The sequence below is a fragment of the Exiguobacterium sp. NPDC077395 genome (assembly GCF_050269125.1).
Lineage (GTDB): Bacteria > Bacillota > Bacilli > Exiguobacteriales > Exiguobacteriaceae > Exiguobacterium > Exiguobacterium aestuarii_A.
In genome coordinates this window covers 1,486,785-1,948,157 of sequence record NZ_JBNNHU010000001.1, presented here as the reverse complement: position 1 = coordinate 1,948,157, position 461,373 = coordinate 1,486,785, and the positions used below count along the sequence as shown (strand labels likewise).

Sequence of the window (461,373 nt, the reverse complement as noted above, 5' to 3'; positions counted from 1 at the left end):
AATCGATGGAGATATCGAAGCGCAACAAGGAATCCGTTTCAACATCTTCAACATGTATCAGACGTATACAGGTGAAGATTCGCGTCTCAACATCGGACCGAAAGGATTCACAGGCGAGAAGTACGGCGGTGCGACGTATTGGGATACGGAAGCCTATTGCCTCCACTTCTACTTGGCGACGACCAAACCAGAGGTCTCATGGAACTTGCTCAAATACCGTCACAATCAATTGCCACAAGCAAAAGAGAACGCTGTGAAGAATGTCGGTATGGAAGGTGCGCTTTACCCGATGGTCACGATGAACGGGGAAGAGTGCCACAACGAGTGGGAAATCACGCATGAAGAAATTCACCGAAACGGTGCGATCGCCCATGCGATCTTCAACTACACGAACTTCACAGGCGACAAGTCTTACCTTGGACAATACGGACTTGAAGTATTGGTCGAAATCTCGCGTTACTGGGCTAGCCGCGTCAACTTTGTGCCACACAAAGACGTGTATATGATCCTAGGCGTCACAGGTCCGAACGAATACGACAACAACGTCAACAACAACTGGTACACGAACTTGATCGCCGCGTGGACGCTCGAGTACACGCAAGAAGTGTATAACTACTTGAAAGAAGCAGAACCTGCACGTCTCGAAGAGCTCGTGTCGACACTTGGCATCACAGACGCCGAACTTGCGAAGTGGGCGGATATCCAAACGAAGATGTACTATCCAAAAGATGACCTCGTGCCAGATGTCTTCATGCAACAGGATGGCTTCATGGATAAAGAGCAGATCTTGGTGAAGGACCTCGACCCGAAACATCTTCCACTTAACCAAAACTGGTCGTGGGATCGCATCCTCCGCTCAAACTTCATCAAACAAGCGGACGTCCTTCAAGGACTCTACACGTTTGGTGATCGCTTCACGCTTGAACAGAAACGTGCGAACTTCGATTTCTATGAGCCACGCACGGTTCATGAGTCGAGCTTGTCACCATGTGTCTATTCAATCATTGCGGCAGAAGTCGGGTATGAGGACAAAGCAGTTGAACTGTATCAACGTTCAGCACGTCTTGACCTCGACAACTACAACAACGATACAGAAGATGGGTTGCACATCACATCGATGGTCGGCTCATGGATGTCCATCGTTCATGGTTTCGCAGGCATGCGCATCCAAGGGGATCACCTCTCGTTCAGCCCGATGATTCCGAAGGACTGGAACGGTTACTCGTTCAACATGCTCTGGCGTGGCCATCACTTGACGGTCACATCATCACGTGAACAAGTGACAATCCAACAAACAGGTGGTACAGATGTAACGCTTCACGTGTATGGAAATGCAGTAACGGTTCCTGCGAATGAATCGATTACAATTGAAACAGTGAAAGCGTGACCAATTGCTTCATACGAACAAGCCGACCGAGGTCGGCTTGTTTTTGTATGAAAAACTTATCGGATTTCCTGCATATTTGCTGTATGCAGCATGAATAATCTATGTTATCTTGATTCTTAGCTATTTTGAGAAAGGGGAGTTGAAGCTTGACGGAAGCCGTTAAAGAACATACACGAATCGGGGTTGTCTCGATCATCGGAGGATTGTTCGTTGCCTTATCCATGACATTATTTTTAATTCCAGCCGGCGTCTATTCGACAGGATTTACGGGCCTTGCCCAAATCTTGACAGCACTACTAGCTGGTACACCGTTTGAACTAGGGGAAGGACTCTGGTTCTTTATTCTGAACGCACCACTGCTCGTCGTCAGTTATTTTATGCTCGGGCGGAATATGATGATCCATACGCTTGTCAGTGTCGCCTCGGTTACGTTGTTCATTCGTATGCTTCCGCAATCGCAGCTCCTCTCGGACGACCCGCTATTGAACGCCGTATTCGGCGGTGTGCTCTTGGCGATCGGATCGGGGATTACGATTCGGTACGGTGCCTCGACGGGAGGCTTTGATATCGTCGCGTTGATTCTTGCGAAATTCACGAACAACTCGGTCGGTGTTTACCTCTTCTTGATGAACATGATGATCGCGCTCGCAGCAGGTGCCTTGTTCGGATGGCCGACAGCGCTCTACACGATCGTCTTCTTGTATGTGACATCAAAAGTCATCGATGAGATTTATACGAATACGCAGCGTCAGACGCTCTTCATCGTGACGAACCATCCAGATGAAGTCACGAAAGAATTGCATCAACACGTGTTCCGTGGCATCACGCTCATGCCGGCAATCGGCACGTACTCGAAAGTCGAGAAAGCAACGCTCATGATGGTCGCACAACGACACGAGGTTCGTGAAATCACACGGATTTGTAAAGATGCAGACCCATCCGTTTGGATCAATATCTTGCCGACAGAGGACGTCGAAGGTACGTTCCGTCGCTAAAAAGTAGACGAATTACAAAAAGCACCGACTTTTCTAGGTCGGTGCTTTCGTTATGACTTGATCCCAAGGCGTTCTTCTAGGAAGAGGGCGATCCCGTCGTCCATATTTGAAGCCGTCACTTCATTGGCCACGTTTTTCAGTTGGTCGATGGCATTCCCCATCGCGACACCTGTCCCGACATAGTCGAGCATCTCAAGGTCGTTTTCTTCATCACCGAAAGCGATGATCTGTTTCCGGTCGATGTTCAAATGTTTCGAGACTTCCTGGAGTCCGAGTGCCTTCGACGTGTTTTTGCTCATGACTTCAATCATGTGCTCCGGCATGCGCCATTGACGGTTCAATACGGCCTCGGCATGAATGTCGTCAAGCTGCGAGCGGACGTGCGCCACGTGGTCTTTTGTCGCGTGAATCAATAGTGACGTCGGCTCATCTTGCAAGTGCGTCAACAAGTTACCAGACGTGACGCTGAGCGCACGTTCTGCATACGGGCTGTAAAACTCTTGCGGGTCTTTTTGGAAATAAACGTGGTCGGTCACTTCGACGACGATGTTATGGGCTTTCGTATCGGCGACCTCTTCTATGATATCGTGTGCGGTTTTGAGTGGAATCGGGCGGTGTGTGACCGCATAATTCGCATCTTTCGGATGATGCACGAGGGCACCGTTGAAATTGACGAGCGGAGTCGTCAATCCCATTTGCTCATAGTACATGATGGAATGGCGCTTTGGACGCCCTGTCGCGATCATGACTTCATGACCAGCTTCACGTGCCGCTTGAAGGGCGCGGAGATTTCGTTCACTAATGGTTTTATCATCTCTTAATAACGTTCCATCTAAATCAACTGCGATTAAATAACGTGACATCAGTCATCCTCTTTTCTTCACAATGATGTTTCTACGACCGTATCACATTTTTCGATTATACGGAAAGAATATACAATCGAAGTCGCATATTCCATTCGAACAATGCTATACTAATGTCGTATGAATTTTTACGAATCATCTGTGAGATGGAGGGGACGTTCAATGCGTTATTTAGTGACATTGATCTGGGCGATTGTGCTCTCAAATACAGCGGTGTTTATCATTTCTGCTGTTGATGGTGTAGAGTTCAACGCGATGCTCGCGACAGGATTTGGCGTGGCCATCACAATCTTCGTTGCACTTCTCGATGTCTTAAACCAAGACATGGGAATCAGCGACGTTGCACAAGAGAAGTAAGCCGTCTACAATCAAACTGACTCGTGCATGAGTCAGTCTTTTTTCTTTATCTAACATAAGAGGAGGATCATGCATATGAAAAACCCTGAAAAACGCGCGAATTTTATCACGTTCGCCATCATCGGAACGATTATCGTCATCGGAATCGGTCTGTTGTTCTTTTTAAACGGAGCCAATGAAGAAGAGGGCGTCAATGCCGTCACTGCAGACGAATTGCAGCAACAGTTAGACCAGGACGGTGAGGTTGTCGCTTACTTCTGGCAAACAGGTTGTGAATATTGTGAGCAAGTGAAACCGTATGTCGAACCACTCATCGAAGAATACGATGCGGTCTCAATCAACTTGGCAGACCATAACGTATGGGAAACATACGGCATCAATGGAACACCGACAATCATCCGATTCGAAGATGGAAAAGAAGTTGGTCGCATTGAAGGTGCGGTTTCTGAACAGCAATACGAAACATTCTTTAAAAATGAGGAGGCAAAAGAGGAATGAAGCGTCGTTTCTACCAAACGTTATTTGAGTTGAACGCCTCGCCTTGGATTGCCACACGCCTGAAACGCTTTGCGGAATCAAGCGTGAGTCGCCACTTGATTCCTTCATTTGCCAAAGTGTATAACATTGCGGTGGAGGAAGCAGAACAACCGCTTGCTGCGTATCCATCACTGCATGCGTTCTTTACCCGTCACTTGAAACCGGGAGCGCGTACGATCGATGAGTCTTCCGAGACACTCGTTTCACCGTGTGACGGAAAGTTATCGGTCATCGAATCGATCTCAGAGGATAGCCGTTTTGAGGTGAAAGGTCAGTCGTATACACTTGCGGAATTACTTGGTTCTCAACAAGAGGCGAGACGTTATGCAGGTGGAACGGTCGTTGTCCTGTACCTCAGCCCGCGCGATTATCACCGCGTCCATACGCCTCTCTCGGGTCGCGTGCTCAGTCACTACGAACTTGGGGACCGCTCGGCACCCGTAAACGAGCTTGGATTGACGGAGACGGTGAGACCCCTCTCTCGTAACTACCGTCGTGTGACACGTTTTGACAGTCCAGCTGGGACGTATGAGCATATCATGGTCGGTGCCTTGAACGTGAACACGATTGAGTGGACGCTCGAGGGCGATCAAGCGGAAAAGGGGCAAGAAGTCGGATACTTCTCATTCGGTTCGACGGTCGTGCTTTGTTTTGAGAAAGATGCGATTCAAATGGACCATGAAAAAATGGGCCCGGTTCGACTCGGTGACGTCATCGGGACGATCAAATCCAACTAATTTTGTATCAATTTTCTTCCGACCGAACGATAGACTAGTCGTTTGGTCGGTTTTCGTTTACGATAGAAGGGATATCAATACTTGTATAAGTAGTTGAATCGTTTAGCTAATTGGAGGAATTTTACGTGTTTAATCGACTTTATCCGAAACAGTTCGTCGCGACTGTGTTTGACATCGACTTACAAGAATTGAAAGACCGTGGGGTACGCGTCATTTTGACCGACCTTGATAATACACTCGTGGCGTGGGACGTTCCGCATGCGCCTGAGCTTTTATTGATGTGGCTTGAAAAAGTGAAATCATACGGTTTCGATGTGATTGTCGTATCAAATAATAACGAGAACCGTGTACGAACGTTTACGGAGCCGCTTGGCCTTCATTATGTCGCTCGTGCCAAGAAGCCGTTACCATCCGGTTTCAAAGAGGCGCTCGCAAAATACGGCTATTCACCGAAGGAAGCCATCTTCTTAGGGGATCAGTTGTTTACGGACGTACTCGGTGCGAATATGGCTGGCATCCATGTCATCCACGTTCAACCGGTCGTTAAAACGGACGGACTCGTCACGAAATTCAACCGGATGCTTGAGAAGGTTGTCTTCGCACATATGAAGCGTCGCGGGAAGTATGTATTGATCACGAAAAAAGTGGAAGAGATTGCTGTCGACGCACAGCGGGCGAAAGTCGCGGTTGCTGAAAAAATCGGCGAAGCGATGCATCCACATTCCAAAGATTCACATAAAAAAGATGAATAAGACCTCGAACGCACAGGAAGAAGGAGGCTGCCCATGTACGGCGACCAAGGCGTCGGAATTAACGCTTCAGGAGTAGCAGCGAGGTGCTACGGCGAATGAAGAAGGGGAAACCTGAACGGCAGTAAGCACAACTATGGAAGAAACTAAACGATATTGCGCTGGGTGCGGCGTAGCCATCCAAACGGAAGACCCGAACGGGGTCGGCTATGCACCAAAATCGGCACTTGACCGAGAAATCGTCATTTGCCAACGTTGTTTCAAATTAAAGCATTATAACCAAGTCCAAGATGTCGAGTTGTCAGATGATGACTTCTTGCGCATCTTGAACGGCATCAGTTCTAAAGAGGCACTCGTCATCAAGATTGTCGATATTTTCGACTTCAATGGCAGTTGGCTCCCGGGCCTACAACGCTCAGTCGGGTCGAACCCGGTCCTCTTAGTCGGGAACAAGGTAGACTTGTTGCCGAAATCCGTCAACCCGAACCGAATGGCGAACTGGATGAAGGCGGAAGCGAAAGAGCTCGGTTTGAACCCGATTGACGTTCATTTGATCAGTGCGAAAAAAGGACACGGGATCGATGAACTCGCGGAGAAGATTGAATATTACCGTAAAGGCAAAGACGTTTTTGTCGTCGGTTGTACGAATGTCGGGAAATCGACACTCATCAACCAGGTGATCAAGCGTTTCGGTGAAGAGGATGAAGCCATCATCACCGTCAGTCATTTCCCGGGAACGACGCTTGACTTGATCGACATCCCACTCGATGATGATGCGAACTTGTACGATACACCAGGGATCATCAACCGTCATCAAATGGCGCATTACGTCGATGCGAAAGATTTGAAGACAATTACGCCGAAAAAAGAAATCAAGCCACATGTGTTCCAATTAAACCCGCAACAGACGCTCTACTTTGGCGGTTTGGCACGCTTGGATTACTTGGAAGGCAATAAACGATCGTTCGTCATCTATATGTCAAACGAGTTGAAAGCACACCGTACGAAACTCGAACGCGCGGATGAGCTCTATGACCAGCATATTGGGAAAATGCTCAATCCACCGAACGAGAAGACGCTCGAAATCTTACCACCACTCGTACGCCATGAATTCAGCTTACGAGACGGTGTGAAGACAGACATCGTGTTCAGTGGCCTCGGATGGGTCGCGATTCACGGTAAAGGCGGTCGCATTGCGGCTTGGGCTCCGAAAGGCGTCGCAGTCACACTCCGCGAGGCGCTCGTATGAATCTGGCTGTCATCGGCCACCCGATTGCTCATTCGCTCTCTCCCCAGCTGCACGAGCAGTGGTTGAGGGCGTCTGGGCTTTTCGGGCGTTATGAGGCCATTGACGCCATGAAGAGCGACTTATCAGCACTGTTCGAAGCGATGCGGGACGGAGAATGGGACGGATTCAACGTCACCATTCCGTATAAAGAAGCAGTCGTTCGTTACGTCGATGAACTCGATGAGGCAGCGAAACTTGCCGGTGCTGTCAACACGGTGTATAAGCGAGACGGACGCCTTGTCGGAACGAATACAGACGGTGCAGGGCTCGTTCAAGCACTGACACCGTTCACCGATTGGACAGGACAAGTCCTCGTCATCGGTGCAGGTGGGGCTGCGCGTGGAATCGTACAGGCACTACCGACGCGTCAGGTGACGATTGTCAATCGGACAGTCGAACGGGCAAAAGAACTCGCAGACGTGTTCGATGTCACGTACACGACGTTCGAAAAGGTCGACGTCTCGCAATATGGGGTCATCATTCAGACCACTTCTGTCGGCATGGACAAGAGCTCGACACCACTTTCATTAGAAGGACTACGACAAAACACGGTCGTTTGTGATATCATATATCGTCCACTTGTCACCCCGATGCTTCGTGAAGCGAAACATCGCGGGGCCATCATTGTGACAGGGGTAGCCATGTTCGTCGGGCAAGGCGCGCTCTCGTTCGAAAAATGGACGGGCGTGAAACCGGACGAAACCATCGGAAAAAAGTTAATCGAAGGATTATTGGAGGAATAATATACTATGCTATCAGGTAAACAAAAACGCTTTTTACGCGCAGAAGCGCACCATCTCTCACCAATCTATCAAGTTGGGAAGAATGGGGTCAGCGAAGCGATGTGTAAAGATATCGTGGACGCACTCGAAAAACGCGAATTGATCAAAGTTCAAGTACTTCAAAACTGCATGGACACGCCAAAAGACGTGGCCGGCGAATTATCAGAAGGTACAAAAGCTGAGGTTGTTCAAGTCATTGGTAAAGTCATCGTCTTATACAAAGAGGCGACTGAGAAAGAAAATCGCCAAATCAAACTCCCATGAGCCGCATCGGTTTGATGGGGGGCACGTTCGACCCGCCGCATCTCGGACATCTGTTGATTGCCGAACAAGCTCGCGAACAACTTGAGCTCGATGAAGTCTGGTTTTTACCGGCTGCGATTCCGCCACACAAGGTCGGCTTCAGCTCGGCAGACCATCGAATCGAGATGACCCGCCGCGCCATTCAAGGTCAGTCAGACTTCAAGCTGAACTTGATTGAATTTGAACGGAGTGAGCCGTCTTATACGGTGGAGACGATGAAGCGGTTGATCGAACAGCATCCAGACGATACGTTCTATTTCTTGATTGGAGCGGATTCGCTCGTTGCACTCGAGTCGTGGCATGACTATGAGACACTTATCCGACTCGTCGCATTCGGCGCCGTCGCCCGTCCTGGGACGCGTTACTTGATCCCGGAGAAGGCGGACGTTCGTCCGATCGATATGCCACAACTTGAGATTTCGTCCACCGATATTCGAGAGCGGGCGAAGCGAGGCAAATCCATCAAATATTTGGTCCCGGCGCTTGTCGAGACGTATGTGAAGGAGCATAAGCTGTATGACGTTTGAAGAAGCGCATGAGTTGATTAAACAGACGCTACCAGAAAAACGCTATATTCATACGCTCGGTGTCGTCGAGACGGCAGAGCGGATGGCGGTTCAGTACGGCGAGAACGTCGAAGAGGCTCGTCTAGCAGCGATGCTTCATGACTACGCCAAGTACTTTGACACGGAAGAGATGCGTCAAGTCGTCATCGAAGAGGGACTTGATTCAAGCCTTCTTGAGTACGGGGACGAGTTGTTGCATGCGCCGGTCGGTGCGATCTTGCTTGCCCGTCAGTATGAACTCGAGGAAACCGTACTATCGGCGATTCGGAATCACACGACGGGAGAGCCTGGGATGTCTCGTCTCGATCAAATCCTGTTCGTGGCCGATGCCATCGAACCGAATCGGAATTATCCAGGGGTTGATCGCCTGCGAGTAGAGGCAGCGCATTCGCTCGAAGGGGCGGTTGTCGCGACACTGCGCCAAACGATTGAATTTTTATTGAAGAAGTCGGTGCGCATTTTTCCACTGACGATTGAAACGTATAATGATTTTGTGAATACACCTTAGGAGGGTCAATATGACTGCAAGAGAAGAATTAGAATTGATTGTAAAAGCGGCTGACGATAAACGTGCCGAGGAAATCGTCGTACTCGACATGGAAGGGATCTCGCCGATCGCGGATTACTTCGTCATCTGTCACGGGAACTCGGAGAAGCAAGTCGAAGCGATCGCGCGTGAGATCAAAGATGTCGCTGGCGAAAATGACCTACCACTCCACAAGTTTGAAGGAATGGACACGGCACGTTGGGTACTCGCTGACCTCGAAAACGTCGTCGTCCACATCTTCCATCGTGACGACCGTGATTACTACAACCTAGAGAAATTGTGGGCTGACGCGCCGCACGTCGAAGTGGAAGTCGGCTAATGGCATACGAAGGATTCGCCTATGTATACGACGAGTTAATGAAAGACGCGCCGTATGATGAGTGGGTCGCTTTCGTGCGTCGTCACGTCCAAGATGGCGCGACACTCGCGGATGTCGGATGTGGGACAGGATCGGCTACGATTCGCCTCGCCGAACATTACGACGTGATGGGGATCGACTTATCGGAGTCGATGCTCGAAGTCGCACAAGAAAAGGCACTCGAAGCAGAAATCGAGTTGCCACTTTGGGAACAAGATATGCGTGAGTTGGAGTTACCGGAACCGGTCGATGCGGTGACGATCCTCTGTGACTCACTCTGCTATCTACGGGATGAGGCAGATGTGATCGATACGTTCGAATCTGTCTACAACCAACTCAAACCGGGCGGGCTTTTCATCTTTGATGTCCATGCGCCGAATAAGATGCAGACGCTCTTCAACCAAAAGACGTACGCGTCAAACGGGGAAGATTGCTCGTATATCTGGTTTGCCGACCCGGGAGAGGCACCGCTCTCGGTCGTTCACGATTTGACGTTCTTCGTCGCGCTTGAAGACGGGACGTACGAGCGGATCGAGGAGACGCATGAGCAACGGACATATGAACCAGGGCAGTACATGCAATGGTTGATTGGTGCTGGGTTCCACGTCAAATCGGTCACATCTGATTTTACCGAACATGCACCGGGAGCGGATGCGGAGCGCATCTTCTTCGTAGCCCAAAAATAAGCAAATCCCCGATTCGTTAAGGATCGGGGATTTTTTGTCGTTCTTATGCTTCGTGGCTAAACTGCCATTGGACACCGAACTGATCTTCGAGCATGCCATACGCTTTGCTCCAAAACGTCTCTTGAAGCGGCATCAAGACACGGCCGTTCACAGAGAGCGCTTCGAACTCACGGTGGATGGCATCGAGGTCGTCCGTGACGACGGCGAGTGTGACGTTGTCTCCGAACGTGACCGGTCCGTCAGGCATCGCATCAGAAAACATGAGCGATGAGCCATGAATCGATAGTCGGGTATGCAGCACGAGATTGGCCATTTCACTCGGCACCGGTTGACCGTCTGGACCAGGTTGGTCACCGAACGTCATGATGTCTGGAGCAGCATGGTTGAATACGTTCGCATAGAAGTTCACGGCGTCACGGCAATTCCCATTAAAGTTGAGATACGGATTGATCGGCATAGCAAGTTCCTCCTCGGATTCATAATATACATTATAGAACATATGTTCGTGAAAAGCAAGTAAGTCCAACTAAATTCGATTGTGTGGTTGAACACGATTAAGAGTTGGGAATAAAGCTTATAGAGAACAAACTAGACGAAAGAAGGCGAAGTAACATGAAGCTCTCGAAAGGGCGTATCCTCGAATTCGGATTCGTCTTGTTCATGGCGGTCATGCTCGTGACATCAATCATTGAAGAATCCTGGTTCGATGCGAGTGTGGCGGGAGCCGGGATCATCTCTGGTCTCATCCCGTTTTTCATTGAGAAGATGTTCAAAACAGAGCTCGATAGCAAGATGAAGGTCGCATATATCCTGTTCTTATTTGCCTCACAGTATTTAGGGTCCATCGTCGGGCTGTACGGGAACGGCTGGTGGGACACATTCCTTCATCTTTTGAGCGGTATCTTTCTCGCATTTTTAGGGTTCGACTTTTTCAGTCGACTCGATGACGATATTCGAACCGAAATTCCGAAACGATTTTTATTCGTCTATATCGTCGTCTTTTCTATGGCTGGTGCGGCGCTTTGGGAGATGTATGAATTTACATCCGACGTCGTCTTAAACACAACGATGCAAGGGAACGGGAACGACGATACGATGGTCGACATCATCGCTGGGTCACTTGGTGGAGTGCTCGCCGCGTTCTTCGTCGTCACGCTTCATCAACGTGAAAAAGCCAAACAAAAGAGACACATGAAAAAAAGTTCGTGATTCACGAGCTTTTTATTTGTAATCATTCTAATTTTTTATTAATATCAAGATTGTAATGATTATAAATAATGGGAGGCAATCATATGGATCAACACCGTCAACTAACTACTAACCAAGGCGTACCAATCGGGGATAACGCCAACTCCATCACTGCCGGTCGTCGGGGCCCGACGCTTCTCGAAGACTACCAACTAATTGAGAAATTAGCGCATTTCGATCGTGAACGTGTACCAGAACGCGTCGTTCACGCGAGAGGGGCAGGGGCGCATGGTGTCTTCACTGTAAAAAATAGTATGAAACGATATACAAAAGCGGCATTCTTGCAAGAAGAGGGACAAGAGACGCCTGTATTTGCGCGTTTCTCGACCGTCATCCACGGCTTAGGTTCACCAGAAACGCTTCGTGATCCACGTGGTTTCGCCGTCAAGTTCTACACAGAAGAAGGAAACTATGACTTCGTCGGAAACAACTTGCCGGTCTTCTTCATCCGTGACGCGATTAAATTCCCGGACGTGATTCACTCGCTCAAACCGGACCCACAAACAAATCTTCAAGACCCAGACCGCTTCTTCGACTTCATGTCGCTCACACCGGAATCAACGAACATGCTCGTGCATCTCTTCAGTGACGAGGGAATCCCAGCATCGTATCGCCACATGCGAGGGTCATCCGTCCATTCCTTCAAGTGGGTGAATGAATTCGGCAACACGGTGTACATAAAGATGCGCTGGGTACCGAAGCAAGGCATTCAAAACTTGTCAATGGAAGAAGCCGCGAAGATTCAGGCGGAAGACTTCAACCACGCGACACGTGACTTGTTCAACGCGATTGAGCAAGGAGACTATCCGGAATGGGATCTATATGTGCAAATTTTAGACCCAGCGGACATGGACAACTTCGACTTTGACCCACTCGATGCGACGAAAGATTGGTTCGAAGACGTCATCCCGTATCAATTGGTCGGAACGATGACGCTCAATAAGAACGTCGACAACTTCTTCGCCGAGACAGAATCTGTCGGCTTCAACCCGGGGGTTCTCGTCCCAGGAATCCAGCCGTCGGAAGACAAGATGCTCCAAGGACGACTCTTCTCGTATTCGGATACGCAGCGTCACCGTATCGGACCGAACTATCTCCAACTTCCGATCAACTGCCCGTTCGCTCAAGTCGCGAACAACCAGCGTGACGGGGCGATGCCGTTCAAGCAACAGACGAGTCCGGTCAACTACGAGCCAAACCGCTATGAAGACGCACCGAAGCCGAACGCGGACTATATTGAAACGCCGCAACCGATTACAGGCGTGACAGGTCGTCAGAAGATTGAGAAGACGAACGACTTCGGTCAGGCCGGAGAAGTGTATCGCCGTTATTCTCAGGAAGAGAAGGACGCGCTAATCCGTAACCTCGTCGCGCATATCAAAGAAGTTCGTCATGAGAAGACGGTTCTCCTCTTGATTTGCAACTTCTATCGTGCGGATCGTGAACTCGGGGAGCGTCTCTCGAACGAGTTGAACGTTGATCTCGCACCATTCTTGAACCAAATGTCGAACTAAGCATGTAACCGCGGTCTTGTGCCGCGGTTTTTTTTGAATGCAAAAAGACGCTCCTTTCATAGAGGAACGTCTCGTCTATTGTACTTATTCACCGACCATCCCGTCACCGTCTCGGTCGTCCATGTATTGATACAACCAATGATCACGTGTGATCGGCATCTCGAATCCGGCGTTTTTCGCTTCTTTGATCGTCACTTGTCCGTTTCCGTCAACGTCGATATCGGATAAGTCTCGCTCCTCGACCGGTTCCGTCGTCACGTCAGGTGGAGAGTCGTCCGTCAAATCGAGCGATTCGTTCACTTCTTCCGGGTCCTCGTTACCATAGGTATCCGTGACCGTGTTGCCTCGTACGGTATACGTATACTGGTAGCGGGAAGGAATCTGTGTCGTCGTGTTCGGATAGGTAATGATCGCCTCAAAGTCTTTCGCACCGCCAGCCTTTCGAATGACATCTTCCATGAACGCCTGGTCCCCGTAGCGGTTGAGTGCACTGTTTTGTGGTGTGATGTTATAGGCATTCGAGACACCACCGAGCGAATCAGCGATGATATGACCTTCATCGAGATTCGGGTCTTCGACACCCGGAACTTTCGCCTCGTCTGAATAATAGCGACCAGAAGAATTGACGTCTTCGGTCTCATCGTCTTGAAGCGTGATTTCGTCGGCGATAACACGAATCAATTGACCATGCTCGTTCGTGAACGCCCAGTACTCACGGTCGCCGAAGCCGATATCGACGACGACATTCGCTTCCCGTGTTCCGGACTGATCACCGCCATCGACCTCAATTTGTGTATAGCCTTCAAATAAATCTTCTTCCTGTTCAGGTGAAGGCGTCTCGGTTGTCTGTTCTTCTTGTGTCGGTTCCTCTTCGACGGTTTCTTCAGTCGACGTCGGGACGCTCACATCGGCATCCGTACAACCGGAGAGGAGAAACACCCCAAGCAGGAATGGAATGTAAAATGGCATTCTTTTCATATATCTCGCTCCTTATTCGAAGTTACGCTGTCGTATTTTCTATGTAGTCTATAATGATAGCATAAGAAAACGAGAAGTGAGCGTCCTCCTTCAAAATGTGCCCGACGGATTCCTCTCATTTGTGGATTCAGAAAGCTTGTGCCAAGATTGAAAAAAAGGGGGAAGAACGTATGAACGAAGTGATTGAGACATTATTGAACCACCGTTCCGTCCGTGACTTTACGGACGAGACATTAACAGATGAACAAATCCGAACCATCGTTGAGAGCGCTCAACGCGCATCGACGTCTAGCTTTATCCAAGCCTATTCCATCATCGGGGTGACCGATGAAGCGAAGAAGAAACGACTTGCCGAGATTGCGGGCAACCAGTCCTATGTCGTCGAGAACGGTCACTTTTTCGTCTTTTGTGCGGATTTGCATCGCCATGAAATGATTGGTGAGCTACAGGAAGCGGAAGTGTCTGCGACGCTTGAGACTGATGAGAAGTTGCTTGTCGCTGTGATTGACGCTGCACTCGCCTCACAAAATGCGGCCGTAGCGGCAGAGTCGATGGGGCTCGGCATCTGTTATATCGGTGGCATTCGGAACGACCTTTTTGCGGTCAAAGAAGTGCTCGAATTGCCGGAACGGGTCATCCCGCTCTTCGGTATGGCCGTCGGTGTACCGGCCTCAGTCGAAGATCAAAAACCACGCTTGCCGTTCCAGCATGTTTATCATGAGAACACGTATGAAGCGAATCCAGAACGGATGAAGCAGTCCCTTTCCGATTACGATGCGTTGATCCACGATTACTATATGGTCCGTGGCTCGAACCCGCGTAAAGACACGTGGACTGGACAGATGGGACGCATGTTGTCAAAATCAACGCGTCTTGACGTCAAAGACTTCTTGAAAGCACAAGGATATTTGAAGCAATAAGATAAACCGCCGACAAATCACTGTCGGCGGTTTTGTTATGTTCAATTTACTTGAGCATCGAGCCAATTCTTATCGATGGCACCGAATTGTTTTGCGATGATCACACCGGATTCATCGAGCACATATGTCGTCGGCATCGCCTGAATCCGGTACGCATCTCCGACTTGACCGTCACGGTCATAGACGACAGTAAACGCATCTTCGTACGGTTCGACGAACGAGATGGCATTGTCCGGGTCACGTTCGCTCGTCGTCGTGTTGACGGCGACAATCGTCACGTCGTCTCGCTCTTTCGCGAACGCCGCCATGTCCGGCATTTCTGCACGACACGGAGGACACCAGGACGCCCAAAAGTTAACGACGACTTGTTGACCGCGTAACGCTGCTAAGTCGAACGTACTCCCGTCAGTTCGTTGTAACTCAAACGATGGGGGAATTTGCCCGATGTTTAGCCCGGTCGATGCCGTCTCTGTCATGATCGTTTGTGTCGCGCGTTCCGGTAGGGCAGCATTCACGATCGCGAGCAAGACGAGAGCACCGATACTCAATTGTATGACTCTTCTTGAAGGACGAGCGACATAGAGCGAAAGCCCGAGCAGGATGAAGGAGATGCCCATCATCCACCATTGAACTTGTCCAACCGCATACGACTGAAACAGCCAGGTACTAGATGCGCCAAGGACGGTCCAAAGGAGGTGTCCTCGAGTCGGTGCATGCATCCAACGCCATGTCATCCCGAATAGTATGAGGATAAGGACAGCACTCCAAAGATGAATCGGCTGGTCGGGTAGAGAGAATATCGTCCCGTATACCGGAACCGCGAGCGTCATCCCGAGCCAGATGAGGAGCCCGCTCAGCATCCAATATCCTAAAAGGTCTCGATCGAGTCGATAGACGAGCCAAAGGACAACAACGGCCGCGATCCATTGAGACCATACCCCTCCTGTAGCATAGAGAGCAAGAGAAATATCACGAGTCGTCAACAGACCGATGAGGATGGCGCTTCCTTTCCAGGCAAGGAATCCATAAAACCATGTACCGATGACGGCTTCACGTTGCTTACTCTTCAGACCGAGGAAACGAAAGATCCCGTAAAGGATACCAAGGCTTACTAAAAAAATGAGTAAATCGACACGAATGTTAAGTGGACCGATAGCGACCACGTCTTTCCCTCCTAAACAAAAGGCGCCCCTCTCGAAGCGGGCGCCATATTCATAGTCAGTATAACATTACTTGATTTGTTGAGCGTTCAAGACAGTCTTCATTGCGCCGTAGCCACCAAGGATATTGTGGATATCTTTGTAGCCGAGCGATTGAAGGACACTTGCAGCCATGCGTGAGCGTACGCCTGATGCACAGTGGACCGCAATCGTTTGATCGGTCGGAAGACCTTCGTGATCACGTGTGAGTTTACCGAGCAAGATGCGCTCTGCCTTTTCGTAATGGCTCGCGTTCCATTCTGTCGCGTTACGAACGTCGAGGACGAAGACGTCACCTTTTTCTGCAGCTTCGATTGCTTCTTCTGCCGTCACGTCCGTATACGTTTCCGTCAAGAGTGAAGCGTCGAGCTCTTCGACCGGAACGATGAAGCGAAGACGGTCGAGACCGATTGATTGAAGGTCGGTCTGTACTTGATCGACATCTTCCGCACTTGCGATGAGTGTGATGTCTTTGTCGAAGTTGACGAGCCAGCCAGCCCACGAGACGAACTTGTTGTTGTATGGGATGTTGATTGTCCCAGGTACGTGTCCGTTCGCAAAGTCTTCCCCTTTACGCGTGTCGACGACTTGCGTCTCTTCGACGAGTGTATCAAGGCGATCTGAACCGACAACTTCAGGACGAGCGACGTCTGTCGTCACTTGAATGCCTTCTTTGTTCACTTTCTTCATCATGGCGAAGTAGTTCGGCGGTTCTGGTTGATCCGTCGTCAACTCTTTGATGAAGGCATCTTTGTCCGTCATTTGAAGCGCCCAGTTCGTCGCTTTCTCATAACCGACCGTCGACGTTGGAATCGCGCCGAGCGCTTTCCCGCAAGCACTGCCTGCACCGTGTCCTGGCCAAACTTGAACGAAGTCAGGAAGCGCCATGAATTTCTTGAGTGAATCAAACATTTGTTCCGCGCCGATTGCCGTCGTTCCTTTCACACCGGCTGCTTCTTCAAGAAGGTCGGGGCGACCGATATCTCCGACGAAGACGAAGTCGCCTGTGAAGATACCCATCGGTTGTGTCTGGTTCCGGTCATACAGAAGGAACGAAATGTGTTCTGGTGTGTGACCCGGTGTGTGCATGACTTCAAGTGTCACGTTTCCGATTTTGAACGTGTCGCCTTCTTTGACGAGTTGTGCGTCGATGTCTTTGGCGAACGCATACTTCCAAGAAGCATCGCCTTCATCTGATAAATAAGCTTTCGAACCTGTGCGCTTCGCAAGTTCGAGTGAGCCCGATACAAAGTCCGCATGAATGTGTGTCTCAGCTGTTGCGACAATGTTCATGCCTTCTTTTTTCGCTTCTTGAAGATATGGCTCGATGTTACGGGCCGGATCGATGACGATGGCTTCTCCTGTCATTTGGCATCCGACCATATATGAAGCTTGTGCTAATTTCTCATCATAAAAATAACGTAATAGCATGTGGATTTCCCCCTATAAATGAATGTAATGGTTTTATTCGACTTCGCCTTGCCAGCTCATCATCCCACCGTCGACGTTCGTGACATCGAATCCGAGTGAGTCGAGGTAAGCAGATGCGTTCATGCTGCGTCCACCGGCTGCGCAAATGACGTGAATCGGTTTAGAGCGATCGAGCTCATCGACTTTTGCCCCGAATTCAGAAAGTGGTACGTTTTTCGCTTGTTTAATGTGACCTCCAGCATATTCATCAACCTCTCGTACATCGATGAGGTTGAGTGAGTCGTCAGCTTGAAGTAACGCTTCTAATTCAGTAGTCGTAATCGTCTTCATGAGTCTTTGATCTCCTTTTCGTGTTTAAGGTTTTTGGCAACGAGAATGTTTCGTTGGCTTTAATATACCCCCTAAGGTATAATGAGCGCAAGTGAAAAGAATTGGAGGGGAAAACATGAAGAAAATTTCCTTATTTGTTGGGATTTTGGCTGTTATGGTGATTTTTATCTTTGTAATCACATCAGAAAAGGATGAAATCACGAAAATCGATGCTGAAACTCTACAAAACAAATTGGAAAACGAGGAAATAACACTCCTTGACGTACGAGAAACGTCTGAATACGATGGGGGGCATATTGAAGGGGCGGTGAACGCACCACTATCTTCATTAGATGCCAACGAGTTACCGTATCCGAAAGATGAGCCAATCTACGTCATCTGTCGAAGCGGTAATCGAAGTGCCCAGGCTGCTAGTCGATTAAAAGATGCCGGTTATACCGAAATCTATGATGTGTCAGGCGGTATGATGGCTTGGGAATCGATTGAATAAGTAGAGAATACGAGAGTAAATGGAGGAGTCAATATGGAGTTCGGGTTTATCATTACAATCTTTCTTATTGGGTTTATCGGGTCGTTCATTTCAGGGATGGTCGGGATTGGTGGGTCGATCATCAAGTATCCGATGCTGTTATACATTCCACCAATCTTAGGATTTGCGGCGTTCAGCGCGCACGAAGTATCAGGGATCAGTGCGATTCAAGTGTTCTTTGCGACAATCGGTGGGATTTATGCCTATCGTAAGGGTGGATACTTAAACAAACAGTTGATCCTCTATATGGGTGTGGCGGTCTTGATCGGAAGCTTCATTGGAGGATACGGGTCGACGATTTTATCGGAGACGATGATCAATGTCGTTTACGCCGTACTTGCGACGATTGCGACGATCATGATGTTCTTACCGAAACCGCAAGTGGACGATATGCCACTTGACCAAGTGCAGTTCAACAAGGTGATCGCGGCAAGTTCAGCTTTCATCGTAGGGATTGCAGCTGGTATCGTCGGAGCAGCAGGGGCATTCATTCTCATGCCGATTATGCTCGTCGTCTTGCGCATTCCGACAAAGATGGCAATCGCAAGTTCACTCGCCATCACATTCATCTCGTCGATCGGGTCGACGTTCGGTAAAATCATCACCGATCAAATCGTTTGGGGTCCGGCAATCATTATGATTATCGCGAGTCTGATCGCTGCACCAATCGGGGCGAATGTCGGGAAGAATATGAATACAAAAGCGCTTCAATGGATTTTGGCGTTACTCATCTTAGCGAGTACCATCAAAATTTGGAGCGACCTAATCGCATAAAAAATCACGATGCCTCTATCCGGGCATCGTGATTTTTTTGCGTTATTTCGTAATGAAATAATAGAGAAGTCCGAGTCCGATAAACGAGACAGGGAGCAAAATGATGTAGAGCCAAGAAACCATCGACCAGCTCTTCTTTTGGCTGTACGTCGAGCGGTCTTTTCCAAGTCCGACCATGATGGTAAAAATAAGTGCAATCAAACAGACGAGCAATGCTAATCCAATCGTGAGAGCCATATTGTCACATCCTTCTTACGTACTGTTAGTTTCATCATATCGCATACATGTGGGAGACTTCTGACAGAATGTTGAATTTGTGTGACAAAGGTGTCTTGAAGTCATCACACATATGAAGACGAACAACAGTCCCTTTCGATTCGTTTGAATCAAAAGGGACCTGTTCTCATTCCGCGAACGTTTTGCTACGGAACATAAATGCCGTGATGAGATAGAAGGCGATGATATGAAGGGCGACATAGAAGATGGAGAAGCCCATCGTAGCATCCATCGCTTTCATGAATTCTGGATTCACATCATAAATAGAAAGGTCTGAATGCAAGAAGACAATCCATTTTGCGAGTTCAGGTTTCCAGGCAACGAGAAGACCCCCGATGATACTTGAGGCGAAGTTCGCGAGCACCGTAAAACCGATGACGACGCCGACTGACTTGAAGACGACCGAGAACATGAGCGTCAAGAAGATGATGAAGATTGGTCCGCTCACACTGATGAGAATAGGGCGAACGACGTCCCATGTGACAGAGCCGTCTAACGTGAGTGAAAACCCGAACGCGACGACTAAAATAAAGACGAATTGAAGCAACATGACGAGAACGGCCATGACGAGTTTTGACAACAAGATGCGGTCTCGGGAATACGGACTCATCAAGAGGTGCTTCAACGTATCAAATTTCAACTCATTCCCGACCATCTCGGCCGTGAAGACGATAGTAAAGATGCTGAGGAAGGCGATGGCGCCCATCGTTGAGAATTCAAAGAACGAATCAGCTTCCGGTGTCCCATCTCCGCTCGCTAGTACGGCATAAACGATGAGGATGATCGCAGTGTATACACCCAAGGCGACGTAAGGTTTAATCGTGCGGCGCCACTTCATCCATTCATTGCTGAGTAATGAACGCATTGTTCGTACCTCCTTCTTTTTTCGTCAATTTCAAGAATTGTTCTTCGAGTGACTCGTGCTTCATGCCGATCTGATAGACGGCGATATCACGTTCAATCAACCGCTTCAGTAGGACAGGGATATCGGTCTCCTGACGTGGCACGATGAACGACTCGGCAGACTGTTGAACGATTTTTACATCATCGAAAGCGAGAGCTGCGACATCGAGTGCATCACTCATCTGTTCTTTCGCTACTTTACAGAGGATGACGCTATCGGCTTTCGTCTGACCGTCTTCTACTGATTTGATTTGTCCTTGGTCAATGATGGCGAAGCGGTCCGTGATCAGTTCCATCTCACTCAACAAGTGACTCGAGATGAGGATGGCGATGCCGCGGTGATCCGCAAGGTGGCGTAAGTAATTCCGAAGGTCGGCAATCCCGGCTGGGTCTAGACCGTTTGTTGGCTCATCAAGGATAAGTACTTTTGGATTATGCAACAAGGCGCGGGCAATCCCGAGGCGTTGTTTCATCCCGAGCGAATACTGTTTGACTTTCATATCGAGCTTTCCGTCGAGTCCGACGAGCGCACCAAGTGCGTTCAAATCGACTTTCTTTAAGTTCGGAATCAAGTTCATGGCGTGAATCAAGTTCTCACGACCGGTCATGTACGGATAAAACGCCGGATTCTCGACGATGGCTCCGATTCGGCTGAGCGCCTCTTGGCGGTTGTTCGCGACGTCATACCCATCGACCGTCACGGTCCCGTGTGTTGCAGGCATGAGACCTGTAATGATTCGAATAGTTGTCGTCTTCCCGGCACCGTTTGGCCCCAGGAAACCAAAGATTTCACCTGGTACGACATCAAAGCTGACATTCGTCAATACCGTTGCTTTTCCCATTTTCTTATGGACATTTTGTACGGATAACATGTGGTCACCTAACTTTCTTTTATGAGTGATAGTGTTCTTCCTACATCCCCTTCTACGGGCTTGTTTGAAATAAGGTTTCATCTTTTTTTGAAATGTTTGAAACAAATCTTTTGAGACACAATTTATCGATAAGCAAAACTTATCGGAATAGTATGGACGAATTGTGAATTTGTAAGGGTCTTTCTAGCATGAAAGGTGTAGTATGAAGTTGAGCGTAAGAGGCAAGATTTGGTTTTGTTCACTAGGGTAAGAGAAGAGTGAACGGCTTCGGGCTACATGTTAAAATGAAAGCGTTCACAGATTGGACGTTTAGGAATGGATAAGGGGGATTTATTCAATGGGAGAGTCGTCGAATGTTCACGAGAAATCGCAAGCATTTTATGGTCCTAACTTAGGCTACATCATTGAACTGTACGAGCAATATTTAGAAGACCCGTCTTCGGTCGATGAGGAGACACGTCGATACTTCGACGAGAACGGGGCACCAGAATCATCACCGACAGCAGTACCGGCCTCGGGTCCGTCGTTTGACTTAGAGAAGGTCGTCTCGGCGACACGTCTCGTCAACGACATCCGTGCGTTCGGTCATAAGGCGGCGGATATTTATCCATTGAAAGACCATCCGCGCGAACAAGAATTGTTCGAACTGTCTCGTTATGATTTGACAGAAGAAGATTTAAAACAAATTCCGGCCCGTCTTCTTTCAGACGATGCACCGAAACCAAATGCGAGTGCCCTTGAGTTATTCCGTCACTTGCTTGATGTCTATACAGGGACGGTTGCAATCGAACTCCGTCACCTAGACGATATGGAAGAGAAGAAGTGGATTCGCCGTCAAGTCGAACAAGGCGCATTGAAACAAACCTTCTCAAAAGAAGAAAAAATCGAATTGTTCAAACGTCTAGCCGAGACAGAACTGTTTGAATCATTCCTTCATAAGACATATGTCGGACAGAAACGCTTCTCCATCGAAGGATTGGATGCGATGGTGCCGTTACTCGACGCAATGGTCGGAGGCCTGATCTCGAGCGGGTCTGAACATATCAACATCGGAATGGCGCACCGTGGACGTCTGAACGTACTCGCTCACGTACTCGGCAAGCCGTACGAGATGATTTTTGCGGAGTTCCAACATGCACCAAATAAAGAATTGATTCCGTCTGAAGGATCAATCGGCATCAACTTCGGTTGGTCAGGCGACGTGAAATATCACCTCGGTCTTGACCGAAAAGTGCTTGAACAACAAAAAGAAGTACGTCTCAATTTGGCGAACAACCCGAGTCACCTTGAATTCGTCGGATCGGTCGTTGAAGGGTACACGCGTGCCGCGCAAGATGATCGTTCTAAAAAAGGTTCGGCTGTACAACAAGATGATTTGGCAGCTTCGATCTTGATTCATGGAGATGCGGCGTTCCCAGGACAAGGAATTGTCGCGGAGACGCTCAACATGACGAACTTGACGGGTTATCGTACGGGTGGAACGGTTCACGTCATTGCGAACAACACCATCGGTTTCACGACGGACCCGAACGATTCACGTTCGACACGTTACGCGAGTGATATCGCCAAAGGATATGAGATTCCGGTCCTCCACGTAAATGCGGACGACCCGGAAGCATGTGTCGCCGTCGCGAAGTTGATCAGTGAGTATCGTGCCAAATTCCATAAGGACATCTTGGTCGATTTGATTGGGTATCGTCGCTACGGTCACAACGAAATGGACGAACCGATGAATACGAACCCGGTTCTTTATAAAGCAATCAAAGGACATCAGTCTGTCCGTCACGTATATGCCGAGCAACTTGAGGCAGAAGGCGTCATGACAAAAGATGAGAAAGCACAAATCGAGCAAAAGATCGAAGAGGCGCTTAAAGCAGCACGCGACCTCGTTCCTTCTGAGGAAGAGGATGCTGACATCGTCTTGCCGGACGCGGTCCATAAAGGATTCCCAAAAGTCGATACGAGCGTAGAACTCGAACTCCTCACGCAATTGAACGAAGAGTTGCTTGACTGGCCAGAAGGCTTCGGAGTCTTCCATAAGCTTCAAAAAGTACTCGACCGTCGCCGTGACGCATTCGGTGAAGGTGGAAAAATCGACTGGGGTCATGCGGAGACGCTTGCCTTCGCGTCGATTCTTTCAGACGGTACGCCGGTTCGTTTGAGCGGTCAAGATTCCGAACGCGGAACGTTCGCCCAACGGAACATCATGTTGAACGATGTCGAGTCAGGGAAGAAGTTCTCGCCACTCCATCAGCTGTCGACGGCGAAAGCTTCGTTCTCTGTCTACAACAGCCCGCTTTCAGAAGGATCAGTTCTTGGATTTGAATACGGTTATAACGTATTCGCCCAAGACACACTCGTACTATGGGAAGCCCAATACGGTGACTTTGCGAACTCGGCGCAAGTCATGTTCGACCAGTTCATCTCGGCAGGTCGTGCGAAATGGGGTCAAAAATCAGGGCTTGTCATGCTCTTGCCACACGGTTACGAAGGACAAGGACCAGAGCACTCGAGTGCACGGATGGAGCGTTACTTGACGCTTGCCGGTGAGAAAAACTGGACAGTCGCAAATCTTTCATCTGCGGCACAATACTTCCATATTCTCCGTCGCCAAGCTGAGATGCTCGGCAAAGAAGAGATTCGCCCGATGATCATCATGACACCGAAGAGTCTGCTTCGTCATCCGCTCGCGACGTCACCAATCGAGGCGTTCACGGAAGAGAGCTTCAAACCGATCGTTGAACAGCCAGGTCTCGGTGAGAACGCAGAGAAAGTCGAACGTCTCGTCTTCTGCACAGGGAAGATGGCAATCGACCTCGCGGAAGCGGTCAGCAAGTCAGAAGAGTCACTCGACTTCTTGCACATCATCCGGGTCGAGGAAATCTATCCATTCCCGGTACGCGAGATTCGTGACGTCATCAGCCGTTATCCGAACGCACGCGAAATCGTCTGGGTACAAGAAGAACCGAAAAACATGGGAGCTTGGACATACATTGAGCCTCGCCTTGAAGCGGTCACGACGAACCGACTCGACGTTCGTTACATCGGGCGTCGCCGTCGTTCGAGCCCGGCTGAAGGAAATCCGACAGCCCATAAACAAGAACAAGCACGCATCATCCGTGAAGCACTTTCTCGCGACGTCGTCTCGAGCGGTGCAGGCACGAGCACATACCAAAAAGATCGTAAATAAGTTAAGGGGGAACTCATTGTGGTCGAAATTAAAGTACCTGAATTAGCAGAATCCATTACGGAAGGAACGGTCGCGACATGGCTCAAACAGCCAGGCGACCAAGTCGAAAAAGGGGAAGCCATCGTCGAGCTTGAGACGGATAAGGTCAATATCGAAGTCCCAGCTGACGAAGCGGGTGTGTTAGAAGAACAACTTGCCGGAGAAGGGGATACAGTTCAAGTTGGTGACGTCATCGCACGTCTCGGTTCAGGTTCTGGTGGCGGAACGGCTGTCGCGACGAAGACGAAGACAGAAAACGTGACAGAAACGAAGACAGAAGCGCCGGCTGAGAAGAAAACGGAGTCTGTTGAAGAAGGCAAGAAAGTAGAGAAACGCGAAGAACACGTCGCGAGCCCAGGTAAAGGACCAATCGCAACACCTGCTGCCCGTAAACTCGCTCGTGAGAAAGGCATCGACCTCTCGGCCGTTCAAACGAACGATCCGATGGGACGCATCAATGTCCATGACGTTTCAAAACATGAAGACAAACCAGCTGTGAAAGAGCAAAAACCAGCTGCTGCAGCTCCAGCACCACAACCGGCGGCAAGTGGGAAAGAAGAAGAGCGCATCAAGATGACACGTCGTCGTCAAACGATTGCCAACCGTCTCGTAGAAGTGCAACAGACGGCAGCAATGCTCACGACGTTCAACGAAATCGATATGTCGGCGGTCATGGCACTTCGTAAACGTCGCCAAGAGAAATTCGTGAAAGACAACGATGTCAAACTCGGCTTCATGTCATTCTTCACGAAAGCAGCGGTCGCCGCTCTCAAACGCATGCCTTACTTGAACGCTGAAATCCAAGGAAATGAAATCGTCTTGAAGAAATATTACGATATCGGAATTGCCGTATCGGCGCCAGACGGTCTCGTCGTCCCTGTCGTCCGTGAAGCAGATCGTAAAAACTTCGGTGAAATCGAGAAAGACATCCTTCACCTTGCGGATAAAGCGCGTAACAACAAGCTTGGTTTGAGCGACCTCACAGGTGGTACGTTCACGATCACAAACGGTGGCGTGTTCGGTTCACTTCTTTCAACACCAATCTTGAACGGACCACAGGTCGCGATCCTCGGGATGCACTCGATTCAACTCCGCCCAGTCGCAATCGACGCGGACACGATGGAAAACCGTCCGATGATGTATGTCGCACTCTCATATGACCACCGAATCGTAGATGGTCGTGAGGCTGTGACATTCCTCAAGCACATCAAAGAGATGATTGAAGATCCAGAACAATTGTTGTTCGAAGCATAAGATGTAGAGGAAGTACCCGCTCCGATATCAGGAGGCGGGTACTTTTTTGTTTAAGGTCAAGACAAAAAACCTTTTATTGGAATTTTTAGCAAGGTATATATGTTATCCTTGATGGAGAGAATCAGTAAAAGGGCGTGAATGGTAAATGAAATGGAAAAAATGGTTTCCTTGGATGGGACTTGTTTTAGTAATAGTGATCATTGCTACATATGCATTCTATCAGTATTGGATGGGACCGAATCAAAGTGAGCTCGACCGGGACAATTTGACGGAAGAAGAGTATGAGCGGGCGCTTGAATTGATTGACATCATCAAAGAAGAAGACCCGCTCGGACGGCGTCAAAACGTGACGCGTCGAATTAATCCGCAGGAGACGACAGGACTCGTCTTTGACGAACCGAAGAAATTGAACAAAGGAAATCTCGTTGAAGCGATGCATCTGATGACGCACCAAAAGATTTTGGCGACGGAAAAGGCGGGTGCCATCCCGATGACGCATGACAATCTGAAAGAGGTCCGCGACTATTTAGAGTTGCTACGGGACAAGAATAAAATCAAGTCCGAAGATTATCGTCAACTCGGTCAAATCATCGAACGATGGGAACAAGCCATCTTTGTTGAGATTGACAAAGAACAAGATCTTCTTCTAGAGGAGATGTACGCCGTCATCGGATTCTCGAACGGACTCGCGACACGCGCAGAAGAAGAGTTGTTCATCATAAATAACTTCGGTGCGGAATACGTGTATACGATGGACTTAGAGCCGATGCCCAAAGAGGAAGACAAGCAGGAAGACGTGAATACGGAAACCGAAGAGTAAACAAAAAGGAGTTCATCACGAACTCCTTTTCGTATGGATGCCAGTATTCATTCGAACGACTCATGGAACGAAAGCCGCTTTTTCCCGTTCGCTTTTGACCGATATAAGGCGTCGTCCGCTTGTTCGATGGCGACGTGTGGAGGTTCGGCTGGCGACCAATTCGATGCGCCGATGCTTGCTCCGACCTTCACCGACGTGAGACCGAGAATCACGGGTTGAGAGAGCAAATCGATGACGGATGTCCCGATTTCTTGAATATCCTGAATTGAACGTTCATGTCTTGGGAACATGAGGAAGAACTCATCCCCGCTCAAGCGGACCGGGTACACCTCATCGATTGTGAGTGCTTTTAGCCGCCGTGCAACTTCGACTAACAATTCATCGCCGACCGCGTGACCGTATGTATCGTTTACCGCCTTGAACCCATCGAGGTCGATATAAAAGAAAACGTATGGCTCTTTCGAAGTGTGCAGTTGATTCAACTGCTCACGTAAGGCGACACGGTTCGAGAGACCGGTCAGCGCGTCACAGTTTGCAAGGAGCTCGAAGTGCACCCGTTCCGATTCTGACTCTGTGAGGGATGTGACGAGCGATTCCAGTGCGAATGCGAGTGACTCAATCTCTTCGATTCCGGATTGATGTGGAAATTTATCTACTTTTCCTTGCTCCATGAGCGAAGCTGTTTCAGTAATTCGTTTCAATGGTCTCGTGACGACGGAAGCGAGTAACCAGCCGATGACGGCCGTCACAAGAGATGCGAAGAGGCCAATCCATATGATCCTCGTCTCTAGCGCCTCGACCGGCGCGAACGCGACGGCTGCCGGTTGACGGACGACGACACGCCAACCGAGTCCAGGATACTCATCATACCCTTCCCCAATCGACATCCCCGTCAGATAGTCCTGTCCATCCTCCCATTCTTTCACGGAAGCCCCTTCCGTAAACGACACGGGGAGCGGTTTTCCGACTAGACCGTCTGGACCGAGGAGCACCACATTGTCTCGTTCACTGACGACGAACAAATCCGTATCGTCGACTTGTTCATGGAGCGTCCGATTAAAATGTCCGAGTACTTCTCTTCCCCATGCCCAGCTCAAGTGAGTGGCAAGAACCCCTTGAAACGTCCCGTCTTGAAATAAGGGGACACTGATATCGACGAATTGGAGCGGTTCCCCCGTCGGATTCGGTAACAGTTCAGCTAAGAGGACCGCCTCGTGGACGTCACCGATGAAAGGTGCTTCTCTCGCTTCGAGATACACCGGACGTTCGGCGATAGATGCCTCTTCGAGTATGCTGTTCGTGGAAGCGATGACAGTCCCTTCCGCATCCGTGACACCCATCCAAGAAAATGCCGGAATGTTCGACTGAACTTGATCGAGGAGTCGTCGTGTTGCGTCCGGGTCTTCTAGGTCGAGCCCTTGTAAAAGTTGAACTTCTTGATAGCGTGACCACATGTAAAAATCGAGTTTGTCCGCCAATTGATGTGATGTCGTCGAAAGACGTTCCCCGATTTCTTGTTCGAGCGAATCAGATGCCCGATGACTGATCAGGGAGGTGAGTGCAATCGTCAGTAAAAAGACGAGTGTCGCAATACTGAGCGCCAAAATGAGACCTAGGCGCATCGTAAAAGACTTATTCATGCGAGAAAAACCTCCTAAAGCTTGAAATGAAGACAATTATGAAAAACGAGTCGAACACATGATAGGTGAAAGAGCTTCCGCTATAATGAAAGACGAGTCGAAAATAAATAGAGGTGAAGAAAATGAAAAAGAATCAATGGTTGGTCATCATGACCGTCGTCGCGGTCGCATTGATTGCATTGGTGTTCGTCTTGCTCAATCAAGATGAGCCGACAACGGCCGACCGAGGCGATCACGTGTCAATCGAGGGACAACCGACACTCGGAGACCCGGACGCGAAAGTATCGGTTGTCGAGTTCGGAGATTATAAATGTCCATCGTGTAAACAGTGGGGCGAAACGATTTATCCGCAACTGAAAGCGGATTATCTCGACAAGGAAGATGTCAGCTTCAGCTATATTAATGTCTTGTTCCACGGACAAGAATCGATTTTGGCATCCCTCGCTTCCGAGTCGGTATACGAGCAAGATCCTGAATCGTTCTGGAAGTTCCATAAAGCGCTCTATGACGCGCAACCGGCTTCACAACAACACGACAATGCATGGGTGACGGTCGAGAAGTTGAAAGAAATCGCAGGTGAGACGACATCGGTCGACTTGGCAAAACTTGAACAAGACCTTGGCGAAAACTCGACCGTTCTCGAAAAAGTCAGTACGGACGACGGGCTTGTGAAAGAGAACGGTGTTCAATTCACACCTTCGATCATGATCAACGGTGTGATGCTCGAGGACCCGTTCGACTACGAACAAATCCAACAGTTGATCGAGCAGGATCTATAAGATGAAATCATTTTTCGAAAAATATGGATTGTATCTCGCTTGGCTCGTCGCGTTGACGGCGACACTCGGGAGTCTCTATTTCAGTGAGATTCGGGAGTTTGTACCATGTGAGCTATGCTGGATTCAACGCATCTTTATGTATCCATTGACGATTATCTTAGGGATTGCCGTCTTCACAGACGATCGGGCGGTACGAAAATATGTGTTACCGCTTACTATCATAGGCGGTATTGTTTCACTTTACCATTACTTGGTACAAAAAGTGCCAGGATTTGCTGAAATTCAGCCTTGTGCACAAGGTGTTCCGTGCAGCGGTCAATACATCAACTGGCTCGGATTCATCACGATTCCGTTCCTCGCATTGACAGCTTTCACGCTCATCACCATCCTCATGTGGAATGTCAAAAAGCGATAAGGAGTTGGAACGTGTGAAGAAATGGTGGATCGGTAGTTTGATGACGATGCTCATCGTCCTAGCAGGATGCGGACAAGAAATCGAGGACCCGCTCAACTGGGAAGTCGAATCGTTCGAATACATGAACCAAGAAGAAGAGATGGTCAGTCTCGACGATTTAAAAGGGAAAGTGTGGATGGCAGACTTCGTCTTCACAAGCTGTGAGACGGTCTGTCCGCCAATGACGTACAACATGACGAAGCTCAATGAAGCGCTTGAAGAAGAGGGCGTCGAAGACGTGCAATTCGTCTCGTTCAGTGTTGACCCGACGGTGGACACTCCAGAGAAGATGAAAGAATTCATGAGTGGCTATGACCTTGCGAAAGCGGACTGGCAGTTCTTGTCGGGCTACTCGCAAGACGAGATTGAAACGTTCGCCCAAGAAAACTTCAAAGCGCTCGTCCGGAAGCCTGATGAAGGTACACAAGTCGACCACGGTACGTATTTCTATTTGGTCGACCAGGAAGGGAAAATCATCAAAGCGTATCCTGGTTTCCAAAACGTCCCGACGGAAGACATCATCAACGACATTAAAATCTTACAAAAATCTTAACCAAAGGCCTGTCCCACCAAAGCAGTGAGGCAGGTCTTTTTGATTGATGAAACCTGCTATACTGGAAGGACTAGACCGGTTTCCTTGAAAGGGAGTGGACGGGATGAAAGACGTCTTGATTCGATACATGAAACGGTTTACAGATTTGAGTGACGACGAGTGTGAGCGGTTGGTAGCGGATGTACCAATTGCCACGTTTCCGAAAGGGAAGATTCTATTGCATCAAGGAGACGTCCCGACTAAATGCTATTTCGTACTGAGTGGCTGCATTCGTCAATATAAAGTCGACGAAGACGGGAACGAGCACACTGTCGATTTCATCACGGAAGAACAAAGCATTACCATATTGACAAAACATCATGCAGATGGACGATCACCGTATTCGTTAGCGTGTATAGAGGAATGTTGTCTCGTCGTCGGAGACCTTGCGACAGAGCAGGAACAATACGAGGAGAATCCTGTCCTTGAGACGATGACGCGTGACATGATGCAAGAAGATATGGGAGCGATGCGGGATACTTTCGCCTCGTTCATGTCGTCCACACCGGAGGAACGGTATCAGGCCATGATGGAGAAGAGACCCGACTTGGTTCACCGGGTCCCACAGTATCAACTGGCGAGCTATCTCGGTATCACACCGGAGTCACTCAGTCGGATCAAGAAGCGGGCGACGCGTCACCTGCGGATTGTCGAGTGATATCATGTCTAGGAAGTATTCTTCCTTTCACGATCAACCATACGGCAAAGGCCAATTCGCCGACGAACATCGGGAGCATGAGGGTGAGCTCAAGTAAAGTTGTCATGCTTTCAAGCGTGGGGAATTGGTAAAGGGCATGAACAATCGTATAACTGAAACCGGCAACGACAAGTAAGATGCTAATTGTTCTTGGAATGAACTGGGTCCTCATCGCAACCCATCCGACTGCGATGAGGTGAAGACCGAACACGATCAAGCCAAGCGACCAAATGGTTTCAAATGACGTGACCGTTTCATACACTTGTCTAGCTGAAGTGGAAGTATCGAGGAGACGCTCGGCTTCAACGAGACGTAAAACGGCGAAGGCGAGAATGAGCGTGTAAAGGAAGCGAAGTGTCCCGACGAGTAAGGCGAGTGTAGTGTGGAACGGTTTGAAGAAACGGTATAGTCCGTAGTTGACAATTAGGTCTAGCACGACAATGATGCCCCAGCCGATGATACCGAAACGGAATAGCGTCGGATGACTGATTAAGTTCTCATACGTTGTCATCGCTTCATTTTCGATGACGAGTGATTGATAGACGTATCCTTGCGCGAAAAAGGCGACGAGTGCCATGAGGACGAGTGCGATTCCAGACCAAAGCGCGGCACGCCGTTGTGAACGGACAGTTGAATGGGTCATGAGAAAAACTCCTTTCGAATGATCTTGTCTCCATCATAAAAGGATGGGAGCAGGTGCACATTGACTTATGTCAAGAACACGCCATTTTTTTTGAAAAATAAGTGAATCTGCATACTAACCGATATCAGATGGAGACATGCACGTTATAATCAATGCAACGAACTTGTAGAAAAGAGGATCTAGATGAAAAAGACGATGTTGCTCTCATTAGTCGGAATGGCGGCTGTCACCGGGACGATTCTGACACAGTACAAACCACTCGGACGAAAACCGAAATCAATTCAATCCCCGAACCAGGTCAACGGGAAATTCCGTAATCAATACGAGACACCGATGAACTTTTCCGCAGAGGACATGGTGTCGATGGCTCGTGACTATCGTGATGTGACGTCGCTTCGTAAGCCGAGTGAACGCCTTCCGATTGTGCCAATCGATTTCGAGGAGAAGACAGGTTCGAGCTTCACGAGAATTTACTGGCTCGGTCATTCGGCGCTCATGGTACAAATGGACGGGAAGACGATGCTCGTCGACCCGATGTTCGGACGCAGCCCATCGCCGCTTCCGTTTGCCAAAAATGAGCGTTTCAGTGAAGATTTGCCGTTCGACCTCGAGGACTTGCCTGAAATTGATGTCGTCTTGTTGACGCATGACCATTACGACCATCTCGACTATGGGACGATCCTTGCGGTTAAAGACAAGGTCGCCATGTTCATCGTGCCACTCGGTGTAGGGAGTCATTTGAAACGATGGGGTGTCGGTGCTGAGCGAATCGTGGAGAGAGATTGGAACGAGTCGTATACGTTCGGGAATTGGACGTTCGTCTGTACGCCGGCACGTCACTTCTCCGGTCGTTCTCTGACGGATCGCAACAGCACGTTATGGGCGTCATGGGTCGTCCTCGGCGAGACAGATCGTCTCTTCTTCAGCGGGGACAGCGGCTACGCGCCGCACTTCAAGATGATTGGTGAACAGTACGGACCGTTCGATTTCGCCGCACTCGAATGCGGACAATATGACGTGCGCTGGCCAGACGTCCACATGCAGCCGGAAGAGACAGCGCAAGCCTTTCACGATTTACGCGCCGACCAGATGATGCCGATTCATTGGGGGGCATTCACGCTGTCGTTCCACGACTGGTTCGACCCGGCGGAACAGATGGCGTCCCTCTTACCAAAAGAAGTCGTCCTCACTCCAAAGATTGGGGAGCGCATCACGCTAGACGGCCGGAATGATACGACGACGTGGTGGCGAGAGCTTCAAGACGCAAACAAGCGATGACATCGGTCATCGCTTGTTTTTATTAAGAAGAAATCTTCTCAGCAGAGTCTTCTTCGATATGCAGTTTATGTTTACGTGTATAAACGAGGAACGCGGCTGTCATCGCAATCGAACTGACTCCAAACAAGACGACCATGAGCTGAAGTCCGATCAAATCGAGGAAGAATCCTGTCACGAGCAAGACGATTTGGAAGATAATCCGGTCGAGCATGTTACGAAACGAGAAGAAACGACCGTGATATTCTTTTGGCATCCGTGTCTGGAAAATCGTAACCGCCGTCGGGAAGAAGCAACCAACCGAGAAGCCGAATACGACGAACGCCGCAATCGACATGAACGGGATGTCTGCGAAATACAGCATCAGTTGCGCGACACCGATTAAAAACGAGAACGAGAATAAAATCGAGAACGCCGAGAATTTTTCACCGATCCGTTTGATCATGAAGGCACCTGTCATGAAGGCGAGCCCTTCCGCCGTATAAATCCATCCTTTGATTGCGGTTGAATCCTGCAACTCACTGATGTTGATGACGAGCAAGTTGAACCCTCCGATAAAGAGGAGTGGGATGAGCGTCATGACGAGTGTCATGAAGATGACCGGGATTGATTTGATGATTGGAAAGACATCTTTGAAGCCACTCGACGCCTTCGCATCGATCTTTTTCGCCGACGGTGTCTTCGATTCATCTAGCTTTAAGAAGAGCGTCGCGACCGCAAGCAACAGATAGGCGACGAGCGAAAGCGCATAGACGTTACGGAGCGAAATCAGTGTCAACAAGACACCGGCAATCGCCGTCCCGATGACACGTGACAACGTCGAAACGTTCATATGGACGCCGTTCAAGGCGAGGAGCTCCCGTTCTTTCACGATGAGCGGGATCGCTGCCTGTAGGGCAGGGAAGTAAAAAGCCGCCGACCCTTGTAAAATAATCAAAAAGACGACCATCCACACGACCGAATTCGTCTCGATGGCAACGAACATGAAGAGCACGCTGAGCGCTCGGACGATGCTTGAGATGAGCATGATGTTTTTCTTAGAGCCTTGATCGGTCAAGCGTCCCGCGAGCGGACCGATGGCGACCCCGGCGAGTAAGCCGACGGCAAGAATGACCGCCTTCACAAAGTCAGAGGGGACGCGGTCTTGCATGAATTCCAAATTACCAATGATACCGAGCCATAAACCAAGACCGGCGACGAATTCGCCCGTCAAGATGATCCAGACGTTTCGATTTTTCCACATAGATGTAGTCCTCGATTCTTATATGCTAATCATTATTATCAAGTAGTAGGGTGGAGAATACCACAAAAAAGAAGCCGAACGTCGGCTTCTTCATCAATCAAATATCACAGTTGTCGTCGGTGCACGTCGCACCGTTCGAAAGGACTTGGATTGTCGGATTGTTCTCAGACCAGACTTTTTCGAGCACTTGCGTGAACGCTTCCGTCGGTTGAGCACCAGACACTCCGTATTTGTTATCGAATACGAAGAACGGTACACCTGTGATGCCGAGGTCGCTTGCGCGCTTCTCTTCGGCACGAACGTCTTCCGTATACACGTCAGTCGTCAAGACGTCACGGACAGCGTCATGGTCGAGCCCCACGCTTGTCGCGATTTCGAGCAGGACATCGTGGTTCCCGATGTGTTTGGCATCGACAAAGTAAGCCTGAAGCAATGCTTCCGACAATTCTTTTTCTTTCCCGACCGTCTTCGCATAATGCGTCAAACGATGCGAGTCGAGCGTACCGGTGACGACCATGTTCTCAAAGTCGTAATCGAGTCCGACTTCGCGGGCTTGAGCCGCGACTTGTGCCGTCGTGCCTTTTGCCTGCTCGATCGGCATACGATATTTCGTTGCGAGTGCCTCATAAATGGTACGTAAATCGTTCGTCGGCGCGTTCGGGTCGAGCTCGAAACTCTTGAATTCGACTTCTACTTGGTCCGCCTGTGGGAACTGTTCGAGCGCCTCTTCTAAACGACGCTTCCCGATATAACAAAACGGGCAGACATAATCTGACCATACTTCAATTTTCATCATGAATCCCTCCTGTCCTTAGTGTAGGAAATCTTGAATTCAAAGTACAGGAAACGGCTCACAAAAAAAGCCCTCCACGAGGAGGACTTAAAAGACGTACCAGAAGACACAGACGAAGTGGGCAAAGCTTCCGAACAAGATGAACAAATGGAACACTTCATGGAATCCCCATCCCCGCCAATTGACGAATTTTGGCTTGAACCCGTAGATGAGTCCACCAATCGTATACATGACGCCCCCGAGGACGAGCCAGAAGATGCCGGCGTTACCAATCACGTCATGGAGCGGTCCGATAAAGAAGACGGACAGCCAGCCCATCCCGATATAGAGCGCGGTCGATAAGAAACGTGGGGCATGGAACCAGACGAGTTTGAAGACAATGCCGAACAAGGCGAGTGCGTGCACCGTGCCGAAGAGGACCCAGCGTGTCGGTCCTTCGAGTGCGAGTAGCGTAAGCGGCGCATATGTACCCGCAATCAATGCGTAGATCATCGCATGGTCGATTCTCCGGAAGAAGGCGATGACGTTCGGTGAGGCGATGATGCTATGGTAAAGACCTGACGATAAGTAAAGAAAGACGAGGCTGATCCCGAATAGAATCGCGGCCATAATCGCAAGCGGCGAGCCGAGTAGTGAAGCTTTGACGACCATCGCAATCAGCGCAATGAAAGCGAGTACCGCACCAGCGAGATGCGTTAGCGCGTTGATTGGTTCACGGAAAATCGAATGCATGTAAAACACTCCTTATCACATCATGTAGTATCGATAACTACATGATATACTGAAGAGGAACAAACAGCAAGGTGTACCTTTCGACAAATGAGAGTTTTCTTTATACTTGAAGGTGAGGTGAGACGGATGAAAGCGAAGAATATTACCGAAACGGAAGGGACGCTCCCGAGGGACGTATTGCCGACTGTCGATTTATACATGGACCAGGTCATCCAATTGTTCGAGCAGCATTATGGGAAGATGAAGCGTGACGAGGATGAGACGATTTTGACGAAGACGATGATCAATAACTATGCCAAGGGCAAGTTGTTCCATCCTGTAAAAAATAAAAAGTATACGAATGAACATCTGATGTTACTCAGTTTGATTTATGAGATGAAAGGTCTCCTGTCGATCAATGACATCAAAGAGACGCTCCGTCCGTTGAACGAGTCGGACGAGACGTTCTCACTTGAGGACTTTTATGAAGCGTATCAGTCGCAAAAAGTGAAGAATCTAGAAGCGTTTGAAGCCCAGGCTGACACGCTGTTACATGCATCGCTCGAAAAAGAGAACGGTGTGCAGCGAACGCTCGCCATTGCGTCTGCCGTGCACATGAGCCACTTGTATCAACGATTGGCCGAGCAGTTGATTGATGAGAAATGAAACAACTCCTCCGAGGGCGAATGCCCCACGGAGGAGTTGTTTTTTAGTTATTGATGTACTTCTCGTATACCGCTCCGAAGTCTTTTCGGTTCCATTCATGATAGTGACGTTGTAGCCAATCGAACGATTGCTCGTTCAATTCCTTGAACGTGTTCGGTACGTTCATGTCGCCTTCGCGGAGCCCGCTCAAAATCGATACCGAGTGCGTGAGCGACGTATTCGCATACTCCATCATGCGACGACCTTCCCGTTGAATCTCTTCGATCGCGAGGAGTGCCTTATACAAATCTTTCACATGCTCGATTTGCTTTTTGTTGATGTCAATCGAGTACGCTTTGTCGCCGATTGAGAATTTGACTTCGACATCGAGGTCGACCGTACCCGCCGTCTCAAACATGACGTGCTTGATCGGATAATGTGAATACGGATAACGATAGAGGACGCGCTTCGAACTGATGGCGCTCGTTCCATCGAGGTGGATCATCGACAAGTTGGTGAAACAATACTCATCTGATTTTGACTTGATCAAGAAATAAATCTTTTCATTGTCTTCGTGAAGGACGTAATCATCCGCATCCGCCTTATCGAAGTCGGACGGGTCGATCACCTCACCGATATCGCTGAAGCCAGTCAAATCAGAAGCCAGTTTTTTGAACATGTCATTCACTCCTCAATAATGGATTTTATGCATCTCTTTCGGGTCGGAGCCGGTCCGCTCATCACGGTTGAGCGCATCGATGGCCGCCATCTCTTCTTTCGTCAACGTGAAGTCGAATACCTGTATATTCTCTTTGATTCGACTCGGTGTCACCGATTTTGGGATGACGGCAACCCCGTTTTGTAAGTGCCAGCGCAAGATGACTTGAGCCGGTGATTTGCCGTGACGGTTCGCAATCTCGACAATCGTGTCATCTTCGAGCGCTTCGCGTCCTTTCATGAGTGGACTCCACGCCTGAATTTGAATGTCATATCGTTTGCAGAAAGCAATCAATTCCTTTTGAGACAAATACGGATGGATCTCGACTTGGTTCACGGCCGGGACGATCGAGCACGACTGAATGATTTGTTCTAAGTGCTCGACTTCAAAGTTCGAGACGCCAATTGCGCGGACACGTCCTTCTTCATATAACTGTTCGAGTGCCTTATACGTTTCGACGAACTTTCCGAAACGAGGCATCGGCCAGTGAATGAGGAATAAATCGACATACTCAAGACCGAGTCGGTCGAGACTATCCTGAAACGCTTGGAGCGCCTCATCGAACCCGTGGAACTCATTCCAAAGCTTCGTCGTTACAAACACATCCTCCCGAGGAATGCCTGCTTCACGAAGCGCTTGTCCGACACTTTCTTCGTTTTGATAAATCGCGGCCGTATCAATTAAACGATAATCCGCTTCAAGCGCAGCTTTGACCGTATCGACCGTCACTGCGCCGTCTTCGACCTTATACACACCGAGCCCGAGCATCGGCATCTTGACGTCATTATTCAACGTCGTCCATTCCATAACAAATCCCTCCCTCTCGTCTTTAACGTTACCGAAATTTTGGATGAAGGGAAAGGAAAAACTACAGGCGGATGCTTTCCCCGTGCGACTTGATCACAATTTGGTCACGGTCCAGTTTTGCGGCCGCGACGAGCCGGTGATACGGCTCCTCGACCGGCTCATAAGAGAGGACGAACGTGTCCCAATGCATCGGGAAGAAGCGCTTCGCCCCGCTCTCTTTGTACATCATCCAAGCCTGTTCGGGGGTACAGTGCGCCTCTTGGAACGAGTCCGGTTGATAAGCGCCGATTGGGAAGAACGCGAGGTCAATCGGTTCACGGTCGGCGAGCCCTTTGAAGGAGTCGGTGTATGCCGTGTCTCCCGCAAACAGCATTCGGATCCCTTTGTATTTTAATAGATAGCCGTTATAGCCCATATGTTTGTCCCATGGGAAACGGTTGCCCCAATGTTTGACAGGGATGGCCCGGACATCGAGCCCGTTCGCCAAAGTCACTTTGTCATGCGGATGCAGTTCGAGTGTCTGCAGACTCGGGTATCGACGGAGCAGGCGACTCGTCCCTGGGGCGGAGACGACGATCGTCTCGCGGGTGATGAGTCGTTTTAAACTTTTATGGTCAAAGTGGTCCATATGGGCGTGACTGAGCAAGATGACGTCGACCGGTCCGACATCCTCGATGGAGAGGGCGGGGGCCGTGTGACGTTTCATGCCGATCGTCAGCGGTCCTAAATGGACACCGATTCGTTTGGAGAAGACGGGGTCTGTCAAAATTTTGAGTCCATACCAATGGATGAGGACGGTCGAATGCCCAATCCACGTCGCTTGCACATGCGTCTCATCAATGGTTGTCAGTTCTGGACGTTCCGGCCATTTAAAACGTGGGCGGGGGAGCCGTCGTTTGAATCGTGTATAAAGAAACGTTCCGACACTCGCCAAGACGGCACTCGGAACGAGGATGCGTCGACGCATCATGCATCACCTCACTGTTCGAATATACTGTCATCATAACGCGGGGAAGCGTGCATCGCATCCGCCTAAAGGAGTAGAAAAAATGGGAGATTGTGGGGTGCGCTCTTGCGAATCCGCTTTCAATTTGATAAGGTGGCAGTAACTTAGGAAAGAGAGGTACACCGTGCCATGAAAAAAACACGTTCACTCCAACGATGAGACGAATCATCACTGTTCGCTTGAACAGTCACGGGTGAAGTGTGTCCATTTTTCAAGTGCGGGAAGTACTCTTTTTCCTCTTTGAACGGATTCCTTCACACCACCGCACTTTGAGCGGATGGTGTTTTTTGTTTCATCGCGTATCGGAAAAATGAGCGAGGTGAAACAGATGTTAGCAATGAAACAAGTCCGGTTCGATTACGACCGGAAACCATTATTTGAAGCGGTCTCGTTTGAGGTCGTAGCCGGAGAACGCGCTGTGTTATTCGGGCTGAATGGAAGTGGGAAGACGACACTCTTCCGACTCGTGATAGGGGAATTGACGCCACAAGCCGGGGCGATCGAATGTCACGGTGAAGTCGGGCTCGTCCGTCAAACAATCGAATCCGAAGATATGTCACTACTCGAGTGGGTGATGCGGAGCGATCCTGAACGGTACGCCCTTTATGAAGAGGTGTCGTCTGGTGATGAGATGCGAGTCATGCGTTCCTATGAACGAGCGCTCGCACTCGATGTGTATAACTTAGAGCAAGAGGCGACGCAAGCGTTGACCCGACTCGGGTTGGACGGTCAACTCGACCAAAACATCAACGATTTGAGCGGGGGAGAGAAGACGCGGGCACAACTCTCGACGTTGACGATGAAGCAGGTCGACGTCGTCCTACTCGACGAGCCAACGAACCATCTGGATGTCGAGTCGATTGTCTGGCTCACGAAATGGCTGAACCGATTCGATGGAACGGTGCTGATCATCTCCCACGACCGTCAACTGATGGATGATGTTGCGACGGTCATTCTCGAACTGTCGGATGGGGAAGTTACCAGATATCCGGGGAACCATACGGCGTATCGACGTCAAAAAGAGGACGAACGCATACGTGACGAGCGAGCTCATGCCCGCTACGTGAGCCGAAAAGCAGAGCTGCTCGATATGATTGCCCAATACAAAGGCTGGCACTTGAAGGCGAAAGCGACAGCCAGTGTCCGCAGTCCGGGGGCTCAAAAAGGAGCGGCCAATCTCGCCGTCAAAATGAAGGCGAGGGAACAGAAGTTAAAACAGCTTGAAAACAATCGTCCACGAAAGCCGAAAGAGGAAAAGACCATCTCCGTCCAATTTGCGGCCGATGAGCTCGAAGCGAAGACGTGGCTGACGTGTGAAGAGGTGACGTTTGGATACGACAAGCCGTTCTATGAACCGATTTCCTTCTCGATTCAAAAAGGAGAACGTCTCTCCATCATCGGACCGAACGGAAGCGGAAAGACGACGTTATTGAGTGTGCTGATTGGTGAACGAGCACCGCTTTCTGGTGTGATCAAACGGCATCCTCGTCTGAAGATTGGGTATTTCTCGCAAACGCTCGAACGTTTACCGAAGACAGGGACACTGCTCGATGCGTTACTCGCCCAGAGTGACATCGGGGAAACGGAGGCTCGGACGCTGCTGGCTCACTTTTTGTTCCGTCGGGATGAGGTGCATCGACCGATCAATGAGGCGAGTATGGGCGAGAAGTGTCGGATTGCATTCCTGATTCTCTATTTCTCCGATGCGCATCTGTTGGCACTCGACGAACCGACGAACTATTTAGATGTGGCGACACGGGAACAAATCGAGACGGCGTTGTCCGTGTACCCGGGTGGATTGCTTCTCATCTCGCATGACCGTTATTTTCATCGTTTGACCTCGCGGACGATCGAGCTCGGTAAAACGATTCGTATTCGTGAGAATATGGAGAACGATGAACCGGTCGATGTCGAGCAGATGATGCAAACGATGGACGAATTGACAAAACACGACTTGAAATTTTTTGATGAGGCAGGAAACCTCCTACCATTTGACGAAACGAGTGGAATGAATCGAATCGAGTAGGAGTGAAGAACATGAATGGAGGAAGATTGTCGCGCGCAACGACACGAAAGCGTAAACGAGTGTTCCGGGTGACGACGACGGTAGCCTTGGTCCTCGCTTTAGTCGGGATCATCGCGTTCGCGGCACTGATCGACAAAAAAGAAAAGTCTGCTTTACCGAAATCAGATGAGATTGCGACCGAGATGGTCGATTCCGAGTCGGAACAGCCGACCGATACCAAAACCGAGTCTGCAGATACAATCTATATCGGACAACCGTATACGAAAGTCTATGCAGATGACCGTGTCGCAGTCGTCTATGAGGCCGACCTCGGTGATCGTTTCGAACGTTTGGAGACGGTCAGTGGCTTCGTGAAAGTACAGTTGAATGAGCGTATGACGGGGTGGGTCACAGAAGAAAGTGTGACGACGGAAGCACCGGCCTTGTCGGACGATGACGTGATTGCCGCATGGCAACAAGTCGTCCCGAGCGCTTCGGAGACCGTCCTTGATTGGATCGGCAAAGATGTGGCGACCGTGCGCGCCGAACTCGGTAGCCCGACTGCCGTTCAGCGTGACCAAGTGAACGAATATCATTTCTATGATGGATTCTTCTTGATGGTACGGGACCAAAAAGTGCGTGCCATCGATTGGGACCGTCAGGCAGTCGCGACGCCTGACGTGACACCGACGAACGAACAAACAACTGGGATTTGGTACGAAGGGGAGACGGTTCAGTTGAAGCTGTTCCCATACAGCGGTGTGATGCGCGTGCGTCTCGAGCACAAGTGAGACAAGACGGGAGAGAGATCTCCCGTTTTTTTTTATGATGTTTCATTCAAATGAACGTTTGAATGTTTCGGGAAAATGGAATAAGATAAGAAGTAGAAGGAGGCGTCAGTTATGGGACATCATCATGATCACGACCATCACCATCATCATTCCACGAATCAGCGTGCACTGTTCCTCGCTTTTCTGTTGATTGCGACGTTCATGGTCGTCGAGGTCATCGGCGGACTATGGACGAACAGTTTGGCACTCTTATCCGATGCGGGTCATATGCTCGGAGATGCGGCGGCTTTAGGACTCAGTTTCCTAGCCGTTCGATTCGGGGCGAAGGCGGCGACACCGAACCGTACGTTTGGATATCGACGCTTTGAAATTTTAGCGGCATTCATTAACGGGCTGACCTTACTCGTCATCTCGATCTATATCTTATTTGAGGCATATCAGCGGTTGAGTGCCCCACCGGAAATTTTGAGTGGGGGAATGCTCGTGGTTGCCATCATCGGCCTACTCGTGAATATCCTCGCCGCCTGGATTTTGATGCGCGGAGAAAAAGATAATTTGAACGTGAAGAGTGCGTTGCTTCACGTGTTCGGAGACTTGCTCGGATCGGTTGGTGCCATCACGGCAGCAATCTTGATCATGTTGTTCGGATGGACGTGGGCGGACCCGGTCGCGAGTGCGTTTGTCGCTATCCTCATCTTGATTAGTGGCTATCGCGTGACGCGCGATGCGATTCACATCTTGATGGAAGGGTCGCCGGAACAAATCGATGTCCGGGCGATGCAAGCAGAGATTGCCACAGTCGAAGGGGTGAAAGAGGTGCACGACCTGCATGTCTGGTCAATCTCATCGAGTGAGCATGCGGCGACGTGTCACGTGTTGATCGGAGAAGACACGGACGATCAGGCCGTGTTACGTCAAGTGACGGAACGGATTCGTAAATATGGGACGTTCGAGCGCTCGACGGTGCAAGTCGAACGTGAACGACAATGTTGCGAGGAACGAATCATTTGGTAAGCAAAACGGACACTCACCCGAGTGTCCGTTATTTGCCGTGCACGTCAATTACCACAATCTCTGGTGGGTTGTAGATGCGAGGCACGTTAAAGCTATAATTGAATCCTCGTCCGATCACGTGGGTGAACGTTTCGTGTTCATAAAGACCGCCTGCATATTTCGGGAAAAACCCTTGGTCAGGGGCGAATAAACCGTTCAATAAATATGGGATCCTCACTTGTCCGCCGTGGGCATGACCGGACAAGACGAGGTCGAACGGTAAGTCGGCATACGTGTCGACCATTTCGGCTCGATGGGAAAGGAGCAGGTTGAACGTGTTGGTTGAATCAAAATCTTGCATTGCTGTCGTGACGTCCGTTTCCCAACTTCCATAAATATTTTCGGCATACGTTCGTAACGGATCTTCTAACCCACCGATGACGAGTTCGATTCCATTGATGGTGATCGGTTCCCACTCGTTTTCGAGAACGGTCACCCCGTGAGAGCGGAATACGTTCTTGGCATCATGACGAATGTAGTCAGCGGAGTCATCAATCTCATGATTCCCGGTTACGAAATACATCGGCGCAATGCCGGCGAGTCCTTCGACGAGTTCGAAAGCTGGTTCAGGAGAACGATAGCGATCGATCAGGTCACCAGGCATGACGATCAGGTCCGGTTTTTGCGCACGGACTTGATCAATTAAAATCGATTGTTTATAGCCGTACGAGGCGCTATGTAGATCAGAAAGGAGCACGATGCGAAGCGATTCGTCAGCAGACAGCTTTTCAGATATCACCTCATACGTTTGGACGGTCAGCCCATTATACGTCGCCGTGAACAGCAAGAAACCGAGTGCGATCAACACGAAAGTTGATTTACGTTTTTTCATCAGTGCTCCCTCCTTTCTTAATCGTGTCTCTATCTTACTCCGATAGACGGGGTTAGGCAAAAAAATCCCGCTCCTGAAGAGCGGGATGGATGATTATGCTGCTTTGGCTGTCAATTTCACATCGACATTGCCGCGCGTCGCTTTTGAATAAGGGCACACTTGGTGTGCTTCTTCAACGAGGCGTTCTGCTGTCGCTTGGTCGACACCTTTGATTTCGACTTCAAGCTCGACTGAAATGAAGAACCCTTCATCGTTTTGGTTCAATGTGACATGACCTGTGACGCTCGATCCGTCTGTCTTCACACGTTCTTTCCCGATGATGAGGTTGAGAGCACTACCGAAGCAAGCCGCATATCCCGCTGCGAAAAGTTGTTCTGGGTTTGTCGCACCGTCGACGTGTTTCGCGCCTGGCATTGAGACGTCCATGTCAATGACGCCGTCTGTCGATTTCACATGACCTTCGCGGCCACCGATTGCAGTTGCTGATGCTGTGAATAGTGATTTCATGATTCAATTCCTCCATTTCATTTTAAACAATTAAGTTGTGCACAATTTAAATTATAGAGCAGTCAAAAAGTTTCGCAAGTGATATGCTTGGCTAAAGAAGAGTACGGAGGATTACGTATGGAACAAACTTTAAAACTCGAACACCAAATATGTTTTCAATTGTATACCGCTTCAAAAGAGCTTACCCGTTTATATCGCCCAATTTTAGAACCGCTAAACCTGACATATAGTCAGTATCTGGTCATGCTCGTCTTATGGGAAGAGGATGGCATCGATTTGCGTCAGCTCGGAATGAGGCTGACACTCGACTCGGGCACGTTGTCCCCCCTCGTGAAACGATTGATTCAAATCGGATATGTCGAAAAGAGTCGTGCGACAGACGATGAGCGAAAAGTCATCGTCCGTTTGACCGATCGTGGCAGCGCGTTGCGTGAGCAGGCAGCAGATGTGCCGTTACAAGTCAGTGGTATGCTAAATATAGACGAAGCGACATATGTCGCATACATGGGGATGCTCACCGATATCAAGGAGAGACTTCACGATTTCGGGGAGCGTCAGCGCGAGCAGTAAGGAAGGAGGAGCCATGTTTCGAAAATTGATCATCCTCTTGATGGGGATTGGATTGTATATGGCTTGGCAATATGAAATGCCGAACGTCTCTGCCCCGACGAGCATTCAGGTCGAGTCTGAGGTGGCGACGGAACGTGCGACGGATGCACCGAAGTTTACGAGCCAATATGCCGGGCATGATTGGTACCTGGTCGAACGTGGCGGAGATCGTGGCCTTGAACTCATTGACGAGGACGGCGCCAAAAAAGGGTTTTATCAGTTCGAGACAGGAAGCACGTATCGCGGTCTCGTGCTTGATGAGACGACACGTGACCAAGTCGAGGAAATCGGCTTTGAGAAAGTGACATCCTACAACAAAGGATTGAATCGCTACCTGATCCCGGACGATCCATCCTTTTCGGTGTTTGCGATTGATGGGCAATATGTCACGCTCTTCTTCGACCAACATGACGATGACCGCTTGAAAGGGGTCTTGTCGGTTGACCGCCGAGTGGAAGAGGCGAGTGATGGGTACTATGGTGATATTTCTGCGGAAGGGACCGTCGCGAACGAACAGTTGATGCGAATCCTGATGAACTGGGACCGTGAAAAATATGACTTGAGTGCGCTCGCTGATTATGAGCCACTCTATCCGGTCGTTCGGGCGCACAGTCAGAACATGGCGGAGAACGACTTCTTCAGTCATACGGACCCGGAAGGCCGCGACCCGTTCGACCGAATGGATGAAGCGGGACTGTCATACTCGATGGCCGGAGAGAATTTGGCGATGGGACAGATGAGCGTGTTCCATGCGCATTGGGGGCTGATGAATTCGAAGGGGCACCGTGAGAACATCATGCAACCACGATTCAGTCATGCTGCCGTCGGACTCGCCTACAACGATGAGAACAGTCCGTTCTATACGATCAACTTCATTACCCCTAGATAAAAGGATGACTCCACCTCGGAGCCATCCTTTTTGTGTTAGATGAGTTTTTTGACCGCATCCTCAATCTCGGCCGGTGTCGTCTGTGGCGAGAAGCGTTCAACGACGTTTCCATCACGGTCGACTAAAAACTTTGTGAAGTTCCATTTGATCGCCTTCGATCCGAGCAGCCCAGGTGCCTCTTTGGAGAGATACGTGAAGAGTGGATGCGCGTCTTTTCCGTTCACATCGACTTTCGCAAACATCGGGAACGATACGCCATAGTTCAGTTGGCAAAACTCTTGGATTTCTTCGTTTGAGCCCGGATCTTGATGTCCGAACTGGTTGCAAGGGAAACCTAAAATCTGAAGACCTTGCCCCTTATACGAGTTGTATAGCGACTCGAGACCTTCGAGCTGTGGCGTGAATCCACACTTACTCGCTGTATTGACGATGAGTAAGACGTCTCCCTTATATGTAGCTAACGGTTGTAACTGACCTTTCATGTCCAATGCTTCAAAATCATAAATCATATTGAATCCCCCTTTTTTCTGTAGTATACCAAGAGAAATCCGCTATCTCGACTTTGAACGCGTTGCGTGCAATCAAATTGTTATAAAATCATGATGTCGCTGTTACATATTTCGTGAAGTACAATCCGTATAATGAAACTCGTTGTAGAAAGGAACGGTGTTATGCGACTTTTAAAAAATGAATTTATATGGATCGCGCTCATTTTGATTGGATTATTCTTCTCGAGTGCAACACCTTACTCAGATCAGTCGATCGTTTCGCCACTCGAGCGATTCGATTGGAGCTGGATTGAGCCGACGTTAGCGAACGTCGAGTTTGACTATGCAGGAAAAGAAGTGTCACTCGACACGTTAGGGACAGTCGGGCTCATCGAGTTCTTGATGCGGAAAACGGCACATTTCGTCACCTTTTTCGCTCTTGGCGCCTTGTTCGTCAAAGCGATTTCGAGAACGAGCCTTCATGCCGGGCTGAATCTATTGTTCGCTTGGACGCTCGCCAATACGGTCGCCATCTTTGATGAGTATCATCAGAGTTTGACACCGGAGCGGACGCCGTTACTGCAAGATGTCCTATTGGACAGCAGTGGGGCAATTGCTGGAGTCGTGCTCATCGGTGGCTTCTTATTACTTCGTTTAAAACGAAAACGAGGGAAACGAGCCGGGTATGTGGCATTAAGGTAGTCAAAAAATAATATAGGTTGTTATGTGAAAAGCGCTTTCTTAAAGTGCTTTTCTTATTTTAAAAACTATTTTGTGACAACAAACCAAATAAAATATTGTCTATACCCACGTTTTTTAAGGGATAAAACCTAAATTAGGTCAATGTCATACGAATGAAATATAAGTGTAAAATAACTTTTGGTTTAGATTGCTATAATGAGTCACAGAGCGAATGAAATATCGCAACTTATCTTATAGAAAATACTTGAACGATTATAGATAAAAAATACACAGGAATCAGCGGAGGGAAGCACATTGGGTAACTTGAAGAAATTTGCAGCCACAGTCACTCTAGGCGCACTCTTGATCGGCGGAACGTCACCGACTTATGCAGCCTCACTTACAGAGAAGCAGAAGAAAGTACAAGAACAACGACAAAAGAATAGCAGCGAGCAGTCGAAAGCAAACTCTTCGATTCAATCACGTGAACAAGCCATCAGCAAAGAGCAACAAGAGATCAACAAGTTAGATGCTGAACTCCAAGACGTCATCAACGATGTCGCTCAGAAAAAAGCTGAGATCCGTGCAACTGAAGAAAAAATTCAAAAGCTTCAAGAGCAAATCAAAAAATACGAAGCAAAAATGAAAGCACAAGAAGAACTCATGAAAGACCGTATGGCGACGATGCAAAAGAACGGTGGCTCGTCAGTCAACTGGGCTGAGTTCATCTTCGGTTCAAAAGACTTCGGTGACTTGATCACACGTATGATCACAGCTGGTACGATTCAAGAGAACGACCAACAGATCTTCGAAGAATATGAAGCAACGAAAGAAAAACTTGCAAAAGCGCAAGCTGAATTAAAAGCAGAACGCGATTCACTCGTAAAGCAAAAAGAAGAGCTTGAAAAACGCCAAAAAGAGCTCGATCAAAAAATGAAAGAGCGTGCAGCGAAAATCAAGAAACTCGAAGCTGAAAAAGTGAAGTTCGAATCAAAACTCATGAGTCTACAAGAGATGGAAGATACGCTCAAAGCTCAAGAACAAGCGATTCAAGCAGAAATCGAAGCACAACGTCGTGCTGAAGAAGAAGCACGTCGTGCAGCGGCAGAAGCAGCAGCTGCTAAGAAGAAACAAAGTGCAAGCTCAAGCAACAGTGGTTCTAGCGCTTCAGCGTCAACACCTGTAGCGTCTGCACCAGCGAGCGGTGGGATGTTCCAACGTCCAGCAAGCGGTCGCCTCTCACAAGGATGGGGCGCAGCGAGCGGTGCGAACGGATACTCGTTCCATAACGGTCTTGATATCGCAGGTCCAGTTGGTACACCGATCTATGCAGCACAAACTGGTACGGTCCTCCGTGCAGGTTGGGGTGGCGCATACGGAAACCACGTCATGATCGCACACGTCATCAACGGACAAGTGTGGACGACAGTATACGCACACATGAGCTCGGTCTCAGTTAAAGCGGGTCAACGCGTGTCACAAGGTCAAAACCTTGGCGGCATGGGTAGCACAGGGAACTCGACAGGTTCACACCTTCACTTCGAGATTCACCGTGGCGGCTACTCGTACTCTTCATCGAGCGCGGGAAGCACAGTCAACCCAGCATCATTCTTCTAATCAACACAAATATAGTGATCGACGAACGCGTCGATCACTTTTTTGTTGTCTGATACACGATAAACGTCAAGAGTGCGGCACCGATGACACTGAGCCATAGCGTATCGATGTTCGGGTCATCAAGGACGCTCTGTCCACCGACGATTAACATATAAAGAAGGAGTGCCACGCCAAGTGCACGTAAAACAATTCGGAATCTAGCCATGAAAAATCGCCTCCACCTAATAGTATAGGGGAGGCGATTCGTTTCATCTAGCGAGTCGGACCCAAGCAGAGTCCAAGATCTGTTCATACCCGACTTCTTGATAGATTTTGTTTGACGTCGGGTTCGTCAAATCCGTATAGAGGACACAGAACGATTTCGTCTCGAGTAATTGACGGCTAAGGTCTGCAACGAGACTGCGAGCGTAACCTCTTCCACGTGCGTCAGGTGACGTATAAACGAACGAGACGGTGATGCCGTTCTCGGTCGGACGTGAGCGTTTCGCACACGAGACGACCTGTCCATCGACTTCCCAGAACACGGCGTCATCATTCTTGAGCATCGTGTCGATTGCTTTCGTCACTTTCTCAGGAGGTGAAGAGCGAAGCCCTGATTCGGCTTCAAAGGCGCTATACCAGGCTTCGAGTTGTGATTGATCGGCTGTTGTCGCTTTTCGCATGTGACCGTTCGCCATCTCGATGTCTTCTACCTCGTCGAGTCGATAAAGCCCTTGTGACATGAACATCTCACTCGTCCCAGATGTGATTTCTTGCCACGCTTTCCCGAACCGTTCGGCTTGAACACGTTCTGAGACCACCTCGGTGAACGGGATCTCGTTTTCGAGAAGGTGCGGGATGATGAAAGCGGGGAGTTTTTCCTCTTGTTCCGAGTCCACGACGATGTAATGGAGCGGATGGGACGGTGTCACTTGAAGGATGGCGAGGAGTTTACCATTCTCTTCGACGGTAAATTGATGAAACGCCTCATAAACGCCTTGAATCACGTTATTCAATACGCCGATCATTAAGCTGTTCTTGGCTTCTTCTTTTAACAATGCGTCCATGACGCGGTCAGCGAAGTGATTCGGGTCTTTCCATTCAATCCATTCCATATGTATCTCTCCTATTCGATGTAGACAAAAACGGACAAACCTGATGGCTTGCCCGTTTATGCGTTGTACGTTATGCGATATCTTCTTGTTTCGCCGCTGTGTTGTCGAGAAGTTTCGTGTTGTGTTTGAAGTAGTGGATAATTTTTGCGATGGCACCGTCACCTGTGACGTTTGTAGCTGTCCCGAAGCTATCTTGCGCCAAGTAGAGTGCGATGACCAAGCTTTGCATCGTCGCGTCGAACCCGAGAATCGAGCCGAACAATCCGAGCGATGCCATAACGGCTCCACCTGGAACACCAGGTGCTGCAATCATCGTCACACCGAGTGCGAGGATGAATGGAAGGACGATCGCGTAAGACATCGGCATGCCGTTCAAGTACATGAGTGCGACACCGACTGACGTGAGTGTGATCGTCGAGCCTGACAAGTGGATCGTTGCCGAGAGCGGGATGACAAAGTTCGCAACACCCTCGTCCGTGTTGTTCAACTTCGCTTGGCGAAGTGTGACGGGAATCGTCGCAGCCGATGATTGCGTCCCGATGGCTGTGAAGTAAGCCGGCATCATCGTCTTGAGCAACTTGAACGGATTCTCTTTGTTGAGACCACCTGCGATTGAGTATTGAATCATAAGCATCGTCAAATGAAGGACGATGATTGTGACGAAGACGAGCGAGAACACCGAGAGGATTTCAGCGACCTGACCAGCGTACGTCATGTTCATGAAAATTCCTGCGATGTGGAATGGGAGTAATGGAATAATGACTTTACTGATTAAGAGCTCGATGATATCGCGGAAATCCATGGCGAGGTCAAGTGACCGTTTGCTTTCAATCGCGGCAATCCCGATCCCGATGACGAAAGCTAAAATGAGTGCGGTCATGACACCGAATACCGGTGGAATCTCAAATTCCATGAACCCTTTCAATAAGGCTTCTTCTGGGTTTTCGGCTCCTTCTGTCGACCGTGACAAAATTTGAGGGAACAAGTTGCTCGTTGCAAAGTATGCGAGCGTCCCTGCGACAACTGTTGAAGCGTAAGCGATGAGTGCTGTGAGTCCGACTAACTTTCCTGCTCCTTTTCCAAGTTCCCCGATTCCTGGGATGATGAAAGCAAGAATGATCAGTGGGATAGCGAAGCCTAAGAACTGCCCGAAGACCGTGTTGAACGTCACGAACGTTCGAACGATCCAGTTCTGACTTTCTGGTACGATGCTCCCGAGCAGAATCCCGAAAGCGATCGCGATGATGATGCGACCTAAGAGGCCAATGCGTAATTTCAAATCAATCACCCTTTCTGTTTGTTTGAATAGTTGATATTTTCGCACATTTTACGAAATGTTGCCACCATCTCTTGCAATTTTCCTGAAGAAAGACGTTTGACAACTTCATAGAAGGGTAATAGAAAATGTTGTACATATCAAGGGAAGGGGCTTCTCCTTTTCCTAATATAAAAACGATGTTATGATTAATGCTGACAGACGTAAAGGAGGGGTGCGCGTGCAGTTACAACGAACAACGATTCACATTGCGGGTCAAGACTATACGATCGTGAGCGAAGAACCCGCTGATCATGTGAGGGAAGTAGGCTTTTTGGTCGACAGTAAGATCCGCGAGATTCGTGAACAATCCCCTCATTTAGATGCTCGTCAGGCGGCGGTCTTGGCTGCGATTCAAATCGCGAGCGACCACGTCAAAACTAAACGAAATATGGGAGAATAAATCAATCCATGGTTACGCTACTTATACTGTTTTTCTTGTTTATTGGAATCGTCAACGGCTTCCGTCGTGGCGCGATTCTACAGCTCGGCCATTGGGTCGCGCTCATCATCAGTTTTCTCGTCGCCAACACGTACTATAAAGATTTAGCCGAAGCGTTCAAGCTCTGGATCCCGTATCCGTCTCAGCTTGATGGAACGCTCCCTGGCGGCGTCTTGGACCTCAACTCGCTTTCAGGGATTGAGATGACGTTTTATAACGTCTTTTGGTTCGTCGTCTTGTTCCTCATCACGAAACTTGTCTTGCATCTCATCTTGGCGATGCTCGACTTCTTGACAGACTTGCCGATCTTGCGCCAATTAAAAGGGTTGATAGGAGCAGTCCTCGGATTCTTCGAGGCGTATGTCATCACATTCTTCATCCTTTGGGTGATCGCGTTCGTACCGATGGCCGGTGTTCAAAATGCCGTTGACAATTCGTCGCTTGCGACATTTATCATTCAAGACACGCCATATCTATCAGATTGGTTTTCAAATAAGATGTTGTGACACGACAGGCCGGAATGCAAGCTAGTGCTTGTATCTCGGTCTTTTCTGTGTGAAGAGGGGGGAAGCATATGAATAAAGTAGAAGCGATGATGTTGCTCGAGAAGATCGCGCAATATATGGAAATCAAAGGGGAGAACCCGTTTAAAATCAATGCGTTCCGTAAGGCCGCAACGGCTCTAGAGAATACGGACCTCGAGCTCGAGGACATCGACGACTTGACGTCCATCTCTGGCATCGGCAAAGGGACGGCTGCCGTCCTTGAAGAGTATCGCGATACAGGTCGAAGTGAGGTGCTCGAAGCGCTACAAGAAGAAATCCCGTTCGGCTTGATGAAGCTTTTGAAAATTCAAGGGCTCGGCGGGAAGAAACTCGCCAAACTTCGAGAAGTCGGGGTCGTCGATTTAGAGTCCCTCATCCGTGTTCTTGAAGACGGGACGGCGGCATCGCTCCCGGGATTCGGAGCGAAAAGTGTCGAGAAGCTGCTCGCCGCAGCGAAGAACCTCGAGTCGCGTCCGGAACGATTGGCTTATGCGGTCATGCGACCGATCGTCGAAGAGATTAATGACGTGTTGGAGAAAGAAGAGCTCGTCTTACGTCATTCGGTCGGGGGAAGCTTCCGCCGGGCCGAGGAGACGTGTAAAGACCTCGACTTTATCATTGCGACCGAGGAGCCGATCGCGCTTCGAGAGAAGTTGCTCGCCTTGCCGTTCATCAATGAAGTGATCGCGGCAGGGGAGACGAAAGTATCGCTCGTCCTCGAACGTGAGGAAATGGTGTCGGTCGACTTCCGTATGGTCGAACCGGGCGCATTCGCCGCGACGCTTCACCATTTCACAGGCTCGAAAGACCACAACGTCCGCATGCGACAACTCGCGAAAGCGAAAGGGGAGTCGATTTCGGAATACGGAGTCGAAACGGCAGACGGGCTGTGGCAACCGGAAACGGAAGAAGAGCTGTTCGAACGGTACGGACTCCCGTTCATCCCACCTGAACTTCGGGAAGGGCACGCCGAGTTTGAGCACGACTTATCGAAACTGGTAACGCTTGAGGACATCAAGGCAGACGCGCATATGCACACGGTCTGGTCGGACGGGAAGTTGACCGTCGATGAGATTGTCGTGGCGATGAAAGGGCGCGGCTATGAATGGATGGCCATCACCGACCACGGGAAGTATTTGACGTTCGTCAATGGTTTGACCGAAGAACGACTCGAGGCACAAGGTGAGGAGATTCGAGAAGCCGCAAAGAAACATGAGATGAACGTGTTGCGTGGCGTCGAGATGGATATTCGTCCTGACGGGACGCTCGACTACGAGCCAGAATTTTTAGAGACGCTCGACTATGTCGTCGCCTCGATCCATTCGAAGATGGACCAATCCGTCGACGAGATCATGGCACGTCTCGAGAACGCCTGCCGTTCACCATACGTCAACGTGATCGCGCATCCGACGGGACGACTCATCGGTCGTCGCGACGGCTATCCGATCGACGAGGACAAGTTGATCGCCCTCGCAAAAGAGACGGGGACGGCGCTCGAATTAAACGCGAACCCGAACCGCCTCGATTTGACGGCATCGACGCTGAAGAAGGCGAAGGCGGCGGGCGTCAAAGTAATGATCAACACCGACACACACCACCCAGACATGATGGAAGATATGGCACTCGGCGTGTTACACGCACGGAAAGCCTATCTCGAACCATCGGATATTATCAACTGCTTCTCGTTTGAAGACGCCAAGGCGTTCTTCGCGGCGAAGCGATAGAAAGGAACATGCTAGATGGATCACGCGTTACGCGTATTAGAATATGAAAAATTGCGTCAACAGCTTGCCGGACACGCATCGAGCTCGCTCGGGAAAGATTTGGCGCTCAAGATGCAACCGGACTACTCGTACGACCGGGTGCTCTCGAATTTGAATGTGACGAAAGAGGCGACCGAGGTCGTGCGTCTCCGTGACCGTCTGCCGCTCGGTGGGCTCACAGACGTCCGCGCGGAAGTGAAGCGGGCCGCCATCGGCTCGGTCCTCTCGACGAGCGAACTGCTTGCCGTCGCCGCCGTCATGTATGGCGGGCGTCAAGTGAAGAACTTCTTCGAGAAGCTGCATGAGGACAACGAAGAGATTCGGATCCCACGTCTGGATGAGTATGCGGACAAGTTGACGAAGCTCATCGAAGTCGAACAGTCGATTCGTCATGCGATCGATGACCAAGGGACGGTCCAAGACTCGGCGAGCTCACAACTCCGTGGACTTCGCACACAGCTCCGTAGCTTTGAAGGTAGTGTCCGTTCACGAATCGACAACATCCTCCGCAACAACGCGAAGATGCTTTCAGACGCCATCGTCACGATTCGAAACGACCGCTATGTCGTTCCGGTCAAACAAGAGTACCGTCAAGCGTTCGGCGGGATTGTCCATGACCAGTCGGCTTCCGGTCAGACGCTCTTCATTGAGCCGCAAGCCATCGTCTCCATCAACAACGAGATTCAAGAAGTTCGCTTGAAGGAACGCGCTGAGATCGATCGGATTTTGAGTGCGCTCTCGAACGAAGTCGGTGGGGTCCATGATGCGATCATGACGAACCTCGACGTATTGGCCGAACTCGACTTTATCTTTGCGAAAGTCGCTTACGGACAAGAGATGAAAGCGACCGAACCGAAGTTGAACGACAACCGGGAGATCAAGTTGAAACAGGCACGTCACCCGTTCATCCCGAAAGATGAGGTCGTGCCGATCACGGTCGAGCTCGGGGAAGACTATACGTCACTCGTCATCACCGGACCGAACACCGGCGGGAAGACGGTCACGTTGAAGACGATTGGACTCCTCCAGTTGATGGTACAGTCAGGTCTCTACGTGCCGGCAGAATTCGGGACAGAGCTCTCTGTGTTTGACGCCGTCTATGCCGATATCGGTGATGAGCAATCAATCGAACAGAGTCTCTCGACGTTCAGCTCGCACATGACGAACATCGTCGGCATGCTCGACAAGATCGACTTCATGTCACTCGTCCTCTTCGATGAGCTCGGTGCCGGGACGGACCCACAAGAAGGGGCCGCCCTCGCCATCGCGATTCTCGATGAAGTAAAGCGTCGCGGGGCACGTGTCGCGGCGACGACGCACTACTCGGAACTGAAGGCATACGCCTATAACCGTGAAGGCGTCATGAACGCCTCGATGGAGTTTGATATCGAATCACTCAGCCCGACGTACCGCCTCTTGATCGGTGTACCGGGTCGCTCGAACGCTTTCGAGATCAGCCGTCGCCTCGGACTATCCGAGCAAGTCATCGACAAGGCACGAAGCCACGTCGGTAGTGACGCCGAATCGGTCGAATCAATGATCAACGAGCTCGAAGCGGCGAAACAACGCGCCGAACAGCTCGAGCAAGAACTCCTCATCAAACGCCATGACTTCGAAGAAGAGCAGGCAGCGTTTGAAGCGAAGATGACCGAATTCGAACGCGAACGCGACAACTTGTACAGCGCGGCCGAGGCAAAAGCCGAGAAGGCCGTCGAACAGGCGAAGCGTCAGGCGAACGAAGTCATCGACCGCTTGAAGAAGCTTCGGGAGCAGGGCATCGTCAAAGAGCACGAGATTATCGCGGCGAAGAAAGAGCTCGAGTCGGCCAAACCGACGCTTCAAGATAAAAAGATCCAAAAAGTGAAACAAAAAGCCCAACAGAAACGTACTTTCAGTAAAGGCGAAGAAGTGAAAGTGACGACGTTCAACCAAAAAGGCTACATCGTGAAACAAATCAACGACAATGAGTACAACGTCCAAGTCGGCATCATGAAAGTGAACGTCAAAGCGGACGACCTTCAGAAGATCGGTCCATCGAAAGAGAAGCCGCTTCAATCGAAAGGAAGCTCGCTCAAACGTCAGAGTTCGACGAAATCCGAGCTCGACCTCCGCGGCGTCCGTGTCGAAGAGGGTCTCATGCGTCTAGATAAGTATATCGATGAAGCACTCGTGTCGGGCTATGACAACGTCCGCATCATCCATGGGTTAGGTACAGGAGCGATGCGTCAGGCGACACAAGAATTTTTAAAAGGACATCGTCACGTGAAGAGTCAACGCCCGGGAGGAATGGGCGAAGGTGGACTCGGTGTCACGGTCGTCGAACTGAAGTAAGGGGAGTCGGGAATGGGTACGATTACGTTTGCCGTCATGCTGGAATCGTTCGGCCTCTATTCGATGGCGGGACTGATGATTATCGTCGGTCTTGCCATCTTCGAGGTGACGACACCATACAGCAACTGGCGCGAGATTCAAAAAGGAAATATCGCCGTCGCCTTGGCGACAGGAGGGAAGATTGTCGGTCTCGCCAACATCTTCCGTGTGGTCGAGAGCTATCACGATAGCACGATTGACATTTTCGTCGGTGGAGGATTCGGCTTTATCTTGCTCCTCGCGACATACTGGTTGTTTGAATTTTTGACACCAACGCTGAAGGTGAACGACGAGATTCAAAAAGGAAATATCGCCGTCGGACTGTTGGCATTCTTGCTGTCGATTGGGGTCTCCCTCGTCGTCGGCGCGGCATTGGTGAGGTGAAGACATGGTATACGAACGATTGGCAAAAATCTTGTTCATCGGGGCCGGGCTGTTCTTAGTGGCAGCGGCGCTATGGTATATCTTTTATTGAGGAGAAAGGCGATGTCGTGAGGCATCGCTTTTTGATTAGGGGGCGAATGAATGATTGATCTACACAATCTCATGACGGCAACGGATTACGTACTCGACACGGAATCTTTTCAAATGAAGAATGAAGCGTATTATCCTCTAGAGTGGACGTTCTTTGGAGCTTCGGACCCGACGATGCTTCTCACATGGGACGCTGAGCGTGACCGAATCCGGATTCGGTTCGAACAGTATGCGCTCTTTCTTGGAACACTTGAAGAGCACGGTCTGAAGGAAGAAGGATTATGGAACGACCACCCAATCGTGAAGCTGACGACGTCCCGTTTCATGTCATACGTACATGAAGGGATGGGAACAAATCGAGTGAACAGCGAGCGGGGGACGCTCTCGCATTATGTCATCCGCACAATCGAGCAGGAGTTTCATGTCCTGGCGTATGAAGACCCGACCGTAGAAGATTTAGGGAAAGTCGGGGACACGGGGGTACGTGTCGAAATCGTAGAAGAAGCCGAATAAAAACAACGTCGTCCCGACTCGGGGCGACGTTGTTTCGTTTACGGCACATCAATTTTGACGGTATACACTTTCGGCATGGCACCGCTTGATGCATACAAGACGAGCGTCTTCGCTTTCTCTGGAACGAGGAAGACTAAATCGATTTCCGATTTCTCGCCTGGTGTGTAAATAAAGCCACCTCGAAATGCTTTCTTGTTGTGATTGACCATGTCGACCGGACTGTACTCCGTGCCGTCTGGCGTGTACATGCGGAAACCGTTTGGACGATAATCCATCGTGCCCTCATACTGGTCCGGTTCAACGTACAACGAAATCGGTAGGCTGACGAATCGTTTTCCATCTTCCGGTTCGGTTCCGTCCGGAGATGCGTAAACGGGTTCATCCACTTGGAATTCACGTTTCTTCATTTTTGGATCCCCAATAAACGTTTGGAACGTGCCGAGGTTCATGATTTTTTGAAGGTCATCTTCTTTCGGTGTGGTCGCTTTGGCTTCTTTCGGTTTCGTGTCTTTCAAGTCGGCCTGTTTCGCACCCGTCGTCTGTGCGGTCGGGGCTGGTGTCGATTTCGCCTCTTCCGTGACCGGCTTGACTTCTGGTGACGTGAAGACGAACAAGCTGATGATCCCGACGACGAGTGCCGTCGCCGTCGTCCCGAGGACGAAGCGGAAGCGTTTCTCGACTTGCTTTTGGTTGACGACATGCCCACCGATTGCTTCAGCCGGGGTGATGCGGACCGCACGTTCAGCAGGAAGCAGTGCACCTAAGACACCTGTCACGACCGGGATGATGATGGTCGCAAACAAGAATGGTAGCTCTGACGTCGGGAACTGTTGATACATGATTGTGACGATGAAGATGGTGAACGTCACACCGAGTAATCCGGCGAAGAACCCGGTCAACGCACCTTCCGTCAAGACGAGACGACGGATGGACGTGTTCTGCCAACCGAGCGCTTTTAAGACGGCGAGTTGCGGCTTTCGTTCGGATACGTTTTGCCACATGATCTCGGTCGTCGTGAGCATCGCGATCAGTAAGGCGACCCCCATGGCGACGTAATGCATCGTCCCGACTTCAAGTGCCACGAACTCCCCGATCCACGTCGTATACAGGACGCCTTGGAGGCGGAATGTGACGAACAAGAAGAAGCCGAAGAGACTCGTCGGTAAGGCGATGGCAAGAATCGACAACAACGTCCGTGGCCAATACGTCACGAGTTGGTTCAAGCTCATGCCGACGCTTGAGCGAGAGCGGCCGAGACGTCGTCCTTTTGAGACTTCACCGGACTGCATCGTCTCATATGGCTTGATGCGACGGACGAGTCGGATCGGGATGAGTGTCCCGAGCCAGTAAATCAAGAGACCCGCCAGTCCAATTAATAAGATACGGGTGATCGATGTCGAGCCAGCTGCCGTCCAAAGGAACGTCCCGAGAATCATCCACGAGATGAGCGCGACCATCGACCCGAGGATCGTGGCTTCTAAGAATAACAGTTTCGACAACTGACTTGGACGCCAACCGAGCGACAAGAGGATGGCGAACTCTTTCTTCCGAGCGTACAACATGATGATGTTCGAGCTAAACACATACAACATCGCGACGAGGATGACGCTCGCGACGACACCGGAGAAGCCGAGTTTCGCTTCTTGGAAAATCGTGATCGACGACCCGATCTTAATCCATGGCTGCTGAATCCAACCGAGCGAACTTTCTCCTTTTAAGCCGGGAAGATAGGTGACGGCGTATTGTGGAGACGACCCGAGCGTGACGTCCGTGATGAGACCGGTCTTGTCTTCGATTTCCTTGGCGACCGCTTGGAGCTTCGCTTCACTCTCTTCGTTCAAGACGTCCACGCCTTTCACGTTGACGCGAATGGCCGAGATGGCCTTGTCACCGGCGATGGCGAACGCCGCGTCGAGTGTCGTCAACATCGAAGGTGGCTTCGTCAAGAAGCTATACGGGTTATTCGTCGGTTTGACGGTCGTCGGTGGGTTGACCGGTTCATCCTTCGAGTTCATGACCCATTCGGCGCTTGCCGGGAAATACGTCTCCATCGGAAGTTCCGTCAAGGGATCTTTTGACAGCTTCAGTTTCGATGGGTCGAATAGTCCGATATAGTTATATCTTACTTTCGGTACATCGTTGAGGTCTTCCGCGTATAAATTGGACTTGCGATACATACTTTCTTGCCCATACTTCACTTGACCCTCAGCGAGGAACGGTTTGATTTGATACGAATACGGCCAACGTTTCGGGAACGGGCTCGTCACACCTTCATAGACGAGCGGTGACGCCTTCTCGGCAATCCACGTATATTCCATGGTGAGACGAGGGTCTTGTGGCTGCGGTTTCCCTTCTAAAATGTGTTTCGTGATGTTGTCGTGCATTTGTTGGGCTGTAAAGTCGTATGAGGCGACTTTTGTACCTTTCAAGCTATCCAGGTATTCCTCTTTTCCGTTCTCTAAATACGTATTGATGAATTTTTCTGCGTCGCTCGTATCGGCATCGACTTCTTCGATGGTGTAGTTGATTGAGGCATCGACGTAGTCTTTTGAACTCATCAAAATCGGGATCGTCATGACCTCTTCATCATAAGGCTCTGGGACATCCCCTTCATTGAAGTAACGACTGAACGCTGTCGCTTGTACGGCATCGTCTAACCCGACGAGTTTCGCTTCGGCGACCGGGTCAATCCCGGCGAGCATGACGTCGCTCCCGTAATTGAGTGGAAACTCTTCGTTCAGGGCGGTCGGACCGATTCCGATGTGGGTGGTATTGCCGTTTGGCATCCAGCCTACCCAAAAGTAGGCTTTCAAGTCTTGGAAGTCATTGATTTTTTCAATGCCCGTATCGATGAGTGTGTTCATCTTGAGGCGATAGAGACCCGCTTTATCAAACGTATGCGTTTGTGTGAACGAGCTCGAATAAGTCGACCCAATCATGGCGATTGGTGCTGCGACATCGATGTCGGCAATCTGTTGAATCGTCTCGTATTGTTCTCGCGTGATCCCGCCTTCGAGTCCGCTCATATAGTTCGGCTCGAGCAAGTTCAAGTCCTCGGTCACGCTTCGGCTGCCTTCCGGACGGACGACGATGTGATAAGAAGAGTCCCAACGTTTTTGTAGCTCGTTGACGACCGTCCCGTTATTCGCCTGGGTCACGCCGAGAAGATAGCTGAGCCCAGTACTGACGATGAGCATCCCGACCATGAGCAGGATGAACCGTTCTTTATTCCGCCACCATGAGTTCCAAATGAACTTAAGCATGATGGACGTCGCTCATGGCGACGACCTGCCCGTCGCGCATCTCGATTTTTCGGTTGGCTCGGTCAGCGAGTTCCGGGTCATGGGTGACGAACAGGACGCCACATCCGTTCTCCCGATTCAAGCGGATCAACAGGTCAAAGATGACGTCACCCGTATGTGTATCGAGGTTCCCCGTCGGCTCATCGGCGAGGAGCCATTTCGGACGGTGGATGAGGGCGCGGGCGACGGCGACGCGCTGTTGCTGACCACCGGACAGTTGGGACGGTAATGAATCGACCTTGTCAGCGAGACCGACTTCTTTCAACAGTTCGAGTGCGCGTTCATGGACGTCATAGGCAACTTTTCGTCCGAAGAGCGGGGACATGACGTTCTCAAGCGCCGTCAACGTCGGGATGAGATGGAACTGTTGGAAGATGAAGCCGATGTTCTCGAAACGGAAGTCGGCGAGCTGTTTTGCAGAGAGCGTCGAGATCGGTTCGTCGTTGAAGAGCAACGTGCCCTCTGTCGGACGGTCGAGTGTACCGATCAGACTGAGTAGAGTCGACTTCCCAGACCCCGATGGTCCGATGATGGAGATGAAGTCTCCGTGCTCGAAGCGGAGGTTGATATCTTGCAAGGCGACCGTTTTGACGTCACCCGTATCAAAGCGTTTTGTTAAATGTTCGCATGTGAAGTGATAAGCCATATCGTTAAATCTCTCCTTTAACTAATATTTAGTGAAAATATGTAAGAGGACGTAATATTCTGACTATTTTTAGATTAGAGGAAAAACATTCCAATGTATAGCTGTATTTTTTTCGAATGGGGAACGGGTATAGAGAAGTGAGGAGGAGAGAAGATGAAATCATTCGAAATTGAATTCCATTTAATTAACGAAGAAGTGCTGACGTATATGGTGGAAGCCGATACACGATATGAGGCATTGGAGTCGATTTACCAATCGTTTCGGCATGCGAGCGATGGATTCGTACAATTTGAGGACGAGTTGATTGTGATGTTGGATCATGTGGCGTATGTGAAGGCGTTTGAGGTGGTGGAGTAGGAGGTAATGAATGTGAATTATAACAAATTAGTACGTGATCGTGTGCCTGAAATAATTCAGACAGAAGGGAAACAAGTTATCGTTAAACACTTGAATCAAGCTGAACATTTTGAACAAGCGAGATTAAAGCTCTACGAAGAGTTAAAAGAGTATGAAGATGCGAATATTGATGAAGAATGCTTAGAGGAGTTAGCTGATATCTTAGAACTTGCTTATGCACTTGGTAAAATGCATGGTGCATCCTTCGAGGAGCTAGAGGTAATTCGAAGAAACAAACGAGAACTTAAAGGTGGATTCGATAAAGGGTTATTTTTGGAAGAAATATTAGAATGAAAAAACCGCCTACAAATAACTGAGAGGTTTGTAGGCGGCTAACATTAATTAAATGGAAGTTCATTGATTAAATCTTCAGTATTGAACTTTTTGTTTTCGTATTCAATCATTAAATCTAAATAAGCATTTTGTGCAGACTCTGGATCGCTCAAGAAGATTTCTAGCTCTTGATAAAGAGCATCTAATCCTCCCGCAGCATATTCCTCGATAATCTCGTAATTTTCGACTGTCACCTCTGATTCATCCTCAGAATCGTTATCGACTGAGAACCGTTCAAACGTATTTTCTAAATGCATAATCAATTTCATAAGTTGTAAATCTTGTTCTGAAAAAATGCCTAACAAAATTTCAGGACCTGGCTTTACTTTTTTTCTTCGTTCATTGCTATATCCAAACAGCAAAGCGGCCATAAATGCATCTTTATAAGTTTCGAATAGTTGAGCATCTTCTTTTAACGTTGCATACATATGATCTTGCGTGCTATCCCGACGCACAGAACGTTTTGCCATTACATTACCTCCGCAATCTCAGTGTATTCTCCTGTATCTTCATTGGTGTAGTTGAGTAATTTATATGACTTTCCAATCCGATGATTAATAGCTTCGTCCACTTCTCCACGCCATTGTGAAGTAGATACAATGACAACTACCTGGTCAGATAGTTTCGGTAAATTCGTTGCCACACGAGACCGATGATCTGCATCAAGTGCTCCAAATGGGGAATCCATTACAAGTGGGAAAATATTTCCTAGTTTCAAATCTTCATCTAAAGCATGGCCTTTTTCTTTGTCTTTATACTCTCGTGTTAAATCAACAATGGCTCCGATAAAAGCAAGGCTCGTAATTTGTGATTCTCCTTGTGATAAACCGATACTACCTCCGTTTACATCTGAAACGAGGAGTTCGTAATTATCAGTAAGCGAGATCGGATAATCCTTTCGTAATAACTGAGAATAGGTGAGCTTAATCTTTTCTTCCAATTCAGTTTTCACTTGAGACTCTCTCAGTTTTAATAGACCAATCAAAGTGTTTTTTACTTTTGTAGCAGACTCCAAAGCAAGTTGTAGTTTTAACTGTCTTTCTTCTGCTTTAGTCAGTTTACTAACTTCTTTATTTAAGAGGTCTTCTTCTTTTGAGATGTCGTCAATGGAGCGGATTAAATTTTCTATATTCGCCTCTGCTTTTACGATTGCAGTCCGAACGTATGATTCTCTTTCAATTAGATTAGATGAATTTTCGATATTACGAGAGTTGGCTTTCATACGTTCTTCGATTTCTCGTAACTCCTCTTCCAATCCTCTGAGTGTTTCTCTTAATTCTTCACGCTCACCAACAAGCCTTTTGATTTCCGTGTAAAAATGAGTTCTAGCAACTTCCCATCCGCTTAATTGGAAATAAAGTTGGTCCATTTCATTTTTTGAACTAGATAGATTTATGACCTCTTGTTGAACTTCTTCTAAAGATGCGATTGTTGTCGTCTCAAGTTCGTGTCCGCATAAGCATTTCCCGTTTGATAGTAAAGTCGGGATTAAATCAGGATGAATCAATTTTTCGATCGTACCTTGATCATTTGTATGAGCAATCCGCTGAAATCTTTTGATTGGTAAGGTTGAAAAAGCTAAATGACTTGACCGAGATAGTAGGATTCTCAACTCTTTTAGTTTCTCATCAAAGGCATTTTTTGTTTCTGTGATTGACTCAATTAGATGATCTCGCGTGACCTGAAAGGTTCTTGTTTCTTCCCCATTACGTAATGCATTTTCTATACTTTTTAATTCACTCTGAGCAGCAGCAAGTTCTTGTCGTGTCTCAGTGAGTTGTTGTTTCTTTTTAATCTTTTCATCTTCAAGTTGATTTATGCGCAAGTATTTATCACTTAATTCACTTTTGACGTTTTTGGATACCTCATCACGAAGTTTAATAATGGTTTTGCTTAAGTGCTCGATTGAATTATCAAATAACTCTAATCCCATCATTCGCTTAATTGAGTCACGAATTTCAGTATATGCCTCTTTTTTTCCTAGATGATCCATTCGTTCACCATCAAAGAAGAAGAATGTATGCAATTTATATGGCAAAATGCGATTAATTTCGTATGAAATATCTTTAATTTTAGTGGATTGATTCGTATCGATATTACGTTTAATCAATTCAACCTTTTGATTGATTGTCTTGTTTTTAGGTAGATTGAGAATATTGTGTTCATGATCAAATTTTGCGTGTAAAGTACGTCGTAATTCGTATTCATAATCATTATGTTCAAATTTAATTTGTACTGCTGTTATCAAATCATCTTGACTCTTTGTGCTCTCTTGAACAGCCTTATTATTAAAAATAGATTCAGGGTTCGGTAATTTGAGTTCTCGTCCATAAAATCCCCAAATTAAAGCTGTGAGTAATGCTGTTTTACCGCTCCCATTTTCACCATGGATGACAGTAACATTTTTTCCTGATCCATGTGCAAATTCAATCGTATTCTGCCCGTAGTATTGACGGAAGTTTTCAATGATGACTTGCTTAAGAATCATGTCAGATGTACTCCTTTTTAATTAGTTTAGAAAATTCATCTGGTAATTGCGCAGCAGTAAATGAACCTTCTTTATCTAAGTAGTCTTTTTCTAAACGAATAATATTTTGTAGAATTTGCTGTTCCGTTTCTGATAACTCGCTTAGTAATGCATATACATCATTTTCGCTATTTGATTGATTTGGATTCATCATAATCACCTCTTCTTAGTTTATAGGTCGACAAGATTGAAAGCCTCTTTAATCGGATTTAAAATTTGAAGTGCTTGATAATGGTTTTCTGATATTGATGCGAACTCATTTACCCTCTTTAGCTCATTCATCAATAATCGACGTTCAATATTAAATTCTTTATCTGTTAGTAAATCAATTTCTGTCAAAGGTCGTGGAATGACGATGTAATCATGAATATAAGCATATTCTTTCCCGGGATGTTTTCGCAAAATTCGTCCGCGACGTTGAATGAACTCTTTTGGATTCGTCGTACTAGCTAAAATATATGCGGTCTCAGCAGAAGGAACGTCTACGCCTTCATCTAGGCAACGGATTGCGACAAGTGCTTGAATCGTATTATCAGAAAACTCCTTTAATAGCGTCTGTCGCAGTTCTTTTGATTCAGTTGACGTAAAGGTTTTCGCTGATATGTTCAAATCGTCATGTAAAAATTGTGCAATGTGATCTACATGGCGTTGATCATCCTTTGAATGATCGCCACAATACACAATTGTATGGTTAAGAGTTTCTTGCATTTTCAGCTGTTTTTTCAATAAAATATCTTTTTGTTGAGCTGAATTAATCAATCGAGCTCGTTTAATTAATAACATCTCTAATGCACCAGTGTTATTTCCATTGGCTTCGATTGATTGTTGATCAGATAGGTTAATTAATTTCGAAATTTTATTCGTAAGGTCATGATAAATTTCCAGTTCATCTTCTGTTAAAGAGACTAGGTGAGGGTAGTAATAATACTTTGTCAAAAACCCTTTTTTAATCGCTTCTTCCAAAGTAAACTTATATATTGACCCACCAAAATAATTTAATAACTGTTCCGTTCCGATATCATCATGATGTCTTACTGGAGTAGCGCTCAGTGCTAATCGATTTTTAAATGTTGGTGGGAGTGACTGAAGAGATTGTTTTGTACCTAAGTTATGTGCCTCGTCTGCAACAATCATTCCACCATCGGATATTCGACTGAGATGAGCTTGAAAATGAACATTTTTAAATGTGTTATTGGTAGTGATCACACATATAAAATTTTTTATTTTAAAATTATATTGAGTAATTTTCCCGGACAAGAGTGATGTCCACTGAGATTTTGAACCATAGCATAGAATTGGATCCATTCCAAAAGATTCGGCATCTTTTGCCCATTGATCTACTAAATGTTGATAAGGGCATAGAATGACGACTGCTAAACGTTGGGTTTCCTCAAAGCGCTTTGTAATGGCTGTGAGAGCTGTAAGCGTTTTTCCGGTTCCCGTTGCCATTTCCAGCAAACCGTGATATCCGTTTTCAGTCCATTTTTGTATGGCGTCAATTTGATAGTCTCGTGGTGTAAACCATTTAGGTAAAGAAGGAAATAGAATTGTTGAATCCATATAATAGCTCCTTTATCATATATAGGAGTAGGTAAAACCTACCATATACCCTTATTATAGATATAATAAAGAATATAGTTAATAAAAAAGTTATCAAGGTTATTGAAAGGAATGAATGACATGGAATACTTTTTCTCATTTCTAAAACCAATTAATCCGAAAGCGGAAGAATTGGCACAGATTGTAGAAGATAAATACTATTCTAAAGAAACAGACTTTGCTCTTCTGAATGCCAGAAAAATGATTGAAGCAATCGTGAATGAGTGGTTAGAAGTGAGCGGTTTGCAAAATACATACAATTTAAACGATAACATTCGTTTGTTGCAATCTGAAGAAATCATCGACCGCGAATTAGCTTCAGATCTTCATTATGTCCGTAGGAACGGAAATAGTGCGGCACATGAATTATTCACAAAAGAGGCACACGAAATTCTCCCGAAAATCTGGTCGAGTTTATATAACATTGTAGAATCGTACGTCCTTAGTTATGAAAATCCACCATCTATACCTAGATACGCTCCTCCTACTCATCCAGCTGAAAAAAGTAATAACAGAGGGCATGATGATATTTTAAAAATCTTAGAAGCGCAACTAGAGGAAAAACTAAAAGCGCTCAGTTCTGTTTCGCCTAAAGAGGAACCTACTGAAAAAATAAGTGTGGAGAATAAAGAATCAAATAAACTATTTGATTTCTTACCTCAAATTGAAAAAGATAGTGAGAGTTATCTATACAATCTGATGTCCAGACTAAATGAATCTTCAAAAGAGGCGGTTGAAAGTGCAGAACTTCCATTAAGTTCTTTAAAACAATACTTACACGTAGAACGTCCAATCGAAAATAGATTGATTCAGATGTTGCAACAACCTGCACAAAAACGGTTAACGCTTTTAATCGGTAGTGTAGGCGATGGGAAATCGCATATTCTTTCACATCTTCAATCGGCTGAACCTGAATTAATGAATCGATATAAAAATAAAATCTGGAATGATGCGACAGAAAGCCTTTCTCCGCGAAAAACTGCAATGGAAACTTTACATGAGAAGTTAATTCCGTTTTCTGATCAACATTTACAAGAGGGGTCGGAAGAGTTTGTACTGGCAATCAACTTAGGCGTACTACATAAGTTTTTATATGACTTCGCGAGTTCACTCGACAACCATTACACGTTCAATTCATTGATTTCATATATTGAGCAATCAGGTATTTTTGAGAATGAGATTTCTCAAGCAATACAACATGACCATTTTTCCATGGTCAGTTTCTCAGATTATCCAATGTATGAACTTACTAAAGGTGGCGTAGAATCGAATTTCTTAATGGGCATTCTATCAAAGATGTTCGATCCAAATGAAGAAAACCCATTTTATTTGGCCTATCAAGAAGATGTAAAGAGAGGAATCGATTCGATTATCCACCGCAATTTTTTACTTATGGGTAATCAACAAATTAGACGCAATTTCGTAAACATCATCGCAAGTTCTCTTTTAAAAGAAAAAGCAGTTTTATCTATGCGCCAATTTTTTAACTTAATATACGAAATTATGATTCCAGGAAATTGGACAAATATTAGTAAACAAAAAATTGTACTTGAGACGTTACTTATTCACGGTCTTCATCAAAAAATATTTACAGCTCAAAATGACTCACCTATATCAATCATGCTAAGAAATGAAGATCCGGTTGCTTCTCGTTCCGAAGAGATAGATGAAATCATTCTTCAAATCAATTTAGAGTCAGATGTGAGTGGGTTTATCTCTAGATTTGACGAATTGACTCGTCAAACATATGAACTTGATCTATTAGATCGTGAATTGGTTACCGAGTATACACAATCATTACTAAGACTACTGTATTTGTCTAACCCGAGAGAAATGAATATTACACAGACAACGGTTGAATCATTCTCAAAATATCTATTTGCTTATTACACTGGTCAAAAATATGAACTTAAAACTCTCTACGAGAAATTTGAGAATGCACTTATGTTATGGTTTGGATTTAAAAAAGATCAAAAAAAATATTTGTTTGATACGAATGCAAAAATTTCAAAGCGTTATCGTATAGCAAAACCAGTTAGTTTTACATTGGATCCAATCAGTATGGCGATAAAAAATGAAGAGCAAGTGGTTCAATTTAGAAACTCTTTATTTATTCAATTTGCAGTGGGTGAGCGCAAACAAAGAATTAAGCTAGAAATCGATTATAAGATGTTCAGTTTGATTTCGAAAATAGATAAAGGATATCAACCTTCTAAGATTGATTTCGACGATGCCATCCGATTCAGTGAATTCGCAAATGCGATTCGCACACATAATACAAACAACGAAGAAGTGTTGATTTATGTTGTCCAAACTGGAGAAACCTTCGTTTTAAAACAAGAAGCCGACCCATTTAGTAATGAAGAAAAAATCGTATTTAGTAAATTGTAAGTTGTGAAAGCAGGTGTAAATAATGAGATTATTACCAGAGAAAATTTTCGATGAAAAACAAGTCATTGTCTTAGACAAAAGTCGGAAAAAAATCACGAAGCGACAAACTTCGAATTTTTATCAAATACTCCCTTTCACAACGGGAAAGAGTGATTCAATTAAAAACGCTCTTTCCGATTGGGAAAAGGAAATCGGTGCTTATTCTAGAAGACTTCTGAATGTAGAACTGTCAGCTAAGTCCTTCAATACGGACTATCTTTTAGAAGGTGTATTAGAGCGAGTCGAGAATCAACCGGAGCATGAAGATGAAATTCATACTTTCTTCAGTGAATTACTTTTACAACGGGATGGAGGATTGAACGTTACCCATCCAAGTATGTTCATGTACATCCAAGGTAATCCTGCGACGAAGAAAAAGTTAGGTACTTTTCTAGCGGATTTGACGCAACATGCGTTAGATGAAGTGCAAATCGAAAAGATTAAACAGGTTTTTAAAGCAGGCCAAAATGAAACTTTGTTAGACAAAATGATTGTAAATTTATTACCGAATCTAACGAACAAAGAATATAAAGCAGAGCATGCCCTTTATTCTTCATTACCAATAAAACTATTAGGTGAGGATTTTGTCTATTTGGCAGAGCATCCGCAATATTTTTTGAAAGAAATTAATAATTTATTGAAGTATTACCTACACTTTATTGTTTCTCAAACGACAATAAAGATTAATAACTTTGAGACGTCTAACTGGAATCATCCATCAAAAATGTACTACACAATTCATAACGAAACGACTGTTACATCAAGAAGAAAAACAATGAACTCGGGTATGGGACTGCTAACGAGTGCGAGTGAAAATTTATTTGTACATGAGTTGACGATGGCTCAGTTGAGTTGTAACTCTATTAACCAATCATTAGAGAATGAAAAATCTAAAATCATGACGTATGATGAAATTTTTCAACACTTCAACATGCTTAGTGATGTTGATCAAGTTCAATTTTTGAAAGATATTGATTTGCAGACTGAGCGAATTCTTACCTATGCAGGTTTAGAGAATAATGTGAATGAAACTCAAACCTTCAATGAAGCAGCTAAACAACTATTCAATGCGATGAAGCTGACGACTCCGAAAGAAGCACAGTCTCGTTATGGAGATCATGCAAAAAATATTGCTAAATCGCACTTTACGAAGCGTCGTGGGCGTCTTGGATATGTATTGTCTCTGAATCAGGAGATGTTAATTCTGATGTGCGCTGTGAGTTGTAAAAATGACCGAATCACATTTGTAGAACTATTAGAAAGATTAAGTAAAAGAGGCATCAACTTTGATAACGAATCATCAACTGCCCTTTTACAACTATTAGAAAAAATTAATGTTATCGATAAGAAGAGCGATAGTGGGGAGGCGCAGTATGTCAAACCAATTTTATGAGTATGTCACGAAAAAAATAAATGGCCATTTTTTAGTAAACACGCCTAAGCCTGGAGATAAGTATTTTTTGCAACTCGAAGAAGAGAGTCATGTTCAATATTTAAAAGACTATCTCGAGAAGGAAGCGAAAGATCAGGTTAAAGCTTTTGAATATAAGTTAAACGGAGTTACTGAATATGAAACGATTACGATTGACTACGGGACAAGTGAGTTAATCATTGCCACTCAAAGCGAAGGAATTCAACCTGATTTCTTCGTCAAACTTCGAAACTTGGTTAGTGAACAAGAAGAAGAAGGAATAAATCGCTCATTACTCGTCATTTATCACGGGCAACTTGATAGTATCGATGGTGGTGGTGCAAATCTTCAAAAAGAAGGAATGCCATTAAATCCTCAAAAGATTTTAGAAGAACTTAAGCATGAACTTAAGCAAATGTCTGAAAATAAGGGCGCACTAGTTGAAGTGATCAATTTTCACTTGAAGGAAATTGAAGAAGAGTTTAACTCATTTAAAGGAGTTTCTTTCTTTGATTTTGAAGAAATTCTCTCCCTCATGCAAAAAACAGAACTTTCAAAAAAAGATTTTCTGAAGTTAAGGTTCTTCCACGACCAGGAGCTTGATTCGTTTATCCAAACGTCCTCCAAAAAAGAGATTCGTGAACGACTTCGTGAGAACAGAGATTTGTATGAATTTGTACAAGAGAGTCATTTCAATGAAACGACTGAAGCACAATTACCGAAAAAATTTAACGAACAAGGTGTCAATAAACTTAAACATGATCACTGGAATGAATTAACATTACAAGAAGTAATCAAACTCAAAGCAGAAAAAAATAAAAAAGTATTTGAACTTGAGGAAGTTACAAATGTTAACGATCACTCTTCAGTAGCGGTGTGGGATCGACCACATAAAACGACTAAAACAGGAAAACGTATACGTTACATTGCAATTTTTAATCCGTCTCATGAAAAAGAAATCAGCTTAAAGTTTAAATATCTTATAGAAGGTAAAGGTGTTCGAAAGAGCTTAGAACAGTCGCAAGTCAAAATTGAATATTGTAACCCGTTACTTGAAGTAACTTCGAATGTGAAAACGAACAATCTTAATTTGACAATAACCTCTAATCAAGTTCAAAATACTGCGCAATGTACTGTGAAGTACAAAGTGAAAAATGAAAATACGTTGTACTCAGAGCTAAATATTATGATTTTCCCGTTTTCTAGTGAAGTTCTTAAAGATTATGCTGGAACATACGAAGTGAAGCGTTTAAAAGAGAATGATACCGAATATCTGACTCTCGGTAATAAAGAAGGCGAATTACGTCTAAGGGACGGCTCACACGAACCTATTTTCCAAGAACAATCCCTGGTTAAAGTATCAGAGGAACCTAATGTGACGTATCACTTTGATCAGGATTTGTTTGAAGAAGATCAGTTTATGCAACTAGTTGTTGGAGAATCGCAACCAATTAATATTAAATTGAGTGTTGATGCTTCAAAGCCACACCCGATTCCAAATATCCGATTATATAAAGAAAAGCGTGAAAAGCGAGCATCTATTGTACTTAGTACGGATGGGAAATTGATTTTGAAGAATCAAATTTACTATCCACAAAACGAGTATAAAGACTTTTTGGACTACGAAATGGAATGGGTCAATCAAAGTATGCAGACTGCTATTCTTTCGGCAGGCGTCCTCAGTCCTATTGATTTGGAATTCGGACCATATTATGAATTAAGAGAAGCATATAATCTGTTCTTGAACCACTTTAAAATTAAAAAAACTGTGCCTATGTTGGCTTACTGGGACGATGAATACAAACGAGTTGCTTTAAATTACGTTCAAGCCTATGTAAAGGCGATTGAATCGATTCAAGAAGCAGATCGATTGTTTGAAGTGGGGCATTCAATTTTAAGATTAGGTGTACTGTTTAACCAAAAAGAACAGATTGTTTACTTTACTCCATTCCATCCAGTGAATGTTGCATTTCAGTTAGAATTAAATAATCAACTTGGTGAAGAGGAAATCTCGGAAAGTGTACTGAAACGTTTACGTGCCGATGCACTAGCCCCATATCTATGGTTTGATGGTAAAGCTTACAAGGCAGAATCCCAATCGGACTTGCCAGAATGGATGGTCTATCGAGCAAAAGAAGAAGTTGTTGTCGCTGAAGCCGATCGCTTTCTATCCGAAGTGGTTAAAGAAAAGCTAAATCAATTTGTCGATCACTTTACGTCACTCTTTAATCAGAAAAATCAAGTTGCTAGAGCACCATTATATTTAAATGTGATTGAAATTCGTAATGATGAGATGGTGCTAAAAGGTATTGTTGAATGGATTTTCCGACAACTAAAAGACAGCTATGAAAAAAACAGAGATGAAGTCATTCCTGTAGAAGTGAGACTTTACTGCGATTCAGGTCGATACCGAAGTGCTTTCGATCAATTTGCAGCAAAAGATTTTATGGACGATGATTGGGAACAGTTTGAATATCTATACGCACTTATTCCTAAAAACTTCATTCTCTCTCCTCAAGAAGTAGCGGAGAAAATTCAGTCGCTGATTAATCACTACCATATTCAAAATGAGCACTTTAATGATTTTGACTATGCTCATATCAGTTTCTATAAAATGAGTGGTGAAGAACAAGTCATCACAGACAAAATGGAGTATATCAAAAGTGGTAACGCCATGAACGGCTTGTATTCGACACTTGCACCGACAGTCAAAGATGGTCAATTTAGCATGGGGTTCGGTCTTCGAGGTTATGCAATTGAAGAAGAAGACTTGTTACTACGATGTGCCAAATCATTTAATGAATTAAACGTACACATGAAAGATAACGGAAGTAGCTCATTTGCACATGGCGTTACAGCACTGGCTAGTATTACAGATGCACGCGACGGCTATAAGTTGCAAAATATTTATGAGAGCTCACACTGGGTCACATTAATTGAACCTACTGTTGATTTAGGCTATTTTTCTTCTAAACAAGGAAATCCAGACAATGAATTGATTATCATTCATTATAATGATCAGTCGTCTTCTTACCGATATGATGCTATTACCGTCACGAAGAAAACGGCACAATATCAGGCAGTGATTAAAGATTACTTGAATCATGAGAAGCCGGATTTGAATACGGATGAGAGTATTAAAGAAATCATTCAAACGTTCAACGTCATCAACGGAGAATGGTTACTTTCAATGATTCAACAAGGTCTTAGTAATGAAACGGCACGTAACGTGCATAAGAGTCGTGAGAAATTCAGTTTGTTGGCAGCCGTCAAGTATTCATTGGCGATGTTCACAACTGATGATATTACTTGGGTTCCGATTTCCCTTGAGGAAATATTGCGTGTGGCGAAAGCAATCGGATTAAACCACACGAATTCACCTTTCACTGTGAAAGCGTTAGGTAAATCAGGTAGTTATTCAGATGATTTACTTTTGATTGGGATGCAGGAAACGGACGGTAAGTTAAAAATGCACTTCTATCCAATTGAAGTGAAAATCGGTAGAAACTTGAGTAATGTCATAGATAAAGCGAGAAACCAAGTTGTTCGGACAAAATCTCTCTTCGATTTTGAATTGGGTGTGGGTGAGACAGAAACTACATTCTCTCAGCAGTACTATCGCATGTTCTTTGCACATCTCTTCTTAGCAAATGCTAAAAAACTATTTGAAGGAAAGTTGTGGAGTGAGAGAGAGAGAAATTATGACTTCGAGCAGAATCGACTCTCGGTCATCGAAAGATTGATGAAAGGGGAGTATGAGATTTCAAATGAATTAACCGAATACTTTAATAAAGGAGTTGTCGTTTCTTTTAGAACAGAAGAAACAACTTCATCTATTGAACGAGTCGATGACGATATCCTGTTGCTTAATTTACCAGAACAGTATGGTATAAGTGGTGGATCGTATTCGATTGAAGAAATCCGACAATCTATTATAGATGGGAAAAAGGATATTCCAAGAGAAGAAATGCTTGAAACCTTCAAAATTAATAATATTTGAACGTAAAACGACCGGCTTAAATTTAAGCCGGTCGTTTACTTATAGTTCTTTGAAAATCTCTAAGTCTTTTGACTCAATGTTTGACGATAGTGAAAATCGAATGGATGATCGTACTTCATCTAATGTCAATCCAATCGCTTGAAGTACATGGCTTGGTTTACTGGAGCTACATGCAGATCCAGTTGAGACCGCCATGACAGGAGCTAGTTGTTTCACGAGTACTTCATTATTAATCCCGATAAATTGAACATTCACAATTCCCGGTATTTTATCAGTGTGATCACTATTGAAGCGTATGTTCGATCCGAATTTTTGAGATAAAAGTTGAACCAATTGGTGTTCAAGTTTTTGCAATTTCTGAATGTTCTTAGACAGAGATGCCTGATGCATTTCTGCTGCCTTTCCCATTCCAACAATTAAGGGAACAGCAAGTGTTCCACCTCGAATGCCTTGTTCTTGGCCACCACCATGAATCAGTGGTGTCAATTTCCTTGGGATGCCATCCTCATCTTTTTGTACATAAGCGATGCCGATACCTTTTGGACCGTTGAACTTATGCGCAGAAGCGGATAAGAAATGAACGTTCGTCAGTTCTGACAGGTTGATTCTCATCTTTCCGACGACATGTGTGGCATCAGTATGAAAGAGTGCACCATATTGAGCAACTAGTTCAGAAGCTCTCTGAATGTCATTTAAAGATCCTAACTCATTATTTCCCCAGATGATTGAAACGAGTGAAGTAGGGCGTTTTTTTAGTAGAGACTCTAATTCAGAAAAATTGATTCTACCGAATTGATCGACTGACAAGTATTCAACATGAATGTTAAGCTGCTCATTCAAATACTTTGCGATTTCCAAATTAGATGAATGTTCAGTTACTGTAGTAATCACTTGATGATCCGGTAAGGTTGAACTTACACTCTTTAAAATCCAGTTGTTACTTTCGGTCGCTCCTGAAGTGAAATACAGCTCGGTAGAAGAACAGTTAAGAAATTTACCTAACTGTTCTCGAGCATGTTCAACAGCATTTTTAGAGTTTTCTGCCAGTGAATAATACTTGCTCGAAGGATTTCCGAACTCTTCAAGAAAGTAGGGGAGCATCGCTTCAAGTACTTCTGGATACACAGGTGTCGTTGAGCTGTTGTCTAGATAAAGCATGTTATCCCTCCTGGAGAGCCAATAACTCTCTTAAGAATTGATTGGTACTTCTAGAAAATTGGAACATTTGATAAAGCTCTTCGGCACCTCGAGTAATATGTGCATTAAAATAATCTGGAAAATATCGTTCTTCTTCAATATGGCGTTTAGCATGTTGAAGAATCATCATTTTAAACATCTCGTCGTGTTCTCCCGTTAAGGTAGCACGATTGATTTCAAAATTAGAAATGGGCTGACCTTTAACGCTTGATGGAGTTTTTTCGTTTTTTAATGATATTCCAACGGCGAAACGAGCTAGGATGTTTGGTGTGATATGAGTTGAGTTTGCAATCTCTTTAAAATAGAGATGCGTTTGTTCAGTTAATTTAAGACGGTAGTTCATGAGTTTTTCACCTGCGCGTTTTCAAATTCAAAATACGATGGAATGACTCGTGTTTCTAAATGTTCATTATCAAACTGAAGACTATACTCTTTAGAAATCGATGGTTTGAGTACATCATAGTAATCTTTGCTAATCTCTGAGTCTGTAGATAGCACTAACACTTGTTCACCAAAGTTAGGAAGTAAGTTACGTAAAATGTTATAACGGTGATCTCGATCTAATCGGCCTAACAAAGTATCGAAGATAAATGGCATTTGATTTTCGGAAACTTTGAAAATTGCCCAGATTAATGAAAGAAGTAGAATCTGTTTCTCACCAGAAGATAGCGTTGCTACAGAAATTTGAGACTGCTCCTTAGATGACAAAGTTAACGAGAAATCTTCGGGTAGAATCGATAGCTTATCTACGTAATCTTCTTTACGCATCAATGTTTTTAACATGCGTAACGCATTTTCTTCAACACTCCGAATGACTTTATATCGCTGTTGAAGTTTGAAATCTTCTAGTAAAGCTAATGTTGAAGTCGCATTTTGCGATAATAAGCTCGATTTTGAAGTGATTTTCTCGATTTCTTGTTGAAGTGAGGCGTTTTCTTCCACTAACATCGAGTACTGATTTTGGAGCTCTTCTTCAAGTTTAACAATACGTTCTAACTGCTCGCTCAAATGAAGATGACTAACTTTGAGTTGATTCAATTCCTCAAATTGTTTTTCAAAATCTGCATGATTTTCTTCTCGAATCACTAGTTTTCTTCGTAATGTCTTCAGTTCCTCTATGATTTCGTCATCGCGATTAATGTTTGCCAAGAGAGATGAGGAAGATTGAGCGTTTACTGAAGAAATCATATTTTCAACTTTTGCTTTCGAACCGAACGAAGCATCATGAATAATTTCAGTTTTCGGAACAGCCGTTTTTAAAGCCGCATTGAATTCATTCTTCAGTGAATCATGTTCTACAGATCCTCCTAGATTACGTGAAACATTCTTATAGAACTCATCGGTGAAGACTTTTTCTAAATCTTCTACACTTCTCACCAATAGTTCTGATTCTACTTGTTCTGCAGCTTTTTCAAGCAAGTGATGATTGATAGAAAAAGCGTAGTACTCACTGAAAAAGTCAGACGTAGACTGCTTTAATTTCTGTCGTTCTTGCTCTAGGTTTCTTATTTCCTCTTTCAATTTTGTTTCTTCTTCTTTACTAATCACGTCGTGTGCGCGTAACGATTCAGAGAAGGCAGTGATTTCTGCTTCACTAACTTCGATATTCTGAAGAAGCTGAGACTTATCGACTTGAACGTTTTGCAATTTTTGTTCGGATTCACTTAGCTGTTTTTTAAGCTCATCTAAACGTTTTGATTTATCTTTAGATAGCTTAGTCTTGGCTTCGTCTCGTACAAGTGATTCGATTGTTTCCGTTAATAAATCTGGAATCTCTAATTTAAATGCACTTTTCATCAAATCATCTAGGTACTCAGATAGTTTCCCTTCATTAATAATTTGATTAATTGTCTCTCCATCAAATAATGAGACATTAAACAAATAGAGGGGAGTGCGTTCTAAGAATAATGAATAGACTTGACTCTTATCCTTCTCTGCTAGTGCAAAGGTATTTCCATCGCGATAGATATTAAAGTATTCTTTAATATTCTTAGCATCGATTCCCCATGATCGTTCAAATAAATAGCGTGATGTTGTTTGATTCGTTGTTGTTGTAAACGTAATTTGGATTTTTGAAACTTGTTTAGTGGTACTATATCTTTCTCGTTGATCTCTTACTTCGCTATTGATTAATTTCTCAATTTCTTTGAAGTAAGATGGAGTGGGTGCTTTAATCCCAAACGCCTGACTACCATATAATCCAGTGCGAAGTGCGTTTAAAAAGGTTGTTTTACCCGCTCCATTTTTCCCGCCGATTAAAATAACATTTTTATTAGAGTTTTCATTCTTGAAATCAAATGTTTGATTTTTATATGCTCCAATATTCTTTAAGACAATCGATTCAATCTTCATCTCTCTCTAAAACTCCTTGCTCTTTGTAAAGGGTTAAATAGTCTTGGCTCAATAGCGCAGCGACATCTTTATTAAATCCTCGTTTAACCTTTACACCTAGAAAATCATTTGCTGTTGTAAATAGTTTTTGAACCATATTGAAATCAAGACCATGCTTTTGAGAAAGAAGTTCTAAATCATTCGCTTGGTCACTTGTTAGAATCTGACGATCATCATGTTCCCAATCCAGGTCGACGCCAAATACTTCGCGATAAAGTTTTGGTAACGTATCGTTCCAATCACCTTCACGGAGCCATAAGCGACGAATTGCTCGTAACTCATCATCCTGAATTAATTTGTATTCGACTGAATTTGGAACTTTTAAATCACGTTGTAAAATCAATAAGTCACGCATTAGTTCAGTTCTAGTAGCTAGTGTGAAAGGACCAAGGCCAAGGTGTGAGTATACAGATTGCCCATCCTCGTTTGTTTCGGTAACGACAAACTGAATATTAAACTCTTCAGGTTTACTCAAGTCAATATTGTGTTTTGCGATAAATTGACTTAATTGTGCTTTAGGAACAGCAAGAACAGACTCATCAGTCAAATCTTCAATTCGGTCAACTACTTTATGAGAAGTGGCAGCACGACCGCCTTTTTTCTTTTGAACAATATAGATTCCATCTTCTTTGATTTCATGTTGAACTTCTAATAAATAGAAGGCACCATTCATTCGTTTATGCATTCGTTTAGAACGGTCGTCACGAATGAGCACCATTTTATTACGGAATTTCAATAATGGTTTTAACCAGTCATGTTCACCAGTTTGAATAAAACCAGTAAGCGATTTATCTTGATTGACAACCGTACATGTCCAGCAACCAAAACGGCTATTCCCACAAGAACCAGCACTTTCTTTAATGTTTTGGTCAACGACTAATGGACATTCGCTACTTGAATCCATGTACATTTTTTGCAGCTTGTGATGGTCTTCTCCCCACGGAGCTGGGTTTTGAAGAAGGTAGCTCCATACATCATCTAGAACAAATTCTTTAATTGGAGCAAATACATAAGCATTCGCAAGTGATGTGTGTCGCATCAATTCGCTACCTGAAATCTCATGATCTTTTATGGATTGGCCTCGGCTCGTGCTCTCAGATGAACGGACACCAAGTACCATAATGATTTCGCCGTATTTTGACACTTTATCTTTAATGAAGCGGTTAGCAGGGTCGATTTTAAGACGATCTGTACACCATCTAAACGTTTGGTTCGGAGTAGGATAGCCACGTCCGATAATATTGGTCCAAAAAGTTTTTTCTGTAAGTGGTTTAACTTTTTGTGTTTCGATCGGGAGATTATATTTTAAAGCGGCTTCTTGCATGCGGTGTAAAGAGCCGTTAATCATGGAAACGACGAGTGGGTTTTCTACCAAAGTGTCAGAAGAAATGATAAATACCTTCTTATGCAACTGTTCTGGTGAAAGCTCTAGCAACGCTTCGAAAATGAGTTGAGTCGTCAATGTAGAATCTTTTCCGCCACTAAATCCGACCACCCATGGACGTGTGTCATTTAAATACACACGTTTGATCAAATCGATGGAGCGTCTAGAAACAGTATCTCCTTCATGCTGAGTAAATAAGTTACTAATAATACCTTGTGTCATAAATTGTCATCCTCTCGTGCCAAAACAGTCATAATACGTTCATGCTTGATTTTTGTTGATCGAAATCTTTCTCTTCTTTCGTGAGCTTGATGCCGATTAGCGATTTTATTCGTATGGCAGTCAATCGAATAGTGTAGTTGTTCTTTAAAATTCTGCCGTTTTCGTTAAAGGCACGACCTTTCCAATCTTTTTCGTTTGAACGGCTCCAATCAATATCTTTAAATTTTGTAAGGTAGGCTGTCCATATATCAGGTTTTTGTTCAATTAAAGAGCGCGCAACTTCAGCCGCTGCTTCGATAAATAAACCTTGACCCGCAATTGAAATCATACGTAAATCACGAGGGGAGATTTCTTTATTAAATACTTGTTCCCATTCATGAATACTATTGCATAGAGTTAGCCAAAACGTTTTGATGTTCAATGCGTCTTCTTCAGTTAAAAGAGCACCTTTTTTCTTATTAATCAATCGCTTATTCGCGTTATAAATATGATTTAACGCTAAAAGTTTTGGTGAATTCTTGGAGAGAGACGTTTTCTCCATTTCTGTATACCGTTTTAACAACGGAATCTCTTCAACGATTTCTTTAGTTAGGAGCGATAACTGATCGCGATGGTCATATAAAATACCGATAGATGACGTCGTGTTAACGGCATGTCGATTCAAATCTGAAAAGATTTGTTGAGATCGTTCTAGACCTTCATCATGAAAGAATACAACAGAAATTGTTTCATTACCAAGCTCAGGCATGATTTTTAAAGCTTCTTCAATCGCTGCTCTTCGGTGTTGACCATCATTAATTAAAAAACGGGAATCCAGTGCTATCGAGAGTTTGCCTAAGTCTTTAAAGTTTGGTTCATCTGTAAATGGAGTGAACTGAATTTCACCATCAATGGAAGCTGTAAGGGATGAAAATACATAGTCCTTGGACTGATCTACGATGTAATTTGTAATGTCTGGAACTCTAGATTTATTCAAAATCCGCTGTGAGCGATATTGTGGCGGGACTTCCTCTTCATCGAATAAGAAGATTTTTGGAATCAGTTTTAATGGACACATAACGACGAAATATTCTTTTTCTGCCTGTTTTCCTCGTAATGCGGGGAAGTTATAGCTGAAATTAGGATCCATGAGTTATCCTCCTTTATTTAAAATTACGTACGTAATTTTAAATAAATACAATGTTTTTATACAAAAAGTCTAACATAAGTGTTCGTATGAAAAAAGCGAACAGCTCAACAAAAATTAGAAATTTTCGTAAGAAAAATCTCAGCGAAATCGCTGAGATTATACGGAAAGAAGTTTAATTAAAAATTCTTCTTCAAAAATTGCATCATCTGATTCGAGCAACGAAGCGATGTCTTTCACACCTAATTCAATGAAACGTTTCATATGGTCTCGAATAACTTTCTCATCATCGACTTCTTTTTGCAGTTCGTTGATAATGAGGTGTTTAGCGAGTAAGTAATCATTCCCATTGATGATTGAGCCCATTTCCCATGCACTTGAACTCAATTCGGTAGGGAGTACAGATGAAACGGAGTGATTTTCAATTCCGTGCATCAGACTTAGTTTAACAACAAAAGGTCTCGTGTCTTTCGGAACGTAATGTTCGATGTGTCCAATAATGGTATCGATTCGATTTTTACTTACTTGTGACAATTTAATTCCTTTAGAATCCATAATCTTATCCTTTCACTAATTCGAAATAACCTTCGCGAATAAGCGTATATTTCTCTTTTTGGTTGTAGTCCAACATGATTTGTTTAGAAGTATATTCCTTCATCAACTCTACATATTCCGGAGTGATTTCCGTATCAGTAGAGAGAATCACAACTTGTTTACTGAGATGTTTATAGAAATGTTCGACTAGGTTTTTGCGATGATAGCTGTCTAAACGACCAAGTGGCGTATCGATAATCATAGGTAAATCTAAATCAGCTGCTTTGATCATTCCCCAAATAAATGCAGATGAGATAATTTGCATTTCACCAGCTGAACGTTCTTCGACTGAAATTTCAGCGCCGCGTTCATTTTCAATGCGTATCATCATTTTACGGCGATCAACGAAAGCACGACCGAATTCATCTTGTTTTCTCATAAGTTTGTTCAACATCTGATCGAATTGTTCACTAATCAAATCAATTTTCCATTCTAGTACTTTTGTTGAATACTCATCAATTGCTTCTTTGATTTTTCCATAAAGCTGTACATCATCAGCTAAGTCGATTGCATTTGTTGCAGTAGATTTTGTTCCTTTTAGCTTTGATTCTAGAGAACGAATTTCTTGAATGCACTCTTGTTCTTTCTTTTTAATGTTGAGATAAATGCTCTTAGTTTTACCGAGCACCTCAGTAATTTCTTGAATCTTTTTATCTTCTTCATCAACACTGATTGCAGAAGGGGCTAAATCAACTTTTTGCTGAAGCTGATCAATTGAATGCTTAAGATTCTTTTCTTTCTTGATCAGTTCAACAATCATTTCCTTAGTGCGAGATGCGTCTACATTCATAATCAGTCTACGATCATTTGGTGAAAGGTCGTGCCAAATTTGCTGATTTTCTGAAGCGGTAGGAGCTTTATAATTCTCCTTCGATAACCAAACATTCTTACCAATTTCCTCAACCTGATGCAGTTGTTCTTCAGTCAATGGTGGATTGATTGGCTCTGAGAGAAGTTTAGACATAAATTGGTGATAAGGTGCTAAAATCTGTTCCACGCGTTGCTGATCAGATGTAAATTGTTGTTCTAGAGTCAGTCGTTTTTTTAACGCATCAATTTTTTTAGATGCAAATGAAGGAATCCCCTTCTCAAAAAATAACTTAGAAATTTGCTCCAAAACTTGAGTATGCTGTGCTCTTAAAGAACTCATGGTTGAAACAAATTGTTCTCTCGACTCGTTGTTCTGCATGAGCTTCTCGTTTCGAAGTTTCTTAAAGTGATCGAGTTGCTTATTGTATGTTGATACTCGACTCTCGGCTTTATTTCGTTTTTCTGTAAGCTCATGTAATTGTTCTTTGAGTGTAGTTATTTTCTTGTTGAATTTTAACAACTCGGTACTTTTCTGAGCGATAGCTAATTCGTTGACTTTCTTTGAATAGATTTTGTCTAAGTCACCTTTTAACTCGTTAAAATAAGACATTCCGTTCATCCGTCTGATTGTCGCTTTAAAATCGGCAGAATTTCTAGAAGAAATAATGCGTCGGATTTCTTCCCCATCAAAAATTAAGAATTGAGAAGCTTCAAATGGGATTAATTTATCGATAGTACGGTTGAAATCATCTACGTTGTGTGAACCAATCTGTTCATTACGTTTGGGACGAGCTGCACCAATCGTTCGCTTACTGAACGTCTTGCTTTCAGACACAACTTGTTTTTTACTATTGTATTGCCAAACGACTTTAATTTCGTAATGATGCCCATCTCCAGGTTCGAAAACGAGAGAAGCACTAGCTTCGCGACCACCTTGTTCGAAGAATGAATTGTTAATCGTATTTGTAAACTGTTGTTGAAACTCCGTATCGGTCATGCCACGCTTGCCATATAATAAGTAACGAACTGCTTTTAAAATGGTTGTTTTTCCAGCGCCATTCAAACCACCAATCAGAACGATGTTTTTATCATCTGTATGTGTATCAAAGTTAATTGTTTGAGAATTTAAGTATGTTTTGTAATTATTTAATTGAATACGAACAAGTTTCAACCCAGATTTTTTATTGGATGATGTGGAATGTGTTAATGAGTTCCCCTTTTTAATTAGATATTTCAATTCTTCATCTAATTCTTTTTGGCGTTTAGTCGGAGACGTAGCTTCACCATAATAATTAGCTTTTGAAGTGGTGAGAATATTTTGAAGGAGACTAGGTGATAGCTGATGATGAGAAGATACTTCTTCTAAAATTTCTAATTCACTTGAGTAACGCTTTTGAGTCATATCGATTTCCTTTCTTCCAAACATGAGATATTCAGGTCTATATTCCTATTATAAAGGAAATACACCTAAAAACCTGTAACTTTTTTAGAAAGGGTATGGATAAATTAGGTATACATAATTGCTTTTCATATAAGGAGATGAGAGATGTGAAACGCCTATTACTACGCAAAATCCAATTCGCCCTCCAACACCATGGTGGGACTGCATCTTTACAAGACATTTATGCGTATGTCGAAAAATCGTATTATCAACTCGAACTCGATCGCTATAAAGATTGGAAAGGGCACGTTAATAAACAGATTCGTGCGCATTCCAGTGATTCAGCGAGCTTTACCGGGAAAGAGGACCTCTTTTATTCCACAGGAAATAAAGGCATTTGGGGTCTCAGACAATCCAATAACTAACGAAAGCGGGACCAATTTCACTTGGTTCCGCTTTCAATGTTTACAAAACATCACACCCTATTGTCACACAATGTTCATTCCTGTACACTTCGATATTGTGTGCTAAAAATTATGTTAGGGGTTAGTCAATGGAACTTGTACAGCAATTATCTCAAATGCAACTCATCAACCAATTCTGGTTGCTTATGGCCTTCATCATCCCGATGGTCATCTTATCTCGTATGGTCGTGGCTGGGACACGCTTCTCGCCGATCCTCGTCATCGTCATCTTCGGTCTTGGACTCGGCTTCGGTATGGTCGATCTCGGCATCGCGACACCGGGACTTCCTGAATTCCCGCTCGTCGACTTCTTGTCACGGACGACAATCATCGCGTTAGTCGTTTCGTTCTTCGTCGGTGGACAGGAACTTCGTAAGATCTTAAGTAAACAAGAGCTCGACATGGAAGATATCGTCGTCCCTGCAAAAGAGGAGATGTTCCTCGGAACAGGGCGTACGCAGTTCATCTTCATCCTCCGTTCGTTCTTCTTGCTCGTCGGTTTGGAAGGATTCTTCCGTATGGCAATCGAGCCAGGTACGGCAGAAGGGATTGCGCTTTACTACCCAATCCTCGCACTCCTCGGTCTCGCGGTGTCGTTCTTACTCATCGACCATAAAGCACAGATTCAAGACAAGAAAGTATACATGCAAAAAGGTGTCATCGAGACAGTCCTCTTGCTTGTTATCTTGTTCGTCTCGTTCTTGATTGCGACAGCAGTTCAGCCGATCATCGCACTTCCGCAAATCTTCTTCGCGATGTTGATTTCGTCAGCACTCGGTGCCATCTTCCATAACTGGACGTATGGACCGACTGTCCGCGCGCTTCTCTTCGCAGGGATCCCGGTCGTCTTGGCTGCCAACTTCATGGTTGGTGGTTCACGAATCGGTGACGCGTTCGCAATCGAAGGCATGAACTCGATTCTCGTGTACGGTTTCTTCGGTCAGTTGTTCTGGATGTTCGGTGGAATCGCACTCATCATGTGGTTCGCTCGTACGGGTCACATCCGTAACCTCGCGCCAGGTATGGCAGGATCGCTTTCGCACAGTGGTCTCACAGGTGCGTGTACGGCTGGGGACTTCGGTCAAGTGGCGGCAAAACGTGCGCCAATCATGATCAACATCCCGTTCTTCGGACACATCTTCGTTTTCTCAATCCTCGCAGTCAGTGCCGACAACGGCGCGCTCTGGATTTGGCCGACGATGATTATTGTCTTGATCGGTCTCGCGCTCACGGCGCTCGCGTTAAAAAACTTGCGTGCAGCGAACGGGGAAGATTTCAAAGAGGTCAAAGCGCTCATGCAGTTCTCGTTTGGATGGCAGATGATGGCTGTATTCGGTGGTCTCGTCATCTTGACGTTCAGCACGATTGCATTTGATTACACGACGATGGCGCAATCGTCAGCAATCTCGCACTTCGGCTTGTTCGCAGCGGTCCAAGGCGGAATGTTCGGGACGGAAGCATCGCTTCTCATCCCGCTCATCTTCTCGATGCCGTTCCTCGTGCACCCGATCGTCTTCTACATGTTCGGGAAAGCACTCGACAACAATGGCGAAATGCCACGTGTGCCGGTATATGCGATGGCGCTCGTCGGTGTCGTCGGTGTATCTGCAGCGATTTTCGTTTTATAATACGATTCCGCTCTGACTTCGGTCAGGGCGGTTTTTTTATTTGATGATTTGGATATGGTAGACTTTGGATAGTGAAAGCGGGGGAGAGTATATGAAAAAATGGTTGTTCTTCGGTTTTATTGTGTTGATTGTAACCTGGGCCTGGTTGACACCGATATATACGACTAGTCCAGATATGGATGACTTTGTGAGCTGGTTCGAGGAAACGTATTCGGTACAATGTGAAGATGAGAGCTGTGACTCATTTACGCTTGGGAATCAGACAAATACATATGTGAATGAAGAAGGGTATATGAAACAGTCCAGTGGCTTTTTCACTTTCGACATGGAGGTCAGGCGATTATACCGAAGTGTCGAAGAACCAGAACGAGTCGGGAAGATTGAAGTGAGATGGAATCAAGATTCATTCGAGATTACGGAAGAGACGGGTATCTTTGTTTCTTCGCCTTAGGAGACTTGAAGCATGCTGATGATCACTCAGGATATAAAGGGGAACCGCTATGAGGCGCTCATCGATACTTTGCTTGGGCACTGTACTCACTTTACGTTCGTGGAAGACAGGCGCCGAATGGAGATCGAAGAAGAGCGCCTGGCGTATATGGATGAACTGACGGAAGAGATTCGCTGGGATTTGATGGAACGAACCATCGTAAGTGAATGGGAGACGACAAGACTATCTGGGGATACGGCGTATCTATATTCGTTCCATATGAATTATCGGACAGCACAGTTCCTAAAAGAGCATGGTGGCTCATTGTTCAGTTGGCTCAATCCAGAACTTCCAGAAGACTTGATGTTTTATAAGGGGGAGACGTGCGTGCTTGCGGTATGTTCCCATGAATCGTTCTTTGTCGTCGATGAAGCGTTGTGGAGGCAGATTCAATGAGCTGAATGATTAAGGTCATCTCTTATACGGGTGACCTACCATTATGTCAGCTTGTTGGGGAACGGTCTCCAGTCCGGATCTTTTCTGTCGCGTTCATTTGGTTTTCTGACAGAGTCAGAAAAAAGTCGTTCACTCGCACCGAATTGAATAAAATTTTGTTGAGCCTGTCGAAGCGACACCGTATTCGCACCGCCTTTATAATCGGGATCGTCGAATTGAACCCCGTCGTCCTCCCAAAAACAGATTCGACAAATATCGTATGTGCCCGGTGGTTCCTCTTTTAACGTCTGGTAGCCACAACATGGGCATGTGTATCTCAAGATCATCACCTCATTATTTAGTATAGTGGATACAAGCAAAAAAGCGTCCGACCTTTTCTCAGGTCGAACGCTTTTTCTGTCATCACATCACCATCGAGATCAACGTCAAGATAGCAAGCCCACCTTGTGTCAGGATAATCTTCTTGTCACTTGTGATACTGCCATATAGGGCAACGAGAATGATATAAATCAGCATCATAGTGACAATCTCGAGCGGATTGGGGGAGACGTATAGCCCGTATAAGAGCCCGACCCCGATCAATCCGTTATACACTCCTTGATTTTTGAATAAAACCGATACTGAGTCTCTCGTCAGCTCGTCTTTCGACATGCGGAAGACACGTGACGTCGAGGAAGACGCTGTCGCAATCGTTTCTAAATAGAAGATATAGAAGAATTCGATGGTGACGAGTGTCCCGAGCACAAGGGTGAGCGTCGACATATTAGTTGACCGCTGCTACTTGCACGACTGGTTTCGCAGACACGTAGTTCGCGACGTTTTGTGCGAAGTTGATGAGGACCGGGTTTTGGTTGTGCTGCTCGAGAGCAGCTTGGTCTTCCCAATTCTCGATCATGACGAAACGGTTCTCGACAGACGTTGACTCGTATAGGTCATATCCAACGCAGCCCGCTTCTTGTTTTGATGAGTCGATTAAAACTTGGATGTCACGCAAGAAGTTCTCGCGTTGTGATGCTTGGATATCGAATGTGGCGTTGACTAAGATCATGTTTGATTCCTCCGATTGTGTGGTGAATTATTTGAACGATGTGACCGTTTGAGCGTCAAGACGTACAGATTGGTAGCCTTCTTCTGCCGCTTTCCCGACAGACAAGATCATGACCGGTACGTAACGATCTTTGTCGAGACCGAACGCTTCAGCGAGTTGGTCTTTCTCAAAACCACCGATTGGGTTCGTGTCATAGCCGTGAGCACGTGCTGTGAGCATGAATTGCATCGCAGCGAGACTCGCATCGATCTTCACGATGTCGTTCATCTCTTGTTTCGAGAGGTTTTTGTAGTAAGGGATGATTGCGCCGAGCTGTTGGTCACGAACTTCTTGTGGCATTTTGCCTTCTGCGACCGCTTGATCGTAGATTTGTTCGCCGTACTCGTAGCACTCCATGTCTCCGAAGATGAGGAGCATTGCAGAAGACGTGTCGTTTTGACGCGTGTTGAATTTGATGAGCGGCTTGAGCGTCTCTTTCGCTTCTGGGCTTTCAACGACGACGAAGCGCCATGGTTGCATGTTGACCGATGATGGGGCAGTCGTTGCTTCCTGAATCATCTCGAGCATCTCTTCTTGTGAGATTTTCACGTTCTCGTCATAGACACGGATTGATTTACGACCGAACATGACGTCTTTGAATGTATTGTTTTCGAATGTAGTTGCCATTGGTGAATTCCTTCTTTCTCTGTTTAGGTGTGACTGTTCAATTTTTGAAGCAGTCCGGATAAGTGTTGAATCTCTTCAGCGGACAAGGCTTTTAAGACGAGGTGGTTGGCCTGTTCGTCTCGCTCGCAATGACCGAGGTCTTGCTCTGCTTTCTCTGTCACACGGACGAACATCTCGCGATGGTTCTCCGCGTTCCGCTCTCTGACGACATATCCTTTTTCCTCAAGGATTTTTAAATGTCGGGTGATCGCGGCATTGTCGATTTTCATTTCTTCTTTTATCTCGCGTTGCGAACAAACGCCTCGTTCTTTGACGACTTGTAGCATCTCGTAGCGGGTCAGGCTAAAGCCCGTTTCCCGTTCGAACGACGATGCGACGTTTTGTTCCGCCAACTTGATTTGGTAAAGTAATCGGCTGATTTCACGTAGGTCCATTGCGTCCCACCTTTCTCAATTGACTTATCAATCATTGACTTGTCAAACGATACAATGTTTCGGATTGCCTGTAAAGTCAAACGCTCAAGAAAAGACGACACGGAAATTACCGTGTCGTCTCGTCTTCAATCGGAGTGCCATCAAAATGATATTCTGTCATGAACGTCGTCTCGTCGAATCCGTACAGACGGTCGTAGGCGTTCAAATCCTCAATCGTCCGCACGTCGAGGAATGACGGGTCGAGATCAGACGCTTCACGCGTGAACATCATATACCGTTCCGTATAGTCGTCATTGCCACCTGGTTTCCCGTCGAACGAGAAATGGATCCAGTAGACGTCAGACTCGATTTCGCGGATGACGTTGAGAATGCGCTGTTTCTGTTCGTCCGTGTTGTTCCAGTCTTCATGAAACATGATCGAGACGTCGAGATACGTCTTCGGATTCGTCTCATAGATGGACGTCGGGGTCGGACTGACGTTCGCTTGCGCATCATCGGACACCCCAATCGGCACCTCCGCACGGACGGTCTCTTCCTCTTTTAAGAATCCTTCCGATACGAGCCGCTCGTAAATCGTTCGTTCCGCCTCACGTTCCCAATACGTCTCGAGCACATTGTCGTGGATGGAGCCGTCACCGTACGTCTCAAGAAAATAAGTGCCGGCGAACGGTTCGTTCGTCAATGTGACTTCCCCGACATAACCGCCCATCTTCCAATCACGTGACAGTTCGATATCGGGTTGTTCCTGGTACGTCTCTTTTACATAAGTGTTGTAGGCGTCCCGTGCCTCGGATTTCTCAAGTGTCGTATACACGAATAAGCCGCTAGCTAAAATCCCGCCGACAATGATTGCCACGATTCGTTTTTTCATCATTTCGTCACCTCTTTCCCAATGTACCTGATAAATCGAGGAGAAACCTCGGTCCAAAGTCTTATTCAAATCATTTCCATTTCCCTGTAAACTGAAAGTGCCCTCGAAATACTATTGCAATTACGTGTACTAATACATATAATACACTTAAAGAGTGACATTGACTACGAGAGGGTGTGACCCATGTTATACAAAATTGATATGAAGAGTTCAGAACCGCTTTACGAACAAATCGTCAATCAAACGAAAGAGCTCGTCATCCGCGGCATCTTACGTCCGGGAGACAAGGTGATGTCTGTACGCGAACTCGCCACCGACCTCGTCATCAATCCAAATACGGTCAGTAAGGCGTATCAGGAGTTGGAACGACTCGGCCTCCTCGAGATGCGGCGCGGGCGCGGGACATTCGTCTCCGAAGACTGGGTAGACGACGATGCATCAAGAGAACCGGTCATCGCATCGATCAAGAAGATTGCGATTGATTGCCATTATGCGAATGTGCCATTAGAAGAAGCCATCGACGTATTGCGGACCGAATATGAGAAAGTAGGGGAAGCCAATGCTGAAAGTTGAGCAGCTAAGTAAACAAATCGACCGTCAGACGATTTTGGACGGAATTGACTTTACCGTCGAATCAGGAGAAATCGTTGCGCTCGTCGGGCGTAACGGTGCCGGCAAGACGACACTTCTCCGGACGATGGTCGGAATCATCCGCCCAGATCAGGGAGACGTGTTATATGGAACGAAAAGTATCTTTAAAGACGCAGGATTGAAGCGGGACGTCATCTTCGTACCGGATTCGGCAGATGCGCTCAAACATTATACGGTAAACGAAGCGACGGACTTGTACGAGTCAATCTATCCATCGTTCAATCGTTCCGCCTTCCGTGAGACGTTGACGCGTTACAACATCGAGAACAAAAAGATTCGCCAGCTTTCAAAAGGGCAGAAAGCGCTCGTCACGTTATCGCTCGCCTTCGCCGTCCAAGCGAAATACTACCTGCTCGATGAACCGACGGACGGTCTAGACGTCGTCGCCAAGTCAGATGTGTTGAAACTGATGATCGCCCAAGTCGAGAAGCGGAACTGTTCGATCATCGTCTCGAGTCACCAGCTGCATGAGCTCGAACGAATCGCCGACCGCATCATCATGATCGAGAAAGGGCGCGTCAAAGCAATTATGTCGCTCGAAGAGGCGCGTGCCCTCAGCATCAAGTGGCAAGTCGTCTTCAACGATCATGTCCCGGTCGAGTTGCTCGAACGAAAAGATATCGAAATCATTAGTGTGACAGGACGTGTCGTGCTATTCATGGCGAAAGAACGGACGGACGAGCTCGAGGCGTTCATCGATTCATACAATCCGATGCTCATCGAAGAGATCCCGATGTCTCTCGAAGACGTGTTCCGTATCCAGTTAGGAGGAGAAGCTCATGCCGTCTAAAGTGTTGTTGAAGAAAGATTGGAAACAAGTGTCGTTACTTTGGATCTTGCTCGTCTTCTTAGGGATCGTCGCTTTCACGGTGCCGGTGTGGACAGATATGTATGCGTACGAACAACAGATTCTTGAAATTAAACAGAACCCGAGCGACTTCCCAGATATTGTGACAGGTGATGTGAACGAGATGGTGCCGGAAGACTTCTTCGGGGATGGATCTGGATACGGATACCTCGGAGGTCTAAATGGACTCATTCCGTCAGGCGGTGTCATTTTCTTGTTTGTCATCTTCGGTGCCCTCATGGCGTCCGTGTTGATCGGAAGTGAACGCAACAGCCAAATGTCAGATTTCACGATGTCGTTACCGTACACGCGTACCCAGCTATACATATCGAAATGGGTGCTCGGTGCGACAGGAATTGTAACATCGACCTTGATTGGCGGGACGTTGATGTTCCTCATCATCCGCTTCTCCGATTACTCCTTCTTGATGGAAGGAAAAGAGTTCAAAGTGATCGCGATGATTCTATTCTTGATGCTATCCGGAATTTCGTTCTTCTCGCTCTCGTTATGGATGGGATCGTTTGGCGGAGAGTCCATCTCACAAGTCATCTGGACGTTTGTCGCGCTCATCTTTCCGATGGGGATTTTACTCCTCGTCCAAGGTTCACTCTATGCGTTTTTCCCAGATCGACTCTTCTTGTTCGTTGAAGAAGCGTTCGAGAGTATCCCGATGCGAATTTTGTCACCGCTAAACAATATTTTCAATGTCGATATGTATTCAGTGTATACGGATCAGTCGGTGTGGAATGACTTTATCACGTACGCCCCGATCCTTGCGATTGCGAACATCGTGCTCACATTCGGTCTCGGGTTGTGGATGTTCAAGGAAGCACCGCAAGAGAACAATGGACGATTCTTCATGTTCTCGAGCTGGTTGTGGCTCATCCATATCGTCATCGTCATTTGCTTCGCGATGTTAGGTGGCGTATTGTTATCGGTCATCTCGTACCCGCAAAACATGATCTTGTATGTGCTTGGCTTTGTAATCGGTGCCTTTTTGGCGCACTTACTCGCCAAACGCTTGCTCTACCGCTTCAACTTGAAACTCAAATCGTAAGGAGGGACACCTATGAAACGCTTCTGTCTGTTGCTCGTTCTCGCCATCTCACTAGTGGGTTGCACGAATCCGGAACCAAACGCCTTTGAATACAAAGGTTCGAAAGTCGGGGACAATGCCGCCGTCGTTGGGATTGCCGGGAGCTTGCCGCTACACGAATGCTATCAATCGGTCGAGTTGCAGACGAAGAAGCGTCCTTATGGGTTGACCGTCCGTTATGAAGATCCAGAGATGGAGCGAGCGGAGCAAGAGCGCCTCGCGATTCGGAATGCGGCTACTTACTTCACGCTCATTCCGAATGCGGAGATCGTCCGCTTCGCTTTCCCGAATCGGACGTATGCCTTCTCCCGGCCAGAGATGGAAGCGTGGTTCGGAACGGATTTCTCGAACATTCGTCACGAGAATGAGTTACATCAACTGATGAATCAGAAGTTGGAACAGCTGGATTCAAACAATTCCTATTTTAGGCGGGTATGACAGTGATTGGATGACAAATCCAATCGCTTTTTTTGATATTTTCTGAAAATTATCGGGTAAAGGGTAGATGAAAGCGTTTTCTTAGCATTATAATAGAGTTAACTGAATGAGTATTCATTTCCAAGGAGGAACAGCGATGAACAAACCGTGGTTACAAGATTATCCAGAAGGTATGCCCCAGTCGATTGATTACGAGGTAAAGCCGCTCTATGAGGCATTGTCTCGCGCAGCAAAGGATTATCCGAATCGTACGGCCGTCTCCTTTATCGGGAAAGAGTGGACATTCGCGGAAATCGATGATGCCGCACGTCGACTCGCCACGATGCTCCAAGCGAAAGGACTTGAAAAAGGGGACCGCGTCAGCCTCATGCTCCCGAACTGTCCTCAATACGTCATCTCGTTCTATGCCGTGCTCTATGCAGGAGGGACCGTCGTCCAGACGAACCCGCTTTATACGGAACGAGAGCTTGATAACCTCATCACGGATGCGGGCGTCAAAATCGTCATTACCCTCGACTTGCTCTATCCGAAAACGCTTCGCGTCAGTGAAAAGACGGAGATCCAAACCGTGATCACGACAAGTATCGCCGATTACTTACCGTTCCCGAAAAACAAGCTGTATCCAATCAAAGTGAAACGAGAAAATAATATTGTCATCGACACGACCGGCTCGACGCCGTTTAAAGACTACAAAGACTTTAATCCGGTCACGCCGCTCGACATCGATCCAAAAGAAGACGTCGCGGTTCTTCAATATACAGGAGGGACGACGGGACTTCCGAAAGGCGTCATGTTGACGCACTTCAACTTGACGGCGAATGCGGATCAAATCACGAACTTATTCTATAAGTATAATCGCGGGGACGAGAAGCGCGTCTTGTGTGTCGTTCCGTTCTTCCACGTCTATGGGATGTCGTGCTGTCTGAACTTCGGGATCACGAACGGATATGAGCTTGTGCTCGTGCCGCGCTTCGAAGTGACGGATGTCCTGAAGACGATTCAAAAGAAAAAGCCGCACTTCTTCCCAGGAGCTCCGACGATGTACGTCGGAATCTTGAACGACCCGAAACTGAAAAAATACGACTTGTCATCGATTGAAGCGTGTATCTCTGGTTCGGCACCGCTTCCGATTGAGGTGCAAGAGGAGTTCGAGAAAATCACAGGCGGTCGCATCGTCGAAGGATATGGTTTGTCTGAGACGTCGCCGGTTACGCACGCAAACTTCTTATGGGATAAGCGGATCGTCGGCTCAATTGGTGCGCCGCTGTCGGATACTTCTGCTAAAATAGTAAAAGCAGACGGAGAGACGGAAGCGGATATCGGCGAGATCGGTGAAATCATGCTGAGCGGTCCACAAGTTATGAAAGGCTATTGGCAAAAACCGGAGGAAACGGCAGCCGTTTTGAAAGATGGATGGCTCGCGACAGGTGACCTCGGTTATATGGGTGAGGACGGATTCTTCTATATTGTCGACCGGAAGAAAGATATGATCATCGCTGGTGGATTCAACGTCTATCCGCGTGAAATCGAGGAAGTGCTCTACGAACATCCGGCCGTTAAGGAAGCGGTCTGTATCGGTGTCCCTGACCCGTATCGTGGTGAGACGGTCAAAGCGTTCATCGTCCTTCGTGACGGGTCGAGTGTGACCGAAGAAGAGCTCGACAAGCATTGTCGTGAGAAGCTCGCGGCTTATAAAGTGCCGAAGCTGTACGAGTTCCGTGACGAGTTGCCGAAGACGTTCGTCGGTAAGATTTTACGCCGTGTCCTCGTCGACGAAGAGAAGGCGAAACAAGTGAAACAAAGCAGTTGACACCAAGCGTATGCATGATAGAATAATAAATGAATGAACCATCATTCATTTTTCTGCAGCGGTAAGGAGCTTGGGGTTAATGACAAATCATATTTCGAAAAGTGACCGAATCATTGATGCGGCGGTCAAAGTAATTGCCAATCATGGCTATCACGGTGCAAAGGTGACAGCCATCGCCAAAGAGGCGGGTGTCGCGGACGGCACGATCTATTTGTACTTCAAAAACAAGGAGCATCTCTTGATTGAGTTGTTCCAAGCGAAGATGGGGCTGTTCATCGACTACTCGAAACAACAAATCGGGAACGAGACGACAGCCGGAGATCAGTTGTATCAGTTGATCGAATCACATTTAAAACAACTGTCGGCCGATTACGACCTTGCCGTCGTGACACAAATCGAACTACGACAGTCGAACTTGGTGCTTCGCCAAAAAATCGGAGAAGTGCTCAAACCATATTTGAATTTGATCGATTCGGTCGTCAAACACGGAATCGAGACAGGAGAGTTCGACAAGGATCTAGATTATCGACTCGCCCGTCAGATGATTTTCGGCACAATCGATGAGGTTGTGACGAGCTGGATGGCGAGCGGCTTCAAGTATGACTTGATGTCGACGCTTCCGAATGTGCACCATATGTTAAAGAAGGGGCTTACTTAACAGTGAGCCCTATCACTAGCTCAAAAAATGAATGCTGATTCATGAATGATGGGAAAGAATTGACTAAAGGGGGATCAACCATGAATATTTTTGTTTTGCTGAAACGTACGTTTGATACTGAGGAAGCGATTCAGCTCGAGAATGGGGAAATTCAAGAAGACGGCGCTGAGTTCATCATCAACCCGTATGACGAATATGCGGTCGAAGAAGCGATTCAAAAACGTGACGCACTCGGGGGAGAGGTCACGGTCGTCACGGTAGGACCAGAAGACGCGGACAAAGAGCTTCGTACGGCACTCGCCATGGGAGCGGACAAAGCTGTTCGGATCTCGATTGAGGACGATGTCGAAGATGCGGACCACGTCACGATTTCAAAAGTGCTCGCCACATACTTGAAAGAACAAGACGCAGACCTCATCTTTGCAGGGAACGTTGCAATCGATGGCGGTAGCGGACAAGTCGCACCACGTGTCGCAGAACTTCTCGACATGAACTACGTGACAACAATCACGGCTCTTGAAATCGACGGCACGATGGCTACGGTCACACGTGACGTCGAAGGGGATACAGAAGTCATCGAAGTCGCACTCCCACTTCTCGTGACGGCGCAACAAGGGTTGAACGAACCACGTTACCCGAGCTTGCCTGGGATCATGAAAGCGAAGAAGAAACCACTCGAAGAACTCGAACTCATGGACATCGACCTCGATGAAGATGAAATCGAAGCGAAAATCGAGACGATTGAACGATTCTTACCAGAAGAGAAGAAAGCCGGTCGTATCCTTGAAGGCGACATGTCGACACAAGTGAGCGAGCTCGTACAACTTCTTCGCACGGAAGCGAAAGTCATTTAAGGGGGAGATCATAGATGAAAGCTTTAGTACTCGCAGAAGCGCGTGAAGGCGCGTTACGTAACGTATCATTCGAAGCCATCGCTGCGGCGAAGCAATTGACAGACGATGTGACGGCAGTCGTGATTGGGGATCACGTGCAATCACTCGCGCAAGAACTTGGGGAGTATGGCGCAAGCCGTGTCCTCGTCGTTGAAGACGATCGCCTCAAACACTATACGCCAGACGGCTACGGGCAAGTGCTCCGTCAGTTGATTGAACAAGAAAATCCGGACATGATCGTCCTCGGTCACACGGCTCTCGGGAAAGACATCGCACCGAAACTCGCGGCACGTCTCGATGCTGGACTTATCAGTGACGTCGTCTCTATCGAAGGAACAGGTCGTGACGCTGAATTCGTTCGCCCAATCTACTCAGGCAAGGCGTTCGAGAAAGTGAAGTTCAAAGACTCGGTCATGTTCTTCACAATTCGTCCGAACAACATCGACGCACTCGCGCGTCAAGCAGGTGCAAGCGTCTCAGTTGAAACGCCAGCAGTTGAATTGAAAGACCTCGCGATGATCGTCAAAGAAGTCGTTCGTAAGGCGACAGGGAAAGTCGACTTGGCGGAAGCGAAAGTTATCGTCGCAGGCGGACGTGGCGTGAAGAGCGAAGACGGCTTCAAACCACTTGAAGAGTTGGCTGAACTTCTCGGAGGAGCAGTCGGTGCTTCACGTGGAGCATGTGACGCCGACTACTGCGACTACGCGCTTCAAATCGGACAAACGGGTAAAGTCGTCACACCAGACCTTTACATCGCATGCGGAATCTCTGGAGCAATCCAACACTTGGCAGGGATGAGTAACGCGAAGGTCATCGTCGCAATCAACAAGGATCCGGAAGCGAATATCTTCAGTGTGGCGGACTATGGCATCGTCGGTGACTTGTTCGATGTCGTCCCAATGTTGACAGAAGAGTTCCGCAAGCACCTCGTCAATAGCTAATAAGCAAAACGTTTTGGGGTTGTTACCCTCCGTGGTATACTCTGAACATGAATTGCATGAGAGTTCTATATCAGAGCTCTCTCATCTTATTGGGGAGGTTTTTACAAATGGCTATTAAACACGCAACGACTCAATCGTTTGAACAAGATGTAAAAGAGGGCGTAGTCCTCGTTGATTTCTGGGCAACTTGGTGTGGACCATGTCGCATGATCGCGCCAGTTCTCGAAGAACTCGATCAAGAAATGGGTGACCAAGTCCAAATCGTGAAACTCGACGTCGACGAAAACCCTGAAGTCGCAGGTGCTTTCCAAATCCAAAGTATCCCGACACTCATGATGTTCAAAGATGGCGAGCCTGTTTCGAAAACAATGGGCTTCCAACCAAAAGAAGCATTGAAAGAGTTTATCGCAACAGCACAATAATTGCGTAGCAGCCGACCTGTATCGGCTGCTTTTTTGTTTTATCGAACGGAAAAGAAGGAAAAGGACAGGCAAGTAGGGAATAGGTTGAGTTATTCCACTCACCCTCATTTACGGAAAAATCCGATACATATCGTCTGATTTCAAAATTTTTTTTGAAGAAATTCCGTCGGCTTCCTTCATATTTAAAAGATTCGGAATTTTAGTGAGGGAGTGCGCGGACTGGAAGCTTTTATCATGGAAACAGACTGAAAATTTACGCTATACTCATGAGGAAGACATGATGGAGTCAAGTGAACTTACTTTACGGCTCGATCTATTGTACGACTCTGTTCGAAGGAGGAATTTTCTTGTCGCTGTTACATTTAGCTATTTTGTTGCCGCTTCTCGCGGCACCGTTCATCCCGTTCTTGTTTCGGGGGATGAAGCAAATTCATACAGGCTGGTTCGTCTTGATCGTACCGGTCGTGCTCGTCACCTATTTCGCCGGATTCATTCCGATCACGAGTGCAGGGGACGTCGTGACAGAGACGATTGCGTGGATGCCGTCCCTCGGGATCAACTTCACGGCATACGTTGACGGACTCAGTCTACTGTTCGCCCTCCTCATTACGGGGATCGGCGCACTCGTTGTCTTATATTCCATTTACTATTTGAATAAGGACAAAGAGTCACTTGGGCATTTCTATGTGTATCTCTTGATGTTCATGAGTGCGATGCTCGGGGTCGTTCTCTCGGACAACATGATTGTCATGTATATGTTCTGGGAGCTCACATCGATTTCATCATTCCTGTTGATTGGTTACTGGTATGAGAAAGAGCGTTCACGTTACGGCGCACAGAAGTCGATGCTTCTCACCGTATTCGGTGGATTGTCGATGCTCGGTGGAATCGTCTTACTCGAGTCGATGATTGGTTCGTACAGCATTCGTGATATGGTCGCGAACTCTGGCGTCATCGCCGAGAGCCCGTTCTTCCTTGTCGCGATGATTCTCATCTTGCTCGGGGCGTTCACGAAATCGGCGCAGTTCCCGTTCCACATCTGGTTGCCTGACGCGATGGAAGCACCGACTCCGGTCAGTGCGTACCTCCACTCGGCAACGATGGTCAAGGCGGGTCTCTACCTCGTGGCCCGTATGAGCCCGGTGTTCCAAGAGTCATCGGTCTGGCTATGGACGATTGCCGGAGTCGGGATGTTCACGATGTTCTGGGGTTCGTTCAACGCCGTGAAGCAGACCGACTTGAAGGGAATCTTGGCATTCTCGACAGTCAGTCAGCTCGGGTTGATCATGTCACTCCTCGGTCTAGGTGCGGCTGCGCTCCACTATGACGGTATGGATGACAACATCTTTATGGTCGCGACGATTGCAGCAATCTTCCATTTGATCAACCACGCGACGTTCAAAGGCTCGCTCTTTATGATGGCCGGAATCGTCGACCACGAGACGGGCACACGTGACATTCGTAAGCTTGGCGGTCTGATGACTGTCATGCCGATCACGTTCACGATTGCCGTCATCGGTTCGTTATCGATGGCAGGTCTTCCGCCGTTTAATGGTTTCTTAAGTAAAGAGATGTTCTTGAAGGCGACGACGAAAGTCTTCTCGGCCGACTTCTTCGCACTCGATACGATTGGACTTTTACTTCCGGTCATCGCGTTCGTCGGAAGTGTGTTCACGTTCATCTACAGCATCATGCTGTTTACCCGGACGTTCATGGGCAAAGCGAAGTTCGATCAATTGCCGAAGAAACCGCATGAGGCGCCGATTGGCATGTTGATCTCGCCAGCCATCCTCGCGCTTCTCGTTGTCGGTCTCGGATTCTTCCCGAACGTCTTGTCGAACTCGCTCATCAAACCAGCCGTCGAGTCGATTTATCCGACACTCGTTGCGCAAGGACAAGAAGTCGATGTTCACATCTATTTCTGGCACGGTTTGACGCCAGAGTTGTTCATGACGATCGGGGTCGTTCTTCTCGGTTCGTTGCTATTCTGGCAAATGGGCAAATGGATGGGGATCTACAACCGCATCCCACACCGTTTGACGCTCAACGGGATGTACGATGGTACGCTCGTCTGGTCGAACAAAGCGGCGTATCGCTTTAAAGACAATTACATGACTGGCTTCATCCGGTCGTATTTGATCTATATTTTCGTCTTCCTCTCAGGCATGATGCTCTTTAGCATCTGGTGGTTCGACATGTACCAATTCTCGTTCGAGAACTTGGCAGAGATTGCACCGTATGAATACGTGCTCGGAGCTGTCGTCATGCTTGCGGCGCTCGCGATTCTATTTATGCGTTCGCGTCTACCGTCCATCATCCTACTTGGGGTTGTCGGGTACGGCGTGGCACTGTTCTTCGTCTTCTTCGGTGCACCTGATTTGGCACTCACGCAGCTCGTCATCGAGACGGTCTCGGTCGCCTTGTTCTTGCTCGTGTTCTATCACATGCCGGACATCAGCAAGAAGGAAGTACGGATGCGTTTCAAAGTCGGGAATGCCATCGTGGCCATTCTCGTCGGGACGACCGTGACGCTACTAAGCTTCATGGCACTCACGAACAAATCGCTCACTTCGATCTCCGAGTATTACAAAGAGAACGTGTATGAGCTTGCAGCAGGTAAAAACATGGTTAACGTCGTCCTCGTCGACTTCCGTGGATTTGATACTTTGTTTGAAATCGTCGTTCTCGGAATTGCGGCTTTCGGGATTTACACGATGATTAAATTTAGAACAACACGACGTACGAAAGGAGAAGGTGCACATGAAGCAAAACAGCAAACGCGTCAATGACGTCATTTTGCAGACGGCCGCGATTATCATTTTCTTCATCATCGTCATCTTCTCGATCGATTTGTTCTTTGCCGGTCACTATTCTCCAGGTGGAGGGTTCATCGGTGGATTGATGACATCCGCGGCGCTCGTCTTGTTGCTACTCGCATTTGATTCGAAGACGCTCGCGAACGTACTTCCAATTGACTACCGTCTCATGACGGCAAGTGGATTGTTGATTGCACTCGCGACAGGTCTTCACTCGGTATTCTTGGGTCGTCCGTTCTTGACGCATGCTTACGGGAAGTTCGACTTACCACTTCTCGGTGAACAGACGCTCCATACGGCGATTGCGTTCGACTTAGGGGTCTATCTCGTAGTCATCGGAATCACCTTGACGATTATACAAACGATTGGAGAGAGTGAATAATGGAAATCTTCGTTAGCATCATTATCGGTGTCTTGACGATGTGTGCCGTCTATCTTGTTCTCTCAAGAAGTTTGTTACGCATCATCATCGGCACAGCCTTGTTCAGTCACGCGGCACACCTTCTCGTCTTGACGACGGCAGGGTTGAAGACAGGGGCAGCCCCTGTCCTCGTCGACGGTGTGACTGAATTCACAGACCCGTTACCGCAAGCGCTCGTCTTGACGGCAATCGTCATCAGTTTCGGGGTGACGGCGTTCTTCCTCGTACTTGCCTACCGCACGTATCAGGAGCTCAGCACGGACAATATGGAAGAAATGAAAGGAACAGAATCGTATGATTAACTTACCGGTCTTTCCAATCGTCATTCCTGCGCTTGCGGCCATCATCATGATGTTCATGCCAAAACGGGTCCAGCTGCAGCGTGTGATGGCTCTTGGAGCTTTAGTTATTACGGCGATCGTGTCACTCTTCCTTGTGCACACGGTCTCCACGGAGGGGATTCAAACCCTCAACCTCGGGAACTGGCAAGCGCCGTTCGGGATTACGCTCGTATCGGATATGTTGTCAGCCCTACTCGTGACGACGTCGACTCTCCTCACGCTCTTCATCGTGTGGTTCGCCGTCCATTACTTCTCAGACTCATATGAAGGCAACTACTTGTACATCTCGATGCTCTTCTTGCTCGTCGGGGTGAACGGTGCCTTCACGACAGGTGATATCTTCAACTTGTTCGTCTTCTTCGAGGTCTTCTTGATGTCTTCATACGTGTTGATTGTGCTCGGTGGACGTGGCGTCCAGTTACGTGAGTCCATCAAGTACTTGCTCGTGAACATCATCGCCTCGGCACTCTTCGTCATGTCGGTCGCCTTGCTCTATGGCGTCACAGGTACGCTCAACTTGGCAGACTTGGCGATGAAAATCCCGCTCGTCGATAACCCGGACGTCATCACCGTCATCGGTGTGATGTTCGTCATCGTCTTCGGGATGAAAGGGGCACTCGTCCCACTTCACTACTGGCTCCCTGGAGCGTACGTGGTCGCACCGACACCGATTCTTGCGATGTTCGGGGCCCTCTTGACGAAAGTCGGGGTCTACTCGATCTTGCGGACGTACACGCTACTCTTTGACGGGAACGGTGAGTTTTTACAGACGTTCCTCATGGTGCTCGCTGTCCTCACGATCTTCATCGGGATGACAGGTGCCATCGCTTATAACGATGTGAAGCTGATCATCATCTACAACATCATGATTGCGGTCGGGGTCATTTTGTACGGGATCTCGGTCAACACGCAGACGTCCCTTGAAGGGTCGCTCTACTACTTGATTCACGATATGATCATCAAGGCAGTTCTCTTCATGCTCGTCGGGATGATGATTGGGATCACCAAATCCGGTCAATTGCGCGATATGGGTGGACTCATCACACGCTTCCCACTGTTCGGATGGACGTTCTTCGTCGCAGCGCTCTCGCTTGCAGGGATTCCGCCACTTAGTGGATTCTTCGGGAAGTTATTGATCGTATCAGGTGGGATGGACGAAGGAGAACTGTTCGGACCACTTCTCGTCCTCTTATCAAGTCTCTTTGTCCTCTACTCGGTCATGAAGATCTTCTTGAACGGATTCTGGGGAGAGGCGAAGCGTGAGTATGACGGACCACTCGTCCCATATACGAAACGTTTGATTGTACCGGTCTTCTTGTTGCTCATCATTGCGGTCGCATACGGATTTGGGGCAGAAGCCATCCATCCGTATATCACGCAAGCGATTGAGCCGCTCGTCAATCCAGAAATCTATATCGATGCCGTGATAAAGGAGTGAAACACAGATGGCTTATCAACTTTTGATTAACTTTTTCTTGGCGTTCATCTGGATGTTCCTCACGGGATCGTTCACAACGAGCGGATTCTTCGTCGGATATCTACTAGGATTGCTCATCTTGTTCATGATGCGCCGATTCTTCAAGTCAGGGGGAGGCAGCTTTTACTTCACACGCGTTTGGCGTCTGTTTAAATTGCTCCTCATCTTCATCCGGGAACTGTTCCTCGCGAACTTCGAGGTGTTACGTCTCGTCCTTAGTCCGAAGCTCAAGATTCAACCAGGAATCTTCCGATATGAGACGTCTCTCGACAAAGGATGGAAAGTCAGCTTGCTTTCGATGCTGATCACACTCACACCAGGGACGCTCGTCGTTCAGGTGTCAAAAGACAATTCCGTGCTCTATATCCACGCGCTCAACATGCCGGATAAGGAAGCCTTGCAAAAAGACATTTATGATAATTTTGAATCAAGCATTAAGGAGGCGACAGAGTGATGGATTTACTAGACATTCTCATCTACATCTCGCTCGCCATTCTCTTGCTTGCGATGTTGATGATGTTGTATCGCGTCGTCAAAGGACCGACAACGGCAGACCGAGTCATCGCGCTCGACTCCATCGGGATCGCGCTCATCTCGGTCGTCGCGTTACTGTCGATCCTGCTCGATACGACCCTATATTTTGAAGTCATCTTGCTACTCAGTATTTTGGCCTTCATCGGAACGGTGGCGTTCTCGAAATTCTTAGAGAGGGGAGAGATTATCCAACATGACCGCGACAATGATCTTTGATCTCATTACCGGCATCTTCACGATCATCGGCGTCTTCTTCACGGTCGTCGCCGCAATCGGTCTCATCCGCCTTCCAGACATTTATTCGAGAACACACGCTGCCTCGAAGAGTGCGACACTCGGTGTCATGTTCGTCCTCTTTGCGGCCGTGCTTCACGTATATGTCGATGAACGGGTATTTGACGCAAGACTCTTGCTCGGTCTCTTCTTCGTCCTCTTGACGGCTCCTGTCGGGGGTCACCTCATCTCACGTGCGGCGCACGCGAAGGGAGTCCCGCTTTGGGAGAAGTCGTTACAAGACGCATTGAAAGAAGACAAGGATAAAGGAATCGAATAAGAGAAAGACGGGATTCGCCGTGTGGCGAGTCCCGTCTTTTGTTTAGATGAGATAGGTCAGGTCGGAGGCAGCCGTCGGATAGGCGACTTCTAAGTGCTTCACGTGTTGATGCGACAGTTTGTTCTGTATAATGAAAGAGAGCAGATTGATGAGTTCCGGGGCATGGTGTCCAATCAGATGTGCCCCGATGATGTGACCTTCCGCACTCAACAATACTTTCGAATAGGCGGTCGTGTCATTGATGCGTGAATAGGTGAGGAAATGGGACATGTCCGTTTCTTTCACGTCGAAGTCGATGCCCTCGGCTTCAGCTTCCTCCACGGTGAGACCCACTTTGGCAATCGGTGGGGTCGCATAGACGATGGTCGGTGCCGGGCGCTCGGGAAGTGCCCGCGTATTCCCGTGAAGCATGTTCAATGCAGCGAGACGACCTTCCTGACCGGCGAACGGAGTGAGGGCGGGATTTGGACTGTTAGCGACGTCTCCGGCGGCGTATATATTCGGATTGCTCGTCTGGAGATGCTCGTTCACCTGAACACCTTGATGATCGGCATTGACGCCTGCTGCTTCGAGATGAAGTCGCTCGATGCTTGGAATTCGCCCGGTGGCGTTAAGGACAACTCCTTCAAGGGTAGAGTCATCTGATAACGTTAAGACGTTCCCATCGATTCGTGTCGGTTCGATGTCATGTCGGACGGTGATCCCGATTCGCTTCGACTCCTCGACGAGCCGATGGACGACGTTCGGGTCGAATGCTTTCAACGCACGTGAACGAATGAGAAGGGTCACGTCGCTTCCGAAGCGGCGGAAGATATGGGCGAATTCAAAAGCGATATAGCCGGCACCGACAATATGAATCGATTTCGGTAACGCGTCGAGGTCGAACACATCATCGCTCGTGATGGCCAGTTCGCCACCTGGGATGTCGAGAGGGCGTGGTGTTTGACCCGTCGCGATTAAAAATTGAGGGGCGGAGAGTTCATGACCATCGATGACGATGGAGTCTTCATCGATAAAGTGAGGCTCCCCTTGATATAAATCAATGTTCATCTCGTTCCAATGTTGCGTTTTTGACGTAGGAATCGAGAAGCGATATTCATCAATCCGCTTTTTAAAGGATGACCAATCAAGGGAAAGGCTTCCTTCGACGCCGAGCTCGCGCATACGTTCCGTGCGGGCGAGTAGTTCGGCACCTTCGGCGAGCATTTTTTTCGGGTCACATCCACGCTGGGGACACGTTCCTCCGAACGTCCAGTTTTCAATGATAGCAATCTCTTTACCGGCGTCACGTAAAATCGTGGCGGCTTGGCTCGCGGTTGATCCGCTACCGACAATAATGACATCGTATCGTTTCATAATATAAAATCCTCCTCTGACGAGATATCACACTCTTTTTCCCGTCCAGGAGGAAGCTAAACTGAGGTGAATGGAATTGAGTCATACCGACCACATTAAACATAAATTGGCGCTACTCCCGGACGAACCGGGTTGCTATTTGCATAAAAATGAATATGGTGAGGTCATCTATGTAGGGAAGGCGAAAAATCTCAAGAATCGGGTCCGCTCTTACTTCACGGGCGCACACGACATCAAGACGATGCGTCTCGTCGCAGAGATCCGTGACTTTGAGTACATCGTGACGGCGAGCGAACTCGAGGCGTTGCTCCTTGAAATGACGCTCATCAAAAAACACGACCCGAAGTACAACATTCGCCTGAAAGACGACAAGACGTATCCGTACATCAAAATTACGAACGAACCGTATCCGCGTCTATTGACGACACGTAAGCTGAAGAAAGACGGTGGGCATTACTTCGGACCGTACCCGAACGCTTACGCGGCGAACGAGACGAAACGTCTGCTCGATAAACTATACCCGCTCCGTAAATGTCAGCCGATGCCGAAGAAACTTTGTCTCTATTATCACATCGGGCAGTGCTTAGGACCTTGTGAGCTCGCGGTCGACACGGATTCGCAAAAAGAGATCGTCAACGAGATTCGTCGTTTCCTGAGCGGTGAGACGAGTGAGACGCTTGCGAAGCTGAATGTCGAGATGGGACGTGCCGCTGAAGACATGCAGTTCGAGCGGGCGGCTGAACTACGCGATCAGATTAGAGCGGTCGAATCGATTATGAACAAACAGAACATGATTACGGCCGACCCGACGGCGCGAGACGTCTTCGGTTATACGCTTGACCGAGGCTGGATGTGTGTCCAAGTGTTCTACATGCGAGGCGGTAAGATGATCGAGCGAGATGTCTCGCTCTTCCCGATGCATGGAGAGCCTTCCGAAGAACTCGAAAGTTTCGTCGTCCAGTTCTATGAACAAAACGTCGTGCCAAAAGAGATCCTCGTACCGGAAACGGTCCGTCTCGATTTATTAAATGACGCCATCGGCACGAAAGTGATGCAGCCGAAACGCGGGGCAAAAAAGCAACTGCTCGATTTAGCGACGAAGAACGCAACAATCGCCTTGAATGAGAAGTTCGAATTGCTCGCACGAGACGAAGAGCGGACGTTACTCGCGATGCGTGAACTCGGGGAAGCGATCGGCATCCCGAACTTGTCGCGTGTCGACATCATCGATAACGCGAACATTCAAGGGGCGGACGCCGTATCGGCGCTCGTCGTCTTTGAAGACGGGAAGCCACTCAAGAAAGAGTATCGGAAATATAAGATTCGGACCGTCCAAGGACCCGATGATTATGAGACGATGCGTGAAGTCGTGCGGCGACGGTTCCGCCGTCTGTTGACGGAAGACAAGCGTCTACCGGATCTCCTATTGATTGATGGAGGAATCGGGCAATTGAATGCCGCGCTCGACGTCATCCAAAACGAGTTTGGGCTCGACTTGCCGGTCGGCTCACTCAAAAAGGATGACCGACATCGGACGAGCCAACTGTTGTTCGGTGAACATGGTGCGGTCGTAGAACTCCATCCACGATCGAGTGCTTTTTATCTGTTGCAGCGGATGCAAGATGAGGTCCACCGTTTCGCCATCACTTTCCACCGCAGCTTGCGCACGAAGAAGATGACAAAATCGATTTTAGATGAGATTCCGGGAGTCGGTCCGAAGCGTCGTCAACAGCTCATCCGTCATTTCGGGTCGATGAAACAGATTCGTCTGGCCTCGCTTGAACAATTGAAAGAAGCGGGACTACCGGAAAAACTGGCGGAGACCGTCCTTCAATATGTGCACGAGGATACGGATGAATGAGACAGCTTCCGACAGACGTGGAGAATACAATCGCTTCATTCGTGAGAGCGATTGATGAATTTCTACCAACCGTTCAGCATATATACATTCATGGTTCATTAGCAATGGGTGGCTTTCATCCGAAACGAAGTGATGTAGATTTGTTGCTCGTCGTATCGAACGCATTGACTCGGGAGGAACGACAAAAACTCATCGACTGTTGCCTCTCATACTCCAACGAACCATATCCGCTCGAACTGAGCATCATGACGACGGCGCAGCTAAAAGACTGGTGTCACCCGAGTCCCTTCGAGTTTCACTATAGTGAAGGGTGGCGCTCACGTTTTGAAAAGGCAGGTAGGGAAGAGCGGACCGAATTGCAACAAGGATTCACCGATCCGGATTTGGCAGCTCATATGTTGATGATTTTAGAACGAGGCATCACTTGGCGCGGACAGCCACTTCATCAATTGCTCTGCGGATTCGATTCCGCTCATTTTTCTGATGCGATTCGGGCAGATGCGTTCGACTGTCTCGATACGATGGATGAAAATCCGATTTATTGCGTGTTGAACTTGTTACGCGGACTGGCCTATGAACAAGAACGTGTCCTTCTCTCGAAACAAGAAGCGCTCGGTTGGGTGATAAAGAACGGACATTTTCCGGGAAATGTTGTAGCGGTCGTTCGTAAGGCGACTCAGGGCTATGAAGGGGAAGACGTGACGTTTAATCTACACGAACTCAGTGAAGTACGTCGGTATATGAACGAGCAACTTCAGCAGAATCAAAAATAAGAGTCGATGCGAAACGCATCGACTCTTATTCGTAATCGTCTTTCCGGTCTAGTTGGACGGTGATTTGGACAGTTTTTCGGGCGGGATCGGCATATCCTTCCGCGACGCACTGGAAACGACCTGCAATCTGTTCGGCTAAAAATCCAGCCTCGAGCTGATAGTAACCGGTCGCTTTGGCTTGGGTCGTGGGCGGTGGGATCAGTTCGTATGTAAATTTACTCCCACGTTCTTTTTTGAGCGTCAACGCTCCCCAACCTGCCTCGTCGAAGAATGCAGTCAGTTCATCGTCAGACATCGTCGGGAATTTGCGGGCGACCCGTTTTCCTGACCAATAGATGACTTGGGCGTAATCTTCACCAAGCAAGTCCGTCAACACATAGTCGCGAAGAAGTTCAATCGCGAAAATTGGTTGGCTCATCGTTTCCATTCTATCCCATCACTCCAATCTCTCTATATCATTATAACGACCAATCGGAATTTGGTCATCCTGTATTTTTGAAAAGAATGTGGCACAAATCGGCTAGGTTATCTTGTCATACAATTTTCACAAGAGTAGAATAGGAGTCAGAAAGCTATATCTGCATTTGAAAACGCTTTTATTGACAAAACGAGCCAATGCTCGTGAAAAGGGGGAACTAGAATGGCAGCGCATCGTGACTACTTCAGTCGTAAAGTCCATTCGCTACTTGGGGTCATTCCAATCGGTTTGTTTTTGATCGTTCACTTATCGGTCAACTACTACATCGTCGATGGGGTGGAGTCATTCAACAAAGCAGCAAAATTCATGGAGAACTTACCGTATCTGTACTTCCTTGAAGTGACGATTATCGCATTGCCGATGATCTTCCACGGCGTGTACGGCGTGTACTATGCGTTTCTTGGGTCGATCAACTCGAACCGTTATTCATACGCACGCAACTGGTTGTATCTCTTCCAACGCTTCACAGGGGTCTTCCTCGTGATCTTTATCGCATGGCACGTTTGGGAAACGCGCTTAGCGAAATTACGCGGGGTAGAAGTCAATGCGGAGATGATGCAAAACATCGTCGACAACCCGCTCATGTTGATCTTCTACATAGTCGGAATCCTTTCGGCTACGTTCCACTTCGCGAACGGTCTTTGGTCGTTCTCGATCACGTGGGGAATCACACAGTCACCTCGTTCACAACGTCTCATGAGCTACGTATCAGGTGTCGTGTTCTTGGCACTATCTTTTGTCGGCATCCGTTCGATTTTGACGTTTGCAGGCATCTTGTAATTAGGGGGAATTTTACATGGCAAATCAAAGTTTGATCGTCATCGGTGGCGGTCTAGCTGGACTCATGGCGACTATCAAGTCGGCAGAGATGGGTGTTCCGGTAAAACTATTCTCGCTTGTACCGGTCAAGCGTTCACATTCAGTTTGTGCCCAAGGGGGCATCAACGGGGCCGTCAACACGAAAGGGGAAGGCGATTCTCCTTGGCAACACTTTGACGACACGGTCTACGGAGGCGACTTCCTCGCCAACCAACCACCTGTTCAAAAAATGGCAGAGAATGCACCAAAAATCATCCACATGTTCGACCGGATGGGTGTCATGTTCAACCGTACGCCAGAAGGTCTCTTAGACTTCCGTCGTTTCGGTGGGACGCTTCACCACCGTACGGCATACGCTGGAGCGACAACAGGTCAACAACTTCTCTATGCACTTGATGAGCAGGTTCGTCGTTATGAAGCACAAGGTCTTGTCGAGAAATATGAAGGATGGGAATTCCTTCGTGCCGTCATCGATGAAGAAGGCATCTGCCGCGGTGCGGTCTGTCAGGATTTGCGCTCGATGGAAATTAAAGCGTTCCCATCGGACGCGGTGATCTTGGCGACAGGTGGCCCAGGGGTCATCTTCGGTAAGTCGACAAACTCGGTCATCAACACAGGACAAGCAGCGGCAGCGGTTTACCGCCAAGGTGCAGTCTACGCGAACGGGGAGTTCATCCAAATTCACCCGACTGCGATTCCTGGGGACGACAAACTTCGTCTCATGAGTGAATCGGCTCGTGGGGAAGGTGGACGTGTCTGGACATACAAAGACGGGAAGCCATGGTACTTCCTCGAAGAGAAATATCCAGCATACGGGAACCTCGTACCGCGTGACATCGCGACACGTGAGATCTTCGATGTATGTGTTAACCAAAAACTCGGCGTCAACGGCGAGAACATGGTCTACCTCGACTTGTCTCACAAAGATTCGAAAGAACTCGACATCAAACTTGGTGGGATCCTCGAAATCTACGAGAAATTCGTAGGGGATGACCCGCGTAAAGTACCGATGAAGATCTTCCCGGCAGTCCACTACTCGATGGGCGGACTGTGGGTCGACTACGATCAAATGACAAACATCCCTGGACTCTTCGCAGCCGGTGAATGTGACTACTCGATGCACGGTGCGAACCGTCTCGGTGCGAACTCACTCCTCTCAGCCGTTCACGGCGGAATGGAAGCAGGTCCTGCAGCGGTCAACTACATGCGTGGTCTCGACCAAGCGACAGAAAGCGTCTCAGACGCGCTCTTCAACTTCAACGAGCGTGAAGAGATTGAACGCTTCAACGACATCCTTGCGATGGACGGGACAGAGAACGCGTATCAAATCCACCGTGAACTCGGTGAACTCATGACGGATAACGTCACAGTCGTTCGTTATAACGACAAGCTCGAAGCGACGGACAAAAAAATCCAAGAATTGCGTGAACGTTTCCATAACATCTCGGCTACGGATACGGCACGCTGGAGCAACCAAGGGGCATCGTTCATTCGACAGCTCGACCATATGCTCGACCTCGCACGCGTCATCACACTCGGCGCACTCAAGCGGGACGAGAGCCGTGGTGCCCATTACAAACCGGAATTCCCGGAACGTAATGACGAGCAGTTCATGAAGACGACGATGGCACGTTACAAAGATGGGGAAGTCGATATCTCGTATGAAGACATCGATGTTTCGTTAATCCCGCCACGTAAACGGGATTACTCGAAGAAAGGGGCGAAGACGAAATGACGACGCCAATGCAATCTGAACAAAAAGACATCCGCTTCATCATCGAACGCCAAGATGGACCGGATCAAGCGACATATACTGAAGAATTCACGGTGCCGTACCGTCCGAACATGAACGTGATCTCGGCATTGATGGAAATCCGCCGTAACCCGGTCAACGCGAACGGCGACAAGACGACACCAATCAACTGGGACATGAACTGTCTCGAGGAAGTATGTGGTGCCTGCTCGATGATCATTAACGGGAAGCCACGCCAGTCGTGTACCGCGCTCGTCGATAAACTTGAGCAACCGATCCGCCTCGCGCCGATGAAGACGTTCCCGGTTATCCGTGACCTTCAAGTCGACCGTCAACGCATGTTCGACGCGTTGAAAAAAGTGAAGGCATGGGTTCCAATCGATGGAACGTATGACCTCGGTCCAGGACCGCGTATGCCAGAAAACAAACGTCAATGGGCATACGAACTTTCGAAATGTATGACATGTGGGGTTTGTCTTGAAGCGTGTCCGAACGTCAATGACAAATCTGACTTCATCGGTCCAGCAGCGATTTCGCAAGTCCGTCTCTTCAACTCGCATCCAACAGGTGCCTTCCACGCGGAAGACCGCCTCGAAGCCCTTATGGAAGACGGCGGCATCATGCAGTGCGGAAACGCACAAAACTGTGTCGAAGTTTGCCCGAAAGGCATCCCGCTCACGACGTCAATCGCTTCGATGAACCGTCAAACGACGCTTCACTCGTTCAAACAGTTCTTCGGTAGTGACAAAGGTCGCACCGGTTCTGCGGTCGAGGCGTAAGCGAGCCGATGACCAAGTACTTTCGAGAGCCAGGTTGGGAAACACGTGTCAAAGCAGGGGTCGCGCTCGATGTGAAAGTCCGCTTTTCGGAGTGCGACCCGTACGGTCACATGAACAACACGATCCCGTTCATCTATTTCGAAGATGCGCGAATCGAGTTACTAGAAGCGACAGGATTCTCCTTAAAGGACGGATTTGTCGTCGTCGCCGATGCGCAATGTGACTATGTTCGACAAGTCATGCCACGTCAACAGCTGACCGTGCATGCCAATATCTTGACGGTCGGAAACACTTCATGTGATATTCATTACGGGGCATATGACGGAGAACAACTCCTCTTCGCGGGACGAACGAGCCTCGTTCATTTGACGAAGGAAGGTCGTCCAACGGAATGGACTCCGGAATATAAAAACCGCTTGCAGAATTTTTGCGAATCCGCTATCATTTGATAATGAGTTCACAAACAAAAAATATTCTGCCGGTTCGCCTGTAGAATTGAATTTTGAAGGGAGACCATCATCTCATGGAAAAAACGTTCACAGTCGTTGCTGATTCAGGAATTCACGCTCGTCCAGCTACTCAGTTGGTTAACACAGCTTCTAAGTTCCAGTCAGACATCAACCTCGAGTACAATGGTAAAACAGTTAACTTGAAGTCGATCATGGGTGTACTTTCACTCGGTATCGCAAAAGATTCTACAATCAAGATCACTGCTGAAGGTGAAGATGCAGAAGAAGCGATCAACACGCTTTCTGACATGCTCACTAGCGAAGGTCTTGCTCAGTAATTCGGGTAAGGGACGAGGCGCCACTGGCGACCTCGTCTTTTTTTGTCATGGGAACGTTTCTTTTTCCGTCTGATGTTTTTTGGTAAGATAGGTGAGAATGGAAGTGATGCAAAATGAAACGAGCGATTGGAGTCCTCGATTCAGGAGTCGGTGGGTTGACGGTAGTCAAAGAATTGATGCGCCAGCTCCCTAAAGAAGAAATTATCTATATCGGGGATACGGAACGCTGTCCATACGGGCCGCGTCCGCACGATGAGATTGAAGCTTATACATGGGAACTCATTGAGTTTCTATTGAAGAAAGACGTCAAAATGATTGTCATCGCGTGTAACACGGCGACGGCGGTCGTTTTGAAAGAGGCGCGGAAACGCCTCGATATCCCGGTCATCGGTGTCATCGACCCAGGTGCCCGTGCGGCCGTCAAAGGGACGCGAAACAAACATATCGGTGTCATCGGTACGAAGATGACGATTGAGAGCGCTTCTTATGAGAAAGCGCTTCGTCACGTAGCTGGTGAGGTCGACGTGTACTCACTCGCTTGCCCACCTTTTGTCCCGCTCGTCGAAGCGGGAGACGTGTCAGGAGAGCGCGTCCGTCAAATCGTGGAAGAGACGCTGCGTCCGCTACAACCTTCCGAGATGGATACACTCATTCTCGGTTGTACGCATTATCCGATCCTTGCGCCTGTCATCCAGGACGTGGTCGGACCGAACGTGCACCTCATCTCGTCTGGTGACGAGACGGCGCTTGAAGTCGCAGCGATGCTTGATTATCAAGAGCTCGAGAACGGATTAGATACCGTCCCATCCCATGCCTTTTATGCGACGGGGGATATTGAACTATTTGACCGATTGGCGAGCGAATGGCTCGGTCGTCCGGTCCATGCGGAGAAAGTCGAGGTGACCGGCATTGCGTGATACAAGACGATTTGATGAATTACGGACAGTCGAGATCGTACCGCATGTGAATAAGCATGCGGAAGGATCTGTCCTCATTTCAATCGGTGATACGAAAGTGATTTGTACGGCGACTGTCGAAGAACGTGTTCCGAACTTCCTTCGCGGGAAGAAGCAAGGCTGGATCAATGCCGAGTACGCGATGTTGCCGCGTGCGACAGGTGACCGGACTGTCCGAGAAGCGGTACGTGGGAAACAATCGGGTCGAACGATGGAGATTCAGCGTCTCATCGCCCGATCACTCCGCTCGGTCGTTGACTTGGAGCGGCTCGGCGAACGCACGATTTGGATCGACTGTGATGTCATCCAAGCGGATGGCGGTACGCGTACGGCATCCATCACGGGTGGTTTTTGTGCCCTTGTCCTCGCCGTCGATCGGTTGATCCGTCAAGGGAAACTCGATGATACACCAATCAAAGAAGGCGTCGCGGCTATCTCGGTCGGACGTACCGATGAACTCGTTCTCGACTTGGACTATATGGAAGACGCGGCGGCTGAAGTCGACATGAACGTCGTCATGACGGCGAGCGGTCGGTTCGTCGAAGTTCAGGGGACAGGTGAAGAGGCGACGTTCACGCTTCAAGAGATGAACGAGATGCTCGCGCTTGCACAACACGGAATCGAATCATTATTCAAGACGGCTGAAGAGGCACTCGGTGCTTCTTGGTGGTACGTCGGAGAACGTTCGGAGGAGACATTATGAAGTTGATCATTGCGACACACAATCCTGGAAAAGTGAAAGAACTAGAAGGGATGTTAACACCGCTCGGATTTGAGGTCGAATCACTACTCGATCATCCGGATGCGCCGGAAACAGATGAGACAGGGACGACATTTGAAGAAAATGCGGCGTTAAAAGCGACGGAAGCAGCTGCCTATTTCGGGCATGCCGTTCTCGCGGATGACTCCGGTCTTGAAGTCGACGCGCTCGACGGGGCACCTGGTGTATATTCAGCTCGCTTCGCCGGTCCTGAAAAGTCGGATGAGGCGAACAATGCGCTTCTTCTTGAAAAATTGAACGGCGAAACGAATCGCGTGGCACGCTTCGTCTGTGCCCTCTGTCTGGCGAAACCGACAGGAGAGACGTTGACCGTTCGCGGAACAATTGAAGGGACAATCGGCTATTCCCCTCGTGGCGAGAACGGTTTTGGATACGACCCACTCTTTATCGTCCCATCGCTCCACAAGACGGCGGCCGAACTCGAACGTGAAGAAAAAGCGGTCGTCAGTCACCGTGGACAGGCATTACGAAAACTGGAGGCAGAAATCATTCCATTCATGAAAGGATGAAGCTTATGCGTTTTCTAATAGTGAGTGATAGTCATGGTCTGACGGAAGAATTGACAACGATTTTTGAACGACACGAGGCAGAGATTGATGACGCGTTCCATTGCGGCGATTCACAACTCGCACTTGTCGATGAACATCTATTGCCGTATCGAACGGTCCGTGGGAATTGTGATTTTGGTGGAGACCTTCCGCTCGAACGAATCGAGACGACGGATGCCGGTACGATCCTCATCGTCCACGGGCATCATCACGACGTCAAATTCGACTTGAATCGGCTACGTTACCGGGCTGAAGAAGTGGGCGCGAACGTCGTCTTGTTCGGTCACTCGCATGTGGCGGGTGCTTTGATCGAGGACGGGGTCGTCTACATCAACCCGGGTTCGATTCGGATGCCGCGGGGACGAGCGGACAAAACGTATGCGCTTCTTGACCTAGAAAACGGGGAAGCAGCAGTACGTTTTTATCGCTCAGAAGACGGTTCTCACGTCGAAGATTTGGACATCGCAGGAAAACTATGAGTTTCGAATGGGAAATCGATTGACAGGAAACCATTTTTCTATTATAGTTTTCATGTCAATGTCCCAATAGCTCAGCAGGATAGAGCAACGGCCTTCAAGACAAATAGGAGCCTTTATAGGGAAACAGAAACCTATAAAGTGGACGACACTATATCGGTGAAGCCTTAACAGATGATGCTGATGGTAATACCGAGGAAACTCATTCCCGCTTGATCGGGTCGAGTTGATTCGAATGTCTATGAAAATAGAGGTAGAATCAATGGAGGAGCATGGTGCTCGTGAGGTTCCGTAGAGACTACACGTGTCGCACCTGAAACGGTGAAGATATAGTCCAGACTACAAACAACACGATGTTGGTGACGAAAGTCATGGTGGTAAGCTAAGCCGTCGGTCGGGGGTTCGAATCCCTCTTGGGACGCTTCCATTAAAATAGAGACGCTCTCTACGGAGAACGTCTCTTTTTTCATTTTCCGGGAAATCGATTGACAAGGAATCGCGTCCTAACGGAAGATGAAAGGGAATGGAAGAGAGGGTGAGGGAAGATGGAGAAGGAAAAGGACCAGGACTATCCGTTCCCCGGGAATTGGTCGCGTCTGCATAAGATGATTCAAGAAGCAGATGCCTCTGGGGAACGACAGCGGATCGAACCGATTTTATGGGATTGGTATCAGGCGATTCCGGGTGACCCGTTTATTTTCATGGAAATCTTCCAATGTGCGATGGAAAAACCGGACGACCCGGAAACGCTCGAGAAGTTGCAGGAACTCGTCGCCATCCAAATGGCGGAAGCGGAAGAACCGGCTTCGGGCGGATTACAGATTGCGCAGTATTACATCATGCGGGACCAGCCGTTTGAAGCGGCGCACTGGATCAACCAGTATCTCGAATGGCAAGACAAAAAAGATACGATCAACACACAGGCACATCAGGTGCTTCAAGTGTTGAAAATGACCGAGTTTCCGGCGGCCATCGCCAAATTGAAACGGACGTTGACGCGCGGCAGTACAGGGGAACAAATCGAGGCGTTGCAACATGTTCATTTCAATATCGATTCGGTGCTCGACAACGTGTTGCATGAGTTACTCGTATCCAATCGACCGAAGCTCGTCAAATTGATCGTGTTAGAGAAGGCATTTGCCGAACTCGCGGTCATCAAGTGGTCGGATGGGGATTCGATGAACGAGATGTCGCAAATGGAGGCAACATCGCACATCGAGACGTGGGAGAAGACCGTCCTCTCGCTTCAGAAATCAGTTGAGGGCGATGAGATCGGGACTCAGTTGTTGATGAACTATATGTACACGCATTATCCGTATGTGCCGGCCGAAAAAGCGGATGTGGAACAGGCGCTCGTACAGGCGAAACAAGCGATTTTGCATGACGAGGCAGTCGACGGTTTGGCAGCTGCGATTTTAGAGGCGGATCTGCGCTTCACACAGGCGTTATTAGACTAAATCCTTGTGTGCATACCGAGGATTTATGCTATAATACGGATTGTTGTACATTTTTGTACGGTATAAACGAATTGTTGGAGGGACTTAGCATGACAGCAAAATGGGAAAAAACATCAGGTAGCCAAGGCGTACTCACGTACGAAGCTCCTGCAGAAGCTTTTGATAAAGCAGTTGACGCCGCATTTAAAACAGTCGTCAAAGACTTGAACGTGCCTGGCTTCCGTAAAGGTAAATTGCCACGCCCAATGTTCAACAAAATGTATGGAGAAGAAGCACTCTATCAAGATGCGCTCGACATTCTCTACCGCGACACAATCCAAGGTGCGGTTGAAGAAGCTGGTTTCGAACCAATCGCGCTCGAAAACATCGATGTAGACGGCACGCTCGAGAAAGGCAAACCAGTCGCTTTCAAAGTGACATTCGTGGTTGAGCCAGAAGCTGAGCTTGGCGAGTACAAAGGCCTCGAGTACGAAGCTGTTTCAACTGAAGTAACAGAAGACGAAGTAACAGCAGAACTTGAAGCACTTCAACAGCAAGGCGCAGAACTCGCTGTTAAAGAAGGTGCAATCGAAAACGGCGATACAGCTGTATTTGATTTCGCAGGTTTCGCTGACGGTGAGCAGTTCGAAGGCGGCACAGCTGAGAACTACACACTCGAAATCGGTTCTGGTCAATTCATCCCAGGATTCGAAGAGCAAATGGTTGGCATGACTGCTGGTGAAGAAAAAGACGTTGAAGTAACATTCCCTGAAGAGTACCACGCTGAAAACTTAGCGGGTAAACCAGCGACATTCAAAGTCAAACTTCACGAAGTTAAAACAAAACAAGTTCCTGAACTCGACGACGAGTTCGCAAAAGACATCGACGAGTCTGTTTCGACACTCGACGAGTTGAAAGCGAGCATCCGTGAGCGTTTAGAAGCTGGTAAGAAACAAGAAGCTGAAGGTACAATGCGCGACCAACTCGTTGAGCAGGCAACTGCTAACGCGACAATCGACGTACCACAAGTTCTCGTTGACCAAGAAGTAGACCGCATGGTACAAGAGTTCGGTTCACGTGTATCTTCACAAGGAATCGACCTTAACATGTACTTCGAACTCACTGGTACTTCTGAAGAAGCAATGCGCGAAGAGATGAAAGAGCAAGCTGAAGAGCGCGTTAAAGCTCGTCTCGTCTTGAAAGCAATCGCTGAAAAAGAAGCAATCGAAGTGTCTGATGAAGATGCTGAGAAAGAGCTTGAAGAAATGTCTAAACTTTACAACATCGCACCGGACCAACTCCGTACGATGCTCGCTCCACAAGGCGGTCTTGAGACACTTAAAGGTGACCTCAAATTCCGTAAAGCGATCGACATCCTCGTTGAAAACGGTAAAGCGAAGTAAGTTGATTTTTAGTGGGACGACTGCTTAGCGGTCGTCCTTTTTTCTGTCACAACACTTTAAATGTGTAATTCTTTGAAGTCGCAATATGTTCATGCTACAATTATTTCAACGCAGAGATGTAAAATGTCTTTTCGCGGTGCATCGCACCAGAAAATTCAATTCGCGATTTATCGCACTTACATCCATTTTCACCACAGAAGGGGTGTATCGAATGTTCAAATTTAACGAGGAAAAGGGACAACTTAAGTGCTCGTTTTGCGGAAAATCGCAAGAACAAGTTCGTAAGTTAGTCGCCGGACCAGGCGTATACATTTGCGATGAGTGTATCGAACTTTGCAATGAAATCGTTGAGGAAGAGCTCGGTGTAGAGGAAGAAGTCGAATTCAAAGACATTCCGAAACCACAAGAGATTCGTAACATCCTAGATGATTATGTCATTGGACAAGATCGCGCCAAACGTGCGCTTTCAGTCGCTGTCTATAACCACTATAAACGCATCAACGCCGGCGGTCGTTCGGATGATGTCGAACTTGCGAAGTCGAACATCGTCATGATCGGACCAACTGGTAGCGGGAAGACGCTTCTCGCCCAGACGATGGCTCGCGTCTTGAACGTCCCATTCGCAATCGCGGATGCGACAAGCTTGACGGAAGCGGGTTACGTCGGTGAAGACGTCGAAAATATCTTGCTCAAATTGATCCAATCAGCTGACTACGATGTCGAGAAGGCTGAAAAAGGAATCATCTATATTGATGAGATCGATAAGATTGCTCGTAAGTCTGAAAACCCATCGATTACGCGCGACGTATCCGGTGAAGGCGTTCAGCAGGCACTCCTTAAAATTCTTGAAGGCACGACAGCAAGCGTACCGCCACAAGGTGGACGTAAGCATCCGCATCAAGAATTCATCCAAATCGATACGACAAACATTCTCTTCATCGTCGGCGGAGCATTCGCCGGGATTGAATCGGTCGTCAAACGCCGAATCGGGAAGAAGGTCATCGGTTTCGGAAACGATCAAGAGAATCGCGAGTTGACGCAAGAAGACTTGCTCGCCCGCGCACTTCCTGAAGACCTTCAAAAATTCGGTTTGATTCCTGAGTTCATCGGTCGTTTGCCAGTCATGGCGACGCTCACGACACTCGATGAGGAAGCACTCGTTGAAATCTTGACGAAGCCGAAAAATGCCCTCGTTCGTCAGTACGAGAAAATGCTCGAGCTTGACGATGTCGAATTGACGTTCACAGACGAGGCATTGATCGAAATCGCCAAACTTGCGATCAAACGTAAGACTGGTGCGCGCGGTCTCCGCTCGATTATCGAAGAAATGATGCTCGATGTGATGTTCACCGTCCCATCGCGTGACGATATCGAGAAAGTCATCATCACAGATGAAACGATTACGGGTCTTGCCGGTCCGAAATACGTCCTTCGTGATGGTACTGTCGAACAGACAGGGGACAACAAAGAGACAGCATAATTTGTTAACGAAGAAGGCTCAAACACTCGGCACACTCCGAGTTTTGGGCCTTTTTGCACAGGAGGCGTTGTAGATGGAAAAATTACCAATCCTTCCGTTGCGAGGAGTCGTCGTATATCCGCTCATCGGTGTGACAATCGATGTCGGACGCCCGTTATCACTTCGGGCGCTCCTTGCTGCAAAGGAGCATGAGACGGATTTAATTGTCGTCACTCAAAAAGAGACCGGAAACGAATCACCAGAACCGGAAGACTTGTACACGATTGGAACGCGTGTCCATATCGCCAAGATGAGCGAATTGTCGAACGAGACGATTCGGGTTCGGATCGTCGGGAAAGAGCGTGTCCGCGTCGACTCGGTCGAATCGACGGATGAAGGCTGGTTCGCCAACGTCGAATCACTCGAGCTTGCTGAAGGGGAAGAGGTCGAGCGTACGGCGCTCGTCCGTCTGTTGAAAGAGCAGTTCGGTAAACTTGTCGCCAACATTAAAGGCATGTCCCCGGACGAACGTCGTCGTTTCGAGATGTATGAGCGACTCGAATCGCTCACAGACTATATCACGTCGAAACTTGATGTCGATGTCGAACTTCGCCAAGCGATGCTCGAAGAAGCAGATGCGGTCAAACGAGGGCTTGAACTGCTTGAAATCATCGCACACGAGGTGGAAGTGATTGAACTCGAGCAAGAGATGCGCGAGCGGACGAAGAAGTCGATTGAGCAGTCGCAGCGCGAGTACTACTTACGGGAACAGATGAAGACGATTCAACAAGAGCTCGGCGACCAGACGCAAGAGTCTGAGCCGAACCGCCTTCGCGAGAAGTTAGAGGCGCTCGACTTGCCAGAGACGACTCGGAAGAACGTCATGCGTGAAGCAGAGCGATTGAACGTCGTCCCACAAACGTCGCCGGAGTATGCGGTCATCCGCAATTACCTCGACTGGGTCGCATCCCTTCCATGGGGCATCGAGACGGAAGACAAGCTCGATGTGAAACACGCGGCAGACGTCCTTGACGATGACCATTACGGTTTGGAGTCGGTGAAAGACCGAATCCTTGAATATTTGGCCGTCCGTCAGTTGACGAACTCGCTTCGTGGACCGATCCTTTGTCTCGCCGGACCTCCAGGGGTCGGGAAGACGTCGCTCGCCCGTTCCATCGCATCGGCGCTTGAACGTCACTTCGTTCGCGTCTCACTCGGTGGGGTACGCGATGAGGCAGAAATCCGTGGTCACCGCCGCACGTATATCGGTGCGATGCCAGGACGTGTCATCCGTGGGTTGAAGCAAGCGGAAAGCAAGAACCCTGTCTTCTTACTCGATGAGATCGACAAGATGGCTTCTGACTTCAGAGGAGACCCGGCGTCGGCGATGCTCGAAGTGCTCGACCCAGAGCAAAACGTATCGTTCTCGGACCACTACATCGAAGAACCGTTCGATTTGTCGAACGTCCTCTTCATCGCGACAGCGAACGATGTCTCGCAAATTCCGGCACCACTCCTCGACCGGATGGAACTCATTCAAATCGGTGGGTATACGGAGCTCGAGAAAGTCGAAATCGCGAAGCGTCACTTAGTTCCGAAACAGTTGAAAGAGCACGGGTTGAAGAAGAGCCAATTGACGATCAAAGAAGATGCGCTCTATGAAGTCGTACGCCGCTATACACGTGAAGCGGGTGTCCGGAACTTAGAACGCGTCATCGGTTCGCTCTGCCGTAAAGCGGCGAAACAAATCGCGATCGGTGAGAAGAAACGGGTCACGATTTCGAAGAAAGCCATCATCACGTATCTCGGAAAACCGAAGTATCGTTACGGAAAAGGGGAGACCGAGGACTCAATCGGTGCAGTGACAGGTCTTGCCTACACGGCGTTCGGTGGAGACACGCTCACAATCGAAGTGGCGCTCGCACCAGGGAAAGGCAAGCTTCAGTTGACGGGTAAACTCGGTGACGTGATGCAGGAGTCTGCACAGACGGCATATAGCTATGTCCGCGCGAATGCGGAGCGATTCGGGATTGACCCGACGTTCTATGAGCGACAAGACATCCATATTCACGTTCCAGAAGGTGCCGTACCGAAAGATGGACCGTCGGCCGGGATTACGATTGCGACAGCACTCATTTCGGCGTTGACCGGGAAGAAAGTCCATCGCGATGTCGGGATGACAGGCGAGATCACACTTCGTGGACGCGTCTTACCGATTGGTGGATTGAAAGAAAAAGCACTCGCCGCTCATCGGGCCGGGTTGACGACCATCGTCATTCCGAAAGATAATGAGCGAGACATCGATGACATTCAAGAAACGGTGCGTGAGAAACTGACGTTCGTTCCCGTGACGACACTCGATGAAGTACTAGATGTAGCATTTGGAGGAAATTAAATGAAGATCAACAAAGCAGAATTCGTGACGAGTGCCGTCGCGCCAGACCATTATCCGGTCCATGAGTTGCCAGAAGTGGCACTTGCCGGACGGTCGAACGTCGGGAAGTCGTCGTTCATCAATAAGATTTGCCAACGGAAGGCGCTCGCACGGACGTCTTCGAAACCAGGAAAGACTCAGACCCTCAACTTCTTTAACATCAATGATGAAATCATGTTCGTTGACGTTCCAGGATACGGTTATGCGAAAGTATCGAAGACGGAACGCGAGAAGTGGGGCGTCATGATGGAGCAATATTTGACGAGCCAAGAGGCGCTTCGCGGCGTCGTCTTACTCGTCGATATCCGTCATGAGCCGACAGGTGACGATGTGACAATGTACAACTTCTTGAAGCACTATGATATTCCGGTCATCGTCGTGGCGACGAAGCTCGATAAGATCAAGAAGAGCCAGCGTCAAAAGCACGAGGCAGCGGTGAAACGTAAGCTTCAGTTCGATCCATCTGACCGTTTTGTCGCTTTCTCAGCCGAGACGGCAGAAGGAAAAGACGATGCGTGGAAAGCAATTTACGCACTCATCACGGAAGGTGAATGACGTATGGGCGAAGGGATTCCTTCGCCTTTTTGTTTTTCTCATCCCGCAATCGGGTAATTATCGTATAATCATAGTTAGTACATAGTCATAATCGTAAACGAGGTGGAGAAATGCAGCGCATGTTTGAAAACAAATGGTACCGCGCCCTCTTTTGGACGCTGACCATCTTTTTAGTCATTTGGGTCGGAACACAGATCTCATTCGTGTTTGAACCGGTTCAAGTCATTTTGGCACTCGTCACGGTCCCACTCATTGTGGCCGGGCTCTTCTTTTATTTCTTGGTTGGTATCGTCGACTTTTTAGAAAAACGGTTGAAAGGGAAACGTGCACTTGCGGTCGCGATGACACTGATCGGTCTCGTACTCATCTTTACCATCGTCTTCAGTATTCTCGGACCGGTCCTTGCTGAACAGGTCACGTCGCTCATCAATGCGATGCCGAGTATCGCGAAAGAGCTTCAACAACAGGCGTTCGCCGTCCGAGACACGTTACTCCAAAACGAGTTCTTGTCGCGCTTCATGGCAGAGAATGATGAGATGTTCCGCAACTTGACGACGAACATCACGTCGTATTTAGGAGATTTGTTCGGAAACATCGCGTCGTCATTCGGCCAAGTCGTCGGATTTGTGACGTCAGCGGTCATCACGATCGTCGTCATCCCGTTCATGCTTCTTTACATGTTACTTGACGGGAAGCGTCTGCCGGACGCTATCGTCAAACTCTTGCCATCGAGCTATGAGAAAGAGACACGTCACATCTTGCATGACATGCACGAGACGGTGCGAAGCTACGTCAACGCACAGTTACTCGTTGCGTTCTTCGTCGGGATCACGTCGCTCATCGGTCTTTGGATCGTCGGTGTGGATTATGCCATCTTGCTCGCGCTCTTCATGATGGTAACGAACATCATCCCGTACGTCGGACCGTTCTTAGGTGCCGTACCGGCTGTCATCGTGGCGTTCATTCAAGATCCGATCAAAGTCATCTGGGTCATCGTCGTCATCATTATCGTGCAGCAGATTGAATCGAACGTCATCTCACCGCTCATTCAAGGGAAGTCCTTAAAAGTCCACCCGCTCACAATCATCATCGTCTTGCTCGTGGCTGGGAATTTGGCCGGGATCATCGGGATGCTCATCGCCGTACCGTTCTATGCGGTCGCCAAAACAGTTGTCCAAAATATCGTTCGCATCTATAAACTACGTGAGCGCGAACAATATTTAGACAAAGAAGAGACGGAAAGTTCCATTATTACGGATCCAAACTCACCAAATTCATAAGAAGAAGGGTAGAAATGGGGTTTCGCCATTTCTACTTCTTTTTGTCACAAAAAGTTCTTATTTTATTTCAGGAAAATCAAACAGAAGATTATAGTTACCAGATAAGAACTGTTATAATGTACGGTAGAGATTGAAAAAGAAGAGACAACCGTCGGTGGATTTTAGATGAGGGGAAGAGATACATGCATATTGTCGTCGTTGGACTAAATAACAAGACAGCCCCTGTCGCGATTCGGGAGCAGTTCTCGTTTGGGGAGCAAGAAATCGTGGATGCGATGATTGCGCTTCGCGAAGAGAAGAGCATTTTCGAATCGGTTATTTTGTCTACGTGTAACCGGACGGAGCTGTACGTCGTGACAGATCAACTCCATACTGGACGTTATTACACGAAACGTTTCTTGGCGAACTGGTTCAACCTAGAGATGGAGCAGTTCACACCATACTTGTCGATTCGAGAAGGGGAAGAGGCGATTCGCCACTTGTTCCGTGTCACATCGGGCCTCGACTCGATGATCATCGGGGAAACACAAATTTTAGGTCAGGTGAAGACAAGTTTCTTCCGTGCCCAAGAGCATGGAACGACAGGAACGGTCTTCAACAAATTATTCAAAGAAGCGGTCACACTCGCCAAGCGCGCCCATACGGACACGCAAATTGGGGAAATGTCTGTATCGGTCAGCTCGGCTGCCGTGACGCTCGCACAAGAGATGTACCAACAGCTTGACGATAAGCAAGTCGTCGTCGTCGGAGCCGGGGAGACCGGTGAATTGACGACACTCAACTTGTTCGAGGCTGGTGCCAAACAGATTGCCGTCTTCAACCGGACGGAGAGCAAAGCGAAAGCTGTAGCGGATAAGTTCAAAGGTCGTGCCCATTCGATTCGTGAAATCGCATGTGGCCTACTCGATGCGGATATTTTGATCAGTTCGACCGGAGCGAAAGACGCCGTCATCGGATATGACGATGTTGCAGCGGCACAATTGTTGCGCCGTGAACGCCCACTTCTTCTCATTGACATTGCTGTGCCGCGAGATATCGATCCAGCGGTCGCGACACTTCCGGGTGTTCATTTGTTCGATGTCGATGATTTGAATGGAATCGTCAACAAGAATCTCGAAGCTCGTCTCCTCGAGGCCGAGAAGATCGAGATGAAAATCGATGAAGCGATTCAAGAGTTCCAAGCATGGCTCGTCACGCTCGGTGTCGTACCGATCATGAACGAGTTGCGTGCCCGTGCCCTTGATATTCAAGAAGACACGATGACGAGTCTAGAGCGCAAGCTCGACCACTTGTCGGCGCGCGACAAGAAAGTCATCGGGAAGCATATGAAGTCGATCATCAACCAGATGCTTCGTGACCCGATCGACTATATTAAAGACGCAGCGGCACAGCCGGACGCGAACGTTCGGATCGCCCAATTCGTCGAGACGTTCGGACTCGATGTCGAGTTACCAGAACAACCAGTAGACGAAGTGGAAGAAACAGATGCCACTTCTGCGAAAGCACCACTTCGCGCATTGATGCGCTAACAAGATATAAAAGGCGACGTGTGTCGCCTTTTTCTATGAAGGAGAGACTCAACATGCGAAAAATCATCGTCGGCTCACGCCGTTCCCAACTCGCCATGACTCAAACGAAATGGGTTATCGAGCAATTGAAACAAGCCGGAGCACAAAACGAGTTCGAGATTAAAGAAATCGTAACGAAAGGGGACCAAATCGTCGATGTACAATTGTCAAAAGTCGGCGGGAAAGGTCTATTCGTCAAAGAGATTCAACAACAGATGCTCGACGGGGACATCGATTTCGCTGTCCACAGCATGAAAGACGTACCAGCCGAACTTCCGGAAGAGCTCTATATCAGCTGCATGCCGAAACGTGTCGACGCGCGTGACGTTCTTATCTGCGAGAACGGCTACACGTTCGAGACGCTTCCGAAAGGTTCAATTGTCGGAACGAGCTCGCTCCGTCGTGGTGCTCAGATCTTGGCAGCCCGTCCTGACCTTGAGATTCAATGGATCCGTGGAAACATCGATACGCGTCTGAAAAAGTTAGACTCGGAGAACTACAACGCCATCTTGCTCGCGAAAGCCGGGCTCGAACGGATGGGTTGGACGGATCGTGTGGACTTCGAAGCACTTGACCCGGACGTCATGGTACCTGCTGTCGGACAAGGCGTACTCGCGATCGAGAGCCGTAAAGACGATGCAGAAGTAACGGCAGTGCTTCAATTGTTACATGATGATGTGACGGCAAAAGCCGCGACAGCGGAACGGACTTTCTTAAAAGCCATCGAAGGCAGCTGTCACGTCCCAGTCGGCGGTTACGCGACGGTCGAAGGTGACGAAGTGACACTCACGGGCCTCATCGCGTCAGTGGACGGGAAAGAAGTGCTTCGTGTAACGAAAACGTCAACGGACGGGATCGCACTCGGAATGGACGTCGCAGAAGAATTGCTCGGACGTGGCGGGCGTGAAATCCTCGCCTCGGTCAATGAGTGACGTCTGGTACACGGGAACGAAACGAATGACCGCTTCGCAACGGGCGCTGCTCGAGGCGAGCGGTCTTTCCGTTCATCATGTCCCGCTCATTCAGACGAGAGAGACGCACGTCCCACCACCCGTGGAACGATTCGACTGGCTCGTCGTCACGAGTCAAAACGCGGTGCCCGCGCTTCGAAATCTGACGCGTGACGTCAAAGTCGCTGCTGTCGGTGAGAAGACGAAACGGGCGCTTGAAGCGGAAGGATTTACCGTCTCGCTCATGCCGGAGACGTATACGGGTGAGGCACTCTTTGAACAGTTACGCGATGTCGTTTCCGCCGATGAGGTCGTCTTGTTCGCGCGTGGGAATTTGGCGAACACGAAGCACATGACGATGCTCTCTCACGTGCAGGACTGGGTCGTCTACGAGACGATCCCAGTGCCGTTGACACCGGCGCAACAGCAACAACTCGAAACCGTGAAGGCACTGCTCGTCTTGAGCCCGTCGGCCGTCGAGGCGCTCACACCGCACTTATCCCGCTTCACCGGGACGTGGTACGCCATCGGCGAAGTGACCGAACGTGCCGTCCGACAAGTGTCGACATTACCGGTACGAGTGCCAGAATGTTATACTATGGATGCATTAATACAGTGTGTAGGGGAGGATTTTTCATGAACCAGTTTGACCGTCACCGTCGTCTTCGCTCATCGAAGTCGATGCGTGCCCTCGTACGTGAAAATCATGTTCGGAAAGAAGATTTGATTTACCCACTCTTCATCATTGAAGGGACTAACATTAAACGTGAAGTCAGCTCGATGCCTGGCGTCTTTAATTATTCACTTGACCGACTCGAAGAAGAGATCAAAGAAATCGTCGACCTCGGTCTCCAATCCGTGCTCTTGTTCGGCGTGCCGGAACATAAAGACCCGGAAGGCAGTGAAGCGTATCATGACCACGGCATCGTCCAAGAAGCAATCCGTAAAGTGAAAGAGTGGGCGCCACAGCTCACGGTCATCGCCGATACGTGCCTATGTGAATATACGTCTACAGGTCACTGTGGCCTCGTGAAGGACGGTGACGTCGATAACGACGCATCGCTTCCACTTCACGTCCAGACAGCGATCACGCAAGCACAAGCGGGTGCCGATATCATCGCGCCGAGCTCGATGATGGACGGATTCGTCGCAGCCATCCGTGAAGGTCTCGACCAAAACGGATTCAGCCACATCCCAATCATGAGCTATGGCGTAAAATATGCGTCGGCGTATTACGGACCGTTCCGTGACGCTGCCCAATCGGCTCCTGGTGAAGGCGACCGTAAAGGTTATCAGATGGACCCGGCGAACCGTCGTGAGGCGTTCCGCGAGTCACAATCGGACGTCGAACAAGGTGCCGACTTCATGATTGTCAAACCGGCTCTCGCGTTCATGGACATCATCCGTGACATGCGCGACTCACTCGATATGCCAATCGTGGCGTATAACGTGAGCGGAGAGTACGCGATGATCAAAGCCGCGTCACTCAACGATTGGGTCGACGAAGAACGCATCGTCATGGAGACGATGGTCGGATTCAAGCGTGCCGGTGCCGATCTCATCGTCACGTATTTCGCAAAAGACGTCTGTCGCTATTTGGAAGGAGACTACGCATGACATACAACCAAACACGCTCACAAGAAGCGTTCGAACAAGCCCGCCCACTCATGCCAGGCGGTGTCAACAGTCCGGTCCGTGCCTACAAATCGGTCGGTATGACGCCGATTTTCGCCGAACGTGGTGAAGGTTCACGCGTCTATGACATCGACGGCAACGAGTATATCGATTACGTCCTCTCATGGGGACCCCTCATCCTCGGACACCGTGACCCTGTCGTCACGAAAGCGATTCAAGAACAAGCTGAAAAAGGCTGGACGTTCGGAACGCCGACCGAGCTTGAGACGAAGATGGCAGAACTCGTCATCGACCGCGTCCCATCAATCGAGATGGTTCGTATGGTCAACTCGGGTACGGAAGCGACGATGGCGGCACTTCGCCTCGCGCGCGGCTATACAGGGAAGACGAAGATCTTGAAGTTCGAAGGATGCTACCATGGACACGGCGACTCACTTCTCATTAAAGCCGGTTCTGGTGTCGCAACACTCGGTCTCCCGGACTCACCAGGTGTACCGAAAGAGCTCGCGAGCCATACGCTCACCGTTCCTTACAACGACTTGGACGCTGTCCGCGTCGCGTTTGAGAAATACGGTGACGACCTCGCTGGTGTCATCGTCGAACCAGCAGCTGGAAACATGGGCTTCGTGCCACCACAACCAGGATTCCTCGAAGGACTTCGTGAAATCACGGAACAAAATGGCGCGCTTCTCATCTTTGATGAGGTCATGACGGGCTTCCGTGTCGGGTACAACTGTGCACAAGGATACTTCGGTGTCACACCGGACCTCACGTGTCTCGGTAAGGTCATCGGCGGTGGACTTCCGGTCGGCGCTTACGGTGGAAAACGTGAAATCATGGAACAGATCGCACCGCAAGGTCCGATTTATCAAGCGGGTACGCTCTCGGGTAACCCACTCGCGATGATTGCTGGTTACACGACACTCTCGCAACTCAAACCGGAGCACTATGCGGAGTTCGAGCGTAAGGCAGACCGTCTCGCGGAAGGTTTCACGAAAGCTGGTGAGAAATACAACATCCCGCACGACACGAACCGTGCCGGCTCGATGTTTGGTTTCTTCTTCACGAACGAGAAAGTGACGAACTTCGAGAAAGCGAAATCGGCGAACCTCGAGATGTTCCGTTCGTACTATCAGAAGATGGCAGCGCGCGGCGTATTCTTGCCACCGTCACAGTTCGAAGGATTGTTCCTTTCGACGGCGCATACGGATGAGGATATCGAGAAGACGATTGCAGCGGTCGAGGCGACATTCAAGGAGCTTCAAGAAGAGTTTTCACTCTAATCTTGACTGCTGACGTTTCTGTCGCTACAATTATTTAACAGATATGATGAAAAGCATTGATGAGGAGTAGTACGCATCATCCATTCCTTTTTAGAGACGCGACCGCTTGGTGAAAGGTTGCGAGGGATGGACGCGGAAGTCGCCTCGGAGCTGACTTTCTGAATGGAGTAAGAAAGTTCGGTCCATCGACCGTTATTCGATTTTGAGTGCGCCACTTGTTGGCGAACTAAGGTGGTACCGCGGAAGATCACGGCTTCTTTCGTCCTTAGCGTATAGGACGAGAGAAGCCGTTTTTGTGTTCATTAAGATATAGAGGAGGCGCCACACATGGCCCATGAGACAAACGAAATCACCATGCCGACGAAGTACGACCCAAGTGCGACGGAGTCAAAATGGTACGACTACTGGTTAGAAAATGATGTATTTAAAGCAGACGAGGACGATTCGAAACAACCGTACACGATCGTCATCCCACCACCGAACGTTACGGGGAAACTTCACCTCGGTCACGCTTGGGACACGACGCTCCAAGATTTGTTGACGCGCCTCAAGCGCATGCAAGGTTATGACGTGCTCTGGCTCCCAGGGATGGACCACGCCGGCATCGCGACTCAGGCAAAAGTTGAACAAAAACTCCGTGAAGAAGGCGTCATGCGTTACGACCTCGGACGTGAGAAGTTCCTCGAGAAGACGTGGGAATGGAAAGACGAGTACGCGAAGACGATTCGCGACCAATGGTCTAAACTTGGTCTTGGCCTCGACTATTCACGTGAACGCTTCACACTCGACGAAGGGCTCTCAAAAGCCGTTCAAGAAGTATTCGTTCGCTTGTATGAAAAAGGTTTGATCTACCGTGGCGAATATATCGTCAACTGGGACCCGGCTCAAAAGACGGCCGTTTCGGATATCGAAGTTATTTACCAAGAAGTCGAGGGTGCGTTCTATCACATGAAGTATCCACTCGCTGACGGTTCAGGTCACATCGAAATCGCGACAACACGTCCAGAGACGATGCTCGGGGATACGGCGGTTGCCGTCAACCCGAAAGATGAGCGTTACACACACCTCATCGGCAAGACGATCATGCTTCCGGTCATGAACCGTGAGATTCCGATTGTTGCGGACGACTACGTCGACATGGAGTTCGGTACAGGTTGCGTGAAAATCACGCCAGCCCACGACCCGAATGACTTTGAAATTGGAAACCGTCACGAGCTTCCACGTATCCTCGTCATGGACGAAGGCGGGAAGATGAATGAGAACGCTGGCAAGTACGAAGGGCTCGACCGCTTCGAATGCCGCAAGCAACTCGTCAAAGACTTAGAGGCGGACGGCACACTCGTGAAGATTGAGCCGCACACGCACTCGGTCGGTCACTCAGAGCGTTCAGGTGCAGTCATCGAGCCATACCTTTCGAAACAATGGTTCGTTGACATGGAGCCACTCTCAAAAGCGGCACTCGAAGCACAAGGAAACGACGACACGAAAGTCAACTTCGTCCCAGAGCGCTTCGAAGGCACATACCTCCGTTGGATGGAGAACATCCGCGACTGGTGTATCAGCCGTCAACTTTGGTGGGGGCACCGCATCCCGGCTTGGTATCATAACGAGACAGGCGAAGTGTATGTAGGAAAAGAAGCACCGGCGGACAGTGAGAACTGGACACAAGACGAAGACGTCCTCGACACATGGTTCTCGTCAGCGCTTTGGCCGTTCTCAACGATGGGCTGGCCGGACACGGACGCACCGGACTTCAACCGTTACTTCCCGACGAGCGCGCTCGTTACGGGATACGACATCATCTTCTTCTGGGTATCACGCATGATCTTCCAATCACTCGAGTTCACAGGGAAACAACCGTTCAACGATGTCCTCATCCACGGTCTCATCCGTGACTCGGAAGGGCGCAAGATGTCGAAATCACTCGGTAACGGCGTTGACCCGATGGAAGTCATCGACCAGTACGGAGCGGATTCACTCCGTTGGTTCCTCCTCACAGGTTCGACACCAGGGAACGACCTTCGTTTCTATTGGGAGAAGATCGAGTCGACATGGAACTTCTCGAACAAGATTTGGAACGCGAGCCGTTTCGCTCTCATGAACATGGATGGACTCAAAGTGGAAGAGATCGACCTCACGGGCGAGAAGACGCTTGCTGACAAGTGGATCTTGACGCGCTTGAACGACACAATCGACCAAGTGACACGCCTCGTCGACAAGTACGAGTTCGGTGAAGCCGGTCGTTACCTGTACAACTTCATCTGGGAAGAGTTCTGTAACTGGTACATCGAGATGGCGAAACTCACGCTCTATGGTGAGGACGAAGCAGCGAAGCACACGACACGTTCGGTTCTCGCGCATACGCTCGATTCAATCATGCGTCTCATGCACCCGTTCATGCCGTTCTTGACAGAAGAAATTTGGCAGCACTTGCCGCACGAGGGCGATTCAATCGTTCGTGCAAGCTACCCGACGCGTCGTGACGACCTTCATTTCGCAGATTCAGTTCCAGCGTTTGAAGCTGTGATGAACGTCATCCGCTCGGTTCGTAACATCCGTGCCGAAGTGAACGCACCGATGTCAAAACCAATCCAGCTCTTCATCTCGACGAGCGACGATGCGACACAAGGTTACTTGAGCGCGAACGAAATGACGATCGGCAAGTTCACGAACGCGACAGAGCTTGAAATCGGACGTGGCCTCACGGCTCCGGACAAGTCGATGTCCGCGATCATGACAGGTGCAGAGCTCTTCATCCCGCTCGCAGACCTCATCAACTTCGAAGAAGAAATCGCCCGTCTTGAAAAAGAAGTCGCGAAGTATGAGAAAGAAGTCGAGCGCGTACAGAAGAAACTCGGAAACCAAGGCTTCATCGCTAAGGCACCGGCTCACGTCATCGACGAAGAGAAAGCAAAAGAAAAAGACTACCTCGACAAGCGTGACGCAGTCCGCGCCCGTTTGGAAGAGTTGCGTAAGTAAGACATGGACCTTCTTTGGAGATTAATTCTCTGAAGAAGGTTTTTTTGTGTTTTGGTAGAATTTGGAGAGGTAGATGTAGAAAAGGGGATACGAGATGAAGCGAATCGGGTTAATGTGTGTTCTTGTGTTAGGGCTGACTGGATGTACGACATCAGAAGAGAAAAAGGTCGGTACAGATATAGAGAAAATTGAAACGAGTGAGGTGTCCCAAGCACCCACGAGTGAATGGGTGGGCACGCTCATTGAAGACGTACCAAAAGGGACCGAATCGTTGGCAGATGCGGTAGTTCATCAAATCACGCTTCAATATCAAGATGGATCGGAAGGTCACCTTTCCACAAAGGACGTCATCTATGAGGCGACAGTTGGAGACATCGGATTGGTAGCGATGGCTCATCCAAACCAAACGCCTTCTTTCGGTGTCTATCACTATTCACGGGACGGGGAATGGGTCATGCATGGGATGAAGCATTTTGGAATCACTGACGCTTCTGAAAAAAGAAGCCACGGTTTGGTGCTTCCTCAAGATTTGATGTATACGATTGATAGTGAAATCGATGACGTGGAACGACCGGTAAAATTGTGGACGTTCTATGATGAGTCGCAACTGGTCACCATTTTGATGACCGATGCATTCAGTGTAGGCGACGGTGAGCGAATCAATCGTCAGACGGATGGAGTGGAGTATGATCGATTGAATCAGCCGAGCGGCAATGGAATCTACTTCATCAGTCAAGACAAACTAATTCTCGTGACGGGAAACATCTCGGAAGAAGAACTGTTGACACTAGCTGATTCTTTACCGGAACCTTCGTCCGTATCGTTCCCTTTCCGTGATTCAGAATAGAGATTCTTTATGTACAATAAGATTTTGTGTTGGTACTTCGGAGAAAGTAAACATTAGGAATCTTTGTAGAGGGGATATCAGATGAGACGAATTGGGGTAATGTGTGTTCTTGTATTGGGACTAGCGGGGTGTACGACACCTGAAGAGACGAAGTCTGTGGAGACGGGTGAGGTGGAAAAAATAGAGCAAGTGGAAGGAATCGATGAATCACAATTTCCCGACGCAGAAGTGACAGGGACGATGATTGCCGAAGTACCACCAGGGACAGAAAAGGTCTCGGACGCGGTCGTGGCACAAATCACCCTTCAATATGAAGATGGCTCGACAAAACAGTTGTCGAAGGATCACATTTTAACGGAGACGATGGTCGGAGGAATCGGTTTAGTTGCGATGACCGTCCCTGACCGTGAAAACCCGTTTGGCGTATTCATTCATGATGGAAAAAAGGGATGGGCGCAACGCGGGATGCAACGTTTCGGGGTACCCGAGACGTCCAATGCGTCTACGCGTGGATTAGATCTTCCAGTCAAAGAGATGGAAGTCATCAGCTCTGACTATTCGGTGAACGATTGGCCGGTGAAGCTTTGGACGTTATACGATGAGACAAGCCTCATCAGTATCATTGAGACGGACGATTTCACTGAAATCGAAGGGGAGATGTCGGATCGGCCAAAACCATACCTACTGGAGCAATCATACGGGAACGGCTTATATTACTTATCTCAAGGTAAATTGATCATCGTAACAGGAAATATCTCGGAAGAGGAGTTGTTGAAGCTAGCTGATTCTCTACCGGAACCTTCATCAGGATCGTTTCCTTTTCGGGATTCAGAATAATATCAAGGCCCGAGCGTCAAGAGCGACGTTCGGGTCTTGTTTGTACGAGCCACCAGACGATGATTCCAATCCCCAATAGCATCGGGAGTTGAGTATACAGTGGGGTCGTGAAACCGATTCGAAATAGGTGGATGATATACGTGGAATATAGAGCCACACCAATAACCAAGAGAGCGATATAGATGCGTTTCATGCCTCTTCCTCTTCACTCCAAAACGGCACACGGCCAGTTGTGATGTAGTATGAGGACGCGAGAAGTACAGCGATGGCTAAGGCGGTGAATGGTGGTTGAGTCGGTTGACCAATCAATGATAGATAAAGGTCATACACGACATATGATGCTGAAGTGGTGATGAGGATCATCAATGGAATCAGTTTTTGCATTTTGTGTCACTCCATTCTGACTCATTCAGATGTTTCATGTACTGGACGACCGACACGCTCAAGAAAAAGACGGGCATCGCCCAAACGATATTGCTTAAGTATGGGGCTTGCCAAAGTTCGAGTGCGAGTAAACAGGCAAATCCTAATGAGACGAGTGAGGTGAGTAAGCGCATTTATAGGTACCTCCATTTTGTAATACCTTATCTTACGTTTGAAGATTGAAAAATGATTCAAAAAAAACCATCTCGCAAATGCGAAATGGTTCATGTGCCACAAAACGTCTGGTACGGATACGTCCGCGGTGGACCTGCTGATATGTACTCGGACGGTTGGTCGTATTTATAAGGATCACGTAAAATCGTGAGTAGCGCCTCGGCCGGACCAAAGTCGCCTCGTTCTGCTGCTTGAATCGCTTTTTCGACATGATGATTTCGAGGAATGACGGCCGGGTTGTATTGGCGCATGATTCGACTTACGTCCTCGTCTGGTAGACCTTGTTCGCTTAGGCGTTTTTGCCAAGCATCGATCCATGCCTTCCCATCTTCCTGAGTTGCGAATGAAAGCGAATCGATTTCACCTAGCGTCAACGAGCGGAACGTATTTGTATAATCTGCCTCTGTCTCCATCATCAAGCGGAGCAATTCATCCGTGAGTGCATCGTCACCGTCTTTTCGGACGTATATGCCGATCTTATGCGCGAGTCCGGTAAAGTAGGCTTCTTTATACAACTCCGTATAGCGGGTGAGCTGTTTGTTTGCCACATCGACTGCTTCTTCTTTCGTCTCACCAAGAAGCGGCAGCAATGTCTCTGCGAGTCGGGCAAGGTTCCAAGACCCGATGTACGGTTGATTTCCGTAGGCGTATCGTCCTTCCCGGTCAATCGAACTGAAGACCGTCTCCGGATGATACGTATCCATGAATGCGCACGGTCCGTAATCGAGACCTTCTCCACTGATGAACATATTGTCCGTATTCATCACCCCGTGAATGAACCCGATGAGTTGCCAGTTAGCGATGAGTCTCGCCTGTCTTTCGACGACGCGTCCGAGAAACTGTTCGTAGCGATCGGGTGCATCAATCAAGTCTGGGTCGTGACGTTTGATCGCAAATTCCACGAGCGCGATGACGTCATCGATGGAGCCGGCACCTGCCGCGAATTGGAACGTTCCGACACGCAAATGACTAGAGGCGACCCGGGTCAGGATAGCTCCGTGCTTTGGACCCTGACGCATGATGGCTTCTCCAGTCTGAATGACAGCGAGTGCACGGTTCGTCGGGATGCCGAGAGCATGCATCGCCTCACTGATGATAAATTCCCGTACCATCGGCCCGAGTGCGGCTCGTCCGTCGCCACCTCTAGAGTACTCCGTCGGTCCGGAACCTTTGAGCTGTACATCGACACGTTTCCCGTTCGGGGTCACGTGTTCCCCTAGCATGAGGGCCCTTCCGTCCCCGAGCATCGTCAAGTTGCCGAATTGATGTCCGGCGTAGGCTTGCGAGAACGACGTCTCGGTTTGACGATTGCCGGCAAGTAAATCGATGTTTTGTTTGACGCTTTGTGCATCAAGCCCGAGTGAAGCGGCTAATGTATCGTTAAACAAGACGAGTGTCGGATTGTCGACCGGATGGATGGGTCCACGGTCGTAAAAGATGTCACGTAATTCGAGGTACGTCGCCTCGAAGTTCCAGTCAGTTGTCATGGCGCATGCCTCCTTCTTCGCTTCGAGTATAGCACAGACTGTTTTCCATAACGGCTGTCGTGAATTTTGATAAGATGAAACAGAAGTGTAAACAGTAGGAGTGTGGAAGATGAAGACGAGACAAGATGTATTCGATTGGTTGAGTGGACAGCTTCGCTTCGGGATCAAACCGGGTCTTGAGCGGATGAACTGGATGATTGAGCAGTTAGGATTAGAAGAACGTCCATCCATTCATGTGGCAGGGACGAACGGAAAAGGGTCGACCGTTGCATTTTTACGGACGATGGCGATGGAGAATGGATTATCCGTCGGAACGTTCACGTCGCCTTATATCATTCAGTTCGAGGAACGAATCATGTTGAACGGGGAACCGATTCAAGAAGACGCGCTCGTCGACGTGGCGAATCGTGTCAAAGCGTGTGCGGACACGGCACCGGAGACACTGACGGAATTTGAGCTCTTGACGATGATGGCCTGGTGCTATTTTGATGACACACGTCCTGATGTGATCATTTGGGAAGTCGGTCTCGGGGGACGACTGGACTCGACGAACGTGTTGACACATCCACTCGCGACCATCGTGACGTCGATCGGACATGATCATCAAGGAATACTCGGCGATACGCTTGAAGAGATTGCGATGGAGAAGTACGGCATCATGAAGAGTGGCGTGCCGATGTTCCATAGTGTCGGTGAAGAGAAGTTGATTGAACTGTTGCTTCAAACAGGAGAAGACGTAGGCGCTTCGATTCATGATGTACGAACACTTGTGAAAGAGATCGAGGACGGGGCTGGGACTGTCGTTACATATGAGGGTATGCCACCTGTCGTGCTCGGGTTGACGGGTCATCATCAAGCTTATAACGGGGCATGTGCCGTCGCCGTAGCGCGTCATCTCGGGTGGGAAGAAGAGGCGATTCGGTCGGGTCTTGAGCGGGCACAACATCCGGGGCGATATGAACTCGTCTCCAAACGACCACGGGTGATCTTGGATGGGGCGCATAATCAGGAAGGCATCGAGGCGTTGGTCCTTCAAGCCAAACAAGAGACAGATGTGACCGTGCTGACAGCGATTTTAGCAGATAAAGACCGCAATACGATGATTCACGCACTAAAAGCAATTGGCGACGTGTACGAGACGACGTTTGATTTCCCACGTGCGAGAACGAGAGAGCAGCTTGTAAAAGATGGAGCACGCTTCGTCGAGTGGCAGGAGTGGCTTGATGATTGGATGGAAGCACCGGCGAGCGAGACGTTGATTGTGACCGGGTCTCTGTATTTCATTAGTGACGTGAGACGTTTCTTAAGCTAAAACATTTACCTGATATCGAAGAAACAGATGTATATTTTTTCAAGTGGGTGGGATAATTAGTAGTGAAGACTAAAAATAGGGAGGACTATACATTGCGTAAATTTATGCATGTTGCCATTATCTTCATCTTACTAATTTCGTTCGTCCCTCAAGAACATTCTGTAGAGGCAAAAGATTCACCTAAATATAAAGTACTCTTCCTAAGAGACGCTTATTCAGCAAGCAATATCGTAACTCAAAACGCATTCAATACAGCAGTCGAAAATTACAAAAAAACGTTAGCGGCCGGACAAAATACGCTAGCGAACTTAGAGATTGAATTTATGACAATCAAACAATTTAATGCGGCGCGTTTTCCGATGGATGGAGCTTATGATGCCATTGTATTGGCCAGTAGTCCTCTCGGAGATCAACAAAAATACCAAGATAATTTGAAGGAAGTAAATAGTCTAAAAGGCAAAGATAAGAATAGTCGTTCAACGGCTCACAATACCACATTGGTTTTTAACGACTTAACTGATTTGAAGCTTAGCGAAATAACTGACTTTTATGTAAAGACCGGGTTACCTGTCTTTCTTCATAATGATGTATCGTTCGGTGGAGAACATGTGAAGCAATTGACCACATTTAAAGAGTACGCGAACGTAAAACAATTCGAAACGGATCAAGCGCTGGTTCAGGAATTATCAAACCAACCGAGTATCCGTCCGTTGTTATCCAATGTCGAAGTGGCCTACAATCAAAAACCGCTTGTGAATCAAACGATTGAGATTAAGAATGATGTGCGTCAACCGCTTCAATTCAACTATCAATTAGTCGCTCCCCCAACATCGAGTACAATCGTTGAGTTGTATATTGATTTTAATCACAATGATCGTTTTGAAGCTGAAGATAAGGTGAGAGAAGTGGTCGCAAGCTCAACAGGGCAGCTTGAATTTTCATTATCTCGACCGACGTATACCGGACCGAAAAATTGGATGATTGTCGCCAAAGACACGGTGACGGGACGTAAAGATTATAAAAAAGGAACGTTCCTTTATGTCGACAAAAAGGTCGAAGCTAATATTTTGCAGTTGACCGCAGGAACAGCGACTAAAGGTAAGATTTCTGACTATTTGTCTAGTATGCTGAAGGATAGCAATGGACAGTATCAATTTACATTGAACAATGGAACGACGAGTGATTTTCAAAAAGGCGTATTCAATCAGCAATTGAATGCGAACGAGTATGACATGTTGATTTTTGGCTTCGAGGACTCGTACAACAACAATGGAAGTATGAACGTCGCGGCAACGTCTAAAGTCAAAACGTTTTCTGAAACGGGTCAAGGCGTCATGTTGACGCATGATACCATTTATCGTTCTGGTGGTGGGAATTCGGCCACTTCGGAATGGGAGCGTCAATTTGTGAATTCAGATCCGGCTAAAAATATTTCTGGCCAAAAGATTTACACGAACATAGGCTATCAAGCCCCACAATTAACAAGAGTGATTGAAAAGGTACAGGATGGTATTTTTACATCTTACCCATATGCATTGAACGATGCGCCTAAGAGCATCTCTCAGACGCATAACCAATATTTCACGCTCGATTTAAACGATCCTGAAGTTACGCCTTGGTATAACTTGTCTTCGGATAATTCGAGTAAGGATCGATCATACGGAGATGCCAACAACCATTACTATACGTACACAAAAAACAACTTCACCTATTCGGGAGCGGGCCACACCAATCAGTTTTCGGTTGAAGATGAGAAAAAAATCTTTATTAACACGATGTATCGTGCTTTTATCGGTGCCAACCATAAACCGTATAACGTCATCGAGTCTGTCAGCGATTCGATCAACTCCTATACCTCTTCCGACATAAAAGCGGGAGCAATGGAAGTGACGGCGGGACAAGATATTAAATTGATGTGGCGCCCGAGTGACTACGATTTCCAAGATTTATTCTTAAAATCGACCATCACGTATAATGGGAAGTCGTTCGCATTTGAAGACTTACGGAACTACGAAGTAAAAGAATTTACGATTCCTGCGGCAGATGTTGTCGCGGACCGACCGATTGAAGTGAAAATTGAGACATCTGATCAACGGAATGCGAAAGTGATTGATACGTTTACGATTGACGTGAAGCGTGCAGAGAACGTGTCGGACTTGATTCAAGTATCCCGTTCGATTGATCCGTCGACAATCAATTTGTATGAAACGGGAACGATTAAATACCAGGTTCAATACCCAGAACAATTTGATCGATCAAAGGATCAAAAAGGCGACAAATTCTTAAGGATTGATTCGACGACTTTCAAGGAAAAATTTCCGAAGCAACTTGAAGTCGTAGCGATTCGAGATACGAATGGAAAGGAATATCCAATCTCGAGCTCAAATGAAATCAATCTAGAGTTACATCCGAATTTGTATTACGAACGTAAAGGGAATACCAACATCCTTCTACCAGAGGAGAGTGGTGATCGAACGATTCAGTTTGAAGTAGTCGTTCGAGCCATTGAGTCATCGTCTTCGCTCATTCAACTGAAAAAAGAAGATAATCAGTTGTCGACTCTGATTGAATATGCGAAGAAGCAAGATCATATTTTAGACAAGCACAACGAATGGGATAAGGAACAAACAATCCAATCCTCGTTTTCGGACTTACTAATCAACATCGGAGCTCCTTACGCATACGGGGCGACGATACCGGACGTCACACTCCAAATTGGTGCACAACAAGTGATAAGCCCAACAATCACTGATTCAAAAGGAGGGACTTATTCGAGCCCGAAATGGAGAAGTTTGAAATGGGAGATCGTTGATGCGAATGGAATTGCCAAATTATCTTCTCAAGGAAATAATGCGACTGTGACCGGTCTGAAGACAGGGAATGCGACGATACGATTGACGATTGACCCAGGAGATGGAAAACCGCTCATAGTTGCGAAGTCGAACCTGAAGGTCATCAGTCCTCCAGAACAACTCACGATTCAATCAAAAGAGCTGTATGTCGGTCAAACGACTACCGTCACACCAAACGTTATGCCGGTGACGGCACAATACAAATCGATTCGTTATGTCGTCGAGTCAGGTGAAAGTGTACGTTTTGAACAAGAAGGAAATAGTCTAAAAATCATCGGACTAAAACCAGGTATGACCAAGTTCAAAGCCACTGTCGAAGTCGGTGATTTCTTCGGCGGGGTGACGATTTCTCCACCGAGTACCATTTTTACTGTCAACGTCATTGCGCCGTCCTTGAGTCAGACGCCGAGCCAAATCGACTTATGGGTGTGGGATAGTCTGGACGAAGAAAAACAAGTGAATGAAGTCGCGACGATTCAAGTAACCTCGTCACCGATCGTATCCATTCCATTTAAACAAGTCAGTACGGTCCCGCCTGCATTGACAGTGACGCAAAGCGCGACAGGGTATCAATTACGAGCCAATCATGGATATGAGAACAATGGTGTAGTGACGGATATCCCGTTACAAACGATGTTTGATGACGATGTGTTACGTAACATTCGTTCCAATCTTTCAATCGTTCGTGTGAATGAATACCCGAACCAACTCATGTCAAAAGACATGACCATCAATATCGGTGAAGGGAAGTCACCACGCTCACCGCTCCTTGAGTACTGGCCTACGACCTCAACGTGGCGTGACTATCGAATGGAGATTGTATCTGGTGAAGAGTACGTTCAAGTTAGTGCTTCAGGAAAAGAGTTGATTCCAGTAAAACCAGGAGTGGCCAAAGTAGAGGTGTACACGACTCTCCCGGCAGGAAAGTCGTTCGAAGCAGTCAAAGACACCTTTTATGTTCGCATCATCCAAACGGACGCAGCAGGACAGGATGATGACCGTTATTAAGTGAATGACAGAAAGTTGGCGAATGCATGAATCGCAAGCGTATCTTAATTGGAATCATCGGAGTGGTTCTCGTTTGTGGGTTGGGCGGACTCCTTTATTGGAGTCAATCCCAGCCGGAGATCTCACAATTGTCTGGTGATTCCTTATTAAAAGAACTAAATCAACGCTCTTCCGTTATGGAAGAGGAGTTGACTGATTTACAAACGCGGGAAGAATGGGATGCAGTCCGACTCGTCCTACAAGATCAGAAAGTATCGCCTACATCCGAACAGTTTGCAACAGCAGTAACCATTGCTCCGTTAGATGTGGTTGAAGCTTATTTTCAACAAGAACTTGATCCGTTTGAAGAAGTGAATGGAATGCCGATCATGACTCCGTTGTTTAGCGAAAACGGAAGTCGTGAGCAATGGGAGTTGGCTATGCGTTATGTCGAGGATGAACGAATGCTTGGAATCGCCGTCGACTCGTTAAATCTCGAGGCTGTCACGCAACTTCTTGAAGAAGGATATACAATCGTCGATACCGATACCATTCTAATGCAGCCGGTGCGCCATAACCAAGTCGAGTTGACGCAGCTGCTTCTCGACAACGGTGCGCAATGGACGAAAGAGTTGGAACAGACGGCTAAAGACTACAATTCGGACCTCATTCTAAAAATGGGGAACTAAAAAATCGGCTTCTTCTCGAGATGAGAGGAAGCCGATTTTTTGAGCTCATTTCAATTGAACTGGATGACTGACGAAGAATTGAAGCTGATTCGTGACCGGTAATGTGTCGAGTTGGTTGAACACGGAATCGTTATAGGTCAGTTTTAAGCGGGACTTTTCGGCCTCGTGAGCTGGGACTTGACGGTCGAAGTTCTCAGTTGGGCTTACGCCATTCCCACCGTTAAACGTTCCACGGAAGACGTTCACTTCTAGTGGTCCTTTACTATAAAGTCCTCCATTGACTTCAAGAATCGAGCCAACCGCATAGACGTATGTCGGGGCGTTAGAATCGCTATACATAAATGCCTGGAGCGTTGTCGGCGTATCATCAAATTCGTTGATTCGGTTCAATAGTATCTGTCCTTTTGACAGGAGAATAAGGGAGTTCCCTTTCTCCGCATCAATCGGGAGGATATTTGCTCGATCGATAAATGTATTTCCGAGCGTATAAACGGTTGAGCTGAACGAAACGTTCCCTTTGATGGTCAAGTCACCACGTACAATCAGCGGTCTCGCAATTGTCAGTTTGTCGAGCGATTCGATTACGACATCTCCATTGAAGAGGAGCGGGGCATTCGATTCGGTGATGGACTCGGTGACATACATGGCGCGATCAGAAATGGGAGCAGGTAATGTCACGATAGTCGGGTTGACCAATGCGTTATAGGCACTTGCTTGTAAATATGGTGTTGGACGTTCAACGATAGACGAACCATCTTCAGATAAAACCCGTTCGAGCTCGAACACTTCATCAGTCGAAACAATCCATCCTTCCTCAAAAATCTTAGATTCGACGTTACTCGTATAGGTGAGCGGTGTGTCGAGACGACGGTTTAAATATTCAATGATGGAATAGTTGTACTGAAATGGCGAGAAGCTACTCGGTGAGATACCTGCATCGGCCATTTCTCCAGCTTGTTCATCTCCAGCAGTGAAATAGTTTTCTTGTTCACAGCTAGCACACGTTGCCACTTCTGATAAATCGATTCGCCCATCTAGATGTAGGCGAGTCGAGTTCAGGTTATTGATTGTCCTTTTTTCGCCATCTAATTGAAAGTTCGCTTTACGCACAAACGAAAGTTGCCCATTCGAGTAAATGTTTCCTTTTATAGTTGGCATACCGTTCAGATCTAACTGTGTGTCAGACCCGAGGACGTAGTACAGGAAGGATGGGAGTGCCGTCAAATACAGGTCTTGTGTATATTCGACCGAAAGCTCAGGCTGTTCCGGATTCACTTGTCGAGACGCCGTGACGTTCACTTGCAGGATGGTAGTGAATGGTGCTGTCTGCACGGCGGTATCGGTTGCATCTCGCTTCAGTTCAATCGAGTAGCGAACCTCACTATCTGTCGTCAAATTGGTGAATGGTTCATCGTCGACAATGAGAGATTGTATTTTGCTTTGGAAAGCTGTTTCGGACTCCATATGAGCCGGTACCTCCATGTCACCATGAAGCGGGAACTGGGTCCGAACTCCATCGGCAATCAATCGAAGCGCACTTTTCGCATCTTCATTCAGTTGTGTGTCTTCCGTCCGGATGACTGTTAGTTTGTTCGTCGCCAGGTTGACTTGCATAGCAGCAAGTGACAAAACAGCTAGAGCTGCCATCGTTACGAGCACAAGCACGAGGACGTAACCGTCTTCACGTTTTCGCATCAAGATACCTCCTTTCCTTAAAATGGGATTGAACTTTCGAACGTGGTCACCGAATCCGGGTCATTCGTCTGACTCAAGTCCATCTCGATTTCAATCAACCCTCCAGTCATATAGGTCGGGCGTCTTGAGTCAAAGATAGGGTCCTTCAATTCAATGGTCATCCGTTCCACAATGATCTGTGGATTAGATGGAGTGAACGAATCGGACGACAGGACCAACTCCGTCGGAACGTATCCCGCCTCCCGATAAATCATTCCGGCATCTGAGATATCAGGTGTGGACAACCGATAAAATTGGAATGTCCCGTTGACTTCCGTCACCGCGTCAAATTCAGTTCGGTTCACGTCAGAGAGAACGGATGCAATCAAATAGTCCGCCTCACTTCGAAGTTCACTCGTTTCGTTCGTCATCTGAAAACCGAGCGTTCCCGTGATGAATGCCGTGATGATGACCCCGCTTAAAATTGAGGCGACGACGACCGTGACGAGCAACTCGACGAGCGTGAAGCCATCTTCACGCTTAGTTTGATCAGTTAGTCGTTGGTACAGCTGTCTCAGGGAACGGTTCTCGTAACGTCGCATTCGAAATGACTCCTTTCAAGGTGACGGGTGTTTGTAACCGGTCCGTCGAGACCGAGATTTCGACCTCGATGGTGTGTCCCGGTACTGTAGATAAGGATTGAATCGTCGCAACATACGTATCTCCATGGATTCGTGTGTCTTCACAAAAATCGCACGTTCCGTCCCTATTCAACAATTGACGCAACTCGAGCGGTTGCTCGATTGTCGCGGCGCGGCGGTTCAATGTATGTAACGTATTTTGTGCCACTTGGTTGGCAATCGTCTGATTGAGACTATCGTGGGTCGTCTTCAGACTTTGAGTGAAAATGGTAAGTAACGAAAATGAGACAATCGAGAGAACGACGATGGAGACGAGTACTTCGACGAGCGTGAAACCTTTTTCGGAATCTGACAAGACATTGACCTCCTATTCAAAAAAGTGAAACAATCGGAAAATAACGTATGAAATACTGAATAAAATGTTATTTTTTGTACAATACATATTATACTAAAGTTATACACTGAACGGATACATAGAATAGAAGACATATGAAACATAGGGGGATTTTTACATGAAGCGGTATGGGATGCATCTTTTCATTCTGATCGGACTCGTCATGCTTGTGACGCTACCGACCATCGGACTCGTCAATTACTTAGATGCGTCCGCTGAGTCAAGTACTACATATACAGAAACAACAGTCGCGGGCGTCGATGTTTCCGGGATGACGAAGGAAGAGGCTGACGTTCGTCTTGATAATGCCATCAAAGATTTCAACACGATGTCATTTTCGGTCAATCTGATGGACGGGACCGTCATTGAAATCGGAAAAGAAGTCGTGACGTTCGACGTACCGAACACGCTCGATGCCATCACGGATGAGGGCGAATACCCAATGTTGACCGCAATCGACGAGTCAAAAGTCGAACCCTATCTCGATGGTCAACCCGTGACGATGACGATGATTGCCCCGGCATTGATGGAAGCGGCATCGATGCTTGAGTCAACGGTCGCATTGGAACAAGTCGCGGCAGAGAGTGAAGTCGTTGCTTCATTTACCGTGAGCCCGACTCCGGCGATGCAGTCCACGCTCGATCGAATGAACGGATTCGAGATGGCAGCAGGTGATATCTTTAGTCTCAAATCGTTCGGGGAAGACTTTGAGGCGCTCACGACGCTCGGCTCTTCGTTTTATCGAATGTTTGCTGCCACACCGTTCGCCATTCTTGAACGTGTGCCGCATGAGACGCTTCCGTCTGGTGTCGAACTCGGATATGACACGAAAGTGGACGCCCGCTCGAATTTTGCGGTGCAAAACCGTGAGAAGTCATCATACGCCATTCTCGTTTTAAATGAAGGGAATGCGGTGACCGTCCAATTACTTGGTCAACCGTTTGAATCGGCTTACGAGGCGCGAGTGGAAGAAGTGACTTCGGTTCCTTATCAAAAAGTCGTCCGTTTCTCTTCATCACTTCCATCAGGCAGCTCATCGGTCACACAATCTGGACAATCTGGCCAGTCAGGTAAGTTGTACCGTATCAAAGTGACGGAAGAAGGAGAAACGATGGAGTTGCTCGGTTTTGATTTTTATGCCCCGACACCGGAAATCGTGACGAAGAGCTCGGTACCACTTCCGCCACCTGAACCGGTCGAACCGGTCATTCCAACATTCCCGGATGAAGAGGTGGAAGAAGACCCGACTTTTGACGATGAAGTAGATGACAACTTTGAAGAACCGCCCGTATTTGAAGAAGACCCTGCAGATCAGGAGGCAGTCGGATGATTGGTTATATGATTTTACTTGGTTTTTGGGTATTGGCCACATTGACGTTGTTCGCCTTGTCTGTCCCATCGATGAAAAAACGTGAGACGAAACTACTCATCAGTGTATGGACAGCACTTCTTTCAGCAGGAATTTACTACATGGTGACGGAGTCGTTGACGCAGACCTGGTGGGCGTGGTTCATACTCGTTGTCGTATTGATTGGTGGAGTGACGGCTAGTACTTTCGTCGAAGAGAGGGAAGTCGAGCAAGAGGAGGCTCCTCAAAGGATGGTGAAGTAACGTGAGACGAACGAAACGAAGACTCGGCGAGATGCTCATCGAGGCGGGACTCATTACGACGAGTCAGCTCGATGAGGCGCTCGAACAAAAACGCCCCGGTGAAAAACTGGGAGATACACTCATTCGGTTGAACCACATTACCGAAACGCAATTGATTCAAATGATCCATGAACAACTACGTGTGCCGATTATCGAGCTGTATGCACAGGATATCAACGTGACCGTCACAAAGCTCGTGCCGAAAGCATTGGCACAAAAACATGACGTCATGCCATATCAGTTAATCGGAAACACGCTTCATATCGCGACGGCCGACCCGCTCGATTTGATTGCGATCGATGACGTCCGTCTGCAGACTGGGATGAATATCGAGATTGGCATTTCGACACGTGAACAAATTCGGAAGACGATCAGTCGTTATTATGAGATGGATCATTCGCTCGTCGAGATTTTAAAAGAAGATGCCCCGGAGATGGATCGACAAGAAACGATGAATCGCGACGATGCCCCAATCATTCGCCTCGTGAACCAAATCTTCTTGAGTGCAATCGATCAACGAGCATCGGATATCCATTTCGACCCGCACGAGAAACAACTTCATGTCCGCTTTCGGATTGACGGAGATTTACGTACGGAAACGATTTATCCGAAGAAAATTCAAAGTGTCATGCTGACACGCCTCAAAGTCATGAGTAACCTCGACATCACGGAAAGTCGTCTTCCGCAAGATGGACGGATCAAGTATACGTTACGCAATCGCGCCTATGACTTCCGTGTGTCGACGCTCCCGACAATGTATGGGGAGAAGATTGTCATTCGAGTGCTCGACTCGTCGCAAGGGCTGACGGATTTGACGAAACTAGGGTTCGGGGAACGAAACGAGGAAGCATATCGCGAGATGCTCAAACGTCCGAACGGCATTATTCTCATCACCGGTCCGACCGGTTCAGGGAAGTCGTCGACTCTCTATGCCTCATTAGTAGAGTTGAATGACGAGACGAAAAACATCATCACGGTAGAAGACCCGGTCGAGTATCAGCTCGATGGCATCAACCAAGTCCAGGTCAACTCGAAAGTCGGCTTGACGTTCGCTTCCGGTCTCCGTTCAATTTTGCGTCAAGACCCGAACATCGTCATGGTCGGGGAAATTCGTGATACCGAAACAGCTGAGATTGCCATTCGAGCTTCACTTACAGGACACCTCGTCCTATCGACACTACATACAAACTCGGCCATCAGTTCCATCACCCGTCTCATCGATATGGGGGTTGAGCCGTTCCTCGTCGCCGCTTCGACGACCGGACTCGTCGCGCAACGTCTCGTACGTCGCGTCTGTCGCGACTGTGGTCAGGCAGAACCGGTCTCGAAAAGTGAGCAGCGCTTATTTGAAGCAGAAGGCATTCACATCGACCGAATTGTTCGTGGGAAAGGATGTTCTTCATGCAACTCGACAGGATACCGAGGGCGTCTTGCCATCCATGAAGTGATTCCAATCAACGAAGGGTTACGACGGATGATCATGAACCAGGCGACCGAGTCCGAGATGGTGGAATTTGCGAAGTCACAAGGCGCGACGTTCTTATTGGCTGATGGGCTAGAAAAAGTCGCCGCCGGATTGACGACGACTGAAGAAATATTACGAACGGTCATTACGGAGAGTGCTTATGATTAATCAATCGATTGAAGTCATCTTGACGAATGCGGTCGAGCGACGCGCCTCAGACATTCATTTGACGGCAGGTTCGCCACCGATCATCCGGGTGGATGGAAGTCTGATCACGATGGGTGAGGAGAAAGTGCTGCCTCATCATCTTGAAGGGTTTTTAAAAGAAATTATGACGGATGATATGCGTGAACGTCTCGAACATGAGCGTGATCTCGACTTCTCGTTCGGGGTGCCGCGTGTCTCACGCTTCCGTGTCAACGCCTACTATCAACGGGGAACGATTGCGATCGCATTCCGTTCGATTTCCGGGGAAATCCCGACATTAAATGAACTCAACTTGCCGACGGTGTTGAAGCGATTGATTGAGAAGCCACATGGTCTCATCCTCGTGACAGGGCCGACCGGTTCTGGGAAATCGACGACACTTGCGGCGATGATTCATGAGATCAATCGGACGCAACGAAAGCGGATCATCACGTTAGAAGATCCGATCGAGTATTTGCATTCACATGATCAAAGCATCGTCGACCAACGCGAAATTGGTTCGGACGTCATGAAGTTCGTGAGCGGTCTAAGAGCCGCTTTACGACAAGATCCGGACGTCATTTTGCTCGGAGAGATGCGTGACTTAGAAACGATTTCGACGGCGATGACAGCAGCCGAGACGGGGCACCTCGTCATGGCGACGCTCCACACGTCGAGTGCGATGTCGACCGTGAGCCGGATCATCGATGCGTTTCCGGCGGAGCAGCAAGACCAAATCCGGACGCAGCTCGCGAACGTCTTGCTCGGCGTCGTCAGTCAACGATTGTTCCCACGGATTGATGTGCCGAAAGGTCGTGTCGCCGCCATGGAGATCATGTTAGGAAACCCGGCTGTCGCCAACTTGATTCGAAATGAAAAAGAGTTCCAGCTTCCGACCGTCATCCAGACGAGTCGCCAGCATGGCATGCAGTCGATGGATGCTGCGATTGAACAGCTCGTACGGCAAGGGATCATCAATCCGAACGCCGTCCCGACAGAAGAGATGAGGTGATGACTGATGGCGATATTTCAGTATGAAGGAAAGCTCCTGAATGGAAAGCGTAAGAAGGGTCGCATCACGGCCGTCTCGCTTCGGGAGGCAAAAGATAAGTTACGCCAAGAATCGATTCTCGTGACAGACTTGTCCGAACTCGAGTCGACCGGCTTAAACAAAGAGGTCAATATCCTACCGGAACGCGTCAAAATCGAACATCTGATCATGTATGTCAGGCAGTTCGCGACGCTCATCCGGGCGGGGGTGCCGATCGTCCGCGCGACGTCCATCTTGCGGGTACAGACCGAGTCGAAAGTATTGAAGAAGACGCTCAGTCAAGTCGAGGACGAATTAAAGGAAGGGATTGCCTATTCTGAGGCGATTAAGAAGCATCCACGCGTCTTTTCGAACTTCTTCAGTTCGATGGCACTTGCCGGAGAGACGAGCGGGAACTTGGAAGAGGCGCTCGACCAGATCGGGCTCCAACTTCAGAAACAGTATGATGTGAAGCGGAAAGTCATCTCTGCCCTTACGTATCCGTTGGTCGTTTCGATTGTTGCCATCGGCGTAGTCGCATTCTTGATGGTGAACGTCGTTCCGACGTTCGCAAGCATATTTGGTCAACTCGGTGGTGAGCTTCCGCTCATCACGAGAATCGTCGTCGCCGTCTCAGACTTTATCGCGGCGTTCTGGTGGCTCTTACTCGCCATCGCCATTCTCGGGGTGCTTGTGTTCACCTGGATGTTGAAGCGGGACCGGGAACGATTCATCATTGACCGCTTGCTTCTGAAGATGCCGATTTTTGGGTCGATCGTGACGAAATCGCAAATCGCGCTACTGACACGAAGTTTAGCCGTTCTCTTACAGGCTGCTGTTCCGATTTTAACGGCAATCGAGATCACAGAACGTATCGTGTCGAACCGCGTCATCCGAAAAGGATTGACGGAAGCGCGAGAAATGATGGCGCAAGGGATTCCGCTCCATGAGCCACTCATGCGCAACTCGAACTTCCCGCCGCTCATGACGCAAATGATTGCAGTCGGGGAAGAGAGTGGAGATTTAGATTCGATGTTGAACGAAGTCGCCGAGTTTTATGAGACGGAAGTCGAGACGACGACGGATCGACTCAAGTCGATCATCGAGCCACTTCTCATCGTTGTCCTAGCGAGTGTCGTTGGGGTGATCGTCATCTCGATCGTCGTTCCGATGTTCCAAATCTATGGAGATATTCAAAATCAATAATCGAAATATGCAGAGTTTTGAAAATATACCTTTTCAATACTTTATTTAGAAGGTATAGTAAAATTGTTCTACTTCTAGTTTAGGTATTTTGTAATAAATCTAGCTTACATGCAGCACAACACACAAAAAGGGGAGAATGAATCATGGTAGAGAAATTGAAAATGATTTGGCAAGATGCCAAACAGTTAAAAGATGAGCGTGGACTCACACTCGTCGAGTTGCTCGTCGTCGTTGTTATTTTAGGAATTATCGCAGCCATCGCGGTTGTTGCAATTGGTGGGATTATCGAGAACTCGAAGAAAGATGCAATGGTTGCCGATGCGAAGCAAATGGTCAGTGCGGCGAAGTTATATACTGCGTCGAACCCTGTTAGTGCAAATACTACGATGAAATTTACAGGAACTGTTGCTACAGGAGAGGCTGATGGTTCGACTTATGTCGATAACTTAAAAGATCCGTTCGGCGCAAATTATTCAACTGCAAATGTAATTATTAAACCAAGTGGAAATAAATATACTTATGAAGTTCAGTTAGTAGGTTCTAAAGCTATTGGTCAAGCTACGCCTGTTACTGAAGGTTCATTGAGCAAAGAATCAATTAAGGAAAAAACTACAAACTAGTATCTCCTCCGGCTGGCGCTGGGCACTCGCTCAGCCTAGCCGGTTTTCTGTTTTTGGCATATACTGACAAAAGGAGGATCCTCCCTTGATTGAATTGATTGGATTCTTATATAGCATCGTCCTCGGGGCGGTCATCACATCGTTCACCAACGTCGTCGGGCTCCGCGTGCCACGCAAACAATCGATCGTGACACCGCGCTCACATTGTCCGTCTTGCGGTCACGAATTGTCACCGTGGGAACTCATCCCGATCTTCGGTTATCTCGCCCTCAGAGGAAGATGTCGTGGATGTGGCGAGCGGATCGCGCCGACGTATCCGATCTTTGAATTGCTCGGAGCCATCGGATATGGCTATAGCTATACGCTTTACGGATTTAGCATGACGACGCTCCTCGCGTTTGCCTTCTTATCGACGTTGTTGGCGCTCGCCGTATCTGATCTATCAACGATGCTCGTACCGAACGTCATCTTGCGTATCACGGCACCGATCTTACTCGTCCTTACCTATGTGGCAGGGGCCACGTGGTGGTCACCGCTTGCTGGGGCGCTCCTCGGATTTTCTCTTTTAGCGACTGTCTTTTTCGTCTCAAAAGGGGGACTTGGGGCAGGGGACGTCAAATTGTTTACTATGATCGGTCTCGTGCTCGGTCCTCGTGATGTACTCGTCGCTTTGTTCTTGTCGAGCTTGATTGGAGCCGTGGTTGGGATGGGATTGATCGCTTCGAAAAAAATTGGACGAAAACAACCGATTCCGTTCGTTCCATCGATCGCGCTCGGGACGATGTTGACGTTTTGGTTTAGTGAAAGCTTTTTTGATTGGTATTTTGAGTTGATGTAGGGGGAAAACGATCATGAGTCGTGGGATAGAGAAAGGGACGGTCACCTATTTTTCGTTTGATGCACTCAGCATCCACGGTGCCGTCATCAAACAAGGTGTGTTCAAGCGAAGCGCCTCGGTTCAGTTAGCGAAAGATGCGTATGGGGAAGGGAAAATTCTCGATGAGACGGCTTTTAGTCTCGCCTTCGACGAACTCTGTCGCAAATTAAAAGTCCGTCGCGGTATGACGTGTGCGGTCGCATTGGATGAAACGGAAGTGTTGTCACGGAAAGTCGAGATTCCTTCTACGATTCCGAAGGATGAGATTCGTGGCTATTTGTTCATGGAAATAGGTAGTTCCATCATCTTACCGTTCGACGATGTGTCGTTCGATTATGAAGTGCTAGGCGAAGATGGGGTCAAGACGGACGTCATGCTTCATGCCGTCTCGATTGAGTTGACGAAGTCGCTCCGCTCGTACATGAAAAAACGTGGTCTCGCGTTGAAAAAAATCACGCCACGCTCGGTCGCAGTCGCAAACGGCGTCATGCGCTTATCAGACATCGATTCGCTCCAGTCGACGCTCATCTGGCACGTGACACCATTCTCGCATCAATTGTTGGTGTTAGAAGAAGGGCAGATTCGTTTCATTCGTTCCATCGAGTCAGACCTCCCGTACCAAGTCGGGACGAAAGACGGTGTCGTGACGTATACATACAACGGGACGGATGAGATGAAAGCGAACCAGATGGACGACTGGTTGAACGAACTCGCCCGTTTCCTCGATTTCTATCGTTACTCGCTACGTACAGATGGTCGAGCCATCGATCACTTATACGTCTCGGGAACAGTTCCTGAAGTAGACAATCTTGTTCACATGATTCAATCCGAGTCCCTCGTCTCCGTCACACGGGTCGAACAACCGCTCGCAATCGCCCATGGGACACCGCTATCGCATCAGATGCTCCCTTTACTCGGAATGGCGACCCTTCAACGTGACCAGGATACGAACTTTATCAACTCGACCGATGTGACGCTCCGTTGGCCAATCGTGACGGGACTCGTCGCACTCCTCCTCGGAGGAGGCGCGGCCGGTTACCTGTACTATGAGGTGGGGCAATTGGAAGCGGAACAAGCACGTATTGAAGAGGAACTCCAACTTGTTGAAATCTATCAAACGGAACAAGTGAACTCGAAAGCACAACAAGTGCTCTCGCTCGACCAGACCGTGACAGCGTTGACAGACATGGAGAAAGATGCAGTGCCGGCACTACGGGCGTTGACTGAACAATTGCCTCCGACGGGTTACGTGTTGACGTATAACTACGCGGACGGCTCGATTATGAGCGTGCGGACACAATTTGAGACGCTTGAAGATTTGAACGCCTTCCAACGTTCGCTCATGACAGATGAACGCTTCCTTGACGTGAAGCTTCTCGGCGTAACGACCGAATTGAAGTCGGCAGAAGAGGAAGAGGAAAATTCATTCGAAGAAGACCCGCTTCCACGCTACATCGGAGAGTTCACGTTCATGTTCCAAGACGTGGAGGAAGAATTGACTGAAGAAGAGGAAGCAGATGCGGAGGTGGTGAGTCAATGAAACGTTCGACAATTTATGCGTTATTTGCGATTTGCCTCCTCGCAGCCATCGTAGCACCGACTTACTTCGGCTATACGTATTTCATCAAACAAGGAGAAGTCGAAGCGCTCGAGCGAGACCTCTCGCTCGAACGGACGAAGCTTGAACTGTTGCGTCAGGAAGGGAAAGCCGTTGACGTGGCAGACTCACAAACGCTCCAGACGCGTGTTCCGACGGCACCTGCACTCGATACGGTCGTCGAGGCGTTGTCACAGGCAAGCTTGCTCGCTGGCGTCGATGTGACAAGCATCGCCTTCGCGGACGGCTTGGTGGCCGAGTCAGAGGTGCCAGAGACAGTCGAGCCGTTCAATCCGGCCGACGTCAGTGAGACGAATGAACCGGCTGAACCGACAGACGTCGCACCGGTCAACGCCTCGACAATTCGTTCGACCGTGACCCTTCAGGCTGAGACGTATGATGCCCTCGTCTCGTTCTTGGAATCAATCGAGTCGATGAACCGCATCCATGTATTGCGGACGATTCAATTCACGGGACCAGCCGAGACGGGACCGAATACGGTCGAAGAAGTACAGGCGCTTGATTTTACGGTCGAGCTAGATGCCTTCTATCGCCCGGACCTCGATCAGCTCGTTCCAGATCGTTACATCCCGGAACCAGCTTTCGAACAGAAGGATATCCCGGTTTACGACTATACGACACCATGAATCGACACGTCCCTTCAGAAATTGAAGGGGCGTTTTTTTCGACCCGAGTGATTGTGTTTACGACCCGTGTTGCCTACAATCAACAGAGAAGTGTGAAACGGCAAGGAAGCCCGTTTTAGAAGAAGAGAAGGAGTCGATACAATGAATTCAACACAGAAGCGTGTCATTCTCGCCTCGATGTCACCACGACGTACGGAGTTACTGCGTAAAGCGGGAATTGAGCATGAGGTCATCCCATCGAACGTGATGGAAGGAACGGACGGCAAGGAGTCCCCGAGTGATTACGTTGCCCGTCTCGCCCGTGAGAAAGCAATGGATGTGGCACGGGATCATCGAGATGCTATCGTGATCGGCGCGGATACGGTCGTCGTCTTAGACGGCGTCATCTTGGAGAAGCCAGCGGACCGAGAGGATGCGAAACGGATGCTCGAACGCTTGTCCGGATCGACCCATGAAGTACTGACGGGCGTGAGCATCATCGGTGCGACGCAGGACTTGTTTGTCACGACGACGCATGTGACATTTGATGTGATTCCGGAGAGTTGGATGGAAGATTACCTTGATTCCTCAGAACCGTACGACAAGGCGGGAGCATATGGCATCCAAGGGTCGGGTGGTCTTTTCGTTGAGAAAATCGAAGGTGATTTTTATAACGTCGTCGGCTTACCGATCCATCCGCTCGTCAAGACGCTCGACCGGCATGGGGTGACGCCTCGCTTCCTGTGAATGCCTTGAAAGTAGGTGAAGGAATGACCATGGTGATTGACCGTAGTGTAGAGACCGCCATCGCGAGATTGCTTCAAATCGGAGGACGGGGACAGGACCCGATGGAGACGGCACGCCGTATCTCGGATGTTTATCCGACGTTACGGGCGCTGTCACAGGCGTCCGTCCATGACCTGTGCAAAATCGAAGGGATGACGAAGAAGAAGGCAGAGCAACTCCTGGCCGCATTCACGATTGGGATTCGATACGTCGAGGAACCGAAAGCGAATATGCCGACGATTCGGTCGCCGCAAGATGCGTATGAGTTGTTGCGGGATGAATTGAGACTGTTGAATCAAGAGCATTTCGTTTGTCTGTACCTCAACACGAAGAATCAACTGATTGCCCGGAAGACGCTTTTTGTCGGTGGGCTCAATTCATCGATCGTGCATCCGCGCGACGTGTTCCGTGAAGCGCTCAAACTGTCTGCTGCGTGCTTTATCGCCGTGCACAATCATCCAAGCGGGGACGCGACGCCGAGTCGGGAAGATATCGAAGTGTCCGAACGGTTGGTCGAAGCAGGGAACATCGTCGGCATCGCCTGTCTCGATCACGTCATTATCGGGGAAGACCATTATGTCAGCATGAAGCAGCGAGGATATATGAATGGGTGAAAAATGGAGAGCAGGCATCGTGATGTCTGCTTTTTTTATTTCTTTTAATCATAATCAATCGCTATCGGAAATGATGCCGTATATAAAATTTAAAACAGTTCAGGAAAGAGGTATAATTAACCTCTTAAAAAGAAATGTCAGGTAGAAAACATGGTTAAGACAATGATTGAATAATAGTTATGAATCCTTTGATTGATAAGGAGGAGCTGGATTGTCAAAAAGACATATGATTAATCTTATAGGATGGATATTTTTTATATTCCTGACTCTAAGTAAGGAGTTTTATCCTGAACAGTCGTCAATCATCACAACGGGGCTTGGGGGTCTAATTTGTTTGATTATTGGTCTATCAATGGTTCTTTATGGAGTTAATGATAAACATCAAGATCGTCTGAACGAATAAAAAGGATGACTGTACGTCCGATTAAGCGAAGACGATCTTCACATCTCCTTGCAACAAACTATCTTGCATATATTAAAGAAACTATGACTAAGATAAAGGAATATACAATTTCCTCCAATTGAATCGCGGACTTTGGTAAGATATCAGGTGAGGTGTTCAATATGGAAAAAATCATCTGGTTGTTAATATTCGGCGTCTCGCTCCTCGTGAGCTACGTCCATCTAGACACGACGATCTTCTCGCTCGTCCTATTCGTCTTATTTTTATTCGTGAGTACAGCGCTATTCCTTCGGTTCGACAAGGACCACTGGCTCGACCGTGTCTCACCGCTCGTCGGCGTCGGAGTGGGCGTCCTATCGCTCATCGCCTACCTTGGTCTGATCGTGCTCGCTTTCAATGAACTCGACCAACTCGGCATCTGGACGGTGCTCGTCCGCTTGCTTCTCATGTACGTCGGCATTTACATATTCGTCATGACGACGACGAGCTTTTTAGCCGGAGCGACGCGCTTGAAGCCGTCCCGATTCTTTCGACCGGTCCTGATCTTCTCAGTCTTCTTTTACGGCGCGATGTTACTACTTCCGCTCCAACCTGGTTTGTAACCGTTCTCTCTTAGGCAGACGCCCACTCGCGTCTGCTTTTTTGATTTGCCTTTTTCCTCAAAAGAAGGCAAACTAGTAGACGGTGAGACAGGACTGAGATGCGGTTATTGTAAATAACCTGTAATCGAATGAACGTTTTCAAACATGATTTTTCCGTTATAATAAAAAATAGTGTAACGAAGAGAGGAGCAACACCTATGTTTCGTAGTTTTAACCGAGAAATCGGAATCGACCTTGGAACGGCTAACACGCTCGTTTACGTAAAGGGTCAAGGAATTGTTGTTCGTGAACCGTCCGTTGTGGCGTTCCGCACAGATACAGGTAGAATTGAGGCCGTTGGTAACCAGGCCAAAGATATGATTGGACGCACACCAGGGAACGTCTCTGCTCGTCGTCCGATGAAAGACGGCGTTATTGCTGACTTTGAAACGACAGCAACGATGATCAAATACTTCATGGAGCAAGCTCAAAAATCAAAAGGCGGTTTGTTCTCATCGAAGACGAACGTCATGATTTGTGTGCCAAGTGGCATCACGTCTGTTGAAAAACGCGCTGTTGAAGACGCGGCAAAACAAGCAGGCGCTCGTGAAGCTTATACAATCGAAGAACCGTTCGCGGCAGCAATCGGCGCAGGTCTCCCGGTTTGGGAACCGACTGGCTCGATGGTCGTAGATATCGGTGGCGGTACGACCGAAGTCGCAGTGATCTCACTCGGCGGCATCGTGACAAGTCAATCGATTCGTGTCGGTGGTGACGAAATGGATGACGCCATTATTCGTTACATCAAAAACAAGTACAACCTCATGATTGGGGAACGTACGGCCGAGACACTCAAGATGGAAGTCGGTTCGGCGCGCATCGACGCATCGAACGAGGCAGAAAAGATGGAAATCCGTGGTCGCGATCTCGTGACAGGACTTCCGAAACAAATCGAAGTATCGTCTACAGAAGTGTGCGAAGCACTCTCAGATACAGTCGAAGCGATCTTGGCAGGTGTCAAGCAGACGCTCGAACAAACACCACCAGAACTCGCTGCTGACGTGATGGACCGTGGAATCGTCTTGACTGGCGGCGGCGCGCTCCTCAAAAACTTGGACGACGTCATCTCAGACGAGACGCACATCCCGACACTCGTTGCGGATGAGCCACTCGACTGTGTAGCAGTCGGTACAGGAAAATCTCTTGAAATGATGGACGTCCTCCGTTCGAAATCAGGCATCTCGTCACGTCGATGAGAGGTGAGACACGATGAGCCGATTCGTACGTAATAAAAAGCTCATCATCACGCTAATTGTACTGATCTTGTTTTTCGTCATTTTAGGGGTTTCGATTCGAGGACGATCGGAATCAGCCTGGTACCAAGACGTCACGCGTGATGTGGTCGGCACGTTCCAGCGAGTGTTCGCGGTACCAATCGGATGGATGGACTCGACCGTCTCATCCATCTCGAACGTCCGCGACATCTACGAAGAGAACCGTCAACTGAAAGAACATTTGGCGAAGTATGCTGAGGTATCGGTTGAGGCAGATGATTTGCGCCGTGAGAATGAGGAGCTTCGGAAAATGGTCGAAGCGAAAGACGAGTCGTTACGCGACTTTGACCTCATTCCTGCGGAGGTCATCGGGCGGACACCGAACGATTGGCAACGCTACGTCACCATCAACGTCGGTTCTGAAAGCGGCGTTGAGAAAGGCATGGCCGTGACCGCGGCGAGCGGGATGGTCGGTCGTGTCATTCAAACGAGTGCCTATACGTCACAAGTGCAACTGCTCAGCGACAACAACCGGACGAACAACGTCTCGGCTGTCGTCAAAGATGCGGACGGCAAAGCGACGTATGGGACGATTGACGGCTTCGATACGGAGACGAACGAGTTGTTCTTCACGAAAGTATCGAATAGCGTCAAGCTGAAAGAAGGAGAAATCGTATCGACCTCTGGACTCGGGGGACGTTACCCGGCCGGACTCGTCATCGGTACGATCGAGTCGATCGAGACGGACGAATATGGCGTCTCTCAAGTCGCCCGGATCAAACCGGAGGCCGACTTCAATGAGTTCTCACAAATGTACGTGATTGATCGGACACTAGACGAACCGTTTCTAACGGGTCCCGAGGAAGGAGGAGTAGCGGGTGAGTAACATGAAAGTGTTCATCGCCCTGTTCCTCCTTTTTCTTATTGAAGGAACATGGGCATCGATTTTCTCGTGGCACTATGCCACGCCGTATCTTTTATTGACGCTAATCGGGCTGATGTTCGTCAGTCTGTACGGTCGATGGGAGACGGCGCTCGGGTTCGGTCTTGTATTCGGATTGCTGTATGATATCGTCTACACCGACTTGCTCGGAATTTATGTATTTACTTTTTCACTCATTCCTCTCTTAGCCAGCTTCGTGTTAAAATATATAGGTGAGAACTTCTTCTCCGTCACCATCACCTTCACGTTCATGATTGTCGTATTCACAGTTGCGATATACGGGATCATGGCAGCAATCGGTGGGACGTTGATGACGATTCAAACACTATTGATTGAACAGATTCCAGGGACCGTGCTCGTCAATGCCATCGCCATCGTGATTCTTTATTATCCGATGATGCGGTATGTGACGATCCGACCTGTTGTGAAAAGAGGGTAGCCATGATGGAGCGTAAACGACACATTACGATTAAAGGACATCGCAACGGAATTGCCATCCACTTCAATCCGAAGAGTGGCATCGACGAGGTGCTTACGGACTTTGAAGCGACATTACAAGAAATGGAGCCGCCGTCCGGTAAGATTGCCCTGAAGTTGCACGCGGGTACTCGTTATCTTGACGAGGAGCTGACACGTCAAATTCGTGAGGTCGTCGCTCGTCATGGCGTTTTTTATATTGAAGACTTGTCGAGCGATGTCATGTTGACGGAAGAAGCGAAAGCGACGTACGGCAGAAAGACGTTCCACTATCATAGCGGGACGATTCGCAGTGGGCAGGTCCTCGCGTTTGATGGTTCGGTGCTTGTGATTGGGGATATCAACCCTGGTTCTGAGGTCCGGGCGACAGGAAGTATTTATTGTTTGGGCACGATACGAGGAAATGTGCGTGCGGGTGTCGAAGGATGGGAAGAAGCGGTCATTACCGCGAGCCTCCTCCATCCGAAGTTTTTGGCAATCGGCGAACATGTTCTCACGTCCGACGATGAGGAAGAACTTCCTGAGATTGAGATGGGTTGTGCGTATCAGACGAATGACGGGATTGAGATGACACGTCTCCGCCACGTCATGACCGGTCTGAAAGACGCATATGCAATGGAATTACAGAGAGGGTGAGTGGAATGGAGCAAGTAGTGGAGCCTGTACATACAGAAAAAGAAGTGAAAAACGGCAGAGCCATCGTCGTGACATCAGGAAAAGGGGGCGTCGGGAAAACGACGACGACCGCCAACATCGGGACGGGGCTCGCCTTGTCTGGACACTCGGTCTGTCTCGTCGATACGGATATCGGGTTGCGTAACCTCGATATCATTCTCGGACTCGACAACCGGAGCATTTATAACCTCGTCGACGTCATCACGGGACAATGTAAGTTGAATCAGGCGCTCGTTCGCGACAAACGGTTTGAAGAGATGTACTTACTTCCGGCCGCACAGTCGAAAGACAAGACGTCGGTCAATCCAGAGCAAGTGAAAGAGATTGTCGACCAATTGAAGACGGAATATGACTTCGTCTTGATCGACTGTCCTGCAGGGATCGAGCAAGGGTTCATGAACGCGATCGCTGGAGCGGACGAGGCGATTGTCGTCACGACGCCTGAGAAGGCGGCCGTTCAAGATGCGGACCGCATCATCGGGATGCTCGAGCAAGCGAGTCATATCGAAGCACCGAAGCTCGTCGTCAACCGGGTGAAGAATCACCTCGTCGAATCGGGCGATATGCTCGATATCGATGACATCATGCGCATCTTGTCAATCGACCTCCTTGGCGTCGTCATCGATGATGAGGAAGTCATTGCCGCTGCGAACCGCGGGGTGCCGGTCACGATGAACCCGGACAACAATGCCGGACAAGCGTACCGTAACATCACACGTCGCATCCTCGGCGAATCGGTCCCGCTCATGTCGATTCAGACAGAGACGGCACCGGTCGGCTTCTGGGCACGACTCATGATGAAATTTGGAATGAAAAAAGCGTAAAGGCAACGAAAGTTGCCTTTTTCTGTCGAAAGGAGAGGTGCACATGAAGTTAATCTACGAACGAACACCTTCCATTGAACGGGCGATGCTCGTGGACGGGGAACGGTTACTCGAGGTCGAAGAACGCTTCGTCGACCAATTGTCGGTCGGTACAATCGTCGAGGCTGCGATTGAACGGATCCATCCGTCACTCGGCGCGGCTTTTTTGACGGACGGGGAGACGACGTTCTTTTTACCGATTGCGGAGACGCTTCGCGCACTGGCCTCGTATCCGGACGTGCCGGCCATCGGACAAGCGGCGGTCGTCGGGGAAAAACGACTCGTGCAAGTGACGAAAGAAGGCATCAACGGCAAGCATCATAAAGTGACCGAAAACATTCGGTTCGGCGGACGTTACCTCGTCTACTTCCCGTATGGTCGTCGGAAACTGTTCAGTCGGAAGCTCGACCTCGTCACGCAGGACCGTCTCTCGAAGTCGGTTGCCCTTACAGAAGAGGAAGGGGTCCTGTTTCGGACGGAGGCCGGACAAGTGGCACCAGACGCCTTACAAGAAGAACTCGACCTGCTCCGAGATCGTGCGAAAGCTGTAAACGAACAGCGATACGGGCAAGACGAACTACTGTGTGAACACTTCGTGCGGCGTCATGCGGTCGAATCGGTCCTCTTGAACGACAAAGAAGGACAGGCGCGTATCGAACGCTTGGACGTTCCCGTGAAACGCCACATCGGCAAAGGTCGAATCCCGGAAGCGAAACGTCTTGACGAGGCGATTGAAAAGCTCGAGAGTCGTGCCGTTTGGTTAGATGGCGGGGCGTTCGTCTTGATCGAACAAGTCGAGACGATGACTGTCATCGACGTCAACAGTGGGAAGAACGTCGCCGTCAAAGATAAAGGACGCGCAGCCGATACAATCAATGAAGCGGCGCTCTACACGATCATGGAGCAATTGCGCTTACGTAACATTGGCGGCATGATTGTCATCGACTTCCTACGCGGTTCGAAAGATGGTCAGACCCGTCTCCTGAAAAAGATGAAAGAGCTCGGAGCACGTGACCCACGACGGGTCGAAGTGTACGGATTCACACGGATGGGCTTATTCGAATTGTCACGGGAACGGACCGGACGCTCGATCCAAGACCGGATGACGTATGGAGGGAAGCCGTCGAAACTGGCTGTCTTCTCGCAGTTTGAACGCGCGCTCCTCGACCTTAGCGGGCAATACGAGGCGGTCGTGCTCGCACTACCGAAAAAGTGGCATGACGCTTCCTGGCATGAATTCGACATCGACGTGCACCTCATCGAAGGGGAGCCGGAGTTCGCCTTTTACGGGACGTCTGCAGAATGTCAGAATTTCTTATCTCGCCGTTGACAATGAATAATTGAGAGTGGTATTATCTATAACGTTAGTTCGTTTGGAAGCACCCAAATGGCTACAACCGCACAGAACGGGTTTTAAAGGTATTTGCCCTGCCCAGGATGGCGAGTCTGAGTTTAACAAGGAGGTGCACGTATATGTACGCAATCATCAAAACTGGTGGTAAGCAAATCAAAGTTGAAGCAGGTCAAGAGATCTACATCGAAAAACTCGATGCTGATGTCGAAGGTACTGTAGAATTCGGTGAGGTTCTTTTCGTTGGTGGTGACGATGTTAAAGTCGGCGCTCCACTCGTAGAAGGCGCTAAAGTTGTCGGTACTGTGGTAAAACACGGCCGCGCTAAGAAGATCACTGTCTTCAAAATGAAAGCTAAGAAAAACTACCGTCGTAAGCAAGGTCACCGTCAGCCTTACACGAAAGTTCGCATCGAGAAAATCGAAGCGTAAGCTATGATTCGGGTCAAGGTAAGACGAGACGAGGCGAACTTGATTCGCTCCGTCGAAGTGACTGGTCATGCCAACTTTGCAGAACCTGGTTCTGACTTGGTGTGCGCCGGTGTTTCAGCCATCATATTTGGTGCCTATAACGCCGTCGAAACGCTTGCGGGTCAATCGCTTCTTGTAGAAATGGCAGATCAAACAGAGGGTGGTTACTTTTATGTCGAGACGTATCCTGACTTATCACCGCAGGATATGGAACGCACCCAACTGTTATTAGAAGGGATGCTCGTGCAGTTAGACACGGTCGCCCAAAGCTACGGTGAATATATCCAAATTGAACAATAGGAGGTGGACCTCATGTTACAATTGAACCTTCAGTTCTTCGCTTCGAAAAAGGGAGTTGGTTCGACTAAAAACGGTCGTGACTCAATTTCGAAACGTCTCGGTGCAAAACGCGCTGACGGACAAACAGTTTCAGCTGGATCAATCCTTTACCGCCAACGCGGTACAAAGATTCACCCAGGTGAAAACGTTGGCCGTGGTGGCGACGACACTTTGTTTGCGAAAGTTGACGGCGTAGTACGCTATGAGCGTCTTGGTCGCGACAAGAAACAAGTGAGCGTTTACCCAGTCGCGTAAGTTGAACGACGCAGAAGACTCTAGCCACTTTTTTGGTTAGAGTCTTTTTTTCTAGGAGAGGATCAAATGGATTCAGAACAGACACTCGAGCTTTTATCGACCGTCCGTCACGAATGGATGAATCGGCTTCAATTGATCTCGCTCTATGCGGCACTCGATCCGACTAAGCTCGAGGAACTTTACGAACGCTATCGGAAACAGGCCGACGAGGAGAGTGCGCTCGTTCGTTTGAACGTGCCACAGACAAGCCTTGTCGTGATTCAAGCGAATTGGGAAGGACGGATGACGTATACGATTTCGACCGACCAACTCGCCATCGATGATGCGCGAGTGGCAGAGATGCTTGTCCGCTTGTTGAAAGACACGGACGGGCCGATTCATGTGACGTTCACGGACGGACTGATGGTTCGCGTCACGGGAAATGTCCCGGAAGACGTGTTCACGTCAGCCGATGTGTACGAACAGAATGTAGAGATGACTACGTTTCACATAAAGGAGGGGAAATAAATGTTTGTCGATCAGGTTAATATTTTTGTAAAAGCTGGAGACGGCGGAAAAGGGATGGTTGCCTTCCGTCGCGAAAAGTATGTCCCAGATGGTGGACCTGCAGGTGGTGACGGTGGTCACGGTGGAGACGTCGTCTTCGAAGTAGAAGAAGGATTGCGCACACTCGTTGATTTCCGTTATTCGAAGAAGTTTATCGCCCATGATGGCGAAAAAGGAATGTCAAAAGGGATGCACGGACGTAAAGCGAAGCCGCTCATCGTCAAAGTCCCACCTGGCACAATCGTATTCGACGCAGAGACGGATACAGTCATCGCCGACTTGACGGAGCACGGACAACAAGCGACGATCGCTAAAGGTGGACGTGGTGGACGTGGGAACTGTCGTTTCGCGACACCAGCCAACCCGGCTCCAGAAATCGCGGAGAACGGTGAACCAGGTCAAGAGCGCGAATTGCGTCTTGAATTGAAACTCCTCGCAGACGTCGGACTCGTCGGTTTCCCGTCTGTCGGGAAATCAACATTGCTGTCGGTCGTTTCTTCGGCACGTCCGAAAATCGGGGCGTACCACTTCACGACGATCACACCGAACCTCGGTGTCGTCAAGACAGCGGACGACCGTAGCTTCGTCATGGCCGACCTTCCAGGTTTGATTGAAGGGGCTAGCCAAGGCGTCGGTCTCGGTCACCAATTCCTTCGTCATATCGAACGGACGAAAGTCATCGTTCACATGATTGATATGAGTGGAATGGAAGGACGCGACCCGTTCGAAGACTACACGACGATCAACCGTGAACTTGAGTCGTACAACCTACGACTTCTCGAACGTCCACAAGTCGTCGTGGCGAACAAAATGGATATGCCGGACGCAGAGGAACATCTTGAAGAGTTCAAGAAGAAAGTAGGAGACGATGTCAAAGTCTTCCCAATCTCTGCCCTCGCACAAGATGGTCTTCGTAACTTGTTGATCGAAGTGGCGAACTTTGTCGATACGACACCTGAATTCCCACTCGATGAGCTTGAAGAGAAGACAGCGACGCCTCGTGTCGTGTATCGTTATGAGAAGGAAGAGAAGGGCTATCAGATCCACATCGATGAATACGAGCGCTTCGTCATCACGGGCCCTCGTATCGAGAAGCTCTTCAAGATGACGAACTTCGACCATGATGAGTCAATCAAACGATTCGCTCGTCAAATGCGTCAGATGGGCGTCGATGATGATCTTCGTAAGCTCGGTGCCGAAGACGGCAGCGTCGTTGCGATTCTCGACTTTGAATTCGAGTTCGTGGAGTAAGAAAAAATTATTTGTTAAGAAGAAACGGAGTGTGAAGCTAACGTGGACCCTGTGCCCTCGTCAAGTTTAATTCTATATGTAGTTCTCATCATGTTGTCAGCGTTTTTCTCATCAGCAGAAACGGCGCTTTCAAGTGTAAACCGTGTTCGGATGATTCGGATGTCAGAAGACGGCGATAAAGCCGCCAAACGCGTCCTTAGTCTCGTCGACCGCTTTGACGATACGCTCTCGACGATCCTCGTCGGGAACAACATCGTCAACATCGGTTCGGCGACGGTATCGACCGCCATCGCCACATCGATTTTCAGTGGCGGTACGGGTCTTCTCGTGTCGACGTTCGCGACGACGGTCATCATTTTGATCTTTGGTGAGATTTTACCGAAGTCGCTCGCTAAAGAGTTTGCGGAGAAGTATTCGCTTCTCATAAGCGGGATTCTCGTCTTCCTCGTCAAGATCCTCAAACCGGTGACGATGATCTTCACTGGTTTGAAGAAGTTGACGCTTCGGATGATCGGCATGAAAGCCAAGGAACCGTCAGTCACGGAAGAAGAGTTGAAAGTGCTCGTCGATATGGGGGAAGAGGAAGGTGTGCTTGGTGAGACAGAAGCTGAGCTCGTCCATAGCGCCTTCGCTTTCAACGATATTACCGTCGATGACGTCTTGACGCCGCGAATCGATATTTTGGCAGTCGACATCGATGATTCGCTCGATGAAATCAAAGACACGATTTTCAGTGGTGGACATTCGCGTTTGCCGGTCTACAAAGACTCGATTGACAACGTCATCGGTGTCTTGTCAGAACGTGACTTCTTACGTTCGATGATGAAGGATGAAGTGACGGATGTCCGTTCGCTCATCCGACCGCTCACGTACGTGTCACCACAGACGAAATTGATTGAACTACTTCCGATTCTCCAACAGAAACAATCTCACATGGCTGTCGTCCTCGATGAATTCGGGGGCACGGCGGGTCTCATCACGTTAGAAGACATGCTTGAAGAACTCGTCGGCGACATCTGGGATGAGCACGACGAATCCGTCGTCTATCTCCGACGTCTCCGTGAAGGGGTCTACGAATGTATGGCTGACATGAACGTCGATGAATTCGCCGAAGAGATGGGGATTGCGGAACCAGACGTCGATTCCAACACGATGGGCGGTTGGTTCGTTGAATTACTCGGCGACATTCCGGAGAAAGGTGCACAAGTCACGTATCAAGACATGACGTTCACCGTTCTCCACGTGGAAAAACGCCGTGTCCGGAAACTGTTAGTGGAGACTGGACAATCACAGCAAGAAGATCTACAAGAAGAAGCATAAAGAAAAGGGATGATTCGCGCGTAGCGGATCATCCCTTTTTGCGTTACACCGATTGGCGCTCGATGCGCTCAATCAATTCGTATGGACGTACTTTGTAGATGGCGTATGGCATATATACAGGGTCGATCGCATCGAGGAAGCGCATCTGGAAGTGCTCCCGTTTGATATAGTCACCGACGTTACGCGAGTCGACATTGTAGAATCCGACTTCCTGTGTTTCCCCAGCTTGTGGTCTGAGGTCCCCGGATACATATTTTGCACGGAACGTGACGCAGAGGACGCGGGACGACACGTTTTGATAAATTCCCGTGATGCCTTCGACCTCGATTTTCACGCCTGTCTCTTCGTCCACTTCACGGTGGATGGCGTCGACGAGCGACTCGTGCTCTTCCACCTGTCCGCCCGGCATCTCGAAGGAATCGTTTCGGTGCATGTTTTTGACGAGGAGGACCTCACCTGCTTCATTCGTGATATACGCTGTCACACATACGATCGCACGCGGCGGTGTATAGTGACCGGTCGGCATCATGAACTCTTCGCTCGACTTGATATACAGGTCTTTTCCGAGGCGGGCTCGCTGCTTCATGGCGTCCCGTCGTAACGTGCTACCGCGGTAATCCCGCTCGACTTGTTCATAGTGTTCACGGTCCCGGTATTCCCATAGTGCCATGACCTCCGACTTGTCTTCGGTCACCCAGCGTCCGACGAGTCGGGCGCCATGGGACGCTTGAATCGGATAGATGTATGTATGGAAGAAGTCGGTGAATTCTTGCAGGCGTTCAGGTCGAATCGTATACGTTTTACGGCGATGGAACATGGTGATTCCTCCTTTTTCGTTGTGCGGTGTCCTGTTTGTGTAACCGCGATTCGCTTACATGGTTCTTATTCGACAGATGATAGCGTTTCCCTTTCCGACAAAAAAAGAATCAGCGTTCGTTACGCTGATTCTTTCACATGTTTTGGTTGCTGACGAAGATGACGGACGACGAGAAAAATTCCGATGGCTAGCGCCAGGAAGGGCAGGATGTCGTCCATGAAGTGGCCGATCATCCGCCAGTTGTTGCCGAGCATCATCCCGACATGAATGAAGATGAATGACCAGACGGCAAAAATGACGGTCGTCACCGACAAGAACTTTCGGAACGACAGGCGCATCACGCCGGCACTGACCGCGAACAGCTGGCGCCAGAACAGGCTGAGACAGACGATCCATGCCCCGTACTTCTCAAACCAGCGTTCGGCCCGCAGTTGCTTGTCTTGCCGAATCCGGAAGTAACGATACAGCTTCAAGGCGACGGGACGCCCACCATATCGACCGATCCAGTACAGACCGATCTGACTGAGCGTGAAGGAAACCCACGCCAGTAGGAACATCAGGAAGAAAGACGCGTCATGCGAATCGACGAGAAAGCCACCATATGCGAGAACGAGTTCGTTCGGGATGAATTGGATGAAGATGCCGAGAGGAATGCTGAAGACACCACATACGGCGAGCATGTGCTCGAGGACGTTCATGACGAGTCCTCCTTTCAAGGTGATTGTAGGAAACTTGTTCCATCCATCAGTATAACGGACATGTCTGAAAAGAAAAAGAAGAGATGTCACATATTCGTGACATCTCTTCAATCTAATTCGGATACGAGAATACCGAGCCGGTCAAGCTCTTTCACCGCGGCATCAATCGCTTCCTGATGATCGGCTTCAAGTGTATGGACATGTAATCCTCCGGTCAATTGCGAGAGCGGTGAGGCCCCGTGCGCCTTGACACGTTCGAGGAAGGCGCGGACGTCACGTCGACTCTTCACCATGAGCTGTCCCGTGATGGATCCGTAAACAGGGTGGTCGATGATGACGTCTTTGATGGTGACCCCTTCATCGACGATGGCGTTCATCTCTGCCTCCATCTCCTCTGCCGTATGGCGACAAGCTACTTTTTTTGAATAGGTAGACGGAGTGAAGTCGCCGTGCAAATAAACGTAACCGCGCGCGGTGGCGACGATTTGGTGACCTTTCGCTTTTAAGAGCGACAAGTCTTGGACGATGACCTGACGACTGACGGATACGTGCCTTGCCAGTTCAGATCCAGTGATCGGTTCATTGCTCGATTCGATCAGTTGAAGTAAAGTGCGACGGCGTTCTTCACCGGCTAAACGTTTGTTCATGATGTTCGACTCTCCTTGCTAAAGTGACGATGGCATCGGCGAGGGCCGATGTGTCTTCGACGGTCGTTTGCGCGCCGAAGGAAATGCGGACGAGTCCGTGGCAGGCGCTCGTCTCATATCCGAGTGCTTCGAGCATGCGGTTCGGTCCGTTCTGACCGGCGCGACATGCTGACCCGGCGGATACTTGGAACCCGAGATCGTCGAGCTCGGTCATCCACCATTGTCCGTCGCGTTGATGGGATACGAAGGAAAAGATAGCGGGACTTTGTTCGTCAAACTCGAGCCAATGGACATACGCTGACGTCTTCTCTTTCAAGATAGCACGAAACGCCATGAAATTTCTCTGAAAACGTGTCAGTTGATCCTGACGTTCCCCGAGCGCTTTGACGAAGGCGCTGATTCCTGGAACGTCGATCGTACCCGGACGAATCCCGTATTGGTGATGACCCGGATAGTAAGGTGGGGGAATCAAGCGTTCCATATAGAGGGCACCGATCCCTTTTGGTCCACCGACCTTATGGGCGCTGAACGAGTAGGCGTCGATTCCTTCCACAGAAATCGGGATTTTCCCCAGTGCCTGTACGCCGTCCACGTGAAAGAGAATCTTTTTATATTTTAGGAGACATTGGATGTGATGGAGCGGCAACACCCATCCTGTGTCGGAATTGACGTGTTGGAGCGTGACGAGTCCGATATCACGGTCGAGTAAGTGTGTGAACGTCTCTAAATCAAACTTTCCGTCTTTCAGTTTCAAGCGATGAACGATGATCCCTTCGCGTTCCCATTCTTCAAGCAAAAGGGCGACCGAATCATGTTCATGCCAGGACGTGATGACCTCTTTCCCTTTCATGCGCTTCCGTAAGCTCGTCAGTGCGATGTAGTTACTTTCAGAACCACTTCCAGTAAACAATAACTTCCCACGTAAGACGTCGTGTCCGAGTGCTTGTTTAAGTAGTCGCCGTGCCTCTGTTAAGTAATCTTCAGCCATATATCCGTGCGCATGGAGTGATGATGGGTTCCCATAAACGTTTTTGGCCATAGCCACGTAATGGTCTAATGCTGCGTGTGTCATAGGATGTGTAGCGGCGTAGTCGAAGTAGCGGTTCATCATGGACTCCCCTTTTCTCATGTTGTCTTCTACACAAAATTATGCGAAACTAGTTTACAAGTCAACATTACATATGAAAAACAGGTGATATACAGGTGTCTTTACAGATAGAGAAAACCGACATTTTGATTATTGGAACAGGACTTGCCGCCGTCGCGACGGCGTTACATGTGCCATCCTCATTGTCTGTCCTCCTCGTTTCCAAAGGGGAGGCGACGTCGACGAACTCCGATTTGGCACAAGGAGGGATTGCGAGCTCGTATCTCGAGGAGACGAGTGAGGCACATAAAGAAGACACGATGCTTGCTTCGAATCAGACATCGTGCTCAGAACGCGTCGACATTCTCGTGGAAGAAGGGCGTCGAGCGATTGAAGAGATGGAACGGTTCGGTGTCCGCTTCGATCGTGACGAGGACGGGTATGCCCTCGGGCGGGAAGGAGCTCATCGGTTGCATCGCATCTTTCATGCCGGAGGCGACGAGACCGGTCGACATGTCATGCGGCACTTGCGTCAGTCTTTACCGGACAACGTGAACATACTCGAACACGTCCTCGTACATGACCTTGTGATGAAGGAAGGGCGAGTCGTCGGTGCGATGGCGTTTCAGAAAGAAAAATGGCTACACATCGAGGCAGGTGCCGTTGTTCTCGCGACCGGCGGAATCGGTGGACTTGTCGATTGGACCTCGAACGCGCAGACGGTGACCGGTGACGGTCTCGTGTTGGCAAATCGATGCGGGGCCAAGTTAACGAACTTACAGCGAATCCAATTTCACCCGACCTTGTTGGCCACAGAGGAACCTCATCTCGTCACCGAGGCGCTCCGTGGTGCCGGTGCGAAGCTCGTCGATCCATACGGAAACGATGTGATGGCGCATCACCCGCTTGGGAGTCTCGCCCCTCGAGACGTGGTGGCCCGTGTCCTGACAGACCGAGTTGGACCCATCTTTCTTGATACGATTGGTGTGACACGACTACGTGAACGGTTCCCGAAACTCGCATCGACGTGTGACAAGTTAGGCATCGACCTTCGCCAAATCCCCGTTCGCCCAGGTCTCCATTTTCATATGGGCGGAATCGAAGTGGATGACGCGGGTAGAACGGACGTCGACGGATTGTATGCCGTCGGAGAAGTGGCGGAAGCAGGTGTACACGGGACGAATCGACTGGCCTCAAATTCACTCTTGGAATGCTGGGTGTTCGGAAAACGTGTCGCCGAGGCGATTCAAGTGAAGGGCAGAGGCTTTGCGACGAGCGATGTTATGGCGTATGACATCTCACCTGACACGTTCCGTGCGCTCCGTCATCAAATCGGCAAGTGGTTGACGATTTCACCGAATCACGACGAAATAAAATGTTTCTTACAAAATACCCAAACGTTGACCATGACGAAACACGTGACAAGACAATTAAGTGAACAAACTTTACAACTCGATGCGGCGCGTCTCATCGCGCAAAGCATCCTCGAAATGGAGAGGTACGATGAACACGATTTATCTACGCGAACAGCTACGACAGTTTCTGATTGAGGATATCGGATATGGCGATCTATCCAGTGAACTGATTGATGAACAGGACGAGTCAGTCGCGACCATCATTGCAAAAGAGGAAGGCGTCTTCTGCGGGAAGCCAATCGTCCAAGAACTTGCTAGAATGCAACAACTCGAATTGGTGGATTGCCAAGATGACGGGAGTCGGATTGCCCCTGGCGATGAACTGATCGTCTTGAAAGGAAAGACTCGTGTCCTGTTAGAGACGGAACGCGTGCTGTTAAATGTGATTCAACGAGTGAGCGGGATTGCGACAATGACACGTCAATGTGTCGATGTGCTCGACGATGACTCGATTCACGTCACAGATACGCGGAAAACGACACCGGGACTCCGCATGCTTGAGAAGTATGCCGTTCGTGTCGGTGGCGGTTACAACCATCGACTCCGCCTCGACGGTGCCGTCATGATCAAAGACAACCATATCGTCGCACTCGGCGGTGTGACAGAAGCCATTCACGCCGCCCGTTCGAGAGTCGGTCATACGACCCCGATTGAGGTCGAGGTCGAATCGTTCGCCCAGCTCTTAGAAGCCGTTCAAGCGAATTCGGATATTGTGATGCTCGATAATCGGACACCGGATGAACTGCGAGAATGGGTCCAGCATATTCCTGACCATATCACAATCGAAGTGTCTGGCGGCATCACGCTCGACACGATTGGGGACTACCGGGGGATTCGCATCGATGTCATCTCACTCGGTCAGTTGACCCATTCCGTACGGGCGCTCGACTGCAGTATGAACTTACAAGGAGGAATGAAACATGCAACTACTCGGAACACTCCCACCGACGTACGCTAATCTGTCAGTGGAGGAAATGAAGACACGGATTCAGGCGGTCAAGGACCGGCTCGGGACACGTCTCTTCTTACCGGCGCATCACTATCAAAAAGACGAGGTCGTCCAATTCGCGGACGCGACAGGGGATTCGCTCCAGCTCGCGCGCCTCGCGGAACAGATGAGCGAAGCGGAATTCATCGTCTTCTGTGGCGTGCATTTCATGGCGGAGACAGCAGACATGTTGACACGCGACGACCAGATTGTCGTCTTGCCTGATATGCGTGCCGGCTGCTCCATGGCAGACATGGCCGATATCGACCAGACGGAGATCGCGTGGGAAGAATTGACGGAGCAGTTCGGGGAAAGCATCATCCCGATTACATACGTCAATTCGACGGCGGCCATCAAAGCGTTCGTCGGACGTCATGGTGGGGCGACCGTCACATCGTCAAACGCACATGAAATCGTTCGCTGGGCACTAGAGGCAGGAGAGCGGATCTTGTTCCTCCCCGACCAACACCTCGGACGGAACACGGCATATGACCTTGGCATCCCGCTCGAGGCGATGGCCATCTGGGACCCGCTCCGTGAAGAACTAGTGGCAGAAGGAGACCTCGAACAGATTCGGGTCATTCTTTGGAAAGGGCATTGTTCTGTTCATGAGAAGTTCACCGTCTCGCAAATTCAAGCGTTCCGTGAGCGCGAACCGGATCGTCGCATCATCGTTCATCCGGAATGTACATTTGAAGTCGTGCAGGCAGCCGATGAGGCCGGATCGACGTCGTATATCATCGACAAGATTGATGCGAGCGAACCCGGGACAAAATGGGCGGTCGGGACGGAGATGAACCTCGTGAACCGATTGGCGGCGACGTATCCGCATCTCGATATCGTCTCGTTGAACCCGTTCATGTGTCCGTGTCTGACGATGAACCGAATCGACTTGCAACATCTCCTCTGGGCGCTCGAGTCGCTCGAGACGGACCCTGTGAACATCATTCGCGTCGATGCTGAGACGACAGAGTGGTCGAAACGTGCACTTGAACGTATGCTCGCACGGTAATCGCTTAGGACAGGCAAACGCCTGTCCTTTTTTCATATCGCTCGTTATGGTACAATAAATGCAGTTTTTCCGACCGAAAAGGAGATTACACCGTGATTGAATTCGTAAAAGGACCCGTCGCCTATGTGTGTGCGGAATATATAACGTTAGATGTCTCGGGCGTCGGCTACAAAGTACATGTGCCTAACCCGTTTTTTTATCGTGAACAAGACGAACATGTAATCGTGTTTACGCATCATTACGTCCGTGAAGATCAACAGACGCTGTACGGTTTCCGGTCACGCCGGGAACGGGAGCTCTTCAATAAACTCCTTAGCGTGAGCGGCATCGGACCGAAAGGGGCACTCGCCATCGTCGCCTCTGGAGATATCGACGCGTTGATCGATGCGATTGAAACCGAGAATGAGAAGTATTTGACGAAGTTCCCGGGAGTCGGGAAGAAGACGGCCAAACAGATGGCACTCGACTTGAAAGGGAAGTTATCCGAACTTGCACCGGATTATGTGCCGAACGAAGGATTGTTCGCACAAGGTGCATCAGAACTTGACGAGGCGTGTGAGGCGCTGGTCGCCCTCGGATATTCTGAACGAGAGATCGCGAAAGTCCGCAAAGCATTGAGCGGGGAGATCTTGACGACCGACGCGTACATAAAACGCGCGCTACAGCTGTTATTGAAATAAGGAGGAAGCTATGGACGAACGATTGTTGTCACAATCTCATCAGCAATATGAAGACTCTGAAGAGTGGAGCTTACGTCCGCAGCGCTTCGAGCAATATATCGGGCAGGAAAAGGCGAAAGGCAATTTGTCGGTCTTCATCCAGGCCGCCAAACTTCGCAGTGAGACGCTCGACCACGTCCTATTGTATGGACCGCCGGGACTCGGGAAGACGACGCTCGCGCAAATCATCGCCAACGAGATGGGCGTCGGCATCAAGACGACCGCCGGACCGGCGATTGAACGACCGGGTGACCTGGCAGCAATCCTCTCGACACTTGAGCCGGGTGACGTCTTATTTATCGATGAGATTCACCGGTTGAGTCGGACGATTGAAGAGATTCTCTATCCAGCGATGGAAGACTACTGTCTCGATATCGTCTACGGACAAGGCGAGATGGCGCGAAGCGTACGGATTGATTTGCCGCCGTTCACGCTCGTCGGGGCGACGACGCGGGCCGGGATGTTATCGGCGCCGCTTCGGGACCGTTTCGGGGTCACATTGAAACTTGAATACTATGAGCCACACGAACTCGCGGCCATCGTCAGTCGGACGGCCCAGCTGTTCCGCCTTTCGATCTCACCTGAGGCGAGTGGCGCGATTGCAAAGCGCTCGCGAGGGACACCGCGAATCGCCAATCGTCTCTTGCGTCGAGTCCGTGACTTCGCTCAGGTAGCCGGCACGAAAGAAATCGATCCAGTGCTCGCATCCGATGCGCTCGACCGTCTACACGTCGATGCGCTCGGACTCGATGAAGTCGACCACCGATTGCTTCGGGCCATGGTGGAGCGATTTGGAGGTGGACCGGTCGGACTCGAGACGCTCGCCGCAACGATCGGTGAGGATGCTCAGACGATCGAGGACGTCTATGAGCCATATTTATTACAACAAGGGTTCTTGCAGCGGACGCCGCGTGGACGGATGATCACACAGTTTGCCAAGTCGCATTTTGGTTATGAAGAGGAAGAGGAGTAAGGTATGCAAGACATTCAATTGAACGTAAACGATTATGATTTTGAATTGCCAGAAGAGTTGATTGCCCAGGTCCCGTTGCTTGATCGGACGAGCTCGCGTCTGCTCGTATTGGACCGCGAGACAGGAGACATCGAGCATCGTCATTTCCGTGACGTGCTCGACTACTTGAACGAGGGAGATGCGCTCGTCGTCAACGATTCGCGCGTCTTACCGGCTCGTCTCTTCGGAGCGAAACAAGAGACAGGCGGGAAAGTGGAGTTGCTCTTATTGAAACAGACGGAAGACGACGTATGGGAAGCGCTCGTCAAACCGGCGAAAAAAGTCCGCGTTGGTTCCATCGTCGAATTTGGTGACGGACTTCTTCGCGCGGAATGCGTCGAGGAACTCCCGGAAGGCGGACGTCGCTTCAAGTTCGACTACGACGGTATCTTCTACGAGATTTTAGACGAACTCGGAACGATGCCACTCCCACCGTACATCCGTGAACAACTCGATGACCAAGATCGTTATCAGACGGTCTATGCGCGCGAACGTGGCAGTGCAGCCGCTCCGACAGCAGGTCTCCATTTCACAGAAGAACTGCTCGAGGCAGCGAAGGCGAAAGGGGTTCGGTTGATCCCACTCACGCTTCACGTCGGTCTCGGTACGTTCCGTCCGGTGACGGCTGATTCGATTGAAGAACATACGATGCATAGCGAATATTTCGAGTTGTCAGCTCAATCGGCTGAAGCGCTCCGAGATGTCCGGTCGAGTGGCGGCCGCATCTTTGCGGTCGGTACGACATCGACACGCACGCTCGAAACGATCATGCGAGACCATGGGGACTTCGTCGAGTCATCGGGCTGGACGGATATCTTTATCTACCCTGGTGTCGAATTGAAAGCAATCGATGGATTGATCACGAACTTCCACTTGCCTAAATCGACACTCGTCATGCTCGTCTCGGCGTTCGCGACGCGCGACATCATCTTACACGCTTATCGGACTGCGGTCGCAGAACGATACCGCTTCTTCAGTTTTGGAGATGCGATGCTCATCACGAGGAAGGAAGTAACAAAATGACAAAACACGCAGTCACATACGAACACATTCACACATGTAAACAGACCGGAGCGCGGCACGGAATCGTCCATACGCCGCACGGGTCGTTCGAGACACCGGTCTTTATGCCGGTCGGGACGCAAGCGAGCGTCAAGACGATGGCACCAGAACAGGTCAAGGCGATGGGTGCGAACATCATCTTGTCGAACACGTACCATCTATGGGTTCGCCCGGGACATGAGGTTATCAAACAAGCTGGCGGGCTTCATAAGTTCATGAACTGGGACGGCGCGATTCTCACGGACTCGGGCGGCTTCCAAGTGTTCTCGCTTGCCGATCTTCGAAACATTCAAGAAGAAGGCGTCCATTTCCGTAACCACTTGAACGGAGACAAGTTGTTCTTGTCACCGGAAAAGGCGATGGAGATTCAAAACGCACTCGGGTCGGATATCATGATGGCATTCGATGAGTGCCCACCTTATCCGGCGACACATGAATACATGAAGAAGTCGGTCGAACGCACGAGCCGCTGGGCAGAACGTTGCCTTGAGGCACACGAGCGTCCAGAAGACCAAGCGCTCTTCGGAATCATTCAAGGTGGGGAATATGAGGACCTTCGTCGTCAAAGTGCACAAGACCTCGTCTCACTCGACTTCCCAGGCTATGCGGTCGGCGGTCTCTCGGTCGGTGAACCGAAAGACGTCATGTATCGTGCCCTCGAGTTCACGACGCCGCTCATGCCGGAAAACAAACCACGTTATTTGATGGGTGTCGGTTCGCCGGACGCATTGATTGAAGGGTCGATTCGTGGAATCGATATGTTCGACTGTGTCCTCCCGACACGGATTGCACGGAACGGGACGCTTATGACATCGAAAGGTCGCGTCACAATCAAGCAAGCGAAGTATAAGACAGACTTCGGCCCGATCGATGAGAAGTGTGATTGCAACACGTGTAAGAACTACTCACGTGCCTATGTCCATCACTTGATTCGTGCGGACGAGATGTTCGGCCTTCACTTATGTACGACACACAACCTTCACTTCCTCGTGAAGTTGATGGAGCAGGTTCGTCAAGCGATTCGCGAAGACCGTTTGCTCGATTTCAAAGAAGAGTTCTTCGAAGAATACGGCTACAACAAGCCGAACGCGAAGAATTTCTAAGCAAACGTGTCGGACATTGTGTGACAATGCTTCAGTTTCACGGTATAATGAACCTGATATTGAAGGAAAGGGTGAATGTTACTCATGGAAACAATCGTTGCGTTATTACCAATGATCTTGATTTTCGTCGTATTTTACTTCTTGTTGATTCGTCCACAGACGAAACGCCAAAAAGAAGTACAAGCGATGCAAAACGCCCTCGAGCGTGGCGACAGCGTTGTCACAATCGGCGGTTTACACGGCGTCGTTCATCAAATCGAAGACACACATGTCGTTTTGAAATGCGATCAATCGCTTCTCCGTTTCAACCGAAGCGCAGTTGCGGAAGTCGTGAAAAAAGCGAATGCCTCATTTGAGGAATAAGCAAGTAAGCGTCTGACCATTACGGTCGGACGCTTTTTTGTGTGGATAGAAGTTGGGGGATAATTCTTCGGGCAGCCTCTTGTCCACCGTAGACAGCTCTCGCGAATGGACCGATAATCAAATCTGCATAGGCACCCGTCAAGTATAGACCAGGCGTCCATTCGAGACGTTCATTCAAGGCAGGTGTGCCACATGGCGTGAGAGGAAGATGGAGTTGGTCGATTAATGGCTGCAAGAAAGTCTCTTTCACAGGGTGCGGTCTAATTCCTGTACAACAGACGACTTCTTGCCCGGCAAGTTTTTCACCGTTCACGAATAACGAATCACTGTCCCGCTCGACTTCTCCGATGAGATGTGTCACGGCATTCGTTTGAATGAGGCGTTTCACTTTCAAGACGAGATCGTTCGGAGCGGAACCCGGCTTTCGTTCACGGGCGATAAATGATCGTTTTGTCGTCCAGTCTTGTTTCAGACGATGGAAGTCAACTAATCCTTTCGGTCCCATGAACTGCCGATCGGCGTCGAATTGACTCACTTCTAGTGGTCGTCTCGTCACGAGTGTCACGTGATGACCTTGATTGACACGCTTCACGACATAATGAAGTGCTGTGATGCCACCGCCGACGACAATCACTTCATCTGATTCGTCCGAAGGATCTTTCATGAAAACGTGTCGGCAACGTTCGTCCGCCCATTCGGGTAACACGACATTTGCGGATTGACCGATTGCGACAATGACTGAGTCCGCGACGATGAGGCGGCGGTCTGTTCGGACGTGATAGTGCGCCCCATCTTTTCGGAGCGTCATCACCCGTTCATTGCCGAGGAATCGCTCCTCGAGGCGATACGCGTCCCATAATGATTCGGCATGGTCGTTGAACAGTTCGAGTGAAGGACGACCGAACGTATCTTTGAAGTGATTGGAGCGATAGGCATAACGAGATGCGAATTGCTTCAAGGCGTGCGGATTCGAAGAAACGTGGTGCACGCGAGTCGAACGAAGGTGTGACATGGAGATGGATGAAGTCTGCTGTTTCCAATTCGCGAGCGGGTCGGTGTGTCGGTCGACAATCAGAACATCTTCCAGTTGCCCGCCTTGTTCCATATATGAGATGGCGAGTGTCATCCCATGGACACCCGCGCCGATAATTAATAAGGATGTGTTCTCAACATTCATGTGAATACCTCTCAAAACGTAATAATTACGATTTAAAGTATACAAACATGACTACTTTTTGTCAAAACGAAATCGAATCATCATTCATCCACCTCATTTCGAAAAATCGATTTGATTCATGAAAACGTTTGCATTAATGTCAAATTGAGAAGAAATTCGAGATGAAGGAGAACGGATGACATGGACGTGAAACGATTGGTACGACCGATGAAGAATTGGAAAGGGTGGACCTGGAAGCGGAGCGATACAAAACAGAGAGGGCGTTCTTCTCTCAGAAGACGAATGTCGATTGCGCTAGTTCCCACAATTATCGCGCTTGTCCTTGTCGGAGCGCTTGGTTCATATCAACTGAGACAATCGACTGCTGCTTACGACCGAGTCCTGAACGAGGGGACACAGGAGATGCTGTTGGCTGAAAATCTGTCGCTTGCGGTGACCGATGCGGAACGCTATTTGAATTACTATATGCTCGTCGCCAATCCGAAAACACTCATCAGTCTGCAAAGTGTCCAGGAGCAGCGTGACGAGTTGATGGCTTCACTGAAAGCATCCTCTTCAGATGAGAAGATTTTATCTTGGTTGGGGGATTTGGAGAAATTTAATGAGTTGTTGGACCGTGAGATGAGTCGCGCCATCGAACTTCGCCAGCAACAAGATGAGATTGGGTATAAAACGGTCCTCAACACGAGTGTGACGCCGACGACGGACCGTGTTCGGATGACGGTGACAGACCTTGTCGAATACAAGGGCGAACTCCTCGCATCCGAGACGAAAGCTGTACAGGCCGAAGCGGAGAGCTCAATCCTCTGGATGCTTGTCATTAGCGTCGTCGGTGTCGTGATCGGTATCCTGTCCTTACTTGCCTTGCAACGCCTCTTCTTAAAACCGATCAACCGACTCGGTCGTCAAGCACGAATCATGGCGGGTGGCGATTTGACGGGTGAAGATATTGAGGTCGCCTCAAACGATGAGCTCGGCGACCTTGTCACGGCTTTCAACGAGATGAAACATAACCTCGTCGGATTGATTCGTCGAGTTGGCGAAGCTTCCGAGAAAGTCACTGCCTACTCTGAAGAACTGTATGCGAGTACGGAACACGTGGCGACAACGACTCAAGGTGTCTCTCGTCTGTTTGAAGACATGAATGTGGCGGCCCAAGGGTCCTCCAAACGAGCGGAAGAAGGGACGATCGGCGTCAATCAAGCGGTTGACGGATTGAACCAGATTGCCGCAGCGTCACAAGGAGTGAACGAACAGACGATTCATACACTTGAAGCGGCAAACGGTGGGCTTGAGACCGTTCAATTAGCAGAGCAGCGAATGCAAGAGATTCGTCGCGCCAATGAGCTCACGCAACAGATGGTGACTCGTCTTTCGAACCAGTCGCTTGAGATTGAGAAGATTACCCGTTCCATCACGGCCATTACGGAACAAACGAACTTGCTAGCGCTCAATGCGGCCATCGAGGCGGCACGTGCGGGTGAACATGGGAAAGGGTTCGCGGTCGTCGCGGCAGAAGTGAGAAAGCTTGCCGAGGAGTCGAAGCAATCTGCCATTCAAATTCAGACCGTCGTCCGTGATATCCAGCGAGACACGGAGCAAGTCGAGACCGCGTTCGAAGAATCGAGCGTACATGTCGAGAGTGGGGTATCACAGATGGGTGAAGTCGCCTCGGCGTTCCGCGAGATTGTATCGGTCATTGAAGAGACGTCGCGTCAGATGAGTGAGATTGCCGCTGCGACAGAAGAAGTCAGTGCCAATACGACAGAAGTTGCCGTTTCGGTCGAGGATATGTCTACGAACGCCGTCTCGACACAACGGAGCGTCGAAGAGGCGGGGGCCAATGTCGAGGAACAACTCGCGGCCATCCAAGAAATCAACAGCATCGCCGAGACGATGAGTCATATGTCGTCTGAATTAAAAGATGTCGTCCATGTATTTAAGACGACATGACAAATGCCCTGACGCTCGCGTCAGGGCATTGCTCGTTACATTAATAAGATAAGACTCGTCGCCATGACAATCATCCCGGCGACCATTCCATACATCGAATGATGGGCATGCCCATATTCACGGGCCGCAGGGAGTAACTCATCGAGCGAGATGAAGACCATGATCCCACCGACTGCCGCGAACAAGAGACCAAATACCGTGTCGCTCAAGAACGGCATGAGGAGTAAAAATCCGATGGCTGCTCCGGCAGGCTCTGCAAGACCGGATAACATCGAAAGTTTGAACGCCTTTTTCCGTGAACCGGTCGCATAATAAATCGGCACAGAGACGGCGATCCCTTCTGGAATGTTATGCAGCGCGATGGCAATGGCAATGGCCACGCCGACGGCTGGGTCATCGAGCGCCGACACAAATGTGGCGAGTCCTTCCGGGAAGTTGTGAATCCCGATGGCGAGTGCCATGAAGACTCCCATTTTCTTTAGGCGACTTTGTGTCTCAGGATGATTGATTGGAGCCACTTCATTTGTTGCTGTCGTTGCCAGCTCTTGTGTTGACGGGTCGTTCTGCATCGATTCAACGAACTTGACCTCGTGCGGGTTCTCCATTTTCGGAATGAACTTATCGATCATGCCAATCAAGAACATTCCACCGAAGAACGCGAGGACGGTATAAATCGTTCCCGTATACTCCCCGTGTGCACCGACGAGCTCGTCAAGCGCCTTTGGGAAAATCTCGATGAACGATACGTAAATCATGACACCGCCTGAAAATCCGAGAGAGATGGATAAGAAAGCCGTGTTCGTCCGTTTCGCAAAGAATGCGATCATACTCCCGATCCCTGTCGCAAGCCCTGCGAACAAGGTGAGGAGAAACGCAAAAATAATTGTGCTGTCCATGTGGAAAGACTCCTTTGATGTTGTGATGTTAGCTACATCATACATGAAGTTTTGCCCTTGCGCAACATTTAGTCTTATACGCAAATTAACGCTACATTTACGTGAATAGACGTTACAATTTTAGGAAAATGATTGATAAATGTTTAGAAAATTTGTAATGTTAACGAGAGAAGTTATATAAAGAACAGTGGTTTAGAAAGGAAATAGTCGTATGTACAAAAAAGGCAACATTGCGATTTTCGCGATCATCATGATTGCGACAATCCTGCTCGCTGTGTTCTCGACACCTTGGGTCGTCAAGAACACGAACCTCGGACTCGACTTAAAAGGTGGATTCGAAGTTTTGTATGAAGTACAACCTCTCGAAGACGGCGACGTCATCGACGAGTCGGCGATGAATGCAACCGTTCGCGCCATCAACAACCGAATCAACGTCCTCGGGGTTTCCGAACCGGACGTTCGAATCGAAGAGAACAATCGAATCCGTGTCCAGCTCGCTGGCGTATCGAACCAAAACGAAGCGCGCGAAGTCATCTCGTCAACAGCACAATTGACGTTCCGTGACGTGGATGACAACGTCTTGCTCGACGGGAAAGATTTGGCTCCTCGTGGCGCGGCACTCAGCTACGATCAGCAAGGACAACCAGTCGTTGAGTTGACGCTTCAATCGGCCGATCAGTTTGGCGAAGTGACGTCTGAAATCTCACAACGTCCGGCTCCTGAGAACCGTCTCGTCATCTGGCTCGATTACGAAGAAGGCGACACATACGAAGAAGAGATTCAAAAAGAAAACTCGAAAATCGTGTCGGACGCTTCTGTAAATGGTCCGATCTTGTCAGATAAAGCGATTATCTCGGGTGGCGGGATTGATGCGGAGAGCGGACAACGCCTTGCCGACATCTTGAACGCAGGGGCACTCCCGGTCAAACTCGATGAAATTTACTCGACGTCGGTATCGGCTCAGTTCGGTCAAGACGCATTAGAAGAAACGGTATTTGCCGCTACAATCGGGATTGTTGCCGTATTCATCTTCATGTTGTTCTTCTATCGTCTACCAGGACTCGTGTCGATCATCACGCTTGTACTGTATATTAACTTAATCATGTTGTTCTTCAATGGAATCAATGCGGTCTTGACGCTCCCAGGGATTGCGGCACTCGTCCTCGGGGTCGGGATGGCGGTCGATGCGAACATCATCACGGCGGAACGAATCAAAGATGAGCTCCGCTCCGGGAAGTCGGTCTTGTCGGCATTCCGTGCCGGTAACCGTCGTTCCCTCAGTACGATCATTGATGCCAACTTGACGACGCTCATCTCGGCTGCGGTCTTGTTCTACTTTGGACAAAGCTCGGTCAAAGGATTTGCGGTCATGCTCATGATCTCAATCGGGATGACGTTCATCTCGAACGTATTCATCTCACGTTATTTGATGCACCTCCTTGTCTCAAGTCGTCTGTTCGACAAACGAAAAGGATGGTTTGGTGTGAAGGAGAGTGAAATCCGTGAACTTTAAGCTTACTGAATGGAATTACGTCAAACATATGCGCACGATGTTCTTGGTTTCGACGGCAATCGTCGTTCTCGGAATCGGTCTCTTGTTCTTCCGAGGATTGAACCTTGGGATTGACTTCGCCTCAGGAACACGTGTCGAGGTTTTAACGGAAGAACGTGTCTCGCAAGAAGAGTTCACGCAAGCGTTCAATGACGCAGGGATTGACCAAGAGATTTCGAGCGTCCAGTATGCAGATGAAGGACGCTTGGCATATGTGACGTTCGTCGGACAATTGGGTCAAGAAGAAGTCGCGAGCGTCAAGACGGCGTTCACGGAGCAGTTCGGAAACGACCCGAACATCAGCACCGTGTCGGCTCAGGTCGGTCGTGACTTGGCGAAAAATGCCTTGTATGCGGTAGCCGTCGCTTCGATCGGGATCATCCTGTATATCACGGTCCGTTTCCAGTTCTCCTATGCGGTTGCGACCGTGGTGGCGATGTTACACGATGCTTTCTTCATGATCGTCGCATTCTCACTCTTTGGGATTGAGGTCAACTTGTACTTCATCGCAGCGATCCTGACGATTATCGGTTATTCCGTCAACGATACGATCGTTACGTTCGACCGCGTGCGGGAGAATATCACGTCGTATGAAAAAGAACGGAAGATTCGTTCGATGGACGTCTATGAGTCGATCATCAACAAATCGATTCAAGAGACGATTGTCCGTTCGGTCAATACCGTCATCACGGTGCTCGTGACGGCGATCGCCTTGTACGTGTTCGGTGCCGAGTCGATTCGCAGCTTCTCGCTCGCATTGATTATCGGACTCTTCATGGGGATGTACTCATCCATCTTCATCGCATCGTACTTGTGGCTCCTCATCAAACGCACGACGATCAACAAGAAAAAAGATACGCCGGTCACAGAGGCGTAACGAGTGGGTCTCCCTTCAAACGGGAGACCTTTTTAAATGTCAAGACGGCACATCTTTCACGTGGTCTGCTATAATCTACAATTGATTGGAGTGAAGGACATGTACCATTCGAAGAAACAGTGGCTCTACCCGGAAACGAACCCGGACGATGTCACACGTTTACAAAACGAATTAAATATATCAGCACAACTCGCGACGTTGCTTGTTCAGCGTGGACATCAGGATGTAGAAGCGGCCAAGGCATTTTTGTATGCCGAGGAAGAACTCGTCTTTCATGACCCGTATTTGTTTGGACAGATGGAAAAAGTCGTATCCCGGATCAAGCAGGCTGCAGATGAGGGGGAGATGGTACTCATCTATGGCGACTATGATGTCGATGGTGTCAGTGCCTCTTCGGTCATGTGGCACGCCTTGACCGAAATCGGTGTCATGGCCGAGTGCTATATCCCAAACCGTTTCACGGAAGGGTATGGACCGAACAAGGAAGCGTTCCAATGGGCAGCGAACGAAGGGTTCACCTTGGTGATCACAGTGGACTGTGGAATCTCAGGGATTGAAGAAGCGACACTGTTAAAAGACCTTGGTGTCGATTTGATCATCACCGACCACCACGAGCCGAAGGAGACACTCCCAGACGCGTATGCCATCATCCACCCACACATCGACCCGAGATATCCATACGATAAACTCGCCGGTGCAGGTGTCGCCCTCAAAGTGGCGCATGCCGTTTTAGGAAGAATGCCAGAGGAACTCCTTGATTTGGCCGTCCTCGGAACGATTGCTGACCTCGTCCCACTCGACGGTGAGAACCGATTGCTCGCGAAAAAAGGAATCGCGGCACTCGAAGCCTCGAAACGACCTGGCATTTTAGCATTACGTGAAGTGTGTGGTCTCGGTGATAGTGTGTTAAACGAAGAATCGGTCGGTTTCGCGTTCGGTCCACGGATCAATGCGGCGGGACGTCTCGATTCAGCGATGCCGGCGCTGCAAATGCTCCTTGCCGAACACGTCGAAGAAGCGCTCGAACTTGCGAAACAGCTCGATAAGCAGAATAAACAACGTCAAGACATCGTCAAAACGATTACGGCTGAAGCGAAAGAACTCGTCGAGGCATCGATGACCGAGGACCGTGTGCTCGTCGTCGCGAGTGAGAAGTGGAACCCGGGTGTCGTCGGGATCGTCGCCTCTCGTCTCGTCGAGGCGTACTATCGTCCGGTCATTCTCCTTTGCCACGACCCGGAGACGGGCAAGGCGAAAGGATCGGGTCGCTCGATTGATGGGTTTGACCTATTTAAAGAACTCTCGAAAAATGAAGACATCTTGCCGCACTTCGGGGGGCATCCGGCCGCTGCTGGGATGACGCTTCAGTCCGAGAACGTCGCCGAACTGCGCGAACGACTGAATCGCCAAGCAGATGGGATTCCAGATGACGTATTCGTGCCGCGGGTCAACGTCGATTTGAAGCTGACGGTCAATGACGTCTCGCTCGATTTGATTTCAGAGATTGCGAAACTGGCGCCGTTCGGCATGGGCAACCCGTCTCCACGCGTCGTCGTCGCAGATGCGAAACTTCGTGACATTCGTCAAATCGGACGCGATGCGACACACTTGAAAGTGCAGCTCGCCGGAGACAAGCGTGAGCTCGACGGCATCGGCTTCGGTTTCGGACATGTCGTCTCGGAAATCTCACAGATGGCTCACATTTCGGTGATGGGCAGTCTTCAAGTGAATGAATGGAACGGGATGCGAAAGCCTCAACTCATGATTCAAGACTTACGCGTCGATGACTTCCAAGTGTTTGACTATCGCGGGAAGAAAAAATCGGTACAAGAGCTGAAGGACTTACCGAAAGAACATACGTCGTTCTTATCGTTCCAGGGAACAACGGAAGACTACCCGCTCCATGAAGGAGATGAGCCGCTCAATCGTTTCGTCGTCCTGCTCGATTTGCCTGACGATGAAGACGTTCTTGCGGAAAAACTCCATGAAGGCGTCGAGCGTATTTATTGCGCGTTCGGTCAAGGAGACTCGTTCTTTGAACGACTTCCTTCGCGTGAGGATTTCCGAACGTATTACGTACACATGGCGACATGCGAACGGAAAAATCTACGTGAAAACCTGATTCGTCTGTCAAAAGAGCGAAAATGGTCAAAAAATACGATTCAATTTATGCATCAAGTATTCTCTGAACTCGAATTTCTTGTTACAATGGAAGACGGACTGCCTGGAGTCAATCCAGAAGCACCGAAACGCGATTTGACCGAGGCGCCGTGCTATCAACGCCGGATTGGGCGCCAACAACTCGAAGAGCGTTTCGTATACGCGTCATTGGCGGAGCTCAAAGAGCGGTTACAATCGTTGCGATCGAACAAGATGCAGGAGGCATACACATAAAATGGATTTCAAACATCATATTAAAGAAGTAGCGGATTACCCGAAGGAAGGAATCAGCTTCAAAGACATCACGTCACTCATGCAAAATGGCGAAGTCTACAAGAAATCGGTAGATGAGCTCGTCGCTTATGCACGTGAACGTGGAGCAGAGTTGATTGCTGGACCGGAAGCGCGCGGATTTGTCGTCGGTTGCCCGGCAGCATATGCACTTGAACTCGGGTTCGTACCTGTACGTAAAGAAGGAAAGTTACCACGTGAGACAGTACGTGTATCATACGGTCTCGAGTACGGAACAGACATCTTAACGATGCACAAAGATTCAATCCAACCTGGACAACAAGTCGTCATCCTCGACGACTTGCTCGCAACAGGTGGTACGATTGAAGCGACAATCAAAATGATTGAACAACTCGGTGGAGTTGTGGCAGGAATCGGGTTCTTGATTGAACTCGACGGACTCGGTGGACGTGAGCGTCTTGAAGGATATGACGTCTTCTCACTCATCCGATACGAAGACTAATGTTTAAACGGGAAGCATATGCTTCCCGTTTTTGAATAGTTTTTGAGGAAAATAACCTACAACCTTTGACAGGTCGTCAGATTTTTTCGATAATGGTTATAAAAATTAGAGAATCTTGTATATAAACTACTACCATGCTGCGACGAATCTGAGTCGATTGGAGCGGTAAGAAAAAGGGTGTCGAATGTTATGACCAAAAAACAAATCGTAAGTATTGAGGATCTTCTCGACGCGCTCGGGGAGTATATGGGTGACGACGATATAGCCGAAGTGAAACGCGCTTACGAATACGCAAAACTTCATCATACCGGTCAGTTCCGACGTTCGGGCGAGCCCTATATCCTCCATCCGGTCCAAGTGGCCGGTATTCTCGTTGATATCGGCTTAGATGCCACGACGATTATCGGAGCGCTTTTACATGATGTTGTCGAAGATACGGACATTTCGTTACAGCAATTGACGGACGACTTTGGTCCGGACGTGGCCATGCTCGTCGATGGCGTCACGAAACTTGGTAAGATTAAATACAAGTCGAAAAAAGAAGAACTCGCCGAGAACCATCGGAAGATGATTATCGCGATGGCAGAAGACGTGCGCGTCATCTTGATCAAACTCGCGGACCGTCTTCACAACATGCGGACACTTCAGCATATGCCGAAAGAAAAGCAAGTGCAAAAGGCCGAAGAAACGCTTGAAATCTTTGCCCCGCTCGCACACCGGATGGGGATCTCGACGATCAAGTGGGAGCTCGAGGATATTTCGTTACGTTATATCAACCCGCAGCAATACTACAAGATCGTCTCGATGATGAAACAGAAGCGGACGGAACGAGAAGCGCTCGTCACTTCTGTCATCACGGAAGTGAACGGAGTTCTTGAAGAAGTGCATATTGATGCCGACGTGAACGGCCGACCGAAACATATCTATTCCATCTACAATAAGATGGTGAAGCATAAAAAAGAATTCAATGAAATTTATGATTTGATGGCGGTCCGCATTATCGTCGACTCGATTCGCGATTGTTATGCGGTACTTGGGATCATCCATACGCAATACAAGCCGATGCCAGGGCGCTTCAAAGATTATATCGCCATGCCGAAGCCGAACATGTACCAGTCGCTCCATACGACCGTGATCGGTCCGAAAGGTGAACCGCTTGAAGTCCAGATTCGGACGAAAGACATGCATTTCATCGCCGAGTTCGGGATTGCGGCACACTGGGCGTATAAAGAAGGCAAAAACGTCTCGACGAACGGGTTTGACGAGAAGATTGCGCACCTTCGTGAGATTCTTGAGCTTCAAAAAGATACGACCGATGCCGAGGAATTCATGGAGTCGCTTAAAGTCGACTTCTTTAGTGATATGCTCTATGTCTTCACACCAAAAGGGGACGTATTCGAATTGCCGAAAGGCTCTGTCCCGATCGACTACGCCTACCGGATCCATACGGAGATCGGCCATCGGATGACAGGTGCGAAAGTGAACGGTCGGATGGTCCCGCTCGACTACAAACTCGAGACGGGTGACATCATTGAAATCATCACGTCGAAGCACAGTTATGGACCGAGTAAGGACTGGTTGAAACTCGCTGTTTCGAGTCAGGCGAAGAACAAGATTCGTCAATGGTTCAAACGTCAACAGCGTGAAGAGAACGTCGAGAAAGGGAAAGATCTCGTCGAGGCAGAAATCAAGAAGCTTGGTTTTGAACCGAAAGAGATTATCGATGAGCCGGCACTCAGTATCGTCGTCGAGAAGTTCAACTTCGGGAACGAGGAAGAGATGTATGCCGCTGTCGGTTACCAAGGCATCACGGCCGCTCAAGTCGCACATAAATTGACGGAAAAACAGCGGAAAGAGCCGAAACTCGAACTTTCTGAAGCGATCAGCGAACTAAAAGTCAGTCAGGCACCGAAGAAGAAAACGACGGAAGCGGGCGTAACGGTCAAAGGAATCGACAATATGCTCGTCCGTATGAGCCGTTGCTGTAACCCGGTCCCGGGAGATGAAATCGTCGGATATATCACCCGTGGACGCGGGGTCTCGATTCACCGGAAAGACTGCTTGAACATCGTCAACGAGCAACATCCGGAGCGTCTCCTTGACGTCGAATGGGAAGTCGGACAGGCGAAAGAGAAGAACTATAACGTCGATATTGAGATCACGGGATATGATCGTTCAGGTCTCTTGAACGACGTCCTTCAAGCAGTATCGGCGACGAATACGAATATCGTGGCCGTCAGCGGTCGGGGCGACCAAAACAAACAAGCCCGCATCTCGATGACGATCTCGATTCCGAACGTGAATCACTTGCAGAAAGTCGTCGAGCGCATCAAACAAATCTCAGACGTGTATTCGGTCAGCCGAGTCATGATGACGTGACGAAAGGAAGAGGAACGTGCGTGTATTATTGCAACGAGTGAAAGAAGCATCGGTCACAGTCGAGGAAGAAGTCGTCGGGGCAATCAACGCCGGATACTTGCTTCTCGTCGGTGTGACACATGAAGATACTGAAGAAGAAGTGAACTGGCTCGCCGATAAGGTGACCGGACTTCGCGTCTTCGAGGACGATCAAGAAAAGATGAACTTATCGATTCAAGATGTGTCCGGTCAAATCTTGTCGGTCTCGCAATTCACATTGTATGGAGATACGATGAAAGGACGGCGACCTGCTTTTACAAAGGCCGCAAAACCGGACATGGCCGAGACGCTCTATGAAAAATTCAATGAGCGACTCCGGTCAAACGGGCTCGTCGTCGAGACGGGACGCTTCGGTGCGATGATGGACGTCGCACTCGTCAATGACGGACCGGTCACACTCATGCTCGAAAAAAACGCTTGACAGATGCCGGCTTGATTCGGCATCATGAAGCATATAGTCAAACACCTATGATAAAGAAGAGTACGGTCAACCCACCAGCAAAGAGAGCGATGCCTTGGCTGAAAGCATCGACTGGATGATGACCCGAACGACACTTTGGAGGTGCTCCCTTGAAAATAAGTAGGGGGAGCCGTCTCATCGGGCGTTAACCGATTTCGAGTGGCAGAGTTTCAAGTAATGGCTCTGCAACGAGGGTGGTACCACGGGAAACTTACACAGGCTCTCGTCCCTTTGCGGACGAGGGCCTTTTTGTATTTTTTAAGGAGGGAAATGTGATGATGAAAGCACCACGCGGTACACAAGACCTGCTTCCGGGCACGGTCGAGACGTGGCAATATGTCGAGGAAAAACTTCGCGACATGAGCGCCCGTTACAACTATAAAGAGATCCGCACACCAATCTTTGAAACAACGAACCTGTTCACACGCAGTGTCGGGGAAACGACGGACATCGTACAAAAAGAGATGTTCACACTCGTGAAGAAAGGGAAAGACGAGTACACACTTCGCCCAGAAGGAACGGCATCTGTCGTCCGTGCGTTCGTGACGAACAAACTGTTCGGAAATCCGGACCAACCGACGAAGCTCTACTACATGGGACCGATGTTCCGCTATGAGCGTCCGCAAAAAGGCCGCTTCCGTCAGCTTCACCAATACGGTGTCGAAGCAATCGGCAGTAGCGACCCTGCCGTTGACGCTGAGGTCATCAGCCTCGCCTACTCGATCTACAAGTCGTTTGGGCTTCAGAAAATCAAAGTCGTCGTCAACTCGCTTGGGGACGCGGAAAGCCGCAACGCCCACCGCGATGCACTCATCCGTCACTTCGAGCCGGTGGCAGACGAACTTTGCCAAGACTGCCAGTCACGTCTTTACAAGAACCCGCTTCGCATCTTGGATTGTAAGGTCGACCGCGATCACCCGTCGATGAAGACAGCACCGTCAATCCTTGAATATTTGAACGAAGAATCGAAAGCCTATTTCGACCAAGTGCTCGCACAGCTCGACGCACTCGGTGTCGCTTATGAAGTCGACCCGACGCTCGTTCGTGGGCTCGATTATTACACACACACGGCGTTTGAAATCATGTCTGAGGCAGAAGGGTTCGGAGCCATCACGACACTTTGTGGCGGTGGACGCTACAACGGTCTCGTACAAGATATCGGCGGACCGGACATGCCGGGAATCGGTTTCGGGATCGGGTTGGAACGCCTCATCCTCGCATTGGAGAATGAAGGAGTTTTACCTGAACTCGAGACAGGTCTTGATGTCTTCATCGTTGCGCAAGGTGAGAAGGAAGTTGAACTAACGGCGACACGCCTCTTGCAACTCCTCCGCATGGAAGGGTTCAAGGCTGACCGTGATTACCAAGGACGCAAGTTCAAAGGACAATTCAAACAGGCGGACCGCCTGAAAGCCAAGTTCACAGTCATCTTAGGGGATGACGAAGTCGAGCGCGGGGCAGCCGCCTTGAAAGATATGACGACTGGTGAACAAGTCGACGTGCCACTCTCGGCCGTCGCAGACAAAATTCGTGAACTATCGGAAGGAGCAGGACAATGATCGGACGCACACATATGAACGGCCGCGTGACAGAGTCACTCATCGGCCAAGAAGTACAATTAAAAGGATGGGTACAAAAACGACGTGACCTCGGGGGACTCATCTTCATCGACCTTCGTGACCGCACAGGGATCGTCCAAGTCGTCGTACGCCCGGAAAACGAAGCAGTCCACCAACTCGCGGAAACGATTCGTAGCGAATATGTCCTCGACGTGAAAGGAACGGTTCTCGAACGTGAGAACAAGAACCCGAACATGCCGACAGGAAACATCGAAGTCATCGCGTCTGAGATCAACATCTTGAACGCGGCGAAGATGACACCAATCCCGATCGGTGATGAAGCGGAAAACGTCTCAGAAGACCTTCGCCTCAAATACCGTTACCTCGACCTTCGTCGTCCAGCGCTTCAAGAGACGTTCCGTCTCCGCTCGAAGACGTCGAACACGATTCGTAACTTCTTGACGGAGCAAGAGTTCCTCGAAGTCGAAACACCGATTTTGACGAAGTCGACACCAGAAGGCGCACGTGACTATCTCGTACCGAGCCGTGTCCACGGTGGTGAGTTCTACGCACTCCCACAATCACCACAGCTCTTCAAACAGTTGCTCATGGTCGCAGGATTTGACCGTTACTTCCAAATCGCACGCTGCTTCCGTGACGAAGACCTTCGTGCAGACCGTCAACCTGAGTTCACGCAAGTCGACATCGAGACGAGCTTCATGGACATCGAAGACTTGATGGCGATGATGGAATCAATGATGGGACAAGTCATGGAATCGACGCTCGGTCGCACGGACACACCAGCGAAATTTGAACGCATGACTCATGAAGAAGCGATGCGCCGTTTCGGTTCAGATAAACCGGACACACGTTTCGGCCTCGAACTCATCGACGTAGCTGACGCCGTTAAAGGTGCGGGCTTCAAAGTATTCGACGCCGCACTCGAATCAAACGGGCAAGTCAAAGCAATCAATGTCAAAGGTGAGGCGGACAACTTCTCACGTAAAGACATCGACAAGCTTCAAGAGTTCACAGCGGTCTACGGTGCGAAAGGTCTCGCATGGCTCAAAGTGACAGCGGAAGGCTTGAACGGTCCGATCGCGAAGTTCTTCGACGAAACGTACGCACAGAAGTTGATCGAAGCAACGAATGCAGAAGCGGGTGACCTTCTTCTCTTCGTCGCATCGAAACCAATTGTCGTCGCAGACAGCCTTGGCGCACTCCGCGTCAAACTCGGACACGACCTCGGTCTCATCGACGAGTCGAAATTCAACTTCCTATGGGTGACAGACTTCCCACTCGTGACGTTTGAAGAAGAAGACGGTCGTTTCTATGCGAACCACCACCCGTTCACGATGCCAAACCGTGAAGACCTTCACCTTCTCGAGACAGACCCGGCAAGCGTACGCGCCATCGCGTATGACCTCGTCTTGAACGGTTACGAGCTCGGCGGTGGTTCACAGCGTATTTACGAGCGTGACATCCAGGAGCGCATGTTCAAATTGCTCGGCTTCACGCAAGAAGAAGCAGTTGAACAGTTCGGATTCTTACTCGAAGCGTTCGAATACGGTACACCACCACACGCGGGAATCGCACTCGGTCTCGACCGTCTCGTCATGATTCTTGCTGGTCGTTCGAACCTTCGCGACACGATTGCCTTCCCGAAAACGGCTTCGGCAAGCGACTTGCTCACGCAAGCACCGAGCCCGGTCGCGGACGCGCAACTTGAAGAGTTGTCGATTCGTACGGCAGTAAAAGAGAAAAAATAATACGCTTAAACAGGATTCGTCGTTCTCGGCGAATCCTTTTTTATATTTTTCTGACAAATTTGTATAAGGTTATGATACGATTATGGAATAAAATGTATTTTGAAAGTAGGGGAAATGTTGAAGCGAATTAATACGTTGGCATTAGGGGTATGTCTAGGGGTTGCAACGATGTTATCCGGGTGTACGGATGACAGAAAAGCTGCACCAGAAGTGGAAGAGGTTGTTCAAAAGACGGAGTCGACGACAGAATCGACACCGGATGCACCAGCAACATCCGAACCGGAGGAAACATCGGAACCAGCCATCCGTTTACAAAGTGCGGGAGAGAGCGAACCGATTGGGGAAGTGGAATCGTATGACTTATCTTTATTCTTTGCAGATCAAGTACCGATGATCGCACCAGAGCACATCACTGGCAACCGAATCGTCTATACGGAGTTGATTGAAGAAAGCAGCAGTCAAATAAATGTGTACGATACGGAGCGTAATACAAACGATCTTATTCATACGTCCTCAAAAACGATTGGGAATCTTGTCGGGATTCAAGATGAAGTGTTTTGGGTTGAATATGCACAGGCTGAAGGGTATGCATATGAATGGTCGATTTTTACGATGTCGTTGGACGAACAAAAACCTGAACAAATAGCGGAAGGGACTAGTCGATTTGAGACGCCCGTTCCTTATGTAACAGCTTCCGATGATACCGTCACATGGGTCGATTATGAGGCGTCGGCGTCGGATACGAAGACGACGGTCATGCAGTTCTCGCCGATGTCTGATTCGATTCAAACGATTGAGGTATTCACGCTCCAAGAAGAGGGAAAGCGTGACGGAGAATATATCTTTGATTATCGCTCGGGTGAGGAAGGATTAATCCTACATAAAAGTGTCTTCAACGAAGGTGACCTGACAAGCCGATTAGTCACGACCGATGGTTCATTTGATGAAGAAGGTGGGGCATTGATTGATTTCGAACGAGGAAGCAAGTTTGTCTCTCTGGGTAAAGAAGGAAGAGTCGAATTTTTATCCGCAACTCCGTCCCCCGTGAAATACGTATATAACGGTTCGCAGAAAAACATTACGTTCGATGCGTTTCGTTATTTGCGTGACGATTATATTTTGTTCCGTGAAGGGATGAATCGATTGCTCATCGCGGATTTAAAAGAAGAGACCGTTTCGTATTTACCGAATGACGGTGGAACGGTATCCAAGCCGGTCTTTAAAGATGGCAAATTAGCGTATGCTGAATTAGATGGTGAGGGATTGGTTCGTTTCTATGTCATTGATGTGAAGTAAAACGATAAATGTCATCGGTAGTACGGTTTTATGAAGAGAGGAGGTTCGCAAATGCGAACCCTTTTCTTTTATATGTAAAAAAGGAAGATTCGTCCCTAAAAGACGGTATCTCCCTTAATTCTTTTCCTCATCGCGCTGCATATACTTTGCTGTTCGTTGCAACGCAAAACCGAATGCAAACAGCGAGGCGATGACTGCGGACATCGTATAGACTGAATCGATGAACGCTAAATAAATCCCAAGCAGCCCGATCCCGAAACTCACGAAAAAGAGAATAAGGAGTTTCGGATGTTGTTTCAGCGTCTGTTTCATCGGCTCGGGACGTTCAACTGACAACCTGTGCCGTCCGTGACGAGAAGGTTCGAATTGAATACTTGTCCGTCACTTTTCAAGACGAGCGTACGACGGTCTTCAAGGAAATCGATTTTCATCTGTTCGTCTAAAAATACTTTCGTCCAGTTTTTGATTAAGATCGGACCAAGGTTCGATTCGATTTCGACGTCTTCTGGGGTTTTCTCCGTGACGTATCGAATTTCGAAAATCCCGCTATTTCCACAGCCGCAACCTTCCGTCTCATAGAAAAGGTGCATTTGTCCCTCACGTTCGCCTTTCAATGACTCGATTCGTTCGAGCGCACGTTCTGTAATGTGTACATGCATGTGTATCACTCCTTACTTTCATTATACGCCGATTGAAAAAAGAATGAAAAAGGGATGCATCCTGTTTTCCACCTTTCGGAAAAAAGCGTACACTTAGAGTGTTGAGAAGGGGGAAAGAGAATGATTTCACGTTTTTTTAGTTATTATCGACCACATAAAAAGCTATTTATCCTCGATTTTTCATTCGCGATTCTCGTCGGATTGCTTGAACTCGGGTTTCCGCTCGCCGTTCAATGGTTCATCGACGACTTGTTGCCGGGTGGGGAATGGAACTGGATCATTATCGTCAGCATTGGTCTGTTGATTCTATACATATTGGCCATGATGATGCAGTATGTCGTCAACTACTGGGGACACAAGCTCGGGATCAACATCGAGACGGACATGCGGGAAGAGTTGTTCACGCATATCCATAAACAGTCGTTCCGCTTCTTTGATAATCATAAGACCGGACATTTGATGAGCCGGGTCACGAACGACTTGTTCGACATCGGGGAAGTGGCGCACCACGGACCGGAAGACTTCTTTATCGCCATCATGACGTTACTCGGTGCGTTCGGGATCATGTTCTCGATTGACCCGGAACTCGCACTCGTCACCGTTGTCGCGGTACCGTTCCTGATCATCATGATCACGTATGCGAATAAGAATATGAACAAGGCGTGGCAAAAGATGTACACGAACATCGGGGAAGTGAACGCCCGTGTCGAGGACAGTGTGTCTGGGGCACGTGTCGTCCAGTCGTTTACGAACGAGGCGTTTGAAATCGGACGTTTCCAAAAAGACAACAACTTTTATCGTGGCTCGAAGATTGAAGCATATCGCGTCATGAGTACATCGCTCGCGGGCATTTATATCACGACGCGTTTGATGACGTTGCTCGTCCTCGTCTACGGGGCGTACTTAACGTACGAGGGTCAGTTATCATACGGACAGCTCGTCGGGTTCATCTTGTACATGAACTTACTTATCAAGCCAATTGAAAAGATCACGGCACTTCTCGAAATGTATCCGAAAGGGATGGCCGGGTTCAAGCGATTCACGCAGTTGCTCGATGAGGAGCCAGACATCGAGAATCGTGCGAATGCGATTGAAGTCGAGACGTTGAAAGGCGATATCGTCTTTGACGACGTCTCGTTTGGCTACTCGGACTACCGTCAAGTGTTGACGGATATTGACTTGTCGATCAAGGCAGGGACGACCGTCGCATTAGTTGGGACGAGCGGAGCGGGTAAAACGACCATCTGTTCACTCATCCCACGCTTTTATGATGTGACGAATGGTGCCATCTCAATCGACGGCATGGATATCCGCGACATGACGAAAGAGAGCTTACGTCGTCAAATCGGAATCGTGCAACAGGACGTCTTCTTGTTTGCGGGTACACTACGTGAGAATATCGCTTACGGGAAGCTCGATGCGACCGATGCGGATATCATGCATGCGGTCGAGAAGGCACATCTTGGGACGCTCGTCGAGGAACTCGAGCACGGTCTCGACACACAAATCGGGGAACGTGGACTGAAGCTCTCGGGTGGTCAGAAACAACGCATCGCCATTGCGCGCATGTTCTTGAAAAATCCGCCGATTTTAATTTTGGATGAGGCGACCTCGGCGCTCGACACGGAAACGGAGGCCATCATTCAAGATTCACTCAATGAACTGGCTGCGAATCGGACGACGCTTATCATCGCCCACCGTTTAGCGACAGTAAAAAACGCCGATCGCATTCTTGTCGTGACGGCGGAAGGAATCGTAGAAGATGGAACGCATGAAGAGCTTAGCCAAAAAGGCGGCGTCTTCACGAACCTATTACAACGTCAACAACTGTAAACGGAAGGTCACCTCTCTAAAAGGTGACCTTTCTGGCGTGATATAGGTGGTTCGTGGGTAAATACATATGGATGAACGAAAGAGAAGGAGGAAGATTCACCATGAAAGCTGTACAAGTCGTAGGATACGGTGATGTCGATCAACTCCAAGTGGTCGATATCCCAAAACCGACACCAAAAACTGGAGAAGTGCTGATCAAGGTACGCGCCTGTGCCATTAACAATACAGAAATATGGATGCGAGAAGGGGCGTACGGAACTGGTGAGAAGTCAGGTTGGCGTCCGGAAGGCGTTCAGTTCCCGCGTATCCCAGGATCGGATATCACAGGAGAAATCGTCGAGCTCGGGGATGGGGTCGACCAAGGGATGATGGGACGACACGTCGTCTTATTCCCGTTCACCTCGAGCGGTCCTGAACGAAAAGAACATTTGTCGGACGATATGTCCTTCATCGGGTCGGAATATGACGGAGGTTACGCAGAATACGTCGCCTGGCCGGCTGACCTTTGTTTTGATATGCCACTCGATGATTTTGTCGAAAGTGCGGTCTTTTCTGTGAGCGGACTCACGGCATGGCATATGAACGAGCAGTTACACATCCGTTCCGGTGAAACGATTGTCGTCACAGGCGCGAGCGGTGGCGTCGGTTCGCTCAACGTTCAAATTGCCGCGAACGTTTTTGGTGCGAAAGTGTTCGCCATCGTCGGTGATTTGAAAAATGAGAAAGAGTTAAAGGCGTTCGGGGCGACGGAAGTCTTTTCTTATCGTTCTGAGACGCTCGCCGAGGACATCATCGCTGCGAACGGAGGACCGGTCGATGCCGTGCTTGACGTTGTCGGGGATGCGTTGTTTGATGTGTCTCTTCAAGTATTGAAGAAGGGTGGGAAGTTCTGTATTTCCGGTTCTGCCGGTGGACAGACGACCCATCTCGATTTCCGGACACTCTACTTGAAGCATATCGCCATGTACGGGTCTGTACTCGGGACACGTCATGAGTTCGCAGAAATGTTGCGGTCGATTGCAGAAGGGAAGCTAAAACCGGTCATTGATCGGACGTTCCCACTCGAAGAGGCGCGTGAGGCACAAACCTATTTCAAACAATCGGGTAAATTCGGAAAAATCGTCTTGATTCCGAACACATAAAAAGAGAGGGGTGATCCCTCTCTTTTTCATGCAAATTTGACTTTCAGGCGATCGATGTAGGCGATGAACAGACGGAAGCGTTCCAACCAGAACTGGAAGAACGGTCCGATGAGGAAGATGGATAGGACGGTACCGAAGAAGAGCGGTCCACCAAGCGCCCAACCGATGAGACAGGCGACCAGCTCCATCCAGGTCCGCATGGAACGGACAGACGTATTAAAACGGTCTGCTAAGGCGAGTGTTAGTCCATCGCGTGGACCGGCTCCATATCCGACAGCGACGTACAAGCCGGCTCCCATCCCCATGACGAATATCCCGAACGTGAGCCAAACGACGTTTACAAATAAGCCATCGAATGTCGGGAGCCATTGCTCGTTTAAGATCAGGTTCATAAATACCCCGACAAAGACCGCGTTGACGAGCGTACCGAATTGAGGGCGGATCCGGTCGAGTATGTATTTGAACAGGACGAGTAGAAGTCCCACGCATAAGATGACAGTTCCGATTGAAATCGGAAGGTGATGGGCAATCCCGATATGGAGGACGTCCCAGGTGGAGACACCGAGATCTGCCGTGATCATGATGGATGACCCGAGTGCGAGTAAGAACAGCCCGGTCATGAAAAGACCCCATTTGAGGAGAATACGTAAAAAGTGGATGGATCGGACTTGCACGAACATCGCCTCGTTTCCATGAAATGATTAATTTATCTTAGCACATTCGATTTGAAAACATGAAAAAAACGCCTCAGCTTGTTGGCTGAGACGTTGGATTCATTTCTTCGGTGATTTCTTTGCTTTGTTCTTTTTATAGTAATCGTAGACGAACGGAGCGACCGCCGTCGCGATTTTAATCAGTGTTCCCATTTTGCCTTTCTTAGCCATTATGCTGCACCCCTTTCTCTTCTAGAACAATATATTCCACACAAATTGATTTTAAAAACATATCTCTAGCACATTCTATTCTTATGGACCGTATATAAACCCATCATACTAAGGAATGGAGGAGGTCTATTTATGAAAACAATCATTTGGTATCAAAACGATTTGCGTGTCGATGATCATTTACCCCTCGAGGAAGCATTGCGTCATGATGATCCGATTGAAGGTCATTACTTTATCAGTCCAAAACAGCTCGTTGAAAATCGTTATGGCGTCATTCCGCTCGGGAGCGAACGACTCCATTTCCTGAAGGAGTCGTTAGAGGATGTGGCCGGTTCATTGGATGCGCTTGGAATCCCATTTTTTGTTCATGTCGGTCATCCGCTCGAAACGCTCGATCCGAATGACCGTCTCTTGTTTCAACGGGCCATCGGGTACAATGAGCGCCGGCGTGAAGATGAGGTGATGAAAAAGTGGAAAGGGGAGTACGAGGCGTTCGCTGGATTCACGTTATTTGAAGAGAATGACATCCCGTTTGAGAAATTGCCGTTTCTCTTTACGGAGTTTCGAAAAGCGGTCGAATATGATGTCCGTCCTCGTGAATTGATCTCCCGAAAAGCGACTGCTGCCACACGCGAGGTAACTTTCCCGTTTCCGATGCAAGAAATCGAGCAGGACCCGAGGTCAGCATTTCCGTTTAAAGGTGGCGAACTGGCAGCAAAGCGTCGATTGAATGACTATTTGTCCGTACCGATTCGAACATATAAAGAGACGAGGAATGGATTTGGGGTCGATGACTCGACGAAGTTGTCTGCGTATTTAGCGAACGGATCGTTATCGCCACGACGGGTATTCTTTGAACTTGAAGCGCATGAACGAACGCATGGAGTGAACGAATCGACCTATTGGCTCTACTTTGAACTCTTGTGGCGTGAATTTTTCCAATGGGTTGCGCTCGAACAAGGGAAGAAATTGTTTCGGGCACAAGGCATTCGGTCGAAACGAAAAGACTGGCGCGTCGAGGCGGATGTCATTGAAAAGTGGCGGCGGGGAGAGACCGGCGTCGATTTCGTTGATGCGTTCATGCGCGAATTGAATGCGACGGGCTGGATGTCCAATCGGGGACGGCAAATCGTGGCCAATTATTTTGCCAAAGAGTTAAAGCAGGACTGGCGCTACGGGGCTGCCTACTTTGAATCGAAACTGATCGATTACGATGTCGCGAGCAATTGGGGGAATTGGGCGTACCAGGCGGGTGTCGGAAACGACTCACGCGACCGACGTTTCAACATCGATCGTCAACAGTTCACGTATGACCCAGATCGTGCGTTTCGTAACAAATGGTTGTGACCAAACTGTCACGAGAAGTCGGTGTTTCTCATTGACTTCTTTTTACAGAAGCGCTATAGTTAAATCAACAGATGGGATACCTGAGGTGTACGAGAGCCGCCTTCGTTATTTTGAGCCAACACTTTGAATACGGGAGACCGAACTGCTAACCAGATCAACTGCCTCATCACGTGCAGGAGGACTTGTGAAGGAAACGCTAGGTCACCCACCTGCATACGCAGGTTCAAAAGCAGGGCATCGTCACGGCACTCCGGGCCCCATCGATTTTTTTGTAAATACGTCGCGAGACGTCTTTTTTTTGATTATAATTCCGAGTAAAATAGTATGAGAAAATAGAATTAGTTGGAGGAAGAAATATGTTACACCAGTTTTCACGAAATGAATTGGCCATCGGCTCTGAAGGCCTTGATGCATTAAAGAATAAAACGGTCGCGATTTTAGGAATTGGTGGCGTCGGCTCGTTTGCGGCAGAGGCACTTGCGCGTAGTGGCGTCGGGCGCATCGTCCTCGTCGACAAAGATGATATCGACATCACGAACGTCAACCGTCAAATCCATGCATTATTGTCGACAGTCGGTCAACCGAAAGTCGAAGCGATGGGGAAACGTCTTCTCGACATTAACCCGGACTTAGACCTTGTCCAATTGAAAATGTTCTATACTGAAGAGACATACGAAGAGTTCTTCGCTCAAAATATCGATTACGTCATCGACGCCTCAGATACGATCATTTATAAGATCCATTTAATCGTGGAATGTAAGCGTCGCGGCATCCCGGTCATCTCGAGTATGGGGATGGCAAACAAGATGGACCCGACACGTATCAAAGTCGTCGACATTAAAGACACGTCATACGACCCGATCGCGAAGATGGTCCGTACCCGTCTACGTAAAGAAAAAATCTACAAAGGTGTTCCGGTCGTCTTCTCAGATGAATCTCCGATCGTGACACGCGAAGACGTGAATGAAGTCGTCGGGAAGAAAGACGCTCCGATCCGCAAAGCGAAGATGCCACCGAGTTCGAACGCCTTCGTCCCATCGGTTGCAGGACTTGTGGCTGCCGGTTACGTCATTAACGATTTGCTCGAAAAAGCGGGCGTCGAAATTAACCGCATCCAAAAATAAAACGACGCTGGCTCATTTCGAGTCGCGTCGTTTTTCCCAATAATCGAGCCGTTTTTGAATCTGTTGCTCGAATCCACGTGGTTTCGGTTTATAGTAGGTTGGTCGTTTTCGGGCTAAGTTTTCTGGCCAGTAGTTTTGAGGAACGAACCCATCTTTTTCATCGTGTGGGTATTTGTATCCGACCCCGTTTCCGAGTTCGCGAGCCCCTGGACTATGAGCATCACGGAGATGTACGGGTACAGGTCCACCCTCAACTGTGCGGACGTGATGGAGTGCCTTGTCGATGGCGGTGATGACCGCATTTGATTTTGGTGCGGTCGCCAAATAGATGACAGCTTCGGCAATTGGGATGCGGGCTTCCGGGAAACCGATGTATTCGCTCGCTCGAGCCGCCGCATCTACGATGAGTAATGCGTTCGGATCGCTCATTCCAATATCTTCGGCGGCATGGACGTAAAGGCGACGCATGATGAAGCGCGGCGATTCGCCAGCCTCGATCATGACGGCTAACCAGTATAGCGCCGCATCAGGATCCGATCCACGAATCGATTTGATAAATGCCGAGATGACGTCGTAATGTCGGTCACCCGTCTTATCGTATTTGATTGACTTCTGTTGAATCGACTCTTCCGCGACCTCGAGCGTGATGTGAATTTGTCCATCTACTTCTGGTGTTGTCAAGACGGCGAGTTCGAGTGCGTTCAATAGGACACGGTAGTCACCATCTGCCATTTTGATATAATGGTCAGCGGCAGCTTCATCCATCTTCACCGGGTAATTTCCGAGCCCACGTGAGTCGTGTAGTGCACGCTCGAGGACGATTCGTAACTCCTCGGCACCTGGTGGCTCAAGCCGAAACACGGTTGCCCGTGACAAGAGGGCTGCGTTCACTTCAAAGCTTGGGTTTTCGGTCGTCGCTCCGATGAGGACGAGCTTTCCGGACTCCAGAGCAGGGAGGAGCGCATCCTGCTGAAGCTTATTAAATCGATGGATCTCATCTAAAAAGAGAATCGTGCGCTCGTCCTCATAGTCAAACCGGGACTCCGCTTCACGAATGACGTTCCGCAATTCATCGAGTTTGGCTGTGACGGCGTTCAATTGGACAAATGTCGCTTTCGTGTAATTCGAAATGACACGGGCGAGTGTCGTCTTCCCAGTGCCAGGCGGACCGTATAGGATAATCGTGCCGAGTCGGTCGGCTTCGATGGCACGGCGAAGTAGCTTGCCCTCACCGATGATATGGCGCTGTCCGATGACGTCATCTAACGTTTCGGGGCGCATGCGGTTGGCGAGCGGTCCGCCATTCGATTGATGAAACAAATCAGGCATACGTAACCATTCCTTTCGACAAACGTTTGTTCGATTAGTATAACAGAAGGAGACTTGAAGATGAAAATATCTACAAAAGGCCGTTATGGCTTAACCATCATGATTGCGTTGGCGCGAGAAACTGACAACAAACCGCTCAGCTTAAAGAAGATTGCGGCACGCCATGAGTTGCCGGAGCATTATTTAGAGCAATTGATCGGTCCACTCCGTAATGGTGGACTCGTTAAGAGTGTACGCGGCGCGTACGGTGGCTATCAGCTCGTCAAACCGGCAGAAGAAGTGACGGCGGGTGAAATCATTCGCTTACTCGAAGGGCCGTTAGCCGTGGTCGAGGAATCTGAAGCAGATGATGCGGTGAAACGGAAGCTTTGGGATAAAATCAAAGAAGCCATCGATACCGTCCTTGACGAAACGACACTCGCCGACCTTGCCGAGGAAGAGTCAGACGGCTATATGTTTTATATTTAAGAACGAGGTGACCCTTACATGAACTATTTTGATCACGCTGCGACGACACCGATGCGACAAGAAGTCCTCGAGGCGATGACCCCTTACTTTTTAGAGACGTACGGCAACGCGTCGAGCATTCACGGAATTGGGCGTAACGCGCGGGCGGCGCTCGATTCGTCACGTCGCGTCCTCGCGAAATGGATCGGTGCTTCACCAAACGAGATTGTCTTTACATCGGGTGGGACGGAGTCGGATAACTATGCCTTGTTCGGTGCGGCATATGCCCATCAGGAAAAAGGCAAACATATCATCACGACAAAAGTCGAGCACCATGCCGTTCTTCATGCGATGGAACAGCTCGAGCGTGAGGGCTTCGAGGTCACGTATCTCGATGTCGATGCGTCGGGATCCGTCACTGTCGACGCTGTGCGTTCAGCCTTACGGGATGACACGATTCTCGTATCGGTCATGTACGGCAATAACGAAGTCGGGACACGCCAACCGATTCAAGAAATCGGTGAGTTGTTACGAGACCATCACGCCATTTTCCATACCGATGCGGTACAAGCGCTCGGTACAGAAATGATTGATGTAAAGGCGATTCATGTCGATTTATTGTCGGCGTCCGCACATAAAGTGAATGGACCAAAAGGTATCGGTTTTCTTTTCATGAAAACAGGTGTAAAATTAGCGTCACGTTCTTTTGGTGGACAACAAGAACGTAAACGTCGAGCCGGCACGGAAAATGTTCCGGGTGCCGTCGGATTCCAAAAAGCAGCTGAACTCGTCATGGCAGAGCGTGAGGACCGAGTGGCTCTCTATGAGTCGCTCGATTTGGCACTACGTCAGCGCCTTGACGAATTAGGCGTATCTTATGAGGTGAACGGATCAGATCGTTTACCTCACATCGTGAACCTATACCTTCCTGGAATTGACCTTGAACCCTTCCTCATCATGATGGATATGCGGGGCATGGCGATTTCAAGCGGAAGTGCCTGCACGGCAGGGTCGGTCGAACCGTCCCATGTATTGTCGGCGATGTACGGGGATTCAGAGCGGACACGTCAGTCTGTTCGAATCAGTTTTGGCCACGGCAACTCGGTCGAGGACGCGAAACGGCTCGCGGAGCGACTACAAGAAGTCGTCTCGACATTTATGAACGGAGTGAGATAGATGAATTTACGCACGAAAGCCCCTGAAGAGACGACGGTCGTCGTCGGGATGTCAGGTGGCGTCGATTCATCGGTGACGGCCCATGTATTGAAAGAACAAGGGTATAACGTCATCGGAATCTTTATGAAAAACTGGGATGACACGGACGAAAATGGTATATGTACGGCGACAGAGGACTATGAAGACGTCATCGCCGTCGCGAACCAAATCGGGATCCCATACTATGCGGTCAACTTTGAAAAAGAATATTGGGACCGTGTCTTTGAGTATTTCTTGGCAGAATATCGTCTCGGTCGTACACCGAACCCGGACGTCATGTGTAACAAAGAAATTAAATTCAAGGCATTCCTTGACCATGCGCTTCGACTCGGTGCGGACTTTGTCGCAACCGGCCATTATGCACAAGTGGAATACGTCGACGGCGAACACCGCTTGTTGCGCGGAAAAGACGACAACAAAGACCAAACGTATTTCTTGAACCAACTGTCTCAAGACCAGCTCGCGCGAACGATGTTCCCGATTGGTCATATGGACAAGAAAGATGTGCGTGTCATTGCTGAAGAAGCAGGGCTCGCGACAGCGAAGAAGAAAGATTCGACCGGAATCTGCTTTATCGGAGAGCGGAACTTCAAGGAGTTCTTGTCGGAATACCTTCCGTCACAGCCAGGTGAAATGCGGACGCTCGACGGTGTCGTCAAAGGACGTCATGACGGGTTGATGTATTATACGCTCGGACAGCGGCACGGTCTCGGAATCGGTGGCGATGGGGACCCTTGGTTCGTCGTCGGGAAAGATGTCGAGAACAACGTCTTGTTCGTCGGACAAGGCTTCCATCACGACGCGCTCTATTCAGATGCGCTCCTCGCTTCGAAACTGTCTTGGACAGGGGCTGCTCCTTCAGGAGAGTTCCGGGCTACGGCGAAGTTCCGCTATCGTCAACAAGACGTGCCGGTCACGGTCGCTCCACTTGAGGGCGGCGAAGTACTCGTCAAGTTCGACGAGCCACAACGTGCCATCACTCCTGGACAAGCGGTCGTCTTCTATGACGGCGACATCTGTCTCGGTGGGGCAACGATTGACGAAGCGTACCGAAACGGAAAACGACTCGACTATATCGGATGAGGTGATTGATATGAACGCAAACGAACAAGGCATCCAAGCGATGCAACAAGGTGAATTCGAACAGGCAGCCAAACATTTCAATGAGGCGATTGAAGCGAACCCGACGGACCCGACTGGTTTCGTCAACATGGGGACGTTGCTTCAGGCGATCAACGATTACGATCGTGCCGTCATCTTTTATGACAAAGCGATTGAACTCGATGGCTCGTTCGGTGCCGCGCATTATGCGAAAGGTGCCCTTGCCTATGAACTCGAGCAATTGGAGACGGCAGAAGCGTCGCTTCGCCAAGCGCTCCTCTCGGGGATGGATGATGCCGATCTTCATTTCATGCTCGGCTTGACGTACAAAGCGATGGGTGACTTCGTTCGTGCGATGCCGCGCCTGCGTGAAGCGAAGAAACAATCGCCGGAAGACGTGGAAATCACGTTCCAATACGGACTTGCACTCGCACAAAGCGAACAGCTTGAAGAAGCGGTCGTCGCGTTAGAAGAGACGCTCGACCTCGATGCGAGCCATACGGATGCCCGTTACAACTTGGCAATCGCGTATGCGTTCTTGGGTGACCAGGAACGGACGTATGCCGAACTTCAACGCGTCTTGGAGATGCAACCGGATCACGAACTCGCACGTGATGCCATCGCGAAGATGGACGCACTGCTCGGGAACTGATCTCTTGGATAGGAAAGTGCCATCGCAATGGAGCGATGGCACTTTTTTTGGTGGCAATTAAAGTTGTTTTGTCGTGATTTTGACGGGTTCCCCGGCGAAGTCGCCGTAGGCCTCGTCCATATTTTTCGTATACAGTTCGATGATGTTGTGGCTCGGGTCTTTAAAGTACGCCGAGCGTTCTTTCCCATTCTTTGTCTCGTCCTCGTCCCATGTCCGTAGTTTTACAGGCACATCGGTCTCATCTAGGATCTCGAGTGCCTTTTCAAACGACTCCATCGGAACGAAGAACGCACAGTGGACGTGGACCCCACCTTCATCATAGAGCGTGTCCCACTCGGTCACGTCCTGTTTTCGGTTCGCATCCTCTTCTTCCGTAAAGTTACGTTTCAACCAAAGCCCTAGCCGCGTATTCCCTCCGATGTAGAGCCACGTTGCCCATGGCTCATTCGCTTGTTCTTGCGATTCACTTGGCTCGGCATCGTCTCCGACCCATTGTTCGACGACCGGGAGACCTAATTTCTCAGACCAAAACGAAACGGCTTCTTCCATATCTGTCACTTCTAATACAAGTTCACATAATCCGCTGACTGGAATTCGTTTACCCATGTATGACTCCTCCTTCAATGTCTCATTCGAACAGTTCCCGCTTTCTTCAAATCAAAAACGCGACTAGCTGTCTTGAAGTGAGGGAATGACACTTTATAGAAGGAGGTCGAATGACTTGCGAAAATATAGCATGGTCAGTGTCATTTTATTTTTCATTATTGAGTATGTGTGGTTCACGCAATTATTTGAAACAGTGAATCAGCGACTTGCGGATGGGAAGTGGACGAACACGATTTTATATCAAGTGGTCGTCGAACCGCAGGGACTTTTAACGCTATTGTTCATTCTATTCGTGGCGCTCCTCATTGTCGGATGGGTTGTTCATTATGTGTACGCGGAACAGAAGTCCTGGCAACTCACGTCTGAACATGTCGGGGTCGGATGGTTCGTTCCGTTGATTCTTGCGATGTTAGGCTTGGTGATTCCGAACGTATATGTTCAGGTCGGGATGTTGCTCCTACAATTGACGTTCATCCCGCTCATCCCATTCATCGGACAGACCGTCCCATTCTGGAAAGTCGTGACGAATTGGTTGATTCAATTGGGGGTCATCAGTCTTGTCTTATTTGGTGCTCGGGGGATGTTGGAGGATTCGATTCGAATCGAGAAGACAGAACTCTTCACGAGACTCGAGGCGTACGAGGCGTCGGGTGATTTAGACCGAATCCAGCGGTTGATTGAAGAAGTGGACCTCGAACAAGTCGAGCGTATCTTGGACAGGGTCGACCTTGAACAACTCATTCGCATTTTGGAAGTCGTCGACCTCGACCGAATCGAGCAAATCTTGAGTCTGTTCGACTAGGTCATTTGTTCAATCGATTCATCTCGGGCTATAATGAATGATGGAAAAATAGCTGGAGGTGTCGGATATGATGGCAGCACCTTACGAGTTGACTGGAAAAGTCATTCGAGTCCTGTTTCAATCAGAAGAAGAAGCGCACACCATTGCGCTCGTACGAATAAAAGAAAAGAATTTTGAGACGGACGAGACCGAGATGGTCATCGCTGGCGTCGGGGTCGGCATCGAAAAAGGGGAGACGTATAAGGCGCACGGTCGTCTCGTCGAACATCCTCGATTCGGAAAACAGATGAAGGCCGATTGGATTCGTCGCGTCGTTCCGATGACGAAACGGGCCGCCGTCCGCTTTTTGACGAACGGTTCCTTTCCCGGAATCGGACAAAAGACCGCTCAGAAGATCGCAGATACGCTCGGGGATGATTGCATCGACCAAATCGTGAAACATCCGAGTATCCTGTCAGAAGTCGATGGGTTAAAAGAAAAGCAGGCGCGTGTGATCACGGAACGTCTGAACGTCTTATACGGGGTCGACCAACTGCTCTTGTTTCTCGCTCCGTTTGACGTGACACCTCGTCTCGCCTCAAAAATCCATAAAGAATATGAAGGACGGGCGATGGAGACGATTGAGAAGAATCCGTATGCGCTCATGTACGATGTACAAGGAATCGGATTCAAGACGGCGGATGCCATCGCCGCGCATTTCGGGATTCAAGGCATTCATCCTGAACGCATCGCGGCAGCGGTACTTTACGTGTTAGAGCTCGAACAAGGGAACGGTCATCTCTACGTGACGGCGGAGCAACTCGAAGTGGAGATGCCTCGAATCATCGGGGCAGACCCAGGTGACGCACTCGTCACGGCATTAGAGTCGCTTGCGAAAGACGAGCGGGTCGTCATCGATGACGGGGTCGTCTATCATCCTCGGGTGTTCCGCGCTGAACGAAAGGCGGCAGAGGAATTGGCGCGTATCATGGCGACATCGACGACGGAAGACGTGGACATGACGACCATCTTTGACGCGGTCGGACGTGTCGAGGAGATGTTTTCGATTGAATATGCGACCCAACAGCGAGAAGCGATCGAGCTTGCGCTCAAATCGCCACTCATGGTGCTCACCGGGGGGCCGGGTACGGGGAAGACGACGGTTGTCCGTGGGATTATTCACGCACTCAGTGACGTCTTCGACTGGAAGTTAGAGCCCGTACCGAACCAACCGTTCCCGTTCGTCTTGGCCGCACCGACGGGTCGGGCCGCGAAGCGACTCAGCGAATCGACGGGCCTTCCGGCATCGACGATTCACCGTCTCTTGAAATTTGACGGAAGTTCGTTCCAAGTCGATGAGACGAACCCACTTGCGGGGAAAGTGCTCATCGTCGACGAAGCGTCGATGATTGATATTTTCTTATTCAGAAGCTTACTTAAAGCGGTACCGAACGGGATGAAAATCTTGTTCGTCGGGGACCGCGATCAGCTCCCGTCAGTCGGACCGGGACAAGTGCTCGCCGATCTAATGGCGACGGATGGGATTCCGGTCGTCCGCCTCGACGTCGTCCACCGTCAGGCGTCGGAGTCGAGTATTTTACGGCTCGCCCATTCCTTGAACGCCAAAAAGATGCCAGAAGATTTATTGGCGGCGCTCCCGGACCGTCGCTTCTACACGGCGAACCAAGAGACGGCGCTTCAAGCGATTTGTCAGATGGCGGGAGCGGCCCTCCGGAAAGGATATTCACCATTTGATATCCAAGTGCTCGCTCCGACATATCGAGGTGTATGCGGAATCGATGGGCTGAACGAAGCGCTTCAACACGTGTTCAATCCAAAATCGAGTGCACGGGAAGTGAAACATGGGACGCGTATTTATCGAAATGGCGATAAAGTGCTACAACTCGTCAACAACGCCGAGGAGAACGTCTATAACGGGGACATCGGTGAGATCACGAACATCTTCTACGCGAAAGAGAACGTTGATAAAGTCGATAAAATTTATATCCGATTCGATCAGACGGAAGTCGAATATAACCGTAGTGAATGGGATCAGTTCACCCACGCCTACGCCATCACGATTCATAAGTCACAAGGGTCCGAGTTCCCAATCGTACTCATGCCGGTCTTCTTTAACGGCGGCTTCCGCTCATCGCGAAACTTGATTTATACGGCCGTGACACGGGCGAAGAAAAGCTTGCTGTTGTTCGGGGACGTACGGGCACTCGAGGCGGCAACGCGAGAAGAAGAACCCGTACGGCGGACAAAATTGGTCGAACGCTTAGGCGGGAAGTCTTGACGTCTTCATAAGCGCATGTGATAATGACGAATAGACAACTGAAACGATACAGACGATGAAGGAAATGAGTACGTCGTCACCGCCTCTACAGAGACATCTTCCTAGGCTGCGAGAAGATGGAGGTCGGCCGACCGAAGCTATTCTGGAGTCCCCACTCAACATGGGCGCCTCATCCACGTTAACGGATGTTCGAGGCACGGTGTTTACCGTGCGAACGAGGGTGGTACCACGAAGCGATGCTTTCGTCCCTTTCCACAGGGGCAGGCATCGCTTTTTTTCGTTTCGTTCAGAAATAAGGAGGAATTGTTCATGAAACCGCTCAAATCATTGACTGGCGCACAGATTCGCCAAATGTACTTAGATTTCTTCAAATCAAAAGGTCACAGCGTTGAGCCGAGTGCGTCGCTCGTACCGGTCGAAGACCCGACTTTGTTATGGATCAACTCTGGTGTCGCGACATTGAAGAAATACTTTGATGGACGTGTCATCCCAGCGAACCCACGAATCGTCAACGCACAAAAATCGATTCGTACGAACGATATCGAGAACGTCGGGAAGACAGCACGTCACCATACGTTCTTCGAAATGCTCGGAAACTTCTCAGTCGGAGAATACTTCCGTGAAGAAGCGATCACATGGGGCTGGGAACTCTTGACGAGTGACGAGTGGTACGGTCTCGACCCAGATCGCCTCTCTGTCACGATTCACCCGGACGATGAAGAATCAAAACAAATCTGGTTGAACCTCGGCATGCCGGCTGACCGCATCATCCCACTTGAAGATAACTTCTGGGAAATCGGCGAAGGTCCATCTGGTCCGAACACCGAAATCTTCTTCGACCGTGGACCAGCGTTCGGAGACGACCCGACAGACCCTGAACTTTATCCGGGTGGGGAGAACGAGCGTTACCTTGAAATCTGGAACATCGTGTTCAGCCAATATAACCATGACGGGCACGGGAACTATACAGAGCTTCCACGTAAAAACATTGATACAGGGATGGGACTCGAACGGATGGCGAGCGTCCTTCAAGACGTACCGACAAACTTCGATACCGACCTCTTCATGCCAATCATTCGTGAGACAGAAAAAATCAGTGGCGACGTATATCGTCAAGATAGCAGCAAAGACGTTGCTTTCAAAGTCATCGCTGACCACATCCGTACCGTATCGTTCGCAATCGGAGACGGTGCACTCCCGTCGAACGAAGGACGTGGATATGTCCTCCGTCGTCTTCTCCGCCGTGCGGTCCGCTATGCGAAGATGCTCGGCATCGAGCGTCCGTTCATGTATGAGCTCGTCGACGTCGTCGGTGACATCATGGTCGACTTCTATCCACAAGTGAACGAGAAGAAAGACTTCATCAAGAAAGTCATCAAGAACGAGGAAGAGCGTTTCCATGAAACGTTGAACGACGGACTCGCAATCTTGAACGAAGTCGCGAAAGCGCAAAAAGCTGCAGGTTCAAACGTGATCAGTGGTCAAGACGCGTTCCGTCTTTACGACACGTACGGTTTCCCGCTCGAATTGACAATCGAATACGCTGAAGACCATCACATGACGGTCGATGAGGACGGCTTTAAGGAAGCGATGAATGAGCAACGCGAACGTGCACGTCAAGCGCGCGCTGACGTTGAATCGATGCAAATCCAGTCTGGCGTACTGGCAGACATCACGATGCCATCGACATTCCTCGGATACAACAACCTTGAGACGAACGCGAAAATCGTCAGCTTGATTCACGACGGGGAGCTCGTTGACGTCGTCGCTGCAGGGGAAGAGGCACAAGTGATCCTCGATCAAACGCCATTCTACGCAGAGAGCGGCGGTCAAATCGGTGACAAAGGTCAAATCGTTGGCGAAGACTTCCTTCTTCGCGTAAAAGATGTGTCGAAAGCACCGAATGGGCAAAACTTGCACACGGTCACAGTCGAGTCAGGCGTCGCGAAATCGGAAGTGGCAGTGACAGCAACGGTTGACCAAGAATCACGTCAAGCAATCGTGAAGAACCATACGGCGACGCACCTCCTTCACCGTGCCTTGAAAGACACGCTCGGCGAGCACGTCAATCAGGCTGGGTCACTCGTGACACCAGATCGTCTTCGTTTCGACTTCTCTCACTTCGGTCAAGTGACAGCGGAAGAGCTTCAATCGATTGAGCGTCAAGTGAACGAGAAGATTTGGGCATCGATCGGTGTCGACATCGAAGAAATGAATATCGCGGATGCGAAAGCGAAAGGTGCAATGGCACTCTTCGGTGAGAAGTATGGTGATGTCGTTCGTGTCGTATCGGCTGGGGACTACTCGGTTGAGCTTTGCGGTGGATGCCACGTATCTAACACGGCTGAAATCGGACTCTTTAAGATCTTGTCTGAGTCAGGAATCGGCGCAGGAACACGTCGAATCGAAGCGGTCACTGGGGCTGGCGCATACGAAGTGATGAACCAGCAAATCGAGACGCTCGAAGCGGCAGCGAAACTGTTGAAGACGAAACCTCTCGAGGTTCCAGCTCGTGTTCAAGCACTCCAATCTGAAATCAAAGAAGTGGAGCGTGCTTCAGAGTCGCTCAAAGCGAAACTTGCAAACATCGAAGCTTCTTCATTGACGGATGCAATCGAAACGATTGGTGACGTCCAATTGATTGCGAAGCGTGTCGATGGACAAGATATGGATGCCCTCCGTAGCATGGTCGACGACTTGAAAGGGAAGCTCGGTTCTGCCGTAATTATCCTCGGGTCGGCGAACGGTGAGAAGGTCAACCTCGTCGCAGGTGTGACGAAAGACTTGAACGACCGTGGCTTCCATGCTGGAAAACTCATTAAAGAAGTCGCAACACGCTGTGGCGGCGGTGGTGGCGGTCGTCCAGACATGGCACAAGCAGGTGGCCGTGATGCAACAAAACTGGACGAAGCATTGAAGTTTGCTTCACATTACGTCCAATCACTGGCATAATAGAGTGTGAAGTGCAAACGGAAAGAGGTGGATTCTTGTGAGCCAAATGGATCGCACGATGCAATTCAATTTTCCAGAAGATGATCAACGTGCTAACACACGTGAGACGCTGATTACGGTATATCAAGCACTCGAGGAAAAAGGTTATCAACCGATCAATCAAATCGTGGGATACTTATTGTCAGGTGACCCCGCCTACATCCCACGTCATAATGATGCGCGAAACTTGATTCGCAAAATTGAGCGGGATGAACTTCTCGAAGAGTTGGTCAAATCGTATTTGAACGATCGTAGAGAGGATTAATATGAAGCGAGTCATGGGACTCGATGTCGGATCGAAGACAATTGGTGTCGCGGTGAGTGACCTGATGGGATGGACGGCACAAGGTGTGGAGACGGTCTATTGGACCGAACCCGACTTTGACGAAGCCGTCCGTCTCCTTCGTCCGTTTATCGAGCAGTACGATGTGAAAGAAGTCGTCGTCGGTCACCCGAAAAACATGAATGGGACAGTCGGTCCGCGCGGTGAGGCGTCAGAGGCGTTTGCCGAGGCGTTCACCGAACAGACAGGCTTACCTTGCGTGTTGGTGGATGAACGATTAACGACGATGCAAGCGGAACGGATGCTCATTTCAGCAGATGTCAGCCGCAAAAAGAGAAAAGCGGTCATCGACAAAATGGCGGCCGTGATGATTTTACAAAACTACCTGGACCGTTCCGGGAAATAAGGAGGAATCTCTCATGGCAGAAATCCGTCGTGAAGAAGAAATGTACCGTATTCCAGATGAAAATGGAGACGAGCATTTATTTGCAGAAATTTTCCGTATGACAAGCGACCGTTCGAAGAAAACATTCGTTGTACTCGAACCAGTCGGCGCTCCGGAAACAGAAGATGAAGACACAATCGAAGTATACGCATTTGAAATTGAAGAACTTGAAGATGGCGAATTCATCTTGAAGCTCGTCGAAGACGATGAAGACTTCGAAGAGGTCATGGAAGCATTCGATATCGTCAATGACGAAGTCGGTCTAGACTAAATAGGGGAAGGGCGGCTAGGGATTTCCCTCGTCGCCTCTCTTTATAAAATGAACAGGGGAGAAATGCATGAATCATCCATCTATGTCAGATGAGAAACGTGCCCGCAACCGGATCGTTCGTCGCATCACGGTTGTCATCCTTGCCATCTTCCTTCTCGTCATCGCCACAGGCTCGGCACTCGCTTACGTCTTCGTGAAGCGCTCCGTCGAACCGATTGATCCGACATCGACGGAAACCGTTGAGGTCGAAGTCCCACTCGGTGCCGGTTCGGGATACATTGGTGAATTACTAGAAGAGAATGGGCTTGTAAGGAGTAGCACGATTTTCCGTTTCTATACACGCTTTAAAAACGAGTCATCGTTCCAAGCGGGGACGTATACGTTGTCACCATCTCAATCAATCGATGAGTTGATTGAAACGTTGCAAACAGGTAAAGTCATTGTGGTTCCTGATATCAAGCTCGTCATTCCGGAAGGGTTCACAATCGACCAGGTCATCGCGCGACTTGCGAAAGAGGCCGACATTCCGAAAGAAGAGATTTCCGAACAATTGAGTGACCGTGAATATATCAGTTCGCTCGTGAACGAGCATGAGATGTTGACGGAGGAAGTATTGCAGGAAGGCATTTATCATCCGCTTGAAGGATACCTGTTCCCGGCAACATATGAATTCAACAAAGGGGTAACACTCACTGAAATCATCGATGAGATGCTACTCCCGACTGAAAGCATGTATCAAGAGTACAAAGGTCGTTTGGCTGATTCAGGACGCACCTTCCATGAGACGCTCTCGCTCGCATCGGTAGTCGAGAAAGAAGCTGTTTCAACGGAAGACCGGAAAGAGATTGCCGGTGTCTTTGAAAATCGTCTAAACGACGGCATGAAATTACAGTCTGACCCGACCGTCTGGTACGGCACGGGGGAGACATCGATTTTCACTTCATTCGCAGATTTGGAGAACGATTCCTTATATAACACATATCGTTATGAAGGGATTCCGATCGGTCCAATCGCGGCTGTCAGTCGCGACGCGTTTGAGGCGGTACTCAACCCGAACGACACAGAGAACATTTACTTCTATGCACGCCCTCCACGTGAAGGGTTCCCGAATGGGGAAGTCTTGTTCGAAGTCAATTATGAGGACCATCAACAAAACGTCAATACGTACCGTTCCGAATGGGAAGCGTTTGAAGAAGCGAACAGTAATTGATGGGACGACCGGAAGCGGATGCTTCCGGTCGTTTGAATGAAGAGAGTTAAGAGGTGGAACGAGTGGACCATGCATCCTATGAGGGATATGTAGAACAATTGATCAACGACCGCTCTCCGCTGTTGACGGAGATGGAGGCATTTGCGCGAGAACATCACGTCCCAATCATGGACTTGACGGGCTCTGAAGTGCTTCTCTCTTTGTTGGCGATGCAGCGACCGACCCGCATCCTTGAGGTGGGGACGGCAATTGGCTACAGTGCAATCCGTATGGCAGAGTTGTTACCAGATGCCGAAATCGTAACGATTGAACGAAATGCTCGTCGATTCGAAGAGGCGACTGGTTTTATCGGACGTTCTGATGTTCGCAATCGCATCACATTGATTCACGGTGACGCCGTTGAATTGATTGGTTCGATTGAAGGTGAGTTCGATGCCGTGTTTATTGATGCGGCAAAAGGACAATATCAAAAATTTTTTGATGGGTATGGCGCTTTAGTACCAATTGGTGGTACGATTTACAGCGATAATTTGTTTTTACGAGGGGACGTCTTGCTCGAGGACGTGTCAGTATTGGACCGACGTCGACGCCGACTTGTCCGTCTCGTGAAGCAGTTTACTGAGCAATTGATGGCACGGACCGATTATCATACTGCAATTTTGCCCCTTGGTGATGGCCTAGCAATCAGTCGTAAATTACGATGAGGAGGACTTAACTTTGATGCAACATAAACCCGTCATTATTGGCGTGGCCGGGGGTACCGGATCTGGAAAAACGACCGTGGCCCGTGCGCTCGTCGATGCGTTTAAAGGTCAATCGGTCGTCATGATTGAACAAGACGCGTATTATAAAGATCAATCTGAAATGACGATGGAGGAGCGGTACAAGACGAACTACGACCACCCCTTCGCCTTTGATAACGATTTGCTAATTGAACATATCCAACAATTGCAACAACATCAGGCTGTCGAGAAACCGGTATATGACTACGCGGCCCATACGCGCTCTGATGAGACGATTTTGATCGAACCGGTCGATGTCGTCATCGTTGAGGGGATTTTAGCACTTGAAGATGCCCGTTTGCGTGAATTGATGGATATTAAGGTGTTCGTGGATACAGATGCTGACGTTCGCATCCTGCGCCGCATGCAGCGGGATATCAATGAACGTGGACGTTCGATTGATTCGGTCGTGGCACAGTACACGAATGTCGTTCGTCCGATGCATTTACAGTTCTGCGAGCCGACGAAGCGGTATGCGGACATCATCGTTCCTGAAGGCGGAGAAAACTTTGTCGCAATCGATTTACTCGTGACAAAGATCCGTTGGGTGCTCACTGAGCGTAATCGCGCGTGAGGAAATAAATCGTTTTCAATTTACCCTAGCTGTAATATACTAGGAGACAATGAAGGAGTGACAGAAATGGCTGAAAAACAACACTATATGACGTTAGACGGAAAAGCGAAGATCGAGAATGAATTAAACGAACTGAAAACGGTCCGCCGTAAAGAAGTCGTTGAAAATATTAAGATTGCTCGTGATTTCGGTGACTTATCAGAAAACGCGGAATACGACGCGGCGAAAGAAGAACAAGCGATGGTCGAAGGACGAATCGCACAATTAGAAGAAATGCTCCGCAACGCAGTCATCATTCAAGATGATGCAGGCGATAACTCGGTTGTCTCAATCGGGAAAACTGTAACGTTCTTCATCCAAGAAGACAACGAAGACGAGACATACACAATCGTCGGTGGTGCCGAGGCAGACCCGTTCACAGGGAAAATCTCGAACGAATCACCAATCGCGAAAGCGCTTCTTGGCCGTACGATCGGAGATGTGGTCACGGTTCAAACACCAGGTGGCGACATGATCGTCGAAATCAAAGAAATCAAATAAGTTGTTGAGCGACCTCCATCTTGGAAGTCGCTCTCTTTCTGAGGAGGAATCGGAATGAAAGTTGGAATCATCGGTGCGATGGAAGAAGAAGTGAATTTACTTCGGAACGAACTAACTGAACGTAAAGATACAGAAATCGCAAGCTATCATTTTTATGAAGGATATCTTGGAAACATGCAAGTCGTCATCTTGAAGTCAGGCATCGGGAAAGTCAATGCCGCCATCGGGACGACACTCTTAATTGATAAGTTCAAACCGGACGTCGTGATCAATACGGGTTCTGCCGGCGGATTTAAAAAAGGGATGAAAGTCGGTGACGTCGTCGTCTCAACAGAAGTACGTCACCACGATGTCGACGTGACAGCATTCGGCTATGAGTACGGACAAGTACCAGGGATGCCACCAGCGTATGAAGCTGATCCAAAGCTCGTCAGCGTCTGTAAAGATGTGATTGAAAACTTACCGGACGTGAACGTGCATCAAGGATTAATCGTAACAGGGGATTCGTTCATCAACGACTCAAAACGTGTAGCGGACATCCTTGGTCATTTCGATGGCGTCGCTGCCGTCGAGATGGAAGCTGCTCCAATCGCGCAAACGTGTTACCAGTTCGGTGTTCCGTTCGTTGTCACACGCTCGATTTCAGACAGCGCGGACGAAGAGGCGAACTTATCGTTTGATGAATTTTTAGAGACGGCATCGATCAACTCTGCGAAGATGGTCATGGCTGTCACGAAACGTCTCGAACAAGCTTAAACGATAGATCGTGAGGAGGATGCATTGACATCCTCTTTTTATTCCCTTATATTAGTACCAGATACTAAGAATAGGGGTCGACGATATGAATATTGGAATCATCGGCATCGGATCGTTCTTACCGGACAATCGGGTGACAAATATCGATTTAGAAAAACGAATGGATACGAGCGATGAGTGGATTCGTACGCGTACAGGCATCGAGGCACGACATTTAGCAGAAAGTGACGTATCAGTCTCGGATATGGCGACACGTGCCGCAGAACGGGCTTTACAGAGCGCTGGGGTCAGCATCGATGAGATTGAAGCGATTGTCTGTGCGACGGCGACTGCGCCAGCCTTCCCGGCAACCGCCTGCGTGGTTCAGGCGAATCTTGGCGCGAAAGCTGCTGTGGCATTCGACGTCAGTGCAGCATGTAGTGGATTTATCTTCGCCATGGATACAGCGAAAAGCCTTATGGACTCGAAAGGCTTCAAGAAAACGCTCGTCATCGGAGCAGAGAAAATGGGAAGTTTGATTGACTGGGATGACCGGTCGACAGCTGTCCTATTCGGAGACGGAGCTGGAGCAGTCGTACTCGGGGAAGACGAGATCGCTTCAATCGACTCCATCGTACTTGGAAGTGACGGGACAGGTGGCAAGCACTTGTATGAAAACGATGAAGGAAAGATTGTCATGAACGGTCGCGAAGTGTTCAAGTTCGCCGTGCGGAAAATGCCGGAGATTGTGCTCGAATCGTTAAACAAGGCCGACAAGTCGTTAAACGACCTCGACGTCCTTGTGCCGCACCAAGCGAATCGTCGAATCATCGATGCGGCGATGGAACGTTTAGATTTAGAAGAAGAGAAAGTCGTCATGACCATTCAAGACCATGCGAACACATCGGCGGCATCGATCCCGCTCGCCTTAGCGGAAGCCGTCAAATCTGGTAAAATCCAAGACGGACAAACAATCGTCATCGCAGGTTTCGGAGCTGGACTCACGTGGGGTGCAAGCTGTCTGACATGGAATCATGCAACAATTACGGAGGGGAATCATCTATGAAACGAGTAGTAGTGACAGGATTAGGAGTCGTATCACCGTTAGGAAACGACGTGTCGACAATGTGGGACCGTCTTTTAAAAGGGGACAACGCAATCGATACGTTGACGAAAATCGACATCAGCCAATATCCGGCGAAAGTCGGAGCGGAAGTAAAAGAGTGGAACATCGAACACTTAGTCGAACCAAAAGAAGCGCGTAAAATGGATTCGTTCATCCAATACTCACTGTTGGCGGCAGACGCTGCCCATAAAGACAGCGGACTCGATGTCAAAGCCATTGCCGATGAAGTCGGAACGTGGATTGGAAGCGGGATTGGCGGTGTCGAAACAATCGACAAGCAGTCAGCCATCCTTCATGACCGCGGACCGCGTCGTGTGAGCCCGTTCTTCATTCCTATGATGATTCCGAACATGGCGAGCGGACAAGTGTCGATCTACCTCGGGGCTAAAGGACCAAGTAACTGTTCCGTGACTGCATGTGCATCAGGGACGAACTCCATCGGAGAAGCGTTCCGCGTCATTCAACGGGGAGATGCGATTGCCATGTTCGCCGGTGGAGCGGAAGCGCCGATTACACCACTTTCGTTCGCAGGCTTTTGTTCGAACAAAGCACTTTCGACGAATCCGGATCCGAATACAGCGTGCCGTCCATTTGACGAGAACCGCGATGGGTTTGTCATGGGTGAAGGCGCTGGCGTACTCGTATTAGAAGAGTACGAACATGCGAAGGCACGTGGAGCGAAAATGTATGCAGAAGTCGTCGGATACGGGATGAGTTCAGACGCCTATCACATCACTGCACCGTCACCAGAAGCAGAAGGCGGATCAAAAGCGATGAGTGAGGCGATTCGTGACGCCGGGATCAAACCGGAAGACGTTCAATACATCAACGCACACGGGACGAGCACGCCGCTCAACGATATGCTTGAGACGAAAGCGATTCGTCGTGTGTTCGGGGAACACGCCGACAAACTCGCGGTCAACTCGTCGAAATCGATGATTGGTCATCTTCTCGGAGGAGCAGGTGGCGTCGAGGCAGTCATCACAGCCCTTTCGATTCATGAAGGGAAGATTCATCCGACGATCAACTGTGAATCACCTGCAGCAGATTGCGACCTTGATTATGTACGTGAAGGAAATCGGGAACTTGACATTCAGTATGCACTCAGTAACTCACTTGGCTTCGGGGGCCACAATGCGACACTCGCATTTGCGAAAGTGACGAACTGACGGTAGAAAAATCATTCAAAAAAGGTTAGGGTATAAGGGTTGGTCTAACAGAAAGGAGTGCAACGAATGAACAAGAAATCATTCATCGTGGCCGCCTTGTTAGGTTCAGTCCTTATCCTTTTTTTATTTATTTGGAACGAACAACGAGAGCAGTCACGTGAACTACTACCACCAGAAGAACAAACCATTACGATTCATGGGGAATCCCTTCCGACTCAACCCGACGTCATGCTCGCGATTGACCCGGCATCCCAAACCGTATTGTCACATCTATATGAAGGACTCTATCGGTTCGGCGCAGATGGGGCGATTGAACCAGGACTCGTCGAGAAGTTAGAACGATCTGAAGATGGAACGGTCTATACGTTCACATTGAAAGAGAGTATGACGACAGAAGGGAATGCAGTTACCGCGCAGACGTTTGTCGGCCATTTCCGTAAACTCGTCGATGACGAGACGAACTCACCATTTAGTTTTTTACTTGCGGATGTCCAATCTGCGAAAGAAATCGGACTCGGGCAACAAGAGCCGGATACGTTAGGTGTTCGAGCAATTGATGAGCGAACGCTCGAAATCAAACTCATCCGACCGATGGAAGGATTCGAAAGAATTTTTGCAATGCCAGCGTTTTTGCCACAACCATCCGTGACAACATGGGATGAGTTAGAAACGAACGGTCCGTTTGAATTGAATCAGATAGACGATACAAGCATCTCGTTACATAAAAACGAAACGTATCGTGAAGCCGACAACGTTACGCTTGAAACAATCACCATCCAAAGTGAATCAAATTTGACTGAGACGTCAGGGATGCATCCGATTCCTTATGACTTCGACACGTCTACCATTGATGAGAAAGTCATGAATATTAAAGACGTTCCGCGAAGTGGCGTGTTTTATTTAAAACCGAATGTTGAAAAAGCACCATTCGATGATGTTGCATTTCGACAAGCCCTCGCCCTGACGCTTGAGCGGACGACACTCGAAGAATCGCTTGCACAAGCGGAACAAACGACAGAACGACTTCTCGTCATGGATGAGGAGGCTTCGGTTGCAGAGTTGAAAGGCGATGCCAACCAATTATTTGAAACCGTGAAAAAACGCTTAAAAACAGAAACAATTGAGATTGAATTGCTTAGCTTTGTCGATGAAGAAGCACGTGAAATTTCGACAAAATTAAAAGAGAATTTGGAACAATTGGACGGGTTGACCGTCAAGATCGTAGAGCTTCCACTTGGAGATAAAGTTAGGAAAGAAGTCTCAGGAAATTATTCCTTTTCGTTATCTGGATGGCAACCTGACTATCCGATGCTATCTGCCTATTTGACGCAATTCGAGTCTAATGATGTGCTCAATTCAAGTCGATACGCAAATGAGTCATACGATCAATTGATGGATCAGGCTCGCTCCACTGAGAGTTTGGACGAACGTAATATCATTTTACGGAACGCGGAAGCGAAGCTGTTAGAAGAGGCGGTTGTTATGCCAATCTATCAAGCAGGGCGTTCTTATTTGGTTGAAAAAGGATACGATCAAATCGGTTATCCGGTCATCGGTCCTTCATATGTCCTAACCTTTTCGAAAAAATACGAAAATTGAGCTAAAGGCCCGCCGCTCTAGGCGGGCTTTTTGACTATAGAGAAAATTTTTTAGAAAAATCAAAATAAACACTTTGCAAAATTATCAGAATATTGTATTATTGCATCAACGGGATTTTGGTAACAAATACTGTCAGAAGAAATGACTGAATTTTCTACCATCATTCACTTCGTTAAAACGAAAAAATCAGGGGGTCATCGCAATGAATAAGAAAAAAGGTTTTGCTTTAGCATCTTCGGTTACACTTCTTTCAAGTGCTTTCCTAGCTGCATGTTCGACAGGGGATGAAGACACAGGGTCTTCAAATGGATCAGGTTCGGAAGGTTCTGCAGACGAAGCGCAAGTCCTCAACTTGCTCGACGGTTCAGACATTCCTTCACTTAACCCAACACTCGCAACGGACGCTGTATCGTTCAACGTTTTAAACAACGTTAACGAAGGTCTCTACCGCATGGACGAGAACGATGAGCCAACTCCAGGTATGGCTGAATCTCACGAAGTTTCAGAAGACGGAAAAACGTACACGTTCAAAATCCGTGAAGGCGCTACTTGGTCAAACGGGGAGCCTGTCACAGCGAACGACTTCGAATACGCTTGGAAAGAAGTACTCAACCCAGATAACGCTTCACAATATGCATACGTTATGTCACCAATTGAAGGTGCTGACGAGTATAACACTGGCGAAGGCGAACGCGATGCAGTAGGCGTTAAAGCACTCGACGATCAAACACTTGAAGTTAAATTGAAAGCTCCAGCTGACTACTTCCTCGGATTGACAAGCTTCGGCGTGTTCATGCCAAAACTTGAGTCATTCGATACAGAGCAAGGCGAGAACTTCGGTACATCTGCAGAGACAACTCTCTACAACGGACCGTTCAAACTCGACAGCTGGGAGCGCGAGCAAGGCTGGAAAATGGTCAAGAACGAAGACTATTGGGATGCTGACACAGTTAAACTTGAAGAAATCAACGTTAAAGTCGTTAAAGAAGTTTCAACAGGTGTTAACTTGTATGAAAACGGTGACGTTGACCGCACAGGCTTGACTTCTGAGCTCGTTGCTCAATATCAAGATAACGAAGACTTCTCAACTGTCGTTGAGCCAACACTCTTCTACCTTCAGTTCAACACTGCTGTGGAAGCGCTTGACAACCAAAAAATCCGTAACGCGATTGATCGCGCATACGATAAAGCTGCAATCTCAGAAACACTTCTTGCGAACGGTTCAATCCCTGCAAACTACTTTGTACCAAAAGATTTCGTAACAGGTCCAGACGGGAAAGACTTCCGTGAAGGAAATGGCGACATCGGTGGATACAACGTGGAAGAAGCTCAAAAGCTTTGGGAAGAAGGTCTTTCTGAGCTCGGAACGGATACAGTTGAGCTTGAACTCCTCAACTATGACTCAGAGTCTGCGAAGCAAATCGGTGAGTTCATCAAAGGTGAACTTGAGAAGAACCTTCCAGGTATGAGCGTTTCAATCAAGCAACAACCGTTCAACAACAAACTTGACCTTGAGAACAAAGGAGAGTTTGAGTTCACATTCGCTGGTTGGGGTCCTGACTACCAAGATCCAATGACATTCATTGACCTCTTCGTCACAGACGGACCATACAACCGTGGTAAGTGGTCGAACGAAGAGTTCGATAAACTCATCGCTGATGCGAAAGCAAGCACAGATCCAGCTGAGCGTTGGAAGCAAATGCAAGATGCTGAGAAGATCGTTCTTGAAGAGAGCGTCATCTCACCAGTTTACCAACGTGGATCAGCTCGTCTCACGAAGCCATATGTTAAAGGTATCGTTGAGCACGCATTCGGTGCGGACTACTCTTACAAGTGGGCTTCAATCGAAGGTAAAGAATAATTTTAATTCACGCTTACAAGAGAGACAGGGACGCCTGTCTCTCTTTTTTATGCAATTATTTATACAAAAAAAGAACTCTCGCATGGAGAGTTCTGTTGATATAAGCTTATTTTTTAATTTTGGCACGTTTACGACTGAGACCCATCGCTTTTTCGATCTTCGCGAGATTTTTATTCGCGACGGCTTCAGCCTTGGCTCGACCTGCATCGAGAATCTCATCGAGTTCTGGAGAATCAATCAATTCATGATAACGGGCTTGAATCGGTTCGAGCAAGGCGACGACCGCTTCTGCCACATCTTGTTTAAATGTACCGTAATTTGAATTTTCGTATTGCTTGACGAGGTCATCGATTGATGTACCTGTCGATAGCGAGTAAATTTCTAACAAGTTCGAAATCCCTGGTTTGTTCTCACGGTCAAACGAGATGACGCCACTCGAATCGGTTACGGCACTCTTGATCTTCTTGCGGATGACATTCGGCTCGTCGAGCATTGAAATGTATCCTTTGGTGTTTGTGTCGGATTTTGACATTTTTTTCACGGGATTCGTGAGAGACATGATGCGTGCGCCTTCTTTTTGAATGAGTGGTTCAGGCATCGTGAACGTCTCGTAGTAACGTTTATTGAACCGTTCCGCCAAATCACGAGTCAATTCGATATGTTGTTTTTGGTCATCTCCGACAGGAACGAGTTCCGTATTGTATAACAAAATGTCAGATGCCATTAGTGTTGGATAAACGAACAATCCGGCTCCAACATTTTCATTTCCCTGCGATTTATCTTTATATTGTGTCATGCGACCGAGCTCACCCATTCCCGCGATGCATGTTAACATCCATCCGAGTTGAGCGTGCGCTTTCACTTCAGATTGAACGAAGATTGTCGCTTTCTCAGGGTCGAGACCAGAAGCGAGATAAAGTGCCGCTAGTTTTCGCGTGTTGTTCATTAACTCGACACGGTCGAGTTGTACGGTGATGGAATGCAAATCGACGATGCAATAATACGCATTGTTATCATCTTGAAGATCGACGAATTGTTTCATCGCGCCTAAATAGTTCCCGAGCGTTACGACGCCGGTCGGTTTGATTCCCGAAAAAATCGTTGCCATGTGTATACACCTCCGAAGAATATAAAAAAACCGCAGTCGTCCGTCCGAATAAATCGGGACGAATAACCGCGGTGCCACCCAAATTTGCATAAAATATGCCACTTGAACGCTGTAACGGGCGTGAACCGTCTCGCCATACTCCTCATGTTCAAGCGAGCCACTCCGAAGTCCATTCATTCAAGTCTTTTCATCTACTCGCAGCACCGTAGACTCTCTGAGGAAAAGATGATTTGAATTACTTGTCTTCATCCAAGTGTTCTTATTCTGAATCTAGTTTAGCATAGGTCGTCGCTTCCGAAAAGATTAAATCAAAGCGACGAGAAAGGAAAGAGCGATACTTCCGACACCAACGAACACCCAGTTCCAAGCCGATTGCTTACGGAGTTGTCGATCTTCAGGATCCTCTTCTTCATCCTCTTCATAATCCGCATCGATTTCTTTGAGCTTTGCACGCCGACTTCGCTTGAAACCATACATGATCCCATCGAACAATCCAGTCGCACTCATATGTGAGAACATCCCGATCGCAAAAGTGAGAATTCCGGAAACGAATAGACCGCCGCTCAAATGAAACAGGAAAGATTCGCTTCGGAAATATGAAAAAATCGACCAAACGGTGTACAGGATTGTGACAATCCCCCAAACAATCAATATATTTCGAAACTTTTTCAACGATGTAATCTCCTTTCACGCCATAAAGGGAACGAGCAACCGTTCCGCGTTTCTTCTATGATACTAGGAAGATGGGGGAGAATGCGAGTATGAAATTCGAGTGGTATGGTAGCGTTTTATTATGTAGTTGACAGTTTGATTAAAAATTTCTTACAATAGCCCTAACGTTCTTTCGTCGAATACTTTATGAAATATTCAGAAAATTAAAGAAAAAGTAAGATGTTCATTCGACGAATGGCTAGCTTTTAAAACGAAAGGGGAAATCGCAATGAAGAAAAAATCGATTCTGCTCATGATGACGATCATCTTGGCACTCGGTTCAGTACTCGCGGCTTGTTCGACAGGCGGAGACTCTGATGGCGGCGGTTCTTCTTCAAACGGAGAAAAAGTTCTTCGTTTGACGGATACGTCAGACATCACAACAGCCGATCCGGCTCTTGCTACAGACGCGGTCGCATTCAACTTGATCGCCAACACAATGGAAGGTCTTTACCGTCTTGATAAAGATGGAAATGCCGTACCAGCTCTCGCTGAAGGCGAACCAGAAGTAAATGAAGATGAGACTGTTTACACATTCACACTTCGTGATGCTGAATGGTCAAACGGAGAGCCAGTTACAGCCAACGATTTCGTTTATGCATGGCAACGCGCTGTCGACCCTGCAACAGGTTCACAGTATGCATACATCATGAACACAATTAAAAACGCTGAAGCGATCAACACAGGTGACACACCGAAAGAAGAGCTTGGCGTTAAAGCAATCGATGAGAAAACACTCGAAGTCACACTCGAGCGTCCAGACCCATCATTCCTTTCACTTACTTCATTCGGTACATTCACACCAATCAATGAAGCATTCGCGACAGAGAAAGGCGAAGATTTCTCAACGAACCCTGAAAACCTTCTCTACAACGGACCATTTACATGGTCAGAGTGGGATCGTGAACAAGGTTATGTCTTAACAAAGAACGACACGTACTGGGATAAAGACAACGTCGCGCTTGAAGCCGTTGATGTTCGCGTCGTAAAAGAAACATCTACAGTCGTAAACTTGTATGAAGCTGGCGATGTTGACTATGCAGGTCTCGCATCAGAACAAGTTGCTGCTTTCCAAGAAGATGAAGATTACAACACAGGTCTTCGTTCTGCTGTCGGATATTTCAAATTCAACCACGAAGATGAAATCTTCTCTGATGTGAATGCACGTAAAGCAATCGCACGTGCGGTCGATCCAACTGGAATCATCGACCAACTCTTGAACAATGGTTCAATTGCAACAACATCATTCATTCCAAAAGACTTCATCAAATATGAAGACGGTACGGATTACACAGAGGGTGTTGAGTACTTCCAAACAAACGCTGACGAAGCTGCTTCACTTTGGGAAGAAGCAACAGGCGGAGAAGCGACAACAATCGAACTCCTCTCGTTCGATAGCGAAGTTTCAAAACAAATCTCTGAGTATATGAAAGGTCAAATTGAGTCGAACTTGCCGAACGTAACGGTTGAAATCGCTCAACAACCTTTCAACAACAAACTTGAGCGTGAAGCAAACGGTGACTACCAAATGTCATTCGCACTTTGGGGACCTGACTACCAAGATCCACTTACGAACCTTGGTATCTTCACATCAGACAACGGACAAAATGACATTAACTATGCGTCATCTGAATATGACCAGTTGATTGATGAAGCGTCTGCTGAAACAAACATCGATGCACGTTATGACTTGTTCAAAGAAGCTGAAGCTCTCTTAATCGAACAAGACCAAGCGATCATGCCGATTTATCAAGCCGGTGTGGCGTACTTGATTCGTCCAAACATCGAAAACTTTAACCGTCAATTGTTCGGTGCTGACTACCAGTACAAATACGTTGATATCAAGTAATGGGATGAGGGGGCATGCGAACCGCATGTCCCCGATTTTCTAAAAAATTCTACCGAAGTAAGAGAAAATACTGTTCAAATGTTTTGTTGGTAAAGTATAATGTAGTAACAGTGAAAATTCAGAATAATCTCTGAAAAGAATATTCTTTGTTTTCAGCCGCTGTGCTAAGAGCCTTGAGATGACGTATACGCTATTCTTTCAGAATATTCCTTTCATTTTGTGAATTTGAAAAATAGGTCATATGTCATAGTGAAGCTGTTGGTGCAAGTAGTAGAAAGAATTAGAAAAAACAGGGGGTTTTTATTCATGGGACGTTATATCCTACAACGGCTGACTTACGGCCTCATCACGTTCTTCTTGATTGCCACGTTCACGTTCTTCCTGATGGACCTGCTCCCAGGTTCACCGTATCAGAACCAGGAAAAACTGACAGAATCACAAATTCAATTATTGAATGACCGCTACGGACTCAACGATCCGCTTCCGGTCCGTTATGCGACGTACATCGGAAACATGCTCCAAGGTGACCTTGGCGTTTCATTCCGTACGGCGAACCGTCCAGTAACTGAATTGATTATGGAACGAATTGGTCCTTCGGCACAATTAGGGCTCCAGGCATTAGTTCTCGGAACTCTTGTAGGCGTATTGTTAGGTGTTGTTGCGGCGATTCGTCACAATACGGTCATTGACTATGGTTCAATGTTCGTATCGGTAATCGGGATTTCTGTCCCATCGTTCGTTTTTGCAGCCCTCCTTCAGTACTATGTCGGAGTTAAATTGCAGTTGCTTCCAGTTGCATTCTGGGAAACACCAGCACATACAGTCTTACCAACAATCTCATTGTCACTCGGTGTCACGGCAGCGATTGCCCGTTTCGTCCGAACCGAGATGTTAGAGGTTACCGGACAAGACTACGTCACGCTTGCGAAAGCGAAAGGGTTGACGGGTAACGCCATCGTGTGGAAACACATGGTTCGTAACGCGATGATTCCTGCCATCACCATCCTTGGACCGATGACAGCTGGACTCTTAACGGGTACATTCGTTATCGAGAAAATCTTCGCTGTACCAGGACTCGGTGAATTGTTCGTCACGTCAATCACGTTGAACGACTACTCTGTCATCATGGGAACGACATTGTTCTTCTCAGGATTGTTCATTATTATCATTTTGCTTGTCGACTTGCTCTATGGGGTTGTTGACCCACGTATTCGTCTTGGGGGGAATAACTGATGATTGAAAACAAAAAGAATTACGAACAGTTCGACCAAGACATGTTCACACCTGTTGAGATGAATGAACAGCTTGGTGAACGAATCGCTGGGAAAAGTTTAAACTTCTGGCAAGATGCATGGATGCGCCTAAAGAAAAACAAAGCGGCCATCATCTCGCTATCAATTATTTTAATTCTCGTTGCACTTGCATTGTTCGGACCTATGTTATCGGCTCGTGATGCGTATGAACAAAACATTTCACAAGCGAAACTTCCGCCAAAAGTCACAGGTCTTGAATGGGCTGGTTTTGATGGGATGGCGACACTCGGTGGTCGCGATATCGACTTCTATGAACAAAAGAACGTAGAAGAGAACTTCTGGTTCGGTACGGACTACCTCGGTCGTGATCTTTGGTCACGTATTTGGGAAGGGACACGTATTTCCCTCTTCATCGGTTTCGTTGCGGCCATCATCGATACATTGATTGGTGTCGCATACGGTGGTGTCTCAGCTTACTTCGGTGGACGTACGGATAACATCATGCAACGTATTGTTGAGATTTTGACAGGTGTACCTAACTTGATCTTAATCATCTTGTTCATCTTAATCTTTGACCCTGGTGTCTTCACCATCATCCTCGCCATGGCCATCACTGGTTGGATCGGGATGAGTCGACTCGTTCGTGGTCAGATTTTGAAACTCAAAAACCAAGAGTTTGTCTTGGCAGCTCGCACACTTGGTGCATCTAGTACGCGATTGATTTTCAAACACTTGATTCCAAACACATTGGGTGCGATTATCATCACGCTCATGTTCACGATTCCATCTGCCATCTTCTTCGAGGCATTCCTCAGCTTTATCGGGATCGGGCTTCAACCGCCACAGGCATCACTTGGTACGTTGATCAACGATGGATACAAAGAACTACGGACATTCCCGTTCCTTCTTATTATCCCGTCGGTCATCATCGTCTTGCTCATGGTCAGCTTCAACTTGCTTGCCGATGGCTTGCGTGATGCGTTCGATCCGAAAATGCGTAAATAAAAAAGAAAGAGGGGGACTCGTGCATGGAAACGATTTTATCAGTCCGAGACTTAGAGGTCTCGTTCCACACATATGCAGGAACGGTTCAAGCCGTTCGTGGCGTATCGTTTGATTTGAAAAAAGGCGAGACGCTCGCCATCGTAGGAGAATCGGGTTCAGGTAAATCCGTTACTTCGAAGGCGATTATGCGTCTCATTCCGAACCCTCCAGGTGAAATCACGAACGGAGAAATCATGTTCGAAGGGAAAGACTTGGCGAAACTTTCGGAAAAAGAAATGCTTAAAATTCGTGGTCGCGATATCGCAATGATTTTCCAAGACCCGATGACATCACTTAACCCGACAATGACGATTTACAAACAAATCGCAGAAGGGTTGAAACAGCACCAAGGATTGACAGGTGAGGATGCGAAGAAGCGTACTCTCGAATTGTTGACACTTGTAGGGATTCCAAACCCAGAAGCGCGTTTGAAACAGTACCCACACCAACTCTCTGGTGGGATGCGTCAGCGTATCGTTATCGCGATCGCACTCGCATGTAACCCGAAAGTGTTGATTGCCGATGAACCGACAACAGCACTTGATGTTACGATTCAAGCGCAAATTCTTGAACTATTAAAAGACATTCAGCAAAAAACAGGTACAGCGATTATCTTCATCACGCACGACCTTGGCGTTGTTGCGAACATGGCTGACCGTGTTGCTGTTATGTATGCAGGTCGTCTAGTTGAAAAAGGAACGGTTGATGAAATCTTCTACGAGCCACGTCACCCGTACACATGGGGACTTCTTGGTTCGATGCCGCGTCCGACAGATGACCGTAACGAAGCGTTACCGGCAATCCCGGGTACGCCTCCAAACTTGCTCGATCCTCCAAAAGGGGATGCATTCGCACCGCGTAACCCATACGCGATGAAGATTGATTTTGAGAAAGAGCCACCGATGTTCCAGGTGAGTGATACACACTTTGCTTCTAGTTGGTTATTACACCCACAAGCACCAGTGGTTAGTCCGCCACGTGCGATTCGTGAACTCGCTCTCAAGTATCGTCCGGACAGTGCGTTCGCAAAATCGTTTACGAAAGGTGGTGCTGAATAATGGAACGCGAGAAATTACTCGAAGTAAAAAACCTGAAGCAGCACTTTAAAATTGGCCGTGGCCGCGTTGTCAAAGCGGTCGACGGAATCTCGTTTGATATTTTCAAAGGTGAAGTGCTCGGACTCGTAGGAGAGTCTGGCTGTGGGAAGTCTACGACAGGACGTACAATCATCGGTCTTTATGACGCGACTGACGGCGACGTTGTGTTCAAAGGCGAAAACGTCCACGGTAAAAAATCAAAAGCTGACAAGTTGAAATTCAACCGTGCTATGCAAATGATTTTCCAAGATCCATACGCATCGCTTAACCCGCGTATGACGGTTGCGGATATCATCGCAGAAGGGATTGATATTCACGGTCTTGCGAAGACGAAAGAAGATCGTATGAACCGTGTGTATGACCTTCTTGAAACGGTTGGTTTGACGAAAGAGCACGCGAGCCGTTACCCACACGAATTCTCGGGTGGACAACGTCAGCGTATCGGGATTGCCCGTGCCCTTGCGGTTGAACCAGACTTCATCATCGCCGATGAGCCGATTTCTGCACTTGACGTTTCGATTCAAGCGCAGGTCGTCAACTTGATGAAAGAATTGCAACGCGATCGCGATTTGACGTATTTGTTCATCGCCCACGACTTGTCGATGGTTAAATACATCTCTGACCGTATCGGTGTTATGTATCAAGGTCACCTCGTAGAGCTTGCGACAGCAGATCGCCTTTATGAGAACCCAATTCATGCGTACACGAAATCGCTTCTTTCAGCGATTCCGCTTCCGGATCCGGAGCATGAACGTACACGTAAACGGATCGTATACGAGTCAACTTCGAAAGGTCCAGTCGGACGTTCAGATGAAGATTCGAGTATCCCACCACTTCGCGAAGTCGAGCCAGGACACTATGTCTCGCTCACGGACGAAGAGTACGAAGCATACAAAGCACAACTCGTTTAATGCGATGGCCCTGACTTCTAAATGAAGTCAGGGTTTTTTTTAGCGCAAAAAAATAGTCACCTATTGGAATAGGTGACAGGTTATCCGTTTGAAATACGCGGCAAATTCGAGAGGCGTTCAACGATGGCATCGATTTGACGGACGCGTGCTAGCGCATCTTCAATCTCCATTGTCTCATAATGATGCAGACCACCTGGTTGCTCTACGAACGTATCGGCGTCATGAACGAGCTGTTGAAGCGGGGTCCGTTGAATTCGGCTTGGTGGTAAATAGGAATCGGTATGCAAAAGAATCATAACAGAAATCTCTTTAGCACGGGCAGGGTCTTCCCCGAGACGAATGAGTAATTTATGCGCCCGCTCCGCACCTTTGATTGCATGAATATCGTTCTGACGATATAAGTCATAATTCCATTTGCCTTCTGTATACCATTCATAGTGACCGATATCATGAAGTAGCGCAGCTTTCGTCGCTAGATCTGTATCGAGACCACGTTTCGTTGCCATTTCGAGAGCGCGCTCACAAACGTCTACAGCATGTTTTAAGCCTGATCGAGTTAAATATTTTTGGGTTACCGGATGTCCCATGATGGTTTCTAATGTGATTCTCATCATCGCTCTCCTCCTTGAATAGAAAAAGGTTATTTCTATAAACTATACAGGTTTTTTGTATGTAATGCAAATAATATCCGTGTAAAGAAATGATGAACTCGTAAGAATGATTCACATTTCACAAACAAATGTGCTATAATTTACTTGTAGATTAGTGCAAGTTCAAGATTTTCAGAATCGGTAATGCTCGGTCGGTTGCTTACGCTGTACGGGGGTGAGAGGCCATGAAAGAACGTGACAAAGTTCTACGAGAGAAAAAACGACTTTTGAAAGAAGTGTTGAAGAAAAAGTTGAAAGACTTGCAAGTCAAGCCAGGGAAAGAGACGGTGTCTCAACCAGTGTCTCGGTTCCCGGCATCTTGAGATGGGTCATTCAAGGTCGCATTCACCGAATGCGCCCTCTTTTCATATCTGAATGATAAAGAATATCATTGAAGTTTTAATAATTAAGAATTATTATAATTAAGTGGATGCGAATTTGGGTATACAGATAGAGTCACTTAAAAAGATGGACGCATACTCGATCAGGGAGGAAGAAAAATGGTCACACTTTATACGTCTCCAAGCTGCACATCTTGCCGAAAGGCACGAGCTTGGCTCGAAGAACACGATATCCCGTTTACAGAACGAAACATATTTTCAGAACCGCTCTCACTAAATGAGATTAAGCAGATCTTACGCATGACAGAAGATGGAACGGATGAGATTATTTCAACTCGTTCTAAAGTCTTTTCAAAAATCGATGTATCCGTTGATGCGTTATCGCTTCAACAATTGTATGATTTGATTCAAGAATATCCGGGCTTACTACGTCGTCCGATTTTGATTGATGAAAAACGACTACAGGTCGGATACAACGAGGATGAGATTCGTCGATTCTTGCCACGGAAGGTTCGAACGTTCCAATTGCAAGAAGCACAGCGACTTGTGAATGAATGAGAGCATACTGTCTAAGCAGTGTGCTTTTTATTATCGATTATTTCCTATAAAATAAAGTTATAACCCGTCATCTAGATTGAACGATGTCAAAAAGGGTACAAAGATAACAAGACAATTTCCCCTCTCCTCCTTATGTGAAATGGGAGCGAGGTGAGAAGGGAGTGGACAATCGTGAAAATTGAGCGCATCAATGACAATACCGTCAAATTTTTCATCACATATGTGGACATTGAAAAACGTGGCTTCGCACGTGATGAAATTTGGTACAACCGAGAACGTGGCGAGCAGCTGTTCTGGCAGATGATGGACGAGGCTCACGAACGTGAAGACATCTCGTTTGATGGTCCACTGTGGATTCAAGTCCAAGCTTTTGAAAAAGGTCTAGAAGTGACCGTGACAATTGCGAAAAATGTGATGGATACGGAAGACGATTCTGAACTCGGTTCGCTTCTTCGTTCAGCAATTGATGAAGCACGAGATCAACAATCGGTACTCGATCAATTGAGTGAGTTGGATGAACTCGAAGCGGAAGCAGATGCTTGGGCGCCACTCGCAATGGAAACAGATGATTTCGAAGCGATCATTTCACTGAGTAAGCGTGCAGGTGAAACGTTCAGTGATCTTGATTTGAAACTATATCATTATCAAGACCGTTACTACTTGTGGATTGATTTCCCGGATGAAATGGAGCCTGAAGACGAAGAGAACGCACTCAGTCTTCTAGCAGAATATTTAACATTTAGTACACAGACGCAACCGATGCTTGAAGAGTATGGTAAACTCATTCTCGATGGCGACGTCTTCGCGAAAGTGCGTCATTACTTCTAAATGATCAATCGCCTGTTCAGACGGACAGGCGATTTTTTCAAATCAATGGTAAAGAGGTGTTGGTATGGTGAGGCGAATTCGACTACTACTTGATGATAGTGCATGGTTCGTTCCATTCTTATATGGGATGGGTGGCATCGTGTTAACAGCGTTGACACAACTGTTCGGTGAATTTTTCCGAGATTTACTACCGGACTTTATTTATTTAGACTTGGACTCGGCGGCGTCCGTACTGTCTTCGACGTTCACAAGTCTCATGACGATGATGACGTTTAGTTTTTCGACAATCCTTGTCGTGTTGACGACGTATTCTTCTCAGTTTTCTCCACGGACAATCAATAACTTTTTGACGAACACGTCGGCTAAGCATACGCTTGGTCTCTTCATTATGACGACCGTGTACGGGATTTCGAACTTATTCCTCGTCCGAACGGCAGATGATGGCGTCGTATTGTCTTCAGGAATCAGTGTGCTCTTAGTCATTGGCTCGATTTGGGCGTTCGTCAAGTTCATTCAGACGATCAGTGTCTCGATCCAGGCAGAACGTTTGTTATCCGCGTTACATAAAGAAGCACTATCGGTAATCAGTGAGCAAAAAGACGCCATCGAGTCAGATGACGTGAATCTCGTATTACCACGTTCTGTTCATTCGTTTGAAGGTCAAGCGGTACGGGCGCCGCAGACGGGGTATATCCGCTTATTTTTAAGAGAGAAGCAGGGAGATCATGAAACAGACTTTGAATCGGTCGTAGCCGTAGGTGAATTTGTCGCAAAAGGGGATTTACTCGGATTTTGGAAAGGTGAGGATGCCCCGGACATCGAGCTATTTGAGATCGGTGAAGTGCGGTCCTCGATGCAAGACCCTTCATTTGCGATTGAAAAGTTGAGTGAGATTGCGTTACGTGGAATCTCTCCAGGGATCAATGACCCGAATACGGCGATTCATGCGATTCATTACATCGGGGATATTTTACGGGAGCTCTGCGAACTGCCGGATGGAGATTTTCTATACTCGAACGGGAAATCCGATTGGCATGTGAAGCGAAAAACGCTCGAGACGATTCTTTTTGAATCGCTATCGCCGATGCAGACTTACGCGAGTAAAGACATCTTTGTGATGGGGTCCGTGTTCGAGGCGATTCGAATGGCGCGTCTCCAGGCGCATGAGACGCTGGATTCGACATTTGATGAGATGATTGATTATTTTGAAGATGTGATTGATTGGGAACGTCTTCATTTGAAAGAACAGAACTATTTACGCAATAAAATAGGGCGAGCTAAAAAGATGACGACATGACAGGAGACCACCTTTTCAAAAGAAGAGGTGGTCTCTGTTCAAGAGAGCGTATATCCGCCATCGACCGTAATGGCTTGCCCATTTATATAGGTTGAGGCATCGGTTAACAAAAACTCGACGACAGGCGCCACTTCTTCCGGTAGGGCGGCATGTCCCCGGAAATGATGGGACATTGCCTCTTTGAATTTTGCTTCTCCACCGTATAGTTTATGACTGAGCGGTGTATCGACCGGACCGAAACAGACGGCATTGAATCGAACCTTTCCTTTCATCCGATGTGCGAACGTTTTCGTCAAGGCAACCACGGCGGCTTTCGAGGCGGCATAATGAGCAAGCATAGGTGGGAATTTGACGTGTCCGACGATGGCGGCGTTGTTGACGACACTCGCGCCTTGAGCAAACAAAGGGATGGCACGTTGTGTGACGGTGTTCAGTGCATAGAGGTTGACGTCAAACACTTCAATGTATGAGTCTTGAGTCAAACGCTCCGGTGTACCGGGTCTACCAAATGTTGCGGCGTTGTTGAAAAGACCATGTAACGTCACCCCTTGTTCCTTTAAGTGTCCAAAGAGATGATCGATGTCTTCCGCTGAATGGAGATCGCACCGGATGAACGTGGCCAATCCGTTCGAATCTGATTCGAGAGAAGCCCCCCGTGTCTCATCACGACCGATTCCGATGACACGATGCCCATTCTCGGTTAACTGTAAGGCGACGGCGCGCCCAATCCCGCTTGTCGCACCTGTGATTAGAAAAGTCCCCATAATTCATTCGCTCCCCTCAAAAAAATGGCGTTACGATGTATAATTAATGATAATACATGACAGAAACGAGGTCAGGTTATAATATGTTGCGACGCATACAAGTACTCTTTTCCCTTATTTTGCTCGCAGGACTCATTGCGATATTATCGTATTACTGGAGCTCACAAGTGATCGGGCTCTTCTCGATTCTCGTCTTTTTGACAACGTTCAGTATTTTGCTTGTGATTTTGCTTGAAAATCGCAACCCGCAACGCACGTTGATCTGGGCGATTGTCATGATTGGCTTTCCTGTCATCGGGCTATTTGCGTACTTTGTGTTCGGTCAGAACTATCGTCGTAAGCGGATGTTCAAAGAAAAGGCGATGCTCGACGAAGAGACGTACTTGGCTTACCGGCAAAAAGCGATGACGCTATCTCCGTCACTGATGTTTGCGCATGACGATTATGAGAAGTTGATGCATCTCACCTCTTCGTTGAACCAATTGCCTGTCTCTTCGAATACGTATACGCAGATTTTGACGAACGGACGTGAAAAATTCTCGAAGTTATTGCCCGCTCTGAAAGGTGCGACACGGCACATCCACCTAGAGTATTACATTTTTCGGGAAGACCGTATTTCTCGGGAAATTCAGCGCATATTAATCGAGAAGGCCAAAAAAGGGGTCGAGGTTCGATTCTTATACGATGCCGTCGGTTCCATTCATACGAGCAGTACGTTTTTCGAGGAGATGAAGCAAGCTGGCGTCCAAGTGCAGGCGTTCTTTCCAGTCGTCCTTCCGCTCGTGTCGAGTAAGACGAACTATCGAAACCATCGGAAAATTGTCGTCATCGACGGGACAGAGGCGTTCACTGGAGGATTGAACGTAGGGGATGAGTATTTAGGCGAACACTCTAAATTTGGTTTTTGGCGCGACACCCACCTGTATGTCAGAGGAGAAGGGGTATCCGAGTTACAGTTGATCTTTTTACAAGACTGGTACTATATGACGGGAGAACGGCTGTTCACGCCATTCTATTTAGAACCGCTCGAAACGGTAAGAAGTGCGAGCGGAGGTGTCCAAATCGTTGCCAGCGGACCTGATGAACCGTACGAGACGATGAAATCGATTTATTTCTCGTTGATCAATGCTGCGAAAAAGTCCGTCTATATTTCCTCCCCGTATCTGATTCCTGATGAGGACATTATGAGTGCTTTGAAGACAGCATCTCTATCGGGCATCGATGTTCGGATCGTCTTACCGAGCTATCCTGACCATAAAATCGTCTTTTATGCGAGTCGTTCCTATTATGAGGAGTTACTGTTGGCAGGGGTAAAGATTTATTTGTACGAAGAAGGGTTCATGCATTCAAAAGTCATCGTCGTCGATGACGGACTTGCCACGATTGGGACAGCGAACATGGATTTTCGTAGCTTCCATTTGAACTTCGAAGTGAATGCTCTCCTGTACAACACGAATTCGGTCCATCAGTTGAAACAAGACTTATATCATGATTTCGAAGGGTCTCACGAACTTGTATTAGAAGAGTTTGCGAAGCGCTCATTCTTTATAAAACTCGTAGAATCATTGGCCAGAATGTTTTCACCACTACTATAAGGGGGGAGCAAGATGCGGTTTGCGATCGGTCGAGAAGGGGATATCGTTGATTCCTTTACTCTAAATCGGATGCAGGCGGAGCAGCTTGCTCCTTTTCGATGTCCGACGTGCCAGGAAATGTTGATTCTAAAGCAAGGAGCGAAACGTCGGCTACATTTCGCCCACATCCATACGTGTGGGAGAGCAGAATCCGTTACGCACCATCAGGATAAATGGGCAGTGTGCCAATGGCTTCAAGAAAGAGGATACCCTGTCGACCAAGAAGTGACGATTAAGAATCGGCGGGCCGACATTCTTACGAACATGGATGAGAATCCAACCGTGTTTGAGATTCAGGCATCTCCATTGCGACCGGAGGAATATATCGCACGAACGAACGATTACAAACGAGCAGGTCTGGATGTGATTTGGATCGCGAGTGGTCTCGATTTAAAGATGAACCAATCGTTTCAACCGTGGATGCGCCTCGAACTATCTCGGCGACACCGGTTGATGACAGTGAAAAATGGACAGGTGGTTCGTTTCAATGGGTTTCCCATCTCACTCAAGTATGGAATTGGAAATTGGGAAGTCTCGTCTTCAGTGATTACCTCCCCCTATGAAGCATATTATCGGTTCAATGCATTGGAATGGACGGAGATGATTCGACGAAAACGAATGTCGCCAATCTATCCATCTCCAAAGAATCGACGTCTCATGTTAAATCGGCTGTACCCTTTGGGGGTGATTCCCGCTTTGTTACCGACCGCCTGCTATCTTCCGCTCGCGTCACTTTGGGGAATACACATCCATCCGATTGAGTTTCAAATCGTCCTCTATTTAAATCGCTATGAGTCACCGAATGATTCGGTGGAGTGGAGCATTCAAAAGACGTGCCGCCAGTTCGGAGTGACACCGACAAGCGACTTTTCCCAGTCATTTCATGTACAATGGAAACAACTCTTGAATGCATGTCGTCTATCGTGTGATGTCACGACTTGGGTGCTTCCAATCACCTATGAAGAGGCGAGACGTCACGATACACGATTGTTTCAAGGACTTCAGCGATTGATGTTACAATCGACGAACCAATCAGAAAAGGGAGTGAACGTATGTCAGAAGTATTGACACGACAACAGGTTCCAGTCGAAGAGACGTGGAACTTAGAGACGATCTACAGTAACGACCAAGCATGGGAAGCAGATTTTCAAGCATTGAAGGAGCAGGTACCGGCTTTGATCGGATTTAAAGGAAAACTCGGTGAATCGGCAGAAACGTTATACGAAGCGTTACAACTCCGTGATGAGCTTTCTCGTAAGTTACATAAGCTGTATACGTACGCGCACATGCGTTACGACGAAGATACGGCGAACAGTCATTATCAGGCATTGAATGACCGTGCAGGCTCACTCGCCTCGCACATTTCCGCCCAACTCGCATTCATGACACCAGAGCTTCTTTCAATCGATGAAGCTCAAATTGAAGCCTTTATGGAACAACACGAGTCACTTCGCGTGTATCGTCATGCGTTCGATGAATTGGCGCAAGAACGTCCACACGTACTGACGGAAGCGGAGGAAGCGATCCTTGCGCAAGCTGGAGACGTGCTCGGGCAATCGAGTTCGACGTTCGGTATGCTTAATAACGCGGATTTGAAATTCCCGAAAGTGAAGAACGAAAAAGGGGAAGAGGTCGAATTGACGCACGGTCGTTACATCACGTTCCTCGAATCAAGTGAACGAAGTGTCCGTGAGAACGCCTTTAAAGCGATGTACGGGACATATGGACAATATTTGAACACGTTTGCCTCTACGCTTTCAGGCAGTGTGAAAAAAGATAACTTTTATGCGACTGTCCGCAAGTTCGAGAGTGCCCGACAGGCAGCCCTTCACCACAATGCGATTCCAGAGTCTGTGTATGACGGTCTGGTCGAAGCGGTCAACGAGCGTCTTGATTTACTACATCGATATGTCGCATTGCGGAAACGCGCGCTCGGATTGGATGAGTTGCACATGTATGATTTATATACACCACTCGTCAAAGATGTAGAGATGAAGGTATCGTACGAGGAAGCGAAACAGTTGATGGTTGATGGTTTGGCACCACTCGGAGAAGAGTACGTTCAAATCGTCAAAGACGGTCTCGATTCACGTTGGGTCGACGTACGAGAGACACGCGGTAAACGGAGCGGGGCATATTCATCAGGAGCATATGATACTCAACCGTTCATCCTTATGAACTGGCAGGACAACGTCAACAACTTGTTCACGCTCGCGCATGAGTTCGGTCACTCGGTGCATAGCCATTACACGCGTACGTCACAGCCGTATCCGTATGGCGACTATTCAATCTTTGTAGCAGAAGTCGCGTCGACGACAAACGAAGCGTTATTGAACGACCATTTATTGAAAACACGGACGGCAAAAGAAGAACGTCTCTACTTGTTGAACAATCAACTCGAAACATTCCGTGGGACGTTGTTCCGTCAAACGATGTTTGCTGAGTTTGAGCATATGATTCACAAGGCTGCTCAAGAAGGCGTCTCGCTCACACCTGAATATTTGAATGAGACGTACTTAGAGTTGAACAAACGCTACTTCGGAGAAGAGATCGTCATCGATGAAGAGATTTCATATGAATGGGCGCGTATCCCGCACTTCTATTACAACTACTATGTCTATCAATATGCGACGGGAATCTCAGCATCGGCAGCGTTGTCGCAACAGATCATGGAAGAGGGAGAGCCGGCCGTACGTCGTTACATCGATAACTTCCTCAAAGCTGGGTCTAGCGACTACTCAATCGAGGTCTTGAAAGCGGCAGGTGTCGATATGACGACGAAAGAACCAGTCCTTAAAGCGCTTGATCAGTTCGAAGCGGTGCTCGATGAAATGGAATCATTATTGTTCTCGTGAACAATATGTGACAATGTACACAAACTAGTTGTCAGATGAAGAGGGACTCGGTATATTATAAGTGTGAAATCAATCACAAACCCCTTTATTGACCGTAAACTTTCTCCCATCTTGTAGGCCTTCCCCGGGCCTCAAGGTACGACGGCTCTTGTCCCCGCTTGAGACGTCAAAAACCCCACGGCTCCCCGGCCGTGGGGTTCTTTTTTATTTCGTTTGCGCCCATGCCTCACCGCTACATCCCGGTACAGGGCGGCAGCGTTGCTGCAAGGAGAGCTTCTTCAGTTCGCGTTCAATCACAGTTTTATCTAAGTCTAGAATATACGATAGTTCAGTAATCGTCGACGCGTCATAACGAGCCAACACTTTGGCTACATCCCAGTCAGTCGTACGACTCGGGGCATAACCGAGCAACTCGGTCATGACCGATTGATACACGTCGTACGGATAGACCCCTTCAATCTTCAATGCTTCATCGCGCGTCACGAACGTAAGAGCGGGCAATGACTCAATCTCCCAATCTTTCAGCACTTGATGATCGACTGCTAAAGCATTCAAGAGCTGGTTCGATTGAAGATCGGCTTCAAGTTCATCCAAATCAAGACCGTACTCTTCGAAAGACCGTGCGATTTCCCATAAATCAATTGAGCCTAACTGTTTACCAGAGAATAAATCATTCACATGCAAATGACGTAAAAAACGCATCGCATGACGTTTCCCTTGTAATTCTAGCGCTTTGATCATTGTGAGAAGGCGAACTTCTTCCTGACATCCGCCAACACAGCTAGGAACGGTAGAGACCATTCGGAAACGAATCACATGTCCGTATTCAATCTCTAACTTTTTGATCAGTGTCATCACGTGAAAATTTTCAGGACTCGAGATGTCCATGAAATAGAATAACTCCAATGGCTTATACGTTACTTGAATAGGAGTTTCTTCCAGTGAACAGGATGACCCATTACATTGTTCAAGTTCCATTTGTGTCGCCTCCTCTCGGCAAAAAACTCATTTAATGTTGTAAACTCATTGTAGCAACGAAAAAAAAAGGTTGGCAATGTATCTGCTCAACCTTCAGACCGACTCATTTTTAATTCCATGAATCGAACGATTTTATTTTTGGCGGGACGGTATGGAAGACCGTGTTCTGCTAACAGTCGTTCGAATGCACGTTTGCCCGCTTCTACATTCGTGACTTCAAATTCTATTTCATAGTCAGTTGTCTCCAAATAATGGCTTTCGTCCAAAACGAGAAGACCATCTTCCGTTTGATGTTCGGCTCGATTTGTCTCGAGGCGTCCGAGGTGTTCGAGTGCGGCATTCAGTTGAAACGGGGCGAGGGCTTGCTTCATTTGATCATCATGAATGATTCCGTACTTGAATAAGTCTTCCGCTTCTTCTTCAGTGATTGCGGCATGCGTCTCAAGCAATCCGACTTCGTTCGGTTGTTTTAATGTCAATACCTGGCCATGTTTCTTCTCACGAATACGAAGGGCTGCGCCTTGTTTTTTTAGCTGGAAGGTTGGTGTGTCGAAATAATCGTTTGCTTGCCAGCGGACGCGATCTTCTAGTTTGTAGGCTTGAATCAGTTTTTCATACTCATCTTTTGTTAACATGGATTTAAATTCAATTTCCACTTCTTGGGTCATAAATCATCGCTCCATTCTATGAACAATTGTTCGTTTATGATACCATACAAACGGATACATACGGAAAGGACGCGTTTTTTCCGGAAAAGAACGAAAGTGGTGACAGCGTATGCAATCAGTGAACTGGGATCAGTTTTTAGTACCGTATCAAATCGCGGTAGACGAGTTGAAAGTAAAGTTAAAAGCCGTTCGTAAGCAATTCAAGTCGCAAAATGACCATTCTCCGATTGAATTTGTCACAGGTCGGGTCAAGCCGGTCGGGAGCATTCTTGAAAAAGCAAAGCGAAAAAATATTGCGGATCATAAGCTGGCGACCGACATGCAAGATATTGCTGGATTACGAATCATGTGTCAGTTTGTCGATGATATCGTTCACGTATTGGATTTGCTTCATCGTCGAACAGATTTTAAAATAGTGGAAGAACGCAATTATATTACACATCAAAAAGATTCTGGCTATCGGTCCTATCATGTCATTATCGAATATCCGGTCCAGACGATTCATGGGGAGATTCCGACACTTGTCGAAGTACAAATTCGTACTCTTGCGATGAACTTTTGGGCTACGATCGAGCATTCTTTAAATTATAAATATGATGGCGATATGCCTCTTGAAGTACAAGAACGATTGAGACGTGCGGCTGAGGCGGCATTTCTTCTCGATGCAGAGATGAGCCAACTCCGTGTCGAGATTCAAGACGCGCAGCAAGTGTTTCGGGATAAAGAGATGAATGTGAAAACAGACGAGGACTAGGGGGAAATCGATATGCAGTTTGCGATTGTATCGAGGGGAGATGCGCGATCAGCGGAAATCGCCCAGGAACTGACTGAAAAACTTGAAGCCGCTGGGCATACGTTATCGGAAGAGCCACGCATCGTCGTATCAGTCGGTGGAGATGGGACGATGTTACAGGCATTCCATAAGTATATTGACCGTCTCGATGAAACGCTTCTCGTCGGCATCCATACCGGACACCTCGGTTTTTATGCGGATTGGCAACCGGATGAATTAGATGAATTGACGGAAATGATCACGAGTGAGTCGTTCGAACCGGTTTCGTATCCGCTCGTCGAAGTACTGATCGATTACGAGAACGGAAAGACCGATCGTCAATTGGCGATGAACGATTGTACGATTAAAAACTATAAGCGGACGCTCGTCTGTGATTTGTCGATCCGCGATGATTATTTTGAAACGTTCCGTGGTGATGGACTGTGTATCTCGACTCCTTCTGGTTCGACTGCCTACAACAAAGCGCTCGGTGGTGCAATTGTCCATCCATCGATTGAAGCAATCCAAGTGACGGAAATGGCTTCTATCAATAATCTGGTCTATCGGACAATCGGCGCGCCGCTCCTCTTGCCGAAACATCATCAAGTGAAAATCAAACCGCATACGAAAACGGAATTCGAATTGGCGTTTGACCATCAAGAAGCGTTATCTTGGTCAGACGTCGTGTCGATTCGTTGCGCGGTCGCAAAAGAAAAAGTGACGTTCGCTCGTTTCCGCCCGTTCCCATTTTGGCGGCGTGTACGCGAATCGTTCATTGAGGAAGGAAAGTAACGAATGCAAGGATTTATCATTCGTCGCGTTGTGGAGAAGGCTATTCCACTGCGCGACTTTTTAATGCAGGACCTCGGAATCTCTCGAAAGATGCTCACGCTCGTAAAACATGAAGGGGAAATCGAGGTGAACGGGAACCATCGTACGGTTCGGCACGTTCTCGAGCCAGGAGATGAAGTAGTCGTACGATTCCCACCCGAGTCTCCTTCGACAGATATGGCCATCTCGGATAGACCGATTCACATTTTGTATGAGGATGAGACGGTGCTGGCAGTTGATAAACCGGCTGGGATTGCGACAATCCCATCACGACTGCATCCGGCCGACACACTCGCAAACGCCGTACTCGGTTACTATCGACAAATCGGTTTGACCTCTGCGATTCATGTGATCAATCGACTCGATCGCGATACGAGCGGTGTCGTCTTATTTGCGAAGTACGGATTCATTCACCATCGGTTTAGTGAACTCCAGAAAGCCAATGCGCTCACACGTTCTTATGTGGCACTTGTGGAAGGGGAAGTCCCCATCCAAACGATCGATGCACCGATTGGGCGTGCCGAGAATTCCATCATGGAACGAATCGTTACTGAAGACGGGCAGCGAGCCGTCACACACATAGTCGATTGTCGGCAGTTTGGTGGCGACTCATTGTTGACGATTCGACTCGAGACGGGACGCACCCATCAAATTCGCGTTCATTTGCGTCATATCGGTCATCCGCTGATTGGGGACTCGATGTATGGGGGAGCGGCTCGAATGTCACGTCACGCCCTTCACAGCGCCTCTGCGCGCTTTATTCATCCGATAACAGGAAAAGAAGTGATGATTGAAGCACCAATCCCGGAAGATTTTCAATATCTATAACAAAATCCCTTCAAGGTCATAAAAGCCTTGAAGGGATTTTTCAATCGTCATCAAACATATAGGTTTTTGATTTAGAGGCTACGTTCATGACGAGACCGATGGCAATCATGTTCATGATGATCCCCGTTCCTCCGTAACTGACGAACGGAAGGGTGAGTCCGGTAATCGGCAACACACCAATCGTCATCCCGATGTTTTGGAAGACTTGGAACGTGAACATGGCGATAACGCCAGTAACGATGTAACTTCCGAACGCGCTGCTTGATTCAAGTGCGATATGAATCATCCGATAGAGGAATAAGAAGAAGACGATGATCACGAGCGCCGCGCCGATGAACCCGTAATGCTCGGCGATGACGGCAAAGATGAAGTCCGTCTGTGATTCCGGTAGATAGACGAGTCCTTGTCCATATCCTGCCCCGAACATTTGACCAGACCCGATCGCCTGCAATGATTTGATCAGCTGGAACGCCAAGTCGTCCGAATACTCATAAGGATAAATCCACGCCTGAAATCGGTTCAGGGCGTGACCTGGTACGAACGCCTGTAGCACTTCGAAATGAGAGAAGAACAAATACATGAACGTTCCGATGGTCAGAGCAGCTGCGCTGAACAGACCGAGTAACCATTTCCAGCCGATACCGGAGACGATGATGATCGCGCCGAGCATCGTCATCAAGACGAGTCCAGTCCCTAAGTCCGGTTGCGTTACAATCAGACCGAGCGGTGGAATAGCGACTAACACCAATTTGACTAACAGCCACGTGTCGAGTTGAGACGAGCCGTATCGCTTGTTGTGGTCATATACAATCGTCGACATTGAAATGAGAAGGAATAACTTCATGAACTCTGCCGGTTGGAAACTGAATCCCGGTACGTTATACCATCCATACGCTCCGTTGATGTTCGGGACGAGTGTCGTGTCGCGGAGCGGGATGAGTCCGACGAGTAAAAGGAGACCGAATGCATATAAGTACCAATGGATTTTTCGGAGCTGCTCGTACTCGATTGTCATGATGGCAAACATCGCGAAAAAGCCGATGACGTATCGAATTCCCTGTTCAAGAGCGAAGTTGATATGTTGAAGTCGGGTCGGCAACATCGGTTGTGCCGTATAAATTGCACCGAGGCTGATGATCATCAATAGGAAGACGATGGTCAATAGCGTCGTGTCTATACTTTTAAAATATGATTGAATACGGTTCATAATGGAGTCGAGTCACCCTTTCTATACGTATTTTATCTTACCGCAACTTAAAAAAATCGCAATACGAAACGAGCCGGTTGACAAAACAGAAACCTTTCTGTAATCTGATAACAGATATTATCACCAGGTACTAAAAAGGGGAGTTTATGATGTCAATTTTTCCAACGTTAACGAATAAAACTTATGTCGTCATGGGGATTGCCAACAAGCGTTCCATCGCATGGGCGATTGCCAAAACACTTGATGAAGCGGGAGCGAAGCTCGTATTAACGTATGCGGCAGAACGTTTCAAGTCAAGTCTTGAATCACTTGCGAGCGAGTTGAAACAAGAAGCGATTTTGCTCGAATGTGACGTAACAAATGACGAAGCGATTGAAACGACATTCCGTTCAATCCATGAACAAGCAGGGGAGATTCAAGGGATTGCCCACTCGATCGCGTTTGCGGATAAAGAAGCGCTTCGCGGCGAATTCTCGGAAATGACACGTGGACAATTCGCGCAGGCGTTAGACATCTCGGCGTACAGTTTGACGGCTGTCGTGAAAGCGGCGAAACCATATTTCGCATCAGATGCCTCGGTGATCACGTTGACATACCTCGGTGGGGAGCGCGTCGTTCCAAACTATAACTTGATGGGTGTCGCAAAAGCGGCGCTTGACTCAAGTGTCAAATACTTGGCAAACGAGTACGGTCCGCACGGCGTTCGCGTCAATGCAATCTCAGCTGGTCCGATTCGTACCTTGTCGGCTAAAGGGGTAGGCGACTTTAACAGTATCCTCTCGGAACTTGAACAAAAAGCGCCGTTACGTCGAAACGTCTCTGCCGAAGAAGTTGCATCGACAGGACTCTTCCTTCTCTCGGGAATGGGAAGTGGCGTCACGGGTGAAGTGATTCACGTCGATAGCGGATACCATATTTTATAAGTTTGGGAAATGGCGCAGTGATGCGCCATTTTTGTATTATCTAGCGGTTGAATGGGGTAAGGACCTATGAAGGAGGTCAGATCATGGGTCCTTATCAGATTGATTTTACTGTCGTTCAGTACGTCAACCGCCAAGTCCAGCCTTCAGGTCGAGCCAGTATCGAACCAGTGACGCGCATCAAACGCGTCCAACGCATCCGACCTCGACGGGAAGAATGGTTAGAAGAAGAGCAAGAAAAAAACCCCGGTCGTTTTGTCGACCGGAGCATATAAGATTAGCCTCGGAAACGGAACGTCTCATAGACGTTCCATGTTTCATTTTCGAGTTCGTACATGACAGCCATCCGAGTGATTGTCTCTTCGAAATGAACTTGCTCCATCCGCATCCGTTCAAGAACGTCGAACAGTTCGGCATCGGTCAAATCTTGACCGATTGTGATATGTGGCAAGAATTCATATTTTGGTGCCTGACCGAGCACGTCTTCGTGAAGTCGCTGCTGCAGAGCAGAAAGTTCACGTGTCGGTAACACTTTCAAATACAGCACGTTGTTCGTCGGCGCAAAAGAGCGGACACCATCGACTTTTAACTGAATCGGTTTAGTCGAATCCGCGACTTGTTGCAAGTACTCCAGTACTTTTGGCAAGTCTTCTTCGGACACCTCCGTCCGTTCCTTGATGGTCACATGAGGTGAAATCAACGCATATTTTGTGTCATACCGTTTTCGATAAGAGTTCGCAAAATCTTGCACTTGTTTAGACGGAAATAAGACTACCCCAATCTTCATTCCTCTTCCCCCTTTAATCGTTTAACCTACATGTTTATGATGACCGATTTAATGAGGGAAGTCAAAGCAGGGTTCGTCTTTTTTCGATTTTTCAGTATAATGGTTATATTAACTAGAGAGATGATGACTCTCTGAACGAAGGGATGTGAAGCGGGATTTTAATCCTGCGCCTATTATGAAACACGTACCACACTCACGAGATGTCCGTGAAGCAGCTCGTGCTCGCCTGCTCGAGCGCGGCGTCACGATTGAATCGATTGCCGAAATCGTTTATCAGATGCAGGCGCCTTACTCGCCGCATCTTTCGTTGAAAGATTGCATGGATTCCGTCGAGGCGGTTCTCGATAAACGAGAATTGCAACATGCCATTCTCGTCGGATCGGAGCTCGATATGTTGGCTGAGAAGGGACAACTGTCTGAACCACTCTTATCCATCATCGCATCTGACGAAGGCTTATTTGGAGTGGATGAAACGATTGCAATCGGTGCCGTGAACACATATGGTTCGATTGCCGTAACGACGTTCGGATACTTAGACAAGGCCAAGATCGGCATCATCAAACAGCTTGATACGAAAATGGATGACGGGCAAGTGCATACGTTCATGGACGACCTCGTCGGCGCGATTGCGGCGAACGCGTCTGGACGATTGGCACACCGTCTTCGTGATATGGTCGACTTCGGAGAAGAAGAGATGCGTGAACGAAAAGGGTTGTATTGATGAAATTGACACCGATGCAGGTGGTCATCACCGGGACGATTGCATATGTGATCGTGTCGGTGTTTGTCGTTTTGGGAGCAGTCGGCCCTATGAATACGTTCGTGTATGAATTGTTACAGCCGTTACCCGATCGTGTATTTGCATACGTCACAGAATTAGGGAGCGCTCAAGTCATAGTCGGGCTCTCGATTTTAGGTTTATTGTTTTGGTTGTGGCGCGGTGACCGCGTCGAGGCATGGCGACTCGCGCTGGTTGGGATTGGGACACTTCTTTTCACACAAGTGCTAAAGCTCGTTTACGGAATCGATCGCCCGCTTATTGATGCGTCCCTAGATGCGACGACATATAGCTTTCCGAGTGGACATGCATCAGGATCGCTGGCGTTATACGGATTAATGGCTTATGTCTTATATCGCAAGAGACAGTCAACATTCGCCGTCATCGTACTTGTGTGCCTCGTCCTTGCGGTGTCGCTCAGTCGAGTCGTCTTAAACGTCCATTACTTTAGTGATGTGATTGGAGGCTGGCTCGTCGCGCTGACTATGATCGCCTTATCTGAATGGGTTATAAGGAGGAAAACGGTTTGATCGTCGTTGTAGATGTAGAGAAGTGGTTATTTGTTCAAAAGAAAGAAGCGGATGAAGCGTCGGTCCCTACGATTTTAGTAGAGAAGAAGATAGAAGGGGCCACGTGGTTCACTTCCATGAAGATTTTATTCCAATTAAAAAAATGGACGGGTCAACGTCAATTCGTTCCGTTGTTAGCTTATGATGAGGAAACGTATCGCTCATATGAAGTTTTCCATGTTGATGCCGTCCCACCAATGGCGTTACTTGACGGGGGACGAACGTTACTCGTGAATAATCAACGAGACGAGTCATACAATCTTGCCTTACAAGAGAGTGGGCACGTCTCGGAGACATCAATCTTATCGTTTGCGCTCGACTATCTTGAAAAGATGACGAATGAACGTGTCTTCTTTGCAGGAGATGAGACCATCGATGCTGCTCACGTCGTCCCGCATGAGTTATGGGATGCGACAGACCGATTGAATTCGGGTTATCGTTTGTTCGAATGGATGCGAGAAGAAGATGTACGTAAGGAGAATGGACATGACTGATTGGGAAATGAAGTTCCAACAATTGCTTGATCAAGAAGTGGACGAAGTCCAGGTGTCCCGAGAAGATTTTTTGAACGCTCGTACGATTTTGATTCAGAAAGGCTGGCTCTTCCAAGTTGTGGGCGAAGCCAAGCATGGCGGAATCACAATTTATCGCCGCAATCCGGTTGCACCGACTTCTTAACCGAAATAGAGATGAACGAATGGAAACGATTCGTTCATCTCTTTTCTTTGTGTTCATGTACAGACAGAAGTTTGTGGAAGTGTCTCCGAAAAGTCTGTCGTAACCGCTTACATTTTTAGGGTCGATTCGTTTTATACTACAGGTGTAGGAGGCCTCTACCATGCAATTGAATGAAAAAAGTAAACGAATATTAAATGTCATCCTGCATGAAAAGCAGATGACCATCGAAACGTTAACGATGATGCTCCCGTATTCTCGTCGGACAATCGAATATGAACTAGAGCGTATTCAAGAATGGCTTGATGGTTCTGGTCTATCCAATCTGAAGGTGGATGGGGCAAAAATTGAATTGACAGTGACAGAAGCATTGATTGAGCAAGTGGAACGTGCGGAATTAGTTTGGTCAGAAGAAGAACGTGAGCTTGTCATCACGCTCTATGCCATGACGCAAGATGAGTTTCTCTCAAGTTTTCACTTTCAACATTTGTTAGATGTGTCCAAATATACCGTTCAAGAAAGTTTAAATACGATCAAGAAAAAGGCTGCACAATTCGGTCTTGATTTCTCTTATACGAGAAAAGAAGGCTATCGGTTTAACGGTCATTTCCAAACGATCACATTGTATGTGTATCGGACGATTGAACAATTACTCGATAAATCGACGTTCTCACAATTGCTCGACCTATGCTTTGACGATTGGCAAGAGGAGTTCAAAGAGCGAGTCCGTCAGATTGAGCAGTTTGAAACCCTCAAACAGTTTCAATTTGTGGAAAGTCATCGCGAAAAAATGGCCTATTTCCTTCTGATTGGTTCGAGATTATTGCCGGATACATTCGTTCGTGATGAGGCCTCTTGGTTGCCGGAAAAAGTTGAACAGTCTGTAAGGACGCACTTTCAAGATGTGCCACAACTATGGGATATGTTGATGATGCTCATCCAAAGTGGTCCGAAAGTGTCGGAAGAGATGGATGAAACGGTTCAACAAAATCTTGCTGCTACGATGATTCAGGTGATTGAGCGATTCGAGGGATTGAGTTGTACACGTGTCATTGAACGGGAAGCATTATGTGAGAAATTAGTGCTTCACGCCAAAGCGACACTTAAACGTGTTCATACGGAAGTCATGCCGCCAGAAGAGTTAGAAAGATATGTATTGAAAGAACACCGGGTATTGAATGTGATTGTCGACCGTTCACTCGACCCAATCCGAAAACAAATTCAGGCAGATCTTCCGAAAACGGAAATCATGTATTTCACGTTGCATTTTGCAGCGCATCTTCATCAACAAGGGCAACACCTGGATGAGAAAATGAAGGCGATTGTCGTATGCCCGAGCGGGATTAGCGTGTCGCATATGCTCGACCACATTTTGAAGAATCAATTTCCGGACTTTGTATTTTTACCACCGATCTCGCAACGTGACGTCTCAGAATTTGCTCCACTTGTCGATTTGATTTTCACAACGGTCCCCTTGCCGTTGGCCGTTCAACAACAGGCACATGTGACACTCGTTCCGACACTTCCGACAAGGCTCGAACAACTCGCTTTGAAGCGACAAATTCATCAGCGCTTTCTTTCGAATGGGGGACTGGCTCGATTAGATGTGTCTGACATTCTCGAAGTGGTGAAAAAATATGCGACGATCCATCAAGAATCGCAATTGAGAAAAGAATTAAATCATCTCATCCAATATGAAACGACGACAGATGAATGGAAAGGGGGACAACCCGTGCTAAATCAACTCGTAACAAAAGATGAAATTCAAATTCGTGATCATGTGTCGAATTGGCAGGAGTCCATTCGTCTCGCGGCCGAACCACTTGTCCAAAACGGATCAATCGACACACGTTACGTTGAAACGATGATTGAGAACGTAGTAGAACATGGTCCATACATCGTTCTCATGCCTCAGATTGCCATCCCGCATGCGCGACCAGAAGATGGTGTGAATCAACTGGGGATGAGTGTCCTAAAACTAACAGAACCGGTCCTCTTCCCAGGGGATAAACCAGTCCGTGCATTCTTTGTGCTCGCGGCCATTGATCAAACCACTCATTTAAAAGCACTTGCACAGTTGACAGAGTTATTAGGAAATGAACAAGACGTGTCTCTCGTATTAGAAGCAGACACGGTAGAGAAAATTGTTGAGATACTCGATCGATATTCAGAGGAGGAAGAAAAATGAAAAAGATTTTAGTAGTATGTGGGAACGGATTAGGGTCAAGCTTCATTATGGAGTTGAACGTGAAAAAAGCGCTTGAACAAATGGGGAAAGAGGCGGATGTTTCACATACAGACATTGCGACAGCGCGAACTGAACCTGCGGACATTTACCTTGGGGCACAAGATATCATTGGCACACTCGATGATGGGGCGAAAGAAATCGTTGCACTTGAGAATGTCATGAACATTGAGGAAATTAAATCAAAACTTGAAGGAAAAGTATAACTAAAGAATTTATCGTAAAGGGGGAGCGCTTATGCTTGATTTGATTATGCGAGATATATTGGGGACACCAGCCATACTGGTCGGTTTGTTCGCACTCATCGGGCTCGTTTTACAGAAGAAAGACATTGCTTCCATCGTCTCTGGTACGCTGAAGACAATTATGGGGTTCGTGATTATCGGAGCGGGGGCCGGCGTCATCATTGCGGCTCTCGATATTTTCGGACAGATGTTCGACGAGGCGTTCAGTATTCGGGGAGTCATCCCGAACAACGAAGCGATTGTCGCAGTTGCACAAGACGCATTTGGCGTTGAAACAGCTATGATCATGGTCTTCGGGATGGTCATGAATATCGTGCTGGCTCGCATCACGCCATTTAAATACATTTTCTTGACGGGTCATCATACGTTATTCATGGCGAGCTTACTTGCAGCCATTCTTTCCGTATCTGGTCTTGATGGTACACTCTTGATCATCATTGGATCGGTATTGCTTGGACTTTGTATGGTCTTATTCCCAGCTCTTCTTCAACCGTTCGTTCGACAGATTACGGGATCGGATGATTTTGCGGTCGGACACTTTGGCTCACTTGGTTACTTTATCTCTGGAACGATCGGAAAATATGCCGGAAACAAAGAGCACTCGACGGAACAAATTCAAGTACCAAAGCAACTTGGCTTTCTACGAGACACATCCGTCGCTGTCTCGTTGACGATGACCTTATTATTTGTGGTCGTCGCCATCTTTGCGGGACCTGCATTTGTGGAAACGGAATTATCAGATGGGTCGAACTACATCGTCTTCTCCATCATCCAAGCGATTACATTCGCTGCAGGGGTATATATCGTTCTTGCCGGTGTACGGATGTTGATTGCAGAAATCGTTCCGGCCTTCAAAGGGATTGCCGATAAAATGGTACCGAACGCAAAACCTGCGCTAGATTGCCCGACCGTCTTCCCATTTGCACCGAACGCGGTCATCATCGGATTTTTAGCGAGCTTTGCAGCTGGACTGTTCTCGATGTTCCTTTTACCTTTATTCGGTTTGGCTGTCATTGTACCGGGACTGGTTCCACACTTCTTCACAGGAGCGACAGCAGGAGTATTCGGGAACGCTACCGGTGGACGTCGCGGAGCGATTCTTGGATCGATCGCCAACGGGGTATTAATCAGTTTCTTACCGGCTCTCCTCTTACCGCTTTTAGGGAATCTCGGGTTTGAAAGTACGACATTTGGAGATTCAGACTTTGCCCTTGTCGGTATTTTGGTTAGTTGGCTCGTTTCATTGTTCTCATAATATGAAAAATGAGGTCTTTCTCCCATATGGAGACAAGACCTCATTTTTTTACGCGTTCGAAGCGAGTTTGATTTTTTGTCGTTTCATCTTGTGGAGTAACCATGCATAGAGGACTTCACAAGAGTTGTGAGGAAGGGTCAGTTCCACGAGTGGGTGGGCATGACCAAATATAGTGAAGCGCGAATGGTCCTCGTCGAGCAGAGAGACTTGAATGTCAGTCGCATCCTGAAGTGAAATGCGTTGTTCCCCTGCGTGAGCATCTTTAAGTTTCAGCATTTTTCCATTCGTCGCAAACTTGGTGAACGAAGAGACTCCTTGTACTTTCAGTTGTTCCATTTCGTGTATCTATCCATCCGCGTGATGAATAGATTTTCACCTCGCTTTCTCTATATTGCCTTCCATTCCTCCAGAAGGTTATTCCTAGTATAACGCCTCGTCCGAAAAAGAAAAGTGTTAATTTAACAAAAAATTAAGACAATTTGTTATCAATTTTTAAGAATAGCGTTCACACCCGTTCACGAAGGGAATTGACTTGAAACAATCGGTCTGAAAATAACAAAAAAGAACCTCGTTTTCAGAGGTTCAATTCCATTTCTTACATCCATGACCTTATAACCGTTCAATATGCCACGTGCGACGACGATATAACAACTGACCTTTCAACGCGATTGATTCTTTTTTGGCATCAAAGTCTTCTTCGAGGACGGACATGTCTTCGTAGCGACCGGCCACATAGAAGGAAATCACGATTTGACGATTGAACAGGCTTCGTTTCGTGTGATCAAAATCGATGATGAGCCCTTGAGGTGCCAACTCGAGCAATTCATCGATGACAGGGAGTGGAATCGGCACGAAGCTAATGTTTCGGATGTCTCGGTCCAGTTTGCTTTGCAACATGTTTTGAACGAAACGATTGATTGTCGACCAATCACGAATGTAGAGACTGCTGTGACGATCGTTTGCTTCATTGAAGAACGCAATCTCATTATCAAGTGAATCCAGAAACGGTTTCTTGATCCCGCGCTCCATATGACTTAAAAACAGGATCTCTGCGATTTCGTGATCCGACAGCGTCTCAAGCGTATTGTAGTCCGGGAAATCGATTGCAGTAAATGTCGTTTGGTTATTTAAATACTTAGACGAGAATGAAGAGAGCTCATGCGCTTCGATATATCGGAAACGCGACCTAGAAGATTGCCTCATTCCTTTAATATCGGTTCGACAAATGATCATTGGTCTCGTGACGGAAAGGGCCTCTGTAATGTCGGCCAATGTCACGCCATGTAGCGTAAAGCGCTGGACATCTCGGTCTTGTTTTAAATAAAAGAGTTGTTTTGACATATGGTATCCCCTCAGTTTGACATACTACATTCATAGTAGCAAAAACACATGATTTCCGCTATCTTGAGACGGTTCAAGAGGGTTGAGTTCGATACATTTGGGAAAATAGAAGTATACTTGAGGAAACGAAAAGGAAAGGCGGGTTCCACATGTGGGGATTGAAACGTAGTTTTCCTGAGCTCGCTACGCCCCGGTTTATCCTGCGAGAGCTAGAACCGCGTGATGCTAGAGCACTTTATACCATCTTATCCACTGAAGAAGTGATGCGTTATTATGGGTCGGACCCGTTGCTTGCTGTTTATGAGGCGAAAAATGTCATCGCCTATTTTAAAGACCAGTTTCAACAAGGCAAAGCGATTCGTTGGGCAATCTGTGATCGATTGACAAACGAGTTAATCGGCACAATCGGTTTTCATAATTGGACGCCTCAATATTATCGGGCTGAAATCGGATTCGAAGTCTCTCCCCATTATTGGAGACAAGGGGTGGCTTTTGAAGCGGCGACTGCCGTCATCCAACATGGATTTGAAGAGTTCAAGTTTCACCGAATCTCCGCCTTGGTGGCACCAGGGAATGAGGGATCGAATCGCCTCGTACAAAAGCTCGGATTTATAGAAGAAGGCCTCTTACATGATTATGCATACAGCCACGGTCGGTTCATGGATTTGACGATGTATCGGCTACTTAAAACAGAATGGGAAGAAAAGGAGCACTCAATGATATGAAAGCACTCGTATTGTTACATGGATTGTGCGGTTCGCCAACATATTTTGAACAGTTAGAACCGTTATTGAACGCTGAAGTTCATGCACTCACACTTCCGGGTCATGCAGGAACGGAAGTCGGACCAGAAACGATGGACCAGTTCGCAGATTGGGTCATGGAAGAAATTCGACTTCGAAATCTTGAACAACCACTTGTTATCGGACATTCGTTCGGAGGATATGTAACGACCAACCTTGTTCGTCGCTATGCTACAGAGTTATCCGGCTTTGGATTGATGCATTCGACCGCTGCCTCTGATTCAGAAGAAGCGAAAGAAAAACGGAACGGGGCAATCAACAAGGTCATTGAAGAAGGGATAAAGCCGTTTATCGACGGGATGATCCCGAATGTCTTTTCGAAGGATTCAAATCCTGTTCTCATCCAACAAGCAATCGAGATTGGGTACGAGATGTCGGTTGAAGGGGTTGTGAACGCGCAACGTGCGATTCGGGATCGTGAAGACGAAGTCGATACCGTTCAGGCGACTGAACTCCCTGGTTTATTCATTTATGGGGAAAAAGATCCGAATATGAATGAGGAGCGTGCGTTTCTAGGTGCAGAACGTCATGTGACAGCGATTGTCCCATATAGTCACATGGGGATGATGGAAGGTCCTGAAGAAGAAGCGGAAATCGTGAATAAGTGGATTCAGGAGGTAGAGCATGGAAAAATATAAATTAATCGCCATGTCGGGTAGTCTGCGTAAGAAATCTTTTAATACCGCTCTTTTACATTCAATTATTGAATTGGCTCAAGATGATTTTGATATTGAAGTCGTTTCCATTGAGCTCCCACTGTTCAACGACGATTTGATTGATCCGGATGAACCAGAAGCTGTGGCCGCTTTGAAGCAAGCCGTTCGAGAAGCCGACGGACTATTAATCGTCACACCTGAATATAACCATAGCATCCCTGGTGTCTTAAAGAATGCAATCGACTGGTTATCGCTCGAGCCGGGGACGCCACTTCGAGATAAACCGGTCATGATTGCTGGTGCCTCACCAGGCATCCTTGGAACGGCCAGATGTCAAATTCATCTCCGACAAGTATTTGCCACAAATCGTGCAAATGTTTTACCGGGAAATGAAATTTTCATCACGCATTGTAAGGAGAAGATTGACGATACGGGATTACACGATGAAAAATCGATTCATCAAATCAATAAAACATTATCGGAGTATCGTAAATGGATTGAATTTTGGAAGCGTAACGCAAAAAATTAACTTGAAGTCGCTCTTTTAGTTTGATAGAAAGGAATTGTGAAAACAAACACAAGAGGAGCGACACCAAAATGGAAACTTACATCGAACTGTACAATGGCGGCGAATTAGGTGATCGGGCGGTAATGAACGATGGAATGACGTTTGGACGGATGACGATTGTTGAATTGTTCTATCAATCCAATCATATTTTTGGTTACGTAAAAGAGAATGGTGAAAAACGTTTCTTCCTTGAACCGATTTCAGAGGACGACACGTTTACTGTGGATGGTACGACGTATTCACTCCAACAGTTTATCGCGTTGTTCTAAATAGAATAGATGGGTGACTCGAACGCAAGCGACTCGCTTGCGTTTTTTTGTCATTTTCGTCACGATTGAGAGTGAGGTGATGAGGATGAAACTAGTAGCAATTGAACCGACACCAAGTCCGAATAACTTGAAGATCATTGTGGACCCTCCGTTTGAAGGGAGAGGCACCACGTATGACAAAACGAGTACGGATGCCCCAGCCATTATTCAAGAAATCGTTGGGCTTCGAGGCGTCAAATCCGTATATGCGGTATCTGATTTTCTCGCTGTCGAGCGTCATCCGAAACATGACTGGCATGACGTGATGAATGAAATCCGACGGGCGTTCGGAGAACAAGTCGAGGAAGTCGAATCTGCACAGATGGATACAGACTATGAACCGGTCCATGTATCCGTCCAGTTCGTGCTCGATGTCCCGATGCAGTTGAAACTCGTCAAAGGGGACGAGGAAAAACGGATCGGGTTATCGAAACGTTTCGTCGACGCGGCCATGGAAGTTCAAGCACAAGTGAAGAATGTCATTCAAGACCGTCGTTGGGTGGAGCAAGCCCCACGCTATGGTGAACTGGATGAGGTTAGTGTCGTCGCTCAAGAAGAGTTAGAAGCTGCGTATCCACAAGAACGAGTGGAGCGTATCGTGGCTCGAGCGTTTGGGCGCGAGGCTGACTTTGAAGCAAATGCGAACCACTTGCAATCTGACAATTGGAAAGACCGGATGGCTTTCTTAGACGAATTGGACATTCAAGACGAGAATATGGTGTATTTCCGCCGTGCACTCGAAGATTCCGTGATGGCGATTCGTCGACAAGCTGTCGTTATGATCGGGATGTTTGAAGAACGTCGTGAGGAATATGTCACATATATCGAACAAGCTCTTGTGGACGCTTCTCCGATCGTGCGACGTACGGCTGGGGATACGGTCTCAGATTGGGCGTTACCTCAATCTCAACCTTCGATGATTGAGGCGCTGAAAGATAAGAATAAACTCGTTCGTTGGCGTGCGGCTCGTTTCTTGTTCGATTGTGGAGACGAACGCGCTGTTCCGGCTTTGACAGTTGCCGAACAAGACCGCGAATTTGAAGTTTCATTGCAGGCACGACTCGCAAAAGAACGGATCACAAGCGGAGAAACGGCTCTCGGAACTGTATGGCAACAAATTTCAAACCGCACGAAGTGATGTTTCGTTCGACATGTGATGAATCAATTTCATTTACATTTTCAGGAAAGGAGAGGGGTCTTCAAGGCGGATTCCCTCTCTTTTTCGATATCTTATATGCACATTTCACCATTTGACTAACATTTGATGTAAGCGTTTCGACAATAGGTAAAATGTCACTGTTCCCCTGTCGAACGATAGGACCTACATCTTGGTTTCAGATTGGTACACTAGGTTTATCACAGATGAACAAAGGAGCCATACTTATGATGTTGTTTGCAGAAACCCCTGAACTTGTAGCTTATAAAGAAGTGGTAGGAGAGACAATGGTCGTCACGTTTGAATCGATGCATAGTGAGACGTTCTCCATTTCGGCTCAAGTCCGGTCTGATCTCGATATCGCTGATTCGTTGTTCATGACCGGTTGGCAACAATACATGGAACAAGCTAAAGTTTCGTAAAAAAGGTAAATAATATAAGGAAAATCATTACAAACGTCTGCACATTGTATACACTAGTGCTATAGACGTTTTTTTTATTTTGTTGAGGAGAGTGGGATCCATGAAAAAAACTTGGTTACTCGCCGTCGTGACGGCAATCATACTAGTCGTAGCAGCATGTGGAAAAGAAGAGGCGAAACCGAGTCAAGTGAATAGCGATTCGTCTGAACCACCAGCTCCATTAACACTTGATACGGAAATGGCATATGATGCTTCAGCCAATACATTATCGGCAACTGTCAAGATGACAAACCCGAATAAAGAGGCGGCGAAGGTGACATTTAATTCATCACAACGCTTCCAATTGATTATCAAACAAGGGGACGAAACCGTGTTTGACTATGGTAGCGAATATATGTTCACGGAATCGATTATCGAAGAGACGTGGGAAGCGGATGAACAAAAGATCTTCGATGAGGTATTCCCATTAGAATTGGCAGCTGGTGAATACTCGGTCGAAGTGATCGGACTCGGTCAAGTCGATGGGGCACCAGAGATCGCCGTGACGGATGAGACGTCTTTCACTGTTGAACGAGTAGCAGAAGAGCCAGAAGAGGACACAACAGAAACGCCAGAAGAAACACCTGCATCTGAACCGCAAACAGACGGTGCGTTCCGCGATGTAACAATCGATGTGAATGATACGATGATTCAAGTCAGTGGCTTCACGGAAGAAGTAGAGTTTGAATGGTCTGTGTCAGACGGGCATAACCTATATGCTCAAGGTGCGGCAGAAGTGACGGGTGGAAGCTTCACATTTGGTGTGTTGCTCGATGAAGCGCCAGCGGAAGGTCAAAAATTATTCCTTGAATTGACACCGATTGGTGGAGAAGTTACGTCATTCCAAATTCAATAATCATGAGACGGAAACGAACGTTTCCGTCTTTCTTTTGTATATCGCTAGTTGACGGGGTTTGTGAATTATCAGACAATAAAACGAAATGAGAGAATTATGGGAGGGTCATTCATGCAACAACATATTATCGAATCAACACATGTCAAACCGACCATCGATCCGCAGGCAGAGATTCGTCAACGAATCGATTTCTTGAAAGCGTATGTGAAACGTGCCGGTGCAAAAGGACTTGTCCTCGGAATTTCAGGGGGACAAGACTCGAGTTTGGCAGGGAAACTGTGTCAGATCGCCATGGAAGAACTACGAGCGGAAGATGCGGGGGACTACACGTTTTACGCGGTAAGATTACCTTATGGCGAACAACATGATGAAGATGATGCACAACTCGCTCTCGAGTTCATCCGTCCGGATAAGTCGCTCACCGTCAATATCAAACCTGCCGTCGACGCATCGGTAGAAGCGTTCCGACAAGCGACAGGTCTTGAGTTGAGTGACTTCCATAAAGGGAACACGAAAGCGCGTGAACGGATGAAGGCGCAATATGATATCGCGGCAACGTTTGGTGCCCTTGTCGTCGGCACGGACCATGCAGCGGAATATGTGACGGGATTCTACACGAAACACGGAGACGGGGCGTGTGACCTCACACCGTTGACTGGTCTGAACAAACGTCAAGGGAAAGCTCTCCTTCATGAACTAGAGGCACATGAACGTGTTATTTATAAAGTGCCAACAGCCGATCTAGAAGACGGTCGTCCAGGACTTCCTGACGAAGTGGCGCTCGGCATGACATATGACCAATTAGATGATTATTTAGAAGGAAAATCCGTCGACCCGGTGATTGCAGAGCGGATTGAGACGATTTTCAAACGTTCACGTCATAAGCATCACATGCCTGCTTCTCTGTACGACGAGTGGTGGCAATAAGAAAAGGAGAAGCTGTCATGATGACGGCTTCTCCTTTGTACGTCTTACGCTTTTTTGAACGGGACGAATTGGATGATGAGAATACATGTAAAGCCGATAAAACTGAGAAGTGGGATGGTAACAAAACCAAAGTAATTCACCCAGCGAATGAGACAGTCGTTCGTGCAGAAGGCTTCTCCGTTCGGAATACGTTCTAGGATGACGTGATAAAGACTGATACACCAGCCGGCGCCGGCCATAATTCCGACAAACAATCGATTCACATCGCGGGCGGTCAACATGATCGTCAAGTAGTAAATGGCGAGTGGATACATAAAGATGCGTTGGAACCAACACAATTTGCACGGTAAAAAGAGCATGACTTCAGAGAAGTAAAGGCTGCCAAGCGTCGCGACGGTCGCAACGATAAAGGCGAAATGATGGCGTTGCATCAGATTTCCTCCTAACAATCAAATTGATGAATAAACATGATATGATACATTGAAACAAATACTTATTCAGTATACAATCTTTCAAATGATAGAGAAACAGGTGACGTCATGCAAGTATCGGAAGTAGAAGTGTTGATTATCCTTGCAGAAGAATTGAATATGCGCAAAGCGGCGGAACGGTTATTCGTCTCTCAACCAGCGCTCAGTCAACGGCTCGTGACAATCGAACATCAATGGGGAAAAAAGATCTTCGTTCGTTCGACACGTGGTCTTGCCTTGACGCCAGACGGGGAGAAAATCATCGAGTTCGCCAAGAAAATGTACAGTGAAGAACAAGAGCTACGCAGCGAGCTGACGGCAAATCCGGGAGAAGTATATGGGACGTTAAAGATTGCCGTCGCTTCCATCATGGGACAGTATTGGCTCCCGAAGGTCTTAAAGACGTTCGTGGAGCGATATCCGTCTGTCCGTGTCAAGTTAGTCACCGGATGGTCGAGTGAAATGATGCGTTACATGCTTGAAGAGAATTTTCATATCGGCATCATTCGGGGAAATCCGGATTGGCGCGGGGAACGCATGAAGCTGTTCTCTGATTCCTTACACTTGGTCGATTTAAAAATGACAGATCTCGCCCAGCTAAAAAATAACGAACGCTCATTTATTCAATTTAAGAGCGACTCGACATATTACCAGGAAATATTAGAATGGTGGCAGGAACGATTTTCGAGCCCGCCGCTCACCACACTCGTCGTGGATCAGATTGAAACGTGTAAACAGATGGCGTTACATGGAATCGGCTTCGCCATTTTACCGGAGTCGACCATTAAAGATGTCAATGAAATGAACAAGATTCCGTTGACGTCCTCGAGCGGTGTCCCGCTCGTTCGGGACACGTGGATGCTGTCGACAGAATCGATGTTGGAATTGGCACAAGTACAAGCATTTTGGAACATTGTTGAAGAAGTTACGAAGGAGACTGAATCATGAATTGGGCAATCGAAGCAAGAAGACAACTGCATTTAATCCCGGAAGCCGGATATGAAGAATTTAAAACACAGGCAACTCTCGAACAACTGATCCGTTCGCTCGATTCGCCGCGTGTTCATATCACGCACTGGCGGACGGGCCTTTTCGTTCGCGTGGATGGTCTCGTCGGGGAGAAGACGATTGGGTACCGAGCCGACATGGATGGGCTACCGATTACCGAGGAGACCGGATTGGAGTTTGCATCGATTCATGAAGGTATGATGCATGCGTGCGGCCATGATGTCCATATGTCTATCGCACTCGGATTGATCAAACGAGCGGTCGAAGTCCCGTTCAACCACCATCTTGTCGTCTTCTTCCAACCGGCTGAAGAAGGGCCGGGCGGGGCAGAACCGATGGCGAAATCCGAATTGTTCTATCACTTCCGTCCGGACGCGCTATTCGGATTACATGTCGCTCCGGAATATCCGGTCGGGATGGTAGCGTCTAGACCGGGTGTATTATTCGCAAGTGCACGTGAACTCCATATTACGATTCATGGGAAGGGAGGGCACGGTGCATTCCCCCACGCAGGAATTGATGCCGTCATCGTCCAAGCCGCCCTCATCATGCAACTGCAAACCATCGTGTCACGGAACATCGATCCGATGGGGAGTGCGGTCGTCAGCATCGGGAAAGTCGCAGCGGGAACAAAAGAGAACATCATCGCCGATACGGCCAAGTTAGATGGAACGGTACGTGCGTTATCTGACAAGGAGATGGTTGTACTCGAGAGCCGGATTCGTCAGATTATCGCCGGTGTCGAAATGACGTATAACGTTCAAATCGACCTTGAATTCGGCAATCGCTATCACGAGGTCGTCAACGATGAGCGCTATCTTTATCAGTTCGAAGAAGCGGTTGAAGAGGTAGGATATTCGTATAAGACGTGTGTTCCTGCCATGACAGGGGAAGACTTCGGATATATGCTGAAACAAGTTCCTGGATTCATGGTTTGGCTCGGTGTGAACGATATGGGGTCGGGTCTCCATCAATCGACACTCAACCCGGACGAACGAGCGATTGAAGTAGCCATCGAATTATTTGACCACTATTTCCGTACAGTCATGATTCAATAACACGAAGCGGTCTCCGTTGAGACCGCTTTTAGTGTGCCCAAAAAAGAGTGAAGTGTGAGCAAAAAGGGAATCAAATATGAATGTAAAGCGACAATTCTGTGGCGATTGCTCAAATGTGAACATTTTGCAAACTCGAGCATTGAGACATTACAGCACAATATAAAATCATTATGATGGAAGTATCGAAGGGTATTCATCTGTGATTGTCGTTTCATACATGGGTTCGAAGCGATAGAGAGAGATAGGAGGTAATCAATAGATGTTTCAAGATCCTGTCCTGATGAGCCGAGCATTGACGGCACTCACATTAGGTTTTCATGTGATTTTTGCCACACTCGGCGTCGGGGTTCCACTTTTAATCTTATTGGCTGAATTTTTAGGAATTCGTAAAAAAGACCCGAAATATACCCTCATGGCTCGCCGGTGGTCACGTGGTTATGTCGTGACCGTAGCGGTCGGGGTTGTAACGGGTACAGCAATCGGTCTACAGCTTTCGTTATTATGGCCGAACTTGATGCGTGTTGCGGGTCAAACCATTGCACTTCCACTATTCATGGAGACGTTCGCTTTCTTCTTCGAAGCGATTTTCCTCGGAATTTACTTGTATACGTGGGATCGGTTTAAAAACCCGTGGCATCACATGCTTCTCGGGATTCCGGTCGCAGTCGGTGCATTGTTCTCAGGGTTCTTTATTACAACGGTAAACAGCTTTATGAACCAACCGGTAGGATTTGATATCGTTGACGGTCGTTTGGCGAACGTCAGTCCGCTTGAAGCGATGTTCAGTCCAGCTATGCCAACGAAGATGGCACACGTATTGACGTCTGCAATTTTAACGTCTGCGTTCATCTTAGCAGCGATTGCAGCTGTACAGTTGTTACGTCAACGTCGTAATCAACTGGACAAGATGTCAATCGAATATCACAAAAAAGGTCTTCGCTTGACGATGACAGTCGCCTTGATCTTTGCGATTGCGACAGCACTTGTCGGAGACTTCTCAGGTAAGTATTTGGCACAATATCAACCGGATAAATTAGCAGCAGCTGAATGGCACTTTGAAACCTCCTCCGAGGCGGAATTGATTCTCGGTGGATGGTTAGAAGATGACGGTGAGGGCGGATATGAAGTCCGCGGCGCCTTAAAAATTCCTTACGCGCTTTCAATTCTTGCTGGTGGTGTTCCGAACTATGAGGTGACAGGTCTCGATGAATTTGCGAAAGAAGACCAGCCACCGCTCTTTGTTCACTACTTGTTTGATGCGATGGTTGGAATCGGGATGCTTCTAGCGCTGATTTCCTTCCTGTTCGTATTAGGGCGTTATATTAAACGTTTGAATCAGTTCAGTAAACCGATGCTCTTTGCGATTGCAGCCGGTGGACCGCTTGCGATGGCAGCGATTGAATTCGGTTGGTTCTTCGCTGAATTTGGTCGTCAACCGTGGGCGCTTTATGAGTTGATGCGTACGAGTGAAGCAGCTACGACATCAGCGAATGTCGGTTGGATGCTTGTCGCTTTCGCGATCCTCTATGCGGTGCTCGGAACAGTCACAGTGGTCGTTCTATCACGTCTGTTCAAAGAGAACCCAGTAGGGAAAGAACTAAAACAATCCGAACATCGTGGTGAAGCGATGTTTGCGGATGAAGTGTGATCGGAGGGTATGACATGCAAATTCAAGAGTTAGGGATTGCCGTCTTATGGACGTTCCTATACGGCTATCTCATCGTCGCATCGATTGACTTCGGTGCTGGCTTCTTCGCATTCTATAGCCGTTATACAAAACGGGATCACTTGGTGAACCGTCTCGTTAAACGGTATTTGTCACCGACGTGGGAAGTAACGAACGTGTTTTTCGTCTTCTTCTTCGTCGGGATTGTCGGATTCTTTCCGGATACAGCTTATTACTATGGAACGGCGTTACTCGTTCCGGCATCCGTCGTGTTGATTTTACTCGCGATTCGCGGTAGCTTTTACGCATTCGCGAACTATGGGTCGAAAGAAAGCACACTGTATATGTTCCTATACGGAGCCACAGGATTACTCATCCCAGCTTCGATGTCGACCGTATTGACGGTCAGTCAAGGTGGATTCATCACCGAGACGGAAAACGGCGTCTTCTTTGACGGCGCGAAGTTGTTCACCAATTTTTATTCATGGACAGTCGTCATCTTGGCGATTGTTTCAGTCCTCTATATTAGCGCGATGTTCCTCTTGTTCTATGCGGACAAGGCACGCGATCAAAATGCCGTCGAACTCGTCAGAAAATGGGCGCTCTTCTGGAGCGTTCCGACGATTATCGCTTCTGGGCTCGTCTTCTTCGGTTTGAAGTCGCAAGCTGCTTGGCACTACGAGAGCATCTTAGGAGGAAACTGGTGGTGGTTCGCAATGAGCTTCCTCTTCTTCGTGATTGCCGTCTCATTCGTCTATATGAAGCGAAACTACGGGATTGCTTTCTTGATGGTCATGGGACAATTCTTCATGGCATGGTTCGGCTACGGATATTCACACTTACCGTATATCTTGTATCCGTATATCGATATCAATGGAAGTGTCGTCAACGAGTCGATGGCGGTGGCACTCGTCATCGTATTCATCTTAGGGTTGCTCCTTCTCGTTCCGGCGCTCTACTTGTTGCTCCGTTTGTTCCTGTTTGACAACGATTATGTACGTGGGAAACGTTCGAGCGGAAAAGCGTGATTGAAAAGATGGGATTTCCTTCATACGGAGGAGATCCCATCTTGTTTTTTTATATAGAGTTTTCAAGTGGAATCAGTTACACTGAACGAAGAATCAAGAAGAGAACATGTGTAGGAAAGGGATGTAATATCATGACAGGTGAATTTGCAGTCATTGGATTAGGGCGGTTTGGTGGGTCAATCGTCCGTGAGTTGTCTTCAAACGGATATGACGTCCTCGCCATCGATTCAGATGAAGAACGCGTCAATGAGTTCATGGGTTTGGCCACTCATGCCGTGATCGCGGATACGACAGATGAAAACGTGTTGAAGAGTTTGGGGATTCGTAACTTTGAACACGTCATCGTTGCCATCGGTGAAAACATTCAAGCTTCGATTTTAACGACGTTGATCTTAAAAGAACTTGGCGTCCAAATCATCACTGTCAAAGCGACAAACGATTACCATGAAAAAGTTCTCCGTCGCATCGGTGCAGATAATATCGTCCACCCAGAACGAGATATGGGCGTTCGGATTGCAAACGGGTTGATGAGCCAGAGCATTTTAGATTATCTTGAATTATCAAATGAACATTCGATTGTTGAAATTAAAGCGTCAGATAAGTTATCGAACAAATCGCTCATCGATTTGGATTTACGGGCAAAATATGGGGTCAACATTGTCGCCATTCGTCGTGATGACGATGTCCTCATTTCGCCGCAGGCGGATGAGATGATCTTATCAGAAGATATTTTGATTATCATCGGAAAAGATACCGATCTCGATAGACTTGAACGGACGTTACGTTCGAAATAAAAAAAGGCCTCTTGAGCGATACCGTGATCGTTGAATCGATTGATCCAACTCGGCGGTTTGACGCAAGAGGTCTCTTTTTTAACTAAATCAGGCGAGAATTTTCCCTCCTCTAAGCGTCTCGGGGCGTAGCCCAGCGTAGGTGGGGGATGAATCGTCCGGTCCAAAACTCTTTTTCCCTGTGACAGATATGACGAACAGAAGTTCGTGATTCTGTCAGATTCTCCCTCCCCCTCCGCGGGTATCGGATGAGGAAGATGATTCACAATCTTCTGGAGGGAGGAGGGACGGACATGCTGAAAGCCTACAAATATCGGCTCCATCCAACGCCGGCACAGGCCGATTTCCTGGTCCGGACGATCGGCTGCGCCCGGTTCATCTACAACAAGCTGCTCGAGGACCGCATCGCCATCCGCGAGGAGGCGAAGGCGGGGAGCGGAACGAGACGGAAACCGGCGACACCCGCCTCCTACAAGCCCCTGTTCCCGTTCCTCGCCGAGGCGGACAGCCTCGCGCTCGCGAACGCGAAGCTGAACCTGGACACCGCGTTCGCGAAGTTCTTCGCCGGGACGGGCGGCTTCCCGGTGTTCAAATCGAGACGACGATCGCGTGCCTCCTACACGACGAACAACCAGCATGGCACGATCCGCATCGAGGACGACAAGGTGAGACTTCCTAAAATCGGCTTCGTAAAGTTCACCCAACATCGTCCGTTCGAGGGCGTCATCCGGTCGGCGACGGTCTCGATGACCAAGACGGGCAAGTTCTTCATCTCCATCCTCGTCGAACAGGACGATGAACCATGGATCCCAGCCGAGAACAAGGTCGGGATCGATCTCGGCCTGGAACATTTCGCCGTCATGACGAACGACGCGATGGTCTCGGAGAAAATCGAAAACCCACGTTTCCTTCGACAATCCGAAGCGAAGGTCAAGAAGGCGCAACGGGCGCTGTCGCGAAAGAAGATCGGGAGCAAGAACCGTGAGAAGGCCAGGCTGATCCTCGCCAAGAAACACGAAAAGATCGCCAACCAACGCAAGGACTTCCTTCACAAGCTGTCGAGACGGATCGTTGACGAGAACCAAGTCATCGTCGTGGAGACATTGAAATCGAGCAACATAATGAAGAACCGACGCTTAGCCAAATCGGTTGGCGATGTCAGTTGGTACGAGTTCGTCCGTCAACTCGAATACAAATCAAACTTCTACGGACGGACGCTCATCAAGGCAGACCCCTGGTACGCATCCACTCAAATCTGCTCCACTTGCGGAGTAAAGGGCGAGAAAAAGGCGATGGATGTCCGTGAATGGACATGTGTCTGTGGCGCGCATCATGACCGTGACATCAACGCGAGCATCAACCTATTGATGTTGGCCGACTGAACATCCTTCAGGGTGGGAACCACCCGACGAGCTTGGTAAACAACCGTGGCTGGTAAGAGTACGGTCTTCCCAAGAAGCTCCCCATTCAATTTGTGAGGCAAATAAGTGGTGAGTAGTTCACATTAATTTCATCGCTTTCAATCCATATTCGATTCCATCTTCAAGAATCGATTTCGTCACAAAGTCCGCAACGTCTTTCGCTTCAGAACGAGCATTTCCCATGGCAATCCCTGTCCCTACATATTGGAGCATGGCCAAGTCGTTCAAAGCGTCTCCAAACGCGTACGTATTCTCAAGTCGATAACCGTTCGCTTCGATAAAGTGACGAATGCCGTCGGCTTTACTAGCACCTTTATTGATGACGTCCATCGCATGTGGATGCCAGCGGATGAAGTCGAACTCATGATAGGCATCTAGATAGTGATGCTCATCTTCAGGTGTACAGTAAAGGAGCGTCTGATAGACGTCTTCTTCTGCGTGGAAGTTTGGTTCGTAGCGAGGAATCGGCATGTCGAGTTCTCCGAGTGATTGCTTGACGATGGCGTCATCCGGTTTTGAAGCGCCGCCGCGATCTTGTCCCAGGTAGACGAGAGTATGGTCGTTCGAAGCGGCATGAGTCGTCAAACGACCGAGCGCATCTTTAGATAGGGTGTTGCGATACACGATTTCACCTTTATGCACGACGATTTGACCGTTGTAACAAACGAGGCTATCGATTCCGACACGTTCCGGGATATCTGATAACATCGCTGGTCCTCGTCCCGTCGCGATAAATGTCTCGACGCCGTTTTCACGAAGCGCTTGAATCGCTGAAATCGTTGAAGGTGGAATATAGCTACCTTCATGCAAGAGTGTGCCGTCAATGTCGAAAAAAACAACTTTTTGATCTTCCATTTGATTCACCATTCTTTCTCTTTGTCTAAAAAATATGTTTTTCAATCCCACTAAAAGGATAACACGAAATAGGGAAACTACCACGAATATCACATCGTTAGTGAAATATTGCCATGATATGAGCTATAATGAAAAAAGAATCTTACGGACATATTCGAGAATCACTTATGTTTCACATAGATGTATTAATAATTGAAGTAAGGAGAGATTAAATGAAGTTTGTTAAGAACCACCAAACAGCCGTGTTCGCATTAGGCGGACTAGGAGAAATCGGGAAGAACACATACGTTGTTCAATTCCAAGATGAAATCATCGTCATCGATGCGGGAATCATGTTCCCAGAGGATGACTTGCTTGGGATTGACTATGTGATTCCCGATTACTCGTATTTGATTAAAAACAAGGACAAGGTAAAAGGGGTATTCATCACGCACGGTCACGAAGACCATATCGGGGGAATTCCATTCTTACTCAAGCAAGTCCAATTACCGATTTATGCGACGAAACTCGCGCTCGGTTTGATTAAAGTAAAACTCGAGGAGCATGGATTGTTGCGTGAGGCGGAACTTCACGAAATCGATGAGGATTCACTCATCAAGTTCCGTAAAACGAGCATTTCGTTCTTCCGGACGACGCACTCGATTCCGAACTCGCTCGGTGTTGTCGTCAAAACACCACAGGGGAACATCGTCCATACAGGTGACTTCAAGTTCGACTTCACTCCAGTCGGTGAACCTGCTGACCTCGCGAAGATGGCGGAAATCGGAAAAGAAGGCGTGCTCTGCCTCTTGTCTGATTCGACAAATGCGGAAGTCGAAGGCTTCACGATGAGTGAGAGCGTCGTCGGGGGGACGATTAGCGAGACGTTCCGTAAAGCGGACGGTCGAATCATCTTCGCCACATTCGCATCGAACATTTATCGTTTACAACAAGTCGTCGATGCTTGTGCTGAGACTGGGCGTCATCTCATGATTTTCGGTCGTTCCATGGAGAAGGTCATGACGATCGGGCAAGAGCTCGGATTCATCAACGTTCCGAAAGGGATGATCATTGAAGCGAATCAAATGCGTCACTATGACCCGAACGAGATTGCCATTCTTTGTACCGGTTCACAAGGTGAACCGATGGCCGCGCTTAGTCGAATCGCGAACGGAACACACCGTCAAGTATCGATTATCCCAGGAGACACAGTCATCTTCTCATCTTCTCCGATTCCGGGGAACGCCATCTCGGTCGGGAAGACGATTGACCAGTTGTATAAAGCAGGGGCTGACGTCGTGTACGGGAAATTGACGAACATTCATACGTCTGGACACGGTTCACAACAAGAACAGTTGTTAATGATTCGTCTTCTCAATCCAAAATTCTTTATGCCGATTCACGGAGAGTATCGCATGCTGAAGAAACATGCGGAGCTTGCTGAATCAGTCGGGATTCCGAAAGAAAATAGCTTCGTCATGGATAACGGAGAAGTGCTCGCTGTCGATTCTGAGTCGGCTGCGGTCACTGGTAAAATTTCTGCGAACGCCGTTTACATTGATGGGAATGGAATCGGCGATATCGGGAATATTGTATTAAGGGATCGTCGTATCCTTTCTGAAGATGGACTTGTCGTCGTTGTCATCAGTATCGATGGCAAAACACGTAAACTCGTTTCAGGACCAGATATCATCTCGCGTGGATTCGTCTATATGCGTGAATCAGGTAGCTTGATTCGTGACGGCGAACGTCTGTTGAAGAAAACGGTCGAGCAAGGGTTGTCAAATAAACAGATGAAGTGGTCGGAGATGAAGCAACTCGTATCTGATACGCTCACACCGTATTTGGCACAAAAGACGCGGAGACACCCGATGGTCCTGCCGATTATTATGGAAGTATGATCGAACGGGCTGTAGGTGACTACAGCCCGTTTTTTGAACCGCGAAGGAGGAGGGGAACTCATGGCTAAGGAAAAAGGGAAAAAAGGATGGCTCAAGTGGGGATTGGTCATCATCGCGGTCATTTTTCTCATCACACTTGTGTATCATCAAGTGAAACCGTTACCGGATGGGGTGTCACGACAATCTGAACCATATCTCATTTCAGACAATCAAATCGATTTTCTTCATGATTTGACATATCAAGGAGAGGATACGGAGATTGTCGAGCAAGAAATTTTTAAGGAAGTCGAGCGAGCGATTCGAGAAGCTGAGGAATATATCGTCATGGACTTTTTCTTATTCAATCCATATTCCAATGAAGATCGACAATATCCGGATATCACATCGCGATTGTCATCAGCTCTTCTAGAGCAAATAGAGCGATACCCGGATTTGAAAGTCGTCTTTATTACAGACGATATCAATACGACGTATAACGGACACGTTTCCGACCACTTCGATGTGCTTGAAGAGGCGGGAGTCGAAGTCGTATACACGAATCTCGACGCACTTCGTGACCCGAACATTTTGTACTCCACGTTTTATCGGATGGCGATTCAATGGTTTGGGGATAGTCAAGACGGCTGGTTGCCGAATCCGATGGCCTCGTCGGCACCGGATATTACCGTCCGGGCGTATTTACGATTACTGAACATTAAAGCGAACCATCGAAAAGTGATGGTGACAGAAAATGAAGGGTTTGTGCTATCGGCGAACCCGCATGATGCAAGTGGATATCACTCTAACGTCGGTGTCCATTTAAAAGGCCCTATTTTAAAAGAAATTGTGGAAGGGGAGCAAGCGGTCGCGACGTTCTCCAAAGGCGATGCGCGACGTTTCCCGGATGATGAGGCGTTGTCAACGATTGAGAGCGAACCGACCGAGGCGCCGATGGAGATTCGTTACGTCACGGAAGGGAAGATTCAGGAGTCGGTGCTCGATGCGATGAACGGGGCGACGGAAGGGGATACGATATGGATCGGTATGTTCTACTTGGCTGACCGAAATATCATTCAAGCGATTGAAGATGCCGCCGGTCGAGGCGTGACCGTGAACATGATTCTCGACCCGAATACGAACGCATTTGGTCGTTCAAAATCGGGATTGCCGAACTTACCTGTGACGGCAGAACTGAATACCGTCAATCCTGAACAAATCGAAATTCGTTGGTATGATGTCGGTAAAGAACAATATCATCCAAAAATCCTCTATGTGGACGGGGAAGAGAAGACAGTCGTCCTAGGCTCAGGGAATTATACGACACGAAATATGAACGATTACAATCTTGAGGCAGACGTCGAGGTAAAAGGAGAAGACGATACAGCTTTCTTTGATGAAGTAGACGATTATTTCAATCGCTTATGGAATAACGAGAACGGAACGTACACTGTAGCATATGACGAGATTCAAACCGATCTCCCACTCGGAAAGTACGTGATGTATTGGCTTCAAAAAGTGACATGGACGATGACATACTAAAAAACAGCTATCCTCAGATTGGGGATAGCTGTTTTGACGTTAGTTCGTCTCGATTGGATTAAACTCATTTGTATATTCGTATAAGAATTTTCCAGTCTCTTTCAAGACGTCACTTTTACGGTGAAGTGAGAAATGGTCGTACGGTACGGTCTCTGTTTGAATGTTATTCGTGTACTCTTCGAGTAACAGAGAACTTTCCGGCTCGATCAAATTGAACTCGCCGCCTCGTCCAGAGAAGGAGAGGACTTGGACAGATCGTGGCCACGTCTCAAGTTTTGACTGGAAGGCCTGTAACCCATCCGAATTCGGTGATAAGTCACGGATGGCAGGGCTACCTGTGTTGATTCCAAAGTTACTAGCCGATAGGCCGAAGTTTGCAAGTCGGGTGCCCCCGAATGGACTATCGAACGTGACGAACTTATCGATGATGTATGTGTCCTGATTCAAAATGTAGTTGGCAGCCGCAACGCCACCCATACTATGACCGAGGATATACATGCGTTCGAATGAGCGATTTCTCGTTTTCTTATACGTTTCAATAGCAGCATTTAACCATTTCGTTTGATTGTTCAAAGAAGCTTCTGCATCCTCGAACTCGATTCGAACGATTGGACGATTCGAACTATAGTCATAAATTTCGCAGTCGGTTTTTCCTTTGACGGTAACTGTACAAAGGGCGCCGTCGGTCGCCTGACCGCTCTGTTCCATCGCTTGCGAGAAGCGGAGGAACGTTCGGTCGGTCCCAAGTAGACCATGCACCGCGAACGTAGGGATAAATTCGTTCGTCTGCGACGCTTGGCGAATCGCCTCGGATTGTCGCTCATTCGCCAATTCTTGTCGGAATGTCCCGACAATCAATACGAGCGAGAGGGAGACAATCAATAACCCCAACAGACGTGAGCGAATCGACGTTTCTTTAGGGTTGCCGACGTTTCGTCGATACTTGCGCCAAATGAAATAACTTAAGATGAGGGCTCCCACAAATACGATGATGGTGATCACCCATGCTTTAACGTTTGGCACATGGGCGACGAGTTTTAAGTTATTTTGGCGTCCTCCGTACACTTGCCATTCGACATGCTTCATCGATCGAAGGTCAAGTCCGGTCCCGTCCTCCACGAACACACCGGTCGGAACAGTCAAGTTAAAACGAATGTCGGCTTGACGGATATAGCGCTCGGCTAATTTTTTTGGAGAGCCCGATAGTTCGACACCCGGTAAGTCAACCTGGTCAAGTCGGAGGTCGAGGTTCGTCTGCATCGTGTAAGAATCAAACCAAATGCCTTCTCGTTGCTCGATATCGAATTGAATGTCAGGAGGGACGAGAATTCCAGCTGGCCCCGTTTTCCACTCTTCTTTAATCTGTTGCAACTCATCCACGTTGCGGAACGTTTTCTTTAAGACCATTCCTTCATAGTCATCGGCACTTGAATAATCTTCTGTCTCGTACCCGTTTTCCTCCGCCTGCTCCTTCCACGTATCCCAGTCGAGCCTGAGATTGAGCAACTTCATCACCGGGTGGTCGCGGAAAGCATATGTGGTTTCGAGTGAAACGGATTGATCGTAATGCACGGTCGCATCGTAATTAATGCGCACACATCCGCCGATTAAAAGAAATAAAAATGGGAATAGTAACAACAGTGCCCTTTTTCTCGAGCTAAACATGTTAAATCGGTTCGCCGTATGTGTCTAGCGGATTCGACGTATTGATTCGGTCATAGAACAAGATGCCGTCCAAATGGTCGAGTTCGTGCTGACACACGATCGCGCGCATTCCCCGAAGACGAAGCTTGATTGGCTGTCCGTCTCGGTCAAACCCTTCTAATGTGATACGACGAAAACGAGGTACATTTCCTTTGATTACGCGGTCGACCGACAAACAGCCTTCCCCACCGTTTAAAAATGTCTGTTCGACGGAGTGGCTCGTGATTTTAGGATTGAAGATGGAGAGTTTGAACGTCTCTTCCTCTTCTTGTAGCAAGACTGTGAAGAAACGACGGTTTACCCCGAGTTGTGGCGCGGCGATTCCGACACCACCTCGTAACTCGTATTTTTCACTCATCTCTGGGTCTTGACTGTTGACGAGGAACGTCTCCATCTCGTCGAGTAACGCCAAGTCCTCTTCGGTTGGCGGAATCGGTACTTCAATTGAACGTGTGCGGAGTCGTTCGTCTCCTTCGCGAATGACGTCTTTCATCGTTAACATGTGCAACTTCCTTTCTGTAAAACATATATGATTGATTATATCATATTTAAAGAGAGAAGAATGTGGATGGTACAGAAGGTGAAACGAAAATGATACAGAGACAAAATGAATGTCATATCCCTTGAATGTAAGCGTTTTATTTCAGTAAGCATATTTTTTGCGTTATTATAACAACCCGTTTTATACTAACTAGGAAACGGCAGGAGAGCATAACTTTCCTGAATTACGTTAATACAGATTGCTTTTTTGGACAGATACACGTAAGATTTGAGATAGTGTTTGATCACAAAAAAGACAATTGTCTCATAGTTGAAAGGATGAGGTGAAACGAATGAACAACGTTCAGGTACTTCAAAACGTGGAAGAAAACTTCCAAACGTTCCGTATTCTCGACGAGAAGGGTGAGGTCGTCAACCAAGACGCAATGCCTGACCTAACGGACGAGCAACTTCAGGAACTCATGCGCCGCATGGTCTACACTCGAATCTGGGACCAACGCGCCATCTCACTTAACCGTCAAGGACGCCTAGGATTCTACGCGCCAGTGGCAGGTCAAGAAGCGACGATGATCGGGACGCAATACGCGCTCGACAAAGAGGACTGGATCCTTCCGGGATACCGTGACATTCCACAACTCGTATTCCACGGACTTCCGCTTTATCAAGCGTTCTTGTTCTCACGTGGACACGTGGCAGGAAACCGCATCCCTGAAGGTGTCAACGTATTGATGCCGCAAATCATCATCGGTGCACAAATCATTCAAACTGCGGGTGTGGCAATGGGCCTCAAACGCAACGGCAACAAAAATGTCGCTATTACTTACACAGGTGACGGTGGCTCATCACAAGGTGACTTCTACGAAGGATTGAACTTTGCAGGTGCATTCAAATCACCAGCAATCTTCGTCGTTCAAAACAACCGCTTCGCTATTTCGACACCAGTTGAGAAGCAAACAGCAGCTAAAACGATCGCGCAAAAAGCTGTTGCAGCTGGAATCAACGGAATCCAAGTAGACGGAATGGACGTTCTTGCAGTGCTTGCAGCGACACAACAAGCTCGCGTAGACGCACTCGAAGGAACACCGACACTCATCGAGTCACTCACTTACCGTTACGGACCACACACGCTCGCTGGGGATGACCCAACACGTTACCGTACAAAAGAACTCGACACAGAGTATCAAGAAAAAGATCCACTCGTACGTTTCCGTCTCTTCCTCGAGAACAAAAAACTCTGGAACGAAGACATGGAGAACGAAGTGATCGAGCAAGCGAAAGCTGATGTGAAAGAAGCAATCAGCCAAGCTGACAAAGAACCAAAACAAAAAGTTTCGGACTTCATCAACAACATGTTCGAAGAACTTCCTTCAAACTTGAAAGAACAGCTTGAAGAATATACTGCAAAGGAGTCGAAGTAAGTTATGGCTCAAATGACAATGATCCAAGCGATTACTGATGCGATGCGCGTTGAAATGAAACGCGACGAGAAAGTACTTCTCTTCGGAGAAGACGTTGGTAAAAACGGTGGGGTATTCCGTGCGACGGAAGGTCTCCAAGACGAGCTCGGCGAAGACCGTGTCTTCGACACGCCACTCGCTGAATCAGGGATTGGTGGTCTTGCAATCGGTCTAGGTCTTACTGGATTCCGTCCAATCATGGAAGTCCAGTTCTTCGGATTCGTATTCGAAGTATTCGACTCAATCGCAGCTCAAATGGCACGTATGCGTTACCGTTCAGGCGGCGCTTACAGCCAACCAATCACAATCCGTTCACCATTCGGTGGTGGAGTTAAGACACCTGAGCTTCACGCGGATAGCCTTGAAGGTTTGATGGCTCAGACACCTGGTCTTAAAGTCGTTATTCCATCGACTCCTTATGATGCAAAAGGTTTGTTGATCGCGTCAATCCGTGACAACGATCCAGTTGTGTTCCTCGAGCACATGAAATTGTATCGTTCATTCCGTGGCGAAGTACCTGAAGGTGATTACACAATCGAACTCGGTAAAGCAGATGTGAAACGTGAAGGTACAGACGTTTCAATCATCACTTACGGTGCGATGGTGCATACTTCACTTAAAGCAGCGGAAGAACTCGAAAAAGAAAACATCAACGTTGAAGTCATCGACCTCATGACAGTGAGCCCGCTTGATATCGACACAATCGTAGAATCTGTTAAGAAAACAGGTCGTGCGATCGTCGTTCAAGAGGCACAACGTCAAGCAGGTATCGCTGCGAACGTTGTAACTGAAATTCAAGAACGCGCAATTCTTCACCTCGAAGCACCAGTTCTTCGAGTAACTGCACCAGACACAGTCTTCGCATTTGCACAAGGTGAAGACATGTGGTTACCAGACCATAAAGATGTCGTTGCAAAAGTTAAGGAAGTTGTGAACTTCTAAGATCGTGTCGAATAAATGATAAGGGAGAATTATCTCCCTTGTCGTGTTTACATGATGAATTGATGGGAGGAAAAACCAGTGGCAGTATTTGAATTTAAATTACCAGATATCGGTGAAGGTATTCACGAAGGTGAAATCGTCAAGTGGTTCGTAAAAGCAGGGGATACGGTCAAAGAGGACGATGTTCTTTTAGAAGTACAAAACGACAAAGCAGTCGTTGAAATCCCAGCTCCAGTCGACGGTACAGTCAAAGAAGTTAAGGTTTCTGAAGGTACAGTTGCCGTAGTCGGCGACGTCCTCATTTCGTTTGACATCGAAGGCGACGCACCAGCAGGTGAAGAAGAAGAGACACCTGAACAACCGAAAGCAGAAGAGAAGACAGAAGACGTAAAAGAAGATGTGAAAGAAGACGCGCCACGCGACGTTCAACTTCACAAATCTGAGCGTGTCATCGCAATGCCATCTGTCCGTAAATATGCACGTGAAAAAGGTGTCGACATCCGTGAAGTAAACGGTTCTGGCGACAACGGTCGTGTCTTGAAAGAAGACATCGATGCATTCGCGAACGGTGAAGCACCGTCTGCAGAAGCTACAACAGAGAAAACAGAATCTGTAGCACCAGCAGCAGCTGCGAAAACGGAAATCAAGCCTTACGAGTCAGCGACTCCAGAACTTGAAACACGTGAGAAAATCCGTGGAATCCGTAAAGCCATCTCGAAAGCAATGGTTAACTCGAAACACACTGCACCACACGTTACACTCATGGACGAAGTCGACGTTACAAAACTCGTCGCACTCCGCAAAGACTTCAAACAAGTCGCGGCTGACCAAGGCGTGAAACTCACGTACTTGCCATTCGTCGTGAAAGCATTGACTGCTGCAGCGAAAGCATTCCCAACAATCAACGCTTCAATCGATGATGTGAACGAAGAAATCGTTTACAAAAACTATTACAACATCGGTATCGCAGCTGACACGGACAACGGACTCGTTGTACCAGTCGTAAAAGATGCAGACCGTAAATCAATCTATGCACTTGCTACAAACATTAACGAACTTGCAGGTAAAGCTCGTGAAGGTAAGCTCGCTGGGGAAGACATGAAAGGCGGATCGATCACAATCACAAATATCGGTTCTGCTGGTGGACAATGGTTCACACCTGTCATCAACCACCCAGAAGTTGCAATTCTCGGTATCGGCCGTATCGCTGAGAAAGCTGTCGTGAAGAACGGTGAAATCGTTGCTGCGCCAGTACTTGCACTTTCATTCAGCTTTGACCACCGCCTCATCGACGGTGCGACTGCACAGAACGCTCTTAACATGGTGAAACGCTTGCTCGAAGACCCAGCACTTCTAATGATGGAGGGATAAGAACATGGTAGTAGGAGAATTCGCACAAGAAACTGATTTGCTTGTCATCGGTGCCGGTCCTGGTGGATACGTTGCCGCAATCCGTGGCGCACAGCTCGGAATGAAAGTAACAATCGTTGAGAAAGGCAACTTCGGTGGTGTCTGCTTAAACGTCGGATGTATCCCATCGAAAGCGTTGATCACAGCTGGACACAACTTCCAACACGCTAAAGGACATGATTCAATGGGAATCTCGTCTGACAACGTGTCAGTGGACTTCACAAAAGTTCAAGACTGGAAACAGTCAGTTGTTAACAAATTGACTGGCGGTGTCAAAGGTCTCCTTAAAGGAAACAAGATTGAAATCGTTCAAGGTGAAGCTTTCTTCGCTTCTGAAGACACAGTTCGTGTCATCACAGAAGACAGCTCAACTCCTTACAAATTCAAAAAAGCGATTGTTGCGACTGGTTCTACACCAATCGAGATCCCATCGTTCAAATGGTCAAAACGTGTCCTTTCTTCAACTGGCGCATTGGCACTTCCTGAAGTACCGAAGAAACTCGTCGTCATCGGCGGTGGATACATCGGTATGGAGCTCGGTACTGCATACGCTAACTTCGATACAGAAGTAGTTGTTGTAGAAGGCGCTAGCGACATCTTGTCTGGTTTCGAACCACAAATGACGCAAATCGTTAAGAAAAAACTTAAACAAAAAGGGAACGTCACAATCCACACAAACGCACTTGCTAAAGGTGTCGAAGAAACGGAAGACGGCGTAACTGTTAAGTTTGAAGTAAACGGTGAAGAGCAATCTGTTGAAGCGGACTATGTCCTCGTCACAGTTGGTCGTCGTCCAAACACAGGCGACATCGGTCTTGAGAACGCGGACGTTAAAATCAGCGACCGTGGAATCATCGAAATCGATGACCAGTGTAAGACTTCGAACGAAAACATCTATGCAATCGGTGATATCGTTCCTGGACCACCACTTGCACACAAAGCATCTTATGAAGCGAAAATCGCAGCAGAAGCAGCAGCAGGTAAGCCAGCTTACCTTGACTACTCTGCAATCCCTGCAGTCGTCTTCACAGATCCTGAACTCGCAACGGTTGGTTACACTGAACCACTCGCAAAAGAAGAAGGACTCGAAATCACAGTTTCGAAATTCCCATTCGCAGCGAACGGTCGTGCACTTGCACTTGACGAGCCAGACGGCTTCATGAAGCTTATCACTCGCAAAGAGGACGGTCTCTTGATCGGTGCTCAAATCGCGGGTACTGGCGCATCAGATATGATTGCTGAGCTTGGTCTCGCAATCGAAGCTGGTATGACTGCTGAAGATATCGCACTTACAATCCACGCTCACCCATCACTCGGTGAGATGGCAATGGAAGCTGCTGAAATCGCAATGGGTATGCCAATCCACGTCGTTAAATAAGCACGCTAGTAAAAACTCTCTCACGTTTCGTGAGAGAGTTTTTTGATATAGGTGACGACGCGTTCGACTTCTTTGAATCCGATTTTCTCATGGAACTGTTGGCTGCTCTCGTTTTCAAGTTCAGTATCCGATGCCAGTTCGATACAACCATGACGTGCCGCGAACATTGACGCAGCATCAATCAGACGGGCAGCGACACCTCTCTGACGCTCTGATTCAACGACATAGATTCCCTCCACATAGGCTGTCGGAGACGTGCTAGAACCTGGCACGTAGTCATGTCGAAAGCTGAGCTGACAAAATCCGATTGCTTTTGTATCAGAAGATGCGATGAAATAATGCATGTTCTTTGAAGCAAGACCGAGTTTGACTTCCATCCGTAATTCCTCAATCGGTGCGTCGGGCCATAGCTCATGCATCAACTGCGCGAGTGCTTCTTGGTCTGACGGTGTGGCATACGCAATTTTCATGTTGACTCTCTCCTTAGGTTTCATACTTGTAGTATAAAGGAAAATACTTGTGAAGAGAGAAGGGAGGGAATCCTGATGGCATTCGATGAGGAATTATTATATACCGTATCCGAGACGAGTCGTGTACGTTTCACGGGGATTGAGACAGAAGCTGCCCGCTATGACTTTGGTTTTGTCTATACACACCAATTCATGGGCAAGGTATTAGTCGTCTGTATGCAAACGGGTCAATCGGCCCTTCTCGATTTGCATGCTTTAGAAGAGCCCCGTCAATTGTATCCGATGCTCGGTATTAACTTGAATGACACAGAACATGTCGCTGAATTTTTACGACTCTGCCTAGTTGAAAAAATAGAAGCATCTGAAGAAATTGACACTTGAAAAAATGTAAGCGTTTTCTTATAATAGGCAATAGGGGAAGCAATTCGATCATCTACAGCCACCTTTTCTGAGATGACATAAAAAATGAGCCGGTCACGATGACCGGCTCATTTTTTGTTTAGCGAATCGCTTTTGTTTGTTGGATGACTTTGATCATCTGAAGAGACTCATCTTCAAGACCTTGAACCGGGAGACCGGCTTCGATGTTGGCCATGATGTAATCGAGTGTCGACGTTGTGATCAATTCACCTGGAATGATGATAGGAATCCCTGGTGGGTACACCATAATGAATTCCGCTGAAATGCGTCCGACGGCGTTCTCAAGAGGAATTGTCTCCGTCTCTTCATAAAACGCATCACGCGGGCTTAGCGCCAATGGTGGAATCTCTGGAAGCATGATCGATAATGAGTCATTCCCAGACTTCTGATAAACAGACACGACGTCACGCATCGCTTCAATCAATGCTTGAATCGTCGACTCATCGTCTGCTGACGTGACAATGAAGAGCACGTTCAATAGATCTGACATCTCGACTTCGATGCGGTGTTTCTCGCGAAGATATTTCTCGACTTCAAATCCTGTCACACCGAGCTCACGAACCGATACGAGAACTTTTGTCTCATCGAGTGCGTAGGTCGATTCCGAATGAAGCTCCGCATGTCCGTAAACCGACAAGTTCGGCATTTGACCGATTGCTGTTCGTGCTGCTCGAGCAAGGTCAAGCGCACGTTCGTTCATCATATGACCTTTCGTCGCAAGTTGTCGACGCGCCGCATCAAGAGAAGCGAGGAGCAAGTATGATGTTGAAGTTGTCGTGATCATCGAAAGCATCGCGTGAATCCGCTCTGGTGACACGAGACCACGGCGTACGTTCAAAATGGAACTTCCTGTCATCGAGCCACCAAGTTTATGCACGCTCGTTGCCGCCACGTCCGCTCCTGCTTGCATTGCCGAGAGTGGGAGTTCATCGTGAAACGGAAGATGGACACCGTGTGCCTCATCGACAAGTACAGGTACATCTTGTGCATGAGCGACCTCAACGATGCGCTCCAAATCACCCGCGACACCGAAATAAGTCGGGTTGATGACGAGTACGGCTTTTGTATCCGGGTGAAGCTCGAGTGCACGTTCTACGGCACTTGCTGTAATTCCGTGCGCGATGCCGTACGTCTCATCGAATTCTGGGTGGATGAAGACCGGGTGCGCACCCGTTAAGACGAGCGCGGACATTACCGATTTGTGCACGTTACGTGGAACGATGATTTTCTCATTCGGTCCGACGACGCCCATGATCATCGCCATGATGGCACTCGACGTTCCTTGAACGGAGAAAAAGGTCTCATCAGCACGGAACGCCTCTGCCGCCAAGCGTTCCGCTTCAGCGATTGCCGCTTTTGGATGATGAAGGTCATCGAGTGGGGCAATGTTAATCAAATCAATTTTTAGGGCGTTTTCGCCAATAAAGTCACGAAACTCCGGATCCATCCCTTTCCCGCTCTTATGACCAGGAATATGGAACGCAATCGGATTTGAGTCGACATGTTCAAGTAACGTGTCAAATAGTGGCGTTTCGAGCTGAGTAGCACCTTTTAATTTCAATCGTAAATCCCCCTTGGAATCAGTTTATTTATTAGATGAATAATATCGTTACGTTATATGTTGATTTAAAAAAAGAAGCAACAAAAAAACTATAGAGATTTCTGACGTAACTTGCAATAGTTTTTTTTGTTGATACAATGAGTGTCGAGGTGAACATTATGCAAATCAACTATCCGATTAATCCGGATTGGACGACCGATGAATTGATCGAAGTCGTCGAGTTCTACAATGTCGTCGCACAAGCGAATGAAGGTGGAGTCGAGCGTGAGGTTTTTCTAGACGCGTATCGTGCCTTCAAGCAAATCGTAACATCTAAGTCAGAGGAGAAACAACTGAACGCGGTTCACGACGAACAGACTGGATATTCTACGTATCGTACCGTTCAAGCGGCGATGAAGTCGTCGAGCAAAATGATTAAATTGTAAGTCCGAGCATGCCCGAGCAAATTCAGGCATGCTTTTTTGTTATTTCTTCTTTAAATCGGGTACAGTTATCTAACACTTATTCAGGTTTAAGGGCATTGAAATTGGGAATATATCCATTAAGATAAAAAATTCAAAATAGTCAGACAATTCTCTTTCTTTTTCGAATTTTATCTGATATACTCAATTCAACTCACTAAACCGTAACTTGTAGCCCAACAAAAGGAGTGTGGCATCTTATGAAACAAGTGATTGAGGCATTCAAAAGAAAAGACGCAGAAAAACGGATTCCGGTGCTGCGCTTGGAGATTGATTATGAATTGGCAACCCTTTTCGATGCGATGGCGTCACAGGATGATGCTACAGTTCAGGCTAGCAAGCATCGGTTAGAGAAGTATCGCCAAGAATTATTGCGTCTCGAAGCCTGACCATTACACACACATTCAACCAGTATTCCGAGCGGATACTGGTTTTTGTTTGGTACAATACAGTTGAGGTGATCACAGATGATAGAATGGTTTGCAGTCGATTTAATCAAACAGGCGGGAGAGCTGATTCGTCGCGAGATTGATCAACATTATGAAGTGGAACGAAAGACCGGAAAAGGAGACTTGGTTACTGAAATCGATCGAGCGGTGGAACAGCTGATTGTCCGCCGGATCCAAAACCGATTCCCGGACCATCAAATCATGGGGGAAGAAGGAACGACGGATACGCCAGACACGTTATCAGGAACGGTCTGGTTCGTCGATCCAATTGATGGGACGTTAAACTTTATTCATCAGAAGCGTATGTTTGCCATCTCGGTGGCCGTGATGGTCGATGGGGTCGTAGAGTACGGATTCGTCTATGACGTGATGGCGGATGAGATGTTCATGGCAAGAAGAGGGTATGGTGCGACATTGAACGGACGGACATTGACGAATCTACATGAACATCATGTACGAGATGCATTTTTGAGTATGAATGCGACGTGGGTCACGCCGAACCATCAAATTGCCCCGGAAATCCTTGCCCCGATTGTTCGAGATTCGATTGGAACACGGGCGCACGGCGCTGCCTCGCTTGAGCTTGCTTGGCTCGCCGCAGGACGAGTGGACGGATACATTACGATGCGCAATATGCCGTGGGATTATGCTGCAGGGAAATTGCTCGTAGAAGAAGTGGGTGGACGGGTCGTTTCCTTATATGGGGAACCGATTCGATACGATGGGAGAACATCTGTATTGGCAGGAAGCGAGACATTCGTCAATGACGTTATCAAACACTATGTCATTGCAAAAGGGGTGACCCCAGAAGCGAAGCCGGATCTTCAAATCGTGGAACATGAATCGTACGAAGAAATTCGTGATTTACTCGTTTTAGCGAATCCGAATGAAGCGATGGTGAGAGAACAGTTTCAAACAGGACGAACGTTCAAAGCGTTACTCGGGGGAGAAATCGTCGGTGCCTATATGCTCGTATCACACGGGTCAGGACGGGTCGAGCTTGTGAATATCGCAGTAAAACCGGAGAGACAAAATCAAACCATTGGTCAGCGGATGCTACAAGACGCGGTAAAACGGGCGACAACACTCGGCGGCCAAGAACTCCTCGTTTGTACTGGGAATTCTAGCATCATGCAATTGCGCTTTTATCAACAAGCCGGATTCCGATTTGATTCTGTGGAACGTGATTATTTTAAACAACATGGATACGATCCGATTGAGGAAGATGGTTTAGTCCTACGTGACCGCATCTGTTTGACGCGTCCGATTTGAATCATCAAATAAAAGCAAAGAGGGTTCGCTCGACTTTTGTCAGAGCAACCCTCTTTCTTTATGAAGATTGACGATCAGAAAGAATGCGACGACGTAATTGAATACCAAAGAACGTCGCGACACCACTAAGTACGAGGCTTCCTAAAATGATAGCGGCGCTGCCTTCAGCCACCCCGATGCCGATGCCAACAAATCCAGCGACGACGGCCATGGCAATCAATAGAAACATAAGCTGCATGGAGACTCCTCCTTCTTTTCTCTTCTCTACCCCATTGTATGATAAAAAACGTCCAATGAAAACGTTCACAGTCGATTCCACTCGACAAAGGTACTGTGACGTGTGCTATACTCTTAAAGTTGAAGAAAAGCTGAAACTTTTTAAATAAGAGAGGAATAACTACATGAACGTAAGAACAAACCTTCGTAACGTAGCCATCATCGCTCACGTTGACCACGGTAAAACAACGTTAGTCGATGAATTATTGAAACAGTCTGGTACTTTCCGGACGAACGAGGCAGTCGCAGAACGCGCGATGGACTCGAACGATATCGAACGTGAGCGCGGAATCACAATTCTCGCGAAAAACACGGCAATCGATTATAAAGACACACGCATTAACATCGTAGATACGCCAGGTCACGCAGACTTTGGTGGGGAAGTTGAGCGAATCATGCGTATGGTTGATGGCGTTATCCTCGTCGTCGATGCGCGTGAAGGCTGTATGCCACAGACTCGCTTCGTATTGAAAAAAGCACTCGACCAAGGACTTCGTCCGATCGTCGTTGTTAACAAAATCGATAAGCCGATGGTTCGTCCACTCGACGTTGTCGATGAAGTCGTCGATCTCTTGATCGATCTTGGCGCAGATGAAGATCAACTTGAATTCCCTGTCGTCTATACATCGGCTGTCAGCGGTTCAAGTTCGTTCGATCCTGATCCAGCAAACCAAGAAGACACGATCACACACGTGCTCGATACAATTCTTGAAAACACACCAGCTCCAGTGGATAACTCAGATGAGCCACTTCAATTCCAAGTGACGATGCTCGACTACGATAACTACCTCGGTCGTATCGGTGTAGGTCGCGTCTTCCGTGGGAAAATCAAAGTCGGTGAGCAAGTATCACTCTGTAAGACAGATGGTACGGTGAAGCAACTCCGTGTCACGAAATTGTTCGGTTACTTCGGCCTCAAGCGCGTCGAAATCGAAGAAGCAAAAGCAGGTGACTTGATTGCCATCGCTGGTATGGAAGACATCAACGTCGGTGAGACAGTCACGCCAGTCGGTAAAGAAGAGCCACTTCCGCTCCTTCGTATCGATGAGCCAACACTTCAAATGCGCTTCATGACGAACAACTCGCCGTTCGCAGGACGTGAAGGGGACTTCGTCACTGCACGTAAGATCGAAGAGCGTTTGATGAAACAACTTGAGACAGACGTGTCACTTCGTGTAGAAAACACGGATTCTCCTGACCAGTGGGTCGTATCAGGACGCGGTGAGCTTCACCTCGGTATCTTGATCGAGAACATGCGTCGTGAAGGCTACGAGCTTCAAGTGTCGAAGCCACAAGTTATCATCCGTGAAGACGAAAACGGTACGAAAGTTGAGCCGTTTGAGCGCGTGATCATCGACGTACCAGAAGAGTACACAGGTTCAGTCATGGAGTCGATTGGTCTCCGTAAAGGTGAACTTGCTAACATGAACACGAACGATAATGGTCAGACACGTATGGAATTCATCGTTCCATCACGCGGTCTCATCGGTTACCGTAACGAATTCTTGTCGGCGACACGTGGATACGGAATCTTGAACCACACGTTCGAAGAGTACCGTCCGTATATCGCAGCTGATATCGGTGGTCGACGCAGTGGTGTTATGGTTTGTATCGAAAACGGGAAGTCAACGGCTTACTCAATCGGTGCACTCGAAGACCGTGGAACGATCTTCATCGAGCCAGGTACGGATGTATACGAAGGAATGATCATCGGTGAATGTAACCGTGACGTCGACCTTGCGATTAATGCCGTTAAAGGGAAGCAATTGACAAACATGCGTGCTTCAGCAAAAGACTCGACACAAGTCTTGAAACGTCCGCGCGTCTTCTCACTTGAAGAGTCGCTCACGTTCTTGAACGATGACGAGTACTGTGAAATCACGCCAGAGTCAATCCGTCTTCGTAAGAAAATCTTGAACAAGAACGAACGCGAGAAAGCTGACAAGCGTCGTAAACTTGGTAAAGAATAAGTAGGTGAAAAAGGGAACGCTTCGGCGTTCCCTTTTGCATGGAATAGTGTAGAATGGATGTGTATGAAATAAAGGGGGACTCTTTGTCTTGAAAGCTTCTCAAACAATCGATATCACACAAATTGATGTTCCGTGGATTGCCTCGATGCTAGGTGTCGGGAGCGACCCGAACGATTTTTCGGTCGGATTCAACGCACTCGTTGTCACGGTCATCTTACTGACGATTCTCGTCTTTAAGCTTGGTTTTGCAAAACAATTGGCATGGTGGAAATCACTGATCGTCTATATTCTACTTGCACTTGGCGCAGGTACGATGGCGCTCGTCTTTTTCACGTGGCCAATTCCAGAAGTACTTGCTGTCATGGCCATCGTGTTGGCCATCTATCGCGGTCGTCTTTGGTGGAACCGTCGTCAGGATGCAGTCGAGTCATAAAAAATACGGGCGTCTCTTCGGAGGCGCCCGTTTTCGTTACCAATTTCGTTTTTGTCGAAATGTAGGATATAACTTGAATTGTCCAGATGCGGCGCGTTCAGCCGTACGTTCGCTGATTCGCTCCTGACAGTCTTGACACATATACGTTTTAGCCGGCTTGTTGCGCAATCGTTTTGCTTCAAACGACCATGAGTCGATTGTTTCGACTTTATCGCAAAGAGAACATTTTACACGCATCTTCTCACCTTCCTCTATAGGATGAGTATAGCATGATTTCATTCGTTGAAAGCAGGGAATTGAATCGGTAAGGGAGAATGGTACAACCATACCCGGTTAAAAGGAGGGGAGTTGAATGGCGAGTAAGGCAACGTTTGAATTGACATCCGCTCAACAGCGATTGTTGAATGACATGCCATTAACATTTCTCGTCGGTTTTGATGAGGCAAAGCGTTGGCCAATCAGCCACGCCATCAGTTGGGTGCAAGCACTCAACAAGGACACGATGCGGTTCGCCTTAACCAAGAATTCGCATATCGTGACGATTTTATCAACCGAAAAGACAGCAGGTCTCATCTTTATCGAAGATGGTCAGTCCTATCATGTTTTACTTTCATCCATCCGAGAATTTGAACCAGCGGTAAAACCGAGCCTTCATCTTCGTTTTTTTGAAGGACATGTCGAAGAAGTGAGGAATATCTCATTTTATGGTGCAGCATATGCTCAGCCTGAAATTACGAAAACGTATGATATTCGTGCGGCGGAAAAGTTAGACCGTGAAGTGAAAGAAAGTCTTCATTCTTGATTACCATCCTATAGTCGAGGGGCGGCAAAGTCTATGAAAAAAACGTATGTACTCGATACGAACGTACTCCTACATGATCCGCTATCCTTATTTCAATTTGAAGAACATGACGTGGTCATCCCGGCCATTGTCTTAGAGGAACTTGATGGTAAAAAACGAAACATGGATGAGGTCGGGCGAAACGCCCGTGAAACGTCGCGTGTTCTAGACCAGCTCCGAACATCGGGGAAACTTCATGACGGCGTCCCACTTGAAAACGGTGGACGTCTCTTTGTCGAGATTGGACACGAACACGAAGTCGATATTCCATTCGACGTGATGACGAACGATAACCGCATTCTTCTCGTTGCCTTAAAATTAATGAAACAATACGAGCATGACACGAACCATAAAGTCGTCGTCGTCTCAAAAGATATATTGGTCCGTGTGAAGGCGGACGCAATCGGAATTGATGCCGAAGACTATCTGACCGACCATATCGTCGATACGACGAATTTATATGCCGGCTATCGTGAAATCGAGGTCGATCAGGCACTTATCGATGAATTTTATAAAGTACGCCAACTTCCGACATCCGCATTGACGAAACAAACGTTATATCCGAATTCGTTCGTCGTGTTAAAAAGTAACGTATCGAAAGCGAGTGCGCTCGCAGTGGTCGACACGCTCCAACCGATTGTTCGTCCGTTAGCACTCGACGCTGACCACATCTGGGGGATTCATCCACGAAACGTCCAGCAGCGGATGGCGCTCGACTTATTGTTGCGAGATGACATTCCGTTCGTCACGTTACTCGGGAAAGCTGGAACCGGCAAGACGCTCCTTGCCCTAGCGGCAGGACTCTCACTCGTTGAGGACGAGCAACGATACAATAAGCTCGTCGTTGCCCGACCGGTCGTCCCCATGGGGAACGATATCGGCTACTTGCCAGGAGAGATGGAAGAAAAGTTACGTCCGTGGATGCAACCGATCTATGATAATCTAGAATTTCTCTTCAGTGCCAATTCAAAAGATGAGCTAGGAAATATTCTGGCCGGCATGAAATCGATTCAACTAGAAGCGCTCACTTATATTCGAGGAAGAAGCATGCCCGACCAGTTCATCATCATCGACGAAGCTCAAAACTTAACGAAACATGAAATTAAGACGATTCTAACCCGTGTCGGGGAGAACTCGAAAATTGTTCTCGTCGGAGACCCGTACCAAATCGACCATCCGTATTTAGATGAATATTCGAACGGATTGACATACGCCGTTGAACGATTCAAAGGACAGAATGTCTTCGGTCACGTTCAATTGGTAAAAGGGGAGCGTTCGTCTCTCGCAAGATTGGCGGCCGATTTGTTATAAGCGAGATACACAAATAACGCCGAGCTAAGCGCTCGGCGTTATTTTGTATCGAGTTGTAGCGATTGGACGTTCGTCCGTTCTAAAAAGGCGTTTGAAATCATAATCAATCCTGTGACGATGAACAGTGCGGAAAATCCAAAGTGTGCTACGATTTGGGATCCAAATAGCGGTCCGAGTAGATTTCCCATGAACTGAGCGGACTGATTATAGGAAAAGATTCTTCCGGTTGCAGCGGTTGGAGTATGCTGCCGCAGCAACGACTGAACGGATGGCATCAACGCAGCGGTCGCAAATCCAATCCCGAAGCGTAACAGAATGAGTTGGGTCGTCGAGGTGACGAATGCTTGCGGGATTAAGAATAAACTGTAGAGGAGTAGTGCCCAAAATAAGATCCGTTCTGCCCCGTATCGGTCCGATAATCGTCCGAGCCGTTGCGCCGAAAAGAGCGCGGCGAGTCCGGGGGCAGATGCGACAATTCCTGCCATGAAGGCAAGTGCGGTCGTATGCGGATTTAATTCACGTACATATAACGTCAAGAGCGGTCCGATGGATTGTGTTGAGAACTGGATAAGGAACGTTGTCACAAACAACCCGACAATCAATTGTGGATGCCGCAGTGAGGCGAAAATGGACTTCACTGAAGCGAGTTCTTCACGTTTCACTGGGACAAAGTCTTCTTTTACGAACCAAAGCGTGATGAGGAATGTTAGGAAGAGTGCACTTCCGGTAAAGAGAAAAACGGATCGAAGCCCAATCCAGTCTGCGAGTAGTCCGCCGATGAGCGGACCGAGTAGACCACCGGTGATTCCACCGGTCGACAGAGTACCGAGCGCCCAGCCACTTTTCTCTTTTGGGGTTTGGGAAGCGACCAAGGTGATGCCGGCTGAGATAAATCCAGAAACGGCACCCATGAGTAAACGCAACCCGACCAGTTGATACACGTCTTGCACAAAACTAATGAGAAACATCACGATGGCCATTCCGAGGCTTGCTCGGATAAGCATCAACTTTCTCCCTTTTTGGTCAGCCAGACGTCCCCACATCGGGGAGACGATGGCGGCCACGAGGAACGTCGCCCCGAACGCAATCGCCGACCACGTGACGACGTGGTCAGGGTCCTTTACCCCGAGTTGTTCAATAAACAATGGCAGGAAGGGGAGGACGAGACTCATTGAAGCGGCGGTCAAGAAGCTACCGATCCAAACAACTATTAAATTTCGTTTCCATAAAGGCATCGTAAGCGTCACGACCTTTCTTATTCATTTGTAGTCAATACACTACATATTACACTTTATGAACTAAAAAGTCCAAAAAATGAGAAGGGAAGTCCCTTCTCATTGATTGCTCAGTACAGTGATGTGGTTCACTTGGCGGATGATCTGATCTTCATATAATACATAGACCGGTCCGTCAGCGAGTACTTTCCCGTCTTTTGAAAATTGTAAGTACACGCGCGATGCTTCGCTAAGCGACAGCGTCAACACCGTTTCTCCGTAAAAACGGACATGCGTGGCCAAATCAACAGGTTCGGCATTGTTCAAAAATGGCGAGAGCGGCATCGCGAACGAATCGCGTAAAGCTGCGTCCTTGTCTTGACGAGACATCGGTTTATTGTGGTCGATTCTTGTTCCTTGTGATAGACCATCGTCCCATGCTTTCCCCATTTTCGCATAGTAGGCCTCACGGTCATTCTCCGTCACAGAGTCCAATTCTTCAATCTTTCGTTTGCGGTCGTCAAAAATCCATACGGTCGGATCGATCGTCAAACTGTGACGAACCGCTCCGTCTAGTGGAAAAATCATGCTTACATCCCCCTTTATACACATTACACGTTTCATTATAGCGCTCTTTCTCTTAAAATGGAAAAGAGTAAGAATGTCGCAATCATCCATACTGTACATTGAATTATGATGAAAGATAATGTACAGTTGAGTTATGACAAACAGTCTGTCATCGTACGGAGGAGGGGTCGTAGTGGCGACAAATTTGGCTGCAATCCAACGGGAGCAAGCGCTTCAGTTACTCGAGGCGGATGCTGAAAAAATCCGTTGTCTGATTGAAGTGCAGTTAGAAAACCTAAAAATGCCGAAGTGCCCGCTTTATGAAGAGGTGCTTGATACACATATGTTTGGACTATCGCGCCAAATTGATTTTGCGGTTCGTCTTGGACTCATTTCAGACATTGAAGGTAAAGGACTGCTCGATTCATTGGAACAAAAGTTGTCTGCTTTGGCAGAAGCTTCAGAATTATGAACCTTATACTCAAACTGTGCAAGTGGCGCTGTTTGAGTATTTTTTTATAAGGGTTGTCGGATTGTTTTACATAAGGAAGTGAATACATGAAAACACGGTTTCGGTATTTTGATTTTGCGTTGTTTTTGTCAGTGCTCTTACTCGTCGGGATCAGCTCGATCATGATTTACAGTGCGAGCGTTTGGAATCGTGGGGACTATGCGAATAGTAGCTTATTCTATCGCCAGCTCGTCTACGTAGGAATCGGGATCTTTGTCTACTTGATTGCGACGTTGTTCCGCTATGAGATGTTTCGGAAGAAAGGCATTCGGCTCAGTCTCTATGCGGTCTCGGTCATCCTGCTATTTGTTACATGGGCGATGCCACCATTAAACGGTGCACGCGCATGGCTCATTATCGGCGGATTCACCATTCAGCCGGTCGAGATTGCCAAATTTGTTCTCATCATACTGCTTGCGAACTATTACCACGAGCTATGGAATAATGAGTTGAAAGGACTACCGGGGCGTCTCGCTCGGGCTGCCATCGTGAAAAAAGGGTGGCGCGCTCAAATTGGTGCCTTCTTCTTAGTACCGGTTCTTTTTTACTTCTCGTTCTACGCCATCGCCATCAATGGACAGCCAGACATGGGGGGATTATTCGTCCTCGGATCCATCATGCTTCTCATGTGGTTCGGTGTCGGGGCACCATTACGGATTTTGATTCCTGGGATTTTAGCCGGGGTTGGTGCTGTGTTCTTATTGTTCACGACAATCTTCTCCGAGAATCAACGAAGCCGGATTGAGGTCGTGTTCAACCCGTTCATGGACCCGGAAGGATACGGTCATCAGTTGCTCATGTCGATCATCTCGATCGTACATGGTGGATTGACCGGTGTCGGGCTAGGGAACAGTTTTCAAAAGTATGGGTATTTACCAGAACCTGAAACCGACTATATTATGTCGATCATTGCTGAAGAGTTAGGGTTCTTCGGTGTGCTGACGGTTTTGGTACTACTCTTCTTCATCGCGTTTCGCGCAATTCATATTGCCAATCATGCGGATAGTCATTTTGCGATGTTCGTCTCGTTTGGTATTGCATCACAAATCATCATTCAAACAGCCATCAATATCGGTGCGATGTCTGGTTGGTTCCCAGGGACAGGAGTGACATTGCCGCTGGTCAGTTATGGGGGAACATCGCTGATCATGATGATGGGTGTTCTCGGGGTACTTAGTAGTATCTCGATGCGTAACCGTCATCGAGAAGCGACACGACGAGAAGAAATTCGGGTGAAGTCCGAAGAGAATGTTCAACGTTCATCGCTTCATGTGGTCAGGTAAGAAACATTTAAAATTTATTAACGGGGGGATTTCATTTGAAACCAATTAAAAAGTTACTTGTTGCAAACCGTGGGGAGATTGCCATTCGCGTATTTCGAGCAGCAACTGAGTTAGGCATTCGTACTGTAGCCGTCTATTCACAAGAAGATAGCGGTTCATTACATCGCTTTAAAGCCGATGAAGCTTACTTGGTAGGACTCGATAAGAAGCCGATTGATGCGTATCTCGATATCGAAGGTGTCATTCGCATCGCCAAGGAGTCAGGCAGTGACGCGATTCACCCGGGATATGGTTTCCTTTCAGAAAACATTGACCTCGCACGACGTTGCCGTGAAGAGGGCATCATCTTTGTTGGTCCACACGAGTCACACTTGCATGCGTTCGGGGACAAAGTTCGGGCACGTCAGAGTGCGATTGCTGCGGGTCTTCCTGTTATCCCAGGCTCGAACGGTCCACTCACATCGTATGAAGATGCAGAAGCGTTTGCGAACGAACACGGCTTCCCGCTCATGGTCAAAGCATCGATGGGAGGCGGAGGACGCGGGATGCGTGTCATCCGTACAGAAGCGGAAATGAAAGATTTGATTGAACGTGCAAAATCGGAAGCGAAGCAAGCATTTGGTTCTGATGAAGTGTACATAGAGAAATTAGTTGAACGTCCGAAGCACATCGAGGTTCAAATTCTCGGAGATGAGCACGGTCACATCATTCACTTGTTCGAGCGTGACTGTTCGGTGCAGCGCCGACATCAAAAGGTCGTCGAAGTGGCACCATGTGTGACGTTATCCGAAGAATCACGTCAAGCGATTTGTGATGCGGCGGTTCAACTCATGCGTCACGTCGGATACGTCAACGCTGGTACGGTCGAATTCTTAGTGACAGAAGACGAATCATTCTACTTCATCGAAGTAAACCCGCGTGTTCAAGTCGAACATACGATTACAGAGATGGTGACAGGATTTGATATCGTTCAAACACAATTGATGATCGCACAAGGGGAGTCACTCCACGGCGACATGATTCAAATGCCGAAACAAGAGGACATTAAACTCCTCGGTTATGCGATTCAATCACGTGTAACGTCAGAAGACCCGGCGAACAATTTCATGCCGGATACAGGGAAAATCATGGCATACCGTTCTCCAGGCGGCTTTGGCGTCCGACTTGACGGAGGAAACGCATACGTCGGTGCAGAAATTTCCCCGTACTATGACTCGCTTCTCGTCAAACTGTCGACGCATGGCATGACATTCGAACAAGCCGCTTCGAAAATGGTACGAAACTTGAATGAGTTTCGAATTCGTGGAATCAAGACGAACATCCCGTTCTTGATTAACGTCATGAAGCATCCGAACTTCATCAATGGGGACTACAACACGTCATTCATCGATGAGACGCCAGAACTGTTCGTCTTCCCGAAACGAAAAGACCGTGGGACGAAGTTGTTGAACTATATCGGCGATGTGACAGTGAACGGATTCCCAGGAGTCGGTCTGAAAGACAAACCGATCAGCCGCTCGGTACGTATCCCACAAGACCTACCGACAGAAGCGAAACCGGGAACGAAACAAATCTTGACGGAACTCGGTCCAGACGGCCTGGCTGACTGGATCAAGCGACAACCGGAACTGTTATTGACGGATACGACGATGCGAGATGCGCACCAGTCATTGCTCGCGACGCGCATGCGGACGCAGGACATTCTCAATATCGCAGAGCCGACAAGCAAGTTGATGCCAGAATTGTTCTCTGTCGAGGCGTGGGGTGGGGCGACGTTTGATGTTGCATACCGCTTCTTGTCTGAAGACCCATGGGTACGTCTCATGAAGCTTCGTGAGAAGATGCCGAACGTTTTGATTCAAATGTTGCTTCGCGGTGCGAACGCGGTCGGCTACAAAAACTATGCCGACAACGTCATTGAGAAGTTTGTGCATGAAGCGGCGTATGCCGGAGTCGACGTATTCCGAATCTTCGACAGTCTTAACAACCTAGAGTCGATTCAATTGGCAATCGATGCAACGCTACCGACAGGAAAAGTAGCGGAGGCGGCGATTTGTTATACAGGTGACTTGTATGACGGCAACCGGCCGAAATACCATCTTCCGTACTACATTGACCTTGCGAAAAAACTTGAGGCGAGTGGTGCCCATATTCTAGCCATTAAAGATATGGCCGGGTTATTGAAACCGGAATCTGCCTATGCGCTCGTGTCAGCATTGAAAGATGCGGTCGATTTACCGATTCACTTGCATACACACGATGCTTCAGGTAACGGAATCTTCACTTACGCACGTGCGACGGATGCTGGTGTCGATATCGTCGACGTTGCCGCAAGTTCGATGTCAGGGATGACGTCGCAACCTTCAGGTGGAAGTTTAGTCTACGCGCTCAACCACCACGAACGTCAACCGAAGATTGATCCGAAACAATACGAAGTGATCAGTGATTACTGGCAAGACGTGCGCCATAACTACGAACCGTTCGAAAGTGACATGCGCGCACCACATCCGTCTGTATACGAACACGAGATGCCAGGTGGTCAATATTCGAACCTTCAGCAACAAGCGAAAGCAGTCGGGCTTGGAGACCGTTGGGGAGAAGTGAAGGCGATGTATGCCCGTGTCAACATGTTGTTCGGTGATATCGTCAAGGTCACCCCTTCTTCGAAAGTCGTCGGTGATATGGCGCTCTTCATGGTGCAGCACAACTTGACAGAAGAGGATGTGATGACGCGTGGCCATCAACTCGACTTCCCAGACTCGGTCGTCGAGATGATGCGCGGCGAGTTAGGTACACCTCCTGGCGGTTTCCCTAAAGATGTCCAACAAGTCATCTTAAAAGGGGAGGAGCCACTGAACGTTCGTCCTGGTAAACTGATCAAGCCATATGACTTTGAATCAGCACGCCAAGAGTTGTTCGAGAAGTTTGAGCGACCGGTCACAGACTTTGAGCTTCTTGCCCACGCGCTCTATCCAAAAGTATACGAAGACTATGTCAAACATACGACGACGTACGGTGACGTATCCGTCCTCGACACGTTGACGTTCTTCTACGGATTAAACGTCGGTGAGACGATTCAAGTGGAGATCGAGACAGGGAAGACGTTGATCATTAAGCTCGTACAAGTGAGTGCGGCAAACGAAGATGGCATTCGTCTCGTCTCTTATGAGATGAACGGCGTACCGCGTGAGATCGAGATTAAAGACGTGAACGTCAAATCCGCGACAACAAGCCGTCCGAAAGTGGACCGTTCGAACCCGAAACAAGTCGGTGCCTCGATGCCAGGCTCTGTTTTGAAAGTGTTGGTCGAACCAGGAAGTCGTGTTCATCGTGGAGAGCAGCTACTCGTCACGGAAGCGATGAAGATGGAAACGACGATTCAGGCAGCACAAGATGGCGAGATCAAAGCCATCCATATTAAAGAAGGCGACACAATACAAAGTGACGACTTGTTGATTGAATTTGTATAATCAAAAGAAGCATAGTTCGCTATGCTTCTTTTTTGTAGATGGGAGTGGGAATGATGAAACGAGTATGTTGGTTTCGATCGGATTTTAGATTGACCGATAATCATATGCTTCACCGGGCGCTGAACGATATGGAAGAGGGGGATGACCTCGCTTTCGTCTTTTGGCTAAACCCGAAATATTGTGACCCGTTCGAAGTCCGTCACGATTATTTCTTCTCGACGATGCGAACGTTCATGGATGACTTGGAGACAAAAGGGTTGGGGCTTCGAGTACTAGTCGCGGAAACGGAGAAGGATTTCGTGGGACAGCTCGGGGAGATGGATGTGCTTTATTTCAATGCGGAGTATGTGGAACCGTTCAAACAGCGAGACGACCGTGTCATCGAGGCACTTGGTGAAGACGTGAAAGTCGTACGACTCCTTGACCGGCATCTGTTTCATCCCGATGCGTTCAGTACGAAGAGTGGAGATCCGTATAAAGTGTTCACCCCGTTCAAAAAAGCGGCTTATGCCGAGCAACCGCCGAAACCGTACGATGTCGATATCGATCGTTTAACGGATTTCATCAGCTCGAAAAACGAGCAGCCGAGTGAACTGAAAGACTTGTTCAAACGCTGTGAGCGAGAGTGGAAAGGCTTAGGGGAGACCGAGGCGAAGAAGCGGTTGACGCGCTTCGTCAATGATCGGATGGTCGATTATGAAGAAAAACGTGACATCCCGAGTATTGCCGGGACGAGCCGGTTATCCCCATACTTACGGACCGGTGTATTATCGATTCGTACGATTACCGAGCAGGTGCTGGCCGCCAGAAAATCTAAAGGACGCGACACGTATTACGACGAACTGTTGTGGCGCGAATTTTATTATATGGTGATGGCGAAGTTCAAAGGATTGAAAGATCAACCGTTCAATGACAAATACAAATCGCTCGAATGGGAAGACAATGAGGAGCAGTTCGAAAAGTGGTGTAACGGGGAGACGGGTTATCCGATTGTCGATGCAGCGATGCGTCAATTGAATGAGACCGGATGGATGCACAACCGTCTACGCATGATTGTCGCATCTTTCTTGACGAAACACCTTCTTATCGATTGGCGGAAAGGGGAACGGTATTTCGAGAGGAAGTTGATTGATTACGAGGCCTCTTCGAATATCGGGGGTTGGCAATGGGCCGCCTCGGTCGGGACGGACGCTGTTCCGTATTTCCGTATCTTCAATCCGACGACGCAATCTGAACGGTTTGACTCAGATGGGACGTTCATCCGGAAGTATGTGCCTGAGCTGAAACATGTGACAGACAAATCGATTCATTTTCCGGACCCGTCAGATCGAGACAATTATGCGATGCCGCTCGTCGACCATAAAGAAGCGAGAGAGCGTGCCCTCGAACGATTTAAGGAATTGTAAACAAAAAAGCGCCGCGGCGCTTTTTTTACTTACTTATCCGTTCATGTCTTTCAATTGTGAATCACTTTGTCGGTCCGTCGAACGGTACGCGTGATAAGCGAGATAGGACAGGATGCCGAAGTAACAAGTGATCAAGAAGGCATGGAGGAGCGGCACATATGTGGCATGCCCGCCGAGTACGATCCATGCGCCAGTCCCGACTTGAAGAAGAATGAAGAAAAGGGACGCCATCATGCCGCGTTCGATTAATCGATTCATCTCTTTTCGAGCAAGATAGAGGACATACAACGTGTACAAGACGAGTAGTCCAGCCATCACACGGTGACCCATTTGAACATAAGACTCAAACGTCCACACTTCTTGTTCACAAATCGGCCAACCGACACAAGCGTATGTAGCACCGAGGTGACGGACATAGGCTCCTGTGTAAACGACAATCATCGTGTAAATCGAAAGACCGTAAAGGTGGGCTCTCAACCGTCTCGATACGACTTTATGCTCTCGGTCACCTTCGAATAACAGAATCGTCAAAATGAGTAGCGATGCGAACGAGACGAGAGAAATCCCGAAGTGAAGGGCCAAGATGGCATCTGATTGTTGCCAAATAACCGCCCCTGCTCCGATGATCGATTGGATGAGCATAAAGATAAATGCAAGAAACGCAAAGATTTTTACATCGACACGATGTTTGACCGCGATGAACGTCCAAATGGCGAGTGCGATGATCAAGAGACCTTCGATTCCCGAGACGACGCGGTGACTGTACTCGATCATCGTCTCAACACTTGGATTGGTCGGAATCAACTTACCGTGACAGAGTGGCCAGTCTGTTCCACAACCATCCCCTGAGTCTGTCTTCGTCACGGTTCCACCCATGATGAGGACAAGCATCATTCCGAGGGTGACAAACCCTGAGAAAAACGCGAGTTTTTTATGCATGCAATACCACCTGCTTCTAATCAAAATCCGTTAAAAATGTACCTTGTTTATTTATATTTTTTTCGCCATACTTATTATACGGCTTTCCGTTCAAAAAACGAAATGGAAAAGCTTGCAATCGTTATCAAAAACGTTATTCTAATATTAGTAAGGCACATAAGGTGTGACAAATATCACACTATTGACACAAAAAACTCGCTATTTTACAAGCATAAAGGGCGTATTTTATAAAAAAATATGGTATCTTTGTAGAGAGTTAAGTGTATTTTGTTCATATTGTGTTTTTTCTGTGAAGAGAATGCGAGGATTTCGTGATTATGTGGGGGGGTCAGTATGACAAAAGTCAACCCAGGAATGACTGTAGATGTAGAATATACAGAGTCAACGTCATTCCGAGATTACGTCGCCTTAGCGAAAATGGGAATCGTTCGCGCCAACTTGATGTTGGTGTTTGCAGGTTTCTTCGTGGCAGCGACGTATCAGAGCGATACGCCAGTCCTTTATTTGTTTGAAGTTTGGCCACAGCTCTTATTAACGATGTTAGGAAGCGCACTCGTGATTTCGGGGAGTTGTTACCTAAACAACTTTGTGGACCGAGATATCGATTACTTAATGGATCGTACGGACAATCGACCGAGTGTAAACGGCAAGATTTCAGGGGAGAAGATTTTACTCCTCGGATTGACACAACTTGCGTTAGGAACTCTGTTATTGCTCCTTGTATCGTACGTCGCCGCTGTATTCGGTTTAATCGGGGCATTTTTTTATGTCGTGATTTATACGATGTGGCTGAAGCGTACGAGTACGCTCAATACGGTCGTCGGTAGTATTTCAGGAGCCGTTCCACCGCTCATCGGTTGGGCAGCGCTCGACCCAGCACTTCATATCGATGCGTGGCTCATGTTTCTTGTCATGTTCTTATGGCAACCACCTCACTTCCTAGCGCTCGCTATGCGACGCACAGAAGAGTATCGAGCGGCAGGCATTCCGATGCTTCCGGTCGTGAACGGATTTGCCATCACAAAACGGCAGATCATCTGGTGGATTGCGACGCTGATTCCGGCATCGCTCTTATTTATGCACTATGGTCTTGTTTACTTGACAGTCGCAGCCGGTTTAGGGGGCTACTGGTTGTATCTCGGATTGAAAGGATTCAATGCCGAGGATGAAATTAAGTGGGCAAACAAAATGTTCTTCTATTCATTAATTTATTTAGTCGTGTGGATTATCGCGCTGATTTTGACAGCACTCTGGTGATCGCACTCACTATATAGAAAACCATTACACATCATTTTGGGAGAAAGTGGGGATTGTTGTGAAATCATTTAAGAAGCTTCTGTTTGGCATCGTCCCGATGATGATGTTCGCAGTCCTGTTGTCAGGTTGCGGTCAAGAGGGATTGTCTGCATTGAAGCCGATGGGAGAAGGCGCTGAGCTTCAGCTCCGCATCATTCTCATCAGTTTGGCGATCATGCTCTTCGTACTCATCATCGTATCGGTCATTTACGTGTACGTGCTCATGAAGTTCCGTCGGAAAGATGAATCGATTCCGAAGCAAGTTGAAGGTAGCAGTACACTTGAGATGATTTGGACAGTCGTTCCGATTATCCTTCTCATCATTCTCGCTGTTCCGACAATCACGACGACTGTCGAACTCGCGAAAGCGAAAGAAGCGAAAAAAGAAGAAGAAATCAACGTTACAGCAAACTTGTACTGGTGGGAATTTGAGTATCCAGAAGCAGGTGTCGTGACAGGTCAAGAACTCGTCATCCCAGTTGGGAAACGAGTCGGCATCAACTTGACATCAAAAGATGTCATTCACTCATTCTGGGTACCGGCTTTATCTGGTAAAACAGATACAAACCCAGGACTTGATAACGAAATGTGGTTACATGCAAATGAACCAGGTACTTACTACGGGAAATGTGCAGAGCTTTGCGGTCCGTCACATGCCCTTATGGACTTTAAAGTCATCGCGCTCGAGCAAGAAGAATATGATCAATGGCTCGCTGATATGAAAGCTAAGCAAGACGAGAACGGTGAGAAACTCGTCGCAGACAACACGAACTTGACGACAGGTGAAGAAGTGTATGTTCAAAGCTGCTTGAGCTGTCACGGCGGCGGTAAAGTTGCACCAAGTTTAACGAACTTCGGCGATCGCGAATGGCTCGCAGGTTACCTCGAAAACAACGAGGACAACTTGAAAGAGTGGATTCGTAACCCGCAAGATAAGAAACAAGGGGCTCTCATGCCAGGTTTCAATGAAGGTCAAATCAGCAACGAAGAATTAGACGCACTCGTTGACTTCTTGTATGAGCAGAAGATTGACTAACGGGAAAAGGGGGATTTCACGTGGCACAGACCACTGCAATGCAGCAATCGCGTAAATACAATGGCATCATGGATTGGATTACGACGGTTGACCACAAAAAAATCGGTATTTTGTATTTGTTCTCAGGAATCTTCTTCCTCCTTCTCGGTGGAATTGAAGCATTACTGATTCGTTGGCAACTCGTTACACCAATGAACGATTTCGTCAGCGGTGAAACGTTTAACCAATTGATTACGATGCACGGGACGACGATGATCTTCCTAGCGGCGATGCCGATGCTATTCGGTTTCATGAACGCCGTCGTACCACTTCAAATCGGGGCACGCGACGTCGCGTTCCCATTCATTAACTCATTAGGTTTTTGGTTGTTCTTCTTCGGTGGGGTCATGCTTAACTTGAGCTGGTTCTTCGGAGCAGCACCGAACGCAGGGTGGACAGCTTACGCTCCACTTTCGACACAACCGGAAGCAACAGGGGTCGACTTCTACGCCCTCGGTCTTCAGATTTCAGGTTTCGGTTCATTGATGGCCGGGATTAACTTCCTCGTCACCATCTTGAACATGCGTGCGCCAGGTATGAAGCTCATGCGCATGCCGCTCTTCACATGGACGACTTTCGTTGCATCGGCATTGATCGTCTTCGCATTCCCGCCACTTACGGTCGGATTGTTCATGTTGATGTTCGAACGACTCTTCGGAGCCGCATACTTCGACCCAGCACTCGGTGGGAACGTTGTCATCTGGGAACACCTTTTCTGGATCTTCGGTCACCCGGAAGTATACATTTTGATCTTACCGGCATTCGGTATTTTCTCGGAAATCATTCCAACATTTGCGCGTAAACGCCTCTTCGGTTACACGACGATGGTCTTCGCGACAATGCTTATCGGTTTCCTTGGATTCATGGTTTGGGTTCACCACATGTTCACAGTCGGTCTCGGTCCAGTTGCGAACTCAATCTTCGCTGTTGCGACGATGGCGATCGCCGTACCGACCGGTGTTAAAATCTTTAACTGGCTCTTCACTCTGTGGGGCGGTCAAATTAAATTCAACGTGGCGATGCTTTACTCAGTCGCGTTTATTCCTTCATTCCTCGTTGGTGGGATGACAGGGGTTATGCTTTCAGTTGCACCAGCTGACTACCAGTACCACGACAGCTACTTTGTTGTCGCTCACTTCCACTACGTTATCGTAGGTGGGGTTGTATATGGTCTCTTCGCAGGTCTTTACTACTGGTTCCCACTCATGTTCGGTAAAGCCCTTTCTGAAAAGCTTGGATACTGGCAGTTCTGGTTGTTCTTTATCGGGTTCCACTTGACGTTCTTCCCGCAACATTTCCTCGGATTGTTCGGTATGCCACGTCGAGTCTTCACATACCTCGGTGGTCAAGGTTGGGATACACTTAACATGCTTTCGACAGCCGGAGCATTCTTCATGGGTGTATCAACGATTATCTTGCTCATCGCTGTCGTGAAAGCATTCTTGTCAAAAGAACGCGTCAAACCAGATCACTGGGGAGACGGACGTACGCTTGAGTGGACACTTCCTGTTCCGACTCCAGAGTACAACTTTGCACAAACGCCACTCGTTAAAGGACTTGATACGTTCTGGCTCGAGAAAATGGCAGGAAACAAACGCGTGTCAGTCGCTGAAGAAGTTTCGGACATCCACATGCCGAACAACTCGCTCATTCCGTTCTTCATGTCACTCGGCCTCTTTATCGCAGGACTTGGAGCAATCTTCCACTTGGATAACGCAGTCGTCGGTTGGTCATTAATCGGATTTGGATTAGCGATGACGTTCGTCTCGATGTTCCTACGTTCTTGGATTGACGATCACGGCTACTACATTCCGAAGTCACAAGTCGAAGCAGACTTGAAAGCGATTCGTGAGAAAGGAGAACAATAAATGGCACATGCAGTTGAAAAACACCCAGTGACCGGTATCCCGGCCAATCCAGAGAAAGCAACGCTGGAAGGGAAAAATAAATATGTGGCCTTCTGGTTCTTCCTTGGTGGAGAGACAGTCCTCTTCGCCTCGCTCTTTGGAACGTACGTTGGTCTCTTGAACTCTGGTGCGCCAGAGGAGTTACGCTCGTATAACATTTTTGAAATGGAGCTCGTCTTCATCATGACGATGCTCCTCCTCACAAGTTCACTGACAAGTGTCCTTGCGATGATGAGTATGAAAGCAAACAATCCAGGGCGTATGAAGCTTTGGTTGATTGTGACGCTCCTTCTTGGTGCAGGATTCCTTGGTGCTGAGATTTACGAGTTCATTCACTACTACCACATCGGTCACACGTTCACGTCGAGCGCATTCGGTTCAGCCTTCTACACGTTGGTCGGCTTCCACGGCGCGCACGTTACGTTCGGTCTCCTTTGGATCACGACACTCTTGATTCGTAACTGGAACCGTCCGATCGATGTGTACAACGCACCGAAGTTTTATGTATCAAGCCTTTACTGGCACTTCATCGATGTTGTTTGGGTCTTCATCTTCTCAATCGTCTACCTCTTAGGGATGGTGAACTAATATGGAAAAACGAGCAATGAACGAATCGCACAAACAATTAGAGCTTGAAGTAAAAGCAGAATCGAAGCGCGAGTATCAACTTCAGTTGATCAGCTTCGCCATGATGATTTTACTCACGTTCGTGGCATTCGGTGCCGTCTATGCGGAACTGATGCCAGTCTGGGCAGCAGGTGGTTTCTTAATCATCTTGGCGGTCATTCAAGTCTTCCTACAGTTGTATATTTTCATGCATATGAATAACCGTGGGAACACATGGATCGTCGGTATGATGTGGTTAGGCATCTTCGTCGCCATCATCACGGTCGCGGCACTACGCTTACTCATTTGGTAATTGTGACAAAGGATTGAACATCTGTGGAAACACGGATGATTCGGTCCTTTTTCCTTTACTTCAAAAATGAATGAATAGTAATCTTGAAGTGAACGGTTTCAAAGGTTAGGGAGAGAAAGAAAAGGGGTGAACGGATGCTCTGGAATACGTCGGAGCTGCTCAATCAATTTGATTGGCTCACGTTATGGAGTCCGCTGTTCGGATTGCTCATGGTCGGGATTTATGTGTTATACGCCGTCGTGACAGAGAGAATGGCGAAGCGAGGATATGCCTCGACCACGTTATTACAAAAGTTTAGTATGTTGTTTGCGATTGTCTTGTATTATATCGGTTTCGGAAGTCCAATCGATGTGTTGGCACATATCATTTTATCGGTGCATATGTTCCAAATGGTGCTCGTCTATATTTTGGCACCCGCACTCGTCGTTTATGGTCTACCGTACTGGGTGTTTGAAAAAGTACTTAGCTTTAAATTCATTGGGCCAACGTTTAAGTTTTTAACAAAGCCACTCATCGCGCTCATTTTATTCAACGCATTGTTCTCGATTTATCACATGCCGGTCGTATTTGACTATGTCTTGACGAACTATGGCGTACACCGCATCTTCCACGGTGCATTAGTCGTCTTTAGTTTGACGATGTGGTACCCGGTCATCGTTCCGCTAGTGACGGACGAAGAGGAAGGTATGTCCGACTTAAAACGAATGGTGTATATCATCGCCAACGGAGTGTTGTTAACACCAGCCTGTGCGCTCATCATCTTCAGTCAAACGACGCTATATAACGCGTATACGGACCCGGAGACGTTCGCTAGGGTACTTGGATACTGTCTACCGAATGGGGACGTGTCGGGGATTAACTTAGAGGCGCTCATGGGAGCGACGAACAGTGCACTCGAAGATCAACGGTTCGGTGGCGTCTTGATGAAACTTGGTCAAGAGATCGTCTACGGCTTCTTCTTCGGCTGGACGTTCTTCGGTTGGGTACGCCGTACGAAATCGCTTGCGCTCGATGAAGGCATGTCTTTCACTCCGCAAGAAACAAATGAGAAAAATTAAACAGAACAAAAGGGGAAACATTGATGAACTATCTTGCCTTAATTAGTGTGTCATTCATCGTCATCAGTGCGATTCTTGTCGCCATCGGATGGGTGATCATCGCAAAAGACCGTAGCAACATCGAAAAACATAAGAAAGTGATGACGGCGGCCGCGATTGCAGCGACGACGTTCTTTATCCTTTACGTCTCACGCACGATTTTTGTCGGGAATACGGCATTCGGCGGACCGGATTCTGTCAAACCGTTCTATCTCGGCTTTATGATCTTCCATATCCTACTCGCGACTACAGGTGGTGTCCTTGGATTGATCACCTTGTATCTCGGTTATAAAAACAAGATTGAGAAACACCGTAAAATCGGACCGAAAGCATCAGTGATTTGGTTCTTCACAGCGATCACAGGTGTGACGGTTTATATCCTTCTCTATGTGGCTTATGACCCGGGTGAAACGACGAACGTATTCCGCGCAATAATCGGAGGATGATCCATAGAGAGGGAGAGTTGTATGAAACGGAATAGCTATATGACGGTCGGTTTGACCGTCCTAACGCTCGTTGTCATCGGAGTAGCCGTGTATTTTATATTCTTTAACGAAGATGACTTGCCGGTCATCCAAGAGCCAACCCCGTTCACATTGACGAACGCATTAAATGATGAGACATACAATTCCGATAATGGAAAAGTAAAAATTGTCACATTCTTTTATACGAACTGCCCTGATATTTGTCCGCTCACGCTACGTGATTTTATGAAGCTTGAGAAAGAGTTGAAGGCAGAGAATCTATACGGTTCAGACGTAGAGCTCGTCGCTATCACGGTCGACCCGAAAGTGGACACGGTCCCTGTACTCAAAAACTACGGGGAAGCGTTCCAGGCGGAGCCAAACGGATGGAAGATGTTGACGGGTGACCAGGTCGACATTGACCGAATCACACGACAGCTGCAATTTTATTATTCGAAGGCGAACAGCGGGCTTGTGACGCATGCGACGACGATGTACGTCATCGACCGTCATCATGATGTTCGTGCCGTCGCTCAGATGGCGACAGCAGGGGATGAACCCGTTGATATCGAATCTATCATGGAGGACGTTAAAGTACTCGCGAATGAAAAGGAGTGATCACCATGAACGATACGATGGCTGTGATTGGGAATGACTATTCATACGGAGACGTGACGATCGCGGAACGGGCGATTGAGGATTTGATCGCATGTAGCGCCATTGAGTTCGGCTTAAAAGAAGTGAAAGTCGTATCTCGATCGAAAGACCATTATGATTATCAAATCATTGCATCTTTACCACTCGTCGAGGCGGAGCGCTTGTATCGCTACGTTCGAGACCAATTTGATTTATTGCTCGGTCAGGTCGATGTGACGCTGACCATCATTGCGACCAATTAATATAAGCCCACAGAAGCGAATTTGCTTCTGTGGGCTTTGTTTTATAATCGTATTTTTTAGTGAGCTTGATAAAGGATTAATATCCTATTTTTTTGTGGATCATGAAAAAGTTCTGCGAAGAAGCAATATCCATTTTCAAAGTCATCTAAATCTGCTTCATTGGAAAGTACGATGTGTGTCCTGAATGACTCGTTCCATTGGGATCGGATATTGCTGATTGCTTGAGGCTCTAATAAATCTCTATCTTTCATTTGATAAGTTGAGATATAAAGAGTCTGGATTGATTCAGAAAAAATCATTTGTTCCAATTCATGAATTGAATCAGGAAGATGAATCATTTTTAACTGGATGCGTGATGCTCCGATGCATAACCGGTTACTCTCTTTTTCAAGATAGATTGAATTCTTCAAGGCTGTGAACCTCCGATATAGCCCAAAAAGAAACCCCTTTGCTTATGCAAGGGGTTTGACTTCTAGTGTTTCTGCGAGTGCCTTCAGGCGACGTTCGCAGTCGCGGACGATTTCTTCTGGGAAGACTTCATCGTATTCAACACCGTGTGGATAATAATGCTTCCCTAAAATTGGTGTGAGCATTTTAACTACAGCGTGACGATCTTCGATTTGACCTTCAATAGCGTATACAGGTAAGCGAAGATAGAATGTTTCGCCAGTCGATTGTTTCTCATATTTCATATCATACGTGGCACGCTCATAATCCCAAGCACCTTCACGGATGAAATGATGATGATCCATGATCGTCTCGAGCAAACCAAAACGGATTTCTTTTCCCTCGATGTGGAACTGCTCAAATTTCATCATAATCCCCCTTTTCGAATAAACCTCATATGTCATCATACCATATTCAAAAACGTTCTTGGAATAACGTGTGTTCAAATTGTGAAAAAAAGATGAACGATTGATCAGCTAAATGTAGATAAATATTCTTCGATTTTTTGAGGGAGTTTTACCCCGAGTGGGAGCAGTCCTTCCGAACCGAAAAAGACGTTGAACTCCAAGATATAGAATCCTTCTTCCGTCACGATAACGTCAAACGCCGCGTGATTGATGTGCAACGTATTCGCAATCGTTTGAACTTCTTTGACGACGTCTTCCGGAATGTCTTCGTACGAGAAGTTAGCTCCTTGGGCGACGTTATTCAAAAACGCCTCACTGACGCGCCAATACGCACCGACGACTTCTTCACCAATGATGATGACTCGTAAGTCGCGATCATTTGGGATGAACTCTTGGACGTAGAACGTATCGTGATTTTCGACATATTCTAACCAGTCTTGATCGTTCTTAATCAACCATACCCCTTGTCCCATAGAGGATTTGGCTTTTTTGGCGACGAACGGGTATTGGAACTCTTCCAACACGCGTTCAATCGTGTATGGATTTTTTCCGTAGATGAGCGTCTTCGGAATACGGTGAGGGTACGTCGCTTTAAAGGCACGTGTCATCTCGATTTTGTCGTGCCCGAGATGATATGTCGCAGGAGACGGAAAAATGGCTTTGTTCATCCCGTAAATGATGGAATTGACCATCCAGTACTCGGGGAACAAAACGAGTTCAGCTTCGCGTACTTTATCGAGTTGATCATAATAATATTCAGGCTTCGCATAATCCGTCTTGATTCCGGCTGATCGAATCATATTAAAAGAAACTTTTTTCATATACAGACGCACTGGGTACGTCTATTCACTTCCTTTCTACATTGAACGCCTTGCGGTCAACTTCAATTATAGTGTGGATTGCTTACATAGGGAAACAATTGTGGTAAAATCATGGCAGAAAGGGTGAGGGGTATGATAATCACTGAACAGACGATTGCCCTGCTCGATCAAACTGAAGAATTGACCGATTTGATTGAAGCAAGCGAATCGTTTCAAACATATATTCAAACGAAAGCGGCACGTCTCGCATCACAAGAAGCGAAGGAAATCGAGCGCGAGTTCCTAAAGATGAAAGAGGACTATGAATACGTCCAGCGGTTCGGGAAGCACCATCCGGACCACGACCGCATCAAAAAAGAGATGCATCTTATCAAACGTCGTCTTGACGTCCAACCGGAAATCGCTGCGTTCAAAAAGGCGGAACGAAGCTTGGATAAGTTGTTAGGGGAAGTGAGTGAACTGTTGGCTCATTCGGTCTCTCCTAAAATCAAGGTCCCGACTGGTAATCCATTCTTTGACGAAGGTGGATGTTCCGGCGGTGGCAGTTGCGGAGGAGGCGGAAGTTGTGGATGCGCCGTCTAAGTTGAATGAACGGATTGGCTTCGTCGTATACGTGAATTCCTTGAAACAAGTGAAAGCGTTAAGACGTTATGCGAATCTGTACTTTGTCTCAAAACGAGAGAAGTATGCGTTTCTTTATACAGACCTTGAAGGTCATGAAGCCGTACTCGAACAAGTAAAGGCATTGCCGTTCGTGGAAGCGGTCGTTCGTAGCGAGCGTCCATTCATTTCCGAAACGTACGAGACAAAATCGAAATAAACAAAAAGATGAAGGTGGCATCACCTTCATCTTTTCTGCTGGAGGGAAAGACATGCGTGTCATATCTGGAGAACGAAAAGGGACCCGTTTAAAGGCGGTCCCAGGAACGGCTACGCGGCCGACAACAGATAAAGTAAAGGAATCGTTATTCAATATCATCGGACCCTACTTTTCTGGTGGGAAAGCGTTAGACCTCTATGCGGGCAGCGGTGGACTTGGGATCGAGGCGTTGTCGAGAGGGTGTGACGAAGCAGTGTTTGTCGACCGTCAACCGAAAGCCGTGCAAACGATTCAAGAAAACTTGCGGGCGACCCATTATGAAAAGAAGGCGAACGTGTATCGTCAAGACGCCAAGGCGGTGCTCGAACAGCTTCGCGCACAGAAGGAACAGTTTAAGCTGATCTTTATGGATCCCCCGTATCATGCGGAAGAGCACGAGGCTTTCTTACGTTTGATTGATGAAGCTGACATGTTGATCGACGTTGGTGTCATCGTCTGTGAACACGGGAGTGACGTGACATTGCCGGAGCGTATCGGACGACTTGAACGAATTAAAGAACAGCGATACTCAGAGGTGATCACCATCAGCTTTTATGAGTATGCATCGATTGAGGAGTGAAACAAATGAAGCGGATTGCGATTTGTCCGGGGAGCTTTGACCCGATCACAAATGGACATTTAGACATTATCGAACGAGCGGCGGCCATCTTTGACGAAGTCATTGTCGCCGTCCTTGAAAATTCCAGCAAGGCCCCACTGTTTGATGTGGAAGAACGATTAGGACTCATACGTGAGGTGACGACACATCTTCCGAACGTGTCGGCTGACGCGTTCGGTGGACTTCTCGTCGAATATGCTGCAGAGCGAGAAGCGGCAACGATTGTACGTGGATTACGGGCCGTATCTGATTTTGAATACGAACTTCAAATCGCATCAATCAACAAGAAGTTGAATGAGAACGTAGAGACGCTATTCATGATGACGAACAGTCAATACTCGTTCCTCAGCTCATCCATCGTGAAAGAAGTAGCGAAATATGGTGCATCAGTCAGTGAGCTCGTCCCAGAGCAAGTCGAAGTCGCGTTACGTAAAAAGTACCAAGTGAGTTCGGGACAATGAAATCATTAAAAATCGGGCTTGGTCTGCTCGTCACCGTTCTTCTATTTCTCTTCGTTCCGCTCCCTTATTACATCTCATCACCTGGTGCGGCGACGTCGATTGAAGAGTTCCTGACCGTCGAAGGTGGCGAAAAGGATGAAGGGGAACTGATGATGGTGACCATTTCACAACGGAGAGCGACACCGTTTTGGCTAGTAGAGAGTTGGGTCACACCGTTCACAGAAGCCAATTTATCTAGTCGTTATTTATATGATGGAGAAAGTGAGGCAGACTACGACAGACGTCAACAACTCTTGATGGACTCCTCTCAACAAGCGGCAATCCAATATGCATATGAGCTCGCTGGCGAAGAAGTGACGGTCGATTTTGAAGGGATTTACGTCTCTGCGCCGATTTCGGGTTCTCTCGCCGCCAACATCTTAAAGCCGGGCGATGTCATTACGGCAATCGACGGCATGTCTTTTGCGACACGTATGGACTTTTTAAATCGGGTGATGGAATCGGATGCCGGTGATGAAGTCGAGTTGACGATCGAGCGAGACGGGGAGGAGCGTATCGTGCAGACGCTCATTCAACCGATTGACCAAAGTGGTGACCGCGTCGGGATCGGTATATATGAGCCACTCCCTGTCCAGGAAATCACAGCAGACCCTAAAGTCGATGTCGCTTTGACGAATGTCGGGGGACCGTCCGCAGGATTGATGTTCACGTTAGAAATTTATGACCAGCTGACGCCGGGCGATTTGGCGAACGGAAAGCGAATCGCTGGCACGGGAACCGTCGATGAAGAAGGAAATGTCGGACCAATCGGAGGCGCGTGGCAAAAGATTGTCGCAGCGGAAGAGGAAGGGGCCGAAGTCTTTTTCGTCCCGGCCGGTTCCAATTATGAGGAAGCGCTTGAATCGCGCGACCGTCTCGACAGTGACATAGAAGTCGTCCCCGTCAAGACGGTCGAAGATGCAATCCGTTATTTAGAAGAGATGAACTGAGGTCGCTGGCGGTGTTCAATCAATGTGTCGTTATGAAGCGGCAGTCGATACGCCTCAGTGACACGAGCTTCAAAATCGAGCCGTTCATCGTACTTACCGATGAGCGGCAATTCTTGTTTCACATCCCGTAATGCCAAACGGCCGATGTCATTAAACGCGAGCGGTCTCACGTAGGGGACATCATCAAAACGAGTCGGTGCTTCTTCTTTTAACCAGTGCAGAAGAATGGACACGAACGCTCGTTGAATCGATGTGCGTGTATAGCGACGTGTCGAAACGGATGTGAGGGCATGTTCAAACGATGTTTCGAATCCGGCTCGTTTAAGGCGAGGTGCGAGGGAAGCGTCAATACCGACGAGCTCGCTCAACGTATGGAGCGGTAACGTCCTGAGTTTGTATTGTAAGACGGTCCAATACAGTTCCCAATGCGTCATCGATTGCGATTGGAACATCACTTCTGTCGATGCCGGGACGGCACGAACTTCACCCGTTTCTAGGTAATGGGCCCGGATGCCAGTGGCCGACATGACGTCTGTGAGTGAGGTGTCGTGATAATCTGCCCCGAGACGCTTGACCGTATGTAACTGAATCGTCTTCGCTGCTTTAGCGTAATGATACGCCAAAATATTATTAGGACGTGTCAAATCAAACGACGGGTAGACGGTACGGAAAGCCCGACTCGAAGCTTGCGCCGACGAGTGACCCTCTTGTAGCGCTTGATGGAGTGCCTCTTTATATAGAGGTGTCTCTTCAACATTGGACTGTGCTGCATGAAGGATGGCGTCGACATCACCACTTTCGCTTCCGAACGATAGCGTTTGGCATCGGAGTTGTTCGGCGATTGAGACGGCGGACATGGCGAAGCGATCCGCCCGTTGTACTCCATACTTGGTCGGTAGTTCGACGACGAGATCGATTGCCCCGCTCTCGACGGCCGCTCTTGCCCGTTTCCACTTATCGAATGATGCTGGTTCTCCTCGTTGAGTGAACTGGGCACTCATGATGGCAATCATGGCATCAGCCCCGGTTTCTTGACGTGCGGTTTGCGCTTGATAATAGTGCCCGTTGTGAAACGGATTGTACTCTGCGATAATGGCCGTCTTTTGCATGATTTACTCCTTTGCATTGTCGTATGGATTGGTGTAAGATGAGTAAGTACGCTTTGGCAAAGCGCCGTCGTCAACTGATTTTAGTGTAAAGAAAAAACATTGACAAAACAAGTTGGCCTATCTATAATTCATATTGTTGCAATTGAGGTGATTCGGATGAAATGGTCTATTGCACAGCTACTTAAGCTCCGAAACCAGGGTGACGGTTTTACGATCGATGAGATGGTAGAACTACCAGAGCTAACTCAGCTCCATCCGGATATCCGTTCGATTCGCCCGGTGCATGTGCACGGGGATGCATCGTTCACATCTAATCAAGTTACATTCAATCTGAAGATTCAAGGTGATTTGACGTTGCCAGATGCGCGAACGTTAGAAGATGTCACTTATGAATTTGATATTGAATCGCTCGAGCCTTTCTTTTTGGAGAATGGGCGTTATACGGAGCAATTCGATGACGTGAATTTGCCAGAAGGAAATACAATCAGTCTTGTACCGATTGTAAAAGAGCTCATCATGTTAGACGTCCCGATGCAAGTTTACGGGAACGAAACAGACAAAACTCAGGTTGAAGGAGAAGGCTGGACGCTCACTGACGAACAGCCGGACGCTCAACCAAAAATTGACCCGCGATTCGCGGGACTGGCCGACCTGTTCTCGAAAAAAGAGAACGAGGAAGGTTAACTTTTCAAGGAGGTGGACAACGATGGCAGTACCATTCCGTAGAACGTCGAAAACTCGCAAACGTCTTCGTCGTACTCACTTCAAACTCAACGTACCTGGTATGAACGAGTGCCCGAACTGTGGCGAAATGAAACTTTCACACCGTGTTTGCAAATCTTGCGGACATTACAACGGTAAAGAAGTAACAAGCAAATAATGCGAGAAGAAGTGATCTGATATCAGGTCACTTCTTTTTTTGTTTGTCATTTTTGGGTCATGGCGAGAAGATGTGGTAAACTTTTTGTGCGAAAATAGTTCTATTCAGGAGGAAAGCATGTATGAACTCCATTAAACGCATTGGCATCATCGGGAACGGGGCGGTCGGACTATTGATGGCGTCCTTGCTCGCTGATGATTATGAGGTGACGATATACGGACGAAGCGAATCACCTGAAAAGATTTTAATCTCTCGGACAGGTGTGACGAGTGGGTCAGCATATGTATCGCTACAATCTAGTGCAACATTAGAAGAGACTGACCAAGATCTCTTTTTTGTCACGACGAAAGCTCACCACGTCGAACAGGCGACGGCACGACTCTCTGGAGCGGTTCCAGTCTTCATTTGCTCGAACGGGATTGCCCATCTAGATTATGCGAAACAACGTGGTTTTCATTTAGGTGTCGTCGAACACGGGGTGACGAAACAGGGAAACACCATCGAACATCGTGGACTCGGACGTATTCGAATCGGGAGTATGACAGGCCTCCTTCCGATCACACTTCAAGATAGCCCCCTTCAGGTCATCTGGGAAGAAGACATCGAACAAGTCGTGATCGAAAAGCTATTTGCGAATGCCATCATCAATCCCATTACAGCACTATGCCGTGTTCCGAATGGGTCGCTCGTAAACGCGCCATATCGTGAAATTGCGCATTCTATCTACGAGGAACTAACGCCACTATTCTCAAAGCGTGTTTCGTATACGTATATCGAGTCGATCATCGAACGCACTGCCGAGAATCGTTCTTCCATGTTGCGTGATCTTGAGGAAGGTCGAACGACAGAAGTGGATGCGATTTTAAAACCAGTGATCGAGAAAGCCGAACAAATGAAGATTTCACTTACAGTTATCCCACTGCTACATAAACTGATTATAGGAGCGAACGCATCGTGTTAGTGTATATCGTTTCATTTCCACTCATCTTATGGTTTATGGTGTATATGATACTTAGAAAAATTATGCCGAAATCAATCAACTCATTCAAACTCGCCTGTGATGCCGGGGTCGTTCTCTGGTTCTATGCATGTGGCGTTTTACTGGAGGCCATCTTCGGGACGGAAGTGTTTCTTCTGTTGCTTGCGGCGTGTTGCGCCATCTTTCCGATCAATGCGATCTGGCAGCGGATTCGTTATGAGGAAGTGTTGTTCACGAAGATGTTCGTTCACGGCTGGCGCTTGCTCTTTTTAATCCTAGTCCCGACGCATGCGATTTTATTTGCGATCGGCGTGGCCCAAGAAATGATTCGTTGATTGATTGAAAGGAAGTTGTTATACGTGAAGGTAGAAGCATTTGATGCCCTATACGCACCCACATCCCCGATGATACAAATTGAAGAAGGGTACGGGCGCTGGCTCGATTATCAAGGTATGGATGAAGTCGAGAAGCGCGCAACGGAGATTGCAGGACGTTCTTACGACCATCTCCATGAACTCGTCCACATTTTAAAACAGCAGCAACGGCAGTTCGGGGAACTATCGGAACGTCTATCAGCGAATCTCGATTTGCTCGAACAGCGTGAAGCATACGTCATGGTGACCGGGCAACAAGTCGGCGTATACGGAGGTCCTCTATTCGCTGTATACAAATTGCTAGCGGTCATCAAACGAGCGAAAGAGGCGGAAGCGAAGCTCGGCAAACCGGTCCTTCCGATTTTTTGGATGGCGACGGAAGATCATGACTTCGCGGAAATCAATCATGTCTTCACGACCCAGACGTTTTCGAGAATCTTAAAAAAAGATGCATTATCCACGCTTCCGCTAGCAGGAAAAGCATCTGTAGGGGAGCTTGAGTTCGACCGAGTGAAACTTGAGCTGGTACAAATGGCGCAGCGGATGTTGTTGAACGAGACGGAGACGCCACATACATTACGTCTGTATCAGGAGCTGATTGAACTCATTCAAGAAAGTCATTCGTTCGCGCAGTTTTTCGGAGGGATGATGCGCCGTTTCGTAGGGAACGACTTTTTATTGTTTGACCCGCACGCGAGTGACGTCCGCGCACTTGAACGTCCGATGTTCCGTCGACTGATTGAACAACATGACGCATTCCAACAAGCGCTTGAACATGCCTTTGAAGACGGCATGCCATCCGTCGAGTTGAATAAAGAGGCAGCACATCTCTTTTACCATGACGGGACGCGTGAACTGCTCACAAAAACCGACTCGGTGTACACGACGAAACGTGGGCATCGATTCACGGAGACCGAATTGCTCAATGAGATCGAGGCACACCCGGAACGCTTTTCAAACAACGTCGTCTCTCGACCGCTCATGCAAGACTATTTGTTTCCGACGCTCGGCTATGTCGCTGGTCCTGGGGAAATCGCCTATTGGCTACAACTCCGTCCGTTATTCCACGAGCTTGGATGGAAAATGCCGCTACTGTTACCTCGTCTCGGTGGTTTAATCGTCTCGAGTAACGATGAAAAGAAATTACGACAAGAAGGCGTCACACTTGAGGAATATATGAAGCGCCCACTACCAGATCATCCATTTGATGATGAGGCGTTTGAAGCGAAGCTGTATGCGTATCGGACACTCACGGAGGCGGTCAGCCAGGAAGCCCGCAGTCACGGCAGACGATTTGAGACGAAGTCGAGACACGTTCTCGAACGGTTGGCAGATGAGATGCGTGCCGAGGCAAAACGTGACCAATATCGATTGAACGCGCGACGTATTCAGCTTTCGACTCGACTCTTCCCGATGAATGCACCTCAGGAGCGTATTTTATCGATGGTTCCAATGTTGAATCGTCATGGTCTCGACGTTTTTGAGCGGATGAAGCACGTTTATGAGCAATCGGAAGCGGAGCGATGTTTGTTCAAGGTATAACCTTTTTTTGAACAGCTCTTGACATTTGTCAGGAGCTTTTTTTTGTTGTTACCTTTTTGTTTCCTCTTTTCGCTAAAAACCTGTACGGACCTTGACATTTTTATGATAAAGTAAGTGTAATAAAACAGTTGAAATATGTAGGTTGAGAGGGTTTTTTGAATGTTTGAGCATGAAACGGTTTTAAAAATGGAGTCCATTGAAGGATTGAACATCAAACCAGATGGTATATATGTGGACTGTACGTTAGGTGGAGCGGGTCATAGTGAAGAAATCGCCAAGCGTCTAACGACGGGACAACTATATGCGTTCGACCAAGATGACGTCGCGCTCGCGCATGCGAAAGAGCGATTGGCTCCTTATGAAGGCCGTGTGACGTTTATAAAGAGCAACTTCGTTCACTTGAAAGAAGAACTCGCCCAACATGGCGTGACAAAAGTGGACGGCGTACTATTCGACCTAGGCGTTTCTTCGCCACAGCTTGATGAGGCAGAACGTGGATTCAGTTACAATTACGACGCGCCGCTCGATATGAGAATGGATCGCTCGCGAGAGTTTTCAGCTTATCATGTTGTGAATGAATGGTCGTTTGGAGAACTTGCTCGTATTTTCTTTACATACGGGGAGGAAAAGTTTTCAAAACAAATCGCACGAAAGATTGAGCAAGCCCGTGCCGATAAACCGATTGAGACGACGTTTGAGCTTGTCGACTTGATTAAAGAAGCGATTCCTGCACCAGCAAGACGCAAAGGCGGTCATCCAGCGAAACGAACGTTCCAAGCGATTCGAATCGCCGTCAATGACGAGTTGAACGTATTCGACCGTGCCGTACAAGATGCGATTGATTTACTCGCAGTGAACGGACGCATCTGTGTCATTACATTCCATTCGTTAGAAGACCGAATTTGTAAACAAGTGTTTAAAGAACGGAGCCAACACCCGCCGTTACCACCAGGATTGCCGGTCATCCCGAAAGAGTTCGAACCAGAACTCAAGTTGATCACACGCAAACCAATCGTGGCGAGTGAAGGAGAACTCGAAGATAACCGTCGTTCACGCTCGGCAAAACTGAGAGTGGCCGAAAAACAAAAATAATCACTTTGTAGGAGGGATACCTGATGCCAGAAGCTGCCCGTAAGGCGTTGCAGCCTCAAGTTACACCGAATCGAAATCCGATTCCGCAAGAACGACCAATACCTGCTCCAAAACGACGCACGTTGACCTTGTTTGAATCGATCCTGTATCCAGTGATGATTGGTTCAGTGGTCATGTTCGGTGGCATCACGGTGTCAAAACACAACGAAGCGTATAACATTATGCGTGATACGGCAGCCGTCAACCAGCAGGTAAATGGGGTTGCAAAAGAAAACGAAGAACTAAAGTATGAAATCGCCCAACTAAGCTCGCCAGAACGAATTTACGCGATTGCCGAGAAGCTCGGAATGAAATTCAATGAGAAGAACGTCAAGGTGATTGATTGATGAATTCTTTACAACAGAGTAAAAAAAGAGTGGCGTGGGTAGCGATTGTCTGCTTCACCCCGCTCTTTTTATTTTTTGTCGGATGGTTTCTTTACTTGTCTGTCACGCATACATATAAAGGTGAGAATATGTTGGCGTTCGCTGAAGAGCAGCGATGGAAGGCAGTCAGTACGTTAGAAGCCGAACGAGGCGAAGTGTACGACCGTTTTGGTCAACCGATTGCCATCAACATTCCATCGTATCGACTTGTCGCCGTGTTAAAACTTGGCGGCGAACGGGTCGAAGGAAAAACGCTCATGCCAAACGAATTTGAAGAAGCCGCGAAACAACTCGCGACCGTGCTTCCGATGGCAGAAGCCGATATTTTAAAGCGACTTGAGCAAAATGTCGACCGCGGCCAAATCGAGTTCGGTGTTCCGGGGCGTGATTTGACCGTTGAACAAAAAGAAGAGATCGAAGCGTTCGAACTTCCGGGTATCACATTCGTCGAAGAACCGAAACGTTACTACCCGAATAAAGTATTCGCATCTTCGGTCATCGGTTATGCGCAAAAGATTGACCAAAATGGTCGAATCGAGCTCGTCGGTGAACTCGGGATCGAAAAATCGCTCAACGATATTTTAAGTGAGTCGTATGGCTTGTATCGATTCGAAAAAGATTTGGCAGGACGTGAGCTCGTCTCGAGCGACGAACAATTAAAAATCGAGCCAGAAGACGGCGCGGACGTCCAACTGACGATTGATCATCGGATTCAACAGCTGCTCGAGACGAAGATGAATGAGTTATATGAGGAGTATGAACCGAAAAATGCGACGGCCATCATCATGGATCCGAAAACAGGGGAAATCATCGCCTTATCGGACCGTCCATCTTTTGACCCGAATACGCGTGAGATTTCCTCATACAGCAACTTCTCGGTCTCGTCTCGCTTTGAGCCAGGGTCGACGATGAAAATTTTCACGTTGGCGGCTGCAATCAACGAGGGCGTATATAACCCGAACGAGTTGTACAAGTCAGGATCATACAAATACGGTAAGACGGTATTCAATGATTACAACATAACCGGATGGGGTACGATTCCTATGGTAGAAGGCGTCTGGCACTCGTCGAACGTCGCGTTCTCAATCTTAGCGAACGAACGACTCGGTCTCAGTCGCTATGAAGATTACTTCAAAGCGTTCAAGTTCGATCAACGGACCGGAATTGATTTACCTGGCGAGGTGAATAGTCAATTCGACTTTGAGAGTCCGATGAACGTCTTAATTACAGCTTGGGGACAATCGACCGCGGTGACACCGATGCAAATCTTGCAGGCGACATCTGCGATTGCAACGGACGGCACCATGAAACAACCGCACGTCATTAAGAAGATTGTCAATAGTGAGACGGGCGAAACGATTCGGACGACGAATCCGAAAGTGGTCGGTCAACCGATTACCGCAGAGACTGCGAAAAAGACGCGTGAAGCACTTGACGGTGTCGTCAATAGCGATGTGGGGACAGGCCAATTGTATGCGTTAGATAACTATCAAGTGGTCGGGAAGACGGGTACCGCCCAAATCGCTGAGAACGGAAAGTATTTGAGCGGACAGTACATTCACTCATTCGTCGGGATGGCACCGGAAGACGATCCGGAACTCGTCATGTATATCGCAGTCGATCGTCCGAACAGTGACTCATCGACAACGGGACCACGCATCATGGCGCCACTCTTCAAAGATGTGATGGATGTCGCGTTACGATACCGGAGTGTCGAACCTGAAAAACAAGAAAAAACAGTCGATGCCTCGACGAAGACGACGACATCGTACATCGGTAAAAACCGTGAAGATGTCGTAAAAGAGGCGACTGACAGCTCTTTCAATCCGATTGTCTTAGGTGACGGGGATGAAGTGACGGCTCAAAGTCCTGTAAAAGGACAATCTTATGTCGTCGGTGAGCGACTGTTGCTAAAAACGAGTAATTCGTTTACGATGCCAACATTAAAAGGGTGGTCGTTACGAGATGTAAAACGTTTAGCGACGCTCTATCAATTAAATTTAGAAATCGATGGTACCGGATTTGTCACATCGCAATCGATTGGCAAAGGGAAACCTGTCAAGACGGGAGCCTCCTTGAAAGTGAAATTGGAGACACCATCGAATTAACGCACGAGATGAAGAGGGCTGCGGCTCTCTTTTCCTATGTATGAGGAGGAAGTTTGTATGGAACAATTGACAGTTCAAAAATTAGCGTCTTGGTTTGGGATCGACGTGGAAGACAATCGTCTCGTCGAACGCGTCGCCACAGATTCGAGAGATGAGAATGGCGCAGGACTATTTGTCCCGATCGTCGGTGCACGTGTTGACGGTCATGACTACATCGAAGCAGCGATTGAGAAAGGGGCCATCGTCACGTTTTGGGAAGAAGGTCGCCCTCAACCGGACAATGTGTTCGTCATCCCGGTCAAATCGACGGTTGACGCCTTGCAAACGGCAGCTGCACGCTATTTAGAGGAAATCAATCCACTCGTGGTCGCCATTACCGGTTCAAACGGAAAAACGTCTACGAAAGATATGATTGCCGTCGTACTTGAAGAAAAATTCAAGACGCACAAGACAGCTGGAAACTTCAACTCGGACGTTGGTTTACCGCTTACCGTCCTTCGCATGCCGCGCGACACGGAAGTGGCCGTGTTAGAGATGGGCATGAACGGATTCGGTCAAATCGAGCAATTGTCGAAACTTGCCAAACCGGATGTGGCATTTGTCACGAACATCGGTGAGTCACATGGTGAACAAGTCGGCGGGCGCTCAGGTATCGCGAAAGCGAAGCTTGAAATCAAGGCTGGTCTGAAACCGGACGGACGATTGATCGTCGATGCGGACGAGCCGCTTCTTGCCGGTCAAGGCTATCGAGTCGGATACGATGAGACGGCGGACGGGAAAATCGAAGTGGTCGAGACGACGTTTGACGCATCCATCTTTAAATACAATGGTGACTTGTACGAACTGAAGGTGCTCGGTGCCCATCAAATCCGAAACGCGGCTTATGCGATTGCGTGCGGTCTCGAGTTCGGACTCGATCATGCGATGATTCAACGTGGTCTTGCCCGTATCAAACTGACGACGATGCGAATGGAGAAGCAGATGTTCGGTGAAGCGCATCTCATCAACGATGCATATAATGCAAGCCCGACATCGATGATTGCGGCAATCGAAACAGTCAAGTCACTCGAAGGCTTCTCGAAGCGCGTGCTCGTCCTTGGAGATATGTATGAGCTCGGAGCGGATGAACAAGCCCAGCACACACAAGTGGGCGGCGTCGTGACATCTCCTGTGACGGATTGTATTCTCGTCGGTGAAAAGGCGAAATGGATTGCGGATGGGATTGAAGACACGCGTGTGAACGTCACATCTGTCCCGACCGTGGAGGAAGCGAAAGCGCTCCTTCATCGTTATCAACGACCGGATACTGTGGTATTGTTAAAGGCATCTCGAGGACTGGCGCTTGAGCGTCTCGTTCAATAAATAGAGTAGTGAGGTAGCAACATGTTAATTAGTTTAATCGTCTTAATCAGTGCATTATTAAGTGTATTAATCGTCATGCCGCGAGCTATTCCGGCATTGCGTCAGTTAAAATTTGGACAAGAGATTCGTGATGAAGGTCCAGGCTGGCACCAGAAGAAATCGGGAACACCGACGATGGGCGGAATTGTGATCTTGCTCGCCATCTTAGTCGGTTTCATCGTATCTGTCATCTTCGGGGAAGCGGTCGCCGGATTCGGGACACTTCTATTCGTAACGATGGCGTTCGGGGTAATCGGCTTTTTAGATGACTATATTAAAGTCGTCAATAAACGAAACCTCGGGTTGACGTCACTTCAGAAGTTGATTGGTCAAATTGTCGTATCCGTTCTGTTCGCCTGGTTCCTATCACTTGGTGGAGAGCTCGATACATCGATCTCGATTCCATTCACATCGATTTCATTTGAGACGGGTTGGTTCTATATCGCCATCGTCATCTTCTGGCTCGTCGGCTTCTCAAATGCCGTCAACTTGACGGACGGTCTTGACGGTCTCGTCTCGTTCTCAGCGATTCCAACGTTCACGTTCTTTGGGATCTATGCGCTCGCACAAGATGAACTTGGAATTGCCTGGTTCGCATTCGCCGTCGTCGGCGCATTAATCGGGTTCCTCGTTTTCAATAAATATCCGGCGAAAATTTTCATGGGCGATACGGGTTCACTCGCATTAGGTGGAGCCGTTGCAGGACTAGCGCTCATGTTGAAACTTGAGTTGCTCCTCGTCTTCGTCGGGATCATCTTTGTCATCGAGACATTGAGCGTCATCTTGCAAGTTCTTTCATTCAAAACGACAGGGAAGCGCATCTTCAAAATGAGCCCGATTCATCACCACTTCGAAATGGTCGGTTGGTCGGAATGGCGAATCGTTCTTACTTTCGGTGGAATCAGTTTAATTACAGCAGGTTTATCATTACTACTCATGTAAAAGGGTGAGACAGATGGAAAAGCAATGGCACGGTAAAAAAGTTCTCGTCCTCGGCGCCGCAAAGAGCGGAATCGCAGCGGCGACGTATCTGCATCATGCGGGAGCGGATGTGACGATCAATACGGGTAATATCCCTCCCGAAAACGAACAGGAAAAAATTCAGGCACTTGGGATTCAATCGGTATTTAATGAACATCCTCTCGCTTTGTTGAATGAGACAGAGTTGATTGTGAAAAATCCAGGGATCCCGTATCACATTCCGTTGCTTCAAGAAGCGATGTCCCGTGAGATTCCAATCTACACGGAAGTCGAGCTCGCCTACATGGCAACCGATGCAGAATTCGTCGCAATCACAGGCTCGAACGGAAAGACGACGACAACGACACTCGTCTATGAGTTACTCAAAGGCGGAGAGCGCCCGGTTCATCTCGCGGGAAACATCGGATTCCCGGCCATCGAGGTCGCGACAAACGCGAAAGCGGGCGAATTGATTGTCATTGAACTGTCGAGCTTTCAGTTGATGGGGGTTGAGTCCTTCCATCCGCGTTCGGCAGCGTTGCTGAATCTATCAGAAGCCCATCTCGATTATCACGGCGACTTCGACTCCTATGCAGATGCAAAAGGAAACTTGTTCCGTCAGATGACACGTGACGACCAAATCGTCGTCAAAGTGACAGACGCTGAAGTGATGAAACGTGTCCCGGCTCATCTTGAACCGAATACGTTCAGCTTTGAGCGAGGAGATGCTTCCGTCGTGGACGGTTGGGTCACGGTACGCGGAGAGCGAGTCATTCGTGTGAATGAATTGGCATTAGGTGGTGCCCATAACGTCGAGAACGTACTAGCGGCTCTTCTGTTGGTCGAACCGTTTGCACTTCCAAAAGCACACGTCGAGCGTGTATTACGAAACTTTGGCGGTGTCGCGCATCGGACTGAAAGTTTAGGTGACGTTCTCGGACGTGCCGTCTACAATGATTCGAAGGCGACGAACAACGTTGCGGCGGAAGCGGCGCTACGAGGATTCGATGCTCCGATTGTATGGCTTTGTGGAGGACTCGAACGTGGAGCGGACTTATCTTCGCTCGCGCCAGCTCTCTCAAACGTGAAAGCTGTCGTCGCGTATGGTGAGACGAAAGAGCGTTTTAAAGCGCTTGGGGAGTCCCAACAGATTCCATCTTTCACGGTCGAGACGTTAGCAGACGCCGTTCCCCTCGCGTTTGAACAATCTGAGACGGGAGATGTCATTCTTCTATCTCCAGCGTGTGCGAGTTGGGACCAATTCAAGACGTTTGAAGAACGAGGCGAACAGTTCGTCCATCTCGTTCGCGCATATGAGGAGGCGAACCGATGAAAGTCATGATTTCTGGTGGAGGTACCGGTGGTCATATTTATCCGGCCCTCGCATTGATTGAGACGTTACAAAAACGTCACCCGAATTTACAGGTACAATACGTCGGAACGGAGAATGGGTTAGAAGCCGATCTCGTTCCTCGAGCAGGTGTCCCGTTCAAATCGATTCAAATCGCTGGATTGAAACGGTCCCTCTCCCTCGAGAACTTAAAAACGGCGTACTGGTTCTTGAAAGCTGTCCGCTCTCTTAAAAAAGATATGGCAGCATTCAAACCGGATGTCGTCATCGGAACGGGCGGATTCGTCTCAGGTCCGGTCGTCTATACGGCGCAACAACTCGGCATCCCGACCATTCTACATGAACAAAACAGCATCCCAGGGTTAACGAATAAGTTTTTATCGAAAAAGGCGAATCGGGTCGCCCTTTCCTTTAAAGGGTCAGATGTTCATTTCCCTGGGGCAAACGTACGATTGATTGGAAATCCGCGTGGAAGTGAAGTGCTACAGACGAAAGTCGACGATGCGGCTGTACGAGAACAGTACAATCTCGATGAACGACCAATCGTATTGATTTACGGAGGGAGCCGTGGCGCCGAAGCAATCAACCGTGCCGTCACTGAGGCCATCCCGGCGCTTTCAGACTTACCAATCAACGTGCTCTACGTCACAGGGAAAGTGCATTACGAATCTGTATCGAAAGAAGCCCCATCGTCTGAAAACGTACACGTTCATCCGTACGTCTATGATATGCCGGCCTTACTCGCTTGTACGTCAATCGTCGTCTCGCGTGCGGGAGCTTCGACGATTTCCGAATTGACCGCCCTCGGTTTACCGAGCGTATTGATCCCGAGCCCTTACGTGACAGCAGACCATCAGACGAAGAACGCTTCTGCCCTTGTTGAAAACGGTGCAGCGTTACTCGTGAAAGAGGAGTCGTTGTCAGGAGAGACGCTCGTCGAAGCGATTCGCCAAGTGCTTGGCAAACAAAATGAGATGGCGAACGCATCCCGTGCCCTCGGATTTCCGGACGCGTCGGATGCATTAGCCGACTTAGTAGAAGAAGTCATTCGATAAAGGAGTAGAATCCGATGGAACCAAGCCAACAAACGGTACGCAGTCTAGAAGACCGTATTCCGTACATGAAAAAGCAGCGACGGAAAAAAGCGAACCGTCGGATGTTCTCCGTGCTTTCCTTGTTTGGAATTCTCATCCTACTCGTGGTCTATATGCAAACTTCGATGTCGAACGTGAAAGAAGTGAACGTATCTGGGCTATACTGGCTTGATGAATCCTACGTGTTTCAAGACATGGAGCTCGACACATCGACAAAATTTGTCAGTCTATCACCGAGCAAGATGAGTGACCAAATGGAAAAGTTGCCGGGTATCAAACGGGTAGACATGGACCGATCTTGGTATAACGTGGTTCACGTAAACGTGACAGAAGAGAAGATGATTGCCTATGCTCGTGCGGAGACGGGAGATGTCGTCGTTTTAGCAGACGGCTCACTTCATTCAACAGGCACTATCACCGACCCTCAGAAGTTAAAAGATGGTCCACTGCTAAGAGAGTTCAATTCGGAAAAAGAACTCGAAAAGATTGCCAGTGAGTTGGAACAAGTCGATGATGCGACGCGAGCGCGTATGTCGGAAGTCGTCCTGTCTAAACAAAAGGGAGAGCCGACACGTTACGAGATTTTTATGAATGACGGAAATACGCTTCTCACCCCGACACTGAAGTTAAGCGAGACCGTTTCGAAATATGGAGAAATCTATGAAAACATTCCGAAAGGTCAGCAAGGAACAGTCGTCATGGATGGTGGTTTTTACTTTGTTCCATACAAGAAAACGAATGAATAATCAGTTATATTACAGTCCTTAGACACATAAGGGCTGTTTTTTTGTCGTTTGTAAACGAATTGATAACGCGAAACCGCTTAAATTGTAGGATTCTACCTTTTCTCACTATCTTATTTGTTGTAAACTTAGACGTGAGATATCTTGTCGAAACCAACAATTTTTTTGGATATCTGTCATATTTGTCATGTAATTTGTAAAGGAAAATTATAGAGCGGAGGTGTTTCCCTTTTGGAAGCGAATGGTTATGTGGCCGCATTAGATATTGGAACGTCAGAGATTAAGCTCGTCGTCGGTGAATTGCTCGGCGGAACGCTTAATATTTTGGCAGAAGGGTGTGCACCGTCTGCAGGGGTGAAACGTGGTGCTGTCGTAGACATCGATAAAACAGTCCAAGCGATCAAACAGGCCGTTGAACACGCGGAGACATCGTTAGGTGATCAAATTCGATCTGTATACGTTGCCATCGAAGGGGAACATATCCAAATTGCCCCATGTCATGGAATCGCATCCGTGAAGCGGGAAGATCAGGAAATTACAGATGCAGACGTGATGGAAGTCATCAATTCAGCACAAGTGATGCGATTACCGGATGAGATGAGTGTCATCGATGTAATCCCATCATCATTCACAGTGGATCAACAAACGGGTGTCGTCGATCCTCGTGGAATGCTTGGTTATCGACTAGAAATGCATGGGAAAATGGTTACTGGATCGAAGACAATTTTACATAGTATTCGTCGTTCGATTGAACGTGCCGGATTGCACCTCGAAGGATTTATTTTAGGAAACCTCGCGCTCGGTATGAGTGCAGCTTCTGTAGATGAAATCGACCTCGGCATTGGTCTTGTCGATGTCGGGCACGAAAAGACGACGGTCTCGGTATTTTATCGTGGAGATCTCGTTTACTCGTATATCCTTCCAGTCGGTGGAGACCATATGACAAGAGACTTGGTCTATAAGCTAAACTGCAAATATCAAGACGCCAAAGTGGCGAAAGAAGAATACGGTCTCGCACTCGAAGAAATGGCCGATGGAACAGAAGGTTTCTCCTACACGAACATCAATGGGGAAGTGGCGTTCGAACCACAGTCAGAAATTAGCTATGTTTTAGAGGCGAGAATAGAGGAAATGTTTACTCTTATGTTGAATAAGGTTCAAAAAGTAGGTGTTCCGATGCTGAATGGCGGATATCTACTTTGTGGTGGAGCTGCTGCTCTACCAGGTATTCAAGAGTTAGCGACTCGTGTCATGGGTCAAAAGACGAGATTGTATCAACCGTCGTCGATTGGCGTCAGACATCCAAAATACGCGACAGCAGTCGGTGTTTTGAAATATGTCTTAATGAGTGATCATCACGTTTCAAAATCTCAACTCGAAAAACCGGAAGTTCGCTACGAAACGCTTCACAATAAGCAGGAACCGACCGATACTCATGTTGGAGAGAACGAATACGAGACCGATCAAGATTCGAAAAAAGGTTTTAGTCGTTTGATGGAAAAATTATTTGGCGTTTAAGCTGACGTTGTAATACAACTTGGAAAATAAGTAGGGGGATACCTGAATGATGTACTTTGATGAGGCGATTGACGCCGTAGCAAAAATTAAAGTAATTGGAGTCGGAGGCGGCGGTTCAAACGCCGTTAACCGTATGATTGAACACGGGGTACAAGGAGTTGAGTTCATCGCTGTCAACACGGATGCTCAAGCCTTGAATATGTCGAAAGCCGATGTGAAGCTTCAACTTGGTGCCAAATTGACACGTGGTCTCGGTGCTGGTGCGAATCCTGATATCGGTAAAAAAGCGGCAGAAGAAAGCCGCGAACAATTGATTGAAGCGCTTGATGGAGCGGATATGGTTTTCGTCACGGCTGGTATGGGTGGCGGAACAGGAACTGGAGCTGCACCGGTCATCGCTGAGATTTCAAAAGAAATCGGCGCGCTCACAGTCGGTGTCGTCACAAAGCCATTCATGTTCGAAGGCCGGAAGCGCATGCAACACGCGCAACATGGGATTCAAGCGTTTAAAGAAAAAGTAGATACACTCATCGTCATTCCAAACGATAAGCTTCTTGAAATCGTGGAACGCAACACACCAATGATTGAAGCGTTCCGTGAAGCGGACAACGTCCTTCGTCAAGGTGTTCAAGGGATCACTGACTTGATCGCCATCCCTGGTCTCATCAACCTTGACTTCGCTGACGTGAAGACGATCATGACGGAAAAAGGATCTGCACTTATGGGTGTAGGTGTTGCTACAGGTGAAAACCGTGCCGTTGAAGCAGCGAAGAAAGCAATCTCTTCACCACTTCTCGAATCTTCAATCGAAGGAGCGAAAGGTGTCTTGATGAACATTACAGGTGGGCTCAGCCTTAGCTTGTATGAAGTGACAGAAGCAGCTCAAATCGTTCAAAGTGCCGCAGATGAAGAAGTGAACTTGATCTTCGGTTCGGTCATCAACGAAAACTTGAACGATGAAATCATCGTCACCGTGATTGCAACTGAATTTGCTGAGGAAACGCAAGGGGCGAACCCATTCCTTCAGCAGCCGAAAAAACAGCCAGAGGTTGAGAACAAGGAACCCCAACCAAAAGCAAATGAAGCGGCTCAACAAGACGAAGGGAACTTCCATCGCCCAGTGTATGGAGGAGACGTCCCAGACGAGACGATCAACATCCCTGCGTTCGTGAGACAACGCCGTAACTAAACAACAAGGGGGTGCCGTGACTCGGCATCCCTTTTTCTAAAAAAGGAGAAACCGATGCAACTGTTACATACATGGGAAACCGAAACGAATCGCTATCATGCTTACGTGACGACACGGACGAACGGACACAATGCCGGAAACGTCGGTCTTCATGTCGGCGATGATATTGAGGGAGTCATTCAAAATCGTCAATGGTTTTTTCAACAGGCGAATCTTTCGCTAGAAGACTCCGTTTGGGCCGACCAAGTGCACGGGATAACGGTCCAAAGCGTGGATTCAGCGGACAAGGGCAAAGGTGCATTTCGATATGACGAGGCGATTTCGCAAACAGACGGACTGATCACAAAAGAAGAAGCATTGCCGCTCGCTCTCGTCTTTGCAGATTGCGTACCTCTCTTTTTCTGTGCGAAAAACCATGGAGTCATCGGTGTCGCTCATGCGGGTTGGAAAGGGACCGTCGGCAATATCGTCACGTCCATGATCCAAGCGTTTGAAGATCAAGGCATCGATGTGACAGAAGTGGACATGCTCGTCGGTCCAGCGATTGCTGGGAATGAATATGAGGTCGATCGTCGAGTGCTAGATGCGGTTCAATCCGTTTCGCCGACTGCCTATCAAAAAGCCGTTCGACAGGAGTCGGACGACCACGCCTTGTTGTCACTCCCAGCCGTCAATGAAGTGTTGGCAAACGAACATGACACGTCCGTCATGCAATCGAATTTATCGACTGGCGCAAATACTCCGTTTTTCTCATATCGAGACGGAGAAACGAAACGTCGATTTGCGGCAGTCATCGTCAAGGAGCGTAAATTGTGAGTATTTCAGATAACGTAAAACAAGTTCAATCCATCATGGCAGCTCACGTTCAAGATGTGGAGCCTACTTTGATTGCCGTCACGAAGTCGGTAGGCGTAGATGTGGCCAATGCTCTCTACGCGGAAGGAATTCGTGACTTCGGTGAAAATCGTCCAGATTCCTTACTTGAGAAAGTGAACGGCATGCCAGAAGACGCAAAGTTTCACTTCATCGGCACGTTGCAGACACGTAAAGTGAGACAAATCATCGATCACGTGGCAGCTATTCACTCATTGGACCGTTTATCACTCGCTGCAGAGATCGATAAACGAGCGAGCGAGACGATTGATTGCTTTGTTCAAGTGAATACGTCAGGAGAAGATTCAAAACATGGTCTTGAAATAGAGGAAGTTATGCCTTTCATCAAGAACTGTAAACAGTATCCTCATATTCGAATCATCGGGTTGATGACGATGGCACCGTTCACGGAAGAAGAGTCAGTCCTTCGTGAGACGTTCGGTCGTTTACGTCGATTACGTGATGAAGTGACCGCAAAAGGGTTTGAACACGCCCCTTGCACGGAGCTATCGATGGGGATGTCAAACGATTATCCAATCGCGATTGAAGAAGGCGCATCGTTTGTTCGTATTGGTACCGTACTTGTGCAATAATATATCTTAAGGAGGAATCCGTTATGTCAATCAAAAACAAAATGAAAGATTTCTTTGGACTCGAGGAAGATCCGAACAGCACATACGAAGAAGAAGAGTTTGCCGTCGCAAACACATCAACAACTTCTTCAACTGAAACAGCGGTCGTGAGACAAGAAGATCGCCCAAAATCAGCAAATAATCTCGTGGCATTGAATACGAAGAAGAAAGAACGCTCGAAAGTCGTATTGGCTGAACCACGTGTATTCGCTGAAGCGCAAGATATTAGCGATCAATTGAAAGAAAACCGTGCTGTCATCGTCAATCTTCAGCGCATGTCAAAAGAGCAATCACGTCAAGTCGTCAACTTCCTTTCTGGTGTCGTATATGCGCTAGAAGGATCGATGACTTCGATTGGACATAACACGATTCTGTGTACTCCGAACAATGTCGAATTGACTGGTTCAATCTCAAACTTGATTTCGGAGGATGAACTTCACAGTAAAGGGTGGTAACTGAATGGAAAACGTAATCCCTGCCTTAGGCAATACGTTAAGTACTTTGCTTGGTATTTATAGTTGGGTCCTGATCGGCTATATCTTATTATCATGGTTCCCGAACGCACGTGAATCCATGTTCGGACAAATTTTATCGTTTTTATGTGAACCATTTTTAGCACCGTTCCGACGGATTATCCCACCAATCGGTGGCATGCTCGATATCTCTCCAATCGTCGCATTGTTCGTGCTTCGGATGGCACAAGCCGGTATCGCTGCCATTTTCGGGTGATGTATGAGCGTTTATGATCACTACCGACCAAGTGAACGGGCGTTCGTTGAACAAGTGTTGGATTGGGTACAACAAGTCGAGAACAGCTATGTATTGAAGTTGACGGACTTTTTAGACCCTCGCGAACAGCAAATCGTCAAACAGCTTGTCGGTAAACAGCTCGTCATTCACGACGATGGCGGGTTTGAAGGAGCTGAACGACGTCGGCTGATTTTGGCGCCAGAGTATTATGAGCTGAATACCGATGATTTTGAAATTGAGATTCGTCGTATTGAATATCCGACAAAATTTGTTGACCTGACACATCGACAAGTGACTGGAACTTTACTGAATGCTGGATTAAAGCGTCAAAAGTTTGGGGACGTCGTCCTGGAAGAGGAAATCGTCCAGTTTGCTACGACCCGCGAAGCCGTCGGGTTCATCGAAATGAACTTGGAGCGTGTCGGAAAAGCGAAAGTTCGCATCTCCTCTGTTGCGAAGGATGACATACTCGTCGTTCCGAAAACAGAGTGGATCGAAGGTTTCGGCATCGTGTCCTCTTTACGATTTGATACGGTTGTGAGCGAGGTACTCAACATATCTCGTCAGAAAGCTCAGGCGCTTGTGAAACATGGTGACTGCAAAGTGAATCATAAAGTCATTGAAGATCCGAGCTTTATGCTTGAACCAGATGATCTTTTATCCGTCCGTGGATACGGTCGTATTAAGATGATGGAGATCCTTGGTTCGACTAAACGTGAAAAGATTAAAATCCAGTATGGGACCATACGTTAAATTTTAGGAGGAAAGTCGAATGGCGTTGACACCGATTGATATTCATAATAAAGAATTCTCTTCCCGTTTTCGTGGGTACGACATCGATGAGGTCAATGAATTTTTAGATCAAATCATTAAAGAGTTTGAACTATTGATTCGTGAGAATCGACGGTATGAAGAACTTGTCAACGATATGCAAGCTCGCATTGACTACTTCTCCTCGATGGAAGATACATTGAACAAGTCAATCATCGTCGCGCAGGAAGCAGCGGAAGAAGTGAAGAACAACGCGCAAAAAGAAGCGAGTCTCATCTTGAAACAAGCGGAACGTGAAGCGTACGCTCGTGAAGAAGAAGCGGCACGTAAAGAGCAACTTGCAGAACGTGAAGTCGTTCAAATGCTCAAAAAAGTCGAGTTGTATCGCACACGTTTCCGTGTCCTCGTCGACGCCCAAATGGAGCTCTTAAACAGCACCGAGTGGGAGACGATTGTCGGGGAGCCGCCTGTGCAGACGGTTCTTGACGATAGATCAGAACTTGCGTATAATGACCACGAAGTCACACAGAATGAAGAACAACATGGATAAATGATCAACACGTTGAGTAGGACGCGTCGATCGAGTCATACCTACGAAGCGACTTAGGGACGGTGAGAGCCTAAGAGAAAGACTCGAATCGGTATCCCCTATGAGTCGTCACGCTGAACCAGAGTAAGCGTGACCGCCTGACCTCGTTATCGGTTACCGAGAGCGGTCTCACGAACGTGAGACTAGTAGGGTGGTACCGCGAGTCAACCAACTCGTCCCTATCAGGGATGGGTTGGTTTTTTTTGTTTTCTAAAAAATGTTGATGGAGGAGTTTCGATGAACTACAAAGACACGCTATTAATGCCAAACACAGAATTCGCAATGCGTGGGAATTTACCAAAACGCGAACCAGCGATGCAAACAGAATGGGAAGACATGGACCTTTACAACAAGGTGCAAGAAAAAAATGCAGGGAAACCACAATACATCTTACATGATGGTCCTCCATATGCGAACGGCGACATCCACATGGGACATGCGATGAACAAAGTCTTAAAAGACATCATCGTCCGTTTCAAAGGGATGAACGGATACCAGTCTCCAATGATTCCAGGTTGGGATACGCACGGTCTTCCAATCGAGAACGCCCTTCAAAAAGCTGGCGTCAACCGTAAAGAAATGACGGTCGCTGAATTCCGTGAAAAGTGTGCAGAATATGCGATGGAACAAGTGAACTCACAACGTGAACAGTTCAAACGTCTCGGTCTTCTTGCAGACTTTGAAAATCCATACATCACGCTCCTTCCGGAATATGAGGCGGCACAAATCCGCTTGTTCGGGACGATGGCTGAAAAAGGATACATCTACAAAGGGAAGAAACCAGTCTACTGGTCGCCGTCTTCGGAGTCTGCACTCGCAGAAGCGGAAATCGAATATTACGATAAAAAATCACCAGCCATCTACGTGGCATTCCGCGTCGTAGACGGAAAAGACACATTGACGTCTGACGATCATTTCGTCATCTGGACGACGACGCCTTGGACAATCCCGGCGAACCTCGGAATCGCAGTGAGTGATGAATTGACGTACACGCGCATCGAACACGAAGGAAAAGGCTATATCGTCGCAGAGACGCTCGTTGAAGAAGTGACGACTGCGCTCGGCTGGACTGATTACACTGTGAGCGGTTCATGGAACGGTCGCGACTTTGAATATATGACGGCTCAACATCCGTTGTATGACCGCACATCACTCGTCATGCTCGGCGACCACGTCACAGCGGATGCGACTGGACTCGTCCATACAGCACCAGGGCACGGGGAAGATGACTATCGTGTCGGACAGGCTTACGGCTTGGATGTCCTTTGCCCGGTCGATGACCGTGGTTACATGACGGCAGAAGCGCCTGGTTTCGAAGGGTTGTTCTATGAAGATGCGAACAAACAAATCGGGATGAAACTTGAAGAGAACGGCTACTTGCTCAACTTGAAGTTCATCAAACACTCGTACCCGCATGACTGGCGTACGAAAAAACCGGTCATCTTCCGTGCGACACCGCAATGGTTCGCTTCCATCAAAGATTTCCGTGAAGATATGCTCCGTGAAATCGAAGAAGTGAACTGGGTTCCGGAATGGGGAATGACACGTCTTTACAACATGGTCCGTGACCGTGGAGATTGGGTCATCAGTCGTCAACGTGCATGGGGCGTGCCGATCCCAATCTTCTATGCAGAGGATGGAACGGAAATCATCACGAACGAGACGATCGACCACGTCGCAAACTTATTCCGTGAGCACGGCTCGAACGTCTGGTATGAGCGTGAAGCAAAAGACCTTCTTCCTGAAGGATTCACGCATCCGAACAGCCCGAACGGCGAATTCCGTAAAGAACTCGACATCATGGACGTCTGGTTCGATTCAGGTTCTTCACACGCTGGTGTATTAGAGGAACGTGAAAACCTACGTCGCCCGGCTGACCTTTATCTTGAAGGATCTGACCAATACCGCGGTTGGTTCAACTCGTCACTCTCAACAGCTGTTGCGACGACGGGCAAAGCGCCATACCGAAACGTCTTGAGCCACGGTTTCGTTCTTGACGGTGATGGACGTAAGATGTCGAAATCACTCGGTAACACGATTGCGCCAAACGACCTCGTGAAGCAATATGGTGCTGAAATCGTTCGTCTTTGGGTCGCGTCGGTCGACTATCAGTCTGACGTTCGCGCTTCACACGACAACTTTAAACAAGTGTCAGAAGTATACCGTAAGATGCGTAACACGATTCGTTTCCTTCTTGGAAACTTGAACGGATTTAATCCGTCGATGCGTGTCGCATTCAACGACATGCCAGAGGCAGATCGCTTCATGGCAACGAAACTGAAACAACTCCAAGCAAAAGTGGTCAAAGCGTATGACACGTTTGACTTCATGGCGGTGTATCATCTCGTTCATAACTTCTGCGTTAACGAGTTGTCATCGTTCTATCTCGACTTTACAAAAGATATCCTTTATATCGAGCGTGAAGACGATCTCCGCCGTCGTGCCGTTCAAACGGTCATGTACGATGCGGTCGTCCTTTTGACGAAGCTCTTGGCTCCAGTCCTTCCACACACTGCCGATGAGGCGTGGAAAGAGGTTCCTGGAAAGTCGGAAGCAAGCATCTTCTTGACGGATCTAGAAGAAGTGGATGCATTGACTGCTGACGAGCAAGCGTTGCTTGAGAAATGGTCGAAATTCCTCGTCTTCCGTGACGATGTCCTCAAAGCGATCGAAATCGCACGTGGCGAGAAATTGATCGGGAAACCGCTCGAGGCGAAATTGATTCTCGCACCGAAAGCAGAGACTGCGGCGTTATTGGAAACAATCGATAACGTCAGTCAGTTGCTTCAAGTATCACAAGTAGAATGGGCTGAGACGGCAGACGTCGATTATGCGACGACGAAAATCACAGTCAAGAAAGCAGATGGTGCCGCTTGTGCACGTTGTTGGACATACTCGACAGAGCTTGGACAAAACGAAGAGCATCCTGAGCTTTGCCCACGCTGTGCATCAGTAATCGGTTAAGACGAACCGGAGTGGCGTCCCCACTCCGGTTTCTTAACGGCTTGAAAGGAGACGCATATGAAACGATATTACGGATTGGCCGTCATCTTGATTCTGCTCGATCAACTCACCAAATGGGTGGTCGTTCAGACGATGACAATCGGTCAATCGATTGAAGTCATCCCGAACTTGTTATACTGGACCTCTTATCGCAATAAAGGAGCGGCTTGGGGGATGTTAGAAGGACAGATGGTGTTCTTCTTCATCATCACGATTCTCGTCGTTGCGGGCCTTGTTTACTTCCTGCATAAAGAAGTGAACGGGTATCAGCTTCTCGGATACAGTGTTGGACTGCTCCTGGCCGGTGCGATCGGTAACTTTATCGATCGACTGTTCCGCGGTGAAGTCGTCGATTTTGTTGATACGTATCCGTTTGGCTACAACTTCCCGATTTTTAACGTGGCCGATATGGCACTCACGTTTGGTGTCATCTTGATGGTCATCGGGATTTTATTTGAAGAAAAATTACACAAAGAAAGGGGACAATCGTAATGGAATCCTATACTTTTGTCGCCGATGAAAAGGCAAGGATCGACAAGTGGGTGAGCGACCGTGGCGAATGGTCACGCTCACAAGTACAAGAATGGATTAAGACAGGGGCACTTCTCGTCAATGGCAGTGCCGTCAAACCAAACTATAAGCTCCAAGTGGGCGATGAAATCGAAGTGAACGTCCCGGAAGCGGTGGAACTCGAAGTGTTACCTGAACACATTCCGCTTGAAATCGTATATGAAGATGAAGATATGATTGTCGTCAATAAAGCACGTGGGATGGTCGTTCATCCTGCTGCCGGTCACACGTCTGGAACGCTCGTCAATGCACTTCTCGGACATTGTGATGACCTTTCAGGCATCAATGGCGTCAAGCGCCCTGGAATCGTGCATCGAATCGACAAAGATACGACGGGACTTCTCATGGTCGCTAAAAATGACTTGGCTCATGAATCACTTGCGAGTCAATTGAAAGACAAGACGATCAAGCGTGAATATATCGCGCTCGTTCACGGCGAACTCGTGCACGAACTCGGGACGATTGAGGCACCGATTGGTCGCGATACGAATGATCGTCAGCGTATGACCGTGACGGACAAGAATGCGAAAGAAGCGGTGACGCATTTCCGCTTGCTCGAGCGCTACAAAGACTTCACGCTCGTCGAGTGTAAACTCGAGACAGGTCGTACACACCAAATCCGTGTGCACATGCGCTATATCGGGCATCCGCTCGCAGGCGACCCGAAATATGGACCGCGTCGGACAATTGATTTAGGCGGTCAAGCCCTCCATGCGGCGACGCTCGGTTTCCACCATCCACGTACGAAAGAATGGATGGAATTTGAGGCACCACTTCCTGAAGACTTTAAGGCAGAACTTGCAAAGTTAGATAAAATCGAGAAAACTCGTTGACTTCTGTCACGTTCCGATTTATAGTCTAGGAAGCATAACACCTTTAAACCCAGTCCAGAGAGGCTGTGAAAGGATTGTGACCGCGGTCACACTAACGTCAATTCAACCCGGCATCAGACTGCCGTTTTTGATGAAGACTCCCTTTCCAGCCGGACGAGGGAGTCTTCTTTTTTTGAATGAAGCATGAAAGGAGGAGTGACGTGAAACAGTCCGTCATTTTAGATGAATCAGCCATCCGTCGAGCGTTGACACGAATCGCTCATGAAATCATCGAGCGGAACAAAGGAATCGACGATGTCGTCCTCGTCGGGATCAAGACGAGAGGCGAGACGCTCGCTGATCGACTCGCACGCCGCATCGAAGAGATTGAAGGCAAGCCGGTCGCACTCGGGAATCTCGACATCACGCTTTACCGGGATGACTTATCGAAGAAGTCGTTAGACCCAGAAGTGAAGGCAACAGAGTTGCCGCATGACATTAATGGGAAGACCGTCGTCCTCGTCGACGACGTCCTATATACCGGTCGAACAGTCCGTGCCGCAATGGACGCACTTGTCGACCATGGTCGCCCAGACTACATCCAACTCGCGGTCTTGATTGACCGAGGACATCGGGAGCTTCCGATTCGACCTGATTTCATCGGGAAGAACGTTCCGACATCGAAGTCCGAGCAAGTCGTCGTCCGACTCAGTGAAGTCGACACGGCAGATGAAGTGACAATCAATCAGCAATAATCTTAAAACCTTTAAGGTGGTCCAGAGAGGCCAGGAAGGAGAAATTCAATATGAAACAACCCGTTCTACACATCCACGAGCGTCCAGCTCACTTTCCACAATGGCTGTTATTCAGTCTTCAACACGTCTTCGCCATGTTCGGAGCGACGATTTTAGTCCCGATTTTAACAGGATTAAATACATCGGTCGCCCTCGTCGCTTCCGGAGTGGCCACGCTCTCATTCTTAGCGATTACGCGCTTCAAAGTCCCAACATACCTCGGTTCAAGTTTTGCCTACATCGCCCCAATCATTGCGGTCAGTCAGCAATGGGGTGTCGAAGCGGCACTGTTCGGCGGAATCATTGCCGGATCGGTATACGGTGTCGTCTCCTTGATCATTTATAAGACAGGCGTCAACTGGTTGCTCCGGTTGCTCCCGCCAGTCGTCGTCGGGCCGGTCATCATGGTCATCGGTTTGTCGCTCGCGCCGGTCGCCATCGACATGTCGATGAATCAAGACGGAGCTTATAACGGAACGTTCATGACAATCGCACTCCTGACACTTGGAATCACGATGCTCGCCATGACAAAACTGAAAGGGGTTTGGGGAGCGGTTCCAATCCTTTTCGGAATCGTCGGAGGCTACGGGATTGCTGCAGCATTCGGAATCATCGATTACTCACCAATCCAACAAGCAAGCTTGTTCCAACTCCCTGACTTCACGATGGTGTTCGTCGACTACATGCCGATGTGGCAAGTCGGTGCACTCCTCGCGATCGTACCGGTCGCACTCGTCACAATGACGGAGCATATCGGCGATCAAATGGTCACATCTAAAATCATCGGACGAGAGACGATGAAAGATCCTGGCCTCCATCGCACGTTACTCGGTGACGGGGTAGGGAAAGCAGTCGCTTCCGCACTCGGTGGTCCACCATGTACGACATACGGTGAAAACAACGGCGTCATGGCCATCACACGCGTCTACAGTGTCTATGTCATCGCTGGAGCGGCGCTCATGGCCATCAGCTTCGGATTCCTCGGTCATATCGAGGCATTCATCTCAACGATTCCGAATCCAGTCAAAGGTGGCATCTCGATTCTCTTATTCGGGGTCATCGCGTCGAACGGACTACGGACGATGGTAGAGAGCAACGTCGATTTGGCAGAAAAACGCAACTTGATCATCTCATCAGTCATCCTCGTCATCGGGCTAGGTGGTGCGATGATTCAACTCGGCAGTTTCCCTGTACAAGGGATGGCGCTCGCGACGGTAGTCGGGATTCTCTTAAACGCCATCTTACCGAAAGAAGAAGTTGAGACGGTCGTGGAAGTCAACACAACTGAAGAAACGAAACAAGCAAGTAACTTTTAATTCGATCCCGTGAGGTCGGCAAAGTGAAGGCTCGTTTATTTGGGTGTACCTTGCCCAAATAAAGGCGTCCCTTCACATCGGTGAAGAGGCGCCTTTTCTCTTTGCCTCTAACAAAAGGAGGAGACGAACATGAATACGATGCAAACGAATGTCAAACCAGTCAAACACTTCGTCAGCTTAGACACACTCTCACTCGATGAGATCATGGGCATGATTGAAGAGTCATTGCGCTATAAGCAAGGGGACCTACCCCCACTATTTGATGGGAAGACGGTCGCAAACCTGTTCTTTGAAAACTCGACGCGTACGAAAAACTCGTTTCAAATGGCCGAGCGACACTTGAACATGCAAGAGATTCCGTTCGATGTGACGACGTCATCGGTCACGAAGGGAGAGACCCTATACGACACATGCAAGACGCTCGAAGCAATTGGAGTTGACGCACTCGTCATCCGACATCCGGAAGCGGGATACTACCATGAGCTCGTTGAGAAGTTGAATATTCCGGTACTCAATGGGGGCGACGGGAGTGGCGAACACCCTTCCCAATCCCTACTCGACCTCGTCACGATCTTTGAAGAGTTCAGAACGTTCCAAGGATTGAACGTTGCCATCTGTGGAGACCTCGTTCACAGCCGCGTCGCTCGATCGAATGCGAGTGTGTTGAAGCGTCTCGGGGCAAACGTCGTCGGATGCAGCCCAGCCTCATGGTGGGATGATTCGATGGGGCTTGAGCGTAAAGAACTTGATGATGTGCTAGCAGAAAGTGACGTCATCATGCTGTTACGGGTTCAGCACGAGCGTCATATCATGGGAGACATTTTCTCGAAAGAGGAATATCACACACGATATGGACTGACGGTCGATCGAGTCGAGCGGATGAAAGAAGGGGCCATCATTATGCATCCGGCACCGGTCAATCGGGATGTCGAGATTGCGGGCAGTCTGATCGAACATGAACGGTCACGCATCTTCCCGCAAATGAAGAACGGCGTCTATGCACGCATGAGCATCTTAAATCGAGCATTAGGAGGACAACAATGATACTTCAACACGCGACATGGTATGACAACGGGACAAAACGCACGACAAACATCCTCTTGAAAGACGGGAAAATCGAATCGCTCGATTATAACGGGTCGACAGCCGGGGAAGAAGTCATCGATGCGACGAGTTACTTGCTCGCACCAGGACTTGTCGATGTCCACGTCCACTTGCGTGAGCCGGGAGGCGAAGCGAAAGAAACGATCAAAACGGGAACGATGGCGGCAGCGGCGGGCGGATTCACGACAATCTGTTCGATGCCCAACACGCGACCGGTACCAGACGATCGCGTCACGATGGACGCGCTCCTCCAAAAGATTGAGCAAGATGCAATCGTCCGTGTCCTTCCATACGCTGCCATCACGAAGCGGCAGCTCGGTGAAGAACAGGTTGATATGGAATCTCTATCAGATGCATTCGCCTTCACCGATGACGGGGTCGGTGTTCAATCAGCGGCGATGATGCGACAAGCGATGCGTGAAGCGAAACGCTTGAACAAGGCCGTCGTCGCACACTGTGAAGACAATACGCTAAAAGCAGGATCGGTCCACGAAGGGAAGTTCAGTGAGGCGCACGGGATTCAAGGGATTCCAAGTCTTGCAGAGAGTATCCATATCGCCCGAGATGTGCTGATTGCTGAAGAAACGGGCTGTCATTATCACGTGTGTCACGTCTCATCGCTGCAATCGGTCCGTGTCATCCGAGATGCGAAGCGGGCAGGTATTCAAGTGACCGCCGAAGTGACTCCTCACCACCTCGTCTTGAGCGAAGACGATATCCCAGGGCTCGATGCCAACTTCAAGATGAATCCTCCGCTCCGAAGCGAGGACGATCGACAGGCGCTTCTTGAAGGATTATTCGATGGAACGATTGACATGATTGCGACAGACCATGCCCCACATACGGCAGAGGAGAAAGCGCAAGGTATCGAGCGTGCACCATTCGGGATTACCGGATTTGAGACAGCGTTCCCGCTTCTTTACACTACGTTCGTGAAGACGGGCATCATGAAAGAACATCAGTTAATCGACTGGATGACGAAGCGTCCGAGCGACGTATTTGGATTATCAAGAGGTGAACTGAAAGTTGGGGCGGATGCCGATTTGGTACTAATCGATACAGAAACGACGCGAGTGGTGGATCCGTCGACGTTCTATTCAAAAGGAAAGAACACACCGTTTACGCGGAAACAACTTGTCGGATGGCCGGTCATGACGATGGTCGGTGGCGAAATTGTATATAAGGGGCGATTTGATGAAACGAACATTATGGCTTGAGGATGGAATGAAATTTGTCGGTAAAGGATTCGGGGCACCAGCGGATACGATGGGGGAAGTCGTCTTCCAAACAGGTATGACCGGTTATCAAGAAATTTTGTCGGATCCGTCGTATTGCGACCAGATGATCGTGCTGACGAACCCGTTGATCGGAAACTACGGGGTCAATCGTGAAGACTTCGAAACGACAGTACCGATGGCAAAAGCATTGATTGTAAAAGAGGCTTGCGACACACCGTCGAACTTCCGTTCCACGGCGACGCTAGATGCAACGCTTACTCGCTTTGGTATCCCGGGGTTATCCGATATCGACACGCGTATGTTGACACGTCACTTACGGGCGCAAGGTGTCATGCGAGGTGTCCTCGTCGATGGTGAGTTGACATGGAACGAGGTAAAATCTCGCTTTCACGAACTGTCTCCGAACGATCAAGTCGCACGCGTCTCGACGAAACGGACGTATGTAAGTACGGGTACGGGTCCACGGATCGCGTTGATCGACTTCGGGGCCAAACTTGGCATCATGCGCGAGTTGATGAAGCGGGACTGTGAAGTCATCGTCTTCCCACATGACACTACTGCAGAAGACGTGTTGCGGTACGAGCCAGATGGCATCATGTTGTCGAACGGACCTGGGGATCCGAAAGACGTCCCGACAGCGATTCCACTCATTCAACAACTCATGCTGACGACACCGATGTTCGGGATATGTCTCGGTCATCAACTGATCGCACTCGCGAACGGGGCGAACACATTCAAACTTCCGTTCGGACACCGTGGGGCGAACCATCCTGTCCTTGAATTAGAGACAGGCGCCGTGACGATCACATCTCAAAACCATGGATACGCAGTAGAGGAGGCATCACTACTCGATACAGCGCTCATCGTGACGCATCGCGCGGTCAACGACGGCACGATCGAAGGAGTGAAACATCTGCATCATCCGACATTCTCGGTACAGTATCACCCGGAAGCAGCACCAGGACCATTTGACGCCAACGATTTATTTGACCGTTTCATGCAACTCGTTCAAGAAAACAAACAGAAAGTGGGAATTTGACATGCCAAAACGACCAGATATTCAGAAAATCCTTGTGATCGGATCAGGACCGATTGTGATCGGACAAGCAGCAGAATTTGATTATGCTGGTACACAGGCATGTCTTGCCTTGAAAGAAGAAGGCTACGAGGTCATTCTCGTCAACTCGAACCCGGCGACGATCATGACGGACCCGACGACAGCGGACCGCGTCTATATCGAACCGCTCGAACCCGAATTCGTCGAGCGGATCATCCGCCAAGAACGCCCGGATGCGCTACTCGCGACACTCGGTGGTCAGACAGGGTTGAACTTGGCGTTTGAACTCGATAAGCGGGGAGTATTACGCGATTGTGGGGTGGAATTACTCGGAACGAACCTAGCGGCCATCGTGCAAGCTGAAGACCGTGAGCAGTTCCGGAACCTCATGTTCGAACTTGGGCATGGCGTTCCTGAGAGTGAAATCGTCCATACGCTCGATTCTGCTTGGGGATTTGCGGAGCGTATCGGATATCCGATCATCATTCGACCTGCTTACACGCTCGGCGGAACCGGTGGAGGGATTGCCCATGACCGTGAATCGTTCGAGCAAATTGTCGAATCTGGTTTAAAGGCGAGTCCAGTGACGCAAGTGTTGTTAGAGAAGTCGATTGCCGGGATGAAAGAAGTTGAATTTGAGGTGATGCGTGACTCGAGCGACCAGGCCATCATCGTCTGTGCGATGGAAAACTTTGACCCGGTCGGTGTCCATACAGGAGACTCTATCGTATTCGCACCGACTCAGACGTTATCGGACCGCGATTATCAGATGCTTCGTAGCGTCTCGCTCGACATCATCCGGGCACTCGGGATTGAAGGAGGATGTAACATCCAATTCGCACTCGACCCAGATAGCTTCACATACTACGTCATCGAAGTGAACCCGCGCGTCTCAAGAAGCTCGGCGCTCGCGTCAAAAGCGACAGGCTATCCGATCGCCAAACTCGCTGCAAAAGTCGCTGTCGGTTATAAGTTGTCAGAACTAAAAAACCCGGTCACCGAGACGAGCTACGCCTCGTTCGAGCCGGCACTTGATTATGTCGTCGCCAAAATCCCTCGTTTCGCTTTCGATAAGTTTGAGTCCGCGGATCGCCGCTTAGGCACACAAATGAAAGCGACGGGTGAAGTCATGGCCATCGGTCGAAACTTAGAAGAGGCGCTGTTAAAAGCCGTGCGCTCGCTCGAACTGGGGATGGAGGAATTATATCTCCCGCAACTTCAAGACTTGAGCACGGAACAGCTCGAGCACGGTCTCGTTCACCCGACAGACGAGCGCTTGTTCATGGTATATGAGGCTCTTCGCCGCGGATACACGGTAGAAGTGCTTCATCAATTGACGAAGATCGATCGTTTCTACTTACACAAACTGAACCATATTTGGCAGACCGAGCAACAGCTCGCATCGGAGCCATTGACGTCAGAGCGTTTGCTCGACGTGAAGCGACTCGGCTTCAGTGACGTCGCCATCGCCCGAATCCTTGAGACAGATGTTGAGACGATTCGTGCGCAGCGTCACGGATGGAACATCCGCCCTGTGTATAAGATGGTCGATACGTGTGCGGCGGAATTCGCATCGGAGACGCCATATTTCTACGGGACGTATGAAGTGGAGAACGAAGCGGTGAAGACAGATCGTCCATCGATCCTCGTCCTCGGATCAGGCCCGATTCGAATCGGTCAAGGTGTCGAGTTTGACTATGCGACCGTTCATTCGATTCAGACGATTCGTGACGCCGGATATGAAGCCATCATCATCAACAACAACCCAGAGACGGTCTCGACAGACTTCTCCATCTCCGACCGCCTGTACTTCGAGCCGTTGACGACGGAAGATGTGTTAGAAGTCATCGATAACGAGAATCCGCTCGGCGTCATCGTTCAATTCGGTGGACAGACTGCCATCAACTTAGCGGCATCGCTCGAAGCGAACGGCGTGAAAATTCTTGGGACATCATTAGAAGACATCGATCGCGCCGAAGACCGGAAAGCGTTCGAAGCTACCTTGTCGGCTGAACGATTGGCCCAACCACCAGGAAAGACGGCGACGAACGTCGAAGAGGCGGTTGCATGTGCGAATGAACTCGGTTATCCGGTACTCGTCCGACCATCTTACGTCCTCGGGGGACGGGCGATGGAGATTGTATATGAACAGTCAGAGCTCGAGCGTTACATGCGAAACGCCGTCATCGCCTCGAAAGATCGCCCAGTTCTTATCGACCGCTATTTAACGGGGATTGAGATTGAAGTCGACGCGATTTGTGACGGGACGGACGTCTATATCCCAGGCATCATGGAGCATATCGAACGTGCCGGTGTACACTCTGGTGACTCGATCGCAGTATATCCACCACAACGCCTCAGTGACGCGCTGAAGCAAAAAGTTGTCGACTACACGATCAAATTGGCGAAAGCGTTCCGCATCAAAGGGCTTCTGAACATCCAGTTCGTCTATGCGGATGATTTGTATGTCATCGAAGTAAACCCGCGTGCGAGCCGAACGGTTCCGTTCATCTCAAAAGTGACAGGTTTACCGGTCGCACGAATTGCGACGCAAACAATTCTCGGAACGAGCTTGAAAGAACTCGGTCTTGGAACAGGCATCCATCCCGAGTCAGACAGCATCTCTGTCAAAGTGCCGGTCTTCTCTTTCGCGAAATTGAAAGAAGTCGATCCGTCGCTTGGACCTGAGATGAAATCGACAGGGGAAGTCATGGCAACAGACCGGACTCTTGAAAAGGCACTCTATAAAGGTCTTGTCGCAGCTGGAATGAACATCGCCTTAAAAGGAAACGTCCTCATGACAATCGCGGATCACGACAAGGAGGAGGCGATTGCCTTAGCCAAACGATTTGACCGTCTCGGCTTCCGTCTCATGGCTACGAGCGGTACGGCAGATGGACTAGAAGCGGAGCAGATGCGCGTCCGTCGGGTCGGGAAGATTCAAGAATCAGGTGAGACGATGCTCAGCGTGATCGAGCGCGGGGAAGTCGACTTGATCATCAATACGACGAGTCGCGACGCACTCGTGACGAAAGACGGCTTCTTGATTCGTCGTACGGCCGCCGAGCAAGGCACAGTGTGCCTCACGTCGCTCGACACGGTCGAAGCGCTACTACAAGTCATTGAAAGCCTGTCGTTCCAAACGGTCAGCATTCCGGAATTCACGAAGTTCGGGGTGATGGTATGAGACGTGACGTAACCATCATCAGCAATCGCCAAATCGCAAAAGCGACGATGGAGATGAAAGTACGTTGTCCTGGGGTGGAAATCGCCCCTGGGACGTTCTTTCACATCAAGACGTCCGGCTTGTTACGTCGACCGTTGTCGGTGGCGAACGTTGAAGGAGAAGAAGTCACATTTTTATATAAGGTGATCGGAGAAGGGACTTCCGAGTTGGCAAGAAAGCGTGTTGGGGACACGCTTGACGTCCTCGGACCACTCGGGAACGGGTTTCCGCTTGCACAACATGGGAAACGGATTGTCCTTGTCGGTGGTGGAATCGGGGTACCTCCCCTTTACTACGTCAGACGTCGTCTACATGAGATGGGGATTGAGACGATTGCGATTCTTGGGTTTGATTCAAAAGAGAGCGTCTTTTATGAAGAAGCATTTCAAGAGCTCGGGGAAACAATCATCACGACCGTTGATGGAAGCTACGGGGAACGCGGATTTGTAACGGGACCACTCGCACGCATCGATGCGGACGTGTTATTCAGCTGTGGTCCGGAACCGATGTTGAAGGCGGTCGCCGCTTCACCGATTCCTGAGCGTTACATCTCGATTGAAAATCGAATGGGTTGTGGCATTGGCGCTTGCTTTGCTTGCGTCTGCAAAGCGCCGGAAGGCTATGTGAAAGTATGTAGCGATGGACCGGTATTCAATGCGGAAGAGGTGCTGTTATGAGATTACATGTCGAGTTACCAGGACTCCAGTTGAAAAATCCGATTATCCCGGCTTCCGGATGTTTCGGATTCGGGGAAGAGTTTGCCAAACTGTATGACCTCTCCATCTTAGGCGGCATCATGATCAAGGCGGCAACAGAAGAGTCACGATTCGGAAATGCGACGCCACGTGTCGCAGAGACGGCGCAAGGGATGCTCAATGCGATCGGCCTTCAAAATCCAGGGGTCGATGCAATCATCGAAGAGAAATTGCCGTTCCTCTCCACTTTCGATACAGAGATCATCGCCAACGTCGCCGGGTCGACGCCTGATGAATATGTGGAAGTCGCACGTCGTATCAGTGCGGACCCGACCATCAAAGCCATCGAGCTGAACATCTCATGTCCGAACGTGAAGTGTGGGGGCATGCAGTTTGGGACGGATCCTGTGATGGCTGCGGAATTGACGAGACTCGTCAAAGCGGCTTCAAGTAAACCGGTCTATGTGAAGCTGTCCCCGAACGTCACGTCAATCACAGACATGGCGCGTGCAGTCGAAGCGGCTGGGGCGGACGGTTTGACGATGATCAATACGCTCGTCGGGATGCGAATCGATATCGAGACCGGGCAACCGATCTTGGCGAACCGAATCGGTGGATTATCAGGTCCAGCCATTAAACCGGTGGCGGTCCGGATGGTATATGAAGTCGCGCAAGCGGTCGACATCCCAATCATCGCCATGGGCGGCGTTCGGACGGTCGACGATGTTCTCGAATTCATCTATGCGGGAGCGTCCGCTGTTGCGGTCGGTACCGCAAATTTTGAAAATCCATATGTTTGTCAAGAAATCATCGAGGCATTACCGGCACGACTCGATTCACTTGGAATCGATCATATATTGGACGTGAGGGGGAAAGCATATGCACAACTTGTATCTCGCCCTTGACGTGGAGACACGCGATGAGGCGCTTCATTTATTAAAACCGTTCCCGGGCCGACCTGCTGTCAAAGTAGGGATGGAACTGTTTTATCGGGAAGGTGGACGCTTTGTCGAAGAGTTGGTCGACCTCGGGTATCCGGTTTTTCTCGATGTGAAAGTACATGACATTCCGGAGACGGCACGTCGCACGATGCGTCAAATCGGAAAGCTTGGAGTCGCGATGACGAACGTGCATACGCTAGGCGGTGAAAAGATGATGCGCTATGCGTTGGATGGGCTTCGCCAAGAAAATGACACGACCCGTTTGATTGGTGTCACCCAATTGACATCTACAGATGAACAGATGATGCAGACGGAGCTCGGGATAACGGGTCGACTTGATCAAGCTGTCATCCGTCAGGCATCGCTCGCTAAGCAGGCGGGACTTGATGGTGTCGTTGCATCTGTTCAGGAAGCGAAGATGATTCATCAGGAACTCGGTGACGCGTTTATGACGGTCACACCTGGGATCCGACTCGGTCAAACCGATGACGACCAAGTACGTGTCGCGACGCCGCATGAAGCGAGACTCGCCGGTGTCCACGCAATCGTCGTCGGTCGCCCGATTACACGCGCAAATGATCCGTTAGCTATGTATGAACAATTTATGATGGAATGGGGACAATCATATGAAACAAATCGCTGAAGCCTTATTACAAATTAAAGCCGTCACATTATCACCGATGGAGCCATATACATGGTCGAGCGGGTTGAGAAGCCCAATCTATTGTGACAACCGGTTAACGCTCAGTTATCCCGACATCCGTAACATGATCATCGATGGATTGGTGGACGCAGTCGGGACAACAGAAGTCGATATCATCGCGGGAACGGCCACAGCCGGTATCCCACACGGCGCTTTACTTGCCGACCGTCTCGGTCTCCCATTCATTTACGTCCGCTCGAGTGCGAAAGGTCATGGGAAGGGGAATCAAATCGAAGGGAAACTCGATCGCGGAGCACGCGTGCTCGTCATCGAAGATTTGTTGTCGACAGGTATGTCGAGTATCGATGCAGCCCATGCGATTCGTGAAGCGGGTGGTGAGGTTGTTGGCATTCAAGCCATCTTCTCTTACGGATTGCCGATTTTAGAGAAGAATTTAGCGGATGCAAATCTCAGTGCCACATCATTGACGACATTCCCTGAATTGGTCGAGGTTGCGGAATCGACAGGGAACTTAAACAAATCAGAGATTCACTCTCTTCGCGAGTGGCAACAAGACCCTCGCGCCTGGAGTGACCTCGTCACGTCTTAAGAATCCACCTTCGGGCGGATTCTTTTTCGATTCGGCATATGTCATACTTCATGGTAAACTGATGAAAGTGAACTAAAAAGGAGAGGCATATGGCGTATTCAAGAAGCAAAGAAAAAACATGGAGCGCACGATTTCGGGCAATCCCGAAACATCGTAAAATCGCCTTCGGTCTCGTCTTGACGGTCATTCCAACGCTCTTTCTCGTGAATTTATTCGTATTCAGCCATTTGTTGGCGTTAGGGGACCAGTATGAAGATCGATACCAAATGAAGAAGTTACGACTTGAGACGTATCATGGGAATGTCGAGTTCGTGCGTAGTACAAATGAAAAAGTACAAATCGAAGTGGTGCAGACCAATTCGAAAGAACGACGTATCAAAGTCAAATCGGTCGGCGATACCATCTATGTCGTCGAGCGGTATGGGTGGTTCAGCTATTTCGGGAGTCGGGTCAGTGATGAACCATCCCGCTATAAGCTTCGCGTTGCCTTACCGAGCTCGATGACCTCGGTCTATCTCGGGGCTGAACAAGTAACCGGGCAAGGGTTAAACGTGAAAACGATTGTGATGAATGCGAACGCCGTCAATTTGAAGCAAATTGATAGTGATCGTCTGCGAATTGAGACGAAGAGTGATACGACAATCGAATCCGCACGTCTCGTAACGGGAGATATCCGCTCCTATCGTCATGCGACCATCGCAGACGTCGTCGTGAACCAGGCGATGACGGTTCAAACGGAGGCGGGAATGCTTAGTTATGCCCCAAAACATGCGACAGGGCAAGTGAACGTGACGACGGCTGGAAAAACTTCTAGTAGTGACCGTTACGATGAAGTCGAACCAGGTGTCTATCAGTTGTCGACATCGAATCGACCTGTCGTTGAGTTGATTTCTGAGACAGGGAAGGTCGAACTGAAATGAATGGAAAACGCTACATCCCGAAAATCGGGCTTCGTACGTTAAAGACCGGGATTGCCGTATCGATCACCGTCGCAATCTCGTGGTATGTATTCGGAATTTATTCTGGAATGGGTGCGATTGCAGCCGTCGTGGCGATGCAACCGACCGTCAAGCGCTCGTCTAAAATTGTGTTCAGTCGAATATTCGGAACGGTCGTCGGTCTCATGTGTGGGCTGTTCATCGTCTATTTGTTCGGCGTCAATCCCATTTCCATTGGTCTAGCGGTCATCGTGTCGCTCACGCTCAATACGACATTCGATAAGACACACATGTCGACGTACGCGGCGTTCGCCATCGTCATGATGTTAGAAAACCCGACTTCGGATTTCTTCCATTATGCATGGACACGCTCATTGTTGACGGCAGTCGGTGTATTCGTCTCACTCGGTGTGAACTATGCGTTCTTGCCACCGCGGTATGAAGATCGTTTGTTGAGCGAGGTCAGAAAGACTTCATCTTATTTGTTCCACCATTGGCGTGAACTCGTCGGTTCACCGGCGGAACTGTTAGAGACGCGCGCCCGCATCCTCGGTCATCAGGAGCTGCATATGATGCTTCAAGAGGATATGAAAGTGACGAACGTGAAATTGAAGTATATGACAATCAAGCAGTATCGCTTGCTCATTCATCTCGAAGACAAGCTCGTCTTGTTGCTAGAAAGTCTAGCCGAGCATCGGGAAGCTTTCTTACTCATGAGCGAGGAAGAACGTCAGGCGTTCGAATCGGAGTTCTTATACTTACTCGCGCATCATCACGATATTCTCTATACGTGCGATAAACCGTATTCGCTCTTTAGGTTGCCGCATGAAGATTTATCCGTTTCAGAAATTTTACACGGGCATTTGCTCGATTATCATGAACAGCTCGAAGCGTTTAAGCATGACCCGAAAGCGTGAATCAAATTGTTTCCTTACTAAAAACCCGCCATCAGAACATGGCGGGTTTCGTTTATGACTGTTTCAGCGACTTCATCAATTGTTCATCTGGCGTCACATAGACGGTCTGTTGATCCGTATAGATGACAAATCCAGGTTTGGCACCGCTTGGTTTTTTCACGTAGCGGGCGCGGGTATAGTCGACAGGCACGCCGCTCGATGCGCGTGCTTTCGAGAAGTAGGCAGCGACCGATGCGGCTTCAAGAAGCGTCGTCTCATCGGGTTCCGTGGAACGAATGATGACGTGAGAACCCGGAATGTCTTTGACGTGTAGCCAAATTTCGTCACGGCGTGCGAACTTGAACGTCAGATGGTCGTTTTGGGTATTGTTCTTCCCGACAAAGAATTCCGTCCCGGTCGAAGACGTGTACGCTTCAAGCGAAATCTTTGGATTCGCTTTTTTCTTTTGACGTTTTTGACGGATGTATCCTTCTTCGGCGAGCTCTTCCCGAATCTCAAGTAGGTCGGATGGAGAGGCGACATCGAGCTGGGCGGTGAGCGTCTCCAAATAGTCGATTTCCGCGTCGTTTAATTCGAGTTGTTTTTTCACTTCGACTTTGGCGACTTTTAATTTGTTGTACTTCTTATAATATTGTTGCGCATTCTCGTTCGGCGTTTTGAGCGGGTCGAGCGGAATCGAGATAGTCGCACCCTCTTCATCGTAGTAATCGACGACTTCAGCGACACGCATCCCTTTTTCAAGCTGGAACAAGTACGTCGTCAACAACTCGCCAAACTTTTGTAACTCGTCCGCTCGTTCTGTCGCCTTTAAGTCCTCTAAGAGACGGCGGCGCTTCAACAAGTTCTTCTCGAGTTCGGATTTCAAAAGACGCTCCACATCGTGAGCTTGTTGTCTGACGCGGTCACGGTTCGCTTTCTCATAGAAGAAACGGTCGAGCACTTCTTTACTCGATGCATATGTTTCCTCTGATACAATTTCTCCTGCCGTCAATACGATCGGGGCGAAACGTTCCTTTCCAGAAGCGAGTTGTTGGAACACATAAGGTCCTTCAAGCTGACGCAATACGTTCTCGAACGCTTGCTGAATCGATTCACGATTCGGCATCTTCGCGAGGTGCACGACTTCTTGAGCGATTTGAGGGCTGACCCCAGCGAACGTGGCGACAATCTGTTTGTCCAGTTTGCCGGCATTCCAGTCGATTCGCTTCAACCCTTCCGTCAAATCAGACAACGGATCGAACTTATGTTGTTCTGGCGGGAGGAGGTATTCACTACCCGGCATGATTGTCCGATACGTGTTTTGAGAAGGCGGGAGATGTTTGATGGCATCTAAAATTTTCCCGTCCTCTGTCGTTAAGACGACGTTCGAGTGACGTCCCATCAACTCGATGTATACTTTCTTCGATTCTTCATCGCCAAGCTCGTTACGGGAACGGACCGAGATGACGATGACACGGTCACGGCCGATTTGTTCGACCGCCGTGATAAATCCGCCTTCTACATGTTTTCGTAGCATCATGCAGAACATCGGCGGTTCTTGCGGATTTTTAATCGGTGTATCCGTCAACTGGAGACGGGCATACATCGCGTTTGCTGATATGAGTAGTTGCGCGTTCTGTCGGTTCGAACGAATTTGGAGCATCAAATCGAGAGAATACGGTTGATGTACTTTGTTGATTCGTCCTCCGACGAGCGATTGTAATTCTTGTACGACACGATATGTCATTAATCCATCATAAGCCAATGATCTCATCACCTTTGTTCATTTTCTGTCTCTACGTTATCAGAAAAACAGAAAATATGGTACGATGGAGTAGGAAATCCGAACTTCTTCTTGCCGGGACAATTGATTGACTGCTATTATAATTAAATGTGATGTTAGAAGATGGAGGGCTTGCAGTGAATTTTAAAGAACGAGGATTATTAATCGTTTTGTCTGGACCGAGCGGTGTCGGAAAAGGGACCGTTTGTCGTGCTCTTCGCGAGGAAGAGGACAATAACCTTCAATATTCGGTGTCGGCGACGACTCGAAAGCCACGTGAAGGGGAAGTCGAAGGAGTCCATTACTTCTTCAAATCGAGAGAAGAGTTCGAACGCATGATCGAACAAAAAGAATTGCTCGAACACGCCGAGTTCGTCGGCAACTATTACGGGACGCCTGTAGAGTGGGTGCGTGAAACGCTCGAAAGCGGCCAAGATGTCATTCTTGAAATTGAGGTGCAAGGGGCGTTCCAAGTGAAGGAACTTCTCCCGGAAGCCGTCTTTTTATTCTTGGCACCACCAAGTCTTCAAGAACTTCGCAATCGTCTAATCGGACGAGGCACGGAGTCTGAAGAAGTCATCAAGCAACGCCTGCTCGTCGCGCGTGAAGAAATAGAGTTGATGGACGCCTATGATTACGTCGTCACGAACGACGAGGTCGACAAAGCCATCGATCGGATTAAAGCGATCGTGACAGCTGAGCATTGTAAACGTGAACGTGTTGCGTCACTCTATAAAAAAGCCATGATGGAGGTCATTTAATGTTATACCCTTCGATTGATGCCTTACAACGTACTATCCCGTCAAAATATACGATCGTTACGGTCGCTGCGAAACGGGCGCGTCAGATTCAAGATGGAAAAGCACCGAAAGTCGCCGAGCCAAAATCATATAAGCCGGTCGGTCAAGCGTTAGAAGAACTATTTTCGGGTGATACGACAATCATCGTGAACGAAAAAAACAACGGATGAAGTGTGACCCAAGTCGTTTGCGACTTGGGTCTCATTGTCTATAAGGGGGAGTTTGGGAATGGTGAAGGATCGTACTATTTTGTTATGTGTGAGTGGTGGCATCGCCGCATACAAGGCGTGTGCGCTCACATCGAAATTGGTTCAAGCCGGAGCGAATGTTCGCGTCGCGATGACGAAGTCGGCAGAACAATTCGTGGGTCAAGCGACCTTCCAGGCGCTCAGTCGAAATCCGGTCTATACCGATGTGTTTGAAGAGCATGATCCGACAAAGATTGCACATATCGATGTCGTTGACTCAAGTGACTTGATCGTCGTCGCTCCTGCGACGGCCAATACGATCGCGAAATTAGCGAACGGGATTGCAGATGACTTCATCACGACGTCGATCCTTGCAGCGAAGTGCCCGGTGATCGTCTCACCGGCGATGAATGTGAATATGCTCGAACATCCTGCCACACAGCGGAATATCGAGACGTTAAAATCATACGGCTATCAGTTGATCGAACCAGGTGTCGGTAACTTGGCATGTGGCTGGATTGGCGGTGGACGTCTACCGGAACCAGAAGATTTGGTGCGCATCATCGAAAGCCAGTTCGTCCCGAAACTATACCTCGGAAAAGAAGTATTGATTACGGCTGGTCCGACGGTAGAACGCATCGACCCCGTCCGTTACTTATCCAACGACTCGTCAGGAAAAATGGGCGTTGCGCTCGCGGAAGTGGCACGTGATATGGGTGCCCGTGTCACCCTCGTCCACGGTCCGCTTCAAGTCCCTGTACCAGACGGTGTGACGGCGATTCCCGTCAAATCGAGCGAAGAGATGTTGCAGGAAGTGACAAGTCGTTTCGATTCACTCGACCTCGTCGTGAAGTCAGCGGCAGTCGCGGATTATCGTCCTAAAACGGTCCATGCAGAGAAACATAAAAAAGTGCATGGTCCACTCACAATCGAACTCGAAGAAACGACGGACATTCTCAAGACACTCGGTGAACGAAAGACCCATCAAGTGTTAGTCGGCTTTGCTGCGGAGACGGAACGACTCGAAGAACATGCGGCAGCGAAACTGAAGAAAAAGAACGTCGATTTCCTCGTCGCAAACGATGTATCCGGTAGTGACGTCGGATTCGGTGCAGATGATAATGAGGCTGTCCTGTTCCACGCTGACGGGACGACGCTTCAACTTCCGAAACAGTCGAAGAAACAGTTGGCGTTCGAGTTGCTCACACACTTTAAGGAAGCGGTCCAATGATTGCCCACGTCCATGTTGATGCACCGGTGATCACGATTGATCGTCCGTTTGATTATGAAGTACCCGAACAGTTCGAATCCTTGATTGAGCCGGGAATGCGTGTCTCCGTTCCATTCGGTTCACGCCGTCTGTTAGGAATCGTCGTCGGCACATCGGACGGGACGAGAGATGGATTAAAGCCGCTCGAAGCCTTATTAGATGAAGAATCCTCACTCACGGATGAGCTGCTCGACTTGTCCATCCATGTGAAGGAGACGACGCTATGCTTCCGTTCGTCTGCACTCCTCGCGATGCTACCAGCAGCGCTAAAAGTTAGTTACGACAAAGAAATTAAAGAGGGGCATGTGCCTGAAGGTGTTCGTCTCGGGACACATTTATCGGAATATCCGAAAGACATTCAATCGGTCATTCTCGGACTTGCTAAAAAAGGGGAGCTTACCCTCGCTCCCGTTCTGAAAGAAAAGAAAACAGTCAAAACAGATATCGTCGTCGAACTGCTCGATCCGACAGTCGTCTCGAAACGTGCGAAAAAGCAACTAGAAGCGATTCAAGCGTTAGAAGAGACGCCACGTATGTACTGGTCGGCACTTCGTCAAATCGGATTGACTCGTCCACAACTTCAAAAGCTTGAAGATCTCGGTGCGGTGCGGTTGACCGAAGTGGAATTGAATCGTGACCCGTACGCGACGATTGAACAAGTACAGGAATCGGTGCAGTTAAACGATAGTCAGGCGAACGCGGTCCAGGCGATTCATGAGGCGGATGCAGGCGAGACGTTACTTGTACACGGTGTGACGGGGAGCGGAAAGACCGAAGTGTATTTAGAATCGATTGGGCAAGTCATCGATGAAGGCAAGCAGGCTATCTTGCTCGTACCGGAAATCAGTTTGACACCGATGATGGTAAAACGTTTTAAACGTCGCTTTGGTGAACGCGTCGCAGTTTTACACAGTGCCCTTTCCAAAGGAGAGAAGTATGATGAGTGGCGTAAAATTAAGCGGAAGGAAGTCGACGTCGTCGTCGGTGCTCGTTCGGCCATCTTTGCGCCGCTCGACCGTCTCGGTCTCATCATCTTAGATGAAGAGCATGAGACGACGTATAAACAAGAAGAGAACCCGCGCTATCATGCGCGCGATGTCGCTATCTGGCGGGCCCGCTATCATGGGTGTCCCGTCGTGTTGGGGAGTGCGACACCTTCGCTCGAATCATACGCCCGGGCGCAAAAGGGTGTATATCGCTACTTACACTTGAAAGAGCGGTACGGTGGAGAGATGCCACCGGTCCACATTATCGATATGCGCCGTGAACTGGCAAAAGGCAATACGACAATGTTCTCAGAGGAATTGTTTAATGGGATCCTCGACCGGATCGAGAAAAAAGAGCAATGTGTCATTCTGTTAAATCGCCGTGGATTTACGACATTTGTCATGTGCCGGGACTGCGGGGAAGGAATGACCTGTCCGCATTGTGCCGTCAATTTAACGTATCATCAATATGGTGATCGATTGAAGTGTCATTATTGTGGCTACGAAGTCGGGATGCCGTCGACGTGTCCATCGTGTAACAGTAAGAAAATCAAGCAGTTCGGATCAGGCACTCAGAAGATCGAGACAGAGTTGTTGAACCGGATTCCGGAGGCGCGGATCATCCGAATGGACCAAGATACGACGTCGCGGAAAGGATCACACGAACAACTGTTACGACGTTTCGAAGAAGGAGAGGCCGACATTTTACTCGGCACTCAAATGATTGCCAAAGGACTCGACTTCCCAAACGTCACGCTCGTCGGAGTACTTGCGGCAGACGCGACGCTCGGGATGCCTGATTTCCGTGCGACCGAGCGGACGTTCCAACTTGTCACCCAAGTGGCGGGGAGAGCCGGTCGTGGAAAACTTCCGGGCGAGGCGTTCGTGCAAACGTATAATCCGGACCATTATGTCATCGAGACAGCGAGTGAACACGACTATGAGACGTTCTTCGCAAAAGAGATGGGTCTTCGTCAAGTCGGGAACCATCCGCCGTATTGGTTTTTGACACTCGTCACGTTCTCGGCAGAAAATCCGCTCGTCGCCAAGGCGGAGGCGGAATTGTTCGCATCAGACTTTTTACAGGCACAAGTGGAGAACAGCCGCTTGAACGGTCCGATGCCTGCTCCGTTGTCAAAATTAAAGAATGCGTATCGTTATCAGGTGTTCATTAAAACGAAACAACCTGAAACGCTCTACGCGGAGTTAGCTCGCCTGCAACAAGCAAGAGCGAAAGCGATTAGTAAGAAAGAATATCAAATGAGTATCGATGTGAACCCATACGTATTCATGTGAGGTGGAGAGACATGTATAAAGTAGTAGAAGTACCGAACGATATATTACGCGTAACATGCGAACCGGTAACGAAGTTCGATAAAAAATTGCGTCAAACGGTCGACCGATTGTTTGATACGATGTATGAGTATGACGGAGTCGGTGTTGCGGCACCGCAGGTCAACTTGAATCAACGACTCGCAGTCGTCCATACCGACGATGAGACGGGTCCTCTCGTCTTGATCAATCCTGAAATCATCGAGACATCAGGACGTGAGGTCGGACTCGAAGGATGTTTGAGCATCCCAGGCGAATTTGGATTCGTGGAACGTCATGAGTCGATCGTCGTCAAAAATCAGGACTTGAAAGGGCGCACGCATACAATTCAAGCGAGCGGCTTCTTCGCCCGTGCGATTCAGCATGAGATGGATCATTTGGATGGCGTCTTGTTCACAGACAAGCTCGCGGTTCCAAACTCTGGAAAAGACAAACGAATCGTCTTCATGGGAACTCCGACATTTGCGGTATCTGTACTTGAGCGACTGCTCGAAGAAGGATACAATGTCGTAGGTGTCGTCTCGCAACCGGACAAACCGGTCGGACGAAAACGTGAACTGAAACCAACGCCTGTGAAAGAGTGTGCACTCCGTCACGGCATTCCTGTCTTGCAACCTGAGAAAGTTCGCACGGATTATGAAGAAATTTTAGCGTTACGTCCGGACCTCATCGTCACGGCAGCTTATGGTCAAATCGTACCGACCGCATTACTCGAGGCACCGCCTCACGGAGCAATCAATGTCCATGCCTCGCTACTTCCGAAATATCGTGGAGGTGCCCCGATCCATCAAGCCATTATCGATGGTGAATCGGAAACAGGTGTGACGATCATGTATATGGTCGACAAATTGGACGCAGGTGACATGATTGCCAATACGATTGTTCCGATTGAAGAAATGGATACGGTCGGAACGTTATTTGATAAACTGGCTGTAGCAGGAAGCGATCTTCTCATCCGTACACTTCCAGCTTTCTTAGAAGGATGGATTGAAGCGGTCCCTCAAGATGAGCGGGATGTGACGTTTGCACCGAACATCAGCCGTGAGCGCGAACAAATCGACTGGAGTATGGGTGGGGAAGCCATCTATAATTACATTCGCGGGATGAATCCATTCCCGACTGCCTATTCGACGCTTGACGGCGAACGTGTGAAACTGTTTATGGGAGAAAAGACGACCGGTACAGGTCAACCTGGAGAAGTCGTTCGACTTGAAGAAGATGGATTCGTCGTGGCGACTGGGAACAGCGTTGCCATCAAAGTGACGGACTTACAACCAGCAGGAAAAAAACGGATGGATGGTGCGACCTTCATGCGTGGAGCTGGACAAAAGTTGCGTGTTGGTGACCGATTAGGAGGAACTCATGAACGTACGTGAAGCAGCGCTTGATACGCTGATAAAAATTGAACAAGGCGGCGCATATTCAACGATTGCCGTCAACGACGCATTAAAACAAAAGAAAGTCGCCCCAAAAGATGTCGGTCTGTATACCGAACTCGTCTACGGGACACTCAGTCGGAAAGGGACGTTGGATTACATCTTAAACGATCGAATCCGTTCGCCGAAGAAGCTCGATAAGTTCGTCCTTCCGCTTCTTCGGATGAGTGTATATCAACTCTTTTACCTCGATAAGGTGCCAGATCGTGCCGTCTTACACGAAGCGGTCGAAATCGCGAAAAAACGAGGACACCATCTCGGAACGAGTAAATTCGTGAACGGGGTGTTACGTAACGTTCTCCGGGAAGGGTTCCCTGACTTTAGCGAGTTGACAGATGCGGAGAGAATCTCAATCGAGCATAGTCATCCGAAATGGCTCGTTTCCGATTGGATTGACCTTTATGGGGTGGAAACGGCAGAAGCCATCTGTCAATTGAACAATGAGCCGGCTCCTGTCACGGTTCGCGTCAACCGTAAACGAGCGTCTGTCGACGACATGATGAATCGGTTGGCCGACTTAGGAGTCTTGACGTCACGCTCTGAACTATCAAGCGACGGACTCGTCGTCGAATCGGGCAACGTCCATTCGACCCCGTTCATCGAGGAAGGTCTCTTATCGATTCAAGATGAGAGCTCGATGCTTGTTGCAGATGCCCTAGGTGTGTCGAAAGATGATCAGATTTTAGACGCATGTGCCGCCCCTGGTGGGAAAGCGATGCACACGGCAGAACGGATGGAGAACGGATCGCTCACAGCGCTCGATCTTCATCCACACAAAGCGAAATTGATCGACCAGCAAGCCAAACGTCTACACATCAATGGAGTGACCGCACTTGCCCTTGATGCTCGTCTGGCAGGTGAACGGTTTGAAAAAGAGAGCTTTGACCGTATTCTTCTAGATGTTCCTTGTTCGGGTCTTGGTGTCATTCGTCGAAAGCCAGATATCAAATGGACGAAAGACAAAGCCCAGTTAGAAAACTTACCGAAGATTCAACGACAAATCATTGATGCCGTATTGCCACTGCTCAAACCAGGTGGTACGCTTGTTTACTCGACATGTACGATTGATCCGTCCGAGAACGAGACGCAGGCTGACTATGTATTGTCAAAAGGATTGGTGTGGGACGAGACGTTAAAAGAACGTCTCCCGCAATCTGTTCGTCCGATCATGACATCGGACCGTGCTGAATTAAAACTATTACCGACGACATTCGGGACCGACGGCTTCTATATCGCCGCATTTAAGAAAGAGGTATAAAACAATGAATCCAAAAGCAGTAGAAAAGAATCCACTTTTAGGCGCAAAACCGTCACTTTATTCGTTGACGTTCCCTGAACTTGAGGCGTGGGTCGTGGAAGCAGGAGAAAAATCATTCCGTGCGAAACAATTATATGATTGGATGTACGTCAAACGTGTCACGTCATTCGACGATATGACGAACGTTCCAAAGGCACTTCGTGACCAATTAGAAGAATCATTCCAACTGACAACATTGAAAGAATTGGTCAAACAAGAATCGCAAGACGGTACGATCAAATTCTTGTTCGAACTTCAAGATGGCTATTCAATCGAAACGGTTCTCATGCGTCACGAGTACGGGAACTCCATTTGTGTCACGACACAAGTCGGTTGCCGAATCGGCTGTACGTTCTGTGCTTCAACACTAGGTGGGTTGAAACGTAACTTAGAAGCTGGTGAAATCACGGCACAAGTTCTTGATGTACAGCGCGCCCTAGATGCGACAGGCGAACGTGTTGACTCGATCGTCGTCATGGGAATCGGTGAACCGTTTGATAACTATGATGAGTTGATGCGCTTCTTACGTACGGTCAACCATGATAACGGCCTTAACATCGGTGCCCGTCACATCACGGTATCAACGAGCGGAATCGTTCCTAAAATTTATAAGTTTGCCGATGAAGGTATGCGCATCAACTTCGCCATCTCTCTTCATGCGGCTTCGACAGAACTACGTACACGTCTCATGCCAATCAACCGTGCGTTTGACTTGAACAAGTTGATGGATGCCGTCCGTTACTATACGGAGAAGAGCGGTCGTCGCATCACGTTCGAATACGGATTGTTTGGTGGCGTCAACGATACGGAAGACCATGCCCACGAATTGGCTGACTTGTTGAAAGGCATCAAATGTCACGTCAACTTGATCCCAGTCAACCACGTATTGGAACGCGACTACGTACGCACACTGAGAGCTCAGATCTTTGCCTTCGAAAAAGTGCTCAAAGACCGCAATGTGAACGTGACGATTCGTCGCGAACAAGGTTCGGATATCGATGCTGCTTGTGGGCAACTTCGAGCGAAGGAGCGCGAACAAGAAACGAGGTAATCAGAAAGATGGAATTAGCATTTCGAACAGATCGTGGACAAGTACGCACACAAAATGAAGATGCAGTTTTAATCTTAGGCGATGCCTTCTCAGGAATTGCGCTCGTTGCCGACGGGATGGGTGGACATGCAGCGGGAGAGGTCGCGAGTCAAATCGTGATTGAAGAGTTTCGGCGGGCTTTCCCGTCTCTCCCGTCGACACCTGTCGACATTGAACAATGGTTCCGCCATCACATTCACTTGGCGAATGAACAAGTGCTGCAGTTTGCGAAACAGTCGAATCTCGTCATGATGGGAACGACTGTGGCGGCCGTTTGTTGGAACGGAGAGACGGTTGTCATCGTTCATATCGGCGATAGTCGTGTCTATGCTCTGCAAGCGAACGAATTAAGACGTCTTACAGAAGACCATTCTTACGTCAACGTGCTCAAACAGCTCGGTGAATTGACGGAAGAAGAGATGCGCGTTCATCCGAAACGAAATGTCATCACCCGAGCGATCGGTTCAAGCGAACAAGTCGAGCCTGACGTACAAGTGCTCGCTGACCCTGAGTTTGATGTGATTTTAATTTGTACGGATGGATTGACGACACATTTGACCGATGGGGCGATTCAACACGTTTTACAACAAGCTGTATCGGCTGAACAAAAAGCAGATCAACTGATTGCGGAAGCCAACCAATTGGGAGGGAGCGACAACATCACGGTCGCCCTCGTTCAATTCACAGATAGAAAGAGAGGATGAATCCGATGCGAAGCGGAGAACGAATCAACGATCGTTATCGGATCGAACAACAAATCGGCAGCGGAGGCATGGCAAATGTCTACCGGGCTCATGACGAGATTTTAAACCGAACCGTCGCCATCAAGGTGTTGCGATCTGAATTCTCACATAACGAACAATTTATACGTCGGTTCGAGCGAGAAGCCCATGCGGCTACGAGTCTGAACCATCCGAATATCGTCGCCATCTACGACGTCGGCGATGAAGATGATCTATACTATATCGTCATGGAGCACGTCGATGGCGTGACGTTAAAACAATATTTGCAGGAAGAATACATATCTGTCGATGAGGCGTTGCGCATCATGGGGCAGATTTGTGATGCGATTGATCACGCCCATGCGAACCGAATCATTCACCGGGATATCAAGCCACAGAATATGATGATCGATCAGCATGGAAACGTGAAGGTGACCGATTTTGGGATTGCTGTCGCGATGTCGAATGCGACGTTGACGCATACGATGTCTGTCCTCGGTTCTGTCCATTACTTTTCACCTGAGCAAGCTCGTGGAAAATTTGCGGATGAAAAATCGGACATTTACTCGCTCGGTGCGGTTCTTTATGAATTGTTGACGGGTCGTGTACCGTTCATCGGCGAGACGCCGGTCGCGGTCGCTCTTCAACATTTGCAAGATGACCCTATTCGGCCGATGGACTTAAATCCAAATATTCCACAAGCGCTTGAGAACTGTGTCATGCAAGCCTTGTCAAAATCACCGGGTGCCCGACATGCATCGGTCGCAGCCTTTAAAAAAGATTGCATGACCGCATTGAGCCGTGAACGTGCCAATGAACCGAGACGACTCTCCGCAAATCAAGACGAGTTCGACCAGACGCTCGTCATGGCACCGGTCGTGTCGGAAGAAAAACAAGATGTGCCCGTGACACCAACATCGGTCACGCCACCAAAAGAACAGGAACCGGAAGAGGTACCTGTGAAAAAGAAGAAACGAAAATGGTGGATTTGGATTCTACTCATCGTTCTATTGATTGGTGGAAGCATTGCCGCTTACGTGGTCGCTGATGAGATGTCGCGTTCCGTCGTGCCGGATGTCGTCGGTATGAGTATCGGGGATGCGACGACAGAGCTTGAAGCTTCGGGGTTTGTCGTCGAAGTGACAGAACGGGCGAGCGATGATATTGCGGAGGGTGAGGTCATTTCGCAAAATCCGCAAGAAGGACGTAAGCCGAAACGCGGAACGACCGTGACGATTGTCGTATCGGCTGGAAAAGAAACAGTCGAAATGCCGAATGTAGAAGGTCTCTCGCAAACTGCTGCGGAACGTATGTTGAAAGACTTAGCATTCAGCGACCTTGAAATTAAAACAGAAGCTTCCGAAACGGTGAATAGCGGAGACGTGATTTCCCAATCGGTCGATCCAGGTGAAGAGGTCGTTCCTTCAGAGGTGACGGTCACACTCGTCGTGTCGACAGGGAGCAACAAAGTGGAACTATCGAACCTGGCAGGATATACGTTCGACGAAGCATCTATTTATGCTGAACAGAACAAACTGAAAATCGTGAAGCGGGATGAATTTTCGACAAGTGTTCCAAAAGGTCAAATCATCCGTCAACTTCCGACAGCCGGGACAGCAGTCGACCCGGGAACGGAGCTCACGGTCATCGTATCGGAAGGTGTTGAACCGACTGATATTTCGATTGAACGTGAAGTGACCGTAGAAGTCGAACAACCGGACAAAGACAAGAAGCCGAAGACGGTCGAAGTCGTGATTCGTACGGTTGACGCACGTGGTGAGATTGAGGTGCTTCGTGATCAAATCACAGAGACGACAACGTATTCGTATACGCTCGTCATTGCCCCTGACGAAGTCGGGACGGCGACGATTGAAGTCGATGGTGAGATTGTCCGAACAGATTCAGTCACATATGCACAAGCTGAAGAGGCACAATAAAGAGGTGACGGTGTCGTCACCTCTTTTTTAAAGGAGGTAGTCATAATGAAAGGAACAATCATTCGCCTTCAAGGCGGGTTTTACGATGTGATGACCGAGACGAATCAAGAGATTCGTTGTCGGGCCAGAGGAAACTTTCGAAAGCGCAACATCTCACCGGTCGTCGGCGATGATGTGGTGATTCAAGATCAAGAAGATGGGACCGGCTATATTTTAGAGGTGGAAGAGCGTCAAAACCACCTCGTTCGCCCGCCGATTGCCAATATCGATCAGGCGTTCCTCCTCTTTTCAGTAAAAGAACCGGCGTTTTCGTATCATTTGCTCGACCGTTTCCTCGTCCTCATCGAGTCAAAGCAAATTCATCCAATCATCGTCTTGACGAAGATGGACTTGCTCGATGAACATGAAGTCGAGCCGATACAAGAAGCGATTGCACGTTATCGCGCCATCGGGTATGACGTGATTGAGACATCGACGGAGCATGCTCACGGAGTCGATGAAGTGCGCGGTCTTTTCAAAGAGAAGACGAGTGTCTTCGCCGGCCAGACCGGTGTCGGAAAAAGTTCGTTACTTAACGCCGTCGCGCCAGAGCTCGAGTTGGCGACAGGGGAAATCTCTAAATCACTCGGTCGAGGAAAGCATACGACGCGTCACGTGACGTTAATTCAATTAGCGGACGGTCTTGTTGCCGACACACCTGGATTTTCAAGCTTGGAGTTTCCTCAAGAACTTGAGGCAGACGAACTCAGATGGTGCTTCCCTGATTTCGTGGAACGCCATGACGATTGTAAGTTCCGCGGATGTGCTCACCTGAATGAACCGGGATGTGCCATCAAACAAGCCGTTGAAAATGGTGAAATCGCTTCAACACGATACGAGAATTATGTTACCTTTATGGAGGAGTTAAACGATCGAAAACGGAGGTATTGACAGATGATTAAAATTGCACCATCTATTTTAGCGGCCGACTTTGCCAATTTGGAGGCGGAAGTGAAAGCTGTCCAAGAAGCGGGAGCGGACTATATCCATTTTGACGTCATGGACGGACAGTTCGTGCCGAACATCTCGATTGGTCTACCGGTCCTCGCAAGCTTGCGTAAAAAATCAGACATGGTCCTCGATGTGCATTTGATGATTGACCAACCGGAACGCTATGTCGAAGACTTCGTGAAAGCGGGAGCAGACATCGTGACCGTTCACGTGGAAGCGACGAACCATTTGCATCGCGTCTTGCAACAAATCAAAGCGGCTGGCGCAAAATGCGGAGTTGTCTTGAACCCGCATACACCGCTCTCGACGATTGAGCACGTGCTTGCGGACGTCGACATGGTATTGCTCATGACCGTCAACCCAGGGTTCGGGGGACAAGCCTTCATCGAATCGGTCGTACCGAAAATTTCAGCACTCAGCCAACTTCGCCAAGACCGTCAGCTTGATTTTGAGATTGAAATCGATGGTGGTGTCAACGCGGAAACGGCAAAACGTTGCATCGATGCAGGGGCTGATGTCCTTGTTGCGGGATCAGCCATCTACAATCAACCTGATTATAAAGCAGCCATCGATAGCATTCGTGGCGCATCTCGTGTATAATCAACGATAGAACAACAAGATAGAGTCGCAAGGGGTGTCACATCATGTGGCTGAGAGGCATACGCTAACCCTTTGAACCTGTTCCGTTCACACGGACGTAGGGATGTGGCGAAAATGCACGTTGCGAATCCAAGCAGCATGGCGTTTACGTCATGCTGCTTTTTGTCGTTCAACAAAATAAAGGAGGAAGAAAGATGAAATCACGTTTCAAATTACAAGCGCTCATTGAAATTTCATTGTTTGCGGCGCTAGGGCTCATTTTTGATTTGCTCATTCCATATCGCTTGCCACAAGGAGGGTCAATCAGTTTAGCGATGCTCCCAATCTTTGTGATGGCATTCCGTCACGGACTAAAAGGTGGTCTCGCGACAGGTGCCCTCGTTGGGACACTCCAACTCTTGTTCGGTGCCTATATTTTCACGCCCGTACAATTCTTGCTCGATTATACGGTCGCCTATGGCCTTGTCGGTATGGCCGGAGTGTTCGCGGGGCGTGTGAAACATGCTGCGAGTCAAGGCGCGACGAAGACGCTTGCCACTTATTTAGTACTCGGGGCGCTCCTTGGGTCGATGTTACGATACGCGGCACACGTCATCTCGGGAATTGTCTTTTTTGCTGAATATGCAGAAGGTCCGGTCGTCGCCTATTCACTCGGCTATAATGCTACGTACATGGCACCATCCTTCGTCATCTCAGCCATCGTGTTAGTGCTCCTCTTCACGACAGCACCACGTTTCACACGTGTGGCGACACGGGATCTCCGTCAATGAATATATTGATCGTCGCGGCGAGTCCGGAACCCATTCCAGACTTACCGCGTGATGCCGATTTTGTCATCGGAGTTGATGGCGGATATCAAAGGTTATTAGATGAAGGGATCATGCCAGACGTCGTGGTCGGTGACTTTGATTCGTTCAAAGGATTGCCGCCTGATGAGGCGCTACGCTATCCTTCGGAGAAAGACGTGACGGACTTAGAGATTGCACTAGCGTTCGCGAGAGAACGCGGGGCGACACGGATGGATGTATATGGTGGCTTAGGCGGACGCATCGATATGACGTTTGCGAACGTCGGCTTACTTGAAGCGTATCCGGAGATGGTTCTTCACGGAGAAGGTCAAACGGTTTATCTCGTGAGAACAGGTAACGAGGTGATCATGAAACGAGACGGGTACTATCTTTCCTTCATGCCTTGGAAGACGGCCACGATCTCGATTGAAGGTGTCAAATATCCACTCGACCATCATGAGGTCAAGAGTGGGGAGGCATTGACGATTTCGAATGAATGGACCGAAGCGTCTGCCCGATTGACGGTCCATCAAGGAATGGTTCTTGTCATGATCATCAAAAAATAAGCAAAAAAAAAATCCCATCGGCGAATGCCGCTGGGATTTATTCGTTCGTGTATAAGTATTATACGCGTTCAACGAGACCTGATTTAAGTGCGCGAGCTGAAACCCAAACGCGTTTCGGTTTACCGTCAACGAGAATACGAACTTTTTGTACGTTTACACCCCAAGTACGTTTTGTCTTGTTGAGTGCGTGCGAACGGTTGTTACCTGATTTAGGTGATTTACCTGTTACGTAGCATTTACGTGCCATGCGTTTCCCCTCCTTTTTTATGTGGGTTCGTCCTAATAGACACTCGTTTATATTAGCACGGCTTTTTTCCCGATGCAACTAGAAAATCGTACCATGACAAGAAAAAAACTTGACATTACTCTCAAGGATTTGAATAATGAATGAGGTTATCGCGTTAATTGACCGAGTTTCTGGAGCAGGTTCTTTTAATAACTAGGTACTTATTGTAGAATGTACATTAGGAATCATTCCGAATAAAGGAGGCTACTCCATATGGCAATTGAAATGAAGACAACATATGGCAATATTGACATCACAAGTGACGTCATCGCGACACTCGCAGGTGGTGCGGCGATGGAATGCTTCGGTGTGGTCGGCATGGCTTCACAAGCACAATTAAAAGACGGCATTGCTGAATTGTTAAAACGTGAAAATTACGCGCGTGGTGTCGTCGTACGTCAAGAAGACGAAGACGTACATATCGACATGCACATCATTGTAAGCTACGGAACGAAAGTATCTGAAGTTGCATACAACGTGCAGAGCCGAGTGAAGTATACGCTCGGAGAAACTTTAGGATTAAACGTTTCGTCGGTAAATATATTCGTTCAAGGCGTTCGTCTGACGAATGACTGACGAAAACGGAGGAGGATTTGGTGTGGGTTTAAAACGTTTAGATGGATTGGCGCTCTCAAACATGATCGCGAACGGAGCGGCCAACTTGAGCCAAAACGCGGATTATGTAGATTCGCTTAACGTCTTCCCGGTTCCAGACGGAGATACGGGAACGAACATGAACTTGACGATGACATCGGGTGCGAAAGAAGTAGCAGCGATGAACTCATCAGATATCGCAGAGGTGTCATCAAAGTTTGCTCGTGGACTACTGATGGGAGCACGTGGAAACTCAGGCGTTATTTTAAGTCAGTTGTTCCGTGGATTCGGTAAAGCAGTTGAAGGCAAAGCGGAATTGACAACGGTTGATTTTGCAGAGGCGCTCAAGCGCGGTGTCGACACGGCATACAAGGCGGTTATGAAACCGGTTGAAGGAACGATTTTGACGGTTGCTCGTGAAGCGGCCGACGAAGCGCTCCTTGCGTCAGAGTCGACAAGTGATTTCACTGAATTTATGAAACGTGTCATCGTAGAAGCGAAAGCATCGTTAGACCGTACACCGGACTTGTTGCCGGTATTAAAAGAAGTCGGCGTCGTCGACTCAGGCGGTCAAGGTCTTCTCGTCATCTACGAAGGATTCCTTGCAAGCCTTGAAGGGAAAGAACTCGAGAAACCACATGCGCCTGTCATGGATGCGTTGATCGAGGCAGAGCATCATGCTCATGCGGCACAAGGATTCATGTCAACAGAAGACATCGAATTCGGCTACTGTACGGAGATCATGGTTCGTTTCCAAGACGATAAGTTAAAGGATACGCCGTTCAATGAAGACGCATTCCGTAACGAATTGTCAGAACTAGGAGATTCTCTCCTTGTCGTCGCGGACGAAGAACTCTTAAAAGTTCACGTTCACGTCGAGACTCCAGGTGAGGTCATCACGAAAGGTCAGCGTTTCGGTGAACTCGTTGCAGTCAAAATCGAGAACATGCGTCAACAGCACTCGACAATTCTCGAAGAAGAACACGGCGCAAATCAGCACGGTGTTCAACAAGCCGAGAAGCCAAAAGCACCATTTGCAATCGTAACGGTGGCAATGGGTGAAGGCGTCAGTGAATTGTTCCGTTCGCTTGGAGCGGCACATGTCATCGAAGGTGGTCAGACGATGAACCCATCGACAGAAGATATCGTTAAGGCGATTGAATCTGCACATGCGGAACATGTCTTTATCTTCCCGAACAACTCGAACATCATCATGGCTGCTGAGCAAGCGGCATCTGTCGCACCATGCGGCGTCTCTGTCATCCCGACGAAGACGGTCCCACAAGGTCTTGCGGCGGCAATCGCCTTCAACCCAGAGGCGGATGTCGAGATGAACGAGCAAGCGATGAAAGCGGCTGCCGCGACTGTGAAGTCTGGTCAGGTCACTTACGCTGTTCGTGATACGAGCATCGATGGTGTGGAAATCAAGAAAGACGAGCATATGGCGATTGCGGAGAAGAAAATTGTTTCTTCATCGACGTCAAGCCTCGAAGCGGCTAAGAAGTTGGTCGATGCACTCGTCGAAGCAGACGATGAAATCATCACGATCTTAACAGGTGAAGGTTCATCTGAATCAGACGTGGAAGCGTTGACGTCATATATCGAATCTGTAAATGATGAGATTGAGATTGAAGTTCACGACGGCAAACAACCGCTTTACTCTTATATTTTTAGTGTAGAATAAGCTGTTTCAAATCCCTACCTTCTGTATAATGAAGGTAGGGATTTTTGAAAGGGGGAAAATGAAGTGAAATATCGTAGTGTGTTTGACATTATTGGTCCTGTCATGGTCGGGCCGTCGAGTTCGCATACGGCCGGTGCCGCACGCATCGGGCTGATGGCAGGGAAGTTATTCGGGAGAACACCACGCACCGCACGCATCACGTTTTACGGATCGTTTGCGGACACGTATCGGGGTCACGGTACGGATGTCGCGATTGTCGGTGGAATCATGGGATTTGATACGTTTGACTTGCGGATTCCACAGGCTTTAGACATCGCCCGCGAAAAAGGAATCGAGGTCATCTTTGAGACGAGTGACTTGTTGACGGATCATCCGAATACAGCGCGTGTCTTGCTCGAAGATGAGTTCGGGACATTTGAAATCGTCGGGATTTCAATCGGTGGGGGAACGATTGAGATTACGGAACTGAATGGGTTCCCGTTGAAATTGACAGGTGGGGGACCTGCGCTTGTCGTCTTGCATCATGACCGATTCGGTGCCATCGCTGCAGTGACTGGCGTTTTGGCAAACCATCAATTGAACATCGGGCATATGGAAGTGAGTCGTCACGAAAAAGGAATGCAAGCGTTGATGGCGATTGAGATTGATGAAACGATTCCTGCTGAAGTGATCGCAGAACTGGAACGGTTACCGCAAATCGAACGGATAGCTATTTTTGGGGAATAAGGAGAATGTGAGATGTTTAAATCAGTAGAAGAGTTAGTGACGATTGCCACAGAACGAGGCATCCCGATTTCTGAAGTCATGATCGAACAAGAGATGCACGTCAGACGCTCGAGCCGGGAGGACATCGTCGGGATGATGGACCGTAATCTCGAGGTCATGGAAGAAGCGGTTGAACGCGCCCTTCAAGGTGTCACATCGGTGACGGGATTGACGGGGAACGATGCCGTACTCATGCAAGAGTATATCCAATCAGGCAAATCACTGGCTGGAGACCTCATTTTAGATGCCGTGTCAAAAGCCATCGGGACGAACGAAGTAAATGCGGCGATGGGACGGATTTGTGCGACACCGACTGCGGGGAGTGCAGGCGTCGTACCTGGAACGTTATTCGCTGTGAAAGATCGTCTCGAGATGGACCGCGATGCGATGATTCGCTACTTGTTCACGTCAGGCGCTTTCGGTTTCGTGGTGGCGAACAACGCCTCGATCTCGGGAGCGGCAGGTGGTTGTCAGGCAGAGGTCGGTTCAGCGACCGGAATGGCTGCAGCCGCCATCGTCGAAGCAGCCGGCGGGACACCGGATCAGTCGGCGACAGCGTTCGCAATCGCCCTTAAGAACATGCTCGGTCTCGTCTGTGACCCGGTGGCAGGGCTCGTTGAAGTCCCATGTGTGAAACGAAACGCCATGGGTGGTGCCAATGCCATTGTCGCGGCGGACATGGCCCTCGCGGGAATCACATCACGCATTCCTTGTGACGAAGTCATTTCAGCGATGCATGAAGTCGGTCAAATGATGCCGACCGCATTGAAAGAGACGGCGAAAGGCGGACTGGCGAATACGCCGACGGCTCGTCGCCTCGAACGAAATATATTTGGAGCGAAAGAAGATGCAAAACAATGAACGACTGACGACTCTGAAAGGTGTCGGGCCAGAGATGGCCAAAAAACTAGAAGTGATGGGACTTGTTCGAATCGAGGACGTGCTAGAGCACGTCCCGTTTCGTTATGAGAATTATAATAGTGGGACCGTAACGACAGCCGTTCACGGTGACCTCGTCAAGTGGAGTGGGACGGTCCAGGCAGAACCGCTCGTTCGCTACTATAGTAAAGGAAAGAATCGACTTCAGTTCAGATTATTGTTAGAAGAACGTTATGCGGTCCAAGTGACGATGTTTAACCGCGCATTTTATAAAGAAAAGTTAGCAATCGGCGAGACCGTCACGGTCAAAGGGAAATGGGACATGAATCGGATGACAATCAGCGCGACCGACCTCGAGTTCGGTGCTCCGTCAGGCGGACTTCAACCAATCTATTCATTACGAGCGGGTCTAACGCAAAAGAACTTTAGTCGGATCGTCAAGTTAGCATTCGAACAAGTGGGCGAGCTTCCGGAGCGGGTGCCACCGTCCATACGGGCCAGGTATCGACTTGAGGACCGGATGGATATGCTACGCGGCATGCACTTTCCAGATACCGTGGAGACATATAAGCAGGCGAGACGAAGTTATGTTTATGAAGAATGCCTCATGTATCAATTGAAATTACAGGCGTTCCGGAAAATGGAGCGGTCAGGAAACGGTCGGGCCCTTCAACTCGATAAGCATCAATTGAACGAGTTCGTCAAACGACTCGCATTTCCGTTGACGGGAGCCCAGACACGGGTCATCCGTGAAATCGTATCCGATTTGGAGAAGCCGGAACGGATGAATCGATTGCTACAGGGGGATGTCGGGAGCGGGAAGACCGTCGTTGCCGCGATTGCCTTGTATGCGACCGTCATGGCTGGGTATCAAGGGGCGTTGATGGTGCCGACCGAGATTTTAGCAGAACAACATGCAACGTCTTTACAGGAATTGTTTGAACCGTTTGGCATCACAATCGCCCTCTTGACGAGCTCGGTGAAAGGAAAGGCGCGAGAAGCGCTTCTAACGGCAATTCAAGCAGGAGACGTCGACATCATCGTGGGGACACATGCGCTCATTCAAGGACCCGTCGAGTTTTCGAACTTACATTTGGCAATCACGGATGAACAACATCGATTCGGTGTCGAACAACGAAAGAAACTTCGCGATAAAGCGGAATTTGCGGACGTCTTATATATGACCGCGACCCCGATTCCGAGGACACTTGCCATCAGCGCTTTCGGAGAGATGGACGTCTCAACAATCGATGAGATGCCAAAAGGGCGAAAACCGATTGAAACGTACTGGGCGAAACAAGACCAAATCGACCGTGTCCATTCGATGGTCGACCGTGAGCTGTCGCTCGGTCGTCAAGCATATGTGATCGCACCACTCATCGAGGAGTCGGATACGCTCGAGGTCGAAAGTGCGACAGCATTATATGAACTGTTGAAAGAGCGGTTTCCGAACTATTCGGTAGGGCTGATGCACGGAAAGCTGTCGAGCGCAGAAAAGGACGACGTGATGAAATCATTTGCTGACAACGCGACGCAAATTCTCGTCTCGACAACGGTCGTCGAAGTCGGGGTGAACGTTCCGAACGCTTCACTCATTATCATCCATGACGCCGAGCGTTTCGGTCTCGCGCAATTGCATCAGCTACGTGGCCGCGTCGGCCGTGGTGCCCATCAATCGTTCTGTATCCTCGTCGGGGACCCGAAGTCAGATGTCGGGAAAGTTCGGCTGAAAACGATGACGGAAACGAACGATGGGTTCGTATTGGCGGAGAAAGATTTAGAGTTACGTGGTGCCGGTGATTTCTTTGGTACCGCGCAAAGCGGTCTTCCGAGCTTCCGGGTCGCAGATCCCGTTCTCGATTTGAAAGTGATGGAAGTGGCCATGCAAGATGCCGTGAAACTTCTCGGGAGCGACGCCTTTTGGCATGACGCCCAATATGAAGGATTACGTGGCTATTTGAAACAACTCGACCTTCTCGTTGGGGAAAGGTTAGAATAATACTTGAAAATGACGACTAAAGAATATATACTGCTATTAGTACCAGGTATTAAGTTCTTTAGCGATTAGTTTAGGAGGGAACTGAATGCGGGTACCTAAGAAAGAGCGGCAACGCTTGTTACAAGAAACGATTGAGCGCAACCCGTTCATCAAAGACGAAGAACTATCAAAACAGTTTTCCGTCAGCATCCAGACGATTCGACTCGACCGGATGGAATTAAAAATTCCAGAAGTGAGGGAACGAATCAAACATGTGGCTTCCGAGCACCTCGATGAAGTCAAATCGCTTTCAATGAGCGAGGTCATCGGTGATATGATTGACTTGAAACTCGATGACTCTGCGATTTCTGTCCTCGATATAGAAAAAGAACACGTCTTTAGCCGCAATGAGATTGCACGTGGGCACGTCCTGTTCGCGCAAGCCAACTCGTTAGCGGTGGCGCTCATCAATGATGAATTGGCGTTGACCACTAAAGCGGAAATCCGATTTAGTCGCCAGGTTCATCTTGGAGAGCGAGTCGTTGCCAAGGCTCGTGTGATGAAGCTAAGAGGGGACGGGAGAACAGACGTCACGGTCGAAAGTTATGTCGGTGAGGAGCGCGTTTTTGAAGGCGACTTCACGATTTACCGACGTGGTGAGGAGGAACAAGCATGAAATTAGCAATTGATGCAATGGGTGGCGATCACGCACCGAAAGCAGTCGTAGAAGGTGTGAAACGGTTCGTTGAACAATATCCGAATGAACCGATGGAACTCTTTCTAGTCGGTGACGAGGTGAAAATTGCCTCTTACGGACTTGACGATCCTCGTGTGACGGTCGTTCCAGCAAGTGAAATCATTACAGGTGAGGATGAGCCTGTTCGTGCGGTCCGCCGCAAAAAAGACAGCTCGCTCGTCGTAGCGGCAAACCTTGTCAAAGAAGGAAAAGCGGATGCTCTCGTGTCTGCCGGGAACACCGGCGCCTTGATGGCAGCGTCTCTCTTCGTCATCGGACGAATCCCAGGAATCGAGCGTCCGGCACTATCTCCGACGTTCCCTACATATACAGGTAGTGGTGTCGTCGTGCTGGATGTCGGAGCGAATCCGGATGCGAAAGCCGAACATCTTGTGGATTATGCGATCATGGGTTCACTATATGCAGAACATGTCCGTGGCATCAATTCACCGCGTGTCGCCCTTCTCAATATCGGGACGGAAGCCGGAAAAGGAAATGCGCTCACGAAAGAAGCGTTCCCCCTCCTTGAACAGGCCCCTGTCCACTTTGTTGGGAATGTCGAAGCGCGGGAAGCGATGTCAGGGGACGTGGACGTCATCGTGACGGAAGGATTTGCCGGAAACATCTTGTTAAAAGGTGTAGAAGGGTCCTCAGCGATGCTCATGAAGATGATGAAAGAACAATTCACGAGCAACCTTGTATCAAAACTTGCCGCTCTCATCTTAAAGCCGAAATTAAGACGATTGAAAGAAACGCTTGATTATCGTGAACATGGGGGAGCCGGATTATTCGGGATCAATGCGCCTGTCATCAAGGCACACGGATCGAGCGACGCACTTGCGATTGCGAGTGCGTTGAAACAGGCGAAGATCATGGTAGACCACGACGTCGTCGATAAAATCAAGCGTGCCAAAGCGATAGACTAAGCGAAAGCAGGTGAGGACATGGGGAAAGTAGCATGGGTGTTCCCGGGACAAGGCTCTCAAGCCGTTGGAATGGGACAAACCTTTTTAGACCAACCTGAAGCCCTTCAGGCGATCGGGCGTCGACTCGGATTTGACCTTCTTGAAGTCATGTCTGCCGGGTCGAAAGAAGACCTACAAGAAACAGAAGTCGCACAACCAGCAATCGTGGCACATGCCTCGTTGCTTGCACAAGCCTATGCGGCAAACGGTGCGACACCGGATGTCGTCATCGGACATAGCGTAGGAGAGTATGCGGCGCTCGTCTCAGCGGGGGTCATCGATTTAGAAGAGGCGACCGTGCTCGTTCGAGAACGTGGTAATTTGATGTCTTCTGTAAAAGACGGGACGATGGCGGCAGTCGTCGGAATGACCGATTTACAAGAAGCGCTTCATATCACTGAAAAAATTAGTGCGAGTGGGGACTTGGTTCAAATCGCTAACTTGAATTGCCCTGGTCAGTTTGTCATTTCCGGGCAAATCGATGCGGTCGAACAGGCGAGTGTAGAACTGAAGGCAGCCGGCGCGAAACGGGTATTGCCGTTAAACGTCTCCGGTGCGTTCCACAGTTCATATATGATGCCGGTGGCGACACGTTTCCAAGATGTCCTCGCCTCATCACCGTTCCAAGAAGCGTCTGTCGATTTCATCTCGAACGTGGATGCGGCTGTGCATCGTGATCCGGAACATCTGAAAGCGTTGTTGACGAAACAACTGTATTCGTCGGTTCGTTTTGAAGAATGTGTTCGAAAAGCGATTGCAGACGGGGTGGACACGTTCATCGAATTCGGTCCATCGTCACCACTTTCAGGGTTGATTAAACGAATCGATTCGAATGTATCGATTCAAAAGGCGACCACGTTGGAAGAAGTCGCCTCGTTAGGAGGAGAAGTTCGTGCATGATCAAGTAGCGATCGTGACTGGCGCGTCCCGTGGAATCGGTGCGGCCATCGCGAAACGTTTAGGGGAAGACGGCTTCCGAGTCGTCGTGAATTACTCGGGTAGTGAAGAAAAAGCAAACGCTGTCGTGGCGGCCATCATTGAAGCAGGTGGCGATGCTACGGCCGTGAAGGCAGACGTCTCAAACGCTGACGACGTTAAAGCGCTCGTCAAGACGACGGTCGATACGTACGGACGCGTCGATTGTCTTGTGAACAATGCAGGCATCACACGTGATGGGTTACTCATGCGGATGAAAGAAGCGGACTTCAATGACGTCTTATCGACGAACTTGAAAGGTGCGTTCCTCACATCGCAAGCGGTCACACGTTCGTTGCTCAAATCAAAATCGGGGCGAATCATCAATATCGCCTCAGTCGTCGGGATCACTGGGAATGCCGGACAAGCAAACTATGCGGCTGCGAAAGCAGGGTTAATCGGGTTGACGAAATCAGTGGCACGCGAACTCGCAAGTCGTCATGTGACGGTCAATGCCGTTTGCCCAGGTTTCATTCAAACCGATATGACTGATGCCTTGACAGATGAACAGCGGAACGCTACACTCGAGCAAATTCCGTTCAATCGCTTCGGTCAGGTCGAAGATGTGGCGAACCTCGTCTCATTCTTAGCATCTGAACAGGCCGCTTACGTGACAGGTCAGACGATTGCCGTCGATGGCGGCATGACGATGGCGTAAAAGAGAACTTTACCAATAGACAGACATTTAATATACTTACCTTTGGAGGGATTTTATCATGACAAAAGAACAAATTTTAGTAGACGTACAAGAAGCAGTAGCAGAGAAGCTCGGGAAAGACATTTCTGAGATCACTGCAGAGAAATCGTTCAAGGACGACCTTGGCGCTGACTCGCTTGAAGTAATGGAAATGGTGATGGACCTCGAAGACAAATTCGACATCACGATTGAAGACGAAGACGCTGAGAAGCTCGCGACTGTTGGCGACGTAGTAGCGTATATCGAAACAAAAGTGTAATCAAGCCATCCCACCGCTCGGTTCCGAGCGGTGGGCTTGTGCTTATTCATGGAGGGAACTATGACAAAAGACAAACGACGGTTTGACCGTCAAGGGTCGGCGCAACGGCGCCGGCGTCAGGAAATGGAACGGGCACGCATCTTAGAATTATTCAAGTCATTAGAAGAGCGTTTAGACGTTCAGTTTTCGAATCACGACTTGCTCATGCAGGCGTTCACACACTCTTCTTATGTGAATGAACAACGTGGATTACGAAAAGACAATGAACGCTTAGAGTTTTTAGGGGATGCCGTGTTAGAGTTGACCGTATCCCGCTTTCTATATGAGACTTATCCGGAGCGCTCCGAGGGGGAATTAACGAAATTACGGGCGGCGATCGTTTGCGAGCCGTCACTCGTGAATTTTGCGGAGGCCTATGCTTTCTCTGACTTCATCTTACTTGGAAAAGGTGAAGAGTTGACCGGTGGACGAAAACGTCCGGCACTACTTGCCGATGTCTTCGAATCCTATATCGGTGCTCTTTATTTAGACCAAGGGATTGAGGCAGTCGAACGATTCCTCGCCGAAGCGGTTTTTCCGAAAGTCTTAGCGGGTGTATTTGAAGAACAGACCGATTTCAAGAGCCAGTTGCAGGAAAGTGTGCAACGGGAAGGCTTAGGTCCGGTCACGTATGAAATCATCGAGGAGCGAGGACCGGCGCACAGCCGTGAATTCGTTGCCCATGCACGGCTCAGCGACGACATCGTCGGGGAGGGAGTTGGGCGCTCTAAAAAAGAAGCCGAGCAGTTGGCTGCTAAAGAAGCGCTCATCGCGTTCAATCGACGTTACGCAGATCTATAAACAAAAAAGGAGTGGACCATTCACAATGGTTCCACTCCTTTTTCATGTCAATTGACCGAGTTCTTCGACAATCCCGTCGACTTCCGATAAAGAGAGGGAAGAACGTGTCATTACGTACTCGTAAATCTCTTTCACCGCTGATGGGTCAGCCGCATTATATTCTTCCGCCTTGATCGCACCGCGGTTAATAATGTTCATTTTGTCTAAAATCGCTTCAATCATCTGTTCATTCGTCATCTGTATTCCCCTTTCTACAGTTCTTTTAAGAATAGCATGATTCTGTCATTTTGACGAACTGTTAACTGTGGTAAAATATACAGATGAATGCTTACTGCGGATAGGATGGTCACGATGCACTTAAAACGAATCGAACTCGCTGGCTTTAAATCATTTGCCAAGCGAATTGAATTAGATTTCCGTCCCGGCGTCACGGCTGTAGTAGGGCCGAACGGAAGCGGGAAATCCAATATATCGGACGCTGTTCGCTGGGTACTTGGAGAACAGTCGGCCAAATCACTTCGCGGTGCCAAGATGGAAGACGTCATCTTTGCCGGAAGTGAAGGTGAGAATCACCGAAACGTCGCGGAGGTCACGCTCGTCCTCGATAATCGCGACGAACAGTTACGTCTCCCTTATGAAGAAGTGAGTGTGACCCGTCGCGTGACCCGAAGTGGGGACAGCGACTATTTTATGAATAAAAAACCTTGTCGTCTAAAAGACGTCATTGACCTCTTTTTAGACACAGGTCTTTCCCGTGATGCGTTCGCAATCATCGGGCAAGGTCGAGTCGAACAAGTCATTTCCGGGAAGCCGGAAGACCGCCGTGCCGTCATCGAAGAGGCGGCGGGTGTCCTCAAGTATCGCCAGCGTAAAAAACAGGCTGAGCGTAAATTGCAAGACACCGAATTGAACTTGTCACGTGTCGACGACATTTTATTTGAATTGGCTGACCGGGTGGAACCACTTCGTGAGCAGGCGGCGCTCGCTCGGGAATATACAGTGGCAAAAGCCCGTCATGATGAGCTCGAAACGGGAATCATGGGTGCCGAAATTCAGTTGCTCCAACAAGAAATTGAACAAGTGACGGTACGTCATACAGAATCGATCAAGCAATTATCGGATTGCGATCGTTCGGTACAACACCTCACGGAGGAGCGTACTCAACTCGAGGCTACGCTATCGACCCTTCGTGAAGAGTTATCCGAGATGAACCAGAAAGAGCGCGAACAGTCGACGTATGTCGAGCGCTTGACGGGTGACATCAAGCTCGCGAAAGCACAAGAAGAGCATGGAGCCGAGATGAAAGAGCGTCTCGTCCGTCAACGTGAAGAAGTGAGCGCCGAGATGGCAGAGCTAGAGACTCGACTGACGGTCGTTCGTGACGAGTTGTCTAAAAAAGTAGATACGTTGCGACAAACGACCGAGGCGAGAGACGCGCTTCAACAACAATTGACTGCTGCCTCTCGTGATTTCAATGCCGAGATCGAAGCGTTACAAAGTGAGGCGTTCGAACTCGCAACAACGCGAGCGACAATCAGTAACCAACAAAAGCGGGAGCAACGGGATATCGATGTCGCCATCGAGTCGAAAGAACGTCTCCTTCGTGAGAACAAACATCGTCTTGATGATCGGTCTTCACAAGAAGCAACACTCGAAGCGACACGGGAACGATATGAAGAAGTGCAAGGTCGTTTCGAACTACTGAATAAAAAAGAAACGGAACTTCGCGACCAAGAGACGGCGATCCGTGAGAAGTTGACGCGGGCAGAAACGTCTTACTATGACCTCGAACGTCGTCGTCAAAAGACGGAAGATCGGATTGAGATGCTCGAACGGATGAAACAATCGTATGAAGGATATTTCCATGCGGTCAAGTTTGTATTGAAAGACCGGTCTTCAGGTGTGCTTGGTGCTGTCGCTGAACTGATTCGCGTTCGTCCTTCCTATGAAGCCGCAATCGAGACGGCTCTCGGTCAGACGCAACAACATGTCGTCGTCAAAGACGAGACAGTCGGACGTCATGAAATCGATCGATTGCGCAAAGCGAACGCAGGTCGCGCGACGTTCTTACCGATGACGACGATCAAACCAAGGTTCGTACCGACTGAGGTGTTACATCGCCTCGAATCGACGACTGGATTTGTCGGGGTGGCATCTGATTTAGTCGAGACCGACGAGTCGTTCGAAACGTTGAAAAAATCACTTCTCGGTTCGGTGCTCGTCGCCGAGACGTTAGAAGTCGCGAACCGGATTGCGCAAATGACCGGATATCGTTTCCGCGTCGTCACGCTCGAAGGAGACATCGTCAACGTCGGTGGTTCGATGACCGGTGGTAGTCGTAAGCAAGGGGTGGCCCTGTTCACACAATCGCGTGAGTTAGACGACTTGAAACAAGGATTGACGCAAGGGCTTGCGATGCTTCATGAGCAAAAACAACGTCTTCAAGAATACACGGAAGCGTTGAAGACAATCACTGAAGCATTATCAACGCTACGAGACGAAAAACGTACCGTCGAAGGATCGCTTCGAGAGGTCGAAGCTGCTTACCGTACCGCCGAACGCGCCTCGCTTGATGCCAAGTCACAACTTGAACTGTTCGATCATGAGATGCTGCGTTACGAGAAAACGATTGAGACGTCGACAGCCGAGCTCGAACGTCTGACGAAAACGTTGGCAGATACGGATAAAGAGCAAGCGGACATTCGCGTTCGTCTAGAGTCGCTTCGTGCCGAACAGGCGAAAAGTGCCGAAAGTACGGGGCAACTCGAAGCGATGCTTCGTCAAAACGAGCTCGACCTACAACGCCATACGCTCGAAGAAGAACGGGTTCGCTATGAAGTGGAGCGCTTGACGACTGAACGGAAACGTCTACAGGACCGGACCGATCAGATGAATCGTGAACTTACGCGACTTGACAGTGGGGAAGTCGTCTCATCTGCCGAATTAGAAGAGACGCTCGCTACGGCCAAGCTTGAATTCACCAACATTCAAGAGCGACTTCAAGACATGACGGCAACGCTCAAGTCAAATGAAGAGGCGTACCGCATCATGCGTCAACGTGTCGATCAAGCGACGGAAGCGCGGCGTCAAGCTGAAGCAGTCGTTCGAAAACTAGAGACGGCGAAACAAGAGTTCGAATTAAAACGACAGTGGAAGCTCGATGCGTTAGAGGAACACGGGCTCGTTGCAGAACTCTTACCGGCGCTTGAGATTCCTCTTGAGGAGGCGAAAGAAGAGTTCAAATTGCTCGTTCGTCAAATTGAAGAGATTGGACCGGTTAACTTGAATGCGATTGAGGAATTCGATAGCGTTCATGAGCGCTTTACGTTCTTGTCTGAACAGCGGGATGACTTGGTCAGTGCGAAAGAAGATTTGTATGAGATCATCGCCGAGATGGACCGTGAAGTGACACGTCTTTTCAAAGAGACGTATACGAACGTGCGGGCACACTTCAAACAGACGTTCACCGAGTTGTTCGGTGGAGGCGAAGCCGATTTGAAATTGGTTGATGAGTCCGACTTGTTGAATACAGGGATTGAAATCGTCGCCAAACCGCCTGGTAAAAAGCTACAGACGCTCAGTCTGTTGTCTGGAGGAGAGCGTGCACTCACGGCAATCGCCTTACTGTTTGCGATTTTGAAAACGCGTCCGGTACCATTCTGTGTCCTCGATGAAGTCGAAGCGGCGCTTGATGAGGCGAACGTACATCGGTTCGGGGAATATATTCGCACGCTCTCAATCGACACGCAATTTGTCATCATCACGCACCGAAAAGGTACAATGGAAGCGGCAGATACGCTTTATGGCGTCACGATGCAACAGAACGGAGTGTCCGAAGTGTTATCGGTCGAACTGTCTGAAGCAAAACGTGTCGTAGAAATGGATGAAGAGATGGAGGAATCACGTTGAGTTTTTTCAAGAAATTAAAAGAAAAATTAACGACATCTACCCAAGAGGTGTCACAAAAGTTTACAGACGGATTGACGAAGACGCGTGACGGATTTGCGAGTGCCGTCAACGACCTCGTTTACCGTTTTCGCGAGGTGGATGAGGACTTCTTCGATGAACTCGAAGATCTGCTCATTCAAGCGGATGTCGGCGTCACGACGACGATGGACCTTGTCGAAGACTTGAAAGAAGAAGTCAAACGACGCAACTTGAAGGACCCGGTCGCTGTTCGGGATGCTCTCGTTGAAGTGGTGGCGAAACGCCTTCAGGAAGACGAATCTGACCGTGAACTGAACATGCAAGACGGACTCACGGTCATCTTGTTTGTCGGTGTGAACGGTGTCGGAAAGACGACGACAATCGGAAAACTGGCGCATCAATTGAAGTCGGAAGGTCGTAACGTCATGCTCGCGGCAGGAGATACGTTCCGTGCAGGAGCGATCGAGCAACTTCAAGTATGGGGCGAACGCGTCGGAGTACCGGTCATTCGTCAAACGGAAGGGTCGGACCCGGCCGCAGTCGTATACGATGCAGTTCAATCTGCGAAGTCACGTAACATGGACGTGCTCATCTGCGACACGGCGGGACGTCTTCAAAATAAAGTGAACTTAATGAAAGAACTTGAAAAAGTGAAACGGGTCATCGAACGAGAAGTCCCGAACGGACCACATGAGGTGTTACTCGCATTAGATGCAACGACCGGACAAAACGCTATGATTCAAGCGAAAGCGTTCAAAGAAGCGACGAACGTGAGCGGGATCGTCTTGACGAAACTCGACGGTACAGCAAAAGGTGGGATTGTTCTCGCGATTCGAAATGAACTCGATATTCCGGTCAAATATGTCGGTCTCGGGGAGAAGATGGACGATTTGCAAGAGTTTGACCCAGAGCAGTTTGTCCTTGGATTGTTCGGAGACGTTTTCGAGGACAAATCAGAAGAGGATTCAACTGAAAATGAGGACACAAACAAAGACCTCGCCTAAGTTTTACTGTTAAGAAAAAAACTTGACAAGTACTAGGCACGGCTGTACTATTGGTAGTTGTAAAGGGATTTCACTTAACATGTGGAGGTGAAAGGTTTGACGCTCGAAAAAACGAATCGCATGAACTATCTCATCGATTTCTATCAAGCGCTCCTCACACCGAAACAGCGCAACTATATGTCTCTTTATTACCTAGATGACTACTCGCTCGGAGAGATAGCGGAAGAGTTTGAAGTCAGCCGTCAAGCGGTCTACGATAACATAAAGCGTACAGAAACGATGCTTGAACAGTACGAGGAAAAGCTCGCTCTATTCGAAAAATTCGAACAGCGTCAGCAACTTCTTCAGACCCTCAAACGTCAAGTCGAGCTCACGGATGACGTGCAGGCTACGATTTCTGCGCTTGAGAATTTAGAGTAGGGGGCTGGAGCATGGCATTTGAAGGATTATCAGAACGGTTGCAATCGACGCTTTCAAAGATGCGCGGTAAAGGGAAAATCTCTGAGGCTGATGTCAAAGAGATGATGCGTGAGGTTCGCCTCGCCTTACTAGAAGCCGACGTCAACTTTAAAGTGGTCAAGCAATTCGTCAATGACGTGAAAGAACGTGCGGTTGGTCAGGATGTCATGAAATCATTGACGCCAGGTCAACAAGTCGTCAAAATCGTTCACGAAGAGTTGACGAATTTGATGGGAAGCGATGTCGTCCCGATCTCATTCAGTCAGAAACCACCGACAGTCGTCATGATGGTCGGTCTGCAAGGGGCAGGTAAGACGACAACGACCGGGAAGCTAGCGAACTTGATTCGCAAAAAGCATAACCGCAGTCCACTTCTCGTCGCGGCGGATATTTATCGTCCGGCGGCAATCAAGCAGCTCGAGACACTCGGGAAACAACTCGATTTACCGGTCTTCTCACTTGGCGATCAAGTGAAGCCGGAAGAGATTGTGACGAAAGCACTCGAGTACGCAAAAACAAATCATCACGATTTCGTGTTGATCGATACGGCGGGTCGCCTTCATATCGACGAGACGCTCATGGGCGAGCTCGAAAATGTGAAGACGATTGCCAAACCAAATGAAATCTTCCTTGTCGTCGACTCGATGACAGGTCAAGATGCGGTCAATGTGGCCGACAGTTTCAATGAGAAACTCGGAATCACCGGGGTCGTGCTCACAAAGCTCGACGGAGATACACGAGGCGGGGCAGCCCTTTCGATCAAGGCAGTCACGGGAGCGCCGATTAAATTCGTCGGTCTCGGAGAAAAGTTGGATGCCCTCGAACCATTCCATCCAGAACGCATGGCGTCACGGATCCTTGGAATGGGGGACGTGCTCTCGCTCATTGAAAAAGCCGAGACACAGATGGACCAAGACGCAGCAAGAGAGCTAGAAAGCAAAATTCGTGACGCGTCATTCACGTTCGATGATTTCATTGAACAGTTGGGTCAAGTGAAAAACATGGGCCCGATTGATGAATTACTTTCGATGTTACCTGGTGCAGGTAAGATGAAAGGGTTGAAAAACGTCCAAATCGACGAAAAACAACTCGATCACGTCGAAGCGATCATTCGCTCGATGACAAAACATGAGCGCGCCAACCCGGAAGTGCTCAATGCGAGTCGTCGGAAGCGGATCGCAAAAGGGAGCGGTCGCTCGATTCAAGAAGTGAACCGTCTCATCAAACAGTTCGATGACATGAAGAAGCTGATGAAGCAAATGTCAGGACAAATGAAAGGGAAGAAAAAGGGCTTAGGTCTTCCGTTCTTCTAACAAAAACTTTTGTCAGTCGGACAAAAAAGCTGTATACTATAAAAGTTGTCAATTCTTAAACACATGATGGAGGTATATTACCATGGCAGTTAAAATTCGTCTTAAGCGCATGGGCGCAAAAAAATCACCTTTCTACCGTATCGTTGTAGCAGACTCACGTTCACCACGTGACGGTCGCTTCATCGAGCAAGTTGGTCACTACAACCCGGTTGCAAAACCAGAAGCTGAAGTTCGCATCAACGAAGAACTCGCTCTCAAATGGTTGGCAGACGGCGCGAAGCCATCTGACACAGTACGTAACTTGTTCTCTAAAGCAGGGATCATGGAGAAATTCCACAACGCGAAAAACGCGAAGTAATGATGTGGCCGACCTTTTCTGAGGTCGGCCTATTTTGTTGAGGAGGGAACGCGAATGGATTGGTTATACGTTGGGAAAATCGCCAATACACACGGCCTTAAAGGGGAAGTGAAAATTTTGGCGGCGACAGATTTTCCGGAAGAACGCTTTAAAAAAGGAAACACGTTGTTCCTTGACGTGGACGGAACGAAACAAGAGATGACGATCACGACGTATCGTCCGCATAAGCAGTTCCATCTCGTCACGTTCAAAGGGTTTGAGAATATCAACCTCATCGAGAAATATAAAGGGTTGAAGTTGTATGTCCATGCCGAACACGTGCATGATCTCTCGGAGAACGAATATTACTATCATGAGATTATCGGTTGTGAGGCAATCGTCGATGGTGAGTCGATCGGTGTGATCGATGATATCTTTGAGACGGGTGCGAACGACGTATGGGTCATCAAACGCCCAGGTAAATCGGATGCCCTCATCCCTTATATCGAATCGGTCGTCAAAGAAATCGACGTCGAAGCAAAACGTGTCGTCATCACACCGATTCCTGGAATGATTGACGATGAAGATTGATGTGTTGACGTTATTCCCGGACATGTTCAAGACGCTCGACCATTCCATCGTCGGCCGCGCGAAAACGCTCGGACAAGTGGAGATGTCGTTCATCAATTTTCGGGATTTTTCAACGAACAAGCATCATAAAGTCGATGACTATCCGTACGGGGGAGGGGCGGGCATGTTGCTCACCCCACAACCAATCTTCGATGCGTTTGACTCGATCGAGGCGAAGTCACCACGTGTCATCCTGACGACGCCGACCGGAAAGCCGTTCAATCAGCAGATGGCGGAAGAATGGGCCCGGGAAGAACATCTGATCTTTTTGTGCGGACATTATGAAGGATTCGACCAGCGCATCCACGATGAACTGGCGACGGACGAAGTGTCGATCGGCGACTTTGTCTTGACGGGTGGCGAGCTCGCGACGATGGTGATGATCGATGCGACGGTGAGACTGCTCCCGGACGTCCTCGGCGATCAGGCGAGCCATGAGGACGATTCGTTCTCAACCGGTCTACTGGAATATCCGCACTATACACGACCTGCCGATTTTCGTGGGTTGAAAGTACCGGATGTCCTCCTCTCTGGCAATCACGCCCGGATCGAGACGTGGCGACGCGAACAATCACTCGAGCGAACGTATCGACGTCGACCGGATTTACTCGAACAACTCGAGCTGACAGAAGACGATAAAAAGTTTCTCCAATCGTTGCGCGATTGAGAAATATATGCTATGTTTGAGCATGTGGGTTAAACCCATCGATTACCGATGTTCCGCTATTGGATGCTTGGGCATATGAAGATATGAACATTGAAGAAAAAGGAGATATGATTCATGAACACACAAAAACTGTTCCGTGAAATCACAGAAGAACAATTCAAATCGGACGTACCTGCTTTCCGTCCTGGTGACACAGTACGTGTCCACGTTAAAGTTGTAGAGGGAACGCGTGAGCGTATCCAGATCTTCGAAGGTGTTGTAATCAAGCGTAAAGGTGGCGGCATCAGCGAAACATTCACAGTCCGTAAGATTTCTTACGGCGTAGGTGTTGAGCGTGCATTCCCGCTTCACTCACCACGCGTTGCACAAATCGAAGTCGTACGCTACGGTAAAGTTCGCCGTGCGAAACTTTACTACCTCCGTAACCTTCGCGGTAAAGCAGCACGTATTAAAGAAATCCGTCGTTAAGATGGGAATTAAGCTTGTCGCTTGCGACAAGCTTCTTTTTTTCTAGTACAATAAGTTCAAATGGATAGAGGAGTGAGTGAAGTTGAAAGAAGTGTTTAGTTGGCTCAAGGCCATCGTTGTCGCTCTTGTCATCGCGTTCGTCATCCGGACGTTCATCTTCGTTCCTGTCATCGTTGAAGGGGAGTCGATGATGCCGACACTCCACAATGCGGATCGAATGATCGTCAGTAAAATTTCGAACTATGTTGGTGAGCTAGACCGAGGTGATATCGTCGTATTCCATGCGACAGAATCAAAAGATTATATTAAACGTGTCATCGCCATTCCAGGCGACACGCTCGAATATCGAGATGACGTGCTCTATATTAACGGTGAAGCGGTAGAAGAACCGTATTTAGACGAGTTCCGCGCACAGATGAACGGGTTCCCGCTGACGGAGAATTTCACGCTTGAACAAGTGACAGGCGAGTCAGTCGTCCCTGAAGACTCATACTTCGTCATGGGAGACAACCGTCAAAACTCGAAGGACAGTCGTGAAATCGGATTTGTGTCGAAAGAGGAGATTGTCGGTAAGACGAACTTCATCTTCTGGCCGCTCGACGATGTTGGCACGGTAGAAGATTAAGGTGGTGCTTTTTTGGCAATTCAATGGTTTCCTGGCCACATGGCCAAAGCAAGAAGACAAGTAACTGAAAAATTAAAATTGATCGATGTCGTCATCGAGCTCGTGGATGCACGCGTGCCACAATCGAGCCGTAACCCGATGGTCGATGAGATCACGGCAGGCAAGCCGCGACTCATCGTCCTCAACAAAGCGGACATGGCCGACCCTGTCGTGACGGACGCGTGGTTACGTGCTCTGAAGCGAGAAGAGGTCGAAGTCGTCGCAGTTGATGCGAAGCATAGTAAAGGCTTGAAACAGCTCATCACAGGCGCTCAAAAGTTGATGCAAGAAAAACATGATCGCATGCGTGAAAAGGGACGTAACCCTGGCCCGATTCGTGCGCTCATCATCGGAATCCCGAACGTCGGGAAGTCGACGCTCATCAACCGTCTCGCAGGTCGTAACATCGCCATCACGGGCGATCGACCGGGTGTGACGAAGCGTCAACAGTGGATCAAGATGAAAGGTGGGGAGATGGAGCTCTTAGACACGCCAGGTATTCTCTGGCCGAAGTTTGAGGACCAACTCGTCGGCTATCGTCTCGCCGCGACCGGCGCCATCAAAGACGAGATTCTCAATTTAGATGATATCGCCTTGTATACGGTTCGTGAGTTGCATGCTCGTTATCCGGAACAATTAAAGGAACGCTTCAAACTCGAAACGTTACCGGAGGACGGCGTGGAACTCCTTGAGATGATTGGGAAAAAACGTGGTCTCATCAGTGGCGGTTACGTCGATTTTGAGAAGGCGAGCGAACTACTTTTGAATGAACTACGGCATGAAAAAATCGGACGGATCTCGCTTGAGACACCGGCTGACCATGAAATGGCGTAAAGTCCTGTGTAAACAGGGCTTTTTTGAATAGGAGGAAGAACGTGACGATTCAACAGATTAAACAACAACTAGCGGACATCCGATATGAAGAATGGGTACAAATCTTCCCGGCCTTGTCACAAGACCCCCGAGCAGGCGTGCAAACGTTGCTTCGGCAAAAAGAGCGCCAATTCGAGCGAGAACAAGCATTACAAGAGGATTTCAAGCGTCGAATGTCATATGAACGTGAATGGAAGTCACAAGGATTCACTCGAATTGTAGGAGTCGATGAGGTCGGACGTGGACCGCTCGCAGGACCGGTCGTGGCGGCTGCTGTCTTACTACCGGAAGGGTTTTATATCGCGGGGTTGGACGATTCGAAGAAAATGTCGAAAACGGCGAGAGACACGTCATACGATTACATCATGGAAGTCGCGGAAGTTGGTGTCGGAATCGTCGATCCTGCGGTAATCGATGAGGTCAACATCTATGAGGCGACGAAGCTTGCGATGATGGAGGCGATTCGTCAAGTCGGGGAGGTCGACGCTTTATTGATTGACGCCATGAAACTGGACCTCGACATACCTCAGCAGTCCTTGATTAAAGGGGACACGCTCAGCGTCTCAATCGCTGCGGCGAGTGTTGTCGCTAAGGTCGTCCGGGACCGGATGATGGAAGAATACGACCGGACGTATCCCGGTTACGGGTTTGCCAATAACGCCGGGTATGGGACAGAGGCTCATTTAGAAGGATTGAGACGTTACGGGGTGACACCGATCCATCGTCGTACATTCGCCCCGATCAAGCATATGTGAAAGGAGTGATGGCGTTGCGCATCGATCATCAAGGAGTTTTACCATTCAAAGTGACCGAACAGACGTCGCGACCGCTTTTGCTCGGGAATACAATTGTCGGGAAGGTGCTACAACTTCTGCCCGGCAATGAGGCAGTCATGCAGTTGCCGCAAGGAATCTTTCGGGTCGGTGTCAATGCGAACGTGAAAGAGAACGTGACGTATAAGATGGTCGTCACGGACGTCGAGCCGAAGCTCGTCTTGAAAGTCGTCCCACAAGCGACAGAAGCGCTCGTGGCTTCCAAATCACCTCTCCAGACATTAGGAGAACAACTTGCCCGTTTCATTCGCGAACCGATTCCGACACCAGAATCGGTCAAGACAGCCGGGAAAACGATGCTAGAGAGCGGAGCGGGGTCTGATGTAAAGGCGCTCGTCGGCGAGCTGTTCAAGGCGAAAGGCGAGCCGAAGTTCGAGCAGTTCGTGCGAACCCAGGAAGCGTTCAATGCGACCCAGAGCCCCCCGTTCGTCGCTCAAGCATTTCACATACCGCATTTAGGTCCGTTTGAACACGTTCAACTTCGTTTAGAAGCACCAAAACGAGAGGCGATTGATTCTGATCATGCTCGAATCGTCTTGTTTCTTGAAACGCCGCGATTCGGCGAAACAGGAATCGATGTGTTGATTCAAAAACGGTATGTATCCGTTCGGGTATTTAATGAGACTCACGATTTAAGTCCATACGTTCGTACATACGAACCGCTTCTAAAAGAAGGGTTGAAACGTGTCGATTTCGATTTGTCTTCTTTTTCATACGAAGCAAAGCGTGAGCGTGTGCCAGAGACATTTGCGCCTCTCGGAAAGGTGGATCTCCAAATATGAACGATCCAAAGAAAGCAATCGCTCTGTCATATGAGCAATCAATGGATGCCCCGCACGTCGTGGCAAAAGGGACGGGGATTGTCGCTGAGCGGATGCTTGAGATTGCTCAAGCGAACGGAATTCCTGTTCATGAGGACCCGGCACTCCTCTCCTTACTCTCAGCATTAAACATCGAAGAGCAGATTCCGGAGGACGTTTATCAAGTCATTGCCGAACTTTTTGTCTTTCTTTATCAGATGGAACAAGATAAAATTTGATTTGTCTAGGGTTATATGTGAAAAAAAGATGAAAACTTAAAGCAAGAACGATAGACAGCGCTTTCAGTTTTTCGTTACAATAGACGTGCCGATATTAAAGGGGACTAAGGGGGAAAACATATGAATATCCATGAGTATCAGGCGAAAGAATTGCTAAGAGAGTTTGGGGTAGCCGTTCCGACGGGTTATCCAGCCTTTACTGTTGAAGAAGCTGTAGCAGCAGCTGCTAAGCTTGACGGTGAGTTGAAAGTTGTAAAAGCTCAAATCCACGCAGGTGGACGCGGTAAAGCAGGTGGCGTCAAACTTGCGAAGACAGATGAAGAAGTGAAGCAATACGCGACAGAGATTCTCGGAAAAACGCTCGTGACACACCAAACAGGTCCGGAAGGAAAAGTTGTCCAGCGTCTCTATATCGAAGAAGGTTCTGCGATTGACCAAGAATTTTACTTAGGACTCGTGCTTGACCGTTCGATCGGCCGAATTGTCATCATGGGTTCATCAGAAGGTGGTATGGACATCGAGGAAGTCGCTGAACATACACCTGAGAAGATTCATAAAGAGATTGTCGATCCGGTTGTGGGCTTGCGTCCATTCCAAGCACGTCGTCTCGCATTCAAAATGGAAGTCCCGACGAAACTTGTGAACAAGTTCAGTGACATGGTCATGAAGTTGTACAAAGTATATGTCGAGACAGATTGCACAATCGCGGAAATCAACCCGCTCGTCACGACGAAAGACGGAAACGTCATCGCGCTCGATGCGAAGTTGAACTTCGATAGCAACGCACTTTATCGTCACTCAGATATCCTTTCGCTTCGTGATACGACGGAAGAAGATCCACGTGAAGTCGAGGCATCAAAACATGACCTCAGCTATATCGCACTTGATGGAAACATCGGTTGCCTTGTCAACGGTGCAGGCCTTGCGATGGCAACGATGGATATCATCAAACATTACGGCGCTGAACCCGCTAACTTCCTCGATGTAGGTGGCGGTGCGACGAAAGAAAAAGTTACAGAAGCGTTCAAATTGATTTTGTCTGATGACCAAGTCAAAGGAATCTTCGTTAACATTTTCGGTGGAATCATGAAGTGTGACATCATCGCAGAGGGGATTGTCGCAGCTACGAAAGAAATCGGACTCGACTTGCCACTCGTCGTTCGCTTAGAAGGAACGAACGTTGATGCCGGGAAGCGCATTCTCGATGAATCTGGACTTGCGATCACGACAGCTAGTTCGATGGCTGACGGTGCGGAAAAAATCGCAGCACTTGTTCGATAAGGGGGAAACGACATGAGTATTTGGGCGAATAAAGATACGAAAGTCATCATTCAAGGGATTACAGGGAAACAAGGTTTGTTCCACGGTGAACAGATGCTTGCTTATAACACGAAATTAGTCGGTGGGGTCACGCCAGGTAAAGGTGGTACGACCGTTCTCGACAACGTTCCAGTCTTCAACACAGTCTCTGAGGCGGTCGAAGCGACTGGTGCAAACGCATCAATCATCTACGTACCACCAGCTTTCGCAGCTGACTCGATCATGGAAGCAGCGGACAGTGGCATCGAACTCATCATCTGTATCACTGAAGGCATTCCTGTAGTGGACATGATCCAAGTGAAACGTTATCTCGAAGACAAGCCGGCTCGCTTGATCGGACCGAACTGTCCTGGAATCATCACGCCAGGAGAAGCAAAACTTGGAATCATGCCTGGCTATATTCATACGAAAGGGCATGTCGGAATCGTGTCACGTTCTGGAACGCTCACGTATGAGGCGGTTCATCAGTTGACGACGGCAGGGATCGGTCAATCGACAGCTGTCGGAATCGGGGGAGACCCAGTCAACGGAACAAACTTCATCGATACGCTCAAAGCGTTCAACGAAGACGAGGACACGAAAGCTGTCATCATGATCGGGGAAATCGGTGGAACAGCTGAAGAAGAGGCGGCTGAATGGGTGAAAGCGAACATGACGAAACCAGTCATCGGCTTCATCGGCGGACAGACGGCTCCTGAAGGCAAACGTATGGGACATGCCGGCGCAATCATCTCAGGTGGTAAAGGGACGGCTGCTGAAAAGATTAAGACGTTGAACGCGAATGGAATCGAAGTAGCTGAAACACCAGCTGTCATCGGTGAAACGTTGATTCGTGTCTTGAAAAATGAAGGTCTATACGAAGCGTGTGTCACGGGTCAACCGACGACATAAGAATCATGAGGGATGCTTGCATCCCTCATTTTTTTAAAGGAGAGATTGTGATGAATCAAACAATAGCTCGGTTTGCCGCTGCACGAATTCCGGTTGAGTTTGTGCATCATTATTTGAACGGGACGCTAGAAGCACATCGCACTCATTTTTCTTCACATGTCTGGAAGCGAGCTCATTCTGCGCTCCGCTCGTCCGAATCGTATTCCCGCTTCGTCACTTGGGAAGATGAAACGTTCCCGAAACGATTGCTCGAGATTCCTAACCCGCCGTACTGTTTGTTTTACGATGGAGATTTAGAGGTACTACAAGAAAGAACGACCGCGATGGTCGGAAGTCGTGAATTGAATCGAATTAGTCAATCGTTAGTGCAACACTATCACTCTTTAATAGAAGAAACTGTTTCCGTTTCAGGTGGAGCGCTTGGCATTGATGGTCTTGTCCACGCACACGCGTTAAATAAACATCGTCCGACCGTGGCGGTGCTCGGAGCTGGACTGAACAACCTCTATCCAGCAGCGAATCGACAGTTGCTCTTACGGATTCCGAAGCAAGGGATTCTCTTAAGTGAGTATGCCCCAAATACACCTGTTCAAAAATTTCAATTTTTGGAAAGAAATCGATTGGTGAGCGGTCTCGGTGACACGCTCGTTGTCTTACAGGCGAGACGAAAGAGCGGAACGATGAATACGGTCGGACACGCGCTAGAGCAGGGAAAGACGGTGTTCGCCGTACCCGGTTCACCGCTTGATCCATTAGCGGAAGGACCGAATCGATTGATTGAAGAAGGCGCGATTCCATTGACGAATTCCGATCAAATTATTCGAGATCTCAGGATTGTACGTTGACAAACCGGTGAGAACATGAATATTATGGTAGGGATTTAAATGACCTCTAAAAGGGGAGCAGATGTATGGCAAAATATTTGGTGATCGTTGAGTCACCTGCGAAAGCAAAAACAATTAAACGTTATTTAGGTCCGAATTATATGGTCAAAGCTTCGATGGGACACGTCATCGATTTACCGAAGAGTCAACTCGGTGTAGACGTCGAACACGACTTTGAACCGAAGTATATTACCATCCGTGGTAAAGGACCCGTATTGAAAGAATTGAAGACAGCGGCGAAAAAAGCCACAAAAATCTTTCTCGCAGCCGACCCCGACAGAGAAGGGGAAGCGATTGCCTGGCATTTGGCTCGCGCACTCGGCGTAGATGAAACGACTGAATGTCGTGTCGTTTTTAACGAGATCACAAAAGATGCAATTAAAGAATCATTTAAACATCCACGTAAAATCAATCATGACCTCGTCGATGCGCAACAAGCACGACGGATTTTAGACCGTCTCGTCGGATACGGGATGAGTCCGTTATTATGGAAGAAAGTCAAAAAAGGACTATCTGCTGGACGAGTTCAGTCGGTTGCCGTGAAGATGATCATCGACCGTGAACGCGAGATCAATGCGTTCGACCCAGAAGAATATTGGACGATCAAGCTCGACTTGAATCATGATGGGGAAACGTTCGAGACTTCATTTTACGGAAAAGATGGGAAAAAGATGGAATTGAAGTCGGAAGAAGACGCTCAAGCCGTCCTTGATGCCATCAACGACGAATTCAAAGTCATCGACGTGACGAAGAAAGAACGTAAACGCAACGCTTCGTTGCCGTTCACGACAAGTTCGTTGCAACAAGATGCGGCACGTAAATTGAATTTCCGTGCGAAAAAGACGATGATGCTCGCCCAACAATTATATGAAGGAATCGACCTCGGTAAGAAAGAGGGAACGGTCGGTTTGATTACGTATATGCGTACAGACTCGACACGAATCTCGGACTTGGCGAAGGGAGAGGCGAAAGAATACATCGAATCGACATTCGGTGAAGAATACGTCGCCTCACAGAAGCAAAAGGAAAAGAAAGCGGCCAACGCACAAGATGCGCACGAAGCGATTCGACCGACTTCGGCACTCCGCGACCCCGCTTCTTTAAAACCTTATTTGTCTCGTGACCAGTTACGCCTTTATAAATTAATTTGGGAACGTTTGATTGCGAGTCAAATGGCACCTGCTGTACTCGATACCGTCAAGATCGATGTAGAGTCGAACGGGATGATTTTCCGTGCGAATGGTTCGACCGTCAAATTCCCAGGTTTCATGAAAGTGTATATCGAATCGAAAGATGATGATATCGAGGACACGAATCAAGAGAAAGAAGGCTTACTACCACCTCTTGAAGTCGAGGATACGGTCAGCTTTGAAGCGATTGAGCCGAAGCAACACTTCACGCAACCACCGCCGCGTTACACGGAAGCACGACTCGTCCGCGCGATGGAAGAGCTCGGTATCGGTCGCCCGTCAACGTATGCGCCGACACTCGACACGATTCAGCGTCGTGGTTATGTCGTCTTAGAAGAGAAGAAGTTCCTTCCGACAGAGCTCGGTGAACTCGTCATTGAAATGATTGATGAATATTTCAATGACTTCATCACCGTACAGTTCACGGCCGACATGGAAACGCTCCTTGACTCGATTGAGCATAAAGAAGTGGAGTGGACAGAAGTCGTCGCTCCAATCTATCGTTCATTCGAGAAACGCTTGAAGCGTGCCGAAGAAGAAATCGAAAAGATTGAAGTGAAAGATGAGCCTGCGGGAATCGATTGTGAAGTTTGTGGTTCACCGATGGTCATCAAGATGGGTCGATACGGTAAGTTTATGGCTTGCTCGAACTTCCCGAACTGTACGAACACGAAACCAGTTCAAGTTGAGATTGGTGTCCCTTGCCCAGACTGTAAGGACGGACAAATCGTGGAACGTCGTAGTAAAAAAGGACGCCTCTTCTATGGCTGCTCGAACTATCCAGAATGTGAGTTCGTCTCATGGGATAAACCGGTTGCGAAACCGTGCCCAGTATGCGACAGTTTGATGGTCGAGAAGAAAATTAAAGACGGCGTGAAATACCAATGTACGAAATGTACCCATACCGAGGTACATCAGCAAGAGGAGGATTAATGTTGCAACAACGTGTAACTGTAATCGGAGCCGGTTTGGCCGGTTCCGAAGCGGCTTGGCAACTCGCCAAGCGCGGCATTCAAGTAGATTTGTATGAAATGAGACCGGTCCGTCAAACACCGGCGCACCACACGGATCAATTCGCGGAGCTCGTCTGTTCGAACTCGCTACGGGCGAACGGTCTTCAAAATGCGGTCGGCGTCTTGAAAGAAGAGATGCGTACACTCGACTCGCTCATCTTGAAAGCGGCAGACACGGCAAGCGTCCCAGCTGGTGGCGCCCTTGCTGTTGACCGTCATGAGTTTGCTGGATTCATCACGGAGAAGTTGAAGAACCATGAAAACGTCACGGTGCATACCGAGGAATTAAAAGAAATTCCTGAAGGGATTGTCATCGTCGCGACAGGGCCATTGACGTCTCCGGATTTATCGGCATCGCTCAAAGCGTTCACAGGGGAAGATTATCTTTACTTCTACGATGCGGCCGCTCCAATTCTAGATGGCGATACAATCGATCGCGATAAAGTATACTTGAAGTCGCGCTATGATAAAGGTGAAGCCGCTTACTTGAACTGCCCGATGACAGAAGAAGAGTTTGATGTCTTTTACGAAGAATTGATCAAGGCGGAAGTCGTTCCGTTAAAAGAGTTCGAAAAAGAGATTTACTTCGAAGGTTGTATGCCGTTTGAAGTCATGGCTGAGCGTGGGAAGAAGACACTTCTCTTCGGACCGATGAAGCCGGTCGGTCTAGAAGATCCGAAGACGGGCAAACGTCCGTATGCGGTCGTTCAACTTCGTCAGGACAACTCAGCAGGAACGCTTTATAACTTGGTCGGCTTCCAGACGCATTTGAAGTGGGGCGAACAGAAGCGTATCATCCGTCTCATCCCTGGACTCGAAAATGCAGATATCGTTCGTTACGGTGTCATGCACCGCAACACGTTCATCAATTCACCGAGCTTGTTGAAACCGACGTATCAGGCGCGCACGCGTGACACATTATTCTTTGCTGGTCAGATGACGGGAGTAGAAGGATACGTGGAGTCAGCAGCGTCAGGATTGTTGGCGGGAATCAATGCAGCGAAGATGATCGCAGGAGAAGAGCTCGTCGTCTTACCACGTGAAACGATGCTCGGTTCGATGGCGCACTACATCACGACGGCAGACGGGAAGCACTTCCAGCCGATGAATGCGAACTTTGGATTGGTCCCATCTTTAGAGGACGCTCCGAAGAAAATGAAAAAACAAGAACGGTACGAGCGTTACGCCAACCGTGCTTTAGAAACGATTCAACAATTTAAGGACCTTTGAACAGGAGAGCCAGTTTTTGGCTCTTTTGTTTTGAAATAAAGTTTCAATTGTGTATTTTGTTTCATACTTTGAAAATTTTCAGATTATTGAACGACTATCTATTGTCACCATACATTCTGTATGCTATGCTAATTTCGATTTGACGAGAACATGCGTTTTTACGTGTCATCGAGGAGGCGATAAAATGGGATTCTTAGAGGATCGACAATCATTTTTACGCTACTGCCAAATTGAACGTCGACTGTCTCCTCATACGAAACGCTCCTACGAGCAAACGCTCGACCAGTACGCCGCATATTGCCAATCGACGCATCAAGATCCCTATGATGCAAAGACGGCGCGGCGTTATTTATATGTCCTTTATGAGAAACAATTGGCCGCGTCTACGGTGTCCCAGAAAGTATCTTGCCTCAAACAGTTCGGGAAATATATGGCGAGAGAGCATGGGGGAGAGCCCTTGTTCCACGACCTGACTTCACCGAAAAAGCGACAGTCCTTGCCGACGTTCGCCGTCCCATCCGAAGTCGAACGGTTGTTAGAGGCGGCTTCTATGCAAGACGACCCTTATTTACAGGCGAGAGACGTCGCCATCGTTGAGGTGTTGTACGGAACGGGCATTCGCGTCGCAGAGCTTTGTGGGATGAACCTGTCTTCCTTTGACGATGTCTTATCTTTCGTCCATGTGATGGGGAAAGGAAAGAAAGAACGGTACGTTCCAATCGGTCAATATGCCGTACAAGCATTGAAGCGCTATGTAGAAATACGGAAAGACGTCGGACTCCCGACGGAAAGCGCATTATTTTTGAGTCAAAAAGGGAATCGGATGACAACAGACCAAATTCGGTATGTCATGAAGCGTTTGAGAAAAGACAGTGGGGTACATAAGCCGTTGACCCCGCACTCGTTGCGACATAGCTTTGCAACGGACCTATTGGAGCGGGGAGCGGATTTGCGCGCTGTCCAAGAGTTGCTCGGTCACGAGTCCTTGTCGACGACCGGACGCTATACCCACGTATCGACTGAACGATTACGTTCGATTTATCAAGCGACACATCCAAGAAAGTAGGAGGTTACGATATGTTTCATGCAACAACGATTTTTGCAGTTCGACACAATGGCCAATGCGCGATGAGTGGAGATGGCCAAGTCACATTCGGGAATGCCGTCATCATGAAAAACAAAGCGAAGAAAGTCAGACGCTTATACGGCGGGAAAGTCGTTGCCGGTTTTGCAGGCAGTGTAGCCGATGCTTTCACATTGTTTGAAAAGTTTGAATCGAAACTTGAAATGTATAACGGTAACTTACCGCGTGCCGCGGTCGAGCTTGCCAAAGAGTGGCGCGGGGATAAAATCTTGCGGCAACTCGAGGCGCTATTGATTGTGATGGATGCTGACCATTTACTGCTCGTTTCTGGGAATGGAGAAGTGATTGAGCCGGATGACGGGATCCTTGCAATCGGTTCGGGTGGTAATTACGCACTCGCAGCAGGTCGTGCACTCGTCCGCCATTCCGCTGAGAAGTCAGCGAAAGAAATCGCACGAGCCGCTCTCGAGATTGCCGGTGAGCTTTGCGTGTATACGAATGATCAAGTCATTGTAGAAACGATCGGAGGCGATGCTGAATGAATCGAGAGTTGACACCAAGACAAATCGTATCGGAACTAGACAAGTTCGTAATCGGTCAGAAGGACGCCAAACGAGCTGTATCGATTGCATTGCGTAATCGTTATCGTCGTCAGAAATTAAGTGCAGACCTTCGTGATGAAGTCACACCGAAAAACATTTTGATGATCGGACCGACTGGGGTCGGGAAGACCGAAATCGCACGTCGTTTAGCGAAGTTGGTCGGGGCACCGTTCGTCAAAGTGGAAGCGACGAAATTTACGGAAGTCGGTTACGTCGGTCGTGACGTCGAGTCGATGGTACGAGATCTCGTCGAAGCATCCGTTCGTCTCGTGAAAGAAGAGAAGAAAGAAGATGTGAAGGAGCCGGCAGAGCGAGCAGCGACAGAACGATTGCTAGATGCCTTACAAGGGAAAGCGAAAGCTACACCAAGTGCATCAAACCCGTTCGAGGCGTTGTTCGGTGGGCAGACACAACAGCCTGAATCGACAACGGATACGTCAAAGAATGACCGGGCACAGCTTCGCCGTCTTCTCGAGCTCGGTGAACTAGAAGACCGAGTCATCGAAGTTGAGCTTGAAGAAAAGCAAACGATGGATTTGTTCCAAGGGCAAGGAATGGAAGGGTTATCAAACCTTCAAGATATGCTCGGACAAATCGTTCCGAAGAAACGGAAGCAACGGAAGTTGACCGTCCGTGAAGCGAGACCGCTTCTCATAGCGGAAGAAGCTGAAAATCTTCTGGATTTGAACGAAGTACATGATGAAGCGGTGCAGCGTAGTGAACAGATGGGCATCATCTTCGTCGATGAAATCGATAAGATTGCAACGAAGTCGCAAGACCATGCTGGTGTCTCTCGTGAAGGCGTGCAGCGCGATATCCTTCCGATTGTCGAAGGGTCAACGGTCGTCACGAAGTACGGACCGGTCAAAACCGATCATGTTCTCTTTATTGCAGCTGGAGCGTTCCATATGGCCAAACCGTCTGATTTGATTCCGGAGTTGCAAGGTCGCTTCCCAATTCGTGTCGAATTGAACAGCTTGACGGAAGAGGACTTCGTCAAAATCTTGACAGAACCATCTCAGGCGTTAATCAAACAATATACTGCATTATTGGAATCGGAAGAAATCACGGTCCGATTCACGCATGAAGCGATTGAAGAAATCGCAAAAATTGCGACACATGTCAATCGTGAGACCGATGACATCGGCGCGCGTCGCCTTTATACTATTATGGAGCGCGTGTTAGAAGATCTTTCATTTGAGGCGGCAGATATGCCGCAAACAAGCGTGGAAATCACTCCCGCTTATGTACAAGCTAAAGTTGGGTCGATCGCGGATGACCGAGACCTCAGCCAATATATTTTATAAGATTCTGTATGCACATACAGGGAGGAAATAGACATTATGAATTTACTAGACAAAACTCGCCAATTAAACACGATGCTTCAACAAGAAGCGAGTGCGCACGTTGATTTTAAAGAAATGGCGGATAAAATGCGTGAAGTGCTTGAATCCAATACGTTTATCGTGAGCCGTCGTGGTCGCCTACTTGGCTTTGCGATCAAACAACAGATTGAGAATGACCGCATGAAGGCATTTCTCGTTGATCGACAGTTCCCGGAACCATATGCTTCAAACTTGTTCAATGTGAAAGAAACGACAGCGAACATCGATATTGACAGCGAGTATACAGCGTTCCCTGTAGAGAACCACGATTTGTTCCTCAACTCGAAGACGACGATTGTCCCAATCATCGGTGGTGGTGAGCGTCTAGGGACGCTCGTGTTAGGTCGATTGGCTAACGAGTTCACAGAAGATGACCTCGTCCTCGCCGAATATAGTGCGACAGTCGTTGGCATGGAAATCCTTCGTGAGAAAGCGGCAGAAGCAGAAACGTCAGCCCGTAAAAAAGCTGTTGTTCAAATGGCAATCAATTCATTGTCGTATTCAGAGCTTGAAGCGATTGAACACATTTTCGAAGAGCTCGGCGGAAACGAAGGGTTGTTAGTTGCTTCCAAAATTGCCGACCGTGTGGGAATCACACGTTCTGTCATCGTGAACGCACTTCGGAAACTTGAAAGTGCAGGTGTCATTGAATCACGTTCATTAGGAATGAAAGGAACGTATATCAAGATATTAAATGATAACTTCTTGTTTGAATTGCAAAAACTGAAATCAAACTGAAACACAACTTTTAATGTGCATTTTCCATTGAAAATACTATAAAAAGGGACTTTGTTCCTAAAAAACCGCTTTCTCCATTGAGGAAGCGGTTTTTTTTAGTGCAAAAGTAATCATTTTCAGAATTTGTCGTTAATTCGACAAAAAGATGCGAAGCCATTTACCTATGTTTTAAAAAATATCTTTCAGAACTGTTACAGATTTGTTTCAATGAAATAGTAGAATTTCCAAATCAGGTATATATCAGTAATGAGCATATGAAAGCGAGTGAACGCCGTGAATTGGATTGGTAGTGACTATCAATTACTCAAGCAAGCCGTCAATCATGCAGTCCTCAATCAAAAAGTGATTAGTCATAATCTTTCGAATATCGATACGCCAAACTTCAAAGCAAAGCAAGCCGTGTTTGAACAGACGCTCCAAAGCGAGATGCGACTGAAACTCCAAGGTGGGCGCCCGAGTGATTCGACGCAGTCTACTGTCGTCAATCGTGCAGGTGGGGCGATGCGAAGTGATGGTAACAACGTCGACTTAGATTATGAGATGAGTGAACTGGCACGTAATCAACTCCAGTATGAGGCGATGATGGAACAATTAAATCGCAGGCTAGGTGGGTTGAAATCTGTTATCCGAGGAGGTCGTTAATCGATGGGAATGTTTGATAGTTTTCATATTTCAGCTACTGCTTTAACGTCTCAACGTTTGCGGATGGATACCGTATCGGCGAACATTGCCAACGCTCAGACGACTCGAGGAAAACTTGTCGATGGGGAGTGGCAACCGTACACGAGAAAGATGACGGTATTACAGGAAGCACCTTTCCGTAAACAGTTAAATGCCGTCAATGGTGGGGTTCAGGTAGCTCAAATCATTGAGGACGATGCACCGTATAAGCTTGCTTACAATCCAAGTCATCCTGATGCAGACGAGCGGGGATATGTCCAAATGCCGAACGTTGATTTACTTAAAGAAATGGTCGACCTTATGGGTGCGACCCGCTCTTACGAAGCAAACATCGCCGCGATGAACGCATCAAAAGCGATGCTCGTCAAAGCGATGGAGATTGGAAAAGGATAAGGAGTGACGAAGGATGCAAATTAATCCGATTCAAATGATGAGCCCAGAAATCACGCCATCAATGAACAAAGCGAACCCATCTCAATTCGGGTCATATTTGAATGAAGCGATGAATGCGTTGAACGAGACGCAACAAGCGACGAGTCAAGCCCGTCAAGATTTAGCTGTCGGGAAAGCGGACCTTCATCAAGTCATGATTCAAAGTGAAGAGTCGTCGATTGCGATGCAACTTGCCATCGAGGTGAGGAACAAGGCTGTTGAAGCCTATCAAGAAATGATGCGAATGCAAGTTTAATTGTAGAGGATGACAAGTTGCGATGAATGAACAATTAAAAGAACGATTCAAATCGATGACCGATGCGCTGAAATCGATGCCGGCAAAGCGGAAGCTCATATGGGGGATTTCCATTGCGGTCATTTTAATCGCGGCCCTCTTACTCACTTTCTTCCTTGCAAGACCGAACATGGCTCCTTTGTACACGAACTTATCCGCGCAAGAAGCGGGAGAAGTGACAGAGAAACTAACGGCGGATGGGGTGAAGTCAGAAATAAAAGCGACTTCGAACGGGGTCAGTGTATACGTGCCAAATGAAATGGTCGACCAATTGAAAGTGAGCCTTGCTGCGGCTGGGATCCCCAAATCCGGGTCAATCGACTATAGTTTCTTCAGTGAGAATGCTGGTTTCGGAACGACAGACCGAGAAATGGCGGTCATTGAACGAAGTGCGATGCAGACCGAACTAGAGCGGCTCATTACCCAAATCGAAGGGATCAATCAAGCGAAAGTCATCATCTCGCTTCCTGAGAAGTCTGTCTTTTTAGCGGAAGACCAAGGTGAGCCCACAGCCTCGATCGTGTTAAATATCGGAGCAGGAACGAATCTAGAACCGAACACGGTCAAAGGTCTCTATCATTTAATCAGTAAAAGTGTCCCGAACTTAAAACCTGAAAACATCTCGATCATGGACCAATACTTTACGTATTATGACCTTGATCAAACCGTTGTGGCTGGGGGCTCTTCCTCTGATCCGTTGGCACTGAAACGTCAAGTTGAAAAAGACGTCCGTCAACAAATTCAGCAGATGTTGTCTGTTCTTCTTGGTGAACGGAGCGTTCTTGTCTCTGTCACAGCAGATATTGATACGACTCAGACTGCCGAAGAACAAAACCTTGTCACGCCAGTCAATGAAGAGAGCATGGAAGGTATCGTGACTTCGGCCGAACGAATTGCAGAAGCGTATACAGGTGGTACGGGGACGGCGACAGAAGCGACTGGGACCGGTGAGAATGACACGATCAACTTCCCTGCTGCTACAGGTGACAGCACAGAAGAAAGTGAAAAAAATCATGAAATCATTAATTATGAAGTGAATCGCATTACGAAACAGATTCAAAATGCACCATACACCATCCGCGACCTTGGGGTGCAATTGATTGTAGAACCACCAGACGGCGCAACGAGTATTGACCCACAACTTGAAGGTGATCTTGAGACGATGATGTATTCCATCATTCGAACATCACTAGCGAAAACGGACGAAGCTATCACAGATGCGGAGCTTGAACAAAAAGTAGTCGTTGTTTCGAGACCGTTCGCTGAAGCAGAAGAGGTGGCAACGGCAGAGCAGCCTACACCATGGTGGATGTACGCTTCAGCAGCCGGAGCAGTCGTCTTGCTTGCCTTAATCTTCTTCGCAATGCGTAGACGTAAACAAGAAGTAGTGGAAGAGACGAACGAGTGGGAAGTTCCATATGAAGATGAAGTACCTGACCTAGACCTCGAGGAACGAGGCGAAGGGGCTGTGAAGAAGAAACAGTTAGAAAAATTAGCTGAAAGTAATCCAGAAGAGTTTGCTAAACTGCTTCGTACTTGGATGTCTGAGGAGTGAGTAACGTGAACTATGCCAAACAATCGAATCGAGAAAAAGCAGCAATGCTCATGATCTCATTAGGTCCAGAAGTGGCAGCGAATGTTTATAAACATCTTTCGGAAGAAGAGATGGAGCAGTTGACGCTTCAAATCTCGGCACTCAAAAAGGTGTCTCCAGAAGAAAAAGAGAGCATTCTCGGTGAGTTCCACGAACTTGCGATGGCTCAGAGCTACATTACCCAAGGTGGGATTGGCTTTGCCAAAACAGTTCTTGAAAAAGCGGTCGGTGAAGATAAGGCGATGGCATTGATTCATCGTTTGACATCGACTTTACAAGTTCGACCGTTCGAGTTTGCTCGGAAAGCCGACCCGAAACAGTTACTGAACTTTATTCAAAACGAACATCCACAGACGATTGCTCTAATCTTAGCTCACTTAGAGCCGGTCAAGTCAGGGCAAATCTTATCGGAACTCCCTCCTGAGATTCAATCGGAAGTTGCGAAACGGATTGCGACGATGGACCGACTTAATCCGGATGTTATTCATGAAGTCGAACAAATCCTTGAAAAGAACCTCTCTCAGACGGATATGCAAGATTATGCCCAGTCGGGTGGAATCGAGGCGGTCGTCGAAGTATTGAATGGGGTCGATCGTACGACCGAGCGTACCATTCTTGACGCACTCGAGATTGAAGATCCTGAACTCGCAGAAGAAATCAAGAAGCGTATGTTTGTCTTCGAGGACATCGTTACGCTCGATTCACGCGCGATTCAACGAATCATTCGCGAAGTGGCGAACGACGACTTGTTGCTAGCACTCAAAGTGTCGTCAGAAGAAGTGAAACAAATTATCTTCAAAAACATGTCTCAACGGATGGTCGAAACGTTCAAAGAAGATATGGAATTTATGGGACCTGTTCGATTGCGTGACGTCGAAGAAGCACAAAGTCGAATCGTCGGAATCATTCGTCGTCTAGAAGACGTCGGTGAGATCGTGATCAGTCGAGGTGGGGGAGATGACATCGTTGTCTAATGTGATCAAACGTCAACGCGCGACATCGCATATTCCTCATCGAATTGAATCAAAACGATTGGAATCATCCATTCCGGACCCGGTTGAAGGCATCGATCATCATCAAGTCATCGAGTCGCGTTATGAGAAATTAAGACAGGATGAAGAAGCGTTTCAACTGTTTCAGCAGACAGAAATCGAACAACTCGAACGATTCAAACAAGAAGCATATGAACAGGCTCGATTAGAAGGTTATGAAGCGGGCCTACTCCAAGGAAGACAAGATGGGTATGCCGAGTTTGAAGACGTTACGACGCGTCTGAACTCGGTCTCCACTGAACTCGAACAACTGTTCCAAGAAAAATGGAAGCAGGCAGAAGTCCAACTCATTGACCTTGCGATTGCAGTAAGTGCGCAAGTGACGACAGATCTTGTCCGAAAAGATGAGGCGTTGTTTGCGGAGATGATTCAAGAACAGATGGCGCACCTCATTGATGCAGAAGCGTTGACGATCTTCGTTCATCCCACTCGTCTTGCTTCGATTCAGCGATTTGAATCGTTGTGGCGTGATGAAGAGACACCTCCTTTGAAATATCGGGGAGACGGCTCTTTAGATGAAACGTCCGTGCGCATTGAATCACCACATCGAGGGAATGAAATCGACCTTTCGTACAGCTTCGAAAGAATCCAAGCCAAAATCGAGGAGGTTTTAGCGGATGGCGCTTATTGAGCAGGTCATCGATACGATCAAACAGTCTACGGATGGCGAGTTTACTCGCAAAATCGGTCGAGTTTGTCGGGTCGTAGGGTTGATGATCGAGTCAAATGGACCGAGTGCATTTGTCGGGGAGCGATGTTTCATCATGCTCCCTTCAAATGAGTCGGTCGAAGCGGAAGTGGTGGGCTTTAATGAAGAGCGCGTCCTTCTCATGCCATACGGTGAAACGACACAGATTGCACCCGGTTGTTTAGTAAAAGGGACCGGGAAGATGCTTCAAGTCCCTGTCGGTGAAGAACTGATTGGACAAGTGCTCGACGGTTTAGGACGTCCTTTGTCGGGTGAACGACTTGTGACAGGTAAGCGGTATGATGTCCAACGTAAACCGCCAAACCCGTTGAATCGTCCAAGGATTTTAGATGCCTTGTCGACTGGTGTTCGTATGATCGATGGTCTACTGACTGTAGGAAAAGGGCAACGTGTTGGGTTGTTTGCCGGTTCTGGGGTCGGGAAGTCCACGTTACTCGGAATGATTGCCAAACGCTCCTCGGCAGATATTAACGTCATCGCCTTAATTGGGGAACGTGGTCGGGAAGTAAAGGAATTCATTGAAAAAGAGCTTGGTCCAGAAGGGATGGCCCGATCTGTCGTCATTGTGGCGACAAGCGACCAACCCCCGCTCGTCCGATTGAAAGGGGCATATACCGCAACCGCAATCGCCGAATACTTTCGTGATCAAGGCAAAGAAGTGGTGCTCATGATGGACTCGGTGACACGTTTTGCAATGGCCCAACGAGAAATCGGGCTCGCGACGGGAGAACCACCGACATCGAAAGGATATACACCGTCTGTTTTTGCGATGCTCCCGCAATTGTTAGAACGAAGCGGGACGGCGGCGACTGGATCGATTACAGCATTTTATACGGTCCTCGTCGATGGTGACGATATGAACGAACCGATTGCCGATGCGGTGCGTGGGATATTAGATGGACACTTTGTCATGGATCGCGCGCTTGCAAACCGTGGACAGTTTCCTGCGATTCATGTATTGAAGTCAATCAGTCGGGTCATGAACCAAATCGCCTCGCCATCACATCGTGAAGCCGCACAAACGTTTCGGAGTTGGCTGGCGACATATATCGATGCCGAGGACTTGATTAACATCGGCGCATATAAAAAAGGGTCGAATCCAGCGATTGACACCGCAATCGAGAAGTATCCATACTTATTGACATTTTTGAAACAATCAATCGATGAAGACGCAGCATTCCAACAAACGATGACTCATTTGTCAGACATTGCGCGAGGTGAATCATGAACAGACTTATTTTAGAACGAATCATGCCAATTGCTGAACATGAGAAAGAAGATGCTGCTTCAGAAGTTAGAGGCTTCAAGGCTAAACTCGAAACGGAAATGGAAGCGTTGTATGACCTTCTCCTCATGTATGAGTCATTGATTAAACATCAAGATGAGCAGCAAGGGTATATTGATTTACTCATGTCTCAGTACCGAGAAAAAACGCGTGAGCAGGTAAAGCGTCAAATCGAAACGCAACAGCTCGTCGTCCAACAAGCACGCAATCGTTATCATGCGTCGCAAGAAAGACTGCTTGGGAAAGTAGTGGAAGAAAAGAAATATGTGACGCTACATGAAAAGGTCAGTTTACAAGAGATGTCAGCGGCAAAACTCACAGAGCAACTAATGATGGACGAACTCGCTGTGATTCATCATGGGAAAGGGAAGTAGCATGACAAAAGAGAACAATAAACGAGGCAAACAAATGATTGTGGCGTTGGTCCTCATCCCGGCAATCTTCATTTTAGTCGGCGGAATGGTCGTCATGAACTATGCGATGGATCGTCCACTTTTATCTGTACCATTCCTACCAGTTAGCGAGGAAGAAAAGTCATCAGAAACGCCTGAGACGTCTGAAGCGAAAGTGAATGTCACGGGCATCGACAGTGACGCCACGAACCGGTTGAAAGCAGCAAACAGTGAGATTGAAAAACTTCGAAATGAAAATGTGGAACTGACGAATGAAGTGAAAGCGAGACAAGAAGAGATCACCGATTTAATACGAGAACGTGACCGACTTGTCTCCGAACTTGCGGCGGCCACAACGGAAGAGGAAAATTCATCTGACATTTCCAGTGTGTATGAAGAGATGTCTGCCAAACAAGCTGCGGCCATTATGGGGGAACTAGAGAGTCCCCAAGTGGCTGAACTGTTAAAAGAATTATCACCGAAGCAACAGGCTGATATTTTAGGGAGGATGAATGCGCAACAAGCTGCAGTTGTGACACAGCTTCTCCAATGAATATGGGAAGGGAGGACCTACATTGAATATTGCTTTACTATCACAAGCCATTCAAGGTTCAACGACTCGTACCGGAGTGGCAGAAGGCGGATCTCAGGGAACAGGCGGTTTCTTAAGCCTCTTATCTGCCATGCTTGCGCCAATGCAAGCCTCTGGCGAGCAGGGGGAAATTCCTAAACTTGAAGAGGGCGTGTTATCTGAAGAACTCGTCGACCTCGAAAAAATGGCTCAGGAACTTGAAACATGGTTTCAAAAACCTGAAACACTAAAATGGCTCAAATCACTTCCTCAAGATGCATATCGGACGTTTATGGATGCATATGTAGGCGTACTCGGGCACCTGTCCATGCCGTCTAGCAATGTTGAGGAGGGGACCCTCGTCCTTGCTCAAACAATCGGTTCAATTAGTGGCATCATTCAACAAGCAGATCCGTCTGCGAAAACACTTGTGACACATCCTGTTCCGAATCAAGAACTTGGAAAGCATGTTCAAACGATTCAGCGGGTGATCGCACAATTTAATGGACCAACTGGCAATACGAAAGAAATTCCCGTCATGCCTCAAGTTGAAACCATGAAATCGACGAAAGCACTTCCTCAATCAAGTAGCGTGGATTGGTTACCGAAAGGCTTGAACTGGTCGCGACCACAGATTGATGTAGAGACTGTCATGTATGCCTCGAAAGGCTCCTTACCTGAAAACTTACAGGCAAGAATTGAGGCAGCACTTCAAAAAGCACCATTTCAAAGTGGAGCGGATGGCTCGAAAGTGTTTACGGTACGACTTTATCCAGAGCAGCTAGGAGAACTCGTCGTCAAGCTAGAGCGGCAGAATGGGGAACTTGTCGTGAAGTTGTTTGCAAGCAACCAAGAAGCGAAGCAACTGATTCAGTCACAAGTTCAGCAGTTGCAACAAACGCTGACACCTCATTCCCAAAACGTTCGTGTCGAGGTCAACTTGACACAACAAGCACTAGATGCGAAGTCGACGATGCCAGATGGTTCCGATCAACCGGAACAAGAGCAACCGCAGGAACAGCCTAAAGGAGGGTCTGAAGATGACGAGCATCCAACCGAAGACGAATGACTATACATTGCCAGACCAGTCACTTCCGAAAGTGACGAATCAATATGACAAAGACATGTTTATGAAGTTGCTGCTCGCTCAAATCGCGAACCAGGACCCGATGTCACCGATGGAAGACCGTGAGTTCATCGCTCAGATGGCGCAATTTTCTTCACTAGAACAAATGCAAACGATTTCGAAGCAACTTGATTCTGTTTTGGTTGACCGTCATATGGCCTCGATTTCTGAATTCAGTAGCATGATCGGTAAAACGATTGACTATAATTCGGAATCGAGTGAAGAAACGACAAAAGGCTCAGGTCGTGTCGTCTCGATTTCACGATCTGATTTAACTGGATACATGGCCGACCTTGAAGACGGCACATCGGTCAGCGTGTACGATATCACTTCCATCAAATAAGCATAGGGGGAAATTATTATGTTAAGAGCAATGTACTCAGGAATCAGTGGACTGAAGAACTTTCAATCTAAGCTAGACGTCGTCGGGAACAACATTGCGAACGTCAACACGTTCGGTTACAAAAAGGGACGTGTCACGTTCAAAGACTTGGTTAGTCAACAAGTCGGTAGTGCGTCAGGCGGGAATGGGACAACGGCAGGAGGGATCAACCCGAAAGAGGTCGGTCTTGGGGGCACGATGGCTACTGTCGATAACGTCTACAACCAAGGGGCGATGCAAAATACGGGACGTGCATTAGACGTCGGTATCTCGGGTGAAGGCTTCTTCGTCACAATCGTCAACGGACAAGCGCAGTACACGCGTGCCGGTAACTTTTACACGGACAATAACGGTGACTTGGTGACTGGTGAAGGAACATACTTATTAGGAACGGGTGCAAAACCTGCGGCTAACCTTCCAGCTCCAAACTTGACTGGGAATATTCCTGACACCGTGGCAGGATCGACAGCTTACGGTAAAATCTCGATTCCGACAGATGCACGTTCATTGTCGATTGGAAAAGATGGTCAAGTCAGTTATGTCGATGCAGCCGGTGCACTTCAGACAGCAGGCTATATTGTGACGGCAAACTTTAGCAACAACGCTGGTCTATCAAAAGTCGGTGCCAACAACTTCTTACAATCTCAAAACTCAGGCGACCCACTCATCGGGGCAGCTGGTGATTTAGGAAGAGGTAACCTCGTTTCAGGTGCTCTTGAGATGTCGAACGTCGACCTTTCTGAAGAGTTTACGGAAATGATTGTGGCACAACGTGGTTTCCAGGCGAACACACGAATCATTACAACGTCAGACGAGATTCTTCAAGAACTCGTCAACTTGAAACGCTGATGATTCGCGTCACAGCATTTCGGGGTGAGGAATTCGTGCTCAACGCTTTGCTCATCGAAACGGTGAAAGCAGAGCCCGACACGATTATCCAATTATTTAATGGCAAAACGTATCTCGTGAAAGAAACGAAAGATCAAATCATTGAACGAACTGAAGCCTTTTACCGCTCAATCGGTTTAGTCGGAACGATGTTCACAAGAGGTGAAGAAGATGAGTGAAGAAGAGAAGAAAAAAGGTGGCGGCCTGAAGGTTGTCATCATCTTACTAGTCGTCCTACTTGTCATGGGCGGAGCCGGCTTCATGACATATAAATACGTGTTCGGAGATAACGTCACTGCTAAAACGAAACCGGTCACTGCCGAAGAATTGGCGGAACGAAGCTTCACGACCGATGACATGACGACAAACATTCAAGATGAGCGTTTCATCAACGTTCAATTCACGATTGTCACAGATTCTTTGGAAACAAGGGAGAATCTAGAGTTACGTAAATTCCAAGTACACAACGTCATTCTCGGGGACTTGGCTGGAATGACAAAAACACAGTTAGCGACAAAAGAAGATATGCAAAAGTTTGAACAGACACTACGAGAACAACTTAATGGACTGCTTGAAGAAGGTGAAGTCCAACGCGTCTATATGACGAAGAAAATTATTCAGTGAGGTGGCATCATGGGAGAAGTACTGTCTCAACAAGAAATTGATGCCTTACTATCTGCACTAAGCAGTGGGGATGTCGAAGCGGATTCCTTTCTTGCGCAAGAGGAAGAAAAGAAAGTTCGGCAATATGACTTCAAACGAGCCGTCCGATTTTCAAAAGATCAGATTCGCAGTTTGACTCGAATTCACGAGCACTTCACTCGCATGTTAACGACGTTCTTCTCGGCCCAACTTCGCACATATGTTCAGTTTTCCGTCAACTCGGTCGAACAATTACCGTACGATGAATTCATTCATTCTATTCCGAGTATGACGATGATCAACTTGATTGAAGCGCCACCGTTAAACGGACGATTCATCATCGAGGTCAATCCGAACATTTCCTATGCGATGCTCGACCGTCTACTCGGCGGACCTGGTGTCGAGATGGACAAAATTGAATCGTTCACAGAAATCGAGATGCGTATTTTGACGCAATTGTATAAGCGTGCCTTCTCAACGTATGGAGACGCGTGGGAATCGATTGCGGAAATTAAGGCGGAAATGTCTGCAGTGGAAGTAAATCCGCAGTTTCTCCAACTCGTTTCACCAAACGAGACGGTCGTCCTCATTTCGATTGGGGTGACAATCGGTGAAGTGAGCGGAACAATCAACGTTTGTCTTCCGTTCGTGACAATCGAACCTGTCTTGTCGAAGTTGTCGAGTCATTACTGGATGCAGGAAGCGAATCGTCGCAATGCGAGTGAGTCGAGCAAAGAACCACTCAAAGCACAGTTGATGAATTCGACGGTCGAGGTTGTCTCATTACTTGGCGAGACGACAATCACGTTTGGTGATCTGTTGCACCTAGAAGTTGGGGACTGCTTGGCACTCGATCAAGTGGCAAAAGAACCTCTATCCATCATGGTAGGGGAGAATAAAGTATTTAAAGGGCAAGTCGGTGTGAGCGGGAAGCGGATGGCGGTTCAGGTGCTTCACCGTGTGAAGGAGGAAGAGCAATGAGTGAAATGCTGTCACAAGATGAAATTGACGCGTTACTACGTGGGACAAGCGACAGTACGCCGACGCCAAAGGCGGAAAAAGAAGAGCACCTAGATTCGATGGAAAGCGATGCTCTTGGAGAAATCGGAAACATTTCGTTTGGGAATTCTGCAACGGCATTGTCGACGTTGCTACAACAAAAAGTAGAAATTACGACACCGGTTGTCAGTGAAGTGAGAATCGAAGAGTTGCGTGAACGTTATCCGACGCCTCATGTGGCGTTACGTGTCGGTTACACGGAAGGGATAAAGGGTGAAAACGTCCTCGTCTTGACTCGCGAAGATGCGGCCATCATCTCTGATCTCATGTTAGGTGGAACGGGAGAGAACGTCGATCCTGAAAGCCTTGATGAGATTCGCTTATCGGCTGTTCAAGAAGCGATGAACCAGATGATGGGTGCAGCCGCGACATCTTTATCGACGGTGTTCTCGAAGAAGATTGACATCTCTCCACCACTTGTCGAGGTGTTTGATGCGACGAAAAATCAAACCATTATCGACCGCCTCGAACTTTGGGAGACGATGGTGCTGATTGAGTTCAATCTCAAAGTCGGTACATTGATTGACTCGACAATTGTTCAAATTGCACCAATTCAATTCGGAAAACAGTTGGTCGACGAATTGATGAAAGCAACCGGGGAGGCACAAGCTGCAGAACCTGTAAAAGAGCAGCCGAAAGCCGAGGTTCCTAAACCTCAGCAAGCGCAACCACAGGCGCAACCACAAGCACAACCGGAAAAACAAAAATCGATGCCAGAGGTCGCGGTAAGCCAAGCCGAATTCATGCCGCTCCAATCACCGGCTCCGCAAGAGTCCGTGCCGGCGAACTTAGGATTACTGTATGACGTTCCGTTGAACGTGACCGTCGAACTAGGCAGAACAAAAAAATCTGTCCGGGAAGTACTCGAGCTATCACAAGGTTCAATCATCGAACTCGACAAGCTAGCAGGCGAACCTGTTGATATTTACGTCAACCAACAGCGGATTGCTAGAGGAGAAGTAGTCGTCATTGAAGAAAACTTTGGGGTACGTGTAACAGAAATTATTCAACCGCATGAGCGGATCGGAATCGTTTAAGGAGGAAATTAGAATGAGTGCAAAAGTATTAGTAGTAGACGACGCAGCGTTCATGCGTATGATGATCAAGGATATTTTGACAAAGAACGGATATGACGTAGTAGGTGAGGCAGAAAACGGAGCTGACGCGGTCGTGAAATATCGTGAGCTCACACCGGACCTCGTCACACTTGATATCACGATGCCAGAGATGGACGGACTTGCAGCATTGAAAGAGATTCGTAGTTTCGACTCGAACGCAAAAGTCATCATGTGTTCAGCGATGGGGCAACAAGCGATGGTCATCGATGCGATTCAAGCAGGTGCGAAAGACTTCATCGTCAAACCGTTCAACGCAGAGCGCGTCATCGAAGCGGTTTCTAAAACGGTCGCACAATGAAGAAATGGTGGTTGATTATTCTTCTCGTGGTCGGTTTTTATATTCCGACCACGGTTGAGGCCGCCACCGTAGACCAACAATTCGAGCAAAAACAGACAGAAGAATTGGAAAGTAACGTTCCAACGACAGCGTCAACGATTGGGAATGGCGTGAAAGTCGTGTTGAGTCTCGTAGTCGTGGTCGGCGGTTTCATCGTCTTGATGCGTTGGCTCGGTTCCAAAACACAAGGTGTGAAAGCGACTCAACATATGAAACATCTCGGAGGCGTCCCACTCGGAAAAGACCGTTCCGTCCAACTCGTGAAGCTTGGAGATCAAGTCTATGTCCTCGGCGTCGGGGAATCGATTCAATTGATTGATCGACTCGATGCGGAAGCGATGGATGAGGAGCAGTCGGAACCTTTATCACTCCGAACGGCGAATTCGAATGCATTTTTGGATACCTTTAAGAAACAACTTGCTCAACTAGAAGAAGTGAGGAAGAAGTCATGACAACGTTTGAGCAATTAATCAATTTAGAGACACCAGACAGTACATCTACATCGATCAAACTCTTGATTTTACTGACGTTATTGACACTTGCACCATCTTTTTTAATTTTGATGACGTGCTTCACACGTGTCGTCGTCGTCTTATCTTTCATTCGACCGGCGCTCGGTACACAGCAAACACCGCCAAACCAGTTGATTGTCGGATTAGCCTTGTTCATTACATTGTTCGTCATGTCTCCCGTTCTCTCTGATTTGAATGAGAACGCATTAAAACCTTATCTCGATGATAAAATCTCTCAAGATGAAGCGTTTGATGAAGCGAGCGGGACGATGAAAGAATTCATGTCGAAATATACGAGACAAGAAGATTTGCAACTCTTTTTGAAGTATGGGAACTACGAGCAGCCTGAATCACTTGATGACGTACCGCTTCTCGCGCTTGTCCCGGCTTATGCGATTAGTGAATTGAAGACAGCCTTCCAAATCGGTTTCATGATTTTCTTGCCATTTTTAATTATCGATATGGTCGTCGCGAGTGTCCTCATGTCGATGGGGATGATGATGTTACCACCGGTCATGATCGCATTGCCGTTTAAATTATTGTTATTTGTATTGGTCGATGGCTGGCACTTGATTGTGGAATCATTGCTTAGAAGTATGTAGGGGGAACGGACATGACACAAGAAATGGTCATTTACTTGGCAACAGAGAGTGTGTGGACATTATTAAAAATTTCAATGCCATTGCTACTCATTTCACTGATTGTCGGTCTCGTGATCTCGATTTTACAGGCCACGACTCAAATTCAAGAACAAACGCTTTCGTTCGTTCCAAAAATTATCTCGGTCTTCATCGGTCTTGTCATCTTCGGACCGTGGATGCTTCAACAAATTGAAGGGTTCACTCGATTGATTTTTGAGCTGATGGTCGAGGTCGCTTCGAAATGAATGTGGTCGACTTCATCAGTATGTACGGTCTGACGTTTGCGCGACTTTCTGGCTTTTTTGTCAGTGTCCCGTTATTCTCGACGAGGCAGTTGCCGGTCATGCATCGCGTCGGGTTCAGTGCATTCTTAGCGTATTACGCGATGTTCACATTGACTGAGCCAATCGTGATGACGAATGCTTTCGTCCTTCAAGTAGTCTATGAAGTCATGATTGGACTGTTACTCGGTCTATTGATTAACATCCTCTTTTTCGCTCCACAAATTGCCGGAGGGGTCATCGATCTTCAACTCGGATTAGCGATGGCTTCCGCATATGATCCGATGTTTGGCGGACAGTCTCCACTCATTGGACGATTTTATTATATATTTACCTTGTTTATTTTATTGACGAGTAATTTACATTTACTCCTAATTGACGGCATCTATTACAGTTTTCAAATCTATCCACCCGGTCAACCGATGATTAATTTCACGGAAGCCTCACTCATGATGGCGGTGAAAGTCGTCACGATGACGATGATGGTCGCCTTGCAGCTGGCCTTACCGATGATGGCATCATTACTGCTTGTTGATTTGGCACTTGGATTTTTAGCAAAATCAGCACCACAGTTCAATATCTTTGCAATCGGCTTTTCCTTCAAACTTATTGCTGGATTTGCCGTCATGGTGTTGTTAATGGGATTGACATTGACAGGAATTAGTCAGTTCATTCCATTGTTACAAGAAGTGATGCGCGACTTTATGCTCATGCTAGGAGATGCCTCATGAAGAAGCCTCTATATCCTTTATCGGTCAATCTGCAGTTTTTTGCAGGTGAAAAAACAGAAAAAGCGACACCACGTAAACGAGAAGACTCACGAAAGAAAGGGCAAGTCGCCAAATCTGCTGATTTGACGGGGGCATTCGCACTCTTTGCCATGTTTCTCATGCTGTCATTCTTCGGACCATTCATCGGGCAACAGCTACTTTCACTAATCGGAGATTTACTTAGCCCGCAATATTTACTATTCAATGTATCTGAGGGCATGTCGGGGATGGTCATCGACTTAATGCTTCGAGTCGGACTGATTTTGGCACCGTTCTTTATCGTTGCTGTCGTCTTTGGGATTCTCATCAATTATCTACAAGTTGGAACGCTATTTTCGTTAGAAGCGATTCAGCCAAAGCTCGAACGTATCGACCCGATTAAAGGGGTGAAACGGATCGTCAGCATGAAAGCGGTCGTCGAATTTTTAAAGTCCTTATTCAAATTTTTAATCATCCTGACAACCGCTGTCGCTGTCCTTTGGCAAAACCAAAAAGAATTGTCCCGTATGGCCGTCGAGCAGATTCGAGAATCCATCGTCGCGCTCGCGGGTATCACGATTGAGCTTGGGCTCTGGGTGAGTGTCGCCTTGCTCGCACTCGCATTACTCGACTTTTTCTATCAACGATTTGATTTCGAAAAATCGATTCGAATGTCAAAGCAAGACATTAAAGACGAGTATAAAAACTCAGAAGGTGACCCGCTCATCAAATCCAAGATTAAGCAACAACAACGGGAAATGGCGATGCGACGGATGATGCAAGAAATCCCGAATGCCGATGTCGTCATCACGAACCCGACCCATTACGCGGTCGTCATCCGCTACGATGACACGAAAGATTTTGCGCCGCTCGTTGTCGCAAAAGGGGTCGACCGAGTCGCCTTTCATATTCGAGATGTCGCAAAAGAGCACGATGTGGCGATTGTCGAGAACAAACCGCTCGCACGGGCGCTTTACGCCCAAATCGATATTGGAGAAGTGGTAGACGAATCATTCTATCAAGCAATCGCGGAAGTGCTCGCGTTCGTCTATCAAATGAAGCAACCGTCTTGAGGAGGAGTATGTGTTGGCAGTAAAAGCGAAAGACTTTGCAGTTTTGATTGGTGTCTTGATGATTGTCATCATGCTGATCATCCCGTTACCGGGCTTTTTATTAGACTTTTTAATCATCGTAAATATTTTAATCGCCCTCATGATCTTACTTGTGGCGATGAATGCCAGAGAGGCGCTCGACTTCTCCGTATTCCCTTCTCTCTTATTGATTGTGACGTTGTTTCGTCTCGGATTGAACGTATCGACGACCCGCTCGATCCTCTCGAACGGGTATGGAGGGGAAGTCATTGCAACGTTTGGTGACTTCGTAATCGGAGGAAATGTCCTTGTCGGATTCGTCGTCTTCCTGATCCTCGTCATCATTCAGTTCGTTGTCATCACGAAAGGTGCCGAGCGTGTATCTGAGGTATCTGCCCGCTTCACGCTCGATGCGATGCCAGGGAAACAGATGGCCATCGATGCTGACTTGAACTCCGGATTGATTGATGACAAGGAAGCTCAGATGCGTCGCCGTAAAATTCAAAGTGAAGCGGACTTCTACGGTTCGATGGATGGGGCATCCAAGTTCGTCAAAGGGGATGCCATCGCCGGAATCATCATCGTGACGATTAACTTGATCTTCGGGATCATCATCGGTGTCGTTCAAATGGGACTACCGGTCGGGGAGGCGTTCCAAACGTTCTCGCTCATGACGATTGGGGACGGACTCGTCAGCCAAATCCCGGCACTCTTGATTTCGACGGCGACCGGGATCATCGTGACCCGTGCCGTCTCAGACGGTAATTTAGGGGAGGATGTCATCGACCAGCTCGGTCAAAACCCATCGCTTCTCTATATCGCAGGCGGCATTGTCTTCATGCTTGGTTTCGTGTCACCCCCACTTATTCCGGTGACGATGATCATTGCAGGTACGGCGTTCTTCGGAGCTTATACGATGCGACGAAACATTAGGCAGGCGACGGAGGAACCAATCATGGAAGAAGAACCTTCGACGGCTCCGACAGAATCTGTCGTCTCACTCTTACAAATCGATTCGATTGAATTCGAGTTCGGATACGGCTTGATTCCCCTTGCGGATGAGTCACAAGGCGGTGACTTGTTAGATCGTGTCGTCATGATTCGTCGTCAGCTAGCACTCGAACTCGGCTTCATCTTGCCGACTGTTCGCATTCGCGACCACCTACAACTCTCGCCGAACGCGTATCGCATCAAGGTGAAAGGAAACGTCGTTGCAGAAGGGGAGTTGTTACTCGACCACTACTTGGCGATGAGTCCGGGGATTGAAGACCCAGAAGTATACGGGATTGAAACGACAGAACCGGCATTCGGCCTTCCTGCCCTTTGGATTGATGAGGAGACACGGACGCGAGCTGAAATGAGTGGGTACACTGTCGTAGACCCACCGTCCGTTGTCGCGACACATTTGACCGAAACGCTGAAAAAACATGCCGCTGATTTACTCGGTCGTGAAGAAACGAAACAACTCGTCGAGCACTTGAAGGAAACCCATCCGGTTCTTGTAGAAGATGTAACGCCTTCAGTCCTCTCGATCGGTGAAATTCAAAAAGTGCTGCGTCACTTATTACAAGAGAACGTATCGATTCGAAACTTGCCTCTCTTGTTCGAGACGATGGCAGACTACGGAAAGGTGACGAAAGATGCAGAAATCCTTGGGGAATATTGTCGCCAAGGATTGTCACGTCAGCTGACCGACCAAGTCAAGCCACCAGAAGGTCCATTGTATGTGGTCACGTTAGGTGGTCAGACGGAACAGACCGTTCAAGATGCCGTACAGAAGACCGAGTTTGGGAACTATTTGGCGCTCGATCCGGAGCAAGCACGTGAGATCATCGAACGTACGGGAGAACAATTGTCGATGTTCGAACGCTACGGTGCGTCAGCGGTGATTTTATGCTCACCAACGATTCGATTGTTCGTCCGACAGTTGCTCGAACGATACTATCCAGATGTGCCTGTTTTGGCCTATAACGAGTTACTCAGTTCCGTCGAAGTGAAAAGTATTGGGGTGATTTAAATGCAAATTAAAAAATATACAGCGAAAACGATGGCTGAGGCGATGACGAAAGTGAAGCAAGAGCTAGGTGATGAAGCGGTCATCCTCAACTCGCGGCAAGTGAAGACCGGATGGTTTGGTTTATTCGCTTCGAAACAAGTGGAAGTCATCGCCGCACTCGAAAAAGAGAAGGCGGTCACGAAGCCAAGGCGACCCGACTCGGTTCAACCAGATCCGACGTCATCGCCTGCACCTGCACCAACGCCATCACCTCAAGTACCGTCAACACCTCGTATGGTAGGAGGGACAGCACCACGGCTCCACTCGTCACTGCAACACATTGACGCGTTACTTTCGACGGAGTCGTTCGCAGAAGAGGCATGGGAAGAGACGTTGAACGAGTTGTATTATACGACGAAATCAGTAGAGGTAGCCGAACGATTCGTGTATGAGCAAGTCAAGTCATCCTTTATCGACCCGCCTGAAGCGAAACGTTATGTCATGCTCGTTGGACCGACGGGTGTCGGGAAGACGACTACCCTTGCCAAACTAGCTGCGCATTTCAAATTAACAGAAGGCAAAACGGTTGGGCTGATTACGACAGATACATATCGAATCGCGGCCATCGAACAGTTGAAGACGTATGCAGAAATCATGAACATCCCCGTTGAAGTAGCGTATGACTTTCATGACTTTAAGCGAGCGAAGCAATTATTTGCCCGAAAAGATATTGTATTGATCGATACGGCAGGTCGAAACTTCCGAGACCCAGCATATGTGGAACAGTTTCACGAGCATCATGACTTCACGGAAACGAGTCTATCGCTTGTATTGAGTTTGACATCCAAAATGAAAGATATGGACATGATCTATTCCCAATTCGAATCTCTCCCCCTCAGTTCGCTCATCTTCACAAAAGCGGATGAGACGAGTGACATCCACGCGATGTATCGAATGGTGAAAAAGAGTGGACTGCCTGTCGCATGGATGACAGACGGTCAAGAAGTGCCAGATGATTTGATTCGAGGAGATGCGGAGGCGTTGACGAAACGGCTGTTTGAGAAAGAAGGGTGGGCCAGATGGACCAAGCAAGGCGTTTAAGAGCAATCAATGATGTCCATCCGACGACCATCGCTTTTGCGAGCGGGAAAGGCGGCGTTGGAAAGACGAACGTTTGCGTCAATACGGCAATCGCCCTTTCGGAGCTCGGAAAACGGGTGTTGATCGTTGACTTTGATATCGGCATGGCCAACGTTCACATCTTGATGAACGCAATGAAGTCGAGAACGATGATCGAGTCCGTAAAAGCTCGTATTCCATTGGCTGCAGCTGTTCAGAAAAATGTGCATGGTGTCGATATATTACATGGAGGGAGTGGACAAGACCAACTCGTCCATCTCTCAGATGATGACATGCAATTTCTCATGCGAGAACTCGAAGTACTGACCGCATATGATTACGTCCTCTTCGATATGGGCGCCGGGGCGACGGACACCTCCCTGCAATTTATTGCGGGGTGTGACGAAATGTTTTTGATTTTAACACCGGAACCGACTTCGCTCATGGACGGGTACGCATATACAAAACTAGTGCATCATCAATATCCCGACTTACCACTCGGCGTCATCGTAAACCGAGCTCAGTCTGGAGAGGAAGCACTGCAATGTTTCGAACGGATGGAAGTCGCATGCAAGCAGTTCTTAAATAAGACGATTCGATTCCTCGGATTTTTACCGGATGACCCTTCAGTCCGAAAGGCTGTCATCGCCCAAGTCCCGTTTTATCAATACAATCGAAAAAGTGATATTAGCTGGCGGCTCGAACGAATTTTGACAACGCTTACGGGAACGCCTCCAAAACCACGTCACTTGATGGACCGTTTGATGGGGAACTTACGGAAACAATGGAACCGAGTATAACGACAGGGAGGCAAAGAAGATGGACGTGAACGAATACTTAGGGTTGTTTTTAGATGAATCCCAAGAACATATCCAATCAATCAACACACAGTTACTTAAGTTAGAACAGTCGGGTGGGGCGGATGTCGTTCAAGAGATTTTCCGGTCTGCGCATACGTTAAAAGGGATGTCTTCGACGATGGGGTACGAACGCGTTGCCAATTTAACGCATGAGATGGAAAGTGCACTCGACCTCGTTCGTGGCGGTAAGAAAGAAAGCAACCAACTTTTGTTGGATACGATGTTCATCGCGATGGAACAAATGGAAGACATGATTGCCGACATCGAGAACGGGGGACAAGGGGCAAACGTTGATGTTTCTGAAACAGTTGCCGCATTCCAATCATTCATCGGTGGAAAAGAGGTCGTGGTCACTGAAGCGAAAGAGTCGAGTACTTTCGACGTCGACCTTTACACAAACTCGGTCATCGACCAGGCGAAGCAGACTGGGTTTGAAGCGTATCAAATCACTGTGAAACTATCAGACGCTGTCGTCTTAAAGGCGGCTCGGGCGTACATGGTGTTTGATCGCCTTCAAGAATTAGGTGAAGTGGTACGGACACATCCGGAAACAGAAGAAATTGAACAAGAGCAATTCGACTTGTCGTTTGACGTTTTGTTCCTCTCACAAGAGACAGCAGAAGTCATCGAACACGCCATCGCCCAGGTGTCGGAAGTGGAACGTGTTGAAGTCAATGTGTTCACAGGAGCGTCAGAAAGCGAACCAGAAGTCGCAGTGACAGCCGAAGCGGTAGTCCCAGAACCAGTAGTGCAGACAGCTCCAGACCAGGAAGAAAAAGATACGAAAGATACGAAAGAACAAGTTGCGGCCCAGGCTCAAGCGAAGACGATTCGTGTCAACTTGGAACGAATCGATCGTCTCATGAACTTGTTCGAAGAATTCATCATCGATCGTGGACGTTTGGAACGACTTGCTGACGAGGTGGGGCAACCAGAATTAAATGAAACCGTTGAAAAAATCAAACGAGGTACGAACGAACTACAATCTCTCGTCTTGACACTTCGCATGATGCCGATCGAACAAGTGTTCAATCGCTTCCCGCGTATGGTGCGCTCGGTTGCAAAAGAAATCCATAAGAAAGTTCAATTGGATATTTCGGGTGCGGAGACAGAACTAGATCGGACGGTCATCGATGAGATTGGCGACCCGCTCGTTCACTTGATTCGTAATGCAATCGACCATGGAATCGAACGTCCAGAAGTACGCGTACAAGCTGGGAAGCCGGAGCAAGGCATGCTCGCCCTTCGTGCTTATCACGGTGGGAACCGTGTCTTCATCGAAATTGAAGATGACGGCGCAGGGATCAATGTCGACAAAGTTCGTTCAAAAGCGCTAGAACGTGGCGTCATTTCAGATGAAGAGGCGACCATGATGTCTGAGAATGAGTTGGCGATGTTGATCTTCGCCCCAGGTTTCTCGACAGCAGACGTGGTGACAGACCTTTCAGGTCGTGGTGTCGGGCTCGATGTCGTCAAAAATAAAATCGAGTCGCTCGGTGGTGTCGTTTCGTTAGAGACGGTAGCGGGACAAGGGACAAAATTCCAAGTCAGCTTGCCACTCACCCTCTCGATTATCTCGGCCATGCTCGTACAAGTCGGCGAGGAATCGTATGCGATTCCGTTGTCATCGATTCTTGAGACGACTTTACTTGATGAGGCAGACATTTTGACGGCGCATCGTGAGCGCGTCTTTGATTTCCGTGGGCAATTGGTTCCACTCGTCTATTTGAAAGAAATGTTCGGAATCGAATCAGAGACGAAATCCCAATTCCCGGTCGTCGTCGTTCGAAAAGGCAACAAACTCGTTGGCGTTGTCGTTAACGATTTGATTGGCCAACAAGAAATTGTCATGAAACCGCTCGGTACGTATCTTGAAGGGATTCCAGCTATCTCAGGTGCGACCATACTTGGTGACGGTCGCGTCGCCCTTATCGTAGATAGTAACGATCTCTTTTAAGGAGGAATTTGGATGGAACAGAAATGGGTAGTCTTTTCACTTGAAGAAAATACGTACGGGATCGATGTGCAATCGGTCCGTTCAATCGAGCGGCTTCAGCCAATCACACGCGTCCCGAACGCCCCGTCACACGTGAAAGGGGTCATCAACCTTCGGGGTGTCGTCACACCGGTCATCGACCTTCGTTTACGTCTCGGTTATGAAGAAGTCGAACCGACGGATGAGACGCGTATTTTAATCGCATCATTGAATCAAGGAGATGCAGGCTTCATCGTCGACCGTGCAAACGAAGTTGTCGAAAGTGATGAAGTACGAATCGAACCAATTCCGGAATCGAGTCGCGACATGATTTCAGCACACTTGACCGCAATCGCCAAAGGGGAAGATAAACTCTTCTCGCTTCTCGATGCGAATGCGTTGTTTGAGGAACAGTATGCTGAGTGAGTTTGAGCAAGATTTGTTAAAGGAACTGGGAAATATAGGGTCTGGGCATGCGGCAACTGCTTTATCCGCTATGTTAGCGAAACCGGTCAACATCACGGTTTCTTCTGCAGAGATGGAACCGATTTCCTATTTGCCAGACCGGGTTGGTGGTCCGGAGCGACATGTCGCTTCGGTGCTGCTCGAGTTAGACGGTGAGATTCGTGGCATGATTCTTATTTTATTCGCTGTCGAGGACGCCGAGCAGATGGTCTCGACTTTGATCGGCATGCCGTTCTCGTTCCAATCTGGTGATGAACTCGGACAATCGGCCTGGGAAGAGGTCGGGAATATTATGAGTGGTGCGTACGCACGTGCATTAGGCGATTGGTTGCAGACTCCAATCATGATTCAAGTACCGGCTACCGCCATCGATATGGCAGGATCGATCGTCGAGTTTGTCGTCACATCGGTTCAACCCGAGGAAGACGCCGCACTGTATATCGATACGACCTTTATGATTGATCAAAAAGTAAGTGCAGGACATGTGTTGTTCCTACCAACACATGGTTCACTCAAACGCATTCAAGAACGGTTGATTGGTCATGGCTGACGTTTTAAAAATTGGCATCGCCGAGTGGAAGCAAACGACGGCACCGAATCGGTTACGGACAGCCGGACTTGGTTCGTGCGTAGGTGTCATCTTATATGACACTCGTCTCCAATTGGCGGCAATGGCGCATGTCATGTTACCTGACTCGACCATTGCGCGGAAGAATCAAGCGATTGAAGTAGGAAAATATGCGGACACAGCCATCGATACGCTCGTCCGTTCTCTCAAACGAGAGGGAGCGACGCGGCTACAAGCGAAAATGGCTGGTGGGGCACAAATGTTTCAATTCAAATATGAGAATGAAGCGATGCGAATCGGCGAACGAAACGCCGAGGCGATTCGTCAAGCATTAAAGGTTCATCGGATTCCGCTCGTGGCCGAAGATTGCGGCGGTCATAACGGACGGACGATTGAGTTCGATGTTGCGACATCGGTCTTATCGATTCGGACGGTGAGCGTAGGTACGAAAGAACTATAAGGGGGGATCGACATGACGACTCATCTTACACAGTTGTGGGATCGCTGGAATACGGACCGTGATATGGATACAGCAAACGAATTACTAACACATTACGAGTTTCTCATCCACTACCACGTACAACGGATGATCGTGACGCTTCCAAAGAGCGTCGAACGCGACGAATTGAAAAGTTTGGGTTACATGGGATTGTACGATGCCCTTATGAAATATGATCCAGAGCATAATAATAAATTTGATACGTACGCTGCGTTTCGAATTCGAGGAGCCATTATCGATGGATTGCGCAAAGTAGACTGGTTACCTCGTTCGGTTCGTGAGAAAGTGAAAAAAATCGATCAGGTAGCAGAACAACTTGAACAATCACTTCATCGCGCTCCGACGAAGAATGAGTTGGCGGCTGCTTGTGATCTTCCTATTTCAGAAATCGAACGAACGATGGCAGAAGGGTATTTCGCCAACATGTTGTCGATCGACGAGGCCGTGACGTTACAAGAGGAAGGCAAAGTGATGTCAGTCACGTACTTCGACCCGGACTCCGAAAAACCAGAAGACACACTCCTTCAACGAGAATTGATTGACGTGCTCGCGACAGAAGTGGACCATCTATCGGAAAAAGAACGGCTCGTCGTATCGTTATTTTATTTTGATGAATTGACATTGACTGAGATTGGGGAAGTGCTCGAACTATCGACTTCCCGCATTTCTCAAATTCATTCAAAGGCCTTGAAGACATTGAAACAAGCGCTTGGACGGTCCTATTTAGAAGAAAAGACATCGTGAGGAGATGAACAAGTGTATATTGTGTATGTAGTAACGGCTTGTTTGGTTGCTTACGGTTTTTTATTCGGATACCGTCAAGTCCAGACGTTACAAGAACGGATCGAACGACTCGAACGGGAGAAGCATGAAACGGAGACGTTGCTTCTCTCGTTCATGGAGTCGATGAACGACCTTGTCACGAAGGAACCGGTAGAGCGTAAAGCGGACGTTCATCAGGAAGACTCGATACTTGTTGAAGCAAAGATTGAGTCCGTGTCCGATGAGTTGAATGAAGAGAACTCAACAACGTCGGTTGACGTAGACGATGTGTTACTGCGCCACTCGGTTCGAGACGCGGCCCGCATCCTCGGAAAAGGGGAAGGTGAACTCGCGCTATATGCGAAACTTCGCAAAAAGTGAGAGTTGCCGGATTTCGTGACATATGCTATAGTAGTTCTCGGTGTTAAACACATCACACACGTCTCGGGATGATATTCCTCGGTGCCGAAAGGTCGGAATACAACAATGAACGAGGCGGAGGACTTTTTTAAACCACAAGGAGGAAATTTATCATGGCAGTAATTTCAATGAAGCAATTGCTTGAAGCTGGTGTACACTTCGGTCACCAAACACGCCGTTGGAACCCAAAAATGGCGAAATACATCTTCACAGAGCGTAACGGGATCTACATCATCGACCTTCAAAAAACGGTCAAAAAAGTAGACGAAGCTTACAACTTTGTTCGTGAACTCGCGGCAGAAGGCGGAAACGTCCTCTTCGTAGGTACGAAAAAACAAGCTCAAGATACAATCAAAGAAGAAGCAATCCGTTCTGGTATGTTCTTCATTAACGAGCGTTGGTTGGGTGGAACACTCACTAACTTCTCAACAATCAAAAAGCGTATTAACCGCTTGAAGCAACTCGAAAAAATGGAAGAAGACGGCACGTTCGAAGTACTTCCTAAGAAAGAAGTCATCATCTTGAAAAAAGAAATGACTCGTCTTGAGAAGTTCCTCGGCGGAATCAAGGATATGCCTGGTGTGCCTGACGCCCTCTTCATCGTTGACCCACGTAAAGAGCGTATCGCAATCGCGGAAGCTCACAAATTGAACATCCCAATCGTTGCGATTGTCGACACAAACTGTGACCCAGATGAAATCGACTACGTAATCCCAGCGAACGACGATGCAATTCGTGCAGTTAAATTGCTCACTTCGAAAATGGCAGACGCAATTATCGAAGCGAAGCAAGGTGAAGAAGAAGTTGCTGAAGAAGCTGTAGCGACAGAAGCTGAAGCTACAGAAGCTGAGTAATCAGTGAGACAATAGGTGATAAAGGGAAAGCCTTTTATCACCTTTTTTTAGGACAAGTATTCAAAAAGCCTCGTGCTTTTTCTTAAAATTCGTAAGTTTTACAAGGAGGAATTTCCGATGGCAGTTACAGCAGCAATGGTAAAAGAACTTCGTGAAAAAACAGGAGCAGGAATGCTCGATTGCAAAAAAGCACTCGTTGAAACAGACGGTGACATGCAAGCAGCAATCGACTTCCTTCGCGAAAAAGGAATCGCTAAAGCAGCATCAAAAGGTGATCGTATCGCCGCTGAAGGTTTGACAGCAGTAGCAGTTGAAGGCAACAAAGCTGTGCTTGTCGAAATCAACTCAGAAACAGATTTCGTTGCGAAGAACGAGAAGTTCCAAACACTCGTCAACAACGTAGCGAAAGCAGTACTCGCTTCAGGTTCAACAACTGCAGAAGCAGCACTCGCAGCTGATTACGAAGCAGGCAAAACGCTTGAAACGTACATCCAAGAAGAAGCTTCTACAATCGGAGAGAAAATCTCACTCCGCCGTGTAGCTGTTCTTGAAAAAGCTGACGACGCTGTATTCGGTACGTACCTCCACATGGGTGGTCGCATCGGTTCTGTCGTCGTAATCGACGGCACGTCTGACGAAACGGTTGCAAAAGACGTTGCAATGCACGTTGCAGCAGCACGTCCACTTTACGCGACACGCGATGAAGTATCAGCTGAAGAAATCGACCGTGAGAAGAAAGTCTTGACTGAGCAAGCTCTTAACGAAGGCAAACCTGCTAACATCGTTGAGAAGATGATTGCTGGTCGCATGAACAAGTACTTCGAGGAAATCTGCCTCGTAGACCAAACGTTCGTAAAAGACGGCGACTTCAAAGTTGGTAAGTATGTAGAATCTAAAGGCGGGAAAGTCAACTCATTCGTACGCTTCGAAGTAGGAGAAGGTATGGAGAAACGTGAAGAGAACTTTGCTGAAGAAGTTATGAACCAACTTAAAAAATAATCTGCGTCATCGTATATGATGCATTCAAAATTGGGAACACGTCTTTATAACCTTGAGTTAGTTCGTTAAGGGAGCGTGTTCCCTTTTTTCAAGCAAGAGGAGGCAAAGTTATGGAACCGAAATATAAACGAATTGTGTTAAAATTGAGTGGAGAAGCGCTCGCTGGAGATCAAGGTTATGGGATTGACCCTAACATTGTAAACTCAATCTCAAATCAAATTAAAGAATTGATCGAGATGGGTGTAGAAGTGGCCGTGGTTGTTGGTGCCGGAAACATTTGGCGTGGAAAGACGGGTAGTGAACTTGGAATGGACCGGGCAAACGCAGACTACATGGGAATGCTCGCCACTGTCTTAAACTCACTTGCCCTTCAAGACAGCCTTGAAACGTATGGTGTCCAAACGCGTGTCCAAACATCAATTGAAATGCGACAAGTTGCTGAGCCATACATTCGTCGCCGGGCAATGCGTCACCTTGAAAAAGGTCGCGTCGTCATCTTTGCAGCGGGTACAGGAAACCCATATTTCTCAACGGATACGACAGCTGCGCTTCGCGCTGCTGAAATCGAAGCCGATGTCATTTTAATGGGTAAAAACAATGTGGACGGCGTCTACTCTGCTGATCCGAAATTGGATGCCACTGCAGTGAAATATGAGTCGTTGTCATACCTTGATGTCTTAAAAGACGGGCTTCAAGTCATGGACTCAACGGCAACATCACTCTGTATGGACAATCACATTCCATTGATTGTATTCTCATTGCTTGAAGAAGGTAACATTAAACGTGTCGTACTCGGGGAACATATCGGGACGGTAGTAGGAGGAGTCAATTCATGAGTGTCAAAGAAGTATTGCAAACAGCTGAAGAAAAAATGGAAAAAGCGCACACGTCACTGAAACGTGATTTTGGTACGCTTCGCACTGGCCGTGCCAGCGCATCGATTTTGGATCCTGTTCAAGTTGATTACTACGGTGTTCCGACACCACTCAATCAAGTAGCAAACATCAATACACCAGAAGCGCGCTTGCTCTTGATTCAACCATGGGATAAATCAATGGTTTCAGAAGTAGAAAAAGCGATTCAAAAGGCAGACCTCGGCTTGTCTCCATCTTCTGACGGAACAGTCATCCGTTTGGCGATTCCTGCCTTGACGGAAGAACGTCGTAAAGAATTGGTTAAAATCACGAAGAAATATGCGGAAGAGGCGAAAGTCGCTGTCCGTAACGTTCGCCGTGATGCCAATGAAAACTTGAAAAAACTCGAAAAAGATGGCGAGTTAACAGAAGACGATCTCCGCGGATATGCAGATGACGTTCAAACGTTGACGGATTCGTATATCAAGAAGATTGATGAATCTGCAGCAACGAAAGAAAAAGAAATCATGGAAGTGTAATCACGGAAGTGGTATACCAAAAAGCTGTGTGGGGACCCTTTTTCTGAGAGGGTCCTTCTTTCATACAATCAGGAGGATAACAGAATGTTTAAATGGGTGAATCCTAAAACAAAAATCGAGGCAGAATTAAGTGTTCCTGAGCACGTAGCCATCATCATGGATGGAAATGGACGTTGGGCCAAAAAACGTGGTCTCCCTCGCATCATGGGTCACCGAGAAGGGATGAAGTCAATCCGTGAAGCGGTTCGGACAGCGCAAGAACTCGGGATTCAATCACTGACGCTTTACGCGTTCTCTACGGAGAACTGGACTCGTCCGGAAGAGGAAGTCTCATTCTTGATGAAGTTGCCGAAACAGTTTTTAGAGACCGATTTGAAGGAACTTCATGAACAGAACGTCCAGGTGCTTGTCGCTGGGGACACGACGAAGCTTCCACGCGAGACGCGGGAGGCTGTCGATCAGGCGAGAGAACGGACTGCCACAAATACAGGCTTGAAACTCGTCTTCGCACTCAATTACGGTGGTCGGGATGAGCTCGTCCAAGCGATGCGTAGCATTGCCGAGGATGTACAGTCTGGTATGCTAATGTCAGACGCCGTGGATGATCAGTTAATCGGTGAACGTCTCATGACTCACGTTCAAGATGTGGACCTCATCATACGTACAAGCGGTGAACAACGACTCTCAAACTTTTTACTTTGGCAAAGCGCATATGCTGAACTCCACTTTACAGAAGTATTGTGGCCGGAATTTAAGCGTGAGCATTTTGTAGAAGCGATTGAATCTTACAACGCGCGCACGCGACGTTTTGGTGGGGTGTAACATGAAGACACGAATTATTACAGGACTTTGGGCGGGCGCAATCTTTATTACCGTCATCGCACTTGGTGGTAACGCCTTTGTTTCTTTAATGGGGATTCTCGCTCTCATTGGATTGAGCGAGTTTACGTTGATGCGAAAACATAAACTGTTGGCATTCCCATTTTTAGTGACATCGCTCCTCGTTGCTTTCCCGTTTGTCTTGTTGTTACTGGAAACGCGAATCGTCACGGACGAGATGCCGTTTACTATTGAACAGTGGCTCGTATTAGGGCTTGTGTTATTACTGTTTTGGACGGTCGTCACAAAAAATCGATTCACGTATGAAGATGCAGGATTCTATTTCGTATCCGCTGTCTACTTGGTCGTCGGTTTCTCGAGTTTCGCGCTCGTACGCCTGTCTGACGATGGGTTGTCAAAAGTGTTGCTCATCTTGTTCATGATTTGGGCGACGGATTCTGGAGCCTATTTCACTGGAAAGGCGTTCGGGAAGGCAAAATTATGGCCCTCAATCAGCCCGAATAAGACGATCGAAGGGGCAATCGGTGGAATTGTATCAGCCATTGTACTCGGCATCATCTTCGTCTGGATCGATCCGATTTTACCCGTATTAGAAGTGATTATTTTAGCCATTGTCGTTGCTGTCGTCGGACAGCTCGGTGATTTGGTACAATCCGCTTATAAACGTCAGTTCGGAGTAAAAGATTCGGGTCATCTCTTACCTGGGCATGGAGGAATCCTTGACCGGTTCGACAGTATGATTGCGGTCTTTACCGTCATTTGGGTGTTTAATCTGCTATAAGAAGGAGTGTCGAGATGAAGCGAATTAGCTTAATTGGGGCGACAGGTTCGATTGGCGTGCAGACATGTGACGTCATCGAACAGCACCCCGACCTGTTTGAATTAGAGGCGTATGCGTTCGGCACGAACGTCGATGTCGCCACGGAATGGATCAATCGACTTAGACCAAAATATGTGTCGGCGACAAGTATCGAGGTACTCGAACAATTGAAGCCGCGCCTTACATATGAACCTCTATATTTCATCGGTCCTGAAGGTCTCAAAGAGTGTGCGACGGCAGAACGCGCGGATATCGTCGTGACAGCAGTCGTGGGAGCGGTCGGTCTCGAGCCGACGCTTGCTGCGATTCAAGCAGGAAAAGATATTGCACTCGCCAACAAAGAAACACTCGTTACGGCAGGGCACCTCGTCAAGGCGGCCGTAAAAGAACATGGAGTTAAACTTTTACCGGTCGATAGCGAGCATTCTGCCATCTACCAATGTTTGAATGGGGAACGAAGAGAAGATGTTTCAAAAATTATTTTAACAGCGTCTGGTGGAAGCTTCCGTGACCGTTCGCGGGAAGAATTAGCCGACGTGACGGTTGAAGATGCATTGAATCATCCGAACTGGTCGATGGGGGCGAAAATCACAATCGATTCTGCGACAATGTTTAATAAAGGGCTCGAGGTGATCGAGGCACACTGGCTGTTCGATATCGATTATAATGATATTGAAGTCATCTTGCATCGTGAATCGATTATTCACTCGATGGTCGAATTTAAAGATGCAGCCGTGATGGCACAGCTCGGAAACCCGGATATGCGGGGACCGATTCTCTATGCGCTTTCGGAACCGAAGCGGCTTGAAATTGAGGGGAATAAGCGGTTAAACTTGAAAGAAATCGGTAAGCTACATTTTCAAGAGGCTGATTTCAACCGTTATCCGGCACTTCGGTTAGCGTTTGAAGCAGGAAGAATCGGCGGCTCGATGCCGACAGTCCTGAATGCGGCCAATGAAATGGCAGTGGATCTGTTCCTAAACGGTCAGATCACGTTCTTAGAAATTGAACGACTCGTTGAAGATGCGATGGCTCAACATGAAGTGATTGCCGAACCGACGCTCGCACAAATTCTAGAAGTAGACCGGGCAGTACGTCAACAGATTCAGCAAGGAATTGAAGGTGGGGAATAAATCATGACGACTTTTATCGCCATCGTCCTGATGTTCGGGGTTCTCATTTCTGTACACGAGTGGGGACACCTCGTCATGGCGAAACGGGCAGGCATTCTCTGTCACGAGTTTGCAATCGGATTCGGTCCGAAAATTGTTTCATTCCGTAAAAATGAAACGCTCTATACCATCCGTCTCTTACCAATCGGTGGCTATGTCAAAATGGCTGGGGAAGATTTCGAACCGATTGAAGTACGTGCAGGGCAACACGTTGGACTTCGTTTAACCGAACAAGGCACAGTGGATCGGGTTTATTTTCAGCCGGACACCGCTACGGATGTTCAAGTCGTCGGTACCGTCGATAAATTTGACGCGACGCATGAATTAAAAGTACAGCTCCTCATCGATGAGGAAGTGCGTGTCTATTCGTTAGAACGGGATACACTTCTTGTCGACCAAGGGATGGAAATTCAAATCGCACCGTATGATCGCACGTTCGGTGCCCAATCGGTATGGAAACGGGTCTTGGCGATTGCAGCCGGTCCAGCGATGAATTTCGTGTTAGCGTTCATCTTGCTCATTATCGTGGGTCTCGTTCAAGGAACGCCGACGAACGATGGTCAAATCGGTACCGTTCAACCTGATTCAGCCGCTGATGAGGCAGGGTTGATGAGTGGAGATGAAATTGTTTCGATTGAAGGCGAACCAGTCACGGATTGGCTCGACTTGCGCACGGCTCTAGCTGAACGTGCCGATACGCCAACAGACGTCACATACGTCCGCGATGGTGAAGAGGCGACTGTCACCGTCACACCACAAGCGGTTGAACAAAATGGCGAAACGGTCGGGATTCTTGGTGTCACAAACGCATTAGAGCGTTCACCGGTCAAAGCCGTGACGACAGGTGCTGAGACGACGTGGACGATGTCCACCCTCATCTTCTCAGCCGTCGGTGATTTGGTGACAGGACAAGTTGGTGTCGATCAATTGGCAGGACCTGTAGGAATCGTACGGATGACAGACGAAGTGGCAGCGAGCGGTTTGATTATGCTGTTGAACTGGACAGCGCTCCTTTCTGTCAACCTCGCCATCTTCAACTTGCTCCCACTCCCGGCTTTGGATGGAGGACGTTTGATTTTCCTCTTATTCGAAGCGGTGCGAGGGCGTCCAATTGATCCGAAAAAGGAAGGATTCGTCCACTTTATCGGGTTCGCTTTATTGATGATCTTAATGTTGATTGTCACTTGGAACGACATTCAATCATTCTTTAAATAAGCTGTTTGTAGAGAAGGGAAACGTTGAACTGTATGAAACAATCTAGATTGCTCATGCCTACATTGAGAGAAGTACCGGCTGACGCGGAAGCGGTCAGCCATCAACTTCTCGTCCGTGGAGGATTCATCCGTCAAAATGCGGCAGGAATCTATTCTTATCTTCCACTCGGACATAAAGTGTTACACAACATCCAATCAATCATCCGTGAAGAGATGAATCGTGCGGGTGCACAAGAGTTATTGATGCCGGCCATCCAACCGGCAGAACTATGGGAAGAGACGGGACGTTGGGGTATTTATGGTCCTGAATTGATGCGATTGACTGACCGCCATGACCGTCGCTTCGCACTCGGTGCGACACACGAAGAATTGATCACATCAATCGTCCGAGACGAGCTCAACTCGTATAAAAAACTTCCGATGAACTTGTATCAGATTCAAACGAAGTATCGCGATGAACGTCGTCCGCGCTTTGGATTGCTTCGCGGACGTGAGTTCTTGATGAAGGATGCATACTCATTCCACGCGACACAAGAAGACTTAGACGAAGAATATACAAACATGTATAACGCGTACTCACGCATCTTCGACCGCACAGGTCTTAAGTATCGTCCGGTCGTCGCAGACTCTGGAGCAATCGGCGGGAAAGATACGCACGAATTCCAAGCGCTCGCTGATATCGGTGAAGACACGATCGTTTATACCGATTCATCGAACTATGCGGCGAACATTGAAATGGCAGAAACACTCGACCGTTATGAGATGCAACAAGCTGACGTACGTCCACTCGAAAAAGTGGACACGGAAGAAAATCGCACGATTGAAGACGTAGCGAAATTCTTGAACGTCGATCCAAAGACGACCATCAAATCTGTCCTATTTAATGTGGATGGAGAGACGGTGATGGCAATCGTTCGTGGCGACCACGAAGCGAACGAGGTCAAAGTGAAGAACGCACTCGGTGGACTCGATATTCAACTCGAAGATGAGGCAAAAATCGTCGAGTTGTTCAAGTGTGCACCAGGTACGCTCGGACCAATCCATGCGCCAGTTAAAGTCGTTGCCGACTATGCGGTCAAGTATCTCGTGGACGCTGTTTGTGGAGCGAACGAAGCAAACACGCACTACACAGGCGTGAATGCCGAGCGTGACCTAGCAGAATTGACTTATCATGATTTACGTTTCGTCGTCGAAGGCGATTTAGCACCTGACGAGTCGGGTCCTGTTCGTTTCGCTCGCGGAATCGAAGTCGGACAAGTCTTCAAACTTGGGACACGTTATTCAGAGGCGATGGGAGCGACATTCTTAAACGAAGAAGGTCGTGCTGAACCACTCATCATGGGTTGCTATGGAATCGGTGTGTCACGGACACTTTCTGCCATCGTCGAACAACATCATGACGATCGTGGAATCATCTGGCCACGAAACGTGGCGCCGTTCGATCTTCATTTGATTGCAATCAACACGAAAGATGAGGTGCAAGTTGAACTTGCAAATCGTCTTTATGAAGAGCTCGGCCAAACGTACGATGTCTTGTTCGATGATCGAAAAGAACGAGCGGGCGTCAAATTTGCCGATGCAGACTTGATCGGTCTTCCGATTCGCGTCAACGTCGGGAAAAAAGCCGGTGAAGGAATCGTTGAAGTAAAAGTACGTGCCACAGGCGAAGTGATTGAAACTTCAATCGACGAATTGAAACAAGTCATCACTTCAAAATTTAGCGAAGTTCATTAATTAATGGATGAAGGTGACAGCGTAAGCGGTCACCTTCATTTGTCGAATTGGCATAAAGGGGGAAAGACGGACCCGTGGAAGCAAATCAAAAGATGCAACTATTATTAAGTGATCTTGGGATCACGACTGAGACAGACCTGTTCGACGAAGCGGAACTCTCACGACTCGTCGTCAATAAAAAACGACGCACGTGGACGTTTTATTTTACATTTCCGACAGTCTTACCGTACGACGTCCATCAATTGTTCATGAGTCGGTTAGAAAATCGGTACGCGACGTTCGCTGACGAAGTGTACGCGCGGTTCTCGACAGCAAAAGGTGGGAGTGAGCAGGACTATATCGACTACTGGCCACGAATCGTCAGTGAATTGAGTCAAGTGTCCGGAGCGATGCGAAGCTACTTCGGATCGGTCTCACCGCGATTTGAACAGAATAAACTGTTGATCCCGGTACGCTCTGGACCTGAGGCAAGCTATGTGGACAAAGAGCTCTGTCAAGAAGTCCAAGCGCTCTATAGCGCTTATGGGTTCACGAAAAAACCGTGTCAGGCACACTTTTCTGAAGACGCCGAAGCCAGTCAGGCTTTACGTGAACAAGTGGTACAAGAAGATATCGAGCAAGCGAAAATGGCACTTGCGGCACAGTTTGCCAAAGCGACGGAAACGAACGATGAACCCATCACAGAGATTCGGATGGGTGCGCTCATCAAAGATGAGATTGTCCCAATCAAGACGATTATCGAAGAAGAGCGCCGTGTCGCCATTCGTGGTCTCGTCTTCTCCGCGGAGCGAAAAGAGCTGAAGAGTGGGAAAAAGCTATTCACTTTCAAAATGACGGACTACACCGATTCGCTCATCGTGAAAGTGTTTGCGCGCGATGACGATGACGATCGGATGCTCAGTGCCGTCAAGAAGGGCATGTGGATTCAAACGGCAGGACGAGTCGAGGATGATTCGTTCATGCGTGAACTATGCATGATGGCGTCGCAACTCCAAGAAGTGAAAGTCGAGCCACTCCGAGATGAGTGGGAAGGTGAGAAGCGGGTCGAACTCCACGCACATACACAGATGAGTCAAATGGACGCAGTCACGAACGTGTCCGCTCTCGTCGCGCGTGCCGCGAAGTGGGGACATCGTGCGATTGCGATCACCGACCATGCTGGTGTCCAAGCGTTCCCGGAAGCGTACTATGCCGGGAAGAAAAACGACATCAAAGTGTTGTACGGAGTCGAGGCGAACGTCGTCAATGATGGTGTTCCGGTTGCGTATCATCCAAGTGATGTGTCGTTAGACGATGCGACATACGTCGTCTTTGACGTCGAGACGACGGGACTTTCTGCCGTCTATAATAAAATCATCGAGCTCGCAGGTGTCAAAATCAAGGACGGGGAGATTATCGACCGCTTTGAGGCGTTCGCTGACCCGAAACATGCGTTGTCGGCGACGACGATCGAGTTGACGGGAATCACGGATGACATGGTGCAAGGACAACCTGACCCAGAAGTCATCACGAAACAGTTCGTCGAATGGTGTGGTGACAGTATCCTCGTCGCCCATAACGCATCGTTCGACATGGGTTTCCTCGAGGCGACACTTCGGAGCGGAGGTCATGAACCGGATGATTACCCGGTCATCGATACACTCGAGCTGGCTCGTACGTTGATGCCGACCTTGAAGAATCACCGACTGAACACGCTTGCGAAGCGATTCGATATCGAATTGACTCAGCATCACCGTGCGATTTATGATGCGGAGGCGACAGCGTATTTGTTGATGAAACTTCTCGACCTCGCCAAACAGATGTTTGAGATGACGACGCATCGCTCGTTGAACGCCAAAGTCGGGAGTGACGTGTCGAAGATTCGTCCGTTCCACGCGACGATTTATGCGAAAAATAAAAAGCCGGGACTTCGCCATCTATATGAACTCATTTCACTCTCTCATATCGATTATTTATATCGGATGGCACGGATGCCGCGTTCAGAGCTCGTGAAGCGCCGTGAAGGACTGTTGATTGGTTCGGCTTGTGACAATGGTGAGATTTTTGACGCTGCTTTGAATAAGTCAGATGATGAGCTCGAGAAGATGATGTCGTTTTACGACTTTATCGAGATTCACCCGCCGGCGCTCTATCACCATTTGATCGATAAAGAGATTGTCGCGAATGAGATGGAGCTCCGTGAAATCATCAAACGAATCATTCGTGTCGCGAAGAAAGCCGAGTTACCGGTATGTGCGACAGGGAATGTGCACTATTTGGACCGGGCCGACCGTTCGTATCGTGAGATTTTGATTCGTACCCAAGGTGGGGCGAACTTTATCAATACACGTAAAGAATTGCCACATGCCCATTTCCGGACGACGAAGGAAATGATGGAAGAGTTCAAGTTTCTTGGTGACGACTTGGCACGTGAAATCGTCATCACGAACCCGAATGCGATCGCCGATCAAATCGAATCGATCCAAATCATCCCGGATGACTTATATACGCCGAAAATTGAAGGCGCGGATGACGAGGTTCGGAATATGAGCTACGATATGGCCCGTTCGATTTATGGGGATGAGCTTCCTGAGATCGTTGAGGCACGTCTAGAAAAAGAATTGAAGTCAATCATCGGCCATGGATTCGCGGTCATCTACTTGATCTCACATAAACTCGTTAAGAAATCTCTAGACGATGGGTACTTGGTCGGGTCGCGTGGGTCGGTCGGGTCGAGTCTCGTCGCTACGATGACAGAGATCACCGAGGTCAACCCGCTACCGCCGCACTACGTCTGTCCAAACTGTCAACATTCGCACTTCTTCAACGACGGGTCTGTCGGTTCGGGATATGACTTACCGGACAAAGAGTGTCCGGAATGTGGCACATGGTATACAAAAGATGGACACGATATTCCGTTCGAAACGTTTCTTGGATTCAAAGGGGACAAAGTACCGGATATCGATTTGAACTTCTCGGGTGAATATCAACCGCATGCCCACGCCTATACAAAAGTGTTGTTCGGAGAAGAATATGTATATCGTGCCGGTACGATCGGAACGATTGCGGATAAGACGGCATATGGGTATGTGAAAGGATATGCGACCGAGAACGACAAGATTTATCGAAACGCTGAGGTCGATCGTCTCGTCTCCGGGGTCACCGGCGTGAAACGGACGACGGGGCAGCACCCGGGTGGAATCATCGTTGTCCCTGACTATATGGACATCGCGGACATCTCACCGATTCAATATCCTGCGGATGACAACTCGTCTGAATGGAAGACGACACACTTCGACTTCCATTCCATCCATGACAACTTATTGAAGCTTGATATTCTCGGGCACGATGACCCGACCGTCATTCGGATGCTCCAAGACTTATCCGGGATCGATCCGAAAACGATTCCGACAGACGATCCGACCGTCATGAAAATTTTCTCCTCACCAGAAGTGCTCGGAGTGACACCGGAACAGATCGAGTCGAAGACCGGCACACTTGGGATTCCTGAGTTTGGGACGAAGTTCGTCCGTCAGATGCTTGAAGAGACGAAACCGTCCACGTTCTCGGAGCTCGTTCAGATTTCAGGTCTGTCTCACGGGACGGATGTCTGGCTTGGGAACGCGAATGAACTGATTTACAACGGGACGTGTGAACTGAAAGACGTTATCGGTTGTCGTGACGACATCATGGTCTATTTGATTTACGCAGGGCTCGAGCCATCGTTCGCCTTCAAAATCATGGAGTCCGTTCGTAAAGGGAAAGGTCTCACAGACGAGATGGAGTCAGAGATGCGGGAGAACGACGTGCCGGAATGGTATATCTCTTCTTGTAAGAAGATCAAATACATGTTCCCGAAAGCGCACGCGACAGCATACGTCTTGATGGCCGTCCGGATCGCATATTTCAAAGTGCATCATCCTATCTTGTACTATGCGACATACTTCACCGTGCGCGCCGGGGACTTTGACTTATCTGCAATGATCAAAGGCCCTCAAGCCGTCCGTAAAGCGATGTCGGATATTCGGGAAAAAGGCTTCGATGCGACAGCGAAAGATAAAGGATTGCATACGGTCCTCGAACTTGCCCTTGAGATGCTTGAGCGGGGCATGAAGTTCCAAAACATCGACTTGTATCGTTCAAGCGCGACAGAGTTCTTGATTGAGGACAATACGTTGATTCCTCCATTCAATGCGGTCGATGGGCTCGGGACGAATGCGGCAAAAGCGATCGTCGAAGCGAGGGAGGAAGGACAGTTCCTCTCGAAAGAAGATTTACGCAAACGAGCGAAGTTGTCGAAAACGGTCATCGAGACACTTGATACGATGAAATGTCTTGAAGGCTTGCCTGATGAGAACCAACTCTCATTCTTTGATTTTGGGGTGTAAGTTGCGATTTGTCGGGAAAATATGATATATTGGTATCGAACAAAGTTGGATACTACGACGGAAAGGAGTAGGGAACCCTACTCCTTTCTTGTATGTAAAAGCCAGAAGGAGGGATGAGAGTGTCCAAAATAACAGAAGTCGTTGAATCGATTGCGTTGCCAATCGTCGAACGAGAAAACATGGAATTGGTCGATGTGGAATTCGTAAAAGAAGGTCCAGACTGGTTCTTGCGCGTTTATATCGATAAACCAGGGGGCGTCGATTTAGACGATTGCGTCAATATCAATGAACAACTCTCGGAAAAACTGAACGAAACCGATCCGATTGAACAGGCTTATTATCTTGATGTCTCGAGTCCTGGTGCGGAGCGTCCGCTGAAAAAGCCGAGTGATTTCGAACGTGCTGTAGGCAAAAACGTCTACATGAAAACGTTCGCTCCGATCGATGGTGCCAAAGAGTTTGAAGGAATTTTGACGGCATATGATGGGGAAACGGTCGTGATCGAGACACGCATCAAGACGAGAAAAAAAGCGGTATCGCTACCGGTAGACAAAATTGCACAAGCCCGCTTAGCGGTCACGTTTAGTTAAGGAGAGGGAAGAAGATGGGTCCACAATTACTCACTACAATCGATCAGATTGCCAAAGAAAAAGGAATTGACAAAAATATTATTATCGACGCTCTCGAACAAGCGCTCATTTCTGCATATCGCCGAAACGTCGCGAACCCGAACGAGCACGTGAAAGTCGAATTCGACCAGGTGACGGGAGACATTCGTGTCTACGCACTTTTAGAAGTCGTCGAACGTCTCACACAACCAGACCAACAGCTTTCGCTTGAGGAAGCACATGAAATCGACCCGAACTATGAGCTCGGTGATTTCCATAAAGAAGAAGTCACACCAAGTGATTTCGGACGTGTCGCAGCGATGACGGCGAAACAAGTCGTGACGCAGAAGATGCGTGAAGCGGAGCGTGAACGCATCTACAACCACTTCGCAGATAAAGAAGACGAGATCATGACAGGGATTGTGGAGCGTTTTGACCCGCGCAACTTGTATATCGGTCTTGAGAACAACATCGAAGCAGTCCTTACTCCGAACGAACAAATGCCGAACGAGTCGTATCAGATTCACGACCGAATCAAGGTATACGTGACGAAAGTTGATTCGACGACAAAAGGTTCAGGTGCTGCGATTCAAGTGTCGCGTACGCATCCGGGACTTTTGCGCCGTTTGTTCGAGCTTGAAGTACCTGAGATTTCAAACGGAACAGTCGATGTCATGTCTGTATCGCGTGAAGCAGGTGACCGTTCGAAAATTGCTGTGCACTCGGATATCGTTGACCCGGTCGGCGCATGTGTCGGACCGAAAGGACAACGTGTCCAAACAATCGTCGACGAGTTGAACGGTGAGAAAATCGATATCGTTCGTTGGTCTGAAGACCCGAAAGAGTTCGTTCGAAACGCACTCAGCCCGGCGCAAGTCGTTGCCGTCTATGTCAATGAGCCTGCGAAGTCGACGACAGTCGTCGTACCGGACTACCAATTGTCACTCGCGATTGGAAAACGTGGTCAAAACGCTCGTCTTGCTGCGAAATTGACTGGTTGGAAAATCGACATCAAGAGCGAGACAGATGCGGAAGCACTCGATTTGTTCGATACGTTCGCTGAAAAAGTTGAATCAGAACCAGAAATTGTTCAAAATGAAGTTGAACAAGACTTATCAGATGCTTCAGTTGAAACAGCTGTGGTGAAAGAAGAGGAATGACCATGAAGCAAAAGAAACTTCCTTTGCGTAAGTGTGTGGTCACACAAGAAATGCTCCCGAAGAAAGAATTGATTCGTGTCGTTCGAACGCCTGAAGGTGACGTGGTCATCGATCAGACGGGTAAAGTGAACGGTCGCGGTGCCTACTTATCAAAAGATATCGATGTTGTTCGTCAAGCAGAGAAAAAACGAACGCTCGATCATCATTTGAAAGTGAAAACGAGCGATGACTTGTATGAGCAGTTGAAAGCTGTCGCAGGTGACGAATCATGAGTCAGTGGGAATCATTGTTAGGCCTTGCCGCTCGAGCAAGGAAAGTAACGATGGGAGAAGAGTTTGTATTAAAGGATGTGCGAGCGGGTCGTGCCAAGCTCGTCATTCTAGCCGGAGATGCAGGTGCCTCGACGAAAAAACGAGTCACCGACAAGTGTGCATCTTATCAAGTGCCGCTGATTGAAGTGAGCGATCGCTATACGATCGGTGCCGCACTTGGGAAAGATATGCGTGTCGTCGTATCGGTGACAGAATCCGGATTTGCGAACAAGCTTAAGCAACTTCTCTCTTAACTATTAACGGAGGTGGATGCTTTGGGAAAACGCGTCTATGAATTTGCAAAAGAACAGAATGTAACGAGTAAGCAAGTCATTACTCAATTAGAAAAATTGAACAAACCGGTGAAAAACCACATGGCCGTCCTCGATGATGAGACAGTCAAACAGTTGGACCGTGTGTTCAATCCAGAAAAATATCGCGCTGAGAAGCAAGCTGAAGCGAAAGCGACTTCAACTTCAAACGAGCCGAAACAAGAGAAAAAAGAACAGTCACGTCCGCAAGCGGCGCAACAAAACCGTGGCGGTCAAAATAATCGCGGTGGTCAAAATCGTAACGACAACCGAAACAACGATCCGCGCAATAAAAAACGCGGAAAAGGGAAAGGTAAAGGCAAGCCGGTAAAAGCGGCTGTGCCACAAGAAGCCGATCCAAATTCGAAGACAAGTCAGCGTAAAGCGGCTCGTCTCGCTCAAGAAGCAGAGATGGGGAACGTCATCAAGTATGAGGATGTACTCAGCGTCTCTGACCTCGCAGAGAAAATGAACAAAAAGCCAAACGAAATCATCATGAAGTTGATGGGTATTGGTGTGATGGCGACAATCAACCAGACACTCGATGACGAAACAATCGAGTTGCTCGCTTCAGAGTTTGGTTTTGAAGTAGAAAAAGAAGTCGTCGTCGATGAGACAGACTTCGAAACAGTTGAGATTGACTTCTCACAATATGACCTTGAAGAGCGCCCAGCGGTCGTTACAATCATGGGTCACGTCGACCACGGTAAAACGACACTCCTTGACTCAATTCGTAACACGAAAGTCGTTGCAGGAGAAGCGGGTGGGATCACGCAGCATATCGGTGCGTACCAAGTGTCTGTAAACGACAAGAAAATCACATTCCTCGATACGCCAGGTCACGCGGCGTTCACAACGATGCGTGCACGTGGTGCGGAAGTGACAGATATCGCCATTATCGTCGTTGCGGCTGACGATGGCGTCATGCCACAAACAGAGGAAGCAATCTCGCACGCGAAAGCAGCGAACGTTCCAATCATCGTTGCGGTCAACAAAATGGACAAAGAAGGGGCAAACCCTGACCGTGTCAAACAAGAATTGACAGAGTTCGGTCTCATTCCGGAAGAGTGGGGCGGCGAAACGATTTTCGTTCCGATCTCTGCGATTAAAGGTGAAGGAATCGATGAGTTGCTCGAGATGATTCTTCTCGTATCTGAAGTCGAAGAATACAAGTCGACGCCAGACATGCCAGCTCGTGGATCAGTCATCGAAGCAAAACTCGACAAAGGTCGTGGACCTGTTGCAACGCTTCTCGTTCAACACGGTACGCTTCGTATCGGTGACCCAATCGTTGTCGGTAGCACGTTCGGTCGCGTCCGTGCAATGGTCAACGACATCGGTCGTCGTGTGAAACAAGTCGGTCCATCTACACCGATTGAAATCACAGGTCTGAACGATGTACCACAAGCCGGTGACCAGTTCATCGTGTTTGAAGATGAGAAGAAAGCACGTGCAATCGGGGAAAAACGTTACCAACGTTACCTCGAGTCACAACGTCGTGAATCAGCGAAAGTCAGCCTTGACGACTTGTTCAGCCGTATTCAAGAAGGTGAAGTGAAAGACTTGAACGTCATCATTAAAGCAGACGTACAAGGTTCAGCTGAAGCATTGGCTGGTTCACTCCGCAAGATTGATGTCGAAGGCGTCAAAGTTAACATCGTTCACCAAGGTGTCGGTGCCATCACAGAAGGTGACGTCATTCTCGCATCAGCTGCGAACGCCGTCATCATCGGTTTCAACGTACGTCCTGACGGTAACGCTCGTTCGATGGCGGAACAGGAAAATGTTGAAATGCGTCTCCACCGCATCATCTACAACGCAATCGAAGAAATCGAGAGTGCGATGAAAGGGATGCTTGACCCTGAGTTCGTCGAAGAAATCACTGGTCAAGTCGAAGTCCGTGACGTCTTCAAAGTATCGAAAGTCGGTACGATTGCAGGTTGTTATGTGACTGAAGGTAAAATCACACGTGACGCTGGTGTCCGTGTCATTCGTAACGGAATCGTCGTATATGAAGGCAAGCTCGATACGCTTCGCCGCTTCAAAGATGACGTAAAAGAAGTTGCGACTGGTTATGAGTGTGGGATTAAAGTAGAGAAATTTGATGACATCAAAGTAGAAGATGTCATTGAAGCGTTCGTCATGAAAGAAGTCGAACGTAAATAATGTGAGGAGGGATCACGTATGAAAATTCGTGCCCAACGTGTTGCCGAGCAAATGCGTAAAGAGATTACAGATGTCTTGTTACGGGAAGTGAGTGACCCACGTACAAAGAACGCTACAATTACGAGCGTTGATGTGACAGGGGACTTACAACAAGCAACGGTCTACTATACGGTGCTCGGTGATGAGGAAGATGTGAAAGCAGAAACGCAAGCAGGTCTCGACAAAGCGAAAGGATTTATCCGTCGCGAAATCGGGAACCGCATCCGTCTTCGTAAAACACCAGAAATCTCGTTTGAATACGATTCTTCGGTCGCATATGGTAGCCATATCGATTCATTGATTCGTGATTTGAACAAAGACCAATAATTTGAAAGGGGAGACATCGTTCTCCCTTTTTTGTATGGAGGGATGAAGTTGGAACCGAACGGAGTGCTTGTACTCGATAAGGACCGAGGCATGACGAGTCATGACTGCGTGTTCAAGTTACGAAAGTTGTTTCAAACGAAAAAAGTGGGTCATACGGGCACGCTTGACCCGGAAGTGACAGGCGTATTACCAATCTGTTTAGGACGTGCCACGAAGTTATCTCGTTTTATCACGGATGAGGGCAAGTGTTACGTGGCCGAGGTGACAATCGGGACGGCCACTATGACCGAGGACGCTCATGGCGAGGTCGTAGAACAGAAGACAGTCACACCGAATGAGTTGGTCGAGTCACAGATTGATGAAGCGATGCGACAATTGGTCGGAACGATTGAACAGATTCCACCTTATTATTCAGCGGTCAAGGTCAATGGGAAGAAACTGTATGAGTACGCCCGCAAAGGCCAAACCGTAGAACGCCCCCGTCGGATGGTCGAGATTCACCGTCTGGAGCGGACGAGCGAGTTAACGTTTGAAGAAGGAGTATGTCGTTTCCAAATGGAAATCGATTGCGGAAAAGGGACGTACATTCGTACGCTCGCCGTACAAATCGGTGAGAAGCTCGGTTACCCTGCCCATATGAGCGAACTGAGACGCACGAGCTCCGGCTCTTTCGAAGAAGCGAACGCTATATCCCTCGAACAGTTACAGGCATTAGAGACGGTCGAAGAACGAATGGCGCATGTCATCCCACTCGAAGAGGTCATCAAACGTTGGCCAGCCATCACGATTCCAAAGAATCGGGAGCGGTATATTCGGAATGGTGGCAAGCTGAACGGCGTTTCGCTCGAATTTGAGTTATTTACTGTCTATAATGAAGAAGGAATCCCTCTTGCTTTATATCGAAGACAAGATGGAACGACAGACGCTACAGTCGAGGTCATGCTGGCCATCGACTAAGGGGGAAATTGACAGTATGGAAACAAGACATCTCACCTATCCAGAAACGCCTGACCTGTATCCATCGGTCATGGTACTCGGTTTTTTTGACGGTGTTCATAAAGGGCATCAAGCCGTGATCAATCATGCGAAGCGTGTTGCAGCGGAGCATAACCTTCCGGTGACGGTCGTCACGTTCGACCCACACCCGAAACAAGTACTCTCAAACAAATCCGACGCGGTCCGTTATATCACACCGCTATCCCGAAAATTGAAACGAATCGAAGCGCTCGGGGTCGAGCGATGTCTCGTCTTGACCTTTACGAAAGAGTTGGCTGGATTATCTCCTCAACAGTTTGTCGACGATTATTTGATTGCTGCTGGAGCCGTACACGTGACGGCAGGATTTGATTACTCGTACGGCAAGTTCGGTGAAGGGACGATGGAGACACTCCCATACCATTCTCGCGATCAGTTCACGACGTCCATTGTTACAGAACAGACGATGAATGGAGAGAAGGTTTCATCGACGCGAATTCGTAAATTATTGGCTGAAGGCCACGTTGACGCGGCTCAAGAGTTACTCGGTGCCCCTTATGTCATCTGCGGTGAAGTCATTCACGGAGATGCGAGAGGGCGTACAATCGGGTTCCCGACAGCAAACGTGTTGATGGACGCCTCATATGTCATGCCACGACTCGGCGTGTATGCGACACGTGTTACGCTCCCTGATGGTCGGACGTTCGAGGCGATGACCAACGTCGGGCGTCGTCCGACGTTTTATGAGACGGGAGCGGTCTCTGTCGAAAGCCATCTCTTTGACTTTTCGGAGGATTTGTACGGGCAAGTGATCGAGATCGAGTGGGTTCAGTATATTCGTAACGAGCGAGCGTTCGATGGGTTAGATGCATTGGTCGCTCAACTGAAACAGGATGAGGTATCAGCACGCTCAATCCTATCTTGACTTTCGGTTGCGGTTACGCTATCCTTGTCAAGTACGCAAAGTACACCGTTTCGCTTGGCTGGTCGATTCACCAACGCCGGCTCGGCAACGCGGCAATTTTTAATTAAATGGAGGTGGAGAGGCAATGGCACTCTCAAAAGAACGTAAAAACGAAATTATCGCAGAATACGCGACTAAACAAGGTGACACTGGTTCACCGGAAGTACAAGTGGCAGTGTTGACTGAACAAATCAACACATTGAACGCTCACCTTCGTACACACAAGAAAGACCACCACTCACGTCGCGGTCTCTTGAAAATGGTTGGACGTCGTCGTAACTTGCTTACGTACCTTCGTAACAAGGACGTTACGCGCTACCGTGAATTGATTCAACGCCTCGGTCTCCGTCGTTAATCGATCGAGACTGTTTAACGGGCTGGGACAACGTCCTAGTCCGTTTCTTGTTTGTTAAGAGGAAAATGATTAGACATTCGTAAGATAGAGTTACATAATAAACTAGATAAGGTTTGAGAGGAGAATGTACATGTTAGGTACGAAACAAGTATTCTCTACAGAGTGGGGCGGACGCCCATTGTCTGTAGAGGTCGGTCAACTTGCGAAGCAAGCAAATGGCTCGGCGCTCGTTCGCTATGGTGACACGGTCGTCCTTGCGACAGTAACGGCTTCAAAAGCACCAAAAGATTTAGACTTTTTCCCATTGACGGTCAACTATGAGGAGAAACTTTACTCGGTAGGTAAAATTCCAGGAGGATTCCTTCGCCGTGAAGGACGTCCGGGGGAAAATGCGATTTTGACATCACGTCTCATCGACCGTCCGATTCGTCCACTCTTCCCAGATGGATTCCGTCATGACATTCAAGTCATGATTTATGTCATGTCGAACGATCCAGATTGCTCGGCGGAAATGGCGGGAATGCTCGGAACGTCAATCGCACTCTCGATCTCAGATGTACCGTTCGATGGTCCAATCGCAGGTGTGACGGTCGGACGTGTTGATGGCGAATTCGTCGTCAACCCAACGACAGCTCAAATGGAGAAAACGGATCTTGAGCTTCAAGTTGCAGGTACATCGACTGCCATCAACATGGTTGAAGCTGGCGCGAATGAAGTACCAGAAGATGTCATGCTTGAGTCGATCTTATTTGGACATGAAGAGATCAAGCGTTTGATTGCGTTCCAACAAGAGATTGTTGATGCAGTCGGCAAACCGAAGTTTGAATATACGGTCTCGAAATACGATGAGGCACTCACAGCAGAGCTTGAAGCAGCTCGTCCTGAAATCGTTGAAGCGGTTCAAGTGGAAGAGAAACATGCCCGCGATGAAGCGATCAACGAAGTGATTGCGAAATACGTGGCGATGTATGAAGAGCGCCTTGCTGATGAGCCGTCGAAACTTGGTGAAGTTTCGGGCATCTTGAACAAATTCGTCAAAGATGAAGTCCGTCGCTTGATCACGGTCGACAAAGTCCGTCCAGACGGTCGTCGCCCAGATGTCATCCGTCCGCTCGCATCAGAAGTCGGATTGCTTCCACGCGCACACGGTGTCGGTCTCTTCACACGTGGTCAAACACAAGTCATGTCGGTCGCAACACTCGGTGTCATCGGCGATGCACAAATCATCGACGGAATCGGCTTAGAAGAGAACAAGCGCTTCATGCACCACTACAACTTCCCACCGTTCTCGGTCGGAGAAGCACGTCCAGTCCGTGCACCAGGTCGTCGTGAGATTGGTCACGGGGCACTCGGTGAGCGCGCACTCTTGCCAATCATTCCAAAAGAAGCAGACTTCCCGTATACGATTCGTCTCGTCTCGGAAGTACTTGAATCAAACGGTTCAAGTTCACAAGCTTCAATCTGTGGCTCGACGCTTGCCTTGATGGATGCAGGTGTACCAATCAAAGCGCCGGTCGCTGGGATTGCCATGGGCCTCATAATGGAAGGGGAGCACTACACGGTCTTGACAGATATTCAAGGTCTCGAAGACCACCTCGGCGACATGGACTTCAAAGTTGCCGGAACGAAAGATGGGATTACAGCCCTTCAAATGGATATCAAGATTGCTGGAATCACGCGTGAAATCTTAGAAGAAGCGCTTGAGCAGGCACGTGTCGGTCGTCTACACATCCTTGACCATATGCTTGAAACATTAGACACACCACGTACACAATTGTCGAAATATGCACCGAAAATCGTGACGATGACAATCAATCCGGATAAGATCCGTGATGTGATTGGACCAGGTGGTAAGATGATCAACAGCATCATCGACCAAACAGGCGTCAAGATTGACATCGAACAAGATGGTACGGTGTTCATCGCCTCGACAGACCAAGAAGGCATTGATCTTGCCATGAAGATGATTGGGGACATCGTTCGCGAAGTCGTCGTCGGTGAAGTATTTGATGCAACGGTACGCCGCATCGAGAAGTTCGGCGCGTTCGTCGAACTCTTCAAAGGAAAAGATGCACTCGTACACGTTTCAGAATTCAGTCTCGAGCGTGTCGCAAACGTTGAAGACGTTGTGAAGCTCGGTGATACGATTCAAGTCAAAGTCACGGAAATCGATGATAAAGGTCGTGTCAACGCGTCGCATAAAGCGCTCATCTTAGAAGGCTTATCTCCTGAAGAGCGTGAAGCGTATGAAGCGAAACGGAAGGCTGCACGTGAAAGCCGTCCACCTCGTGAAGGCCGTCCGCCACGTCGTGACGGGGACCGTCGTCCACCGCGCTCGACAAATTAATTATTCTGGCCATCGTCTTGGTGCGATGGCCTTTTTCATAGGAGTGAGAATATGGAATGGATGACACTACAAAATGGTATCCGCGTCATCATCGAACCGATTGAAGGTTCTCGCAGTACGTCAACAGGTGTCTTTATTAAAGCTGGGACACGAACAGAGTCATTTGAAAACATCGGAATCAGTCATTTGATTGAACATATGTTATTTAAAGGAACATCGACGAAAAACGCGAAAGAAATCGCTTCCTTTTTCGATGAACTTGGTGGAAGCGTCAATGCCTTCACCTCAAAAGACCATACTTGTTTTTACGTGAAGACGCTCGACGAGCATGCGGTCATGGCGCTCGACGTCTTGACGGACATGTTGTTTGATTCGGTACTCGATGAGACAGAACTCGAAAAAGAGAAACGTGTCGTCGTGGAAGAAATCAAAATGTATGAGGATACACCTGAAGATCTCGTACATGAGCTATTGGCAGTTGCGGCATATCGTGACGATATCCTCGCACAACCAATCCTTGGAACGGAGGAGAGCGTCAATCGATTGACACGCGACCAACTCGTCGATTATTTACAAGAACGGTATGTGGCAGAAGAAATCGTCGTCTCCATCGCAGGACATGTCTCTGAAGAGTTGATGGAGGCAGTGAAACGTAGGTTTGCCAACATCCCTTCTAGGGAATCGTCGAAAGAACTCAATCAACCAGAACTGTTCCATGATACGTTGACGAAACTTAAGGAGACAGAGCAAGCACATCTCTGTTGGAACTATGAAGCCATCTCGGCAACGGATGATCGTTTACCGCACTTGGCACTGATGAACAACGCCATCGGTGCAACGATGTCCTCACGGTTATTTCAATCGATTCGTGAAGAAGAAGGATTGGCCTACTCGATTTACTCATACTATACGACGTTCGCCGATCATGGGACGTTTACAATCTATGTCGGAACATCTTCAGACACGTTGAATCAAGTCGAAGTCATTCTAGAAAGAGAATTGAAGCGTTTGTTCGAAGAAGGATTGACGGATGAGGAAGTCGATAAAGGGAAGCGCCAATTGAAAGGGTCACTCGCCCTCGGGAATGAGAGCTCGAGTGCACGGATGAATCGGAATGGTCGGAACTTGTTACTACTTGATGAAGTGGAGCCGATTGAACAAGTGATTCAAAAAGTGGAGAAAATCAAGCGTGATGAGGTCAATGCGTTGATTCGTGAAGTGTTGACACATCAGCCAGCGAAGTCATACGTCCTCCCAAACGAAGCGTGACTTGAAACCGAATTGTAAGTTCTCTACACTGATTAAGAGGTATTCTTTAGTTTGGATAGGATACAGGTGAAAGAAGGGAAAGACTTGAACTTAACGGACTTAGTGAAGACGATACAACTCATTAACCAACCAAATCTTGAAGGCATCGTGGTGACTCACGTGACAACCGATTCTCGGGAAGTTGTCCCGGGGACGTTGTTTGTCGCCATCAAAGGCTATACGGTCGATGGACATGAATATGCGACTCAAGCAGTGGAACGAGGGGCAGTAGCGGTTGTCAGTGAACGACCGCTCGAACTATCGGTTCCGAACTTGATTGTGCGTGATAGTTCTCGCTCGGTCGGTCTTTTGGCTTCGGCGTTTTATGCGTATCCTTCTGAACAGATGCGACTGTTCGGAATCACTGGAACGAATGGTAAAACGACGACGACCACGATTTTACGGGATGTCCTAGACGTCCTCGGACACTCGACTGGCCTGATCGGCACCGTCGAGGTACGAATCAATGACAAGGTCGTACCGAGCAAGAATACGACACCTCAAAGCTCAGAACTGCAACAACTACTGGCACAAATGCGTGATGAGGGTGTGACGGACGTCATGATGGAAGTCTCTTCGCACGGTCTCGAACTCGGTCGTGTCATCGGTACGGATTTTGATATCGTCGGATTTACGAATTTGACGCATGATCATCTCGATTTTCATGGGACGTTTGAAAATTATGCCCGCGCAAAGGGATTGTTGTTCGCTCAACTCGGTCAAATGGCATCACGTGGGAAGGTAGCCGTCTTGAATGCGGATGATGCACAGAGCGCTCTCTATGAGACGATGACAGGCGCTAAAGTGTTGACATATGGAATCGACACGACGGCCGATTTGATGGCGTCAGAGATTGAACAGACATTGTCTCAAACGAGCTTTGTGTTGAACTATCAAGGCACACGCCTACCGGTGACCGTACAGTTTATCGGTCGTTTTAACGTGTATAATTTGTTGCTTGCGACAGGTTGCCTCCTCGCAGCAGGATACTCATTGGAGCAAATCGCTAGAGCGCTTGAAATGATTCATCCGGCCAAAGGACGCATGCAGCGCCTAGACGTGCCTGGGTACAACGTATACGCAGATTATGCACATACACCGGATGGCATCGAACAATGTTTGAAATCGCTCGTCGGTGTACCGAAAGAGAAGATTGTCTTTTTAATCGGTACGGGCGGGAACCGTGACGTGACAAAACGTCCGGCAATGGGTGAGATGGCATCGACTTACGCTGGGACGGTCATCATTACAACGGACGACCCACGTTTCGAAGCGTATGAATCCATCACGAAAGGGATTGCGGCCGGAATGACGCATGATAACTATGTGGAAATCGGCGATCGGGAAGAAGCGGTCCGTTACGCGGCAAGTTTAGCCAAATCGGATAATATCATCGTGTTAGCAGGAAAAGGGCACGAAAAATATCAAATTATCGGAAACGAAAAATTGCCACTCGACGAAGAGGCGATTGTCCGATCGACCATTTTGAATACGGAGGAAGCATGATTTATGGCAGTACAACCAGTTACGTTGACAGAAAAAGAACATGACGACTTCGTCAAAGCACATGATCGTGGTGATTTATTACAACTATCAAGTTGGGGAGACGTAAAACGACAGAATGGATGGACGTCGGAGCGCGTTGCGGTTGCCCGTGACGGTTTAACGACCGGTGCGGCGTTACTGTTATTTAAGCGCGTCCCGAAATTACCGTATACGCTATGTTACGCGCCACGCGGATTAGTGGTGGATTATGATGACGTGGCGTCTCTCCAGGCACTTGTAAAAGAAGCAAAACGAATCGCTGCGAATCACAAGGCGATTGTCGTTAAAATCGATCCAAACATCGACCGCGATGAGATGCCGGGCCTCTTGACGGAAATGGAAGCTGTCGGATTCCGTCATAAAGGGTACGGGGGTGGCTTTGACTATGCACAACCTCGTTTCACAATGGAGACAGATTTACGTCCGAGTGAAAAAGAAATCTTTGCGAAATTCCATCATAAATTCCGTTATAACGTCCGGTTAGCGGAGAAAAAAGGAATCGTCTGTAAAGAAGTCGGGCGAGACGGATTAAAAACGTTTGCCGACCTCATGAAAGTGACGGGAGAACGTGATGGGTTTGCCATTCGAGGTCTCGATTATTTTGAGAATCTATATGATTGTCTCCAACCGAACGATGCGCGACTCTTTTTGACAAAGCTCGAACCGAAAATTGCGCTCGAGCAGCAACAAGCGACGCTTGAAAAAGCAAAAAAAGAGTTGGAAAAGATTGAACGTGGATTAGAGAAGGAAACGGTCGAAAAGAAACGGACAAGCCTTCTTAATCGTAAAGAACAGACGGTGGCACAAATTCAAAAAGCTGAGCAGGCGTTACCTGAGCTCATCGAACTGAACAAGACTTATCCGGATGGGATTGTGTTGTCAGGTGGGCTATTGACACTTGCGGGACGACGTTCATATTACTTATATGGTGCCTCATCGAATGAGTTCCGTGAATTCATGCCGAACCATTTGATGCAGTGGACGATGATGCAAGCGGCGAAAGAGAGTGGAGCCGAACGATATGACTTCGGCGGTGTCTCAGGCAGCACAGACCCAGATGATGAATACGCGGGTCTCTATGCCTTCAAGTCCGGATGGGGGAGTGACATGATTGAGAAAGTCGGAGAGTTCGACCTCGTCTTGAATCGTCCACTCTATATGGCACTTGAAAAAGGATTACCAATCCTTAAAGGACTGCGTAAACGGTTAAGAAGATGAGGTGGACCGGCGTGTTATCACTTGCGATGGTCGCCTTCTTGATTGGGATAGTGCTGGCTTACTTTTATATGCAACCACAACCTGTACCGTGGGTGGATGAGCCGACGTTTGAAGCGGACATGTGTGTGCGAAACGTAGAGGCAGAAAGTACTATTTTGGCAAGAACCAATATTGACTTCGACCGCCTTCATCCGCAAGTTGCGGAACGGGGAGCGACCTTCGTGCGCTTGGCACATTCTTGTCTCGGTCTCGAAGTTCGACTGACGTCAGGATATCGTTCAGCGAAAGAGCAAAATGCATTATATGCGCAAGGCAGGTCTGAACCCGGGCAAGTCGTGACGAATGCAAAAGCGGGTCAGAGCTATCATAATTATGGACTTGCAGTCGATTTTGTCATCATCCATGAAAACAAAACGGACTACGATTTAAGTACGGACCGTAATCGCAATGATGTACCAGATTGGCAAGAGCTCGGAGAATTAGGGAAGGCGCTCGGTTTCGAATGGGGTGGGGACTGGAACTCATTCCCTGACTATCCGCACCTCCAGATGGACTTTGGCTTGTCCATCCGACAACTCGACGCAGGGAAACGCCCGGATAAAGAAGCGGTCGCACCGCTTGCGGATACACTAAAACCTCTACTAGATTGAACGGAAATGTTGGCAATGAAGCCGTTTTCCGATACAATATTCAGTAGCGATAAGGGACGAAACAGAATATGAAACATTTAGGAGGTTTTTGTTAGTGTCAAAAAAGAAGACAGAGAATATTAGCGTCTTTGCGCTTGGAGGCGTAGGCGAAATCGGAAAGAACATGTACGTCGTGGAGCTAGACGACGACATCTTCGTCATCGATGCCGGTCTCATGTTTCCAGGCGATGAGATGCTCGGGATTGATATCGTCATCCCAGACATCACATATTTAAAAGAAAACAAGGATCGCGTTCGAGCGATTTTCATCACACACGGTCACGAAGACCATATTGGTGGACTCAGCTACGTCCTACGCGATTTGAAACACGTTCCGGTATACGGGACAAAATTGACTCTCGGGTTAATTGAACTGAAATTAAAAGAGGCCGGTTTATTGAAAGAAGTCGACCTTCGCATGATTGATGCCAAAACGAAATTGACTATCGCTGATCATCTCGTCACGTTCTTCCGCGTCAATCACTCGATTCCCGACTGTGTCGGTGTTTGTATTCAAACATCTCAAGGTGCGATCGTCCATACCGGAGATTTCAAGTTTGATTATACGCCAGTCGATGGGAAACAATCCGATTTCAATAAATTAGCAGCGATTGGACAGCGCGGTGTACTCGCGTTACTTTCTGATTCGACAAACGCAGAGCGTCCGGGTCAGACTGGTTCAGAATCGATTGTTGGTGCTGAATTGAACGATGTGATTTATCAAGCCGAAGGTCGTGTCATCGTAGCGTCATTCGCGTCGAACGTCCATCGCTTACAGCAAGTCTTTGCAGCCGCAGAAGCGAATGACCGTAAAGTCGCGGTCGTTGGCCGTAGTATGGTCAATATCGTCGAAGTCGCACAAAAATTAAACTACTTACGTTTCAAAGCGAAGACACTCGTCGAGTTGTCGCAAGTAAATCGTCTTCCTGATAACAAAGTCGTCATCTTAACGACTGGGTCTCAAGGAGAGCCGATGGCTGCATTGACGCGTATGGCACGTAACGCGCATAAACAAGTGAACATTCGTTTGAACGACACAGTCGTCATTGCGGCGACACCGATTCCAGGGAATGAAAAGTCGGTTTCGAAAACGATTGACTTATTGTTCCGTTCTGGGGCAAACGTCATTTACAACCAACGTAAAGTTCACGTATCCGGACACGGTTCGGCAGAAGAATTGAAGTTGATGCTCAACCTCGTCAAACCGAAATACTTCTTACCGATTCACGGGGAATACCGGATGCAAATGGCACACTCGAAGCTCGCTGAACAAGTCGGTGTCAAATCGAACAACATCTTCATCGTCGAAAAAGGAGATGTCGTCGAGTTCACGGGTCGAAAAGCCCGGATGAGCCGAAAAGTTCCTGCGGGTAACGTATTGATTGATGGGATTGGCGTCGGTGACGTCGGGAACATCGTCTTACGAGACCGTCGTTTGTTGTCACAAGATGGGGTCGTGCTTTGCGTGGTCACATTGAATCGGAAACAGAAGAAATTGATTTCAGGACCTGAACTCATCTCACGTGGATTTGTGTATATGCGCGAGTCGGAAGAAATGATTTCAGAGGCAAACCGTATTGTCACGAAACAGATTGAAAAGAGTCTGCAAGCTGGCAGTGATTGGACCGAATTGAAATCAAATATCCGCGAGCGACTTAGCGTCTTCTTATTCGAGCAGACGAAACGTCGTCCGATGATCTTGCCGATCATCATGGAGATTTAATGGAATGAGAGTGAGGCAAAAGTCATCTGACTTTTGCCTTCTTTTTTTAGGAGGAACTAAAAGTGGCTCAAAAAACGAGAAAAACACCCGTGAAGCGGAAGCGACCAGCAGCGCGCAACACGAGAAAACGGAAAAAACAGCCGATTGCGCCACGTACATATGGATGGGGAATTTTCGTTCTTTCCATCGTCGCATTCGTATTTGCCTTATTCGATTTTGGATGGATTGGTCGGCAACTATCTGATTTGTCCGAATACCTGTTTGGTGGCTGGGGTGCGCTCACCTATTTGATGATTGCCATCTTGTTATGGATTGTATTAAAACCGATGAAGCCGATGGAGCGAGCAGGACTGCTCAGTATGACCGCCTCATTTCTACTGTTTGGAGATTTACTTTGGGGAGATGAGCGCGGTGGGGTCAACGGTGCACTTTATGGCTTAAACCAATACTTATTTTCTGATTTTGGTCTCATCTTTTTAGGCATCGTCTGTTTTATCCTCGGTGTTTCCCTCTATGTCCCAACGATTTGGGGAACCATCTATCATCGCCTAGAGGAATCCGTAATGGCCGTGAAAAAAGAATGGCAATCGAGACCGAAAACAGAGAAAAAACAAAACAACAAGCAAAATCAAGAACCGAAGCGGTCGCGAAAACCATCGCCTGAGCCGATGTTCGCAGAAGCCGATTTAGAGGTGGAGTCAGAATCAGATGTGGTCACGATGAATGACATCCCAATCGTCGGATTCAGTGAGAAAGTTGTCGCGGAGAAAAAAGAGGAGCCTAAAAAGGAGTCGTCTACGGAACCGGATGAATCGATCTCGACCGAGGAGATGATGATGACCGCGGCGCAAGACGTCTCAGATACGTATGAGCTCCCGCCGTTCACCAATCTGAAGGAACCGGTGATCACCGATTTATCTGGGGAAAATGCGCGTCTGAAAGAGAATGCAGCTAAGTTAGTGAAGACGTTAAAATCGTTTGGTGTAGGGGTGAAAGTATTGAAAATTCACCTTGGTCCGACGGTCACGAAGTATGAGTTACAGCCGGACATCGGTGTGAAGGTCAGTCGAATCACGTCGCTTAGCGATGATCTCGCACTTGCGCTTGCCGCGAAAGATATTCGAATCGAAGCACCGATACCAGGCAAGGCGGCGATTGGTATCGAGGTACCGAACCAGGAAGTCGCTCCAGTCTGTCTTCGTGAAGTGCTTGAGGCAGACCCAGTGAAACAAGACGATTCAAAACTGCTCGTTGCGCTCGGACGAAGCATTAGTGGCGAGACTGTCGGCATTTCACTAAACAAAATGCCACACTTACTCGTGGCAGGATCGACAGGTTCCGGTAAATCTGTTTGTATCAACGGGATGATTGTATCCATCTTGATGCGTTCTCGACCGGATGAGGTCCGTCTCATGATGATTGACCCAAAAATGGTCGAACTCAATGTTTATAATGGTGTGCCGCATTTGTTGACACCGGTTGTCACAGATCCGAAAAAGGCGGCTCAGGCATTGAAACAAGTCGTCGCCGAGATGGAAAGACGATATGAGCTGTTCAGTCGATATGGTGTCCGTAACATTGAAGGATACAATGAACTCGTCGACAAGTCCGATGATGAGGATGCAAAACGTCTACCGTTCATCGTCGTCATAGTCGATGAGTTGGCAGATTTGATGATGGTCGCTTCAAATGACGTTGAGGACGCCATCATGCGACTCGCTCAAATGGCACGGGCAGCCGGGATTCATATGGTACTGGCGACACAGCGTCCGTCGGTTGACGTCATTACAGGGGTCATCAAAGCAAACATCCCGTCTCGCATCGCATTTGCGGTCTCATCACAAACCGATTCCCGGACGATATTAGATGGAGGAGGAGCAGAAAAACTGCTTGGGCGTGGCGACATGCTCATGCTTGCTAATGGGATGAACAAGCCGGTACGTGTCCAAGGAGCGTTCGTCTCCGATCAAGAGGTCGAAACGGTCGTTAATCACGTCATCGCACAGCAACGTGCGCAGTACGTAGAAGCGATGATGCCGAAAGAAGAAGAAGTGACGACGATTGACTCGGACGATTCATTGTTCGGAGAAGTCATTCAATTCATCGTTACCCAGGAAACGGCTTCGACCTCGATGATTCAACGAAGATTTCGAATTGGGTATAATCGGGCAGCGCGTTTGATTGACTCGCTTGAAGAGGCGGGATACGTAGGTCCGTCAGAAGGTTCGAAACCACGGAAAGTATTAATTCATGAACAAGACGAATAAATTTAAAAAACGAACGATTGTATACATAGATATACAATCGTTCGTTTTTTATTCCTTTTTCTACGATATGGAAATATTCGCGCAAATCAGAGAGGTTCGCTATAATATAATTGTAATATAGCACATATGTCCTATAACGTTTATTAGTACATACTTTTAAAAACGACTGAAACGCTTACATTTTTTAATAACGTTTACATTTTACAAAAGTTTTTCAAACTGAATCGAAATGGGTAAAATGGACTCAGAGGTACGGTTGGAGATGGTTTTTTAAAATATTTCCTTGATTCCGAACAAAAACTATTGCGTTCTAATTCTCGAATCCCTATACTTAATATTGGCAAGGACATTCATACGTCAGATGTCTGAGCACTGGTAAGTAAATTAAAGGTGGTGAGGCCAATGTCGATTAAGCTCGATCATCGATTGCTCTATCTTCGAGTGATTGAGAAAATTAAGCAAGATATCGACGCTGGTGTCTATCGTGAAGGTGAGAAGTTACCTTCAGAGTTCGAGCTTTCAAAGCAACTCGGAGTAAGTCGAGCGACACTTCGTGAAGCGTTAAGAATTCTCGAAGATGAGAAATTTGTCGTGCGAAAACATGGAGTAGGGACATTTATTAGTTCTAAACCGCCATTCACGTCAGGGATTGAAGAGTTGTTCAGTGTCACTGATATGATCACACGCGCAAAAATGACACCAGGAACGAAAGTATTGGTGGCCGAGAAAGTGTTGGCAACAGAGAGAGAAGCCGAGCGTCTCAAGATTGAGCCGAACTCACCGATTTATCGGATTGTTCGAATTCGATATGCGGATGACACACCGGTCGTTTATTGTGTCGACAAAGTGCCGGCCCATCTCGTCTCAAATCCTGAGGCATTGACTGAAGGAAAGTCTTTGTTTGACTCTCTCGAAAAAGAGGTAGGACGTCGAGTCGCATACGCGATCACGCACATCGAACCGAGTGTCAGCTCTGAAATTTCGTCACAACTTCAGACGGACCAACCGTTACTCGCTTTAAAACAATTGCATTACGATGAGAGTGATTTACCATTGCTCGATTCGGCCAACTTTTTCCGAGCTGATCGATTCGACTTCCACGTCGTACGTAAACGAGTGTAACCGAACAGTTTTTTAACGGAAGAGTTATTTTTGGGGAACAGCGTGAAAGCGCTTTCTTATACCGGTGTAAAGACTACTGATAACATGACAACAAAATTTGTTATGAACCGAAAGGGGAAACACGACGATGATGAACAAAAAGAAAACGATTCTCTCAGCTTTAGCAGCAGGACTCACACTCTCTACAGTACTCGCAGCATGCGGTGGAGATGACAACGAAGGCGGCTCATCTTCAAACGGCGAAGGCGGCGAGGGCGGCGACTTTAAAGTAGCAATGGTTACAGATACTGGCGGTGTTGATGACAAATCATTCAACCAATCTGCTTGGGAAGGTCTCACGAAATTTGGTGAAGACAACAACTTGACTGAAAACGAAGGATACAAATACCTTCAATCAGCTAAACAAGCGGACTACCAGCCAAACTTGCAACAATTGGCTCGTGACAACTTCAACTTGATCTACGGTATCGGCTTCTTGATGGCTGAAGACGTACAAAAAGTTGCTGAGCAGTTCCCGGACAACAACTTCGCAATCGTTGATATGGTTGTTGACGCTCCGAACGTTGCTTCAATCACGTTCAAAGAGCAAGAAGGTTCATTCCTTGTTGGTGTCATTGCCGGTCTCACAACGACAACTGACAAAGTTGGTTTCATCGGTGGAGTAGAGTCAGACTTGATCAAGAAGTTTGAAAATGGATTTAAAGCGGGTGTCATGGCTGTTAACCCAGAAGCAACAATCGACGTGAAGTATGCAGAAGACTTCAACTCGGCTGAAAAAGGAACAGCAATCGCTTCAGGTATGTACGGTTCTGGATCGGACATCATCTATCACGCAGCTGGTGGTACAGGTGTAGGGGTATTCACAGAAGCGAAAAACCGTAAGAAGAACGGCGAAGAAGTTTGGGTAATCGGGGTTGACCGTGACCAGTACGAAGAAGGTCTTCCAGAAGACGTTACGTTGACTTCAATGGTCAAACGTGTAGATACAGCTACTTATGACGTATCGAAACAGACGATGGACGGAGAATTCCCAGGCGGCGAAATCATCGAGTTCGGTTTGAAAGATGACGGTGTCGGCATCGCAGAAACTTCTGACAAGCACGTTTCACAAGAAATTCTCGATAAAGTTGAAGAATATCGTACACAATTGGTTGACGGAGAACTCACTGCACCAGCAACTGACGCTGAGTTCGAAGAGTTCATGAAAAACGTAAAATAATTCATTTGAGTGAAGGGGGGACCCATGTGGTCTCCCTTTACTTAAAGTTAGGGGTGAACTTCCTTGGAATATGTAATTGAAATGCTAAATATTCGCAAAGAGTTCGGTACGTTCGTTGCGAACGACAATATCACACTCCAATTGCGCAAAGGAGAAATCCATGCGCTTCTCGGAGAGAACGGGGCGGGGAAGTCGACGCTCATGAACGTGTTATTCGGTCTCTATCAGCCTGAAGGCGGGGAGATTCGTGTGCATGGGAAAAAAGTGGATATTGAAAACCCGAACATCGCCAACGAACTTGGGATCGGGATGGTCCACCAGCACTTTATGCTTGTTGAAAAATTCACAGTCACTGAGAACATCATCCTTGGACTTGAGCCAAAGAGCGGTGTGACGATTGACCGTGCGACAGCCCGTAAAAAGGTCATGGATATTTCAGAACAGTATGGGCTTAAGATTGATCCAGACGCCAAGATTGAAGATATTTCAGTCGGCATGCAACAGCGTGTAGAAATCTTGAAGACGCTCTATCGCGGGGCAGATATTTTGATCTTCGATGAACCGACGGCAGTGTTGACACCACAAGAGATTCAAGAACTTATCCAAATTATGAAACGTCTGATTGCTGAAGGTAAGTCGATCATCTTGATCACTCACAAGCTGAAGGAAATTATGCAAGTCGCAGACCGTTGCACAGTCATTCGCCGTGGACGTTATATCGGTACCGTTGAAGTGGATGAGACGGTTAACGAAGATAGTCTTGCTGAAATGATGGTCGGGCGAGAAGTCAATTTCGATGCAGAGTATTCGAAAGCCGACCCGCAACAAGTCGTTCTCGACGTTCAAGGACTTGTCGTCAAAGACAGCCGTGGTTTGAAGGTTGTCGAAGGATTGGACCTTCAGATTCGTGCTGGAGAAGTACTCGGGATTGCCGGAATCGACGGCAACGGTCAGACAGAACTGATTGAAGCGATCTCGGGACTTAAAAAACCGGAGTCGGGTAAAGTTTTGCTCAACGGAAAAGACGTGACGGGTCATACACCGCGTAAAATGACGGAAGCTGGAATCGGACACATTCCACAGGACCGTCATAAACATGGTCTCGTCCTTGACTACTCGATTCGTGACAATATGGTTCTTCAAACGTACTACAAAGAACCGTTCTCGAAACGAGGACTCATGAATTATAAAGCAGTGGCAGAAAAAGCGAAGGCGTTGATTGAGAAGTTTGACGTCCGAACTCCATCCATCGACGTTCCGGCTCGTGCCCTTTCTGGTGGTAACCAACAGAAAGCAATCATTGCCCGTGAGGTCGATCGTTCACCTGATTTACTCATCGCAGCACAGCCGACGCGTGGTCTTGATGTCGGTGCGATTGAATTCATTCACGAACAACTCGTCAAAGAACGTGAAAAAGGCCGTGCCGTCTTGCTTATTTCGTTCGAACTTGATGAGATTTTGCACGTATCCGACCGGATCGCCGTTCTTTATGAAGGAAAAATCGTAGGAATTCGTGATCCGAAAGAGACGACGGAACAAGAGCTTGGCTTCTTGATGGCCGGCGGTCAGAGAGGGGACGACAAAGAATGAAAAAATTAAGTTTAAATCAACTTCTCATTCCATTCCTATCCATCATTTTAGGACTTCTCGTCGGAGCCATCGTCATGTTGATTGGTGGATACGACCCGATTCAAGGCTTTATCTCCTTGTTTGAAGGGATGTTTGGAAGCCCATATGCCGTTGGGGAGACGCTACGAGCAGCAGCACCTCTCATCTTCTCAGGTCTCGCGGTTGCCTTCGCATTCCGGACGGGGCTATTCAACATCGGGGTAGAAGGTCAAGTATTGATCGGATGGGTAGCAGCTGTATATGTAGGGATCAACTTCGATTTGCCGATGTTCATCCATTTACCGCTTGCACTTCTCGCGGCGATGGTCGCAGCAGCACTCTGGGCGTTCGTTCCTGGATTCTTGAAAGCGAAGTTTTACGTCCACGAAGTCATCACATCCATCATGATGAACTATATCGCGCTTTACACGACGAACGCGATTTTGCGTAGCGTCATCGGCGTAACGAACGAACGTACTGACTCAATCAATGAATCGGCATCGCTTGCGTCACCTTGGTTGCAAGAGTTGACGACGTACTCACGTCTTCACTGGGGTGTCCTCGTTGCAGTACTCGCGGCGATTGTATACTACTACATTCTTCAGCGTACGACACTCGGTTATGAGTTGCGTGCAGTCGGATTCAACAAACATGCCTCTCAATATGCGGGGATGAGCGTTGACCGTAACATCGTCCTTTCGTTTGTCATCTCAGGGATGTTCGCAGGTCTCGCCGGTGCGATGGAAGGTCTCGGGACGTTCGGTAGTATGACGCTCTCTGCATCGTTCACAGGTGTCGGTTTTGACGGGATCGCAGTAGCCCTTCTAGGTGCCAACACAGCGATCGGTGTCATTCTCGCAGCGATTCTATTTGCTGGATTGAACATCGGTGGATTGGCGATGCAGCTCGGTGCGAACGTACCGTCTGAACTTGTTAAAGTCATCATCGCAGCAATCGTCATCTTTGTGGCATCTGGTTATGCCATCAACTATGTCGTTGAGAAACTTAAAGGAAATCGTAAGAAAGGAGTGGAGAAAAAATGAGCTTCTTAGAAGTCCTCTATATCGTCGTACCGGTTGCACTTGCCTATGCGACTCCACTCATTATCGCAGCACTCGGTGGGATTTTCAGTGAGCGCTCTGGTGTCGTTAACATTGCCCTTGAAGGGATTATGATTATCGGTGCCGCAACAGGGATCATCACGACGCTCACGTTAACAGACTTAGGAGCTGGTGTATTTAGCCCATGGATCTCCTTGCTCGTTGCGATGGTAGTCGGTGCGCTCTTCTCGCTCTTCTTGGCTGTCCCTGCCATCCTATGGCGTGCAGACCAAACGGTTCTTGGAGTAGCGATCAACATGCTTGCAATCGGTCTCGCCATCTTCGTTGTGCGTGTGCTTTACAACAAAGGTCAAACTGACTTTATTGAGTACCGTATTGCGAAGGAGAACGTACCATTTCTATCAGATATTCCTGTATTAAAAATGTTCTTCATTAACGTGCAATACACGTCATTCGTTGCCATCGCTTTAGCGTTTGTCGTCTGGTTCGTTATCTTCAAGACGCCGTTCGGACTACGTCTTCGCTCAGTCGGAGAACACCCGATGGCAGCTGACACGATGGGGATCAACGTCACGAAAATGCGCTTTATGGGCGTCATGCTTTCTGGTGCGTTTGGTGGTCTTGCCGGAGCGGTATACGCCGTCACGGTTACGACGAACTTCAGTGGAACGACAATCGTTGGTCAAGGGTTCTTGGCGATTGCTGCAATGATCTTCGGGAAGTGGAATCCACTCGGAGCGCTCGGCGCTGGATTGTTCTTTGGATTCGCCCAAGCGTTATCGATTATCGGAAGCAACTTGCCTGTCATCAATAACGTGCCGCAGCTTCTACTTTTGATTGCACCTTATGCCCTCACGATTCTTGCGCTCGCTGGACTCGTCGGTCGTGCAGATGCACCGAAGTCGGTCGGTATTCCATATATTAAAGGAAAACGTTAATCCGGAATAGGACATATGTCCATTTTAGGAGGGTTGTTTGGTACTTAAGCCAAACAACCTTTTTTGTTATACTTGGCTAGAGCTGTCATGATTAGAGTAGGATGGAGAAGTGAACAAAAAAAGACATATTGGTCATTTGACCAATATGTCTTTGCAAGTTTATTCGTACTTCAATGCATCGCCATCGAACGATTCGTCTGCCACTTTGATTGAATCGGTCGGGCACCCTTCGAATGCATCCATCATGTCTTCGTACAACTCGTCAGGGATTTCCACAGTACCTGTGTTGTCATCCATCAAGTTGAATGCGAGACCTTCATCATCGTAATCATAAATATCTGGTGCTGCTGCGCCACAAGCTCCGCATGCGATACATGTATCTTTATCGACGATAGTAAATTTTGCCATGATAATAACCCTCCAAACGGTTCGTTTCTCTTAGAAATCAATCTACTGTCTACGAGTAATTGTAGTCTACATACCCAATTATTTCAATGAGGAAACGAGTGTCTTTTTGGTAGGATAATGATTTTTTTAAGGATGTGACGACTTGGTTCATTTAGCAGATGGAGTTTTACTGCTGGCCATTAAGCGATTAAACGGGGAACGGAGTGAACGTAGCCTGTTCCATGTCTTGAACGGAAAGCGCTCGGCCACGACGTTACAAGACGCGTTCTTTTATGAGCTAGAGCCTGTATTTGGTCAATTTCCTCAAACGACGTACTCATATGAGTCTTTATTAAAAGGATTTGAAAAACGGGGATGGTTGGACCGCAAACAATTTAAACTGACAGAAGCGGGAAACCTATTGTCTTCACCTGAAACGGTTAAAGATTTATTCAATCGTTTAGGGGGAGAGCGCCGTGATTATAATGCGACGACGTGGAAACGTTTGAGTCTCTTTGTCCAGACATTCATGTCTAGGGAACATGAGAGGACGTTTTATCCCGTTCAAGCCGATCGACCCGCGGAACAGTGGGTCAAACAGTTGTTACAGATCGATCGAGATTGGAAAATCCTTATGCAAACATTCCATCATGAGATCGAGGCCGCGCTTGACATCATTGGAGATCCATATGCCACAGCGGTCGTCTATCGATTTACGGGAGCCTTTGAGACCGGTCTGACCTATGAACAAATCGCCAGTCTTCTTGATGTCGACGCGGAGACGGCTCGCCTTTATTTTTTAGCAGGATGGAATGAACTGTTAACTGTGTTACCAAAAGAGGCGAAGCTTCGGGGCTTCATGTATGGGTTGTCGACTGAGCGAATGACCTTTTCGGCACGTGAATCGTATGATCTCTTTCTCAAAGGCTATTCGTTTCAACAAGTTCAGTCTCGCCGACGACTACGAACGAGTACGATTGAGGATCATGTGGTGGAGATGGCAATGTATTTAGACACCTTTCCCCTCGATCAATTTGTGCCGAGCGACGATATCGTCACCATCGAGAAGCTGCGAGACCCAGAGAGCTGGGCTTTGAAACCTATCTTCGAAAAGATGGGCAACGTGAGTTACTTTCAAATACGCCTTGTGTTCGCAAGGTTGAAACGAGGTGAGACATTTGTATGAATCGACATTAAAACGCGTGTTCGGATATGATTCGTTTCGTCCTGGGCAGCATGAAATCATCCATTCCGTTGTAGAAGGGCAAGATGTATTAGCCGTCATGCCGACAGGGGCAGGGAAATCGTTGACGTTTCAACTCCCTTCGTATATCAAAAATGGGGGATTGACGGTCATCGTCTCACCTCTCCTCTCTTTGATAGAAGACCAAATGCTCCATATCCGAGAGCGGGGAGAACGTGGTGTCGCACGTTTGACGTCGATGGAGTCTTCTGATGAAAAACAAGAAATCATCAATCACTTGAAACGTTATCGATTTTTATATCTCTCCCCCGAACAGTTGGCCGTTCCGTACGTTACACGCGCACTCTCAAACGTGAAGATTCAAATGCTCGTCATTGACGAGGCGCATTGTATCTCACAATGGGGTCATGAGTTTAGACCAGAATATGCGCGCTTAGGCGAACTACGCAAACAAATCGGGAGTCCTCAATGCATGGCCGTCACAGCGACGGCTCCTGAGAGCGTGAAGCAAGATATCATTGAGAAGTTGGCACTCTTTTCACCGGAGCAGTTCGTGCATTCTGCGAATCGACCAGAAATTCGATTGATGGTCGAACGACTTGAAAAAGAGAAGAAACTTGAACGACTCAAAGAATTGGTCCGAGACATACCAAAACCTGCAGTCGTCTATACGGCGACACGTCGAGAAGCGGAAGCGTTGGCGTTTGAACTAGAGGACGCGTTGTTTTATCACGGCGGCATGTCAACGGAAGACCGACGACTCGTCCAATCTCAATTTTTACGGAATGAAGTGTCGGTCATGGTGTGTACAAGTGCATTTGGGATGGGTGTGAACAAAGACAACGTCCGTTCTGTCATCCACTATCAAATCCCTGCAACGGTGGAAGCGTATATGCAGGAGATTGGACGAGCAGGTCGTGATGGAGAGCCGGCGTTTGCTGTCCTCCTCTATGCGGATGGAGATGAACGCATTCAACAATTTTTGATTGATGGTCAATATCCAAAAGACGAAGAGATTCGCTTAGCATACTTTGAGTGTGAAAATGGCACGACACTTTCGCAATTACCCCGCTTATTGAGGATGAACGAAGAAGACCCGAAATTCCTTCTTTTAAAGCAGATGCTGTCTGAACGCTCGCTTCAAGAGGCGCTCGATTGGGTAAAAGAAAGAAAACGTGATCGCTATCGTCAACTCGGACAGATGATGGATTATGCTCTTATCCGAACGTGCCGACGCGATTATTTACTCCGTTATTTTTCGGAGCCGACAATCGACCAAGAGGAATGTTGTGATGTGTGTGGGACGATTGAGTTTCCTGAGACACCGCAAATCGTTCGAAAAAATGTGACAGAATGGAAAATACGGTTGACGCAAATCTTTTCCTTTGAATAATATCATAGTAAAATGATAAAAAAGGTAAAGGAGGGCATACGTTGCGACATCGGAATCAGGCAGATTCTTTACGCGAGCAGTTGGCGGACACGTTGCCGTCTCGATCGGAGAGGCAAGAGCATGAACGGAAGAGGAAGTTGAATGATAACTTGATGAAGCGCCCGTTGGCGATGACTCTAACCTTCGCCATGTTAGCGATTATTCTCATTTTCATATATATCGGGCGAGATGCCATTTTTTAAGAAGGGTGCGGACATGGTCCGTGCCTTTTTTTATTTTTGGAAAATACTCGATTGCACAATAAAAGGGGTAAACCTCTTTAATTGAGGATATACTTATATCATAGAACGAATAGGAGAGGAGGGCGGAGATGCCGAAATACTCCATTAAAACTGTGGCGACGTTGACCGGTGTCAATCCAACGACCATTCGAGCTTGGGAACGGCGATATCAATTTATCGTACCGAGCCGGACCGAATCAGGTCACCGCCTGTATTCAGATCAAGATGTCGAGAAAATTAAATGGGTGGTAGACAAGCAAAAAGAAGGGTTGACGGTCTCACAAGCAATCCAACAACTCCACCAAGCTCCTGAACCAGAACCGACGTCTGCGAAGCTTTACGATGAAGAGTTAAAGGATGCTCTGCTTCAGGCATTGCTTTCTTTTGATGAGCGGACCGCGCATGATTTAATCAATCGTGCGTTCAATACGTTCAGTTTTGAAAAGGTCACAAAAGATATCATTGGACCGTTACTGATGGATATCGGTTCAAAGTGGGAGCAAGGAACGATTACGATTGCCCATGAGCACTTCGCCACGGCGTTTTTACGGGCACGTCTCTCTACGTTGTCACTTCAAATGCCGATGAACCCGTTTCTTCCACGAGTCACTTGTGTCTGTGCACCGGGTGAGATGCATGAAATCGGATTGTTGTTTGTCACACTTTATTTGCGCCAACATGGGTACGACGTCATCTTTTTAGGAGCGGGCTTCCCGAAAGAAGATTTAAGCAAGGCGCTGCACGACATCGACACATCTTGCCTTATTTTCGCATGCACGTTAACGGACCATATCCCGAACTTGTTAGAGGCGATGCACTATATTCAAGAAGAGCACCCCACATTAAAGATTGGGGCGGGTGGAT

Annotated in this window: 465 protein-coding genes, 1 other RNA gene, 1 pseudogene, 1 riboswitch and 5 other annotated features (2 of these 473 running past the window's edge); of the genes and pseudogenes, 376 read left to right on the top strand and 91 right to left on the bottom strand. The window is 48.2% G+C overall.

The window, feature by feature from the left end; translation table 11 throughout:
* Both ACQKD4_RS10000 and ACQKD4_RS09995 read left to right on the top strand, forming a co-directional pair.
* Window positions 1-1,387, top strand: partial view of a glycoside hydrolase family 65 protein gene (locus tag ACQKD4_RS10000; protein ID WP_214785370.1) — the 3' portion only. 911 nt of this gene lie to the left of the window's left edge; the window shows 1,387 of its 2,298 coding nt (coding positions 912-2,298); its start codon lies beyond the left edge, outside the window; the stop codon is at window positions 1,385-1,387.
* 146 nt (window positions 1,388-1,533) lie between these two features.
* On the top strand, window positions 1,534-2,382 hold the full coding sequence (locus tag ACQKD4_RS09995; protein ID WP_074032674.1) for a YitT family protein: 849 nt from the start codon (window positions 1,534-1,536) through the stop codon (window positions 2,380-2,382).
* Between the two features lie 50 nt (window positions 2,383-2,432).
* On the opposite strand, the gene ACQKD4_RS09990 is transcribed toward ACQKD4_RS09995, so the two are convergent.
* The gene (locus ACQKD4_RS09990; RefSeq protein WP_271305198.1) at window positions 2,433-3,245 is read right to left on the bottom strand and encodes a Cof-type HAD-IIB family hydrolase; all 813 of its coding nucleotides are present in this window, start codon (window positions 3,243-3,245) and stop codon (window positions 2,433-2,435) included.
* Between the two features lie 162 nt (window positions 3,246-3,407).
* Between ACQKD4_RS09990 and ACQKD4_RS09985 the strand changes: the two genes are divergently transcribed.
* From ACQKD4_RS09985 to ACQKD4_RS09935, 11 genes are all read left to right on the top strand, one after another.
* A complete protein-coding gene (locus tag ACQKD4_RS09985) occupies window positions 3,408-3,602 on the top strand; it encodes a YjzD family protein (protein ID WP_074032676.1) in 195 nt (64 codons plus the stop codon).
* A 75-nt stretch (window positions 3,603-3,677) separates the two neighbouring features.
* Window positions 3,678-4,100 (top strand): thioredoxin family protein, encoded by a 423-nt coding sequence (locus ACQKD4_RS09980; protein WP_427373201.1) that lies wholly within the window; start codon window positions 3,678-3,680, stop codon window positions 4,098-4,100.
* Window positions 4,097-4,876, top strand: a complete 780-nt coding sequence (locus tag ACQKD4_RS09975) for a phosphatidylserine decarboxylase (RefSeq protein WP_427373199.1) — start codon at window positions 4,097-4,099, stop codon at window positions 4,874-4,876. Before ACQKD4_RS09980 ends, ACQKD4_RS09975 begins: the two co-directional genes overlap by 4 nt.
* 125 nt (window positions 4,877-5,001) lie before the next feature.
* Window positions 5,002-5,628 (top strand): YqeG family HAD IIIA-type phosphatase, encoded by a 627-nt coding sequence (locus tag ACQKD4_RS09970; RefSeq protein ID WP_427373198.1) that lies wholly within the window; start codon window positions 5,002-5,004, stop codon window positions 5,626-5,628.
* 133 nt (window positions 5,629-5,761) lie between these two features.
* Entirely contained in the window at window positions 5,762-6,874 is a 1,113-nt protein-coding gene (gene yqeH / locus ACQKD4_RS09965; protein WP_015880995.1) for a ribosome biogenesis GTPase YqeH, read from the top strand.
* Window positions 6,871-7,656, top strand: a complete 786-nt coding sequence (gene aroE / locus ACQKD4_RS09960; protein WP_427373197.1) for a shikimate dehydrogenase — start codon at window positions 6,871-6,873, stop codon at window positions 7,654-7,656. The genes yqeH and aroE overlap by 4 nt, the downstream gene beginning before the upstream one ends.
* A gap of 6 nt (window positions 7,657-7,662) precedes the next feature.
* Window positions 7,663-7,959 carry a ribosome assembly RNA-binding protein YhbY gene (gene yhbY / locus ACQKD4_RS09955; protein ID WP_074032681.1) on the top strand — a complete coding sequence of 99 codons (297 nt, stop codon included), beginning with the start codon at window positions 7,663-7,665 and terminating at the stop codon, window positions 7,957-7,959.
* Window positions 7,956-8,525 (top strand): nicotinate-nucleotide adenylyltransferase, encoded by a 570-nt coding sequence (locus ACQKD4_RS09950; protein ID WP_214696089.1) that lies wholly within the window; start codon window positions 7,956-7,958, stop codon window positions 8,523-8,525. The genes yhbY and ACQKD4_RS09950 overlap by 4 nt, the downstream gene beginning before the upstream one ends.
* On the top strand, window positions 8,515-9,072 hold the full coding sequence (yqeK, locus tag ACQKD4_RS09945) for a bis(5'-nucleosyl)-tetraphosphatase (symmetrical) YqeK (RefSeq protein ID WP_214696077.1): 558 nt from the start codon (window positions 8,515-8,517) through the stop codon (window positions 9,070-9,072). Before ACQKD4_RS09950 ends, yqeK begins: the two co-directional genes overlap by 11 nt.
* 10 nt (window positions 9,073-9,082) lie before the next feature.
* Complete coding sequence (gene rsfS / locus ACQKD4_RS09940) at window positions 9,083-9,430, top strand: ribosome silencing factor (protein WP_074032684.1); 348 nt, start codon at window positions 9,083-9,085, stop codon at window positions 9,428-9,430.
* Window positions 9,430-10,155, top strand: coding sequence for a class I SAM-dependent DNA methyltransferase (locus ACQKD4_RS09935; RefSeq protein WP_047795583.1), 726 nt, complete (start codon window positions 9,430-9,432; stop codon window positions 10,153-10,155). The genes rsfS and ACQKD4_RS09935 overlap by 1 nt, the downstream gene beginning before the upstream one ends.
* A 43-nt stretch (window positions 10,156-10,198) precedes the next feature.
* On the opposite strand, the gene ACQKD4_RS09930 is transcribed toward ACQKD4_RS09935, so the two are convergent.
* On the bottom strand, window positions 10,199-10,612 hold the full coding sequence (locus ACQKD4_RS09930) for a VOC family protein (RefSeq protein WP_427373196.1): 414 nt from the start codon (window positions 10,610-10,612) through the stop codon (window positions 10,199-10,201).
* Window positions 10,613-10,767: 155 nt separating this feature from the next.
* On the opposite strand from ACQKD4_RS09930, the gene ACQKD4_RS09925 reads away from it, so the two are divergent.
* Both ACQKD4_RS09925 and ACQKD4_RS09920 read left to right on the top strand, forming a co-directional pair.
* A complete protein-coding gene (locus tag ACQKD4_RS09925; protein ID WP_427373195.1) occupies window positions 10,768-11,364 on the top strand; it encodes a hypothetical protein in 597 nt (198 codons plus the stop codon).
* An 83-nt stretch (window positions 11,365-11,447) separates the two neighbouring features.
* Window positions 11,448-12,917, top strand: coding sequence for a catalase (locus tag ACQKD4_RS09920; protein WP_214785361.1), 1,470 nt, complete (start codon window positions 11,448-11,450; stop codon window positions 12,915-12,917).
* 84 nt (window positions 12,918-13,001) lie between these two features.
* On the opposite strand, the gene ACQKD4_RS09915 is transcribed toward ACQKD4_RS09920, so the two are convergent.
* On the bottom strand, window positions 13,002-13,895 hold the full coding sequence (locus tag ACQKD4_RS09915) for a DNA/RNA non-specific endonuclease (protein ID WP_427373194.1): 894 nt from the start codon (window positions 13,893-13,895) through the stop codon (window positions 13,002-13,004).
* A 170-nt stretch (window positions 13,896-14,065) separates the two neighbouring features.
* Here ACQKD4_RS09915 and nfsA point away from each other — a divergent pair, with 170 nt between their 5' ends.
* A complete protein-coding gene (nfsA, locus tag ACQKD4_RS09910) occupies window positions 14,066-14,815 on the top strand; it encodes an oxygen-insensitive NADPH nitroreductase (RefSeq protein WP_214785359.1) in 750 nt (249 codons plus the stop codon).
* 41 nt (window positions 14,816-14,856) lie between these two features.
* Here the strand turns inward: nfsA and ACQKD4_RS09905 are convergent, their stop codons facing one another.
* The 3 genes from ACQKD4_RS09905 to ACQKD4_RS09895 form a co-directional block, all read right to left on the bottom strand.
* Window positions 14,857-15,978: a TlpA family protein disulfide reductase gene (locus tag ACQKD4_RS09905; RefSeq protein ID WP_427373193.1), complete on the bottom strand. Its 1,122-nt coding sequence runs from the start codon at window positions 15,976-15,978 to the stop codon at window positions 14,857-14,859.
* Between the two features lie 66 nt (window positions 15,979-16,044).
* The gene (locus ACQKD4_RS09900) at window positions 16,045-17,445 is read right to left on the bottom strand and encodes an MBL fold metallo-hydrolase (RefSeq protein ID WP_427373192.1); all 1,401 of its coding nucleotides are present in this window, start codon (window positions 17,443-17,445) and stop codon (window positions 16,045-16,047) included.
* Window positions 17,446-17,478: 33 nt separating this feature from the next.
* Window positions 17,479-17,775 carry a rhodanese-like domain-containing protein gene (locus ACQKD4_RS09895; RefSeq protein WP_015881009.1) on the bottom strand — a complete coding sequence of 99 codons (297 nt, stop codon included), beginning with the start codon at window positions 17,773-17,775 and terminating at the stop codon, window positions 17,479-17,481.
* 115 nt (window positions 17,776-17,890) lie between these two features.
* Here ACQKD4_RS09895 and ACQKD4_RS09890 point away from each other — a divergent pair, with 115 nt between their 5' ends.
* The gene (locus ACQKD4_RS09890) at window positions 17,891-18,265 is read left to right on the top strand and encodes a rhodanese-like domain-containing protein (RefSeq protein ID WP_224860276.1); all 375 of its coding nucleotides are present in this window, start codon (window positions 17,891-17,893) and stop codon (window positions 18,263-18,265) included.
* A 33-nt stretch (window positions 18,266-18,298) separates the two neighbouring features.
* On the top strand, window positions 18,299-19,078 hold the full coding sequence (locus ACQKD4_RS09885) for a sulfite exporter TauE/SafE family protein (RefSeq protein WP_427373190.1): 780 nt from the start codon (window positions 18,299-18,301) through the stop codon (window positions 19,076-19,078).
* Window positions 19,079-19,120: 42 nt separating this feature from the next.
* Here ACQKD4_RS09885 and ACQKD4_RS09880 read toward each other — a convergent pair whose 3' ends face one another.
* From ACQKD4_RS09880 to ACQKD4_RS09870, 3 genes are all read right to left on the bottom strand, one after another.
* Window positions 19,121-19,315 carry a hypothetical protein gene (locus ACQKD4_RS09880; RefSeq protein WP_214696058.1) on the bottom strand — a complete coding sequence of 65 codons (195 nt, stop codon included), beginning with the start codon at window positions 19,313-19,315 and terminating at the stop codon, window positions 19,121-19,123.
* Window positions 19,316-19,481: 166 nt separating this feature from the next.
* Window positions 19,482-20,219 (bottom strand): ABC transporter permease, encoded by a 738-nt coding sequence (locus tag ACQKD4_RS09875; RefSeq protein ID WP_427373189.1) that lies wholly within the window; start codon window positions 20,217-20,219, stop codon window positions 19,482-19,484.
* Complete coding sequence (locus ACQKD4_RS09870) at window positions 20,197-21,129, bottom strand: ABC transporter ATP-binding protein (RefSeq protein WP_074032697.1); 933 nt, start codon at window positions 21,127-21,129, stop codon at window positions 20,197-20,199. Before ACQKD4_RS09870 ends, ACQKD4_RS09875 begins: the two co-directional genes overlap by 23 nt.
* Before the next feature lie 337 nt (window positions 21,130-21,466).
* On the opposite strand from ACQKD4_RS09870, the gene ACQKD4_RS09865 reads away from it, so the two are divergent.
* The 3 genes from ACQKD4_RS09865 to ACQKD4_RS09855 all read left to right on the top strand — a co-directional run bounded on the left by ACQKD4_RS09865 (window position 21,467) and on the right by ACQKD4_RS09855 (window position 26,432).
* Window positions 21,467-24,319 carry a 2-oxoglutarate dehydrogenase E1 component gene (locus ACQKD4_RS09865; protein WP_427373186.1) on the top strand — a complete coding sequence of 951 codons (2,853 nt, stop codon included), beginning with the start codon at window positions 21,467-21,469 and terminating at the stop codon, window positions 24,317-24,319.
* A gap of 18 nt (window positions 24,320-24,337) precedes the next feature.
* Window positions 24,338-25,612 carry a 2-oxoglutarate dehydrogenase complex dihydrolipoyllysine-residue succinyltransferase gene (gene odhB / locus ACQKD4_RS09860; RefSeq protein WP_427373184.1) on the top strand — a complete coding sequence of 425 codons (1,275 nt, stop codon included), beginning with the start codon at window positions 24,338-24,340 and terminating at the stop codon, window positions 25,610-25,612.
* 145 nt (window positions 25,613-25,757) lie between these two features.
* On the top strand, window positions 25,758-26,432 hold the full coding sequence (locus ACQKD4_RS09855) for a DUF6241 domain-containing protein (protein WP_427373183.1): 675 nt from the start codon (window positions 25,758-25,760) through the stop codon (window positions 26,430-26,432).
* Window positions 26,433-26,479: 47 nt separating this feature from the next.
* Here ACQKD4_RS09855 and ACQKD4_RS09850 read toward each other — a convergent pair whose 3' ends face one another.
* Window positions 26,480-28,072 (bottom strand): diguanylate cyclase domain-containing protein, encoded by a 1,593-nt coding sequence (locus tag ACQKD4_RS09850; protein WP_427373182.1) that lies wholly within the window; start codon window positions 28,070-28,072, stop codon window positions 26,480-26,482.
* A gap of 122 nt (window positions 28,073-28,194) precedes the next feature.
* Here ACQKD4_RS09850 and ACQKD4_RS09845 point away from each other — a divergent pair, with 122 nt between their 5' ends.
* The 4 genes from ACQKD4_RS09845 (at window position 28,195) to ACQKD4_RS09830 (ending at window position 30,555) form a co-directional block, all read left to right on the top strand.
* Window positions 28,195-28,851, top strand: coding sequence for a DsbA family protein (locus ACQKD4_RS09845; RefSeq protein WP_427373181.1), 657 nt, complete (start codon window positions 28,195-28,197; stop codon window positions 28,849-28,851).
* A gap of 1 nt (window position 28,852) precedes the next feature.
* Window positions 28,853-29,266 carry a disulfide oxidoreductase gene (locus ACQKD4_RS09840; RefSeq protein WP_271305175.1) on the top strand — a complete coding sequence of 138 codons (414 nt, stop codon included), beginning with the start codon at window positions 28,853-28,855 and terminating at the stop codon, window positions 29,264-29,266.
* 4 nt (window positions 29,267-29,270) lie between these two features.
* The gene (locus tag ACQKD4_RS09835; RefSeq protein ID WP_427373180.1) at window positions 29,271-29,858 is read left to right on the top strand and encodes an SCO family protein; all 588 of its coding nucleotides are present in this window, start codon (window positions 29,271-29,273) and stop codon (window positions 29,856-29,858) included.
* Between the two features lie 103 nt (window positions 29,859-29,961).
* A complete protein-coding gene (locus ACQKD4_RS09830; protein WP_427373179.1) occupies window positions 29,962-30,555 on the top strand; it encodes a Crp/Fnr family transcriptional regulator in 594 nt (197 codons plus the stop codon).
* Here ACQKD4_RS09830 and ACQKD4_RS09825 read toward each other — a convergent pair.
* Window positions 30,515-31,237 (bottom strand): DUF4386 domain-containing protein, encoded by a 723-nt coding sequence (locus ACQKD4_RS09825; RefSeq protein WP_427373178.1) that lies wholly within the window; start codon window positions 31,235-31,237, stop codon window positions 30,515-30,517. The two genes, ACQKD4_RS09830 and ACQKD4_RS09825, sit on opposite strands and share 41 nt — an antisense overlap.
* A gap of 183 nt (window positions 31,238-31,420) precedes the next feature.
* Between ACQKD4_RS09825 and ACQKD4_RS09820 the strand changes: the two genes are divergently transcribed.
* Entirely contained in the window at window positions 31,421-32,515 is a 1,095-nt protein-coding gene (locus ACQKD4_RS09820; RefSeq protein ID WP_427373177.1) for an MBL fold metallo-hydrolase, read from the top strand.
* Between the two features lie 22 nt (window positions 32,516-32,537).
* Here the strand turns inward: ACQKD4_RS09820 and ACQKD4_RS09815 are convergent, their stop codons facing one another.
* The 3 genes from ACQKD4_RS09815 to trhA all read right to left on the bottom strand — a co-directional run bounded on the left by ACQKD4_RS09815 (window position 32,538) and on the right by trhA (window position 35,280).
* The gene (locus ACQKD4_RS09815) at window positions 32,538-33,755 is read right to left on the bottom strand and encodes an MFS transporter (protein WP_427373175.1); all 1,218 of its coding nucleotides are present in this window, start codon (window positions 33,753-33,755) and stop codon (window positions 32,538-32,540) included.
* Window positions 33,756-33,852: 97 nt separating this feature from the next.
* The gene (locus tag ACQKD4_RS09810; RefSeq protein ID WP_427373174.1) at window positions 33,853-34,548 is read right to left on the bottom strand and encodes a DsbA family oxidoreductase; all 696 of its coding nucleotides are present in this window, start codon (window positions 34,546-34,548) and stop codon (window positions 33,853-33,855) included.
* 87 nt (window positions 34,549-34,635) lie between these two features.
* Window positions 34,636-35,280 (bottom strand): PAQR family membrane homeostasis protein TrhA, encoded by a 645-nt coding sequence (gene trhA, locus ACQKD4_RS09805; protein WP_214739503.1) that lies wholly within the window; start codon window positions 35,278-35,280, stop codon window positions 34,636-34,638.
* Between the two features lie 126 nt (window positions 35,281-35,406).
* Between trhA and ACQKD4_RS09800 the strand changes: the two genes are divergently transcribed.
* Entirely contained in the window at window positions 35,407-35,925 is a 519-nt protein-coding gene (locus tag ACQKD4_RS09800; RefSeq protein WP_427373172.1) for a DUF1836 domain-containing protein, read from the top strand.
* Window positions 35,926-35,968: 43 nt separating this feature from the next.
* On the opposite strand, the gene ACQKD4_RS09795 is transcribed toward ACQKD4_RS09800, so the two are convergent.
* From ACQKD4_RS09795 to ACQKD4_RS09785, 3 genes are all read right to left on the bottom strand, one after another.
* On the bottom strand, window positions 35,969-36,583 hold the full coding sequence (locus tag ACQKD4_RS09795; protein ID WP_214747806.1) for a PH domain-containing protein: 615 nt from the start codon (window positions 36,581-36,583) through the stop codon (window positions 35,969-35,971).
* A gap of 12 nt (window positions 36,584-36,595) precedes the next feature.
* The gene (locus ACQKD4_RS09790; RefSeq protein WP_214697325.1) at window positions 36,596-37,429 is read right to left on the bottom strand and encodes an aldo/keto reductase; all 834 of its coding nucleotides are present in this window, start codon (window positions 37,427-37,429) and stop codon (window positions 36,596-36,598) included.
* A 61-nt stretch (window positions 37,430-37,490) separates the two neighbouring features.
* Entirely contained in the window at window positions 37,491-38,396 is a 906-nt protein-coding gene (locus tag ACQKD4_RS09785; protein ID WP_271305168.1) for an MBL fold metallo-hydrolase, read from the bottom strand.
* A gap of 367 nt (window positions 38,397-38,763) precedes the next feature.
* Here ACQKD4_RS09785 and abc-f point away from each other — a divergent pair, with 367 nt between their 5' ends.
* From abc-f to ACQKD4_RS09770, 3 genes are all read left to right on the top strand, one after another.
* Entirely contained in the window at window positions 38,764-40,461 is a 1,698-nt protein-coding gene (abc-f, locus tag ACQKD4_RS09780) for a ribosomal protection-like ABC-F family protein (protein ID WP_427373171.1), read from the top strand.
* 11 nt (window positions 40,462-40,472) lie between these two features.
* Window positions 40,473-41,231, top strand: coding sequence for a hypothetical protein (locus tag ACQKD4_RS09775; RefSeq protein ID WP_427373169.1), 759 nt, complete (start codon window positions 40,473-40,475; stop codon window positions 41,229-41,231).
* 111 nt (window positions 41,232-41,342) lie between these two features.
* Window positions 41,343-42,245 carry a cation diffusion facilitator family transporter gene (locus ACQKD4_RS09770; RefSeq protein WP_427373168.1) on the top strand — a complete coding sequence of 301 codons (903 nt, stop codon included), beginning with the start codon at window positions 41,343-41,345 and terminating at the stop codon, window positions 42,243-42,245.
* A gap of 28 nt (window positions 42,246-42,273) precedes the next feature.
* Here ACQKD4_RS09770 and ACQKD4_RS09765 read toward each other — a convergent pair whose 3' ends face one another.
* Both ACQKD4_RS09765 and ACQKD4_RS09760 read right to left on the bottom strand, forming a co-directional pair.
* Window positions 42,274-43,116, bottom strand: coding sequence for a metallophosphoesterase (locus ACQKD4_RS09765; protein ID WP_427373166.1), 843 nt, complete (start codon window positions 43,114-43,116; stop codon window positions 42,274-42,276).
* A 93-nt stretch (window positions 43,117-43,209) separates the two neighbouring features.
* Window positions 43,210-43,623, bottom strand: coding sequence for an organic hydroperoxide resistance protein (locus tag ACQKD4_RS09760; protein ID WP_074032719.1), 414 nt, complete (start codon window positions 43,621-43,623; stop codon window positions 43,210-43,212).
* 117 nt (window positions 43,624-43,740) lie between these two features.
* On the opposite strand from ACQKD4_RS09760, the gene ACQKD4_RS09755 reads away from it, so the two are divergent.
* Both ACQKD4_RS09755 and ACQKD4_RS09750 read left to right on the top strand, forming a co-directional pair.
* Complete coding sequence (locus ACQKD4_RS09755; protein WP_214695145.1) at window positions 43,741-44,193, top strand: MarR family winged helix-turn-helix transcriptional regulator; 453 nt, start codon at window positions 43,741-43,743, stop codon at window positions 44,191-44,193.
* 13 nt (window positions 44,194-44,206) lie between these two features.
* The gene (locus ACQKD4_RS09750) at window positions 44,207-45,121 is read left to right on the top strand and encodes a CAP domain-containing protein (RefSeq protein WP_214695147.1); all 915 of its coding nucleotides are present in this window, start codon (window positions 44,207-44,209) and stop codon (window positions 45,119-45,121) included.
* A gap of 35 nt (window positions 45,122-45,156) precedes the next feature.
* Here the strand turns inward: ACQKD4_RS09750 and ACQKD4_RS09745 are convergent, their stop codons facing one another.
* On the bottom strand, window positions 45,157-45,630 hold the full coding sequence (locus ACQKD4_RS09745; RefSeq protein ID WP_214695149.1) for a glutathione peroxidase: 474 nt from the start codon (window positions 45,628-45,630) through the stop codon (window positions 45,157-45,159).
* Between the two features lie 162 nt (window positions 45,631-45,792).
* On the opposite strand from ACQKD4_RS09745, the gene ACQKD4_RS09740 reads away from it, so the two are divergent.
* Both ACQKD4_RS09740 and ACQKD4_RS09735 read left to right on the top strand, forming a co-directional pair.
* Window positions 45,793-46,311: a VanZ family protein gene (locus ACQKD4_RS09740; protein WP_214760999.1), complete on the top strand. Its 519-nt coding sequence runs from the start codon at window positions 45,793-45,795 to the stop codon at window positions 46,309-46,311.
* Between the two features lie 294 nt (window positions 46,312-46,605).
* Entirely contained in the window at window positions 46,606-47,907 is a 1,302-nt protein-coding gene (locus ACQKD4_RS09735; RefSeq protein WP_214785332.1) for a murein hydrolase activator EnvC family protein, read from the top strand.
* Between the two features lie 34 nt (window positions 47,908-47,941).
* Here ACQKD4_RS09735 and ACQKD4_RS09730 read toward each other — a convergent pair whose 3' ends face one another.
* The 3 genes from ACQKD4_RS09730 to ACQKD4_RS09720 form a co-directional block, all read right to left on the bottom strand.
* Complete coding sequence (locus ACQKD4_RS09730; RefSeq protein ID WP_198929991.1) at window positions 47,942-48,112, bottom strand: hypothetical protein; 171 nt, start codon at window positions 48,110-48,112, stop codon at window positions 47,942-47,944.
* 43 nt (window positions 48,113-48,155) lie between these two features.
* Complete coding sequence (locus ACQKD4_RS09725; protein WP_427373165.1) at window positions 48,156-49,001, bottom strand: GNAT family N-acetyltransferase; 846 nt, start codon at window positions 48,999-49,001, stop codon at window positions 48,156-48,158.
* Window positions 49,002-49,071: 70 nt separating this feature from the next.
* A complete protein-coding gene (locus ACQKD4_RS09720; RefSeq protein WP_427373163.1) occupies window positions 49,072-50,280 on the bottom strand; it encodes a dicarboxylate/amino acid:cation symporter in 1,209 nt (402 codons plus the stop codon).
* A 217-nt stretch (window positions 50,281-50,497) separates the two neighbouring features.
* Between ACQKD4_RS09720 and zapA the strand changes: the two genes are divergently transcribed.
* The 6 genes from zapA (at window position 50,498) to ACQKD4_RS09690 (ending at window position 56,423) form a co-directional block, all read left to right on the top strand.
* Complete coding sequence (gene zapA, locus ACQKD4_RS09715; RefSeq protein ID WP_015881047.1) at window positions 50,498-50,719, top strand: cell division protein ZapA; 222 nt, start codon at window positions 50,498-50,500, stop codon at window positions 50,717-50,719.
* An 8-nt stretch (window positions 50,720-50,727) separates the two neighbouring features.
* Window positions 50,728-51,264: a CvpA family protein gene (locus tag ACQKD4_RS09710; protein ID WP_074032727.1), complete on the top strand. Its 537-nt coding sequence runs from the start codon at window positions 50,728-50,730 to the stop codon at window positions 51,262-51,264.
* A gap of 68 nt (window positions 51,265-51,332) precedes the next feature.
* Entirely contained in the window at window positions 51,333-53,027 is a 1,695-nt protein-coding gene (gene polX, locus ACQKD4_RS09705) for a DNA polymerase/3'-5' exonuclease PolX (RefSeq protein WP_427373162.1), read from the top strand.
* A gap of 15 nt (window positions 53,028-53,042) precedes the next feature.
* Complete coding sequence (locus ACQKD4_RS09700; RefSeq protein WP_427373161.1) at window positions 53,043-55,397, top strand: endonuclease MutS2; 2,355 nt, start codon at window positions 53,043-53,045, stop codon at window positions 55,395-55,397.
* A gap of 12 nt (window positions 55,398-55,409) precedes the next feature.
* Entirely contained in the window at window positions 55,410-55,820 is a 411-nt protein-coding gene (locus ACQKD4_RS09695; RefSeq protein ID WP_214760452.1) for a DUF350 domain-containing protein, read from the top strand.
* Between the two features lie 141 nt (window positions 55,821-55,961).
* Window positions 55,962-56,423, top strand: a complete 462-nt coding sequence (locus ACQKD4_RS09690) for a hypothetical protein (protein WP_074032731.1) — start codon at window positions 55,962-55,964, stop codon at window positions 56,421-56,423.
* A 38-nt stretch (window positions 56,424-56,461) separates the two neighbouring features.
* Here ACQKD4_RS09690 and ACQKD4_RS09685 read toward each other — a convergent pair whose 3' ends face one another.
* Entirely contained in the window at window positions 56,462-59,686 is a 3,225-nt protein-coding gene (locus ACQKD4_RS09685) for an FtsX-like permease family protein (RefSeq protein WP_427373160.1), read from the bottom strand.
* Window positions 59,679-60,371 (bottom strand): ABC transporter ATP-binding protein, encoded by a 693-nt coding sequence (locus tag ACQKD4_RS09680; protein ID WP_427373159.1) that lies wholly within the window; start codon window positions 60,369-60,371, stop codon window positions 59,679-59,681. The genes ACQKD4_RS09685 and ACQKD4_RS09680 overlap by 8 nt, the downstream gene beginning before the upstream one ends.
* Before the next feature lie 153 nt (window positions 60,372-60,524).
* Here ACQKD4_RS09680 and ACQKD4_RS09675 point away from each other — a divergent pair, with 153 nt between their 5' ends.
* The gene (locus ACQKD4_RS09675) at window positions 60,525-60,728 is read left to right on the top strand and encodes a hypothetical protein (RefSeq protein WP_214695169.1); all 204 of its coding nucleotides are present in this window, start codon (window positions 60,525-60,527) and stop codon (window positions 60,726-60,728) included.
* A 6-nt stretch (window positions 60,729-60,734) separates the two neighbouring features.
* Window positions 60,735-61,061 (top strand): nucleoside triphosphate pyrophosphohydrolase, encoded by a 327-nt coding sequence (locus ACQKD4_RS09670; protein WP_427373158.1) that lies wholly within the window; start codon window positions 60,735-60,737, stop codon window positions 61,059-61,061.
* A gap of 44 nt (window positions 61,062-61,105) precedes the next feature.
* Here the strand turns inward: ACQKD4_RS09670 and ACQKD4_RS09665 are convergent, their stop codons facing one another.
* The 4 genes from ACQKD4_RS09665 to ACQKD4_RS09650 are packed head-to-tail and all read right to left on the bottom strand — an operon-like array spanning window position 61,106 to window position 65,187.
* On the bottom strand, window positions 61,106-61,570 hold the full coding sequence (locus ACQKD4_RS09665) for a hypothetical protein (RefSeq protein WP_427373157.1): 465 nt from the start codon (window positions 61,568-61,570) through the stop codon (window positions 61,106-61,108).
* Window positions 61,570-63,588 carry an AAA family ATPase gene (locus ACQKD4_RS09660; RefSeq protein ID WP_427373156.1) on the bottom strand — a complete coding sequence of 673 codons (2,019 nt, stop codon included), beginning with the start codon at window positions 63,586-63,588 and terminating at the stop codon, window positions 61,570-61,572. The genes ACQKD4_RS09665 and ACQKD4_RS09660 overlap by 1 nt, the downstream gene beginning before the upstream one ends.
* A 1-nt stretch (window position 63,589) precedes the next feature.
* Window positions 63,590-63,778: a hypothetical protein gene (locus ACQKD4_RS09655; protein ID WP_214789504.1), complete on the bottom strand. Its 189-nt coding sequence runs from the start codon at window positions 63,776-63,778 to the stop codon at window positions 63,590-63,592.
* A 20-nt stretch (window positions 63,779-63,798) separates the two neighbouring features.
* Window positions 63,799-65,187, bottom strand: coding sequence for a DNA phosphorothioation system restriction enzyme (locus ACQKD4_RS09650; protein WP_427373155.1), 1,389 nt, complete (start codon window positions 65,185-65,187; stop codon window positions 63,799-63,801).
* Window positions 65,188-65,307: 120 nt separating this feature from the next.
* Between ACQKD4_RS09650 and dptF the strand changes: the two genes are divergently transcribed.
* The 3 genes from dptF to dptH are packed head-to-tail and all read left to right on the top strand — an operon-like array spanning window position 65,308 to window position 73,067.
* Complete coding sequence (dptF, locus tag ACQKD4_RS09645) at window positions 65,308-67,617, top strand: DNA phosphorothioation-dependent restriction protein DptF (RefSeq protein WP_427373154.1); 2,310 nt, start codon at window positions 65,308-65,310, stop codon at window positions 67,615-67,617.
* Between the two features lie 22 nt (window positions 67,618-67,639).
* The gene (dptG, locus tag ACQKD4_RS09640) at window positions 67,640-69,049 is read left to right on the top strand and encodes a DNA phosphorothioation-dependent restriction protein DptG (protein WP_427373153.1); all 1,410 of its coding nucleotides are present in this window, start codon (window positions 67,640-67,642) and stop codon (window positions 69,047-69,049) included.
* A complete protein-coding gene (gene dptH / locus ACQKD4_RS09635) occupies window positions 69,030-73,067 on the top strand; it encodes a DNA phosphorothioation-dependent restriction protein DptH (RefSeq protein WP_427373152.1) in 4,038 nt (1,345 codons plus the stop codon). The genes dptG and dptH overlap by 20 nt, the downstream gene beginning before the upstream one ends.
* Before the next feature lie 39 nt (window positions 73,068-73,106).
* Here dptH and ACQKD4_RS09630 read toward each other — a convergent pair whose 3' ends face one another.
* The 7 genes from ACQKD4_RS09630 to dndD (ACQKD4_RS09600) all read right to left on the bottom strand — a co-directional run bounded on the left by ACQKD4_RS09630 (window position 73,107) and on the right by dndD (ACQKD4_RS09600) (window position 82,193).
* Entirely contained in the window at window positions 73,107-74,225 is a 1,119-nt protein-coding gene (locus tag ACQKD4_RS09630) for a cysteine desulfurase family protein (RefSeq protein WP_427373151.1), read from the bottom strand.
* 1 nt (window position 74,226) lies between these two features.
* On the bottom strand, window positions 74,227-74,607 hold the full coding sequence (locus tag ACQKD4_RS09625; protein ID WP_015881065.1) for a DndE family protein: 381 nt from the start codon (window positions 74,605-74,607) through the stop codon (window positions 74,227-74,229).
* The gene (gene dndD, locus ACQKD4_RS09620; protein WP_427373150.1) at window positions 74,604-76,616 is read right to left on the bottom strand and encodes a DNA sulfur modification protein DndD; all 2,013 of its coding nucleotides are present in this window, start codon (window positions 76,614-76,616) and stop codon (window positions 74,604-74,606) included. Before dndD (ACQKD4_RS09620) ends, ACQKD4_RS09625 begins: the two co-directional genes overlap by 4 nt.
* Window positions 76,606-78,261 (bottom strand): DNA phosphorothioation system sulfurtransferase DndC, encoded by a 1,656-nt coding sequence (gene dndC, locus ACQKD4_RS09615; RefSeq protein ID WP_427373148.1) that lies wholly within the window; start codon window positions 78,259-78,261, stop codon window positions 76,606-76,608. Before dndC ends, dndD (ACQKD4_RS09620) begins: the two co-directional genes overlap by 11 nt.
* A gap of 28 nt (window positions 78,262-78,289) precedes the next feature.
* Window positions 78,290-79,390, bottom strand: coding sequence for a DNA sulfur modification protein DndB (gene dndB, locus ACQKD4_RS09610; protein ID WP_427373147.1), 1,101 nt, complete (start codon window positions 79,388-79,390; stop codon window positions 78,290-78,292).
* 156 nt (window positions 79,391-79,546) lie between these two features.
* On the bottom strand, window positions 79,547-79,942 hold the full coding sequence (locus ACQKD4_RS09605) for a hypothetical protein (protein WP_427373146.1): 396 nt from the start codon (window positions 79,940-79,942) through the stop codon (window positions 79,547-79,549).
* 4 nt (window positions 79,943-79,946) lie between these two features.
* The gene (dndD, locus tag ACQKD4_RS09600) at window positions 79,947-82,193 is read right to left on the bottom strand and encodes a DNA sulfur modification protein DndD (RefSeq protein ID WP_427373145.1); all 2,247 of its coding nucleotides are present in this window, start codon (window positions 82,191-82,193) and stop codon (window positions 79,947-79,949) included.
* Between the two features lie 146 nt (window positions 82,194-82,339).
* Between dndD (ACQKD4_RS09600) and ACQKD4_RS09595 the strand changes: the two genes are divergently transcribed.
* From ACQKD4_RS09595 to ACQKD4_RS09580, 4 genes are all read left to right on the top strand, one after another.
* Complete coding sequence (locus ACQKD4_RS09595) at window positions 82,340-82,597, top strand: hypothetical protein (protein WP_427373144.1); 258 nt, start codon at window positions 82,340-82,342, stop codon at window positions 82,595-82,597.
* A 128-nt stretch (window positions 82,598-82,725) separates the two neighbouring features.
* Window positions 82,726-84,264, top strand: a complete 1,539-nt coding sequence (locus ACQKD4_RS09590; protein WP_427373143.1) for a hypothetical protein — start codon at window positions 82,726-82,728, stop codon at window positions 84,262-84,264.
* Between the two features lie 91 nt (window positions 84,265-84,355).
* Complete coding sequence (locus tag ACQKD4_RS09585; protein ID WP_427373142.1) at window positions 84,356-84,715, top strand: hypothetical protein; 360 nt, start codon at window positions 84,356-84,358, stop codon at window positions 84,713-84,715.
* A 12-nt stretch (window positions 84,716-84,727) separates the two neighbouring features.
* The gene (locus ACQKD4_RS09580) at window positions 84,728-85,150 is read left to right on the top strand and encodes a stage III sporulation protein AH (protein ID WP_427373141.1); all 423 of its coding nucleotides are present in this window, start codon (window positions 84,728-84,730) and stop codon (window positions 85,148-85,150) included.
* A 41-nt stretch (window positions 85,151-85,191) separates the two neighbouring features.
* Here ACQKD4_RS09580 and ACQKD4_RS09575 read toward each other — a convergent pair whose 3' ends face one another.
* The 6 genes from ACQKD4_RS09575 to ACQKD4_RS09550 all read right to left on the bottom strand — a co-directional run bounded on the left by ACQKD4_RS09575 (window position 85,192) and on the right by ACQKD4_RS09550 (window position 88,169).
* Entirely contained in the window at window positions 85,192-85,470 is a 279-nt protein-coding gene (locus tag ACQKD4_RS09575) for a CPCC family cysteine-rich protein (RefSeq protein ID WP_427373140.1), read from the bottom strand.
* An 82-nt stretch (window positions 85,471-85,552) separates the two neighbouring features.
* A complete protein-coding gene (locus ACQKD4_RS09570) occupies window positions 85,553-85,912 on the bottom strand; it encodes a DUF1304 domain-containing protein (protein ID WP_427373139.1) in 360 nt (119 codons plus the stop codon).
* Window position 85,913: 1 nt separating this feature from the next.
* Window positions 85,914-86,198, bottom strand: coding sequence for a putative quinol monooxygenase (locus tag ACQKD4_RS09565; RefSeq protein ID WP_026826548.1), 285 nt, complete (start codon window positions 86,196-86,198; stop codon window positions 85,914-85,916).
* 27 nt (window positions 86,199-86,225) lie between these two features.
* Window positions 86,226-86,864 carry a nitroreductase family protein gene (locus ACQKD4_RS09560; RefSeq protein WP_214785313.1) on the bottom strand — a complete coding sequence of 213 codons (639 nt, stop codon included), beginning with the start codon at window positions 86,862-86,864 and terminating at the stop codon, window positions 86,226-86,228.
* A 23-nt stretch (window positions 86,865-86,887) separates the two neighbouring features.
* Window positions 86,888-87,298: a MarR family winged helix-turn-helix transcriptional regulator gene (locus ACQKD4_RS09555; protein ID WP_427373138.1), complete on the bottom strand. Its 411-nt coding sequence runs from the start codon at window positions 87,296-87,298 to the stop codon at window positions 86,888-86,890.
* 106 nt (window positions 87,299-87,404) lie between these two features.
* Window positions 87,405-88,169 carry a hypothetical protein gene (locus ACQKD4_RS09550; protein WP_427373137.1) on the bottom strand — a complete coding sequence of 255 codons (765 nt, stop codon included), beginning with the start codon at window positions 88,167-88,169 and terminating at the stop codon, window positions 87,405-87,407.
* 183 nt (window positions 88,170-88,352) lie between these two features.
* Here ACQKD4_RS09550 and ACQKD4_RS09545 point away from each other — a divergent pair, with 183 nt between their 5' ends.
* The 16 genes from ACQKD4_RS09545 to mnhG all read left to right on the top strand — a co-directional run bounded on the left by ACQKD4_RS09545 (window position 88,353) and on the right by mnhG (window position 102,067).
* Window positions 88,353-88,742, top strand: a complete 390-nt coding sequence (locus ACQKD4_RS09545; protein ID WP_074032742.1) for a GntR family transcriptional regulator — start codon at window positions 88,353-88,355, stop codon at window positions 88,740-88,742.
* Window positions 88,729-89,610: an ABC transporter ATP-binding protein gene (locus ACQKD4_RS09540; RefSeq protein WP_214695225.1), complete on the top strand. Its 882-nt coding sequence runs from the start codon at window positions 88,729-88,731 to the stop codon at window positions 89,608-89,610. Before ACQKD4_RS09545 ends, ACQKD4_RS09540 begins: the two co-directional genes overlap by 14 nt.
* A complete protein-coding gene (locus tag ACQKD4_RS09535; RefSeq protein ID WP_427373136.1) occupies window positions 89,600-90,724 on the top strand; it encodes an ABC transporter permease subunit in 1,125 nt (374 codons plus the stop codon). The genes ACQKD4_RS09540 and ACQKD4_RS09535 overlap by 11 nt, the downstream gene beginning before the upstream one ends.
* 12 nt (window positions 90,725-90,736) lie before the next feature.
* Entirely contained in the window at window positions 90,737-91,201 is a 465-nt protein-coding gene (locus tag ACQKD4_RS09530) for a DUF4825 domain-containing protein (RefSeq protein ID WP_427373135.1), read from the top strand.
* Between the two features lie 136 nt (window positions 91,202-91,337).
* The gene (locus ACQKD4_RS09525; RefSeq protein ID WP_214785308.1) at window positions 91,338-93,011 is read left to right on the top strand and encodes an AMP-binding protein; all 1,674 of its coding nucleotides are present in this window, start codon (window positions 91,338-91,340) and stop codon (window positions 93,009-93,011) included.
* Between the two features lie 79 nt (window positions 93,012-93,090).
* Entirely contained in the window at window positions 93,091-93,669 is a 579-nt protein-coding gene (locus tag ACQKD4_RS09520) for a TetR/AcrR family transcriptional regulator (protein WP_214695232.1), read from the top strand.
* Window positions 93,670-93,749: 80 nt separating this feature from the next.
* The gene (locus ACQKD4_RS09515) at window positions 93,750-94,523 is read left to right on the top strand and encodes an electron transfer flavoprotein subunit beta/FixA family protein (RefSeq protein WP_214695234.1); all 774 of its coding nucleotides are present in this window, start codon (window positions 93,750-93,752) and stop codon (window positions 94,521-94,523) included.
* Window positions 94,524-94,537: 14 nt separating this feature from the next.
* Window positions 94,538-95,503 carry an electron transfer flavoprotein subunit alpha/FixB family protein gene (locus ACQKD4_RS09510; protein ID WP_427373134.1) on the top strand — a complete coding sequence of 322 codons (966 nt, stop codon included), beginning with the start codon at window positions 94,538-94,540 and terminating at the stop codon, window positions 95,501-95,503.
* Window positions 95,504-95,610: 107 nt separating this feature from the next.
* Window positions 95,611-95,925 carry a thioredoxin gene (gene trxA / locus ACQKD4_RS09505; protein ID WP_015881090.1) on the top strand — a complete coding sequence of 105 codons (315 nt, stop codon included), beginning with the start codon at window positions 95,611-95,613 and terminating at the stop codon, window positions 95,923-95,925.
* Between the two features lie 347 nt (window positions 95,926-96,272).
* On the top strand, window positions 96,273-98,714 hold the full coding sequence (locus ACQKD4_RS09500; RefSeq protein WP_427373133.1) for a Na+/H+ antiporter subunit A: 2,442 nt from the start codon (window positions 96,273-96,275) through the stop codon (window positions 98,712-98,714).
* The gene (locus ACQKD4_RS09495; protein WP_214785305.1) at window positions 98,686-99,123 is read left to right on the top strand and encodes a Na(+)/H(+) antiporter subunit B; all 438 of its coding nucleotides are present in this window, start codon (window positions 98,686-98,688) and stop codon (window positions 99,121-99,123) included. The genes ACQKD4_RS09500 and ACQKD4_RS09495 overlap by 29 nt, the downstream gene beginning before the upstream one ends.
* Window positions 99,123-99,464 carry a Na(+)/H(+) antiporter subunit C gene (locus ACQKD4_RS09490; protein WP_015881093.1) on the top strand — a complete coding sequence of 114 codons (342 nt, stop codon included), beginning with the start codon at window positions 99,123-99,125 and terminating at the stop codon, window positions 99,462-99,464. The genes ACQKD4_RS09495 and ACQKD4_RS09490 overlap by 1 nt, the downstream gene beginning before the upstream one ends.
* Complete coding sequence (locus ACQKD4_RS09485) at window positions 99,457-100,941, top strand: Na+/H+ antiporter subunit D (protein ID WP_427373131.1); 1,485 nt, start codon at window positions 99,457-99,459, stop codon at window positions 100,939-100,941. The genes ACQKD4_RS09490 and ACQKD4_RS09485 overlap by 8 nt, the downstream gene beginning before the upstream one ends.
* Window positions 100,942-100,948: 7 nt before the next feature.
* A complete protein-coding gene (locus tag ACQKD4_RS09480) occupies window positions 100,949-101,434 on the top strand; it encodes a Na+/H+ antiporter subunit E (RefSeq protein WP_214785303.1) in 486 nt (161 codons plus the stop codon).
* The gene (locus ACQKD4_RS09475; RefSeq protein ID WP_026826530.1) at window positions 101,434-101,730 is read left to right on the top strand and encodes a Na(+)/H(+) antiporter subunit F1; all 297 of its coding nucleotides are present in this window, start codon (window positions 101,434-101,436) and stop codon (window positions 101,728-101,730) included. Before ACQKD4_RS09480 ends, ACQKD4_RS09475 begins: the two co-directional genes overlap by 1 nt.
* On the top strand, window positions 101,708-102,067 hold the full coding sequence (gene mnhG, locus ACQKD4_RS09470; protein ID WP_015881097.1) for a monovalent cation/H(+) antiporter subunit G: 360 nt from the start codon (window positions 101,708-101,710) through the stop codon (window positions 102,065-102,067). Before ACQKD4_RS09475 ends, mnhG begins: the two co-directional genes overlap by 23 nt.
* Window positions 102,068-102,109: 42 nt before the next feature.
* On the opposite strand, the gene ACQKD4_RS09465 is transcribed toward mnhG, so the two are convergent.
* Entirely contained in the window at window positions 102,110-103,423 is a 1,314-nt protein-coding gene (locus tag ACQKD4_RS09465; RefSeq protein WP_427373130.1) for a dihydrolipoyl dehydrogenase family protein, read from the bottom strand.
* A gap of 70 nt (window positions 103,424-103,493) precedes the next feature.
* On the opposite strand from ACQKD4_RS09465, the gene uvrC reads away from it, so the two are divergent.
* Together uvrC and ACQKD4_RS09455 are read left to right on the top strand one after the other, a co-directional pair.
* Entirely contained in the window at window positions 103,494-105,284 is a 1,791-nt protein-coding gene (gene uvrC / locus ACQKD4_RS09460) for an excinuclease ABC subunit UvrC (RefSeq protein ID WP_427373129.1), read from the top strand.
* Window positions 105,281-106,057 (top strand): aminoglycoside adenylyltransferase domain-containing protein, encoded by a 777-nt coding sequence (locus ACQKD4_RS09455; protein ID WP_427373128.1) that lies wholly within the window; start codon window positions 105,281-105,283, stop codon window positions 106,055-106,057. Before uvrC ends, ACQKD4_RS09455 begins: the two co-directional genes overlap by 4 nt.
* Window positions 106,058-106,082: 25 nt before the next feature.
* Here ACQKD4_RS09455 and ACQKD4_RS09450 read toward each other — a convergent pair whose 3' ends face one another.
* Window positions 106,083-106,475: a YslB family protein gene (locus ACQKD4_RS09450; protein WP_243834707.1), complete on the bottom strand. Its 393-nt coding sequence runs from the start codon at window positions 106,473-106,475 to the stop codon at window positions 106,083-106,085.
* Window positions 106,476-106,697: 222 nt separating this feature from the next.
* On the opposite strand from ACQKD4_RS09450, the gene ACQKD4_RS09445 reads away from it, so the two are divergent.
* The 23 genes from ACQKD4_RS09445 (at window position 106,698) to ACQKD4_RS09335 (ending at window position 132,100) form a co-directional block, all read left to right on the top strand.
* Window positions 106,698-107,315, top strand: a complete 618-nt coding sequence (locus ACQKD4_RS09445) for a succinate dehydrogenase cytochrome b558 subunit (protein ID WP_015881102.1) — start codon at window positions 106,698-106,700, stop codon at window positions 107,313-107,315.
* 16 nt (window positions 107,316-107,331) lie between these two features.
* Window positions 107,332-109,089: a succinate dehydrogenase flavoprotein subunit gene (sdhA, locus tag ACQKD4_RS09440; protein ID WP_074032768.1), complete on the top strand. Its 1,758-nt coding sequence runs from the start codon at window positions 107,332-107,334 to the stop codon at window positions 109,087-109,089.
* Between the two features lie 8 nt (window positions 109,090-109,097).
* A complete protein-coding gene (gene sdhB, locus ACQKD4_RS09435; RefSeq protein ID WP_193343274.1) occupies window positions 109,098-109,886 on the top strand; it encodes a succinate dehydrogenase iron-sulfur subunit in 789 nt (262 codons plus the stop codon).
* A gap of 8 nt (window positions 109,887-109,894) precedes the next feature.
* A complete protein-coding gene (locus tag ACQKD4_RS09430) occupies window positions 109,895-110,335 on the top strand; it encodes an acyl-CoA thioesterase (protein WP_074032771.1) in 441 nt (146 codons plus the stop codon).
* Window positions 110,336-110,409: 74 nt separating this feature from the next.
* The gene (locus ACQKD4_RS09425; protein WP_015881106.1) at window positions 110,410-110,673 is read left to right on the top strand and encodes a phosphocarrier protein HPr; all 264 of its coding nucleotides are present in this window, start codon (window positions 110,410-110,412) and stop codon (window positions 110,671-110,673) included.
* Window positions 110,674-110,786: 113 nt separating this feature from the next.
* Window positions 110,787-111,590, top strand: a complete 804-nt coding sequence (gene racE / locus ACQKD4_RS09420; RefSeq protein ID WP_214785299.1) for a glutamate racemase — start codon at window positions 110,787-110,789, stop codon at window positions 111,588-111,590.
* Window positions 111,583-112,332 (top strand): ribonuclease PH, encoded by a 750-nt coding sequence (gene rph, locus ACQKD4_RS09415; protein WP_074032777.1) that lies wholly within the window; start codon window positions 111,583-111,585, stop codon window positions 112,330-112,332. Before racE ends, rph begins: the two co-directional genes overlap by 8 nt.
* The gene (locus ACQKD4_RS09410; RefSeq protein ID WP_214760502.1) at window positions 112,329-112,919 is read left to right on the top strand and encodes an XTP/dITP diphosphatase; all 591 of its coding nucleotides are present in this window, start codon (window positions 112,329-112,331) and stop codon (window positions 112,917-112,919) included. The genes rph and ACQKD4_RS09410 overlap by 4 nt, the downstream gene beginning before the upstream one ends.
* Before the next feature lie 5 nt (window positions 112,920-112,924).
* Window positions 112,925-113,437: a metallophosphoesterase family protein gene (locus ACQKD4_RS09405; RefSeq protein WP_427373126.1), complete on the top strand. Its 513-nt coding sequence runs from the start codon at window positions 112,925-112,927 to the stop codon at window positions 113,435-113,437.
* Window positions 113,438-113,979: 542 nt separating this feature from the next.
* Complete coding sequence (locus tag ACQKD4_RS09400) at window positions 113,980-114,891, top strand: hypothetical protein (RefSeq protein WP_427373124.1); 912 nt, start codon at window positions 113,980-113,982, stop codon at window positions 114,889-114,891.
* Between the two features lie 89 nt (window positions 114,892-114,980).
* The gene (gene tig / locus ACQKD4_RS09395) at window positions 114,981-116,273 is read left to right on the top strand and encodes a trigger factor (RefSeq protein ID WP_427373123.1); all 1,293 of its coding nucleotides are present in this window, start codon (window positions 114,981-114,983) and stop codon (window positions 116,271-116,273) included.
* A 211-nt stretch (window positions 116,274-116,484) separates the two neighbouring features.
* Window positions 116,485-117,753 carry an ATP-dependent protease ATP-binding subunit ClpX gene (clpX, locus tag ACQKD4_RS09390; protein ID WP_015881113.1) on the top strand — a complete coding sequence of 423 codons (1,269 nt, stop codon included), beginning with the start codon at window positions 116,485-116,487 and terminating at the stop codon, window positions 117,751-117,753.
* A gap of 73 nt (window positions 117,754-117,826) precedes the next feature.
* Window positions 117,827-120,127, top strand: coding sequence for an endopeptidase La (gene lon, locus ACQKD4_RS09385; RefSeq protein WP_427373122.1), 2,301 nt, complete (start codon window positions 117,827-117,829; stop codon window positions 120,125-120,127).
* Window positions 120,128-120,721 carry a ribosome biogenesis GTP-binding protein YihA/YsxC gene (gene yihA, locus ACQKD4_RS09380; protein WP_074032795.1) on the top strand — a complete coding sequence of 198 codons (594 nt, stop codon included), beginning with the start codon at window positions 120,128-120,130 and terminating at the stop codon, window positions 120,719-120,721.
* Window positions 120,722-120,831: 110 nt separating this feature from the next.
* Complete coding sequence (locus ACQKD4_RS09375; RefSeq protein WP_427373121.1) at window positions 120,832-122,001, top strand: AI-2E family transporter; 1,170 nt, start codon at window positions 120,832-120,834, stop codon at window positions 121,999-122,001.
* A gap of 182 nt (window positions 122,002-122,183) precedes the next feature.
* Window positions 122,184-123,530 carry a glutamyl-tRNA reductase gene (hemA, locus tag ACQKD4_RS09370; RefSeq protein ID WP_427373120.1) on the top strand — a complete coding sequence of 449 codons (1,347 nt, stop codon included), beginning with the start codon at window positions 122,184-122,186 and terminating at the stop codon, window positions 123,528-123,530.
* Window positions 123,531-123,583: 53 nt separating this feature from the next.
* A complete protein-coding gene (hemC, locus tag ACQKD4_RS09365; protein WP_427373119.1) occupies window positions 123,584-124,501 on the top strand; it encodes a hydroxymethylbilane synthase in 918 nt (305 codons plus the stop codon).
* Window positions 124,502-124,526: 25 nt separating this feature from the next.
* A complete protein-coding gene (locus ACQKD4_RS09360; protein WP_214819380.1) occupies window positions 124,527-125,159 on the top strand; it encodes a uroporphyrinogen-III synthase in 633 nt (210 codons plus the stop codon).
* Window positions 125,156-126,136, top strand: a complete 981-nt coding sequence (gene hemB, locus ACQKD4_RS09355) for a porphobilinogen synthase (protein WP_015881120.1) — start codon at window positions 125,156-125,158, stop codon at window positions 126,134-126,136. Before ACQKD4_RS09360 ends, hemB begins: the two co-directional genes overlap by 4 nt.
* Window positions 126,133-127,437: a glutamate-1-semialdehyde 2,1-aminomutase gene (gene hemL, locus ACQKD4_RS09350; RefSeq protein ID WP_214813698.1), complete on the top strand. Its 1,305-nt coding sequence runs from the start codon at window positions 126,133-126,135 to the stop codon at window positions 127,435-127,437. The genes hemB and hemL overlap by 4 nt, the downstream gene beginning before the upstream one ends.
* Window positions 127,438-127,484: 47 nt before the next feature.
* Window positions 127,485-127,707, top strand: a binding site (T-box leader).
* A gap of 57 nt (window positions 127,708-127,764) precedes the next feature.
* Complete coding sequence (locus tag ACQKD4_RS09345) at window positions 127,765-130,416, top strand: valine--tRNA ligase (protein ID WP_214760515.1); 2,652 nt, start codon at window positions 127,765-127,767, stop codon at window positions 130,414-130,416.
* Window positions 130,417-130,510: 94 nt separating this feature from the next.
* Window positions 130,511-131,263, top strand: a complete 753-nt coding sequence (locus ACQKD4_RS09340) for a hypothetical protein (protein ID WP_427373118.1) — start codon at window positions 130,511-130,513, stop codon at window positions 131,261-131,263.
* Between the two features lie 81 nt (window positions 131,264-131,344).
* Entirely contained in the window at window positions 131,345-132,100 is a 756-nt protein-coding gene (locus tag ACQKD4_RS09335) for a hypothetical protein (RefSeq protein ID WP_427373116.1), read from the top strand.
* Window positions 132,101-132,116: 16 nt separating this feature from the next.
* Here the strand turns inward: ACQKD4_RS09335 and ACQKD4_RS09330 are convergent, their stop codons facing one another.
* The 4 genes from ACQKD4_RS09330 to ACQKD4_RS09315 form a co-directional block, all read right to left on the bottom strand.
* Window positions 132,117-132,293: a hypothetical protein gene (locus ACQKD4_RS09330; protein WP_427373115.1), complete on the bottom strand. Its 177-nt coding sequence runs from the start codon at window positions 132,291-132,293 to the stop codon at window positions 132,117-132,119.
* Window positions 132,290-132,484, bottom strand: coding sequence for a hypothetical protein (locus ACQKD4_RS09325; protein WP_427373114.1), 195 nt, complete (start codon window positions 132,482-132,484; stop codon window positions 132,290-132,292). Before ACQKD4_RS09325 ends, ACQKD4_RS09330 begins: the two co-directional genes overlap by 4 nt.
* A complete protein-coding gene (locus ACQKD4_RS09320) occupies window positions 132,472-132,657 on the bottom strand; it encodes a hypothetical protein (protein ID WP_427373113.1) in 186 nt (61 codons plus the stop codon). The genes ACQKD4_RS09325 and ACQKD4_RS09320 overlap by 13 nt, the downstream gene beginning before the upstream one ends.
* A 90-nt stretch (window positions 132,658-132,747) precedes the next feature.
* Window positions 132,748-134,184, bottom strand: coding sequence for a protein adenylyltransferase SelO (locus tag ACQKD4_RS09315; RefSeq protein WP_427373112.1), 1,437 nt, complete (start codon window positions 134,182-134,184; stop codon window positions 132,748-132,750).
* A gap of 109 nt (window positions 134,185-134,293) precedes the next feature.
* On the opposite strand from ACQKD4_RS09315, the gene ACQKD4_RS09310 reads away from it, so the two are divergent.
* The 3 genes from ACQKD4_RS09310 (at window position 134,294) to ACQKD4_RS09300 (ending at window position 140,024) form a co-directional block, all read left to right on the top strand.
* On the top strand, window positions 134,294-135,496 hold the full coding sequence (locus ACQKD4_RS09310; protein ID WP_427373111.1) for a bifunctional folylpolyglutamate synthase/dihydrofolate synthase: 1,203 nt from the start codon (window positions 134,294-134,296) through the stop codon (window positions 135,494-135,496).
* A 92-nt stretch (window positions 135,497-135,588) separates the two neighbouring features.
* Entirely contained in the window at window positions 135,589-139,356 is a 3,768-nt protein-coding gene (locus tag ACQKD4_RS09305) for a DUF5057 domain-containing protein (RefSeq protein WP_427373110.1), read from the top strand.
* Window positions 139,357-139,382: 26 nt separating this feature from the next.
* Complete coding sequence (locus ACQKD4_RS09300; RefSeq protein WP_427373109.1) at window positions 139,383-140,024, top strand: hypothetical protein; 642 nt, start codon at window positions 139,383-139,385, stop codon at window positions 140,022-140,024.
* A gap of 45 nt (window positions 140,025-140,069) precedes the next feature.
* On the opposite strand, the gene ACQKD4_RS09295 is transcribed toward ACQKD4_RS09300, so the two are convergent.
* Genes ACQKD4_RS09295 through ACQKD4_RS09285 form a run of 3 tightly spaced genes read right to left on the bottom strand, consistent with a single transcriptional unit; the run spans window position 140,070 to window position 142,694 of the window.
* Complete coding sequence (locus tag ACQKD4_RS09295) at window positions 140,070-141,719, bottom strand: hypothetical protein (RefSeq protein WP_427373108.1); 1,650 nt, start codon at window positions 141,717-141,719, stop codon at window positions 140,070-140,072.
* Window positions 141,720-141,736: 17 nt separating this feature from the next.
* A complete protein-coding gene (locus tag ACQKD4_RS09290) occupies window positions 141,737-142,300 on the bottom strand; it encodes a prepilin-type N-terminal cleavage/methylation domain-containing protein (RefSeq protein WP_427373107.1) in 564 nt (187 codons plus the stop codon).
* Entirely contained in the window at window positions 142,248-142,694 is a 447-nt protein-coding gene (locus ACQKD4_RS09285; RefSeq protein WP_427373106.1) for a type IV pilus modification PilV family protein, read from the bottom strand. Before ACQKD4_RS09285 ends, ACQKD4_RS09290 begins: the two co-directional genes overlap by 53 nt.
* Before the next feature lie 157 nt (window positions 142,695-142,851).
* On the opposite strand from ACQKD4_RS09285, the gene ACQKD4_RS09280 reads away from it, so the two are divergent.
* The 24 genes from ACQKD4_RS09280 (at window position 142,852) to ACQKD4_RS09165 (ending at window position 164,138) form a co-directional block, all read left to right on the top strand.
* The gene (locus ACQKD4_RS09280; protein ID WP_427373104.1) at window positions 142,852-144,063 is read left to right on the top strand and encodes a G5 domain-containing protein; all 1,212 of its coding nucleotides are present in this window, start codon (window positions 142,852-142,854) and stop codon (window positions 144,061-144,063) included.
* On the top strand, window positions 144,060-144,344 hold the full coding sequence (locus tag ACQKD4_RS09275; protein ID WP_427373102.1) for a hypothetical protein: 285 nt from the start codon (window positions 144,060-144,062) through the stop codon (window positions 144,342-144,344). Before ACQKD4_RS09280 ends, ACQKD4_RS09275 begins: the two co-directional genes overlap by 4 nt.
* 1 nt (window position 144,345) lies before the next feature.
* A complete protein-coding gene (locus ACQKD4_RS09270) occupies window positions 144,346-146,016 on the top strand; it encodes a GspE/PulE family protein (RefSeq protein WP_427373101.1) in 1,671 nt (556 codons plus the stop codon).
* Window positions 146,009-147,046, top strand: a complete 1,038-nt coding sequence (locus ACQKD4_RS09265; RefSeq protein WP_427373100.1) for a type IV pilus twitching motility protein PilT — start codon at window positions 146,009-146,011, stop codon at window positions 147,044-147,046. The genes ACQKD4_RS09270 and ACQKD4_RS09265 overlap by 8 nt, the downstream gene beginning before the upstream one ends.
* A 6-nt stretch (window positions 147,047-147,052) precedes the next feature.
* Window positions 147,053-148,270: a type II secretion system F family protein gene (locus ACQKD4_RS09260; protein ID WP_427373099.1), complete on the top strand. Its 1,218-nt coding sequence runs from the start codon at window positions 147,053-147,055 to the stop codon at window positions 148,268-148,270.
* A gap of 143 nt (window positions 148,271-148,413) precedes the next feature.
* Window positions 148,414-148,890, top strand: a complete 477-nt coding sequence (locus ACQKD4_RS09255) for a prepilin-type N-terminal cleavage/methylation domain-containing protein (protein WP_214760547.1) — start codon at window positions 148,414-148,416, stop codon at window positions 148,888-148,890.
* Between the two features lie 85 nt (window positions 148,891-148,975).
* Complete coding sequence (locus ACQKD4_RS09250; protein WP_427373098.1) at window positions 148,976-149,728, top strand: prepilin peptidase; 753 nt, start codon at window positions 148,976-148,978, stop codon at window positions 149,726-149,728.
* A 13-nt stretch (window positions 149,729-149,741) separates the two neighbouring features.
* The gene (gene pilM, locus ACQKD4_RS09245; protein WP_427373097.1) at window positions 149,742-151,307 is read left to right on the top strand and encodes a pilus assembly protein PilM; all 1,566 of its coding nucleotides are present in this window, start codon (window positions 149,742-149,744) and stop codon (window positions 151,305-151,307) included.
* The gene (locus ACQKD4_RS09240; protein ID WP_214819417.1) at window positions 151,304-152,011 is read left to right on the top strand and encodes a hypothetical protein; all 708 of its coding nucleotides are present in this window, start codon (window positions 151,304-151,306) and stop codon (window positions 152,009-152,011) included. Before pilM ends, ACQKD4_RS09240 begins: the two co-directional genes overlap by 4 nt.
* Window positions 152,012-152,152: 141 nt before the next feature.
* On the top strand, window positions 152,153-152,737 hold the full coding sequence (locus ACQKD4_RS09235; RefSeq protein WP_214695320.1) for a Maf family protein: 585 nt from the start codon (window positions 152,153-152,155) through the stop codon (window positions 152,735-152,737).
* A 23-nt stretch (window positions 152,738-152,760) separates the two neighbouring features.
* Window positions 152,761-153,390, top strand: a complete 630-nt coding sequence (gene radC / locus ACQKD4_RS09230; protein WP_427373096.1) for a RadC family protein — start codon at window positions 152,761-152,763, stop codon at window positions 153,388-153,390.
* A gap of 564 nt (window positions 153,391-153,954) precedes the next feature.
* Window positions 153,955-154,395 (top strand): hypothetical protein, encoded by a 441-nt coding sequence (locus tag ACQKD4_RS09225; protein ID WP_427373095.1) that lies wholly within the window; start codon window positions 153,955-153,957, stop codon window positions 154,393-154,395.
* 197 nt (window positions 154,396-154,592) lie between these two features.
* Window positions 154,593-155,630: a rod shape-determining protein gene (locus tag ACQKD4_RS09220; RefSeq protein ID WP_214695333.1), complete on the top strand. Its 1,038-nt coding sequence runs from the start codon at window positions 154,593-154,595 to the stop codon at window positions 155,628-155,630.
* A gap of 13 nt (window positions 155,631-155,643) precedes the next feature.
* The gene (gene mreC, locus ACQKD4_RS09215; RefSeq protein ID WP_427373094.1) at window positions 155,644-156,534 is read left to right on the top strand and encodes a rod shape-determining protein MreC; all 891 of its coding nucleotides are present in this window, start codon (window positions 155,644-155,646) and stop codon (window positions 156,532-156,534) included.
* A gap of 1 nt (window position 156,535) precedes the next feature.
* Window positions 156,536-157,030: a rod shape-determining protein MreD gene (mreD, locus tag ACQKD4_RS09210; protein ID WP_083600174.1), complete on the top strand. Its 495-nt coding sequence runs from the start codon at window positions 156,536-156,538 to the stop codon at window positions 157,028-157,030.
* A gap of 5 nt (window positions 157,031-157,035) precedes the next feature.
* Window positions 157,036-157,704 (top strand): septum site-determining protein MinC, encoded by a 669-nt coding sequence (locus ACQKD4_RS09205; protein WP_243834777.1) that lies wholly within the window; start codon window positions 157,036-157,038, stop codon window positions 157,702-157,704.
* A gap of 5 nt (window positions 157,705-157,709) precedes the next feature.
* Complete coding sequence (gene minD, locus ACQKD4_RS09200) at window positions 157,710-158,567, top strand: septum site-determining protein MinD (protein ID WP_214695335.1); 858 nt, start codon at window positions 157,710-157,712, stop codon at window positions 158,565-158,567.
* A 43-nt stretch (window positions 158,568-158,610) separates the two neighbouring features.
* Window positions 158,611-159,936 (top strand): ribonuclease E/G, encoded by a 1,326-nt coding sequence (locus tag ACQKD4_RS09195; RefSeq protein WP_427373093.1) that lies wholly within the window; start codon window positions 158,611-158,613, stop codon window positions 159,934-159,936.
* A gap of 55 nt (window positions 159,937-159,991) precedes the next feature.
* Window positions 159,992-160,064: a sequence feature (ribosomal protein L21 leader region), on the top strand.
* Window positions 160,065-160,079: 15 nt separating this feature from the next.
* Complete coding sequence (rplU, locus tag ACQKD4_RS09190) at window positions 160,080-160,388, top strand: 50S ribosomal protein L21 (RefSeq protein WP_015881153.1); 309 nt, start codon at window positions 160,080-160,082, stop codon at window positions 160,386-160,388.
* A gap of 3 nt (window positions 160,389-160,391) precedes the next feature.
* Complete coding sequence (locus ACQKD4_RS09185; RefSeq protein WP_427373092.1) at window positions 160,392-160,727, top strand: ribosomal-processing cysteine protease Prp; 336 nt, start codon at window positions 160,392-160,394, stop codon at window positions 160,725-160,727.
* 12 nt (window positions 160,728-160,739) lie between these two features.
* A complete protein-coding gene (rpmA, locus tag ACQKD4_RS09180; RefSeq protein ID WP_015881155.1) occupies window positions 160,740-161,021 on the top strand; it encodes a 50S ribosomal protein L27 in 282 nt (93 codons plus the stop codon).
* 66 nt (window positions 161,022-161,087) lie between these two features.
* Entirely contained in the window at window positions 161,088-161,528 is a 441-nt protein-coding gene (locus tag ACQKD4_RS09175; protein ID WP_214819433.1) for a Spo0B domain-containing protein, read from the top strand.
* Entirely contained in the window at window positions 161,529-162,818 is a 1,290-nt protein-coding gene (gene obgE / locus ACQKD4_RS09170) for a GTPase ObgE (protein ID WP_214875308.1), read from the top strand. It begins immediately after the preceding gene.
* A gap of 42 nt (window positions 162,819-162,860) precedes the next feature.
* A complete protein-coding gene (locus ACQKD4_RS09165; protein ID WP_427373091.1) occupies window positions 162,861-164,138 on the top strand; it encodes a hemolysin family protein in 1,278 nt (425 codons plus the stop codon).
* Window positions 164,139-164,181: 43 nt separating this feature from the next.
* Here ACQKD4_RS09165 and ACQKD4_RS09160 read toward each other — a convergent pair whose 3' ends face one another.
* The 4 genes from ACQKD4_RS09160 to ACQKD4_RS09145 form a co-directional block, all read right to left on the bottom strand.
* On the bottom strand, window positions 164,182-164,955 hold the full coding sequence (locus ACQKD4_RS09160) for an NUDIX domain-containing protein (RefSeq protein WP_427373090.1): 774 nt from the start codon (window positions 164,953-164,955) through the stop codon (window positions 164,182-164,184).
* Between the two features lie 119 nt (window positions 164,956-165,074).
* Window positions 165,075-165,653, bottom strand: coding sequence for a DedA family protein (locus ACQKD4_RS09155; protein WP_214785267.1), 579 nt, complete (start codon window positions 165,651-165,653; stop codon window positions 165,075-165,077).
* Between the two features lie 107 nt (window positions 165,654-165,760).
* Window positions 165,761-166,300 (bottom strand): transcription repressor NadR, encoded by a 540-nt coding sequence (locus tag ACQKD4_RS09150; protein WP_214695354.1) that lies wholly within the window; start codon window positions 166,298-166,300, stop codon window positions 165,761-165,763.
* Window positions 166,278-167,408 (bottom strand): cysteine desulfurase family protein, encoded by a 1,131-nt coding sequence (locus tag ACQKD4_RS09145; protein ID WP_427373089.1) that lies wholly within the window; start codon window positions 167,406-167,408, stop codon window positions 166,278-166,280. The genes ACQKD4_RS09150 and ACQKD4_RS09145 overlap by 23 nt, the downstream gene beginning before the upstream one ends.
* Before the next feature lie 95 nt (window positions 167,409-167,503).
* Between ACQKD4_RS09145 and ACQKD4_RS09140 the strand changes: the two genes are divergently transcribed.
* The 8 genes from ACQKD4_RS09140 (at window position 167,504) to yajC (ending at window position 175,061) form a co-directional block, all read left to right on the top strand.
* On the top strand, window positions 167,504-168,937 hold the full coding sequence (locus ACQKD4_RS09140; RefSeq protein WP_427373088.1) for an L-aspartate oxidase: 1,434 nt from the start codon (window positions 167,504-167,506) through the stop codon (window positions 168,935-168,937).
* On the top strand, window positions 168,891-169,760 hold the full coding sequence (nadC, locus tag ACQKD4_RS09135; RefSeq protein ID WP_427373087.1) for a carboxylating nicotinate-nucleotide diphosphorylase: 870 nt from the start codon (window positions 168,891-168,893) through the stop codon (window positions 169,758-169,760). The genes ACQKD4_RS09140 and nadC overlap by 47 nt, the downstream gene beginning before the upstream one ends.
* Window positions 169,723-170,802 carry a quinolinate synthase NadA gene (gene nadA / locus ACQKD4_RS09130; protein ID WP_427373086.1) on the top strand — a complete coding sequence of 360 codons (1,080 nt, stop codon included), beginning with the start codon at window positions 169,723-169,725 and terminating at the stop codon, window positions 170,800-170,802. The genes nadC and nadA overlap by 38 nt, the downstream gene beginning before the upstream one ends.
* Window positions 170,803-170,894: 92 nt before the next feature.
* On the top strand, window positions 170,895-171,482 hold the full coding sequence (gene ruvA / locus ACQKD4_RS09125; protein WP_015881166.1) for a Holliday junction branch migration protein RuvA: 588 nt from the start codon (window positions 170,895-170,897) through the stop codon (window positions 171,480-171,482).
* A gap of 10 nt (window positions 171,483-171,492) precedes the next feature.
* Entirely contained in the window at window positions 171,493-172,494 is a 1,002-nt protein-coding gene (gene ruvB / locus ACQKD4_RS09120; protein WP_214695364.1) for a Holliday junction branch migration DNA helicase RuvB, read from the top strand.
* Between the two features lie 18 nt (window positions 172,495-172,512).
* Window positions 172,513-173,556: a tRNA preQ1(34) S-adenosylmethionine ribosyltransferase-isomerase QueA gene (gene queA / locus ACQKD4_RS09115; protein ID WP_143406650.1), complete on the top strand. Its 1,044-nt coding sequence runs from the start codon at window positions 172,513-172,515 to the stop codon at window positions 173,554-173,556.
* A complete protein-coding gene (tgt, locus tag ACQKD4_RS09110) occupies window positions 173,553-174,698 on the top strand; it encodes a tRNA guanosine(34) transglycosylase Tgt (protein ID WP_015881169.1) in 1,146 nt (381 codons plus the stop codon). Before queA ends, tgt begins: the two co-directional genes overlap by 4 nt.
* Before the next feature lie 84 nt (window positions 174,699-174,782).
* Complete coding sequence (yajC, locus tag ACQKD4_RS09105; RefSeq protein ID WP_031421435.1) at window positions 174,783-175,061, top strand: preprotein translocase subunit YajC; 279 nt, start codon at window positions 174,783-174,785, stop codon at window positions 175,059-175,061.
* Window positions 175,062-175,080: 19 nt separating this feature from the next.
* Here the strand turns inward: yajC and ACQKD4_RS09100 are convergent, their stop codons facing one another.
* Entirely contained in the window at window positions 175,081-176,238 is a 1,158-nt protein-coding gene (locus ACQKD4_RS09100; protein ID WP_427373085.1) for an NAD(P)-binding domain-containing protein, read from the bottom strand.
* 180 nt (window positions 176,239-176,418) lie between these two features.
* On the opposite strand from ACQKD4_RS09100, the gene ACQKD4_RS09095 reads away from it, so the two are divergent.
* Complete coding sequence (locus ACQKD4_RS09095) at window positions 176,419-178,191, top strand: methyl-accepting chemotaxis protein (protein ID WP_427373084.1); 1,773 nt, start codon at window positions 176,419-176,421, stop codon at window positions 178,189-178,191.
* Window positions 178,192-178,226: 35 nt separating this feature from the next.
* Here ACQKD4_RS09095 and zupT read toward each other — a convergent pair whose 3' ends face one another.
* Window positions 178,227-179,087, bottom strand: a complete 861-nt coding sequence (zupT, locus tag ACQKD4_RS09090) for a zinc transporter ZupT (protein ID WP_427373083.1) — start codon at window positions 179,085-179,087, stop codon at window positions 178,227-178,229.
* A 211-nt stretch (window positions 179,088-179,298) separates the two neighbouring features.
* Here zupT and secD point away from each other — a divergent pair.
* The 8 genes and pseudogenes from secD to ACQKD4_RS09050 all read left to right on the top strand — a co-directional run bounded on the left by secD (window position 179,299) and on the right by ACQKD4_RS09050 (window position 191,932).
* Window positions 179,299-181,516, top strand: a pseudogene (gene secD, locus ACQKD4_RS09085) (protein translocase subunit SecD).
* A 99-nt stretch (window positions 181,517-181,615) separates the two neighbouring features.
* Complete coding sequence (recJ, locus tag ACQKD4_RS09080; protein ID WP_427373082.1) at window positions 181,616-183,910, top strand: single-stranded-DNA-specific exonuclease RecJ; 2,295 nt, start codon at window positions 181,616-181,618, stop codon at window positions 183,908-183,910.
* A 1-nt stretch (window position 183,911) separates the two neighbouring features.
* A complete protein-coding gene (locus ACQKD4_RS09075) occupies window positions 183,912-184,430 on the top strand; it encodes an adenine phosphoribosyltransferase (protein WP_074035183.1) in 519 nt (172 codons plus the stop codon).
* 189 nt (window positions 184,431-184,619) lie between these two features.
* Window positions 184,620-186,809: a RelA/SpoT family protein gene (locus ACQKD4_RS09070; RefSeq protein WP_211781458.1), complete on the top strand. Its 2,190-nt coding sequence runs from the start codon at window positions 184,620-184,622 to the stop codon at window positions 186,807-186,809.
* A gap of 16 nt (window positions 186,810-186,825) precedes the next feature.
* Window positions 186,826-187,269 carry a D-aminoacyl-tRNA deacylase gene (gene dtd, locus ACQKD4_RS09065; protein ID WP_031421442.1) on the top strand — a complete coding sequence of 148 codons (444 nt, stop codon included), beginning with the start codon at window positions 186,826-186,828 and terminating at the stop codon, window positions 187,267-187,269.
* 38 nt (window positions 187,270-187,307) lie between these two features.
* Window positions 187,308-187,542, top strand: a binding site (T-box leader).
* A 44-nt stretch (window positions 187,543-187,586) separates the two neighbouring features.
* Window positions 187,587-188,867, top strand: coding sequence for a histidine--tRNA ligase (hisS, locus tag ACQKD4_RS09060; protein ID WP_251126098.1), 1,281 nt, complete (start codon window positions 187,587-187,589; stop codon window positions 188,865-188,867).
* Window positions 188,864-190,636 (top strand): aspartate--tRNA ligase, encoded by a 1,773-nt coding sequence (gene aspS, locus ACQKD4_RS09055; RefSeq protein ID WP_427373081.1) that lies wholly within the window; start codon window positions 188,864-188,866, stop codon window positions 190,634-190,636. The genes hisS and aspS overlap by 4 nt, the downstream gene beginning before the upstream one ends.
* Before the next feature lie 117 nt (window positions 190,637-190,753).
* Window positions 190,754-191,932 carry a hypothetical protein gene (locus ACQKD4_RS09050; RefSeq protein ID WP_427373080.1) on the top strand — a complete coding sequence of 393 codons (1,179 nt, stop codon included), beginning with the start codon at window positions 190,754-190,756 and terminating at the stop codon, window positions 191,930-191,932.
* A 114-nt stretch (window positions 191,933-192,046) separates the two neighbouring features.
* On the opposite strand, the gene ACQKD4_RS09045 is transcribed toward ACQKD4_RS09050, so the two are convergent.
* Window positions 192,047-192,268 (bottom strand): hypothetical protein, encoded by a 222-nt coding sequence (locus ACQKD4_RS09045; RefSeq protein ID WP_427373079.1) that lies wholly within the window; start codon window positions 192,266-192,268, stop codon window positions 192,047-192,049.
* Entirely contained in the window at window positions 192,241-192,591 is a 351-nt protein-coding gene (locus ACQKD4_RS09040) for an iron-sulfur cluster biosynthesis family protein (RefSeq protein WP_214748512.1), read from the bottom strand. The genes ACQKD4_RS09045 and ACQKD4_RS09040 overlap by 28 nt, the downstream gene beginning before the upstream one ends.
* A gap of 120 nt (window positions 192,592-192,711) precedes the next feature.
* Here ACQKD4_RS09040 and ACQKD4_RS09035 point away from each other — a divergent pair, with 120 nt between their 5' ends.
* Both ACQKD4_RS09035 and ACQKD4_RS09030 read left to right on the top strand, forming a co-directional pair.
* On the top strand, window positions 192,712-194,424 hold the full coding sequence (locus tag ACQKD4_RS09035; protein WP_214875321.1) for an ABC transporter ATP-binding protein: 1,713 nt from the start codon (window positions 192,712-192,714) through the stop codon (window positions 194,422-194,424).
* A gap of 101 nt (window positions 194,425-194,525) precedes the next feature.
* Complete coding sequence (locus ACQKD4_RS09030) at window positions 194,526-195,566, top strand: alcohol dehydrogenase family protein (protein WP_427373078.1); 1,041 nt, start codon at window positions 194,526-194,528, stop codon at window positions 195,564-195,566.
* Window positions 195,567-195,592: 26 nt separating this feature from the next.
* Here the strand turns inward: ACQKD4_RS09030 and ACQKD4_RS09025 are convergent, their stop codons facing one another.
* Complete coding sequence (locus tag ACQKD4_RS09025; protein WP_427373077.1) at window positions 195,593-196,186, bottom strand: YczE/YyaS/YitT family protein; 594 nt, start codon at window positions 196,184-196,186, stop codon at window positions 195,593-195,595.
* A 396-nt stretch (window positions 196,187-196,582) separates the two neighbouring features.
* On the opposite strand from ACQKD4_RS09025, the gene ACQKD4_RS09020 reads away from it, so the two are divergent.
* The 3 genes from ACQKD4_RS09020 to ACQKD4_RS09010 all read left to right on the top strand — a co-directional run bounded on the left by ACQKD4_RS09020 (window position 196,583) and on the right by ACQKD4_RS09010 (window position 198,921).
* A complete protein-coding gene (locus tag ACQKD4_RS09020; protein WP_427373076.1) occupies window positions 196,583-197,797 on the top strand; it encodes a DASH family cryptochrome in 1,215 nt (404 codons plus the stop codon).
* 74 nt (window positions 197,798-197,871) lie between these two features.
* A non-coding RNA gene (gene ssrS, locus ACQKD4_RS09015) (6S RNA) lies at window positions 197,872-198,058 on the top strand.
* A gap of 95 nt (window positions 198,059-198,153) precedes the next feature.
* Window positions 198,154-198,921: a tRNA threonylcarbamoyladenosine dehydratase gene (locus ACQKD4_RS09010; protein ID WP_214819470.1), complete on the top strand. Its 768-nt coding sequence runs from the start codon at window positions 198,154-198,156 to the stop codon at window positions 198,919-198,921.
* Window positions 198,922-198,933: 12 nt separating this feature from the next.
* Here ACQKD4_RS09010 and ACQKD4_RS09005 read toward each other — a convergent pair whose 3' ends face one another.
* Entirely contained in the window at window positions 198,934-200,250 is a 1,317-nt protein-coding gene (locus ACQKD4_RS09005; protein WP_427373075.1) for a replication-associated recombination protein A, read from the bottom strand.
* Between the two features lie 60 nt (window positions 200,251-200,310).
* Between ACQKD4_RS09005 and cymR the strand changes: the two genes are divergently transcribed.
* From cymR to ACQKD4_RS08985, 4 genes are read left to right on the top strand one after another with little or no spacing between them, the layout of a single operon-like run.
* The gene (cymR, locus tag ACQKD4_RS09000) at window positions 200,311-200,718 is read left to right on the top strand and encodes a cysteine metabolism transcriptional regulator CymR (RefSeq protein WP_214695418.1); all 408 of its coding nucleotides are present in this window, start codon (window positions 200,311-200,313) and stop codon (window positions 200,716-200,718) included.
* Window positions 200,719-200,736: 18 nt separating this feature from the next.
* A complete protein-coding gene (locus ACQKD4_RS08995; RefSeq protein WP_427373074.1) occupies window positions 200,737-201,873 on the top strand; it encodes a cysteine desulfurase family protein in 1,137 nt (378 codons plus the stop codon).
* Entirely contained in the window at window positions 201,874-202,995 is a 1,122-nt protein-coding gene (mnmA, locus tag ACQKD4_RS08990; RefSeq protein ID WP_427373073.1) for a tRNA 2-thiouridine(34) synthase MnmA, read from the top strand.
* The gene (locus ACQKD4_RS08985) at window positions 202,916-203,665 is read left to right on the top strand and encodes a tetratricopeptide repeat protein (RefSeq protein WP_271305074.1); all 750 of its coding nucleotides are present in this window, start codon (window positions 202,916-202,918) and stop codon (window positions 203,663-203,665) included. The genes mnmA and ACQKD4_RS08985 overlap by 80 nt, the downstream gene beginning before the upstream one ends.
* A gap of 57 nt (window positions 203,666-203,722) precedes the next feature.
* Here ACQKD4_RS08985 and ACQKD4_RS08980 read toward each other — a convergent pair whose 3' ends face one another.
* Window positions 203,723-204,271, bottom strand: a complete 549-nt coding sequence (locus ACQKD4_RS08980) for a VOC family protein (protein WP_224860500.1) — start codon at window positions 204,269-204,271, stop codon at window positions 203,723-203,725.
* A gap of 115 nt (window positions 204,272-204,386) precedes the next feature.
* Here ACQKD4_RS08980 and ACQKD4_RS08975 point away from each other — a divergent pair, with 115 nt between their 5' ends.
* The 15 genes from ACQKD4_RS08975 to ACQKD4_RS08905 all read left to right on the top strand — a co-directional run bounded on the left by ACQKD4_RS08975 (window position 204,387) and on the right by ACQKD4_RS08905 (window position 220,937).
* Entirely contained in the window at window positions 204,387-205,073 is a 687-nt protein-coding gene (locus ACQKD4_RS08975) for a hypothetical protein (RefSeq protein WP_427373072.1), read from the top strand.
* Window positions 205,074-205,143: 70 nt separating this feature from the next.
* Window positions 205,144-207,351: an SF1B family DNA helicase RecD2 gene (gene recD2, locus ACQKD4_RS08970; protein WP_427373071.1), complete on the top strand. Its 2,208-nt coding sequence runs from the start codon at window positions 205,144-205,146 to the stop codon at window positions 207,349-207,351.
* A 309-nt stretch (window positions 207,352-207,660) separates the two neighbouring features.
* Window positions 207,661-210,303, top strand: coding sequence for an alanine--tRNA ligase (alaS, locus tag ACQKD4_RS08965; RefSeq protein WP_427373070.1), 2,643 nt, complete (start codon window positions 207,661-207,663; stop codon window positions 210,301-210,303).
* Window positions 210,304-210,340: 37 nt separating this feature from the next.
* Window positions 210,341-210,607: an IreB family regulatory phosphoprotein gene (locus tag ACQKD4_RS08960; protein WP_015881196.1), complete on the top strand. Its 267-nt coding sequence runs from the start codon at window positions 210,341-210,343 to the stop codon at window positions 210,605-210,607.
* 1 nt (window position 210,608) lies between these two features.
* Window positions 210,609-211,031, top strand: coding sequence for a Holliday junction resolvase RuvX (gene ruvX, locus ACQKD4_RS08955; protein ID WP_015881197.1), 423 nt, complete (start codon window positions 210,609-210,611; stop codon window positions 211,029-211,031).
* A 13-nt stretch (window positions 211,032-211,044) separates the two neighbouring features.
* Window positions 211,045-211,341 carry a DUF1292 domain-containing protein gene (locus tag ACQKD4_RS08950; protein WP_078146594.1) on the top strand — a complete coding sequence of 99 codons (297 nt, stop codon included), beginning with the start codon at window positions 211,045-211,047 and terminating at the stop codon, window positions 211,339-211,341.
* 67 nt (window positions 211,342-211,408) lie between these two features.
* Window positions 211,409-212,551, top strand: a complete 1,143-nt coding sequence (gene mltG, locus ACQKD4_RS08945) for an endolytic transglycosylase MltG (RefSeq protein WP_427373069.1) — start codon at window positions 211,409-211,411, stop codon at window positions 212,549-212,551.
* 62 nt (window positions 212,552-212,613) lie between these two features.
* Window positions 212,614-213,255: an O-methyltransferase gene (locus ACQKD4_RS08940; RefSeq protein WP_427373288.1), complete on the top strand. Its 642-nt coding sequence runs from the start codon at window positions 212,614-212,616 to the stop codon at window positions 213,253-213,255.
* Window positions 213,256-213,271: 16 nt separating this feature from the next.
* A complete protein-coding gene (gene udk, locus ACQKD4_RS08935) occupies window positions 213,272-213,907 on the top strand; it encodes a uridine kinase (RefSeq protein WP_074035132.1) in 636 nt (211 codons plus the stop codon).
* Between the two features lie 66 nt (window positions 213,908-213,973).
* A complete protein-coding gene (gene greA, locus ACQKD4_RS08930; RefSeq protein ID WP_074035127.1) occupies window positions 213,974-214,447 on the top strand; it encodes a transcription elongation factor GreA in 474 nt (157 codons plus the stop codon).
* Between the two features lie 54 nt (window positions 214,448-214,501).
* Window positions 214,502-215,203: a 5'-methylthioadenosine/S-adenosylhomocysteine nucleosidase gene (gene mtnN, locus ACQKD4_RS08925; protein WP_214760592.1), complete on the top strand. Its 702-nt coding sequence runs from the start codon at window positions 214,502-214,504 to the stop codon at window positions 215,201-215,203.
* A gap of 85 nt (window positions 215,204-215,288) precedes the next feature.
* Window positions 215,289-216,248, top strand: a complete 960-nt coding sequence (locus ACQKD4_RS08920; RefSeq protein ID WP_427373068.1) for a beta-ketoacyl-ACP synthase III — start codon at window positions 215,289-215,291, stop codon at window positions 216,246-216,248.
* Window positions 216,245-217,477 (top strand): beta-ketoacyl-ACP synthase II, encoded by a 1,233-nt coding sequence (gene fabF / locus ACQKD4_RS08915; protein WP_214695452.1) that lies wholly within the window; start codon window positions 216,245-216,247, stop codon window positions 217,475-217,477. The genes ACQKD4_RS08920 and fabF overlap by 4 nt, the downstream gene beginning before the upstream one ends.
* Before the next feature lie 66 nt (window positions 217,478-217,543).
* The gene (locus ACQKD4_RS08910; RefSeq protein WP_427373067.1) at window positions 217,544-219,076 is read left to right on the top strand and encodes a peptide ABC transporter substrate-binding protein; all 1,533 of its coding nucleotides are present in this window, start codon (window positions 217,544-217,546) and stop codon (window positions 219,074-219,076) included.
* A gap of 202 nt (window positions 219,077-219,278) precedes the next feature.
* The gene (locus ACQKD4_RS08905) at window positions 219,279-220,937 is read left to right on the top strand and encodes a peptide ABC transporter substrate-binding protein (protein ID WP_427373066.1); all 1,659 of its coding nucleotides are present in this window, start codon (window positions 219,279-219,281) and stop codon (window positions 220,935-220,937) included.
* 106 nt (window positions 220,938-221,043) lie between these two features.
* Here ACQKD4_RS08905 and trpS read toward each other — a convergent pair whose 3' ends face one another.
* Window positions 221,044-222,045, bottom strand: coding sequence for a tryptophan--tRNA ligase (trpS, locus tag ACQKD4_RS08900; RefSeq protein WP_427373065.1), 1,002 nt, complete (start codon window positions 222,043-222,045; stop codon window positions 221,044-221,046).
* 51 nt (window positions 222,046-222,096) lie between these two features.
* Window positions 222,097-222,306 (bottom strand) — a binding site (T-box leader).
* 42 nt (window positions 222,307-222,348) lie between these two features.
* On the bottom strand, window positions 222,349-222,717 hold the full coding sequence (locus ACQKD4_RS08895; RefSeq protein WP_427373064.1) for a DUF3899 domain-containing protein: 369 nt from the start codon (window positions 222,715-222,717) through the stop codon (window positions 222,349-222,351).
* 268 nt (window positions 222,718-222,985) lie between these two features.
* Between ACQKD4_RS08895 and ACQKD4_RS08890 the strand changes: the two genes are divergently transcribed.
* The 5 genes from ACQKD4_RS08890 (at window position 222,986) to ACQKD4_RS08870 (ending at window position 228,910) form a co-directional block, all read left to right on the top strand.
* Window positions 222,986-224,605: a peptide ABC transporter substrate-binding protein gene (locus tag ACQKD4_RS08890; protein ID WP_214695466.1), complete on the top strand. Its 1,620-nt coding sequence runs from the start codon at window positions 222,986-222,988 to the stop codon at window positions 224,603-224,605.
* A 306-nt stretch (window positions 224,606-224,911) separates the two neighbouring features.
* On the top strand, window positions 224,912-225,838 hold the full coding sequence (gene opp3b, locus ACQKD4_RS08885; protein WP_214695468.1) for an oligopeptide ABC transporter permease: 927 nt from the start codon (window positions 224,912-224,914) through the stop codon (window positions 225,836-225,838).
* The gene (gene opp3C / locus ACQKD4_RS08880; RefSeq protein WP_412093968.1) at window positions 225,838-226,863 is read left to right on the top strand and encodes an oligopeptide ABC transporter permease; all 1,026 of its coding nucleotides are present in this window, start codon (window positions 225,838-225,840) and stop codon (window positions 226,861-226,863) included. Before opp3b ends, opp3C begins: the two co-directional genes overlap by 1 nt.
* A gap of 23 nt (window positions 226,864-226,886) precedes the next feature.
* Window positions 226,887-227,960, top strand: coding sequence for an ABC transporter ATP-binding protein (locus ACQKD4_RS08875; RefSeq protein ID WP_214785235.1), 1,074 nt, complete (start codon window positions 226,887-226,889; stop codon window positions 227,958-227,960).
* Entirely contained in the window at window positions 227,960-228,910 is a 951-nt protein-coding gene (locus ACQKD4_RS08870; RefSeq protein ID WP_074035095.1) for an ABC transporter ATP-binding protein, read from the top strand. Before ACQKD4_RS08875 ends, ACQKD4_RS08870 begins: the two co-directional genes overlap by 1 nt.
* An 80-nt stretch (window positions 228,911-228,990) precedes the next feature.
* Here the strand turns inward: ACQKD4_RS08870 and ACQKD4_RS08865 are convergent, their stop codons facing one another.
* Window positions 228,991-229,524 (bottom strand): HD domain-containing protein, encoded by a 534-nt coding sequence (locus ACQKD4_RS08865; RefSeq protein ID WP_074035089.1) that lies wholly within the window; start codon window positions 229,522-229,524, stop codon window positions 228,991-228,993.
* Window positions 229,525-229,745: 221 nt separating this feature from the next.
* Between ACQKD4_RS08865 and ACQKD4_RS08860 the strand changes: the two genes are divergently transcribed.
* The 4 genes from ACQKD4_RS08860 (at window position 229,746) to ACQKD4_RS08845 (ending at window position 232,584) form a co-directional block, all read left to right on the top strand.
* Complete coding sequence (locus ACQKD4_RS08860; RefSeq protein ID WP_214695472.1) at window positions 229,746-229,883, top strand: hypothetical protein; 138 nt, start codon at window positions 229,746-229,748, stop codon at window positions 229,881-229,883.
* Between the two features lie 177 nt (window positions 229,884-230,060).
* Entirely contained in the window at window positions 230,061-230,459 is a 399-nt protein-coding gene (gene spxA / locus ACQKD4_RS08855) for a transcriptional regulator SpxA (protein WP_015881217.1), read from the top strand.
* A 171-nt stretch (window positions 230,460-230,630) separates the two neighbouring features.
* Window positions 230,631-231,287, top strand: coding sequence for an adaptor protein MecA (gene mecA / locus ACQKD4_RS08850; RefSeq protein ID WP_274664951.1), 657 nt, complete (start codon window positions 230,631-230,633; stop codon window positions 231,285-231,287).
* 64 nt (window positions 231,288-231,351) lie between these two features.
* Window positions 231,352-232,584 carry a DUF2254 domain-containing protein gene (locus ACQKD4_RS08845; protein WP_274664950.1) on the top strand — a complete coding sequence of 411 codons (1,233 nt, stop codon included), beginning with the start codon at window positions 231,352-231,354 and terminating at the stop codon, window positions 232,582-232,584.
* Between the two features lie 38 nt (window positions 232,585-232,622).
* Here ACQKD4_RS08845 and ACQKD4_RS08840 read toward each other — a convergent pair whose 3' ends face one another.
* Complete coding sequence (locus tag ACQKD4_RS08840) at window positions 232,623-233,348, bottom strand: SDR family NAD(P)-dependent oxidoreductase (RefSeq protein ID WP_427373063.1); 726 nt, start codon at window positions 233,346-233,348, stop codon at window positions 232,623-232,625.
* Window positions 233,349-233,431: 83 nt separating this feature from the next.
* Here ACQKD4_RS08840 and cls point away from each other — a divergent pair, with 83 nt between their 5' ends.
* From cls to pepF, 3 genes are read left to right on the top strand one after another with little or no spacing between them, the layout of a single operon-like run.
* On the top strand, window positions 233,432-234,943 hold the full coding sequence (gene cls / locus ACQKD4_RS08835) for a cardiolipin synthase (protein ID WP_214695480.1): 1,512 nt from the start codon (window positions 233,432-233,434) through the stop codon (window positions 234,941-234,943).
* 12 nt (window positions 234,944-234,955) lie between these two features.
* Window positions 234,956-236,050, top strand: coding sequence for a competence protein CoiA (locus ACQKD4_RS08830; protein ID WP_427373062.1), 1,095 nt, complete (start codon window positions 234,956-234,958; stop codon window positions 236,048-236,050).
* Window positions 236,035-237,837 carry an oligoendopeptidase F gene (pepF, locus tag ACQKD4_RS08825; protein WP_427373061.1) on the top strand — a complete coding sequence of 601 codons (1,803 nt, stop codon included), beginning with the start codon at window positions 236,035-236,037 and terminating at the stop codon, window positions 237,835-237,837. Before ACQKD4_RS08830 ends, pepF begins: the two co-directional genes overlap by 16 nt.
* Before the next feature lie 204 nt (window positions 237,838-238,041).
* Here pepF and ACQKD4_RS08820 read toward each other — a convergent pair whose 3' ends face one another.
* Both ACQKD4_RS08820 and ACQKD4_RS08815 read right to left on the bottom strand, forming a co-directional pair.
* Complete coding sequence (locus ACQKD4_RS08820) at window positions 238,042-238,815, bottom strand: DsbA family protein (protein ID WP_214695491.1); 774 nt, start codon at window positions 238,813-238,815, stop codon at window positions 238,042-238,044.
* A gap of 86 nt (window positions 238,816-238,901) precedes the next feature.
* Window positions 238,902-239,483 carry a CYTH domain-containing protein gene (locus tag ACQKD4_RS08815; RefSeq protein ID WP_427373060.1) on the bottom strand — a complete coding sequence of 194 codons (582 nt, stop codon included), beginning with the start codon at window positions 239,481-239,483 and terminating at the stop codon, window positions 238,902-238,904.
* Between the two features lie 109 nt (window positions 239,484-239,592).
* Between ACQKD4_RS08815 and ACQKD4_RS08810 the strand changes: the two genes are divergently transcribed.
* From ACQKD4_RS08810 to ACQKD4_RS08800, 3 genes are read left to right on the top strand one after another with little or no spacing between them, the layout of a single operon-like run.
* Window positions 239,593-240,237 (top strand): GTP pyrophosphokinase, encoded by a 645-nt coding sequence (locus tag ACQKD4_RS08810; protein WP_427373059.1) that lies wholly within the window; start codon window positions 239,593-239,595, stop codon window positions 240,235-240,237.
* A gap of 12 nt (window positions 240,238-240,249) precedes the next feature.
* Window positions 240,250-241,047, top strand: a complete 798-nt coding sequence (locus tag ACQKD4_RS08805; RefSeq protein ID WP_214695497.1) for an NAD kinase — start codon at window positions 240,250-240,252, stop codon at window positions 241,045-241,047.
* A 3-nt stretch (window positions 241,048-241,050) separates the two neighbouring features.
* Window positions 241,051-241,914, top strand: coding sequence for an RluA family pseudouridine synthase (locus ACQKD4_RS08800; RefSeq protein ID WP_427373058.1), 864 nt, complete (start codon window positions 241,051-241,053; stop codon window positions 241,912-241,914).
* Between the two features lie 40 nt (window positions 241,915-241,954).
* Here the strand turns inward: ACQKD4_RS08800 and ACQKD4_RS08795 are convergent, their stop codons facing one another.
* Complete coding sequence (locus ACQKD4_RS08795) at window positions 241,955-243,121, bottom strand: FtsW/RodA/SpoVE family cell cycle protein (RefSeq protein WP_271305054.1); 1,167 nt, start codon at window positions 243,119-243,121, stop codon at window positions 241,955-241,957.
* 149 nt (window positions 243,122-243,270) lie between these two features.
* On the opposite strand from ACQKD4_RS08795, the gene fabI reads away from it, so the two are divergent.
* Together fabI and ACQKD4_RS08785 are read left to right on the top strand one after the other, a co-directional pair.
* Window positions 243,271-244,044 (top strand): enoyl-ACP reductase FabI, encoded by a 774-nt coding sequence (gene fabI / locus ACQKD4_RS08790; protein ID WP_214695521.1) that lies wholly within the window; start codon window positions 243,271-243,273, stop codon window positions 244,042-244,044.
* Window positions 244,045-244,127: 83 nt separating this feature from the next.
* On the top strand, window positions 244,128-244,316 hold the full coding sequence (locus ACQKD4_RS08785; protein ID WP_074035057.1) for a hypothetical protein: 189 nt from the start codon (window positions 244,128-244,130) through the stop codon (window positions 244,314-244,316).
* A gap of 2 nt (window positions 244,317-244,318) precedes the next feature.
* Here ACQKD4_RS08785 and ACQKD4_RS08780 read toward each other — a convergent pair whose 3' ends face one another.
* The gene (locus tag ACQKD4_RS08780) at window positions 244,319-244,828 is read right to left on the bottom strand and encodes a YjcG family protein (RefSeq protein WP_214695523.1); all 510 of its coding nucleotides are present in this window, start codon (window positions 244,826-244,828) and stop codon (window positions 244,319-244,321) included.
* A 175-nt stretch (window positions 244,829-245,003) separates the two neighbouring features.
* Between ACQKD4_RS08780 and ACQKD4_RS08775 the strand changes: the two genes are divergently transcribed.
* The 7 genes from ACQKD4_RS08775 (at window position 245,004) to ACQKD4_RS08745 (ending at window position 250,595) form a co-directional block, all read left to right on the top strand.
* Window positions 245,004-245,549, top strand: coding sequence for a phosphatidylglycerophosphatase A family protein (locus ACQKD4_RS08775; RefSeq protein ID WP_015881233.1), 546 nt, complete (start codon window positions 245,004-245,006; stop codon window positions 245,547-245,549).
* Complete coding sequence (locus tag ACQKD4_RS08770) at window positions 245,549-246,136, top strand: phosphatase PAP2 family protein (RefSeq protein WP_427373056.1); 588 nt, start codon at window positions 245,549-245,551, stop codon at window positions 246,134-246,136. The genes ACQKD4_RS08775 and ACQKD4_RS08770 overlap by 1 nt, the downstream gene beginning before the upstream one ends.
* Complete coding sequence (locus ACQKD4_RS08765; RefSeq protein ID WP_427373055.1) at window positions 246,133-246,669, top strand: hypothetical protein; 537 nt, start codon at window positions 246,133-246,135, stop codon at window positions 246,667-246,669. The genes ACQKD4_RS08770 and ACQKD4_RS08765 overlap by 4 nt, the downstream gene beginning before the upstream one ends.
* The gene (locus ACQKD4_RS08760) at window positions 246,662-246,853 is read left to right on the top strand and encodes a hypothetical protein (RefSeq protein WP_427373054.1); all 192 of its coding nucleotides are present in this window, start codon (window positions 246,662-246,664) and stop codon (window positions 246,851-246,853) included. The genes ACQKD4_RS08765 and ACQKD4_RS08760 overlap by 8 nt, the downstream gene beginning before the upstream one ends.
* Before the next feature lie 160 nt (window positions 246,854-247,013).
* On the top strand, window positions 247,014-249,038 hold the full coding sequence (locus tag ACQKD4_RS08755) for a BglG family transcription antiterminator (protein ID WP_427373053.1): 2,025 nt from the start codon (window positions 247,014-247,016) through the stop codon (window positions 249,036-249,038).
* Entirely contained in the window at window positions 249,035-249,301 is a 267-nt protein-coding gene (locus ACQKD4_RS08750; RefSeq protein ID WP_214739852.1) for a PTS sugar transporter subunit IIB, read from the top strand. Before ACQKD4_RS08755 ends, ACQKD4_RS08750 begins: the two co-directional genes overlap by 4 nt.
* A gap of 31 nt (window positions 249,302-249,332) precedes the next feature.
* Window positions 249,333-250,595 (top strand): PTS ascorbate transporter subunit IIC, encoded by a 1,263-nt coding sequence (locus ACQKD4_RS08745; RefSeq protein WP_214819524.1) that lies wholly within the window; start codon window positions 249,333-249,335, stop codon window positions 250,593-250,595.
* A gap of 48 nt (window positions 250,596-250,643) precedes the next feature.
* On the opposite strand, the gene ACQKD4_RS08740 is transcribed toward ACQKD4_RS08745, so the two are convergent.
* Together ACQKD4_RS08740 and ACQKD4_RS08735 are read right to left on the bottom strand one after the other, a co-directional pair.
* The gene (locus ACQKD4_RS08740; RefSeq protein WP_015881237.1) at window positions 250,644-250,931 is read right to left on the bottom strand and encodes a hypothetical protein; all 288 of its coding nucleotides are present in this window, start codon (window positions 250,929-250,931) and stop codon (window positions 250,644-250,646) included.
* A gap of 273 nt (window positions 250,932-251,204) precedes the next feature.
* Window positions 251,205-251,936 carry a hypothetical protein gene (locus ACQKD4_RS08735; protein ID WP_214695530.1) on the bottom strand — a complete coding sequence of 244 codons (732 nt, stop codon included), beginning with the start codon at window positions 251,934-251,936 and terminating at the stop codon, window positions 251,205-251,207.
* Window positions 251,937-252,085: 149 nt separating this feature from the next.
* Between ACQKD4_RS08735 and ACQKD4_RS08730 the strand changes: the two genes are divergently transcribed.
* From ACQKD4_RS08730 to nadE, 8 genes are all read left to right on the top strand, one after another.
* Window positions 252,086-252,661 carry a GNAT family N-acetyltransferase gene (locus ACQKD4_RS08730; protein WP_214695532.1) on the top strand — a complete coding sequence of 192 codons (576 nt, stop codon included), beginning with the start codon at window positions 252,086-252,088 and terminating at the stop codon, window positions 252,659-252,661.
* Window positions 252,658-253,377: an alpha/beta fold hydrolase gene (locus ACQKD4_RS08725; RefSeq protein ID WP_427373052.1), complete on the top strand. Its 720-nt coding sequence runs from the start codon at window positions 252,658-252,660 to the stop codon at window positions 253,375-253,377. The genes ACQKD4_RS08730 and ACQKD4_RS08725 overlap by 4 nt, the downstream gene beginning before the upstream one ends.
* Window positions 253,364-253,924 carry an NADPH-dependent FMN reductase gene (locus ACQKD4_RS08720; protein WP_427373051.1) on the top strand — a complete coding sequence of 187 codons (561 nt, stop codon included), beginning with the start codon at window positions 253,364-253,366 and terminating at the stop codon, window positions 253,922-253,924. The genes ACQKD4_RS08725 and ACQKD4_RS08720 overlap by 14 nt, the downstream gene beginning before the upstream one ends.
* Before the next feature lie 68 nt (window positions 253,925-253,992).
* Window positions 253,993-254,232, top strand: coding sequence for a hypothetical protein (locus ACQKD4_RS08715; protein ID WP_074035023.1), 240 nt, complete (start codon window positions 253,993-253,995; stop codon window positions 254,230-254,232).
* Window positions 254,233-254,317: 85 nt separating this feature from the next.
* Window positions 254,318-255,409, top strand: a complete 1,092-nt coding sequence (locus tag ACQKD4_RS08710; protein WP_427373050.1) for a virulence factor — start codon at window positions 254,318-254,320, stop codon at window positions 255,407-255,409.
* 245 nt (window positions 255,410-255,654) lie between these two features.
* Window positions 255,655-255,849 (top strand): hypothetical protein, encoded by a 195-nt coding sequence (locus ACQKD4_RS08705; protein ID WP_214695545.1) that lies wholly within the window; start codon window positions 255,655-255,657, stop codon window positions 255,847-255,849.
* Between the two features lie 100 nt (window positions 255,850-255,949).
* The gene (locus tag ACQKD4_RS08700; RefSeq protein ID WP_427373049.1) at window positions 255,950-256,744 is read left to right on the top strand and encodes a BsuPI-related putative proteinase inhibitor; all 795 of its coding nucleotides are present in this window, start codon (window positions 255,950-255,952) and stop codon (window positions 256,742-256,744) included.
* A gap of 111 nt (window positions 256,745-256,855) precedes the next feature.
* Window positions 256,856-257,671: an ammonia-dependent NAD(+) synthetase gene (nadE, locus tag ACQKD4_RS08695; RefSeq protein WP_427373048.1), complete on the top strand. Its 816-nt coding sequence runs from the start codon at window positions 256,856-256,858 to the stop codon at window positions 257,669-257,671.
* Window positions 257,672-257,715: 44 nt separating this feature from the next.
* Here the strand turns inward: nadE and ACQKD4_RS08690 are convergent, their stop codons facing one another.
* Entirely contained in the window at window positions 257,716-258,102 is a 387-nt protein-coding gene (locus ACQKD4_RS08690) for a disulfide bond formation protein B (RefSeq protein WP_427373047.1), read from the bottom strand.
* A 108-nt stretch (window positions 258,103-258,210) separates the two neighbouring features.
* Here ACQKD4_RS08690 and ACQKD4_RS08685 point away from each other — a divergent pair, with 108 nt between their 5' ends.
* The 6 genes from ACQKD4_RS08685 (at window position 258,211) to tnpB (ending at window position 265,074) form a co-directional block, all read left to right on the top strand.
* The gene (locus ACQKD4_RS08685) at window positions 258,211-259,089 is read left to right on the top strand and encodes a LysR family transcriptional regulator (RefSeq protein WP_074035014.1); all 879 of its coding nucleotides are present in this window, start codon (window positions 258,211-258,213) and stop codon (window positions 259,087-259,089) included.
* Window positions 259,086-260,207: an N-acetyldiaminopimelate deacetylase gene (locus tag ACQKD4_RS08680; RefSeq protein WP_074035009.1), complete on the top strand. Its 1,122-nt coding sequence runs from the start codon at window positions 259,086-259,088 to the stop codon at window positions 260,205-260,207. Before ACQKD4_RS08685 ends, ACQKD4_RS08680 begins: the two co-directional genes overlap by 4 nt.
* Window positions 260,208-260,466: 259 nt before the next feature.
* Window positions 260,467-261,855, top strand: coding sequence for a cytochrome ubiquinol oxidase subunit I (locus tag ACQKD4_RS08675; RefSeq protein WP_214695568.1), 1,389 nt, complete (start codon window positions 260,467-260,469; stop codon window positions 261,853-261,855).
* Between the two features lie 14 nt (window positions 261,856-261,869).
* The gene (locus ACQKD4_RS08670) at window positions 261,870-262,901 is read left to right on the top strand and encodes a cytochrome d ubiquinol oxidase subunit II (RefSeq protein ID WP_015881251.1); all 1,032 of its coding nucleotides are present in this window, start codon (window positions 261,870-261,872) and stop codon (window positions 262,899-262,901) included.
* Between the two features lie 131 nt (window positions 262,902-263,032).
* Entirely contained in the window at window positions 263,033-263,695 is a 663-nt protein-coding gene (locus ACQKD4_RS08665; protein ID WP_214695570.1) for a potassium channel family protein, read from the top strand.
* A 290-nt stretch (window positions 263,696-263,985) separates the two neighbouring features.
* Window positions 263,986-265,074, top strand: a complete 1,089-nt coding sequence (gene tnpB / locus ACQKD4_RS08660; RefSeq protein ID WP_427373046.1) for an IS200/IS605 family element RNA-guided endonuclease TnpB — start codon at window positions 263,986-263,988, stop codon at window positions 265,072-265,074.
* A 117-nt stretch (window positions 265,075-265,191) separates the two neighbouring features.
* On the opposite strand, the gene ACQKD4_RS08655 is transcribed toward tnpB, so the two are convergent.
* Window positions 265,192-265,980: a Cof-type HAD-IIB family hydrolase gene (locus tag ACQKD4_RS08655; protein WP_214783989.1), complete on the bottom strand. Its 789-nt coding sequence runs from the start codon at window positions 265,978-265,980 to the stop codon at window positions 265,192-265,194.
* Between the two features lie 200 nt (window positions 265,981-266,180).
* Here ACQKD4_RS08655 and rnjA point away from each other — a divergent pair, with 200 nt between their 5' ends.
* Together rnjA and ACQKD4_RS08645 are read left to right on the top strand one after the other, a co-directional pair.
* Window positions 266,181-267,848 (top strand): ribonuclease J1, encoded by a 1,668-nt coding sequence (gene rnjA, locus ACQKD4_RS08650; protein WP_015881254.1) that lies wholly within the window; start codon window positions 266,181-266,183, stop codon window positions 267,846-267,848.
* A 60-nt stretch (window positions 267,849-267,908) separates the two neighbouring features.
* Entirely contained in the window at window positions 267,909-269,366 is a 1,458-nt protein-coding gene (locus ACQKD4_RS08645; protein ID WP_427373045.1) for a phospholipase D family protein, read from the top strand.
* A gap of 39 nt (window positions 269,367-269,405) precedes the next feature.
* Here ACQKD4_RS08645 and ACQKD4_RS08640 read toward each other — a convergent pair whose 3' ends face one another.
* The gene (locus ACQKD4_RS08640) at window positions 269,406-271,031 is read right to left on the bottom strand and encodes an alpha/beta hydrolase (RefSeq protein ID WP_427373044.1); all 1,626 of its coding nucleotides are present in this window, start codon (window positions 271,029-271,031) and stop codon (window positions 269,406-269,408) included.
* A 1-nt stretch (window position 271,032) separates the two neighbouring features.
* On the bottom strand, window positions 271,033-271,572 hold the full coding sequence (def, locus tag ACQKD4_RS08635) for a peptide deformylase (protein ID WP_427373043.1): 540 nt from the start codon (window positions 271,570-271,572) through the stop codon (window positions 271,033-271,035).
* Between the two features lie 331 nt (window positions 271,573-271,903).
* Here def and pdhA point away from each other — a divergent pair, with 331 nt between their 5' ends.
* The 4 genes from pdhA to lpdA all read left to right on the top strand — a co-directional run bounded on the left by pdhA (window position 271,904) and on the right by lpdA (window position 276,758).
* Complete coding sequence (gene pdhA / locus ACQKD4_RS08630) at window positions 271,904-272,989, top strand: pyruvate dehydrogenase (acetyl-transferring) E1 component subunit alpha (RefSeq protein WP_015881258.1); 1,086 nt, start codon at window positions 271,904-271,906, stop codon at window positions 272,987-272,989.
* A 3-nt stretch (window positions 272,990-272,992) separates the two neighbouring features.
* Entirely contained in the window at window positions 272,993-273,970 is a 978-nt protein-coding gene (locus tag ACQKD4_RS08625) for an alpha-ketoacid dehydrogenase subunit beta (protein WP_074034993.1), read from the top strand.
* A 78-nt stretch (window positions 273,971-274,048) separates the two neighbouring features.
* Window positions 274,049-275,341: a dihydrolipoamide acetyltransferase family protein gene (locus ACQKD4_RS08620; RefSeq protein WP_427373042.1), complete on the top strand. Its 1,293-nt coding sequence runs from the start codon at window positions 274,049-274,051 to the stop codon at window positions 275,339-275,341.
* A 4-nt stretch (window positions 275,342-275,345) separates the two neighbouring features.
* Window positions 275,346-276,758, top strand: a complete 1,413-nt coding sequence (gene lpdA / locus ACQKD4_RS08615) for a dihydrolipoyl dehydrogenase (protein WP_074034989.1) — start codon at window positions 275,346-275,348, stop codon at window positions 276,756-276,758.
* 20 nt (window positions 276,759-276,778) lie between these two features.
* Here lpdA and aac(6') read toward each other — a convergent pair whose 3' ends face one another.
* A complete protein-coding gene (aac(6'), locus tag ACQKD4_RS08610; protein WP_427373041.1) occupies window positions 276,779-277,228 on the bottom strand; it encodes an aminoglycoside 6'-N-acetyltransferase in 450 nt (149 codons plus the stop codon).
* 75 nt (window positions 277,229-277,303) lie between these two features.
* Here aac(6') and ACQKD4_RS08605 point away from each other — a divergent pair, with 75 nt between their 5' ends.
* Window positions 277,304-277,609, top strand: coding sequence for a DUF3055 domain-containing protein (locus ACQKD4_RS08605; protein ID WP_427373040.1), 306 nt, complete (start codon window positions 277,304-277,306; stop codon window positions 277,607-277,609).
* 118 nt (window positions 277,610-277,727) lie between these two features.
* Here ACQKD4_RS08605 and ACQKD4_RS08600 read toward each other — a convergent pair whose 3' ends face one another.
* Window positions 277,728-279,209, bottom strand: a complete 1,482-nt coding sequence (locus ACQKD4_RS08600; protein WP_274665370.1) for an aminotransferase class I/II-fold pyridoxal phosphate-dependent enzyme — start codon at window positions 279,207-279,209, stop codon at window positions 277,728-277,730.
* Window positions 279,210-279,367: 158 nt separating this feature from the next.
* On the opposite strand from ACQKD4_RS08600, the gene ACQKD4_RS08595 reads away from it, so the two are divergent.
* The 3 genes from ACQKD4_RS08595 to ACQKD4_RS08585 all read left to right on the top strand — a co-directional run bounded on the left by ACQKD4_RS08595 (window position 279,368) and on the right by ACQKD4_RS08585 (window position 281,391).
* A complete protein-coding gene (locus ACQKD4_RS08595; RefSeq protein ID WP_214748331.1) occupies window positions 279,368-279,634 on the top strand; it encodes a UPF0223 family protein in 267 nt (88 codons plus the stop codon).
* Between the two features lie 236 nt (window positions 279,635-279,870).
* The gene (locus ACQKD4_RS08590; protein ID WP_015881266.1) at window positions 279,871-280,059 is read left to right on the top strand and encodes a hypothetical protein; all 189 of its coding nucleotides are present in this window, start codon (window positions 279,871-279,873) and stop codon (window positions 280,057-280,059) included.
* 78 nt (window positions 280,060-280,137) lie between these two features.
* Window positions 280,138-281,391 (top strand): inositol monophosphatase family protein, encoded by a 1,254-nt coding sequence (locus tag ACQKD4_RS08585; protein WP_427373039.1) that lies wholly within the window; start codon window positions 280,138-280,140, stop codon window positions 281,389-281,391.
* 58 nt (window positions 281,392-281,449) lie between these two features.
* Here ACQKD4_RS08585 and ACQKD4_RS08580 read toward each other — a convergent pair whose 3' ends face one another.
* The gene (locus ACQKD4_RS08580) at window positions 281,450-281,629 is read right to left on the bottom strand and encodes a DUF5325 family protein (protein WP_074034965.1); all 180 of its coding nucleotides are present in this window, start codon (window positions 281,627-281,629) and stop codon (window positions 281,450-281,452) included.
* A 163-nt stretch (window positions 281,630-281,792) separates the two neighbouring features.
* On the opposite strand from ACQKD4_RS08580, the gene typA reads away from it, so the two are divergent.
* Together typA and ACQKD4_RS08570 are read left to right on the top strand one after the other, a co-directional pair.
* The gene (gene typA, locus ACQKD4_RS08575) at window positions 281,793-283,637 is read left to right on the top strand and encodes a translational GTPase TypA (RefSeq protein WP_074034963.1); all 1,845 of its coding nucleotides are present in this window, start codon (window positions 281,793-281,795) and stop codon (window positions 283,635-283,637) included.
* Window positions 283,638-283,725: 88 nt separating this feature from the next.
* Window positions 283,726-284,070 carry a YlaH-like family protein gene (locus ACQKD4_RS08570; RefSeq protein WP_074034961.1) on the top strand — a complete coding sequence of 115 codons (345 nt, stop codon included), beginning with the start codon at window positions 283,726-283,728 and terminating at the stop codon, window positions 284,068-284,070.
* Window positions 284,071-284,106: 36 nt separating this feature from the next.
* Here the strand turns inward: ACQKD4_RS08570 and ACQKD4_RS08565 are convergent, their stop codons facing one another.
* Entirely contained in the window at window positions 284,107-284,307 is a 201-nt protein-coding gene (locus tag ACQKD4_RS08565) for a YlaI family protein (protein WP_074034957.1), read from the bottom strand.
* Window positions 284,308-284,422: 115 nt separating this feature from the next.
* Between ACQKD4_RS08565 and ACQKD4_RS08560 the strand changes: the two genes are divergently transcribed.
* Window positions 284,423-284,872, top strand: a complete 450-nt coding sequence (locus tag ACQKD4_RS08560) for a hypothetical protein (RefSeq protein WP_427373038.1) — start codon at window positions 284,423-284,425, stop codon at window positions 284,870-284,872.
* A gap of 33 nt (window positions 284,873-284,905) precedes the next feature.
* On the top strand, window positions 284,906-286,222 hold the full coding sequence (locus ACQKD4_RS08555; protein ID WP_214750046.1) for a PhoH family protein: 1,317 nt from the start codon (window positions 284,906-284,908) through the stop codon (window positions 286,220-286,222).
* A 38-nt stretch (window positions 286,223-286,260) separates the two neighbouring features.
* Here ACQKD4_RS08555 and ACQKD4_RS08550 read toward each other — a convergent pair whose 3' ends face one another.
* Both ACQKD4_RS08550 and ACQKD4_RS08545 read right to left on the bottom strand, forming a co-directional pair.
* Window positions 286,261-287,457, bottom strand: a complete 1,197-nt coding sequence (locus ACQKD4_RS08550) for a multidrug efflux MFS transporter (RefSeq protein WP_214760428.1) — start codon at window positions 287,455-287,457, stop codon at window positions 286,261-286,263.
* Window positions 287,458-287,556: 99 nt separating this feature from the next.
* Window positions 287,557-288,024, bottom strand: a complete 468-nt coding sequence (locus ACQKD4_RS08545; protein WP_214695596.1) for a hypothetical protein — start codon at window positions 288,022-288,024, stop codon at window positions 287,557-287,559.
* 172 nt (window positions 288,025-288,196) lie between these two features.
* Here ACQKD4_RS08545 and ACQKD4_RS08540 point away from each other — a divergent pair, with 172 nt between their 5' ends.
* From ACQKD4_RS08540 to ACQKD4_RS08525, 4 genes are all read left to right on the top strand, one after another.
* Window positions 288,197-288,475: a YlaN family protein gene (locus ACQKD4_RS08540; RefSeq protein WP_015881276.1), complete on the top strand. Its 279-nt coding sequence runs from the start codon at window positions 288,197-288,199 to the stop codon at window positions 288,473-288,475.
* An 86-nt stretch (window positions 288,476-288,561) separates the two neighbouring features.
* Window positions 288,562-289,797: an FtsW/RodA/SpoVE family cell cycle protein gene (locus tag ACQKD4_RS08535; protein ID WP_214750052.1), complete on the top strand. Its 1,236-nt coding sequence runs from the start codon at window positions 288,562-288,564 to the stop codon at window positions 289,795-289,797.
* Between the two features lie 35 nt (window positions 289,798-289,832).
* Window positions 289,833-293,267, top strand: a complete 3,435-nt coding sequence (locus tag ACQKD4_RS08530; RefSeq protein WP_427373037.1) for a pyruvate carboxylase — start codon at window positions 289,833-289,835, stop codon at window positions 293,265-293,267.
* Between the two features lie 53 nt (window positions 293,268-293,320).
* A complete protein-coding gene (locus tag ACQKD4_RS08525; protein WP_427373036.1) occupies window positions 293,321-294,673 on the top strand; it encodes a cryptochrome/photolyase family protein in 1,353 nt (450 codons plus the stop codon).
* A 33-nt stretch (window positions 294,674-294,706) separates the two neighbouring features.
* Here the strand turns inward: ACQKD4_RS08525 and ACQKD4_RS08520 are convergent, their stop codons facing one another.
* Window positions 294,707-295,612, bottom strand: coding sequence for a COX15/CtaA family protein (locus ACQKD4_RS08520; RefSeq protein WP_427373035.1), 906 nt, complete (start codon window positions 295,610-295,612; stop codon window positions 294,707-294,709).
* Between the two features lie 333 nt (window positions 295,613-295,945).
* Here ACQKD4_RS08520 and cyoE point away from each other — a divergent pair, with 333 nt between their 5' ends.
* The 9 genes from cyoE (at window position 295,946) to ACQKD4_RS08475 (ending at window position 303,269) form a co-directional block, all read left to right on the top strand.
* Window positions 295,946-296,869, top strand: coding sequence for a heme o synthase (gene cyoE, locus ACQKD4_RS08515; protein WP_224860586.1), 924 nt, complete (start codon window positions 295,946-295,948; stop codon window positions 296,867-296,869).
* A 97-nt stretch (window positions 296,870-296,966) separates the two neighbouring features.
* On the top strand, window positions 296,967-297,944 hold the full coding sequence (gene coxB / locus ACQKD4_RS08510; RefSeq protein WP_074035327.1) for a cytochrome c oxidase subunit II: 978 nt from the start codon (window positions 296,967-296,969) through the stop codon (window positions 297,942-297,944).
* Window positions 297,945-297,982: 38 nt separating this feature from the next.
* Window positions 297,983-299,851 carry a cytochrome c oxidase subunit I gene (ctaD, locus tag ACQKD4_RS08505; protein ID WP_427373287.1) on the top strand — a complete coding sequence of 623 codons (1,869 nt, stop codon included), beginning with the start codon at window positions 297,983-297,985 and terminating at the stop codon, window positions 299,849-299,851.
* On the top strand, window positions 299,852-300,478 hold the full coding sequence (locus ACQKD4_RS08500; RefSeq protein WP_214875353.1) for a cytochrome (ubi)quinol oxidase subunit III: 627 nt from the start codon (window positions 299,852-299,854) through the stop codon (window positions 300,476-300,478). It abuts the gene before it with no gap.
* Between the two features lies 1 nt (window position 300,479).
* The gene (locus tag ACQKD4_RS08495) at window positions 300,480-300,809 is read left to right on the top strand and encodes a cytochrome C oxidase subunit IV family protein (RefSeq protein ID WP_214691743.1); all 330 of its coding nucleotides are present in this window, start codon (window positions 300,480-300,482) and stop codon (window positions 300,807-300,809) included.
* Between the two features lie 134 nt (window positions 300,810-300,943).
* Window positions 300,944-301,867, top strand: coding sequence for a cytochrome c oxidase assembly protein (locus ACQKD4_RS08490; protein ID WP_214691744.1), 924 nt, complete (start codon window positions 300,944-300,946; stop codon window positions 301,865-301,867).
* Window positions 301,868-301,890: 23 nt separating this feature from the next.
* On the top strand, window positions 301,891-302,352 hold the full coding sequence (locus tag ACQKD4_RS08485) for a DUF420 domain-containing protein (protein WP_214691745.1): 462 nt from the start codon (window positions 301,891-301,893) through the stop codon (window positions 302,350-302,352).
* Window positions 302,353-302,373: 21 nt separating this feature from the next.
* Window positions 302,374-302,988: an SCO family protein gene (locus tag ACQKD4_RS08480; protein WP_214691746.1), complete on the top strand. Its 615-nt coding sequence runs from the start codon at window positions 302,374-302,376 to the stop codon at window positions 302,986-302,988.
* A 5-nt stretch (window positions 302,989-302,993) separates the two neighbouring features.
* A complete protein-coding gene (locus ACQKD4_RS08475; RefSeq protein WP_214691747.1) occupies window positions 302,994-303,269 on the top strand; it encodes a hypothetical protein in 276 nt (91 codons plus the stop codon).
* Window positions 303,270-303,325: 56 nt separating this feature from the next.
* On the opposite strand, the gene ACQKD4_RS08470 is transcribed toward ACQKD4_RS08475, so the two are convergent.
* From ACQKD4_RS08470 to ACQKD4_RS08460, 3 genes are all read right to left on the bottom strand, one after another.
* The gene (locus ACQKD4_RS08470; protein WP_427373033.1) at window positions 303,326-303,679 is read right to left on the bottom strand and encodes a hypothetical protein; all 354 of its coding nucleotides are present in this window, start codon (window positions 303,677-303,679) and stop codon (window positions 303,326-303,328) included.
* Window positions 303,680-303,721: 42 nt separating this feature from the next.
* Complete coding sequence (locus ACQKD4_RS08465) at window positions 303,722-304,084, bottom strand: YugN family protein (RefSeq protein WP_015881291.1); 363 nt, start codon at window positions 304,082-304,084, stop codon at window positions 303,722-303,724.
* Window positions 304,085-304,188: 104 nt separating this feature from the next.
* Window positions 304,189-304,923, bottom strand: a complete 735-nt coding sequence (locus tag ACQKD4_RS08460) for an ATP-grasp domain-containing protein (RefSeq protein WP_427373032.1) — start codon at window positions 304,921-304,923, stop codon at window positions 304,189-304,191.
* A gap of 153 nt (window positions 304,924-305,076) precedes the next feature.
* Between ACQKD4_RS08460 and ACQKD4_RS08455 the strand changes: the two genes are divergently transcribed.
* The 5 genes from ACQKD4_RS08455 to ACQKD4_RS08435 are packed head-to-tail and all read left to right on the top strand — an operon-like array spanning window position 305,077 to window position 307,872.
* Window positions 305,077-305,526, top strand: coding sequence for a YlbF family regulator (locus tag ACQKD4_RS08455; protein WP_015881293.1), 450 nt, complete (start codon window positions 305,077-305,079; stop codon window positions 305,524-305,526).
* Window positions 305,510-305,764 carry a YlbG family protein gene (locus tag ACQKD4_RS08450; protein ID WP_143406649.1) on the top strand — a complete coding sequence of 85 codons (255 nt, stop codon included), beginning with the start codon at window positions 305,510-305,512 and terminating at the stop codon, window positions 305,762-305,764. Before ACQKD4_RS08455 ends, ACQKD4_RS08450 begins: the two co-directional genes overlap by 17 nt.
* A 52-nt stretch (window positions 305,765-305,816) precedes the next feature.
* On the top strand, window positions 305,817-306,383 hold the full coding sequence (rsmD, locus tag ACQKD4_RS08445; RefSeq protein ID WP_214691750.1) for a 16S rRNA (guanine(966)-N(2))-methyltransferase RsmD: 567 nt from the start codon (window positions 305,817-305,819) through the stop codon (window positions 306,381-306,383).
* A 5-nt stretch (window positions 306,384-306,388) separates the two neighbouring features.
* Window positions 306,389-306,883: a pantetheine-phosphate adenylyltransferase gene (gene coaD / locus ACQKD4_RS08440; RefSeq protein WP_214783929.1), complete on the top strand. Its 495-nt coding sequence runs from the start codon at window positions 306,389-306,391 to the stop codon at window positions 306,881-306,883.
* The gene (locus ACQKD4_RS08435; RefSeq protein WP_427373031.1) at window positions 306,880-307,872 is read left to right on the top strand and encodes a SepM family pheromone-processing serine protease; all 993 of its coding nucleotides are present in this window, start codon (window positions 306,880-306,882) and stop codon (window positions 307,870-307,872) included. The genes coaD and ACQKD4_RS08435 overlap by 4 nt, the downstream gene beginning before the upstream one ends.
* Here ACQKD4_RS08435 and ACQKD4_RS08430 read toward each other — a convergent pair.
* Window positions 307,851-308,981 carry a tRNA(Met) cytidine acetate ligase gene (locus tag ACQKD4_RS08430; RefSeq protein WP_427373030.1) on the bottom strand — a complete coding sequence of 377 codons (1,131 nt, stop codon included), beginning with the start codon at window positions 308,979-308,981 and terminating at the stop codon, window positions 307,851-307,853. The two genes, ACQKD4_RS08435 and ACQKD4_RS08430, sit on opposite strands and share 22 nt — an antisense overlap.
* A 156-nt stretch (window positions 308,982-309,137) precedes the next feature.
* On the opposite strand from ACQKD4_RS08430, the gene ACQKD4_RS08425 reads away from it, so the two are divergent.
* The 36 genes from ACQKD4_RS08425 (at window position 309,138) to ACQKD4_RS08250 (ending at window position 346,116) form a co-directional block, all read left to right on the top strand.
* A complete protein-coding gene (locus ACQKD4_RS08425) occupies window positions 309,138-309,665 on the top strand; it encodes a YceD family protein (RefSeq protein ID WP_074034907.1) in 528 nt (175 codons plus the stop codon).
* 22 nt (window positions 309,666-309,687) lie between these two features.
* A complete protein-coding gene (gene rpmF / locus ACQKD4_RS08420) occupies window positions 309,688-309,861 on the top strand; it encodes a 50S ribosomal protein L32 (RefSeq protein ID WP_015881300.1) in 174 nt (57 codons plus the stop codon).
* A 121-nt stretch (window positions 309,862-309,982) separates the two neighbouring features.
* Complete coding sequence (locus tag ACQKD4_RS08415) at window positions 309,983-310,822, top strand: ketopantoate reductase family protein (protein WP_427373029.1); 840 nt, start codon at window positions 309,983-309,985, stop codon at window positions 310,820-310,822.
* The gene (locus ACQKD4_RS08410) at window positions 310,816-311,175 is read left to right on the top strand and encodes a DUF3397 domain-containing protein (protein WP_074034903.1); all 360 of its coding nucleotides are present in this window, start codon (window positions 310,816-310,818) and stop codon (window positions 311,173-311,175) included. Before ACQKD4_RS08415 ends, ACQKD4_RS08410 begins: the two co-directional genes overlap by 7 nt.
* Before the next feature lie 24 nt (window positions 311,176-311,199).
* A complete protein-coding gene (gene bshC / locus ACQKD4_RS08405) occupies window positions 311,200-312,756 on the top strand; it encodes a bacillithiol biosynthesis cysteine-adding enzyme BshC (protein ID WP_427373027.1) in 1,557 nt (518 codons plus the stop codon).
* Between the two features lie 159 nt (window positions 312,757-312,915).
* Window positions 312,916-313,848 (top strand): 16S rRNA (cytosine(1402)-N(4))-methyltransferase RsmH, encoded by a 933-nt coding sequence (gene rsmH / locus ACQKD4_RS08400; protein ID WP_214745610.1) that lies wholly within the window; start codon window positions 312,916-312,918, stop codon window positions 313,846-313,848.
* Between the two features lie 23 nt (window positions 313,849-313,871).
* Window positions 313,872-314,234 carry a cell division protein FtsL gene (gene ftsL / locus ACQKD4_RS08395; RefSeq protein ID WP_214691757.1) on the top strand — a complete coding sequence of 121 codons (363 nt, stop codon included), beginning with the start codon at window positions 313,872-313,874 and terminating at the stop codon, window positions 314,232-314,234.
* Window positions 314,234-316,381, top strand: a complete 2,148-nt coding sequence (locus ACQKD4_RS08390) for a penicillin-binding protein (protein WP_427373026.1) — start codon at window positions 314,234-314,236, stop codon at window positions 316,379-316,381. Before ftsL ends, ACQKD4_RS08390 begins: the two co-directional genes overlap by 1 nt.
* A gap of 57 nt (window positions 316,382-316,438) precedes the next feature.
* Window positions 316,439-317,743, top strand: a complete 1,305-nt coding sequence (locus tag ACQKD4_RS08385; RefSeq protein ID WP_427373024.1) for a UDP-N-acetylmuramoyl-tripeptide--D-alanyl-D-alanine ligase — start codon at window positions 316,439-316,441, stop codon at window positions 317,741-317,743.
* A 21-nt stretch (window positions 317,744-317,764) separates the two neighbouring features.
* Window positions 317,765-318,724, top strand: a complete 960-nt coding sequence (gene mraY / locus ACQKD4_RS08380; protein ID WP_214745601.1) for a phospho-N-acetylmuramoyl-pentapeptide-transferase — start codon at window positions 317,765-317,767, stop codon at window positions 318,722-318,724.
* 13 nt (window positions 318,725-318,737) lie between these two features.
* On the top strand, window positions 318,738-320,075 hold the full coding sequence (gene murD, locus ACQKD4_RS08375) for a UDP-N-acetylmuramoyl-L-alanine--D-glutamate ligase (RefSeq protein WP_427373023.1): 1,338 nt from the start codon (window positions 318,738-318,740) through the stop codon (window positions 320,073-320,075).
* Window positions 320,072-321,148, top strand: coding sequence for an undecaprenyldiphospho-muramoylpentapeptide beta-N-acetylglucosaminyltransferase (murG, locus tag ACQKD4_RS08370; protein WP_427373022.1), 1,077 nt, complete (start codon window positions 320,072-320,074; stop codon window positions 321,146-321,148). The genes murD and murG overlap by 4 nt, the downstream gene beginning before the upstream one ends.
* Before the next feature lie 14 nt (window positions 321,149-321,162).
* Window positions 321,163-321,933: a cell division protein FtsQ/DivIB gene (locus ACQKD4_RS08365; RefSeq protein ID WP_427373021.1), complete on the top strand. Its 771-nt coding sequence runs from the start codon at window positions 321,163-321,165 to the stop codon at window positions 321,931-321,933.
* Between the two features lie 228 nt (window positions 321,934-322,161).
* On the top strand, window positions 322,162-323,448 hold the full coding sequence (gene ftsA / locus ACQKD4_RS08360; RefSeq protein WP_427373020.1) for a cell division protein FtsA: 1,287 nt from the start codon (window positions 322,162-322,164) through the stop codon (window positions 323,446-323,448).
* 46 nt (window positions 323,449-323,494) lie between these two features.
* Window positions 323,495-324,637, top strand: a complete 1,143-nt coding sequence (gene ftsZ, locus ACQKD4_RS08355) for a cell division protein FtsZ (protein ID WP_214691765.1) — start codon at window positions 323,495-323,497, stop codon at window positions 324,635-324,637.
* A 54-nt stretch (window positions 324,638-324,691) separates the two neighbouring features.
* Window positions 324,692-325,453, top strand: a complete 762-nt coding sequence (gene pgeF, locus ACQKD4_RS08350) for a peptidoglycan editing factor PgeF (protein ID WP_427373019.1) — start codon at window positions 324,692-324,694, stop codon at window positions 325,451-325,453.
* Window positions 325,450-326,103, top strand: a complete 654-nt coding sequence (locus ACQKD4_RS08345; protein WP_427373018.1) for a YggS family pyridoxal phosphate-dependent enzyme — start codon at window positions 325,450-325,452, stop codon at window positions 326,101-326,103. The genes pgeF and ACQKD4_RS08345 overlap by 4 nt, the downstream gene beginning before the upstream one ends.
* Before the next feature lie 23 nt (window positions 326,104-326,126).
* Window positions 326,127-326,597 (top strand): cell division protein SepF, encoded by a 471-nt coding sequence (locus tag ACQKD4_RS08340; RefSeq protein ID WP_074034875.1) that lies wholly within the window; start codon window positions 326,127-326,129, stop codon window positions 326,595-326,597.
* A gap of 4 nt (window positions 326,598-326,601) precedes the next feature.
* Complete coding sequence (locus tag ACQKD4_RS08335) at window positions 326,602-326,871, top strand: YggT family protein (RefSeq protein ID WP_074034873.1); 270 nt, start codon at window positions 326,602-326,604, stop codon at window positions 326,869-326,871.
* Between the two features lie 3 nt (window positions 326,872-326,874).
* The gene (locus ACQKD4_RS08330) at window positions 326,875-327,645 is read left to right on the top strand and encodes an RNA-binding protein (protein ID WP_214819604.1); all 771 of its coding nucleotides are present in this window, start codon (window positions 326,875-326,877) and stop codon (window positions 327,643-327,645) included.
* Between the two features lie 19 nt (window positions 327,646-327,664).
* Window positions 327,665-328,213, top strand: coding sequence for a DivIVA domain-containing protein (locus ACQKD4_RS08325; protein WP_074034869.1), 549 nt, complete (start codon window positions 327,665-327,667; stop codon window positions 328,211-328,213).
* Window positions 328,214-328,216: 3 nt separating this feature from the next.
* Window positions 328,217-328,436: a binding site (T-box leader), on the top strand.
* 53 nt (window positions 328,437-328,489) lie between these two features.
* Window positions 328,490-331,216, top strand: a complete 2,727-nt coding sequence (gene ileS / locus ACQKD4_RS08320) for an isoleucine--tRNA ligase (protein ID WP_274664027.1) — start codon at window positions 328,490-328,492, stop codon at window positions 331,214-331,216.
* Window positions 331,217-331,273: 57 nt separating this feature from the next.
* Window positions 331,274-331,747 (top strand): signal peptidase II, encoded by a 474-nt coding sequence (lspA, locus tag ACQKD4_RS08315; RefSeq protein WP_074034865.1) that lies wholly within the window; start codon window positions 331,274-331,276, stop codon window positions 331,745-331,747.
* Window positions 331,747-332,658: an RluA family pseudouridine synthase gene (locus ACQKD4_RS08310; protein ID WP_214691771.1), complete on the top strand. Its 912-nt coding sequence runs from the start codon at window positions 331,747-331,749 to the stop codon at window positions 332,656-332,658. Before lspA ends, ACQKD4_RS08310 begins: the two co-directional genes overlap by 1 nt.
* Window positions 332,659-332,858: 200 nt before the next feature.
* Window positions 332,859-333,392, top strand: a complete 534-nt coding sequence (gene pyrR / locus ACQKD4_RS08305) for a bifunctional pyr operon transcriptional regulator/uracil phosphoribosyltransferase PyrR (protein WP_214745568.1) — start codon at window positions 332,859-332,861, stop codon at window positions 333,390-333,392.
* Window positions 333,393-333,442: 50 nt separating this feature from the next.
* On the top strand, window positions 333,443-334,747 hold the full coding sequence (locus ACQKD4_RS08300) for a uracil-xanthine permease family protein (protein ID WP_214815870.1): 1,305 nt from the start codon (window positions 333,443-333,445) through the stop codon (window positions 334,745-334,747).
* A gap of 129 nt (window positions 334,748-334,876) precedes the next feature.
* Window positions 334,877-335,791, top strand: coding sequence for an aspartate carbamoyltransferase catalytic subunit (locus tag ACQKD4_RS08295; RefSeq protein ID WP_427373017.1), 915 nt, complete (start codon window positions 334,877-334,879; stop codon window positions 335,789-335,791).
* A complete protein-coding gene (locus tag ACQKD4_RS08290; protein ID WP_427373016.1) occupies window positions 335,788-337,068 on the top strand; it encodes a dihydroorotase in 1,281 nt (426 codons plus the stop codon). Before ACQKD4_RS08295 ends, ACQKD4_RS08290 begins: the two co-directional genes overlap by 4 nt.
* On the top strand, window positions 337,046-338,128 hold the full coding sequence (locus ACQKD4_RS08285) for a carbamoyl phosphate synthase small subunit (protein WP_427373015.1): 1,083 nt from the start codon (window positions 337,046-337,048) through the stop codon (window positions 338,126-338,128). The genes ACQKD4_RS08290 and ACQKD4_RS08285 overlap by 23 nt, the downstream gene beginning before the upstream one ends.
* Before the next feature lies 1 nt (window position 338,129).
* Window positions 338,130-341,333, top strand: coding sequence for a carbamoyl-phosphate synthase large subunit (gene carB, locus ACQKD4_RS08280; protein ID WP_427373014.1), 3,204 nt, complete (start codon window positions 338,130-338,132; stop codon window positions 341,331-341,333).
* Window positions 341,330-342,049 (top strand): dihydroorotate dehydrogenase electron transfer subunit, encoded by a 720-nt coding sequence (locus ACQKD4_RS08275; protein WP_427373013.1) that lies wholly within the window; start codon window positions 341,330-341,332, stop codon window positions 342,047-342,049. The genes carB and ACQKD4_RS08275 overlap by 4 nt, the downstream gene beginning before the upstream one ends.
* Window positions 342,046-342,972, top strand: a complete 927-nt coding sequence (locus tag ACQKD4_RS08270) for a dihydroorotate dehydrogenase (protein WP_427373012.1) — start codon at window positions 342,046-342,048, stop codon at window positions 342,970-342,972. Before ACQKD4_RS08275 ends, ACQKD4_RS08270 begins: the two co-directional genes overlap by 4 nt.
* On the top strand, window positions 342,947-343,651 hold the full coding sequence (gene pyrF, locus ACQKD4_RS08265; protein WP_427373011.1) for an orotidine-5'-phosphate decarboxylase: 705 nt from the start codon (window positions 342,947-342,949) through the stop codon (window positions 343,649-343,651). Before ACQKD4_RS08270 ends, pyrF begins: the two co-directional genes overlap by 26 nt.
* Window positions 343,635-344,261: an orotate phosphoribosyltransferase gene (gene pyrE / locus ACQKD4_RS08260; protein WP_427373010.1), complete on the top strand. Its 627-nt coding sequence runs from the start codon at window positions 343,635-343,637 to the stop codon at window positions 344,259-344,261. The genes pyrF and pyrE overlap by 17 nt, the downstream gene beginning before the upstream one ends.
* 89 nt (window positions 344,262-344,350) lie before the next feature.
* Complete coding sequence (locus ACQKD4_RS08255; RefSeq protein WP_427373009.1) at window positions 344,351-345,181, top strand: hypothetical protein; 831 nt, start codon at window positions 344,351-344,353, stop codon at window positions 345,179-345,181.
* The gene (locus tag ACQKD4_RS08250) at window positions 345,178-346,116 is read left to right on the top strand and encodes an FUSC family protein (protein ID WP_214783850.1); all 939 of its coding nucleotides are present in this window, start codon (window positions 345,178-345,180) and stop codon (window positions 346,114-346,116) included. Before ACQKD4_RS08255 ends, ACQKD4_RS08250 begins: the two co-directional genes overlap by 4 nt.
* A 52-nt stretch (window positions 346,117-346,168) precedes the next feature.
* On the opposite strand, the gene ACQKD4_RS08245 is transcribed toward ACQKD4_RS08250, so the two are convergent.
* A complete protein-coding gene (locus ACQKD4_RS08245; RefSeq protein ID WP_427373008.1) occupies window positions 346,169-347,860 on the bottom strand; it encodes an Rqc2 family fibronectin-binding protein in 1,692 nt (563 codons plus the stop codon).
* Between the two features lie 131 nt (window positions 347,861-347,991).
* Here ACQKD4_RS08245 and gmk point away from each other — a divergent pair, with 131 nt between their 5' ends.
* The 13 genes from gmk to ACQKD4_RS08180 all read left to right on the top strand — a co-directional run bounded on the left by gmk (window position 347,992) and on the right by ACQKD4_RS08180 (window position 361,880).
* A complete protein-coding gene (gene gmk / locus ACQKD4_RS08240; RefSeq protein ID WP_031421596.1) occupies window positions 347,992-348,639 on the top strand; it encodes a guanylate kinase in 648 nt (215 codons plus the stop codon).
* Entirely contained in the window at window positions 348,639-348,848 is a 210-nt protein-coding gene (gene rpoZ, locus ACQKD4_RS08235) for a DNA-directed RNA polymerase subunit omega (protein WP_015881337.1), read from the top strand. Before gmk ends, rpoZ begins: the two co-directional genes overlap by 1 nt.
* A gap of 58 nt (window positions 348,849-348,906) precedes the next feature.
* Window positions 348,907-350,097, top strand: coding sequence for a bifunctional phosphopantothenoylcysteine decarboxylase/phosphopantothenate--cysteine ligase CoaBC (gene coaBC / locus ACQKD4_RS08230; protein ID WP_214691784.1), 1,191 nt, complete (start codon window positions 348,907-348,909; stop codon window positions 350,095-350,097).
* Window positions 350,094-352,418 (top strand): primosomal protein N', encoded by a 2,325-nt coding sequence (gene priA / locus ACQKD4_RS08225; protein ID WP_339962348.1) that lies wholly within the window; start codon window positions 350,094-350,096, stop codon window positions 352,416-352,418. The genes coaBC and priA overlap by 4 nt, the downstream gene beginning before the upstream one ends.
* Before the next feature lie 11 nt (window positions 352,419-352,429).
* Window positions 352,430-353,830, top strand: coding sequence for a methionyl-tRNA formyltransferase (gene fmt / locus ACQKD4_RS08220; RefSeq protein WP_427373007.1), 1,401 nt, complete (start codon window positions 352,430-352,432; stop codon window positions 353,828-353,830).
* The gene (gene rsmB / locus ACQKD4_RS08215) at window positions 353,817-355,148 is read left to right on the top strand and encodes a 16S rRNA (cytosine(967)-C(5))-methyltransferase RsmB (protein ID WP_214691787.1); all 1,332 of its coding nucleotides are present in this window, start codon (window positions 353,817-353,819) and stop codon (window positions 355,146-355,148) included. Before fmt ends, rsmB begins: the two co-directional genes overlap by 14 nt.
* 4 nt (window positions 355,149-355,152) lie before the next feature.
* Window positions 355,153-356,238, top strand: coding sequence for a 23S rRNA (adenine(2503)-C(2))-methyltransferase RlmN (rlmN, locus tag ACQKD4_RS08210; protein ID WP_427373006.1), 1,086 nt, complete (start codon window positions 355,153-355,155; stop codon window positions 356,236-356,238).
* Window positions 356,239-356,246: 8 nt separating this feature from the next.
* Window positions 356,247-356,981 (top strand): Stp1/IreP family PP2C-type Ser/Thr phosphatase, encoded by a 735-nt coding sequence (locus ACQKD4_RS08205; protein ID WP_214691789.1) that lies wholly within the window; start codon window positions 356,247-356,249, stop codon window positions 356,979-356,981.
* Window positions 356,982-356,986: 5 nt separating this feature from the next.
* Window positions 356,987-358,936, top strand: a complete 1,950-nt coding sequence (pknB, locus tag ACQKD4_RS08200) for a Stk1 family PASTA domain-containing Ser/Thr kinase (RefSeq protein ID WP_427373005.1) — start codon at window positions 356,987-356,989, stop codon at window positions 358,934-358,936.
* Window positions 358,937-358,978: 42 nt separating this feature from the next.
* Window positions 358,979-359,866: a ribosome small subunit-dependent GTPase A gene (rsgA, locus tag ACQKD4_RS08195; RefSeq protein ID WP_214693954.1), complete on the top strand. Its 888-nt coding sequence runs from the start codon at window positions 358,979-358,981 to the stop codon at window positions 359,864-359,866.
* 3 nt (window positions 359,867-359,869) lie between these two features.
* The gene (gene rpe, locus ACQKD4_RS08190) at window positions 359,870-360,526 is read left to right on the top strand and encodes a ribulose-phosphate 3-epimerase (RefSeq protein WP_214760392.1); all 657 of its coding nucleotides are present in this window, start codon (window positions 359,870-359,872) and stop codon (window positions 360,524-360,526) included.
* Window positions 360,527-360,546: 20 nt separating this feature from the next.
* Window positions 360,547-360,647: riboswitch (TPP riboswitch) on the top strand.
* 73 nt (window positions 360,648-360,720) lie between these two features.
* A complete protein-coding gene (gene thiT / locus ACQKD4_RS08185) occupies window positions 360,721-361,296 on the top strand; it encodes an energy-coupled thiamine transporter ThiT (RefSeq protein ID WP_214875405.1) in 576 nt (191 codons plus the stop codon).
* Entirely contained in the window at window positions 361,293-361,880 is a 588-nt protein-coding gene (locus tag ACQKD4_RS08180; RefSeq protein ID WP_427373004.1) for a thiamine diphosphokinase, read from the top strand. The genes thiT and ACQKD4_RS08180 overlap by 4 nt, the downstream gene beginning before the upstream one ends.
* A gap of 58 nt (window positions 361,881-361,938) precedes the next feature.
* Here the strand turns inward: ACQKD4_RS08180 and rpmB are convergent, their stop codons facing one another.
* Entirely contained in the window at window positions 361,939-362,127 is a 189-nt protein-coding gene (rpmB, locus tag ACQKD4_RS08175; RefSeq protein ID WP_015881349.1) for a 50S ribosomal protein L28, read from the bottom strand.
* Between the two features lie 252 nt (window positions 362,128-362,379).
* Here rpmB and ACQKD4_RS08170 point away from each other — a divergent pair, with 252 nt between their 5' ends.
* The 11 genes from ACQKD4_RS08170 to rnc all read left to right on the top strand — a co-directional run bounded on the left by ACQKD4_RS08170 (window position 362,380) and on the right by rnc (window position 372,538).
* A complete protein-coding gene (locus tag ACQKD4_RS08170; RefSeq protein ID WP_015881350.1) occupies window positions 362,380-362,742 on the top strand; it encodes an Asp23/Gls24 family envelope stress response protein in 363 nt (120 codons plus the stop codon).
* A 22-nt stretch (window positions 362,743-362,764) separates the two neighbouring features.
* A complete protein-coding gene (locus ACQKD4_RS08165) occupies window positions 362,765-364,444 on the top strand; it encodes a DAK2 domain-containing protein (RefSeq protein ID WP_427373002.1) in 1,680 nt (559 codons plus the stop codon).
* 63 nt (window positions 364,445-364,507) lie between these two features.
* Window positions 364,508-365,170 carry an L-serine ammonia-lyase, iron-sulfur-dependent subunit beta gene (sdaAB, locus tag ACQKD4_RS08160; RefSeq protein WP_074034808.1) on the top strand — a complete coding sequence of 221 codons (663 nt, stop codon included), beginning with the start codon at window positions 364,508-364,510 and terminating at the stop codon, window positions 365,168-365,170.
* Between the two features lie 12 nt (window positions 365,171-365,182).
* On the top strand, window positions 365,183-366,070 hold the full coding sequence (gene sdaAA, locus ACQKD4_RS08155; RefSeq protein ID WP_214760387.1) for an L-serine ammonia-lyase, iron-sulfur-dependent, subunit alpha: 888 nt from the start codon (window positions 365,183-365,185) through the stop codon (window positions 366,068-366,070).
* The gene (gene recG, locus ACQKD4_RS08150; RefSeq protein ID WP_427373001.1) at window positions 366,057-368,087 is read left to right on the top strand and encodes an ATP-dependent DNA helicase RecG; all 2,031 of its coding nucleotides are present in this window, start codon (window positions 366,057-366,059) and stop codon (window positions 368,085-368,087) included. The genes sdaAA and recG overlap by 14 nt, the downstream gene beginning before the upstream one ends.
* Before the next feature lie 85 nt (window positions 368,088-368,172).
* Window positions 368,173-368,742, top strand: coding sequence for a transcription factor FapR (gene fapR, locus ACQKD4_RS08145; RefSeq protein ID WP_074034802.1), 570 nt, complete (start codon window positions 368,173-368,175; stop codon window positions 368,740-368,742).
* Entirely contained in the window at window positions 368,739-369,728 is a 990-nt protein-coding gene (plsX, locus tag ACQKD4_RS08140) for a phosphate acyltransferase PlsX (protein ID WP_427373000.1), read from the top strand. Before fapR ends, plsX begins: the two co-directional genes overlap by 4 nt.
* Before the next feature lie 18 nt (window positions 369,729-369,746).
* Window positions 369,747-370,667, top strand: coding sequence for an ACP S-malonyltransferase (gene fabD, locus ACQKD4_RS08135; protein WP_214745501.1), 921 nt, complete (start codon window positions 369,747-369,749; stop codon window positions 370,665-370,667).
* Complete coding sequence (gene fabG, locus ACQKD4_RS08130; protein ID WP_214691798.1) at window positions 370,660-371,400, top strand: 3-oxoacyl-[acyl-carrier-protein] reductase; 741 nt, start codon at window positions 370,660-370,662, stop codon at window positions 371,398-371,400. Before fabD ends, fabG begins: the two co-directional genes overlap by 8 nt.
* Before the next feature lie 58 nt (window positions 371,401-371,458).
* Window positions 371,459-371,698, top strand: coding sequence for an acyl carrier protein (gene acpP / locus ACQKD4_RS08125; protein WP_074034794.1), 240 nt, complete (start codon window positions 371,459-371,461; stop codon window positions 371,696-371,698).
* Window positions 371,699-371,821: 123 nt separating this feature from the next.
* Window positions 371,822-372,538 (top strand): ribonuclease III, encoded by a 717-nt coding sequence (gene rnc, locus ACQKD4_RS08120; RefSeq protein WP_214693956.1) that lies wholly within the window; start codon window positions 371,822-371,824, stop codon window positions 372,536-372,538.
* 42 nt (window positions 372,539-372,580) lie between these two features.
* Here rnc and ACQKD4_RS08115 read toward each other — a convergent pair whose 3' ends face one another.
* On the bottom strand, window positions 372,581-372,775 hold the full coding sequence (locus tag ACQKD4_RS08115; protein ID WP_015881361.1) for a DUF1128 family protein: 195 nt from the start codon (window positions 372,773-372,775) through the stop codon (window positions 372,581-372,583).
* Between the two features lie 114 nt (window positions 372,776-372,889).
* On the opposite strand from ACQKD4_RS08115, the gene smc reads away from it, so the two are divergent.
* From smc to ACQKD4_RS07695, 84 genes are all read left to right on the top strand, one after another.
* Window positions 372,890-376,447: a chromosome segregation protein SMC gene (gene smc, locus ACQKD4_RS08110; RefSeq protein ID WP_427372999.1), complete on the top strand. Its 3,558-nt coding sequence runs from the start codon at window positions 372,890-372,892 to the stop codon at window positions 376,445-376,447.
* Window positions 376,444-377,469 carry a signal recognition particle-docking protein FtsY gene (gene ftsY / locus ACQKD4_RS08105; protein ID WP_074034782.1) on the top strand — a complete coding sequence of 342 codons (1,026 nt, stop codon included), beginning with the start codon at window positions 376,444-376,446 and terminating at the stop codon, window positions 377,467-377,469. Before smc ends, ftsY begins: the two co-directional genes overlap by 4 nt.
* 96 nt (window positions 377,470-377,565) lie before the next feature.
* On the top strand, window positions 377,566-377,889 hold the full coding sequence (locus ACQKD4_RS08100; protein ID WP_074034780.1) for a putative DNA-binding protein: 324 nt from the start codon (window positions 377,566-377,568) through the stop codon (window positions 377,887-377,889).
* An 11-nt stretch (window positions 377,890-377,900) separates the two neighbouring features.
* On the top strand, window positions 377,901-379,241 hold the full coding sequence (ffh, locus tag ACQKD4_RS08095; RefSeq protein ID WP_074034778.1) for a signal recognition particle protein: 1,341 nt from the start codon (window positions 377,901-377,903) through the stop codon (window positions 379,239-379,241).
* Between the two features lie 82 nt (window positions 379,242-379,323).
* Window positions 379,324-379,599 carry a 30S ribosomal protein S16 gene (rpsP, locus tag ACQKD4_RS08090; protein WP_015881366.1) on the top strand — a complete coding sequence of 92 codons (276 nt, stop codon included), beginning with the start codon at window positions 379,324-379,326 and terminating at the stop codon, window positions 379,597-379,599.
* Window positions 379,600-379,653: 54 nt separating this feature from the next.
* The gene (gene rimM, locus ACQKD4_RS08085; protein ID WP_074034776.1) at window positions 379,654-380,169 is read left to right on the top strand and encodes a ribosome maturation factor RimM; all 516 of its coding nucleotides are present in this window, start codon (window positions 379,654-379,656) and stop codon (window positions 380,167-380,169) included.
* Window positions 380,159-380,875, top strand: a complete 717-nt coding sequence (gene trmD / locus ACQKD4_RS08080; protein ID WP_427372998.1) for a tRNA (guanosine(37)-N1)-methyltransferase TrmD — start codon at window positions 380,159-380,161, stop codon at window positions 380,873-380,875. The genes rimM and trmD overlap by 11 nt, the downstream gene beginning before the upstream one ends.
* Window positions 380,876-380,989: 114 nt before the next feature.
* Window positions 380,990-381,343 carry a 50S ribosomal protein L19 gene (rplS, locus tag ACQKD4_RS08075; RefSeq protein ID WP_015881369.1) on the top strand — a complete coding sequence of 118 codons (354 nt, stop codon included), beginning with the start codon at window positions 380,990-380,992 and terminating at the stop codon, window positions 381,341-381,343.
* 82 nt (window positions 381,344-381,425) lie between these two features.
* On the top strand, window positions 381,426-381,968 hold the full coding sequence (lepB, locus tag ACQKD4_RS08070) for a signal peptidase I (protein WP_074034770.1): 543 nt from the start codon (window positions 381,426-381,428) through the stop codon (window positions 381,966-381,968).
* 12 nt (window positions 381,969-381,980) lie between these two features.
* On the top strand, window positions 381,981-382,841 hold the full coding sequence (ylqF, locus tag ACQKD4_RS08065; protein ID WP_214745483.1) for a ribosome biogenesis GTPase YlqF: 861 nt from the start codon (window positions 381,981-381,983) through the stop codon (window positions 382,839-382,841).
* Between the two features lie 41 nt (window positions 382,842-382,882).
* Window positions 382,883-383,635, top strand: a complete 753-nt coding sequence (locus ACQKD4_RS08060) for a ribonuclease HII (protein WP_427372997.1) — start codon at window positions 382,883-382,885, stop codon at window positions 383,633-383,635.
* A gap of 14 nt (window positions 383,636-383,649) precedes the next feature.
* Window positions 383,650-384,495 carry a hypothetical protein gene (locus ACQKD4_RS08055; RefSeq protein ID WP_427372996.1) on the top strand — a complete coding sequence of 282 codons (846 nt, stop codon included), beginning with the start codon at window positions 383,650-383,652 and terminating at the stop codon, window positions 384,493-384,495.
* Window positions 384,492-384,752 (top strand): EscU/YscU/HrcU family type III secretion system export apparatus switch protein, encoded by a 261-nt coding sequence (locus ACQKD4_RS08050; protein WP_074034763.1) that lies wholly within the window; start codon window positions 384,492-384,494, stop codon window positions 384,750-384,752. The genes ACQKD4_RS08055 and ACQKD4_RS08050 overlap by 4 nt, the downstream gene beginning before the upstream one ends.
* Before the next feature lie 120 nt (window positions 384,753-384,872).
* Window positions 384,873-386,033 (top strand): ADP-forming succinate--CoA ligase subunit beta, encoded by a 1,161-nt coding sequence (sucC, locus tag ACQKD4_RS08045; RefSeq protein WP_074034761.1) that lies wholly within the window; start codon window positions 384,873-384,875, stop codon window positions 386,031-386,033.
* 12 nt (window positions 386,034-386,045) lie between these two features.
* On the top strand, window positions 386,046-386,963 hold the full coding sequence (gene sucD / locus ACQKD4_RS08040; protein ID WP_026826262.1) for a succinate--CoA ligase subunit alpha: 918 nt from the start codon (window positions 386,046-386,048) through the stop codon (window positions 386,961-386,963).
* 50 nt (window positions 386,964-387,013) lie between these two features.
* The gene (dprA, locus tag ACQKD4_RS08035) at window positions 387,014-387,808 is read left to right on the top strand and encodes a DNA-processing protein DprA (RefSeq protein WP_214760364.1); all 795 of its coding nucleotides are present in this window, start codon (window positions 387,014-387,016) and stop codon (window positions 387,806-387,808) included.
* Window positions 387,809-387,873: 65 nt separating this feature from the next.
* Window positions 387,874-389,970 (top strand): type I DNA topoisomerase, encoded by a 2,097-nt coding sequence (gene topA, locus ACQKD4_RS08030; protein WP_214745468.1) that lies wholly within the window; start codon window positions 387,874-387,876, stop codon window positions 389,968-389,970.
* Complete coding sequence (trmFO, locus tag ACQKD4_RS08025) at window positions 389,970-391,280, top strand: FADH(2)-oxidizing methylenetetrahydrofolate--tRNA-(uracil(54)-C(5))-methyltransferase TrmFO (protein ID WP_214691808.1); 1,311 nt, start codon at window positions 389,970-389,972, stop codon at window positions 391,278-391,280. Before topA ends, trmFO begins: the two co-directional genes overlap by 1 nt.
* 184 nt (window positions 391,281-391,464) lie before the next feature.
* Window positions 391,465-392,346, top strand: coding sequence for a tyrosine-type recombinase/integrase (locus tag ACQKD4_RS08020; protein ID WP_427372995.1), 882 nt, complete (start codon window positions 391,465-391,467; stop codon window positions 392,344-392,346).
* An 11-nt stretch (window positions 392,347-392,357) separates the two neighbouring features.
* Complete coding sequence (gene hslV / locus ACQKD4_RS08015) at window positions 392,358-392,906, top strand: ATP-dependent protease subunit HslV (RefSeq protein WP_427372994.1); 549 nt, start codon at window positions 392,358-392,360, stop codon at window positions 392,904-392,906.
* The gene (hslU, locus tag ACQKD4_RS08010) at window positions 392,903-394,273 is read left to right on the top strand and encodes an ATP-dependent protease ATPase subunit HslU (protein WP_214745463.1); all 1,371 of its coding nucleotides are present in this window, start codon (window positions 392,903-392,905) and stop codon (window positions 394,271-394,273) included. Before hslV ends, hslU begins: the two co-directional genes overlap by 4 nt.
* Before the next feature lie 36 nt (window positions 394,274-394,309).
* The gene (gene codY, locus ACQKD4_RS08005) at window positions 394,310-395,089 is read left to right on the top strand and encodes a GTP-sensing pleiotropic transcriptional regulator CodY (protein ID WP_214691812.1); all 780 of its coding nucleotides are present in this window, start codon (window positions 394,310-394,312) and stop codon (window positions 395,087-395,089) included.
* Window positions 395,090-395,362: 273 nt separating this feature from the next.
* Window positions 395,363-395,731 carry a flagellar basal body rod protein FlgB gene (gene flgB, locus ACQKD4_RS08000; protein ID WP_427372993.1) on the top strand — a complete coding sequence of 123 codons (369 nt, stop codon included), beginning with the start codon at window positions 395,363-395,365 and terminating at the stop codon, window positions 395,729-395,731.
* 3 nt (window positions 395,732-395,734) lie between these two features.
* Window positions 395,735-396,163 carry a flagellar basal body rod protein FlgC gene (gene flgC, locus ACQKD4_RS07995; RefSeq protein ID WP_074034731.1) on the top strand — a complete coding sequence of 143 codons (429 nt, stop codon included), beginning with the start codon at window positions 395,735-395,737 and terminating at the stop codon, window positions 396,161-396,163.
* A 13-nt stretch (window positions 396,164-396,176) separates the two neighbouring features.
* The gene (gene fliE / locus ACQKD4_RS07990; RefSeq protein ID WP_427372992.1) at window positions 396,177-396,458 is read left to right on the top strand and encodes a flagellar hook-basal body complex protein FliE; all 282 of its coding nucleotides are present in this window, start codon (window positions 396,177-396,179) and stop codon (window positions 396,456-396,458) included.
* A gap of 22 nt (window positions 396,459-396,480) precedes the next feature.
* The gene (fliF, locus tag ACQKD4_RS07985; protein WP_214691816.1) at window positions 396,481-398,052 is read left to right on the top strand and encodes a flagellar basal-body MS-ring/collar protein FliF; all 1,572 of its coding nucleotides are present in this window, start codon (window positions 396,481-396,483) and stop codon (window positions 398,050-398,052) included.
* A 5-nt stretch (window positions 398,053-398,057) separates the two neighbouring features.
* A complete protein-coding gene (fliG, locus tag ACQKD4_RS07980; protein WP_031421657.1) occupies window positions 398,058-399,065 on the top strand; it encodes a flagellar motor switch protein FliG in 1,008 nt (335 codons plus the stop codon).
* Window positions 399,049-399,774 (top strand): FliH/SctL family protein, encoded by a 726-nt coding sequence (locus ACQKD4_RS07975; protein WP_214875463.1) that lies wholly within the window; start codon window positions 399,049-399,051, stop codon window positions 399,772-399,774. Before fliG ends, ACQKD4_RS07975 begins: the two co-directional genes overlap by 17 nt.
* Window positions 399,761-401,080 (top strand): flagellar protein export ATPase FliI, encoded by a 1,320-nt coding sequence (gene fliI / locus ACQKD4_RS07970; protein WP_427372991.1) that lies wholly within the window; start codon window positions 399,761-399,763, stop codon window positions 401,078-401,080. The genes ACQKD4_RS07975 and fliI overlap by 14 nt, the downstream gene beginning before the upstream one ends.
* On the top strand, window positions 401,077-401,511 hold the full coding sequence (locus tag ACQKD4_RS07965) for a flagellar FliJ family protein (RefSeq protein WP_214875467.1): 435 nt from the start codon (window positions 401,077-401,079) through the stop codon (window positions 401,509-401,511). Before fliI ends, ACQKD4_RS07965 begins: the two co-directional genes overlap by 4 nt.
* Window position 401,512: 1 nt before the next feature.
* Window positions 401,513-402,082, top strand: a complete 570-nt coding sequence (locus ACQKD4_RS07960) for a MotE family protein (RefSeq protein WP_427372989.1) — start codon at window positions 401,513-401,515, stop codon at window positions 402,080-402,082.
* Between the two features lie 22 nt (window positions 402,083-402,104).
* Window positions 402,105-403,169, top strand: a complete 1,065-nt coding sequence (locus ACQKD4_RS07955; protein WP_427372988.1) for a flagellar hook-length control protein FliK — start codon at window positions 402,105-402,107, stop codon at window positions 403,167-403,169.
* Window positions 403,141-403,569 (top strand): flagellar hook capping FlgD N-terminal domain-containing protein, encoded by a 429-nt coding sequence (locus ACQKD4_RS07950; protein WP_427372987.1) that lies wholly within the window; start codon window positions 403,141-403,143, stop codon window positions 403,567-403,569. Before ACQKD4_RS07955 ends, ACQKD4_RS07950 begins: the two co-directional genes overlap by 29 nt.
* A gap of 18 nt (window positions 403,570-403,587) precedes the next feature.
* Entirely contained in the window at window positions 403,588-404,457 is an 870-nt protein-coding gene (gene flgG, locus ACQKD4_RS07945; protein WP_214760342.1) for a flagellar basal body rod protein FlgG, read from the top strand.
* The gene (locus ACQKD4_RS07940; protein ID WP_031421671.1) at window positions 404,457-404,675 is read left to right on the top strand and encodes a flagellar FlbD family protein; all 219 of its coding nucleotides are present in this window, start codon (window positions 404,457-404,459) and stop codon (window positions 404,673-404,675) included. The genes flgG and ACQKD4_RS07940 overlap by 1 nt, the downstream gene beginning before the upstream one ends.
* A complete protein-coding gene (locus ACQKD4_RS07935; RefSeq protein WP_214691824.1) occupies window positions 404,668-405,120 on the top strand; it encodes a flagellar basal body-associated FliL family protein in 453 nt (150 codons plus the stop codon). Before ACQKD4_RS07940 ends, ACQKD4_RS07935 begins: the two co-directional genes overlap by 8 nt.
* Before the next feature lie 9 nt (window positions 405,121-405,129).
* Complete coding sequence (fliM, locus tag ACQKD4_RS07930) at window positions 405,130-406,119, top strand: flagellar motor switch protein FliM (RefSeq protein WP_074034699.1); 990 nt, start codon at window positions 405,130-405,132, stop codon at window positions 406,117-406,119.
* On the top strand, window positions 406,116-407,234 hold the full coding sequence (fliY, locus tag ACQKD4_RS07925) for a flagellar motor switch phosphatase FliY (protein ID WP_427372986.1): 1,119 nt from the start codon (window positions 406,116-406,118) through the stop codon (window positions 407,232-407,234). Before fliM ends, fliY begins: the two co-directional genes overlap by 4 nt.
* A 13-nt stretch (window positions 407,235-407,247) precedes the next feature.
* On the top strand, window positions 407,248-407,613 hold the full coding sequence (locus ACQKD4_RS07920) for a response regulator (RefSeq protein ID WP_074034690.1): 366 nt from the start codon (window positions 407,248-407,250) through the stop codon (window positions 407,611-407,613).
* Window positions 407,610-408,104, top strand: a complete 495-nt coding sequence (locus ACQKD4_RS07915) for a flagellar biosynthetic protein FliO (RefSeq protein ID WP_427372985.1) — start codon at window positions 407,610-407,612, stop codon at window positions 408,102-408,104. Before ACQKD4_RS07920 ends, ACQKD4_RS07915 begins: the two co-directional genes overlap by 4 nt.
* A complete protein-coding gene (gene fliP, locus ACQKD4_RS07910; protein WP_074034688.1) occupies window positions 408,101-408,766 on the top strand; it encodes a flagellar type III secretion system pore protein FliP in 666 nt (221 codons plus the stop codon). The genes ACQKD4_RS07915 and fliP overlap by 4 nt, the downstream gene beginning before the upstream one ends.
* An 11-nt stretch (window positions 408,767-408,777) precedes the next feature.
* Window positions 408,778-409,050 carry a flagellar biosynthesis protein FliQ gene (gene fliQ, locus ACQKD4_RS07905; protein WP_015881403.1) on the top strand — a complete coding sequence of 91 codons (273 nt, stop codon included), beginning with the start codon at window positions 408,778-408,780 and terminating at the stop codon, window positions 409,048-409,050.
* The gene (gene fliR / locus ACQKD4_RS07900; protein WP_214691827.1) at window positions 409,047-409,817 is read left to right on the top strand and encodes a flagellar biosynthetic protein FliR; all 771 of its coding nucleotides are present in this window, start codon (window positions 409,047-409,049) and stop codon (window positions 409,815-409,817) included. Before fliQ ends, fliR begins: the two co-directional genes overlap by 4 nt.
* On the top strand, window positions 409,814-410,908 hold the full coding sequence (flhB, locus tag ACQKD4_RS07895; protein WP_214760335.1) for a flagellar biosynthesis protein FlhB: 1,095 nt from the start codon (window positions 409,814-409,816) through the stop codon (window positions 410,906-410,908). The genes fliR and flhB overlap by 4 nt, the downstream gene beginning before the upstream one ends.
* Before the next feature lie 13 nt (window positions 410,909-410,921).
* Window positions 410,922-412,943 (top strand): flagellar biosynthesis protein FlhA, encoded by a 2,022-nt coding sequence (flhA, locus tag ACQKD4_RS07890; protein ID WP_427372984.1) that lies wholly within the window; start codon window positions 410,922-410,924, stop codon window positions 412,941-412,943.
* Window positions 412,944-414,023, top strand: coding sequence for a GTP-binding protein (locus tag ACQKD4_RS07885; protein ID WP_427372983.1), 1,080 nt, complete (start codon window positions 412,944-412,946; stop codon window positions 414,021-414,023).
* Window positions 414,002-414,841 carry a MinD/ParA family protein gene (locus ACQKD4_RS07880; protein WP_214875479.1) on the top strand — a complete coding sequence of 280 codons (840 nt, stop codon included), beginning with the start codon at window positions 414,002-414,004 and terminating at the stop codon, window positions 414,839-414,841. The genes ACQKD4_RS07885 and ACQKD4_RS07880 overlap by 22 nt, the downstream gene beginning before the upstream one ends.
* Before the next feature lie 19 nt (window positions 414,842-414,860).
* Entirely contained in the window at window positions 414,861-416,858 is a 1,998-nt protein-coding gene (locus ACQKD4_RS07875) for a chemotaxis protein CheW (RefSeq protein WP_427372982.1), read from the top strand.
* Between the two features lie 12 nt (window positions 416,859-416,870).
* Entirely contained in the window at window positions 416,871-417,302 is a 432-nt protein-coding gene (locus ACQKD4_RS07870; RefSeq protein ID WP_214691833.1) for a chemotaxis protein CheW, read from the top strand.
* Window positions 417,292-417,891: a chemotaxis protein CheC gene (locus ACQKD4_RS07865; RefSeq protein ID WP_214691834.1), complete on the top strand. Its 600-nt coding sequence runs from the start codon at window positions 417,292-417,294 to the stop codon at window positions 417,889-417,891. Before ACQKD4_RS07870 ends, ACQKD4_RS07865 begins: the two co-directional genes overlap by 11 nt.
* A complete protein-coding gene (locus ACQKD4_RS07860; protein WP_074034679.1) occupies window positions 417,884-418,369 on the top strand; it encodes a chemotaxis protein CheD in 486 nt (161 codons plus the stop codon). Before ACQKD4_RS07865 ends, ACQKD4_RS07860 begins: the two co-directional genes overlap by 8 nt.
* 12 nt (window positions 418,370-418,381) lie before the next feature.
* Window positions 418,382-419,152: a FliA/WhiG family RNA polymerase sigma factor gene (locus ACQKD4_RS07855; RefSeq protein ID WP_337873703.1), complete on the top strand. Its 771-nt coding sequence runs from the start codon at window positions 418,382-418,384 to the stop codon at window positions 419,150-419,152.
* 12 nt (window positions 419,153-419,164) lie between these two features.
* A complete protein-coding gene (locus ACQKD4_RS07850) occupies window positions 419,165-419,551 on the top strand; it encodes a hypothetical protein (RefSeq protein ID WP_427372981.1) in 387 nt (128 codons plus the stop codon).
* Window positions 419,552-419,703: 152 nt separating this feature from the next.
* Window positions 419,704-420,444, top strand: a complete 741-nt coding sequence (gene rpsB / locus ACQKD4_RS07845) for a 30S ribosomal protein S2 (RefSeq protein WP_015881415.1) — start codon at window positions 419,704-419,706, stop codon at window positions 420,442-420,444.
* A 117-nt stretch (window positions 420,445-420,561) separates the two neighbouring features.
* Window positions 420,562-421,443 (top strand): translation elongation factor Ts, encoded by an 882-nt coding sequence (gene tsf / locus ACQKD4_RS07840; RefSeq protein ID WP_427372980.1) that lies wholly within the window; start codon window positions 420,562-420,564, stop codon window positions 421,441-421,443.
* 110 nt (window positions 421,444-421,553) lie between these two features.
* Complete coding sequence (gene pyrH, locus ACQKD4_RS07835) at window positions 421,554-422,279, top strand: UMP kinase (RefSeq protein ID WP_074034675.1); 726 nt, start codon at window positions 421,554-421,556, stop codon at window positions 422,277-422,279.
* Window positions 422,276-422,836, top strand: a complete 561-nt coding sequence (gene frr / locus ACQKD4_RS07830) for a ribosome recycling factor (RefSeq protein ID WP_074034674.1) — start codon at window positions 422,276-422,278, stop codon at window positions 422,834-422,836. Before pyrH ends, frr begins: the two co-directional genes overlap by 4 nt.
* A gap of 84 nt (window positions 422,837-422,920) precedes the next feature.
* Window positions 422,921-423,658 (top strand): isoprenyl transferase, encoded by a 738-nt coding sequence (locus ACQKD4_RS07825; RefSeq protein WP_214745435.1) that lies wholly within the window; start codon window positions 422,921-422,923, stop codon window positions 423,656-423,658.
* 1 nt (window position 423,659) lies between these two features.
* Window positions 423,660-424,457, top strand: a complete 798-nt coding sequence (locus tag ACQKD4_RS07820) for a phosphatidate cytidylyltransferase (RefSeq protein WP_214745433.1) — start codon at window positions 423,660-423,662, stop codon at window positions 424,455-424,457.
* A 14-nt stretch (window positions 424,458-424,471) separates the two neighbouring features.
* Entirely contained in the window at window positions 424,472-425,629 is a 1,158-nt protein-coding gene (dxr, locus tag ACQKD4_RS07815) for a 1-deoxy-D-xylulose-5-phosphate reductoisomerase (protein ID WP_427372979.1), read from the top strand.
* Window positions 425,630-425,632: 3 nt separating this feature from the next.
* Window positions 425,633-426,883 (top strand): RIP metalloprotease RseP, encoded by a 1,251-nt coding sequence (gene rseP / locus ACQKD4_RS07810; protein ID WP_427372978.1) that lies wholly within the window; start codon window positions 425,633-425,635, stop codon window positions 426,881-426,883.
* A 32-nt stretch (window positions 426,884-426,915) separates the two neighbouring features.
* Window positions 426,916-428,616, top strand: a complete 1,701-nt coding sequence (locus ACQKD4_RS07805) for a proline--tRNA ligase (protein WP_427372977.1) — start codon at window positions 426,916-426,918, stop codon at window positions 428,614-428,616.
* 74 nt (window positions 428,617-428,690) lie between these two features.
* Complete coding sequence (locus tag ACQKD4_RS07800; RefSeq protein WP_427372976.1) at window positions 428,691-432,983, top strand: PolC-type DNA polymerase III; 4,293 nt, start codon at window positions 428,691-428,693, stop codon at window positions 432,981-432,983.
* Between the two features lie 119 nt (window positions 432,984-433,102).
* The gene (gene rimP / locus ACQKD4_RS07795) at window positions 433,103-433,573 is read left to right on the top strand and encodes a ribosome maturation factor RimP (protein WP_015881425.1); all 471 of its coding nucleotides are present in this window, start codon (window positions 433,103-433,105) and stop codon (window positions 433,571-433,573) included.
* 14 nt (window positions 433,574-433,587) lie between these two features.
* Window positions 433,588-434,751 (top strand): transcription termination factor NusA, encoded by a 1,164-nt coding sequence (gene nusA / locus ACQKD4_RS07790; RefSeq protein ID WP_214691843.1) that lies wholly within the window; start codon window positions 433,588-433,590, stop codon window positions 434,749-434,751.
* Complete coding sequence (gene rnpM / locus ACQKD4_RS07785) at window positions 434,748-435,023, top strand: RNase P modulator RnpM (RefSeq protein ID WP_198930016.1); 276 nt, start codon at window positions 434,748-434,750, stop codon at window positions 435,021-435,023. The genes nusA and rnpM overlap by 4 nt, the downstream gene beginning before the upstream one ends.
* Window positions 435,020-435,316, top strand: a complete 297-nt coding sequence (locus ACQKD4_RS07780; protein WP_015881428.1) for a YlxQ family RNA-binding protein — start codon at window positions 435,020-435,022, stop codon at window positions 435,314-435,316. The genes rnpM and ACQKD4_RS07780 overlap by 4 nt, the downstream gene beginning before the upstream one ends.
* A gap of 21 nt (window positions 435,317-435,337) precedes the next feature.
* On the top strand, window positions 435,338-437,539 hold the full coding sequence (gene infB / locus ACQKD4_RS07775) for a translation initiation factor IF-2 (protein ID WP_427372975.1): 2,202 nt from the start codon (window positions 435,338-435,340) through the stop codon (window positions 437,537-437,539).
* A gap of 18 nt (window positions 437,540-437,557) precedes the next feature.
* Window positions 437,558-437,905, top strand: a complete 348-nt coding sequence (rbfA, locus tag ACQKD4_RS07770; protein WP_015881430.1) for a 30S ribosome-binding factor RbfA — start codon at window positions 437,558-437,560, stop codon at window positions 437,903-437,905.
* A gap of 42 nt (window positions 437,906-437,947) precedes the next feature.
* Entirely contained in the window at window positions 437,948-438,862 is a 915-nt protein-coding gene (truB, locus tag ACQKD4_RS07765) for a tRNA pseudouridine(55) synthase TruB (RefSeq protein ID WP_251126857.1), read from the top strand.
* Between the two features lie 16 nt (window positions 438,863-438,878).
* A complete protein-coding gene (locus ACQKD4_RS07760; protein WP_214691846.1) occupies window positions 438,879-439,805 on the top strand; it encodes a bifunctional riboflavin kinase/FAD synthetase in 927 nt (308 codons plus the stop codon).
* 124 nt (window positions 439,806-439,929) lie between these two features.
* Window positions 439,930-440,199 carry a 30S ribosomal protein S15 gene (gene rpsO / locus ACQKD4_RS07755; protein WP_074034662.1) on the top strand — a complete coding sequence of 90 codons (270 nt, stop codon included), beginning with the start codon at window positions 439,930-439,932 and terminating at the stop codon, window positions 440,197-440,199.
* 130 nt (window positions 440,200-440,329) lie between these two features.
* The gene (gene pnp / locus ACQKD4_RS07750; protein WP_214691847.1) at window positions 440,330-442,546 is read left to right on the top strand and encodes a polyribonucleotide nucleotidyltransferase; all 2,217 of its coding nucleotides are present in this window, start codon (window positions 440,330-440,332) and stop codon (window positions 442,544-442,546) included.
* 51 nt (window positions 442,547-442,597) lie between these two features.
* On the top strand, window positions 442,598-443,815 hold the full coding sequence (locus ACQKD4_RS07745; RefSeq protein ID WP_427372974.1) for a M16 family metallopeptidase: 1,218 nt from the start codon (window positions 442,598-442,600) through the stop codon (window positions 443,813-443,815).
* A gap of 51 nt (window positions 443,816-443,866) precedes the next feature.
* Complete coding sequence (locus ACQKD4_RS07740; protein ID WP_251127072.1) at window positions 443,867-445,360, top strand: UDP-N-acetylmuramoyl-L-alanyl-D-glutamate--2,6-diaminopimelate ligase; 1,494 nt, start codon at window positions 443,867-443,869, stop codon at window positions 445,358-445,360.
* A gap of 3 nt (window positions 445,361-445,363) precedes the next feature.
* Window positions 445,364-446,617, top strand: coding sequence for a lipid II:glycine glycyltransferase FemX (locus ACQKD4_RS07735; RefSeq protein ID WP_427372973.1), 1,254 nt, complete (start codon window positions 445,364-445,366; stop codon window positions 446,615-446,617).
* 11 nt (window positions 446,618-446,628) lie between these two features.
* Entirely contained in the window at window positions 446,629-447,267 is a 639-nt protein-coding gene (locus ACQKD4_RS07730) for a M15 family metallopeptidase (protein ID WP_353047391.1), read from the top strand.
* A gap of 94 nt (window positions 447,268-447,361) precedes the next feature.
* Entirely contained in the window at window positions 447,362-449,029 is a 1,668-nt protein-coding gene (locus tag ACQKD4_RS07725) for a ribonuclease J (protein ID WP_427372972.1), read from the top strand.
* Window positions 449,030-449,091: 62 nt separating this feature from the next.
* Entirely contained in the window at window positions 449,092-451,296 is a 2,205-nt protein-coding gene (locus ACQKD4_RS07720) for a DNA translocase FtsK (protein WP_427372971.1), read from the top strand.
* A gap of 402 nt (window positions 451,297-451,698) precedes the next feature.
* On the top strand, window positions 451,699-452,418 hold the full coding sequence (locus tag ACQKD4_RS07715) for a GntR family transcriptional regulator (protein ID WP_074034655.1): 720 nt from the start codon (window positions 451,699-451,701) through the stop codon (window positions 452,416-452,418).
* A gap of 130 nt (window positions 452,419-452,548) precedes the next feature.
* Complete coding sequence (locus ACQKD4_RS07710) at window positions 452,549-453,637, top strand: BMP family lipoprotein (RefSeq protein WP_214693960.1); 1,089 nt, start codon at window positions 452,549-452,551, stop codon at window positions 453,635-453,637.
* Between the two features lie 63 nt (window positions 453,638-453,700).
* Window positions 453,701-455,227, top strand: a complete 1,527-nt coding sequence (locus ACQKD4_RS07705; protein ID WP_214745406.1) for an ABC transporter ATP-binding protein — start codon at window positions 453,701-453,703, stop codon at window positions 455,225-455,227.
* Window positions 455,224-456,288: an ABC transporter permease gene (locus tag ACQKD4_RS07700; RefSeq protein ID WP_274663879.1), complete on the top strand. Its 1,065-nt coding sequence runs from the start codon at window positions 455,224-455,226 to the stop codon at window positions 456,286-456,288. Before ACQKD4_RS07705 ends, ACQKD4_RS07700 begins: the two co-directional genes overlap by 4 nt.
* Entirely contained in the window at window positions 456,285-457,244 is a 960-nt protein-coding gene (locus ACQKD4_RS07695) for an ABC transporter permease (protein WP_074034652.1), read from the top strand. Before ACQKD4_RS07700 ends, ACQKD4_RS07695 begins: the two co-directional genes overlap by 4 nt.
* Window positions 457,245-457,403: 159 nt before the next feature.
* Here the strand turns inward: ACQKD4_RS07695 and ACQKD4_RS07690 are convergent, their stop codons facing one another.
* The gene (locus ACQKD4_RS07690) at window positions 457,404-457,652 is read right to left on the bottom strand and encodes a ferredoxin (protein ID WP_074034651.1); all 249 of its coding nucleotides are present in this window, start codon (window positions 457,650-457,652) and stop codon (window positions 457,404-457,406) included.
* 142 nt (window positions 457,653-457,794) lie between these two features.
* On the opposite strand from ACQKD4_RS07690, the gene ACQKD4_RS07685 reads away from it, so the two are divergent.
* The 4 genes from ACQKD4_RS07685 to ACQKD4_RS07670 form a co-directional block, all read left to right on the top strand.
* Window positions 457,795-458,817 (top strand): helix-turn-helix domain-containing protein, encoded by a 1,023-nt coding sequence (locus tag ACQKD4_RS07685; protein WP_427372970.1) that lies wholly within the window; start codon window positions 457,795-457,797, stop codon window positions 458,815-458,817.
* Window positions 458,801-460,228 (top strand): RecQ family ATP-dependent DNA helicase, encoded by a 1,428-nt coding sequence (locus ACQKD4_RS07680; RefSeq protein ID WP_427372969.1) that lies wholly within the window; start codon window positions 458,801-458,803, stop codon window positions 460,226-460,228. The genes ACQKD4_RS07685 and ACQKD4_RS07680 overlap by 17 nt, the downstream gene beginning before the upstream one ends.
* 41 nt (window positions 460,229-460,269) lie before the next feature.
* Window positions 460,270-460,470 carry a hypothetical protein gene (locus tag ACQKD4_RS07675; RefSeq protein WP_074034648.1) on the top strand — a complete coding sequence of 67 codons (201 nt, stop codon included), beginning with the start codon at window positions 460,270-460,272 and terminating at the stop codon, window positions 460,468-460,470.
* Between the two features lie 128 nt (window positions 460,471-460,598).
* Window positions 460,599-461,373: the 5' portion of a MerR family transcriptional regulator gene (locus ACQKD4_RS07670; RefSeq protein ID WP_427372968.1), read on the top strand. The gene runs 89 nt beyond the window's last position; only the first 775 of its 864 coding nucleotides appear in the window; it begins with the start codon at window positions 460,599-460,601; the stop codon falls past the right edge of the window.

Excerpts from the sequence above, each read along its gene's own strand:
- rpsB (WP_015881415.1), top strand. The coding sequence starts at position 419,704 with ATGGCAGTAATTTCAATGAAGCAATTGCTTGAAGCTGGTGTACACTTC.
- radC (WP_427373096.1), top strand. The coding sequence starts at position 152,761 with ATGACCATGGTGATTGACCGTAGTGTAGAGACCGCCATCGCGAGATTG.
- ACQKD4_RS09770 (WP_427373168.1), top strand. The coding sequence starts at position 41,343 with ATGGGACATCATCATGATCACGACCATCACCATCATCATTCCACGAAT.
- ACQKD4_RS09670 (WP_427373158.1), top strand. The coding sequence starts at position 60,735 with ATGAATGTGAATTATAACAAATTAGTACGTGATCGTGTGCCTGAAATA.
- ACQKD4_RS08640 (WP_427373044.1), bottom strand. The coding sequence starts at position 271,031 with ATGTTTAGCTCGAGAAAAAGGGCACTGTTGTTACTATTCCCATTTTTA.
- ACQKD4_RS08680 (WP_074035009.1), top strand. The coding sequence starts at position 259,086 with ATGAATTGGGCAATCGAAGCAAGAAGACAACTGCATTTAATCCCGGAA.
- yhbY (WP_074032681.1), top strand. The coding sequence starts at position 7,663 with ATGCTATCAGGTAAACAAAAACGCTTTTTACGCGCAGAAGCGCACCAT.
- ACQKD4_RS09010 (WP_214819470.1), top strand. The coding sequence starts at position 198,154 with ATGTTACACCAGTTTTCACGAAATGAATTGGCCATCGGCTCTGAAGGC.
- ACQKD4_RS08285 (WP_427373015.1), top strand. The coding sequence starts at position 337,046 with ATGAAACGAACATTATGGCTTGAGGATGGAATGAAATTTGTCGGTAAA.
- ACQKD4_RS09070 (WP_211781458.1), top strand. The coding sequence starts at position 184,620 with ATGACCAAAAAACAAATCGTAAGTATTGAGGATCTTCTCGACGCGCTC.
- ACQKD4_RS09295 (WP_427373108.1), bottom strand. The coding sequence starts at position 141,719 with ATGCGAAAACGTGAAGACGGTTACGTCCTCGTGCTTGTGCTCGTAACG.
- ffh (WP_074034778.1), top strand. The coding sequence starts at position 377,901 with ATGGCATTTGAAGGATTATCAGAACGGTTGCAATCGACGCTTTCAAAG.
- ACQKD4_RS08625 (WP_074034993.1), top strand. The coding sequence starts at position 272,993 with ATGGCTCAAATGACAATGATCCAAGCGATTACTGATGCGATGCGCGTT.
- ACQKD4_RS09990 (WP_271305198.1), bottom strand. The coding sequence starts at position 3,245 with ATGTCACGTTATTTAATCGCAGTTGATTTAGATGGAACGTTATTAAGA.
- smc (WP_427372999.1), top strand. The coding sequence starts at position 372,890 with ATGCACTTAAAACGAATCGAACTCGCTGGCTTTAAATCATTTGCCAAG.
- ACQKD4_RS09570 (WP_427373139.1), bottom strand. The coding sequence starts at position 85,912 with ATGTCGACGCTCACCCTTGTGCTCGGGACACTCGTCACCATCGAATTC.
- ACQKD4_RS08665 (WP_214695570.1), top strand. The coding sequence starts at position 263,033 with ATGACAGGTGAATTTGCAGTCATTGGATTAGGGCGGTTTGGTGGGTCA.
- ACQKD4_RS09535 (WP_427373136.1), top strand. The coding sequence starts at position 89,600 with ATGCCGTCTAAAGTGTTGTTGAAGAAAGATTGGAAACAAGTGTCGTTA.
- greA (WP_074035127.1), top strand. The coding sequence starts at position 213,974 with ATGGCTGAAAAACAACACTATATGACGTTAGACGGAAAAGCGAAGATC.
- obgE (WP_214875308.1), top strand. The coding sequence starts at position 161,529 with ATGTTTGTCGATCAGGTTAATATTTTTGTAAAAGCTGGAGACGGCGGA.
- ACQKD4_RS08875 (WP_214785235.1), top strand. The coding sequence starts at position 226,887 with ATGGAAACGATTTTATCAGTCCGAGACTTAGAGGTCTCGTTCCACACA.
- ACQKD4_RS09895 (WP_015881009.1), bottom strand. The coding sequence starts at position 17,775 with ATGAAGACGATTACGACTACTGAATTAGAAGCGTTACTTCAAGCTGAC.
- ACQKD4_RS07860 (WP_074034679.1), top strand. The coding sequence starts at position 417,884 with ATGGCTGACGTTTTAAAAATTGGCATCGCCGAGTGGAAGCAAACGACG.
- zupT (WP_427373083.1), bottom strand. The coding sequence starts at position 179,087 with ATGGACAGCACAATTATTTTTGCGTTTCTCCTCACCTTGTTCGCAGGG.
- ACQKD4_RS08535 (WP_214750052.1), top strand. The coding sequence starts at position 288,562 with ATGAAAACACGGTTTCGGTATTTTGATTTTGCGTTGTTTTTGTCAGTG.
- ACQKD4_RS08365 (WP_427373021.1), top strand. The coding sequence starts at position 321,163 with ATGGAACCAAGCCAACAAACGGTACGCAGTCTAGAAGACCGTATTCCG.
- ACQKD4_RS09430 (WP_074032771.1), top strand. The coding sequence starts at position 109,895 with ATGACCAAGTACTTTCGAGAGCCAGGTTGGGAAACACGTGTCAAAGCA.
- ACQKD4_RS07935 (WP_214691824.1), top strand. The coding sequence starts at position 404,668 with ATGAGTGAAGAAGAGAAGAAAAAAGGTGGCGGCCTGAAGGTTGTCATC.
- pnp (WP_214691847.1), top strand. The coding sequence starts at position 440,330 with ATGTTAGGTACGAAACAAGTATTCTCTACAGAGTGGGGCGGACGCCCA.
- ACQKD4_RS09650 (WP_427373155.1), bottom strand. The coding sequence starts at position 65,187 with ATGGATTCAACAATTCTATTTCCTTCTTTACCTAAATGGTTTACACCA.
- ACQKD4_RS09730 (WP_198929991.1), bottom strand. The coding sequence starts at position 48,112 with ATGGCTAGATTCCGAATTGTTTTACGTGCACTTGGCGTGGCACTCCTT.
- ACQKD4_RS09980 (WP_427373201.1), top strand. The coding sequence starts at position 3,678 with ATGAAAAACCCTGAAAAACGCGCGAATTTTATCACGTTCGCCATCATC.
- rnjA (WP_015881254.1), top strand. The coding sequence starts at position 266,181 with ATGAAGTTTGTTAAGAACCACCAAACAGCCGTGTTCGCATTAGGCGGA.
- ACQKD4_RS09540 (WP_214695225.1), top strand. The coding sequence starts at position 88,729 with ATGCTGAAAGTTGAGCAGCTAAGTAAACAAATCGACCGTCAGACGATT.
- ACQKD4_RS09660 (WP_427373156.1), bottom strand. The coding sequence starts at position 63,588 with ATGATTCTTAAGCAAGTCATCATTGAAAACTTCCGTCAATACTACGGG.
- truB (WP_251126857.1), top strand. The coding sequence starts at position 437,948 with ATGAAGTTGGAACCGAACGGAGTGCTTGTACTCGATAAGGACCGAGGC.
- ACQKD4_RS09490 (WP_015881093.1), top strand. The coding sequence starts at position 99,123 with ATGGAAATCTTCGTTAGCATCATTATCGGTGTCTTGACGATGTGTGCC.
- dprA (WP_214760364.1), top strand. The coding sequence starts at position 387,014 with ATGAATCAAACAATAGCTCGGTTTGCCGCTGCACGAATTCCGGTTGAG.
- ACQKD4_RS09185 (WP_427373092.1), top strand. The coding sequence starts at position 160,392 with ATGATTCGGGTCAAGGTAAGACGAGACGAGGCGAACTTGATTCGCTCC.
- ACQKD4_RS08425 (WP_074034907.1), top strand. The coding sequence starts at position 309,138 with ATGAAATGGTCTATTGCACAGCTACTTAAGCTCCGAAACCAGGGTGAC.
- ACQKD4_RS08920 (WP_427373068.1), top strand. The coding sequence starts at position 215,289 with ATGAATATTGGAATCATCGGCATCGGATCGTTCTTACCGGACAATCGG.
- ACQKD4_RS08170 (WP_015881350.1), top strand. The coding sequence starts at position 362,380 with ATGGCAATTGAAATGAAGACAACATATGGCAATATTGACATCACAAGT.
- ACQKD4_RS08730 (WP_214695532.1), top strand. The coding sequence starts at position 252,086 with ATGTGGGGATTGAAACGTAGTTTTCCTGAGCTCGCTACGCCCCGGTTT.
- ACQKD4_RS09530 (WP_427373135.1), top strand. The coding sequence starts at position 90,737 with ATGAAACGCTTCTGTCTGTTGCTCGTTCTCGCCATCTCACTAGTGGGT.
- ACQKD4_RS07780 (WP_015881428.1), top strand. The coding sequence starts at position 435,020 with ATGAGTCAGTGGGAATCATTGTTAGGCCTTGCCGCTCGAGCAAGGAAA.
- ACQKD4_RS09075 (WP_074035183.1), top strand. The coding sequence starts at position 183,912 with ATGGATTTCAAACATCATATTAAAGAAGTAGCGGATTACCCGAAGGAA.
- ACQKD4_RS09825 (WP_427373178.1), bottom strand. The coding sequence starts at position 31,237 with ATGACCCATTCAACTGTCCGTTCACAACGGCGTGCCGCGCTTTGGTCT.
- mreD (WP_083600174.1), top strand. The coding sequence starts at position 156,536 with ATGAAAGTGTTCATCGCCCTGTTCCTCCTTTTTCTTATTGAAGGAACA.
- ACQKD4_RS09725 (WP_427373165.1), bottom strand. The coding sequence starts at position 49,001 with ATGGAATGGATTGAATGGAAAGACCCGAATCACTTCGCTGACCGCGTC.
- ruvB (WP_214695364.1), top strand. The coding sequence starts at position 171,493 with ATGGACGAACGATTGTTGTCACAATCTCATCAGCAATATGAAGACTCT.
- ACQKD4_RS08485 (WP_214691745.1), top strand. The coding sequence starts at position 301,891 with ATGAACTATCTTGCCTTAATTAGTGTGTCATTCATCGTCATCAGTGCG.
- ACQKD4_RS08715 (WP_074035023.1), top strand. The coding sequence starts at position 253,993 with ATGGAAACTTACATCGAACTGTACAATGGCGGCGAATTAGGTGATCGG.
- ACQKD4_RS08810 (WP_427373059.1), top strand. The coding sequence starts at position 239,593 with ATGCAATCAGTGAACTGGGATCAGTTTTTAGTACCGTATCAAATCGCG.
- ACQKD4_RS08890 (WP_214695466.1), top strand. The coding sequence starts at position 222,986 with ATGAAGAAAAAATCGATTCTGCTCATGATGACGATCATCTTGGCACTC.
- carB (WP_427373014.1), top strand. The coding sequence starts at position 338,130 with ATGCCAAAACGACCAGATATTCAGAAAATCCTTGTGATCGGATCAGGA.
- dptH (WP_427373152.1), top strand. The coding sequence starts at position 69,030 with ATGTCAAACCAATTTTATGAGTATGTCACGAAAAAAATAAATGGCCAT.
- nadE (WP_427373048.1), top strand. The coding sequence starts at position 256,856 with ATGCAACAACATATTATCGAATCAACACATGTCAAACCGACCATCGAT.
- ACQKD4_RS08750 (WP_214739852.1), top strand. The coding sequence starts at position 249,035 with ATGAAAAAGATTTTAGTAGTATGTGGGAACGGATTAGGGTCAAGCTTC.
- trxA (WP_015881090.1), top strand. The coding sequence starts at position 95,611 with ATGGCTATTAAACACGCAACGACTCAATCGTTTGAACAAGATGTAAAA.
- ACQKD4_RS09555 (WP_427373138.1), bottom strand. The coding sequence starts at position 87,298 with ATGGACCTACGTGAAATCAGCCGATTACTTTACCAAATCAAGTTGGCG.
- rplS (WP_015881369.1), top strand. The coding sequence starts at position 380,990 with ATGAACACACAAAAACTGTTCCGTGAAATCACAGAAGAACAATTCAAA.
- rsmD (WP_214691750.1), top strand. The coding sequence starts at position 305,817 with ATGCGTGTCATATCTGGAGAACGAAAAGGGACCCGTTTAAAGGCGGTC.
- ACQKD4_RS08720 (WP_427373051.1), top strand. The coding sequence starts at position 253,364 with ATGGAAAAATATAAATTAATCGCCATGTCGGGTAGTCTGCGTAAGAAA.
- ACQKD4_RS09425 (WP_015881106.1), top strand. The coding sequence starts at position 110,410 with ATGGAAAAAACGTTCACAGTCGTTGCTGATTCAGGAATTCACGCTCGT.
- ACQKD4_RS08270 (WP_427373012.1), top strand. The coding sequence starts at position 342,046 with ATGAGATTACATGTCGAGTTACCAGGACTCCAGTTGAAAAATCCGATT.
- dndD (WP_427373145.1), bottom strand. The coding sequence starts at position 82,193 with ATGACTCAAAAGCGTTACTCAAGTGAATTAGAAATTTTAGAAGAAGTA.
- ACQKD4_RS09975 (WP_427373199.1), top strand. The coding sequence starts at position 4,097 with ATGAAGCGTCGTTTCTACCAAACGTTATTTGAGTTGAACGCCTCGCCT.
- ACQKD4_RS08180 (WP_427373004.1), top strand. The coding sequence starts at position 361,293 with ATGAATATATTGATCGTCGCGGCGAGTCCGGAACCCATTCCAGACTTA.
- pgeF (WP_427373019.1), top strand. The coding sequence starts at position 324,692 with ATGCAACTGTTACATACATGGGAAACCGAAACGAATCGCTATCATGCT.
- ACQKD4_RS08475 (WP_214691747.1), top strand. The coding sequence starts at position 302,994 with ATGAACGATACGATGGCTGTGATTGGGAATGACTATTCATACGGAGAC.
- ACQKD4_RS09710 (WP_074032727.1), top strand. The coding sequence starts at position 50,728 with ATGGTTACGCTACTTATACTGTTTTTCTTGTTTATTGGAATCGTCAAC.
- ACQKD4_RS09915 (WP_427373194.1), bottom strand. The coding sequence starts at position 13,895 with ATGAAAAGAATGCCATTTTACATTCCATTCCTGCTTGGGGTGTTTCTC.
- ACQKD4_RS09925 (WP_427373195.1), top strand. The coding sequence starts at position 10,768 with ATGAAGCTCTCGAAAGGGCGTATCCTCGAATTCGGATTCGTCTTGTTC.
- gmk (WP_031421596.1), top strand. The coding sequence starts at position 347,992 with ATGTTAGAAGATGGAGGGCTTGCAGTGAATTTTAAAGAACGAGGATTA.
- mreC (WP_427373094.1), top strand. The coding sequence starts at position 155,644 with ATGAGCCGATTCGTACGTAATAAAAAGCTCATCATCACGCTAATTGTA.
- tig (WP_427373123.1), top strand. The coding sequence starts at position 114,981 with ATGACAGCAAAATGGGAAAAAACATCAGGTAGCCAAGGCGTACTCACG.
- ACQKD4_RS09525 (WP_214785308.1), top strand. The coding sequence starts at position 91,338 with ATGAACAAACCGTGGTTACAAGATTATCCAGAAGGTATGCCCCAGTCG.
- alaS (WP_427373070.1), top strand. The coding sequence starts at position 207,661 with ATGAAACCGCTCAAATCATTGACTGGCGCACAGATTCGCCAAATGTAC.
- rlmN (WP_427373006.1), top strand. The coding sequence starts at position 355,153 with ATGAATCCAAAAGCAGTAGAAAAGAATCCACTTTTAGGCGCAAAACCG.
- dxr (WP_427372979.1), top strand. The coding sequence starts at position 424,472 with ATGAAGCGAATTAGCTTAATTGGGGCGACAGGTTCGATTGGCGTGCAG.
- mnmA (WP_427373073.1), top strand. The coding sequence starts at position 201,874 with ATGAATTTACGCACGAAAGCCCCTGAAGAGACGACGGTCGTCGTCGGG.
- ACQKD4_RS08770 (WP_427373056.1), top strand. The coding sequence starts at position 245,549 with ATGAAATTGACACCGATGCAGGTGGTCATCACCGGGACGATTGCATAT.
- ACQKD4_RS09985 (WP_074032676.1), top strand. The coding sequence starts at position 3,408 with ATGCGTTATTTAGTGACATTGATCTGGGCGATTGTGCTCTCAAATACA.
- rsfS (WP_074032684.1), top strand. The coding sequence starts at position 9,083 with ATGACTGCAAGAGAAGAATTAGAATTGATTGTAAAAGCGGCTGACGAT.
- ACQKD4_RS07690 (WP_074034651.1), bottom strand. The coding sequence starts at position 457,652 with ATGGCAAAATTTACTATCGTCGATAAAGATACATGTATCGCATGCGGA.
- fliM (WP_074034699.1), top strand. The coding sequence starts at position 405,130 with ATGGGAGAAGTACTGTCTCAACAAGAAATTGATGCCTTACTATCTGCA.
- ACQKD4_RS09280 (WP_427373104.1), top strand. The coding sequence starts at position 142,852 with ATGAAGCGGTATGGGATGCATCTTTTCATTCTGATCGGACTCGTCATG.
- rpsO (WP_074034662.1), top strand. The coding sequence starts at position 439,930 with ATGGCACTCTCAAAAGAACGTAAAAACGAAATTATCGCAGAATACGCG.
- ACQKD4_RS09005 (WP_427373075.1), bottom strand. The coding sequence starts at position 200,250 with ATGCCTGATTTGTTTCATCAATCGAATGGCGGACCGCTCGCCAACCGC.
- hemC (WP_427373119.1), top strand. The coding sequence starts at position 123,584 with ATGCGAAAAATCATCGTCGGCTCACGCCGTTCCCAACTCGCCATGACT.
- rnpM (WP_198930016.1), top strand. The coding sequence starts at position 434,748 with ATGACCATGAAGCAAAAGAAACTTCCTTTGCGTAAGTGTGTGGTCACA.
- yqeK (WP_214696077.1), top strand. The coding sequence starts at position 8,515 with ATGACGTTTGAAGAAGCGCATGAGTTGATTAAACAGACGCTACCAGAA.
- pyrH (WP_074034675.1), top strand. The coding sequence starts at position 421,554 with ATGGAACCGAAATATAAACGAATTGTGTTAAAATTGAGTGGAGAAGCG.
- ACQKD4_RS09040 (WP_214748512.1), bottom strand. The coding sequence starts at position 192,591 with ATGCATGTACACATTACAGAACGTGCGCTCGAACGAATCGAGTCATTG.
- ACQKD4_RS07960 (WP_427372989.1), top strand. The coding sequence starts at position 401,513 with ATGACAAAAGAGAACAATAAACGAGGCAAACAAATGATTGTGGCGTTG.
- ACQKD4_RS09330 (WP_427373115.1), bottom strand. The coding sequence starts at position 132,293 with ATGAAACGCATCTATATCGCTCTCTTGGTTATTGGTGTGGCTCTATAT.
- ACQKD4_RS08385 (WP_427373024.1), top strand. The coding sequence starts at position 316,439 with ATGGAACAATTGACAGTTCAAAAATTAGCGTCTTGGTTTGGGATCGAC.
- ACQKD4_RS08310 (WP_214691771.1), top strand. The coding sequence starts at position 331,747 with ATGGAATCCTATACTTTTGTCGCCGATGAAAAGGCAAGGATCGACAAG.
- ACQKD4_RS08760 (WP_427373054.1), top strand. The coding sequence starts at position 246,662 with ATGACTGATTGGGAAATGAAGTTCCAACAATTGCTTGATCAAGAAGTG.
- ACQKD4_RS08390 (WP_427373026.1), top strand. The coding sequence starts at position 314,234 with ATGAATTCTTTACAACAGAGTAAAAAAAGAGTGGCGTGGGTAGCGATT.
- ACQKD4_RS09795 (WP_214747806.1), bottom strand. The coding sequence starts at position 36,583 with ATGTTCAAAAAACTGGCTTCTGATTTGACTGGCTTCAGCGATATCGGT.
- rplU (WP_015881153.1), top strand. The coding sequence starts at position 160,080 with ATGTACGCAATCATCAAAACTGGTGGTAAGCAAATCAAAGTTGAAGCA.
- ACQKD4_RS09775 (WP_427373169.1), top strand. The coding sequence starts at position 40,473 with ATGAATGGAGGAAGATTGTCGCGCGCAACGACACGAAAGCGTAAACGA.
- dndC (WP_427373148.1), bottom strand. The coding sequence starts at position 78,261 with ATGACACAAGGTATTATTAGTAACTTATTTACTCAGCATGAAGGAGAT.
- mnhG (WP_015881097.1), top strand. The coding sequence starts at position 101,708 with ATGACCGCGACAATGATCTTTGATCTCATTACCGGCATCTTCACGATC.
- ACQKD4_RS08565 (WP_074034957.1), bottom strand. The coding sequence starts at position 284,307 with ATGCGTGTAAAATGTTCTCTTTGCGATAAAGTCGAAACAATCGACTCA.
- rpoZ (WP_015881337.1), top strand. The coding sequence starts at position 348,639 with ATGTTATACCCTTCGATTGATGCCTTACAACGTACTATCCCGTCAAAA.
- priA (WP_339962348.1), top strand. The coding sequence starts at position 350,094 with ATGATTGCCCACGTCCATGTTGATGCACCGGTGATCACGATTGATCGT.
- ACQKD4_RS08580 (WP_074034965.1), bottom strand. The coding sequence starts at position 281,629 with ATGCAGCTTATGTTTCTATTGATTGCCATGGCCGTCGTCGCTGGATTT.
- ACQKD4_RS07875 (WP_427372982.1), top strand. The coding sequence starts at position 414,861 with ATGGACGTGAACGAATACTTAGGGTTGTTTTTAGATGAATCCCAAGAA.
- mraY (WP_214745601.1), top strand. The coding sequence starts at position 317,765 with ATGTTAATTAGTTTAATCGTCTTAATCAGTGCATTATTAAGTGTATTA.
- ACQKD4_RS09755 (WP_214695145.1), top strand. The coding sequence starts at position 43,741 with ATGGAACAAACTTTAAAACTCGAACACCAAATATGTTTTCAATTGTAT.
- fabI (WP_214695521.1), top strand. The coding sequence starts at position 243,271 with ATGTCAATTTTTCCAACGTTAACGAATAAAACTTATGTCGTCATGGGG.
- ACQKD4_RS08290 (WP_427373016.1), top strand. The coding sequence starts at position 335,788 with ATGATACTTCAACACGCGACATGGTATGACAACGGGACAAAACGCACG.
- ACQKD4_RS09205 (WP_243834777.1), top strand. The coding sequence starts at position 157,036 with ATGGAGCGTAAACGACACATTACGATTAAAGGACATCGCAACGGAATT.
- ileS (WP_274664027.1), top strand. The coding sequence starts at position 328,490 with ATGAACTACAAAGACACGCTATTAATGCCAAACACAGAATTCGCAATG.
- ACQKD4_RS07855 (WP_337873703.1), top strand. The coding sequence starts at position 418,382 with ATGACGACTCATCTTACACAGTTGTGGGATCGCTGGAATACGGACCGT.
- lspA (WP_074034865.1), top strand. The coding sequence starts at position 331,274 with ATGAAACGATATTACGGATTGGCCGTCATCTTGATTCTGCTCGATCAA.
- ACQKD4_RS09580 (WP_427373141.1), top strand. The coding sequence starts at position 84,728 with ATGCTGATGATCACTCAGGATATAAAGGGGAACCGCTATGAGGCGCTC.
- racE (WP_214785299.1), top strand. The coding sequence starts at position 110,787 with ATGAAACGAGCGATTGGAGTCCTCGATTCAGGAGTCGGTGGGTTGACG.
- ACQKD4_RS08805 (WP_214695497.1), top strand. The coding sequence starts at position 240,250 with ATGCAGTTTGCGATTGTATCGAGGGGAGATGCGCGATCAGCGGAAATC.
- ACQKD4_RS09815 (WP_427373175.1), bottom strand. The coding sequence starts at position 33,755 with ATGTGGAAAAATCGAAACGTCTGGATCATCTTGACGGGCGAATTCGTC.
- ACQKD4_RS08430 (WP_427373030.1), bottom strand. The coding sequence starts at position 308,981 with ATGCAAAAGACGGCCATTATCGCAGAGTACAATCCGTTTCACAACGGG.
- ACQKD4_RS09150 (WP_214695354.1), bottom strand. The coding sequence starts at position 166,300 with ATGAACAAACGTTTAGCCGGTGAAGAACGCCGTCGCACTTTACTTCAA.
- ACQKD4_RS08670 (WP_015881251.1), top strand. The coding sequence starts at position 261,870 with ATGCAAATTCAAGAGTTAGGGATTGCCGTCTTATGGACGTTCCTATAC.
- ACQKD4_RS08815 (WP_427373060.1), bottom strand. The coding sequence starts at position 239,483 with ATGACCCAAGAAGTGGAAATTGAATTTAAATCCATGTTAACAAAAGAT.
- ACQKD4_RS09950 (WP_214696089.1), top strand. The coding sequence starts at position 7,956 with ATGAGCCGCATCGGTTTGATGGGGGGCACGTTCGACCCGCCGCATCTC.
- ACQKD4_RS08250 (WP_214783850.1), top strand. The coding sequence starts at position 345,178 with ATGAATGGAAAACGCTACATCCCGAAAATCGGGCTTCGTACGTTAAAG.
- ACQKD4_RS08785 (WP_074035057.1), top strand. The coding sequence starts at position 244,128 with ATGGGTCCTTATCAGATTGATTTTACTGTCGTTCAGTACGTCAACCGC.
- ACQKD4_RS08980 (WP_224860500.1), bottom strand. The coding sequence starts at position 204,271 with ATGGGTAAACGAATTCCAGTCAGCGGATTATGTGAACTTGTATTAGAA.
- ACQKD4_RS08755 (WP_427373053.1), top strand. The coding sequence starts at position 247,014 with ATGCAATTGAATGAAAAAAGTAAACGAATATTAAATGTCATCCTGCAT.
- sdaAA (WP_214760387.1), top strand. The coding sequence starts at position 365,183 with ATGTTTAAATCAGTAGAAGAGTTAGTGACGATTGCCACAGAACGAGGC.
- aspS (WP_427373081.1), top strand. The coding sequence starts at position 188,864 with ATGATCGGACGCACACATATGAACGGCCGCGTGACAGAGTCACTCATC.
- ACQKD4_RS08860 (WP_214695472.1), top strand. The coding sequence starts at position 229,746 with ATGAAAGAACGTGACAAAGTTCTACGAGAGAAAAAACGACTTTTGAAA.
- coaD (WP_214783929.1), top strand. The coding sequence starts at position 306,389 with ATGAAGCGGATTGCGATTTGTCCGGGGAGCTTTGACCCGATCACAAAT.
- yajC (WP_031421435.1), top strand. The coding sequence starts at position 174,783 with ATGGAAACAATCGTTGCGTTATTACCAATGATCTTGATTTTCGTCGTA.
- ACQKD4_RS09145 (WP_427373089.1), bottom strand. The coding sequence starts at position 167,408 with ATGAACCGCTACTTCGACTACGCCGCTACACATCCTATGACACACGCA.
- ACQKD4_RS09605 (WP_427373146.1), bottom strand. The coding sequence starts at position 79,942 with ATGGATTCTAAAGGAATTAAATTGTCACAAGTAAGTAAAAATCGAATC.
- nfsA (WP_214785359.1), top strand. The coding sequence starts at position 14,066 with ATGAACGAAGTGATTGAGACATTATTGAACCACCGTTCCGTCCGTGAC.
- ACQKD4_RS08490 (WP_214691744.1), top strand. The coding sequence starts at position 300,944 with ATGCTCTGGAATACGTCGGAGCTGCTCAATCAATTTGATTGGCTCACG.
- ACQKD4_RS08050 (WP_074034763.1), top strand. The coding sequence starts at position 384,492 with ATGAACGATCCAAAGAAAGCAATCGCTCTGTCATATGAGCAATCAATG.
- hisS (WP_251126098.1), top strand. The coding sequence starts at position 187,587 with ATGAAAGCACCACGCGGTACACAAGACCTGCTTCCGGGCACGGTCGAG.
- ACQKD4_RS08845 (WP_274664950.1), top strand. The coding sequence starts at position 231,352 with ATGGTGAGGCGAATTCGACTACTACTTGATGATAGTGCATGGTTCGTT.
- ACQKD4_RS08300 (WP_214815870.1), top strand. The coding sequence starts at position 333,443 with ATGAAACAACCCGTTCTACACATCCACGAGCGTCCAGCTCACTTTCCA.
- rimM (WP_074034776.1), top strand. The coding sequence starts at position 379,654 with ATGGATTGGTTATACGTTGGGAAAATCGCCAATACACACGGCCTTAAA.
- ACQKD4_RS09890 (WP_224860276.1), top strand. The coding sequence starts at position 17,891 with ATGAAGAAAATTTCCTTATTTGTTGGGATTTTGGCTGTTATGGTGATT.
- ACQKD4_RS07760 (WP_214691846.1), top strand. The coding sequence starts at position 438,879 with ATGGAAACAAGACATCTCACCTATCCAGAAACGCCTGACCTGTATCCA.
- ACQKD4_RS09240 (WP_214819417.1), top strand. The coding sequence starts at position 151,304 with ATGAAACGTTCGACAATTTATGCGTTATTTGCGATTTGCCTCCTCGCA.
- recJ (WP_427373082.1), top strand. The coding sequence starts at position 181,616 with ATGTACCATTCGAAGAAACAGTGGCTCTACCCGGAAACGAACCCGGAC.
- ACQKD4_RS09625 (WP_015881065.1), bottom strand. The coding sequence starts at position 74,607 with ATGAACTACCGTCTTAAATTAACTGAACAAACGCATCTCTATTTTAAA.
- ACQKD4_RS08325 (WP_074034869.1), top strand. The coding sequence starts at position 327,665 with ATGGCGTTGACACCGATTGATATTCATAATAAAGAATTCTCTTCCCGT.
- ACQKD4_RS08995 (WP_427373074.1), top strand. The coding sequence starts at position 200,737 with ATGAACTATTTTGATCACGCTGCGACGACACCGATGCGACAAGAAGTC.
- flhB (WP_214760335.1), top strand. The coding sequence starts at position 409,814 with ATGAAGAAGCCTCTATATCCTTTATCGGTCAATCTGCAGTTTTTTGCA.
- ACQKD4_RS09665 (WP_427373157.1), bottom strand. The coding sequence starts at position 61,570 with ATGGCAAAACGTTCTGTGCGTCGGGATAGCACGCAAGATCATATGTAT.
- fliY (WP_427372986.1), top strand. The coding sequence starts at position 406,116 with ATGAGTGAAATGCTGTCACAAGATGAAATTGACGCGTTACTACGTGGG.
- ACQKD4_RS09865 (WP_427373186.1), top strand. The coding sequence starts at position 21,467 with ATGGGAGAGTCGTCGAATGTTCACGAGAAATCGCAAGCATTTTATGGT.
- ACQKD4_RS09830 (WP_427373179.1), top strand. The coding sequence starts at position 29,962 with ATGAAAGACGTCTTGATTCGATACATGAAACGGTTTACAGATTTGAGT.
- ACQKD4_RS09680 (WP_427373159.1), bottom strand. The coding sequence starts at position 60,371 with ATGGCTTATCACTTCACATGCGAACATTTAACAAAACGCTTTGATACG.
- ACQKD4_RS09750 (WP_214695147.1), top strand. The coding sequence starts at position 44,207 with ATGTTTCGAAAATTGATCATCCTCTTGATGGGGATTGGATTGTATATG.
- opp3b (WP_214695468.1), top strand. The coding sequence starts at position 224,912 with ATGGGACGTTATATCCTACAACGGCTGACTTACGGCCTCATCACGTTC.
- ACQKD4_RS08645 (WP_427373045.1), top strand. The coding sequence starts at position 267,909 with ATGGCTAAGGAAAAAGGGAAAAAAGGATGGCTCAAGTGGGGATTGGTC.
- ACQKD4_RS09335 (WP_427373116.1), top strand. The coding sequence starts at position 131,345 with ATGAGACGAATTGGGGTAATGTGTGTTCTTGTATTGGGACTAGCGGGG.
- fliQ (WP_015881403.1), top strand. The coding sequence starts at position 408,778 with ATGACACAAGAAATGGTCATTTACTTGGCAACAGAGAGTGTGTGGACA.
- dndB (WP_427373147.1), bottom strand. The coding sequence starts at position 79,390 with ATGGATCCTAATTTCAGCTATAACTTCCCCGCATTACGAGGAAAACAG.
- ACQKD4_RS09235 (WP_214695320.1), top strand. The coding sequence starts at position 152,153 with ATGAATTCAACACAGAAGCGTGTCATTCTCGCCTCGATGTCACCACGA.
- ACQKD4_RS08870 (WP_074035095.1), top strand. The coding sequence starts at position 227,960 with ATGGAACGCGAGAAATTACTCGAAGTAAAAAACCTGAAGCAGCACTTT.
- nadA (WP_427373086.1), top strand. The coding sequence starts at position 169,723 with ATGCAACTACTCGGAACACTCCCACCGACGTACGCTAATCTGTCAGTG.
- ACQKD4_RS08735 (WP_214695530.1), bottom strand. The coding sequence starts at position 251,936 with ATGTCAAAACAACTCTTTTATTTAAAACAAGACCGAGATGTCCAGCGC.
- ACQKD4_RS08605 (WP_427373040.1), top strand. The coding sequence starts at position 277,304 with ATGGCATTCGATGAGGAATTATTATATACCGTATCCGAGACGAGTCGT.
- ACQKD4_RS09930 (WP_427373196.1), bottom strand. The coding sequence starts at position 10,612 with ATGCCGATCAATCCGTATCTCAACTTTAATGGGAATTGCCGTGACGCC.
- ACQKD4_RS08115 (WP_015881361.1), bottom strand. The coding sequence starts at position 372,775 with ATGACGAATGAACAGATGATTGAAGCGATTTTAGACAAAATGAACATT.
- plsX (WP_427373000.1), top strand. The coding sequence starts at position 368,739 with ATGAAATTAGCAATTGATGCAATGGGTGGCGATCACGCACCGAAAGCA.
- ACQKD4_RS08795 (WP_271305054.1), bottom strand. The coding sequence starts at position 243,121 with ATGAACCGTATTCAATCATATTTTAAAAGTATAGACACGACGCTATTG.
- ACQKD4_RS08905 (WP_427373066.1), top strand. The coding sequence starts at position 219,279 with ATGAATAAGAAAAAAGGTTTTGCTTTAGCATCTTCGGTTACACTTCTT.
- ACQKD4_RS07700 (WP_274663879.1), top strand. The coding sequence starts at position 455,224 with ATGAAAAAATTAAGTTTAAATCAACTTCTCATTCCATTCCTATCCATC.
- ACQKD4_RS08550 (WP_214760428.1), bottom strand. The coding sequence starts at position 287,457 with ATGCCTTTATGGAAACGAAATTTAATAGTTGTTTGGATCGGTAGCTTC.
- ACQKD4_RS08595 (WP_214748331.1), top strand. The coding sequence starts at position 279,368 with ATGCAAATCAACTATCCGATTAATCCGGATTGGACGACCGATGAATTG.
- ACQKD4_RS09225 (WP_427373095.1), top strand. The coding sequence starts at position 153,955 with ATGGAAAAAATCATCTGGTTGTTAATATTCGGCGTCTCGCTCCTCGTG.
- fliP (WP_074034688.1), top strand. The coding sequence starts at position 408,101 with ATGACAACGTTTGAGCAATTAATCAATTTAGAGACACCAGACAGTACA.
- trmD (WP_427372998.1), top strand. The coding sequence starts at position 380,159 with ATGAAGATTGATGTGTTGACGTTATTCCCGGACATGTTCAAGACGCTC.
- ACQKD4_RS09700 (WP_427373161.1), top strand. The coding sequence starts at position 53,043 with ATGGATCACGCGTTACGCGTATTAGAATATGAAAAATTGCGTCAACAG.
- uvrC (WP_427373129.1), top strand. The coding sequence starts at position 103,494 with ATGGAATTGAGTCATACCGACCACATTAAACATAAATTGGCGCTACTC.
- ACQKD4_RS09790 (WP_214697325.1), bottom strand. The coding sequence starts at position 37,429 with ATGGAATGGACGACGTTGAATAATGACGTCAAGATGCCGATGCTCGGG.
- recG (WP_427373001.1), top strand. The coding sequence starts at position 366,057 with ATGCAAAACAATGAACGACTGACGACTCTGAAAGGTGTCGGGCCAGAG.
- ACQKD4_RS08415 (WP_427373029.1), top strand. The coding sequence starts at position 309,983 with ATGAACTCCATTAAACGCATTGGCATCATCGGGAACGGGGCGGTCGGA.
- rnc (WP_214693956.1), top strand. The coding sequence starts at position 371,822 with ATGGAACGGGCACGCATCTTAGAATTATTCAAGTCATTAGAAGAGCGT.
- minD (WP_214695335.1), top strand. The coding sequence starts at position 157,710 with ATGGAGCAAGTAGTGGAGCCTGTACATACAGAAAAAGAAGTGAAAAAC.
- ACQKD4_RS08495 (WP_214691743.1), top strand. The coding sequence starts at position 300,480 with ATGGAAAAACGAGCAATGAACGAATCGCACAAACAATTAGAGCTTGAA.
- ACQKD4_RS09920 (WP_214785361.1), top strand. The coding sequence starts at position 11,448 with ATGGATCAACACCGTCAACTAACTACTAACCAAGGCGTACCAATCGGG.
- ACQKD4_RS09035 (WP_214875321.1), top strand. The coding sequence starts at position 192,712 with ATGATTTCACGTTTTTTTAGTTATTATCGACCACATAAAAAGCTATTT.
- fabF (WP_214695452.1), top strand. The coding sequence starts at position 216,245 with ATGAAACGAGTAGTAGTGACAGGATTAGGAGTCGTATCACCGTTAGGA.
- ACQKD4_RS09445 (WP_015881102.1), top strand. The coding sequence starts at position 106,698 with ATGGCAGCGCATCGTGACTACTTCAGTCGTAAAGTCCATTCGCTACTT.
- ACQKD4_RS09340 (WP_427373118.1), top strand. The coding sequence starts at position 130,511 with ATGAAGCGAATCGGGTTAATGTGTGTTCTTGTGTTAGGGCTGACTGGA.
- ACQKD4_RS08780 (WP_214695523.1), bottom strand. The coding sequence starts at position 244,828 with ATGAAGATTGGGGTAGTCTTATTTCCGTCTAAACAAGTGCAAGATTTT.
- hemA (WP_427373120.1), top strand. The coding sequence starts at position 122,184 with ATGCATATTGTCGTCGTTGGACTAAATAACAAGACAGCCCCTGTCGCG.
- ACQKD4_RS09515 (WP_214695234.1), top strand. The coding sequence starts at position 93,750 with ATGAATATTTTTGTTTTGCTGAAACGTACGTTTGATACTGAGGAAGCG.
- ACQKD4_RS09480 (WP_214785303.1), top strand. The coding sequence starts at position 100,949 with ATGGCTTATCAACTTTTGATTAACTTTTTCTTGGCGTTCATCTGGATG.
- pilM (WP_427373097.1), top strand. The coding sequence starts at position 149,742 with ATGAGTCGTGGGATAGAGAAAGGGACGGTCACCTATTTTTCGTTTGAT.
- ruvX (WP_015881197.1), top strand. The coding sequence starts at position 210,609 with ATGAAGCGAGTCATGGGACTCGATGTCGGATCGAAGACAATTGGTGTC.
- ACQKD4_RS07745 (WP_427372974.1), top strand. The coding sequence starts at position 442,598 with ATGGAATGGATGACACTACAAAATGGTATCCGCGTCATCATCGAACCG.
- ACQKD4_RS08690 (WP_427373047.1), bottom strand. The coding sequence starts at position 258,102 with ATGCAACGCCATCATTTCGCCTTTATCGTTGCGACCGTCGCGACGCTT.
- ACQKD4_RS09260 (WP_427373099.1), top strand. The coding sequence starts at position 147,053 with ATGGCGATATTTCAGTATGAAGGAAAGCTCCTGAATGGAAAGCGTAAG.
- ctaD (WP_427373287.1), top strand. The coding sequence starts at position 297,983 with ATGCAGCAATCGCGTAAATACAATGGCATCATGGATTGGATTACGACG.
- nusA (WP_214691843.1), top strand. The coding sequence starts at position 433,588 with ATGGGTCCACAATTACTCACTACAATCGATCAGATTGCCAAAGAAAAA.
- sdhA (WP_074032768.1), top strand. The coding sequence starts at position 107,332 with ATGGCAAATCAAAGTTTGATCGTCATCGGTGGCGGTCTAGCTGGACTC.
- ACQKD4_RS09785 (WP_271305168.1), bottom strand. The coding sequence starts at position 38,396 with ATGCGTCGACGCATCCTCGTTCCGAGTGCCGTCTTGGCGAGTGTCGGA.
- ACQKD4_RS09630 (WP_427373151.1), bottom strand. The coding sequence starts at position 74,225 with ATGCTTTATCTAGACAACAGCTCAACGACACCTGTGTATCCAGAAGTA.
- ACQKD4_RS08330 (WP_214819604.1), top strand. The coding sequence starts at position 326,875 with ATGAGCGTTTATGATCACTACCGACCAAGTGAACGGGCGTTCGTTGAA.
- ACQKD4_RS08555 (WP_214750046.1), top strand. The coding sequence starts at position 284,906 with ATGAAAAAAACGTATGTACTCGATACGAACGTACTCCTACATGATCCG.
- ftsL (WP_214691757.1), top strand. The coding sequence starts at position 313,872 with ATGCCAGAAGCTGCCCGTAAGGCGTTGCAGCCTCAAGTTACACCGAAT.
- ACQKD4_RS08985 (WP_271305074.1), top strand. The coding sequence starts at position 202,916 with ATGACGGCGACATCTGTCTCGGTGGGGCAACGATTGACGAAGCGTACC.
- ACQKD4_RS09510 (WP_427373134.1), top strand. The coding sequence starts at position 94,538 with ATGAAAGCTTTAGTACTCGCAGAAGCGCGTGAAGGCGCGTTACGTAAC.
- ACQKD4_RS08745 (WP_214819524.1), top strand. The coding sequence starts at position 249,333 with ATGCTTGATTTGATTATGCGAGATATATTGGGGACACCAGCCATACTG.
- fliF (WP_214691816.1), top strand. The coding sequence starts at position 396,481 with ATGAATGAACAATTAAAAGAACGATTCAAATCGATGACCGATGCGCTG.
- ACQKD4_RS08480 (WP_214691746.1), top strand. The coding sequence starts at position 302,374 with ATGAAACGGAATAGCTATATGACGGTCGGTTTGACCGTCCTAACGCTC.
- aroE (WP_427373197.1), top strand. The coding sequence starts at position 6,871 with ATGAATCTGGCTGTCATCGGCCACCCGATTGCTCATTCGCTCTCTCCC.
- ACQKD4_RS08700 (WP_427373049.1), top strand. The coding sequence starts at position 255,950 with ATGAAAAAAACTTGGTTACTCGCCGTCGTGACGGCAATCATACTAGTC.
- polX (WP_427373162.1), top strand. The coding sequence starts at position 51,333 with ATGAATAAAGTAGAAGCGATGATGTTGCTCGAGAAGATCGCGCAATAT.
- ACQKD4_RS09855 (WP_427373183.1), top strand. The coding sequence starts at position 25,758 with ATGAAATGGAAAAAATGGTTTCCTTGGATGGGACTTGTTTTAGTAATA.
- ACQKD4_RS08800 (WP_427373058.1), top strand. The coding sequence starts at position 241,051 with ATGCAAGGATTTATCATTCGTCGCGTTGTGGAGAAGGCTATTCCACTG.
- fliE (WP_427372992.1), top strand. The coding sequence starts at position 396,177 with ATGCAAATTAATCCGATTCAAATGATGAGCCCAGAAATCACGCCATCA.
- hslV (WP_427372994.1), top strand. The coding sequence starts at position 392,358 with ATGTTTCATGCAACAACGATTTTTGCAGTTCGACACAATGGCCAATGC.
- hemL (WP_214813698.1), top strand. The coding sequence starts at position 126,133 with ATGACATACAACCAAACACGCTCACAAGAAGCGTTCGAACAAGCCCGC.
- rbfA (WP_015881430.1), top strand. The coding sequence starts at position 437,558 with ATGAAAATTCGTGCCCAACGTGTTGCCGAGCAAATGCGTAAAGAGATT.
- dptF (WP_427373154.1), top strand. The coding sequence starts at position 65,308 with ATGGAATACTTTTTCTCATTTCTAAAACCAATTAATCCGAAAGCGGAA.
- tnpB (WP_427373046.1), top strand. The coding sequence starts at position 263,986 with ATGCTGAAAGCCTACAAATATCGGCTCCATCCAACGCCGGCACAGGCC.
- ACQKD4_RS09875 (WP_427373189.1), bottom strand. The coding sequence starts at position 20,219 with ATGCGTTCATTACTCAGCAATGAATGGATGAAGTGGCGCCGCACGATT.
- ACQKD4_RS09155 (WP_214785267.1), bottom strand. The coding sequence starts at position 165,653 with ATGAACGTCCTCGAGCACATGCTCGCCGTATGTGGTGTCTTCAGCATT.
- ACQKD4_RS09160 (WP_427373090.1), bottom strand. The coding sequence starts at position 164,955 with ATGTTCCATCGCCGTAAAACGTATACGATTCGACCTGAACGCCTGCAA.
- ACQKD4_RS08020 (WP_427372995.1), top strand. The coding sequence starts at position 391,465 with ATGGGATTCTTAGAGGATCGACAATCATTTTTACGCTACTGCCAAATT.
- ACQKD4_RS09885 (WP_427373190.1), top strand. The coding sequence starts at position 18,299 with ATGGAGTTCGGGTTTATCATTACAATCTTTCTTATTGGGTTTATCGGG.
- ACQKD4_RS09935 (WP_047795583.1), top strand. The coding sequence starts at position 9,430 with ATGGCATACGAAGGATTCGCCTATGTATACGACGAGTTAATGAAAGAC.
- ACQKD4_RS08340 (WP_074034875.1), top strand. The coding sequence starts at position 326,127 with ATGTCAATCAAAAACAAAATGAAAGATTTCTTTGGACTCGAGGAAGAT.
- ACQKD4_RS09820 (WP_427373177.1), top strand. The coding sequence starts at position 31,421 with ATGAAAAAGACGATGTTGCTCTCATTAGTCGGAATGGCGGCTGTCACC.
- ACQKD4_RS09545 (WP_074032742.1), top strand. The coding sequence starts at position 88,353 with ATGTTATACAAAATTGATATGAAGAGTTCAGAACCGCTTTACGAACAA.
- ACQKD4_RS08525 (WP_427373036.1), top strand. The coding sequence starts at position 293,321 with ATGAAACGAGTATGTTGGTTTCGATCGGATTTTAGATTGACCGATAAT.
- ACQKD4_RS08910 (WP_427373067.1), top strand. The coding sequence starts at position 217,544 with ATGAACAAGAAATCATTCATCGTGGCCGCCTTGTTAGGTTCAGTCCTT.
- cyoE (WP_224860586.1), top strand. The coding sequence starts at position 295,946 with ATGACAAAAGTCAACCCAGGAATGACTGTAGATGTAGAATATACAGAG.
- ACQKD4_RS08295 (WP_427373017.1), top strand. The coding sequence starts at position 334,877 with ATGAATACGATGCAAACGAATGTCAAACCAGTCAAACACTTCGTCAGC.
- ACQKD4_RS09690 (WP_074032731.1), top strand. The coding sequence starts at position 55,962 with ATGATTGATCTACACAATCTCATGACGGCAACGGATTACGTACTCGAC.
- mtnN (WP_214760592.1), top strand. The coding sequence starts at position 214,502 with ATGAAAGTTGGAATCATCGGTGCGATGGAAGAAGAAGTGAATTTACTT.
- trmFO (WP_214691808.1), top strand. The coding sequence starts at position 389,970 with ATGTTGCAACAACGTGTAACTGTAATCGGAGCCGGTTTGGCCGGTTCC.
- ACQKD4_RS08675 (WP_214695568.1), top strand. The coding sequence starts at position 260,467 with ATGTTTCAAGATCCTGTCCTGATGAGCCGAGCATTGACGGCACTCACA.
- ACQKD4_RS09405 (WP_427373126.1), top strand. The coding sequence starts at position 112,925 with ATGCGTTTTCTAATAGTGAGTGATAGTCATGGTCTGACGGAAGAATTG.
- ACQKD4_RS09845 (WP_427373181.1), top strand. The coding sequence starts at position 28,195 with ATGAAAAAGAATCAATGGTTGGTCATCATGACCGTCGTCGCGGTCGCA.
- flgC (WP_074034731.1), top strand. The coding sequence starts at position 395,735 with ATGGGAATGTTTGATAGTTTTCATATTTCAGCTACTGCTTTAACGTCT.
- ACQKD4_RS09560 (WP_214785313.1), bottom strand. The coding sequence starts at position 86,864 with ATGGCAACTACATTCGAAAACAATACATTCAAAGACGTCATGTTCGGT.
- ftsZ (WP_214691765.1), top strand. The coding sequence starts at position 323,495 with ATGATGTACTTTGATGAGGCGATTGACGCCGTAGCAAAAATTAAAGTA.
- yqeH (WP_015880995.1), top strand. The coding sequence starts at position 5,762 with ATGGAAGAAACTAAACGATATTGCGCTGGGTGCGGCGTAGCCATCCAA.
- ACQKD4_RS07975 (WP_214875463.1), top strand. The coding sequence starts at position 399,049 with ATGACATCGTTGTCTAATGTGATCAAACGTCAACGCGCGACATCGCAT.
- acpP (WP_074034794.1), top strand. The coding sequence starts at position 371,459 with ATGACAAAAGAACAAATTTTAGTAGACGTACAAGAAGCAGTAGCAGAG.
- frr (WP_074034674.1), top strand. The coding sequence starts at position 422,276 with ATGAGTGTCAAAGAAGTATTGCAAACAGCTGAAGAAAAAATGGAAAAA.
- ACQKD4_RS09590 (WP_427373143.1), top strand. The coding sequence starts at position 82,726 with ATGGAACTTGTACAGCAATTATCTCAAATGCAACTCATCAACCAATTC.
- ACQKD4_RS07695 (WP_074034652.1), top strand. The coding sequence starts at position 456,285 with ATGAGCTTCTTAGAAGTCCTCTATATCGTCGTACCGGTTGCACTTGCC.
- pknB (WP_427373005.1), top strand. The coding sequence starts at position 356,987 with ATGCGAAGCGGAGAACGAATCAACGATCGTTATCGGATCGAACAACAA.
- ACQKD4_RS09410 (WP_214760502.1), top strand. The coding sequence starts at position 112,329 with ATGAAGTTGATCATTGCGACACACAATCCTGGAAAAGTGAAAGAACTA.
- ACQKD4_RS09315 (WP_427373112.1), bottom strand. The coding sequence starts at position 134,184 with ATGACAACTGACTGGAACTTCGAGGCGACGTACCTCGAATTACGTGAC.
- tgt (WP_015881169.1), top strand. The coding sequence starts at position 173,553 with ATGACAAAACACGCAGTCACATACGAACACATTCACACATGTAAACAG.
- ACQKD4_RS08465 (WP_015881291.1), bottom strand. The coding sequence starts at position 304,084 with ATGAAATTTGAGCAGTTCCACATCGAGGGAAAAGAAATCCGTTTTGGT.
- ACQKD4_RS09345 (WP_214760515.1), top strand. The coding sequence starts at position 127,765 with ATGGCCCATGAGACAAACGAAATCACCATGCCGACGAAGTACGACCCA.
- ACQKD4_RS08590 (WP_015881266.1), top strand. The coding sequence starts at position 279,871 with ATGAAACAAGTGATTGAGGCATTCAAAAGAAAAGACGCAGAAAAACGG.
- ACQKD4_RS09400 (WP_427373124.1), top strand. The coding sequence starts at position 113,980 with ATGGAGAAGGAAAAGGACCAGGACTATCCGTTCCCCGGGAATTGGTCG.
- ACQKD4_RS09455 (WP_427373128.1), top strand. The coding sequence starts at position 105,281 with ATGAGACAGCTTCCGACAGACGTGGAGAATACAATCGCTTCATTCGTG.
- ACQKD4_RS08705 (WP_214695545.1), top strand. The coding sequence starts at position 255,655 with ATGATGTTGTTTGCAGAAACCCCTGAACTTGTAGCTTATAAAGAAGTG.
- ACQKD4_RS09360 (WP_214819380.1), top strand. The coding sequence starts at position 124,527 with ATGACCGCTTCGCAACGGGCGCTGCTCGAGGCGAGCGGTCTTTCCGTT.
- ACQKD4_RS09290 (WP_427373107.1), bottom strand. The coding sequence starts at position 142,300 with ATGCGACGTTACGAGAACCGTTCCCTGAGACAGCTGTACCAACGACTA.
- ACQKD4_RS09175 (WP_214819433.1), top strand. The coding sequence starts at position 161,088 with ATGGATTCAGAACAGACACTCGAGCTTTTATCGACCGTCCGTCACGAA.
- rsmH (WP_214745610.1), top strand. The coding sequence starts at position 312,916 with ATGTTTGAGCATGAAACGGTTTTAAAAATGGAGTCCATTGAAGGATTG.
- ACQKD4_RS08685 (WP_074035014.1), top strand. The coding sequence starts at position 258,211 with ATGCAAGTATCGGAAGTAGAAGTGTTGATTATCCTTGCAGAAGAATTG.
- ACQKD4_RS09900 (WP_427373192.1), bottom strand. The coding sequence starts at position 17,445 with ATGCTATTACGTTATTTTTATGATGAGAAATTAGCACAAGCTTCATAT.
- yihA (WP_074032795.1), top strand. The coding sequence starts at position 120,128 with ATGAAGATCAACAAAGCAGAATTCGTGACGAGTGCCGTCGCGCCAGAC.
- ACQKD4_RS08585 (WP_427373039.1), top strand. The coding sequence starts at position 280,138 with ATGATAGAATGGTTTGCAGTCGATTTAATCAAACAGGCGGGAGAGCTG.
- abc-f (WP_427373171.1), top strand. The coding sequence starts at position 38,764 with ATGTTAGCAATGAAACAAGTCCGGTTCGATTACGACCGGAAACCATTA.
- ACQKD4_RS07915 (WP_427372985.1), top strand. The coding sequence starts at position 407,610 with ATGAAGAAATGGTGGTTGATTATTCTTCTCGTGGTCGGTTTTTATATT.
- fabD (WP_214745501.1), top strand. The coding sequence starts at position 369,747 with ATGGGGAAAGTAGCATGGGTGTTCCCGGGACAAGGCTCTCAAGCCGTT.
- ACQKD4_RS08710 (WP_427373050.1), top strand. The coding sequence starts at position 254,318 with ATGAAACTAGTAGCAATTGAACCGACACCAAGTCCGAATAACTTGAAG.
- cymR (WP_214695418.1), top strand. The coding sequence starts at position 200,311 with ATGAAAATATCTACAAAAGGCCGTTATGGCTTAACCATCATGATTGCG.
- ACQKD4_RS09300 (WP_427373109.1), top strand. The coding sequence starts at position 139,383 with ATGAATCGCAAGCGTATCTTAATTGGAATCATCGGAGTGGTTCTCGTT.
- ACQKD4_RS09320 (WP_427373113.1), bottom strand. The coding sequence starts at position 132,657 with ATGCGCTTACTCACCTCACTCGTCTCATTAGGATTTGCCTGTTTACTC.
- hslU (WP_214745463.1), top strand. The coding sequence starts at position 392,903 with ATGAATCGAGAGTTGACACCAAGACAAATCGTATCGGAACTAGACAAG.
- ACQKD4_RS09095 (WP_427373084.1), top strand. The coding sequence starts at position 176,419 with ATGGACGTGAAACGATTGGTACGACCGATGAAGAATTGGAAAGGGTGG.
- ACQKD4_RS09565 (WP_026826548.1), bottom strand. The coding sequence starts at position 86,198 with ATGATCTTAGTCAACGCCACATTCGATATCCAAGCATCACAACGCGAG.
- fmt (WP_427373007.1), top strand. The coding sequence starts at position 352,430 with ATGTATAAAGTAGTAGAAGTACCGAACGATATATTACGCGTAACATGC.
- ACQKD4_RS09685 (WP_427373160.1), bottom strand. The coding sequence starts at position 59,686 with ATGCTTAAGTTCATTTGGAACTCATGGTGGCGGAATAAAGAACGGTTC.
- flgG (WP_214760342.1), top strand. The coding sequence starts at position 403,588 with ATGTTAAGAGCAATGTACTCAGGAATCAGTGGACTGAAGAACTTTCAA.
- ACQKD4_RS08520 (WP_427373035.1), bottom strand. The coding sequence starts at position 295,612 with ATGCATAAAAAACTCGCGTTTTTCTCAGGGTTTGTCACCCTCGGAATG.
- lpdA (WP_074034989.1), top strand. The coding sequence starts at position 275,346 with ATGGTAGTAGGAGAATTCGCACAAGAAACTGATTTGCTTGTCATCGGT.
- ACQKD4_RS09220 (WP_214695333.1), top strand. The coding sequence starts at position 154,593 with ATGTTTCGTAGTTTTAACCGAGAAATCGGAATCGACCTTGGAACGGCT.
- ACQKD4_RS08460 (WP_427373032.1), bottom strand. The coding sequence starts at position 304,923 with ATGATTCGATCAGCCGGAATCAAGACGGATTATGCGAAGCCTGAATAT.
- ACQKD4_RS08335 (WP_074034873.1), top strand. The coding sequence starts at position 326,602 with ATGGAAAACGTAATCCCTGCCTTAGGCAATACGTTAAGTACTTTGCTT.
- clpX (WP_015881113.1), top strand. The coding sequence starts at position 116,485 with ATGTTCAAATTTAACGAGGAAAAGGGACAACTTAAGTGCTCGTTTTGC.
- ACQKD4_RS08545 (WP_214695596.1), bottom strand. The coding sequence starts at position 288,024 with ATGATTTTTCCACTAGACGGAGCGGTTCGTCACAGTTTGACGATCGAT.
- dptG (WP_427373153.1), top strand. The coding sequence starts at position 67,640 with ATGAGATTATTACCAGAGAAAATTTTCGATGAAAAACAAGTCATTGTC.
- ACQKD4_RS07825 (WP_214745435.1), top strand. The coding sequence starts at position 422,921 with ATGTTTAAATGGGTGAATCCTAAAACAAAAATCGAGGCAGAATTAAGT.
- ACQKD4_RS09450 (WP_243834707.1), bottom strand. The coding sequence starts at position 106,475 with ATGAGCCAACCAATTTTCGCGATTGAACTTCTTCGCGACTATGTGTTG.
- pyrF (WP_427373011.1), top strand. The coding sequence starts at position 342,947 with ATGCACAACTTGTATCTCGCCCTTGACGTGGAGACACGCGATGAGGCG.
- rpmA (WP_015881155.1), top strand. The coding sequence starts at position 160,740 with ATGTTACAATTGAACCTTCAGTTCTTCGCTTCGAAAAAGGGAGTTGGT.
- ACQKD4_RS09325 (WP_427373114.1), bottom strand. The coding sequence starts at position 132,484 with ATGCAAAAACTGATTCCATTGATGATCCTCATCACCACTTCAGCATCA.
- ACQKD4_RS09100 (WP_427373085.1), bottom strand. The coding sequence starts at position 176,238 with ATGAATGTTGAGAACACATCCTTATTAATTATCGGCGCGGGTGTCCAT.
- thiT (WP_214875405.1), top strand. The coding sequence starts at position 360,721 with ATGAAATCACGTTTCAAATTACAAGCGCTCATTGAAATTTCATTGTTT.
- ACQKD4_RS09765 (WP_427373166.1), bottom strand. The coding sequence starts at position 43,116 with ATGAAAAAACGTAAATCAACTTTCGTGTTGATCGCACTCGGTTTCTTG.
- ACQKD4_RS08655 (WP_214783989.1), bottom strand. The coding sequence starts at position 265,980 with ATGGTGAATCAAATGGAAGATCAAAAAGTTGTTTTTTTCGACATTGAC.
- rpsP (WP_015881366.1), top strand. The coding sequence starts at position 379,324 with ATGGCAGTTAAAATTCGTCTTAAGCGCATGGGCGCAAAAAAATCACCT.
- fliR (WP_214691827.1), top strand. The coding sequence starts at position 409,047 with ATGAATGTGGTCGACTTCATCAGTATGTACGGTCTGACGTTTGCGCGA.
- ACQKD4_RS08725 (WP_427373052.1), top strand. The coding sequence starts at position 252,658 with ATGAAAGCACTCGTATTGTTACATGGATTGTGCGGTTCGCCAACATAT.
- ACQKD4_RS09655 (WP_214789504.1), bottom strand. The coding sequence starts at position 63,778 with ATGAATCCAAATCAATCAAATAGCGAAAATGATGTATATGCATTACTA.
- sucC (WP_074034761.1), top strand. The coding sequence starts at position 384,873 with ATGAATATCCATGAGTATCAGGCGAAAGAATTGCTAAGAGAGTTTGGG.
- ACQKD4_RS09870 (WP_074032697.1), bottom strand. The coding sequence starts at position 21,129 with ATGTTATCCGTACAAAATGTCCATAAGAAAATGGGAAAAGCAACGGTA.
- ACQKD4_RS09695 (WP_214760452.1), top strand. The coding sequence starts at position 55,410 with ATGGGTACGATTACGTTTGCCGTCATGCTGGAATCGTTCGGCCTCTAT.
- pepF (WP_427373061.1), top strand. The coding sequence starts at position 236,035 with ATGTCAGAAGTATTGACACGACAACAGGTTCCAGTCGAAGAGACGTGG.
- ACQKD4_RS08560 (WP_427373038.1), top strand. The coding sequence starts at position 284,423 with ATGGCGAGTAAGGCAACGTTTGAATTGACATCCGCTCAACAGCGATTG.
- ACQKD4_RS09850 (WP_427373182.1), bottom strand. The coding sequence starts at position 28,072 with ATGAATAAGTCTTTTACGATGCGCCTAGGTCTCATTTTGGCGCTCAGT.
- murD (WP_427373023.1), top strand. The coding sequence starts at position 318,738 with ATGGAAAAGCAATGGCACGGTAAAAAAGTTCTCGTCCTCGGCGCCGCA.
- coaBC (WP_214691784.1), top strand. The coding sequence starts at position 348,907 with ATGGTGAAGGATCGTACTATTTTGTTATGTGTGAGTGGTGGCATCGCC.
- dndD (WP_427373150.1), bottom strand. The coding sequence starts at position 76,616 with ATGAAGATTGAATCGATTGTCTTAAAGAATATTGGAGCATATAAAAAT.
- ACQKD4_RS07715 (WP_074034655.1), top strand. The coding sequence starts at position 451,699 with ATGTCGATTAAGCTCGATCATCGATTGCTCTATCTTCGAGTGATTGAG.
- ACQKD4_RS07965 (WP_214875467.1), top strand. The coding sequence starts at position 401,077 with ATGAACAGACTTATTTTAGAACGAATCATGCCAATTGCTGAACATGAG.
- ACQKD4_RS09465 (WP_427373130.1), bottom strand. The coding sequence starts at position 103,423 with ATGAAACGATACGATGTCATTATTGTCGGTAGCGGATCAACCGCGAGC.
- ACQKD4_RS09840 (WP_271305175.1), top strand. The coding sequence starts at position 28,853 with ATGAAATCATTTTTCGAAAAATATGGATTGTATCTCGCTTGGCTCGTC.
- coxB (WP_074035327.1), top strand. The coding sequence starts at position 296,967 with ATGATGATGTTCGCAGTCCTGTTGTCAGGTTGCGGTCAAGAGGGATTG.
- codY (WP_214691812.1), top strand. The coding sequence starts at position 394,310 with ATGAATTTACTAGACAAAACTCGCCAATTAAACACGATGCTTCAACAA.
- ACQKD4_RS09800 (WP_427373172.1), top strand. The coding sequence starts at position 35,407 with ATGAAAGCGAAGAATATTACCGAAACGGAAGGGACGCTCCCGAGGGAC.
- ACQKD4_RS09810 (WP_427373174.1), bottom strand. The coding sequence starts at position 34,548 with ATGAAAATTGAAGTATGGTCAGATTATGTCTGCCCGTTTTGTTATATC.
- ACQKD4_RS08275 (WP_427373013.1), top strand. The coding sequence starts at position 341,330 with ATGAGACGTGACGTAACCATCATCAGCAATCGCCAAATCGCAAAAGCG.
- ACQKD4_RS08205 (WP_214691789.1), top strand. The coding sequence starts at position 356,247 with ATGGAATTAGCATTTCGAACAGATCGTGGACAAGTACGCACACAAAAT.
- opp3C (WP_412093968.1), top strand. The coding sequence starts at position 225,838 with ATGATTGAAAACAAAAAGAATTACGAACAGTTCGACCAAGACATGTTC.
- hemB (WP_015881120.1), top strand. The coding sequence starts at position 125,156 with ATGAACCAGTTTGACCGTCACCGTCGTCTTCGCTCATCGAAGTCGATG.
- fliI (WP_427372991.1), top strand. The coding sequence starts at position 399,761 with ATGGCGCTTATTGAGCAGGTCATCGATACGATCAAACAGTCTACGGAT.
- ACQKD4_RS09520 (WP_214695232.1), top strand. The coding sequence starts at position 93,091 with ATGACAAATCATATTTCGAAAAGTGACCGAATCATTGATGCGGCGGTC.
- sdhB (WP_193343274.1), top strand. The coding sequence starts at position 109,098 with ATGCAATCTGAACAAAAAGACATCCGCTTCATCATCGAACGCCAAGAT.
- ACQKD4_RS09745 (WP_214695149.1), bottom strand. The coding sequence starts at position 45,630 with ATGATTTATGATTTTGAAGCATTGGACATGAAAGGTCAGTTACAACCG.
- ACQKD4_RS09030 (WP_427373078.1), top strand. The coding sequence starts at position 194,526 with ATGAAAGCTGTACAAGTCGTAGGATACGGTGATGTCGATCAACTCCAA.
- def (WP_427373043.1), bottom strand. The coding sequence starts at position 271,572 with ATGTTAACGATGAAAGACGTCATTCGCGAAGGAGACGAACGACTCCGC.
- ACQKD4_RS09550 (WP_427373137.1), bottom strand. The coding sequence starts at position 88,169 with ATGAAAAAACGAATCGTGGCAATCATTGTCGGCGGGATTTTAGCTAGC.
- pdhA (WP_015881258.1), top strand. The coding sequence starts at position 271,904 with ATGAACAACGTTCAGGTACTTCAAAACGTGGAAGAAAACTTCCAAACG.
- ACQKD4_RS07805 (WP_427372977.1), top strand. The coding sequence starts at position 426,916 with ATGAAACAATCTAGATTGCTCATGCCTACATTGAGAGAAGTACCGGCT.
- rpe (WP_214760392.1), top strand. The coding sequence starts at position 359,870 with ATGATTAAAATTGCACCATCTATTTTAGCGGCCGACTTTGCCAATTTG.
- ACQKD4_RS08865 (WP_074035089.1), bottom strand. The coding sequence starts at position 229,524 with ATGATGAGAATCACATTAGAAACCATCATGGGACATCCGGTAACCCAA.
- ACQKD4_RS08830 (WP_427373062.1), top strand. The coding sequence starts at position 234,956 with ATGCGGTTTGCGATCGGTCGAGAAGGGGATATCGTTGATTCCTTTACT.
- mltG (WP_427373069.1), top strand. The coding sequence starts at position 211,409 with ATGAATCATCCATCTATGTCAGATGAGAAACGTGCCCGCAACCGGATC.
- ACQKD4_RS09675 (WP_214695169.1), top strand. The coding sequence starts at position 60,525 with ATGAAATCATTCGAAATTGAATTCCATTTAATTAACGAAGAAGTGCTG.
- sucD (WP_026826262.1), top strand. The coding sequence starts at position 386,046 with ATGAGTATTTGGGCGAATAAAGATACGAAAGTCATCATTCAAGGGATT.
- lon (WP_427373122.1), top strand. The coding sequence starts at position 117,827 with ATGGAAAAATTACCAATCCTTCCGTTGCGAGGAGTCGTCGTATATCCG.
- ACQKD4_RS07820 (WP_214745433.1), top strand. The coding sequence starts at position 423,660 with ATGAAGACACGAATTATTACAGGACTTTGGGCGGGCGCAATCTTTATT.
- ACQKD4_RS08500 (WP_214875353.1), top strand. The coding sequence starts at position 299,852 with ATGGCACATGCAGTTGAAAAACACCCAGTGACCGGTATCCCGGCCAAT.
- rpmF (WP_015881300.1), top strand. The coding sequence starts at position 309,688 with ATGGCAGTACCATTCCGTAGAACGTCGAAAACTCGCAAACGTCTTCGT.
- ACQKD4_RS09585 (WP_427373142.1), top strand. The coding sequence starts at position 84,356 with ATGAAAAAATGGTTGTTCTTCGGTTTTATTGTGTTGATTGTAACCTGG.
- ACQKD4_RS07735 (WP_427372973.1), top strand. The coding sequence starts at position 445,364 with ATGGCAGTACAACCAGTTACGTTGACAGAAAAAGAACATGACGACTTC.
- ACQKD4_RS09275 (WP_427373102.1), top strand. The coding sequence starts at position 144,060 with ATGATTGGTTATATGATTTTACTTGGTTTTTGGGTATTGGCCACATTG.
- rsmB (WP_214691787.1), top strand. The coding sequence starts at position 353,817 with ATGAACGTACGTGAAGCAGCGCTTGATACGCTGATAAAAATTGAACAA.
- ACQKD4_RS08840 (WP_427373063.1), bottom strand. The coding sequence starts at position 233,348 with ATGGGGACTTTTCTAATCACAGGTGCGACAAGCGGGATTGGGCGCGCC.
- trhA (WP_214739503.1), bottom strand. The coding sequence starts at position 35,280 with ATGCATTCGATTTTCCGTGAACCAATCAACGCGCTAACGCATCTCGCT.
- spxA (WP_015881217.1), top strand. The coding sequence starts at position 230,061 with ATGGTCACACTTTATACGTCTCCAAGCTGCACATCTTGCCGAAAGGCA.
- ACQKD4_RS08455 (WP_015881293.1), top strand. The coding sequence starts at position 305,077 with ATGATAATCACTGAACAGACGATTGCCCTGCTCGATCAAACTGAAGAA.
- fapR (WP_074034802.1), top strand. The coding sequence starts at position 368,173 with ATGCGGGTACCTAAGAAAGAGCGGCAACGCTTGTTACAAGAAACGATT.
- ACQKD4_RS09020 (WP_427373076.1), top strand. The coding sequence starts at position 196,583 with ATGAAAACAATCATTTGGTATCAAAACGATTTGCGTGTCGATGATCAT.
- ACQKD4_RS09740 (WP_214760999.1), top strand. The coding sequence starts at position 45,793 with ATGCGACTTTTAAAAAATGAATTTATATGGATCGCGCTCATTTTGATT.
- ACQKD4_RS09375 (WP_427373121.1), top strand. The coding sequence starts at position 120,832 with ATGCAGCGCATGTTTGAAAACAAATGGTACCGCGCCCTCTTTTGGACG.
- ACQKD4_RS07940 (WP_031421671.1), top strand. The coding sequence starts at position 404,457 with ATGATTCGCGTCACAGCATTTCGGGGTGAGGAATTCGTGCTCAACGCT.
- ACQKD4_RS09255 (WP_214760547.1), top strand. The coding sequence starts at position 148,414 with ATGGTAGAGAAATTGAAAATGATTTGGCAAGATGCCAAACAGTTAAAA.
- ACQKD4_RS07950 (WP_427372987.1), top strand. The coding sequence starts at position 403,141 with ATGACGAGCATCCAACCGAAGACGAATGACTATACATTGCCAGACCAG.
- ACQKD4_RS08435 (WP_427373031.1), top strand. The coding sequence starts at position 306,880 with ATGAAATCATTAAAAATCGGGCTTGGTCTGCTCGTCACCGTTCTTCTA.
- murG (WP_427373022.1), top strand. The coding sequence starts at position 320,072 with ATGAAAGTCATGATTTCTGGTGGAGGTACCGGTGGTCATATTTATCCG.
- ACQKD4_RS08775 (WP_015881233.1), top strand. The coding sequence starts at position 245,004 with ATGAAACACGTACCACACTCACGAGATGTCCGTGAAGCAGCTCGTGCT.
- ACQKD4_RS08820 (WP_214695491.1), bottom strand. The coding sequence starts at position 238,815 with ATGGAACTTGAACAATGTAATGGGTCATCCTGTTCACTGGAAGAAACT.
- ACQKD4_RS08950 (WP_078146594.1), top strand. The coding sequence starts at position 211,045 with ATGGCAGAAATCCGTCGTGAAGAAGAAATGTACCGTATTCCAGATGAA.
- ACQKD4_RS09195 (WP_427373093.1), top strand. The coding sequence starts at position 158,611 with ATGAAGTTAATCTACGAACGAACACCTTCCATTGAACGGGCGATGCTC.
- ACQKD4_RS07920 (WP_074034690.1), top strand. The coding sequence starts at position 407,248 with ATGAGTGCAAAAGTATTAGTAGTAGACGACGCAGCGTTCATGCGTATG.
- tsf (WP_427372980.1), top strand. The coding sequence starts at position 420,562 with ATGGCAGTTACAGCAGCAATGGTAAAAGAACTTCGTGAAAAAACAGGA.
- rpmB (WP_015881349.1), bottom strand. The coding sequence starts at position 362,127 with ATGGCACGTAAATGCTACGTAACAGGTAAATCACCTAAATCAGGTAAC.
- ACQKD4_RS09310 (WP_427373111.1), top strand. The coding sequence starts at position 134,294 with ATGAAGACGAGACAAGATGTATTCGATTGGTTGAGTGGACAGCTTCGC.
- ACQKD4_RS08255 (WP_427373009.1), top strand. The coding sequence starts at position 344,351 with ATGGCGTATTCAAGAAGCAAAGAAAAAACATGGAGCGCACGATTTCGG.
- ACQKD4_RS09475 (WP_026826530.1), top strand. The coding sequence starts at position 101,434 with ATGGATTTACTAGACATTCTCATCTACATCTCGCTCGCCATTCTCTTG.
- ACQKD4_RS07710 (WP_214693960.1), top strand. The coding sequence starts at position 452,549 with ATGAACAAAAAGAAAACGATTCTCTCAGCTTTAGCAGCAGGACTCACA.
- ACQKD4_RS07865 (WP_214691834.1), top strand. The coding sequence starts at position 417,292 with ATGCTGAGTGAGTTTGAGCAAGATTTGTTAAAGGAACTGGGAAATATA.
- pyrE (WP_427373010.1), top strand. The coding sequence starts at position 343,635 with ATGAAACAAATCGCTGAAGCCTTATTACAAATTAAAGCCGTCACATTA.
- ACQKD4_RS07885 (WP_427372983.1), top strand. The coding sequence starts at position 412,944 with ATGCAAATTAAAAAATATACAGCGAAAACGATGGCTGAGGCGATGACG.
- ACQKD4_RS09025 (WP_427373077.1), bottom strand. The coding sequence starts at position 196,186 with ATGACCGGGCTGTTCTTACTCGCACTCGGGTCATCCATCATGATCACG.
- ACQKD4_RS07870 (WP_214691833.1), top strand. The coding sequence starts at position 416,871 with ATGGAACAGAAATGGGTAGTCTTTTCACTTGAAGAAAATACGTACGGG.
- rseP (WP_427372978.1), top strand. The coding sequence starts at position 425,633 with ATGACGACTTTTATCGCCATCGTCCTGATGTTCGGGGTTCTCATTTCT.
- ACQKD4_RS08740 (WP_015881237.1), bottom strand. The coding sequence starts at position 250,931 with ATGGAACAACTGAAAGTACAAGGAGTCTCTTCGTTCACCAAGTTTGCG.
- cls (WP_214695480.1), top strand. The coding sequence starts at position 233,432 with ATGTTGCGACGCATACAAGTACTCTTTTCCCTTATTTTGCTCGCAGGA.
- recD2 (WP_427373071.1), top strand. The coding sequence starts at position 205,144 with ATGGCAGCACCTTACGAGTTGACTGGAAAAGTCATTCGAGTCCTGTTT.
- topA (WP_214745468.1), top strand. The coding sequence starts at position 387,874 with ATGGCAAAATATTTGGTGATCGTTGAGTCACCTGCGAAAGCAAAAACA.
- ACQKD4_RS09880 (WP_214696058.1), bottom strand. The coding sequence starts at position 19,315 with ATGGCTCTCACGATTGGATTAGCATTGCTCGTCTGTTTGATTGCACTT.
- nadC (WP_427373087.1), top strand. The coding sequence starts at position 168,891 with ATGAACACGATTTATCTACGCGAACAGCTACGACAGTTTCTGATTGAG.
- ACQKD4_RS09485 (WP_427373131.1), top strand. The coding sequence starts at position 99,457 with ATGATTAACTTACCGGTCTTTCCAATCGTCATTCCTGCGCTTGCGGCC.
- ACQKD4_RS09760 (WP_074032719.1), bottom strand. The coding sequence starts at position 43,623 with ATGAAATCACTATTCACAGCATCAGCAACTGCAATCGGTGGCCGCGAA.
- udk (WP_074035132.1), top strand. The coding sequence starts at position 213,272 with ATGCAACATAAACCCGTCATTATTGGCGTGGCCGGGGGTACCGGATCT.
- typA (WP_074034963.1), top strand. The coding sequence starts at position 281,793 with ATGAACGTAAGAACAAACCTTCGTAACGTAGCCATCATCGCTCACGTT.
- ACQKD4_RS09265 (WP_427373100.1), top strand. The coding sequence starts at position 146,009 with ATGATTAATCAATCGATTGAAGTCATCTTGACGAATGCGGTCGAGCGA.
- ACQKD4_RS09495 (WP_214785305.1), top strand. The coding sequence starts at position 98,686 with ATGAAGCAAAACAGCAAACGCGTCAATGACGTCATTTTGCAGACGGCC.
- ACQKD4_RS07880 (WP_214875479.1), top strand. The coding sequence starts at position 414,002 with ATGGACCAAGCAAGGCGTTTAAGAGCAATCAATGATGTCCATCCGACG.
- trpS (WP_427373065.1), bottom strand. The coding sequence starts at position 222,045 with ATGGCAACGATTTTTTCGGGAATCAAACCGACCGGCGTCGTAACGCTC.